Raw genomic sequence first — 444,651 nt, 5'->3', positions numbered from 1 at the left:
GCTGGTCGAAGCGATAGAGCTCGCCCCGGTACTGCTGCACCGCGTGTTCGGCATTGGCGAAGGTCATGCCGGTGGCGTGACGTTCCTTCAGCGCCAGGAAGTCAGCGGCTGCTTCCAGTGCTTCATAGCAACTGGCTACTGCCCGGAATTCATCGTTGTCGTCGCCCAGCCGGACATCGGCCCAATGCCCGTCACGACGGCGGTCAATCAATGGCTGGATCGAGTCCGCAGCGGCCCCGCCCAACTGCAACACGCGCCCCTTGAGGTCATGAATGACGCGCCGCTCGACTTGGGCAAACGTCATGCAATCCAGCAAGTCCTCTGCCGAATAACCACTGACCAGTTCGCTGATTCTGAGATCCTGCGCGACCGCTGCCGATAGCCCCGCATACGCGCGGTAGCGATTGAGGTCGCTGCGCCAGCGCGCGGCCAGCACAGACGCGTTCCCGGAGAAGGATGGATGCTTCAGACGAAGGTGTGCAAGCGCCTCCGGCGGGTCACCGGTAAGGCTGCGAGCGAAGTCAGTCACCAGGATCCGACGCAGCAGATCGGCCAAGCTAGGTTCCGGTGACTCGTAGCCGAATGTGTCCTTGATCAGCTGCCAGAACGCTTGCTCTAGTCCATAACCCTGCAGATCGCTCCAAGCCTTCGGTGGTTCGCCGATCGCGGCGTCGCCTTCCGAAAGTCCGCTCAACAGCTGGAGCGCCAAGGACAGGGGATCGGATTCGTCACAGCGCAGGGTGACCGCGATCATCTTGCGGTCTACATCAGCTGCGCCATCCATTGGCTGCAACAAGCGCTTGAGCCGATTTCGACGGGATTCCGCTGCAAGGAACTTCGCGCGCGCTCGAATATGCGGCGCCAGTGCCACGCTGCTGAGCCCCAACTCTTCCAATCGGATGGATGTCAGGTCCGCCCGGAAGGAATGGGAGCGCAGGCGGATATCCAGCAACCAATCGGCCGTTGGATCAGGCTCAGCGCGATTGCTGTACAGCAGGAAGCGACCGTCTCCGTCGGACTCAATGCGCCGCTTGACCTCCAGCGCAGCAGTATCCTGCAGACGAATTACCTTGACCGGGTCAAGTTCCAACTTGTCCAAGACATCGGCAAACTCGCCATCGATGTCATGCCAGAAGATGATGTTGGCACTGGCGAACAACGCTGCTAGCGCTTCGCTGATTCGCTGTTCGTTGAGTTCCGTCGCCACGGTCAGTCTTCTTCCTGCTTACCGACCACTGACTTTACGTCCGCAAGCAGGTCGCCGAACTTACCGTAGTTCACCTTCACCCCGTCGTCCAGGTCCAGCGTAATCCGCTGATCAGCGTAGTGGCGCAGCTGCTCGTCGTAGGCCAGCAGTTCTAGGTGCTGCTTGCGCAGCTTTTCGAGCTGCTTGGTGAGCTTGTTGCGTTGTGCGGTAGAGCTGGACGCGGCAATGTCTTGCTCCAGCGCTTCGATCTTGCTCTGCATCTTCCCGGTCAGCGGCACCACGTATTCCGCGCGCAGGCGCGACAACGTGCCGGCGTTGTAACGGTGCAGATACACCAAGGCCTGGAACGCGCCCTGCCTGCCGCTGGAGAACAGCCAGTAGATCGGACGCTTCTTGTACGTCTGCAGGTGATCCTTGAAGAACATGTCCGCCAGATAGCGGCGGATCGCCTGCTCAGGCGATTCGCTGGACTTGCGGCCCAGATTGTCGGCCAGGAACGCCATGTTCTGTTCAAGCGAGTCCTTGCCCCACACGGCAAGCAGAAATTCGCGAACGCGCAGTGCCGCGTCATCTTCAAACCACAACTCATCGGTAACCGGCACGATGCCGTCGGCGTCAGCGTGAAACTTGGTGTAGCGCGAAGCGTCGAAGCCGACGTTGCCGCTGTTGGCGTAGATCAGGCCCGGCGCGTCCAGACTGTAGCGGCCCATCATGCAGCCGATGGCGTAGGAGACCAGCTCGGCCATGGTGTCTTGGCGAAAGCGGATCCACAGCTCTTCATCGTTAAGGTTGCCGCCATAACGGTAGGCAGGGTTCGTTGTAAGAGCGACCTGCTCGAGCGGGACCTCCGGAGTGAGCTCTTCACCTAAGCCATAGCTATCGATGAAGAGGCTGTTGTTCGCCTCTTCAAGGCGCTTCATCTGAGCGATGCACTCTCGGTTCTGAGTAATCCACGTGGTGTAGCTGGCTTCCAGGCTAGACGCGGATTCTTCTGAGTTAACCAAGACTGGAAGGCACTGAAAGTGCGACGAACGTTCGTACCCATTCCAGTCGTTAACGCAAAGCTCTACGCATCGCTCGGCTTGCTCTACGCTATCAATGGCGTTGAAGATAGGTAATGCCAGTACATTGCTGACATTCAAGGCCAACGTCGGATTCATAATGCGCAACAAGTATTGAGCAACACAGCTATTGAGAAATGCGAGCGTTGCGAACTGCCCTCCGCCAAATTCGCCACCTATTGGGAATATTGCCGGCGACACTGAGTTAAAAAGCTCATCTTCAAGGAGCAATCGAAATCCGCGCTCCGCCTTGGCGCTAATAATTGGCCAAGTAATTCCGCGTTTGTCTCGCGATTCTTCAGAAGTGATTCGCGCTATGGGATCGCTTCGGTAATGCAACTGGTCGCTTTGCGTCCACCTCAAAACATGATCGACGTTTCCAAAGTACTTCCTGAATTCTCCACCTTTCGAGCAGAATCTCCAATTCGATGTAGCCCCTATATATCGGCTGTCGACCTCCCAGTGACTACGGAGATAGATTTCATCGTTACCACTCTTACATGGCCCCTCTGAATACCAGCCTCCAGAAAGCGGAGGATGATTCTTGAAAACGTCACGCACCCTGGTGCTTACCCAGTAAGCCAACGGACGGCCGGGCACACTATTAAATTCTGAGGCAGATAGAGAATTTAAACGCTCATTAGCTGTAGGGAATTCGATGGGAACACCATCATCATTCAACTCGTAATATCTAGAACAGCAATACTGAGCTCGGTAACCTGCAACAAAAGTCTTTTTGCAGCACATTACGTTCACGCCAAAATTTATTCCCATTACTGTCGGCCGCTTACTGTCGTATGGGAAGTGCGCAAGGCAGGCGATAGTATGCTTGTCGAAAATTATCGCCCTGAATTTCTCGTAGCTAGATAAAAACATCCAGCTTTCCATGGTTACCATGGCGTTGATGCCCTTATTTTTCGCAAGCGAAAATCCTCTTTCAAGAAAGCACGAAAAGAGGTCGCTCTTGGCATCAGTGAAACGATCCTTAGCAAATTTCTTCACCAAGGGGTTCATTCCCTTGCTCCCCATATACGGTGGATTTGCAACTACCGCCTCGTATTGAGTAGCAAGCAACCCCGCCTGCTGTACTAGCGGCCCCAAGCATTTAAGTGCATCTGACACAAAGAGATCTTGACTGGGCGCCTCGCTCAGCAGCTTCAGTGCCCGTAGCTTCTTCGCCAGCCCCTCCGGCACCTGAATCAACGACCCAAAGGTCTTCGCGTGCTCAAACAGCCGCTTCAGCTCCGTAAGATCACTCGATTGCAACCCGAAGTCGCTCAGCTTCATGCTTTGCGCGAGCCGATCGGCATCAAACGGCGTGCTATCCACCATCGCCATCACATTGAGCTTCACCCCGCGCTCAAACAGCTGCCGATCATCTGCCCGTGCTTTCATCATCAAGGCAAAACCGGTCAGCTGCGCCGCACGCTCGTCGATGTCTAGACCAAACAGGTTCTTCTCCAGAATCAGCTTTGCCACATCACGCTGGCGGTACCCGCGCTCCAGATAGATCGCCTTGAACAAGTCATAGGCCTCGACCAGGATGTGACCGGAACCACTGGCCGGGTCGATCAGCGTCAGTTCCTCGGGATTGAGCGCGCTTGGCGTGATCGCCGCAAGCTGCGCATTGACCTCAACGGTCTGCTCAGCCGGCTCGATGTAGTACGCCATCTGCGCCTTGAGTGGCGAGTCCGGATAGGTCGCCAGCCACTGCGCGCCCAGCGAGTTCTGCACCATGTACTTCACGATCCAGTTCGGCGTGAACAGCTGGGTCGCCGCCGGGATGTCTTCGGACCTCACCACCTTGCCGATGACCTGGTCTTTCTTCTCCGAGATGTAGAACTGGTACAGCCAGCCGATGATCTCGATCTGCTGCCAGTCCTCTTCGGGGATGGACTGCACCAGCTTGGCCACTACCGAATCGGTGAGTAGCAGGTTTTCCGGCAGCAGCAGCTCGGTTTCGTCGCCCAACTGCTCGAACAGGAACGGCATAGCCTGATGCAGCGCGTTGCACTGGGCGATCAGGATCAGGCGGTACAGCTCGGGATCCTGATTGGCCAGCGTGAGCTCGCGAACGGTGTCGGCGGACAACCCCGGCAGCGCGTTCGACTCGGCCAGATCCAGCGCGTGTGTTAGCACTTCTGGCAAGCCACCCTGAGGGTTCGACAAAACGCGGCGACCATGGCCAAGGTAGTCGTGTACCTCCATGTAGCGCAGCGCGGCCAGCCTGTTGAACCAGGCGTAGGCCACGGCTTCGACGGTATGGCTGAAGCCCTGCGTCTGCATCCGTGCGATCAGCTTGCTGCGTTTCTCGTTGACTTTCACCGGCCATGGGCGGCCAGCAATCATGACGAGATCGCCGCTAATCTTGGCCTCGGCCACAACGAGCTGACCCTTGGCCTCACTCAGTCCGAGGAGATTGGCTCTGCCGGTGACGGCGGCAATGAAATCCTTGCGCGCCTGCGGGGCATAGCTCTTGAGGTTGCTCGTGTTCATTACTGGATCCGAATGCGCTTGCCCGAGGCCAGGATGGCCGCGAACTTGTCCTTGAGTCGCTCCAGATAGGCATCAACCTCGGCCTGCGTTTCAAGATAGGGCCGCTCGGCCAGCTCAGATGGGTTGACCGTCTGCGACGCTCTGGGTGTATTCGCCGGGGGACTGGTACTGGAGCCGCCTGATGTCGACGTTGCGTTGCTGGTGCCGCCGGCGGTGGTTTGCTGGCTGTGCATCCAGCTGATGAGGTGCTCCATCGCCGCATCCAGGAGTTGACCGGAGTTCATTTCGAGGTAGCTGATCTCAGGAATGCTCGCTGACTGGCCTACGCCGAGCTTCAACTGCTGCAACGGATACAGCGCCGAGTTACGGACCGCGTCGGGAGCGTGCGCTTGACTCAGCGCCTGCGTGACCTCAGCAATCTTTAGGTCAATTCCTTGGATCGCGGAAACACGGGCAGCTTGCACCAGAGTGGTGTTGCTGGCCTCGATCGTCGAAATCAAAGGCTCAATCAGATTGACCCTGCCATATGGCGCTTGATCCTCACGGATCGCAAGCAGCTCATAGAGAGCCTTGCTGGCTTTGGGGTCGCTTGCCAACGCAGACTGGTTGGTTGAGAACCGTGCGGCGGCAGCGATCATGTTTTGCCACGCAGTCAGCTGACTTCCGTAGAATCCCTTGAGGTCAGACACGTCATCCCCCGCGTCTAACCACGCGTCGCGATCCTTGTTCATTGCCTCAATGAACTCGTAGGGGTCGCGTATGGCCAGCTGCTTGCCCACCATGGTCAAGAGGGTTTCGATCCTGACGCGTCCCGGGTAGTACGGCAGCGAGGCGCGTGGCAATGCGCTCTTCATCTCGTCCTGCCATTCCAGTAACTTGGCTCTGAAGTCGTGGACCACGCCATCCTCGTCTTTGCGGGGCAAAGACGAGAAGAGCTTCTGATAGAGGTCTGCGATCCGGTTGATGCTGCTGGTATCTGCAGTCTTGCGCTTGAGAATCGAGATCTGCTTGTGCTGCACCAACTTGGACAACGGCTCAAACGCTGATTTTGGATCCAGGTCAGAGCCGCTCAGCGTCAACTTGATCTCGCCAGCCATGAAAAGCCGAGTGACCATCAACACCACTTCCCAATCCGGCTTCCAGCCGAAGGGAATCCCAGTGAAGCGGTCAATCACATCCGATAACAGCACTCGATTGTGGGTGGCAGTGAGCTGCAGATACTGTCGTACTTCTTCCAGGGCTTGTGGATTACCTTCTTCGCCGGCCAATGCCAGTTGCCGCTGGCCAATCTCGTCAATGGCGAGCAGCGCCTTGATCTCGGACAGCGGATCGTTCTGGCGCACCTTGAGGTAGGGCAACTTGTTGTAGGTGTTGGTGATCAAGTAGTTGATCAATTCGTCCAGCAACGTCGAAGCCGCAGATGCCTTCGACTGCACGCGCTGTCCCTTCGCATAGAAGTCTCCACGCACCAACAGATCGCCAATTTGGCTAACCAGACGTGCGCGCCGCTCACGGTTCTCGTCCTTTCGCTCCAGCAGGATCTTCTTGAGCGACGGTGTTGCCGTGCTGGCCTTCGGGCTGTCGACAAACTTTTCGATCTGGCGATACAGCGTCAACTCCACATCCAATCGCTCGCCTTCCGCCAATCGGATCAGCGCACAGCCATGTCCTTCCGCGCTTCGCAAAATGCATACATTTGACTTCTGCAGCTCGTAATCATCGCCAAGAGGCGAGAGCACCTCCAGCGTTAGGGCATGGGTCGCATTGCGGTAGGGCACAGCGTCGAGCAGGCGGTTGAAGTCGTAATCACCTTTCGTATCCCGATGGCGCACTTTGGTCTGACCGCCCAGCACCTCCTCGAAAATGATATCTGCGAGCAGGCGTGACTTCTCCGAGGACGACACTTCGACGTGGCCAATCTCGCGCGCAATGTCGCGTTCCTCGTTGGTCAAGAAGAACCAGAGATCACCATTGCGATTGACCAGGCGCTGCCGCTCGAGGCGCTCCAGGCTCTGCTGAATTTCACGTTTCAGTTGCAGTTTGTCCGCATCGATCTGGGACAGGCAAAGTGTCGCCAAGTTATCGATGCTGGGCTTGATGACATCGGCAATGTGGCGAATCAAGAACAGCACCTTGAGCAACCTGATGTCCTGCGGCTCAAGTGATGCGTCCTCGGCGGCTTGATCGATGGCACGTTTGACGGCGGTGTCTAGGAAGCTCTCGATGGAGGGGTAAAAGTCATACAAGGGCACCAGAACATCGGTCTCCTTGTCGGCGTTTGCTTTCGCCGCAGATTGGAATGCATCCAGCAGTGATCGCTCACCCCGAGATAGATGCTGTCCAGTGGCACCAACTTTTCGAATTGCTTCAAAGATCTTCTGCAGTAGCGTGAATTGGTAAGGAGCGAACGGGTAGGCCCCCACGTAGTCAGCCGCGTCGCGATATCCGCGCATGACAACCGAATTGCCGACGAACGACAATTGATTGTTGATGATGTCGCCTTGGGTCTCGTACACATCCCGCAGGATGTCGTGCGCAGCCGTAGTCTTTGCAAGCAGGCGCTCGCCAATCACTTCGTCCGTATTGGAGCTCGCCAACGACAGGCGCGTGTGGAAGCGTCCTTGAATCTTGGAAAAGTCCTGGGAGCGCGCGCGGTTGGCCTCACCAATGGCTGCTTCGATATCTTCCTGGCTAGTGACGATGACCCAGGCACGGCCGTTGCACAGAGTTCCCAGCTGCTCGGTAATAGTTTGCAAGCTGAGCATCAGGTGGGTGTCATTGCCGATGAACTGCCCAACTTCGTCGACAAGAAAAATTATGCGGCTGTCGGGTCCTCTGGAATCCAGGTAGTCACGCAAGAGCTTCGCGAATCCTTCGATGTTGATCGAGAAATCGTTCTTCGCATCGTCGAACCACTTTGCAGCCGATGCATTCGACATCTTCAGCGCAATGGCCAGCGCAGCGACGACCTCATCGCGCAGGAAGCCAAAAGCGTCACGCTCATTGACCCAGGCCGTGCCATGAATTTTCTGGAACTCGTCCTGAAAGGATTCGTAGGCACCCTGCGATACCAGGTATCGCTCCATGTTGGCGATATAGGGGGCATCACCGGAGAAGCCGAGCTTTTCGTTGAAGACGCGCAAGAACACTTGCAGGATCTTGTCCCGGTCCGAATTCTTGTCGGCCTTCGCATCAATGTTAAAGAGGATGACCTCCGCTTTGCTGCGTGTCGCGCGCTGGATATCAGCGAGCAACAGCGGATCCTTGATCTTGTGCTCATCGAAGAACGTCGCGGCAAGGCGCTTATTGCCCGTCGTTGGGTCGACTGCTTCGTAGTTCTCAAGCAGGTAAGACAGGATCTTGATGAAATGTGACTTACCAGATCCGAAGAAGCCTGAGACCCAAACGCCCATGCGATCGGTCAGGACCGGATCGTGTGGGTTGTCCATCGCCGCCAAATAAACGTCGAAGAACTTGCGAAAATGTTCGGACAGTTGCTTGGTGACGACGTATTCGTCCAGCTCCTGCCAGATGCTTCCCGCATCCTTTTGATCGGCCTTGATCACCCCGTTGATGGGGCGGTCGATAGGCTTGCGGAAAAGTTCGCGAATCTTCATTCGTAGTGCCCCCTGATTCATTCCACTAACCGGAAGGCCCGGTAGTAGTTGTCGTCGTCCAATTTGTTGAACAGTCGCAAGGAAAAGCCGTCATAGCGCCCTGGATAGAACATCACCAGTGGCTTGTCTTTCATGGTGGCCTGCAATGCCGATAGCAGCGTGTGGGAACGCAGCATTGGGTAAGCAGCGCCTACACCGGTCAGCAGCAAGACATCCATCTGATCGAAATCGATGCGACTGGCGATGCGCTCGGCGAACTTGTCTTCTTTCAATATCGGACGCAGCGCCTCAAGGGCTTCTGCATCACCTTTTTTCGCCTGGATGTCGATGACCCGCTTATAGAGGTTGCGGTCCTCGAGCATCTCGATGATCAACGCAAACAAATTTGCCACGGCAACTCGAACCGCTGGCTGGCGCTTGGACATGCCGGGCAAAAGAACGCTATCGATGAACGTGCGCACTTCCATCTCCCGTTCGGGCGGATAGTCGAAGATCCAGAAGCCGATCTCGTTGCCCAACCCTTTGTTGGTCAACAGATCGTCTGACGACAGGCGGTCGGCGATCTTGTTCAGTCGAACCCGAAAATCGTCGGTCATACATGCAACTCCATGAGCGCAAGCAGGCGTTGCTCGCCGGCGTCCTTCAAGGCGCTGGCAACGTCTGGGTGGGTGTGTGGCTGAATCAGGCGCAGGGTCTTGGTCGACTCCAGGTACCTGGCCTCAGCAAGGATCCGCAGGACGACCTGGAGGTGCTTGCGTCGGGTGGATTCACTCCATGTGCCAACCGCAGGGTCCCGGGCTTCGCAGTCGGCGAGGAATTGCTCCCATTCGCGCGGTGCAAGCGTCATTTCCAGCCTCCGTACATGGTCAGCGACCACATCCATGACAAAGTCGCGCAGCAACACGCTGTGGCTGAGTGCGGCGGCGAACAGCGCTTGTGTCGCTACCTCCTTGTCTCCACTGGCAACCAAGGGCCACAGCGACGAGCTGACCGACTCAAGCCGAAGGCGGATCAGGCGAGCCTGGCGGATTGCGGTAGCCGGGGATCCCTTCTGCAGGACGTTGTCGACACGCATGGCATGCCCCCACTCGCTGTCGTTGACGCCGGCAATCAGCAAGCGCGCCACGATGCGGCTTTCGGGGAGCATGAGCGAGCCTGCAGAGAGGTCGGCTTGATACTTTTTCACGCGGGCACCTTCGGACAAGCGCCCAGCGCTCTGAGCGCGCCCGAGCGGGCCACCGCCGGGCTACCCCTTGCCCCCCTACAGGGCGTGGCGGCGATCATCGCAAGGAGGCGGGGGCGCCGCACGTGTAGGGCATCACTGTTTCGCGTTGCACGGCGGTACGGGGCACCGTCATTGAAGACACTCACCCGGATCGACCTTGCGCAGGGTCTGTCTGAGCCGCGATCCAATTGTCTAGGTCGAGTTTGCGAAAGCGCCATGACCCCCCTACCTTGAACGCAGGGATACCGCTGGCGCCCGCCAGCCGGTAGATGGTCCGCTCGGTCACGTGCAGATATTCCGCGACCTGCCTGATGGTCAGGATTTCGGGTTCCACTGGTGCCGCCTTCTTCCCCATGATCGCTCCTGTCACTGCGGGCAAGATAGTACAAAATTTTCAAGGCTCCTCGATGCAGCGCACAAGAAAAAGCCCGCCGATCAGACAGATCGGCGGGCTCGTGGTGGGTCGGGTCTATGTGCTCCGTCGGCTCCGGAACGTGGCCCGACTGCCAATCCGGCCCTGGGTCTCGCTGCAGCCTTGGGACGTTGGGGTTCGGTTGGCTTGAATCGTTCGTCAGAAGGTTGGGGCGATTGGTCCGGTGTAAAAAATCCCATGGGTGGGCCCGACCGCTTGGATGAACGCCGGGATTAGCAAGGTGATCTTCGTCGGCTTGCCCTTCGAGACCGAAATCGCGCCCTCGTTCACCAAGATGTCTAGAAGTTGATTAAATTCAGCAACGTCTTTCGGATGGAAGCCTTGTAACACCTCGTTCTTCGTAACCTCGGTGGGTTGGCTCGCGCCCAACCAGTGGTGCCGATGTAGGAACGCCTTCAGATTGGATGCCTTACGCCGCAGCTCCTCGGCCTTCAGCTCCTCCGAGAAAAACCGGCGGAATTCGCAGGCGTGGAACCAGACGATCCGGGCGGCGCGCTCAAGTGTTTCGGCCAAAATCGGTCCCGGCACGCCACGGGCGTAGTGCTGTCTGGTCGCAACTCGGCCAGCTAAGCCCATGAACTTGGTGGCGAATTCAGCGGTATCAGCGAAGAAGCCCCCAGGCAATTGCTGGCGTTCAAGCCATTCCACCTTATCGAACCAAACCTCCTTGGCCTCGTCGGAGAACTCGAGCACCTCGACTGCCGTCGTGCCGGCCAGCAGCTGTGCCTCTCGCAGTTCGAGTCGCGCTCGGATCCGTTGAGAAAACCGGTTCAGTGCGGGCATCTTGTCCGGCAGCCCACGCACGTTCCTGGTTCCCTTCTTGGGAGGAGGGGCCGCCACCAGGTAACGCGCATCGTGCCCGGTTCCCCGTGACAGCTTGCCACGCTTCTTGCGGCGATCCTGGAACGCTACTGGGTGCGCCATGATGCTGACGGTAACCTTCGGATCTCTGCAATCTAGGTCCTGATCCTTTCGACGCCATTTCAACGGCTTATCCCCATCGAAGAGTTTGTTGCCAAAGCCTTCGCTGCGCATCAGGCCCGCTTCGTAGAGGACATCAGCCTCGTCAGTGACAAAACCAATCGACTCACCGGTTCCCTCGAGCGCTTCAAGGATTGCGACCTTGGTGGCGTCCTGGAAAAGGTGCTGACGCAGTCGAGGCGGCTTTGGTTCCAAACGCTGGTGAGCTTCCAAGCGATCCTTTGACTGGGCGTACTTCTCATCCGCGGGGTCCACACTGGCATGCCGCCCCCTAAAGCCCTTGGCAGCAGCTTTCCACGCCTCGAGTTCAACCTTGTAATTGTCCTGTGCCACCGCATGAAGTTCCATGGACCGGGCGTCATGCGCATAGATTTCCCTCATGAAGTAGTCGTCGATGGTGCTTCGCCATTCACTCGGTTCCAAAACAAGAAGAAAGAACTGGTTGGCCGGACAGACCAGGCCGGTTGAAGGATTCCGAAATGCGACAAGACCTTGGCAGGAAATAGCATCGGCGGCTTGCGCTGACATTGCCGCTAATGGCTCCGCAACGCCCGTGCAGGAGAGGATTTCCTTCACGGCATCTCGTGTCACGGGGTCCAAGCAGTCAATCGGGTATCGAGCAGGGTCATGCTCATTCATTGGTGGCCTCCCCGACAATCAAGCTGCCCGAGTGGTTCGGATCCGATTCGGGGGCAACCTCCTTGGCTTCGATCTTCATGAGCTTCAGCGGCTGCCCGCAGGAGTGACAGCAGATCCGATCCCCCGCGCGGTTACGCTGGGCGCGCTCCTGATCGAGGAGATCTTTGAACGTACGGGCGCACATCTTGTTCTGGGTGACCTCGTTGAAGGCTGCCAGGATGTCTTTCAGCGGCTTGCCGGCTGCGATATGCAACTCAAGGCTTGGGTACAAGTTGCGAAATGATTTCAGCGCCTCCTCGCGCTTGGTTGGCTTTGCCTTTGCCATAGCGCGGTCGAACTTCTCGTGTAGGGCAAACGCTGCCTTGCCTTCCTTGTCGGTGAGGTCGTGAACGATTGTTGCGAGCACCTGTTCACTCATATGGACAGTACCAATGACTCCGTGCTGATCCTGGAGGGTGATGGAATTATTGTTGGGGTTCATCGCTAATCTCCGTTAGTGGGTGCGACGGGCGCTGGCACGGGCTTCGAGGTACGCAAGAACCTCGTGCTCCCACCAGACGGAGGGGCTTAGTGGAGAATTACCCAGTTTGAAGGGCTTAGGTGCCTCAGGGTCGTGGCAAGCAGAACGCGTGTTCTGAAGCGCGTACCAATGGCTGCGCCCGCAGCCAACCAAGTCGAGGACGGAGGGGAGACGCAGCGCACGGCGAGGGAAACCTTGCTGAAGCTCGTCAATAATTCCGATTGGGAATTGCTGCGTAGTGGTGCAGGAAGCGTTGCTTCCGGTGGCAAGTTCAAGAGCGGCCCGGAGAGTGGCGTTACGAGGGCCGATAGCAGAGCGGCTGGACGTTCCGGCCATCGGCTGAGAACAGGTAGCGGCGAGTGAAGGGGTGCGATGATTCGATACGGCGTACTTCATTTGGTTAACCTCTAAAGTTGGCGAGTGATGTGCTGCATCGCTGCAGCGGGGCCATCTTTGGAGGTTTTTGGCTGTGCCGGAATTCCTATAGAAATAGGATTGACACTGGATCCGTAGTGTGATTCGCGTTAGCTATTCTTGTCGGGTCGAGGGGCCTTGGGGATCGAGACAGGGCTTGAAAAAAGGCGCCATGGGTATGGGTCGCCCGCGCTTCGAGCACTCGGGGCGAATGAGCGTAGCAGCTCCGCTCGCGTCATTGAGTTCGTCGAAGTCACGACGCAGGAAATATTCCATCTCCGGCTTGGCAGGGTGGGTTCCCGGCAGCTCGGCTCTGACATAGGTAGGTGACCAGTAAAGCTTTGCGGCAGTGAGAAGTGTTAGCAGCTTAGTGGGAACCCGGGAGTTCCGATAGTTTGAAGAAGGGTCGACAGTGGGGTCACAGATGTTGGCCGCGAACTTGACCAGATTCCGATGATCTTTGTCTTCTGACAATTCTCGAAAGGCTGCTCCAAGATGACTCAGCACTGCCCCGCGGGTCCGATTGAAATCAACCACCTCGTTCTTTTCTGGTTCCTTCCACAGCGACTTACTTACTTCGATCATTTTGATCAACTTGGCGGACAAATACGTCGGAGGATCTGACGTGAATTCCATGTTTAGAAACAGGTCCGAGATAAAACTGTAAGACGCCAAGGCACTCAGAAATGACGTGATGTCGCGATCGCGAATGCAGATCTGATCCGGACGTACATAAAAGGTCACTGGGTCGGGGAGTGTCCCGTCAGTAGGCAACAGCAGAGGCGTTGTCGAGTTGTGGTCATCTAACAGATAGCAAAGCTCTCCGTGAGCGTATGCCCTAATCAACCAGCCTACCGGTCTAACGGTGCTCCAAGGAGCCCCTGGATGTAACCCGCGACACGGATCCCAATACAAATTTCTACAGATGGCATTCTCAAAGGCATCCACTTTAATTACTCCATCCCGTATCAACACTTCTAGCTGATCCGTGCTCGGGACGAAGCCTGCCAACTCATCGTTGCTCAAAGGAACAAGCGACGCTTCCTCTAGCGGGCTAGCGGTTGGGTCTGTTCGAACGATGAAGTAACGGACCGGTTGAAAAGGACGTTGGACAAATACAGCAAGTCGTCCTTGAGTGGCATGATGAAGTAGTGTTCTCGCCGGAATTCGTAACTTTTTTTCCCACTGCTCCAGTGTGCGGAAGGCAAATGGACCGTTGTCCAGATCGATTCCGAACGCATTGCTCTTTTCGGGCGTTGAAGCGATGGATTTTGTACTTCGCCGATAGTATGCCGCCACGGTGATATCGGCCTTCTCACAAGCCTTCTCTACCGAAAGCCCGGCCTTGACGTGCGTACGCGCTAGTTCTAATTGTTCTTCGGTGTACTTGGAGCGCTTACGCATAACGTCTTCGGCGGCTGAATTGCAGAAGACTCTCATTTCCCCCAACCAAGCTCAATGGGGAAGAGTGGTAGGTATTGCTATGACGTTGCACGCAGTTGTTGATAGGTTGCGGACAAAACTGCCTGACGCGAACTGGGCGTGGGCTCGCGATGCATAGCGGACTCTGGTTCAACCCACCCCCTCGTTGTTGCTCGCGCGGCGGAGATATAGTCATTAGGATGAATCTAGCGGAGCACGACGATCCGGGTACTGGACGCACGCTACCCGAAGCTGGGCGTGACCCAGGCCCGGATCGAAGGATCTAAACCGATGTCGAACTACGCCAAGCATCTCAACGTCCATCTCGCCAGTTACAAGGCTAGGTGCCTCGGCGCGTTCGAGCCAGGAACGTTCATGTACCGCGGCCAAGAGCTTCGATACGACCACATCCTTCCGAAAGAACAGGGGTGGCTGAACCTTCTTGGCCCGTGCCGGTCCGACATCCAGAGGTATTTGGCGGCTCGCCCGACGATCAAGCTTCACCGTTACTTTCATCACCTGAACTCTTCCCAAGCGTTCGCGCTCAACTTGTTCTTTCCGTATTTCGAAAAGGGCGGCGCTCCCCAACTGCTAGCGGCAATGGGCTCCGCTGGCCATCTGTCTTCTTGGGATCCGGAATGCATTGTCGATGTGGAGGAGGGAACGAATGTCGACGTGACTTGGCAATCCGGCGGTACGCGGACCTACTGCGAGGTGAAGCTGTCGGAGCAGGAGTTCGGGACTGCAAAGGACGACGAACGCCATCGCGGGAAGCTCGAACGGATCTACCGGCCAGGCCTTGCTGGCGCTTGCTCTCCGGAGTGGTTGCAGCCTGAAAAGTTTTTCCAGAACTATCAGTTGTTCCGTAACGTGTGGCTGGTTGCGAGAGAGCCTGGATCGAATCTAGTCTTCCTCGCCCCGAGGGCGAACACGAAAATCTGGCGCCAGTTGACCGCGTTTTTCGGGAAGCTTCATGAACCACTCGCGACTCGCGTTCGGGCTGTAGCCATCGAGGATGTCATCGGCGCGCTGGCTGCAGCGGACGCTCTACCTCCGGCTTTGCGCAACTATGCCGAGCTCCTCCGCGAGAAGTACGTCTTGCCCCCATTGGCCTGACCCCTCCGCTCAGGGGCATCCACGTCCGCTGCTGGCCGCTCCTCGACCTACCAAGGTCTAGGAGCATGCGTCCTTAGCTCAGACATCCCTCTGATCGGCAATCAGGCTGTGCAGGAGTGCCAGCGCTTGAGGGCCATCCTCGCTCCAAGTGCCTGGTGGCACACTGCTGTGCGCGCGCGAGAATCCATTGGGCGGGGAGAACTTGATCTGTTCTAGCGGAGGAATCGCCTCGGGAGTATGGAATTCGTAGGGCACGCCCAGCGCATCGCCAACGAGCAGGCTGCGCGCCTGCCGTTCGTAGACTATCCCTGGGTTCTCTTTTGACGTCGCTCGATCTCCGGAATGAGCGCGCTGCAAAGGAACGCGATGGGCCCCTGAAACGTTGCCATCATTCTTCATTGCCAGCACTGATGCGCTTCGCGGACTGGGCACTGCGGTCAGCCGACGCTTGCCCGCATCGTTCCCACGTGGATGTCGACCACCTTCGCGAGCGGCTTCTGGTAACCGCCAGCCAGGTCCCAGGCCACCGGGGTGCCGCGGGCGCGCAGGCCCTGAAATACGAGTTCGTCGCGGCGCTGCAATTCGGTGGTGGTCAGGAAGCCGCCGAGCGGGTCCTCTATGTGCGGGTCGGCGCCGGCCTGGAACAGCACCAGGTCGCAGTGGGCGAGCGTGGCCAGGTGTTCGGGAATTGCGTCTAGGAAGGCCGATGCGTCGGCGCCGCGGTGCCAGTCCGCACCGGCGGTGACGTGGGTGATGCCGGTGCGGCCGACCCGCCGGAGGATGTCTTCGGTGCCGTCGCCGTAGTGGTAGTCGTAGTCGAGGATCCCTACCTGGAGACCAGGCGCATCGGCACGCAGCGCAAGCGCCGCGACCATCAAACCGTTGAAAGTGCAGAACCCGCCTCCCCGTGCCCAACAGACGTGGTGGAAGCCCGACACAGGCGCGGCGACCGCGCCTCCATCTTGCAGCGCCCAGCGCGCCGCCGTCAGTAGGGCGCCGTTGGTGTACCGCAGGCTGGCGGCCACCTCGGCGTTGAGGGTGCCGAATCCGTTCGGGCGGCGGAGCGCAAGCACATCTTCGACGTAGTCGCGGTCATGCGCACGGCACAGTTGTTCTACGGTCACTGGCACCGGTGGCCGCACCTGCAGCGCCGGCCAAGCGGCCCGCCATGCCGCGACCACCGGACCCGGCTTGCCGGCACTGGGCGAGCCACCCTGCGGCGGCGCTGTCATCGCTTCTGAATAGACGACCCTCATCGCCTTGGCCGCGCGCGGCGAACTACTTGGCGTCGTCTTGCGCCGAGCGATCGGCAGCATCGAAAGCCACCGAAGGTGCGCCGGTGCGGCGCTGGACACTTTTTTCCGCCACCGAAGCCCAAGCGTGGTGACTGCCCTTCGCGGACTTGCCGAAGTGCAGGCTGGCCGCGGCATCCACGCCCATGCCTTGTGCATCCGTCAGCGCGCCGAGATCGGAGCTCAGGAATACGAAGTCCCAGCCATCTTTTTTCTTTGCGTCGATCAGATTCATGACCTGATCACGGCGGAACTGCTTGCTGGCGTTCTCCTGGCCATCGGTAACGACGACGAAGATGATCTTCTTCGGTCGCCACCCCGCTGGCGTCGCCGTCAGCTTGTTGTCGAGCGCGCCAATGGCCCGGCCCATCGCGTCGTAGAGCGGCGTTGATGCCCGCGGCACGTACTGCGCCAGCGTCAGTTCCGGGACGTCCTCGATCGGCAACGCGGCGTACAGGAGTTCGTACGAATTCTGCGAGTCGAACTGCACCAGCGTCAGGGTCGCCTCGCCGGGCGCCGCCTTATGGGTGTCGACGAAAGCATTGAAGCCGCCGACAACATCGGCACGGATGTCCTGCATCGAACCGGTGCGGTCGAGCAGGACGGTGATGTGGGTGCGGTCGGTCATGGTGGTGGCTCCGGTGATTGAAAATGCCGTGGCGGCTTGGACAGCGCGGAACAGCTGTTGCACTCGGGTTTGGGTCAGTCCAGCGCGCTCCGGCGCAACAACAAGTTCCAGTCCGTCAGCGAGGATCAGGTGCGATCGGACCTCGATCGACCCCGCCCGCGCCGGCGCTACGGGCGCTTCTCGCTTAGCCTTCAGCAGCTCGTCAATCGCGTCCAGCGAGAGCCCGGCCTCCTGCCACTGCTTCACCCGGAGAAGGTCTGCAAGATGACCTTCGGTGTAAAACGCTGCCCGCGTCTCCCCCTGAGGCCGTGGTATCAGGCCCTTTTGGATGTAGAACCGTATCGATCGCTCCGGAACACCCGACCGTTCGCTGAGCTGCTGGATGCTGAGCTTCATAGTGACACCTCAAATGTCTTAATAAGTGTCACTATGTTCTAAGCGCCGGTCAAGCACTGCGTTGATACGGAACGGCGTGAGAAGATTCTTGATGATTGGCACGGCATCCCATCGGGCTTGAAGTACCCGTGAAAAAAGCGGGTATCAAGGCGGGTATCAAATGATCTGATCGGGGTAGAGGCCTAATATAAACAAGGCGATAGGCCATATATGCTGCTGATGATCGACAACTACGACTCCTTCACCTACAACCTCGTCCAGTACCTGCAGGCACTGGGCGCCGAGGTGCGGGTGGAGCGCAACGATGCGCTGACGGTGGACGAGATCGAACAACTCGCGCCTCAGCGCATCGTCATCTCGCCCGGCCCGTGCACGCCGAACGAAGCGGGCGTGTCGATGGCGGTGATCGAACGCCTCGGTGCGAGCACGCCGATCCTCGGCGTCTGCCTGGGCCACCAGAGCATCGGTCAGGTCTATGGCGGCGACGTGATCCGCGCCGGACGGATCATGCACGGCAAGACCTCACGCATCCGCCACCAGGGCAAGGGCGTGTTCGCCGGCCTGCCGGACGGCTACGAGGCCACCCGCTACCATTCGCTGGTGGTGGACAAGGCCACGCTGCCCGCTGCGCTGGAAATCACCGCGTGGACCGAGAACGAGGACGGCTCGATGGAGGAGATCATGGGCCTGCGCCATCGCGAGTTCCCGGTCGAGGGCGTGCAGTTCCATCCCGAATCCATCCTCACCCAGCACGGCCACGCGCTGCTGAAGAACTTTCTGGAGCGCTCGTGAGCGCTTGCGCGAACGACAAGGAGATGTGCTGATGCCGTTCACCCCGCAAGACGCCCTGCAGCGCGCCATCGAGCACCGCGAGATCTTCTTCGACGAAATGGTCGAGCTGATGCGCCAGGTCATGCGCGGCGAAGTCTCGCCGGTGATGACCGCGGCCATCCTCACCGGCCTGCGGGTGAAGAAGGAAACCGTGGGCGAGATCGCCGCCGCGGCGACGGTGCTGCGCGAATTCTCGCTGCCGGTCGAAGTCGCCGACCGCACCCATCTGGTCGATATCGTCGGCACCGGCGGCGACGGCGCGCATACCTTCAACATCTCCACCGCGTCGATGTTCGTGGTCGCCGCGGCCGGCGCGAAGGTCGCCAAGCACGGCAACCGCAGCGTGTCGTCGAAGTCCGGCAGCGCCGATGTGCTGGAGGCGCTGGGCGCCCACATCGAACTACAGCCCGCGCAAGTGGCCGAGTGCATCGCGCGCTGCGGGATCGGCTTCATGTACGCGCCGGTGCACCACCCGGCGATGAAGGTGGTGGCGCCGGTGCGCCGCGAGATGGGCGTGCGCACGCTGTTCAACATCCTCGGCCCGCTGACCAATCCGGCCAATGCGCCGTCGATCCTGATGGGCGTGTTCCATCCGGACCTGGTCGGCATCCAGGTGCGCGTGCTGCAGGAACTCGGCGCGCAGCGAGCGCTGGTGGTCTGGGGCCGCGACGGCATGGACGAGCTCTCGCTGGGCGCGGGCACGCTGGTCGGCGAACTGCGCGACAGCGTGGTCCGCGAATACGAACTGCATCCCGAGGATTTCGGCATCGCCATGGCGCACAGCCGCAACCTGCGGGTGGAGAACGCCGCCGAGTCGATGGACCTGCTGCGCCAGGCGCTGGACAACCGCGACTGCCTGCCGCGCGAGATCGTGGCCTACAACGCCGGCGCGGCGCTGTATGCGGCGGGCGTGGCGGACGGCATCGGCGACGGCATCCTGCGCGCGCGCAATGCCATCGCCTCCGGCGCGGCGGCGGCCAAGCTCGACGAATTCGTGAGGACCACCCAGGCACTGGCGGGCGCTTGACGCTGCCCCGGTCGAACCGCACCCTGCCGCGATGACCGCACCCATGCTCCTGCTGCGCAATGCCGACGTGTACGCGCCCGAGGCGCTGGGCCGCCGCCACCTGCTGCTCGGCGGCGGCAAGCTGCTGTGGATGGGCGAAGCCGAACCGGCCTTGCCGGACGCACTCGCCATCGACACCATCGATCTCGATGGCGCGCGCCTGATCCCCGGTTTCATCGACGGCCATGTGCATGTCAGCGGCGGCGGCGGCGAGGCCGGTTACGCCAGCCGCGTGCCGGCGCCGTTGCTGTCACGCTACACCCGCGCCGGCGTGACCTCGGTGATCGGTTTGCTGGGCACCGACGACGTTTCGCGCGGCACCAACGAACTGCTCTCGCATGTGTACGCGCTGCGCGAACAGGGCCTGGGCGCATGGGGCTACTGCGGCGGCTACCACCTGCCGCCGACCACGCTCACCGGCACCGTGCGCGGCGACATCGTGTTCAGCGATGCCTTGATCGGCGTCGGCGAAGTCGCGATCAGCGACCATCGTTCCAGCCAGCCGACCTTGGACGACGTGCTGCGGCTCGCCTCGGAAGCGCACGTGGCCGGGCTGATGACCGGCAAGGCCGGCATCGTCCACCTGCACCTGGGCGATGGCGTGCGCGGGCTCGAACTGGTGCGGCAGGCGCTCGATACCAGCGAGCTGCCGCCGCGCGTGTTCCAGCCGACCCACGTCAACCGCAAGAAGGCGCTGTTCGAGGAAGCGGTGGCGCTGGCGAAGCGCGGTTGCCACGTCGACATCACCGCCTTCCCGGTCGAGGAGGGCGAAGACGCCTGGCCCGCCGCCGAGGCCCTGCTGCGCTACCTCGACAGCGGCGCGCCGCCGGAGCGGGTCAGCATCAGCTCCGATGCCGGCGGCTGCCTGCCCTGTTTCGACGAGCACGGCCGGGTCTGCGGCATGGACGTCGGCCATTCCGGCGCGCTGCTGGACACGCTCAACGAACTCGTCGCCCGCGGCCTGCTGCTGGAACGCGCGTTGCCGGCCTTCACCCGCAACGTGGCCGACCTGTTGCGCTTGCCGGGCAAGGGCCGGATCGCGGTGGGCGGCGATGCCGACCTGGTGGCGCTGGATGGGCAGGGCGCGGCCCGCCATGTCTGGCTGGGCGGCGTGGCCCATGTCCGCGCGGGCGACGTCGTCCGCCGTGGTATGTTCGAGCGCTGATAGAACCAAGGTTTCAGGGGAACCCGCAACACATGCCAAGCAAGGTGGCCGAAGGCGCGCAGCGCGGCTGGATCGTTCCCATCGGCGGTGCCGAGGACAAGCAGAACGACATGCGCGTGCTGCGCAAGTTCTTCGAACTGTGCGGCGGCCAGGGCGCGGAGATCGCGGTGATCCCGACCGCGAGCAAGCTCAACGATACCGGCGACCGCTACGAACAGCTGTTCGGCGGGATGGGCGCGCGCAACGTGCACGTGCTGGACTTCGACACCCGCCGCGACGCGCGCGAGCGCAACCGGGTGGCGCGGATCGAACAGGCCAGCGGCATCTTCATCACCGGCGGCAACCAGCTGCGGCTGTCCACCATCCTCGGCGGCACCCCGGTGGCGCAGGCGATCCGCGCCTGCAATGCGCACGGCATCCCGGTCGGCGGCACCAGCGCCGGCGCCGGCATCCTCAGCGAGCACATGATCGCCGGCGGCGACAGCGACAGCGCCACCCCGCGCGCGAACAGCGTGCGCCTGGCGCCGGGCCTGGGCCTGACCAACCGCGTCGTCATCGACCAGCATTTCCGCCAGCGCGACCGGCTCGGCAGGCTGCTGGCGGCGCTGGCCTACAACCCGTTCGCGATCGGCCTGGGCGTCGACGAGGACACCGCCGCCTTCATCGGCCCGGACAACGTGATCGAGGTCGAGGGCAGCGGCGCGGTCACCGTGGTCGATGCCGACGACTTGCAGTACTCGTCGATGGCGCAGGTCGATGGCGATGCGCCGGTGTGCATGCTCGGCGCGCAGATCCACATCCTGACCGCCGGCGCCACCTACAACCTGGAAACGCGCAAGGCCGCTGCCGGCACGCTGTCGCCCGTGAAGGAATGATCGTCGTCGCACGCTGAACAACACGAAGAATCGAGCAAGGGGCTATCGATGCGGATCCTGAGTCGCAATGTCTACGTGGGGCCCTCGCAGTACGCGAAGTTCCCGGTCATCCGCCTCGAGCTCGACCTCGGCGCGCTGGAGCAATGGCCCACCGCCAAGCTGGGCCCCGCGTTCGTGGATGCGCTGGTCGCGGCGCTGCCGGGCCTGGCCGAGCACGGCTGCTCGTACCGCGAGCCCGGCGGCTTCATCCGCCGCATGCGCGAGGGCGAGGGCACCTGGCTGGGCCACGTGCTGGAACACGTCGCCATCGAGCTGCAGAACGTCGCCGGCGAGGACGTGACCTTCGGCAAGACCCGCAGCATCTCCGACGACCGCCCCGGCGTGTATTCGGTGGTCTACGAATACGCACAGCGCGAGGAGGGCATCGCCGCCGGCGAGCTGGCGCTGAAGCTGCTCGATTCGCTGTTGCCTGCGGAATTGCGCAGCGCCACCGACGATTCGTGGGACTGGGAAGTGGAGCGCGACGGCTTCATCCGCTATGCGCAACGCCGTGCGCTGGGGCCGTCGACCGCCTCGCTGGTGAAGGCGGCGGTGGACCGCGGCATCCCATGGCTGCGCCTCAACGAACAGTCGCTGGTGCAGCTCGGCCACGGCAAGTACCAGCAGCGCATCCAGGCCACCGTCACCGGGCGCACCCCGCATATCGCGGTGGAACTGGCCAGCGACAAGGAAGAGACCAACAAGATCCTGGCCTCGCTCGGCCTGCCGGTGCCGCAGCAGCACCTGGTGACCAGCGCATCGGAGGCGGTGCGCGCCGCGCGTCGCCTCGGCGGCGGCGTCGTGCTTAAGCCGTACAACGGCAACCATGGCCGCGGCATCACCATCAACGTCAGCGACGAGGACGAGATCCGCGCCGGTTTCGAGGCCGCGCGCGAGCATTCGCGTTCGGTGATCGTGGAGACCTACCTGGCCGGCGACGACCATCGCCTGCTGGTGGTCAACGGCGAGCTGGTCGCGGCGACCCGGCGCACGCCCGGCCACGTGGTCGGCGACGGCAAGCGCACGGTGGCGGAACTGGTCGAGATCGTGAACAGCGATCCGCGCCGCGGCGTCGGCCACGAGAAGGTGCTGACCAAGCTCAAGCTGGACCGCGAGGCCGAGCTGATGCTGGAGCGCGCCGGCTACACCGCCGATTCGATCCCGAAAGCCGATGAAGTGGTGCCGCTGCGTTCCACCGCCAACCTCTCCACCGGCGGCACCGCGACCGACGTCACCGACATCATCCATCCCGACAACCGGGCGATGGCCGAACGCGCGGTGCGCGCGATCGGGCTGGACGTCGGCGGCGTGGACTTCCTCAGCACGAACATCGCCGAAAGCTACAAGTCGATCGGCGGCGGCATCTGCGAGGTGAACGCGGCGCCCGGCTTCCGCATGCACATCGCGCCCAGCGAAGGCACCCCGCGCGACGCCGCCGGTCCGGTCATCGACATGCTGTTCCCGGCCGGCGCGCCAAGCCGCGTGCCGATCGCCGCGGTGACCGGCACCAACGGCAAGACCACCACCGCGCGCATGCTGGCGCACATCGCCAAGATGGCCGGCTACACGCCGGGCCTGACTACCACCGACGGCGTCTACATCGACGGCCAGCGCACGGTGGAAGGCGACATGACCGGGCCGGTGTCGGCGCGGATGGTGCTGGCGGACCCGCAGATCGATTTCGCCGTGCTGGAAACCGCGCGCGGCGGGCTGGTGCGCGCCGGCATGGGCGTGGACGGGGTCGACGTCGGCGCGGTGATCAACGTCGCCTCCGACCACCTGGGCATGAAGGGCATCGACACCCTCGAGCAACTGGCCGAGGTCAAGCGGATCGTGGTCGAAGTGGCCCGCGAATGCGCGGTGCTCAACGCCGACGATCCGAACGTGCTGAAGATGTCGGCGTATACCGATGCCAAGGTCATCTGCTACGTGACGATGAACCCCTCGCATCCGCTGGTGCGCGAGCACATCCGCGCCGGCGGCCGCGCCTGCGCGCTGGAGCAGGGCGTCAACGGCCACATGATCACCCTGTACGACAAGGGCAGCCACATCCCGCTGATGTGGACGCACCTGGTCCCGGCCACGCTGGAGGGGCGCGCCTTGCACAACGTGCAGAACGCGATGGTCGCGGCGGCGATGGCCTTCTCGCTGGGCATCAAGCTGGACGCCATCCGCCACGGCCTGCGCACTTTCGACACCACCTTCTTCCAGGCCCCGGGGCGGATGAACGTGTACAACGAGCATCCGTTCAAGGTGGTGATGGACTACGCGCACAACGCGCACGCGGTCGGCGTGATGGCCGACCTGGCGCAGCGGCTCGATGCCAGCCGCCGGATCGTGGTGGTGGCCGGCCCCGGCGACCGCCGCGACGAGGACCTGCGCGAGATCGCCAGGGTGCTGGCCGGCAAGTTCGACCATTACGTCTGCCGCCGCGACGATTCCCTGCGCGGCCGCGACGGCGACGAGGTGCCGCGGATCATCGCCAAGGCGCTGCAGGCGGCCGGCGTGGAGGAAAGCGCGATCACCGTGATCCCGGACGAGCAGCAGGCGATCGATGCCGCGCTGCGCATGGGCCAGCCCGGCGACCTGCTGCTGGTGTTCGCCGACGCGCTGACCCGCAGCTGGAAGCAGATCATCCGCTTCAAGCCGGACGGCGACATGCCGAAGGCGGCGCCGCGCGCGGAAGTGCCCCAGCTCGAAACCACGCTGGACGAACAGCTGGTGGCGGCGATGGAAGGCGTGGTGCGCGACGAACGCGGCCTGCGCTTCGAGCGCGAGGAAAGCGATTGAGCGGCGAACCGTTCGAGGATTCGCGCCGGTTGACCGGCGCCAACCTGTATTTCGACGGCACCGGCGCGGCACTGGAAACCGCGCCGGGCCTGGTGTTCGATGCCGCGGCCTTGCAGCGCTGGCGCGACAACATCGCGCGCGTGCGCAAGGCACTGGCTTGGCCGGATGGCGCGCTGTTCGTGCGCGAACACGCGAGCGGCGCGTCGCTCGCGTTCGAGGCGCCGCTCGACCAGCTCTACATCGCCGCAGAGGCCAACGAATGGGCGCTGTTCTCCGCGCTCGGCATGCGTGCGAGCGACGCGCCGGTCGATGAAGACGGCGAATCGCCGCGTCCGCATGTCGCCCATTTCGACGATGAAGACGCGCTGCGCCAGTTGCGCGCCTTGGCCGATGCGGAAGCCAAGCCGGCGATGGCCGCGTTGGTCGAGGCCGCGCGCGCGCATGGCGTTCCCGCGCACGCCGACGACGAGGCGCTGTCCATCGGCGAAGGCGAAGCCGCGCATGCTTGGCCGCTGGACGCATTGCCCGCCATCGATGCCGTGCCGTGGACGCGTTTGCGCGCGATCCCGAAAGCCGTGGTCACCGGCTCCAACGGCAAGACCACCACCGTGCGCCTGCTCGCCGCGATGCTGCGCGCGCACGGCCTGCGCGCCGGCTACAGCAGCACCGATGGCCTGTTCATCGACGGCGAACGCGTCGAGGCCGGCGACTATTCCGGCCCGGTCGGCGCGCGCACCGTGTTGCGCGATGCGCGGGTGCAGGCGGCGGTGCTGGAAACCGCGCGCGGCGGCCTGCTGCGGCGCGGGCTGGTGGCGAACGATGCGCGCGTCGCCGTGGTCACCAACGTCAGCGCCGACCATTTCGGCGAATACGGCGTGCACACGCTGGACGACATCGCCGCGGTCAAGCTGGTGGTCGCGAAGTCGCTGGCCGCGGATGGCTTGCTGGTGCTGAACGCCGATGATCCGTTGCTGGTGCGGCATGCCGCAGCCACCGGCAAATCGATGATCGGCTGGTTCGCGCTGGCGCTCGAAGATGCGCTGGCGCGTGGCGCGCTTGCCTGCGGCGTGCGCGAGGGTCGCCTGGTGCTCTCGCTGGATGGCAGCGAACACGACCTCGGCGCCATCGCCGACATGCCGCTCACCCTCGGCGGCAGCGCGCGCTACAACATCGCCAACATCGCCGCGGCATCGCTGGCGGCATCCGCGCTCGGCATCGCGCCGGCCACCGTCGCCGCGGTGCTGGCGCGCTTCGGCGCGAGCCATGCGGACAACCCCGGGCGCCTGCAGCGCTGGACCCTGGGCAATGTCGAAGTGCTGCTGGACTACGCGCACAACCCGGACGGCCTGCGCGGCCTGCTGCAGGTCGCCGACGGCCTGCGCGGCAACGGCCGGCTGGCCCTGTTGCTGGGGCATGCCGGCAACCGCCTGGAAGACGATTTCCGCGCGCTGGCGGCGGTCGCCGCGGAGGCGCAGCCGGATCGCGTGTGGCTGAAGGACATCGGCGGCGACTACCTGCGCGGCCGCGCCTCCGGCGAGGTGGCGGCGATCCTGTTCGGCGCGCTGCGCGCCGCCGGGATGGAGGCCGCCGCGCTGCCGGTCTGCCTGGACGAGGCGCAGGCCGCGCGCGAGGCGCTGCAATGGGCGCGTCCCGGCGACCTGCTGGTGCTGCCGATCCACGAGCCGGAACGCCGCGACGCGGTGGTGGCCCTGCTGGATCGCCTGCAGGCCGAGGGCTGGCGCGCGGGCCAGCGGCTGCCGGAAGACTGAGCCGGCTCGACTAGAATGGCGCACCCCCGCGCCGTCCCGTCCCATGCCGGATCATCGTTTCGCCGACCTGCCGCCACCGCCGTACTTCGCGGTGATCTTCTCCTCGCTGCGCAACGGCGAGGACGAGGCGGGCTACCAGGCCGCGGCGTCGCGCATGCTGGCGCTGGCCGCGCAGCAGCCGGGTTATCTGGGCGTGGAAGGCGCGCGCGGCGCGGACGGCTTCGGCATCACCGTGTCCTACTGGGCCAGCGAAGCCGCGATCGGCGCCTGGAAGCACCAGGCCGAACACGCCGCCACCCGCGCCCACGGGCGCACGCATTGGTACGACCACTTCGAACTGCGCGTGGCGAAAGTCGAGCGCGCCTACAGGAAGCCGCAACCGCGATGAGCACCATCCTCGACACCATCCTGGCCCGCAAGCGCGACGAAGTCGCCGCACGCCGCGAGCGCGTCTCGCTGTTCGAACTGAAGGCGCGCGCGGCCTCCGCGCCGCCGCTGCGCGGCTTCGCCGATGCGGTCGCGGCGAAGATCGCCGCCGGCGATGCCGCGGTGATCGCCGAGGTGAAGAAGGCCAGCCCGTCCAAGGGCGTGATCCGCGCCGACTTCGATCCCGCCGCCATCGCGCGCAGCTACGAAGCCGGCGGCGCGGCCTGTTTGTCGGTGCTGACCGACATCGATTTCTTCCAGGGCGCGGACGAGTACCTGGTCGCCGCGCGCGATGCCTGCGCGCTGCCGGTGCTGCGCAAGGACTTCATCGTCGATGCCTGGCAGCTGTACGAATCGCGCGTGCTCGGCGCCGATTGCGTGCTGCTGATCGCCGCCGCGCTGGACGACGTGCAACTGGCCGAATACGCCTTCATCGCCGGCGAGCTGGGCGTGGACGTGCTGGTGGAAGTGCACGACCTGGACGAGCTCGAACGCGCGCTGCCGGTGCCGGCGCGCCTGCTCGGCATCAACAACCGCAACCTGAAGACCTTCGACGTCTCGCTGCAGACCACGCTGGCGCTGAAGCCGATGGTGCCGGCGGACCGCGTGCTGGTCACCGAGAGCGGCATCCTCGGCCGCGCCGACGTGGCGCTGATGCGCGACAACGCGGTCGACGCCTTCCTGGTCGGCGAGGCCTTCATGCGCCAGCCCGATCCGGGCGCGGCGCTGCGCGCGTTGTTCGCCGCATGAGCTACCCGGGGCCGCGCGTCGATGCGCCGCTGGTGGTGTTCGACTTCGACCACACCCTGTACGACGGCGATTCCGGCAGCCACCTGTTCAAGTGGCTGCTCGACCGCGCCTGGTGGCGGCAGTTGCTGGCGCTGCTCGCGGCGCCTGTCGCCGGGCCGATGGTGGCCTGGCTGCCGACGCGCCGCGCCGGGATCTCGGTGTTCGTGTGGATCGGCACCATCGGAATCCACCGTCGGCGCGACCTCGATGCATTGATCGACCGCTATATCGAAACCCATGCGCAGGCGATCAAGGCGCGCCTGCTGCCGCTGGCCCTGGATGTCCTGCACAAGCATCGCGAAGCCGGCGACCGCGTCGTCGTCGCCACCGGCGCGCCGCCGGAACTGGCGCGCGCGATCCTGGCCTTCGTCGCCCACGAGGACGTGCCGGTGGTCGGCACCCTGGTCGGGCCGAAATTCGGCGCGCTCGGCGCGCTCCGCCACTGCCACCACGCGATGAAGATGACCATGCTGCGCGAGGCCGGCTATACCCAGCCGGTGGCCGCCGCCTACAGCGACAGCAGCGCCGACCTGCCGCTGCTGCAGGCCGCGCGCAAGCCGGTGGTGGTGAATCCGAAGGCGAAGCGGGTGGCGATGTTCCGCCGGGTGCTGCCGGCCGGCACGCCGATCCTCAACTGGGGCTGCCCGGGGCGGGGCGGCGATCCGGCCGCCTGATCAATCGCGGCCGAACAGGCGTTCCAGGAACGAAGGGTCCTCGCTGACCTGGCGGAATTCGCCGGCGTCGTAGTAGCGGCCGTAGCATTCCTTGCAGCTTTCGAAATGCAGGTCGGGCTGTTCGACGTCCACCATCCGGATCAGCGGCACGAATTCGCATTGCGGGCACATCAGCGTGCGCGGTTCCGGGCCGGACGAACCCCGGTACTGCTCGGGATCGATCTGCTCCGCCCGTTCCTCCAGCTGCTCGTGCGCCATCAACGGCAGCCACAGGCCCCTGCAGCCCTCGCAGCGGTAGGCATCGTTCTCCGGATAGCGCTGGATGCGCATCTGCGCTTGGCACTTCGGGCAGGTCAGCGCCTCGGGGAGGGTGGCGTCGTTCGGCATCTCAGGCTCCAAGCAGTTTCACGAAACGCACCGAACTGTCCTTGTAGCCGCAGGCGCGATAGAAGGCGTGCGCCTCGGTGCGTTGCGCGCCGCTGGTCAGTTCGATGCGTGCGGCGCCGCCCACGCGGGCGCGGCGTTCGGCTTCCTTGAGCAGGGCGCGGCCGATGCCCAGGCCCTGCGCGGTCGGGGTGACCACCAGCGCGGTGACCCGGCAGGTGGTGGTGCCCAGCGGCAGGTAGTACATGAAGTCCAGCGCGATCAGGCCGACCACCGCGCCGTCGCGGCGGGCCACCACCAGCGCCTGGCGGTCGTTGTCGGCGATGACCGAGATGCGTTCGACCGCCTCGTCGGTCTCGCAGGGATAGCCGAGGTCGCTGAGCAGGCGGGCGACATCGTCGGCATCGGCGATGACCGCGATGCGCAGGTCGGTGCCCAGGGGATGGTGGCCGGTCGAGAAGGCGCGGCTCATGCGGTCGATCCCCTTTGCGCAGGCGTCATCCGGCGGTCTCGTCCTAGCGCGTGCCGTACACGACCACGGTCTTGCCGCGCGCGTGCAGCTTGCCGTCGGCCTGCAGCTTCTTCAGCACGCGCCCGGCCATCTCGCGCGAGCAGCCGACCAGGCGGGCCAGCTCCTGCCGCGAGACGCGCAGCTGGGTGCCCTGCGGGTGGCTCATCGCCTCCGGTTCCTTGGCCAGGTCGAACAGGGTGCGGTAGATGCGGTCGCTGACGTCGAGGAAGGCCAGGCGGCCGGCCTTGCGGCTGGTGTGCATCAGGCGCTGGCTGATCTGCGCGCCGATCGAATACAGCAGGCGCGCGGCGTCGTTGGCCTGGGTGGTCAGCAGCAGCTGCAGGCGGTCGTAGCCGATCTCCGCCAGTTCGCAGACGGTGCGGGTGCGCAGGGCGACCCCGCGCTGCTCGGTTTCCACGAACAGGCCCATCTCGCCGACGAATTCGCCGGGGCCGATGTAGCCCAGCACCAGCTCGCGGCCGTCTTCCTCGCCGGCGATGATGCTGACCGAGCCGGAAATGATGTAGTACAGGGTGCCGGCCGGGTCGCCGGGGCGGAACACATCGGTCCGCGCCGGGTACTTGCGGCGATGGCAATGCGCGATGAAGCGCTCGATGGTGGCCGGGTCCGCGCCCAGGGGGTTGGCGATCCGCGGCGGGGTCGGTTTGGCGAAAGTGGCGCTCATGGCGTCTCGGCAGGTTTCGCCCGCACTGTAGGCCGATCCGCGGTGGGGGGCAAACCCCGCGCACGCGCCGGCCGGCGCTTTGCCGCATAATCGCGGCCCTGTTCGTGCCTTCCGGAACTCACCGCCGTGGTCAAACCGCTGCCGCGCCTGAAGCTGCAAGGCTTCAACAACCTCACCAAGTCGCTGTCGTTCAACATCTACGACGTGTGCTATGCCGCCTCCGAGGACGAGCGCCGGCGCTACATCGAGTACATCGACGAGGAATACAACGCCGACCGCCTGACCCAGATCCTCACCGACGTGGCGGAGATCATCGGCGCCAACATCCTCAACATCGCGCGCCAGGACTACGACCCGCAGGGCGCCTCGGTGACGATCCTGATCTCCGAGCAGCCGGTGGTCGACAAGGCCGACGCCAAGGGCGTGATCTCCGACGCGGTGGTCGCGCACCTGGACAAGTCGCACATCACCGTGCACACCTATCCGGAAACCCACCCGGACAACGGCATCGCCACCTTCCGCGCCGACATCGACGTGTCGACCTGCGGGGTGATCTCGCCGCTGAAGGCGCTGAACTACCTGATCGAGTCGCTGGAAAGCGACATCGTGGTGATGGACTACCGCGTGCGCGGCTTCACCCGCGACGTGAAGGGCCGCAAGCACTTCATCGACCACAAGATCAATTCGATCCAGGACTACCTGGCCAAGAACGTGAAGTCGCGCTACGAGATGCTCGACGTCAACGTCTACCAGGAGAACATCTTCCACACCAAGATGCACATGAAGGAATTCGACCTCGACACCTACCTGTTCGAGGAGAAGGCGAAGAACCTGTCGTTCAAGGACCGGATGAAGATCGAGGCGCGGCTGAAGCGCGAGATCGAAGAGCTCTACCACGGGCGCAACCTGGTCGACTGACCACCTGCATCCCGATGACGAAGAGCCGGCGCAAGCCGGCTTTTTCGTTGCGGGGCTCAGCCGGCGCCGGGCCGGGCCGGCATGCCCAAGGCGCTGGCGACCAGTTGCATCGCCTCCATGTCGCGCTCGTGGGTGATCCAGCCGGCCAGCGTGGGTTCGCCGGTCTCCATCGTCCACAGGCAGTAATGGCGCTCGCGCAGCTGGGCGAAGGCGGTCTGCAGCAATTCCGACGTGTCGGGCAGCTCGCGGGCGTCGTCGTCCAGCGCCCAGTCGATGTGCAGGCGCCAGCGCCCGGCCAGTTCGTCCAGCGCCTCCATCAGCGCCTGCGCGTCGACTTCGCCGACGTGGAAGCCGGCCTTCCAGTCGATCGCGTCGCGCAGCAGCGGCACCGGGTCGGCGTCGCCGCCGGCTTCGTCCAGCGCCAGTTGGAAGGCGGCGAACTGCTGCAGCGCCGCGTCCTCGTCGTCCGGGTTGACCAGCAGCAGGAACTGCCAGGCCACCGCCTCCAGCGCGTCGTCGTCGTCCACGCCGTGCTGTGCATGGAAGGCGTGGCCGAAATTGTCGTCGGGATCGTATTCGTGGCTGGTCATTGGGCGCGTCCGGGGCTGGCGTGTCCTGCGCAGGCATGCAGGATACGGCGGCGGCTCCGGCATGGCATCGGCCTGCCCCTAGAATGGCGCACCTTCGATCCGGCCCCGCGGCCGCGGGACGCGCCATGGCTGCCAATGCCACCATCTACAAGGCCGAGCTGCAGGTCACCGACCTCGACCGCCATTACTACGCCAGCCACGCGCTCACGCTGGCCCAGCACCCGTCGGAAACCGAGACCCGGCTGCTGGTGCGGCTGCTGGCGTTCGCGCTGCACGCGGACGAGCGCCTGGAGTTCGGCCGCGGCCTGAGCGACGAGGACGAACCGGCGCTGTGGCGGCGCGACTACACCGGCGCCATCGAGCAATGGATCGAGCTCGGCCAGCCGGACGAGTCGCGCCTGCGCAAGGCCAGTGGGCGCGCCGCGCAAGTCGTGGTGGTCGGTTATGGCGGGCAGGCCGCGGAAGCGTGGTGGAAGCGCAACGCGGCGGCGCTGGCGCGGTTGCGCAATCTCAGCGTGATCGAGCTGGACGATGCCGAGGTGGCCGCCGCCACTGCATTGCTGGCGCGCGGGATGCGGGTCACCGCGATGATCCAGGACGGCGAACTGCAGCTGATGGATGCCGAGCGCAGCGCGAGCCTGCGCCCGCGGATCCGCATGCGCGACGGCATGGCGGCGGCGGACTGAGTTTCAGACCCGGTAGGCCACCGATTTCATCAGTTTCGAGGCCAATGCCATCACCCGCGGGATCGGTTGCGGCAGGATCTTGGCGCCGGCGGCTTCGGCGTGCTCGGCGTGGCGCGCTTCGTCGTCCTTCATCGTGCGCAGGATGGCGCGGCTGCGGCCGTCGGCCTCCGGCAGGGTCTGCAGGTGTTCTTGCAGGTGCGCCTCGACCTGGCGCTCGGTCTCGACCACGAAGCCCAGGTTCCAGCCATCGCCGCGCAACCCGGCCAATGCGCCGATCGCGTAGCTGCCGGCGTACCACAGCGGGTTGAGCAGGCTGGGGCGGCTGTCCAGCTCGCGCAGGCGGTCCGCGCACCAGGCCAGGTGGTCGGTTTCTTCCTGCGCGGCGGCCAGCAACTGTTCGCGGGTGGCGGGATCGCGGGCGACCGCGGCCTGGCCGATGTACAAGGCCTGCGCGCAGACCTCGCCGACGTGGTTGATCCGCATCAGGCCGGCGGCGTGGCGGCGTTCGGCCTCGTCCAGGACCACCTCGGGGGTGGATTCGCCGGGGTTGGCGCGCTCGGCGCGCGGGCGGCCGGCCACGGTGGACAGGGCGTTCTGCGCCGAGTCCAGCAGGCGGTCGAGCGGGCTCAGGATGCGCGAAGTCGACATGCGGCCATTCTAGGCCGCCGGGGAGCCGGCTTGCACGAACCCGCTGCCCGGGCTATCATCCCGCTCCTTTCGCGCCGCATTCTCGTCAGAGATGCCCATTGGGCCGCGCCGGAAGAACAACGCGAGGCGACGTTCCGCAGCCGGGCATCCGGTTTCGAAACCAGCCCGACCATGCACCCCGTAGAAGAGTTCCCATGAAGACTTTCATCGCCAAGAACGAGACCGTCCAGCGCGACTGGTACGTCGTCGACGCCGAGGGCAAGACCCTGGGTCGCCTGGCCGCAGCACTGGCCTACCGCCTGCGCGGCAAGCACAAGCCCGTTTTCACCCCGCACGTCGATACCGGCGACTACCTCGTCGTGATCAACGCCGAGAAGATCGCGGTGACCGGCAAGAAGCTGCAGGACAAGATGTACCACCGCTTCACCGGCTACGTCGGCAACCTGAAGACCGAATCCCTGCAGCAGGCGCTGGAGCGCCACCCGGAGCGCGTGATCGAGATCGCGGTCAAGGGCATGCTGCCGAAGAACACCCTGGGCCGCGCGATGTACCGCAAGCTCAAGGTCTACAAGGGCTCCGAACACCCGCACGCTGCTCAGCAGCCGCAGACGCTGGACATCTGATCATGGCGATTACCCAGAATTACGGCACCGGCCGTCGCAAGTCCTCCACCGCCCGCGTGTTCCTGCGCAAGGGCAGCGGCAACATCACCGTCAACGACCGTCCGCTGGACGAGTTCTTCGGCCGCGAGACCGCGCGCATGATCGTGCGCCAGCCGCTGGAGCTGACCAAGCACGTCGAGACCTTCGACATCCTCGTCACCACCACCGGCGGCGGCACCACCGGCCAGGCCGGCGCGATCCGCCTGGGCATCGCCCGCGCGCTGGTCGAGTACGACGAAACCCTGAAGGGCGAGCTGCGCAAGGCCGGTTTCATGACCCGCGATGCGCGCGAAGTCGAGCGCAAGAAGGTCGGCCTGCACAAGGCACGCCGCGCCACCCAGTTCTCGAAGCGTTAATGGTTTCGTTGCGCCGGTCCTCGCGGCCGGCGTTACAATCCGCTGCATAGCCCCGTCGCCAAGCGGTAAGGCACCTGACTCTGACTCAGGCATTCGGTGGTTCGAATCCATCCGGGGCTGCCATACAACGACGAAACCCGCCGCAAGGCGGGTTTCGTCGTTTCGGCATGCGCATTCGCCATGCCCGCCGTGGCGACGCGATGCGACAATGCCGCTCTTCGCCGGAGGTGCCATGGTCGCCAGTTTCCCCGCCCCCTATGCCGCGCTGGACGGCCTCGACCGGGCCTTGCGCACGCGCGGCTACGCGGTGCTGGCCCCCGATGCGGTGGCGGCGCTTGCCGGCGTGGATCGGGCCGAACTCGCAGCGCTGACCCCGAGCTGGGACGACCTGCGTCCGGACGAATACCTGAAGGACGGCGGCCGCTACCGCAAGCGCCGGCATTCCTGCTTCGTCGCCGAGGACGGCGCGTTGCGGCAGGTGCCGCACCGCATGCACTGGCAGTCGCTGGACTACAACGCCCTGCACGGCGGCATGCAGCGCTGGTTCGAGCCGATGGACGCGGCGGTGGTGGCGCAACCGGCATGGGCGAAGCTGCTGCTGGCGCTGGCGCAGGTGTGCTCCGCGCGCATGCCGGTGCCGCGTTGGTCGATCGAAGCCCACCAGTTCCGCATCGACACCGCCGATGGCCTGGGCCGGCCGACGCCGGAGGGCGCGCATCGCGATGGCGTCGATTTCGTCGCGGTGCTGCTGGTCGCGCGCGAGGGCATCAAGGGCGGGGAAACCCGGGTGTTCGAGGCCAACGGCCCGGACGGCCAGCGCTTCACCCTGAGCGAGCCGTGGTCGCTGCTGCTGCTGGACGATGCGCGGATGATCCACGAGTCCACCCCGATCCAGCCGCTGGGCGCGTACGGGCATCGCGACACGCTGGTGCTGACGTATCGCGCGGCGGGTTTCCAGGGCGATGGCTGACGCGATCCGCGCCGGCAATATCGTTACAATTGCAACTATCGCAACGAAGCAGATACCGAGGTCGTCATGAAGCTGGGTTCACTCAAGGAAGGCGGGCGCGACGGCACCCTGGTCGTGGTCTCGCGCGACCTCGCCAAGGCGGTGCGCGCCACCGGCATCGCGCCGACCCTGCAGCGCGCGCTGGAAGACTGGGAAAGCGCCGCGCCGCGCCTCAACGCGCTGTCCGATGCGCTCAACGACGGCAGCGCCGACGGCGTGTTCGACCTCGACATGCAGGCGCTGGCGGCGCCGCTGCCGCGCGCCTACGAATTCGTCGACGGCAGCGCCTACCTGCCGCACGTGGCGCGCGTGCGCCGCGCGCGCGGCGCCGAGGTGCCGGAGAGCTTCTACGTCGACCCGCTGATGTACCAGGCGGTCAGCGCTGGCTTCTACGGCCCGCGCGATGCGGTGAAGGTGGTCAGCGAGGATTACGGCATCGACCTCGAGGCCGAGATCGTGATCGTCACCGACGACGTGCCGATGGCGGTCACGCCGGAACAGGCGGCATCGCACATCCAGCTGGTCGGCCTGGTCAACGACGTCTCGCTGCGCAACCTGATCCCGCCGGAGTTGGCCAAGGGCTTCGGCTTCCTGCAGTCCAAGCCGCGCAGCGCGCTGAGCCCGGTGTTCGTGACCCCGGACGAACTCGGCGATGCCTGGCAGGGCAACAAGCTGCACCTGCCGCTGCTCACCCACATCAACGGCGAATGGTTCGGCGCGCCGGAAGCGGGCGTGGACATGCAGTTCGACTTCGCCCAGCTGGTCGCGCACGCGGCGAAGACGCGGCCGCTGTCGGCCGGCACCATCGTCGGCTCCGGCACGGTGGCGAACGAGGACACCTCGCTCGGCGCGTCCTGCTTCGCCGAACGGCGCACGGTGGAAACCCTGCGCGACGGCAAGCCGTCCACGCCGTTCATGAGTTTCGGCGACACGGTGCGCATCGAGGTGCTGGACCGTGACGGCGCCAGCATTTTCGGCGCGATCGAGCAACGCATCGAGCGCCAGCCCGCGGACTGACCGCACGGGCGGTCGCAACGGGCCGGCGAACGGTCGTTCGTGCAGTGGGTGCGGCCGCTAATGTGCCGCGACGGGGATCATGCGAAAAGGCGGATGGGGATCCGATGAGCGAACCGCTGCAGCTGTATTCGTACTGGCGCTCGAGCGCGGCGTACCGCGTGCGCATCGGCCTCAACCTGAAGGGGCTGGCCTACGACATCGTGCCGGTGCACCTGCTGCACGACGGCGGCCAGCAGCATTCGGCCGAATACCGCGGCATCAACCCGCAGCAGCTGGTCCCGGTGCTCGGGCACGGCCACCGGCGCCTGAGCCAGTCGTTGGCGATCCTGGAATACCTCGACGAGATGTGGCCGACGCCGGCGCTGCTGCCGAGCACCGCGCGCGAGCGCCAGCGCGTGCGCGCGCTGGCCTTGCTGGTGGCCTGCGACATCCACCCGCTCAACAACCTGCGCGTGCTGCAGTACTTCGAGCAGGAATGGAACGTGCCGCAACCCGAGCGCGACGAATGGGTGCGGCACTGGATCGTCGAAGGCCTGTCCGCCGCGGAGGCGATGGTCGCCGACCATCCCTCGACCGGGACCTATTGCGAAGGCAACACGCCGGGCATGGCCGACTGCTGCCTGGTGCCGCAGCTCTACAACGCGCGCCGTTTCGGCGTGGACATGGCGCGCTTCCCGGCCCTGCAGCGGATCGAGGCGGCCTGCCTGGAGCTGCCCGAGTTCGATGCCGCGCGCCCGGAGCGACAGCCCGACGCGCCCGAGAAGGCCCGCTGACCCGGCCTCAGTGCGCGGCGCCGGCGTTGAACACGTCGGCGTAGGGGTCGTGCTCGCCGCTGGAGCCTTCGGACAGGCGGAACTTGAGGGCGAGGCCATCGCGCGAATCCGCGGCCTTCAGCGCCTCCTCCATCTCGATCTTGCCTTCCTTGTACAGGCGGAACAGGCACTGGTCGAAGCTCTGCATGCCGTCTTCCAGCGACTCTTCCATCGCGATCTTGATTTCGTGGACCTGGCCGCGGCGCAGCAGGTCGCGGATCATCGGCGTGTTGATCAGGACCTCCGCGGCCGGCAGGCGGCGGCCGTCGAGGCCGACCACCAGGCGCTGGCTGACCACCGCCTTCAGGTTCAGCGCCAGGTTCATCAGCACGTTCTTGTGCGCGCCCTCGGGGAAGAAGTTGAGGATGCGCTCGATGGTCTGGTCGGCGTTGTTGGAGTGCAGGGTGGCCAGGCAGATGTGGCCGGTCTCGGCGAAGGCGATCGCCGCCTCCATGGTGGTGGCGTCGCGGATTTCGCCGATCAGGATCACGTCCGGCGCCTCGCGCATCGCGTTCTTCAGCGCGGCGTGGAAGCTGTGGGTGTCGAGCCCGACCTCGCGCTGGTTGACGATCGACTTCTTGTGCCGGTGCAGGTATTCGATCGGATCCTCGATGGTGAGGATGTGGCCGGAGGTGGTGGTGTTGCGGTGGTCGATCATCGAGGCCAGCGTGGTCGACTTGCCGGCGCCGGTGGAGCCGACGATCAGCACCAGCCCGCGCGGCGCCATGATGATGTCCTTCAGCACCTGCGGCAGCTGCAGCTCCTCGATGCTGGGGATGTCGCTGCGGATCGCGCGGATCACCATGCCGACTTCGCCGCGCTGCTGGAACACGTTGACGCGGAAACGGCCGGACCCGGCCACCGCGATCGCCATGTTCAGCTCCAGCTCGCGCTCGAATTCGGCGATCTGGCGTTCGTCCATCAGCGAATAGGCCACCTTCTTCGACATCCCCGCCGGCAGCGGCGCGCTGCCCAGCGCGATCAGCTCGCCCTCGACCTTGATGTTCACCGGCGCGCCGGAACTCAGGAACATGTCCGAGGCGTTCTTTTCCGACATCAGCTTGAGGAAGTAGTCGATATCCATCGTCAGCCCCGTTCGTTGCCGGCGATTTGCGCATGCGCCGCCGGATTCCCACAATGACCGCACGCCACCACGCACGATCCCCTTATGCGCAAAAGCTTCGCACACTTCCTGACAACGCGGCACGCGGCCGCCTGCGGCCTTGCGATGGCGCTCGCGCTCGCCGGTTGCGCCAGCCTGCCGCCGCCCGACGCAGAGCTGGACGCGGCGCAGCAGGCCGTGGCGCGCGCCGACGCGGCCGATGGCGACCAGTACGCCGCGCCGCAGCTCGCGCAGGCGCGCGCCGGCCTTGCCCGCGCGCAGGCGGCGATGGCCCGCGGGCGCGAGGATGAAGCCCGCGCTGCCGCCGTCGCGGCCACCGCCGATGCCGACCTCGCGCACGTGCTCAGCCGCGCGGCGGTGACCCGCGCCGAGTTCGGCCAGCAGCAGGCGCAGATCGCCGAATTGCGCGGCCGCCTGCAGATCGAAGCGGCGGAGGCCGTGCAGAACCCGCTGGACGCCTTGCCGGCCGCCGCGCCCGCAGCGCAGCGCCTGCAATTGCTGGATGCCGACACCCGCCTGAACCCCTTCGCCCAGTACGAGCGCCTGCAGGCGCGCCAGGCGCTGGCGGCCGCACAGGCGGCCGGCAAGCGCGAACGCCTCGCCGCCGAGCAGCTGGCGGAACGCCGGGTCGGCATCGCCGAACAGGCGGCGCGGATCGAAGCCGCGCGCCGCGTGATCGATGGCATGGAGCGCGAGCGCAGCGAGCTGCTGGTGGAAGCCAGCCGTCGCGACGCCGAGCGCGCCCGTGCCGAAGCCGAGCGCCTGCGGATGGAAGCGCAGGTGCAGGCCGAGGAAGCCGCGCGCCTGCGCGCGCAGGCGGAACAGGCCGAAGCGGTGCTGGACACCGCGCAGATCGACCAGGGCGCGCGGGTGGCCGCCGCGCGCGAGAAGGAGGCCGCGCTGGCGCGACAGGAAGCCGAACTGGTGGCAGGCGCCAAGCTGCCGCCGTCGCGCAAGGGCGAGCAGGGCGAGGTGTTCACCCTCGCCGGCGACGCGTTCGCGTCCGGGCAGGCGCAACTGACCGCGAAGGCCGCGGCCAGCGTGCAGGCGTTGGGCATCTACCTGAAGGCCTTGGGTGCCGGCAGCGCGCAGGTGCTGGGGCATACCGACAGCCAGGGCGAGGCCGACGCCAATCGCGCCTTGTCGCAGCGTCGCGCCGACGCGGTGAAGGCCGGCCTGGCGGATGCGGGCTACAGCCGCAGCCGGATCAGCGCGCAGGGCGAGGGCGAGGACGCCCCGGTGGCCGACAACACGACCGCCGCCGGGCGCGCGAAGAACCGCCGGGTGGAGATCGTGGTTGCGAATTAACCCAATGAAAACATGCGGTTAACGGGAATCCAAGATTCGCTGCAGGCGCTGCCGACCGTTCGTCGCCTGCACTTGCGGAGCTGAAAACGCAGGCGTAGTGTCGGTGATCCAGATGGCGCGTCATCCGCAACAACCATCTGGCCGGAGATCGGCCGATGCATGAGCTGCTCGACAATTCGGAGACCGCCGCCGCAAGCCAGGATCGCGGCGGCCTGTCCGGAGGCCGAGGCCGCATCGCATCCCAGGACCCAAGCCTTTCCCGTACGCCCCGCGCTGCACGCAGCCGGGGCGTACGCGTTTCCGCACCCATGGTTTTTGCGGTCCGCGGCATCGCGGATCGCGCATTCCGGCAGGCCCCACCTGCCACCACCCGCGCCGCCCCGGCCTGTCCGGCCGGGCTCCGCATCGTTGAAACCGAAGGAGGTTTCCATGTTCGAAGGACAACCGCAGGCGGAACTCGAAGCGATGATGAAAGCCAGCCCCGAGTTCCGGCAGCTCTACTACCGGCACCAGGAACTGGACAAGCAGGTGCTGGACGCCGAACTGGGCGTGCTGCCGCTGGACGACGCCACCCTCGGCCAGATGAAGCGCGAGAAACTGCACGCCAAGGATCGCCTGATCCGGATGTACGACAGCACGCATTGAAGCCTCGCCACGGGCGGTGGCCGGCCTTCCTGTCGGCCGCCGCCGCCCGTTCGCGCGCCAGGCCGTTGCCGTCCGGGACTCGCCGGGCCGGCTGGTAGAATCGCCGGCTCGACGTCCAAGCCAACCGGGCCCCGCATGGCGATCCACGATTCCATCCTCGAACTGGTCGGCGATACCCCGATCATCCGCGCGCGCAATCTCGATACCGGCCCCTGCACGCTGTACCTTAAGCTGGAAAGCCAGAACCCGGGCGGCTCGATCAAGGACCGCATCGGCCTGTCGATGATCGAGGCCGCCGAGCAGCGCGGCGACATCCAGCCCGGCGACACCCTGGTCGAAGGCACCGCCGGCAACACCGGCATCGGCCTGGCCCTGGTCGCCCAGCAGAAGGGCTACAAGCTGATCCTGGTCGTGCCCGACAAGATGTCGCGCGAGAAGATCTTCAACCTCAAGGCGATGGGCGCGCAGGTGGTGCTGACCCGCAGCGACGTCGCCAAGGGCCATCCCGACTATTACCAGGACATGGCCGCGCGGATCGCGCGGGAAACGCCGGGCGCCTACTTCATCAACCAGTTCGGCAACCCGGACAACCCGGCCGCGCACGAATTCGGCACCGGCCCGGAACTGCTGGCGCAGCTCGGCGGCCAGCTGGACGCCATCGTGTTCGGCTGCGGCAGCAGCGGCACCATGACCGGCCTGTCGCGCTTCCTCGCCAAGGCATCGCCCGCGACCGAGCTGATCCTGGCCGATCCGGTCGGTTCGATCCTGGAGGAATACATCAACCGCGGCACGCTGAGCGAAAAATCCGCCAGTTGGATGGTGGAGGGCATCGGCGAGGATTTCCTGCCGCCGATCTCCGACTTCACCCGGGTCAAGCAGGCCTACGCGATCACCGACAAGGAAAGCTTCCTGACCGCGCGCGAGCTGCTGGAGAAGGAGGGCATCCTCGGCGGTTCCTCCACCGGCACCCTGCTTGCCGCCGCGCTGAAGTACTGCCGCGCGCAGACCGAGCCGAAGACCGTGCTTACCTTCGTCTGCGACACCGGCAACAAGTACCTGTCGAAGATGTACAACGACTACTGGATGCTCGACAACGGCTTCCTGGAGCGCGACCAGCACGGCGACCTGCGCGACCTGATCCTGCGCCCGTTCGCCGCGCGCGATACGGTGGTGGTCGGTGCGAACGATCTGCTGGTCACCGCGTGGCAGCGCATGAAGCTGTACGACGTCTCGCAGCTGCCGGTGATGGACGGCGACAGGATCATCGGCATCGTCGACGAGTCCGACGTGCTGCTGCACGTATACGGCGACGAGGCGCGTTTCCGCGATCCGGTTTCGACCGCGATGGTCAGCAAGCTGGACAAGGTCGACGTGCGCGCGCCGATCGAATCGCTGCTGCCGGTGTTCGACCGCGGCCACGTCGCCATCGTGATGGACGGCGAGAAGTTCCTCGGCCTGATCACCCGCATCGACCTGCTCAATTTCCTGCGCCGCCGCGTGCAGTGAGGATGCATCCGTGGCGATGATCGCATGCGCGAGCCCGCCGCCGGGGAGACGCCAAGTCGCTCCCCGATACTCGCTTTGTTGGCGTCTCCCCGGCGGCGGGCTCGCGCTCGAGTACTCCCGCTGGCGTGCGATTCCACTTTCACTTCCACGAAGATTCTTCCCATGACCAGCAAGCGCGACGACCTCGGCCTCGGTACCCTGGCTATCCACGGTGGCCAATCGCCCGATCCGACCACCGGCGCGGTGATGCCGCCGATCTACGCCACCAGCACCTATGCGCAGTCCAGCCCAGGCGTGCACCAGGGCTTCGAATACTCGCGCACCCATAACCCCACGCGCTTCGCCTACGAGCGCTGCATCGCCGCGCTGGAAGGCGGCAGTCGCGGTTTCGCCTTTGCATCGGGGCTGGCCGCGACCTCGACCCTGCTGGAATTGCTCGACAGCGGCGACCACGTGATCGCGATGGACGACCTCTACGGCGGCAGCTACCGCCTGTTCGAGCGCGTGCGCAAGCGCAGCGCGGGACTGTCGTTCTCGTTCGTCGACCTCACCGATCCGGCGCAGTTCGAAGCCGCGATCACGCCGAAGACCAGGCTGGTCTGGATCGAAACCCCGACCAACCCGTTGCTGAAGATCGTCGACATCGCCGCGATCGCCGCCATCGCGAAGCAGCATGGCCTGCTGGTCGCGGTCGACAACACCTTCGCCTCGCCGATCCTGCAGCGCCCGCTCGAGCACGGCGCCGACATCGTCATGCATTCGGCCACAAAATATCTCAACGGCCATTCCGACATGGTCGGCGGCATGCTGGTGGTCGGCGCCAACGACGAACTCGGGGAACAGCTCGCGTTCCTGCAGAACTCGGTCGGGGCGGTGCAGGGCCCGTTCGACAGCTTCCTCGCCCTGCGCGGTCTTAAGACATTGCACCTGCGGATGAAGGCGCATTGCGAGAATGCACAGGCGCTGGCCGAATGGCTGCAAGGCCACGACGGAGTGGCCGAGGTGATCTACCCGGGCCTGGCCTCGCATCCGCACCACGCGCTGGCGGCGAAGCAGATGGATGGCTTCGGCGGCATGCTGTCGATCCGCCTGCAGGGCGGGTATGAGGCTGCCAGGCGCTTCTGCGAGCGACTCGAGCTGTTCACCCTGGCCGAATCGCTCGGCGGCGTGGAATCGCTGGTCAACCATCCCGCGGTGATGACCCATGCCTCGATCCCGCCGGCGCGCCGCGCCGAACTCGGCATCGGCGATGAACTCGTGCGCCTGAGCGTGGGCATCGAAGCACTCGATGATCTGCGTGCGGACGTGGCGCAGGCGCTGGCCTGACCCCGCTGTTTCAAGCGTCGTAGCGGATGCCGTAACGCTCGCGCATGTCGCGCAGTTCATTGCGCATCAGCCAGCGCAGCAGGCGCGCGCTCGGGCCATCGCGCGGTATCGGGGAATAGTCGCCGGCGAACACCGTTTGCGCGCGTAGTTCGCCATCGACCGGTTCGATCCGCAGGAACGCGCAGGCCTTGCGCAGGGTGCCGGTCGGGTCGTCGCGAAGCTCCCGGTTGGACAGCAGCAGCACCTGCTCGCGCGGAAAGTGCGCATGCAACGCGTCGAGCTGGCGAGCGTAGTCGCCGCGCAGGCGATAGCCGTGCCGGCGCAACGGCGATTCGCGCGAGAAATCCTCCGCATGCCCGCGCAACCGCCAGCGTTCCAGCAGCAGGGCCGGCCATAGCGGCCAGTGCTCCTTGCCGCGCTGGCGCTCCATGTGGAACTGCGACAGCGCGCGCTCGACCGGGTCGCGCAGCAGCACGATCCAGCGCATTGCCGGGTTGTAGCGGGCGATGCGTGCGACCACGCGCGGGTGGACCAGGTAGAACGGCGTGGCGTCGCCATGCAGGGCGCCCGCATCATCGTGTCCGTCGAAGTGGCCCGCGTAGCGCTGGTCGAGCTGCGCCGGCGTCCAGCGTTCGTCGAAATCCGGCGCGTCGAACACGTGTGCTTCCTTGCCGGTCGGCAGGCGCAGACGCGGGTGCAAGCCCAGGTACTGCGCCAGCGCGCTGGTGCCGGCTTTCTGCACGCCGCCGACCAGGAAGCGGACCAGCGGCTCAGCTGCGGTCGTCATCGCTGGCCAGTCGCTGCACGACGACGTCGGCGGGCAACGGGAACAGGCCGCTGAAGCGTTCGATGGAATTTTCCACCACCTCGAACGACAGGTCGGACTCGTAGCGGCACAGCACGCGACGATGGTGCTGGTGCCGATCCGGCGCCTGCACCAGCCGCGCCCGCACCCGATAGATGCCGCGCGCCAGCTCGGCGCGGAACGCGATGCGCAGCCGCAGGTGTTGCGCGCCGTCGTTGCCGTCGGGCAGGCGGATGCGACGCCCGCTCAGCGGCACGCCGCGTTCGTCGAGGATGTCGACGATGCAGGCGGCATCCGCCAGCGCCGCACGCAGTTCGAGGTCCGCGTCGATTTCGACCGCGTCGCCGTAGTTGAGCGCGAGGTGGCGCGCGCCGCCGGGGAAGGCCAGCCCAAGCACGCCGCCATCCTCGCTGCGGAAGCCTTCGGCGATGCGGATCGGCTTGGGCTGGCCTTCCTGCGTGGCTTTCGCATGCACGCGGAACAGGTATTCCTCGATCACTTCCTCGGGTGCGCCCAGCATCGCCATGCGGCCGTTCTCGAGCAGGATCCCGCGCTGGCAGAACGCGCGCAGCGCGTTGAGGTCGTGGCCGACGAAGAGCAGGGTGGTGCCGCGCGCCAGGATCTGCTGGATGCGGGTCATCGCCTTGGCCTGGAAGGCGGCGTCGCCGACCGCCAGCGCCTCGTCCACGATCAGGATGTCCGGGTCGACATGCACCTGCACCGAGAAGGCCAGGCGCACGGCCATGCCCGAACTGTAGGTCTTGACCGGCTGTTCGATGTAATCGCCGATGTCGGCGAAGGCGATGATGTCGCCGATGATCGCGTCGATGCGGGTCCGTTCCAGGCCGAGGATCGCGCCGTTGATGTAGATGTTCTCGCGGCCGGTCAGTTCCGTGTTGAACCCGGAGCCGAGTTCCAGCAGCGCAGCGATGCGGCCATGGGTATCGACGGTGCCCGACGTGGGCGGGAGCACGCCTGCGATGATCTGCAGCAGGGTGCTCTTGCCGCTGCCGTTGAGCCCGACGATGCCCAGCGCTTCGCCGCGGCGCAGCTCGAAGCTGATGTCGTGCAGGGCTTCATGGATGTGGATGCGCCGGTGCGCCGATGCGTGCAGGCGTGCGGCCACGCGCGGCAGCGGCCGCGCCAGCAGCGAGCCCACGCGGTGCAGCAGGGGCACGATCAACCGTTGCGAAGGGCTGGCCCAGGTGCGGAAGACCTTGCTGACGCCGGCCACCCGGATGGCGGGGTGTTCATCGGCGGCGATATGGGCAGCGGGCATCGAATGCATGCGCGATCAGGCGTGGCGCGCATTGTACGTCCCGCGGTGCAGGGCACGACCAAAAAAAAACGGGCGGCCCGGAGGCCGCCCGTCAATACAGCAGGTGTTGCTTAACGCTTACGGCTGCGGGTAGACGCAGTTGGTCGGCAGGCTGCCGTCCATACCCGGGTTGCCGCACTCGTCGGTGGTGCCACCGGCCGGGCCGTCATTGGCGTCCGGACCGCCCGGTTCGCCGGTCCAGTTGCCGTCACCGCGGAAGTCAGGCTCGTATTCCTGGACGAAGTCGGACGGACGCTGACCAGCTTCGTTGCCCCAGGTGCCTTCGGCGAAGTCGCGGTCGATCTGCTCGCCGCGGGTATCGCTGTCGGTGATATTGGTCAGGACGCGCGGCAGGGCGCTGTTGACCAGGCTGGTGGCGACCAGGCCCGGGAACTCGGCGGTCACAATCGCACGCCACTTGCCATCGGTCGGAGCACCCCAAGCGCCGACAGCGCCGTTGGTGCCGTTCTCGAGGTCGGCGGCATCCAGCTGCACGGACTTGCCAGCTTCAACCCACACGCGAACCTGCGACGCGCCGTGAACGCCGGCGTTGTCGATGCCTTCCAGCGAGACGTAACCGTCGGTGGCGCTGCGGTTGGTCAGGCGGATGAAGCTGCGCTGGGTGGTGTTGCTGCCCGGGTTGATGGTGAAGATTTCCATCGTCGAGCCGTTGTAACGCAGCGGCAGCAGGTCGCAGTGGTTGCCGCCGGCATCCGGGTCGGTGTAGGTCTTGGAGCCCACGCCGTTGGCGATACCGTTGGTCGGGTAGTTGTCGGTCGCATCACCCGGAGCGGAACCACTGGCCGGGTACATGCCCGAACGGTAGAACGTGGTGGTGACGTGGTTGTTGTGGTCGTCGATGACGATGTCTTCATCCACGAAGCCGCAGACGGTCAGGTTCTGGGTGCCGGTGCCGGTGGCATTCGGACCGTTGATCATGCCGGCCTGGTCGGCGTTGTAGATGAAGGTCACGGTGGTGCCGCTGATCGTGCCCTGGTCCACAATGGTGCCGCTGGCGCAGGTGCCGTCGACCAGATAGACGTCGTCGTTGTTGCCGATGTTGTCGAACGCATTCCAGTCGTTGCTGCCCTGGGCGTCGATCACGGTCTTGAACACGTCGGCCACGCCGTTCTGCAGGTTGCCCGCGCCCCAGAACTGGAAGCTGGCCACGCTGTTGTCGCCCAGGGTCACGTCGCCCAGGTCGATGACCTGCGAGTTGTAGTCGTCCGGGCTCTGCACGCTGCCGCCCGAGGAATCCACCGCCGAACCCAGGCGGCCGTCCCAGCTGAAGCGGGTCTTCGGCATCTGGACTTCGTTGAAGTCGTCGGCCACATCGATGTACTTGTCCACTTCCGAACCGTTCGGGGTGGCGCAGGCATTGACGGCGCGGGTGCTCTGCAGGATGCGCTGGTTCTTGGTCGAGCCGGCGAAGCGGCTGTCGTTGGTGGCGTTGACCATCCAGAATTCGGCGTCAACCTTGCCGGTGCCGCCGTTGTAGGCCGCCTGCGCGAACTCGTTCAGGCTGGTCAGGCGCGCGTTGCGCCAGCGCAGCAGGATGCCCGGACCCGGATTCGGCGGGTTGAGCAGCAGCGGGCTGAGGCGGAACGAAGCGGTACGGCCGCCGTCGTAGTAGCCGTCGAACACCACGGTCCAGAAACCGACCAGGGACGGATCCAGGATCAGGTCAGCCGGGTTCGGCGCGGTGGTGGAGAACAGGGCGCCGTCGGTGGTGTCCGAGCAGATGTTGGCGCCGCTCGGGTACTGCACGTTCGGGTTGTCGACGCAGTTGTTGCGGTTCAGCTTGACGCGAACGGTGAAGCCGGTGGTGACCTGCACGGCGTTGTCCGGGAGCTGGATGTCGAACACCAGGTCTTCGGTCATCGTCCAGTTGTAGTTGGTCGCAACCAGCATTTCGTAGGAAACGACTTCCGCCGTATCCAGGTCGGCCTGCACCGCGATCGAGTTGGCGGTGTTGGTGCCGGTGTCGTCAGGCGCAGAAACGCCGTTGATCTGCTTCAACGTACCGTAGTTGTAGGCCGCAGCGCCGCCGGCCAAGCCCAAGCCGGCCACCAGGGCAACGGCGAGGACGTTCTTCTTCATGCTAGACATGTCTAACTAACTCCTGTCAGTTGGTAAAGCGGAATGACGCAACTTGCTCCGATTGCAGGCCCTAGCCCGGTACCAGGAGGCAGGGCCCCCAGCAACCGGCTTCTTCCAGGTGTTGCAGTCTTGGAATTTCAAACGGATCAGGCGCCGACCGTCGGCCAGACGCAGTTCCCCCTACTCCCCTGGTTGATCAAGTTGCGGTGCGGACGCTAACGCAAGGTTAAGGTACCGTCAATCCCTGCGTTGTGAATGGCTTGGAAGACTGAGCGAAAGTCGCGTCATATCCTGCCCCAAGCGGATGCAGTTGACGCGTTACGTCAGGTTGGAACCCATTCAGCTTCGAACTGCCGAGGCTTGGCACGGAACCGCTAGACTGCGCACCCCATTGGCGGGGATCGGATCTTGCCATCCGTCCGTCTGTCGCCGCCAGCCTGCCGCCGATCCGGAGCCCCGCCTGACGTGCTGACCACCCTTGCCCACCCCTGGCGGCATGAGGCCCTGATCCGCATCCTGGCCTGGCGGGAGATCAGTGGGCGCTACCGCGGTTCCCTGCTGGGGTCGCTCTGGCCCCTGCTGACTCCTTTGCTGATGCTGGGTGTCTACACCCTGGTGTTCGGGGTGATCGCCCCGACCCGCTGGCCAGGGGCTCAGGAACAGGGCATCGGCATGTTCGCCTTGCGCCTGCTGGCCGGCATGGTGGTGCATGGCCTGCTGGCGGAGGTGCTGTCGCGCGCGCCGACGCTAGTTACCAGCCAGCCGAACTACGTCACCAAGGTGGTGTTCCCGCTGGAAGCGCTGGGCTGGGTCAGCCTGCTCACGGCGCTGTTCCATACCGCGATGGCCCTGCTGGTGCTCATCGTGCTCAATGGCGTGCTGGGGACCGGCCTGTCGTGGTCGTTGCTGGCCCTGCCGGCGATCCTGTTGCCGTATGCGCTGTTGCTGCTCGGGCTGGCGTGGTTGATCGCCGCGCTGGGGGTCTACCTGCGCGACCTGGCCCAGCTGGTCGGGCCGCTGGTGATGATGACGATGTTCCTGGGCCCGGTGTTCTATCCGCGCCAGGCCATGCCCGTTGCCGCCCAGCCCTGGCTGGCGGTCAATCCGATCACGATCCCGGTCGAGCAGGCGCGACGCGCGCTGTTCGAGGCGCAGTGGCCGCAATGGGACGTTCTGGCGCAGTATTCGCTGGTCGCCATGGCCGTGTACCTGTTCGGCCTGTGGGCGTTCTCCAAGCTCAAGAAAGGATTCGCAGATGTCCTCTGACGCCGCATTGCGGGCCGCCCCGCGCGACCGCCTGCTGGGCGAGCTGTTGCTCGATGCCGGGCTGGTCGGCGCCGCCGACCTCGAGCGCGGGCTGGCCCTGCAGCAGAAGATCGGCGGGCGCATCGGCAGTGTGCTGATGCGGATCGGTGCGGTCAGCGAGGACAACCTGCTGCAAGTGCTCAGCCGCCAGCTTGGCCTGCCGGTAATGGGCTTCGAGGTGCCCGCCCCGGACGAAGACATGGCGCGCCTCACTGCGGTGCAGGCGCCTGCGGGGATCGATTGGTTGCTGGATCAACAGGTCCTCGTGTGGCCGGGCGAAGGCAGCGACCTGTTCTGCGCCGCGCGCGACCCGCTGTTGCCGGCCTTGCGCGAGGCGATGCGGCATGCCTACCCGGGGCGCCGGATACATTGGTGCCTGTGCCGCGCGCAGGACCTGGAGCGCATGCTGGACGGGCTCGCCCACCACGCACGTGCCGACGAATGGGGTGGCGGCGACGAGCAGCAGCTGCGCGCGATGGCCGAGGAGGCGCCGGTCGTCGAACTGGTCAGCAACCTGATGGCGCAGGCGGTCGAGCAGCGCGCCTCCGACATCCACCTGGAACCCGAGGAGCGCATCTTCGCGGTGCGCTTCCGCATCGACGGCGTGCTGCACACCCGCCTGCAATTGCCGCGCGACCGTTTCGACGCGGTGGCCTCGCGCCTCAAGCTGATCTCCGGCATGGACATCGCCGAACGCCGCCTGCCGCAGGACGGCCGTTTGTCGACGCGCGTCGGCGGCCAGGAAATGGATATCCGTGTGTCCGCGCTGCCGGGCGTGCATGGCGAATCGATCGTGATGCGCCTGCTGCCGAAGGAGCGCAAGGAGCTCGGCCTCGAGAAGCTCGGCTTCGAGTCCGACCACCTGGCGATGATGAAGGAATGGACCGCGGAGGCGAACGGCATCGTGCTGGTCACCGGTCCGACCGGTTCCGGTAAATCCACGACCTTGTATGCATCGCTGGCCGCGGCCAACGACGGCTTGAAGAAGATCATCACGGTCGAGGATCCGGTCGAATTCCAGTTGCCGGCGATCACCCAGATCCAGGCCCACCCGGACATCGGCCTGACCTTCGCCAACGCGCTGCGTTCGATCCTGCGCCAGGATCCGGACGTGATCATGATCGGCGAAATCCGCGACCTCGAGACCGCGGAAATCGCGGTGCAGGCCGCGCTCACCGGCCACCTTGTATTGAGCACGCTGCATACCAACGATGCGATCAGCGCGTTCACCCGCCTGATCGACATGGGCGTGGAGCCCTTCCTCGTCGCCACCCCGATCCGCGCAGTGCAGGCGCAGCGCCTGGTGCGCCGGCTGTGCACGCAATGCGCGCGTCCGCACGCGGTGCCGGCGCAGATCGAGGCCGAGGCCGCGGTGTTCGCGCACAAGGTGTTGCCGGGCATGGCGCCGCGCTGGATGGAAGCGGTGGGCTGCGCGCACTGCATGAACACCGGTTATCGCGGCCGCCTCGGCATCTACGAAATGGTGCCGGTGACGGAGGCGATGCAGCACCTGATCGTCAGCGGCGCCAGCGTCAACGACATGAAGAAGCTGGCGCGCGACGAAGGCCATCGCTTCCTGCGCGACGACGGCCTGCTGAAGGCGTGGCAGGGACTGACCACGGTGGAGGAAGTGCTGCGCGTCGCCGGCAGCTGAGTTCCGCATGCCCCGTTACCACTATCAAGCCTTGAACGCCGAGGGCATCAGCCTGGAAGGCATGCTCCGCGCCAACAACGAACGCGAGGCCGCGCGCGCGCTGGAGCGGCGTGGCCTGTCCGTGATCGAGGTGCGTTCCGGCGAAGCCGGCGGCGGCAAGGAGCGTCGCGGCCGCCTGCGCAGCGCCGACGTGATCCTCGCGCTGCAGGAACTGGCGACGATGCTGACTTCAGGCGTGTCGATCGCCGACGCGGTCGGCAGCCAGGCGCTGGGTGCGCATCACCCGCGCATCGTCGCTGCGTTCGCCGGCATGTCGCGCGACCTGCAGCGTGGCCAGGCGTTCTCCGCCACGCTGGCGAAGTGCGGCTTGCCCTTGCCCGAATACGTGGTGCAACTCGCGCGCGCCGGTGAACTCACCGGCGAGCTCGGCAAGGCACTGCACGATGCGGGCGTGCAGATGGAATACGAACAGCAATTGCGCAACGAAATGCGCAATGCGCTGATCTATCCGGCGGTACTGGTGGTTGCCGGCGTCGCCGCGGTGGCGATCATGTTCATCTTCGTGGTGCCGAAGTTCGCCTCGCTGCTGCAGCAGGCCAAGGACCTGCCGTTGCTGGCGTGGGTGGTGCTCGCGTTCGGTACCTGGACGCGCGAACACTTCTGGCTGCTGCTGTTGATGGTCGGCGCGGTCGCGGCCGCCGCGACCTGGGCGCTGCGCAAGCCGGAGCTGCGCGCGCAGGCGCTGGACACGCTGTCGGGCTGGCCGGTGGTCGGGCCGTGGCTGGTCGAGGCCGACACCGCGCGCTGGGCCAAGGTGCTGGGTGCGCTGCTCGGCAACAAGGTGCCGTTGATGCGCGGGCTCGAGCTGGCGCAGTCCGGCCTGCAACTGCCGCAACGCCGTGCGCGCATGGGCGAGGTCACCCGTGCGGTGCGCGGTGGTTCCTCGCTCGCCGATGCGCTGGAGGACCACGACGCGCTGACCGCCACCGGCTACAACCTGGTCCGGGTCGGCGAGCGTTCCGGCAAGCTGGCATCCATGCTGGATTCATTGGCGCGGCTGTATGAAGAGGCGGGGCGCAACCGCATGAAGCGCGTGCTGATCCTGCTGGAGCCGATCGCCATCCTGGTGATCGGCAGCATGATCGGCACCATCATCCTCGGCGTGATCCTTGCGATCACCAGCGCCAACGACCTCGCCGTCTAGTCGCACGCACAGCTCGCAACGCAACCATTTCAGGGGCACCAACGATGCAACGTCGCCGCATTCCCGCCGTTCCGCGCGCCATTCCGCGCCAAGCCGGCTTCACCCTGCTCGAGATGATCGTGGTACTGGTCATCATCGGCCTGATCATGGGCCTGGTCGGTCCGCGCCTGTTCGGCCAGGCCGACAAGGCCAAGGTGCAGACCGCGGGTACCCAGATCAAGATGCTCGGCGGCGCGTTGCAGACGATGCGCCTGGACATCAGCCGCTGGCCGACCGAAGCCGAAGGCCTGGCCCTGTTGACCACCAAGCCCGCCGGCGACCTCAACGGGTGGGCTGGCCCCTACCTGGATGAAGCGGTGCCGAACGATCCGTGGGGGCATCCGTACCAGTATTCCCCGCAACCCAGTGGCACCCAGCCGTACACGCTGTACTCCTGGGGTGCCGACGGCGTGCCGGGCGGCGAGGGTCAAAATGCCGACCTTGGCCACCTGCCCGATGGCGGCACGGCTGATGCCGCGAATTCCGCCGCACCTGCCAACTGACGCCGCTCGCATATGCGGCACCGCGGCTTCACGCTGCTAGAGATGATCGTGGTGCTGGCCATCCTCGGCCTTGCCACCGCGCTGGTTGCGCCATCGGCCCTGCGCGGCATCGATAGCTGGCGCCGCCGGGCCGAACTGGATTCGCTGCTCGACCAGATCCGTGCCCTCCCCGGCAATGCGCGGGCCAGCGGCAGGGCGATCGTGCTCAGCGATGGCGCATTGAAGTCGAAGGATGCGCCGTTGCGCATCGCCAGCGGCTGGACGCTCAGCGTGCCGACGCCGTGGAAAGTGAACGCCAACGGCGTCTGCTTGGGGGGGCAGGTCAGCATCGGCAACAGCTACGGCAGCCGCACGATCGTGGTGGCTGCGCCGTTCTGCGACCCGATCCTGCGCCCGTGATGCACCGTTCGACCAGGCCGGCATCGCGCCGCGGCGTGCGCGGCTTCACGCTGCTGGAAGCCATCGTCGCGCTGGTGGTGTTCAGCCTCGGCGCGTTCGCGTTGTACGGGTGGCTGTCGACCAACGTGATCACCCTCAACCGCATCCGCGATCGCCAGCAACTCGAAGTGGCGATGGATTCCACGCTCGACCTGATCCGCCGCAGCAATCCGATGGAAACCCCGACCGGCCAGCGCAAGGTGGGCGACTTCGTCGTGACCTGGACCAGCACGCCGGTGGAGCCGCCCAAGACCGGCGTGGACCAGTCCGGCGGGCCCAGCATCTTCATGGTCGGGTTGTACGACCTCGAGGTGCGGGCCACCCGCGATGGCCGGGAGCTGCATGCATTCCATGTCCGCCAGGTCGGCTGGAAGCAGGTGCGCACGATGGACGACTTATGAGCAGGCGGCGATCCGGCGGCTTCACCCTGATGGAAATGCTGGTCACCCTGATGCTGGTGTCGTTCGCGACCATGCTGATGTTCCAGATGCTCGGCAGCTATCGCATCGCCCGCGAGCGCGTGCAGGGGCAGGCCGGCATCATCGATCGCCAGGCCTTGTTCCATGACTGGTTCCGCGACAGCGTGCACGGCCTGTTCATCGCCGAAGGCTTGCGGTTCGCCGGCGAGCGCACGCGCTTCCGCGGCACCAGCCTGAACCCGCTGTACGCGGCGGAGGGAAGTCCGACCGAGGTGGAGTGGTCGATCGTGCAGTCTGGCGACAGGACCGCCATCGCCTATTCCGAAGACGGGGTCGAACGCTGGCGATTCCGCCTGGCGCAAGCCGATGTCGCGGGCTTCACGTATCTCGACGAGGCGGGCAAGGCGTCCCCGACCTGGCCGCCGGAACGCGGCCTGCAGGATGCCGGGCCCACCTTGCCTGCGGTGGTGGTGCTGACGCGGACGGATCGTGGGCGCGAGCGCATGCAGGCTGCGGCCGTGCTGGGGCCGCTGAAGCCGCCGGTACGGTTCTACGGCGACGAGGAACTCAAATGAGCGGGCGCTCGCGCGGGTTCGTGCTGGTGCTGGTGCTGGCGATGCTGGTGGTGCTGTCGCTGCTTGCCGGCGGCATCGCCGCGACCACTGCCCGTCTGGCCGAACAGTCGCAGCAGCGTGCGCAGCGCATGCAGGATGCGGTGGACATGGCCAGCACGCGGGCGAACGTGCTGTACCTGCTCAGTACCCAGCGGATGACCGTGGGCGGGCTGACCGTGGACAAGCTGGTCTCGTTCGGCAGCGATGGCGTGCGCGAGATCCAGTCGGACGCGGATCTCGAATCCAGCCTGCCGATCGGCAACGAGATCGCATTGGATGCGCGCAACTACCGCGGCCTCGGCGATACCCGCTTCGCGATCCAGGACGACTACGGCCTGTTCGGGGTCAACTGGAACCCGCCATGGATGCTCAAGCGCCTGCTTGACCAAGGCAAGCGTGCGGGAGGCCTGCCGGCGGAAGTCCTGATCAACCGCTTGCTGGATTACCAGGACAAGGACGACCTGTACCGGCTCAACAGCGCCGAGGCGGACGGTTACCGCAAGGCGGGGCTGCGCCCACCCACCAACCGCCCGCTGGCGACGCCGATGGAATTGATGCGGGTGATGGGATGGACAGAGGCGCTTGGCTTCCTGTCGCCCGCGGAAATCAGCGACACCATCTCCAGCGACAACGTCGCCGTGGTGAACGTGAACACCGCGCCGCCGCGCGTGCTGCGCACCATCGATGGGCTCGACGAGGACATGGCGGCGCGCGTGGTGGCCTTCAGGAAAACGCAACCATTCCTGACTGAGGTGGCGTTTTTCGAGTTCCTCGGCCTGCAAAAATCGGCAGAAGCGCCGATCGCTGTGTATCCTGCCATGTCCGGCACTCTGAAGCTGTGGCCTTCGCATGGGGGACAGGTGGGACTGGTGCACTGGACCCTGACCCCGATCGAGAACGGGGGTCGCCCCTGGCGTGAGGACTATGAGCTCATCCAATCCCAAGCCCCCGCTTCGGATTCCGTTGCGTACCCGGTTCGCTCGCGGCTTTTCGCCAAGCCGGTGGCTGCGCGGGACTGACGGGCTGCAGCAGCTCGCCGAGGGCGGCAACGGTCAGGAATGGGTGCTTGCCCGCGCTTTCTGCGCCTATACCGTGCTCGATGGCGGTGCCGTGCCGGCGCGCAAGCGTCGCGGCTTCGTGGACATGGCGGTCGCGCGCTGGTCGCCGTTCGCGGATCCGCAGTCGCACGTGGAATGGGTGGGCGATCGCGCGATGGTGTGGGCGTGGTCGCGCGCGCGCGCGCTGGAGGGCGAAGACGGCCAGTCCGCCGCCGCGCCAAGGCGCATCGTCCCCGAATCCCTGTTCCGCGGGCAGCCGCAGGCGGAAGGCCAGGAGCTGGTGGTGCTGGATACCGGACTCGAGGGGCGGGTCTGGCGCGACAACGTGATGGTGTCTTCGCACTGGTGGCCGGACGTGCCGGCGTTGCAGGACTGGAACGAATTCAGGCGCGGGGCTGGCCTGCAGCCTGCCGAGATGCCGCCGGAACAGTTGCCGTACCCCTTGGCCGAGCGCGCCTGGAGCGCGCCACGTGGCCAGGGCGTGGCAGAATCGATCGGGCAGCACCGACAGAAAGTGCTGTTGGCCCTGCTGGGCATGGGCGTGGCGGCATTGACCGCGCTGCTGGTGGGCGCGCTGGCGCTCAAGGTGTCGATCTGGCAGGTCGACCGCCAGATCGCGGCTCAGGAACAGGCCTTGGGCCGGATCATCGACGCACGCGACCAGGCCCTGAAGGGGCGCGCGGCGGTCGAAGCCGAACTCGCCTTGCGGCCGCCGGCAGGTCAGGTCGAATTGATGGCCCTGGTCGGTGGCTTGATTCCCGGGCAGTGGCAATTGCAGGAATGGAAGATGCCCGATGCGGAAACCTTGCAGGTGACCGCGCGGATGCCGAACGGCGACCCGCGCGCGATCGTGACTGCGCTGGAGAACTCGAAGCGCTTCACCGAGGTCACCGCGGAAATCGGCAGGGCGCGCGACACCGTGGCGATCAAGGCCAAGGTCGTGCGCGCGCCGATCCAGGGCGGGCGTCGATGAGCGCGCGCGAATCCGCGCGCCTGAAGCAGGCGCGCGAGGAATGGCAGACCAACCCGCGCTTGCGCTGGGGCGTGGCCATCGTCGGCGCGATCGCGCTGGTGTACCTGTTGCTGGTCCTGGTGGATTGGCGGCGCGACCTGCACGAGCAATACCAGCAGCGCACGTTGCAGCTGTACAAGATGTCCGCGCTTGCCGGGCAGGAACAATGGGCGGTGCGCGCCGAAGCCGCCCGCAACCTTCAGAAATCCTTGCAGGCCGAGATCCCGCGGGCCAACACGATCGGCTTGGCGCAGGCGGAAGTGCAGACCATGATCCGGCAAGTGCTCAATGCGTTCGGGCCGAAGCTCTCGAGCGATTCCAGGCCGCCGTTGCAGGTACGGGCGCAGCCCGGGTTGTGGCGGATCCCGGTGACGATCCGCGGCCAGGTGGGGCAAGCGCAGTTGCTGGAAATCCTGCGCCGTATCGAAAGTTCCGATCGCCTGGTGGTGATCGACGATTTCCTGCTCGGTTTCGCCCAAGGGCAACCCAACGTCACCCTGACCGTCGTCGCGTACTACCGGGTCGGCAATGCCGCGCAAGGAGGCCCGCGTGCAGCTCGCTGAGCGCCTGCGTGCGCATCCGTGGCTGGCGGTGGCCTGCGCCGGCGCGCTGGTCGGGATCACCATCGGCCTGTTCCTGCCGATTCGCGCGGCATCCCAGTCGAAAGCGGACGAGGCGAAGTGGACGCTGCCCACGCCCGCCTCGGTCAAGCGCTTCGACGAGGCGAAATACCAGGCCCTGCGCCGGGCGCCTTTCTGGGGCGAAGTCAAGCAACCCGGGGAGCGAGGCCAGCAGGTCGCCGGCTGGAGCCTGAGCGGCATCGTGACCCGGCCGTCTATCCGGGCGGCAGTGACCTTGCCGGGCAAGCGGGAGACGACATGGGTCACGCTGGGCGGCGCGCTGCCGGATGGCGCGACTTTCGTCGCCGCCAATCGCGACACCATCTGGTACGAGAAGGACGGCTGCCGCCGTGCGCGCAAGCTGTACCTGCTGCCCAAGGCCCAATCCGACGCCTGCATCGGCGCGAAGGGCGAACCGGCGGCGGCGCCATCGGGTACGCCCACGCCACCGCCCGTTACCTCGCCTGCGCCGCCTCCGGCGCGCCGCCCCCACTGAATTTCCGAAGAAACGCCATCGCATGAATAGCTTCCGTCCATTCCTGACCGCAGTCGCCGCCGCATTGCTCGCCGGTGCTTGCGCTACGCCGCGCGTGAAAGTCCCGCCGCCGCTGCCCCTGCCCAACCAGGACGGCGGGGAGCAGGGCTTCGAGCGACAGCCGCCGGCTGGACGCCAGGACATGCAGCGCAGCGGAACGCCGACCATTCCGGGCAGTGGCAACAACAGCCTGGTGGCCGGGATCAATGGCGACGCCATGCCGCCGCTGAAGGGCGGTCCGGTCAATGTGAACATCGAAGGCATGCCGGTGCCGGCCTTCATCAACGAGTTCTTCGGCTCGATCCTGGGTGCCGGCTTCCAGATGGACCCGCAGGTTTCGAAGGCGCAGGACCTGGTCACCCTGCGCACGCCCGGGCCGCAATCGCCGCAGAACTTCTACCGGTTGGCGGTGCAGGTGCTGCATAGCTACGGCATTTCGACCGAATACACCTCGGGCATGGTGTTCTTCAACCGCGGCAAGGATTCCGCCGGCCCCTCCCCGCTGATCGTGAGCGGACGCGCCTTGCCGGAAGTGCCGATCAGCCATCGCCCGGTGTTCCAACTGGTGGACCTGCAATCGGTGCGTACCAACGACGTGGTGAACCTGCTGGGCGTGGCATTCAAGGGCAGCGGACTCACTATCCAGGCGGAAGGCAGCCGCAACGCGGTGATCCTGATGGGCAAGCCGGAGCAGGTGCGGCAGGCCGGCGAGGCGATCCGTGTGCTCGATCGCCCGCTGATGCGCGGCCGCGTCAGTGCCAGGCTGGAGCCCGCCTTCGTCACCGCTTCGGAACTGTCCAAGCGCCTGGTCGAAGTGCTGAGCGCGGAAGGTTACGGCGCTTCGCTCTACACGGTGGGCGGCTCCAGCGGTACCGCGATCCTGGTGTTGCCGCTGGAGGCGGCGAATGCGGTGCTGGTGTTCGCGGCCGACGACCGCGTGCTGGAGCACTCCGTGGAGTGGGCGCGCAGCATCGACAAGCCGAATCCCACCGCCGGCAGCGACGGCTTGTTCTACTACATGGTGAAGAACACCCAGGCCAAGGAGATCGTGCAGACGATCAGCGGCGTGCAGAACGGGGCGAGCAATACGCGGAGGCCTTCACGCGATGCGATCGACGGCAGCCAGGTCGGGGCGGCTGCAGGTGCCGCCGCGACGTCGCCGGCCGGCGGCGATGGCGATATGGCACGCGGCAAGTTGTCGCTGGACGAACCGCGCAACGCGATCATCTACCAGGGTTCGGCCACCGACTGGGGGCGCATCCTGCCGTTGATCCAGCAGATGGATCGTGCGCCACGCCAGGTGATGGTGGAGGTCACGGTGGCGGAAGTGACCCTGACCAACGACCAGGAGTTCGGCATTTCCTGGCTGGCGCGCAACAGCGACCTCGGCAAGTTCAACGGCAACATCAGTTCCGGCACGCTGGCGACCGGCACCGGCGGCGCGGGGCTCAGCTATATCCTGGACATCGGCGGCCAGGCGCGCGCCTCGCTGAAGGCGTTGGCCAGCCAGGATCGGATCAGCGTGCTGTCCACCCCGAGGGTGATGGTGAAGAGCGGCGAGGAAGCCAGCTTCGACGTGGGCACCGAAGTGCCGACCGTCAGTTCGCAGGCGACTACCAACATCTCCACCGGCGGCAATTCCGGCATCATCCAGACCGTGCAGTACCGCAAGACCGGCATCCTGCTCAACATCAAGCCGGTGGTGTACTCCGACGACCGTGTCGACATCGAATTGCGCCAGGAAGTCAGCGAGGCGCTTCCGGTCGGCGCGGATTCGATCGCCAATTCGCCGGCGATCTTCAACCGCTCCTACAGCACCAGCCTCAGCCTGAAGGACGGCAGCGCGATCCTGATCGCCGGCCTGATGTCGCAGCGGAACACCGCCGGCAACAGTGGCGTGCCGTTCCTGAAGGACGTGCCGCTGCTTGGCAACCTGTTCAAGACCCAGAAGCAGGGCAAGAGCAAGACCGAGCTGGTGCTGATGATCGTGCCCTACATCATCGAGACCGACACCCAGGCCGAGGAGCTGACTCGTTCGCTCAGCCAACGCTTCGAGTTGCTCGAACTGCCGCAGACCGGGCAGGCGCCGGTGCAGGTCACGCCTTCGGTACCGGTGAATCCGTGATCGCGACGGTGCGTCCGCGATAAGCGCATAAGCTGAGCGACATGCCTGAGACGAGTGGAGACCAGCGCGTGGCCGGGCCGCGCAGCGCACCTGCATCGGGCGGCGGCCGCAGGGGCGTGCTCGTGCTCGGGATGCACCGCAGCGGCACCTCGGCGCTGACCCGGATCCTCAACCTGCACGGCGCCGCGCTGGGCGAAGACCTGATGCCGGCCGCGCGCGACAACCCCAGCGGGTTCTGGGAACACAGCGCGGCGGTCGCGATCCACGAGCGCCTGCTGGCGCGGCTTGGCATGGCCTGGGATGACCCGCGGCCGTTGCCGCCGGAATGGCAAGACGGCGAGCCGGCGCGCGAAGCGCTGGAGGCGATCGATGCGCTGATTGCGCGCGAGTTCGCCACGCAGCGGCTCTGGGCGGTGAAGGATCCGCGGCTGTGCCGGTTCGCGTCGTTGTGGCGTCGGGCCATGGAGAAGCGGGGCATCGAGGCGAACGTCGTGCTGGTGACGCGCGACCCGGCCGAGGTGGCCGCATCGCTGCAGGCACGCGATGGCTTGCCGCTCGCAGTCGGCAACCTGCTGTGGGGCCGCTACCTGGTGGATGCGCTGCACGCCGCGGAGGGCCTGCCGCGGCGGTTGGTCCATTACGGCGAGCTGCTGCACGACTGGCGTACGGTGATCGACGGCGTCGACCATGCGTTGCAGCTGGGCCTGCATCGCGATGCGCGGGTGGAAGCGGAATGCGATCGTTTCCTGTCGCCGCAACTGCGCCACCATGCGCGCGGCGCGGACGCGGCGGATGCGCTGGTGGAGCCGTTGCGCGCGAACCTGGACGCCGCAGGCCGGGGCGTCGGCATCGATCCGGCGATGATGCAGGCGGGCTTCGATGCACGGCTCGGACCGGCGACCGGGGTCGTGGAGGGCCTTGCCGCCATGCTCGCGCGTGCCCGCGCCGACCTGGCCGCATCGATGGTGCGGACCGGCGAACTGCGACAGGAGCTCGAAGACCGCGGCCGCTGGAGCGCCGCGATCGATGCCGAGCTGCAAGCCCTGCACCTGCGCCATGGTGCGCTCATCGACGAACACGAAGACACCGTGGCCTGGGCGCATGCGCTGCAGGCGGAGATCTCGGCATTGCAGGACGCATTCCGCCAATCGGAAGCGGATCGCGACGACAAGCTGGCCTGGGTGAAGAGGCTCGAAGGCGAGCAAGAGGCATTGCAGGCGGCATTCCGCAAGTCGGAAGCCGACCGCGACGACAAGCTGGCCTGGGTGAAGAAACTCGAAGGCGAACAGGAAACGTTGCAGGACGCATTCCGCCAATCGGAAGCGGATCGCGACGAGAAGCTCGCGTGGGTGAAGGCGCTCGAAGGCGAGCTTGCAACCCTGCAGGCGGCATTTCGTGGTTCGCAAGCGGATCGCGACGAGAAGCACGCATGGGCGCAGGCGCTGGATGCGGAACTGGCGCGATTGCGCGAGGACTACCAACGGGTCGATGCAGACCGCCTCGACAAACTGGCGTGGGCGGCGTCGTTGCAGGGTGCGCTCGACGAAGCGCGTGGCCTGTCGGCAAGCCTGCAGGACGCGCTGGACGAACGGGAGCGCATGCGCGCCGAGATGCAGGCGGAGCTGGACAGGATCGCCTCCGACCTCGCGGCGCAACGTGCGGCGCGGCTGGCATCGGAACAGTACGCCGACGAGGTGGAGCAGGCAGCGCGTGCCCTGCTTGCATCGTCGAGCTGGAAACTGGCGCGCCCGCTCCGCTACCTGGTGGCGAAACTGCGCGGCACCGCGGCCGAGCCCGTGTTGCCGCAGCGTCCGCGTTCGTGGCTGATGCCGGTACCCGCCGTTGCGCAGGCTGCGGATGTCGTCGCTTCGCCGCAAGCACCGGACGCGCCTGCCGCCGACGCCTGGTTCGCCGGCATCGCCTTCCCGCGCGTGGATGCGCCGCGCGCGAGCATCGTCATCCCCACCTGGGGCAAGCCCGACTACACCGCGCGCTGCCTGCGGTCGCTCATGGCCTGCGGCGACGCGGCCAGCTTCGAGGTGCTGGTGCTGGAAGACGCCTCCGGCGACCTGGCGATGGCCGCGTTGCGCGACGTGCCCGGCCTGCGCTACCACGAGAATCCGGAAAACCTTGGCTTCCTGCGTTCCTGCAACCAGGCGCTCGGGTTGGCGCGCGGCGACTACGTCTGCTTCCTCAACAACGACACCGAAGTGCAGCCGGGTTGGCTGGATGGCTTGCTCGACACGTTCCGGGAATTCCCCGACACCGGCCTTGCCGGTTCCAAGCTGGTGTATCCCGATGGCCGGTTGCAGGAAGCCGGCGGCATCGTGTGGGCGGACGCCAGTGCGTGGAACTACGGGCGCCTGCAGGATCCGGATGCGCCGGAGTTCTGCTACGCGAAGGAAGCGGATTACATTTCCGGCGCGGCGATCCTGCTGCCGACCCATTTGTTCCGCGAACTCGGCGGCTTCGATGAGGTCTTCGCGCCGGCCTATTGCGAGGACACCGACCTCGCCTTCCGCGTGCGCCGGGCCGGGCTCGCGGTGCGCTACCAGCCGGCGTCGGTGGTGGTGCACCACGAAGGGGTTTCCCACGGCACCGACGTCGGGCAGGGCGTGAAGGCCTACCAGGTGGCGAACCAGCGCACCTTCCACGAACGCTGGCGGGACACCCTCGCGTACGGGCATTTCGCCAATGCGGAGATGCCGTTCCTGGCCAGGGATCGTTCGCAGTTGCGCAAGACCGTGCTGGTGGTCGACCACTACGTACCGCAGCCCGACCGCGATGCCGGTTCGCGCACGATGTGGCAGTTCATGCAGCTGTTCCGGCAGCACGGGATGTCGGTCAAGTTCTGGCCGGAGAACCTGTGGCGCGACCCGGTGTACACGCCGTGGCTGCAGCGCGCCGGGATCGAGGTGATGTACGGCAACGCCTGGGCCAACGGCTTCGAGCGCTGGCTGGAGCAGGCCGGTGGCGCGATCGATTACGTCCTGCTCAGCAGGCCGCACGTCTCGCTGCCGTTCATCGATGCGCTGCGCCGCCACACCAATGCCAAGCTGTTGTATTACGGGCACGACATCCACCACCTGCGCGCATTGAGCGAGCACGCCCTGACCGCTGAGCCGGCGTTGCTGGAGGAATCGGCGCGGTTGCAGGCGATGGAGGAACGGGTGTGGAAGGGCGTCGATGTCGTCTACTACCCGGCGGATGCGGAAACCACGCACGTGCAGGACTGGCTGTCCACGCACGACGGCCGCGCGCGCGCAGCGACGATCCCGGTGTACGCGTTCGACAGCTTCCCCGATGCACCGTGGGCGAACCTGGCGCAACGCCGCGACCTGCTGTTCGTGGCCGGCTTCGGGCATCCGCCGAACGTGGACGCAGCCGTCTGGCTGGTGCGCGAGATCATGCCGAAGGTGTGGGAACGCATGCCGGAGGCGCGGTTGTCGCTGGTCGGTTCGAACCCGACGGCCGACGTGCTGGCGCTGGCCGGCGAGCGGGTGGAGGTCACCGGCTTCGTCAGCGACGAGGAACTGCAGCGCCGCTATGCGCGGGCGCGCGTGGCCGCCGCGCCGTTGCGCTTCGGCGGCGGCATGAAGGGCAAGGTGATCGAGGCGATGCGCTTCGGCCTGCCCTGCGTCACCACCTCGATCGGCAAGCAGGGACTGGAAACGGTCGGCGACTGGCTGGCGGCGGAGGACGCCCCGCAGGCATTCGCGGATGCGGTGCTGCGCCTGCTGGAGGACGACGCGGCATGGCTGGCGGCCGCGCACGCGGCGCAGCGGCATGCGCGCGAAAACTATTCTGCGGACGCGCTCTGGCGCGTGCTGGGCGAGGATGTCGATCCGCGCGGTTATCCTGATGCCGATGCGCGCCGGCGGCGCCTGCGCGGCAAGCGAAAGGAATGAGCATGAAGGTCCTGATCCTCGGCGCCACCGGGTTCGTCGGCAGCTACCTGATGGAGCGCGCCATCGGCGCCGGCCACGCGGTGCTGGGCACGCACTACAACGCCACCATCGACACCCGCGACTGGGCGCCGTACCAGGACCGGCTGCTGCGTTGCGACATCCGCTATCGCGAGCAGGTCGATGAAGCGATCCGCCGCTCGCGGCCGGATGTCGTGTACCTGCTGGCGGCGCAGAGTTATCCGGCGCTGTCCTGGCAGGCGCCGCTGGAAACGCTGGACACCAACGTGCTCGGCACCGCCAACGTGTACGAGGCGATCCGCGCCTCCGGCCTCGACCCGGTGGTGGTGGTCGCCTGTTCCAGCGCGCAGTACGGCGAAGTCGCGGCGGAGGACATCCCGGTGCGGGAATCGCACCCGATGCGGCCCTTGCACCCGTACGGCGTCAGCAAGGTCGCGACCGAGCTGCTGGCCCTGCAGTACCACGCCAATGCCGGCATCCGCAGCGTCTGCGCGCGGATCTTCAACACCACCGGCCCGCGCAAGACCGGCGACGTCTGCGCCGACATCACCCAGCGCGTGGCGCGGATCGAAGCGGGGCTGCTGCCGCCGGCGCTCAAGGTCGGCAACCAGGACACCTGGCGCGCGATCACCGACGTGCGCGATCTGGCCCGCGCGCTGGAACTGCTCGCCGCGCATGGCGAAGCGGGCGGCGTGTACAACATCAGCGGCGCCACCACCTACCAGATCCGCGAGATCGTCGCGGCCGCGCAGGCGTCGTCGCGGGTGCCGCTTTCGATCGAGACCGATCCGGAACTGCTCCGGCCCAGCGACGAGAAGGTGATCTTCGGCGATTCGTCGAAGCTGGTCGCCGCCACCGGCTGGAAGCAGGAATTCGCGCTCGCGCGCACGCTGGACGACATGCTGGCCTACTGGCGCGCGATCTACGGCGTGCGGGGGCAGGCGGCATGATCGTCCGCGCGCGCGCGCCGCTGCGGCTCGGCCTGGCCGGCGGCGGCACCGACGTGTCGCCGTATTGCGACCTGCACGGCGGCTCGGTGATGAACGTCACCATCGACAAGTACGCCTACGCGACCATCGATGCGTCGCCGGACGGCCTCGTGCATTTCCTCGCGCAGGACGCCGGCGCCGGCGAACGGATCGCGCCCGGCGAGGCGATGGCGGAGCGGACGGACGCTGCCGGCCCGCTGCAACTGGCCAAGGGCGTGTATCGGCGGATCGTCGCCGAGCATCTCGGCGGCCGCGCGCCCGCGATCCGCGTGCGCACGCATTCCGATGCGCCCCCGGGTTCCGGCCTGGGTTCGTCCTCGACCATGGTGGTGGCGCTGGTCACCGCGTTCGCCGAATACTTCGGCTTGGCATTGGGCGAATACGAGGTCGCCCACCTGGCCTATGCGGTCGAGCGCAACGACCTCGGCCTGGCCGGCGGCAAGCAGGACCAGTACGCGGCCGCGTTCGGCGGCTTCAACTTCATGGAGTTCTACGCCGGCGACCGGGTGATCGTGAACCCGCTGCGGATCAAGGACTGGATCCACGCCGAACTGGAGTCCAGCCTGGTGCTGTGCTTCACCGGCGTGTCGCGCGCCTCGGCCAGGATCATCGACGAACAATCGCGCAACATCAGCGAAGGCGATGCCGCCTCGCTCGATGCCATGCACCGGCTCAAGGACGAGGCCGGGCGCATGAAGGAAGCGCTGCTGCGCGGCGACTTCGCCCGCCTGGCCGAGGTCATGCAGGCCGGCTGGCTGGCGAAGAAACAGAGCGCGGCGAGCATCAGCAACCCGCGCATCGAGGAGATCGAGACCGTCGCCGGCGCGCACGGCGCGCGCGCGACCAAGGTCTCCGGCGCGGGCGGCGGCGGCTTCATGATCTTCCTGTGCGACCCGGCCGACCGCATCGGCCTGGTGCGCGCGCTCGCCGCCGCCGGCGGCACGCCGTACGACGCGCACTTCACCCTGCAGGGGGCCACGGCCTGGAAGGTGCCATGAAGGCTTACATCGACAACGAATTCGCCAAGGCGCTGGCCAACATGCAGGCGCTGGCGGGCGACGCCGCGCTGCAGCAGGACCTGCAGCGTGCGGTGGAGCTGTGCGTGCGCGCCCTGCAGGGCGGCCGCAAGCTGCTGTTCGCCGGCAACGGCGGCAGCGCCGCGGACGCGCAGCACTGGGCCGGCGAACTGGTCAGCCGCTTCTACTACGACCGCCCCGGGCTGGCGGCGATCGCGCTGACCACCGACAGCAGCATCCTCACCGCGATCGGCAACGACTACGGCTACGACTACACCTTCGCCCGCCAGCTGGAGGCGCTGGGGCAGGCCGGCGACGTGTTCGTCGCCATCTCCACCTCCGGCAACTCGCCGAACATCCTGCGCGCGGCGGAGGCGGCGCGCGCGCGCGGCGTGCACGTGGTCGGCTTCACCGGCCGCGGCGGCGGCAAGCTGGCGCCGCTCGCCGACATCTGCTTCCGCATGCCTTCGGACGAGACGCCGCGCATCCAGGAAGGCCACGAATTCGTCGGCCACCTGCTGTGCGCGCTGATCGAGTCGCGCATGTTCCCGCACGATGCCGGCTGACGAGGCCATCGTCCTTGCCGGCGGGTTCGGCACCCGCCTGCGCGGCATCGTCGACGACGTGCCCAAGCCGCTGGCCCCGGTCGCCGGCCGGCCGTTCCTGGCCTGGTTGCTGGACCGGCTGGCGCTGTCGGGCATGCGCCGCTGCATCCTCGCCACCGGCTACATGGCGGAGGCGATCGAACGCGCCATCGGCGCGCGCTGGCAGGGCATGGACATCGCCTATTCGGTCGAGGCCGAACCGCTGGGCACCGGCGGCGCGATCCGGTTGGCGGCGCAACGGCTGCAGGGCGACGGCGCGCATGTGTTGAACGGCGACACCTGGCTGCAGTACCCGCCGGTCGCGCTCGAGGCGGCCGCGCGCGCGGCTTCGACGCCGATGGCGATCGCGCTGGCGCGGGTCGACGATGTCGCGCGCTACGGCGCGGTCGACGTGGACGATGGCCGCGCCCGCGATTTCCGCGAGAAAGGCGAGGCCGGCGCCGGCTGGATCAACGCGGGCTGTTATTTCCTCGGCGCGGCCGCGCTGTCCGCATTGCCCGCGCGCACGGCATTCTCGTTCGAACGCGAGGTGCTGCAGCCGCGGGCGCGGGCCGGCGAGGTCGCCGCATTCACCGAGACCTCCGGCTTCATCGACATCGGCGTGCCCGAGGACTACGCGCGGGCGCAGCCGATGTTCGCCGCGCGCGCGTGACCATGCCCGCGCTGCGCCAGCCCTACCTCGATCCCGCCGCGGCCGCACTGCTCGCCGCGCAGCCGGCGCCGCGCAAGGCGCTGTTCCTGGATCGCGACGGCGTGCTCAACCGCAACCACGGCTACGTGCACACGCCCGAACGCACCGATTGGGTGCCGGGCATCTTCGAGCTGGTGGCGCAGGCGCATCGGTTTGGCTACCTGCCGGTGGTCGTGACCAACCAGGCCGGGATCGGGCGCGGGTTGTACGACGCGGCCGCGTTCCTCGACTACACCGCGTGGGTGCACGAGCAATTCGCGAGCCGCGGCACGCCGCTGCTCGCCACGTATTGGTGCCCGCACCATCCCGAGGCCGGCGTCGGCGATTACCGCGTCGAATGCGGATGCCGCAAGCCGCGGCCGGGGATGCTGCTGGCCGCCATCGAACGGTTCGGCATCGATCCGGCGCGTTCGCTGTTGATCGGCGACAACCCAAGCGATGTGGAGGCGGCGCAGGCGGCCGGCGTATCCGGGCGCCTGCTCGCCGAAAGCGACTGGGGATCGGGCATGGCCGGCTTGCTCGGCGCGCCGGCATGAGCGCAGGCCCGGCAGATGCGACGCAACTGCGGGCCAGCCGCATGCTCGCCGCGCTGGCCTTGCTGCCGTTGGCGATCGTGCTGTGCGCGGCATGGCGTTACGACCTGGCCGCGAACATCCACGCCGACTATCGCCGGCTGGTCGCCGCGGTCTTCGTCGTGTTCGCGGGGCTCGCGGGTTGTGCGTGGCTGGCGGCGCGCAGCGGTTGGCGGCATGCGGCGATGCTGCCGCTGCTCGCGGCCTGCGTGCCGCTGGCGGGCGTCGTCGTGTTCGCAGGTTGGGCGCAGGTGGGCGCGGCCGTGTTGCTGGCCGCCGCGGCGCTGGCGGTCGCGTCGTGCTTCGGCGATGCAAGGCGATCCGGCATCGCCATCGCGGCGATGGTCGGGATGGCCTGCATCGCCGCCGTGGTCGGCTGGTCGTTGCCGCTGCCGATCCATCGGCGCGGCGTCTATCTCGCCGTCGCCCTGCTGCTGGTGGTCGTACGCTGGCGCGCGTTGCGCGAGATGTCGCGGACGGCGGCGGCGAATCTGTGCGGGATCGCGGCCGCGCATCCGGCATGGTCGATCCTGCTCGCGGGCGCGGCCGCCATCGCCAGCCTCGGCCTGTGGCTGCCAAGCCTCAACTACGACGACAACGCGGTGCACCTGGTCCTGCAGTCGCAACTGCTGGCGGACGGCTACTACCACCTCGACGTGCAGAGCCAGTCGTGGGCGGTGGCGCCGTGGGCGAACAACGTGCTGCATGCGGTCGCCGCGCTGTTCGCGGGACGGGAATCGCGCGCCGCGGCCGCATCGCTGTGGCTGCTGCTCGGCATCGCCGGCGCCTGGCGCCTGGCGCGCGCGCTGGATGCATCGCCCGCGACGGCCTTGGCCGCGGCGGCGGTGTTCGCGGCGCAGCCCTTGGCCGGCTACTTCACCACCTCGATGCAGGTCGATGGCGCCAACGCCGCGATCCTGCTGCACCTGGCCGCGATCGCCGCGACCCCGGCCGCGGCAAGGCCGGGCCCGTTCGTGCTCGGCATCCTCGCCGGCCTGCTGCTGGCGCTGAAGACCAGCAACCTGCTGTACCTGCTGCCGCTGCTGGCATGGCTGTGCGCGTCGATGCCGGCCGGCGCGCGGATGCGCTGGCTGGGCCGCATGGGCCTGGGCCTGCTGCCGGTCGCGGCATCGAGTTACGCATATGCCTGGTGGATCACCGGCAACCCGCTGTTCCCGTTCTACAACGCCGTCTTCAAGTCGCCGTACTACCCGGCGGAGAATTTCCGCGACCTCAAGTGGATGGCTGGAATGTCCTGGCGTTCGCTGTGGGATCTCGCCTTCAGGACCGATGCCTACGGCCAGTTCTTCCCCGGCGCGGCCGGCCTCTCGGTGCTCGCCACCTTGCCGGCGCTGGCGATCGACGCCATCCGCCGCCCCGCGCCGCGCTGGCTGGCGCTGTGGGCGATCGCCGCGGGCGGCGCGCTGTTCTGGCACATGCAGTACCTGCGCTACCTGTTCCCGGCGCTGGCGGTGCTGGCGGTGCTCGGCAGCGTCGCCCTTGCGCGGCTGCTGGATCGACGCCTGTTCGCCGCGGCCGTCGTGCTGCTGGTCGGCATCGACGCGCTGCTGATGCCGACCACCAGCTGGTACCTGCGCGACAACGACTGGCCGCTGCAATTGCGCGAAGGCGCGGCCGCGCGCGCGCGCATCGTGCGCACGATGCTCCCCGAGCGCGCCCTGCTCGAACGCGTGATGGCGCGCGATCCCGATGCCTGCGTGCTGATGTCGGACCCGAAGGCGCCCTTCGTCGGCGCCGGGCATGGCCATGCGATTTCGCTGCACCGCCGCTACGACCCGGAACTCTGGCGCGCGCGCAACGAGGCGGAAGCGGATGCCAGTGGCGGAAAATGGCGCGCGTTGCTGTCGCGGATCGGAGCCACGCATGTGCTGGTCGATCCGGCCGAAGAGCCGCTGCTGGCAGGCGTTCTGGCCGCCGACGGCTACGCCATGCAGGTGCGGGACGGGGCGCTGGAAGCATGGGCGTCGCCGGCTGGATCGACTTGCAACAGCCCGCTGCTGCAACGTCGTTCGCGGAGATAATGATGATTCCGACTGGCCACCGCTGCGCATGAACCAGGCACTGCTCCGCTTCGACGATCTCGCTGCCCGCAAGGACGATCCAGCCCTGTTCGCGCGCTGGTTGTTCAGCGGCAGCCTGGCCGAGCGCCCGCACGGCCTGGATGGCATGCAATTCCGGTGCTCGCTGTGCATGGCGGTCACGCGGATGGCGCGGAGGGAAGGCGTCGAGGACTTGCGGGAAGGCATGCCGTGCGCGACATGCGGAATGAGCGCGCGCCTGCGTTCCTGCCTTGCCATGCTCGGGACGCTGGTCGAACCGTCGGACCGGATCTACATCACCGAGCAGGGAACGCCTGCCTTCGCATGGCTGCAGGCGCGTTATCCGCACGTGCGCGGAAGCGAATTCGAACCCGACGCCGATCGCCGCGCTGCACTGGCCGCCTACCTGGAGAGCCTGGGCGGACATGGCCCGATCGAATTCCAGGACGTGACCAGGCTCGACATGGCCGATGACTCGCTGCATGCCGTCGCATGCTTCGACGTGCTCGAGCACGTGCCGGATTATCGGGCTGCCTTGCGCGAGTTCGCCCGCGTGCTGCGTGCCGGCGGACACCTGCTTGCCACTTTCCCGTTCACCGATGGGCCGGATACGGTCGTGAGGGCTTCGCTGTCGCCGCAGGGCGAAGTGGTCCATCACATGGAACCCGAGTACCACGGCGATCCGGTGGGCGGGGCGGTGCTGTGCTTCCAGCATTTCGGCTGGGACGTGCTGGCTGCGGTGCGCGAGGCCGGACTGGCCCATGCCGAAATGGTCATGCCCTGGTCGCCCGAACACGGCTTGCTGTACGGGAACTGGATGTTGCTGGCACGGAAGACAGGGTGAGCGACGAAGTGCAGGACATGGCGAACGCGCGGGCCGGAGGCCACGCCAGGGACAGTCGGCGGTGGCGCAAGCGGACGACGCGGATCCTTGCATCCCTCGCATTGCTCGCATACCCGCTCGGCATCTGGTGGCTGGACCGCTGGTCGATCGGCGTGGCGTTCGAGGCGTACCTGAGCTGGCAGCGCGTGCTGGCGAATGCCGCGGTCGGGTTGAGCATGATCCTGCTGCTGGCCGCGATCGCGCGTCGCTTGCTGGCGCCGATCCTGCTGGTATCGGCGCTGCATGCGTTGCTGTACGTCGTGTCGTCGATCAAGTACCGCCTGCTGGACATGGTGCTGGTCTTGCAGGACGCGTATTTCGTCTCCGGTTTCGATGCGTCCAGCTTCGCGTTGCTGTGGCATTACGTGCCCTCGCCCTGGCGCACGCTGGGGCTGGCGGTGCTCGCACTGCTGGCGCTGGCGTCGCTGTACCGGCTCGAGCCGCCATGCTGCCGCGCCCGGGCATGGCCGCGGCTTGCCGCCGCCGGCATCGCGACCGCCTTGCTCTGCGCGCTGTATTTCTCGGCATGGCCGTGGACCAGCCGCATGTACGACAAGGCGCATGTGCGGCCGTCGTTGTTCGGCTTCAACAGGGCGGCGTTGCGTGCGGGCCTGACCACCAGCCTGGTCTATTACCACAACCAGCAACGGCACCTGGCCTTGAAGGTGGACGCCGCGGCGTTGCGCAAGGCGTTGTCGTCGCTCCCGCCGGAGCCGCAGGCGCAGCCGGCAATCCGCGGCACGGGCGGCGAGCGGCCGGACATCGTCATCGTGCTCAGCGAATCGTTCATGGATCCGCGGGCGATGCGCGGCATGGACGGCGTGCCCGACCTGATCCCGCAGATCCGCGCGCAACTGGCCGCGGGCAAGGGCGGCCGGCTCCGGGTGCCGGCATTCGGCGGCGGCACGGTGCGGACCGAGTTCGAAGTCCTCACCGGCATGCCGGTGCGCGCCTTCCCCGAAGTGCGGTATCCGTACGTCGAGATGCGCCTGGATCGCATTCCCGGCATCGTCGGGGTGCTGGAGAAGGCCGGCTACGCCAGCCTTGCGATCCATGGCAATTCCGGCGGCGTCTGGAACCGGCTCGGCACCTACAAGGCGATGGGCGTGGATCGCTTCATCACCAAGTCGGAATTCAGGCAGCGCGGCGCGACCGAGGACGGCAAGTGGATGTCCGACCGCTCGATGACCGACATCCTGTTGCGCGAACTGGGCCATGCCGGCAAGCCCACGCTGGCGATCGCGATCAGCATGGAAAACCATGGCCCGTACGACGATGCCGGCAGGGTGGCCGACCCGAAGGCAATGGCCGGGATCGCATTGCCCGCCGGGCTGGACGCAGCGGGCGCGGGCGAACTGCGCAGCTATCTCTACCACCTGCACAATGCCGACCGGGAATTCGGGCGGCTGCTCGCGGGCTTGCGGGCGCGTCAACGCCCGTTCGTGCTGCTGTTCTTCGGCGACCACCTGCCGGCCCTGGGCGATGTCTACGATCGCCTGGGCTTCGCCGATGGCGCCGAGCCGGGTCGGCAGACGGTGCCCTGGGTGATGGCGGCCAGTGGCGACGTCGCCGTGCCTGGCGGCGGGGTGGTGACGTCTTCCTGGCAGTTGCCGTCGATGATCCTGCGCGCCGCGGGCGTGCCCGGCGATGCGTATTTCGATTTCGTGTCGCGGATCGGCCCCGGGCTGGCTGCGGATGATTCATCGCCGCGCGGCATGCTCCTGAAGGATGGCCTGTACGCCGCGGCCAATGCCCGTTTGCAGGATCGATTCGATGACTATGCGCGCAACTGATTCGATCGCGACGGCGCATGCGCGCAAGGCGATGCTGCTGGCATGCCTCGCCGGCGCGGGCTGCGCGCGCCAAGGGGTGGAGTTCCGGCTGGAGCCGGCCGTGGTCCGCGCCTGCGAGTTGCCGGTGGCGACCCGCGTCAGCTGGGACGTGACGCGACTCGGGCTGCAGCATGTCGATATCGAAGTCGCCAACCTGGGCGAAGCGCCGAAGGCATGGACCAACGGCGGTGCCAAGGGCAGCGAAACCTCGGGCGCCTGGGCGCAGGACGGCTACACGGTCATCCTGAAGTCGCGGAACGGCGTGGAGTTGGCGCGCCGCACGCTGACCACGGTGGCGTGTCCCGACTGACGCCGGCTCGGGGACTTACGGGCAGACCGGGCCGCCGATGGTCAGGCGCTCCAGCTCGGTTTCGTCGGCTGCGCTCTTGAGGACGAACACGAAGCCGGGCTTCACCCATGGGCCCGTTTCGTTCGAGCCGGATGCGCCCGCGTGCGCGAACAGCTTGCCGTCGGCCGTATAGATTTTCACCGAGGTCAGCCCGGGTTTCTGGCTGCGCACGTCCCACTGCAGGGTCACCGAGGTCTGCTTGCAATCCGCAAGCGCGGCGGGCTGCGCGTGGATCATCGTGGTCGGGGCGACCTCGACCTGCGGCGCCGCAGTGGCCGGTGCCGTGGCGGCTGCGGGGGCATCGGCCACCGGCGCGGTGTCGTCGCTCGGCTTCGGGCCGCAGGCGGCAAGGCCAAGCGCGAGCGGCAACAGGATCAGGTGGAGCTTGTTCATCGGAATTCTCGGATGCGGGGGGCGTGGACCGTGGACAAGGGTAACCGGGCGATGCGCAGGCGAGGTCAGCTAAGCGCCTGCTCGAGCTCCGGCAGCAACTGGAACAGATCCCCCACCAGCCCGACGTCGGCGATCTCGAAGATCGGCGCATCGCCGTCCTTGTTGATGGCGACGATGGTGCCGGCATCCTTGATCCCGGTCAGGTGCTGGATCGCGCCGCTGATGCCGACCGCGATGTACAGCTCCGGGGCGATGATCTTGCCGGTCTGGCCGACCTGCAGTTCGTTCGGCACGTAGCCGGCATCGACCGCGGCGCGCGAGGCGCCGACCGCGGCGCCGAGCTTGTCGGCGAACTTGTAGATGATCTCGAAGTTCTCCTTCGAGCCGACGCCGCGGCCGCCGGAGACCACGCGCCTGGCGCTCTGCAGGTCGGGGCGATCCGATTTGCCGGCGGCCAGGCCGATGTAGCGCGTATGCGACGGCAGTGCGGCATCGACATCCGCCGCTTCCACTGCGGCGCTGCCGCCGCGTGCCGCTTCCGGCCACGAGGCGGTGCGCACGGTGGCGACCACGGCGTGGTCGGCCGGCGCTTCGACGGTGATGATCGCGTTGCCGGCGTAGATCGGGCGCTTGAAGGCATGCGTGCCTTCGACCGCCATCACGTCGGAGACCTGGGCCACGCCGAGCAGGGCGGCGACGCAGGGCATCAGGTCCTTGCCGAAGGTGGTGCTGGGGCCGAACACGTGGGTATAGCCCTTGGCCAGCGCCGCGACCTGCGGCGCCAGCACCTGCGCGATGGCGTTGGCATTGGCGGCATTGGCGACGGTCAGCACGTTCGCCACGCCGGCGATCTGCGCGGCCTCGGCGGCGACGCCGGCCGGATCGGCGGCGAGCACGACGATGTCGATGGAATCCGGCTTCAGCGCCTGCGCGGCGCTCACGCACTTGGCGGTGGAGGCGTTGAGCTTGCCGTCCAGGTGTTCGGCGACGATCAGAACCTTGCCCATCACAGCAACCCCTTCTGCTTCAGCGTGGCGACCAGTTCGGCCGCGTCCTTCACCATCACTCCGCGGCTGCGCTTGGCCGGCGCCGCGTAGTGGGTGGTTTTCAAGGTGTCGCCGGCATCGACGCCGAGGTCGGCGAAGGCGATGGTTTCCAGCGGCTTGCTCTTGGCCTTCATGATGTCCGGCAGCTTGATGAAGCGCGGCTCGTTGAGGCGCAGGTCGGTGGTGACCACCGCCGGCAGGTCGACTTCCAGGGTCTCGAGGCCGGCATCGACCTCGCGCACCACCGTGGCCTTGCCGCCTTCGATGTCGAGCTTCGACGCGAACGTCGCCTGCGGGCGGCCCCACAGCGTGGCCAGCATCTGTCCGGTCTGGCTGGCGTCGTCGTCGATCGCCTGCTTGCCGAGGATGACCAGGTCCGGCTGCTCCTTCTCGATCAGCTTGAGCAGGGTGCGGGCGGCGGTCAGCGGCTGGATCGGCGCGTCGGCAACCACGTGGATGGCGCGATTGGCGCCCATCGCCAGGCCGTTGCGCAGGTGGGCCTGGGCATCGGCGGGGGCGATGGTGGCGACCACCACCTCGCTGGCGATGCCCTTGTCGCGCAGGCGCAGGGCTTCTTCCAGCGCGATGTCGTCGAACGGGTTGGCCGACAGCTTGACGCCGTCGGTGACCACGCCGGAACCGTCCGGCTTGACCTGGATGCGGACGTTGTAGTCCACCACGCGCTTGTAGCCGACGAGGATCTTCATCGTGCGGGAATCCTGTGGGGAGAACGGGGCCATGCGGCCGAGCCCGTCATTTTAGCGGACGCGTCCGGACCCTGCAGGACGCGGCCAGCGGCATACGCAGGATTGCCCGAAGGTACGGTAGGCCGGTCGCCGGCGCCCGCTAGAATGGGCGTCCCCTGCATCGGAGCACCGCACGTGGCAGCCGCCAAGAGCAAGCAGTATCCCAGCGCCGACGCCGCCCTGTCCGGGCTGGTGGCGGATGGCCAGACCCTCGCCGTCGGCGGCTTCGGCCTGTGCGGCATCCCCGAGGCGCTGATCGCCGCGCTGCGCGATTCCGGGGTCAAGGACCTGACCGTGATCTCCAACAACGCCGGCGTGGACGGCTTCGGCCTGGGCCAGCTGCTGACCACGCGGCAGATCCGCAAGATGATTTCGTCCTACGTGGGCGAGAACAAGGAATTCGAACGCCAGTACCTGGGCGGCGAACTCGAACTGGAATTCAATCCGCAAGGCACGCTGGCCGAGCGCCTGCGCGCGGGCGGCGCCGGCATCCCGGCGTTCTTCACCGCCACCGGCTACGGCACGATCGTCGCCGACGGCAAGGAAACCCGCGAGATCGACGGCCGCCACTACGTGCTGGAAACCGCGCTGAGGGCCGACGTCTCGCTGGTCAAGGCGTGGAAGGCGGACAAGGCCGGCAACCTGGTGTTCCGCAAGACCGCGCGTAACTTCAACCCGGCGGCGGCGATGGCCGGCAAGGCCTGCGTGGTGGAGGTGGAAGAACTGGTGGAGATCGGCGAGATCGATCCCGACCACGTGCACCTGCCCGGCATCTACGTCGACCGCATCGTGGTCAACGCCACGCCGGAGAAGCGCATCGAACAACGCACCATCCGCCAGGAGGACAACTGAGATGGCCTGGACCCGCGAACAGATGGCGCAGCGCGCCGCGCAGGAGCTGAGCGACGGCGCCTACGTGAACCTCGGCATCGGCCTGCCGACGCTGGTGGCGAACTACATCCCGGACGGCATGGACGTGTGGCTGCAGAGCGAGAACGGCCTGCTCGGCATCGGCCCGTTCCCGACCGAGGCGCAGCTCGACGCCGACCTGATCAACGCCGGCAAGCAGACCGTGACCGCGGTGCCCGGCGCCAGCTACTTCGGCAGCCACGACTCGTTCGCGATGATCCGCGGCGGCCACATCGACCTGGCCATCCTCGGCGCGATGGAAGTCACCGACAAGGGCGACCTGGCCAACTGGATGGTGCCCGGCAAGATGGTCAAGGGCATGGGCGGCGCGATGGACCTGGTCGCTGGCGTGAAGCGCGTGGTGGTGCTGATGGAGCACGTGACCAAGGCCGGTTCGTCGAAGATCCTGCCGCAGTGCACGCTGCCGCTGACCGGCGTGGGCGTGGTCAACCGGATCATCACCGAGCTGGGCGTGTTCGACGTCACTGCCGATGGGCTGAAGCTGGTGGAGCTGGCCGATGGCGTGAGCCGCGAGGAAGCGGTGGAGAAGACCGGCGTGCCGCTGCACTGACCGCGCGTTTGCAATGCCGCAAAGAAGAAGCCGCCCTCGGGCGGCTTCTTCGTTTCACATGTTCTGGTAGTTCGGCCCGCCGCCGCCCTGCGGCGCCACCCAGACGATGTTCTGGGTCGGATCCTTGATGTCGCAGGTCTTGCAGTGCACGCAGTTGGCGGCATTGATCTGCAGCCGTTCGTGGCCTTGCTCGCCGACGAATTCGTACACCGCCGCCGGGCAGTAGCGCGCCTCGGGGCCGGCGTATTCGCGCAGGTTCACTTCGACCGGGATCGCCGGGTTCTTCAGGGTCAGGTGCGCCGGCTGGTTCTCGTCGTGGTGGGTGCTGGACAGGAACACCGAGCTCAGGCGGTCGAAGCTCAGCACGCCGTCGGGCTTGGGATAGTCGATCTTCGGCTGTGTCGCCGCCGGTTCCAGGCAGGCGTAATCGGGCTTCTGCCGATGGATCGTCCACGGCGGATTGCGGATGCCGAGTTTCGGCAGCAGCCATTGCTCGATGCCGGTCATCAGTGTCGCGAAGCTGCGGCCTTTCTTGAACCACTGCTTGAAGTTCTTGGCCTGCAGCAGCTCGGCGTGCAGCCAGCTGTTCTCGAACGCGGCCGGGTAGGTGGCGAGTTCATCGCGCTGGCGGCCTTCGCCCAAGGCCGCGAACGCGGCGTCGGCGGCCAGCATGCCGGTCTTGATCGCGGCATGGCTGCCCTTGATCCGGCTGGCGTTGAGGGTGCCGGCCTCGCAGCCGACCAGCGCGCCGCCGGGGAACACCAGCTTCGGCAGGCTGAGCAGGCCGCCGGCGGTGATCGCGCGCGCGCCGTAGCCGATGCGCTTGCCGCCTTCCAGGTGCTTGCGGATCGCCGGGTGGGTCTTGAAGCGCTGGAACTCGTTGAACGGGCTCAGCCACGGGTTCCTGTAGTCGAGGCCGACCACGAAGCCCACCGCGATCTGGCCGTTCTCTGCGTGGTACAGGAACGAGCCGCCGTAGGTGTCGCTATCCAGCGGCCAGCCGGCGGTATGCACGACCAGGCCCGGCTGGTGCTTGGCCGGATCCGCCTGCCACAGTTCCTTGATGCCGATGCCGTAGCTCTGCGGATCCTTGCCGGCATCGAGCTTGTATTTCGCGATCAGTTGCCGGCCCAGCTGGCCGCGCGAACCTTCGGCGAAGATCGTGTACTTCGCATGCAGTTCCATGCCGCGCTGGAACTGGTCGGTCGGCTGGCCGTCCTTGCCGATGCCCATGTCGCCGGTGGCGACGCCCATCACTGCGCCGGTCTCGTCGTACAGCACTTCGGCGGCGGCGAAGCCGGGGAAGATCTCCACGCCGAGCGCTTCGGCCTGCTGCGCCAGCCAGCGCGTCACCGCGCCGAGGCTGACGATGTAGTTGCCCTCGTTGTGGAAGCATTCCGGCAGCAGCCAGTTCGGCGTGGCCTTCGAACCGGTTTCGTCGAGGAACAGGAATTCGTCCTTCGCCACCGCCTGCTTGAGCGGCGCGCCGCGTTCGGCCCAGTCCGGGAACAGTTCGGTCAGCGCCTTCGGGTCCATGATCGCGCCGGACAGGATGTGCGCGCCCGGCTCCGAGCCCTTTTCCAGCACGCAGACCGCAACCTCGCGGCCGGCTTCGGCCGCCAGCTGCTTCAGCCGGATCGCGGTGGCGAGCCCGCCCGGGCCGGCCCCGACCACGACAACGTCGTACTCCATCGATTCGCGGGCGACGGCGTCCTGGTTCGCTTGGCTCATCTGGCTCTCCTCTGGCTGCCCGCGATTTTCCGGGCTTTGCGTAGAGGCGGCAATCTAGACAGGAGCGGACCTGCTCAGTGCTTGCCGCTCGGGTGCCGGGTTTCGTGCGCCTGCCCGGTCGCCAGCACCCAGCCGGCGATCTCGCCGCTGGTCGCGCCCAGCGCCTGCGAGAAGGCCTCGGCGACCAGCGCCACCTCGGTGCCGGAGGCCGGCTGCGCATGGCGGAACACGCGGCTGCCGACCACCGCCTGGTCGCTCGCATGCAGCAGCTTGGCGCTGACTTCGACCACCGCGGACGGCACCGCCGCGCCGGCGTAGTCGGCCTCGAAATGGCGGATTTCCATCACCAGCCGGTAGTCGGCGCCGATGCCGCTGCCCTGGCGCGCGACCGCGGGGATCTTGCCGGAGTCCTCCAGCGTGCGCAGCACGCCGTCTTCCAGCATCTCCGGCGGGGTGCGCGCCCAGGCGGCGCCCTTGTAGACCTGCAGTTCGCCCGCGACCGGGCTGACCGCGATCCGGCTGCTGTCCAGCACCCGCGCCGCGCCCGGACGGGTGGTGGCGAGTTGCCAGGCCACGCGCGGCCAGGCCGGGTCGGCTTCCGCCTTCGCCTCGGGGGCGAACACGGTCGGTGCGTCCTTCGGGCTGCCGAGCACGGAGCAGCCGGCCAGCAGCAGTGCGGCGAGGCCGCTGGCGATGCGATGCGGGGTGTTCTGCGAGCGGGTCATTTGGGTTCGAACTCCTTCGGCGCGTCGCGGCCCAGGATGTAGCGCGCGGGGCCGCCGTCGAGGCTGTCGCTGATGCGGCGCAGGTCGCGGACCAGGCTGCGCAGCTCGGCCAGGGTCGGGCCGAGCTGGGCCAGGCCGTCGTTGGTGAAGCTCTGCAGGCCCGGGCGGTTCTCCGCGATCAGCGCATCGGCATTGCCGGCCACCGAGTCCAGCTTGCCGACGGTGCTGTCGAGCTTGGCCATCAAGGCGGGCAGCTGCTTCACCAGGTTCTGGTCGATGCCCTCGATCGCGCCGTTGGCGTTCGCCAGGGTCAGCTTCAGCGTGTCGGTGGCCTCGCGCGCGTTGACGATCAGCCTGGAAATGTCCTCGCGCTGCGCGGCGATGCTGCCGGTGGCCTGGTCGAGGTTTTCCAGGGTGCCGCTGATGTGCCGGATGTTCTTTTCGCTGAGCAGCTCGTCCATCCGCGCCACCAGCCGGTTGGCGGTGTCGGCGATGTTCTGCAGGGCGGACGGTTCGGTGCGGATGACCGGGACGTCGCCGTTGTCGTTCGGCTCCAGCAGCGCCGCCTGCGGGCTGCCGCCCGAAAGCAGGATGAAGGGCACGCCGGTGATGCCCTGCTGGGAGAGCTTGGCGCGGGTATCCACCTTGATCGGGGCGTCGGCCTTGAGCTTGAGCAGGGCGATCACCTTGCGCGCGTCGTCCGGGGCCAGGCTGAGCTTGTCCACGGTGCCCACGCCGATGCCGTTGTACTGCACGCTGCCGCCTTCGGTCAGGCCGGTCACCGGTTCGGTGAAGACCACTTCGTACTGGCGCCAGTTGCGGTCCGAGCTGAATTTCGCCGCCCACAGCGCGAACAGCAGCAGGCAGGCCGCGGTCAGCACGGTGAAGGCGCCGATCAGCACGTAGTTGGCACGCGTCTCCATCACTTGCGCTCCATCAGTCTGTTTCCTGCATCGCATCGCGTGTGGCACGGCCGCGCGGGCCGTTGAAATAGTCCTGCACCCACGGGTGGTCCAGCGTTTCCAGTTCGGCCACCGGCGCCACCGCGATGACCTTGCGGTCGGCCAGCACCGCCACCCGGTCGCAGATAGCGTATAGCGTGTCGAGGTCGTGCGTGATCAGGAACACGGTCAGGCCCAGCGCCTGCTGCAGGGTGCGGATCAGGCTGTCGAACGCCGCCGCGCCGATCGGGTCGAGGCCGGCGGTGGGTTCGTCGAGGAACAGCAGCGGCGGGTCCAGCGACAGCGCGCGCGCCAGCCCGGCGCGCTTGCGCATGCCGCCGGAGAGCTGCGAGGGCAGCTTGTCCAGCGCATCCGCGGGCAGGCCGGCCAGCTTGATCTTGAGCAGGGCCAGTTCGTAGCGCAGCGAATCGGGCAGGTCGGGGTAGTACTCCTTGAGCGGCACCTGCACGTTCTCGCCCACGGTCAGCGAGGAGAACAACGCGCCGTCCTGGAACAGCACGCCGCTGTTGCGGTCGATGTGGCGGCGGGTGACCGGATCCTCCGCCATCGCATCCACGCCCAGCACCCGGATGCGGCCGGCGTCCGGCCTGCGCAGGCCCAGGATCGAGCGCATCAGCACCGACTTGCCGGTGCCGGAGCCGCCGACCACGCCGAGGATCTCGCCGCGCCGCACGTCGAGGTCGACGCCGTCGTGGACCAGTTGCTCGCCGAAGCGGTTGACCAGGCCGCGCACGCTGATCAGCGGCGCATCGCCGATCACGACGCCGTCCAGCGTGCGCGTGGCGCCGGCGTTCGCGGTCATCAGAAATCCATCTCCATGAACCACAGCGCCGCCAGCGCGTCGAGCACGATCACCATCGAGATCGACTGCACCACGCTCGAGGTGGTGCGCTCGCCCAGCGATTGCGCGGTGCCCTCGGTCTGCAGGCCCTCCAGGCAGCCGATCAGCGCGATCACCATCGCGAACACCGGCGCCTTGGACATGCCGACCCAGAAATGCCGGGTCTCCATCATCTCCTGCATGCGCGCCAAGTAGGCGGCGGCGGGGATGTCGAGGTTGAACGCGCCCACCGCCATGCCGCCGAGCAGGCCGGCCATCATCGCGATGAAGGTCAGCAGCGGCAGCATCGCCAGCAGGGCCAGCACGCGCGGGATCACCAGCAGGTCGATCGGGTCCAGGCCGAGCACGCGGATCGCGTCGACTTCCTCGCGGTTGACCATCATCCCGATCTGCGCGGTGAACGCGCTGGCGGTGCGGCCGGCCAGCAGGATCGCGGTCAGCAGCACGCCGAATTCGCGCAGGAAGGCGGCGCTGACCAGCTCGACCACGAAGATGGTGGCGCCGAAGTCCTGCAGCACCATCGCGCCGAGGAAGGCGATCACCGCGCCGACCATGAACGACAGCAGCGCGACCAGCGGCGCTGCGTCCAGGCCGACCTGTTCCATGTGGTGGACGGTGGCGGTGAGGCGGAAGCGGCGCGGTTCCTTGAACAGGCGCAGCAGCTTGGCCAGCACCTCGCCGAGGAAGGCGACCAGGGCGACGACTTCGCGGGTGTTGTCGACCACCGCGAAGCCGAGCCGGCCCAGCGCGGCATGGAAGCCGTGGTCGCGCTGCTTCTTCGGGCGCTGGTCGTGGACGTCCTCGATCGCCGCGATCAGCGATTTCTGGTCGTCGCGGAAGGCGAAGCGGTCGAAGTCGAGCTTGTTGCGGTCGGCGTAGCGCAGCAGTTGCAGCACGCCGAGGGTATCGATGCGTTCCACCGCGCTGGCATCGACGCAGGCGATCCCGTCCGGCGCCGCGCGCAGGGCCTCGCCGACTTCGTTGGCGTAGCGCAGCGTCCAGCGTCCCGACAGGCGCAGCCTGGCCGGATCCTGCGGATCGACGGCGACGGCGGGCGGGGCGTGGTTGGGAGCGACGCTCATGCAGGCTCGGGCGTGGGACGGGACAAGCTTACGCAAACGCATGCCGACGGTGTGAACGGCCGTGGCGCATGCCATGCTAGCCGGATGCAGACGCGCGATCCCGCTACCGATGCCGGTTACACCGAACGCATCGCCTTCGTGGTCGAGCTGGCCGAGCACCTGCACGCCTACGGCACCACCGCGCAACGGCTGGAAGGCGCGATCGAATCGGTGGCCAAGCGGCTCGGGCTGGAGTGCGAGCCCTGGGTCAATCCCACCGGGATGATCCTGGCCTTCAGCGACCATGCGCGCCCGGCCGGCGAGTCCGACACCACCCGCGTGATCCGCGTGGGCCTGGGCGATACCGACCTCTACAAGCTGTGCGAGGTCGATCGCATCGCCGAGGACGTGATGGCAGGTCGCGTCCAGATCGCCGCCGGTCGCGAGGCCTTGCGCGCGCTCGACCGCCCGGCCGGCTGGCGCGGCAAGGCGATGCAGCTGCTCGGTTTCGGCATGGCCTCGGCGGCGGTCGCCGGGCTGTTGCGCCTGCCGTGGCTGGACATCGCCACCGCCGGGGTGATCGGCCTGCTGATCGGCTTGCTCGACATCGTCGCGCAGAAGCGGCCGCGCCTGTCCGAGGCCTCCGATGCGCTGGCCGGACTGGTGGCGGGCGCGGTGGCGATCGCGGTCTCCGGCTTCGTCGCGCCGCTCAACCTCAATACCGTGATCATCGCCTCGCTGATCGTGCTGCTGCCGGGCATGGCCTTGACCAATGCGGTGAACGAACTGACCAGCCGCCACCTGGTGTCCGGCACCGCGCGTTTCGCCGGCGCGCTGACCACCATCCTCAAACTGACCATCGGCACCGCGATCGCCCTCTCGGTCGCCGGGTTGCTGGGGCTGGAGCCGGCGGTGCGCGCCTCCCGGCCGCAACCGGACTGGGTGGTGTGGTGCGCGCTGGCGGTGGGCGCGTTCGCCTTCGCCGTGCTGTTCCGCGCGCACCGGCGCGACTACCCGCTGGTGATGGCGGCCGCGGCCGGCGGCTACCTGATCTCGCGCTACGGCGGCGAGGCGTTCGGCCCGCAGGCCGGCGTGTTCCTCGCCGCGCTGGCGATGACCGCCGCCGGCAATGCGTATGCGCGCTGGGTGAACCGCCCGGGTGCGCTGATCCGCCTGCCCGGCATCATCATGCTGGTGCCCGGCAGCATCGCCCTGCGCGGGGTGATCTCGCTGGTGCAGGCGCAGGACATCGGCGCCGGGCAGGACGCGGCGATGGCCGCGCTGAACACGCTGATGGCGCTGCTCGCGGGCCTGCTATTCGGCAACCTGCTGGTGTCGGCGCGGCGCAACCTGTAACCGCGGCGCCGATGCGGCGGGCGCGGGCCCGCACCAGTGGCGCGGTGGCGTTGCGGGTGTCCCGAAACGGAAACGCCGGCGTCTGCCGGCGTTTCCGCAAGATCGCGCATCGGCTCAGCCGATCAGGAAGTCTTCCAGCTTGCGGCCCTTGGCGGTTTCCGCCGCCAGCCACTTCGGCTGCTTGCCGCGGCCGGCCCAGGTCTCCTTGGGGTTGGCCGGGTTGCGGTATTTCGGCTCGACCTTGCCCAGCTTGCGGCCCTTGGTCGACTTGCGCGCCGGCTTGCTTGCGCCGGCGGCGGCCGGCGCGGCCGGCTTGGCGCCGCCGGACTTGCCGTACAGCTCGTCGAAGGTCCAGCCGACGCTGGCCAGGAACTTGGCGACCGCCGCCTTCACCTGGTTGGCCGGCTTGCGCTTGGCCAGCACTTTCTTGCGCTGGTTGGCGCGGGAAATCAGTTCGGCCAGTTCCTTGCTGCTCAGGCCTTCAAGATTGACGGTCATGCGTTCATTTCCTCGATTCGATTATCGGATCAGCCCATCGGGGTTAATCCGATACTAAATGCGGGGGGTATCCCGCGCAAACCGCGGCGGGTTTTCCGCTCAGCCGCAAAGCTTGCGCAGCAGTGCGTCGCGGTCCAGGTTTTCCGCCTCGGCGGCGTTGCGCGCGCGGTATTCGAAGGTGCCCGATTCCAGCCCGCGACCGGACACCACCACGCGGTGCGGGATGCCGATCAGTTCCATGTCGGCGAACATCGCGCCCGGGCGCAGGCCGCGGTCGTCGAGCACGGTATCGATGCCGGCGGCGTTCAATTCGGCATGCAGCGCCTCGGCGGCTTCGCTCACCGCGGCGTCGTTCTTCGGATTGATCATGCACACCGCGACCTGCCACGGCGCCATCGCCTGCGGCCAGAGGATGCCGTTGTCGTCGTGGTTCTGTTCGATCGCCGCGGCGACGATGCGGCTCACGCCGATGCCGTAGCAGCCCATCGCCGGATGCACGGCCTTGCCGCCCGCATCCAGCACCTTGGCCTGCATCGCCTCGGAATACTTGCGGCCCAGCGCGAACACGTGGCCGACCTCGATGCCGCGCGCCAGGCCCAGCACGCCCTTGCCGTCCGGCGAGGCGTCGCCGGCGACCACGTTGCGGATGTCGGCGGTCTCGGGTTCGGGCAGGTCGCGGCCCCAGTTGACGCCGGCGATGTGGAAGCCGGGCTTGTTGGCCCCGACCACGAAGTCGGCGAGCGCGGCCACGCTGCGGTCGGCGATCACGCGGATCGGCTTCTTGGCATTGAGCGGACCGAGGAACCCCGGCTCGCTGCCGAGGAATTCCGCGATCTCCGCTTCGGTCGCGAGGCGGTAGTCGGCCAGGCCCGGCAGCTTGGCCAGCTTGATCTCGTTGACCATGTGGTCGCCGCGCACCAGCGCCAGCACGAACTGGTCGTTGCCTTCGGCATCGGCGCCGACGATCGCGATCGACTTGGCGGTGCGCGCGAGCGGGATGCCCATCAGCGCGGCCACGTCCTCGCAGGTTTTCTGGGTGGGGGTGTCGATGTCGCGCAGGGCTTCCGACGGCGCGGGGCGTTCGCCCGGCGAGACCGCTTCGGCCAGTTCGACGTTCGCCGCGTAGTCCGAGGTTTCCGAGAACGCCAGCGCGTCCTCGCCGGAATCGGCCAGCACGTGGAATTCGTGCGAGGCGCTGCCGCCGATCGCGCCGGTATCGGCGAACACCGCGCGGAATTTCAGGCCCAGGCGGGTGAAGATGCGCGAATAGGCGTCGTACATGTTCCTGTATTCGGCGGCGAGCGAGTCGTCGTCGATGTGGAAGGAATACGCGTCCTTCATGATGAATTCGCGCGCGCGCATGACCCCGAAGCGCGGGCGGATCTCGTCGCGGAACTTGGTGGTGACCTGGTAGAAGTTCACCGGCAGCTGCTTGTAGCTGGCCACTTCCTGGCGGAAGAAATCGGTGACCGCTTCCTCGGCGGTCGGGGTGAAGCAGTAGTCCTGCTCCTTGCGGTCGCGGATCTTCAGCAATTGCGGACCGAACTTCGCCCAGCGCCCGGTTTCCTCCCACAGTTCCTTCGGCTGGATCGACGGCATCGCCATCTCGATCGCGCCGGCGCGGTTCATTTCCTCGCGGACGATGCCCTCCACCTTGCGCAGCACGCGCAGGCCCAGCGGCGACCAGGTGTACAGGCCGGCGGCGAGCTTGCGGATCATGCCGGCCTTCAGCATCAGCTTGTGGCTGATCACTTCGGCGTCGGCGGGGGTTTCCTTTTCGGTGCGGAGATGGAACTGCGACAGGCGCATGGCGGGCTTCGGAACAGGCGGAACGCGCATTTTGCCATGCGCGGCCGCGCCGGGCCTCAGTCGCGGTCGCCGCTGACCTGGATGCCGTCCTGCGGCGTGCGGCTGATCCGCTCGTACTTGCGGCCCTTGGGCGGGTCTTCGGTGATCTGCAGGTTGCCGGCGGCGTCGCGCCAGCGGTACAGCGAATTCGCGCGTTCGGCCTGCCTGGCCGCGGCTTCCGCGGCGACCGCGCGTTCGCGCTCGCGGCGCGGCATCTCGCTGCTGAACCACCACCAGGCGGCCGCGCCCAGCGCGACCGCCACCAGCAGCATCCCGAATTGCCTCACGGCTTCGCGGGCGGGCAGTAGGCCTTGATCGCGGCCTGGTTCAGCTCGGTCTGCGAGCTGCGTTCGCTGGCGCTGAGTTCGCGGTCCGACTTGCCGTCGCCATTGGTGTCGACGCCGAGCGCCTGGCCGCCCTGCAGGCGCAGCAGGTTGGCGCGGGCATCCATGCAGGGCTGGCTTTCGACCGCCTTCACGGTGGCGATTTCGGCCGCATTGCCCGACTTGTTGTCGATGTCGCGGGTCTTGTGGCTCTGGCTGGGCGGCATGTCGGCGTAGTGGGTCACGCCGCTGGCGTCCTTCCACTGGTAGACGCGCTGCTGCGCGGTTGCGGTCGCGGCGGTGGCCACCAGCAGGACTGCGGCGATGGCGAGCTGGGAACGGTTCATGGCGCACTCCGGGGAAGCCAGTGGCGATTGCAGCACTGCGCCGGGCCTGCCGCAAGCCCGTACACTGGCTGCATGGACGCGAACCACGACAACGCCCCGCCGCGCCCGCGCGGCCGCGGCATCTACCTGCTGCCCAACCTGTTCACCACCGGCGGCCTGTTCGGCGGTTTTTTCGCCATCATCGCCGCCTCGCAGGGGCGCTTCGAGGCCGCCTGCGTGGCGATCTTCGTCGCCGCGATCCTGGACGGGCTGGACGGCCGCGTGGCCCGGCTGACCAATACCCAGAGCGAATTCGGGGTGCAGTACGACTCGCTGGCGGACCTGGTCAGCTTCGGCATGGCGCCGGCCCTGGTGATGTATCACTGGTCGCTCGCGTCGATGAAGCTGGACGGGGTGACCGCCGGCAAGCTGGGCTGGCTGGCCGCCTTCCTGTACGCCGCCTGCGCGGCCCTGCGCCTGGCCCGCTTCAACAGCCAGGTCGGCACCGTCGACAAGCGCTGGTTCATCGGCCTGGCCAGTCCGGCCGCGGCGGGCTTGATGGCCAGCTTCGTCTGGACCAGCAGCGACCTGGGCCTGTCGGGCGAGGAGCTGCGCTACTTCGCATTGGCGGTGACCATCTGCGCCGGCCTGCTGATGGTCAGCCGGATTCGCTATACCAGCTTCAAGGGCAGCGGCAGCGGGCCGAAGTCGGACCGGGTGCCGTTCTTCGCCCTGCTGATCGTGGTGGTGGTGCTGATCGCGCTGGCCATCGACGCGCCCAAGACCCTGCTGGTCGCGACCGTGCTGTACGCGCTGTCCGGGCCGCTGCTGTGGTTCCGCCGCCGCAATGCGCCGCCGCTGGAACCCGCTGGGTGAGCTGGGATGCGTTCCAGCGCGAGGCGCTGGCCGAACTCGGCCACGTCCTCTATCGCCCGGTCGATGCGCGAACGGCCTCGGTTGCAGTGGACGCCGGCATGCTGGCGCGGCTCGCCCGCGCCGCGGGGATCGATGCCGATGCGTTGCACGCGCATGCGGACATCGCCGCGATGACGCCGCGCCTGCGCGGCGATGCCGCCGCCAAGCGCGCGCTGTGGCCGCGCCTGCGTGCATTGCGACGGAACGCGCGATGAGCGCGGTGCGCGCGGAGGAGGCGCTGCGCGACGCCAGCCTGCGGCCGATGCGCGAGGCTGACCTCGACGCGATCATGCGCATCGAGACCCGTGCCTATCCGTTTCCGTGGACGCTGGGCATCTTCCGCGACTGCATGCGCGCGGACTACCCGATGTGGGTGCAGGAACAGGCCGGCGCCATCGTCGGCTACGGCGTGCTCAGCATCGCCGCCGACGAGGCGCACGTGCTCAACCTGTGCACCGCACCCGGCCATGAAGGGCAGGGGCTGGGCCGGCGCATGCTGCAGGCCCTGCTGCGCATCGCGCGCGGGCACGGCGCGCAGCGCGTGTTCCTGGAAGTGCGGCCGTCCAACCCGCGCGCGATCGAACTGTACGACCGCAGCGGTTTCAACGAGATCGGCCGCCGCCCGCGCTACTACCCCGCCGCCGACAACGGCCGCGAGGACGCGATCGTGATGGCGATGGAGTTGTTGCCGGACGACATCAACACGATGCCGCCACTCTAGGATCGGCTCTCGCCTGGGTGAGGGGCAGGTCAGCCCAACCGGGCGCGCTGCGCGGTGAGCGCTTCCAGCTTCGCGCTCCAGTCGATCAAGCGCGCGCGTTCCTGTTCAACCACGGCGGCCGGCACGCCTGCACCGAACTTGGCCAGCTTGGCTTCGCTCTTGTCCTTCTCGGCGGCGATCTTCACGATTTCCTTGTCGAGGCGCACGCGTTCGGCATCGAGGTCGACCAGCCCTTCCAGCGGCACGAACAGCTGCAGCTCGCCGACCACCGCGGGCGCGGCGGCCGGCGGTTCGCCGGCGAGCGTTTCGATCCGCTCGAGCTTGCACAGGAAGCGCAGCTGCGCATCGAAGCGGGCCACGCGCGCGGCATCGTCGGCGTTGCCGCCGCGCACCAGCAAGGACACCTGCTTGGCCGGCGACACCCCGAGTTCGCTGCGGATGCGGCGCAGCGCGGAGACCATCGCCTTCAGCCATTCGATGTCGGCGTTTGCCTCCTGATTGATCAGGTGACTTTCTGCTTCGGGATAGGGTTGCGTCATAACGCTTTCCCCATCGATACCGAGTTGCGGCGCGATGTTTCGCCATAGTTCGTCGGTCACGAAGGGAGCGATTGGATGCAGCAACCTCAACGCAGACTCAAGAACCTGAAGTGCAGTTTGTGCCGTGAAGTCCTTGTGCCCGGTAGAGTCACCTTGGAAGTACGGCTTCGAGAGCTCGATGTACCAATCGCAGTATTCGTTCCAGAGGAATTCGTACACCGACTGCGCGGCGAGATCGAAGCGGTAGTTCGCAAAATGCGTACGAACGTCGGTAATGGTTTCCTGTAAACGGCCGACGATCCACTCATTGATGACGAGACCGCCCGTGGAGAATTGCCGCTCGGCATGTAGCCATTTCCGTTCATCAGCGGGAATCGACTCAAGGTTCATCAATACGAAGCGCGTCGCGTTCCACAGCTTGTTGCAGAAATTCTTGTAGCCCTCGGCGCGCTGCAGGTCGAACTTGATGTCGCGGCCGGGGCCGGCCAGCGCGGCCATGGTGAAGCGCAGCGCATCGGCGCCGAAGGCGGGGATGCCGTCGGGGAATTCCTTGCGCGTGGCTTTCTCGATCTTCGGCGCATCGGTTGGCTTCATCAGGCCGGTGGTGCGCTTGGCGATCAGGGCGTCGATGTCGATGCCGTCGATGATGTCGAGCGGGTCGAGGATGTTGCCCTTCGACTTCGACATCTTCTGGCCGTCCTTGTCGCGCACCAGGCCGGTGATGTAGACGTCGCGGAACGGCACCTGGCCGACCAGCTGGTCGGTCATCATGATCATCCGTGCCACCCAGAAGAAGATGATGTCGAAGCCGGTGACCAGCACCGAAGTCGGCAGCGCGACGTCGAAGCCGAGTTCGCCCATCTTGTCCTGGTTCGGCCAGCCCTGGGTGCTGAACGGGAACATGGCCGAAGAGAACCAGGTTTCCAGCACGTCCGGATCCTGGCGCAGCGGCGCATCGCCGAGGTTGTGCGTTGCGCGCACTTCCGCTTCGTTGCGGCCCACGTAGATCTTGCCGGCGTCGTCGAACCACGCCGGGATGCGGTGGCCCCACCAGAGCTGGCGGCTGATCGTCCAGTCCTGGATGTTCTCCAGCCAGTGGCGGTACGTATTGATCCAGTTCGGCGGCACGAACTTCACTTCGCCGGATTCGACCAGTTCGAGGCCGCGCCTGGCCAGATCGTCCATCTTCACGAACCACTGGTCGGTGAGGAACGGTTCGATCACCTGGCCACTGCGGTCGCCGCGCGGCACCTGCAGGCGATGCGGCTTGATCTCGACCAGCAGGCCGGCGGCTTCGAGGTCGGCGACGATCCGCTTGCGCGCCTCAAAGCGATCTAGCCCTCGATAAGCGACAGGTATGTGATTCAACGCATTTGCGGAATCAATGCCAGCCTCAAGTGCTTGCATCCCGGTTCGCATGAGCGGTGCAAGGGACTTCGCGTCGTTATCGCCACCAATAATCGTGGCATCAGGCGTAAAGATATTGATCATCGGCAGCGCATGGCGCTGGCCCACCGCGTAGTCGTTGAAGTCATGCGCGGGCGTGACCTTGACCACGCCGGTGCCGAAATCGCGGTCCACGTAATCGTCGGTGATCACCGGGATGCGGCGGCTGGTGAGCGGCAACTCGACGAACTTGCCGTGCAGCGCGAGGTAGCGCGGATCTTCCGGATGCACCATCGCCGCGGTATCGCCGAGCATGGTTTCCGGGCGGGTGGTGGCGACGACCAGGTAGTCGCGGGTTTCGCGCAGGGTCTCGACGCCGTCGGCATCGACTTCCACGTGTTCGTACGACACGCCATCGGCCAGCGGATAGCGGATCGACCACATGTGGCCGTTCTCTTCCTCGCTCGCCACTTCCAGGTCGGAGATCGCGGTCTTCAGCACCGGGTCCCAGTTGACCAGGCGCTGGCCGCGATAGATCAGGCCCTGTGCGTGCAGGCGCACGAAGGCTTCGACGATGGCCTCGCTGGCCATCGGGTCCATGGTGAACACGCTGCGCGACCAGTCGCCGCTGGCGCCGAGGCGGCGCATCTGCCGCTCGATGGTGTCGCCGGAATGCTGCTTCCACTCCCACACTTTCTCGATGAATTTGTCGCGGCCCAGCGAGTCGCGGGTCTCGCCTTCACCGGCGATGGCGAGGTTGCGGCTCACCACCATCTCGGTGGCGATGCCGGCGTGGTCGGTGCCCATCTGCCACAGCGTGCGATAGCCGCGCATGCGGTGGTAGCGGATCAGCGCGTCCTGCAGGGTGTGCTGGAACGCATGGCCCATGTGCAGGGTGCCGGTGACGTTCGGCGGCGGCAGCAGGATGGTGTAGGCCGGGCCGTCGCCCTGCGGGGCGAACGCGCCGCTGGCTTCCCACTGCTGGTACAGGCGGGATTCGAAGGACTTGGGGTCGTAGCCGGAGGCGAGCGTGGTCATAGGCAGGAAAAAGCGGGGTCAGAGTGGAGTTTCAATCTGCGAGGCCGGAGGGAGTGCCATAAAGTTCGAAACTCCACTCTGACCCCGCTTTTTCAGCTCACATGTCGTGTTTGTTCACGTCGAAGCCGAGCGCCTGGTAATGCTTCCAGCGCTCGCGCAGCGGGCCGCGCGCGGCGGGATCGGCGGGTACGACTTCCAATACGCGTTCGTAACTGCCGGTGGGCGCGGCATCGCGCAGGTTGATCAGCAGCGCGCGCGCGGCGATGTCCATGTCCGGCGTGGCGATCAGGATCGGGGTGTCGTCGTCGCCTTCGTCCAGCCCGGCGATCTGGTGCGGCAGGTATTCATCGGGATCGAACGACCACATGAGGTCGTCCAGCGCCTCCGCCTGCGCGGCGTCGCGCGCCAGCACCAGGATCGGCAGGTTGGCGGCATAGCCGCGCTTGGCCAGCTCGCAAACCAGCAGGAGCGGCTCCTCGCGGAACCGCTCCTTGGCGATCAGGTAGAAATCGGCGCGCGGCACTCAGGTCACGCGGCGACGCGGTCCAGCAGCCACTGCGAGAGCAGGCCGACCGGGCGGCCGGTGGCCATGCCCATCTTGCCGTCGCCATTGCTGACGCCGGCGATGTCCATGTGCGCCCAGCGCTGGCCTTCGGTGAAGCGCGACAGGAAGCAGCCGGCGGTGATCGCGCCGGCCCAGCGGCCGCCGATGTTGTAGACGTCGGCGAAGGCGGAATCGAGCATGCCCTGGTATTCGTCCCACAGCGGCAGCTGCCAGGCGCGGTCGAACGCGGTCTCGCCGGCATCCAGCAGCTCGCGGGCGAGGTCGTCGTCCTTCTTGGTCATGATGCCGGTGGCGTACTTGCCGAGCGCCACGACCATCGCGCCGGTGAGGGTGGCGACGTCGATCAGCGCGGCCGGCTCGAAGCGCTGCGCATAGGTCAGCGCGTCGCACAGGATCAGGCGGCCTTCGGCGTCGGTATTGCCCACTTCGATGGTCTTGCCGGACATGCTGGTGATGACGTCGGACGGACGATAGGCATTGCCGTCGATGGCGTTCTCGACCGCGGCGGCGATGACGACCAGGTTCACCGGCAGCTGCATGCCGACCGCGGCGACGAAGGTGCCGAGCACGGTGCCGGCGCCGCACATGTCGTACTTCATTTCCTCGATGCCGCCCTGCGTCTTCAGGTTGACGCCGCCGGTATCGAAGGTGATGCCCTTGCCGACCAGCACGTAGGGCTTGGCGTCGCCGCCGTTGTTGTACTTCAGCACCACCAGGCGCGGGCGCTGCGCCGAGCCGCGCGCGACTGCGAGCAGCGAGCCCATGCCGAGCGCTTCCATCGCCGCATCGTCCAGCACCTCGCACTCGACCTTGTCGCTGCGCGCGGCGAATTCCTGCGCCTGCTGGGCCAGGTAGGCCGGGTTGCACACGTTCGGCGGCAGGTTGCCGAGCTCGCGGGTGAACTGCACGCCGGCGGCGATGGCGATGCCGTGGGCGAGCGCAGCGTTGTCGCTGCCGGCGATCTCGAAGCGCTCCAGGCCCTTCTCGTCGCGCTTCTTGTTCTTCGCGCCGAGGGTGGCGATGTAGCGGTAGCAGGCGTGGTCGGCGGCGATGACGGCGGTGCGGAGGTTCCAGGCGGCGTCGCGGCCCTTGACCTCGACTTCGCCGAGGGTGAACAGCGCCGACTTGACCACGCCGGTCTTCAGCGTGCGCGCGGCATCGCCGACCGCCTTGATGTACTGCGGTACGCCGAACTTGCCGGCATCGCCCAGCCCGATCACCAGCACGCGCGGCGCGGCGACGCCCGGCAGGTCGTGCAGCAGGGCGGTCTTGCCGGTCTTGCCTTCGACGTCGCCGCGTTCGATCAGGGCCTTGAGCTTGCCGCCGCTGGCGGTGTCGATGGCGGCGGCGGCCGGGGTCAGGCTGCCATCGGCGTAGGCGCCGATCACCACGCAATCGACGCTGGCGGAGGCGGGGGCGGTTTGGTTCAGGCTGAATTCGAGGCTCATCGACCACAGTTCCGGGGGAAGGGAAAGGCGTCCGCGCGGCATTGGGCGCGGTCGTGCAGGGGCTGTCGCTTACAATGCGCGGCCGCGGGTGGTTCCGGCGCTTGCGCAATGAACCCCCAATTCTAAAGCATGTTCTGAAGCAAGCAGGCCCGATGCCGAAGCTGGACCGATACCTCAGCAGCGAGATCGCACGCTCCGTGTTCGCGGCGCTGGTGGTGTTGGGCATGGTCAGCCTGGGCGGTTTGTTCGCGGACCTGCTGGGCGAAATGGCGCGCGGCAAGGTGCCGCCGCCCTTGCTGCTGTCCCAGTTGGGCCTGCGCCTGGTGCGCTACCTGCCGCTGATCCTGCCGTTGGCGCTGTTGCTGGGCTTCCTGTTGGCGCTGGGCCGGCTGTACCGCGATTCCGAAATGCACGTGCTGGCCGCGGTGGGCGTGGGCCCGCGCCGGCTATTGCGGCCGGTGTTGCTGGTGGCGGCGCCGGTGCTGGCGATCATCGCCGCGAGTTCGCTGTGGCTGGGGCCGTGGGCGGACCGGGTGGCGCGCGGGATGGTGGCCGAGGCCAACAAGAACCTGCTGGTGGCCGGGCTGGAGCCGGGTCGTTTCACCCCGATGGCGAACGGCGGGGTGGCATATGCCGGGGTGATGTCCAGCGACGGCAAGCGCCTGGGCCGGGTGTTCGTGTACCGCGAAAAGGGCGAGCGGATGGATGTCGCCACCGCCAAGAGCGGCGAGCTGTACCGCGACCGGGGCGCGCGCGTGCTTGCCCTGGAAGACGGGTTCCGGGTCGAAGGGCCGACCGCAGGCGCCGCCCTGGATTACCGGCTGATGCGCTATGCCCGCAATGAAATGCAACTGCCCGCGGCCGACGACGAGCGGCCCAGCGACGACCCGGCGTTCAAGCCGACCCTGCAGCTGCTCGGCGATTCCTCGCGCGCGGCCAATGCCCAGCTGCACTGGCGGATCGCGCCGCCGCTGCTGGCGCTGGCCTTCGTGCTGCTGGCGGTGCCGCTGTCGCGCAGCTCGCCGCGGCAGGCGCGCTACGGCTCGATGCTGCTGGCCTTCCTCGCCTACCTGGTCGGCATCTTCCTGATGATGCTGGGCACCCAATGGCTGGCCGAGGGCAGGTTGCCGGCCGCGGCCGGGCTGTGGTGGCTGCTGTTGCCGATGCTGGGCCTGGGCGCCTGGCTGTATGCCCGCGATGGCCGCATCGCCAGGACCTGGTGGCGGCGGAAATGATGCTGCGGCCGAAACTGCACGACCACTACATCGCCCGCACGGTGATCCTCACCGTGCTCGCCACCTGGGGCGTGTTGCTCGGGCTGGACGTGATGCTCGCCTTCGCCGGCGAATTCGGCGACATCGGCAAGGGCGGCTACACCATCAACCACGCCATCGCCGCCACCTGCCTGACCATTCCCTGGCGCGCCTACAACCTGTTCCCGACCGCGGCGGTGATCGGCGCCCTGCTCGGCCTCGGCCAGCTGGCCGCCACCTCCGAACTGACCGCCTTGCGCGCGCTCGGCCTGTCGCGCCGCCGCTTGAGCATCTCGGTGGCGTTGCCGCTGGCCTTGCTCACCCTGCTGATGGTCGCCAACGGCGAAGCGCTGGCGCCATGGGGCGAGGAGCGCGCGCAGTCGCTGAAGTCGGCGCGCAACACCGACATGGTGGTGGCCGAATACAGCGGCCTGTGGGCGCGCGAGGGCGACATGTTCCTCAATGCGCGCAGCGGCGAGCAGAAGGCCGGCAATGGCGACCATTGGCTGGAACTGCGCGGCGTGCGCCTGTTCCAGTTCGACGACGATGGCCGCCTGCAGTCCATCGCCAACGTCGGCCTGGCCGAGCACCGCCCGGGCGGCTGGATCCTGCGCGATGTCGAGCGCACCACCTTCAGCGCCAAATCGGTGAGCCGGACGAAGGTCGCCGAGGAACGCTGGGATTCGAAGCTGGACGAGGCCGCGCTGGCCGCCAACGTGACCAAGCCGCGCAACATGGGCAGCGGCGAGCTGCGCGACAGCATCGAATACCGCAAGCGCAACCGGCTCGAATCCGGCGATTTCGAGGAGGTCTACTGGGGCCGCTGGTTCTACCCGGTCAACGTGCTGGCGCTGTGCCTGGCGGCGATTCCGTTCGCGTTCGGCACCCTGCGCAGCGGCGGCTACGGCAAGCGCCTGTTCCTCGGCATCGTGTTCGCGCTCGGCTTCTGGGTGCTGCAGCAGGTGTTCTCGAAACTGGCCGGGATCTACCACTTCGACTACCGCATCGCCTATGCATCGCCGCCGGCGATCATGCTGGCGGTGTCGGTCTGGCTGTTCAAGCGCAAGTCGGGTTAGCGAGGTTCGCCCGGCATCCGCGTCTTGCTGCCCGGGCGCGCCGCGCCCGCAGGCGCCTGCGATTCCCCGGCGCGTCGCCACGCGCCATCGAAGCTCACGCTGCGGGCTAGTCCCGGATGCGGACCATGCGCGTCCCGCTGATGCGGTCGTGCCAGGTCAATCCCGCGCGATCGATCCACGCCCACCAGAACCCCAGCCCGCCGAGCAGCAGCGACACGCCGCCGACCGCATAGCGCAACCACAGCGCGCGCGGCGCGGCATTCGCCCCGCGCGCATCGGTGACCCGCAACCGCCACGGCCGCATGCCCAGGGTCTGCCCGCCGCGGCGCCAGCTGAGCACCGCGTACAGCCCGGCGACCAGCCACAACACCGCGAATTCCAGCAAGCCCAGCCAGCCGCCGCGCACGGCATCGCCATGCAGCGCGGTGAATGCGCCGGCGGTGATGAACCACAGCGCCAGCACCGGGAAGAAGTCGTAGACCAGCGCCAGCAGGCGCCAGCCGACCAGGGCGCGGCTGCGTTCGGGAGATTCCATCTTTTCTGGCTTTTCCGGCATCGCGCAAGGATACAGGCGACGCCATCCGCGCCGGTCGCTACGCTTGCGCCATGTCTTCGCCCGCGGACCGCCGCCAACTCGCGCAATCGCTGCCGCCGCTGGCGGAGGCGGACGCGGCGGCCATCGAGCGATTCCTGGATGCGGCCTGGGCCGAGCACGGCCTGTCCGCGGCGACGCAGGCCGCCTATCGGCGCGACCTGCAGGGCTTGGCGCGGCATCGCGGCACGCTGGCCGGGATCGACCGCCAGGCGTTGTTCGACTACCTGGCGATGCGCACCCGCGCCGGCTACTCGGCGCGCAGCAATGCGCGCCTGCTCTCGGCGCTGCGCGCCTACTTCGCCTCCTGCGTGCGCCGGGGCGAACGCAGCGACGATCCGACCGCGCTGTTGCTGCCGCCCAGGCTGCCGCGCCTGTTGCCGAAGGCCTTGTCCGAAACCGAGATCGAGGCGCTGCTGGCCGCGCCCGATGTGGATGCCGCGATCGGCCTGCGCGACCGCGCCATGCTGGAATTGATGTATGCCTGCGGGCTGCGGGTGAGCGAGCTGGTGGGCCTGCCCGCGACCGCGTTGAACCTGCGCCAGGGCGTGTTGCGGGTGCTGGGCAAGGGCGGCAGGGAACGGCTGGTGCCGCTGGGCGAGGAGTCCCGGCATTGGCTGCAGCGCTGGTTGCTGGAGGCGCGCCCGGCGCTGTTGAAGGCGTTGCGCGATCCCGCCAAGGCGGCGGTGCTGTTCGTCGACGCCAAGGGCATGCCGTTGACCCGCCAGGCGTTCTGGGCGCTGGTCAAGCGTTGCGCCACGGTTGCCGGGATCGAGCCGGGGCGGATCAGCCCGCACGGGCTGCGCCACAGCTTCGCGACCCACCTGCTGAACCATGGCGCCGACCTGCGCGCCCTGCAGATGCTGCTCGGCCATGCCTCGCTGTCGACCACCCAGATCTATACCCTGGTCGCCCGCGAGCACCTGAAGGCGCTGCACGCGAAGCACCACCCGCGGGCCTGAACCGGCGCGGGCAGGCCGATCGGCATGGGCGACCGCCGTGCCCCGCATGCGACAATCCCGCGGAACCACATGGCCGGTCGACGGTCTGAATCCCGGCCTGACCCAGGAATCCTCGATGAAACGTCTTGTTTTCGCCGTATTGAGCAGCTTCAGCCTGGCGGCATGCGCACAGCCAGCCGATGGCACCCCGCAGGCCGCCGACGGCGGCCAGAAGATCAGCGTCGGCAGCAGCGCCCCGGCCGCGACCAAGCCGATCGCCGTGCCCGCCTTCGCCTCCGGCACCCCGGAAGCGCGGGTGCGCGACGTGCTCAAGGCGCTGAATCCGCGGATCCGGGTGGACAGCATCGAGCCGGCGGCGATCCCCGGTTTCCGCCAGGTGGTCGCCGGCGGGCAGGTGGTCTACGTCAGCGACGACGGCAAGTACCTGTTCCAGGGCAGCCTGCTCGACATCGTCCACAAGAAGGACATGTCCGAAGCGGCGCTCGCCAAGGTGCGCGGCGAGGTGCTGAAGACCCTGCCGCTGGCCGACCGCATCGTGTTCGCCCCGGTCGGCACGCCCAAGCACAAGGTGGTGGTGCTGACCGACGTCGAGTGCGGCTACTGCCGCAAGTTCCACAGCGACATCGCCGAATACAACAAGCGCGGCATCGAGGTCGAATACATGGCGTTCCCGCGCGCCGGCCTCGGCAGCGCCGACTATCGCAAGATGGTCTCGGTGTGGTGCGCGGACGACCGCAAGAAGGCGCTGACCGACGCCAAGAACGACCGCGCGGTGCCCAGCAGGACCTGCAAGACCCCGGTCGACATGCAATACAACGCCGGCCTGCGGATGGGCCTGGAAGGCACCCCGATGTTGCTGACCACCGATGGCCAGTTCCTCGGCGGTTACCTGCCGCCGGATGCGCTCAAGCAGCGCCTGGAGCAGCTGGACGCCGAACGCGCGCAGCCCGCCAGCGGGGCCTGATGCCGCCGCGGGCCGGCCCGGCGCCGGCCTCGGCCATGACCGGCTGGTTTACAATCGCCGGCCCGTTCCCACGGTTCCCCCGGACATGATCGTCCTCGAGGGCGTCCGCGCCCTGTCGCCGTTCCGCCGCGACCGCCTGCAAGCCCGCCTCAATGCCATCGCGCCCGAGTTGCGCATCCTCGACTCCCGGCATGGCTACTGGATCGACCCCGAGCCCGGCGCCAGCCCGGACCGCGAGGCGCTCAAGCGCATCCTCCAGGCCGAAGACGGCTTCGCCGAGGCCGAGCCCGGCGCCACCAGCCGCTTCGTCGTCCCGCGCCTGGGCACGCTGTCGCCCTGGGCGAGCAAGGCCACCGAGCTGCTGCGCGGTGCCGGGCTGGCGGTGAAGCGTGTCGAGCGCGGCATGCGCATCGACGTGAGCGGCTGGCCGGACGATGCCGCCCGCCAGGCCGCGCTGGCGAAGCTCCTGCACGATCCGATGACCCAGTCGCTGCTGGCCGCCCGCGAGGAAGGCGCAGCCTTGTTCACCGCGGCGCCGCGCGGCGCGTTGGAAGTGGTCGCATTGGACGGCCTCGAAAGCGCCAACGCGCGCCTCGGCCTGGCCCTGGCCGACGACGAGATCGACTACCTGCGCGCGCGCTACGGCGAACTCGGCCGCGACCCGCACGACGTCGAGCTGATGATGTTCGCGCAGGCCAATTCCGAGCACTGCCGGCACAAGATCTTCAACGCCAGCTGGACCATCGACGGGCGCGAGCAGGCCACCTCGCTGTTCAAGATGATCAAGAACACCCACGCGGTCACCCCGGAGCACACGCTGTCGGCGTACAGCGACAACGCCGCGGTGGTCGAAGGCTACGCGGCATCGCGCTTCCGTCCCGATCCGGCCACCCAGCGCTACCGCAGCGAGCCGGTCGCCGACAGCGCGTTCTGCATCAAGGTCGAGACCCACAACCACCCGACCGCGATCGCCCCGTTCCCGGGCGCCTCCACCGGCGCCGGCGGCGAGATCCGCGACGAAGGCGCCACCGGCCGCGGCGGCCGCCCGAAGGCCGGCCTGTGCGGGTTCTCGGTCAGCCACCTGCGCATCCCCACGCTGCCGCAGCCGTGGGAAGGCGAACGCGCGCTCAACCCGCGCATGGCCTCCGCGTTCGAGATCATGCTCGACGGCCCGCTCGGCGCCGCCGCGTTCAACAACGAATTCGGCCGGCCCAACCTCAACGGCTATTTCCGCAGCTTCGAACTGCAGGAAGCCGACGGCCTGGCCCGCGCCTACGACAAGCCGATCATGCTCGCCGGCGGCATCGGCGCGATGGACCGGCCGATGGTCGCCAAGCGCTCGCTGCAACCGGGCGACGCGGTGATCGTGCTCGGCGGCCCGGCGATGCTGATCGGCCTCGGCGGCGGCGCCGCCAGTTCGGTGGCCTCCGGCGAGACCAGCGAAGACCTCGATTTCGCCTCGGTGCAGCGCGACAACCCGGAGATGGAGCGGCGCGCGCAGGAAGTGATCGACCGCTGCGTCGCCTTCGGCGACGCCAACCCGATCCAGTCGGTGCACGACGTCGGCGCCGGCGGCCTGTCCAACGCGATCCCGGAACTGCTGCACGATTCCGGCGTCGGCGGCGTGATCGACCTCGGCAAGGTGCCGAAGGACGATCCCGCGCTGTCGCCGATGCAGCTGTGGTGCAACGAATCGCAGGAACGCTACGTGCTCGGCATCCCGCAGGCGCGGGTCGAGGAGTTCGCCGCGCTGTGCGCGCGCGAGCGCTGCGTGTTCGCCGTGGTCGGCACCGCCACCGCGGAAGAACGCCTGGTGGTCGGCTATGCCGGCGAAGCCCCGGCGATCGACCTGCCGATGGACGTGCTGTTCGGCAAGGCGCCGAAGATGCACCGCGATGCCGCGCATCCCGCGCCGCCGCGCTGGCCGGAAGCCGATACCGACGCGCTGGACCTGCGCGAGGCCGGCCTGCGCGTGCTCGCGCACCCGACGGTCGCCGCCAAATCCTTCCTGGTCACCATCGGCGACCGCAGCGTCGGCGGCCTCACCGCGCGCGACCAGATGGTCGGCCCGTGGCAGCTGCCGGTCGCCGACTGCGCGATCACCCTCAGCGGGTTCGACGGTTTCACCGGCGAGGCGATGGCGATCGGCGAACGCACCCCGCTGGCCCTGCTGGATGCCGCCGCCTCGGCGCGGATGGCGGTCGGCGAGGCGATCACCAACCTGATCGCGGCGCCGGTGGAATCGCTCAACCGGATCAAGCTGTCCGCCAACTGGATGGCCGCCGCCGGCCATGCCGGCGAGGACGCGCGCCTGTTCGACGCGGTCAAGGCGGTGGGCCTGGAACTGTGCCCGCAGCTCGAACTCAGCATCCCGGTCGGCAAGGACTCGCTGTCGATGCAGGCGCAGTGGCAGGCCGATGGCACGGCGCACAAGTCGGTGTCGCCGGTGTCGCTGATCGTGTCCGCGTTCGCTCCGGTGGTCGACGTGCGCGCGCAAGCCACCCCGCTGCTGCGCCGCGACGTGGAATCGGAGCTGTGGCTGATCGGCCTCGGTGCCGGCAAGCAGCGCATGGGCGGCTCCACGCTGGCGCAGTGCTACCCCGATGCCAACGACGGCGCCGCCTTGCCCGCGTTCGGCGGCGACGTGCCCGACCTGGACGATCCGCAGCGCCTGCGCGCGCTGTTCGAACTGGTCCGCGACGCGCGCGAGGACGGCCTGCTGCTGGCCTACCACGATCGTTCCGACGGCGGCGCCTTCGCCGCGCTGTGCGAGATGGCCTTCGCTTCCCACCTCGGCCTCGACATCCGCCTGGACGGCTGGGGCGATGGCCGCTTCGACGACGTGCTGCGCACCCTGTTCAACGAAGAACTCGGCGCCATCGTGCAGGTGCCGCTCGAGGAACGCGCCGCGTTCGCCGACCTGGTCGCGCGCCACGGCCTGATCGAATGCGCGCAGCGCATCGCGCGTCCCAGCACCGCGCCGGTAATCCGCGTCAGCAATGAAGACGACACCCTGGCCGAATGGCGCTGGGAAGAACTGTTCGATGCCTGGTGGTCGGTGACCCACGCCATGCAGAAGCTGCGCGACAACCCGGAATGCGCCGACAGCGAACGCGATGCCGCGCGCCGTTTCGACGCGCCGGGCCTGCAGCCCAAGCTCACCTTCGACGCCGCCGAAGACATCGCCGCGCCGTTCATCGCCACCGGCGCGCGGCCGAAGGTCGCGATCCTGCGCGAGCAGGGCGTCAACAGCCAGATCGAGACCGCGGTGGCGTTCGACCGCGCCGGCTTCGACGCCTTCGACGTGCACATGAGCGACCTGGTCGCCGGCCGCTTCGACCTCAAGGACTTCAGCGGCTTCGTCGCCTGCGGCGGCTTCAGCTATGGCGACGTGCTCGGCGCCGGCCGCGGCTGGGCGACCTCGATCCTGGAACGCAATGCCTTGCGCGACATGTTCGAGGCCTTCTTCGCCCGCGATGCCAGCTTCTCGCTGGGCATCTGCAACGGCTGCCAGATGCTGGCGCAGCTGCGCGGCATCATCCCCGGCGCGGAACACTGGCCGACCTTCCAGCGCAATGCCGGCGAGCAGTACGAGGCGCGGCTGGCGCTGCTGGAAGTGGGCGACTCGCCCTCGCTGTTCCTGCGCGGCATGGCCGGCTCGCGCATCCCGGTGGCGGTGGCGCATGGCGAAGGCCGCGCGGTATTCGACAACGCCATCGACCAGGCCGCCGTGGACGTGGCCGTGCGCTACGTCGAGGGCGGCCGGATCGCCGACAGCTACCCGGCCAACCCGAACGGATCGCCCGACGGCATCGCCGGCGTGAGCAGCCGCGATGGCCGGGCGACGATCCTGATGCCGCATCCGGAACGCACCCTGCGCACAGCCAATTTCAGCTGGGCGCCGCGCGACTGGCCGGAGGATTCGCCGTGGTTGCGGATGTTCCGCAATGCGCGGGCGTGGCTGGGGTGAGCAGGGAATTCGAGCGGCGCTAGCCGCGAGCCTGCGAACGCCTGCTGCCCTGCAAGGCAGCAGGCCGGGGCCAGCAGGGAATTCGAGCGGCGCTAGCCGCGAGCCTGCGAACGCCTGCTGCCCTGCAGGGCAGCAGGCCGGGGCCAGCAGGGAATTCGAGCGGCGCTAGCCGCGAGCGCCCGCCGGCATGCAAGCCGATGAGCCGGGGGCGGAAAACGACAAGGCCGGCTTGCGCCGGCCTTGTGTAGAGGGAAGCAGGATTACTTGACCCGCCCGCCTGACGGAGCGCGTCTTGCCTGGGCCTGCTTTGCCTGCTTGTCCAGTACCGGCGGCGGCAGTGCCCAGCCGATCACGTTCGGCAGGTAGACCGTGTTGAAGTTGTCGCGCGGCGGGTTAGGGCCACTGCCGCCGAGGTAGTAATCGAGCGGGATGGTCGAATAGATCACGCGGCCTTCACCGTACGGGTATTGCACGGTCGCACCTTCCATCGAAGACGGTGGCGGTGCGCCTGCGCAGGGCGGATCGGAATGGAAGCGATCCACCCAGCGGCGGATCCACGTCTTGAGGGCCGAAGGCGTCTGTTCGATTTCGCAGATGTTGCGGCACCAGGTGAGCTGGGTTCCCGTATAGCCTTCCGCGGCGCAGGTCGTGAAACCGCCTTCGCCCACGCCACCGGTCGGGCGGATCGCGAGCAGGGATCCGCCAGCGGGCAGCGATGCCGCGGTGACGTAGCCGTGGGTGGACGAGTTGCCGCCATCCAGGCTGGTGTTGTTGAGGACACCGCCGGGGCCGGAAATGATCGGCGAACCACCGGGGAAATCGATGTCGGCATTGCCCGAGTCGGTATTGCGCACGGCATTCAGGCTGCCGCCGCCGGGCAGGATGCCGCCGGCGCCGGTGACGAAGCGGTCGTGCACGATCAGCACCATGCCGCCGTTTACCGCAGAGGTGATCGCCGCGAGGTTGCTGGTGTAGTTGGAACCGAAGTTGCTGTTGCTGCAGTTGGTGACCGACAGCGCATCCAGGTTCGACAGGGTTTCGGCATCCGGCGTGGTGACCGCGACTGGCGTGTGGCCTGCGGCGGTGATTGCGGCCGCATGCGCAGCCTGGTTTCCGCCGCACATGTCGAAATAGCCGACATTCCCCGCCTGGCTGGTGCCTGGCATGAGCAATGCAATGGCGCTGCCCAGGATGGCCAGCGTGCTGGTCGCAAAACGCGTATTCATGGAACCCCCTTTGGTGATCGCGGGCCCCGATGGCCGCGCATGCCGAGTCTAACGCGGCGCGAAGCGCGTTCCGGCCAGAAGCGCTGCCCCGGAAACGACAAGGCCGGCTTGCGCCGGCCTTGTACGTAGCGTCGCGGTGATCAGTCTCCTTGCGGCGGCGGTGGCGGCGTGGTATTCGCGCAGTACGGCAGGTCGTGCCAACGGCCCAGCCAGCGGCGGATCCACATGTTGAGGGTGGCGCCGGTATAGCCCTTCTCGCAGATGTTCTGGCACCAGGTCAGCTGGGTGCCGGTATAGCCCTGGCTGGTGCAGGTGACGGCCGGAGTGCTGGGCACCAGCCACGCAATGGTGTTGGTGATGTAGGCATCGCTGCCCGCGATGGGGGCGGCGCCGTGGAATCCGCCGCCGGTCATCGTGTACATGAACTGGTCCATGGAGAACACGACGCGGCCATTGCCATGGACATAGCCGAATGCCCCGACTTTCGCCGGATCGGTTGCGTCGACCAGGAGCGGGGTGCCGCCACTGGGCAAGGCGCTGCTGTTGACCCAGCTCGTCAGGCTGCACAGCACGGGATTGTCCAGGTTGGCGTTGGCCACGGTGCCGCCGGGGCCGTTTGCGATCGGCGATCCCGCGGCGAGGGACGCATCCAAGCTGCAGCCGTCGGTGACCGGCAGCGCGGCGATGCCCGGGAGTTGCAGGGTCACGCCGGAACCTGCGGGGATGTCCTGGATTTCCAGGAACAGGGCCATTCCGCCGGCGACGGCATCGTTCACGGCGGCATTCGTGGCCTGGAACGCGCTGCCGTTGCAGCCTTGCACCGCCACCAGCCCGTCGAGCGGGGCAAGGGATGCCGCATCCAGGCTGCCGATGGCAACCGGGGTATGGCCGGCGGCCGTAATGCGGGCTGCGTAGTCTCCCGACAAGGAGCAACTGCCATCCTTGAAATAGCCGACGTTTCCGGCGTGGCCTTGCATTGGCGCCAGCATTACCGCCATGCCCAGTGCGCAAGCGGATGCCATGCCGGACATCGTGAGTTTCGATTCCATCTGATGCTCCCCGAACTGTCGCGCGCGGCGACGTTGTCTGCGTATGCGCAATCCGGGCGCAAGTCCGTTCATGGCTGACGCTGCCGCGGACGCCCTGCTACCCTGATTGGCCTGGGAATCACCGATGCCGCCATGAATGCCGTCCTCTCCGACCCCGCCCCGGCCAGCCCCGATGAACGCATCGCCGCCCTGCTGCTGGCGCGCGGCAAGCTGAAGGACGCAGACCTCGCCCGCGCGCGCCGCCTGCAGGAAGAAACCGGCGGCGGCCTGCTGGCCCTGCTGGCGCGGCTCGGGCTGGTGTCCGAACGCGACCATGCCGAGGCCTGCGCGACCGAGCTGGACCTGCCGTTGCGCAGCGCCAAGGACGCGCCGGAGTTGCCGCCGGAAGACGCGGCGCTGGGCCTGAAGTTCATGAAGCAGTTCCACGTGGTGCCGGTGGCGGCCGATGGCGAACGCATCGACGTGCTGCTGGCCGACCCGCAGGATCCCTACGTGCTGGAGGCGGTGCGCCTGGCCAGCGGGCGCGAGCCGCGCCCGGCGGTGGCGTTGCGCAGCGAAATCGACGAATTGATCGAGCGCTGGCACGGCCAGGGGCGCAGCGCGATGGAGGGCATCGTCGAGGGCGCCGAAGGCGAGGAGAGTTTCGACGACGTCGAGCACCTGCGCGACCTGGCCTCGGAAGCGCCGGTGATCCGCCTGGTCAACCTGGTGATCCAGCGCGCGGTGGAACTGCGCGCGTCGGACATCCACATCGAGCCGTTCGAGAACCGGCTGAAGGTGCGCTACCGCATCGACGGCGTGCTGGAAGAGGGCGAGTCGCCGCCGGTGAACCTCACGGCGGCGGTGATTTCGCGCATCAAGATCATGGCCAAGCTCAACATCGCCGAACGCCGGCTGCCGCAGGATGGGCGGATCATGGCGCGGGTGCAGGGCAAGGAGCTCGACCTGCGCGTCAGCACCATCCCGACCGCGCACGGCGAGTCGGTGGTGATGCGCCTGCTCGACCGCGAGACCGTGGTGCTGGACTTCGCCAGGCTCGGCTTCGGCGAGCACTTCATGCCGCGCTTCCAGAAGGTGCTGGAACAGCCGCACGGGATCCTGCTGGTCACCGGCCCCACCGGTTCCGGCAAGACCACGACGCTGTACACCGCGCTCTCCAGGCTCAACACGCCGGACGTCAAGATCATCACCGTCGAGGATCCGGTCGAATACCAGATCGACGGGATCAACCAGATCCAGGCCAAGCCGCAGATCGGGCTGGACTTCGCCAATGCGCTGCGCAGCATCGTCCGCCAGGACCCGGACATCATCATGATCGGCGAAATGCGCGACCTCGAGACCGCGCGCATCGCCATCCAGTCCGCGCTCACCGGCCACCTGGTGCTGAGCACCCTGCATACCAACAACGCCGCCGGCGGCATCACCCGCCTGCTCGACATGGGCGTGGAGGATTACCTGCTGACCTCCACGGTCAACGGCATCGTCGCCCAGCGCCTGGTGCGCAAGCTGGAGCCGACGCATGCGGAGAAGTACGCCGCCTCGCCGGAGGAGATCGAGAAATTCGGCCTGCGCCGGCACCAGCCGCAGGGCGAGATCTTCCTGTACCGGCCGAAGCCGTCCGCGCTGTCGCCGACCGGTTACCTCGGCCGCACCACGATCATGGAACTGCTGGTGATGGACGACGAGGTGCGCCGCGCGGTGATGCGCCACGCCGGCATGGACGAGATCGAACGCCTCGCGCGGCAGGGCGGGATGAGCACGATGTACGAGGTCGGCATCGCCAAGGCCTTGCGCGGCGAAACCACGATCGAGGAAGTGCTGCGCGTGACCGAGGACGCCTGAGCCGATGGCGCTGTATCGCTACAAGGCGTTGAACGCGCGCGGCGAATTGCTGGACGGGCAGATGGAGGCCGCCAGCGGCGCCGACGTGGCCGCGCGCCTGCAGGAGCAGGGCCACCTGCCGGTGGAGGCGAAGCTCGCCTCGGAGGCGGGCGGCGAGTCCGCCTGGCGCGCGCTGTTCAAGCCCAAGCCCTTCGCAGGCGAGCGGCTGGTGCAGTTCACCCAGCAGCTGGCGACCCTGCTCGGCGCCGGGCAGCCGCTGGATCGCGCCTTGAGCATCCTGCTGGAACTGCCGGAAGACGAGGCCGCCAAACGCACGATCTCCGACATCCGCGACGCGGTGCGCGGCGGCGCCTCGCTGTCGGCCGCGCTGGATCGCCAGCACGGCGCGTTCAGCCGGCTGTTCGTGAACATGGTGCGCGCCGGCGAGGCGGGCGGCAGCCTGCACGACACCCTGCAGCGCCTGGCCGACTACCTGGAACGTTCGCGCGCGCTGCGCGCCCGCGTCATCAATGCGCTGGTGTATCCGGCGATCCTGCTGGCGATGGTCGGGCTGTCGCTGCTGTTCCTGCTCGGCTACGTGGTGCCGCAGTTCTCGGCGATGTACGACAGCCTGGATGCCGACCTGCCGTGGTTCTCGCAGCTGGTGCTGGGGCTGGGCGTGTTCGTGCGCGACTGGTGGCTGCTGCTGCTGGCGGTCCCGGTGCTGGCGCTGCTGTGGCTGGACCGCAAGCGCCGCGATCCCGTCTTCATGCTGAAGTTCGATGGCTGGCTGTTGCGCAACAAGCTGGCCGGGCCGCTCGCCGCCAAGCTCGATACCGCGCGGCTGGCGCGCACCCTGGGCACCCTGCTGCGCAACGGCGTGCCGTTGCTGTCCGCGCTCGGGATCGCCCGCAACGTGCTGGACAACCGGGTGCTGGCGAACGACGTGGACGCGGCCGCCGACGAGGTCAAGAACGGCATCGGCCTGTCCGCCGCGCTGGGCAAGGGCAAGCGCTTCCCGCGCCTGGCCCTGCAGATGATCCAGGTCGGCGAGGAATCCGGCGCGCTGGACGCGATGCTGCTGAAGACCGCGGACACCTTCGAGCAGGAAACCTCGATCGCGATGGACCGCCTGCTGGCCGCGCTGGTGCCGGCGGTGACCCTGGTGCTGGCGACCGTGGTCGGCATGGTGATCCTGGCGGTGCTGTCGCCGATCTACGACCTGACCAGCGTGATCGGCTGAACAGGCGCACGCCGCGGAACTCGGCGACAATCGATCCATCCAACTTCCCACATTCCCAGCGGAACCCGTTCATGCGCAATCGCCAATTCCGTCCCGTCCCGCATGCGTCGCAAGGCGGCTTCTCGCTGATCGAGATCATCCTGGTGGTGGTGTTGATCGGCGGCATCGTCGCGTTCGCGGCCACCCGCATCCTCGGCGGTGGCGACCGCGCCAAGGTCAACCTGGCCAAGGCGCAGGTGCAGACGCTTGCGGAGAAGGTGGGGCAATTCCAGCAGGACACCGGTTCGCTGCCGGGTTCGCTGGACGACCTGGTCAAGAGTTCGGCGACGGGCTGGCTGGGCCCGTATGCCAAGCAAAGCGAACTGAAGGATCCGTGGAACCATCCCTATACCTACGCGATGCCGGGCGAGGGCAAGCCTTTCGACCTGGCCAGCCTGGGTGCGGACGGACAGGCCGGCGGCGACAGCGTGAACGCCGACATCAAGTACGAATAAGCGACGGGACGTGCGCGTGCGCGTGGCAGCCGGACTCCGATGATGCGACCACGCGGCTTCTCGCTGATGGAATTGCTGCTGGTGATGGCGTTGATCGGCGTCGCCAGCCTGCTGGCCGTGGCCGCGATGAGCGGCGGCATGCAGGGCATGAAGCTGCATGCCGGGGCGAAGGACGTCGCCGCGCAGATGCGTTTCGCGCGCGCGGTGGCGATCAGCAGCGGGCAGCCGCAGGACGTGCTGATCGACCCGCAGGCGCGGCGCTGGCAGGGCGCGAAGGGCCGCAGCGGCGACCTGCCGGATGGCGGCGAGATCGTGTTCACCGGCGCCCGCGCATCGCAATTCGAGGGCGGGCTGGTCGATGGCGGCAAGGGCGCGGTGCGCTTCTTCCCCGACGGCGCGGCCACCGGCGGCCGCGTGCGCATGCTCGCCAATGGCGGCGGCTGGGACGTGGACGTGGGCTGGCTGACCGGCGAAGTGCGCGTGTCGCGCGTGCAGGCGCCGCGATGAACGCGATCCGGCGCCATCCGCAGGCGGGCTTCACCCTGATCGAGATCGTCGTCGCCTTCGCGATCCTCGCGCTGGGCCTGACCCTGCTGCTCGGCACCCTGTCCGGCGCCACGCGGCAGGTGCGGCAGGCGGGCGATGCGGGGCGCGCGGCGCTGCATGCGCAGTCGCTGCTCGCCGAGTTCGGCGAACTGCCGCAGCCGGGCGCCAGCGAAGGCGAATTGGAGCAGGGCCGTTATCGCTGGCGGCTGGATGTCGCGCCTTGGAACGATCCGGCGCCGAGCCGTGGACCGCCGCGCATCGATCCGAACGCGGCGCGCCTGCTGCGCCTGCAGTTGCAGGTCGAATGGGGCGAGGGCGGGCCGGCCGAGCGCGTGCAGGTGTCCTCGTTGCGGCTGGCGTTGCCGCAGGCGGAAGGGCAGGGGCCGCCATGACCCGCGCAGCCGGCTTCCATCCGGCCCCAGGCTGCAGCCCTGGCGGCTCCGGCCGCTCGTGCCGTGGCGCCACCAGGGCGGCCGGCTTCACCCTGATCGAAGTCCTGCTGGCGACGATGCTGCTCGCCGCCGGCCTGGCGCTCGGGTTCGCGACGGTGCGCGCGGCCGGCGCCACCGCGCAGCGCGGCGAGGCGATCGCGGCGCGCAACGAACGCATGCGCGCGGTCTCCGAATTCCTGCGCCGGCGGATCGGCAGCGCCCAGGGCATGGTGTTCGAGCTCGATCCGGGCACCGGCGCCTCGCGGCGCTTCGGCGGCGAGGCGCAGGACATGCGCTTCGTCGCCGACCTGCCGGATTACCTCGGCCGCGGCGGCCCGCACCTGCATGCCTTGCGCGTGCGGCGCGATGGCGATGGCCTGGCCCTGCTGGTCGATTTCCGCATGGTGCTGGCCGGCCAGACCGTCCAGGGCGGCGATGCGCGCCCGCCGGAACCGCTGGCCGACGGCTTGCGCAGCGTCGCGTTCGCCTATCGCGGGCCCGGCAAGGACGGCCGGCCGGCGCCGTGGCTGTACGAATGGGAGCACCCGGACGCCTTGCCGTCGCAGGTGCGGGTGCGGATCGCCGATGCGCAGGGCGCGTGGCCGGACATGGTGGTCGCCCTGCCGCAGTCGTCGAGTTACGGCGTGGCGCCCGAGGACGCGAAATGAGCCGGATCCCGCGCGGCGCCGCCTTGTTGCTGGTGATGTGGCTGATCCTGCTGCTGAGCGGGCTGGTCGCCGGTTATGCGGTGGCGGCGCGGATCGAATCCATGCAAGGCAACGGGCTGGCGCGCGGCATCGCGGCGCGCGAAGCCGCGCGTGCCGGGGTGGAGTATGCGGCGGCGCGCATGCTCGATCCGGATCCGGCGCGGCGCTGGGCGGCGGATGGCCGCGACTACCGCTTCCCGTTCGACGCGGCGCAGGTCGTGGTGTCGGTGCGCGACGAGGCCGGCAAGATCGACCTCAATGCCGCCAGCCACGACCTGTTGCTCGGGTTTTTCGTCGCCCTCGGCGAAAAGCGCGACCTCGCCAACCGCCTGGCCGGCGCGATCATGGACTGGCGCGACCAGGACAGCCTGACCCAGCCCGCCGGCGGCGCGGAAGACGACGACTATGCGGCGGCGGGCCTGGCCTGGGGAGCGAAGGACGCGCCGTTCGAGACGGTCGCCGAGCTGGAACAGGTCATGGGCATGCGGCCGGCGTTGTTCGCATCGGCCGCGCCGTACCTGACCGTGTTCAGCGGCAACGCGATGCCCGATCCGAACAGCGCCGACGGCATCGTGCTGCAGGCGATGGGGGTGGATCGGCCGCGCCCGGTCGATCCCGACGCGGTGCCCTTGGCCGGCAGCGGCACGTATAGTATCGACAGCCGTGCCCGACTCGCCGATGGTCGCCGCGCACATGTTTCGGTCATTCTGCGGTTGGGGGGTAACGGTTTGCCGGGTTCCGCATACACGCCGCTGCGTTGGCAGGACGGAGCGACGCCGTGAGCGCGTCGCTCTCGCCGTTGGCGCGCTTCGAGTCCGCCGGCCGCGGCCTGCGCGGGTTCCTGGCGTGGTGGGGCGCGGGGCTTTCGGCCTGGCTGCCGGCGGGCTGGCGGCAGGCGCTGGCGGCATCCTCGGATCGCCTGTTGCTGCAGGCGCAGGGCGACGGCCTGCAGTTGCGCCGGCAAGGCGGCAACGGAGTGCAGGACATCGCCAACCTGCCGGTGCCTCCGGCGCGCGGCGAGGGCATCGACCCGCTCGCCGGGGTATTGACCCGGCACGCCGCCGAACTGCCGCGCTGGCTGATGCTGCCCGCGAGCAGCGGGCTGCGCCGCACCCTGTTGTTGCCCGCCGCCGCGCGCGAACGCCTGCGCGAGGTGCTCGCCTTCGAGATCGAGCGGCAGACGCCGTTCGCGATCGGCGACGTGCTCTACGACGGCCGCGTGCTGGGCGTGCGCGACGACGGCCAGTTGCAGGCCGAGCTGGTGGTGGTGCCGCGCGTTCGCGCGGATGCGGCCAGCGCGCAGCTCGGCGCATTGTCGGGCTGGCTGGCCGGCATCGACCTGGCGGATGCCGACGGCAAGCCGCTGGGCATCAACCTGTTGCCGACGGCGCAACGCCAGCAGCGCGCGAATCCTTGGCGGATCTGGAACATCGCGCTGGCCGCGGTGGCGTTGCTCGCGCTCGCCCTCGGCCTGTCGCAGGTGCTGGACAACCGCCATGCCGCCGCCGCGCGGCTGCAGGCGGACGTGGCCAAGCGCAGCGCGCAGGCGCGCAGCGTGTCGCAGCAACGGCAGCGGCTGGTGGATGCGGTCGAAGGCGGCGCCTACCTGCAGGCGCAGCGCAATGCGCGGCCGTCGGCGATCGAGGTGATGGACGAGCTCGCGCGCCGCCTGCCCGACGGCACCTACCTGGAAAAGGTCTCGATCGAAGGCGGGCAGCTGACCGTGATCGGATTGTCCAACCAGGCCGCGGCCCTGGTCGGCAAGCTGGAGGGCGCCAAGCAGTGGCGCGCGCCGGCATTGAGCGGAGCCCTGCAGCAGGATCCGCGCACGCGCAGCGACCGCTTCACCCTGGTCGCGCAATTGAACGATGCCTCGGCCGACGCGGACGCGCAGGCCGCCGGCAAGGAGGCCGCCGATGCCGCGCGCTGACCGCGATCGCTGGCTGGCGCTCGCGCTGCTGCTGGCGGCGCTGGGCCTGTTCTACCTGCTGGCGGTGCATCCCGTGTTCACCCAGCCGCTGCGCGAGGCCGATGCGCGCATCGCCGAACTGCAGGAGCGCGACGCGCGCGTGCGCGCCCTGCTGCAGCAGGCCCCGCAGATCGAGCAGCGCCTGGCCGAAATCGATGCGCGCGGCAGCGCCTCCGGTTTCCTGGCCGAGCCGACCGCGGAACTCGCCACCGCGGCCCTGATCCAGCAACTCGAGCGCGTGGTCGAAGAAGTCAGCCCCGGTAGCCGCGGCTGCGCGATCATCAACCGCGCGCCGCTCACCGGCGAGCCGCCGCCGGGCCGCTACCGCCGCGTCACCGTGCAGGTGCGCCTGCGCTGCGGCAACGCGGAAACCCTGGGCGTGCTGCATGCGCTGGAATCGGCGCGGCCGTACCTGTTCGTCGATGTGGTCAGCGTCGCCGCGCAGCGCTACTTCGCCATCCCCGGCAACAACCTGCCGCAGGAAGGCGGGCTGGACGTCAGCTTCGACCTGTACGGCTACCTGCGCCCGGCGCCGGTGGCGAACTCCGGCGAGGTGCCGCGTGGCTGAGCGCTCGTTGCTGCAACGTTTCGACCAGGCCGGGCCATTGACCTGGTTGCTGGCGGTCGCTGCCGGCTGGGCGCTGCTGCTGTGGATCGCCGCGCTGCTGGGCATGGGCGGACGGGTCGCGGAGGCGAAGCCGGCGACGGACGAAGCCGCATTGCCGCAACCCAGGCCGGCGACGCCGGACCGGATCGGCCCGCTCGCGCAATACGCCGAGGCGGCGGCGCGCCCGCTGTTCACCCAGGACCGGCGCCCGCGCAGCTTCCTGGCCACCGCGCCGGAAGGCGATGGCGCCGCGCAGAGCCAGTCGCTCGACTTCATCCTGACCGGCGTGCTGATCAGCCCGCAGGTCCGGCTCGCCGTGCTGCAACCCAGCGGCGGTGGCGAGGCGCAGCGCGTGCACGTGGGCAAGTCGCCGGAAGGCGCGGCCGGCTGGCGGTTGGTGGAAGTGCAGCCGCGGCGCGCCATCTTCGAAGGCGCCGGCGGCCAAAGCGCACTCGACCTGCGCACCTTCGGCGATGCCGGCGCGCCGCCCGGCGGCGCAACGCCGGTGCCGCCGCCGCCCCCGCCGGTGGCCACCGCATCGCCACCGCCGCCGCCTGCACGGCCGGCGGCGGCCGAGGAACCGCAGGACCAGGAAGCGCGGATCGAGGCGATCCGCAAACGCATCGAAGCCCGGCGCGCGCAGTTGCGCGCCGGCCAGAACGGCAGCAGCGCGCCCGCATCCAGCACGCAGCCGCCGAAGCCATGACGTGGAGTTGTCGCGAATGAACGTCCGTCCCTTCCTTGCCACCGTCGTGCTGGGCCTGCTGGCCGCGTGTTCGAGCTTGCCCTCGCCGCAGATGCAGCGCGCCGAGCACTTGCCGGGCACCCAGGCCGGCGGCATCCGCACCGATGCCCTGCCCGAAACCATGGGCAATGCCGGCCCGCAGCCGGTGATCCGCCGTGGCGCGAGCGCGCCGATCAACCAGGCCGCGGCCAGCGCGCCGCCGCCGTCGCTGGCCAGCACCGGCCAGGCCAGCTTCAATTTCGAGGGCGAGTCGCTGCAGGCGGTGGTCAAGGCGATCCTCGGCGACATGCTCGGCCAGAGCTACAGCATCGCGCCGGGGGTGCAGGGCACGGTGACCATCGCCACCCAGAAGCCGGTGGGTTCCGCGGGGGCGCTCAACCTGCTGGAAGGCGTGCTGGCGCAGAACAACGCGCGCATGGTCTACAGCGACGGCCGCTACAACATCGTCACCGCCGACCAGGCGCTGACCAGCGGCGTGGTGCCGCGCACCGGTTCGCCGGCGCTGGCGCGCGGCTTCGAGTCGCGGGTGGTGCCGTTGCGCTACGTGTCCGCCGCGGAGATGGAGAAGATCCTCAAGCCGTACGCGAAGCAGGGCTCGATCGTCAGCGTCGACGGTGCGCGCAACCTGATCACCGTGGCCGGCACCCGCGCCGAACTGGAGAACTACCTGCGCACCATCCAGGTGTTCGACGTCGACTGGATGGCCAGCATGTCGGTCGGCGTGTTCCCGCTGCAGTCCGGGCGCGCCAGCCAGGTGGTGCAGGACCTGGAGCGGGTGTTCGGCGAGGCCAGCAAGACCCCGGTCTCCGGCATGTTCCGCTTCATGCCGCTGGACAGCGCCAACGCGGTGATGGTGATCACCAGCCAGCCGAACTACCTGGACGATATCCGGCAGTGGATCGACCGCATCGAAGGCGGCAGCGGCGACGGCCGGCTGTTCTCCTACGAATTGAAGTACATCAAGGCGCGCGACTTGGCCGACCGCCTGGCCGAGGTATTCGGCAGCGGCAATGCGCAGTCCTCCGGCCAGGATCAGCCCTCGCTGATGCCCGGGCTGGAGTCCACCGAGATCCGCGACAGCGGCGTGGACGACAAGAACAGCACGTCCTCCGCGGCGGTCGGCTCCGGCAACGGCGAAGGTGCGGCCCTGCCGAGCACTCGCAGCGGGAACGGACGGGTCAACCTGCGCGTGGACGGCGTCGAGGTCGGCGTATCCGCATTGGAGGACACCAATTCGTTGCTGGTGCGTGCCACGCCCGCAGCATGGAAATCGATCCGCGAAGTCATCGAGCGCATCGACGTGATGCCCTCGCAGGTGCATATCGAAGCGCAGGTGATCAACGTGGCGCTTAAGGGGGCGTTGCAATACGGGGTCAGCTGGTTCTTCGACAACGCGGTCTCGGATGATGCCGGCCTGCCGTACCCGACCGGTCGCAACAGCTGGGGTTCCTATTCCAGCAGCGTCTCGCCGTACACCGGTTCCGATGGAACCAACTTCGGCAATGTCCTCACCTGGACTTTCCTGGGACGCAATGCCGCGGCGATCGTGCAGGCATTGGACAACGTCACCGACCTGCGGGTGATGTCCTCTCCTTCCGTGTTCACCCAGAACAACAAGGAAGCCAGCCTCAACGTGGGCAGCCGCATCCCGATCAATTCGGTGAGCATCAACCCCAACAACGGCGGCGACAACACCTACAGCTCGGTGCAGTACTTGGAAACCGGCATCATCCTCAAGGTGCGCCCGCGCATCACCCGCGATGGCATGGTGTTCCTCGACATCGTGCAGGAGGTGAGCAAGCCGACCGGTGTCGCCGATGGCAATGGCAATGTGCGCATCGACACCAACAAGGTCCGGACCAGCGCGGTGGTGCCCAGCGGCGAAACCATCATGCTTGCCGGCCTGATCACCGACAGCGCCAGCAAGACCTCGTCCGGCATCCCCGGCCTGAGCCGGATCCCGATCCTCGGCGGCTTGTTCGGCCAGCAGGGCACCAGCAAGGAACGCGACGAACTAGTCGTGCTGATCACCCCCACCGTGGTCCGCAACCCGATGGAAGCACGCGAACTGACCGACGAATACGGCCGCCGCTTCCGCGCACTGGATCCGATCTACAACCCCAAGGCGAAGTGAACCCGGCCGCGTCCTCGCTGCGCGCCGCCAACCTGCCCGTTGTGCTGGTGCCGGTCGGCGTCGACGAGGACGCGCTGGATGCCTGCCTCGCCGCGCTGGATGCCGGCACCCCCGCCGGCACCCGCGTGTGGCTGGCCGACGATGCGCAGGCCGGGCCGCGCGGCACCGCGATCATCGAAGCCTGGCTGGCGAGGACGCCCCTGCAGGCCGCGCACACCCGCCGCGCATCGCCGATCGGCGAGGCCGCGCACATCGACGAAGCCCTGCGCGCCTGCGGCGACGGCGACGTGGCGATCCTGGCCAGCGACGCGCGGCCCGCGCCCGGCTGGTTGCAGCAGCTTGCGGATTGCCTGGCCCGCGATGCCGCCATCGCCACCGCCACGCCCTGGAGCAATGCCGGCGAAGCCGCGAGCTGGCCGCGGATCGGCGAGATCGTCGCGCTCGGGGAAGAGGCTTCGCGCCTGGCCCGCGCCTGCGCGCAACTGCCGGCGCAGCACCCGGAGCTGCCGGCGGCGGTGGGGCATGCGGTGCTGATCCGCGGCAGCGCGCGCAAGCGCGCCGGCGGGCTGGATCCTTCCAGCTACCGCTCCTGGTACGCCGCGCTGATCGACCTGTCGTTGCGCCTGTCCGGCCTGGGCTGGCGCAATGCGCTGTGCGAGACCGGCTTCGTCCTGCGCGACGCGGAAGGCGCGCCCTGCGATGGCGACATGGACCGCCTGTCGGTGCGCTGGCCGGCCTGGCACGCGCGGCTGGCGAACTTCCTGATGGACGATCCGATCCGGGCATTGCGCGGCCAGCTGGATGCGCGGCTGGCCGCGCTCGACAGCGGCTCGCCGCAGCAGGACCTGTTCGCCCGCGCGCCATGACCGCCGCCGGCATCGCCGCCATCGTGGTCAGCTACGACAGCAGCGAGACGCTGGACGACTGCCTGTCGCGCCTGCGCGCGGCGGACGGCGTGGTCGAGATCCGCGTGGTCGACAACGATTCGCGCGACGGCACGCTGGACATCGTGCAACGGCATGCGCTGGCCGACCGCCGCCTGCGCTTCATCGCCAATCCCGACAACCCCGGCTTCGCCGTGGCCTGCAACCAGGGCGCGGCCGACAGCCGCGCGCCGTGGCTGGCCTTCGTCAATCCGGACTGCCTGGTCGAAGCCGATTCGCTGGTGCGGATGCGCGCGCATGCGCATGCGGCGATGGGTTTCGATGCGGCTGGGCCGCGCGATCCCGGCGACGATCCCGAAGCCGCCTGGCGCGGCAAGCGCGGGGATGCCGTGCTCGGCGCCGACCTGATCGACGACGATGGCCTGCGCGACGCCGCCGCGCGTAGGCGCGATCCGGATTTCGCGGCGATGCTGCGCGATCCGGCGCGCGCGCGGCTGGGCATCGGCGTCGATCCCGCGCAGCCGCTGCAGACGGTGGATGCGGTATCGGGCGCGCTGCTGCTGCTGCCGCGCGGCCTGTTCGAGCGCATCGGCGGTTTCGACGAAGGCTATCGCCTGCACGCGGAAGACCTCGACCTGTGCCGGCGCGCGCGCGCCGCCGGGGCGCTGGTCGCCTGCGCCAACGACGTGCGCGTGCTGCACGTGCGCGGGGTGTCCTCGCGGGCGCGGCCGCTGTTCGTGGAATGGCACAAGCACCGCGGCTTCTGGCGCTATTTCGGCAAGTTCGAGGCGCCGCGCCGGCGTGCGTGGGTGCGTGCGGCGGTGTTCGCGATGATCTGGGCGCGGTTCCCTTTCGCCGCGCTGCAGGCGGTCCTGCGCGCGCGCGGCTAGTCCATCCGCGCCGGCGGATGCTGGCGCCCATGCGCATGAATGCGTGATCCGGCGAATCGCCTGTCAACCGCGCAGCCGCGGTTCCGTTGCCATGTTGGAGACGCGCCGGCGCCGGCCCCCGGAACCGCCGTTGCGCACTCGCACCGTCCAACCCGGGAGGGGATTGGCAATGTCCAGCAAGCGCTCGTCCATGCGTGCCTCCAGCCTGCGCCCTGCGAATCCGGCCATTCGCGCCGGATCCGGCCTGCTGCTGGTCGCCCTGCTGTTCCTGCTCACGGCCTGCGGTGGCGGCGGCGGGCGCGGCGGCGGGCCGATCACGCCGCCGCCTCCACCGCCGCCGCCGGTGTCGATCAGCGAGGCCGAGGCGGCGCGATTCCTGACCCAGGCCACGTTCGGCCCGACCCGCGCCGACATCGCGCGGGTGCGCGAGATCGGCTACGCGCAATGGATCGACGAACAGCTGGATCCGGCGCGCACGCCGGTCACGCTGGTGCTGCCGCATCTGCAGCAGGTCGTCGCCAACGGCCTGCCGGAGGGCGACCTCGGCCAGGCGCACCGCCGCAATGCCTGGCTGTGGTTCGCCGCGAACAATCGCGACCAGTTGCGCATGCGGATGGCGTTCGCGCTCAGCGAGATCTTCGTGGTCTCCGACTTCGAGAGCGGGCAGGCGCAGATCCCGCGCGTCGCCGACTACCAGGACACCCTCGCCCGCAACGCCTTCGGCAGTTATCGCGGCGTGCTGAAGGCGGTGACCCTGCACCCGGCGATGGGCGCGTATCTCAGCCATGCCGGCAACCGCAAGGCGAGCGCGGACGGCAAGGTCGTGCCGGACGAAAACTACGGGCGCGAAGTGATGCAGTTGTTCAGCATCGGCCTGGTCGAACGCAACCCGGATTTTTCGCCGGTGCTGGACGCGGGCGGGCAACCGGTCCCCACCTACAACTCGGCGGTGGTGGCGGCGATGGCGCGGGTGTTCACCGGCTGGACCTATGCGGGGCAGTCGGATGCGAACTACGGCAGGGTGGACGCGCGCAGCTATGCGCCGATGCAGTGCCACCCGGCCTTCCATGACGACAAGCCGAAGACGATCTTCCGCGGCATCGTGATCAGCAGCGGCAACGACTGCGCCGCCGACCTGGAGCAGGTGCTGGATGCGCTGAGCAACCATCCCAGCACCGCGCCCTTCATCAGCCGCCAGCTGATCCAGCGCTTCGTCACCAGCAACCCGAGCCCGGCCTACATCCAGCGGGTGGTCCAGGCATGGACCGCCAGCAACGGCGACCTCGGGCGCGTGCTGCGCGCGATCCTGCTCGACAGCGAGGCGCGCACCGCGTCGTCCGACCCGGCCTACGGCAAGCCGCGCGAGCCGCTGCTGCGCATCGCCCACCTGTGGCGCGCCTACCAGGCGAAGTACGTGCCGCCGGCGGACGGCAGCCTGCGCTTCCGCGCCGGCAACACCGGCGACCTCACCGTCTCGATCGCCCAGGACTCGCAGCGCGCGCCATCGGTCTTCAATTTCTTCGAGCCGGACTACCGCGTTCCGATGGCCAACGGCAGCCAGGGCGCGTACGCCCCCGAGTTGCAGATCGTCAACGAATCGACCTTCACCACCGGCCACAACCAGAGCGACGCGCTGTTGTGGAACTACGCCACGACCGCGGCGCCGACCGCCAACACCAATGCGCCGGTGCTGGACATCACCCGCCTGGTGCAGCTCGCCGACGCGGGCGACCACGCCGGGATGGTGCAGGACGTGAACCTGCTGCTGTGCGGCGGAGGGCTGTCGCCGGCCAGCGTCGGCACCATGACCCGGATGCTGGACAGCTTGCGCAGCCAGGGGCGCAGCTCGTCGGAACGCGCGCGCTCGTTGCTGCTGCTTGCGCTGTCGTCGCCGGACTACGCGATCCAGCGTTGACCGTATCCATGCGCGGCGTTCGTGCGCCGCGCCAGAGAGGAGAGCACCATGCCGCATTCGACCCGCCACGACCGCCGGCGCTTCCTGCAAGGGCTCGGCGCCCTGGTCGCCACCGGCACCGCCGGCGCGCTGTTCCCGCAGCTCGAACTGATCGGGCAGGCGCTGGCCGCCGCCCCCGCGCCCGGCGACTACCGCGCGCTGGTCTGCATCTTCCTGTACGGCGGCAACGACTCCTACAACATGCTGATCCCGCATGCGCAGGCGGAGTACGACCTCTACCTGCAAAGCCGCGGCGGCGTGTACGACGCGACCAGCAATCCGTTCGGGCTCGGCATCGCCCGCGACAGCCTGGCCACGGTCGCGGACGGCTCCGGCAAGAACTGGGGCCTGCATCCGGCGTTCGCCGCGGCCAAGCCGCTGTTCGACAGCGGCGAGCTGGCCTTCCTCGCCAACATCGGCAGCCTGGTCGAGCCGCTGCGGAAGTCGGAGCTGGCAAGCAAGCCGCAGCCGCCGTACCTGTTTTCCCACAACGACCAGCAGCGGCAGTGGATGCGTGGGCACTCCACCGGCACCCACGCGGCCAACGGCTGGGGCGGACTCAGCGGCGACCGGATCGCCTCGCTCAATACCGGCCTGACCGCCTTGCCGCCGACGATCTCGGTCTCCGGCAACAACCTGTACCAGAGCGGGGCATCGGTGCTGCCGTATGCCGTCGCATCGAGCGGGCCGACCGAGCTGGCGCGGATGTCGTCCACCGGCAGCCAGGCCGACGCGACCCGCTTGGCAGCCCTCGAGGAGCTGCTGAACGCCAGCCAGGACCAGCAGATGCGGGCGCGCTACGCCGGCCTGGGCAGGACGTCGATCACGGTCAACACCGCGTTGAGGACCGCGCTCGACCCGGCCAACGGCGGCGACATCGCCACCCTGTTCCCCGCCACGCCGTTGTCGGCGCAGCTGCGCATGATCGCGCGCCTGATCAAGGTCAGCCAGGGACCGTCGATCGGCCACAAGCGGCAGATCTACTTCGCCGGGCTGGGCGGTTTCGACACCCACGACCTGCAGATGGGCCCGAGCCGGCATGCGGCCCTGCTCACCCAGGTGGCGCAGGCGCTGGCGGCGTTCCGTGCCGGGCTGCAGGAGATCGGCATGCTCAACCGGGTGACCACCTTCACCATGAGCGACTTCGGGCGCACCCTCAACAGCAACGGCAACGGCACCGACCACGCCTGGGGCGGCGTGCAGCTGGTGATGGGCGGCGCGGCGGCCAATGGCGGCTCCCTGCAGGGCCGCCAGGTCTGGGGCGACTATCCGCTGCTGGAACTGGACGGCGAACAGTCGATGGGGCGCGGGCGGATGATCCCGACCACCTCGATCCAGCAGTACGGCGCGACCTTCGCCCATTGGCTGGGCGTGGGCGATGCGGAGATGGCGACGATCTTCCCCGGCCTGGGCAATTTCGCCGCGCCGCGGCTCGGCTTCCTGGGCTGAGCCCGCTCAGCGGTGGCGGTTGATCTCGTCGCGCAGGGTCTGCGCCGCCCAGCCCGCGGCGATCGTGTAGTCGCCGCCGTTCGAGGCGTACAGGATCCCGCGCGAGGAATTGACCATCAGGCCGCTGCCGTCGGCGCTCTTGCCGTTGCGCACGGTGGCTTCGACGTCGCCGCCCTGGGCGCCGATGCCGGGGATCAGCAGCGGCATGTCGCCGACGATGCCGCGGATCGCTTTCAACTCTTCCGGATAGGTCGCGCCGACCACCAGCGCGCAATTGCCGTGCGCGTTCCAGTCGGCGGCGATGGTTTCGGCCACGTGCTGGTAGAGCGGGGTGCCGCCGAAGTCCAGGTCCTGGAAATCGCCGGCGCCGGGGTTGGAGGTATGGCAGAGGAACACGCAGCCCTTGCCGGCGCGGTCGAGGAAAGGCTGCGCGGAATCGTGGCCCATGTACGGGTTGAGCGTCACCGCGTCGGCACCGAAGCGGTCGAAGGCCTCGATCGCGTACATCGAGGCGGTGCTGCCGATGTCGCCGCGCTTGGCGTCCAGGATCACCGGGATGCCCGGGTGCGCGTCGTGGATGTGCGCGATCAGCCGGCGCAACGCGTCCTCCGCGCCGAAAGCGGCGAAGTAGGCGATCTGCGGCTTGAACGCGCAGGCGAACTCGGCGGTGGCATCGACGATGTCGCGGCAGAATTCGAAGATCGCATCGTCGCGGCCGGCGAACATCGGCGGGAATTTCGCCGGATCCGGATCCAGGCCGACGCAGACCAGCGAGTTCGATGCCTGCCAGCGCGCGCGCAGTTGTTCGATGAAGCCCATCTCGACCTTCTCCTTCTGCATGCGAAGACGCCCACGTTGCCGTGGGCGCGGGCTGCTTACTTCAGCGCCTTGAAGCGCAGGCGGTGCGGGCCGGCATCGTTGCCCAGGCGGCGCTTCTTGTCTTCCTCGTACTCGCGGTAGTTGCCCTGGAAGAACTCCACGTGCGAATCGCCTTCGAAGGCGAGGATGTGGGTGGCGATGCGGTCGAGGAACCAGCGGTCGTGCGAGATCACGAAGGCGTTGCCGGGGAATTCCAGCAACGCGTCCTCGAGCGCGCGCAGGGTCTCGATGTCGAGGTCGTTGGACGGTTCGTCGAGCAGCAGCACGTTGCCGCCCTGCAGCAGGGTCTTGGCCATGTGCAGGCGGCCGCGCTCGCCGCCGGACAGCGTGCCGACCAGCTTCTGCTGGTCCTGGCCCTTGAAGTTGAAGCGGCCGATGTAGGCGCGCGACTGGATCTCGATGCCGTTGATGTTGAGGATGTCCAGGCCGCCGGAGACTTCCTGGAACACGTTGTGGTTGCCTTCCAGCTTGTCGCGGCTCTGGTCGACGTAGGCCAGCTTCACCGTCGAGCCCATGTCGATGCTGCCGGTGTCGGGCTGTTCCTGGCCGGTGATCATGCGGAACAGGGTCGACTTGCCGGCGCCGTTGGGGCCGATGATGCCGACGATCGCGCCCGGCGGCACGCTGAAGCTGAGGTCGTCGATCAGCAGGCGGTCGCCGAACTTCTTCGACACGTTCTTGAACTCGATGACCTTCTGGCCCAGGCGCTCGCCCGGCGGGATGAATATCTCGTTGGTCTCGTTGCGGCGCTGGTAGTCGACCGACTGCAGCTCTTCCATGCGCGCCAGGCGCGCCTTGCCCTTGGAGCGGCCGCCCTTGGCGTTCTGCCGCGACCATTCCAGTTCCTTCTGGATCGCCTTCTGGCGCGCCTTTTCCTGGCCTTCTTCCTGCTTCAGGCGCTCGTCCTTCTGCACCAGCCAGTCGGTGTAGTTGCCCTTCCACGGGATGCCGCGGCCGCGGTCGAGCTCGAGGATCCATTCGGCGGCGTTGTCGAGGAAGTAGCGGTCGTGGGTGACCGCGACCACGGTGCCGGTGTAGCGGGCCAGGAACTGCTCCAGCCACTCGACCGATTCGGCGTCGAGGTGGTTGGTCGGTTCGTCGAGCAGCAGCATGTCCGGCTTCTGCAGCAGCAGGCGGCACAGCGCGACGCGGCGCTTCTCGCCACCCGACAGCTTGCCGACCACGGCGTCCCACGGCGGCAGGCGCAGCGCGTCGGCGGCGACTTCCAGCTGGTTCTCCAGGGTGTGCGCATCGCCGGCGGCGAGGATGGCTTCCAGCCGTTCCTGCTCCTTCGCCAGCGCGTCGAAATCGGCGCCGTCCTCGGCATAGGCGGCGTACACCTCGTCCAGCCGCTTCTGCGCCTGCAGCACTTCGCCCACGCCCTCCTCGACCGCCTCGCGCACGGTCTGCTCCGGATTGAGGCGCGGCTCCTGCTCCAGGTAACCGACCTTGATGCCGGGCTGCGGGCGCGCCTCGCCGGTGAAATCGGTGTCCACGCCGGCCATGATCTTGAGCACGGTGGACTTGCCGGCGCCGTTGAGGCCCAAGAGGCCGATCTTGGCGCCGGGGAAGAAGGACAGCGAGATGTCCTTGATGATCTGGCGCTTGGGCGGGACCACCTTGCTGACGCCTTGCATGGTGTAGATGAATTGCGACATCGGGGGAGCTCCGCAGGCAGGCGGCGGCGACTGCGCAGGGCAGGGCCGCGGAAGAGGATCAGGATGGCGGGATTATAGCCGGGCAGCCGCCTGCGGCGGCAGCCGCGTACTCCATCGCATGGGGTGCGTGCTGCCGTGAAACGCTAAACTTGCGGTTCCCCACCGCCACCCCGGAGTTCCAATGTTCTCCCGTGCCGACCTGATCGCCGCTTTCGACCCCGAACTCGCCAAGGCCATCGCCGACGAGACCCGTCGACAGGAGGATCACGTCGAGCTGATCGCCAGCGAGAACTATGCCAGCCCGCGGGTGATGGAGGCGCAGGGCAGCCAGCTGACCAACAAGTACGCGGAAGGCTATCCGGGCAAGCGCTACTACGGCGGCTGCGAGTACGTGGATATCGCCGAGCAGCTGGCCATCGACCGCATCAAGCAATTGTTCGGCGCCGATTACGCCAACGTGCAGCCGCATTCCGGTTCGCAGGCCAACCAGGCGGTGTACTTCGCGCTGCTGCAGCCGGGCGACACCATCCTCGGCATGTCGCTGGCGCACGGCGGTCACCTGACCCACGGCGCCAAGGTCAATGCCTCCGGCAAGTTGTTCAACGCGGTGCAGTACGGGGTGAACGATGCCGGCCTGATCGATTACGACGAGGTCGAACGCCTCGCCCTCGAACACAAGCCGAAGATGGTGGTTGCCGGGTTCTCCGCGTATTCGCAGGTGGTCGACTGGGCGCGCTTCCGCGCGATCGCCGACAAGGTCGGCGCCTACCTGTTCGTGGACATGGCGCATGTCGCCGGCCTGGTCGCCGCCGGCGTGTATCCGAACCCGGTGCCGCATGCGCACGTGGTCACCAGCACCACCCACAAGACCCTGCGCGGCCCGCGCGGCGGCATCATCGTGGCCAGCAAGGCCGGGATGGGCGAGCAGGCGGAAGAGATCGAGAAGAAGCTGCAGAGCATCGTTTTCCCGGGCATCCAGGGCGGCCCGCTGATGCACGTGATCGCGGCCAAGGCGGTGGCGTTCAAGGAAGCGCTGGAGCCGGAGTTCAAGGCCTACCAGGAACAGGTGGTCAAGAACGCGCAGGCGATGGCGAAGACGATCATCGCCCGCGGCTACAAGATCGTGTCCGGCGGCACCCAGAACCACCTGATGCTGGTCGACATGATCGGCAAGGACGTCAGCGGCAAGCAGGCCGAGGAAGCCCTGGGCAAGGCGCACATCACCGTCAACAAGAACTCGGTGCCGAACGACCCGCGCAAGCCCTTCGTCACCAGCGGCCTGCGCATCGGCACCCCGGCGGTCACCACCCGCGGCTACAAGGAAGCGGACTGCGTGGCGCTGGCCGAATGGATCTGCGACGTGCTCGACAACCCGAACGACGACAACGTGATCGCCGGCGTGCGCGAGAACGTGACCCTGCAATGCAGGCAGTTCCCGGTCTACGGCGGATAAGCGCAAGGTGCATTGCCCGTTCTGCCAGCACACCGATACCCGGGTGATCGATTCGCGGGTCAGCGAGGATGGCGCCACGATCCGCCGCCGGCGCGAGTGCGAGGCCTGCGGCGAGCGGTTCTCCACGCTGGAAACCATCGAGCTGAAGCTGCCGGCGATCATCAAGTCGGACGGGCGCCGCGAGAACTTCGATGCGCGCAAGCTGCGCGCCGGCTTCGACCGCGCGCTGCAGAAGCGGGCGGTATCGGAGGAGAAGATCGAGGCGGCGGTGCGCGCGGTGGTGCACCAGCTGCGGATGACCACCGAGCGCGAACTGGAATCGCGCCGGGTCGGCGAATTCGTGATGGCCGAGCTGCGCAAGCTCGATCATGTCGGCTACGTGCGCTTCGCCTCGGTGTACCGCAGTTTCGAGGACGTCGCCGATTTCCGCGAGGAGATCGAGAAGCTCGAGCGCGACCTGCCGGCCGGCGACAGCCAGTTGCCGCTGCTGGGCGGCGAAACCGCGGAAAAGGGCAAGCGCCGATGACGCGCCTGCGCATGCTGTTGCCGGCGCTGCTGCTCGCCGGTTGCGCGGCGCCGGCGCTGGCGCAGGAACAGGCGCGGCCGAAGGATGCGGCGGCGAAGCCGGTGGACGCCGCCCTCGCCGGCGAATATTCGCTGTCCGGGGTGATGGAAACCGGCTCCGGCCTGCTGTTGCGCGGCGATGGCCGCTTCGAGTGGTACTTCAGCTATGGCGCGCTCGATCTGGGCGCGCGCGGCACGTGGGCGCGCAAGGGCGATCGCGTCGAACTGACGGTGGTCGACATGGGCTATCCGCCGCAATACCCGCAGGCGAAGTTCGAACGCATGCGGCTGCGCATCGACGACGGCGGCCTGGTGCCGTCGTGGCCGTGGGACATGGATGGATTCCGCAAGGGCGGCGAACGCGGCCGCTACGAGCGCGTCGCGCCATGAATTTCTCCGCCAGCGACCACGCGATGATGGCGCGCGCCCTGCGCCTGGCCGAACGCGCGGCCTTCACCACCCGGCCGAACCCGATGGTCGGCTGCGTGATCGCGCAGGGCGACGAGGTCGTCGGCGAAGGCTGGCACCAGCGCAAGGGCGGGCCGCATGCGGAGGTGTTCGCGCTGCAGGCCGCGGGCAAACGTGCGCGCGGCGCCACCGCCTACGTGACGCTGGAACCCTGCGCGCATACCGGCAGCACCGGGCCGTGCGCGGATGCGTTGATCGCGGCCGGCGTGGGCCGCGTGGTCGGCGCGATGCGCGATCCGTTCCCGCAGGTGGACGGCGCCGGCTTCGAGAAACTGCGCGCGGCCGGCATCGCGGTCGAGTGCGGCCTGATGGAAGCGCAGGCGCGCGAACTCAACCGCGGCTTCCTGTCGCGGGTCGAGCGCGGCCGGCCGTGGCTGCGGGTCAAGCTGGCGATGAGCCTGGACGGCCGCACCGCGATGGCCTCCGGCGATTCCAAGTGGATCAGCGGCGACGCCGCGCGCCGCGACGTGCACCAATGGCGCGCGCGCAGCGGCGCGATCCTGACCGGCGCCGGCACCGTGCTTGCCGACGACCCGCAACTGACCGTGCGGCTGGAGCAAGGCGTGGACTACGTCCCACCGCTGCGGGTGGTGCTGGATCCGGGCCTGGCCACGGTCGCCCGCGGCCGCGTGCGCGAGGGCGATGCGCCGACCCTGTACCTGCACGCGCCCGACACCAAGCCGCCGCGCGAGATGCGCATCGAACACATCGCCGTGCCGGTGCAGGGCGGGCGCTTCGACCTCGATGCGGTGCTGAAGCTGCTGGCCGCGCGCGGCATCAACGAAGTGCAGCTGGAAGCCGGGGCGACGCTGGCCGGCGCGTTCCTGTCCGCGGGCCTAGTCGACGAACTGCTGCTGTACATCGCGCCGGTGCTGCTCGGCGAGCGCGCCCGCCCGCTGTTCGACGGCCTGCACATCGACGCGATGACCGAACGCCTGCAACTGCAGGCCGTCGACAGCCGCCGCATCGGCGACGACCACCGCCTGCTGCTGCGCCCGATGCCGGCATGAGCGGGGCGGCGACGCGATTCAAGGACCATTTCTCCGCAGTCGCCGGCAACTATGCCGCGGCGCGCCCGGAGTATCCGCCGGCATTGTTCGACTGGATCGCGTCGATCGCGCCAGCACGCGGGCTGTGCTGGGAAGCCGGCTGCGGTAGCGGGCAGGCCACCCGCGACCTCGCCACGCGGTTCGACCGCGTGCATGCCACCGATCCGAGCGCGGCGCAGGTCGCGCAAGCGCCGGCGATCGGCAACGCGGTATTCGCGGTCGAGCCCGGCGAACGCTGCAGCCTGGAGGATGCCTGCGCCGATGCCGTGTGCGTCGCGCAGGCGCTGCACTGGTTCGATCGTGCCGCCTTCTTCGCCGAAGCCGCGCGCGTGCTGAAGCCGGGCGGGGTGCTGGTGGCCTGGGGTTACCAGGACATCGTCGTTCCGCCCGCGCTTGAGGCCGCCAACGCGCGGCTGCAGGACGCGATCCGCGCCTCTTGGCCGCGCGAGCGCGCCGATGTCGATGCCGCCTATGCCGGCTACCGCTGGCCGTTCCCGCGCATCGAAGCGCCGCCGTTCGAGCTTGCCGCCGATTGGCCGCTGCAACGCCTGCTCGACTATTTCGCCAGTTATTCGGCCAGCAAGCGCCATCGCGATGCGACCGGCCGCGACGTCGTCGCCGAATCCGTTCCCTCGTTCGAACAGGCCTGGGGCGACGCGCCCACGCAGCGCGTGCGCTGGCCGCTGTTCGTGCATGCCTCCAGGAAGCCCCACTGATGTTCACCGGATTGATCGCAGGCGTGGGTCGCCTTGCCGCGCGCGAAGCGCGTGGCGGCGATGCGCGCTTCACCATCGAGGTCGGCACGCTGCCCTTCGATGACGTGCAGCTCGGCGAGAGCATCGCGGTCAACGGCTGCTGCCTGACCGTGGTCGAATTCGACGCGAGCCGCTTCGTCATCGATGCGTCCAGCGAAACCCTGGCGCTGACCACGCTGGGCAAGCTCGGCATCGGCGCGCCGCTCAACCTCGAACGCGCGATGCTGCCGACGGACCGCCTCGGCGGCCATCTGGTCAGCGGCCACGTGGACGGCCTCGGCATCGCGGAAAAACGTTGGGATGATGCGCGCGCGGTGCGCTGGCGCTTCGCCGCGCCGATCGCGCTGCTGCGCTACGTGGCGCACAAGGGCTCGATCTGCGTGGACGGCGTGAGCCTCACGGTGAACGGCGTGGACGATGCCGGTTTCGAGGTCGCGCTGATCCCGCACACCGTCGCGCACACCGCGTTCCACGCATTGCGCGAAGGCGATCCGGTCAACATCGAGGTCGACCTGCTGGCGCGTTACGTCGAGCGGCTGCTCGCGACGAAGGACAAGGCATGAGCTTCGCAAGCATCCCGGAATTGCTGGACGAAATCCGCGCCGGCCGCATGGTCGTGGTGGTGGACGACGAGGACCGCGAGAACGAAGGCGACCTGATCATGGCCGCCGAACTGGTGCGCCCGGCCGACATCAATTTCATGATCACCCACGCGCGCGGCCTGGTCTGCCTGTCGCTGACCCGCGAGCGCTGCGCGCAGCTCGGCCTGGCGCCGATGGTGCAGGCCAATACCGCGCAGTTCCAGACCAACTTCACGGTGAGCATCGAGGCCGCCGAAGGCGTCACCACCGGCATCAGCGCCTACGACCGCGCGCATACCATCCGCACCGCGGTGCGGCCGGACGCGAAACCGTCCGACCTGTCGCAGCCGGGCCACATCTTCCCGCTGACCGCGCAGGCCGGCGGCGTGCTGACCCGCGCCGGCCATACCGAAGCCGCCAGCGACCTGCCGCTGCTGGCCGGGCTGGAGCCGGCCGGCGTGCTGGTGGAGATCATGAATGCCGACGGCAGCATGGCGCGGCGCCCGCAACTCGAGGAATTCGCGCGCGAGCACGGGCTGAAGATGGGTTCGATCGCCGACCTGATCGCCCATCGATTGGCCACTGAGCACACCGTCGAGCGCATCGACGCGCGCGCCATCGACACCGAGTTCGGCGCCTTCACCCTGGTCACCTATCGCGACCGCATCGCCCACGAGCTGCATTTCGCCCTGGTGCGCGGCACGCCCGACAAGGACACCCCGACCCTGGTGCGGGTGCAGGTGGAGAACCCGCTCAGCGACCTGCTGCACTGGCGCCGCGACGATTTCGGCGTGGCCGCCACCGATGCCCTGCGCGCGATCGCCGCCGAGGATCGCGGGGTAATGGTGGTCTTGTCGGAGCCGCGCAATGCCGAGGCCCTGCTGGCCCGGCTGCGCAAGCAACCCGTCGCGACCACCAGCAGCAAGGACGTGGGCCAGTGGCGGCGCAACGGCGCCGGCGCGCAGATCCTGCACGACCTGGGCTTCGGCAAGCTGCGGGTGCTGGGCACGCCGCGCCGCCAGGTCGGGCTGGCCGGCTTCGGGCTGGAGGTCGTGGACTACGTGGTCGCGCCGGCGCGGTAAACTGCGCAGCCCCGTCGATCCGACTACCCCATGCCGCATATCGAAGGCGACCTGCGAGCCCCCGAGGGCGCGCGCTTCGCGATCATCGCCAGCCGCTGGAACCCGCGCATCACCGATGCGCTGGTGGCGTCGGCGCGCGATGCCTTCGTCGCCAACGGCGTGGCCGATGCCGACATCGACGTGATCCGCGTGCCCGGCGCCTGGGAACTGCCGGTGGCTGCGCGTGCGCTCGCGGTTGCGGGCCGGCATGCGGCCATCGTCGCCCTGGGCTGCGTGGTGCGCGGCGACACCCGCCACTACGAACAGGTCGCCGATGGCGCGTCCGATGGCTTGATGCGGGTCGCGCTCGACACCGGCGTGCCGGTGATGAACGGCGTGCTGGCGGTCGAGCGTTTCGAGGACGCACATGCGCGCGCCGGCGGCAGCCACGGCAACAAGGGCGAGGAAGCCGCACTGGTCGCCATCGAAATGGCGGACCTGCGCCGCAAGCTCCAGGAGCATTCGTGATGAACAACCGCCGCCGTCCCGATGGCATCGATCCCGTGGCCCGTTCGCGTTCGCGCCGGCGCGCGCTGCAGGCGATCTATGCCTGGCAGATCAACGGCGCCAACGAGCGCGACCTGATCGCCCAGTTCGCCCACGAGCAGGCGCACGAGATCGCCGACCTCGAGTATTTCGAGGATCTGGTGCGCGGCGTGCTGCGCCATGTCGGCGAACTCGACGCCGCGCTGGCCGGGCACCTCGACCGCGGCGTGGATGAAGTGGATGCGATCGAGCGCGCCGCGCTGCGCATCGCCGCCTACGAGCTGACCCATCGCCCGGACGTGCCGTACCGGGTGGTGATCAACGAGGCGATCGACTCGACCAAGCGCTTCGGCTCCGAGCACGGCCACACCTACGTCAACGGCGTGCTCGACAAGGCCGCCGCCGCGCTGCGCAGCACCGAAGCGAACGCCGCGCGTCCGCGCTAAACGGACCGGCCGGGCCGCGGATCGTGGGCGTCGCCGAATTCGACCTGATCGCCCGCATCCGCGCGCGCGCCGCCACGCGCGGCGACGTGATCCTCGGCATCGGCGACGACGCGGCGTTGCTGCAGCCGCCCGCCGGCATGCAGCTGGTGGTGGCGATGGACACGCTCAACAGCGGCGTGCATTTCCCGCCGGAGACCGCGGCTGCCGACATCGGCTGGAAGGCGCTGGCGGTGAACCTGTCCGATCTTGCCGCGATGGGCGCGCAACCCGCCTGGTGCACCTTGTCGCTGTCGTTGCCCGATGCGGACGCCGGCTTCGTCGACGGCTTCGTCGACGGCTTTCTCGAGCTCGCGGAGCGGCACGGGGTCGCCCTGGTCGGCGGCGACACCACCCGCGGGCCGCTGTCGGTGTGCGTGACGGTGCATGGCTTCGTCGAACCCGGCACCGCCCTGCGCCGCGCCGGCGCGCGCGCGGGCGACGAGATCTGGATCAGCGGCACGGTCGGCGATGCGGCGGCGGCGCTGGCGCAATGGCGGGCGGGCCGCGGCGCGGATGCCGCGCTGCGTTCGCGGCTGGATCGCCCGATCCCGCGGGTGGCGCTGGGACGCGCCCTGCGCGGTATCGCCAGCTCGTGCATCGACGTGTCCGATGGCGTGCTCGCCGACCTCGGCCATGTATGCGAGGCGAGCGGCATCGGCGCACTGCTCGATGTCGATGCCTTGCCGGGATCGGAGGCGCTGCGCCTCGCGCTCGACGTCGAACCCCGCCGCGTGCTTCAAGCCACCGGCGGCGACGATTACGAACTGTGCTTCACCGCACCGCCGGAAACGGGCGAGGCAATCGTCCGCGCGGCGGCGTCGGCGGATGTGGCGGTGGCGCGGATTGGGCGGATCATCGAAGGCGGGGACATCGCAACCCATGCCGCCGACGGCGGGGCGTGGTCAGCGCCGGGGGCGGGCTGGATCCATTTCGCCTGAAGCATCCGGCTCCGGCAGCGCCTTCACCAGCGGCTCGATCAGGCTCGCCGGGACCAGGGTGGCCTTGCCATCGCCGGCCAGTCCCGGTTGCGATTCCATCGGCGAGGCGGCCGAGATCGCGGCATTCACGGGCAGCAGCGGTGCGGTGATGCGCAAGTCCTTCGCCAGTGGCGGCGTGCCGGTGATGTCGCGGTAAAGGGCCAGCGCCAGCATCAGCGAGGCCTGGGTGCTGGGGTGGGTGCCGTCCGGATACAGATCGATTCCGGGCTGTGCCTTGTGCAGCGCGCGCAGTGCGGCGGCGGCATCGAAGACGCTCGCCATGCTTTTCCCCGCGAGCAGTCGCGTGCTGCGATCCAGCCTGCCCTGCCAGCGCTGGTCAGGGCCCCAAGTCGCGAACAACATGACCTTCGCGTGCTGCAACTGCGCAAGCTTGGCGATTCCGACCTGCGCGCGGATGCTGGCCATGCAGGGGGCCGTGGCTTGCTGTTCGGGACTCGCCATGCATGCGGCCAGATTGCCGCCTTGCTCCTGCAGGATTACCGCGTCGAAGGCTTGCTTGCGCAAGGCTTCGGCGACATGGCCTTGCTTCCAGCGCTCGGCCAGGGTCCCGCCGGGCGAGGCATATGTCTCGGTGGCGATCGGCGTTCCCTGCGACGCGCCCACTGCGCGCAGCAGAGCGGGCAGGTTGTTGGTATAGATGAGGCTGTTGCCGACCAGGAGCACCCGATATTCGCGTGCGGGCGCGACGGATTGGGCCCGGGCGAGAGGCGCGCCGATCCAGGCGAGGCACGCCAACATCAGGATCGGTCGAAGCGACATCGTGGCCACCGCACGAAGCAGGATGGCAGTCAGGCTATGCCGTTGCGGAAACCGGTGCCTGTGGCATTGGTTGGCTACGCCACGACCCGGCACGGCTCAGGCATCGTCCGCGCGGAACGCATCCTTCAGCCATTGGATGGCGGGCGCTTGCGGGTCGCCGCCGGCATCGATCACGTCGAAGCGGCAGGGCGAGTCGGCATGTTGCGGATGGGCGAGCAGGAAGGCCTGCGCGGCCAGGACCAGCTTGCGGCGCTTGCCGGCATCGACCGAGGCAGCGCCGCCGCCGAACAGCGCGCTGGCGCGATAGCGCACCTCCACGAACACCAGCGAATCGCCGTCGTGCATGACCAGGTCGAGTTCGCCGCCGCGCGCCCGCGCATTGCGCGCGAGCAGGCGCAGGCCGTGTCGTTGCAGGAATCGCAGTGCGGCGGTTTCCACCGCACCGCCGCGGGCGCGGCGATCCGGCCGGCTTGTGTCGGGTGAGTCCTCAGCGCGCGCCATCGCCCAGCGGCACGGGCACGCCGCCGGAATAACGCGACCAGCTCGGCTGGCGCAGCACGTTGCCGAAGCCGTCGAGGCTGAGCCGGCCGGTGGCGCCGGGGATGTCGGCATTGTTCGACAGCGCCAGGCGCTCCAGGTAGGCGGTGACCAGCCAGGCATCGAAGCCGAACGCGAACAGGCGCGCGGCCGGGCCCTTCGCGGTGTCCAGGCGCGCCGCCGCGCTGGCCTGCGAGGGCAGGCCGGGGACATCGCGGCTGCCCCAGGTTTCGGCGGGATAGACGATCCCGTCCAGCGCCATGTCCTCCGCGGGCTTGCCGGTGCCGGAGGTGATCTGCGAGGTCGCCACCCGCGTGTTGGCGTTGATGCCGGCCAGGGCGAGCTGCGGCACCAATGCGCGCGCTTGCGGGCCTTTCATCGCCAGCAATACCGCATCCACGCCCTGCGCCAGCGGGGCGAGGTCCGCGCCGATGCCGACGTTGCCGGCGACCTGCACGCCGCGCCGTTCCAGCTGCAGCTTCGCCGCGCCCGCGCTGCGACGCTGCGCGTCCTCGCCGCCGCCGACGATCAGCACGCGCCGGGCGCCGCGCTCGATCAGGTACTGGGCGAGGCTGATGCCTTCGTCTTCCGGCGACAGCGAGAAGCCGGCGCTGCCCGCTGGCGGGGTGCGGCTGCCGCGGTTGAGCGCCAGCAGCGGCACCTGCGGGGTGTCGTCGGCGAACACCGCATCGACTTCATCGCGCGCCAACGGACCGACCACGAAATCGTTGCCTTCGGCGACGGCGCGCGCATAGGCCGCATTGGCGCCGCCGGCGGTGTCGTAGAACCGCAGCTCGGGCTTGCGCCGGCTTTCGCCGTAATAGCCGGTGAGGAAACCGTCGCGCACCGCCGAGGCGGCCGCGGCCTGGCTGCCGCTCAGCGGCAGCAGCATCCCCACCTTCATCGGCGGGCGATAGCCGTCGCGATCCGCGGCGGGACGGCCGGCGGCATCGAAGTTCCAGTCGCCGCGGTCGAACGGGCGCGGCAAGGGCAGGCCGCGATTGAGCAGGGCGCGGCCGGCGAAGTTGTACAGCGGGTCGCCCACCGGCAGCCGGCCGGCATCGCGGCTGAGCGTGGCGTCGTCCAGTCGCGCCAGCAAGGCCTCGATCCGCGCCGCGTTGTCCGCGCGCGCCTGCCCGTCGAGGCCGGCGTGGTTGCGCGCCAGCGCCTGCGCTTCGGCGAAGGCGCCGCTCTGCGCGGCCTGCACGGCGGGTTTCTGCACCTCGACGCTGGCGCAGCCGGCCAGCGCGAACAGGGCCAGGCCCATCATCAGCGGGGCAATCGCGAATCGACCACTCTGGTGTTTGGGGGCCACGGATCGGCGCTCGCTCGGGAACCGGCTACGATTCTACCCGCGCAGAAGGTGAAGGCAGGGAATGCAACGTCGGGGCAGCTCCACATCAGGCATGTTGTTCGTGGTGGCCACGCCGATCGGCAACCTGGGCGACCTTGCCCCGCGTGCGCTGGAGACGCTGAAGGCGGTGGCCGCGATCTGCGCGGAGGACACCCGCCACACCCGCCAGTTGCTGGCGCATTTCGGCGTGGACAAGCCGCTGGTGGCGCTGCACGAACACAACGAGGGCGATGCCGCGGCGCCGCTGGTCGCGCGCCTGCTGGCCGGCGAATCGCTGGCGCTGGTGTCCGATGCCGGCACCCCGCTGGTCAGCGATCCCGGGTTCCGGCTGGTGCGCGCCGCGCGCGAGGCCGGGATCGCGGTCAGCCCGGTGCCGGGGGCGAGCGCGCTGATCGCCGCGTTGAGCGTGGCGGGCTTGCCCAGCGACCGCTTCGTCTTCGAGGGCTTCCTGCCGGCCAAGGCGAATGCGCGGCGCGAACGGCTGGCGGCGCTGGCGCCTGAGCCGCGCACCCTGATCTTCTACGAGTCGTCGCATCGCATCGAGGAGACGCTGGGCGATGCGCTTGCCGCATTCGGCGCGGAACGCCGCGCGGTGGTCGCGCGCGAGCTGACCAAGCTGTTCGAGACCGTGCTCGACGGCAGCCTGGCCGAGCTCGCGCAACGGGTGGGCGCGGATCCCAACCAGCGCAAGGGCGAATTCGTGTTGCTGGTGCAGGGCGCGGGCGACGATGCCGACGCGAAGGTCGCGGAGGGTTTGCGCCTGTACGCGAAACTCAAGGAACACCTGCCGCCCTCGACCGCGGCGAAACTGGCGGCGGAGCTGTCCGGCGCGCCGCGCAAGGCGCTGTACGGCAGCGAGTAAGCGATACGGCCGGGCGCATGCGACAATGCCCATGGCGGAGCCGGCCAGACAGTCGCGTCATCGAGCGATCGGTGCCGAGGAAAGTCCGGGCTCCACAGGGCACGGTGCCAGGTAACGCCTGGGCGGCGCGAGCCGACGGAAAGTGCAACAGAAAGATACCGCCTATGTCGGAGCAATCCGGCAGGCAAGGGTGAAATGGTGCGGTAAGAGCGCACCGCGAGCCTGGCAACAGGCCGGCACGGCAAACCCCACCGGGAGCAAGGCCAAATAGGGACCTCATGACGTTGCCCGCGTCGGGTCCGGGTAGGTTGCTTGAGCGTACGGGTGACCGTGCGCCTAGAGGAATGATTGTCGCGGCGCGCAAGCGCCGAACAGAACCCGGCTTATCGGCCGGCTCCGCCACCTCTTCATCCTGTTTTCGTGCCTTTCCCGATGCCGTGCATCGGGAAAGGCACGGGCGCAGCGTCGTGCCGCCGGTCAGTCGTCGTTGCGCAGCACGGTTTCGCCCGCGAACACGCCGTTCGGCCCGAAGCGGCGCTCGTGGATGAAGCCACGGCCGGCGTGGTCGATCGCGATGATCGTGCTGGCGCGGGTGCCGTAGGCCTCGCCGCGGATGAACGCAGGCGACAGCCGGCGCTCCAGTTCGAGGCCGACGCCGGTGTCCGGCAGCTCCGCGTCGGCTGCGATGCGTTCCTCGGCCAGTGCGCGCCAGAGCGGTTGCAGGTCGTTGCTGCCGGCGTCCACCCAGGCCTGCAGGGCGGCGCTCAGCCGCCGGGTCTTCGGCCAGGGCGCATCCAGCCGGCCATTGGAGATGCCATGCACGCCCGCCGCCAGCGCCTCGCGTTGCCGCGGATGGTTGCCCAGGTGCCAGCAGCCTTCGGCATCGGCCAGCATCAGGTTGAACGGGGCGTAGGCGGCCGCATCCGCCAGCAACGCCTTGCTCATGCCGGCGGCATCGGCCTCGGCGGCAAGGAACGCCAACGGCAACGCCCCTCGGGATGGCCCGGCATGCGGCTTGGCGTAGCCGTCGCGGACATTGGTCACCACCGCGGCCCGGCCGTGGCGATCGATCCCCACCCAGGTGCCGCCCGACTGCAGGTCCCGGCCCGCGATGATCCCGCGGTCTGGCCAGCGGGCCAGGGCAGCGGTCGCACGGGCGTGGAATTCGTCGCGGTTGCCGGCCAGCACCAGCCGCCAGCGGGGATGGAGGTTGCAGGCGAAGGCGACGACGCACATGCCGGCATTGTGGCGCCTCGGGCTGGCCCTGGTGCATTCATTTTTTGCGATGCAGCATGGACGGGCCGATGCTTGCGCCACTCGGGTCGCAAATGCGTCGCCAATCACGAATTCTCAAAAAATGAGACGAAACATAAGCTTGTGGATAAAGCTTGAACAAGTCTCTGAAGATTGCCGCAAGTCGTTGACCGGCTTAGTGAAATTCCCCGCGGAATGTTGTTGACAAGGTAAAAGTGCCTGCCTAATGTGGCGACTCGTGGGGAAACCGGGAATTTCGTGGTTTTTCCGTCATGAACTCCGCTGAAGACGGGGGCGACAGGGCAGGGGCATGTTCCAGGGCGAAACCGCCATCACCATCGACGACAAGGGCCGTTTGGCGATTCCCACCGCCTACCGGGATCTTGTCGCGCGTGAGTGCGGCAACCGGCTGGTCATCACCTACAACCCGTTCGAAGCGGGTTGCCTCTACCTGTATCCGCTGCCGGTCTGGGAAAAGGTCCGCGACCAGGTCAATGCCCTGCCGCGCACCAAGAAGAACAGCCGCCTGCTGCAGCTGAAGCTGGTCGGCGCGGCGGCGTTCGCCGAGCCCGACGGCAGTGCGCGCATCTCGATCCCGGCCAGCCAGCGCAGCGCGGTCGGCATCGAGAAGAAGGCCGTGTTGCTGGGGATGGGCGACAAGTTCGAATTGTGGAGCGAGCAGGCGCACCACGCGCAGATCCGGCAGACGCTGGGCGATGCCGACCTGGGCGACGACTTGCAGGACCTGGTGTTGTGAGTGCGGGTGGCGCGGGCGCCACGCCTGCCCACCTCCCGGTGTTGTTCGCCGAGGTCATGGAGGGCCTGGCGGTGAAGGCGGATGGAACCTATCTGGATGGCACGTTCGGACGCGGCGGTCACGCCCGCGGGGTATTGGCGAAGCTGGGGCCGGAGGGCCGCTTGCTGGTGATGGACAAGGATCCCGAAGCGATCGCCGTGGCCACCCGGTTGGCGGGCGAGGATGCGCGCGTGGCCTGGCGCCGCGGCAGCTTCGCCGACCTTGCGCGCTGGCCGCTGGCCGACGCCGGCCTCGACGGCATCCTGTTCGACCTCGGCGTGTCCTCGCCGCAGCTGGACGTGGCCGAGCGCGGTTTCTCGTTCGGCAAGGACGGCCCGCTGGACATGCGCATGGACCCGGAGTCCGGCGAAAGCGCCGCGCAATGGCTGGCGCACGCTTCGGAGAAAGAGATCGCCGACGTGTTGTGGATGTATGGCGATGAACGCCAGAGCCGCCGCATCGCCCGCGCGATTGTCCAATTCCGTCGCGGCGACACGCCGCTGCTGCGTACGGCGCAGCTGGCCGAGCTGATCGCGCAGGTGATGCCGCGCGGCGATTCCAAGATCCATCCGGCGACCCGCAGCTTCCAGGCCATCCGCATCTTCATCAACCGCGAATTGCTCGACCTGGAGGCCGGGCTGGATGCCGCGCTGGAGCGGCTGAAGCCGGGCGGCCGGCTGGCGGTGATCAGCTTCCACTCGCTGGAGGACCGCATCGTCAAGCAGTTCCTGGCCAGGCATGCGAAGGCGCCGCCGGCCAACCGCCGCATGCCGGTGGAAGTCGCGTTCACGCCGACGCTGCGCCTGGTCGATGGCGCGCAGAAGGCGGGCGATGCCGAGCTGTCCGCCAATCCGCGCGCGCGCAGCGCGGTGCTGCGCGTCGCCGAAAAGCTGGCGGTGGCGGCATGAACCGCTACGTGATCCTCGCCGTGCTGGTGATCGCCAACGTGGCCACCGCGTTGCTGGTGGTGCGCGACCGCCACGAACACCGGCTCGCCTTCATCGCGCTCAACAAGCTCGACAAGGCGCGCGACGAGCTCAACATCGAATTCGGCCGCCTGCAGCTGGAGCAGGCGACCTGGGCGGAAAGCAACCGCGTCGACCAGGTCGCGCGCACCCGCCTGGGCATGGTGTTCCCGCGCACCGAGGACATCGTGGTGGTGCGCCGATGAAGCTTCCCGGCCTGCGGCTCCCGGGCTTGCCGAAGCGCGACCCGCGCGACAAGGCGCGTCGCGAGCCCGCGCGCGCGCCCGGCAACCGCCCGCGTTCGCGCGCGCAATTCAACCTGCGCGGCCGGCTGGTGCTGGTCGGCGGCGCGCTGGCGCTGTGCTCGGCGGCGCTGCTGGCGCGCGCGCTGGACCTGCAGGTCATCGACAACGAGTTCTACCAGCAGCAGGGCGCGGCGCGCTTCCTGCGCGAGATCCCGATCGCCACCTCGCGCGGCATGATCACCGACCGCAACGGCGAGCCGCTGGCGGTGAGCTCGCCGGTGGAATCGATCTGGGCCAACCCGCAGGAACTGCTGAAGTCGCCGGCGCGGCTGCCGCAGCTGGCCGACGCGCTGGGCATGGATCGCGACGAGCTGAAGACCCGGCTCAGCCAGCGCGCCGGCAAGGAATTCGTCTACCTCAAGCGCCGCATCAACCCGGACGAGGCCAAGGCCATCCTGGCGCTGGAAATCCCCGGCGTGGCCAGCCAGCGCGAATACCGCCGCTTCTACCCGCAGGGCGAGGCGATGGCGCACGTGCTCGGCTTCACCAATGTCGACGACCGCGGCCAGGAAGGGCTGGAGCTGGCGTTCGACGACTGGCTGCGCGGCACGCCCGGCGCCAAGCGGGTGATCCGCGACCGCCGCGGCCGCATCGTCGAGAACGTGGACCTGGTGCGCGCGGCGCAGCCCGGCCGCGACCTGACCCTGAGCATCGACCGCCGCATCCAGTACCTGGCGCATCGTGAATTGCGCAATGCGCTGACCCAGTTCGATGCCAGCAGCGGCTCGGCGGTGGTGATCGACGTCGCCACCGGCGAAGTGCTGGCGATGGTCAACCTGCCGACCTTCAACCCGAATGCGGTCGGCACCAGCCCGCGCGATGCGCATCGCAACCGCGCGGTCACCGACCTGTTCGAGCCGGGCTCGACGATGAAGCCGCTGACCGTGGCGGCGGGACTCGAGGCCGGCGTGATCACCGCGGAATCGATCTTCAACACCAACCCGGGCTGGATCGCCAACGGCCGGTTCCGCACCACCGATACCCACAACTACGGCGTGCTGGACACCACCGGCGTGCTGCGCAAGAGCTCCAACGTCGGCGCGGCCCTGATCTCCAGGCGCCTGGGCAACCAGCAGTTCTACGATTTCGTGCGCCGCTTCGGCTACGGCCAGCGCACCGGCAGCGGCTTCCCGGGCGAATCGGCCGGCGTGTTCCCGGCGCCGGACCGCTGGGACGGCACCAGCAAGCAGACCATGAGCTACGGCTATGCGCTGTCGGTGACGCCGCTGCAGATCGCCACCGCCTACGCCGCGCTCGGCAACGGCGGCAAGCTGACCCCGCCCAGCTTCATCAAGGGCCAGCATGCGCCGTCGCGGCAGGTGCTGGACCCGAAGATCGCCAGCGAAGTCCTGCACATGATGCAGAGCGTGACCGAGCCCGGCGGCACCGCCACCCAGGCCGCGATCCTCGGCTACCACGTGGCCGGCAAGACCGGCACCTCGCGCAAGGCCAGCGCCGGCGGTTATTCGCGCCGTTACATCGGCTATTTCGCCGGCCTGGTGCCGGTCGAGAACCCGCGCTTCGCGATGGCGGTGATGGTCAACGATCCGGACCCGAGCAAGGGGTACGTCGGCGGCACGGTGTCCGCGCCGGTGTTCCGCAACGTGATGGAAGGCGCGCTGCGGCTGATGGACGTGTCGCCGGACAACCTCGATACCTGGCTGGCGGCGCAGGCCGAAGCCGAGGCCAAGCGCCTCAAGGCCAGCGGCCACGCATTGCCCGCCGCCACCACCGCCAGCGCGCCGGCACCGGCGGCGAGGGCCGTGCAATGACCCGCGCCATGCTGCTCGGCGAACTGTTGCCGGAACTGGAAGGCCTGTCCGCCGACCTCGCCGTCACCGGCCTGGTGCAGGACAGCCGCGAGATCCAGCCGGGCGACGCGTTCGTCGCCATCGCCGGGTTCGGTGCGCATGGCCTGAATTTCGTCGACGCCGCGCGTGCCGCCGGCGCCGCCGCGATCCTGTTCGAGCCGCCCGCACCCGACGAATTGCCCGCGCCGGAGGATGCGATCCCGGTCGCCGGCCTGCGTTCGCGGATGGGCGCGATGGCCGATGCGTTCCACGGCCAGCCCAGCGCGGCGATGACCACGGTCGGCGTCACCGGCACCAACGGCAAGACCTCGACCGTGCAATTGCTGGCGCAAGCCTGGACCCTGCGCGGGCAGCAGGCCGGCACCATCGGCACGCTCGGCGCCGGCATCTGGCCGAAGATCGTGCCGACCGGGTTCACCACCCCGCTGGTGCTGCGCCTGCATGCGCTGCTCGCCGAACTGCGCGACGAAGGCGCGCAGGCGGTGGCGATGGAAGTGTCCTCGCACGCGCTCGACCAGGGCCGGGTAGACGGCGTGCACTTCGACGTCGCGGTGTTCACCAACCTCACCCGCGACCATCTGGACTACCACGGCGACATGGCCAGCTACGGCGCGGCCAAGAAGAAGCTGTTCGACTGGCCGGGCCTGCGTGCGGCCACGGTGAACCTGGACGATGCGTTCGGCCGCGAATTGTTCGAGGCGGTCGGCGGCAAGGTGCGGGTGGTCGGGTTTTCCTCGCGCGGCGCGGCCGGTGCGGCGGTGCGCGCGGACGAGGTGCAGCTCGATGGCAGCGGCATCCGCTTCATGCTGCATGCCGGCAACCAGGCGCACCCGGTGCGTTCGCCGCTGCTCGGCCGCTTCAACGTCGACAACCTGCTCGGCGTCGCCGCCACCCTGTTCGCGATGGGCATGGCGCCGGCGCTGGTGGCGGAAACCCTGTCGCAGCTGGTGCCGGTCGACGGCCGCATGAACCGCCTCGGCGGCGAAGGCGGGCTGCCGCTGGTGGTGGTCGATTACGCGCACACCCCGGACGCGCTGGAACAGGCGCTGTCCTCGCTGCGCGCGCACACCGCCGGCAAGCTGGTCTGCGTGTTCGGTTGCGGCGGCGAGCGCGACCGCGGCAAGCGCCCGCAGATGGCCGCGATCGCCGAGCGCGGCGCGGACGTCGCCATCGTCACCGACGACAACCCGCGCGGCGAGGATGGCGACCAGATCGTGGCCGACATCGTCGCCGGCTTCGCCGATCCGGCGCGCGCCATCGTGCTGCGCGACCGCGCCCGGGCGATCGCCGAGGCGATCGGCATGGCCGGCGCCGACGACGTGGTGCTGATCGCCGGCAAGGGCCACGAGCCCTACCAGGAGATCCACGGCATCCGGCATCCGTTCGACGACACCGCGACCGCGCGCGCGCTGCTCGGGAGCAAGGCGTGAACGCCCGCCCGCTGGCGTGGATCGCACACGTGACCGGCGGCCGGTTGGTCGGCGCGGATCGCATGGTCGATGCGGTCGCCACCGATACCCGCGCGCTGCCGCAGGGCCGCGCCGCGCTGTTCGTCGCCTTGAAGGGCGAGCATTTCGACGGCCACGACCACGTGGCGGCCGCCGATGCCGGCGGCTGCGTGGCCGCGCTGGTCGCGCATGCGGTGGATGTCGCGCTGCCGCAGGTGATCGTCGCCGATCCGCAACGCGCGCTCGCCGACCTGGCCACCGCGGTGCAGCGCGAACGCACGCGCACCAAGGTGGTGGCGATCACCGGCAGCAACGGCAAGACCAGCGTGAAGACGCTGACCGAAGCGGTGCTGAGGCGCGCCGGCGCGACCTATGCCACGCCTGGCAACCGCAACAACGAGATCGGCATGCCGCTGGCGGTGCTGGACGCGCCGGAAGACGCCGATTTCGCCATCTACGAAATGGGCACCGGCGCGCCCGGCGACATCGCCTACCTGAGCGCGATCGCGGCGCCGGACGTGGGCATCGTCAACAACGTGGCGCCGGCGCACCTGGAGCGCATGGGCAGCCTGCTGGAGATCGCCAACACCAAGGCCGCGGTGTACGACGACCTGCGCGCGGGCGGCGTCGCGGTCATCAATGCCGACGACGCCTTCGCGCCGTATTTCGGCGCACGCGCCGACGGCCATCGCACGCTCCGCTTCGGGCTGGAGGCCAGCGCCGAAGTCGGTGCCCGCGACATCGCGCTCGATGGCGAAGGCTCGCGCTTCACCCTCGTCACCCCGCAAGGCGAAGCCGCGCTGGCGCTGGCGATGCCGGGCCGCCACAACGTGCGCAACGCACTGGCGGCCACCGCCATCGCGCTGGCGCTGGAGGTGCCGCTGGCCACGATCGTGGAAGGGCTGCAGGCCGCGCGTCCGGTCGGTGGCCGGCAGGCGGCGCATCGCCTGCGCAACGGCGCGGTGCTGATCGACGACAGCTACAACGCCAATCCGGGCTCGCTGGCCGCGGCGATCGACACGCTGGCGGCGAGCGGCGAGCAGGCCTGGCTGGTGCTGGGCGACATGCGCGAGCTGGGCGCCGACGAAGTCGCGCTGCATGCGCAGGCCGGCGCGCGCGCGAAGGCCGCCGGCATCGCCCGCCTGTACACGCTGGGCGTGCTCAGCAAGGCCGCATCGGACGCGTTCGGCGAAGGCGCGCGTGCGTTCGCGACGCACGCGCAACTGGCCGATGCGCTGGCCGATGAATTGCGCGCCGGGGTGCGCGTGCTGGTGAAGGGCTCGCGCGGCAGCGCGATGGACCGCATCGTCAAGGCGCTGCTCGCATCGGATGCAGCCGTGGAAAATGGAGACGCCGATGCTGCTTGAACTCACCCGCTGGCTGGAGCAGTTGCAGGGCCACTTCGGCCTGTTCAACTACCTGACCTTCCGCGCCATCCTCGGCGCGCTCACCGCGCTGGCGTTCTCGCTGTGGTGGGGCCCGGCGACGATCCGCTACCTGGCCACGCTCAAGGGCGGCCAGCCGATCCGCAAGGACGGCCCGCAATCGCATTTCTCCAAGGCCGGCACGCCGACCATGGGCGGTGCGCTGATCCTGCTCAGCATCGCGGCCTCGGTGCTGCTGTGGGCGGACCTGCGCAACAAGTACGTGTGGGTGGTGCTGGTGGTGATGGTCGGCTTCGGCCTGATCGGCTGGTGGGACGACTGGATCAAGATCGTCAAGCGCGATCCCAACGGCATGAAGTCGCGCACCAAGTACGCGCTGCAGTCGCTGCTGGGGCTGGCGGTCGGCCTGTTCCTGTACACCACCGCCAACGTCGACGCCGCGACCACCCTGTACATCCCGTTCTTCAAGAACGTGGCGCTGCCGCTGGCGGGCGTCGGCGGCGCGGTGTTCTTCGTCGGCATCGCCTATTTCTGGATCGTCGGCTTCTCCAACGCGGTGAACCTGACCGATGGCCTGGACGGCCTGGCGATCATGCCCACCGTGCTGGTCGCCTGCGCGCTCGGCGTGTTCGCCTACGCTTCGGGCAATGCGGTGTTTTCCGGTTACCTGGGCATCCCGAAGGTGCCGGGCGCGGGCGAGCTGGTGGTGTTCTGCGCGGCGATCGCCGGCGCCGGCCTCGGCTTCCTGTGGTTCAACACCTATCCGGCGATGGTGTTCATGGGCGACATCGGCGCGCTGGCGCTGGGCGCGGTGCTCGGCACCATCGCGGTGATCGTGCGCCAGGAACTGGTGCTGGTGATCATGGGCGGCATCTTCGTGATCGAAACCCTGTCGGTGATGATCCAGGTGGCCAGCTTCAAGCTCACCGGCAAGCGCGTGTTCCGGATGGCGCCGATCCACCACCACTTCGAGCTGAAGGGCTGGCCGGAGCCGCGGGTGATCGTGCGCTTCTGGATCATCAGCGTCGTGCTGGTGCTGGTCGGCCTCGCCACCTTGAAGATCCGCTGATGAGCGCCGTCGCCTTCGACACCCCGCGCCAGGCCACCCGCGTCGACGACATCGGCGGGCGCTTCGACCCGTGGCTGCTCGGCGTGTCGATCGCGCTGGCCTGCTTCGGCGTGGTGATGGTCGGTTCGGCGGCGGTCGCCGGCGCCGGCATGGACGTCGGTCCGTGGTACTTCCTCAACCGCCATGCGCTGTTCCTGGCCGGCGGTGTGGTGCTGGCCGGCATCGCGATGCGCACCGAACTGAAGACCATCGAGCAGCACAGCCAGTTGCTGCTGCTGTTGTGCGTGGTGCTGCTGTTGGCGGTGTTCCTGCCCGGCATCGGCAAGACCGTGAACGGCGCGCGCCGCTGGCTCAACCTGGGGGTGTCCAACTTCCAGGCGGTGGAGGCGGTCAAGGTCATCTACATCGTCTGGCTGGCGAGCTACCTGAAGCGCTACAGCGAGGACGTGGCGGTCACCTGGATGGCGATGCTGAAGCCGGTCGGCGTGGTCGGCGCGCTGGTGGTGCTGCTGTTGCTGCAGCCGGACTTCGGGTCCTCGGTGCTGCTGCTGGGGATCACGATCTGCATGCTGCTGCTGGGCGGTGCGCCGATCCGCCGCATCATCCCCCCGATCCTGCTGCTGGCGCCGATGCTGGTGCTGCTGGTGGTGCTCGAGCCCTACCGCATGCGCCGGGTCACCTCGTTCATGGATCCGTGGCAGGACCAGCTCGGTTCCGGCTACCAGCTCAGCAATGCGTTGATGGCGATCGGCCGCGGCGAGTGGTTCGGCGTCGGCCTGGGCGCCTCGGTGCAGAAGCTCAACTACCTGCCGGAAGCGCATACCGACTTCATCTTCTCGGTGATCTCCGAGGAGCTCGGCTTCGCCGGCGTCTGCCTGGTGGTGGGCATGTATGCCTTGCTCGCCGGCCGCGCGTTCTGGCTGGGCCTGAAATGCGTCGAGATGAAGCGCCATTTCGCCGGCTACATCGCCTTCGGCATCGCGCTGTGGATGTCGCTGCAGAGCTTCGTCTCGATCGGCGTCAACCTGGGCATGCTGCCGACCAAGGGCCTGACCCTGCCGCTGGTCTCCTCCGGCGGTTCCTCGGTGCTGATGACCTGCGCCGCGCTCGGCCTGCTGCTGCGCGTGTCCTACGAATACGAGCGCGCCGCGCGCCAGGTCGCCAAGTTGCGCGGCGTGGCGAACGGCCCGTCGGTGGGCAGCGCGCCGCAGACCTCGCAGCCGCCCATGCCCGCCGACGCGACCGCGCGCGGCACCAGCCGCCTGCGCCAGCGGGTGGAACCGAACATGGGGACGTCTTCCGAATCCGCGGCGCTCTCGGCATTGCGGAGGTCGCGTTGAGCAGGCAGGCGCCCAAGGTGGTGATCATGGCCGGCGGCACCGGCGGCCATATCTTCCCCGGCCTCGCGGTCGCGCAGGCATTGCGCGCGCGCGGCGCCAGCGTGGCCTGGCTGGGCGCCGACGGCGGCATGGAAACGCGGCTGGTGCCGCAGCACGAGGTCGCCATCGACACCATCGCGGTCAAGGGCCTGCGCGGCAAGGGCATCGCGACGTTGCTTTCGGCGCCGCTGCGCGTGCTGCGCGCGGTGCGCGATGCGGCGCGCGTGCTGCGCCTGCGCAAGCCGGATGCGGTGGTGAGCTTCGGCGGCTTTGCGGCGGGGCCGGGCGGGATCGCCGCGCGCATCGCCGGCATCCCGCTGCTGGTGCACGAACAGAACCGCGCCGCCGGCATGACCAACAAGGTGCTGGCGAAGTTCGCCCGGCAGGTGCTGGTCGGCTTCCCGCAGACGTTCGCGGATGAAGTGCTGGTCGGCAACCCGGTGCGCGCGCAGATCGCGCAGGTGCCGCCGCCGGCGCAACGCATGCTCCGTGACGGCATGTCCCAGCAAGGCGGCGCGCTGCGCCTGCTGGTGCTCGGCGGCAGCCAGGGCGCGCGCGCGCTGAACAACGCGGTGCCGCAGGCGATCGCGGCGCTCGGCCTGCCGGTCGACGTGCTGCACCAGGCCGGCGAGAAGATGCTTGACGACGCGCGCAAGGCCTATGCCGATGCCGCGGTGCAGGCGCGCGTGGAACCCTTCATCGCCGACATGGCCGCGGCCTATGCCTGGGCGGACATCGTGGTCTGCCGCGCCGGTGCGCTGACCCTGGCCGAACTGTGCGCGGTCGGCGTCGGCAGCGTGCTGGTGCCGTTCCCGCAGGCGGTCGACGACCACCAGACCCGCAACGCCGAGTACCTGGTCGAGCGCGGCGCCGCGCTGCTGCTCAAGCAGGACGACGCGCTGGCTTCGCAGCTTCGCGATGTGCTTGCCGAACTCACGCGCGATCCGGGCCGCCGCTTCGCGATGGCCGACGCGGCGCGCGCGCTGGCGAAACCCGATGCCGCCGAACGCGTCGCCGACGCCGTGCTGGCCACGATCCAGAAGGAAGCCGCCTGATGTCCGTCCACAGCCTGCGCCTGCAGCAGATCGGCGACCTCGCCAAGGCGTTCCCGCGCGTGCACTTCGTCGGCATCGGCGGCGTCGGCATGAGCGGCATCGCCGAAGTGCTGTGCACGCTCGGTTACCAGGTCAGCGGTTCCGACAATGCCGACAACGCGGTGACCAAGCGGCTGGCTGCGCTCGGCGCGACCATCAGCAAGGGCCATGCCGCGGCCAACGTGCTGGACGCCGACTGCATCGTGGTCAGCAGCGCGATCAAGCCCGACAACCCCGAATTGCTGGAAGCGCGCGCGCAACGCATCCCGATCGTGCCGCGCGCGGAAATGCTGGCCGAGTTGATGCGCTTCCGCCGCGGCATCGCGGTGGCGGGTACGCATGGCAAGACCACCACCACTTCGCTGCTCGCCAGCGTGCTGGCCGAAGGCGGCCTGGACCCGACCTTCGTGATCGGCGGGCAGTTGCTCGCGGCCGGCGCGAATGCGCGCCTCGGTGGCGGCCAGTGGCTGGTGGCCGAAGCCGACGAGAGCGACGGCAGCTTCCTGCGCCTGAATCCCGCGGTCGCCATCGTCACCAATATCGATGCCGACCACCTGGAGAACTACGGCGGCGATTTCGCGCGGGTGAAGGCGGCGTTCTCCGAATTCCTGCACCGCCTGCCGTTCTACGGCCTCGCCGTGCTGTGCATCGACGATGCCGAAGTCGCCGCGCTGGCCGCGAACACCCCGCGCCACGTGGTCACCTACGGCTTCGCGCCGCATGCCGACGTGCGCGCCGAGGACGTTTCGCAGCAGGGCGCGCGCATGCATTTCAGCCTGTGCCTGCCGGACGGTTCGCGCACGCCGGTGACGCTGGCGCTGCCCGGCCGCCACAACGTGCAGAACGCGCTGGCGGCGTCCGCGGTGGCCTGGCAGCTGGGTGTCGGCAACGACGCCATCGCCCGCGCGCTGCAGAACTTCGCCGGCATCGGGCGTCGCTTCAACCAGCTCGCGAAGTTGCCGCTGGACGGCGGCGGCGAGGTAGTGCTGGTCGACGACTATGGCCACCATCCGAAGGAACTCGCGGCGGTGTTCGACGCCGCGCGCGGCGGCTGGGGCGACAAGCGCCTGGTGGTCGCGTTCCAGCCGCATCGCTATTCGCGCACCCGCGACCTGTTCGACGAATTCGCGGCGGTGCTGTCCACCGTCGATGCGCTGGTGCTGACCGAGGTGTACCCGGCCGGCGAGGCACCGATCGCCGGCGCCGATGCCAAGTCGCTGGCGCGTTCGATCCGCACCCGCGGCCGCGTCGATCCGGTGGTGGTCGCCAGCGCCGGCGAACTGCGCGATGCGCTGGCCGGGGTGCTGCGCGACGGCGACCTGCTGCTGATGATGGGCGCGGGCGACATCGGCGCGGCGGCGCAAGCGATCGCCCGCAATGGCTTCGATGGAGAAGGCGCATGACGGCCACGGTTTTCCCGCCGCTGCGCATCGCCGACCCGCGCGCGTTCGGCCGCGTCGCCGTGCTGATGGGCGGCAGCAGCGCGGAGCGCGAGGTCTCGCTGGATTCCGGCCGCAACGTGCTGGCGGCGCTGCAGGCGCGCGGCGTCGATGCGCATGCGGTGGACGGCATCCCGGCGCTGGTCGATGCGCTGGTCAGCGGCAAGTTCGACCGGGTGTTCAACATCCTGCACGGCAACAAGGGCGGCGGCGAAGACGGCGTGCTGCAGGGCCTGCTGGACGCCTTCGAGGTGCCGTACACCGGCTGCGGGGTGCTGGCCAGCGCGCTGACCATGGACAAGATCCGCACCAAGCAGGTGTGGATCAGCGCCGGCCTGCCGACGCCGAAGTTCCTGCGCCTGGCGCCTGGCGCCGACGTGCGTGCGGCCGCGCTGGAGCTCGGCCTGCCGGTGTTCGTGAAGCCGTCCAGCGAAGGTTCCAGCGTCGGCGTGGCGCGCGTGGTCGACGAGGCCGCGATCGGCGAAGCCGTCCGCGTCGCCGATGCCTACGGCGGCGAGATGCTGATGGAGCAGATGGTGGTCGGCGACGAATTGACCGTCGGCATCCTCGGCGAGGTCGCGCTGCCGTCGATCCGGATCGTGCCGAAGGGCGAGTGGTACGACTACAACGCCAAGTACATCGCCGACGATACCCAGTACCTGTGCCCGGGCCTGGAAGGCGCGCAGGAAGACGAGATCCGCCGCATCGCGCTGGCCGCGTTCCGCGCCGCCGGCTGCACCGGCTGGGGCCGGGTCGACGTGATGCGCGACCGCGCCAGCGGCGCGCTGACCCTGCTGGAAGTGAACACCGCGCCGGGCATGACCAGCCATTCGCTGGTGCCGAAGGCGGCACGCCAGCTCGGGGTGGAATTCGACGAGTTGTGCTGGCGCATCCTCGAGCAGTCCATGCCGGTCCGGGACGCGGAGGCGCGCGCTTGAGCGCGATGCTGCGACTGCTGGCGTGGATCCTCGCCGTGGCATTGGTGCTGCTGCCGGTGGTGGCCGTGGTCAACGGCTGGGTGGCCGGCGCGCAGTTCCCGCTGCGCACCTTGCGCGTGCAAGGGGCTTTGCAGCGCGTCGACGAAGCGAAATTGCGCGCCACCGTGCTGCCGTATGCCCGGCGCGGTTTCTTCGCGGTGCAGCCGGACCGGATCCAGGCGGCGCTCGGCGCGCTGCCGTGGGTGGAGCGCGCGGAAGTCCGCAAGCACTGGCCGGACGTGCTGGAAGTGCGGATCAGCGAGCATCGCCCGTTCGCCCGCTGGGGCAAGGATCGCCTGCTGTCCGAGCAGGGCCGGCTGTTCCCGGCGCGGGGCGTGCAGGTGCCGGCCGGGCTGCCCTTGCTGGACGGGCCGGATGCGCGCGCCCCCGAGGTGGTCGCGCTGTACAACCAGGCGCGCGAACGGCTGGCGAATGTCGGCGGCGTGCGCGGCGTGGCGCTGGATGCGCGCGGCAGCTGGTCGATCACCCTCGCCAACGGCACCGAAGTGGTGCTCGGCCGCAACGACCCCGACGCACGGCTGCAGCGCTTCGCGCCGCTGCTGCCGCGGCTGGCGGCGCAACACCCGGGCCAGCGCCTGGCGCGCGCCGACCTGCGCTACACCAATGGATTCGCGCTGACCTGGGCCGACCTGCCGAAGGTGCCCGAGGCCGCAGCACCGCTCCCCCAGCCCGTGGCCGCCTCGGTGCGCAATGGGACTACGTTGATGGAAGAAATCGCATGAACCGCAAGGGCGACAAGTCGCTGATCGTCGGCCTCGACATCGGCACCTCCAAGGTCACCGCACTGGTCGGCGAATACGCGCCGGGCGAACCGATCGAGGTGATCGGCATCGGCTCGCACGAATCGCGCGGCCTGCGCCGCGGCGTGGTGGTCGACATCGATTCCACCGTGCAGTCGATCCAGCGCGCGGTGGAAGAGGCCGAACTGATGGCCGGCTGCGAGGTGCGCAGCGTGTATGCGTCGATTTCCGGCAACCACGTGCAATGCCGCAACTCGCAGGGCATCGCCCCGATCCGCGACGGCGAAGTGACCTACGGCGACCTCGACCGGGTGCTGGAGGCGGCGAAGGCCGTCGCCATCCCGGCCGACCAGAAGATCCTGCACGCGATCCCGCGCGACTACGTGCTGGACGATTCGCAGGAAGGCATCCGCAACCCGGTCGGCATGAGCGGGGTGCGCCTGGAGGTGCATGCGCACCTGGTGGTGTGCGCGCAGTCGGCGGCGGCCAACATCAGCAAGTGCGTGCAGCGCTGCGGCCTGCAGGTCGACGACCTGGTGCTGTCCTCGCTGGCCTCGAGCACCGCGGTGCTGACCCCGGACGAGCGCGAGCTCGGCGTGGTGCTGGTCGACATGGGCGCCGGCACCACCGACATCGCGGTGTTCGTGCAGGGCGCGATCAGCCATACCGCCTCGCTGCCGGTGGCCGGCGACAAGGTCACCGAGGACATCGCGCACATGCTGCGCACGCCCACCCCGGAAGCCGAGCAGATCAAGGTGCGCTACGCCTGCGCGCTGGCCCAGCTGGCGCGCGCCGAGGAAAGCATCCAGGTGCCCAGCGTCGGCGACCGCCCGCCGCGCCGGCTGCCGCGCCACGCATTGGCGCAGGCGGTGCAGGCGCGCTACGAGGAGATCTTCGAGATGGTGCAGGCCGAACTGCGCCGTTCCGGCTTCGAGCAGCTGGTCCGCGCCGGCATGGTGCTGACCGGCGGCGCCTCGAAGATGGAAGGCGTGGTCGAGCTGGCGGAAGAGATGCTGCAGATGCCGGTGCGGATCGGCATCCCGCAGCACGTCACCGGGCTCGGCGAAGTGGTGGGCAACCCGGTGCACGCCACCGGCGTCGGCCTGCTGCTGATGGGCAGCCAGATCGAGAACCCGCGGCGTTCGGTGCTGCCGAGCAGCAAGGTCGGCGGCCTGTTCGGCAAGTTGAGCAAGTGGTACCGCGGCGAGTTCTGAAGATCCAACGCCGGCGCGAGGGCGCGGCGGCGTGCGGTGGGTAGGGCGGAGTGCGGGCAACACGACATCCAGCCAAGCAACACATCCAAGCAAGCAAACTCTCGAACAAGCAACACATAACAAGAGGACACGGACATGGCGCATTTCGAACTGGTTGAAAAGATGGCACCGAACGCGGTGATCAAGGTCGTGGGCGTGGGTGGCGGCGGCGGCAACGCCGTGGCGCACATGGTCAACAGCAACGTGGAAGGCGTGGAGTTCATCACCGCCAACACCGACTCGCAGGCGATCAAGAACTGCGGCGCCAAGCTGCAGCTTCAGCTCGGCGGCAACGTCACCAAGGGCCTGGGCGCAGGCGCGAACCCGGAGGTCGGCCGCCAGGCCGCGCTGGAAGACCGCGAAGTGATCATGGATGCGCTGCAGGGCGCGGACATGGTGTTCATCACCGCCGGCATGGGCGGCGGCACCGGTACCGGCGCCGCGCCGGTGGTGGCGCAGCTGGCCAAGGAGATGGGCATCCTGACCGTGGCCGTGGTCACCAAGCCGTTCCCGTTCGAAGGCCGCCGCCGCATGCAGGTGGCGCTGAAGGGCATCGAGGAACTGAGCCAGCACTGCGACTCGCTGATCACCATCCCGAACGAGAAGCTGATCAGCGTGCTCGGCCGCAACGCGACCATGATCCAGGCCTTCCGCGCCGCCAACGACGTGCTGCTGGGCGCGGTGCAGGGCATCGCCGACCTGATCGTCAGCCCCGGCCTGATCAACGTCGACTTCGCCGACGTGCGCACCGTCATGTCCGAGATGGGCCTGGCGATGATGGGCACCGGCACCGCGCGCGGCGACGATCGCGCCCAGGCCGCGGCCGAGGCGGCGATCCGCAACCCGCTGCTGGACGACGTCAACCTGCACGGCGCCAACGGCGTGCTGGTCAACATCACCTCCGGCTCCGACCTGACCATGTCCGAGTTCGACGAGATCGGCCGCGTGGTCGGCGAATTCGCCTCCGAGGATGCCACCGTGGTGATCGGCTGCGCGCTCAACCCGGACATGCAGGACGAAGTCCGCGTCACCGTGGTCGCCACCGGCCTGAACCGCGCCAGCGGCCGCCAGCCGGTGCGCGGCGAGCGCACTGAGGCGCGCTTCGAGACCGGTTACGACGCCCCGCGCCGCCCGCAGGTGCAGCTGATCCAGGGCAAGCGCGACGGCACCACCGGCATGATGATCGACGAGGTCGCCGATCCGTTCGTGCCGAACGCCGGCCCCAGCTTCGTCGGCGGCCTGCGTCGCGGCGCCGAATCCGCGCCCGCCGTGGCGGAACTGCCGAAGGACGATTACCTGGATATTCCGGCGTTCCTGCGCCGCCAGGCCGATTGATCCGGCGGTACTGATCCAAGCGCCTCCCCGTCCGGGGCGGCGGCCATGTCCTGAGCGCGCCGGGTTGCCCGTCCGGCGTGCCTTCCGGTCGGTCGGCGTTGTGCCGGCCGGCCACTTTCGCCATCGTTGCAGCCTCGGAACACTGCGGTGTTTACGTTCAGGTTCAGCGTTCAGGGTGGTAATCTGCAACGATGCTGCGCCAGCGCACCCTCAAGAACCTGATCCGCGCCACCGGCGTGGGTTTGCACAGCGGCGAGAAGGTCTTCCTGACCCTGCGCCCGGCCCCGGTGGACACCGGCATCGTGTTCCGCCGCACCGATCTTGCCCCGGTGGTCGAGATCCCGGCCGACGCCAACCTGGTCAGCGAAACCGTGCTGTGCACCGGCCTGTCCTGCGGCGATGCCAAGGTGCAGACCGTCGAGCACCTGCTTTCGGCGCTCGCGGGACTGGGCATCGATAACGCCTACATCGAGCTGACCGCGCCGGAAGTGCCGATCATGGACGGCTCCGCCGGCCCGTTCGTGTTCCTGCTGCAGTCCGCCGGGATCGAGGAACAGCACGCGCCCAAGCGCTTCATCCGCATCAAGCGGGCGGTGGAAGTGCGCGAGGGCGACAAGGTCGCCCGCTTCGAGCCCTACGACGGCTTCCGCATCGGCTTCACCGTCGAGTTCAAGCATCCGGCGATCCCGGCCTCGCTGTCGCGCGCCGAAGTCGATTTCTCGACCGAAGCCTACGTGCGCGAAGTCAGCCGCGCCCGCACCTTCGGCTTCATGCGCGACCTGGAGTACATGCGCGAGCGCAACCTCGGCCTGGGCGGTTCGATGGACAATGCCATCGTGCTGGACGAGTTCCGGGTGTTGAACGAGGACGGCCTGCGCTACGCCGACGAATTCGTCCGCCACAAGATCCTCGATGCGGTGGGCGACCTCTACCTGGCCGGCCATGCGGTCATCGGCGCGTTCGAGGGCTTCAAGTCCGGCCATGCGCTGAACAACAAGCTGGTGCGGGCCTTGCTGGCCGATGTCGAGGCCTGGGAAGAGGTGAGTTACACCGATCCCGTGGCCGCCCCGCCGGTGTTGTACGGAACTGCGGTTCCCGCTACCTGAATCCTCCGCGCCCTGTGATCGTCGTGTGAACCAGCGCACGCATTCAGGGTCTGGATTTCGGTTTATTTAACAAAATCACGGACTTGTGCCGTTAGGATGCCCCGCTGGCCGGTCCAGTGGGCGCTTTTCGTGTCCGCCGCGATCCGGCCTTGCGGTCTCCCCCGGCGCCTTCTTGCGCGTCAGACCGCAGCAATGCCAGGGCAGCAGCCAATTGCGATTGGCCGGCCGCCGAGACATTCGGTTTGGCGGTGCGTGCGGCCGGCGGTACGGGTCGCAACGGTTGCAGGGTCGTCTTGACGCTCAACCCCGCCACATCGAGCCCGACGGAGCGGGCGGCGTCGACCAGTTCCCGTGTGGCCAGCCGCAACTTGGCATGCCAGACCGGCGCGTCGACGACGAAAACGAGCTTGTCGCCCCGCACATTCGCCAGCCGCGCATGTGCGGCCAGACCCGACGGCAAGTGGGGGCGCAACAACCGATCCACCGCGTCGAGCCACAGGGCGCGGCGCAAGGGGTTCCCGGCGGCTTCCGCGAACAGCGCATCCAGCGCGGCGCGGGGCCCGGCGGGGGTCGCGGTCCCCGGTTTCGGGGGCATGGATCGAAAACCAGGCATTCAGTGATGACCGAAACAAACCAGCGATACGGGAATTCCCTACACGATACGCGCCAGCGCCTCGCCGCGCTGGCCTGCAAGCTGCGCTTCCAGGCTCTGCGTCGCCCCTTGGCTGCCGTTGGCGCCCTGTTGGCGGTTGGCGTCCTGTTGGGCGCGGGCGCTCGCAGCGCGGTGGGGCTGGCGGAAGTCGAAGCCCTGCAGGCCGCCGATGCCAGCCGCCAGGCCGAGCTGGACAAGGTCCGCCGCGAGGCCCAGCACGAAGTCAACGCGCTGGCCGCGCGCCTGGCCGAGCTGCAGGCCCAGGCCAACCGCCTGAACGCGCTCGGCGCGCGCCTGACCCAGGCCGGCCAGCTGCAGGACGGCGAATTCGAATTCGACAAGCCGGTCGGCCAGGGTGGCGCCGGCCATGCCAGCGACATGCCGCCGGCCGAGCTGCGCCAGCGCCTGGCCGCGCTGGAAAGCCAGTACCGCGATGCGGATACCCAGCTGTCGGTGCTGGAGTCGCTGCTGTTCAACCGCGAACTGGACCGCAATGCGATGCCCTCGCGCGACCCGATCGCGGGCAGCTACATCACCTCCGGTTTCGGCGGCCGCGCCGATCCGTTCGGTGGCGGCCACCAGTTCCACAAGGGCATCGACTTCGAGGCCGATGTCGGCGATCCGGTGCTGGCGGTGGCCGATGGCGTGGTCAGCTATTCAGGCGTGCGTTCCGGCTACGGCAACGTGGTCGAGGTCGACCACGGCAATGGCTACGTCACCCGCTACGCGCACAACTCGCGGCTGACCCGCAACGTGGGCGACCTGGTCCGCAGCGGCCAGGAAATCGCCAAGGCCGGCTCCACCGGGCGCTCCACCGGCGCGCACGTGCATTTCGAAGTCTGGCAGGACGGCGTGGTGGTCAATCCCCGCAAGTTCCTGGGCCACAACGACGCGCTGGCGCGTCACGGGCCGGCGCGCGGCTGACATCGCCGCGCGGGAGGCTTGCAAGCGTCGCAAGCCGCCTCCAGTTACACTATCCGACTGCCAAAACGGGCGTTCGACGCCCGTTTTTGCCGTTTGCCCATTCCGATGCCGCGCCCAGCGCGCATCCCGCCAGGATCCGCACTTCCATGCTCAACAGCCTGCTCACCAGCGTCTTCGGCAGCCGCAACGAACGCCTGCTCAAGCAACTTTCCGGCATCGTCAAGAAGATCAACGCGCTCGAGCCGCAGATGCAGGCGCTCTCGGACGAGGCGCTGAAGGCCAAGACCGAGGAGTTCAAGGAGCGCCACGCCAAGGGCGAATCGCTGGACAAGCTGCTGCCGGAAGCGTTCGCGGTCTGCCGCGAAGCCTCGGTGCGCGTGTACGGCATGCGCCATTTCGACGTGCAGCTGATCGGCGGCATGGTCCTGCACGGCGGCAAGATCGCCGAGATGCGCACCGGCGAGGGCAAGACCCTGACCGCGACCCTGGCGGTGTACCTCAACGCGCTGGAAGGCAAGGGCGTGCACGTGGTCACGGTCAACGACTACCTGGCCCGCCGCGACGCCGCGCAGATGGGCAAGCTGTACAACTGGCTGGGCCTCTCGGTCGGCGTGGTCTACCCGGGCATGCCGCATTCCGACAAGGGCGCGGCCTACAACGCCGACATCACCTACGGCACCAACAACGAATTCGGCTTCGACTACCTGCGCGACAACATGGCACTGGCCAGGGAGGACCGCTTCCAGCGCGGCCTCAACTACGCGATCGTCGACGAGGTGGACTCGATCCTGATCGACGAGGCGCGCACCCCGCTGATCATCTCCGGTCCGGCCGACGAATCGCCGGAGCTGTACGTGCGGGTCAACCAGATCGTGCCCTCGCTGACCCGGCAGGAGAAGGAAGACAGCCCCGGCGACTTCTGGGTCGACGAGAAGGCCAAGCAGGTGCACATGTCCGAAGCGGGCCAGGAGCACGCCGAGGAGCTGCTGCGCGCCGCCGGCATCCTGACCGAGGACGAGGGCCTGTACGCCGCGCACAACATCCACGTGGTCCACCACCTCAACGCGGCGATGCGCGCGCATGCGATCTACCAGGTCGACGTCGACTACATCGTGCGCGACGGCGAAGTCATCATCGTCGACGAATTCACCGGCCGCACCCTGCCGGGCCGCCGCTGGTCCGACGGCCTGCACCAGGCGGTGGAGGCGAAGGAAGGCGTGGCGGTGCAGCGCGAGAACCAGACGCTGGCCTCGGTCACCTTCCAGAACCTGTTCCGCATGTACAGGAAGCTGTCCGGCATGACCGGCACGGCGGATACCGAAGCCTACGAATTCCAGAACATCTACGGGCTGGAAGTGGTGGTGATCCCCACCCACCGGCCGATGGTGCGCAAGGACCACTCCGACCTGGTGTTCCTCAACCGCGCCGGCAAGTACCGCGCGGTGGCCAACGAGATCAAGGGCTGCGCCGAGCGCGGCCAGCCGGTGCTGGTCGGCACCACCTCGATCGAGGTGTCGGAGCTGCTGAGCGACGCCCTGCGCGAAGCCGGCATCGCCCACGAGGTGCTCAACGCCAAGCAGCACGAGCGCGAAGCCCATATCGTCGCCAATGCCGGCGCGCCGGGGGCGGTGACCATCGCCACCAACATGGCCGGCCGCGGCACCGACATCGTGCTGGGCGGTTCGCTGGATGCCGAACTCGCCATGCTCGGCGAGGACGCGCCGCAAGCGGAGAAGGACCGCATCAAGGCCGAATGGCAGGTCCGCCACGACGCGGTCAAGGCCGCCGGCGGGCTGCACATCGTCGGCACCGAACGCCACGAAAGCCGCCGCATCGACAACCAGCTGCGCGGCCGCTCCGGCCGCCAGGGCGACCCGGGCTCGTCCCGCTTCTACCTGTCGCTGGAAGACAACCTGATGCGCATCTTCGCCGCCGACTGGGTGCAGAAGGTGATGGCGCGGATGGGCCTGAAGGAAGACGACATCATCGAGTCGCCGCTGGTGACCAAGCAGATCGCCAACGCGCAGCGCAAGGTCGAGGCGCACAACTTCGACATCCGCAAGAACCTGCTGGATTTCGACGACGTCAACAACGACCAGCGCAAGGTGATCTACGGCCAGCGCGACGAGCTGCTGGAGGCCGAGAGCGTCAAGGACAACGTCGACGGCATCCGCCGCGACGTGGTCGGCGACCTGGTCGAGCGCTACGTGCCGGCCGATTCGGTCGACGACCAGTGGGACCTGCCGGGCCTGGAAGCGGAGCTCGCCGGCGAATTCGGCGTGCACGTGCCGCTGGTGCAGATGCACAAGGAGCACGAGGAACTGGACGCCGAACAGATCCAGGCCAAGGTGCAGGATGCGGTGGCCGAATTGTTCGCCAACAAGGAAACGCAAGTCGGCAGCGAGACCATGCGCATGCTGGAAAAGCACGTGATGCTCAACGTGCTGGACCAGAACTGGAAGGAGCACCTAGGGCGCATGGATTACCTGCGCCAGGGCATCCACCTGCGCGGTTACGCGCAGAAGCAGCCGAAGCAGGAATACAAGAAGGAAGCGTTCGAGCTGTTCTCCGAACTGCTGGAGAAGGTGAAGCGCGAAGTGGTCTCGCTGCTGGCGCGGGTGCGCATCCGCGACGAAGCCGAGATCGCCGCCGCCGAAGCCGAGGAGCGCGCGCGCGCCGAGGCGATGGCGCGGCAGATGCAGTTCCAGCACCCGGACATGGGCGGCCTGGGCGCGGACGAGGAGGCTGCCGCGGTGCAGCTGGCGCAGCAGCCGGAAGGCTATGGCGAAGAATTCAGCCGCATCGGCCGTAACGATCCCTGCCCGTGCGGCAGCGGCAAGAAGTTCAAGCACTGCCACGGCCAGCTGGCCTGAGCAGGGATCCGCGGGATCGGGAAAAGGGGCCGTTGGCCCCTTTTCCTATACTGGCGCGATGAAACAGGTACACGTCGTCGCCGGCGTCATCCGCGATGCGCGCGGCCGCGTCCTGCTGGCGCGCCGCACCGAGGGCCGCGACCTGGCCGGCCTGTGGGAATTCCCGGGCGGCAAGGTCGAGCCCGGCGAATCGGCCGAGGCGGCGCTGGTGCGCGAGCTGCGCGAGGAACTGGGCATCGAGGCCCGGGTCGACGCTGCGCTGATCCGGGTACCGCAGCGGTACCCGGACAAGCGCCTGCTGCTCGACGTGCGGCATATCCGGTTCACCGGCACGCCGAAGGGGCTCGACGGGCAGGCGCTAGCCTGGGCGCCGCCGCACACACTGGCCGGCTATCCGATGCCGCCTGCGGATCGACCCGTGGTGGCGGCGCTGTTGAAGCCGGATCGGTACCTGGTCACCCCTGCGCCCGAAGACGACCAGGCCTGGCTGGCGGCGCTGGCGCGCGCGCTGGCGCGCGGCGTGCGATGCGTGCAACTGCGCGCCCCCGGCCTCGATGCGCGGCGCTGGTCGCGGCTGGTCGCGCAGGCGGTGGCGCTGTGCCGCGAGGCGGGCGTGGAAACGCTGCTGAATGGCGACGCGGCCCTGGCCGGACGGGTGGGCATAGGCCTGCACCTGCGCTCCGCGCAATTGCACCAGGCCGGGATCGGCGAAGCGATCGCGCCACTGAAAGCCGCCGGCCGCAGCATCGGCGCGTCCTGCCATGACGTGCAGGACCTGCTGCAGGCGGAGCGATTGGGCTGCGATTTCGCCGTGCTGGGGCCGCTACTGCAGACCCGGACCCATCCTGGGGCGGCCGGGATCGGCTGGGATGCCTTCGCCGCGATGCGCGAGCGGGTGTCGCTGCCGGTCCATGCGATCGGCGGGTTGGTCAGCGACGACATCGGCATCGCACGCGCGCATGGCGCGCAGGGCATCGCCGCGATCCGGGGCCTTTGGGACGCGGGCGGGGCAGCGGAGTAAGTCCTGCGGCGGGGCGGATCCGCAGGATCCGGATACCCGATCGCGAGACCTCACGCGGCCCCATCCTGCTGCGCCAGGCCGCGATACAGCCGGTCCAGCGCGGCGACCTTTTCGCCCAGCGCATCCAGCGACCCATCGTTGACCAGCACGTCGTCGGCGATCGCCAGCCGTTGCCGGCGCGCGGCCTGCACCTCGATCATCCGCCGCGCCAGCAGCTCGTCGATGCCGTCGCGCTGCAGCAGGCGCTGCAATTGCACGGATTCCGGCACATCCACCACCAGGATCCGCCGCAGCCAGGGATAGGCCTGGCGGCCGCCGCCTTCCGCGAGCAGCGGCACCGCGGCGATCGCGTACGGCGTCGTCGCCTTCGCGCAAGTCGCATGCAGCAATTCGCGCACGCGCGGGTGGATGATGCCTTCCAGGCGCTTGCGCGCGTCCGGATCGGCGAATACCCGGCGGCGCATCGCCGGGCGGTCGAGGCTGCCGTCGGCGGCGAGCACGCCCGCGCCGAACATGTCGACCACGTCGGCGAGGCCATCGCTGCCGATCGCCACCGCGTCGCGCGCGGCCTGGTCGGCGTCGGCGACGGCGATGCCCAGCGCCTCGAAGCAGCGGCCGGCCTCGCTCTTGCCCGAGGCCACCCCTCCGGTCAGGCCGACCACGAACGCACTCATGGGGACCGGTCCATGCGCCGTCAGGCGAGCCCGGCGAAGCGCATGTACATGCCGACCAGGTCCCTGCCCCAGAAGAAGGTGATCCAGCCGGCGATGGCCAGGTACGGCCCGAACGGGATCGGCGTCGCCGTGTCCTTGCCCTTCATCGCCAGCCAGACCGAGCCGATCACCGCACCGACCAGCGACGAGATCAGCACCGTCGGGAGTATCCCGGCCAGCCCCGTCCACGCACCGAGCGCAGCGAGCAGCTTGAAATCGCCATGGCCCATGCCTTCCTTGCCGGTGAGCTGCTTGAACAGCCAGTACACCGACCACAGGCTCAGGTAACCGGCCATCGCGCCCAGCAGCGCGGCCTTCTGGCCGACGTATAGGTTCTCGATCGAGGCGACGAAACCCAGCCACATCAGGGGCAGGGTGAGCTGGTCCGGGAGCAGCCGGGTGCGCAGGTCGATCCCGGACATCGCGACCAGCAGGCCGGTCAGCAACATCGCGCCGAATCCCTTCCAGCCGAAACCGAACTTCCAGACGCAGGCCATGAACAGCAAGCCGGTCAGCAGTTCGACCAACGGATACTGGAACGAAATCGGCGCCTTGCAGCTGCGGCACTTGCCGCCCAGGGCCAGCCAGCTGAGCAGCGGGATGTTCTCGTACCAGGACAGCTGGTGCCCGCAGTGCGGGCAATGCGAGCGCTCGACCACGATGCCGGGCGGTGGCGGGTCGTACAGCTCGGGCTCCCCCAGGATCTCGCGGGCGTCGCGTTTCCACTGCCACTCGAGCCGCCTCGGCAGGCGCAGGATCACCACGTTGAGGAAGCTGCCGACCAGCAGCCCGAGTCCGGCCGCGGCGGGGCAGCCGAGGCCGGGGTGCGCATCAAGGTAAGCCATTCGTCTGCCCAGCCCGCCTCAACCCATCACGGTCATCGCGATCTTGAAGATCGGCAGGTACATCGCGATCACGATCGAACCGACCAGGCCGCCGATGATGACCATGATGAACGGCTCGATCAGGCTGGAGATCGCATCGACCGCATTGTTGACCTCTTCCTCGTAGAACTCGGCGACCTTGTACAGCATCGCATCCAGCGCGCCGGCTTCTTCGCCGATCGCGGTCATCTGCACCACCATGTGCGGGAACAGGTTGACCTGCTTCATCGCCACGTTCACTGGGTACCCGACCGCCACGTCGTTCTTCATGCGCAGCACGGCCTGTTCGTAGACCATGTTGCCGGTGGCGCCGGCGACGTTCTCCAGCGCTTCCACCAGCGGGACGCCGGCCCTGAAGGTGAGCGCCAGGGTGCGGGAGAAGCGGGCGATCGCGGAGTTGTGCAGAACCTGGCCGATCACCGGGATCTTCAGCATCATCCGGTCGATGAAATGTTTCAGGGCCGTCGAACGCTTGTAGAAGAACATGAAAACGCCGATCGCGATCGCGATGACGATCCCGAATAGCCACCACCACTTGACCAGATAGTCGGAAATCCCGAACACCAGCTCGGTGAATGCGGGGAGGTCGGCTCCGTAGCTCTGGAACGTTTCCTTGAAGACGGGAACGACGTAGATCAGGAGAATCGCGCAGATCAGGATCGCCACTGCGATGATCGCGGTCGGGTAGAACAGGGCTTTCTTGATCTTGCCCTTGATGGTTTCGATGTTTTCCTTGTAAGTCGCGATGGTGTCGAGGACTGTTTCCAGTACGCCGGACGATTCGCCTGCGCGCACCAGGTTGCGATAGAGCTCGTCGAACTGCACCGGATATTCGCTGAGCGCCTCGTAGATCGATGCGCCGCCCTCGATGTCGCCCTTCACGCCGCCGACCATCTTCTTCATGGCCGGGTTCTTCTGGCCGCTGCCGATGATCTCCAGCGCCATCACCAGCGGCACGCCGGACTTCATCATGGTCGCCAGCTGGCGGCTGAAGACGGCAATGTCCTTCGGCTTGATGCGGCTGGCGCCGCCGCCGAACATCGGCTTGCCCTTGGCCTTGACGACAGTCGGGGTGATGCCCTGCTTGCGCAGTTCGGCGCGCAACAGGTTGGCGTTCTTCGCCAGTTGCTCGCCCTTCATCACCACGCCGCGTTTGTCCTTGCCCTGCCAGACGAACTCGACCATCGGGTTGAGGCGGCGCGCTTCCGCCTGGGTCCTGGCCTTGCTAATTGCGGCTCTGCGTGCGGACATGGCGACTCCCTTCAATCCTTGGTGACTCGGTTGATTTCGACCAGGCTGGTGACGCCGTTCTTGGCCTTGTCCAACGCAGACCGGCGCAGGTCGCGGACGCCGCTGATCAAGGCTGCCTCGGTGATCTGCTGGACATTACCACCGGCCAGTACGATCTGCTGGATCTCGTCGGTCATCGGCATCACCTGGTAGACGCCCGAACGGCCCTTGTACCCTTCGGTGCAATCCTCGCAGCCCACTGCCTCGTAGAGGGTGATGCCTGCGTGGACTTCGTCGGCGGTGAAGCCCTCGGCGAGCAACGCATGCTCGGGGAGGTGCACGGCACGTTTGCAATCGTGCAGGCGGCGGACCAGGCGCTGGGCGATCACCAGGCTGACCGAGCTGGTGATGTTGTAGGGCGCGATGCCCATGTTCATCAGACGGGCGATGGTCTGCGGTGCGTCGTTTGTGTGAAGCGTCGACAGCACCATGTGGCCGGTCTGCGCCGCCTTCACCGCGATTTCGGCGGTTTCCAGGTCGCGGATTTCGCCGACCATGATGATGTCCGGATCCTGGCGCAGGAAGCTTCGCAGCGCGGCGGCGAAGGTCATGCCGCGCTTGGTGTTCTGCTGGACCTGGTTGACCCCTGGCAGCCGGATCTCGACCGGATCCTCCACCGTGCTGATGTTGCGGGTTTCGTCGTTGAGGATCCCGAGCGCGGTGTACAGGCTCACCGTCTTGCCCGAGCCGGTTGGGCCGGTAACCAGCACCATGCCATAGGGCTTGTGGATCGCATCCAGGAAGAGTTTCTGCTGGACCTGCTCGTAGCCGAGCTTGTCGATGCCCAACTTTGCGGCACTGCCGTCCAGGATGCGCATCACCACCTTCTCACCGAACAGGGTCGGCAGGGTGCTGACGCGGAAATCGATCTGCTTGGTCTTGGACAGGTTCAGCTTGATGCGCCCGTCCTGTGGTACCCGCTTCTCGGCGATGTCCAACTGGGCCATGACCTTGACGCGCGCGGCGATGCGCTGGTGAAGCTTGACCGGCACACGCTTGACCGTCTTCAGGATGCCGTCGATGCGCAGCCTGACCCGGTATTCGGTTTCGTAGGGTTCGAAATGGATGTCCGATGCGCCCTTGCGGATGGCGTCCACCAGCACCTTATTGACGAACTTGACCACCGGGGTGTCATCCCCGCCGGCATCCACGCCGGAATCGTTGCTGAGATCCTCGTCCCCGCCGCTGACGTCCAGGCCCTCCAGGCCGTCGTTGTCGGCGTCGGCGAGATCCTCGGCCGCCTCCAGCCAGCCATCGATGCTGCGCTTCAGGCGCTCTGCATCGATCAATATCGGCTCGACTGTCAGGTTGGTGTGGAACTTGATTTCGTCCAGCGCACCATGGTCGGTCGGGTCGGAAACGCCGACAAATAGGCGACTGCCGCGCTTGAACAGTGGCAGTACCTGGTGCTTGCGCACCAGTTCCTCCTTGACCAGCCGCATCGCGGATTGACCGGGGTCGATCGCCAGGGGATCCACCAGCGGCATGCCGAATTCCATGGAATAGGCTGCCGCAAGCGCCCCGGGATCCGCCAAGCGCTTGTCCGCGATATAAGTCGCCAGCGGTACTTTCGCCGCTGTTGCCGCATCCATCGCCCTGCGCGCCGCACCTTCGTCCATGGCGCCGTCCAGTACCAGGCGCCGCGCAATGCCGGTAATGCCCATCAGATTGGCGGACGTGACTGCGCTCATGGCCTACGCTCCCCGGCGATGGTCTGACTTTACTGCAAAACCGTCCCACAAGGCATTGTTCCGCCCAAGCTAGGGGGTGGCAGGGGCGCACGCATTGGCTATCCGCGTTACGCTTTCGGCCATGGAAAACCCAGTCAAACCCTCGGTGACGGTCATCCTGCCGGCCCGCAATGAAGCGGAAGGCCTTCGCAGGACATTACCCGGTATCCATCGGATCCTGCCCGATGCGGACATCATCGTGGTCGATGATGGTTCCACCGATGCCACGCGATCCGTGGCCGCTGATGCTGGCGCACGGGTGCTGTCCGCTCCCTATGGAATGGGCAACGGTGCTGCCGTGAAGCGCGGTGCCCGCGCCGCGACCGGCGAGATACTAGTGTTCATGGATGCGGACGGCCAGCACGATCCGGCCGATATCCCTCTGCTACTGGCAAAGCTGGCCGAGGGCTTCGACATGGCAGTCGGTGCCCGGGACCGCAGTGGGCAGGCCAACCTCCAGCGTGGGCTTGCGAATGGTTTCTACAACCGCCTGGCCAGCTGGATGACGGGACACAAGGTGGTGGATCTGACCTCCGGCTTCCGCGCCGTGCGCGCGGACAGGTTCCGCGAGTTCCTGCACCTGCTGCCCAACGGCTTCAGCTACCCCACCACCAGCACCATGGCGTTCTTCCGTAGCGCCTACCCGGTGGCCTATGTGCCGATCCCAGTCGCCAGGCGGGTGGGCACCAGCAGCCATATCCGACCGTTGAAGGACGGCGTCCGCTTCCTGCTCATCATTTTCAAGATCGCCAGCCTGTACTCGCCCCTGAAGCTGTTCGTGCCCGCATCGGCCACCTTCTTCGCGCTGGGGTTGGGGTACTACGGCTACACCTTCCATACGCAAGGCCGATTCACCAACATGAGCACGCTGCTGTTCAGCGCGGCGGTCATCATCTTCCTGATCGGCTTGGTGTCCGAACAGATCACGAACCTTACCTACCAGAAAGGCGATGGCGGCACCTAGTTCCGCTCGGTTCCCGCTCGTGTGGCGTTCGTTGCGACTCTCTTTCTGCGTTGAACCGCCATTCGGCCGAGTTGGTACATGCCCCATACAAGCGCATCCGACAGCAGGATGATGAGCCGGAACCCAGCCAGCAACGCAGCGACGTTCCCGATCGATCCAGTGCCGCTGATCATGTCTCCGGCAACGGCCTCGAATACGCCGATGCCTTGTGGGGCAAAAAAGGCAATGAACCCCATGCCCCATGCGAACAGGTAAGTGGCACCAGTCTCCAATGCCGAAAAACGCATGTCGAGATCGGGGAAAGCCGTCAGGAATACAACGAATGCAGTGGCGCCGATGCACCATGAAATTGCCACTGTTCCAGCGCACATCAAATATTCGCGTGCTGGAAATTTCTTTCGCCTCCTTGCCAGGTGATGGTTGAGCAGCCATGGCAGGGAAGTCAGTCCCAGGGTGCCGCCAATGCCCGCCAGTGCGGCGATCAATCCCCAGTCTGTCAGTCCGCGATACAGCGCAACCAATGGACCGCCTAGTACGAAGGCCAGGCTGACGGCTAGCACATTCTCCAGAAGCACGAACACCGCAATATCGCGTTTTCCAGCGCCCAGGTCGGAGAATGCAGTGACCCTCCCGACCGTATGCCAGATTCCGCCGGGGATATATCGTGCTGGCAGATTGCCGATGTGAATGACCGCAAGCCGCCGGTAAGAAAAGCGATGGCCCAATGCGCGGAACACTGTTTGTGCGAACAATGGAGCCAGTAACGGCATCAGCGACCAGAGAAGCACTGCAATTGGCAAGCGCTTCAGCTGGCCGCTGGCGACTACTTCGCGAAGAGACTCGCGGCTTTCCCATGCGAAGTAAAGGAGAAAGGCGACCGCAGCAGGCGTGAAGAGCAGCTTGGCGATCCGCAGTGCCTTGCGGGCAAGCGTGATGGCGGGCGAAATGCCGGGCTGGGATGGCTGCCCGGAATGCTGGTCGTGCATCAGGCTTTCCGGCCCGCTAGGTAGCGCACCAGAAACGCAGGCATGAGCGCCAGTAGCACCGCGATTTTCTCGCTGGCATCCAGTTGGCTGCGCAGCACCGCGCGCGCCTGTTCCAGCGGCAACCGCAACAGGGGCAGGTTGCGATCCAGCCAGCTTTTGGCAAGGCCGAAGTCCTCGCTCCTGTAACGCCGCATGCGATCCATGTGGGATTCGCGCTTGCGAGGTTGGCGGCGCCACCAGACGGCGTCCGGCGCGTGCAGGAAATCGCCTTTCAATGCCAGTTCAACAAGCACGATCTGGTCGGCCCCAACGCATGCATGGATCTTGGGCAGCTCGCGCAGATGGCGGGTGCGGATCAGGCCGAGGACTGGGTGGGCGTTTCCCCAGAAGGCCGTGAAAAACCGCAGCATCGGATCCATTCCACGAGTATCGTACCAGCCGGACTCTTTGTCCCAAGCATGGTCTTCTTCGTCGATCCAGCGGGCTGTGCCGAAAGCCAGCACCGCAGAAGGATGCTCTTCCAGCAGCGCCACGCATGTCGAAATCAGCGTCGGCGACCAGACATCGTGTCCCGACGCCCACATGAAATACTGCCCCGCTGCCTGCTCCAGCACGTGGATTGAGTTGGCGGCGGCCCCCACGTTGTGCGGCTGCCTGTAATAGCGGATCCGAGCGGAGCGTTGCGCATAATCCCGGCAGATTTCTTCCGTTTCGTCCGTGGAGCCGTTGTCCGAGATCACGATCTCGACGTTGGCATAATCCTGGGCCAGCAGGCTTTCAAGCGTCGTTCGCAGGAAGCGCGCCTCGTTGTAAGCAAACAGCCCGATCGACACCAGAGGCGGATTCCGTCCGCCCGATACATCTTCCGGAATGCCCGACTCAGTCGCCATTGGCGACGCGCCTCAGATAGCCGCCGGGCGCGACCGTGATCAGCAGCTTGGCCGCGATGTCTTCGTCCGCCACGAAATCCCGATTGCGGGAAAGGAACTCGCGCACGGCCGTCTTCGGGTTGTTGCCTTGGCCCAGGGCCGATCCTGGATAAGTTCATTCGGCATGTCCTCGATCAAGGTGTCGTACACCACGCAGTAACTGCCGGGCTCCACCAATGTCGCATAAGCCTCCAGCTCCGCGAGCACGTGATCATGTGTGTGGTTGGAATCGAGAAGTACCAACACGCGTTGCCCTGCGGCCCGTTTGCGTACGCGCCTCACGACATCAGCGTCGACCGACGAGCCTTCGATCATCTCGATGCGCGCCGCCATCGGATGAGCCTCGATCGCTTCGCGGTTGTGGCGGCGGATGTCTATGTCAATGCCAAGCACCTTGCGCTTAGGCATGCGCGGGTCGAGCGCCGTGCCTGCCTCGGACGCTTCGCAGTAATCCAGCAGCGCCAACAACGAAGCGCTGAGCATCAATGACCCGCCATGAGCGATGCCAGTTTCGATGATCAGATCGGGCCGCACGTCCCATATCAGCTCCTGCAATGCAGCCATGTCTTGCGGGAACTGGATCACCGGCCGGCCGAGCCAGTGGAAATTGTAGGCATACTTGTGCCTGGTGATTTCGCGCAGCCAGATCCGCGAAAGCGCCTGCACATCGGAATCCTGCTTCAAGCCGGCGATGTTGCCGGCAACCTCAGCCTGAAAGCGCTCGGTCTCGTTCATGGGTGGGGAAGTCCTTCCAGGGAGTGGTGCGCGGACGGATGAATTCGCCGCCCCGAGGGCCGGCATTGGCAACCAGATCCAGCGCGGATACGAATGGGGTGAACTCGCCGTGCAGCTGCGGATAATGCGCTTTGGCGTAGTCCATGTATTCCACCGAGATGCCAGCGCGATCGAACGCTGCGTGGTCTAGGTAGCGGGCGGCACCGTGGCCTGTGACATAGACGGTGCCGCCGAGTGAGCGAACGATATCGAGCACGCGCGAGCTGCCACTGCCGCTTATGTCGAGTTGGGCGACATCGACGAAGCGGCAGTCGCGACCGAGGTCGTAGTATCCACAGAGTGCCAGCAGGGACTCGGCGGCCAATCCTCCGAGGTCGGCGTAGTCGCGCGCGTACACGCCACGCACCAGGTCGATCATTGCGTCGCGGTATGGCGCGTCTCGATATGCGCCGGTCAGCAGGGCCAGGTGCTCCTCGCGCCAAGCGCGCTTGTCGCTGGCCCGCACTTGGTTGATGCGCTGGCCCAGGTGCAGGTCTGCAAGCGGTACGGTCATCCAGCGCGGTCCGGCGGCAGTCTTGATCTGGACGCGGTTGACGAAGCTTCCCTTGGAGAACTGCACATCGGTGTAGTGCACGTATATATCCGCCAAGCGGATCTGTTCGAGCAAGCCGATCCATGGGAATAGCATCGGTTGCGAGATCACGACTTTCATTCCGACGAAACCGGTGCAGCTGCCGCGTCGGATAGGAAGCGCTCCATCAGGATCACGTCGATATAGGCCTCGTCCTCGCGGTAGTGACCCGCGAGTCGGCCGACTTCGAGATAACCTTCACGGCGATAGAAGGCGATGGCGCGCGCGTTGTCTGCGCGTACCCGCAAGCCAACCTTGCGAATGCGATATCGGTCGAACAAGTACCTGTGCAGCAGGTCGATTGCCGCAGCAGCGATACCCCTGCCCTGCGCATCTGGCGACAGGCAGATCCCAAGTTCGCAGTGGCCCTGGAAGGTGTCCAGAGCCGCGGCTTGCACATAGCCTAGAACGGCATCGTCATCGCGCGCGGCGATCACGAAGAGCAAGAGGTCGATCTGGTTCGCGCGTTCCAACAGCCATTCACGCACGCGCCCGATTGGATTCGGCTGCGCGCGTGCCATCAGCTTCGCCTGCAACTCCACGTCGCTGCGCAGTATCGAAAGCGCCGGCAAGTCGGCTTCGCGCCAACCGCGCAGTTGCAGCATTGTGCCTTCGAGCATCGGGCCGATCATAGGAAGAACAGCTTCAGGCCGGGGCGCGCAAGCGCCGGGATATCCGCAATGATCTGGCGGGCATGCGCCGGATTGAGACCGATCAATACCGCGTCGAGTTCGGCAGGAAGCCGTTCGGGCGGCAGTATCGGCTTGTGGTCGAAGGATTGGCCGTGCAGGAACGGGTTGTTGTCGAGGTGGCATGCGACGCGTTCGGGACAAGCCAGGCTGGAGCGCAGGAACGCCCCGTAGAACCCGGCGCCGTAGATGGCTACTTGCGCCTGGATTGGTAGCACGCGCTCGAATTCGCGAACGCGTCCGCCTGCGTCGCGCCAGAAGCTGGCCAGGCTGGAAAGTTCGGTGCAGGCACGTTCGACCCCGGCGCGGTCGTTTGGCGCAGCGGGGGTCAGGCCATCTTCGGGTTTTCGCGCCAACAGCACGAATGCGCCGCGATGCGCCATGTCGTCGATGCATTCGGTGATCAGCCCGGCTGCCGCGACAAGCTGCGCGAGGGATGGTGCGGTGAAGTGGTTGCAGTGGTCGACCACCACGAAGTCGGCGATGTTTGTCAGTACGTTCGGCACCACTGCATAGAGCCGACCGCCCGGGCGCATCAGGGAAGCGATATGGCCCAGCGTGTCTGCAACATTGGGGATGTGTTCAAGCGAAAAGAACGAGGTGACCAGGTCGAAGCGCTCCTGCCAGCTTGCAGGCGTGCGCTTGATCGCGCAGTTCTCTCGCGGGACGAAAGTGCTCCAGAATGACTCGTAGCGAGAGCTGACATCGTAGAGATGCGGCACGATGCCTGGCTCCTGCGCGCACAGCGTCCGGATGGTGGAGCTCTTGGCGCAGCCATAGTCGAGCAGCAGCAGGGGTCCCGCGATGTCGCCAAGCGTTTCGCGCAGAACTCGGACTTGGTGCGCAGTCCGGTATATCGGCGCGCCGTCGCGCATCTCGTATATCTGATCCTCTTCCTCGCTGTCGACCAAGATGTCGTAATCGTGGTCGTAGAATGCGTCGATGTCCTGGATTGCGCGCGTCTGCAGGTGCCCGCACACCATGCATGCGAACACTTCGGTGGTGGAAGGGTGCTGGCGGCACAACGAAGTCAGCGACTGGCCGTCGATAGAGCGATACAGTGCCGTGCCGAGCGGCGCGCGGCATACGTTGCATGCATTGGCATCTGATGTGGCCATCAGTCGGCGCAAAGTTCGGGGTGGATCTGGCGGAAATCGACGCCAGCGGCGAACGAGCCTTTCCAGCCGTGCGCGCGGCCGGTCGGCTCGTTGAAATTGAAGTACCGAAACTGCATGGACCAGCGCGGGCGCATGCTCCGGTTGTAGCCGGACGCATGCAGCGTGAGGAAGTCGATTAGTACCAAGTCGCCAGGGACGGTGAGTGGTGCGACCTCGGCATAGCGTCCAATCACCTGTTCCTCGTCTTGTAGTCTGAGTGCATATGCACCGCTGCGTTCGCTGCCTGGTTCCGGTTGGGTTAGTACCGGGATCGGTCCGTTGGAGTGGGAGCCGGGGCAAAAACGCACCGGGCCGAGTTCTTCCGTTACCGCTCGCAGCGGGCTCCAGAAGACCAGTCCGTCGAGACTGCGCAGTTGCGCTGGATATTCCTGGTGCCACTCGGCGCGGAAACGGTCTTCCGCGGGATTGTCGATGCGGATGCCGTAGCCGCCAGCGGCGATGGCGGGCGCCGAGCCGGGCCGCAATTGCGCGAACACCCGCTCATGGCGCAAGTCGGCGAGCAGGCGGATGAACGCCGGGATCTGCTTTACTGCGTCGTAAACCTCGCTACCCCATGAACGATCGATGGCGATGAGCGCGGCGTAGCCGTCGTCGAAATTTCCCGCATCGAACGGCGCGCGTTCGTCGCGAATTCCGTGGCGCAGCATCACCTGGCCGATCACGTGGTGGATCGCGCGTTGGATGGGCAGCAATTGGGTGCGCGCATCGTAGAAGCCGGGTACCACCAGCAGGCCGTCGCGCCGGAACGCGTCTAGCTGGACGGCGGACAGTGGCGTCGAATTCATCGCGGGCTCCGGCCGAGGTGCTTGATCACATGTCCGGCGACGCGCGCGATCTGTGCGCACGTGAGGTCATGGTAGCTGGGTAGGTTCAGCGAACACCGAGCAAGTGCGTGACTGACGTGGTGTTGCGGCTGATGATCAAACATCGGCAGGGACGAAAGAGGCCAGAAGAACACCCGCCCGTCGATGTTGTCCGCCTTGAACCGGGCAATCAGCGCTTCCCGGTCGAAGGGTGCGTCTGCGACGATGGTCGGCATCCAGTAACCGTTGACCGTGCCCGCGGGTTCCGGGTTCATGCGCAGTGGCAGCCCTTCAAGCTCGGTGCGATAGCCTTCGAACACGCGCCGCTTCCCCGCGATCAGTTCATCGATCCGCTCCAGCTGCCCGCAGCCGATCGCTGCCTGCACGTTCGACATCTTGTACTTGAAGCCGATGCGTTCCGGCCAGAATTGCCGCGTTTCGCCGCGTGCGCGGCCGTGGTTCGACAGCGTGAGCACGCGTTCGTACAGCGCATCGTCGTCGGTGACGAAAAGGCCTCCTTCGCCGGTGGTGATGGTCTTGGTGCCGTGGAACGAGAATGCGCCGAATGCGCCCATCGAACCGGCCCGTCGACCATGCCAGGCCGAGCCGATCGCCTCGGCGGCGTCCTCGATGAGGTGCAACCCGTGCCTGTCCGCGATCGCCGCGAGCGCGTCGATGTCGCAGAGGTTGCCGTAGAGGTGGACGGCGAGGATCGCCTTGGTCCGCGACGTGATCGCGGCTTCCACGGCGGCCGGATCGATGCACCAGCTGTCCGGCAGCACGTCGACCAACACCGGTTTTGCGCCGAGGTGCACGATGGGCACCACGGAGGCGATCCAGTTGATGTCGGCGAGGATCACTTCGTCGCCGGGCCCGATGCCGAGTCCCGCCATGCCCATGTGGAGGGCGCCGGTGGCGCTGGAAGTGGCGATGGCGTGGCGCACGCCGAGGTGTTGCTTGAACAGCCGTTCGAAGCGTTCGATGTATTCGTAGCAGCGCTCGCCCCAGCCATTGGCGACGGCATCGTTGGCGTAGCCGATCTCCAGCGCCGAGATCGAGGGCTTGGTGTAATAGATGCGGTCGCTCGGGGCGTGGGCGTTCATGACACTTCCAGTTGCGGGACCGCGGTGACGAATTTCCCGCCCCATTCGCCGATGTACGCCAACTGCGAGGTGATTTCCTCGCGCAGGTTCCAGGGCAGTATCACCACGAAGTCGGGGCGGGTTTCGCGGATCCGCGTTTCGGCGACCACCGGGATGCGCGAGCCTGGCAGGTAGCGGCCCTGCTTGTGCGGCGAGGCATCGACGACATAGCCAAGCAGGTCCGGCCGCACGCCGGCGTAGTTGAGCAGGGTGTTGCCCTTGGCGGCGGCGCCGTACCCCGCCACCAGCTTGCCCTCGCGCTTGCAGTCCAAGAGGAAGGCGAGGAAGTCGTTCTTGATCGCATCGGCCAGTGGCTGGAAGCCGCGGTATCGGGACGGGTCCAGCATGCCGGCAGCCCGCTCCTCCTCGAGCAATGCGGCGACGGCCGGGGTCTCGGGATGGCTGGCCTCGCGGTGGCAGGCCCACAGGCGCAGCGAGCCGCCATGCGTGCCGAGCTGTTCGACGTCCCAGATGCGCAGGCCGTGCGCGGCGAGGATCCGCCGCACGGTGTGCAACGAAAGATACGAGAAGTGCTCGTGGTAGACGGTGTCGAACTGGCGCTGCGCGAGCAGTTGCATCAGGTGGGGGAACTCGATCGTGATGGTGCCTTGCGGGGCAAGGATGATCGAGAGGCCCGCGACGAAATCGTTGATCCCCGGCACGTGGGCCAGCACGTTGTTGGCGATGGCCAGGTCCGCCTTGCCGCGGGATGCCACGAACTCTCCCGCGAAGCGCTGGCCGAAGAACTGTTCCATGGTCTCGATGCCGCGCTCGCGTGCCGCCGCCGCCGTGCTGGCGGTGGGCTCGATGCCGACACAGGGAATGTTCCGCGCCTTGACGTACTGCAACAGGTAGCCGTCGTTGGAGGCGATCTCCACGACCTGGCTCTGCGGACCCAGCCGCAGTCGTTCGGCGGCGTGCTCGACGTAGCGTGCGGCGTGCTCGAGCCAGCTGCGCGAGTACGAAGAGAAGTACACGTAGTCGCCGGAGAACAGCGCATCGTGCCGTTGTACTTCGTCCACCTGCACCAGGTGGCAATGGCCGCAGGCGTGGAGCTTGAGCGGGTACCAGGCCTCGGGCGCATCGAGGTCTTCTGCCCGCAGGAACGCGTTGGAGGGCGGTGCGCTGCCAAGGTCCAGGAACACGTCGTGCAGCGGCGAGTGGCAGAAGCGGCACTTCACGGGCGCCACCCTTCGAAGCCATCGCCGATGTGCGCATAGCCCAGGTCGCGCGTCGACAACCCGGTCGCAGGCAGTGGCCAGGCGATCGCCAGGCGCGGGTCGTCGTGGCGGATGCCGGCCTCGCATTCCGGGGTCCAGGGTGCAGTGTGCATGTACAGGAGGTCGGCCTCGTCGCTCAGTGTCTGGAACCCATGGGCGAAACCCTCGGGAATGAAGACGGCTCGGTCATTGTCCCCGCCCAATTCCATGGCATGCCAGTGCAGGAAGGTGGGCGAGCCGGCGCGCAAGTCCACCGCCACGTCGAACACACGGCCACGCAGGCAGCGGATGAGCTTGGCTTCCATCGCTGGAGGCGTTTGGTAATGCAGTCCGCGGACGATGCCGCGACCACGGGTTTCCGAGAAGTTGACCTGTGTGAAGTGCAGCCCGGGGCGGATGTCGGCGAATTCCCTTTCGCAGAACAGGCGCGTGAAACGGCCGCGCGCATCGCCCGTGGGCGTGAGCTCGATTTCATGCATGCCTGCCAGCGGCGTGGGATGCAACTTCACGTTGCCCACTCCAGCCCGCGTCGTCGCGCATCGTCGATGTAGGCGGACAGGTCATCCGCGCTGTCCACGCGGGCGCGATCGTGGAAGCCGCGGTACCACGCGGCGGTCCGCGCGAGCGTTGCTTCGATGTCCCAGACCGGCCGCCATGCCAGGTGCAAGCGGGCCTTGCCGGTGTCGAGCCGCAAGGTGGCGGCCTCGTGCGGGTGCGCACCGCCATCGGGCTCGATGCCGATGGCGTTCCAGTGCGCCGCGAGCCGCTCGACCAGCGACTGCACGCTGATTTCCCCAGCGGGACCAGGTCCGAAATTCCAGGGCCCGGCGAGGCTTGCGTCGTTCCACAGGCGCTGCGCCAGGCACAGGTAGCCCGACAGGGGCTCCAGCACGTGTTGCCAAGGGCGGATGGCGTGCGGGTTGCGGATCTTCAGCGCCCGTCCCGAGGCCGCGGCGCGGACTAGATCCGGCACCAGCCGGTCCTCGGCCCAATCGCCGCCGCCGATCACGTTGCCGGCACGGGCCGTGGCGATGCGCACGCCGCCGCCGGTGTCGAAAAAACTCCTGCGGTAGCAGTCCGACACAAGTTCCGCGCAGGCCTTGGAGCTGCTGTAGGGGTCGTGGCCACCCAGTGGATCGGTTTCCACGTAGCCGCTCCCGCCGGCGTGCTCGGCATATACCTTGTCGGTGGTGGCGTTGACCAGCACGCGAACGGCATCGCAGGCACGCACGGCTTCGAACAGATGGATCAGCCCGGTGACGTTGGTGGAAAACGTCGCCTCGGGTTCGCGGTAGCTTCGGCGCACCAGCGGTTGCGCGGCAAGATGGAACACGATGTCCGGGCGATGGCCTTGCATGACCGCGTGAACCGCCAGCGGATCGCGCACGTCGACGCGGTGGTCGGCGATGCCATCGAGCCCAAGCAGGGTCCAGTGCGCCGGGCTGGTCTCGGGCGCGAGCGCCAGGCCGGCGACCTTGGCGCCGAGTGCACGCAGCCACAGCGCGAGCCACGAGCCCTTGAACCCGGTGTGGCCGGTGATCAGTACGCGCTTGCCGGCGTAGAAGCCGCCAAACCCGGTCAAGGCCACACTTTCCACGGCGCCTGCCCGGTTTGCCAGAGGTCTTCGAGTTTGTGCTTGTCGCGTAGGGTATCCATGGGGTGCCAGAACCCGCGATGCGTATATGCCGAGAGCTGCCCATCGTGGGCGAGCCGTTCCAGCGGCGCGCGCTCCCAGATGGTGTCGTCGTCGTCGATGTAATCGAGCGCCCCGGGCTCCAGCACGAAGTAGCCACCGTTGACCCAGCTGCCGTCGCCAACCGGCTTTTCCTCGAAGCGAGTGATGCGATGGCCGTCGATGTCGATGGCGCCGAACCGTCCCGGTGGCTGTACTGCGCACATGGTGGCCAACGTGCCCTTGTCTCGATGGAACGCAAGTTCGGCGCCGATGTCGATGTCGGAGACGCCATCGCCGTAGGTGAAGAAGAATGCCTCGTCATCCAGATATGGGCGTACCCGCTTGAGGCGCCCGCCGGTCTGCGTCCCGATGCCAGTGTCTACCAGCGTCACGCGCCACGGTTCGGCGTGTTTTTCGTGCACTTCCAGCTGGTTCGTGCGCATGTCGAAAGTGACGTCCGACATGTGCAGGAAATAGTTGGCGAAGTACTCCTTGATCATGTAGCCCTTGTATCCAAGGCAGATGACGAAGTCGTTGATGCCGTGGTGCGAGTAGGCCTTGAGGATGTGCCAGAGCACCGGCATGCCGCCGATCTCGACCATTGGCTTGGGGCGCACCGTGGTTTCTTCACTGATGCGGGTGCCGAGGCCGCCGGCGAGGATGACTGCTTTCATGTGGGAAGGTGCGTTTGTGTCGGGGGCGCCGAAGGATGATGTCGGGTCGGACCGCAGGGATGGGCCCGCTTGCCGTGACGGATAGTATGCTGCTTCGGGTTTCCTCTAGCAGCGTCCTTCAGTTGCCTGCCTCGCCAGGCAGGCCGCGCCTGGCAGTGCCGAGCTGTTCGATCGTCGCGGCCAGGTCCGGCCTGCCCTTGGCCCTGAGTTCGGCGGCAAGTTGCGCGGGGAATGGATCGTACGGGGGAACCGCCTCGATGGCTTGGATGAAGAACGGGAGCGCCGTGTCGGGTTCACCGAGGTCGTTCATGATGAAGTAGCTGATCGAGGCGAGTTCGAAGGGCTTCAGCGGCGCCCTGCGGAGCAGGGTGGAAAGGGCCTTCAACATGCCCTGTTTGTCGAGCTTCACGCCTTCGCGCGCGTTGTGGGTGAGGATCAGCGGTGCCCGGCGATTGTCGAGGCTCATGTCTACCGTTTCGATCCTGTGCTGCAGCCGTGCCCAATCCTGCGGCTCCACGTCGCCGCGCAGCGTCTTCAGCACGACCAGCAACATCGGGTTGTTGAGCGCATACGGGGCGAGCTGCGCGCCTTTGCTGCAGGCGTCGATCGCTTCGTCCAGAAACGGGTTGCCTCCGACGGCGCCGCCACCTGCCTCATAGCGCCCCGCGCACAACAGGATCCAGGCGCGCGCGGAATGCGGAGCGATCTTCGTGCTTGCCTCGGCGAGCGCCATCCTGCTGCGCCAATCATGGGCGCGCAGGGCATCGGCGCCGCCCAACGCGAGCAGCAGGGCGGCGCACAGGGCGGCCTGCGCGGACCGGCGGATCCGCAGGCGTTCGCCTGCGCCCGCCAGCGCGCTACCGATCGCCAGCACGGCGCCGACCAGGGCGAAGTGATTGCGGTGCTCGAATGCCAGTTCCAGCCCAACCACGTTGCTCGCGATGAAGTGCGCGCTGAAGAACAGGAATACGCCTAGGGCAAAAAGCGGGCGGCGCACGCGCAGCCGCCATGCCACGGCCAGCAATGCCGCAAGCGCTGCGATGGCAGGCAAGGTCGTCCATGGTTGCAGCAGGCCCCGCGAGGGCTCCAGCCAGTCGTAGTAGAAGGGCATGTGTTGCGGCATGGGCAGCAGGATTTGCCACCCGTACATGCAGAGCACTCTCGCCTGGGTGAGCAAGCGCTCCCATGTGGAGAAGTCTCGTCCCGGATAGGCATCCCACTGCCAGAAATGAGGAACCACTATGAAGAGGTAGGCTGCGGTTCCGGCCAGTGTCGCGATCATGTAGCCGCGGCGCAGGATGCCCGAGGTGCGCATGTCGGCCGCTTGGAAGCGCAGTACGGTCAATTCCAGGGCAAGCGTATACGCGGGCAGCAAAACCGCGTCTTCCTTGCACCCCATGGCCAGCACCCACAGGAAGAAGGTGGTCAACATCGCCGTCCGTGCAGGACGGCCATCGATCTGCGCGCGTCGTGCCTTCAGGTAGGCCAGGAGCGCCAGCACCACGAACAGCGTGCTCATCGTCTGCATGCGTTGCACTACGTAGAGCACGGAGGACACCTGCAAGGGGTGTACGGCCCAGGCCAACGCGAGCGCCCCCGCCTGCCATCGCGCCTGTTCCTCGCGCACCCCCGCGATCAGCAGCAGGCTGCGGAAGAGCCAGGCCAGTACGCAGGCAGTGAGCGCCTGGAGGACGATATTGGTGGCCTTGAAGACCGCAGGGTCGGCGCCGCCGCCTCGCCAGAAATCAAGCGCGAAGCTGAGGGTCGGCAACGTCCGCATGTTGCCCGACAGTTGTGGCGCGGCGATCGTGCGGAGCAAGGCATCCGCGTCCAGCGTCTTCAGCTGTATGGCCTCGTTGTTGACGATGTTGGGTATGTCGTCGAAAACGAAATCGCCGGGCAAGCCCGGTGCGAACACAATGCCTGCAAGCAGGGCAACGATCAGGCTGACGAGCAGGAACCGACTGGCGGGTGTTCGCATTCGCATGGACTAAGGCAATGGCAAGCCGGATTATGGGTGATTGCCCATGGCTTGCGCCTACCGCGGTGCTCCCGCCAAGCCCGCTGGAGGAATCCGCCTATCCGAAATCCGTCGCTGGGCGTGCCGGCACGGCCGCCGCCCCCCGAGGATCGTTTGCGGCAGGAGTGCCAGCGGGCTAGCGGTTCGTCAGTTGAGCGAGCAGCTGGCCGAGTTCATGTCGCAGTTGGTGTGCCTGTTGCCGGGCGACTGCGGGACAGCCTCGATGTCGGTATTGACGTCGACGACCGTATCGATCGAGGCGCAGGCTCCGATCACGGGCGCCTGCGGCGTGATGTCGTTGTAGATGGCCGTCAGCGAAAAACGTGCGTAGTTCGTCGCCTCGGCGAGGCAGGCGTTCTCGGCCGAACGGATGCGGTAATTGTTGTAGGCCGGCAGCGCGATGGCGGCCAGGATGGCGATGATCGCGACCACGATCATCAGTTCGATCAGGGTGAAGCCGCGTGCGATCCCGCGCATGAATGTTGTCCCCGGCAAGAAGTGCCCCTAGCTTCTAATAATACAAAGCAACTTCCGGGCCAATGTCCGCACGCCCTTCGTCTCCTGGTGCTGAACCGTGACGTCGGTCTCTAAGTACGCTAGGGAGGGGGCTGATCTGGCCCCGGACGCGCGGACCAGCCGCAAAAAAGAAAGCCCCTCTGGTGAGGGGCTTTCCATTCGAGCGGGATGTTGTTTGCTCGATTACAGCGAGCAGGTGCCCGAGTTGATGTCGCAGTTCGGATCGCGCACGCCCGGAGCGGCGGACGTGAAGGCGCCGGTGGACAGGGTGCCCGATGCGCAGGCGCCGGCGACGAAGGTCGGGAGGGTCATGGAGTTGACCGACGCGGCGATGTAGGAATTCATCTGCGCCTTGGCTTCACCCAGGCATGCATTCTCGGCGGCGCGGATGCGGTAGTTGTTGTACGCCGGCAGCGCGATGGCGGCCAGGATGGCGATGATCGCGACCACGATCATCAGTTCGATCAGGGTAAAGCCTTGCTGGTTCTTCATGGTGTATCCCCTAGGGTGGTTGGTGTGATCCACGTACTTCGGCACCGCTGTCACGGTCCTTCGGCAGCCATGCGCTTTCTGCACGTGCGGGATTTATAACGCAGAAAGCATGCCAATGGCGGACAGGCGATGTTGGATGAGTGTTCTGAAATGGAAATCACGATTTTTCCGGGTTGCCTGCGGATGCAACTGACGAATTAGGTCACATTGCGACCATATTGTATGGTCTCAACGCATTGATTTCCGGTCACGCAGGAATACTGGGGCGCGAATGCACGTGCCCGCAGTGCGGCGGTCATTCGATGCCGAGCTTCTTCAGCTTGTAACGCAGCGCGCGGAAGGTGATGCCGAGCTGGGCGGCGGCGCGGGTCTTGTTGTAGCGGTTGTCGGTCAGCGCCTGCTCGATCGCCTTGCGTTCGATTTCCTCGATGAAGCTGGGCAGGGCGCTGGCGGCGGATTCGCGCGGGTCGATCTTGCTGGGATCCAGTTGCGCAGCGGCGGCCTGGGCCGGGGCGCTGGGGCGCGCTTCCGGCAGGCGCAGGTCGGCGGCGCGGATGCCGTCGTCGTCGGCGAGGGCGAAGGCGCGTTCCAGGATGTTCTCCAGTTCGCGCACGTTGCCCGGGAAGTTGTAGCGGGACAGGGCGTCCGCGGCATCCGCGTGCAGCAGCGGCTTGGGCCGGTGCTGGGCGACGGCGAGCCGGGCCAGCACCGCGTCGGCGAGCAGGGGCAGGTCTTCGCGGCGTTCGCGCAACGGCGGCACCCGCAACTCGATCACGTTGATGCGGTAGTACAGGTCATGGCGGAAGCGGCCTTCGTCGACCAGCGCGGCCAGGTTCTTGTGGGTGGCCGACAGGATGCGCACGTCGACCGCCACTTCGCTGTTGGCGCCGACCGGGCGCACCGATTTCTCCTGGATGGCGCGCAGCAGCTTGACCTGCATCGGCAGCGGCAGCTCGGCCACTTCGTCGAGGAACAGGGTGCCGCCTTCGGCCGCCTGGAACAGGCCGGGCTTGTCGGCGTGGGCGCCGGTGAAGCTGCCCTTCTTGTGGCCGAAGAACTCGCTTTCCATCAGTTCGGCCGGGATCGCGCCGCAGTTGACCGGCACGAACGGCCCGGCATTGCGCGCGCCCTCGGCATGGATGGTGCGCGCGACCAGTTCCTTGCCCACGCCGGATTCGCCGGCGATGTAGACCGGCGCCTGGCTGCGCGCCACCTTGGCCAGGGTCGCGCGCAGGTCGGCCATCGCCGGCGAGGCGCCCAGCAGGCGGGTGGCGGCCGGGTCGGGCGCATTCGCGGGGCCCTTGCGCGCTTCGCTGCCCAGCTTCAATGCGTGCTGCACCAGCCCGCGCAGCACGCCCAGGTCGACCGGCTTGCTGACGAAGTCGAAGGCGCCGGCCTTGAGCGCGCCGACCGCGGCATCCTGGTTGCCGAAGGCGGTGATCATCGCCACCGGGGTTTCCGAATAGAGCTGGGCGATCTCGCGCACCAGGTCCACGCCGGAGCCGTCGGCGAGGCGCATGTCGGTCAGGCACAGCGCGTAGCGGTTCTGCCGCAGCAGGCTGCGGGCATCCGACAGGGAGGAGGCGGTATCGCAGCGCAGGCCCATGCGGCCAAGGGTGAGCACCAGCAATTCGCGGATGTCGCGCTCGTCATCGACGATCAGGGCGCAGGCCTGGTTGCTACGGGGGGACGTCATGCGGGCACGATAACCCGTTGCCGCGCAGCGTCCAAGTGCGACGTGGCGCGGCAATCGGCCGGCGGGCGGTTTCAGGCCGTGGCGATCGCCCGGATGCCCGGCAGGCGGATGCGGAAACACGCGCCGCCGCCGGGGACGGGCACGAAATCCAGGCTGGCCTGGTTGGCCTGGCACAGCTCGCGGGCGATGTAGAGCCCCAGCCCGGTGCCTTCGCCGGAGGTGGTGAAGAACGGCCGGAACAGCTGCTCCGCCACGGTTTCCGGGATCCCGGGGCCGCGGTCGGTGACGTCCAGCACCGGGTTGCCGTGTTCGTCCGCGTAGGCGCGGATCCCCACGCGGGCGGGTTCTCCCGGCATCCGGCCGTATACCAGCGCGTTGTGCACCAGGACGGTCACCACCTGCTGCAGTTGGCGGCGGTCGACCATCACGTCGACCGTGCCGGCGGGTGCGGATGCATCCAGGTGGTCGTCGTTGAGCGGATGGCTGGTGCGGTAGTCCTCGACGAAATGCTGGACGAAGCCGGCCAGTTCCACGTGTTCGGGGCGGGCGCGTTCGCGCCGGGCCAGGCCCAGCACGTTCTCGACGATGCCGTTCATGCGCAGGGTCTGCTGGTAGATGATCTCCAGCAGGCGGCGGTCGGCTTCCGGGATCTCGCGGGATTCCTCCAGCAACTGCGTCGCGTAGCTGATCGCGGCCAGCGGATTGCGGATCTCGTGGGCCAGGCTGGCGGAGAAGCGGCCCAGGGTGGCCAGGGTCAGCGATTCCGCACGCCGCGCCACTTGCGATGTGTCGTCGAGGAACACCAGCGCCTGGTCGCCTTCCGCAAGCAGGCGGGCGAAGCGCGGCAGCACTTCCGGCAGGTCGGGCGCCAGCTGCAGCGGTTGCGCATTCGCATCGCCGTTCTCGCGCCACTGCTTCAGGCGCGACGCCAGTTGCGGCGCGGCCAGCAGCAGGTCGCGCCGGCCCTCGGCGAAGCCGCCCAGCTGCAGCATCGCGGCCTCGTTGGCCAGCTTGATCTCGCCGCTGCCGTCCACCAGCAGGACGCCGGTACGCATGCGCCGGATGATGAGTTCGTTGACCTCGGCCAGGTTGGCGACCTGGCTGCCGCGGCGTTCGGCCAGCGCCTCGCTGGCCTGCATCTGCCGGCCCAGCAGGGTGGTGAGGGTGGCGACCGCCATGTAGCTGACCGCGAACATCAGCGCTTCGGCCAGCGGCCGGGTCGCCGCGTTGTCGCCCAGCAGGCTCCAGAGGTATTCGCCGGCGAGCGCGGCCGAGGCCATCGCCGCCACCCCCAGGCCCAGCCGCATCGGCAGCAGGAAAGCCGCGGCGCCCACGTTGAACAGCACCATCATCGCGATGCCGGCGCTGGAATCGGGCAATGCATGCATCGCCAGCGCGGCGGCGGCGACGTCGACGACCGCGCCGTACAGGGCCTGGGTGCGGATCGCGCCACGCCGGCCGGTCGCGAACAGGATGACCGCCGCGGCCAGGTAGGCGACCGCCACCGCCCGGCCGAGCAGGGCATGCCGCGGTTCGCCCATCAGCGCGCCGACCGGGCTGAACAGCACCAGGCAGAGCAGGGCTGCTTCCAGGATCCGGTACAGGGTCAACAGGTACAACTCGCGCCGGATCGCGTCCTGGGGAGCTTTGCTGGCATCGGGGCTCGGCATCGGCCGAAGTATGCGCGAAGCCCGCATGCGGCGGCGCAACACGCTAAAATGGCGGTTCTACCCGCGCCCAGCCTGTTCCGCGGCCGGGGCGGCGATCCGTCCTCTCTCCCGGGTGACCCATGAATTTCCACGAGTACCAGGCCAAGCAGCTGTTTGGCGATTACGGCATCAACGTTCCGGCCGGGCAGGTTGCCCATTCCCCCGACGAGGCGGTGACCGCCGCCAAGGCGATCGGTGGCGATTTCTGGGTGGTCAAGGCGCAGATCCATGCCGGCGGCCGCGGCAAGGCCGGCGGCGTCAAGCTGGCCAAGACCCTGGACGAAGTGAAGCAGTACGCCAAGGCCATGCTGGGCACCAGGATGGCGACCTACCAGACCGCCGGCGTCGAGTTGCCGGTGGATTCGGTGCTGGTCACCCAGGCCACCGACATCGCCAAGGAGCTGTACCTCTCGGTGCTGGTCGACCGCGCCACCCAGACCGTGACCTTCATCGCCTCGGCGGAAGGCGGCATGGACATCGAGCAGGTCGCGCACGAGAAGCCCGAAGCGATCAAGACCCTGCACGTGAACTACGTGCAGGGCCTGCAGCCGTACCAGACCCGCGACCTCGGCTTCGCGCTGGGGCTGAACGCCAAGCAGGTCGGCCAGCTGAGCAAGATCATGCTGGGCCTGTTCAAGCTGTTCAACGACAAGGACCTGGCGCTGGTCGAACTGAACCCGCTGGCGATCCTCACCAGCGGCGACCTCGCCGTGCTCGACGGCAAGATCAATTCCGACGACAACGCCAACTTCCGCCACGCCGACCTGGTCGCCATGCGCGACACCCGCCAGGAGGACGAGACCGAAGTGCTGGCGTCGAAGTACGACCTCAACTACGTGACCATGGACGGCAACATCGGCTGCATGGTCAACGGCGCGGGCCTGGCGATGGCGACCATGGACGTGATCAAGTTGAACGGCGGCGAGCCGGCCAACTTCCTCGACGTCGGCGGCGGCGCCAACAAGGAGAAGGTCACCGAGGCGTTCAAGCTGATCCTGCGCTCGCCGTCGGTGAAGGCGATCTTCGTCAACATCTTCGGCGGCATCGTCCGCTGCGACATGATCGCCGAGGGCATCATCGCCGCGGTCAAGGAAGTGGGCGTCAAGGTGCCGGTGATCGTGCGCCTGGAAGGCACCAACGTGGATGCCGGCAAGGAACTGCTGAAGAACTCCGGCCTGGCCATCACCGCGGCCGACGACATCAACGATGGCGCGAAGAAGGCGGTTGCGGCCGTCGCCAACGCCGCCTGATCCACACCTTCGAGGAATCCGAAATGGCAGTTTTGATCAACAAGAACACGAAGGTGCTGGTGCAGGGCTTCACCGGTTCGCAGGGCACCTTCCACGCGCAGCAGATGCTCGACTACGGCACCCAGGTCGTCGGTGGCGTGACCCCGGGCAAGGGCGGCACCCAGCACCTGGGCCTGCCGGTGTTCGACACCATGGCGCAGGCGGTGCAGGCGACCGGCGCCGATGCCTCGGTGATCTATGTGCCGCCGCCGTTCGCGGCCGACGCGATCCTGGAAGCGGCCGATGCCGGCATCAAGGTCATCGTCTGCATCACCGAAGGCATCCCGGTGCTGGACATGATGCGGGTCAAGAACACCCTGAAGGGCTACCCGGGCGTGGTCCTGGTCGGCCCCAACTGCCCCGGCGTGATCACCCCGGGCGAGTGCAAGATCGGCATCATGCCGGGCCATATCCACATGCCGGGCAAGGTCGGCATCGTCTCGCGCAGCGGCACGCTGACCTATGAAGCGGTCAAGCAGACCACGGACGCGGGCCTCGGCCAGTCCACCTGCATCGGCATCGGCGGCGACCCGATCAACGGCACCAACTTCATCGATGCGCTGAAGCTGTTCCAGGACGACCCGCAGACCGAGGGCATCATCATGGTCGGCGAGATCGGCGGTTCGGCCGAGGAAGAAGCGGCCGAGTACATCGCCAAGCACGTGACCAAGCCGGTGGTCGGCTTCATCGCCGGCGCCAGCGCGCCGAAGGGCAAGCGCATGGGCCATGCCGGCGCGATCGCCTCGGGCGGTTCGGGCACGGCCGAAGGCAAGTTCGCGGCGATGGAAGCGGCGGGCGTGACCACGGTGAAGTCGCCGGGCGACCTCGGCGCGGCGATCGCCAAGCGCCTCGCCAAGTAAACTGCCGCCACACGCAGCAGATCGAAGGGCCGCCGCGTGCGGCCCTTCGCATTTTTCGAGGATGCATCGATGTCGCAAACGCTCCGCATCGCGATGGCGCAGTTCGATTTCCCGGTCGGCGACGTGGCCGGCAACCGCGAGCGCATCGCGCGGATGATCGCCGAGGCGCGCGACGAATACGCGGCCGACATCGTGCTGTTCCCGGAACTCGCGCTCAGCGGCTATCCGCCGGAGGACCTGCTGTACCGGCCCTCGTTCCTGCGCGATTGCGAAACCGCGTTGAGCGGCATTGCCGCGAATGTGCACGGCATCGTCGCCATCGTCGGCTGGCCGCAGGCGGCGGGTGCGGTGGTCTACAACGCCGCCAGCGTGCTGCGCGATGGCGGCATCGAAAGCACCTATCGCAAGCGCGAACTGCCCAACTACGCGGTGTTCGACGAGCGCCGCTACTTCGACGTCGACCCGGACCGCGACGATTGCGTGTTCGCGGTCAAGGGCACGCAAGTCGGCCTGGTGATCTGCGAGGACCTGTGGTTCGCCGAACCCATCGCCTCGACCGTGGCGAAAGGTGCGCAACTGGTGCTGGTGCCGAATGCCTCGCCGTTCGAGCGCGACAAGCATGCGCAGCGCGATGCCCTGCTGGCGCAGCGCGTTTCCGAAACCGGCGCGGCCATCGCCTACTTGAACGTGGTCGGCGGGCAGGATGCACTGGTGTTCGATGGCGCGTCGGTGGTCGCCGATGGCGATGGCACGGTGCATCCGGCCGCGGCGGCGTTCACCGACCAGTGGCTGGTGGTGGATTTCGATCCGGCGTCGCGCCGCTTCACCCCGGTGCGGTGGATGCAGGATGGCGACGAAAGCCGCGACGCGCTGGCCTGGCGCGCGGTGGTGCGCGGCACCCGCGATTACTGCCGCAAGAACGGCTTCGACAAGGCCTGGCTGGGGCTGAGCGGCGGCATCGATTCCTCGCTGGTGCTGGCCATCGCCGCCGATGCGCTGGGGCCGGAGAACGTGACCGCGGTGCGGATGCCGTCGCGCTACACCGCTGATCTGTCCAACGACCTGGCGCAGGAGCAGTGCGACGCGATGGGGGTGAAGCTGATCGCGCTGCCGATCGAGAAGCCGTTCCAGGGCTACCTCGACACGCTCGCCGAGACCTTCGCCGGCAAGCCGGTCGATACCACCGAGGAGAACCTGCAGTCGCGCACCCGCGGCGCGCTGCTGATGGCGCTGAGCAACAAGTTCGGCGGGCTGCTGCTGACCACCGGCAACAAGAGCGAATACGCGGTCGGCTACGCCACCATCTACGGCGACATGTGTGGCGGTTACGCGCCGATCAAGGACCTGTACAAGACCGAGGTGTTCGCGCTGGCGCGCTGGCGCAATACCGTCGGCGACTGGGTGGTGCCGGAAGCGGTGATCGAACGCCCACCTTCTGCCGAATTGCGCGAGAACCAGAAGGACCAGGATTCATTGCCGCCGTACGACGTGCTCGACGCGATCCTGCTGCGCCATGTCGACCAGGAGCAGTCGCGCGAGGAAATCGTCGCGGCGGGCTTCGATGCGGCCACCGTCGACAAGGTGCTGAAGCTGGTGCGGATCGGCGAATGGAAGCGGCACCAGGCCGCGCCGGGGCCGAAGGTGAGCCGGCGCGCGTTCGGGCGCGAGCGGCGCTATCCGATCAGCAACGGCTATCGCGAAAGCTGAAACGCAAAGGCTGGCGCCCTGCGGCGCCGGCCTTGGTCGCGACGCGGTTGGCGCCGCTTACTTGGTATCGCCCGCGAACGGATTGAGCCGGCTGAAGAAACCGTGGCCGCGCGGCCAACGGCCGTTCAGCCACGGATGCTGCGGGTCGTTCTGCTGCAGCACGCGCCTGGCGTCGGCGGCGAGGGCGGTGTTGCCCATGCGGGTATAGGACTCGCCCAGCATCGCCACCGCATCGTTCTGGTATTCGCTCTGCGGGTAGGTTTCCAGCAGGTAGGTGGCGCGGTCGGCGGCGGCCACCCAGGCGCCGCGGCGCAGGTAGTACAGGCCGGTATTGAGCTCGAAGCGGGCGAACTCGTTGCGCAGGAACACCATGCGCTGGCGCGCGTCGGCGGCGTAGCGGCTGTTCGGGTAGCGCGTCGCCACCGTGTTGAAGTCGTTGTAGGCCTGCTGCGGCGACTGCAGGTCGCGGTTGCTCATGTCCAGCTTGAAGGCCTTGGACAGGAACACCGTGTTGCGGCTCATGTTGGACAGGCCGCGCAGGTAATAGAGGTAGGCGATGTTCTTGTGGGTCGGGTAGGTGCGGATGAAGCGGTCGATGGTCGACACCGCGTCGTCGTGCTTGCCGGCCTTGTACTCGGCATAGGCCTGTTCCATCAGCGCCTGCTCGGTGTACGGGCCGTACGGGTACTGCGCGATCAGCCGGCCCCAGGTCTCGCTGGCGCTGCTCCAGCGGCCCCCTTCCATGTAGCCGTGCGCCTTGTCGTACAGCTGGCTGACCGGCAGGCCTTCGTTCTTGTCCTCGTCCTTGAACATGCCCTTGACCCGGGCACAACCGCTGCCGGCGACCAGGGCGACGAGCGCAAGCATGAAAACAGGGCGCAGCAGCGAGGAACGGAGGGTCATGGGCATCGAACGGGCGCCGGAGGCATGAAGGACGGATAATAACAGTCCCATGGTTGAACCAAGCCCAACCCGGTGCCGGCGTTCGCCGCCGCACGGGGTCGCAACCCGCCTATGACCAGCAATGCCGAACCCCGCCAAGCCATCGTCCCCGAGTCCGCCGCCGGCCGCCGGCTGGATGCGGTACTGGCGGAACTTTTCCCGGAGTACTCGCGTTCCCGGCTCAGCGCCTGGATCAAGTCCGGCGACGTGAGCGTGGACGGCGCCTCGATCCGCGGCCGCGATCCGGTGCGCGGCGGCGAGACCGTGACCCTGACCGCGGTGCAGGAAACCCAGACCCACGCGGTGGCCGAGGACATCCCGCTGGACATCCTGTACGAGGACGCCGATGTTTTCGTGATCGACAAGCCGGCCGGGCTGGTGGTCCATCCCGGCGCCGGCAATCCGGCGGGGACGCTGGTGAATGCCCTGCTGCACCGCGACCCGGGCCTGGAGCTGCTGCCGCGCGCCGGCATCGTCCATCGCCTGGACAAGGACACTTCCGGGGTGATGGTGGTCGCGCGCAACCTGCCGGCGCATACCGCGCTGGTCGCGCAGCTGTCCGCGCGCGAGGTGCATCGCCAGTACCTGGCGATCGTGGTCGGCGCGCTGGTCTCCGGCGGCACCGCCAATGCGGCCATCGACCGCCACCCGCGCGACCGCGTGCGCATGGCGGTGCGCGAGGACGGCAAGGACGCGGTCACCCACTACCGCCTGCGCGAGCGCTTCCGCAACCACACCGCGCTGGAGTGCCGGCTGGAAACCGGCCGCACCCACCAGATCCGCGTGCACATGGCCCACCTCAAGCACCCGATCGTCGGCGATCCGCTGTACGGCGGGTCGTTCAAGTTGCCGAAGGGCGCCTCGGACGAATTCATCGCCGCCTTGCGCGGCTTCAAGCGCCAGGCGCTGCATGCGGAAGTGCTGGAATTCATGCATCCGGCCAGCGGCGAACCGGTGCGTTGCAGCGCGCCGGTGCCGGAGGACATGCAGCAGTTGATGAAGCTGCTGCGCGAGGATGCCGCCGCGCATGCCGAGGCGGAGCGTTCGCGCCGATGAGCGCCTGGCTCGATGCCGACTGGCCGGCGCCGCCGGGCGTGCGCGCATTGACCACCACCCGGCATGGGCTGGGCGTTTCCGGGCCGCCGTTCGACACGTTCAACCTGGGCCTGCGTAGCGGCGACGAGGCCGATGCGGCGCTCGAAAACCGCCGGCAGTTGCGCGCCGCGCTGGCGCTGCCGTCGGCGCCGCGTTGGTTGCAGCAGGTGCACGGCATCGGCGTCGCGGTCGAGCCCGGCAACGATGAGCCGGAAGCCGACGCCGCGGTCACTTCCCGGGCCGGCACCGTGCTCGCCATCCTCACCGCGGACTGCCTGCCGGTGGTGTTCGCGGCGAAGGACGGCAGCGAGGTCGCCGCCGCGCATGCCGGTTGGCGCGGATTGGCCGATGGCGTGCTGGAAGCGACGGTGGCGGCCATGCAGGCGCCCGCGAACGGGATCGTCGCCTGGTTCGGCCCGGCCGCCGGCCCCGATGCCTATGAAATCGGGAGCGAAGTATTCGAGGCCTTCGTTTCCCGCGATGCCGCTGCGGCCGCGGCCTTTGCGCCGACCCGGCCCGGCCACTGGAAGGTCGACCTGTACGCACTGGCGCGGCAACGCCTCGCCGCCGTCGGCGTAGCCGATGTGCACGGCGGAGGCCTGTGCACGATCTCGGACCCGGCGCGTTTCTTCTCGCATCGCCGCGACCGCCGCAGCGGCCGCATCGCCACCCTGGCGTGGATCGAAGGATGAGCGAAGCGGCGCGTCCGACCCTGTTCCAGCAGGCGTTGGGGGCGGCGTATTTCAAGCTGCCGGACAGCCTGCGCCGCCTGCATGCGGTGCGCGGCAGTGCGCGCTATGCAGGGATCGCCAGCATCGAGCGCGGCCGCAATCCGCTGGCGCGCCTGTGCGCGAACCTCGCCGGCCTGCCCGGATCCATGCACGAGGTGCCGACCACCGTCGAGTTCGTCGCCGATGCCACGGGCGAGGCCTGGCATCGCGATTTCGGCGGCACCCGCATGCGCTCGCGGTTGGCGTTCCGCGATGGCCTGCTGCGCGAGCGGATCGGGCCGTTGCAGTTCCGCCACGTCCTGCTGGCCAATGCCGGCGCTATCTGGTGGCGGGTCGCGGGGGTGCGCCTGCTCGGCGTGCTGCCGCTGCCGGCGGGCTGGTTCCGCGGCGTGCGTTGCCGCGAACGCGAGCACGAAGGCCGCTACGAATTCCTGGTGGAAGCCGCGCTGCCGCTGGTCGGCAGGGTGATCCGCTACGAAGGCTGGCTGGCGCCGGTGGAAGATGCCGCGCCCTGAGCCCGGCGGCGCCGTCATCGTGTTCGATGGCGTGTGCGTGCTCTGCAACGGCTGGGTCGCTTTCCTGCTGAAGCACGACAGGTTCGGGCGATACCGTTTCGCCGCGATGCAATCCGATGCCGGCCGTGCGTTGCTGGCGTCGCACGGCCTGGATCCCGGCGACCCGGCTTCGTTCCTGCTGGTGGAGCACGATGTCGCCGGAGGCCCGCGCATCTCGACCGATACCAACGCCATCCGCCGCGTGCTCGCGGGTTTGGGCGGTGGCTGGCGGTTGGCGCACACGTTGGCACTGGTGCCGCGCGGCCTGCGCGACGCGGCGTATCGCAGGCTGGCCCGCAACCGCTACCGCTGGTTCGGCAAGCACGAGGCCTGCGCACTGCCGGCCCCCGAGCATCGGCAACGATTCCTCTGAACGGCGTGGCGGCGTCTCAGCACGCCGGGCTTGGGTCGGCTCCGGCGTCCGCGAGCAGCCACGCCAGCTTGCATGCCCTCGGCTGGCGCTTGAGCGCATGTTCGGCACGCGTGGCGCTGGCCCGGTCCGGATAGGCGCGGCTGCCCAGCACGCATTCCGGCGGATGCGCGCGGGTGTATTTCGCGCCGCGTCCCGATGCATGTTCGCGGAAACGGCGCTCGACATCGGTGGTGATGCCGGCGTACAGGCTGCCGTCGATGCAGCGCAGCAGGTACAGGTGCCAGCCGTCGCTCATCGCGGCGTGCGCGCCAACCGGCCGATTAAGGCCGCGCTGCGCAGTGCCTGGCGCGGGATGCTGGCAAGGTCGACGGTTTCGCCCTCCGCATGCGAGCCCGAGCCTGCTGCGCCCAGTCCGGCAAGGACATCGGCATCGGCGGCGACGAAGCTGGAATCCGCGGCGCCGCGCCTGGCCGGGTCCCATTCCCGCATCGCCGGCAGGCCGAAATCGGCATTGACCTGGTTGAGCGCGGACAACACGGCGCGGTTGCCCGTGGTCGGCGCCATCGGCGGATAGGCGTCGTCGAACACCAGGGTCGCGCCGGTCTTCGGCAGGTGCTGCGCCACGATCGCCTGCATCCGCGCCCGCGCGCGTGCTTCCTGTTCCGGCGTGAGCGCGCGCAGGTCGCCACGGGCGACGGCCCGCTCGGCGATGATGTTGGTCTTGCCGGCGGCGGTGCCGCGTGCGCCGCCCGGTTCCAGCGTGGCCGGTGTGCCGCCGACCATCAGGCCGACGTTGAAGGTGAGGTTCGGCTCCGGCAGTTCGCGCCGGAACGCATCGAGGATGCGCGCCAGTTCGTAGTTCGCGCCGTAGCCCAGCGCATCGCCGAACACGCCACTGGAATGGCCGGTGAGGCCGGTCGCGGTCAGTTCCCAGTCGGCCACGCCGCGGCGCGCCACCGTGGCGTAGTCCTGGCCGCCATCGACGATCAGTTCCTCGTACTCCAGCGCCACGTCGGCCCACTTGCCGGCTGCGACCAGGTCGGCGCGTGCGGCGTCCAGCGGTGCGCCTGCCGATTCCTCGTCGCCGGTCAGCACCACCTGGATGTCGGCGTCGCGCAGGGTGCCGGCGGCGTGCATCGCGCGCAATGCGGAGACGATGATCACCACGCCGCCCTTGTCGTCGCCGATGCCGGGGCCGGTGGCGCTGTCGCCGTTGCGCACGAAGCGCTGGAACGGCGAGTCGGGTTCGAACACGGTGTCGAGGTGGCCGATCAGCAGGATGCGCTTGCCGCGCCCGTTGCCCTTGTGGGTGGCGACCAGGTGGCCAGCACGCCCGGTTGCCTGCATGTCGATCCAGCGCACGTCGAAGCCCAACGGTTCCAGTTCGGCGCGCACCATGTCGCCCACGGCCTTCACCCCGGGCAGGTTGAGCGAGCCGGAGTTCTGGTTGACCAGCCGTTCCAGCAAGGCGATCGCGTGCGGCTGGTCGGCGTCGATGGCGTGACGCAGCCGCTGCTCGCTGGCGGCAGGCTGGGCGCCGAAGCAGGGGCCGGCGGACAGGGCCAGCAGCAAGCCGCAGGCAAGGGCACGGGGACGGATCATCGGGCGGGCTCCGGGTCGGGCAGTCGCGACCATAACCCAGCCGAAACGCTATGCGCGATCCGACTTGAATCACGGCATCGAAACCGCATCTGGAGCATATTGGCCGCGAGCGGCCCTCCCCTTGAAGGATCCCTCCATGCGCATGGACAAACTCACCTCGCGCTTCCAGCAGGCCATTGCCGACGCGCAGTCGCTGGCCGTGGGCCGCGACAACACCATCATCGAGCCCGCGCACCTGCTGCTGGCCCTGCTCGACCAGCAGGGCGGCGGCACCCGGCCCTTGCTCGCCCAGGCCGGGGTCAACGTGCCGGTGCTGCGCGAGCGGCTGGCCGAGGCGCTGGACAAGCTGCCCAAGGTCAGCGGCCAGGCCGGCAACGTGCAGGCCGGCAACGACCTGGTGCGCCTGCTCAACGTCACCGACAAGCTCGCCCAGCAACGCGGCGATGCCTACATCGCCAGCGAGCTGTTCCTGCTCGCCGCGATCGAGGATTCGGGCGACGCCGGCAAGGCGCTGAAGGCGGCCGGCGCGAACAAGCAGAAACTCGAAGCGGCCATCGACAAATTGCGCGGAGGCGAAAAAGTGCAGGACGAAAACGCGGAAGACGCGCGCCAGGCGCTGGAGAAATACACCATCGACATGACCGCGCGCGCGGAGGGCGGCAAGCTCGATCCGGTGGTCGGTCGCGACGAGGAAATCCGCCGCACCATCCAGGTCCTGCAGCGGCGCACCAAGAACAACCCGGTGCTGATCGGCGAGCCCGGCGTGGGCAAGACCGCGATCGTCGAAGGACTCGCGCAACGCATCGTCAACGGCGAGGTGCCGGAAGGCCTGCGCGGCAAGCGCCTGCTCAGCCTGGACATGGGCGCGCTGATCGCCGGCGCCAAGTTCCGCGGCGAGTTCGAAGAACGCTTGAAGGCGGTGCTCAACGACCTGTCGAAAAACGAAGGCCAGATCATCCTGTTCATCGACGAGCTGCACACCATGGTCGGCGCCGGCAAGGCGGAAGGCTCGATGGATGCCGGCAACATGCTCAAGCCCGCTCTTGCGAGGGGTGAACTGCACTGCATCGGCGCGACCACGCTGGACGAATACCGCAAGTACGTGGAGAAGGACGCCGCGCTGGAACGTCGTTTCCAGAAGGTGTTCGTCGGCGAGCCCAGCGTCGAGGACACCATCGCCATCCTGCGCGGGCTGAAGGAGAAGTACGCGGTGCACCACGGGGTGGAGATCACCGATCCCGCCATCGTCGCCGCCGCCACGCTGAGCAACCGCTACATCGCGGACCGGCAGTTGCCGGACAAGGCCATCGACCTGATGGACGAAGCCGCGTCGCGCATCCGCATGGAGATCGATTCCAAGCCGGAAGAACTCGACCGCAAGGAACGCCGTCTGATCCAGCTCAAGATCCAGCGCGAGGCGCTGAAGAAGGAGAAGGATGCCGAGTCCAAGCAACGCCTGGCCGACCTGCAGCAGCAGATCGATGCACTCGAACGCGAGTACAGCGACCTGGACGAAGTGTGGAAGGCGGAGAAGGCCACCCTGCAGGGCGCGACCAAGATCAAGGAACAGATCGAGGTCGCCAAGCTGGAATTGGAAGCCGCGCAGCGCACGCAGGACTACGCGCGCATGAGCGAGATCCAGTACGGCACGCTGCCGGAACTGGACAAGCAGCTGAAGGCCGCGCAGGAGGCGGAGAAGACCGGCTTTACCCTGTTGCAGGACAAGGTCACCGCGGAGGAGATCGCACAGGTGGTCGCGCGCTGGACCGGGATTCCGGTATCGAAAATGCTGGAAGGCGAGCGCGAGAAGCTGCTGCAGATGGAAGCCCAGCTGCACACGCGCGTGGTCGGCCAGGAGGAGGCGATCAAGGTCGTGTCCGATGCGGTGCGGCGTTCGCGCGCGGGCCTGTCCGATCCGAATCGCCCGAGCGGCTCGTTCCTGTTCCTCGGCCCGACCGGCGTCGGCAAGACCGAACTGACCAAGGCGCTGGCCGAATTCCTGTTCGACAGTCCCGACGCGATGGTGCGCATCGACATGAGCGAGTTCATGGAGAAGCACAGCGTGGCGCGCCTGATCGGCGCACCGCCGGGTTACGTGGGCTACGAGGAAGGCGGCTACCTGACCGAAGCGGTGCGCCGCCGCCCGTACAGCGTGATCCTGCTGGACGAGGTGGAGAAGGCGCATCCGGACGTATTCAACATCCTGCTGCAGGTGCTGGACGACGGTCGCCTGACCGACGGCCAGGGCCGCACCGTGGATTTCCGCAACACCGTGATCGTGATGACGTCGAACCTCGGTTCGCACCAGATCCAGGAACTCAGCGGCGACGATTCGCCGGAGGCCTACCTGCAGATGAAGGCGGCGGTGATGGGCGTGGTGCAGGCGCACTTCCGCCCGGAGTTCATCAACCGGCTGGACGACATCGTGGTGTTCCATCCGCTGGACAAGCAGCAGATCAAGTCGATCGCGCGGATCCAGTTGCGCGGGCTGGAGAAGCGGCTGGCCGAACGCGGCATCCGCATCGAGCTGAGCGAGAAGGCCTACGAGTTGCTGGGCAATGTCGGCTTCGACCCGGTGTACGGCGCACGGCCGCTCAAGCGCGCGATCCAGCAGCAGATCGAGAACCCGCTGGCGCAGGAGATCCTGTCGGGCAAGTTCGGCAACGGCGACGTGGTGAAGGTCGATGCCGAAGGCGGCAGGCTGGTATTCCAGCGTTGAGCAGCGGAACGGGACGCCCGTCGGGGCGTCCCGGCCTTGCTTACTTGGCGACGAACTTCAAAGGGCCCTTGTATTGCGGCCAGGCGATCGAGGTTTCGATGCGCTTGTTGAGGGCGGTTTCCGTTGCCGTCCCGTCGGCCGTCGCCACGCTGGCCATCAGCGTCGGCATCCAGAAGTTCACCGCAAAGGTCGCATCCTTGTAGATGACCGGCTTGATGTGCAGCGTGGTGGTCTGGCCGGGCTCGATGCGGAACGTCATCACGTCCTCGTTCACGTAGGCGCCCTTGTCGAGGATCTTCTGCACGCTGAAGGAGGTGGTCATCTCCAGGCCGATGCCGGTGATCCGGTAGTCGCCGGCCGGCAGGTCGAGCGTCTCGGACTGGCCATAACGGGTCATGTGGTTGATCGGGTAATCGATGAACTGCTTGGCGACCATGGTGAACACGACCAAGCCGTCCTTGACGCCCCATTCCAGGCCGCCGCTGCGCAACTGCTTGTCGACCTTCTTCGGCAATTCCCTTTCGCTGGTGAACGGCGCCACGTCCACCACGAGCTTGCCGGTTTCCTGCTGCGCATGCGCATTGCCGCTGCAAACCATCGCGAGCGCCAGCAGGGCGCCCGTCCAGAACTTCGTCATTCGATTCCCCGGTATTGATTGATGCGCGAGTCGGCGCGGGCGGATCATAGCAACGCGTTGCGACGTGGCGCTGCGGCGTCGTGCGGGATTTGCCCTCAGGCGGCGGGCGCCGCTTCCGCCCGCGGCGCACGATACGGTGGCGTCGCCATCACCATGTCCGCCAGCGAGTAGGCGAGTTCGCGTTCGGCCAGCACCGCGGCGTCGGCACCGTGCTCGAGCAGGTGCTTCACCTCGGCCTCGCTGTGGGCGCGGGCGAGCACGCTGATCTCCGGGTTGATCGCCTTCAGGCGGGCGATGATCTCGCCGGCTTCCAGCGCCTGCGGGATCGCCAGGATCGCCAGCTGCGCGGTATCCGGGCGGGTCGCCTTGAGGATGGATTGCGAGGCGGCGTTGCCGCGCACCGTGACCAGGCCGCGGGCGCGTGCCTGCTCCACCCGGTCCGGGTCGGTCTCGACCAGCACCAGCGGCACCCCGCGGTCCTGCAGCAGGCGCGACAGTTCGCGGCCGACCCGGCCATAGCCGACCACGATGGCATGGCCGCCGATGTCCTCGGGCACTTCGGAGTTGTCGGCGAGCACCTGGGTGGCCGCCGCGCCGGGCTGCTGTCGCTGTTGCCAGCGATCCAGCCACGCGAACAGGAACGGATTGGCGATGATCGACAGCAGCGCGCCGGCCAGGACCAGGTCGTGGCCTTGCTGCGGCAGCATCTTCTCGCTGAGGCCGAGGCCGGCGAGGATGAAGGAGAACTCGCCGATCTGCGACAGGCTGGCGGCGATGGTCAGGGCGGTCAGCTTGGGCAGCTTCAGCAGGCGCACGATGCCGTAGCCCACCGCCGCGTTGCCGAGCACGATGATCGCCACCGTGCCCAGCACCAGCAATGGCTGCTGCAGGATGATCGCCGGGTTGAACAGCATCCCGACCGAGACGAAGAACAGCACCGCGAACGCGTCGCGCATCGGCAACGAATCGCTTGCCGCCTTGTGGCTGAGTTCGGATTCGTTGAGCAGCATGCCGGCGAAGAACGCGCCCAGCGCGAAGCTGACGTCGAACAGCGCCGCCGCGCCGAACGCCACCCCCAGCGCGATGGCGAGCACGCACAGGGTGAACAGTTCGCGCGAACCCAGCCCGGCCACGTGTTCCAGGATCCACGGGATGACCCGCCGGCCGACGATCAGCATGAAGGCCACGAACGCGGCGACCTTCAGCAGGGTCCAGCCGAGGGTCATCGCGATGCCGGACGCGCCGACTTGCTCGCCACTGCCGAGCGCGCCGGCGATCGCCGGCAGCAGCACCAGCGCCAGCACCATCGCCAGGTCCTCGACCACCAGCCAGCCGATCGCGATGCGCCCGCGCCGGGTGTCCAGCAGGCGGCGTTCCTCCAGTGCGCGCATCACCACCACGGTGCTGGCCACCGACAGCGACAGCCCGAACACGATCGCGGCGATCGGCGGCCAGCCCAGCCACAGGCCGAAGCCGCTGCCGACGGTGGTGACGAAGGCGATCTGCCCGAGCGCGCCCGGAATCGCCACGTTCTTCACGTCCAGCAGGTCGCGCAGCGAGAAGTGCAGGCCGACCCCGAACATCAGCAGGATCACCCCGACTTCGGCCAGCTGCGGCGCCAGGGTCATGTCGCCGACGAAGCCGGGCGTGAACGGCCCCGCCACCACGCCCGCCAGCAGGTAGCCCACCAGCGGCGACAGCCTGAGCCGCTGCGCGAGCAGGCCGAGCACGAAGGCCATGACGAAACCGACGCAGAGCAGGGCGATCAGCGCGGTGTGGTGGGGCATGCAGGGCCTCGTCGGGGATCGGGCCCTATCTTCGCATCCCCGCGCGGCGCTCCCTGAGTGGCGGTTCAGGCGGCGCGGCCCGATACAATGGCGGGATGATTTCCTTCCGCAATTTCGCCCTGCGCCGCGGCGAACGCCTGCTGCTGTCCGATGTCGACCTGGCCCTGCACGCGGGTTACCGCGTCGGCGTGGTCGGCCGCAACGGCGCCGGCAAATCCAGCCTGTTCGCCGCCCTGATGGGCGATGTCGAGCCCGACCGCGGCGACATCGACCTGCCGGGCAAGGCGCGCATCGCCAGCGTCGCCCAGGAAACCCCGCACCTGCCGGATCCGGCCATCGATTTCGTGCTGTCCGGCGACGCCGCCGTGCACGCCGCGATCCAGATGGAAGCCAATGCCTTCGCCAACGAGGACTGGGAAGCGGTGGCCGAGGCGCACCAGCGCCTGGAGGAAGTGAACGGCTACGACGGCACCGCCCGCGCCGGCCGTCTGCTGCATGGCCTGGGCTTCCCGGCGGAAACGCACGAGAAGCCGGTCGCCGATTTCTCCGGCGGCTGGCGGGTGCGCCTGAACGTGGCGCGCGCGCTGATGATGCCCAGCGACCTGTTGCTGCTCGACGAACCCACCAACCACCTCGACCTCGACGCGGTGGTCTGGCTGGAGGAGTGGCTGAAGCGCTACGACGGCACCTTGCTGGTGATCTCGCACGACCGCGAGTTCCTCGACAATGTCACCACCCACATCCTGCACCTGCACGACGGCAAGGCGAAGCTGTACGTCGGCAACTACACCGCGTTCGAGCGCCAGCGCGCCGAGCACCTGCGCCAGCAGCAGATCGCGCACGAGAAGGAGCAGGCCGAACGCGCCCACCTGCAGAGCTTCATCGACCGCTTCAAGGCCAAGGCCAGCAAGGCGCGGCAGGCCCAGTCACGCATGAAGCGCCTGGAAAAACTCGCGGGGACCGAAGCCGTGCGCGTCGAGCGCGGGGTCAGCATCCAGTTGCCCGCGCCGGCGCGCCTGCCGAATTCGCTGCTGTCGCTGCGCGATGCCGATTGCGGCTACGGCCCGGGCGCGACCATCCTGCGCAACGTCGGTTTCGGGCTGGAAGCTGGGGACCGCATCGGCCTGCTCGGCGTCAACGGCGCCGGCAAATCCACGCTAGTGAAAACCCTGGTCGGCGAGTTGGCGCCGATGAGCGGCGAGCGTATCGCGCATCCCGACCTGCGCATCGGCTACTTCGCCCAGCACACCGTGGAATCGCTGGTGATGGGCACCTCGCCGATCGACCATCTCAAGGAACTTTCGCCGAATACGGCGACCCAGGAGTTCCGCAACTTCCTCGGCGGCTGGCAGTTCCCCGGCGATCGCGCGTTCGAGGTCATCGACAATTTCTCCGGCGGCGAGAAGGCGCGCCTCGCGCTGGCGCTGCTGGCGTGGAACAAGCCCAACCTGCTGCTGCTGGACGAACCCACCAACCACCTCGACCTCGAGATGCGCGAGGCGCTGGCCGAGGCGCTGTCCGACTTCGACGGCGCGATCGTGATGGTCAGCCACGACCGCCACCTGATCGGCCTGGTCAGCGACCAGTACTGGCGCGTGCACGACGGCATCGTCGAGCCGTTCGATGGCGACCTCGACGACTACGCAGCCTGGCTGCGGACCCGTCCTGGCGCCGACAATCCGAAGACCCCGGTGCCCAAGACCGCGCCGGTGGTCGCCGCGCCCACGCCTGCGCCGGCAAGGGCCAAGCCCAATCCGCACAAGCTGCAGAAGGCCGAGGAGCGGGTCGCGCGGCTGGAAGGCAAGCTGGCCGAATGCGAGGCGCAGATGGCCGATCCGGTGGTGTATGCGGATGCCGGCAAGGTCGCCGACCTGGGGCGCCAGCAGATGCAGCTGCGCACGGAACTCGAACAGGCCGAAGGCGAACTGCTGGCCTTGTACGAGGCTTGATCAGCCCGCGCGCCGGCGCCAGTGGGCCAGCGCGCGCAACAGGTAGCCCGCCAGCACGTACACCAGCAGCAGGCCGGCGGCATTCAGCAGGACGCGCGGCATGCCGAGCGCGGTCGCGTCGATGAACGGATAGGGATAGAAGCCGCTGGCTGCGCCGCGCACCAGCGCATACAGCGAATACGCCGCCGGCCAAAGCAGCCAGCGCAGCGGTGCCGTCGCGTCGATCCGCTTGCACGGCGGCAATGCCAGCCACCACAGCAACGCGGCCAACGGCACCGTGTAGTGCAGCAGCACGTCGGCCAGCCATTGCGCGCCCTGGGGGTTCCAGATGTTGCGCAACAGCAGGTGGTAGCCCAGCCCGACCAGCACGATGGCGGTCACCGCGGCGCCGCGCCACGGCGCATCGATGCCGCCGTCGGCCGACAACGCGCCGCGGCTGGCGACCAGCGCAACCAGCAGGTTGCTCAGCACGGTGAAATAGGCGAAGTACAGCCACAGCCCATGCACGGCGCCGTTGCCGTTGGCGATCGACAGCCGCAGGGTCAGGAACAGCTGCAGCAGTAGTGCCGTCCAAGCCAATCCGGCCAGGCTCGCGGCCGCGAAGCGTGGATTCATCGGCAGGCTCCGCCGGAACGATGCGGCCGATGGTAGCGGGACTGCAGGGCGGCGCGAGTGGGGGCGGGAGTTGAAATAACCGCGCCCGGCCCCAGAATTCGCGTCGGTTCCCTTACGCGATCATTCCGGCCATGCCGATCTACGCCTTCGTCTGCGATGCCTGCGGCCACAGTTTCGACCGCCTGCAGAAGCTGTCCGACGCCGACCCGGGCGAATGCCCGTCCTGCGGCGCGCAGGGCTCGGTGCGCCGCCAGCTGACCGCGCCGCAATTCCGCCTGTCCGGCGGCGGCTGGTACGAGACCGACTTCAAGAAGGACGGCGACAAGAAGCGCAACCTGGCGTCGGGCGAAGGCGGGGAGGGCGCCAAGCCCGCGGCCGAAAGCAAGCCCGAAAGCAAGCCGGAAGCGAAGCCCGTGGCCGCATCGAAGCCGGCCGAGCCGGCACGCTAGGGCGAGCCGCACCCACCCGCTGGTGCCCTCCCGGCTGGGCGCCCCAAGGATCCGGCTTCGCCTGCTAAGGCTCGCCGACCGATCCGCCGCGCGTGACCTGGCGGCCCGTCGGGCCGGCCCCGATCGCCTTGTATGGACTGGCCGGTGTGCTGGTGTCGCCGCTGCGGATCGCCTCGCCACTCGTGATCACGCCGGCGCGCCGCCCGCCGCTCCGGCCGCAGCCGCAGCCGCAGCCTGTCCGGATTGCCGGCCGTTCTGCGGGACTGATCGATCAGCGCTGGATCAGGCCGCCCGGGTGCCTCCGCGGTGGCCCGGCATGGGGGTCAGCGCGTGCCGAAACGCGCGCGGCAACCGTGGTTCACCCACAATCCGGTGCGCACCATATAGCCCCACGAATAGCCGGCCCGGCAGGCGTCGCCCGACAATTGCTGGAGCAGCCTGGGCACGCCGCGCGCGGCATCCCAGGCGCAGGTGGCATAACGGCCCTGGTTGCTGGAGCAGGTGACGCTGTAGTCGTCCTGGCCGCCGTTGCCGTTGCCCCGGGCATGCGCCAGGAACACGCCGCGGCACCCGGCATTCACCCAGACGCTGCCGTTGCGCAGGCCGAAATTGACGTTCTCGATGCAGCGCTGGTTCGACAGCTGGCGCTGCAGCTGGGCGCGCCCGACCAGGTTGCTGCCGCAGGTGCGCAGGCGCCCGTCGTTGCTTTCGCATTGGACGGAGACCTGGCCGCCCTGGCCGCCGCCGATGCCGGGGCCGAATTCGCCGCGGCAACCGTTGCTGACCGTGACCCGGCCCGGGCTGCTGAACCAGCTGGTGCCGGCGATGCAGCGCGCGTTGGAGAGTTGCCTGAGCAGCCGCGAATTGCCCTGCCAGGGGGTGGGGCAGGCCTTGCTGCGGCCGTCATTGCTCTCGCAGCGCATGCTTTGCGGGTTGGGCCCGGGCCCCGGGTTCCAGCCGCCGTTGTTGCCCAGCGACTTGGCGATGTCCTGCTTGACCTTGCTGAAGGTCCAGTGCGACAGGCGCACCTGGTCCAGGTAGAAGCGCAGCTGGTCGCCGGGGATGGTGCGGCCGCTGGATTGTTCGCGGTATTCCTGCGAAATCACCCGGGTCTGCTCGGTGGCATTCAGCGTCCACAGGTCCTCCGGGGCGTAGGCGCGCGGGTTGGCCTGGGCGTGGGCGGGGCTGGAAAGCAACGGCGATGCGGCGGCGAAGGCAAGCGCGAACAGCAGGGCTGACGAAAGCGTGCGGTGCATGGCGATTCCCCGGTTGGTGGGCGGCATTCCGTGGACGGGCATGGGTTTCCGACGCATTCGGCGCCGGGCAACGGCCACTTCGGGCCCCAGCCCGTTAAAATGACGTATTCCCGGCCCGTTTCCCCCAGCCGGATGCCGCCTTTCCCGGAGTTCCCATGCGTACCCATTTCTGCGGCCTGATCGACGAAGCGTTGATCGGCCAGACCGTCACCCTGTGCGGCTGGGCCGATGTCGCCCGCGACCTCGGCGGCCTGTGCTTCATCGACCTGCGCGACCACGAGGGCATCGTCCAGGTCGTGGCCGAACCGTCGGACGCCGCCGGCAATGCCGAGGCGATCGCCGCGGCGTCGAAGGTCGGCTACGAGGACTGCCTGCGCATCACCGGCACCGTGCGCGCGCGGCATGCGGTCAACGACAAGATCCGCACCGGCAAGGTGGAAGTGGTGGCCGAGAAGATCGAGCTGCTGAACAAGGCCGAACCGCTGCCGTTCCACCACCACGAGAACCCGGGCGAGGACGTGCGCCTCAAGTACCGTTACCTCGACCTGCGCAGCCCGGACATGCAGCGCAAGATGCGCACCCGTACCAGGCTGGTCAGCGCGCTGCGCCATTACCTGGATGCGCGCGGCTTCCAGGACATCGAGACCCCGATCCTGACCAAGGCCACGCCGGAAGGCGCGCGCGACTTCCTGGTGCCGGCGCGCATGCACCCGGGCGAGTTCTACGCGCTGCCGCAGAGCCCGCAGCTGTTCAAGCAGATCCTGATGATGGCGGGCTTCGACCGCTACTACCAGATCGCGCGCTGCTTCCGCGACGAAGCGCTGCGCGCCGATCGCCAGCTCGAGTTCACCCAACTCGACATGGAATTCGCGTGGGTGTCCGAACGCGACGTGCAGGACCTCACCGAAGACATGATCCGCCACGTGTTCCGCGAGGTGATGGGGGTCGAATTGGCCGCCGAATTCCCGCGCATGCCCTATGCCGAGGCGATGCGCCGCTACGGCTCCGACAAGCCGGACCTGCGCATCGCGCTGGAACTGGTCGATGTCGCCGAGTTCGTGAAGGACTGCGAGTTCGCGGTGTTCACCGCCGCCGCCAACGATGCCGACGGGCGCGTCGCCGCGCTGCGCATCCCCGGTGGCGCGGCGTTGTCGCGCAAGCAGATCGACGACTACGCCGCGCACGCCGCCAAGTTCGGCGCCAAGGGCCTGGCCTACGCCAAGATCGACGAGGCCGGCGCGGTCAATTCGCCGGTGGCCAAGTTCTTCGCCGTCGGCGCGTTCGATGCGCTGCTCAAGCACGTCGGCGCCGGCAACGGCGACATCGTGTTCTTCGGCGCAGGCGCCTACAACAAGGTCAGCGACTTCATGGGCGCGGTGCGGCTGAAGGCCGGCAAGGACTTCAACCTGGTCTCCGACGGTTGGGCGCCGCTGTGGGTCACCGATTTCCCGATGTTCGAGTGGGACGACGAGGAAAACCGCTACGTCGCCCTGCACCATCCGTTCACCGCGCCTGCGGTGGATTCGATCGACGACCTGCGCGCGAACGCGAAGACCGCGGTCTCCCGCGGCTACGACATGGTGCTGAACGGCAACGAGATCGGCGGCGGTTCGATCCGCATCCACAATTCGCAGATGCAGAGCGCGGTGTTCGAACTGCTCGGCATCGGTGCCGAGGAAGCGGAAGGCAAGTTCGGCTTCCTGCTCGACGCGCTCAAGTACGGCGCGCCGCCGCACGGCGGCATCGCCTTCGGCATCGACCGCATCGCCGCGCTGATGGCCGGCAGCGAATCGATCCGCGACGTGATCGCCTTCCCCAAGACCACCACCGCGCAATGCCTGATGACCGGTGCGCCCAGCCCGGTGCCGGACAAGCAGCTGGCCGAGGTGCATGTGTCGGTGCGGGAGAAGCCGGTCGCGTGAACGGCACGGTGATCCGCCGTGCGACCGCCGCTGACGCTGCCGCGCTGGCAGCGCTCGGCACGGCCACCTTCGTCGAGACCTTCGGGCACCTGTATTCGCGCGAAGACCTGCAGGCCTTCCTCGAGGAAAGCCACACGGTCGAGGCCTATGCCGGGGCGCTGGCGGACCCGGACTACGCGCTGTGGCTCGCCGAACGCGATGGCCAGGCCATCGGCTATGCGCAGGCCGGTCGTTGCGGCCTGCCGCATGCCGAGGCGCAGCCGGGCGATGGCGAGCTGAAGCGGCTGTACGTGCGTGCCGGCACCCAGGGCGGCGGCACCGGCCGCGCGCTGATGGACGAGGCCATGGCCTGGCTGCTGCGCGATGGCCCGCGTCCGCTGTGGATCAGCGTGTGGTCGGAAAACCTCGGCGCGCAACGGTTCTACAGCCGTTACGGGTTCGAGTTCGCCGGCGAATACGAATTCATCGTCGGCGCACAGCGCGACCGCGAGTTCATGTACCGGCGCCGCGCGCAGGCCTGAGCGCCGCGCGCCTATTCCTTGTCGTCGGGTACGTCCCGTAGCGCGGGCAGCGGCTCGCGCCTGCCGTCCAGCAGGCCGCGGCTGAGCTTGCCACCCTCGATGAACAGCAATTGCCCGGATTTGCCGCGCTTGATGCTGCTGTCGATGGCGATCACCCGGCCATCGTGGAAGCTGGCGACTTCGCCGATGGTGGTGTGGCCCACCACGATCCGCGCCAGTCCCAGGGTATCGGCCAGGGCGCCGACCTCCTGCGTGGTCAGCTGGCCGTTGAAGTAGCCGCGATACCAGATCGGGCTGGTCTTGCCGTCGTACAGGCGGGCGCTGGCGGGGTCGGCCTTGAGCTGCGCTTTCGGCATGCCCAGCGAGCGGTCGTAGGCGGCATTGGTGGCGTCCATGGCCTGCACCAGCCCGATGTTCTCCGGCGCGATGCCGCCGTGCAGGAACAGGGTATCGCCCAGCCGCAGCATCGCCGGGCGCGTGCGCAACCATTCGCCCAGCACCGAATCCGGCCCGTACAGCGACGGATACGGGCGCCCCAGCAATCCCGCGACCTGCACATAGTTCGGGTTGAGGTAGCGCAGGTCGTCGTACAGCACCATCGTCTCGTGGTTGCCGAGCAGGAAGTGCACCGCCCCGCCGGCCTTCGCCGCCTGCTGTTGCAGCTGGAACAGCAGCCACAACGCTTCGGTGACCTGCGGCCCGCGGTCGAACACGTCGCCGGCCACCACCAGCTGGTCGCGGCCCAGCTGCCAGCGGTCGTGCGCGTCGATCACGCCGTTCGCGCGCAGCAGGCGCACCATCAATGCGTACTGCCCGTGGATGTCCGACAGCGCGACGATGCGCGCGCCCGGCGGCAGCGGGGCTTGCGCGGCTTCGATCCGCGCCGGGATCGCCAGTGCATGCGGATAGCCGCAGCGCGGCTGGATCGTGGCGCCGCCGCGCGCGCGCCGCGTCTCGCGGACGACCTTGCCGGCGCAGACCCACAGCGCCTCCAGCCGCTTGCCCGCGGCATGGAATACGTAAGGGCCGTCGTCCGCCACGGCTGCCTGCGGGGCGTCGCCGGCGGTCGCGGCGAACGCCATGCAAAGCATCGGCAGCAGGCAGCGCGGCGCGCGGCGCCGGCACGGGGAAAGGCGGGTCGTCATCTGCGTTCGCTGGCAATGGTGGCGCGGGCCGCATGGTAAGCGCGCGGCCGGCGTTTGGTGCCACTCCGGGCGTGCAGCACAATGCGGCATGCAAGCCCCCGCGCCCCGCGTCCTGCTCGTCCACGGCCTGCTCAACGCCAACAGCTGGCTGCTGCCGCTGGCGGCGCGGTTGCGCGCGCAGGGCTTCGATCCCGCGCTGTTCGGCTATTCCAGCCTGCTGGACGGCCCCGAACGCGCGGTGCCGCGCCTGGTCGAACGGCTGCGGCGCGAGCGGGTGGCAGCCATCGTCGGCCACAGCCTGGGCGGCCTGATCGCACTGGAAGCCCTGCGCGCAGCGCCGGACGCCGCGGTGACGCGGGTGGTCTGCCTGGGCTCGCCGCTGCGCGGCAGCCTCACCGCGCGCAACATGGCCGCGAAACCGTGGGCCCGGCCCTTGCTCGGCCGCAGCGCCGGCCTGCTGCAGGGCGGGCTGGAGCGCTGGGACGGGCCGGCCGAGGTCGGCTTGGTGGCCGGCGACGTGGCGCGCGGCCTGGGCCGCCTGTTCGCCCGCTTCGAGGGCGGTTCGGACGGTACCGTGGGGCTGGACGAAACCCGCCTGCCGGGCCTGGCCGACCACTGCACCGTGCACAGCAGCCATACCGGGCTGGTGTTCTCGCGCGATGCGGTCGCCCAGGCGGCGCATTTCCTCCGCCACGGCCGCTTCGAGCGCGGCCCCGAGCACGCCATCGAATCCGCCGCCGTATAATCCGCGCCCTCTGGTTTCCGCTGGACGATGCAATGGGACGTGGTCCTTCCATCGAAGGTCGCAAGAACGCGGTCGACGCGAAGCGCGGCAAGATCTTCACCAAGGTGATCCGCGAGATCTCGGTGGCGGCGCGCGCCGGCGGCGGCGACCCGGCCGGCAACCCGCGCCTGCGCGTGGCGATCGACAAGGGCCTGGCGGTCAACATGTCCAAGGACGTGATCGAGCGCGCGGTGAAGAAGGCCACCGGCGAGCTGGAAGGCGTCGAGTACGAGGAAATCCGCTACGAGGGCTACGCGCCCGGCGGGGTGGCGGTGATCGTCGACTGCCTGACCGACAACCGCGTGCGCACCGTGGCCGACGTGCGCCACGCGTTCGGCAAGTTCGGCGGCAACATGGGCACCGAAGGCTCGGTGGCCTTCATGTTCAACAAGCTCGGCGTGCTCAGCTACGACACCGGCGCCGACGAAGACGCGATCACCGAGGCGGCGATCGAGGCCGGTGCCGACGACGTCACCGTCTACGACGATGGCGCGATCGACGTGGTCACCTCGCCCGATGCCTTCGGCGAGGTGAAGGCGGCGATGGAAGCCGCCGGCCTGGCCCCCGGTTTCGCCGAGGTGACCATGCGCGCCGACAACGACATCGCGGTCGAGGGCGATACCGCCGAGCAGGTGAAGAAGCTGCTGGCCTGGCTGGAAGACATGGACGACGTGCAGAACGTCTACTCCAACGCCGACCTGGGTGCCGCCGCGTAATCGCCGCCGCGAACGACGCACGCACGCGACATGACACGCATCCTCGGCATCGACCCCGGTTCGCAGCGGACCGGCGTGGGCATCATCGACGTGGCCGCCGATGGCAAGGTCGTGCACGTCCACCACCAGCCGCTGGTGCTGCTGGACGCCGAATCCTTCCCGCTGCGACTGCGCAAGCTGCTGGACGGCCTGTGGGCGCTGATCGAGCAGTACGCGCCGGACGAAGTCGCGGTGGAGCAGGTGTTCCTGTCCAACAACGCGATGTCCGCGCTGAAGCTGGGCCAGGCCCGCGGCGCGGCGATCGCCGCCTGCGTGGCGCGCGACCTGCCGGTCAGCGAATACGCGGCCAAGGAAATCAAGCTGGGCCTGGTCGGCAGCGGCGGCGCCGACAAGAAGCAGGTGCAGCACATGGTCGGCCTGATGTTGAACGTGCAGGGCAAGCTGCAGGCCGATGCCGCCGACGCGCTGGCGGTGGCGATCACCCATGCGCACGTGCGCGCCACGGCGAACCGGCTGGGCGTGGCGACGCGCACGGCGTGGAGGAAATCGCGATGAGTGCGGCACGATGAGCGGTTCGCGATGATCGGACGACTGAAGGGCGTGCTGATCCACAAGGCGCCGCCGTGGCTGGTCATCGAAGTCCACGGCGTGGGCTACGAGCTGGAAGCGCCGATGAGCACCTTCTACGACCTGCCCGAGGTGGGCCGCGAGGTGTTCCTGTTCACCCATTACGCGCAGAAGGAGGACAGCGTCTCGCTGTACGGCTTCCTGCGCGAGGCCGAGCGCCGCCTGTTCCGCGACGTGCAGAAGGTGTCCGGCATCGGCGCGAAGATCGCGCTGGCGGTGCTGTCCGGCGTCTCGGTCGACGACTTCGCGCGGCTGGTGCAGGCCAGCGACGTCACCGCGCTGACCCGCATTCCCGGCATCGGCAAGAAGACCGCCGAGCGCATGGTGGTGGAACTGCGCGACCGCGCGGCCGACCTTGCCGGCGGCCCGTCGGCATCCGTTTCCGGCCTGCCGGGAGATCCGCTGTCCGAGGCCGTCACCGCCCTGCAGGCGCTGGGCTACAAGCCGGCCGAGGCCGAGCGCATGGCAAGGAAAGCCGCAGCCGATGGCGACGATGCCGCCATCATCATCCGCAAAGCGCTACAGTCCGCGCTCCGCTGAGGCCGCGATTCCCGGAACCGCATGTCCGATCCTGTTGCAAGCAAGTCCATCCACGCGCAACCGCACGACCACGGGCGGATCGGCATGGCCGGCCTGGTGGTCGGCGCGATCGGGGTGGTGTTCGGCGACATCGGCACCAGCCCGCTGTACGCGCTGCAGGAGGCGTTCGCGCCGCACTTCGGCCTGACCCCCGACCACGACACCGTGCTCGGCATGCTCTCGCTGATCTTCTGGGCGCTGATGCTGGTGGTGACGCTGAAGTACGTGACCATCATCACCCGCGCCGACAACGAGGGCGAGGGCGGGATCATGGCCTTGATGGCGCTGGCCCAGCGCACCCTGCCGAAGGGCGGGCGCTCGGTCTACATCGTCGGCATCCTGGGCATCTTCGGCGCCTCGATGTTCTTCGGCGACAGCGTGATCACCCCGGCGATGTCGGTGCTGTCGGCGGTGGAGGGCCTGCGCGTGGCGGCGCCGCGGCTGGATCATTTCATCGTCCCGATCACCGTGGTGATCCTGCTGGTGCTGTTCCTGAGCCAGCGCTACGGCACCGAGAAGGTGGGCAAGGTGTTCGGGCCGATCACCGCGCTGTGGTTCCTGAGCCTGGCCGGGCTTGGCCTGTACAACCTGCTCCATGCGCCCGAAGTGCTGAAGGCGTTCAACCCGTGGTGGGCGATGCATTTCTTCCTCACCCACGGCTGGCATTCGGTGCTGATCCTGGGCGCGGTGGTGCTGGCGGTGACCGGCGGCGAGGCGCTGTACGCGGACATGGGCCATTTCGGCGCCAAGCCGATCCGCTACGGCTGGTACGGCCTGGTGCTGCCCTCGCTGATGCTGAATTACCTGGGCCAGGGCGCGAACCTGCTGCAGAACCCGACCGACGTGCGCAGCCCGTTCTACGAGGCGGTGCCGGAGGCGCTGCTGATCCCGATGATCGTGCTGGCCACCGCGGCCACGGTGATCGCCTCGCAGGCGGTGATCACCGGCGCGTTCTCGGTGGCGCGCGCGGCGATGCAGCTGGGCTACGTGCCGCGCATGCAGGTGCGGCACACCTCCACCCAGGCGATCGGCCAGATCTACGTGCCGTTCGTGAACTGGATGCTGATGCTGCTGGTGCTGGCGGTGGTGCTGACTTTCCGCAGTTCCTCCGCGCTGGCGGCGGCCTACGGCATCTCGGTGTCGGTGACCATGCTGATCGACACCCTGCTGCTGGCGATCGTGGCGCGCGCGCTGTGGCCGAAGGCGCGGCTCTGGGTGCTGCCGCTGTGCGTGGTGTTCTTCGTCATCGACCTCGGTTTCGTGGTCGCCAACGGCGCCAAGTTCTTCCAGGGCGCATGGTTCCCGCTGCTGCTGGGGCTGGTGGTGTTCACCATCCTGCGCACCTGGCGCCGCGGCCGCGAACTGCTGCACGAGGAAGTGCGCAAGGAAGGCATCCAGCTCGACACCTTCCTGCCCGGCCTGATGCTGGCGCCGCCGGTGCGGGTGCCGGGCACCGCGGTGTTCCTGACCGCCGACAAGGGCGTGGTGCCGCATGCGCTGCTGCACAACCTCAAGCACAACAAGGTGCTGCACGAGCAGAACGTGCTGCTGACGGTGGAAACGCTGAACGTGCCGTATGCGCCGAAGGACAAGCGGATGAAGGTCGAATCGATCGGCGGCCGCGATTTCCACCGGGTGGTGATCCGCTACGGCTTCATGGAGACGCCGGACGTGCCGCTGGCGCTGATGCGCAGCTGCGACCAGTGCGAGCTGACCTTCAACCCGATGGACACCACCTATTTCGCCAGCCGCGAGACCATCGTCGCCGGCCGCCACCGCGGCATGCCGGTGTGGCGCGACAAGCTGTTCGCGGTCATGCACCGCAACGCGGCGCCGGCCACCGGCTTCTTCCGGATTCCCGGCAACCGGCTGGTGGAGCTGGGCGCGCAGGTGGAGATCTGACGCAACCGGGCGACGTGCTTGGGCGATAATCCCGGCATGACCGACGACCGCATCATCGCCCCCGGCGCCACCCGCGAAGACGAGGCCGCCGAGGCCAGCATCCGTCCGCGCCGGCTGGACGAGTACCTCGGCCAGCAGCCGGTGCGCGAGCAGATGCAGATCTACATCGAGGCGGCCAGACAGCGCGGCGAAGCGCTCGACCACGTGCTGATCTTCGGCCCGCCCGGGCTGGGCAAGACCACGCTCAGCCACGTGATCGCCAACGAGCTCGGGGTCAGCCTGCGGGTCACCTCCGGCCCGGTGATCGAGAAGGCCGGCGACCTGGCCGCGCTGCTCACCAACCTGCAGCCGCACGACGTGCTGTTCGTCGACGAGATCCACCGCCTGTCGCCGGTGGTCGAGGAAATCCTCTACCCGGCGATGGAGGACTACCAGATCGACATCATGATCGGCGAGGGCCCGGCCGCGCGCTCGATCAAGCTCGACCTGCCGCCGTTCACCCTGATCGGCGCCACCACCCGCGCCGGCCTGCTGACCGCGCCGCTGCGCGACCGCTTCGGCATCGTCCAGCGCCTGGAGTTCTATTCGCCGGAGGAGCTGACCCGGATCGTGCGCCGTTCCGCGCAGATCCTCGGCATCGCCTGCGACGCCGACGGCGCCGGCGAGATCGCCCGCCGCGCGCGCGGCACCCCGCGCATCGCCAACCGCCTGCTGCGCCGCGTGCGCGACTACGCGCAGGTCAAGGGCACCGGCATGATCGATGCCGGCATCGCGCGTGCGGCGATGGACATGCTGAAGGTGGACCCCGAAGGCTTCGACGAACTCGACCGGCGCATGCTCGGCATCATCATCGACGCCTTCGACGGCGGGCCGGTCGGGGTGGAATCGCTGGCCGCGGCGCTCTCCGAGGAACGCGGAACGCTGGAAGACGTGATCGAGCCGTACCTGATCCAGCAGGGCTTCCTGGTGCGCACCGCGCGCGGGCGCATGGCCACGCCGAAGGCGTATCGCCACCTGGGCTTCAAGCCGAAGGCCGGCAACGCGGAACTGTTCGATGGCTGAACCCTTTTCGTTCCCGGCGCGGGTCTACTGGGAGGACACCGATGCCGGCGGCGTGGTCTACCACGCGCAGTACCTGGCCTTCATGGAACGCGCGCGCAGCGAATGGATGCGGATGCAGGGCTGGGGCCAGGAACTGCTGCGCTCGCGTGACGACCTGGTATTCGTGGTGCGGGCGATGCAGATCGACTTCCGCGCTCCGGCCCGGCTGGACGATCAGCTTGAGGTCAGCGTGGCTCTGGTGGAATGCCGCGGCGCCAGCTTCGTCGTCGCCCAGCGGGTGCTGCGCGGCGACGAGCTACTGGTCGAGGCGAAGGTGAGGATCGCGGCCTTGGCCGCCTCCAGCTTCCGCCCGCGGCCGATCCCGGGACCGCTGCAGTCCGAATTGAAGAAAAACCTGTTGGAGAGCCCTTGATGCCCGTGTCGACGATGTTGCAATCCCTGCCGCAGGCGCTGCCGGAAAACGGCGCGGCCACCACGGTGGAACTGGCCGATGCCGGCACCCGGGCCGCCGCCGCGCACGGCGATGGCGGCTTGAACATCCTGCAATTGGTCCTGCACGCCAGCCTGCCGGTGCAGCTGGTGATGGCGCTGCTGCTGCTGGCCTCGCTCGCCTCGTGGGTGATCATCCTGCGCAAGAAGCGGGTGCTGGATCGTGCGGAGAAGGAAGCCGACCGCTTCGAGGAAACCTTCTGGTCGGGCGTCGAGCTGCCGAAGCTGTACGCCAGCGCCACCGAGCGCAACCGCGACATCGAAGGCCTGGAAGCGATCTTCGAAGGCGGCATGCGCGAGTTCAACCGCATCCGCCAGCGCCGCGGCGTGGACGCGCGCATGCAGCTGGAAGGCGCGCAGCGCGGCATGCGCGCGGCCGCCTCGCGCGAACTCGACGGGCTCGAGCGCAACCTCGAGTTCCTCGCCAACGTCGGTTCGATCAGCCCCTACGTGGGCCTGTTCGGCACCGTGTGGGGGATCATGATCTCGTTCCAGGGCCTGGCGACGATGAAGGAAGCCACCATCGCCACCGTGGCCCCGGGCATCTCGGAGGCGCTGGTCGCCACCGCGATGGGCCTGTTCGCGGCGATCCCGGCGGTGTGGGCCTACAACCGCTACGCCACCCGCGCCGAGCGCATGGCGGTGCGCTACGACACCTTCAGCGAGGAGTTCTCCTCGATCCTGCAGCGCCAGGCGCACGTGGACGACTGAGGCGCGCATGGCACTGACAAGCGCCGGACGCCGGCACCGCAAGAAGAAGCTCAAGGCCGAGATCAACGTCGTGCCGTACATCGACGTGATGCTGGTGCTGCTGATCATCTTCATGGTCACCGCGCCGCTGCTCAACGTCGGCGTGGACGTCAACCTGCCGCAGTCGGACGCCAAGCCGCTGGAGCAGAAGAACAAGAAGCCGGTGGTGGTCCAGGTCGCCAGCGACGGCGCGCTGGCGTTGACCTACGAAGGCCTGGATCGTCCGCAGGCGGTGACCCGCGAGGCGATGGTGGCCAAGGTCAAGGGCTTCATCGTGGCCGATCCGCAGCTGCCGGTGTACGTGGCCGGCGACCGCGACGCCAACTACCAGACCGTGTACGAGGTGCTCACCCTGTTGCAGCGCGAGGCCAAGGTCAGCCGTGCCGGCCTGATGGGCAACCCGGCGGACAGCAAGGGCAAGTGAGCGGCGCCCGGTGAAAGAGACGCGTGCCGACACCCGAACGGCCTTGCTGCAGGCATGCGGCCTGCACGTGCTGCTGTTCGCGCTGATGTTCGCCGGCCTGCAATGGACGCGCAGCAATGCGGCGGAGGCGGCGCAGGGCGAGGTGATCGAGGCCGACCTGATCGATCCCTCCGCGCTGAGCGCGTCGATGCGCAGCGCCCTGCGGCGCAAGCCCGAGGAACTGCCGCAACCGGTGGTCGAACAGCCGGTCGTCGAGCCGGAACCCTTGCCGCAACCGGTCGCCGAGGACGCGCCGCCCCCACCGCCGGTGCCGGATCCGTCGCCGGTGGAGCAGGAAAAGGTCCAGCGCGATGCCGAGTCGCCGGATGTCGCCAAGGCGCCGGTCGAGCAGGAAGAACAGCGCAAGCAGCCCGAGCAGGCCGACCTCGACGCGCAGAAACAGAAAGTGCTTGCGGAGATCCGCCGGCAGCGCGACTTGGCTGCGAAGGAGCGCACCCAGGCCGAGATGCGCGCCCAGCAGCTCGCCGATGCGCGGGCTGCGCAAACCGGTACGAGCACGGCGTCGCCCCCGCGCGGCAACCCGGACAGTCGTTCGGCGACCAATGCGCTGTATGCCGTGGCCTTGAAGGACGCGATCACCCGGCAATGGATCCGGCCGGAATCGATCCCGCTCGGCGTCCCGTGCCAGGTCCGCATTCGCCAGATCCCGGGCGGCGAGGTGGTGGACGTGCAGGTTTCAGCTGGCTGTCCCTACGACGCGCTCGGCAAGCAGTCGCTGGAGCGGGCGGTGCAGAAGGCCTCGCCGCTGCCGTATGCCGGCTTCGAGGACGTGTTCAGCCGCGACGTGATCCTGACCTTCCGCCCGGAAGACGTGGACGACCTGCCGCGCTGATGCGGCTTGCCGCGGCTCCCGCAGCGGCAAGGGCAGGCGCTCCCCGCGCCGCACGTCGCGCATAGTCCGGCCGCGTTCATCCTTTTGACGGCCGAATCGGCGACCCTGTTCACATTCCGGAACGGAAGACCGAACGCCCATGGCCCGAGTTCGTCGCACCCCGCGTTTTGCCCTGATCCTGTGTTCCCTGCTGCCGCTGGGGGCGTTCGCCCAGTCGCGCCCGCTGGCAATCGACATCGTCGGCGGCAATGCCGCGGCCCTGCCGATCGCGGTGGTGCCGTTCGGCGGCGATGCCGGGCAGACCGATATCGACGACATCATCCGCGCCGACCTGGCCCGTTCCGGCCAGTTCCGCACCATCGGCGAGGCCGGCCTGCCGGAACGCCCGACCAGCGGCGCCGAAGTCGCCTATCCGACCTGGCGCATGCTCAAGCAGGATTTCCTGCTGGTCGGACGCAGCCTTCCCGAGGGGAGCGGCTACCGGGTCGAGTACGAACTGTTCGACGTGGCCAAGCAGGAGCGCATGCTCGGCTTCGCCCTGACCGCGCCGGCCGGCGCGATGCGCGACGTGGCCCACCAGATCAGCGACGCGGTGTACGAAAAGATCCTCGGCGTGCCGGGCGCGTTCTGGACCCGCATCGCCTACGTGACCGCCAGCGGGCTGGGGCGTCAGTCGCGCTACGCATTGATGGTGGCCGATGCCGACGGCTACGGCCCGCGCACGGTGGTGAATTCCACCGAGCCGCTGATGTCGCCCTCGTGGAGCCCGGACGGGCGCCGGCTGGCCTATGTCAGCTTCGAGGGCGGCAATTCCGGGGTCTACATCCAGGACATCGCCAGCGGCTCGCGCGAGAAGGTCGCCAGCTTCCGCGGCATCAACGGCGCGCCGAGCTTCTCGCCGGACGGCAACCGCCTGGCGCTGACCCTGTCCAAGGGCGGCAACCCGGACATCTACGTGATGGACCTGGGCAGCAAGCACCTCACCCAGGTCACCAACCATTTCGGCATCGACACCGAACCGAGCTGGAGCCCGGATGGGGCCAGCCTGTACTTCACCTCGGACCGCGGCGGACGCCCGCAGATCTACCAGGTTCCTGCCGCTGGCGGCAGCGCCACCCGGATCAGCTTCGAGGGCAGCTACAACGCCAGTCCGTCGGTGTCCTTCGACGGCAAGAAGATCGCGACCGCGCAAGGCGCCGGCAACACCTACCGCATCGCCCTGTTCGACCGCGGCATCGGCGGCGGCCGCTGGAGCATGCTCTCGCCCGGCTCGCTCGACGAATCCCCCAGCTTCGCGCCGAACGGCGCGATGGTGCTGTACGCCGCGCGCGAGGGCCGTCGCGGCGTGCTGTACGCGGTGTCCGCCGATGCCCGGGTGCGCCAGCGACTGGTGCTGTCCGAGGCCGATGTCCGCGAGCCGGCGTGGTCGCCGTACCGCAAGAAATAAGCCGCAACATGTCGGGGCCCCGCGCTATCGACGCAAGCTGAACATGCAGCGACTACACTGATTTCCACGCAAACGAGACGACGAGGACTCCCATGAACGCATCCACTTCCCGCATCGCCCGCACCCTGCTGCTGGCCGCACTGGCCAGCGCCGTCGCCGTGGGCTGCAGCAAGAAGGTCAAGGAAACCCCGCCGACCGACACCGGCAGCACCGGCACGACCACCACCACCCCGATCGATGACGGCAGCGCCACCCGCCCCGGCGCCTACGGCCCGGGCGACCTCGACACCGACGCCTGCCTGCGCAACAAGGTGGTGTACTTCGACCTCGACCAGGATGCGCTGAAGCCGGAGTTCCAGGCCGCGATGGCCTGCCATGCCAAGTACCTGCGCGACCGCCCGAGCGCGCGCCTGCGCCTGGAAGGCAGTGCCGACGAGCGCGGCAGCCGCGAATACAACCTGGGCCTGGGCGAGCGCCGCGGCAATGCGGTGTCCTCCGCGCTGCAGGCCAACGGCGGTTCCGGTAGCCAGATCACCGTGATCAGCTACGGCGAGGAACGCCCGGTCTGCAATGAATCCGGCGAAGGCTGCTGGTCGCAGAACCGCCGCGTCGAACTGGTCTACAGCGCGAAGTGATGCGCATCGGCACGACGGCCGTCCTGCTGGCGGCGATGCTCGCCGCATCGCCGCTGGCGTTGGCCCAGCGCGCCAGCCTGGCCGACCGCGTGGCGGCGCTGGAAGCGCGCAGCGCGGGCGAGCAGAACGGCACCGAACTGGTCAACCAGGTCACCCAGCTGCGCGCGGAAGTGCAGGAACTGCGCGGCCAGATCGAGCAACTGCAGCAGCAGTTGGAGCAGGCCAGGCAGAGCCAGCGCAGCCAGTACCTCGACCTCGATGGGCGGATGAACCGAGTGGAGGGCGGCACGGCCGCGCCTTCGCCAGCGCCCGCCGCGACCGTGCCGGCGGCCGGGCCTGCGGCCACGGTCCGCGGCGAGGCCGCTGCGCCCGCTACGGCCTCGATCACCGGGCTGGACGAGCGCGGCGCGTATGCCCAGGCCTTCGATGCGCTGAAGAGCGGCGACTACGTCGAGTCCTCGCGCCGTTTCCGCGATTTCCTGCAGGCCTTCCCCGGCGGCCAGTACGCGCCGAATGCGCTGTACTGGCTGGGCGAGAGCTATTACGTCACCCAGAACTACGCGCTGGCCGGGCAGCAGTTCCAGTCCCTGCTGGACCGTTTTCCGACCCACGACAAGGCGCCCGGCGCCCTGCTCAAGCTCGGGCTCGCGCAGTACGGCCTGAAGCAGTATCCGCAAGCCGACGCCACCCTGCGCCAGGTCGTGCAGCGCTATCCGAATTCCGATATCGCCCGTACCGCCGACGACCGCCTGCGCGCCATGCAGGTCGCCGGCAACCGGTAAAATGGCCGGATGAACGCTGTCGCCGATGCGGCCGCCGCATCGGCGGCCCTCCAGCCAGACCGGCTGAAACTCACCGAAATCTTCCTGTCCCTGCAGGGCGAGGCCCGCGACGCCGGCTGGCCGACCGTGTTCGTGCGCCTGACCGGCTGCCCGCTGCGCTGCCAGTACTGCGACACCGCCTATGCCTTCCACGGCGGGCAGTGGTGGGAGATCGACGCGATCCTGGCCGAAGTCGCCGCGCACGGCGCCCGCCACGTCTGCGTCACCGGCGGCGAGCCGCTGGCGCAGAAACGCTGCCTGCAATTGCTGGGCAAGCTCTGCGATGCCGGCTACGAGGTCTCGCTGGAAACCAGCGGCGCCATCGACGTCGCCGGCGTGGATGCGCGCGTTTCGCGCGTGCTCGACATCAAGACCCCGGGCTCGGCCGAGGTCGAACGCAACCTGTGGGACAACCTGGCGCTGCTGACCCCGCGCGACCAGGTGAAGTTCGTGATCTGCTCGCGCGCGGATTTCGACTGGGCCAAGGGCATCGTCGCCGAACATCGCTTGCACGAAGTCTGCGACGTGCTGTTCTCGCCCAGCGCCACGCAAGTGCCGGCGCGCGAACTGGCCGACTGGATCGTCGCCGAAAAACTGCCGGTGCGCTTCCAGATGCAGCTGCACAAATTCCTGTGGAACGACGAGCCCGGCCGATGAGCGCATCCCGCAAACCCGCCGTGGTGCTGGTCTCCGGCGGCATGGACTCCGCCGTGGTGCTGGCCATCGCCCGCGAAGCCGGCTTCGACGTGCATGCGCTGAGCGTGCGCTACGGCCAGCGCCATACCTCCGAACTCGATGCGGCCGACCGCGTGTCCAACGCGCTCGGCGCGGTCGCGCACAAGACCGTGCACGTGGACCTGCGCAGCATCGGCGGTTCCGCGCTGACCGATGACATCGCGGTGCCCACCGACGACGACGGCCACGAGATCGGCGTCGGCATCCCGTCCACCTACGTGCCGGCGCGCAACACCATCATGCTGTCGCTGGCGCTGGGCTGGGCCGAGGTACTGGGCAGCACCGACCTGTTCTGCGGCGTCAACGCGGTGGACTACTCGGGTTATCCCGATTGCCGGCCGGAGTTCATCGCCGGCTTCGAGGCGCTGGCGAACCTGGCGACCAAGGCCGGCGTCGAAGGCAGCCGCTTCCGCGTGCACGCGCCGCTGATGCGCATGAGCAAGGCCGACATCGTCCGCGAGGGCCTGCGCCTGGGCGTGGATTTTTCGCAGACGGTGAGTTGCTACCAGGCCGATGCCGATGGCCGTGCCTGCGGCCATTGCGACGCCTGCCGCCTGCGCGCGCAGGGCTTCGCCGAGGCCGGGGTGGCGGACCCCACGCGCTACGTGGCTGGCGTCATCGGTTAGAATGCGCGCCCCGGTGCAATGCCGGGCGCAACAACCAGCGTTTTGGGCCGTTAGCTCAGTCGGTAGAGCAGAAGACTTTTAATCTTTTGGTCGATGGTTCGAATCCATCACGGCCCACCATCTCCCTCGCAGAGCCACGGATCGTGTGCCCGCCGCGCCGTTCAGGCCGCCTGCAGCGCCGCGATCACCGCGTGTCCGTAGCGCTCCAGCTTGCTGGCGCCGACGCCGGGGATCGACGACATCGTCGCCAGGTCGCGCGGGTGTTCCAGCGCGATCCCGCGCAGGGTGGCGTCGTGGAAGATCACGTACGGCGGGACGCCCTGTTCGCGGGCGATGCCGCTGCGCCATTGGCGCAGCACGGCGAAGCGCGCGGCCGCCTCCGCCGGCAGTTCGATGGGCGTTGCAACGCCGCGTTTGCCTGGCTCGGCCGGCTTGCGCGCACGTTCGCGCTTCGGCGGCTCGGCGCGCAGTTGCAGGGTCTGCCCGCCGCGCAGCAGCGGCGTCGCCGACGCGGTCAGGCGCAGTGCGCCATGGCCTTCGATGTCGGCATCCAGCAGGCCGGCGGCCACCAGTTGCCGGAACACGCCGCGCCACTGCTTCGCGTCGAGCTCGCCGCCGATGCCGTAGGTGCTGACCGACTGATGGCCGAACTGGCGCACCTTGGCGGTATCCGCGCCGCGCAGCACGTCGATCACGTGCGCCGCGCCGAAGCGCTGGCCGGTGCGGTACACGCAGGACAGCGCCTTGCGCGCGGCTTCGCTGGCGTCCCAGGTCTGCGGCGGTTGCAGGCAGTTGTCGCAGTTGCCGCAGGCGCCGCCATGCGCCTCGCCGAAATACGCCAGCAGCGATTGCCGTCGGCAGGCGGTGGATTCGCAATAGCCGATCAGCGCGTCGAGCTTGCCGCGTTCCAGCCATTTGCGTTCGTCGCCGGCATCGCCGTCCTCGATCATCCGCCGCAGCAGCACCGCATCGCCCAGGCCATAGGCCAGCCACGCCTCGGACGGCTCGCCGTCGCGGCCGGCGCGGCCGGTTTCCTGGTAATAGCCTTCCAGCGATTTCGGCAGGTCGAGGTGGGCGACGAAACGCACGTCGGGCTTGTCGATGCCCATGCCGAAGGCGATCGTCGCCACCATCACGATGCCCTCCTCGCGCAGGAAGCGGCGCTGGTGCTCGGCGCGCGTTTGCGCATCGAGGCCGGCGTGGTAGGGCAGCGCGCGCAGGCCGCGTTCGGCCAACAGGGCCGCGGTCGCATCGACCTTGCGCCGCGACAGGCAGTAGACGATGCCGCTGTTGCCGCGGTGTTCATCGAGGAACTCGAGCAACTGGCGGCGGCTGTCGTCCTTGGCCACCACCGTGTAGCGGATGTTCGGGCGGTCGAACGAGCTGACGAACTGGCGCGCGTCTTCCAGCGCCAGCCGCTCGACGATCTCGCGCCGGGTCGGCGCATCCGCGGTGGCGGTGAGCGCAATGCGCGGCACCTGCGGCCAGCGTTCGTGCAGCAGGGTGAGCTGGCGGTATTCGGGGCGGAAATCGTGGCCCCATTGCGAAACGCAGTGCGCCTCGTCGATGGCGAATAGGGCGATCCGCGTGCGTTCCAGCAACGACAGGAAGCGCGATGTCAGCAGGCGCTCGGGGGCGACGTAGAGCAGGTCGAGCTCGCCCTCGAGCAACTGCCGCTCGACCTGCGCGGCGGCGCCGGCATCGAGGCTGGAGTTGAGGAAGGCGGCGCGCACGCCGAGCTGGCGCAGCGCCTCCACCTGGTCCTGCATCAGCGCGATCAGCGGCGAGACCACGATGCCGGTGCCATCGCGCAGCAAGGCCGGCAGCTGGTAGCACAGCGACTTGCCGCCGCCGGTGGGCATCAGCACCAGCGCGTCGCCGCCGGCCACGACCTGCTCGACGATCTGCGCCTGCTCGCCGCGGAAGCTGTCGTAGCCGAAGACGTGCTGGAGCTGTTCGAGGGCGGCGGAAGGCATGCCGCTAGGGTAGCAAGCGTCGCCGATGCCCCAGTCGGATTTTTCCGCTGGCGACGATCGGAATGCGCCCGATCCGCGCCGAAATCGGGCTTTGCCGCGATGCCCTGCGCTAAGATCACGGCAAGCCATGGGGATGGCTGTCCACGGAGGGAGTTTCGATGAAGCATTTGCAGGCGTTGTTCGCGTTCGCGTGCCTGTTCTTGTCCAACATGGTGTTCGCCCAGGAGAAGAAGATCGAGGATCTTCCCTGGGTGGTCGGCCCGACCAAGGGCCAGATCGGCGCGAATGCCTCGATCCAGGTACCGGAGGGCTATGCCTTCCTGGGCCCCGACGGGGCGAAGGAATTCAACCGCATCACCGAGAACCCCGAATCCGGGGTCGAAGAATACATCCTGGCGAAGCAGGACCTGTCGTGGATCGCGTTCTTCTCGTTCGACCTGGTCGGCTACGTCAAGGACGACGAGAAACTGGATGCGGACGCATTGCTGTCGTCGGTCACCGAAGGCACGGAAGCGGCGAACGAGGAGCGCAAGGAGAACGGCTGGGATCCCATCCACGTCACCGGCTGGTCGTTCAAGCCGCAGTACGACGGCACCATCAAGTCGCTGGAATGGGCCTTCCGCCTGAAGGGCGAGCATTCGAACGGCGAAACGATCAACTACAACACCCGCCTGCTCGGCCGGCGCGGGGTGATGCAGGTGCTGTTGCTGACCAGCCCGGAGCAGTTGCAGGCCTCGGTCGCCGACTTCAAGTCGAAGCTGCCGGGGTTCGCCTTCACCGCGGGTGAGAGCTATGCCGATTTCCGTGCCGGCGACCATGTGGCCGAGTACGGCCTGGCGGCGCTGGTCACCGGCGGCGCGGCGGCGGTTGCCGCCAAGAAGGGCCTGTTCGCGGTGATCGGCGTGTTCCTGTTGAAGATGTGGAAGCTGCTGCTGGTCGGCGTTGTCGCCTTCGGCGCGAGCATCCGCAAGTTCTTCGGCGGCAAGGACAAGAAGGCGGACGCGGCACCGGACAAGGACGCCGGGACCTGAGCATGGCGTCGATGGAAGCGCTGCTGTTGCTCGGCATCGCGGCCTTCTACCTGTTCGACACCGCGTTGCTGCTGTATCGCGACGAGGTCGTGTTCGCGCAGTGCGGCCGTCGCTGGCGCGCGTCGATCGGCGCAGGGTTCATGCTCGCAGGGCGCTATCCGGTGCTGCCGGCATTGCTGTCGCCGGGTGCGCCGGTCTTCCGTTCGACCTGGGGCGCGTCCGTGCAAGGCCATCCGCCGGCAGCGGACCTGATCCTGCCGGTGGTCGGTCCGTTGCGATGGCCGGCACGCTTGATCGCGCTGCTGCTGTTCCTGGCGCTGCCGTTGGCCTTGTTGGTGAACCTCGATCCGCGGCTGATGCTGGGCTTGCTGGGCCTGCTGTACCTGGTCTCGTCGTTGTCGGTCGCGTACGTGGCGCGTCGACGCGCCATCCTCGGCCTGTCGCGCAAGGACATCGCGGCGATCGCCTTCGACGTGATCGCCTGCCCGCCGTTCGCGATCAACCTGGTGCGGCGAATCACCCTGCGCTGCGGGCTGGCAGTGCCAGCCGGCGAATTCGCCGTGGCCATGCTCGATGCAGACGCACATGCGCGATTGCTCCGCGTGCTGGGCGCCAGGAACGGCCTTGCCGCGGACGGCGTGGATCGAGATCAAGGCGACTTGCCATCGTCGGAGGGGGAGTCGCCATGACGCTCATGGAAGGATTGGTGGTCGCCAGCGGGCTGGCCATCGGCTATTGGCTGGTGTCGGTGTTCACCAAGTCGCCGGATGGATACGACGACACTCCCGCCGGCAACGCCGACGCTCCGGAAGCGGCGGCGCCCGGCGCGCCCTGGCACGAAGTGCTGGGCGTGTCCGAATGGGCCAGCGACGAGGACGTCACCGCGGCCTATCGCGACAAGATCGGCCAGTACCATCCGGACAAGGTCGCGACGATGGGACCGGAAATCCGCGAGCTGGCCGAGCGCAAGGCCAGGGAAATCAACCAGGCCTATCAGGACGCAAGACGTCGAAACTGAGGGCGTGCAGGGGAAACGACGCCGTGCGGCGTCGTTTCCGTTTCCACGCCGCCGCGCGCATCACTGCAACAGCGAGCGCAACATCCACGCATTCTTCTCGTGGATGTTCAGGCGCTGGGTCATCAGGTCCACGGTGGGATCGTCGCCGGCCTTGTCGGCGGTGGCCAGCACCTTGCGCGCGGTGCGGCACACGGCCTCGTTGCCGACCACCAGCTGGCGCACCATCTCGCGCCAGTCGGCGGCATCGCCCAGGCCGGGTTCCTCGGGGATCGAGCTGAGCCTGATGAATTCCGCGTAGGAACCCGGCGCGTTGAAGCCCAATGCGCGGATGCGTTCGGCGGTTTCGTCCAGCGCGTTCCACTGCTCGGTGTACTGGCCCTCGAACATCACGTGCAGGCTGTTGAACATCGGCCCGGTGATGTTCCAGTGGAAGTTGTGGGTCTTCAGGTACAGGGTGAAGGCGTCCGACAGGAAATGGGACAGGCCGTCGGCGATCTTGCGGCGGTCGCCGGTGGAAATGCCGATGTCGATGCCCGGCACGCCATCGGCATGCGCCGCAGGGGCGGGCTTGGCGGCATCGGCCTGCTTCGAGGCGGATTTCGATTGCGACTTCTTCTTGGCCATGGCGGTGTCCTTTCGGGGCGTTGCGGCGACAATAGCCGCTGGCGGCGTTGCCGCACGATGAAAATTCCCTGATCCGCCGATTCATGCAGCCTAACGCGAGCGAACCACAAGCCACGCCGAAGCAGGCCCGGCGCGCCATCGACGGCGCGCTGACCCGCGACCGTGGCCGCCTGCTGGGCCTGTGGTCGAAGTGGAATGCGAAGCCCGCCGATGTCGCCCTGCGCGATGCCTTCGCCGCCAAACTGCAGGCTTCCGTCGCCGAGCGCGCACGCCGCGCCGCCGGCCTGCCATCGCCCAAGGTCGATGACAGCCTGCCGATCGCCGCCGAGGCCGAACGCATCGTCGAATTGATCCGCAGCCACCAGGTGGTGGTGATCGCCGGCGAGACCGGCAGCGGCAAGACCACCCAGCTGCCGAAGCTGTGCCTGCTGGCCGGGCGCGGCGCCGCCGGCATGGTCGGCTGCACCCAGCCGCGGCGGATCGCCGCGCGCTCGGTGGCGCGGCGGGTGGCGGAGGAACTGCAGGTGCCGCTGGGCGGTGCGGTCGGCTACCAGGTGCGCTTCAACGATGCGGTCAGCGATGCCACCGCGATCAAGTTCATGACCGACGGCATCCTGCTGGCCGAAATCCAGGCCGATCGCTGGCTGTCGAAGTACGACACGATCATCGTCGACGAGGCGCACGAGCGCAGCCTCAACATCGATTTCCTGCTCGGCTACCTCAAGCAGCTGCTGCCGAAGCGTCCCGACCTGAAGCTGATCGTGACCTCGGCGACCATCGATACCGAGCGCTTCTCCAGGCATTTCGGCGATGCGCCGGTGGTCGGTGTGGAAGGGCGCGGCTATCCGGTGGAGATGCGCTATCGCCCGCTGGAAGGCGAGGGCGAGGACGATGGCCAACGCTCGCTGCTCGACGGCATCGTCGCCGCCTGCGATGAAATCCAACGCGACAAGGGCATCGGCGACACACTGATCTTCCTGCCCGGCGAACGCGAGATCCGCGACGTCCACCAGGCGCTGGAGAAGCGCAAATACCGCCACACCGAAGTGCTGCCGCTGTACGCGCGGCTGTCCGCGCGCGACCAGGACCGGGTGTTCCAGCCCGGCCCGCAGCGACGCATCGTGCTGGCCACCAACGTCGCGGAAACCTCGCTGACCGTGCCGCGCATCCATTACGTGGTCGATCCCGGCGTGGCGCGGGTCAAGCGCTACAGCCCGCGGCAGAAGCTCGACCGCCTGCATATCGAGGCCGTCTCGCAGGCCAGCGCCAACCAGCGTGCGGGCCGTTGCGGACGCATCGCGCCCGGCACCTGCATCCGCCTGTATTCGGAAGCCGATTTCGCCTCGCGTCCGGAGTTCACCGATCCGGAAATCCGCCGCGCGGCACTCGCGGGCGTGATCCTGCGCATGCTGTCGCTGGGGTTGGGCGACATCGAGCAATTCCCGTTCCTGGAGCCGCCGGATGCGCGCGCGGTCGCCGATGGCTGGCAGCAGTTGAACGAACTCGGCGCAGTGGACATTTTCGATAAGAGCGGGCAGCGCAAGCTCACCGCCCTCGGCCGCACGATGGCGAAGCTGCCGGTCGACGTGAAGCTGTCGCGCATGCTGGTGGCGGCGAACGCGCACGGCGTTCTGCGCGAGATGCTGGTGATCGCCAGCTTCCTCGGCATCCAGGATCCGCGCGAGCGGCCGGCCGATGCGCGCGCCGCCGCCGATGCCGCGCATGCGCAGTTCGCCGACGCGAAATCCGAATTCGTCGGCATCCTCAAGCTGTGGCAGGCCTACCGCGACGCGCACGAGGAAATGACCCAGTCGCAGCTGCGCAAATGGGCGGACAGGCAGTTCCTCGGCTTCCTGCGCCTGCGCGAATGGTGGGAGCTGCATCGGCAGTTGAAGCTGCAGTGCGAGGAGTTGGGCTGGGAAACAGGAACAAAAGCCGGGTCAGCAAAAGCCGGGTCAGAGTCAACTTTTCCAAAAGCCGGGTCAGAGTCGACTTTTCGAGAGTCCTCGACTGATCGAGTTGATTCGGCAAAAGTCGACTCTGACCCGGCTTTTGCCTTCGCGGCACTGCATCGCGCGCTGATCGCCGGCCTGCCCACGCAGCTGGGACATCGCGGCGAGCGCGGCGTGTACGACGGCCCGCGTGGGCGCAAGTTCCAACTGTTCCCGGGCTCCAACCTGGCATCGAAACCGCCGCCATGGGTGTTGTCTGCGGCGCTGCTGGATACCGAGAAAGTGTGGTCGCTGACCAATGCGGCGATCGAACCGGACTGGGCCATTGCGGAACTGCCGCACTTGCTGGCGCGCCGCTATCACGAGCCGCACTGGTCGCGCGCGCAGGGCCGCGTGCTCGGCAGCGAGCAGGTCAGCCTGTTCGGGCTGGTACTGGCGCCGAAGAAACCGGTGCATTACGGCGCGCTGTTTCCGGAGGAGTCGCGCGTGATCTTCGTGCGCGAGGCGCTGCTCACCGGCGAGATCAATACCCGCAGTCCGTTCCTGCAGCGCAACCTGCGCACGCTGGAGCAGGCGAAGGAAGAGGAAGCCAAGCTGCGCCGCGTCGGCCTGGTGGTGGACGAGGACTGGCAGGCACGCTGGTACCTGGATCGGCTGCCGCCGCATGTGCACAACGCGCAGGCGCTGGACGCATGGGTGGCGAAGCTGCCGAAGGAACAGAAGGGCCTGCTGGAATGGTCGCGCGACGACCTGCTGGTCGCCGACCAGACTGATGCCGCGCTGTACCCCGCCTACATCGCGCTCGGCACAGCACGGCTGGCCGTGCAGTACCGCTTCGATCCCGGCGCGGTGGACGACGGCATGACCGTGGCGGTGCCGCTGCATTTGTTGAATGCCTTGGACGAAGCGCGGCTGTCGTGGCTGGCGCCCGGTTTCGTCGCCGACAAGGCCACCGCGCTGATCAAGTCGCTGCCGAAGGCGCTGCGGCGCAATTTCGTGCCGGCACCGGATTTTGGTCGCGCGTTCGCGGAGGCGCACCAACAGCCGGAAGCCGATGCCATCGAAGGCGCATTGGCCCGTTTCCTCAAGCGGCTCTCCGGTGTGGAAGTCAGTGCGGTCGACTTCGACGCGGCCGGCATCGAGCCACACTTGCGCGCGAACCTGCGCCTGTTCGAGAGCGACGGCAAACGCGTGCTCGCCGAATCGCGTGACCTGTCGGAACTGCGCGCGCGCTTTGGCCAGCGTGCCGCCGATGCCTTCGCACGCCATGCGGCGCAGGGCATGGCGCAAGCGGGCTTGATCGAATTCCCGATGCAGCCGGTGCCGCTGAGCGTGCCCGGCGCGGGCGGCGTGCCTGCGTATCCGGCCTTGCAGGACGATGGCGAGGCCGCATCGCTCGCCGTGCACGCGCAGCGTGAGGTCGCCGAACGTCTGCACCCACAGGGCGTGCGCCGGCTGCTCGTCATCGCGTTGGCCGACAAGATGAAGCAGGCGCGCAAGCAGTTGCCGGTGCAGCCGAAGATCTCGCTGCTGTATGCCGCCATCGAGTCCATGGATCCGCGCCGCGACGGCCTGAAGGATGCCGACCGCCTGCGCGCCGATCTGGTCGATGGCGCGTTCGCCGCTCTGGCCGAACACGATCTGCTTGCGATACGTGATGCCGATGCCTTCGCCCAGCGCCGCGATGCCATCGGCAAGACGCTGTTCGGCGAAGCGATGCGCCGCCTGCAGCAGGCCGACGCGATCCTGTCGCTGGTCGCCGAGGTGCGCGCGAAGCTGGAATCGAAGCTGATGGGCTGGGCGCGCGCCAACCTGGACGACATGCGCGCGCAGCTCGATGCGCTGGCCCATCCCGGCTTCCTGCGCGATGTGCCCGCCGAGGCGCTGGCCGAATACCCGCGCTGGCTGAAGGCGCTGTCGCTGCGCGCCGAGCGTGCCCAACGCGACCCGACCCGCGACCAGGCGCGGATGCTGGAACTGAAGCCATTCGCCGATGCGCTGGCGAATGCGGATCCGGCCGATGCGGACGCGCAGGCGCTGCGCTGGGAACTGCAGGAACTGCGCGTGCAATTGTTCGCGCAGGAGCTTGGCGTCAAGGGTGGCGTGTCGCCGAAGCGATTGGCGGCGCGGCTGGAGCGCCTGAAAAAAAGCCAATGAATGTTCAGCTGATTGCTGGCCGCGTCGCGTCGTCGTCGTTACTGTAGGGACATGCCCGCAACCGTCGCCACCGCTACGAATTACGCCGAGGCGCTGTCGCGCCTGCCGGCGGGCGCGTTGCCGGAAACGTTGGCGGCGTGGTGGCGGGCGCAGGCCGAGGCCGGCGCGCCGATGCGCGATGCCGCCGACGTGCTGGCCGACACCCTGCGCATCCTCGTTTCCTTGAATGCCGATGCCGACGTGATGGCGGCGGCGTTGCTGGATGCGCTGGTCGATGTCGAGCCGCGCGCGGCCGAGGCCAAGGTCGCGATCCCCGAGCGCCTGCAAGCCTTGCTGGAAGGTCAACGCGCCGCGAGTCGCGTGTGGGCGCTGCATCGCGACCACGGCGGCGGCCGCAACCCGGAAGGCATGCGCCGGCTGTTGCTGGCCCTGGTGCGCGACCTGCGGGTGGTGCCGATCGTGCTGGCGCGGCAGTTGTCGCGCATGCGCGCGGCCTGGCGCCTGCCGCTGGAGGAGCAGCGCGCGCTGGCGCAACTCACCCGCGACATCCACGCGCCGCTGGCCAACCGGCTGGGCATCTGGCAGCTGAAGTGGGAGCTGGAAGACCTCGCGTTCCGCTCGCTGGAAACCGAGACCTACCTGCGCATCGCCCGCTTGCTGGACGACAACCGCAGCGGGCGCGAGCGCTACATCGAACAGGCCAAGCGGCAATTGCACGAGGCCTTGGTGGCGCAGGGCATCACCGGCGCGGAGATCGCCGGGCGGCCGAAGCACATCTTCAGCATCTGGAAGAAGATGCGGAAGAAGGATGCGCCGATCAGCGAGTTGTACGACCTGCGTGCGCTGCGCGTGCTGGTGGATGACGTGGGGGACTGCTACGCCGTGCTGGGGCTGGTGCATGCGCTGTGGCTGCCGGTCCCGAGCGAGTTCGACGACTACATCGCCCGGCCCAAGAGCAACGGCTATCGCTCGCTGCACACTGCTGTGGTCGGCCCGGACGGCAAGACCCTGGAAGTGCAGATCCGCACCCGCGAGATGCATGCGCAGGCCGAGCTCGGCGTGGCCGCGCACTGGCGCTACAAGGAAGGCGGCGCGGCCGGCGGCGCGGCGATGGACAAGCGCATCGCGTGGATGCGCAAGCTGCTGGAGCAGGCCGCCGAGGCCGCGAAGGAAGGCGAGGCCTCGCCGCTGGACGCGATGGACAGCGAGCTGGTCGAGGATCGCGTGTACGCGCTGACCCCGAAGGGCGAAGTGGTCGACCTGCAGCAGGGCGCCACCGTGCTCGACTTCGCCTACCAGGTGCACACCATGGTCGGGCATCGCTGCCGCGGGGCGAAGGTGGACGGGCGCATCGTCCAGCTCAACCATCAGTTGCGCAGCGGCGAGCGCGTCGAGATCCTCACCGGCAAGACCGCGGAACCGCGCCGCGACTGGCTGCAGGCCAGCAGCGGCTCTCTCGCCAGCAACCGTTCGCGCGAGAAGGTGCGCGCGTGGTTCAACAAGCTGGACCGCGCGCGCAACCTGCAGGCCGGGCGCGAGCTGCTGGACAAGGACCTGCGCCGGATGGGCCTGCTGCAGGCCGACCTGCAGCCGGTGCTGGGCAAGTTCAACGTCGACAGCATCGACGACCTGCTGGTGCTGGTCGCGCTGGGCGATGTCGGCCCGAACCAGGTCGGGCGCGCCTTGCTCGATCTCGAGAAGCCCGCCGAAGAACCCGCCTTGCCGGCCTCGCCCGCGCCGGCGAAAACGACCGCGCCGGCCGCAGGCACGGTCACCGTGCAGGGCGTCGACAACCTGCTGGCGCAGGTCGCGCGCTGCTGCCAGCCGCTGCCGGGCGAGGCCATCGTCGGCTATCTCACCCGCGCGCGCGGGGTCAGCGTGCATCGGCCCGATTGCGCCTCGTTCCTGCGCCTGGCCAGCAAGCAGCCGGCGCGGGTGCTGCCGGTGGAATGGGGCGCGCGCAGCGGTGGCCATGAAGTGGCGGTCCGGATCGAGGCGGTCGACCGCAAGTGGCTGCTGAAGGACATCACCACCCTGGTCGCGCAACTGGGCATCCATGTGCTCGGCCTGCACGCCGACCAGGCGCGCGATGGCAACGGACGGGTGGTGCTCAGCGTGCGCGTGCGCGTCGGCGACTACGGCCAGCTGGGCCTGTTGCTGGGACGGCTGGAAGCGATGGCCGGCATCGAATCCGCCCGCCGCGGTTGAAGGATCAGCGCCGGCCGGACAGGAACAGCTCGCCGACCACGTCGCGCGCGGCGTCCATCGAGAAATGGCGGGCGACATTGTCGCGGCCGTTGGCGGCGATGCGGTTCCACAGCGCTTCGTCGCCGTGCAGCCGCAGCACGGCATCGGCGAAGCCGCCGGCATCGTCCGCAACCAATGCGTCCCGTCCATCGACCAGATGCATGCCTTCCACCGCGGGCGAAGTGGCCACCACCGGCAGGCCATGCGCCATTGCCTGGTTGACCTTGCCCTTCACCCCGGCGCCGTAACGCAGCGGCGCGACCGAAAGCCGGCAACCGTCGAGCCACGGCTGCAGGTCCGGCACATGGCCGTGGATGCGGATGCCGTCGATGGCGGACAGCGCCTGCACTTCGGCCGGCACGTCGCCGCCGATGCAGTGGAATTGCATGCCGGGCCGCGCTGCACGGATGCGCGGGAACACCTCGCGCGCGAACCACAGCACCGCATCGACATTCGGCGGATGGCGGAAGCCGCCGACGAACAGCAGGTCCTTGCGCTGCGACCAGGCCGGTCCTTGCGCACCGAGTGCGTGCAGGTTGGACAGGATGCGCACGTCCGCTTGCGGCGCATCGTCGGCAAGCAGTGCCCGCTCCGTGTCGCTGACCACCAGGGTGGCATCGGCCTTCGCGATCAGGCCGAGTTCGAGTTCGCGGGTTCGCTGCGCGGCGCGCAGGGCGACGCGGTCGCCGGAGAGTTCGGCCGCGCGTCGCTCGCGCAGGTAGTGCAGGTCGACGGTATCGAACAGCAGTTTCGCCTGCGGCGCGTGCTTGCGCAGCAGCGGCAGGAATTCGCTGGCGACGTAGTGCCGGCTGACCATCGCCACGTCGAAGCGCGGCCCGTGCTCGCGCAACCAGGCCGGGATGCCGGCGGCGTAGGGCGCGTGCCAGCACTCCACGCCGAGTTGCTGCAGCGCCTCGGTGTACGCGCCGTCGGCGCTGCGGTTGGCCGGCAGGAACACCACATGCGCGCCTTCCCCGATCAGCAGGCGCATCAGGTTCACCAGCCGCAGCGAGCCGGAATCGCGGTCCGGTTGCGGGGTCAGTGCATCGACGATCAGGATTTGCGGCCGGGCACGATGCAGCAAGGCCGGCGTCGGGATCGTGCCTGCGGGCAGCTGTTCGCGCAGCGCCTCCTGCCATTTGCGCGCGAACACCGATTGGTTGCGCACCTGCGCGGCTTTCGGGCCTTGCGCAAGATCGGTGCCGGAAGTCGCGCCTTCGTCGTGGACGACCAGCGAAGCCGGCTGGTACAGCACGCGCAGGCCGGCGCCGCGCACCGCGAAGGCGAGGTCGGTGTCTTCGTAATACGCGGGTGCGTAGCGTGCGTCGAACCCGCCAAGGCGCTCGAACAGCGTGCGCGGGATCGCGATCGCCGCGCCGCTGCAGTAATCGGCATCGCGCAGATAGGCGAACCGGCAGTCGTCGGGCGATTCGCCGCGACCGTAGTTCCAGCCCGAGCCATCGGCGAATACCACGCCGCCGGCTTCCTGCAGGCGGCCGTCGGGATACACGAGCTTGGCGCCGACCAAGCCGGCGTCCGCATGTCGCTCGAAGGTCTCCAGCATCGCATCCAGCCAGCCCGGCTGCGGCACGGTGTCGTTGTTGAGGAAGACCAGGAACTCGCCGCGCGCCAGCGCCGCGCCGTCGTTGCAGGCGGCGATGAAGCCGCCATTGGTTTCGCGGGCGTGCACGCGCAAGCCATCGACCCGGGCGAGCTTCGCCAGCGTGTCGTCAGGCGAAGCGTCGTCGACCACGATCAGCTCGAACGAGGCCCTCGGCGGATGCGCGGCCAGCGCGCGCAGGCAGGCGAGGGTGTGCGCGAACGCGCCATGCACCGGGATCACGATGCTGGCGCGCGGGGCCGCGGCGGTGGCGATCGAGAACCCGGCGAACGGCGCGGGTTGCGGCGCATACAGGGCCTGGGCCGGGACCGTGCCGCGCCGGAAGTGCAGCTTGAGCCGCTGCCAGCTCGCCGCCAGCCCGCGGTTGCGCAGGCTGGCCCAGCCGCGTCGCCACAGGCCCAGCCCGCGCGCGATCCAGAAGCGCGCTTCGGCGGGGATGGGCATGCGGCGGAACTCCGGCTGATTAATTCTGACTGACGAAGGGGGCAATCGACGACGTCGAACCGCGCAAACCCTGCGCTAGACTCGCCGCGACCCTTCCCGGCATTGTCGCATCCCGCGAATCCGCCGCCAGCCAGACCGCCCATGCCGCGCATCGAAGACCAAGACGACGACCTGCAAGACGACGACCAGGGCGGCGACGCAGGCGGCAGCGGCTGGCGATCGCGCCTGCTGACCTGGGGCCTGGCCGGCGCGGCATTGCTGCTGGGCTTCCTGGTCCCGTACATGCTGTACCTGAACCACCAGGTCGGCGAACGCTTCGGCAAGCTGCGCTGGCAGGTGCCGACCCGGGTCTACGCACGGCCGCTGACCCTGCGCGACGGCCTGGCGATGGATGCGCAAACCCTGAAGACCGAGCTGGATGCCGCGTCCTACCACGCCGGCGACGGCAAACGTGCAGGCACCTATGCGCGCAACGGCGGGCGCTGGCGGATTTCCAGCCGCGGCTACGACGATGTCGATGGCCGGATCGCCCCGGCGCAGTTGGAGGTGACGCTGTCCGGAGGCGAAGTCGTGGCGATCCGCGACCTCGGCAGCCGCAAGTCGCTGCGCAGCGCGCGCTTGGACCCGGCGCGCATCGCCACCCTGTACGGCCAGCAGCAGGAAGAGCGGCGGCTGGTGCGGATCGAGGAAGTGCCGGAACTGCTGGTCACCGGCCTGCAGGCGGTCGAGGACCGCGACTTCAACCACCACATCGGGGTGGACTTCAGCGGCATGCTGCGCGCCGTGTTCGTCAACGTGAAATCCGGCGGCGATACCCGCCAGGGCGCCAGCACGCTGACCCAGCAGCTGGCGCGCAGCGGCCTGCTCGGGATCGGCAAGGAACAGACCTACACCCGCAAGTTCAAGGAAATCCTGTTTTCGCTGCTGCTGGAAGCGCGCTACGACAAGCGCACCATCCTCGAGGCCTATTTCAACCAGGTCGACCTGGGCCAGCGCGGCGCGCAGGCGATCCGCGGCGTGGCCGCGGCCTCGGAATTCTGGTTCGGCCGCGACCTGCGCGACCTCTCCACCGAACAGATCGCGCTGATGATCGGGATGGTGAAGGGGCCGTCCTGGTACAACCCGCGACGCAACCCGGAGCGCGCCACCGAACGCCGCAATTTCGTGCTCGCCAAGATGCGCGAGAACGACCTGATCGACGACAAGGAATACCAGCGCGCGATCAAGGCGCCGCTGGGCGTGACCGAGAACGCCGGCAACGTCGCCGCCAACCGCTTCCCGGCATACGTGGACCTGGTGCGCAAGCAACTGGCGCGCGATTACCCGTCCGATTCGATTTCCGGCGCCGGCCTGTCGGTGATGAGCGGCATGTCGCCGTCCGCGCAGGGCTATGCCGAAGGCGCGGTGGGCCGCACGCTGAAATCGATCGGCAGCAAGGGCCGTCCACCGTTGCAGGCCGGTATGGTGATGACCGACGTGCACAACGGCGACGTGCTCGCGGTGGTCGGCAGCCGCGATTTCACCGAGCAGGGCTTCAACCGCGCGGTCGATGCCAAGCGCCCGGTCGGCTCGCTGCTCAAGCCCTTCGTCTACCTGCTCGCGCTCGCCCAGCCGGACAAATGGTCGCTGGCCAGCACGGTCAGCGATGCGCCGGTGACGGTGAGCCTGGGCCGCGGCCGCGACTGGAAGCCCGGCAATTCCGACAATCGCAGCCATGGCACGGTGCGCGTGATCGACGCGCTGGCGCAGAGCTACAACCAGGCCACGGTGCGGCTGGGCATGGACGTGCAGCCGAAGCGGCTGGCGGAATTGATCCACACCCTGGCCGGCATCCAGTCCGAGGGGCAGCCGTCGCTGATCCTCGGCGCGGTGGACCAGAGCCCGTATGCGATGGCGCAGCTCTACCAGTTCCTCGCCTCCGACGGCGAGATCCAGCCGTTGCACGCGGTGCGCGGCGTGCTGGATTCGCGCGGGCGCGCGATCAAGCGTTACGACAGCGATGCGCCACCCGCGCAGAAGGGCGATGCGGTGGCCGCGCGCCTGGTCGGCACCGCGCTGCAGTACGCGGTCACGTCCGGCACCGGCCGGCCGCTGATCCGCGACGGCCTCGGCGGCCTGTCGCCGGCCGGCAAGACCGGCACCAGCAACGATGGCCGCGACAGCTGGTTCGCCGGCTACACCGGCGACCACCTCGCGGTGGTCTGGGTCGGCAACGACCAGAACAAGGAAACCGGCCTGTACGGCGCCACCGGCGGCATGCGGGTGTGGTCGGACATCTTCGCGCGCCTGCCGAGCGCGCCGTTGCGGATCCCGGGCGAGGGTCTGGACTGGCAGTGGATCGAAGGCGGGCACAGCACCGATCCGGGCTGCCCGGGCGCGCGCCGCTTCGCCTTCGTCGCCGGTTATGCGCCCGGCTACCAGCAGTGCGTGTACGCGCCGCCGCCGGCGGTGGACGAATTCGGCAATCCGTTGCCTGAAGAGGGCAGCGATCCGGAGAACCCGCTCGAACGCGCCGGCCAGGCGCTCCGCGACTTCTTCGGCTGCGATCCGGCCAAGCAGGTGCCGCCGCCTCCGCCGGAGCAAACGCCGCCGGCGCAGCCCGCGCAGTAAGCGAGGGCCTGCGCATGGTGCCGACTTCGCGCCTGGGCCTGGGCGTCCGCGATGCGCTGTCCGAGGGCGCGGCGCTGGCCCAGCGGATCCCCGGCTTCGTCGCGCGCCCCGCGCAGCAGCGGCTGGCGGTCGCCGTTGCCGATGCCTTCGAATCGCGCGGCGTGCTGCTGGCCGAGGCCGGCACCGGCACCGGCAAGACCTTCGCCTACCTCGTGCCCGCGCTGTTGTCGGGCATGAAGACCATCGTCTCGACGGGTACGCGCGCCTTGCAGGACCAGCTGTATTTCCGCGACCTGCCGAGGGTGCGCGATGCGCTCGGCACCGGCCTGAAGACCGCGCTGCTGAAGGGCCGCGCGAACTACCTGTGCCGCTATCGGATGGAGCAGGCGAAGGGCGATGCGCAGCCCGCCAAGGGGATGTTCTCCTCGCGCGAGCTGGTTGCCCAGTTCCAGCGCGTGGTGGCGTGGAGCGGGCGCACGCAATTCGGCGACATGTCCGAACTGGCCTCGCTGCCGGAAGACTCGCCGCTGCTGCCGCAGGTCACCTCCACCGCCGACAACTGCCTGGGCACCGATTGCCCGTTCTGGGGCGACTGCTTCGTGGTGCAGGCGCGCCAGCGCGCGCAGACCGCGGACATCGTGGTGGTCAACCACCACTTGCTGCTGGCCGACCTCGCGCTCAAGCAGGAAGGCTTCGGCGAGATCCTGCCAGGTGCGCAGGCGTTCGTGGTCGACGAGGCGCACCAGTTGCCGGAACTCGCCGCGCAGTTCTTCGGCGAAGGCCTGGGCGCCCGCCCGCTGGTCGAGCTGGCGCGCGACGCGATCGCCGAATGCAAGGACGTGCCGGGTGCGCTGGGCAGCGTGCAGGAACCGGCGCGCGCGCTGGAGCAGGCGGCACGCGCGCTGCGCGCGGCGATGGACAACCTCCCGCAGCGCGGCACCGCGTGGCGCGCGCTGGACGAGGTCGACATCGAGCCCGCCTTCCAGGCGCTGGCCGGGTCGCTGCGGGCGATGCGGGAAACGCTGGAACCGTTGCGCGAGGCCGCGCCGGGTTTCGACGCCTGCCATCTGCGTGCCAGCGACCAGCTGGGCCGCCTGCAGCGCTGGTTGGGCGCCGAGGCCGACCACGGCACGGATGATGCCGAGCATGCCGATGCGGCGGCGGGCGACCCCGCCGCCAGCGTGCACTGGTACGAACTCACCCCGCGCGGCTTCCGCCTGCAACGCACGCCACTGGACGTGTCCGGGCCATTGCGCCGGCATCGCGACGAATCGCGCGCGGCCTGGGTGTTCACCTCGGCCACGCTGGCGGTGGACGGGCATTTCCGCCACATCGCGCAGCGGTTGGGCATCAACGAATGCGTGGAATTGCTCGAGCCCAGCCCGTTCGACTGGGACCGGCAGGCGCTGTGCTTCCTGCCGCCGCGCCTGCCGGAACCGGCCTCGCGCGAGTTCGGCCCGGCGCTGGTCGAAACCCTGCGGCCGGTGCTCGAGGCTTCCGGCGGCCGCGCGTTCCTGCTGTTCGCCTCGCATCGCGCGCTGCGCGAAGCCGCCGAATTGCTGCGCGGCGCGCCGTGGCCGCTGTTCGTGCAGGGCAGCGAGCCGCGGCATGTGCTGCTGCAGAAATTCCGCGATTCCGGCGATGGCGTGCTGCTCGGCACCGCCAGCTTCCGCGAGGGCGTGGACGTGGCCGGTGATGCGCTGTCGGTCGTGGTCATCGACAAGCTGCCGTTCGCCGCGCCGGACGATCCGGTGTTCGAGGCGCGCCTCGACGCGATCCGCCGCGGCGGCGGCAACCCGTTCCGCGACGAACAGCTGCCGCAGGCGGTGATCGCGCTCAAGCAGGGCGCCGGCCGCCTGATCCGCACCGAGAGCGACCGCGGCGTGCTGGTGCTGTGCGATCCGCGCCTGACCCAGAAGACCTACGGCCGGGTGTTCCTGGATTCGTTGCCGCCGTTGCCCAGGACGCGCGAGCTGGCCGACGTGCAGCGCTTCTTCGCGCAGGCGCCGAGTGCGCAATAATCCGCAATCGGGCCGATCAACGCAGGGGACAACGATGGCAAAGGTCACCGGAATCGGCGGCGTCTTCCTGAAGTGCAGGGGCGACAGCGCCGCGCTGGCGGCGTGGTACCAGCAGCACCTGGGCCTGCCGCTGGAGACCTGGGGCGGCGCCATCCTGCGCTGGCCGGACGACAAGGCCGAGGACAAGGGCCTCACCGTGTGGAGCCTGGCCGACAAGGACAGCCAGTGGTTCAGCCCCAGCGAGTCCGCCTTCATGATCAATTACCGGGTCGACGACCTCGACGAACTGCTGGCGCAATTGCAGGCCGATGGCGTGGCCGTCGTCGCCGGCCCGGAATCGCACGAGAACGGCAAGTTCGCCTGGATCATGGATCCGGACGGCAACAAGGTCGAATTGTGGGAGCCCATGCTTTGGGACGAGAAGAACAAGGGTGCGTGACCTTCGCCGCCCTGCATTCCAAGGCTTGATCCCGCGATGAAACTGCTCGCCATCGAAACCGCTACCGAAGCCTGTTCCGTTGCCGTCTGGATCGACGGCGAGGTGCACGAGCGCTTCGAGATCGCGCCGCGCCGGCACGCGGAACTGACGCTGCCGTGGGCGGAACAGTTATTGGCCGACACCGGGGTCGCCAAATCGCAACTCGATGCCATCGCCGTCGGTCGCGGTCCGGGTGCATTCACCGGCGTGCGCCTGGCGATCGCGCTGGCGCAGGGCATCGCGCTGGCGCTGAACCGGCCGCTGCTGCCGGTGTCGACATTGGCCGCGTTGGCGATGCGTGCACAAGCGGTTGGCGAGGGCGAACGCATCGTCGCCGCCATCGACGCGCGCATGGGCGAGATCTACGCGGCCACGTTCCGTCGCGAAGGCGGGGGCGTTGTCGCCGGCAGCGACGAGCGGGTGATCGCACCCGCCGAGTACCCGCTTCCCGAAGGCGACGGCTGGCACGGTGCCGGCACCGGGTTTGCGGCGGCGGACGGCCTCCTGCGGGCGCGATTGCAGGGGCGGCTGGCTTCGGTCGATGCGGCGGCCTTGCCGCATGCGGCTGACGTCGCCCGCCTGGGTGCGCTCGCCTTCGCGCGTGGCGAAGCGGTGGCGCCGGAACGCATCGAGCCCGCCTACCTGCGCAACAACGTGGCGCTGACCATCGCCGAGCAGCAGGCGCTGCGGAACGGGCGATGAAGAAGTGCATCGGCGATGGCGTGCATGCCTATCGCCCGACGATCACCAAGGCGTCGATTCCGCTGGCCGTCGTCGCGTTGCTGGTTCCAGCCGCAAGCGCACTCGGGGCGCTGGCCGGCTGGTGGCCGACCTGGGTGATCGCGACCGCGATCGCTGGGTCCGTGCTGTTGTTCGGCATCGGTTTCCTGATGCCGTTCCTGATGACTTGGGAAGTCCGGCACGGCGTCATTTCCGGGCCGGCCGGTTACGGCGTGAACACGCTCCAGCTCGAGCGGATCGATGACGGCCGGAGCCGGATCCGCGCCGACGGCAGCGTGATGCTGGTGGATGACCTGGGTTCCACGCTCCACCTGCCCCGGGGGTATCTGGCCCAGGACGAAATCGTCGAGATGCTGGAAATCCTCGGTGTCGATGCAAGGCGCTTGCCGAAGGCGGGGCTCGAGGCCTAGCGCCTGCGGATCACTGGTCGACCAGCTCGCCGCCCGGCAGGAATTGCCAGGTGCGGGTGACGTGCAGGATGTCGGGGTCGTCCTGCGACTTCGGCAACGGCGCGAACGGTTCCGCCAGCTTGACGATGCGCAGCGCGGCGTTGTCGAGCATCGGCACGTGGCTGGACTGGATGATGCGCGTGCTCTCCACGCTGCCGTCGCGGCGCACCGCGACGCTGATCACCACCAGCCCGCCGATGCGGCGGCGGCGCGCCTCGTCCGGGTAATTGAGGTTGCCCACCCGTTCCACCCGGTCGACCCAGCCGCGCAGGTACTCCGCCCACGCGTATTCCTTGGTGCTGGCGGAGACGAACTTGCGCTTGGGGCGCTTGGCGTACTGCTGCGAGCGCAACTGGATCTCGGCGGCGAGCCGGGCCATCTCGATGTCGCGGTCGATCTTTTCCTGGCCGGGCGGCAGCGGATTGACCTCGATCTCCTGGCGGGCTTGCGGGGTCGGCACGCTGTCGCGGGCATTGGTCGAGGCGATCACCCGCGGGTCCGGCGGCGGGCTCGGCGCCGGCGTCTGTGCGCGCAACGGGCGCGGTGCCAGCCCGTCCTCCGGCTGCGGCAGCGGGCCGGCCTGCGGCGCGGTGGGGCGGGTGGACTTGTCGTGCTCGCCGCCGCCCTGGTTGGCGGCCTGGGCCAGGAAGTCGGCCTGCTTCGGGGTGAGCGCGGATTTGGTCTGGGTGAGGATCACGTCCAGCGTCGGCATCACCGGCGCGGCGTCCTCCACCGCGAAGCCAAGGCCGAGGATCAGCATCGCGTGCAGCAGCACGGACAGCACCAGGGTGGCGCCCAGCCGCGTCGATTCGCCGATGACCGGCGGCGCGGGCATGGGCGGGGCGGCGGCTTCGGACATCAGCGCGCCGGTTCGGAGCCGGCCAGCCTGGCTTCGATGCGGTCGAACAGGGTGCCGGCGATGTTCAGGCCGAACTGCGCGTCGAGTTCGCGGATGCAGGTCGGGCTGGTCACGTTCACTTCGGTCAGGTAGTCGCCGATCACGTCGAGGCCGACGAACAGCATGCCGCGGCGCTTCATCTCCGGGCCGACCTGCGCCGCGATCCAGCGGTCGCGTTCGCTCAGCGGGCGGCCTTCGCCGCGGCCGCCGGCGGCCAGGTTGCCGCGGAATTCGTCGCCCTGCGGGATCCGCGCCAGGCAGTAGTCGACCGGTTCGCCATCGACCAGCAGGATGCGCTTGTCGCCATCCACGATCTGCGGCAGGTAGCGCTGGGCCATCGCCAGGTGGCGGCCGCCCTCGGTCAGGGTTTCCAGGATCACGTTGAGGTTGGCCTCGCCGGCGCGGGCGCGGAAGATCGAACGCCCGCCCATGCCGTCGAGCGGCTTCAGCACCGCTTCGCCATGTTCGTTGACGAAGGCCTTGAGCGCGGCGGCGTCGCGGCTGACCAGGGTCGGCGGGCAGCACTGCGGGAACAGCAGGGCGGCCAGCTTCTCGTTGAAGTCGCGCAGGCCCTGCGGGTCGTTGACCACCAGCGCGCCCTGGGCCTGGGCGAGGCCGAGGATCTGGGTGTCGTGAAGGTAGTCGGCATCGACCGGGGGATCCTTGCGCATCAGCACGACCTGGCCCGGCCCGAACTCGAGCTGTGATGCCGATCCCAGATCGAACCAGTGGCCCGGGTCGTCGGTGACGCGCAGCGTCACTACCCGCGCGGTGGCCCGCCCGTCGCGGACCGACAGTCCGCCGGGGCGCAGGTAGTGCAGGCGATGGCCGCGCCGCTGGGCTTCGAGCAGCATCGCGAAACTTGAATCCTTGGCGATCTTGATGGATTGGATCGGATCCATCACGACCACGACGTCGAGGGGCGCAGCGGGGGGCATCGGCACGTCCGGGAAAGGCTGCCGCGATGTTAGCAGGGCGCCCCGTCCCTCCACCGATGTGACGCATTGCGGCGCTTGACACGTCGTCCACGGACTGGGATATAGGCAGTCCGCGCCGCGACGAATTCCGTGGCGGCGATCAGCGGCTCAAGGGGAACGCATGACGCAGGACGCCCAGGACGTCAGCCTCAAGGGATTGAGGGTGATGGTCATCGACGACTCCAAGACCATCCGCCGCACGGCGGAGACCCTGCTTTCGCGCGAGGGTTGCGAGGTGGTCACGGCGACCGATGGCTTCGAGGCACTGGCCAAGATCGCCGACCACAATCCGCAGATCATCTTCGTCGACATCATGATGCCGCGCCTCGACGGATATCAGACCTGCGCGCTGATCAAGAACAACCAGACCTTCAAATCCGTGCCGGTCATCATGCTTTCGTCGAAAGATGGTTTATTCGACAAGGCCCGTGGCCGTATCGTCGGTTCCGAGCAGTACCTGACCAAGCCATTCACCCGCGAAGAACTGCTGGGCGCGATCCGAACGTACGTCAACGCCTGACCGGGGGGTAAGGCACGCATGGCACGCATACTGCTGATCGAGGATTCACCGACCGAGGCCGCGGTCATGGCCCAGTTGCTGGAACGCAACGGGCACCAGGTCACCACCTCGGGCAACGCCGAGGACGGCATCGCCAGTTGCAAGCGCGACAAGCCCGACCTGGTGCTGATGGACGTGGTGCTGCCCGGCATGAACGGCTTCCAGGCCACCCGCGCGTTGTCGCGCGATGCCGACACCAGCCATATCCCGGTGCTGATCGTCAGCACCAAGAACCTCGAAACCGACAAGATGTGGGGCCTGCGCCAGGGCGCCAAGGACTACATCGTCAAGCCGCCGCGCGAAAGCGACCTGATCGAGCGGATCAAAGCACTGGTCGGACACTGAAGATGAGCAAGCGCGGCAAGAACAAGGGCAAGGGCGGCAAGCCGCAGCAGGCGGCAGCGGTCGCCGTACCGGTGGCCGAGGCTGAGACCCCGGTTGCCGCGATCGAGGAAGAGGCCCCCGCGGCCGTCATCGAAACGGCCGAAACGGTCGCGGCCGCGGCGGTCGAGGCGGCGGTCGAAGCCGCTCCGGCGGCGGAGGCCGCGCCGGCGAAACCGGCCAAGCCGCTGCGCCAGCCCAGGCAGAAGGCGCGCGACCGGCGTTCGCCGTTCCTGGTGCTGGCCGATTACGAGCAACGCAGCTTGGCCCACGTCGCCGGCCTGCCGGAGCAGCTGGATGCCCCGGGCCTGTGGCGCGGCGTGGCGTATCGCGTGGGTTCGCACCGATTGGCCTCCGGCTTCGACGAGGTGGTGGAAATCATGTCGCTGCCGGCGCTGACCTCGGTGCCGGGTTCGCAGCCGTGGATGCTGGGCGTGGCCAACGTGCGCGGCACCCTGCTGCCGGTGGTCGACCTCAAGCAGTTCCTGGAAGGCGAGCGCACCGTGCTGCACGAAGGCCAGCGCGTGCTGGTGGTGCGCCAGCAGGGCGGCGACGTCGCCATCACCATCGACGAGATGTACGGCCAGCGCAGCTTCATCGACGCCCAGGGGGTCGATGCCGCGCCGGTGGCCGATGGCCGCTACGCGCACTTCGTCGACCGCGCCTACCGCATCAACGACCAGGACTGGGGCGTGTTCAGCCTCGAGCGCCTGGCCCGTACCCCCGAATTCCGCCAAGCCGCCGCCTGATACGCGGCCAAACACACCAATCGAATACGTACGCAAGCCGAGGTCGCAACATGAGCACTATGATGGATAACGTCGCCGGCAAGGGTCGCAACCTCAGCACCAACGCGTGGATCGCGCTGCTGATCGGGTCGCTGGTCGTGTTCGCCGGCAATACCCTGTATGCCACCACCAAGGCCTCGCGCCTCGGCGGCGCCAGCACCTCGGCCTCGCGGTTGCAGCTCAATTCGCAGCGTCTCGCCAACCAGAGCCGGGAGGCGGTGGAAGGCAACGCGGAGGCATTCACCGCGTTCAAGGACACCAAGGCCGAGGTCGACGAGGACATCAAGACCCTCAACGACCGCTTCGGCGACGCCGCCGGCGTGTCCGGCCCGATCCGCACCGTGACCAATACCTGGACCCCGCTGGCCAAGCGCTCCGAGGAAGTCATGGCCTCGCAGGCGGCGGTGCTGGGCCTGGCCGGCCACGCGGACAGCTTCACCGGCAAGGTGCCGCAGCTGCAGGCGCAGTTGAACGAAGTGGTGCGCGGCCTGGCGTCGGGCGGCGCCGGTTCCGGCCAGGTGTTCACCGCGCTGCAGCAGGTGGTGACCTCGGCCGCGATGGCGCGCCGCATCGCCGAATTGCGTGCCGGCGGTTCCGGCGCGCAGGTCGCCGCGGATGCGCTGGGCCGCGACTCGGCGGTGTTCGACCGGTCGATGAACGCGCTGCGCAACGGCGGCGGCGACATCGCCAAGGTGACCGCCGCCGGCGCGGTGGGTCCGCTCAACCAGGCCGCCACGCTGTGGACCGGCATGAAGAAGGACCTCGACGCGATCGTCGCCAGCTCCAAGAACCTGATCGGCGCGCAGACCTCGGCCACCGCGCTCGCCACCGGTTCCGACAAGCTGCTGACCGACAGCGAAAGCCTGTTCGCCGCGTTCACCTCGTTCGGCTCGCTGAAGGACACCAGCATCGTCGGCGGCGTCTGGGTCAGCATCCTGTCCGGTGCGCTGGCGCTGTTCTCGATCGCCGGCCTGTTGTGGGCCCTGGGCCGCGCGCAACGCGCCCGCTACCAGACCACCAAGGAACTGAACGACCGCAACCAGGAGGCGATCATGCGCCTGCTGGACGAAATGGGTTCGCTCGCGGAAGGCGACCTGACCGTGAAGGCGACCGTGACCGAGGACATGACCGGCGCGATCGCGGACTCGATCAACTTCGCGGTGGAACAGCTGCGTACCCTGGTGGCGACGATCAACGACACCTCGGTGCAGGTCGCGTCCAGCGCGCAGGAAACCCAGGCCACCGCCATGCACCTCGCGGAAGCGGCGGAACACCAGGCGCAGGAAATCAACTCCGCCTCCGACCGCATCAACGAAATCGCGGCGAGCATCAACCAGGTGTCGCGCAACTCCGCGGAATCCGCGGAAGTGGCGCAGCGCTCGGTGCAGATCGCGACCAACGGCGCGGGCGTGGTGCGGCAGACGATCGCCGGCATGGACAGCATCCGCGACCAGATCCAGGAAACCTCCAAGCGCATCAAGCGACTGGGCGAAAGCTCGCAGGAAATCGGCTCGATCGTGGAACTGATCAACGACATTTCCGAACAGACCAACATCCTGGCGCTGAACGCGGCGATCCAGGCGGCCTCGGCCGGTGAAGCGGGCCGCGGGTTCGCGGTGGTGGCCGACGAAGTGCAGCGCCTCGCGGAACGCTCCTCCAGCGCGACCAAGCGAATCGAATCGCTGGTGCAGACCATTCAGGCCGATACCAACGAAGCGGTGTCGTCGATGGAACAGACGACCTCGGAAGTGGTCGCGGGTGCGCGCCTCGCCGAGGACGCGGGTACCGCGCTGGGCGAGATCGAAAAGGTGTCGGCGGACCTGTCCGGGTTGATTCAGGGCATCTCCACCGCGGCGCAGCAGCAGTCCACCGCGGCGACCGGCATCACCCAGACCATGAACACCATCCAGTCGATCACCGCGCAGACCTCGCAGGGCGCCAGCCAGACCGCGGAGTCGGTCGGCAACCTCGCCCAGCTCGCCGCCGACCTGCGCCGTTCGGTCGCCGACTTCAAGTTGCCGGCCTGATCGCTGACGTCGAGGTTGGGATGAACAGCACTGTCCAGGCCAGCCCCGCATGCGTGCGGGGCCTTACCGGAGCGTCGCGATGACCACGGCGTTGCGGGATGCCATCGACCACACCGCGCTCGGCTGGGTGAAGCCCGAGATCGACGAGACCCTGCGCCAGGCGCGGCTCGAGATCGAGGCCTTCGCCGAATCGCCCGACGACGGCGAGCGCATGCGCGCATGCGCCGGCTACCTGCACCAGGTGCAGGGCACCTTGCGGATGCTGGAACTGCATGCGCCGGCGATGGTCGCCGACGAGATGGAGCAACTGGCGGGCGCGTTGCGCGGCGGCACCACCGCCAACCGCGACGAGGCGTGCGCGGCGCTGATGCGCGGCGTGGTGCAGTTGCCGGATTACCTGGAACGCCTGCAGGGCGGGCACCGCGACATCCCGATCGTGCTGCTGCCGCTGCTCAACGACTTGCGCTCGGCGCGCGGCGAAGCCGCGCTCAGCCAGGATGCGTTGCCCAGCCTGCTGCAAGAGCCCACCGAGGCCGAACTGGAACATGCGCGCGGCAGCCTGGCCGGACGCAACCGCGCCCTGCTGGACACCGTCTCCGCGGCGTTGAAGGAAGACCTGCTGCGGGTCAAGGATGCGCTGGACCTGCATCTGCGCGCCGGCCTGAGCAACCCGGCCGAGCTGCAACCGCAGGCGGAGGCGCTGGATCGCATCGGCGACACCCTGGGCATGATCGGCCTGAAGTCGGCCGAGGGCGTGATCCAGGAGCAGCGCAGCGTGCTGCAGGGCATCGCCAGCGGCGCGCGCCCGCCGAGCGAAAGCGAGCTGCTGGAAGTCGCCAGTGCGCTGATCTACATCGACCATTCGCTGGACGACCAGGTCACCCGGCTCGGCCAGGGCGATGCGGTCGGCGGCGACGACCTGCTGACCCAGGAGTCGCGCAAGGTGATGGGCGTGCTGGCGCGCGAAGCAGCGGCCAATTTCGCCGAGGTGCGCAATGCCTTCGTGGCCTTCGTCGAAACCGACTGGGACCACGCCGCGCTCGAATCGGTGCCGCGCCTGCTGGGCGAGGTCGGCGGCGCGATGCGCGTGCTGCAGCTGCCGGAACCCGCCGGATACCTGGAGGCGCTGCGCCGCTACAGCCATGTCGAGCTGATCGGCAGGAAGCTGGTTCCGGGCGGCCGCCAGCTGGATACGCTGGCGGATGCGCTGGCCGGCATGGAGTACTACCTGGAGTCGCTGCGCGACCCGCTCGGCCAGCGCCTCGACCTGCTCGAAAAGACCCGCGGCAGCCTGGAACTGCTCGGCTACTGGCCGTTGCCGGATGCGGCGGAAGTCGAAGGCGCGGCGCAAGCTGAGGCCGAAGAGGCCGTTGCCGAAGTGGCCGATGTGGCCGAGGTCGCCGAACCGGCGGCGCCGGTCGAAGCGGCGGTGGCCGAACCCGTGGTGGTCGCGGTCCAGGCCGGCGCACCTGCGCTGGTGGCCGGCTTCGACAACGCCGGCGAGGAAATCGACGACGAGATCCGCGAGATCTTCCTGGAGGAATTCCAGGAAGAGATCGCCAACCTCGACGCGCTGCTGCCCGCCTGGCGCCTGCAGCCCGAGGACATGGATCGGATGCTGCCGATCCGCCGCGTGTTCCACACCCTCAAGGGCAGCGGCCGCCTGGTCGGTGCCCGCACCCTCGGCGATTTCAGCTGGCACGTCGAGAACATGCTGAACCAGGTGCGCGACGGCAAGCGGCCGGCCAGCCACGCGGTGGTCGCCTTCGTCGGCCAGGTGCGCGAGGTTCTGCCGCAGCTGCATGCGGCGTTGAGCGGCGAAGCCGCGGTCAGCGTCGACCTGGCGGCGATGCAGGCGGTCGCCGATCGCCTCGCCGCGGGCGAAGACGTGTTGCTCGGCGCCGCGGGCGATGCCGCCCCGGCCGAGGCCGAAGCGCCGGCGGTCGAAGAAGCCCCGGCCCCGGCACCCGCCGCGGATACCGTGGCGGTGCAGGTCGATCCGGTCCTGCTCGACATCCTCGGCGCCGAAGTCGGCGGCCACCTGGAAACCGTCGATGCCTGGCTGGCGCAGGCCAATGCCGGCGACGGCAGTGTCAACGATGGCCTGCTGCGCGCCATCCACACCCTCAATGGCGCCTTCGCGATGACCGAGGTGCCGTCGGTGACGGCCTTCACCTCGCCCGCGGAGGGCTACGTGAAGCGCCTGCTCGCCGCCGGCGTGCCGGCCGATGCCGATGGCGTCGCCGCGATCGGGGCGGTTGCCGACGCCGTGCGCGCCTCCACCCTGGCGCTGCAGCAGACCCCGGCGCAGGTGCCGTTGTATGCCGCGTTGGCCGCCACCGTGGCCGGCCTGCGCGACGCCCAGCCGGAAATCAGCCTGCCCTTCGTCAGCCCGGCCCAGCTCGAGGCCGAACGCCTGGCCGCCGAAGAAGAGGAGGCCCGCCAGGAAGCGGAGCGCCTTGCCGCCGAACAGGCGGAAGCCGAACGGCTGGCAGCGGAACAAGCGGAAGCCGAGCGCCTTGCCGCCGAACGGGCCGAAGCCGAGCGGCTTGCCGCGGAGGAAGCGGCGCGCCAGGAAACCGAGCGCCTCGCCGAAGAGGAAATGGCCAGGCAGGAAGCTGCGCGCCTTGCCGACGAGGAAGTCACGCGCCTGGAAGCCGAACGCCTCGCCGCGGAGCGCGCCGAAGCCGAACGCGTTGCGGCCGAGCGCCTGGCAGCCGAGCGGCTCGCCGATGCCGCCGCCGAGGCCGAGCGGGCCGAAGCCGCGCGGATCGCGGCGGAACGCGCGGAAGCCGAACGCCTGGAAGCGGAGCGCATCGCCGCCGAGCGCGCCGAAGCGGAGCGCCAGGAGGCCGAGCGCCTTGCCGCGGAAGAAGCGGCAAGGCTGGAAGCGGAACGGCTGGAAGCGGAACGCATCGCCGCCGAGGAAGCCGAGGCCGCGCGCATTGCCGCGGAACAGGCCGAGGCCGAACGCCTGGAAGCGGAACGCATCGCCGCCGAGGAAGCAGAAGCCGCGCGGCTTGCCGCGGAGCAGGCCGAAGCGGAACGCCTCGAAGCCGAGCGGCTTGCCGCCGAACGCGCGGAAGCAGACCGCCTGGAAGCCGAACGCATCGCCGCCGCCCGCGCCGAAGCGGAGCGTGTCGAAGCCGTGCGCCTCGCCGCCGCCAAGGCGGAAGCCGAACGCCTCGAGGCCGAACGCCGCGCCGCGGAAGCCGCGGCCGCCGCCAAGGCGCGCGAGCAGGCGGCATTGGCCGCCTTGCTGGCCAGCGCGACCTCGGCCGAGGATCCGGACGAAGCGCTCGACATGGACGGGCTGGACGCCGAGCTGGTCGACATCTTCGTCGAGGAAGGCGGCGACCTGCTCGACCATTCCGATGGCCTGCTGGCGCAGCTGCGCAGCGCATCGGAAGACCGCGAGACGATGGTCGGCCTGCAACGCGACCTGCACACCCTCAAGGGCGGTGCGCGCATGGCCGGCATCATGCCGGTGGGCGAACTCGGCCACGCCATGGAAACCCTGCTGGAAGCGGTGGTCGCCAACCGCGCCGAGCTCGGCAAGGACGGCGTGCCGCTGCTGGAACGCGGCTTCGACCGCCTGCACGGGATGATCACCCGCGTCGCCGCACGGCGTGCGGTGGGCATGCCGGTCGGCCTGATCGACGAGTTCAACGCGCGTGCGGAAGCGCCGCTGCCGGTGGCCGCGGAAGCCGCGGACGACGGCCTGCGCTTCGTGCCGAAGCCGGCCGAGAAAATCGAGCTCAAGCCGCTGTCGGCGCCGATCATGGCCGAGGGCTTCGGCGACGACGAGGACATCGGCGTGCGCGCGCCGCAGGAACAGGTGCGCATCCGCGCCGACCTGCTCGACCGCCTGGTGAACTACGCGGGCGAAGTGGCGATCTACCGTTCGCGCCTGGAGCAGCAGCTGGGCGCGTTCCGCGGCACCGCCGCGGAAATGGAACAGACCAACATCCGCCTGCGCGACCAGTTGCGCCGCCTCGACGCGGAAACCGAAGCGCAGATCATCGCCCGCTACCAGCGCGCCGGCGACGAGGGCGAGGAGTCGTTCGATCCGCTCGAGCTCGACCGTTTCAGCACCCTGCAGCAGCTCTCGCGCGGCCTCGCCGAATCGGCGGCCGACTTGCAGGCCCTGCACGGCTCGATGGAAGACCTGACCCGCCAGTACGAAACCCTGCTGCTGCAGCAGTCGCGGGTCAGTTCGGAACTGCAGGAAGGCCTCATGCGCACGCGCATGGTGCCGTTCGACGCGCTGGTGCCGCGCCTGCGCCGCGTGATCCGCCAGGCCGCGGGCGAAACCGGCAAGCAGGCCCAGCTCAAGCTGGAGGGCGCGCAGGGCGAACTCGACCGCAACGTGCTGGAGCGCATGACCGCGCCGCTGGAGCACATGCTCCGCAACGCGATCGCGCATGGCCTGGAAACCCCGGATGCGCGCCGCAAGGCGGGCAAGGGCGAGGAAGGCAGCATCCGCGTCGCGGTGCGCCGCGAAGGTTCGGAAGTGGTGCTGCAGGTCGGCGACGACGGCGGCGGCCTCAACCGCGAGGCGATCCGCGCGCGCGCGATCGAGCGCGGCCTGATCAAGCCGGATGCGGTGCTGGGCGATTCCGACCTCGACGTGCTGATCCTCGAGCCGGGCTTCTCCACCGCCGAATCGGTGAGCCGCCTGGCCGGTCGTGGCGTCGGCATGGACGTGGTCGCCAGCGAAGTGCGCCAGCTCGGCGGTTCGCTCGACATCGCCTCCCGCCCCGGCGAAGGCACCACCTTCACCCTGCGCCTGCCGCAGACGCTGGCGGTCACCCAGGCGGTGTTCGTCAAGATCGGCGACGTCCAGTACGCGGTGCCGATCGCCTCGGTGCGCGGCGTCGGCCGCATCAGCCGCGAGGACATGGCCAAGCCGGACGCGGCCTACCGCTACGGCGGCGAGGACTATGCGCTGCACGACCTCGGCAACCTCGTCGGCGCCAGCGCCACCGCCAAGGCCGAAGGCCAGCTGCAGATGCCGTTGCTGCTGGTGCGCTCTGGCGAGCTGCGCGCCGCGGTGGCGATCGACCAGGTGCTGGGCAACCGCGAAATCGTGGTGAAGTCCGGTGGCCCGCAATTGGCCTCGGTGCCGGGCATCTTCGGCGCGACCATCATGGGCGATGGCTCGGTGGTGGTGATCCTCGACATCGCGCCGCTGGTGCGCCGCCGCGCGGCGATGCCGCAGGACGTCGTGGCCGAGCCGCAGGTCGTCGAGCAGCGCCGCGTGCCGCTGGTGATGGTGGTCGACGACTCGATCACCATGCGCAAGGTCACCGGCCGCGTGCTGGAACGCCACAACTACGAAGTGGCGACCGCGAAGGACGGCCTCGACGCGCTGGAGCGCATGGCCGACGTGATCCCCGACCTGATGCTGCTCGACATCGAAATGCCGCGCATGGACGGCTTCGAGTTGGCGACGGCGATGAAGGCGGATCCGCGCATGCGCGATGTCCCGATCATCATGATCACCTCGCGCACCGGCGAGAAGCACCGCCAGCGCGCGATGGACCTCGGCGTGCAGCGCTACCTCGGCAAGCCGTACCAGGAAGTCGAGCTGATGCGCAACGTGTTCGAACTGCTCGGGGTCGAACGCGCGGGCGACGGTTCGGCGTCGTGAACGCACGCAAGCGCGTCGTGCTGCTGACGCGCCCGGGCAGCGCGCGCGACCGCACCGAGGCGGCGATCGCCGAAGCGGGCGCGGACGTGGCCGCGGTGCTCGATCCCGGCGTGGCGTCGGAGGCGGACGTGCGCAATGCCGCGCCCGACGCGGTGCTGGTGATCCTCGACCCGGCGACGGAGCAGGCGCTGTCGAAGTTCGACGGCGTGCTGGCCGATCCCGCGCTGGAGATCATGTTCGAGGAAGCCGACGTCGCCGCGAAGCGCGAAGGCTGGGAAGCCGCGCGCTGGGCGCGCCACCTCGGCGCCAAGCTGTACGGCCACGACGACGTGCTGCCGCGCGCGAAGGGCTCGCCCCTGGTGGCCGACCCGAACCAGCGCATCAGCAGCGAAGACAGCCGCTTCCGCGCCGAGATGGAGGCATTGCAGCGCCAGGTCGCGGCGATGCCGGAACTGCAGCATGGCCGCCCGGCTGCGCCGCCGGTGAAATCGGGCGCGGTGGTGGTCGCCGCCGGGGTCGGCGGTCCGGATGCGGTGCGCCAGTTGCTTGGCGGCCTCCCGGCCGGGTTCCCGCGGCCGGTCCTGCTCCGCCAGCGGATCGAAGGCGGCCAGTACGACAAGCTGGTGCGGCAGATGCAGCGCGCCACCCAGCTGCATGTCGCGCTGGCACAGCCCGGCGATCCGTTGCAGGCCGGCACCGTGCACGTCATGCCGGACGGCATCGATGTGCAGGAAGCGCCCACCGGGCTGGTCTTCGCGTCGGTCGACGGACAGCCCGGCTTCGCCGCATTGGTGCCCGGCGACAGCGCCATGCTGTTGCTCAGCGGCGCCGATCCGGCGCTGGTCGACCGCGCCCTCGCCCTGGCCCTGGCCGGTGGCTTGGCGCTCGGGCAATCGGCCGACAATTGTTTCGATCCGGCCGCCAGCAATGCGCTGGTGGCCCGCGGCGGCGCGGCCCTGGGCTTGGCGGCGCTTCCCCTCAAACTGCTCGAACGCTGGCCCGCCTGAGGTTCCACATGACCGATACCGCACCGATCATCCGCGGCGTGCTCATCCAGGTTGCCGATGCGCGCCTGTTGCTGCCCAACGCGACCATCGCCGAAGTGCTGTCCTACGCCGATCCCGAACCGATCGCGGACGCGCCCGACTGGCTGCTCGGCCGCATCCGCTGGCGCGGCTGGCAGTTGCCGCTGGTGTCGTTCTCGCGCTTCACCGGGATCGCCGAGGAAAAGGGCGGCCTGGGCAGCAAGGTGATCGTGCTGAAGGCGCTGGGCGGCGATGCCAAGCATCCGTTCTTCGCCCTGCTGACCCTGGGCTTCCCGCGCCTGGTGACGGTGACCGAGGCTGCGCTGGGTTCGGAAGGCGATGACGCCTCGGTTCCGGAAGGCGTGCTCGCCCGCGTCCGGCTCAACGAGGACGACGCGTTGTTGCCCGACCTGGCCGCGCTCGAGGAACGGATCGTCGAAGCGCTGGCGGCGGCCGCCTAACCCAGGTCCCCGCGCAAGGCCTGCAGCGCCGCGATCGCGGCGATGCCGGCGGTCTCGGTGCGCAGCACGCGCGGGCCCAGCCTGAGTCCTTCGTAACCGGCCGCGACCAGCCGTTCGCGGTCGCGCGGCGACCAGCCGCCTTCGGGGCCGATCGCGATCGTGCATGCCTGCAACGATGCATCGCGCAGCGACGACAGCGACGCGTCCGCGAGCGGATCGAGGATGAAGCCGCGCCCGTCGCGCAATCCCGCGCCCTGCGCCAACGGTTGCGGCGCGGCCACCTCGGGCACGCTCGCCCGTCCGCTCTGTTCGCAGGCGGACAGCACGATGCCGCGCCAATGCGCCAGCCGCTTGGCCGCGCGCTGCGCGTCCAGCTTCACCTCGCTGCGTTCGCTTTCGACCGGCAGCACGCGGGCGATGCCGAGCTCGGTCGCCTTCTGCAGGATCCAGTCCATCTTCTCGCCGCGGGCGATGCCCTGCAGCAGGGTGATCCGCAGCGGCGATTCGTTGTCGATGCGGCGCGCGGCCACGATTTCCGCGCGCGCCTCGCGCTTGCCGAGGTGGACGATGCGGGCGTCGTAGTCGTGGCCGTCGCCGTTGAACAGCACGCAGGCGTCGCCGATCTCGAGGCGCAGTACGCGCAGCAGGTGCTGCGCCACGTCCTCCGGCAGCGTCACTTCGCTGCCGACCTGCAACATGGCGTCGATGTGGCTGCGGGTCAGGCGCATGCGGTGGCCTCGATGATCGCCTCGCGGGTGACCCGCGCGAGCTGTTGCAGTTGTCCGTCGTCGATGCAGTACGGCGGCATCCAGTACAGGATGTCGCCGAGCGGGCGCAGCACCACGCCTCGATCGAGCGCGGCGCGATAGGCGCGCAGGCCGATGCGCAACGCGGGGTCGAGCGGCGTGCGCTTGTCCCCGCCGTGCGTCAACTCGAAGGCGAGAATCATCCCGGCCTGGCGCACGTCGGCCACGTGCGGAAGCTCCGCGAATGGCGCGGACAGTTCCGTCATCCGCGCAGCCGTAATGCGGTTGCGCGCCAGCACATCGTCGCTGTCGAAGATCGCCAGCGAGGCCAGCGCCGCCGCGCAGGCCAGCGGGTTGCCGGTGTAGCTGTGCGAATGCAGGAAGGCGCGCTCGCGCGAGTCGTCGAGGAAGCCGTCGTAGATCGCTTGCGTCGCCAGCACCGCCGCCAGCGGCAGGAAGCCGCCGGTCAGACCCTTGGACAGGCACAGCAGGTCGGGCTGCACGCCCGCCTGCTCGCAGGCGAACAGCGTGCCGGTGCGGCCGAAACCGACCGCGATCTCGTCCGCGATCAGGAACACGCCATGCGCATCGCACAGGTCGCGCGCGCGGCGCAGGTACAGCGGATCGTGCATGCGCATGCCGCCGGCGCACTGCACGCGCGGCTCCAGGATCAGCGCGCAGATTTCGCCGGCGTGGCGTTCCAGCAGTTCACGCAGGCCTTCCGCGGCGCGCTCGGCGCGCTGCGCGGGCGTCTCGCCGGGTTCGCACTGGTAGGCGTCGGGCGAAGGCGCGAACAGGCATTCGGCCAGCAGCGGCGCGTACACCCGGCGATACAGCGGGACATCGCCCACCGCCAGCGCGCCCAGGGTTTCGCCGTGGTAGCCGTTTGCAAGCGCGACGAACTTGGTGCGCCGGTCCTCGCCGCGGTTGCGGAACCAGTGGAAGGCCATCTTCAGCGCCACTTCCACCCCGGCCGAGCCGTTGTCGGAATAGAACACTTTCGCCAGCGGCGCGCGATCCGCTTCGCGCGGGGCGATGGCGAGCAGCTTCTCGGCCAGTTCCACGGCGGGCTGGTGCGAGAACCCGGCCAGGATCACCTGCTCCAGCGTGCCCGCCTGGCGCGCGATGGCCGCGGCGATGCGCGGCTCGGCATGGCCGAACAGGTTGGTCCACCAGCTCGAAACGGCATCCAGGTAACGCCTGCCGTCGTGGCCGACCAGCCAGGCGCCTTCGCCGCGCTCGATCGGCACCAGCGGCAAGACGTCCGGGTGCTCGCGCATCTGCGTGCACGGGTGCCAGAGCACGGCCAGGTCGCGCGAACGCCAGCGGCCCGTGTCGTCTAGAATCGTGGGGTGAATCGACATCCCCGCATTATCGCCCCGCGCGGCGCCGCATGAGCCGGAAGCTGCCCACCATCCACGGCATCACCGAGCACGATGCCGGGCCGTACCGCATGGAGCGGCTCGACCTGGAGTTCAGCAACGGCGAGCGCCGCAAGTACGAGCGCCTGCACGGGCGCGGCCACGGCGCGGTGGCGGTGGTGCCGATGCTGGATGCCGAGACCGTGCTGCTGGTGCGCGAATACGCGGCCGGCGTGCACCGTTACGAGCTCGGCCTGGTGAAGGGACGCATCGATGCCGGCGAGAGTCCGATCGAAGCGGCCAACCGCGAGCTGATGGAAGAGGCCGGCTACGGCGCGCGCGAGCTGACCGTGCTGCGCGAACTCACCCTGGCGCCGGTGTACATGAGCCATGCCACCCACCTGGTGCTGGCGCGCGACCTGTACCCGCAGCGCCTGCCCGGCGACGAGCCGGAGGAGCTGGAGATCGTGCCGTGGAAGCTGGCCGACATCGGCGAGCTGATCCTGCGCGAGGAATTCTCCGAAGGCCGCAGCGTGGCCGCGCTGTTCATCGCCCGCGAATGGCTGAAGCAGCAAGGATGACCGTCACCCATGCACAGCGCGAGGCGGTGATCGCGCTTGCGCGCGCGGCCGCCGCCGAGATTCTCGCGGTGTACGACAGTGAGTTCGCGGTGCAGCACAAGGACGACCGTTCGCCGCTGACCGCAGCCGACCTCGCCTCGCATCGCTGCATCGCCGCCGGCCTGCAGGCGCTGACGCCGGACATCCCGCTGCTGTCGGAGGAGTCGAAGGACCTCGACATCGCCGCGCGCCGGCAATGGCCGCGCTTCTGGCTGGTCGATCCGCTGGACGGCACCCGCGAGTTCATCAAGCGCAACGGCGAGTTCACCGTCAACATCGCCCTGGTCGAAGACGGCGTGGCGACCTTCGGCGTGATCCAGCAGCCGGTGAGCGGCGCGCTGTGGCATGGCGCGCCGGGCGCGGGCGCGTATCGCCGCGAGGGCGACGCGGATGTCGCCATCCGCGTGCGCAAGCCGGCGGCGGCGCCGTTGCGCATCGCCGCCAGCCGCTCGCACCGCGACGCGCGCACGCAAGCCCTGCTCGACGCGCTGGGCGGCGAAGCGGTGGCCTGCGGGTCCTCGCTCAAGTTCTGCAGGATCGCCGAAGGCGGCATCGACCTGTACCCGCGCTTCGGCCCGACCGGCGAATGGGACACCGCCGCCGGGCAGGCGATCCTGGAAGCGGCGGGCGGCGCGGTGCTCGACCCGCAAGGCAGGCCGTTCCGTTACAACCAGCGCGAGACCCTGCTCAACGGCGATTTCATCGCCTTCGGCGACCTGGCCTTGCGCGACCGGTTGCCGGCATGAGCGACGCGCACGGGATCCAGCGCCTGCTCGAGATCATGGCCGCATTGCGCGATCCGCAGACCGGCTGTCCGTGGGACGTCGAGCAGAGCTTCGCGACCATCGCGCCGTACACCATCGAGGAAGCCTACGAAGTCGCCGACGCGATCGATCGCGGCGACATGGGCGACCTCAAGGACGAACTCGGCGACCTGCTGCTGCAGGTGGTGTTCCACGCGCGGATGGCGCAGGAGCAGGGCGCGTTCGCGTTCGCCGACGTGGTCGATGCGATCTGCGACAAGATGACGCGCCGGCATCCGCATGTATTTGCCGGGGCGTCGGTCGAAGACGCCGAGCAGCAGACCAAGGCGTGGGAAGAGCACAAGCGCGCCGAGCGCGCCGCGCGCGGCGAAAGCGACACGTCGGCGCTGGCCGGGATCTCGCGCGGCCTGCCGGAATGGCAGCGCGCGGTGAAGCTGCAGCACAAGGCGGCCAAGGTCGGTTTCGACTGGCCGGCGCCGGCGCCGGTGCTGGAGAAGCTGCACGAGGAAATCGAGGAAGTGCGCGCGGAGTTCGCCGCGGTCGCGGCGGATCCGGACGATGCCGCCGCGCACGACCGGCTGGAAGACGAGATCGGCGACATCCTGTTCGTCTGCGCCAACCTGGCGCGGCATGCGAAGGTCGATTTCGGCGCCGCGCTGCGTCGCGCCAACCACAAGTTCGAGCGCCGCTTCCGCGCGATGGAAGCGCTGGCCGCGGCCGACGGCGGGCTTGCCGGGCAATCGCTGGAAGCGCAGGATCGCTACTGGGTGCGCGCCAAGCAGGCGGAGCAGGGAGGATCGCAATGAGCGAAGGCTTCGCCAGTTTCCGCGAGTTCTATCCGTTCTACCTCGGCGAGCACCGCAACCGCACGTCCAGGCGCCTGCATTTCGTCGGCACCAGCTTCGTCATCGGCTTCATCGTGCTGGCGATCAAGAGCGGCAATCCGTGGTGGCTGCTGGCGGGACTGGTCGCGGGCTACGGGTGTGCGTGGATCGGCCATTTCTTCTTCGAGAAGAACCGCCCGGCCACCTTCAAGTACCCGTTCTATTCCTTCGCCGGCGACTGGGTGATGTACAAGGACATCCTGACCGGCAAGATCCCGTTCTGAGCGGGATCAATCCAGGAAGATCAGCCAGGCCGCGGCGGCGATCAGGGCGAACCCGGCCCAGTGGTTCCACTTCAGCGGCTGTCCCAGGTACCAGGCCGAAAACCCGGCGAACACCAGCAGGGTGATCACTTCCTGCATGCCCTTCAGCTGCGGCGCGCTGTACAGCGCAGAGCCCATCCGGTTGGCGGGGATCATCAGCATGTACTCGAAGAAGGCGATGCCCCAGCTGACCAGGATGACCTTCCACAGCGCCACCTCCTTGAATTTCAGGTGCGCGTACCAGGCAAAGGTCATGAACACGTTGGACGCCACCAGCAGCAAGGGCGGCAGGATGCGGTCGTAGGGCATTCGATCGGCTCCGGAATGGCGGGCTAGGGTAGTCCTTCACGCGGCATCCACCTCGCGACCCGCACCCTTCACAAAGCTGAAGAGTGGAGCAGGGACGGATGCGCACACAGGAACAGGCTGGACTGGTCCTCATCGTCGAGGACAACCGCAACATTTCCGAGATGGTCGGCGAATATCTCGAGGGCAAGGGCTTCGAGGTCGATTACGCGGCCGACGGCCTGGACGGCTACCGGCTGGCGGCCGAGAACAATTACGACGTGGTGGTGCTCGACCTGATGCTGCCGCGGCTGGATGGCATCGAGGTCTGCAAGCGCCTGCGCAACGAGGCACGCAAGTCCACGCCGGTGCTGATGCTGACCGCGCGCGACACCCTGGACGAAAAGCTGACCGGGCTGTCCTCCGGCGCCGACGACTACCTGACGAAACCCTTTGCAATCCAGGAACTGGAGGCGCGCTTGCGCGCGCTGATCCGCCGCGAACGCCGCCAGGTCGGTTCGGAAGTGCTGAAGGTGGCGGACCTGGTGCTGGACCCGGCCTCGCTGCGCGCGACCCGCGGCGGCAGCGAGCTGCAGCTGTCGCCGATCGGGCTGCGCCTACTGACCATCCTGATGCGCGAGTCGCCGCGCGTGGTCAGCCGGCAGGAGATCGAGCGCGAGATCTGGGGCAACGGCCTGCCGGATTCGGACACCCTGCGCAGCCACCTGTACAACCTGCGCAAGGTGATCGACAAGCCGTTCGAGCGGCCGCTGCTGCATACCGTGCAGAGCGCGGGCTACCGCATCGCCGACATCGGCGGGCAGCCCGGGTGATGGATCGCGGCTCCCTGGTGCGGGACGCGGCGCGGCGCGGCTGAGATGTCGTCTTCCTGGCGCAGCATCCGGGTGTTGTTCCTGCTGCAGGTGGCGATCGCCTGCCTGGTGGTCCTGCTGTGCATGCTCGCGCTGGCCGCGGCCAACGGGCAGTTGCCGTTCGCCGGGCCCACCCTGGCGGCGATCGCGCTGGCGCTGGGTTCGATCATCGCCGTGACCTGGATGACCTATCGCGCCACCAAGCGCTTGCTGGCGCCGATGGACTGGCTGTTGCGCGAAGTCGCGCGCTGGGATCCGCAGCGTCCGGACACCCGCGCGCTGGCGCCCGAGCGCATCCCCGCCTCGGTGCGCGGCGATACCCGCAAGATGGCCGATGCCCTGCATGGACTGGGCGAGCGCATGGATGCCTACATCGCCCGCGAACACGATTTCACCCGCGATGCCAGCCATGAACTGCGCACGCCGTTGACCGTGATCCGCGTCGCCGCCGACCTGATCGCGCACGACGAGGGCTTGTCCGAGCGCTCGCGCCGCTCGCTGGGCCGGATCCGCGGGGCCAATGCGGAGATGGAATCGCTGATGGACGCTTTGCTGCTGCTGGCGCGCGACGAGGACGTGGCGCTGGAGACCGAGGATTTCGCCGCGCGCGACATCGTCGAACACGAGATCGAGCGGGTGCGGCCCTTGATCGAAGGCAAGGGCCTGGCGCTCGACTTGCAGGTCGAAGCCGAACCGCAGCTCCACGCGCCGCCGCGCGTGCTCGGGGTGATGCTGGGCAACCTGTTGAGCAACGCCGTGCGTTTTACCGATGCCGGCCGGATCTGCGTGCGCTTGTCGGCGGATCGGGTGGAGGTCACCGACACCGGCATCGGCATGGATGCGGCCGCGCTGGCGCGCGCATTCGAGCCGTTCTACCGCGCCAACCTCGAGCGGCCGCCCGGGCCGGGACTAGGCCTGTCGATCGCGCATCGGCTCGGCCAGCGCTGCCGATGGCCGCTGCAGCTCGCCAGTACGCCGGGCCAGGGCACCCGTGCGACCATCCTGTTCGGTGCCGGCATCCCACGGGATTGAGCCTGGCTCCCGCATGGCGACCGTCGGTTGACCGGGATGGTGTCAACCGGTCGCCTGCCCGCGCGTTCCCCTCCCTTTGCCGAAGACCTCCCCCCACGCATGAGCCAGTCCCGTCGTTCTCCTTCGTTGCCGTTGCGCAAGATCATCATCGCGGTCGTGGTGCTCGCCCTGCTGGGACTGGGCTGGTATGCCTGGAGCAAGCGGACGGCGGCCGAAGCCGAAGGCGCCTTCCGCACCGAAACCGTGCAGCGCGGCGACATCCGCGTGGCGATTTCCTCGACCGGCACGCTCAGCGCGATCTCCACGGTCACCGTGGGCAGCCAGGTCTCCGGCCAGATCACCGAGGTCATGGTCGATTTCAACGACCACGTGAAGAAAGGCGAGGTGCTGGCCACGATCGACGCCTCCACCTACCGGGCGCAGATCGAACAGGGTTCGGCGCAGATCGCCAGCGCGCAGGCCTCGCTGCGGCAGGCGCAGGCCGGCCTGCGCAACGCCCGGCTGGACTACGAGCGCAAGGCCGACCTGGGCCGGCAACAGCTGGTGAGCAAGAGCGAGGTCGACCTGGCCCGCGCATCGCTGGAACAGGCGCAGGCGCAGGTGAATTCGGCGCAGGCGCAGATCCGCCAGCAGACCGCCTCGACCCAGACCACCCGGGTCAACCTGCAGCGCACGGTGATCCGCTCGCCGGTGGACGGCGTGGTGCTGACCCGCACCATCGAACCCGGCCAGACCGTGGCCGCCAGCCTGTCGGCGCCGGAACTGTTCACCATCGCCGAGGACCTGGCGAAGATGAAGATCGAGCTGGCCGTCGACGAATCCGACATCGGCCAGGTCAAGGTTGGCCAGTCGGTCAGCTTCAACGCGGATGCCTTCCCCGATCGCCAGTTCAAGGGCGTGGTCGACCAGGTGCGGCTGTCGGCGACGACCTCCAACAACGTCGTCACCTACCCGGTGGTGGTGACCGTCGACAACAGCGACGGCACCCTGCTGCCCGGCCTGACCGTCAATGCCGAGATCGAGGTCAGCAAGCGCAGCAACGTGCTGACCATCGCCAATGCGGCGTTGCGCTTCAAGCCCACCGAAGGTTCGCCGCTGGCCGCCATGCAGCCGGCCGGGCCGGGCCAGGCGCAAGCGCAAGGCGGCGGACGCGGCAATGCCGGCATGGCGGACGACCTGCAGGCGCTCGCCGCCAGCATGAAGCTCGACTCCCGGCAGCAGGCGGCGTTCGACAGCGGCTTGCAGGAGATGCAGAAGCGCCAGGCCGAGCGGATGGCGCAGGCGCAAGGCCAGAACGGCCAGCAGGGCGGCAGCCGCCTATTCGGCGGCGGCCCGGGCGGCCCGCCGCGCACGGGCCGCGCGCCCGACGCGAGCATGCAGGCGCAGATGCGCTCGCGCATGCGCGAGCGCTTCAAGCAGCAATTCGCCGCGTTCACCGCGAGCCTGGACGATGCCCAGCGCGCCACCTGGAATTCGGCGCTGGAAGCGCAGCTCAGCGCGAAGCGGGTCACCGTCTACAAGCTGGTCGACGGCAAGCCGGTGGCGGTGATGGCGCGGGTCGGCGCCAGCGATGGCACCAATACCGAAATATCGGGACGCGAGATCGCCGAAGGCGACCTGGTCATCTCCGGAGAGCGTGCTGCGACGGAGAGCAAGTGATGGCGGCCGGTTCGGCGCCGGTCCCGGTGATCCGCACCCAGGGCCTGGGCAAGGTGTATTCCGCCGGCACCGAAGCGGAAGTGGTGGCGTTGAAGGCGGTCGACCTTGTCATCGACCGCGGCGAGTTCGTCGCCATCATGGGCCCGTCCGGCTCCGGCAAGTCGACCCTGATGAACCTGATCGGGTGCCTCGACACCCCCAGTTCGGGCAAGTATTTCTGCGATGGCGTGGACGTCTCCACCCTGGACAAGGAGGCGCTGGCCGGGCTGCGCCGCGACAAGATCGGCTTCGTGTTCCAGGGCTTCCACCTGTTGCCGCGGATGGACGCCACCGACAACGTGGCGATGCCGCTGGGGTATGCGCGGATCCCGCATGCGGAGCGCCGCGAACGCGCGCGCGCGGCGCTGGTCTCGGTCGGCTTGGGCGAACGCGCCGGGCATCGCCCGAACGAACTGTCCGGCGGCCAGCAGCAGCGCGTGGCGATCGCCCGCGCCCTGGTCAACAGTCCGCCGATCCTGCTCGCGGACGAACCCACCGGCGCATTGGACAGCAAGACCGGCGAGGAGATCCTGGCCCTGTTCAAGCGCCTGCGCGACGACGGCCACACCGTGATCCTGATCACACACGATGCGCACGTGGCCGCGCATGCGGACCGCACCTACGTGATGCACGACGGCGACTTGCATCCGCAAACCGATGCGGAGGCCGCGGCATGACCTTGCTCGACATCCTGCGCACCGCCTTCTTCGCCCTGCGCGGCAACTGGATGCGCAGTGCGCTGACCTCGCTGGGCGTGATCATCGGCATCGCCGCGGTGATCGTGATGGTCTCGATCGGCCAGGGCACCCAGGCCGAGATCGACAAGATGGTGTCCGGCCTCGGTTCGCAGCGGCTCGACATCGGCGGCGCCGGCGGCATGGGCCCGGGTGGCGCGCGCGTCGCCCAGGGCAGCCGCTGGAGCCTCAACGACGGCGACGTCGAGGCCATCCGCAACGAAGTCCCGACCGTGCAGTACGCCTCCGGTTCGCTGCGCGGCAATACCCAGGTGGTGTTCGCCGAGAACAACGCCTCGACCAGCTGGCAGGGCGTGCAGGACGACTGGTTCGCGATCAACGACTGGCAGATCGCCGACGGCGCGGGCTTCCAGGCCAACGATTACGCGGGCAGCGCCAAGCCGGTGATCCTCGGCGAAACCGTGCGCAAGACCCTGTTCGGCGAGGACAGCGGCATCGGCCAGACCGTGCGCCTCGGGCGGGTGCCGTTCACGGTGGTGGGCACGCTGAAACCGAAGGGCCAGGGCGGCTTCGGCCAGGACCAGGACGACATGGTGGTGGTGCCGCTGGAAACCGCGCGCCGGCGCCTGTCGAACTCGCAATCGATGCCGCCGGGCGCGGTGCAGCAGATCTCGGTGGGCATCGACGACGCGCGCAACCTGGGCAGCGCGCAGGGCGAGATCGAGGCCTTGCTGCGCCAGCGGCACAAGATCGAGCCGGGCGCGGAGGACGACTTCGCGGTGCGCAACATCAGCCAGATCGTCGCCACCCGCACCGCCACCACCAACCTGATGTCGAAGCTGCTGGGCGCGGTCGCCGGCATCTGCCTGATCATCGGCGGCATCGGCATCATGAACATCATGCTGGTGTCGGTGACCGAGCGCATCCGCGAGATCGGCCTGCGCATGGCGGTGGGCGCGGGGCCGCGCGACGTGCGCCGGCAGTTCCTGGCCGAGGCGATGCTGATCTCGCTGATCGGCGGGGTGATCGGGATCGCGATCGGGGTGGTGGGGGCGCTGGTCGTCGGCAAGATCGGCGACCTGCCGGTGCAGCTGAACGCCCAGGTGGTGATGCTGGCGGCGGCATTCTCGATCGGCACCGGCTTGTTCTTCGGCTACTACCCGGCGCGCAAGGCGTCGCTGCTGGACCCGATCGAGGCGCTCAGGCAGCAATAGCGTGGGCAGCGCCGGGCCGGGTTCGGCTCACCCGGCGCGCCAGGCCCCGCCGCCGGATCCGACGTAGGCGCTGCGGCGGCGACCCGCCCGTCCGTCCGCGCCACCCGCTCATGCGCCTGCCGGACGCGGACACGGGCGGCACCGTGGCCCTTGTGGCAGAATCCGGGCGTTCCCGCAGCCGCGTTCCGCCATGCCCGCCAAATCCCGAGTGTTCCTGCATGGCTGACATCTATGGCCACCTCCCGCGTGGTCCGGCGGGGGTGATGAAGGCCGCGATCTGGTCGATCCAGGGCCTGCGTTCGGCCTGGCTGCACGAATCCAGCTTCCGCCTCGAAGTCTGCCTGTTCGTCGTGCTCGGCCCGCTGGGCTGGATGCTGGGCGGCAACGGCGTCGAACGCGCGCTGCTGATCGGCAGCTGCCTGCTGGTGATGGCGATGGAGCTGATGAACTCCTCGATGGAGGCGATCATCGAACGCTACGGCGCGGAGCGCCACGAACTGGCCGGCCGCGCCAAGGACATGGGCTCGGCGGCGGTGTTCGTGCTGATGATGAACGTGATCCTGGTGTGGGCGCTGATCCTCGGCCCGCGCCTGCTGCAAGGCTGACGAGACGACCGTACCGATGATTGCACTGCTGACCGATCCGCAGGCCTGGATCACCCTGATCACCCTGAGCGCGATCGAGATCGTCCTCGGCATCGACAACCTGGTGTTCATCTCGATCGCGGTCAGCAAGCTGCCGCACGCCACCCGCGAGAAGGCGCGCCGGTTCGGCATCGCGGTGGCCTGCATCACCCGCATCGCCCTGCTGCTGACCCTGGCCTGGCTGGCCGGGCTCACCGACGACCTGTTCAGCCTGTTCGGCCAGGGCATCTCGGTGCGCGACCTGGTGCTGATCCTGGGCGGCGTGTTCCTGCTGGTGAAGGGCACCATGGAGGTGCGCGACCTGGTGGTCGGCGAGGCCGAGGAAGAGGACATCGACACCAAGCCGATGAATTCGTTCTGGATGGTGATCGCGCAGATCGCGGTGATCGACATCGTGTTCTCGCTGGACTCGGTGATCGCCGCGGTGGGCATGGCCAACCAGAAGATCATCATGGTGCTGGCGATCCTGCTGGCGGTCGGGGTGATGCTGCTGGCCTCGGGGCCGCTGGGCCGCTTCATCGACCGCAACCCGACGATCAAGATGCTGGCCTTGGCCTTCATCGTGCTGGTCGGCGCCTACCTGGTGCTGGAAGGCTTCGGCATGCATGTGCCGAAGGGCTACATCTACGGCGCGATGGGCTTCTCCGCGGCGGTGGAATGCCTCAACCTGTGGGCCAAGCGCAACGCGCGCCGCCGCGGGCTGCCGGAGTGAGCGGCTGGGTGAAGACGGCTTAACGGGTTCGATGCTGCAATGGCATCGACCTAAACAGGGAGGGGTGCCATGCGCGTCATCGTGTTGCTCATGCTGTCGATGCTGCTGTCCGGCTGCGGCTACAACCGGATCCAGACCAAGGACGAGGCGGTCAAGGCCGGCTGGTCGGAAGTGCTGAACCAGTACAAGCGCCGCGCCGACCTGATCCCGAACCTGGTGAACACGGTGAAAGGCTATGCCGCGCACGAGCAGCAGGTGCTGACCGCGGTGACCGAGGCGCGCGCCAAGGTCGGGCAGATCAACGTCAACGCCGACGATGCCGCCTCGCTGGCGCAGTACCAGGCGGCGCAGGGCGAACTCAGCCAGGCGCTGGGCCGGCTGATGATGGTCAGCGAGAACTATCCGAACCTGAAGGCGGATACCTCCTTCCTCAACCTGCAGACGCAGCTGGAAGGCACCGAGAACCGCATCACCGTGGCCCGCGGCCGCTACATCCAGCTGGTGCAGGACTACAACACCTACATCCGCCAGTTCCCGGTCAACCTGACCGCGATGGTGTTCGGCTACAAGCCCAAGCCCAACTTCACGGTGGAGAACGAAGCGCAGATCCAGCAGGCGCCGAACGTGGATTTCGGCGCGCCGGCACCTGCGGCGCCCGCGCCCTCCAACGGCTGATCCGCGCCTACGCCCGATGATGCGGCGCTTCGCCACGCGCGCGCTGCTGGTCCTGTGGCTGCTGTGCCTGCCGTTCGCAGCGCTGGCGCAGCAACAGGCCGCAGTCCCGGCCTTCGACTCGCCGGTGGTGGACACCACCGGCACCCTCGATGCCGCGGCCAAGCAGCAGCTCGAGCAGCAGGCGCTGGCCCTGCAGCAACGCAAGGGCAGCCAGTTGCAGGTGCTGGTCATCCCCAGCACTGCCCCGGAAACCATCGAGCAGTACGCGGTGCGCGCCTTCGAATCGTTCAAGCTCGGGCGCAAGGGGGTCGATGACGGCCTGCTGCTCATCGTCGCCAAGGACGATCGCAAGGTGCGCATCGAGGTCGGTTACGGATTGGAAGGGGCGATCCCCGACATCACCGCCGGCCGCGTGATCCAGGAATACATGGTGCCGAAATTCCGCCAGGGCGATTACGCCGGCGGGATCATCGATGCCACCGCGCAACTGGTGAAGCTGGTCGATGGCGAGCCCTTGCCGGAACCGGTGGCCAGCAATCCGACCGGCGCGGACAGCGGCGACGCATGGTTGTTCGCCTTGTTCGGCGCCTTCATCGGGTCGCTGGTCGCGCGGTCCGTGTTCGGCGGGTTGCCGGCGGGACTGCGCATCCTGCTCACCGCCGCCGTGGGCGCGCTGGTCGCATGGCTGATGTCGCTGGTGGTCTTCGTCGCCGGCTTCGGCGCGGTGATCGGGTTCTTCACCGGCCTGCTCGGCGGCGGTGGCGGCGGCCGTTATGCGCGGCAAGGCGACTGGGGCGGTTTCGGCGGCGGCAGCGGCGGCGATTGGGGCGGCGGCAGTTCCGGCGGCGGCTGGTCGGGCGGCGGCGGTTCCTCCGGGGGCGGTGGCGCCTCGGGGAGTTGGTGATGGCAGGCATGCCCAAGCGCCTATTCGCGCACCTGTTCACCGGCAATGCCCGTGCGCGCTTCCCGGCTGCGGACATGCAGCGGATCGCCGCGGCGATCGCGGTCGGCGAAACCTGCCATGCGGGCGAAATCTGCTTCGCGGTGGAAGGCGCCTTGCACTGGCGCGAGGTGTTGCGCGGCACCCAGGCGCGCACGCGCGCGCTCGACGCCTTCGGCCGCCTGCGCGTGTGGGACACGGCAGCCAACAACGGGGTGCTGGTCTACCTGCTGCTGGCCGACCAGCGCATCGAGATCGTCGCCGACCGCGGCCTGGCCGGCCTGGTCAGCGACGAACAATGGCGCGGCGTCTGCCTGCTGATGGAGGAGCGACTGCGCGCCGGCGAGTATGCGGATGGCGTGGTCGCCGGCATCGAGGCGGTCGGCGACCTGCTGGCCCTGCATTTCCCGCAGGAACCCGGCGGCGTCGACGAGGACGAACTGCCGAACCAACCGGTTTTCCTGTAGCCGCCATGCCGGCTGCGGCACAATAGGGCATGCCTTACCTACACCAGATCGACCCCATCGCCCTCGACCTCGGGACCTGGAACCTGCCGCTGCTGGGCAGCGTGCATCCGCAAGTGCACTGGTACGGCGTGATGTACCTGCTCGGCTTCATCGTGGCGTGGTGGTTGGGCCGCCGCCGCGTGCGCGCCGGCCGCTTGCCCGGCGTCGACGACAACGGCTTCGGCGACCTGATGTTCTACGCCATGCTCGGCGTGGTGCTGGGCGGGCGCATCGGCTACATCCTGTTCTACGGCTTCGCCGATTTCATCGCCAACCCGCTGATGATCTTCAGGGTCTGGGAAGGCGGCATGAGCTTCCACGGCGGCCTGCTGGGCGTGCTGGCGGCGGTGTGGTGGTGGTCGCGCCGGCAGCGCCTGCATTTCTTCGATACGGTCGATTTCGTCGCGCCGCTGGTGCCGGCGGGGCTCGGCTTCGGCCGCATCGGCAACTGGATCGGCGGCGAGCTGTGGGGCAAGCCGACCCAGGGCACCGCGTTCGACGGCTGGGGCGTGGTGTTCCCGCGGGCGCTGCCGGAACCGTTCGCTTCCATGGATCCGGGCACGTTGAAGGCGCAGTTCGACAGCGGCATCCTCGACAGCTTCGCCCGCCATCCCTCGCAGCTGTACCAGGCCACGCTGGAAGGGCTGGTGATGTTCTGCGTGCTGGTCTGGTACTCGCGCAAGCCGCGCCCGCGCTATGCCGTGTCCGGGCTGTTCGCGCTGCTGTACGGCTGCTTCCGCTTCCTGGTCGAATTCGTGCGCGAACCCGATGCGCAACTCGGCTACCTCGCCTTCGGTTGGCTGACCATGGGCCAGGTATTGAGCCTGCCGCTGATCCTGCTGGGCCTGTTCTGGTGCTGGAAATCGCATTCCTCGCCGACCCTGATGCCGCAGCCTGCTGCGGAGGCGGCGAAGTGAGGCAATACCTGGATTTGCTGGGTCACGTGCTGGAGCACGGCAGCGAGAAAGCCGACCGCACCGGCACCGGCACCCGCAGCGTGTTCGGCTGGCAGATGCGCTTCGACTTGAACGCAGGCTTCCCGCTGGTCACCACCAAGAAGCTGCACCTGCGCTCGATCATCCACGAGCTGCTGTGGTTCCTGCAGGGCGAGACCAACATCGCCTACCTCAAGGACAACAAGGTCAGCATCTGGGACGAGTGGGCCGATGAACACGGCGAGCTCGGCCCGGTCTACGGCAAGCAGTGGCGCAGCTGGGAAGGCGCCGACGGCAAGACCGTCGACCAGGTTTCCTGGCTGATCGACGAGATCAAGCGCAACCCGGATTCGCGCCGCTTGATCGTCAGCGCCTGGAACGTGGCCGAGCTGCCGAAGATGGCGCTGATGCCCTGCCACTCGTTGTTCCAGTTCTACGTGGCCGACGGCAAGCTCAGCTGCCAGCTGTACCAGCGCAGCGGCGACATCTTCCTGGGCGTGCCGTTCAACATCGCGAGCTACGCCTTGCTGACCCACATGGTGGCGCAGGTCTGCGGGCTGCAGGTCGGCGACTTCGTGCACACGCTGGGCGATGCGCACCTGTACTCGAACCACTACGAACAGGCGCGCGAACAACTGTCGCGCACGCCGCGCGCGCTGCCGACACTGAAATTGAATCCGGACGTGAAGGACATCTTCGGCTTCACGTACGACGACATCGCGATCGAAGGCTACGATCCGCTGCCCGCGATCAAGGCGCCGGTCGCGGTCTGATGCCGGCTTCCCGGATGCAGGTTTCGCTTGTCGCCGCGCTGGACCGCAACTACGCCATCGGCAAGGGCAACGCGCTGCCGTGGCACCTGCCGGACGACCTCAAGCGCTTCAAGGCGCTGACCCTGGGCAAGCCGGTGCTGATGGGCCGCAAGACCGCCGAGTCGCTGGGCCGCGCGCTGCCGAAGCGGCGCAACCTGGTGCTGACCCGCAGCGGGCGCGTGCCGTTCGACGGCATGCAGGCGGTGGCCTCGCTCGAGGAAGCGATGGATGTCGCAGGCCATGACGGCGATGAGCTCTGCATCATCGGCGGTGGCGAGCTGTACGCGCTGGCCTTGCCATGGGCCACGCACATGCGCCTGACCTTCGTCGATACCGAAGTGGAAGGCGCGGATGCCTTCTTCCCGCGCTTCGATGTGCGGGCCTGGCGCGAAACCGCCCGCGAAGCGCATCCTGCCGATACGGCGCATGCCGTCGCCTTCGCGTTTGTGGATTACGCGCGCACCTGAACGGTTAACGTGTTGTTTCGCTGCCCACACGCGGCGATGTGAAATATTGTCTTTGTCGCCCGTGTGCCGCGCACCACAATGCCGCATGCCGCCACGGTCGGCAGCAGCGTGACCCCGGGCAGGCATCGACAGGACGTGGATGCCTGCTTTTTTTTTCGCGGCGCGCGGGTTCAGCCCTGCAGCGGCAACGGCTTGACGATGATGGTGCGGCGTTGCGCGTCGCGCGCCAGGTAGCCGTTGCGGCGCAGCCGCTGCATCACGTGGTTGACCATTTCGCGGGTCGCGCCGACCCGGTTCGCGATTTCCTGCTGGGTAAGCAGCAACGGGATCCGCCGCGTACCGTCGCCGCCGCTGGCGTTTTCCTCCAGCAAGGCGACCACGCGCTCGAACACGCCTTCCAGCGCCAGGCTGTGGATGGTCCGCGTGGCGTGGCGCAGGCGCGCAATCAGCCGCAGCATCAGCCGTTCGGCGAGGTCGGGGCAGGTGCGGATCAGGGTGCGCAAGGCATCGCCCTTGATCACCAGGCATTCGGATTCCGCGACTGCCTGCACCGAGGCGGAACGCGGTCCGCCGTCGAGCAGCAATTCGCCGAAGGTGTCGCCGGCCTCCAGCACGTTGTAGACCACCTCGCGTCCGTTGGCATTGCCCGAATACACGCGGAGCCGGCCGGACAGCAGCACGTACAGGGCATCGGAGGCATCGCCCTGGTGGAACAGGATGTCGCCGATCGCATAGCGCCGGGTGTCGCCTGCCGTCAGCAACTGCTCCAGCAGGTCTTGCGGGATTCGCGTGTCCAGATCCATCTGCTGCCGCATGCACGGGCCGGAAGGCCCCCTAGGTATGGGCACATGATGGCGGTGAAAGGCGGACAAAGTGATGTGAAAAATTTACGCCAGCAGCGAATGTACTGATCCGGATCAATCGCTCGCCCGATCGCGACCGCGGCGGGCGCCTGCGGGATGCTGCTGTCCCGGCTTCGGCTTCGGCTTGTGCGGCCGCGCGCGCGGCGCAGGCGCGGGCACGTCGCGGCCGGGTACCTGCACGACCCGCAGGTCTTCGCCGTCCAGCTGGATCGCGCTGAGCTTGCCGCTCCACACCGCGCCGGTATCGATCGCATGCACCCCGTGGCCGATGAACAGGCCCAGCGTGCTCCAGTGCCCGCACACGATCCTCAGGTCGCGCGGCGCATGGCCGGGCACCGAGTACCACGGGTACAGGCCGGGCGGCTGGCTGCCGGGTTCGCCCTTGTGCTCGAAGGCGATGCGCCCGCGCGGGCTGCAATAGCGCATGCGGGTGAAGATGTTGATGATCGCGCGGTCGCGCTCCGGGCCGTTCAGCCGCGGCGACCATTCCGGGCCGTCGCCGTACATGTTCTTCAGCAGCTTGCGGTAGTTGTCGCCGCGCAGCTTCGCCTCGATTTCGCGCGCGTGCTTCTCGGCCAGCTGCGTGGTCCACTTCGGCGCCAGGCCGGCGTGCACCATCATCCAGCCGAGCCCGCGGTCGACATGCGCCAGTTCCTGCGTGCGCAGCCAGTCCAGCAGCGTGCGGGCGTCATCCGCGAACAGCACGCCCTGCAGGTCGGGGTTGACCTTGCGCTGTTCGTCCGGGGTGCGTTCGCCGATGGCGAGCAGCGACAGGTCGTGGTTGCCCAGCACCACGTGCGAGACCTCGCGCAGCGAATGCACCAGCCTCAGCGTTTCGACCGATTGCCCGCCGCGGTTGACCAGGTCGCCGCAGAACCACAGCCGGTCCGCCGCCGGGTCGAAGCGCAGCTTCTCCAGCAGGCGCTGGGTAACGTCGTAGCAACCTTGCAGGTCGCCGATGGCCCACGTCGCCACGGTCCTGTCCTCAGTGCAGCGTGCGGGGCACGGACAGGGTGAACGCCGGGATCGGCGCGGCGAAGCGCGTGCCGTCGTCGGCGAGGATGTCGTAGCTGCCGCGCATGGTGCCGATGTCGGTCTCCAGCACCGCGCCGGAGGTGTATTCGAAGCCTTCGCCCGGGCGCAGCCACGGCTGCTCGCCGACCACGCCTTCGCCGACCACTTCCTGCACCTTGCCGTTGCCGTCGGTGATCAGCCAGTGGCGGCCGAGCAGGCGCGCCGGCACCTTGCCGCCGTTGCGGATATGGATCGTGTACGCGAACACGAAGCGGCCTTCTTCCGGCGCGGACTGGTCGTCGAGGAAGCGGGTGTCGACCGCGATGTCGAAGATGTAATCGGTGTTGCCCATGCACGCATTCTAGCGGCGGCGCGCGCGTTGCCGCATCACCGCGCGTTCATCCGCCGGCCAGCAGGTTCGCCAGCCGCACGAAACCGGCCACCTCGACCTGTTCCGCGCGCGCGTCCGCGCGCAGCCCGGCGGCTTCGATCCGCGCCGTGTCGGCGACGCCGTTCAGCGCGTTGCGCAGGGTCTTGCGGCGCTGGCCGAACGCCGCCCGCACCACGTTGGCGAACGTGCGGTGGTCGGCGACCTCGACCTGCGCGGGCGGTTTCGGCACCAGCCGCACCACCGCCGAGTCCACCTTCGGCGCCGGCCGGAACGCGCCCGGCGGCACGATGAACAGCGGCGTGACCGCGCAATAGGCCTGCAGCATCACGCTCAGGCGGCCATAGACCTTGCTGCCGGGGCCGGCGGCCATGCGTTCCACCACTTCCTTCTGCAGCATGAAGTGCATGTCGCGTACCGCCGCGGCATGGTCCAGCGCATGGAACAGGATCGGCGAGCTGAGGTTGTAGGGCAGGTTGCCGACCAGGCGGATCTGTCCGCCGGCCGGGGCCATCTCCGCCGCCAGCGCGGTGAAGTCCACGCCGAGCACGTCGCCCTCGATCAGGCGCAGCGTGCCGTGCGCGCGTGCGGCGGCCTGCAGCGGTGCATGCAGGTCGCGGTCGAACTCGATCGCGGTGAGCGCGCCGTGCTTGCGCAACAACGGGAACGTCAGCGCGCCCTGGCCGGGGCCGATCTCGACGATCGCATCGCCGGGCTGCGGATCCACCGCCTGCACGATCTTGTCGATCTCCCCGCGTTCGTGCAGGAAGTTCTGGCCGAGGTGTTTCTTCGCGGGTTCGGTGAAGGTCGTGTTCACAGCAGTCGCGTGCCCAGCGGCACGTCCTTGTCGGGTACGCACAGCGCGACCGCGCCGTCCGCATCGTGGAAGCCGGTGACGAGGCATTCGGACATCAGCGGGCCGATCTGCTTCCTCGGGAAGTTCAGCACCGCCACCACCAGCCGCCCGACCAGTTCCTCGGGGCGGTAATGCACGGTGACCTGCGCGCTGGACTTGCGCGTGCCGAGTTCCTGCCCGAAATCGACGTGCAGCACATTGGCGGGCTTGCGCGCCTGCGCGAACGGCTCGGCCGACAGCACGCGGCCCACGCGCAGCTCGACCTTGAGGAAATCGTCGAACGAGATCGCATCCATCACGCAGCGCTCCGGCGCTGGCGCGCCAGCCGTGCGCAGGTGCGGATCGCGGCGAACAGGCTGGACGGATCGGCGAGGCCCTTGCCGGCGAGGTCCAGCGCGGTGCCGTGGTCCACCGCCACGCGCGGGTAGGGCAGGCCCAGCGAGATGTTCACCGCATTGGCGAAGTCGCTGTACTTCAGCACCGGCAGGCCCTGGTCGTGGTACATCGCCAGCACCGCATCGAAGCCGCGCAGCTTGCCGGGCAGGAAGGCGGTGTCGGCGGGCAGCGGGCCGACCAGCCGCAGGCCTTCGCCGCGCAGGCGTTGCAGGGTCGGTTCGATGACCTCGATTTCCTCCCGGCCCAGGTGGCCATCCTCGCCCGCATGCGGGTTCAGGCCGAGCACGGCGACGACCGGTTCGGCGATCCCGAAGTCGCGGCGCAGGGCGGCATCGACGATGCGCAGCGCGCCGTCGAGTGCATCGGGCGTGATCGCATCGGCGACTGCGCGCAGCGGCATATGCACGGTCAGCAGGGCGACCCGCACGATCCCGTTGGCCAGCATCATCACCACCTCGCGCCGCGCATGCGCGGCGAGCAGGCCGGTGGTGCCGGTGAAGGCGATGCCGCCCTGGTTGATCGCGGCCTTGTGCACGGGGCCGGTCACCATGCCGTCGCAATCGCCGTCGAGGCAGGCTTGCGCGGCGCGGGTCAGCGCTGCGACCACCGAGGCCGCATTCGCGGGTTCGGGAATCCCGAAGGCGGCCTGGTCGGGATGCGGGATCTCGACCAGTTCGAGGCTGCGCGGCGACGCCGGCGTTTCGCCGGCGCGGTGCAAGTGCAGGGGCAGCGACAGCGCGGCCGCCGCGCGATGCAGCGCGGCCGCATCGCCATGGATCACGAGGTCGGCATCGAAGTCCTGTTGCGCGGCCCGGACCACCAGTTCCGGGCCGATGCCGGCCGGTTCGCCCGGCACCAGTGCAAGCCGCGGACGCATCGGCAAGCCGCGTCAGTTGCCGCCAGCGCTTTTCTGCTCTTGCTCGCGCGTGAGGGTCGCCTTGTGGCGCTCGGTCGGGGCGGGGCCGGTCGGCACCGGGGAGGTCGAATTGCCTGCGGCATCGCGCACGTCGACGAAGGCTTCGCCGCGCATTTCGCGCAGGAAGCGGTTCCACTCGTCTTCCAGCTTGCGGCGGCCGATGGTCTCGCGCACCTGCGCGCGCAGGTTGTCGTTGCCGGCCGCGACCTGGCGGCTGGCGCTGCGCTGCACGATCACCCAGCCGGCGTCGGTCTTGAACGGCGCCGAGGCCTGGCCATCGGAGAGCGCCGCGACCTGCATGCCGAACGCGCTGCCGTAGGTATCCGCGCCGAACCAGCCGAGGTCGCCGCCGCGGCGCTTGGTCGCGTTGTCGTCGGAGGATTCGGCGGCCAGCTTGGCGAAGTCGGCGCCGCCGGCGATGCGCGCGGCCAGAGTGTCGGCCTTGGCCTTGGCGGCGGCATCGTCGGTCTTGTCATCGACCTTGACCAGGATCTGGCGGGCGGAGAACTGGGTGACCTGCTCGCCGCCGCCGGCGGCCTGGGTGCGGGTTTCGACCAGCTGCAGCAGCTGGAAGCCGCTCGGGCCGCGGATCGGGCCGATCACCTGGCCGGCCTGCATCTGCTGGATGGTCTGGGCGAAGGCCGGGGGAATTTCGTTCAGGCCGCGCCAGCCAAGGTCGCCGCCTTCCAGTGCGTTGGGGCTGTCCGAATAGCGCACGGCGGCAGCGGAGAAGGTCATCTCGCCTTTCTCGATCAGCGCCTTCACGCCTTCGATCTTCTTCTGCGCCGTGGCCAGCTGCTCCGGGGTGGCGCCGTCCGGGGCGCCGACCAGGATATGCGCGAGGTGGAATTGCTGGCTGGCGGCGGCCGATGCAGTGGCCAACGCTGCGTCGACCTCGGCCTCGCTGACGTTGATCCGGCCCTGGGCGAAGCTCTGGCGCAACCTCTGGCTGATGATCTCGTCGCGCATGTTGTTGCGGAATTCGGCGAAGGACATGCCGTCCTGGGCGATCCGCGCGCGCAGCTGGTCCACGCTCATGTTGTTCTGCTGCGCCACGCCCTGGATCGCGCGCTCCAGGTCCTCGTCGCTGGCGGTGATGCCGGCGTCGGTGGCGCGCGCAAGCTGCAGGCGCATCAGCACCAGCCGCTCCAGCACCTGCCGTTCGAGCACGTCCTGCGGCGGCAGCTGGGTTTCCTTGCCGGCGTACTGCGCGCGGATGTTGGCGACCGCGCGGTCCAGCTCGCTGCGCAGGATCACGTCCTCGTTCACCACGGCGGCGATGCGGTCGACCGGGGCGGTGGCGGCATAGTTCTGCGCCTGTGCGCCAGCGGCGAACAGCAGGCCGGCGAGGGCGACGGCGAGGAAGGAGCGGGAGGGGTGGCTCATGGGCTGGCGTCGGTAACCGTGTCGGGCGGAGTGGGCTGGCCCGTGGCGGTCTGCGGCGGTACCAGGTAGAGATCGTCTCGATTGTAGCCGAGGATGGCCCGGCGCAAGGTGCGGCGGGTGTCCTGGCCGGCGGAACCCAGCCCCTTCAGTTCGATCTCGAACATGATCGCGTTGCTGAGGTCGCCGGCGCGATTGTGCACGTAGCGCCGGCCGACAAGCCGAACGGCGACACAACAGCTGTCCCACTGCACGCCGGCGAGGGTTTCCAGCGCCTTGTTGTCGTACAGCGAGTAGTAGTGGCGGCCGACGATGCTCCAGCTGGCGTTGATCGGGTACAGGAACGAGATGTCGGTCTGCTCGATCAGGCCGCGGCGATAGCGGTAGGCGATGTTGAACAGGCCGTCGTCCGGCAGCATGTAGCGGGCGCGCACGCTGGCCAGGTCGGTGCGGTTGAATTTCGGGTCCCACTGGTAGGAAGCGCCGATGGTCCAGCGGTCGGTCGGCGCGTAGTTGGCATCCGCCACCCAGGCCGAGCGGCCCTTCTCGGTGATCGGCTCGCCCGGGATGCGCACGCGGGACTCGTCGAAGTAGCGGATCTGGCCGAGGCTCGCGGAGAAGCGTTCGTGGCCATCGGCCTGGCGGATCATGCGCGTGCTCACCGCCAGGGTGAGCTGGTTGGCGTCGGCCTGGCGGTCGGCGCCAGAATAGCGGTTGTCGCGGAACAGCTGGCCCCAGCTGAAGGTCAGCGGCTGGGTGTCGAACAGCGGCATGTCGTCCTGGTAGGCGTACGGCACGCGCAGGTAGTACAGGCGCGGTTCGATGGTCTGCAGGTAGTCCTTGCCCTTGACCGTGGCGTCGCGGTCGAAGAACAGGCCGCTGTCGAGGCTGAAGATCGGCTGGCTGCGCGAGCGCGACTTGCTCGCGGTCAGGCTTTCGTCGAGCCGGTAGGCGGTGTGGCGGAACGCCGCGGTCGGGCGCAGGAACCAGCTGTCGCCTTCCAGCGGCAGGCTGATCCAGGGCTTCACGTCGAGGCGCGAGCCGGCGTCGATGGCCGGATCCGGATGTTGGAAGCGCACGGCCTCGGCATCGACGCCGCCGACGAAACGCAGGCCCAGCGCCCGCTCCCAGCGCACATAGCCGCGCGGCATGCGGTTGTAGGGCAGCACCGACTCGGTCAGCAGGGAATCGGCCAGCTGCCAATGGTCGGCGGTGACCGCCGCTTCCCAGCCATGGCCGCGGCCGTAGATGCCGATTTCGCTGAACGACGTGGACTGCGACAGGCCATCCAGGCTGTTGTTGAAATCTTCGTAGTAGCGGGTATCGCTGATCCAGTTCAGGTTGGCGCGTGCCTGCCAGTTCTGGCTGAGGTTCTGGAACGCGCTGTACTTGAGCAGGCTGCGGTCGCGGTTGCGCAGGTCGTCATCCGGCATCCAGGTGCCTTCGACGGTGCCGGCGCCGCCTTCGACCAGGTAGCGGAACTGTGCGCCAAGCTGCACGCCGCGCTCGGTCATCAGGCGCGGGCTGAGGGTGGCGTCGTAGTTCGGGGCCAGGTTCAGGTAGATCGGCTGCTTCCAGTCGAAGCCGTTGCGGCTGGAATTGGACACCGACGGGAACAGCAGGCCGCTGCGGCGGCGTTCGTCGGTGGGGAACATGAACCACGGCAGGTAGATCACCGGCACCTTGCCGACCCGCAGGGTCGCGCCGCGCGCCACCGCCACGCCCTTGTCGGTGTCGATGTCGATGCGGCCGGCGCGCAGCTCCCAATGCCGGCTTTCCGGCGGGCAGGTCGAATAGGTGGCGCCGTGCAGCGAGCCGATGTCGCCGGTGAGGATCACGCTTTCCGCGCCGCCGTTGCCGCGATGCGACAGCAGCTGGTAGTCCAGGTCGCGGATGATGTGGGTGTCCTTGGCCTGGTCGCCTTCGGCGCTGGCGGCGGTCATGCGCAGGCCCGAGCCCTGATAGCGGATGCTGCCCTCGGCGGTGTAGTGCTCCTGGCCCTTGTCGTAGGTCAGCTGGTCCGCGCCCATGAACTGGTTGCCGCGGCGCAGGGTGACATTGCCGTTGAACACCGGGTTTTCCTCGGTGCCGGAAAGGGCATCGCCCTCGATGTCGGTGGCCTGCTCGGTATTGCTGATGCCCAGCCCTTCCGGCGCGGCCTGCGCCTCCGCGAACGGCTTGACCACGTCCTGCACCGGGCACAGGCCCCAGTTCGGCGGCATGTCGTCCGCGGCATGGGCATTGAGCGAGAAGGCGATGCACAGGGGCAGCGGCAGCAGACGCAGGGCTGGGCGCACGGGGAATCCAGGTGGCAAAATCCGGCGGCTAGCTTGCCGGAACGGCGCGATGCGGGCAAACCGCCGGGCCATTCCACCGTGCGTTCAGCCGCGCGGGTTCAGGCTGGAACCACCGGAACCAGGAGCACGCGATGTCCAGGCAATCAGCGCCCGACGGCGACATGCCGCGAACGGAAGAAGAATGGCGCCAGCGGCTGGATCCGCAGCAGTACGCGGTCTGCCGCTGCTCGGCCACCGAAGCCCCGTTCACCGGCAAGTACTGGGACCACAAGGGCAGTGGGCAGTACACCTGCGTGGCCTGCGGTGCGCCATTGTTCGCGTCCGCCGACAAGTTCGATTCCGGCACCGGCTGGCCCAGCTACGTGCGGCCGCTGCAGGGCGATGCGGTCAGCGAACACGCCGACGACAGCCACGGCATGCGCCGCGTCGAGGTGCGTTGCGCGCGTTGCCAGTCGCACCTCGGCCATGTCTTCCCTGACGGCCCGGCGCCGACCGGCCTGCGCTACTGCATCAATTCGGCGTCGCTGGACTTCGAGGACGAGCGCTCCGCTTGATCAGGCCAGCAGCGCGCCCACGTGGGCGACGCTGCTCTCGCGCAGGGCGTCGAGGTCGTAGCCGCCTTCGAGCGTCGACACGATCCGACCGCTGCAGTGCCGGTCCGCCAATGCGGCCAGTTCGCGGGTGATCCAGGCGAAATCGCCGGCTTCCAGCCGCAACTGCGCCAGCGGATCGCGGCGGTGCGCGTCGAAGCCGGCCGATACCAGCAGCAGTTGCGGCCTGAACGCATCGATCGCGGGCAGCAGCACGTCCGACCATGCCGCGCGGAACAGGCAGCCATCGGCATCCGGCGGCAGCGGCGCGTTGAGGATGTTGCCGTCGCCGGTTTCCTCGCGCGAACCGGTGCCCGGGTACAGCGGCCACTGGTGCGAACTGGCGAACAGCACCCGGCGGTCGTGCTCGAAGATGGCCTGGGTGCCGTTGCCGTGGTGGACGTCGAAATCGACCACCGCCACCCGCTCCAGCCCGTGCCCATCCAGCGCATGCAGGGCGGCGACGGCGATGTTGTTGAACAGGCAAAACCCCATCGCGCTGTCGTGGGTCGCGTGGTGGCCGGGCGGTCGCACCGCGCAGAACACCCGCGGGCTTGGGCCGAGCAGCGCCGCATCGACCGCGGCCACCGCCGCGCCGGCCGCGCGCAACGCCGCTTCCGCCGAGTCCGGCGAGAGCACCGTGTCCGGGTCGAGCATCGTCCTGCGCTGGGGCCGCGTTTCCAGCACCAGGTCCAGCAGTTCCTGCGAATGCGCGCGCAACAGCTGGCCGCGGCTGGCGCGCGGCGCCTCGCGCCAGTCGAGTTTCGGGAACGCCGCGCGCAAGGCCTCCAGCACCGCGCGCAGGCGTTCGGGGTGCTCGGCATGCCCCGGCCCGGTGTCGTGCAGCAGGCAGGCGGGGTGGGTGTAGATGCGCATCGTCATCCGCGCCTTTCGCGACGGCTCACTTGCGGCGGTCGTGGTTCCACAGCACTTCGCCGTGGCCGCTGGCGCGCGCCAGCACCCGCGCCAGCACGAACAGCAGGTCGGACAGGCGGTTGAGATAGCGGATCGCCTGCGCGCGCACCGCGTCGTGGCGCGACAGGGCGACGGTGTCGCGTTCGGCGCGACGCACCACGGTGCGCGCGACATGGCAGCGCGCCGCCGCCTCGCCGCCGCCGGGCAGGATGAAATCCTTCAGCGGCGGCAGGCCGTCGTTGTAGTGGTCGAGCCTGGCTTCCAGCGCCTCGACGTCGGCATCGGAGATCGCCGCGTGGCCGGGGATGCACAGCTCGCCGCCCAGGTCGAACAGCTGGTGCTGCACGCGGGTGAGCAAGTCGCGCACGTCATCCGGCATCTCGGCCGCAAGCAGCAGCCCGATGCAGGAATTGGCCTCATCCACGGTGCCGTAGGCAGTGACCCGCGCCGAATCCTTGGCGACGCGGGTGCCGTCGCCGAGACCGGTGGTGCCGTCGTCGCCGGTCTTCGTATAGATCTTGGAGAGGCGGTTACCCATGGCGATGGCGGATCGCCATGCGGATCAGACCGTCTGCGCCTGCAGCGCCGGGACGCGCCTGCGCAGCAGCTCGAAGCCGCCGAACAGCAGCGCGGCGTAGAACAGCGTGCCCAGCACCGTCCACTGGAAGAACGGGATGCCGGCCACGTAGGCGGCGAGCAGGCCGGCAGCGGTCTTCGGATAGGTCGGGTCGGACAGCCACGCGCCGAAGTTGGTGACCACGAAGAACAGCATCGAGCCGGCCAGCGAATAGCCCAGCACGCGGCCGCCGCTCACCTTGCCGCGCAGGCCGAAGCCGAGCACGGTGGACAGCGCGATGCAGACGTACACCAGCAGGTAGCCGGCGCTGGCGAAGTAGTCCCAGTAGATGCCGCCGTTGACCAGGCCCAGCGCCAGGTCGGAGGCGAACATCGCGGCCAGCGGCACCAGCAGCGCCCAGTGGCGCTTGGCGAAATACGCGCCGCCGAACAGCGCCACCGCCTCGATCGGCGAGAAATTCGGCGGGTGCGGCAGCACCCGGCTCAGCGCGGCGATGAAGATCAGGGCGGCGAGCGTCAGCGGACCGGCGGACGGGGCAACGGGACGGTTCATGGCGATAACTCTCGAACGGTATGTCGATGATCGGACAGCGGAGCCGTTAGCATAGCGCAATGCCCGCATTCCCCCGCGAAACCCCGGTCCATGACGTGCTGGTCGTCGGCGGCGGGCTGGTCGGCGCCAGCCTCGCCATCGCGCTGGACGCGCAGGGCCTCGATGTCGGCATGGTCGAGGCCGCGCCCGCCGGCGCGTTGCCGGCGGTGTTCGACCAGCGCAACCTCAGCTTCGCCGAAGCGACGGTGAACGCGCTCGACGCGCTCGGGGTGATGCCGTTGCTGCGCGCGCCGACCGGACCGATCCGCCGCATCCATGTCAGCCGCAGCGGCGACTTCGGCCGCATGCGGCTGCGCGCGGAAGACCATGGCCGCGACGAATTCGGCCGCGTCGTGGTCGCGCGCGATTTCGGCGAGGCGCTGGAAACGCGGCTGGCGCAGCTCGCGCGGCTGACCCGCTATCGGCCGGCGCGCTTCGTCGGGCTTGGCGATGCCGATCCGGCGCAGCGCCGCATCCGCATCGCCGACGATGCGGGAGAACGCGAGATCGGCGCGCGCCTGCTGGTCGCCGCCGACGGCACCCGCAGCGCGGTGCGCGCGGCGTTGGGCGTCGCCGCGCGCGAGCACGACTACGCGCAGACCCTGTTCGTCGCCCGCCTGCACGCGCAGCGTGCGCCGGACGGCACCGCCTACGAGCGGCTGACCGCGCATGGCCCCACCGCGTTGCTGCCGCGCGGCGACGGCCACTACGGGCTGGTGCACGGCGTCGCCCGCGACCGCGCCGATACCGTGGCCGCGCTCGACGAAGCCGGCTTCCTCGCCCGCGTGCAGGAGGCCTTCGGCTGGCGCGCCGGCAAGTTCCTGGCGTGCGGGCCGCGCAGCGCCTATCCGATCGTCGGCTGCGTGGCGGACGCGTTGGCGGCGCCGCGCGCGGTGCTGGTCGGCAACGCCGCGCAGACCCTGCATCCGCTCGGCGCGCAGGGCTTCAACCTCGGCCTGCGCGATGCGCTGACGCTGGCCGAATGCATCGCCGCCGCGGACGACATCGGCGATGCGGCGATGCTGCGGCAGTACGCGCGAAGGCGCGCGCCGGATCGCGAACGCACGCTGGAGTTCTCCGATGGCCTGGCGAGGTTGACCTCGAACGAAGCGCCGTTGCTGCGGCCGTTGCGCAGCGCGGGCCTGCTGGCCGGCGATGCGATGGGCTGGTTGCAGGGCTGGCTGGTCGGCGGTGCGATGGGCTATCGCGGCGATGTACCCGCGCTGTGCAGGCGCGCGGCATGAGCCGGCGCAACCGCCTGGATGCGGTGGTCGCCGGCGGCGGCGTGGTCGGCGCCGCGACCGCGCTGATGCTGGCGCGCGAAGGCCTGCAGGTCGCGCTGGTCGAGCCCAGGCGGCCCGCCGCGTGGCGACGCGAGGCACGCGACCTGCGCGTGTACGCCTTCGCGCCCGACAATGCGCGCCTGCTCGATGAACTCGGCGTGTGGTCGCAAGTCGCGGCCGCGCGCGTGCAGCCGTACCGCGGCATGCGCGTCTGGGACGCAGCCGGCGGCGACGCGCTGGCGTTCGATGCCGATGCGCTGGGCCAGCGGCAACTCGGCTGGATCGTCGAGAACGCCTTGCTGGTCGACGCGCTGTGGCAGGCCTTGCCCGCGGCCGGCGTGCGCCTGCATTGCCCGGCACGGATCGAAACCCTCGAACAACACGAAAACGCCGTCCGTGTCGGCCTCGACGACGGCCTGCAGCTGGAGGCCGGGCTCGCGATCGCTGCCGATGGCGCGGACTCCGCGTTGCGCTCGCTCGCCGGCATCGGCACGACCCGGCGCGAATACCGGCAGCAGGGATTGGTGGCGTTCGTCGCCAGCGAACGCCCGCATCGGGACACGTGCTGGCAGCGCTTCCAGCCGACGGGCCCGGTCGCGTTGCTGCCGTTCTTCGCCGGCGATGCGCAGGCATCGCGCGGCCGCATCGGCTCGATCGTGTGGACCCTGCCGGACGCGGCAGCCGAACGCCTGCGCAATGCCGACGCCGGCGTCTTCGAACGCGAGCTTGCCGCCGCCTTCGGCGGCGAACTCGGCGCGATGCGCCTGGAGTCGCCGCGCGCGGCCTTCCCGCTGCAGCGGCAGCTTGCGCAAACCTATGCGCAGGGCCGGGTCCTGCTGCTCGGCGATGCGGCGCACGTGGTGCATCCGCTGGCCGGGCAGGGCGTCAACCTCGGCCTGCGCGATGTCGAGGCCCTGCGCGGCCTCGTCCGCGATGCGTCGAAGCGGGGCGGCGACATCGCGTCGCCGCAGCGGCTCGCGCGCTGGGCGCGCACCCGCAAGAGCGAGAATGCGCTCAGCGCGCACGCCTTCGAGGCGATCAACCGCGCCTACAGCAACGATGCGCTGTGGCCGACGCTGTTGCGCGGGCACGCGCTCGGCATCGCCGGCAAGCTGCCGCCGCTGGCGCGCGCGTTGTGGCGGCACGCGGCCGGGGTCTAGGTGCCGCGGGCGATCACTCGTCCAGCCATTCGCGCACTTCCTCGAACTGCAGGCGGCCGTCGCGGTTGCCGTCGAGCATGCGGAAAGCGCGGGCCAGGTACTTGTCGGCGCGCGCCTCGCGCGGGCTGATGCCGCCATCGCGATCGGCGTCGAAGGCGGCGAATTCCGCCTGCAGGTCTTCCTGTGCGGGCATCGCGTGGTGCGAAGTGACGGTGATGGTGTTGCCGGCGGCATCCTGGAAGGTCGCGGATCCGGTGGCGTCCTGTGCGTAGGCGCTGGCGCGCGGCCACAGGGCGAGGACCAGCAGCGGAACCGCCAACAACCATTTGCGTTTGATGTCCATCGCGAACTCCCGTGCGGGAGTTTCGACCCTACGCCGCGGGCGGCGGCGGCGGGTGAATCCGCCATGAAATCTTCGCCGTGGTTCGCTCGGGATTCAGTGCGGTGACGGCGCTGCGAACGCGGTGGTTCAGCCGCGTCTGGCGGGGGTGGCGAACACGGTGATTTCCTCGCGGTCGTGGTACAGCTGCTTGGCGCGGATCGTCAGCGGTTGTTGCGCCTGCTGCGCGAACAGGTCGAGGCACAGCCGGGTTTCCTGCCAGCGTTTCTTCATCGGCAGCTTGAGGTTGAAGATCGCGTGCCTGCACCAGCCCTCGCGCAGCCAGCTGGCCATGCGCTCGGCCACGCGGCGCGGTTGCTCGACCATGTCGCAGACCATCCAGTCCAGCGGCTGCTGCGGCTGCCAGCTGAAGCCGTCGGCGCGCAGGTGCTCGACCCGGCCGCTGTCCAGCACATGCGGGCGCAACGGGCCGTTGTCGACGGATTGCACGCGCAGGCCGTTGCGGAGCAGCACCCAGGTCCAGCCGCCGGGCGCGGCGCCGAGGTCGGCGGCGCGCATACCCTCGCGCAACAGCGCCTTGCGCTCGCGTTCGTCGAGCAGCACCAGCAGCGCTTCTTCCAGCTTCAGCGCGGACCGCGAAGGCGCATCCGCATGCATGCGCAGGCGCGGGATGCCGAGCGGCCACGGCGCGCTGTCTTCCGGTTCGCCGGTGGCCAGCAGCGCGTGGTCGCCATCCAGCAGGCATACATGCAGGCGCTGCAGGCGCGGGTTGTCTTCGCGGGTCAGCAGGTCCGCCTTGCGCAGCGCCGGGCGCAGCGCGTTGCCCAGGCTGCGCGCAAGGCCGGCGAGCGGTTTGGCGGCATCGGAATCGGGATGCTCCATCACCAGTTCGCCGAAGCGGATGCCCGGCGGCAGCGCGGCCAGCATCGGTGCGATCCGGTCGCGCGGATCCAGGCCGCGCAACTCGGCGAACAGGCGCAGTTTCTGCCGCGCGAAGATCAGCGTCGACCATGGCACTGCGCGCGACAGCGCATCCGCGTCTTCGCATGCGAACACGACATGGCCGCTGTTGCGCTCGGTGCGCGCATAGCCGGCGAAGCCGGCCTCGGCGGCGCGGTCGGTGAGTTCGCCGGCGAGCTCCGGTTCGAAGCCCGCGCGGCAGTAGCAGAGCAGGCCGTTCATCCGGGTGCGTTCAGTACTTCGCGCCGCCGGTTTCGCCGTAGGCGCGCAGCACCGCACGGGCGGCGTCGCGCTCGATGTCGCGGACGACCTCGATGCCGCGAGCGTTCAATTCGCCGACCCAGTCCGCCGGCAGCGGGCCTTCGTCGAACTCGGTCAGCGCCTCGACATCCTCGGCACGCGCGCCGATCAGCAGCCGGTCGATCCCGGCCCACACCGTCGCGCCGTAGCACTGGCAGCAGGGCTGCGAGGAGGTCGCCAGGGTGATCGGGCCGATCGGCGCATCGTCTGCATCGCGGTTCAGGCGCAGTCGCTGGGTGCGGCCCTGCGCCAGCATGTAGGCCATCATCTCGGCATGGGCGACGCTGCAGGCATGCGGCACCACCCGGTTCACGCCGATCGCGATGATCCTGTCGTCGGGGCCGAACACCGCGGCGCCGAACGGGCCGCCGGAATCGGCTTCGACATTGCGCTGCGACAGTTCGATGGCGAGCCGCACCTTGTCCGCGCCACCGGCGTAGACGCGGCCGATGTCGACCGCCTCGTGCACCCAGGCCGGCAAGGTCAGATGGACTTGCGCGTACAACATGCCTACTTGCCCGCCCAGGTATCGCGCAGGGTCACGCTGCGGTTGAACACCGGCGCGCCCGGCTTGTGGTCGTAGCGGTCGGCGACGAAATAGCCGGTGCGTTCGAACTGGAAGCTCTGCTCGGGCGCGGCGTCGGCGGCCGCGGGTTCCACGTAGCCGGTGACGGTCTTGCGCGAATCCGGGTTGAGGTAATCCACGTAGGTCTTGCCGTCCGATTCGCTGTCCGGATCGGCGACGGTGAACAGGCGGTCGTACAGGCGGATTTCCGCGGCTACGCCCTGCGTGGCGCTGACCCAGTGGATGGTGCCCTTGACCTTGCGGTTGGCGCCTTCCATGCCGGGGCGCGAGTCCGGATCCAGCGTGCAGTGCAGCGCGACGATGTTGCCGGTTGCGTCCTTGACCGCTTCGTCGCAGCGGACGATGCCTGCGCCGCGCAGGCGCACGTCGCCGCCCACGGTCAGGCGCTTGAAGCCCGGCGGCGGCACTTCGGCGAAGTCCTCGCGCTCGATCCACAGCTCGCGCGAGAACGGAATCTGGCGCTCGCCTTGCGTCGCGTCCTTCGGGTGATTGGCGAAGGCCAGCGATTCCTCGAAGCCGGCATCGAGATTGGTCAGCACGACCTTCAGCGGATCGATCACCGCCATCCGGCGCGGCGCATGCGCATCGAGGTCGTCGCGCAACGCGCCTTCGAGGATGGAAATGTCGAGCAGCGAGTTCTGCTTGCTGATGCCGACCCGGTCGACCATCAGGCGCAGCGCGCTCGGCGTGTAGCCGCGGCGGCGGATGCCCTGCAGGGTGGGCATGCGCGGATCGTTCCAGCCGTCGACGCGGCCGGATTCGACCAGCTGCAGCAGCTTGCGCTTGCTCATCACCAGCCAGTTGAAATTGAGCCGCGAGAATTCGATCTGGCGCGGCTTGGCGGCTTCGAACGGCAGGCCCTTGGCGGTCAGCGGCGCGACCAGCGCCGGCGAGTTCGCCAGGTCCACCTTGTCCACGCACCAGTCGTACAGCGGGCGGTGGTCCTCGAATTCCAGCGTGCACAGCGAGTGGGTGATGCCTTCCACCGCGTCGCTGAGCGAATGCGCGAAGTCGTACATCGGGTAGATCGGCCAGGCGTTGCCGGTGTTCTGGTGCTCGACGTGCTTGATCCGGTACAGCGCCGGGTCGCGCAGGTTCATGTTGCCGCTGGCCATGTCGATCTTCGCGCGCAGCGTGCGCGAGGCATCCGCGAACTCGCCCGCGCGCATGCGCCGGAACAGGTCGAGATTCTCTTCGACGGAGCGGTCGCGGTACGGCGAATTGCGGCCCGGCTCGGTCAGGGTGCCGCGGTATTCGCGCACCTGCTCCGGGGTGAGGTCGCAGACGAAGGCGTCGCCCTGGCGGATCAGTTTCTCGGCGGCCAGGTACAGCACGTCGAAGTAGTCGGAGGCGTGGCGCAGGGCGTGCCAGTTAAAGCCGAGCCAGCGCACGTCGTCCTGGATCGCGACCACGTACTCCGGGTCTTCCTTGGCCGGGTTGGTGTCGTCCAGGCGCAGGTTGCAGTCGCCGCCGAACTCCGCGGCGATGCCGAAGTCCAGGCAGATCGCCTTGGCGTGGCCGATGTGCAGGTAGCCGTTCGGCTCCGGCGGGAAGCGGGTGCGGATGGCGGCGTGCTTGCCGCTGGCCAGGTCCTCGCGGACGATCTGGCGGATGAAGTCCTTTTTCTCCGATGCCGAAGCATCGGGGGCTTTCTTTTCCGATGCCGGGGCGTCGGAGGCGGCGGTTGCGCTGGGTTCGGACACGGGTCGCGTACTGCTTCGGGATAGCCCGGCATTCTAGCGGAGCCGCATGCGGCTGCGGTTTCGGCTGGTTTGGCACGTTCCCTGCTTGATCCTCCCGCAAGGGGAGGACGCATGCGCAGCGTGTACGAAGCCGCCAACCTGGTCGATGCCCATCTGGTGCGCCATGCGCTGGAGGGATCGGGCATCCCGGCCTTCATCCGCGGCGAGGCGCTGGTGGGCGGGATCGGTGAGCTGGGGGTATTCGGCCTGCTGGCGGTGATGGTCCCGGAAGCGGCATGGCCGCAGGCGCGGGCGACGGTCGAGGCGCTGGGCCTGGGCATCCCGTCGGGCGAAGGCGACCCCGTCGCAGGGGATGGATGGGCATGCCCGGCCTGATCCGGATCCTGCTCCTGTTCTGGCTGGCCGCGGTGCCGCCGGCGTTCGCGGCGGCATTGGATGCCGACAACACGCACGAGGTCGAAGTCAGGGTCGTGGCCGATGCGCCGGGCGCCGCGGGCGAGACCCGGTTGCGCATCGAGGGCGGCCCCGTGCAGGCGCGGTCGGCGCGCTTGAAGTTCGAATTGCCGGCCACCGGCGACAAGCGCTGGGTGCTGTGGCTGGCGCGCGACCCGCTGGATGCGGTGACCGCCTCCGGTGGCGGGTGGACGCCGCCGCAGGCCGGGTTCTTCCGCGTGCCCGCGGATGGCCAGGCATACCAAGGCACGTTCCCGGCGGGTTTCGGCTTCCCGCTGCCGCGCGGCGCGAGCGGGCCGCAGGAGCTTCGCTTGGACCTGCAGGGCAGCGTGCGCGCCGCGCCCGTGCCGCGGGTGCTGAGCGAGCAGGACGTGCTGCGCTACGTCGGCCGCGAAACCGCGCTGGCGGTTGCGGTCTATGCCGCCTTGGCGACCTTGCTGATCGCCACCCTGGCGCTGTACTCGGCGATCCGCGACCCGCTGTTCCTGCTGTACGCGGCCTACGTGGTCGCGGCGGCGGCGTTGATGGCGGTGGCCAATGGCCATGCGTTCGCGATCCCGGGCTTGCGCGCCCTGGGTGCGCGCGGATTGTGGCTGGCGATGCTGGGCTTCAACGCGATCGCCCTGACCACGCTGCTGCGCTTCGCCGATGTCCGCGGATCCGGTTCGCCGCTGCTGCGCGGCATGGACAGGTTGGCGATGGCGATGTGGGCGCTGCTGCTGTTGCCGTTGCTGCCGTTGCCGGCGATCAGCGGCGGCCTGCAGGCGGTCGCGACCGGGGCCTGGATGCTCGCGATGCCGGTTGCGGCCTGGGCAACGCTGGACGGCGCGCGGCGCGGCATCCCGATGGCGCTGGCGACCGCCACCGCATTGCTGGCGCTGTTCGCCTCCGCGGGCGCGCACGAGGCGATGCATCGCGGCTGGATCGAAGACGGCATCCTCGCCCGCCATGGCTACCAGTTCGCGGTGGTGCTGGTCTCCGCGATCCTGTTCGTCGGCATGAGCAGCCGGCTTGCGCTGGTGCGGCGCCGCCTGGACGACGAGACCCTGGCCCGCCGCGACAGCGAGGATCGCCTGCGGTTCGAGCGCCTGCGTGCCGGCCTTGCGCAGGCGCTGCAGGACGAGTTGCGCACGGCGCCTGCGGACGAAATCGCGCCGCATGCGTTCCGCCTGCTGTGCGGCCACGCCTGCGAGCTGCTCGGGATCGAGGATGCGGTGGTGCTGGGCAACGGCTATCTCGGCAACGAACTGCTGCTGGCGCAATCCAGCGAGCGGCAGGTGTCGCCGCTCGCGCAGGCCGCGCTGGTGGCGCGCAACATCGTGCGCCTGCACGCCCAGAACCGCGGCCCGGTGCATGTGCGGATCGACGGCGCGCTGGCCAGCGACGATCCGCGCGTGCCGCAGTACGCCATCGTGCCGATGCGGCTGCCGTCGCCGGCATGGGCGGCGCTGGTGCTGCGCGTGCAGTCCGCGCAAGGATTGGCCGAGGGCGAGCTGGATGCCTTGGCGGAACTGGCGCGGATCGCGGTCGGCCATGCGGGCGAGGCGCATGCCGCCATCCAGCTGCGCAAGACCGCCGAATACGATGCCTTGACCGGCAGCCTCAACCGGCGCTCGCTGGACCAGGCGCTGGCGCGCGAATTCAAGCCGTCGGCGCTGCAGGCGCCGCTGTCGGTGCTGTTCATCGACATCGACTGGTTCAAGCGCATCAACGACGAACACGGTCATGCCTGCGGCGACCACTGCCTGCGCAGCGTGGCCGCCACCTTGCGCGCGGAGCTGCGCCCCGGCGATGCGCTGGGCCGCTATGGCGGCGAGGAATTCCTGGTGCTGCTGCCGGGCCACGATGCCGCGGCGTCGCGGGTGATCGCTGAACGCCTGCGCCAGGCGATCGAATCCAGCGCGATCGACTGGCAGGGGATGCGGGTGATGCTGACCATCAGCATCGGCATGGCGGCGCGGCGCGCCGGCGACCACCAGGCATCGGCCTTGCTCGAGCGCGCCGACAAGGCCCTGTACGCCGCCAAGCACCAGGGCCGCAACCGGGTCTGCGTGGCGCCGGCGGCGTTCATCTGAGGCCCGCGGTTCCGGCCTGGTCGCGCTTGAAATGCGGGCGGCATCGCGCATGATCGTGGGCCCTTGCACGGAAGCGCGCGATGACCGGACATCCACGCCAGGCGGCCATGGCGCAACTGCTGGTGGGCGCCGCGATCATCGGCACCAATGGCCTGATGGTGCGCCTGGCCGGCATGCCGCCGACCGCGGTCGCGTTCTGGCGTATGCTGCTGGCCGGGCTGATCCTGGGCGCGTTGGTGCTGGCCCGGCACGGCTGGCAGCCGCTGTCGCGCAAGGCCTGGCTGTGGTGCGCGGTGCCGGCGCTGGCCTTCGCCATCGACCTGTGGATGTGGCACCAGAGCATCCTGCTGGTCGGCCCGGGCTTGTCGACCCTGCTTGCGAATGCGCAGGTGTTCTTCATGGCGCTGGCCGGCGTACTGCTGTTCCGCGAACAGCTCGGCCTGCGGTTCGTCGCCGGCGTGCTGCTGGCCTTCCTCGGCCTGTGGCTGCTGCTCGGCGAAGGTTGGGCGGCGCTGCCGCGCGAATACCGCTGGGGCGTGTGGCTGGGCCTCGGCACCGGCGTCGCCTATGCGGCGTACAACATCGGCATCAAGCGTTCGCAGGGCGTCGCCGCGCAGGGCAAGGCGCGCGCGCCGGTGGAGCAGGTGCTGTGCATCGCCGCGTTCGGCAGCGCACTCTGCCTTGGCGTGATGGGTGGCGTCGAAGGGGTGGCGTTCGCGCCGCCGAGCCCGCATGCCTGGGGCATCCTGCTGGTGCTCGCCGCGGTCGGCCATTGCCTGAGCTGGGTGCTGATCTCGCGGGCGATGGTGGCGCTGCCGGTGGCGCTGGCCGGCCTGTTGCTGCTGGCGCAGCCGATCGTCGCCTACCTGCTGGACGTGGCCTTGTTCGACTTGCCGACCTCGCCGCGGCAATGGCTGGGCCTGGCGGTCAGCCTGGCCGGGATCTTCGTCGCCGGGATGAAGGCGAAGCAGCCGGTGGCCGCGCAGGACGCTTGATCGCGCCGCATCCGGCCGCATATCCAAGCCATCACAACGGAGGCATCGCGATGTTCGGCATCGGCGCATACAAGCAACGCATGGTGGATCCGGCGAAGGCCTTGCCGGGGCGCGAAACGCCGATGCCGGTGCGCAACGCGCACCATGTGCACGGCCGCCCGATCGCCGGCGAGTTCAGCGGCCTGCAAACGGTGCAGTTCGGCATGGGCTGCTTCTGGGGCGCCGAGCGCAAGTTCTGGTCGATCCCGGGCGTCGACACCACCGCGGTGGGCTATGCCGGCGGCTATACGCCGAACCCGACTTATCGCGAAGTCTGTTCCGGCGAGACCGGCCATGCCGAAGTGGTGCTGGTGGTCTACGACCCGGCGCAGGTGGCGTTCGAGGCGCTGCTGAAGAGCTTCTGGGAAAGCCACGATCCCACCCAGGGCATGCGCCAGGGCAACGATGCCGGCACGCAATATCGTTCGGCCATCTACTGCAGCACGCAGGCGCAGTTCGATGCCGCCATCGCCAGCCGCGATGCCTACCAGCGCAAGCTGGCCGATGCGGGCCTCGGCGCGATCACCACCGAAATCGTGTTGCCGGCGCCGCCGTTTTATTACGCCGAGGACGAGCACCAGCAATACCTGTCGAAGAACCCGATGGGTTACTGCGGTCTCGGCGGTACCGGCGTGAGCTGCCCGATCGGACTCGGCGCCTGAGCTGACCGCATCCGCCTGACCGGCAGGCGACGCATTCCGCGTTGCCTGCAGGCATGGATGCAGGGGACGCGCGCGGCCGCATGCCGCAAGCACATCGCGGGTTGTCGTGGTTGTTGCTGGTGCTGCTGGCCTTGCTGGCGGTGGGACGCTCGGCCTTGGGCACGCGGCTGGACAGCTTCACCGTCGACGAGCCCTGGCACATCGTCGCCGGCACCGCCTATGTGCGCGGCGGCGATCGCCACCTGAATCCCGAACACCCGCCGCTGGTGAAGCTGTGGGTGGGCGCGGCGATGCCGGACAGTTTCAAGCTGGGCAAGGAGCCCGTCCTGCGCGAGAAGGAGCAGGAGCGGGAATGGGTCGAGCAGACCATGTTCCAGCGCAACGATGCGGCACGCGCCCAGCAACGCGCGCGCTTGGCGATCTGGGGCCTGGGCGGCGGCCTGCTGCTGGTGCTCGGGTTGCTGTTGTGGCGCGCGGCCGGGATCGCGTGGGCGGCCGGCACGCTGGCGTTCCTCGCGCTGGAGCCGACCATCGGCGCGCACCTGCCGGTGGTGATGACCGATGGCCCGCTGGCATTGACGCTGGCGCCGGCGATCGTCGCCGCCGGATTGCTCGCCTCGGAATGGCGCTGGCGATGGACGCTGGTGTTCGGCATCGTTGCCGGCCTGGCGCTGGGGGCCAAGCATTCGGCGCTGGCGGGCTTGCTCGGGATCGGCGGGGTGCTCGCGGTCGCGGTGGTCGCCGGATGGCGCGCGGGCGGTGCGCGCGAGACCTTCCGCCGCGCCCTGCAGTTGCTGGCGGCCGGTGCGATCGCGCTGGCCCTGTTGTGGGGCATGTACGGTTTCCGCTTCCATGCCGATCGCGACGGCGGCGACGGCTTCAATCGCCCGATCGCCGGCAAGATCGCCGATATCGGCAGCCCGGTCCTGCACGATGCGTTGTCGCTGGCGGATCGCCACCACCTGTTGCCGCGCGCCTATTTGTGGGGACTGGCGGACACGGTGCGCACCGGCGTCGAGGGCCGCGGCATCGCCGCGCACCTGGTCTGGGGCAAGATCTACGAGGGACGCACGCCGTGGTTCACCTGGCCGGCGATCCTCGCGGCCAAGCTGCCGTTGGCGCTGTCGGCGTTGTCGCTGCTCGGGTTCGCGCTGCTCTGGCGTGCGCCGTTGGCGAAGACCGCCCGCTGGATGCTGGCCGCGCTGGCCGGCGCGGGGCTGCTGCACCTGCTTGCGCTGATGGACTCGCCGGCGGCCTGGGGCGGCGTGCGCCATGCCACCCCGCTGATCGCGGTCGCGGCGATCCTCGGCGGCGGTGCGGTCGCCGAAGCATGGCGCCGGCGCTCGAAACCCTTGCTGGCGCTGGTCGCCGTGCTGTTCGCGTCCGCGTTCGCGATGACCATCCGCGAACCCAGGCTGTGGGAATACCACAACGAACTGGTCGGCGGCAGCGCGGGGGCATGGCGCTATTTCGACAACGAAGGCCTCAACCTCGGCCAGCGTTTCGGCGAAATCCGCGCATTCCACGACCGCGCGATCAAGCCCGGCGGGCTGCCGATGTACGCCAGCTACTGGATGATGGAACCGCAGGTGCGCGCGGCGGGGCTGAACTACCACCGCCTGGTCGAGAGCCTGGACGACAGCAACGTGGCGGGCATCTACGACGGCTGGTTCGTGTACGGCACCTCCGACCACAATCCGTGGCCGCAGTTCGGCTGGGACCCCGCGGAGGCGTTCAAGGGCATGGCCTTCGCGGCGCGCTACGGCAACGTCGAGTTCTGGCGCGGCCGCCTGGTGCGGCCGAAGTCGCGCGCGTCCAGCCTCAATGGACTGGTCAAGGAATACATCTACAAGAAGAACGGCAGCGACTGGGCGTTGGTCGCCCGGCGCCTGGAGGAAGTGGCCGGCGTGTTGCCTTCGCGCGTCGATGCGGCGGTCGAGCTCGGCAATGCCTACCTGCGGCTCGGCGATCGCGAGCACGCCTTGCGCGCCTATCGGCGCCCGCTCGAACAGGAGGAAACCCCGATCGATCACGGCATCGCCAAGTCCTTGCGCGACCAGCTCGCGCGGGTCGAATCCGCGTCCGACCCGAAGCAGGTGCCGCCGATGCGCGACCCGTGGCTGGAATGAGCCCGTCCGTTATTCGCGCGTGACCGCGCACACGTAGACCAGCTCGCAGGCGCCGCCGCCGCTGTCCTCGCGGGTCAGCGAACTGCGCCAGCGCCAGCGCCCGGCATCGATCTGCACCAGCCAGCCGTCGATGCGCACGCGCTCGCCGCGCTCGATGCGGTCCAGCGCCGCGGCGACCGCATCGTCGGCCGGGATCATGTGCATGTTGGCGCTGCTGCGCACGATCTCGTCGAGCGGGATCGGCGGCGCGTCGCGCCAGCTGTAGCGGTACCAGCGGCCACCCTGGCTGATGTCGAGTTGCGACAGCACGGCATCGTCGGTCATGCGGCCCCAGCCCAGGGCCAGGTCGATTGGCGAAAACTCCGCCTCGCGGCCCATGCCGTAGTCCTCGCGCGACAGGACGCGTGCCTCCACGCTGAAGCCGGCCAATGGCGTCACGCTTGCGCCCTCGATGGCGGGCAGGGCCACGCCATCGGGCACGGCGCTCTGCAATGGCGTGGCGCCGCGTTCCACGCGCGGCGGCAGCGGGCAGCGGCTCGCCTGCGCGAGGGTGGTGCCGTGGCCGATGGCCGCGGTGGCCGGTATCGAAGTCGGGCGGAACGCCAGCCAGGCGAGCGCTGCGCATGTGAGCAGCAGCAACGCCAGCGCAGTGCGAAGACTCATCGATCGCGTCCGCAGTTCAGGCCTGGGGCAATTGTGCCCGCGCCAGCGTGCCGATGGCATCGGCGAGCTGCTGCAGGAAGCCGTCCAGCGCCGAGGATTTGCGCCAGACCAGCGCGATCTGCCGGCTCGGGGCGGGATCGCGGAACGGCACCAGCTTGATATTGGGGGACTGCGCGATCGGCTCGTGCACGGACAAGGCAGGCAGCAAGGTCACGCCAACGCCGGCGGCCACCATCTGCCGCAGCGTTTCCAGGCTGGTGGCGCGGAAGCCGGATTTCTCGTGCGCACCGGAGAGGCGGCACACGTCGAGCGCCTGGTCGCGCAGGCAATGGCCGTCTTCCAGCAACAGCAATGTCTCGTCGGAGAGTTGCGACATCGACAGTGCTTTTTCCGCTGCCAGCGGGTGCTGGTGCGGCGCGGCGAACACGAACGGCTCCTCGAACAGCAGCTGCGACTGCAGCTGGTCGTCGTGCAGTGGCAGGGCGAGCAGGGTGGCGTCCAGCTTGCCCTCGCGCAGGCGCTGCAGCAGCACGTCGCTCTTTTCCTCGACCAGCAGCAGCTCCAGTTGCGGGAAGCGTTCGCGCAGTTGCGGCACCACGTGCGGCAGCAGGTACGGGCCGAGGGTGGGGAATACGCCCAGCCGCAGCGAACCGGATTCCGGATCCCTGCTGCGTCGCGCCGCCTCTTTCATCCCCTCGACCTCGGCGACGATCCGACGCGCGCGCAGCACCACGTCCTGCCCGGCGGCGGTCAGCATCACCTTGCGCGGCGCGCGTTCCACCAGCGCCACGCCGAGTTCGTCCTCCAGTTTCCTGATCTGGGTGGACAGGGTGGGCTGACTGACGAAGCAGGCGTCCGCGGCCTTGCCGAAATGGCGCAGGTCGGCCAGCGCGACGAGGTATTTCAGGTCGCGCAGGTTCACGTGGCAGGCCCCTTGAGTTCGATGGTGTTGCCGTCCGGGTCGCTGAAGTACAGCGAAGGGCCGTCGCCTTCCGCGCCGAAATTGGAGGTTGCCGGGCCATGTGGTGCGAGGCCGTGCTCGGCGAGGTGGCGGACGATGGCGGCTACGTCGAAGGGTTCGATGCGCAGGCACAGGTGGTCGAGGTTGCGGCCTTCACTGCCGGCGGCGTGGCCACCACGTAGGCCGAGTTTCCCGTCCACTGCGATCAAATCGATCATCGAGCTGCCTGCGCGCAGATGGCGCAGGCCGAGGTCGTCGCGACGCCGCACGACGTCGCAGCCCAGCACCTCGCGATAGAACGCTTCGGCGCGGTCCAGGTCGCGCACGCGCAGCACCACGTGATCGAGGCGCAGTACCGCGAACGGCGACGCCGGGACGGTCATCGCTCAGGCCGCCACGGCGTCGCTGGCGGCGGGCGCGGAGTGGCGGATCAGGTGATCGAAGGCGGACAGCGCCGCGGTCGAACCGCCGCCCATCGCGACCACGATCTGTTTGAACGGCTCGGTGGTCGCATCGCCGGCGGCGAACACGCCCGGCAGGTTGGTGTGGCCGCGATCATCGATCCCGATTTCGCCGCGCGGGCTGAGGGTCACCGCGCCCTTCAGCCAGTCGGTGTTGGGCAGCAGGCCGATCTGCACGAACACGCCCTCCACCTGCAGTTCGCGCTTCTCGCCAGTGCCGCGATCGGTGAAGGTCAGGCCGGCGAGCTTGCCGGCAGCCCCGATCATCCCGGTGGTCTGCGCGTTCACGTGCACGCTGGCGTTCGGCAGGCTGCGCAGCTTGCGCTGCAGCACTTCGTCGGCGCGCAGCTTGCCGTCGAACTCCAGCAGGGTGACGTGCTCGACCAGGCCGGCGAGGTCGATGGCGGCTTCGACGCCGGAGTTGCCGCCGCCGATCACCGCCACCCGCTTGCCCTTGAACAGCGGGCCGTCGCAGTGCGGGCAATAGGTCACGCCCTTGTTGCGGTAGGTGTCCTCCCCGGGGACACCGGTCTGCCGCCAGCGCGCGCCGGGCGCGAGGATCACGGTGCGCGCGCGCAGGGTCGCGCCGCTTTCGAGTTCGACGCCGACCAGGCCACCCGCCTGCGCGGCCGGCTGCAAGGCCTTCGCGCGCTGCGCGGTGACCACGTCCACGCCGTAGCTGCGCACGTGCGCCTCCAGCGACGCGGCCAGCTTCGGGCCCTCGGTGTATTCGACCGAGGGGAAGTTCTCGATCGCCATGGTGTCCAGCACCTGCCCGCCGAAACGCTCGGTGACGATGCCGGTGCGGATGCCCTTGCGCGCGGCGTAGATCGCGGCCGCGGCACCGGCCGGACCGCCGCCGACCACCAGCACGTCGTAGGGCGCGGCATCGTTGAGCGCATCAGCGGCACGCGCCGCCGCGCCGGTGTCGAGCCTGGCCAGGATCTGTTCGATGCTCATGCGCCCGGCATCGAACTCGACGCCGTCGAGGAAGATCGTCGGCACCGACAGCACCTGCCGCGCCTCGACCTCGGCCTGGAACAGGCTGCCGTCGATCGCGACGTGCTGGATGCGCGGGTTGAGCACGCTCATCGCGTTGAGCGCCTGGATGGTGTCCGGGCAGCTCTGGCAATGCAGCGACATGTAGGTTTCGAAGCGGTAGTCGCCGGGCAGCGCGCGCACCTGCGCCGCCAGCGCCTCGTCGATCTTCACCGGGTGGCCGCCGACCTGCAGCAGGGCCAGCACCAGGGACGTGAACTCGTGGCCCAGCGGGATCCCGGCGAAGCCGACCTGCACCTGGGTGCCGGCGCGGCGGATCAGGAACGACGGCTTGCGCGGGTCGTCGCCGGTCGCGCGGCTGATCTTCGGCGACAGCGCGGTGATGTCGTCGAGCAGTGCGTCGAGTTCGCGCGCGGCCTCGGAATCGTCCAGCGACGCGACCAGTTCGATCGGCTGCTGGAGGCGTTCGAGATAGGCGGCCAGTTGGTCCTTCAGGTCCTGGTCGAGCATGGCGGCATCCTCTGGGGGAGGGATGGAGGGGGATGGAAAGGGCTGCGGCCAACCGCCCATGGTGGGCTGGCCGGAGCCCTCTCCCCGAGGGGAGAGGGGCGGTCCGCAGGCGTCGGACAGGAACGCCGCCCGCGGCTTGGGGGTCAGATCTTGCCGACCAGGTCCAGCGACGGCTTCAGCGTCTTGGCGCCTTCGTTCCACTTCGCCGGGCAGACTTCGTTGGGGTGCGAGGCGACGTACTGCGCGGCCTTGAGCTTGCGCACGGTCTCCTTGACGTCGCGGGCGATCGCGTTGTCGTGCACTTCCATGGTCTTGATCACGCCATCGGGGTTGATGATGAAGGTGCCGCGCAGGGCCAGGCCTTCCTCGTCGATGTGCACGCCGAACGCGCGGGTCAGCTGGTGGGTCGGGTCGCCGACCAGCGGGAACGCGGCCTTGCCCACCGCCGGGGAGGTCTCGTGCCACACCTTGTGCGAGAAGTGGGTGTCGGTGGTGACGATGTAGACCTCGGCGCCGGCTGCCTGGAACTCGGCGTAGTGCTCGGCGGCGTCTTCGATCTCGGTCGGGCAATTGAAGGTGAAGGCCGCCGGCATGAAGATCAGGACCGACCACTTGCCCTGCAGGGACTGGTCGGTGACCTCGACGAACTTGCCGTTGTGGAAGGCATTGGCCTTGAACGGGGCGACCTTGGTGTTGATCAGGGACATCGTGGTTCCTCGGTGTGGGCGGGGGTGGGATGATGCGACGCGACAAATCTATGGCGTGGCATTCAATCAATCAATGAAATTGATTCTATCGAATCAATAGTTAAGAACTATTGAATCGGTCGACGTCGCCGACGCGACGCGTCAATGCGGCTTCCAGCCACGCGATGCGACACTGCACGCATGCAGAGCACCACGCCGCGGGTCCGGGATTTGTTGCAGCGCGCCAGCGCCATGATCGAGCGCGTCGATGCCGAGTGGCTGCTGGCGCATGCGCTGGACCGCCCGCCGGGCTGGCTGTGGGCGCATGCCGACGACGCGGTCGAGGCGGCTGCCCGGGAGCGTTTCGAGGCCTTGCTGTCGCGTCGCGCCGCCGGCGAGCCGGTCGCCTACCTGAGCGGGACCCAAGGCTTCTGGTCGCTGGACCTCCGGGTGACGCCGGCCACCCTGATCCCGCGCCCGGAAACCGAACGGCTGGTCGAACTCGCCCTGGCGCGGCTGCCCGCCGACGCCCCCTGCCGGGTCGCGGACCTCGGCACCGGCAGCGGGGCGATCGCGCTGGCCATCGCCCGAGAGCGGCCGATGGCCGCGGTGGTCGCCACCGACGCCAGCAAGGCGGCCTTGGCGGTGGCGGTGGCCAACGCGCAACGCAACGGCATCGACAATGCGTGGTTCCGTCGCGGCGACTGGTGCGAGGCGCTCGGTCGCGAGCGCTTCGACCTGATCGCCAGCAATCCGCCGTACATCGCGCTCGGCGATCCGCACCTCGGCCAGGGCGACCTCCGCCACGAACCGCCCGACGCGCTCGCCTCGGGCAGCGACGGACTGGACGCGATCCGCCGCATCGTCCGCGACGCCCCGGCGCACCTGGCGCCCGCGGGCTGGTTGCTGCTGGAGCACGGCTGGGACCAGGGCGAGGCCGTGCGTGCGCTGATGGCCGCGGCCGGCTTCGTGGACGTGGCGACCGAGCCCGACCTCGAGGGCCGCGACCGCGTGACCCTGGGGCGCAGGCCCTGAACCGCGCCAGCTAGAATCCGGGGTTCTCCACCGCCGGATCCCGCCATGCGCACGCTGTATCCCGAACTCGCCCCGTCCCGGACCGGCACCCTCGCGGTCGACGGCCGCCACACCCTGTACTGGGAGGAATGCGGCAACCCGGACGGCAAGCCGGTGGTGTTGCTGCACGGCGGTCCCGGCGCGGGCTGCAATGCCAACATGCGGCGCTTCCACGACCCGGCGAAGTACCGCATCGTGCTGTTCGACCAGCGCGGCTCGGGGCGCAGCACCCCGCACGCCGACCTCGTCGACAACACCACCTGGGACCTGGTCGCCGACATCGAGAAGCTGCGCGAGCACCTCGGCATCGCGCGCTGGCAGGTGTTCGGCGGCAGCTGGGGCTCGACCCTCGCGCTGGCTTATGCCGAGACCCACCCGCAGCGGGTGACCGAACTGGTCCTGCGCGGCATCTTCATGCTCCGCCGCTGGGAGCTGGAATGGTTCTACCAGGAAGGCGCCAGCCGCCTGTTCCCGGATGCGTGGGCGCACTACATCGCGGCGATCCCGGAGGTGGAGCGCGCGGACCTGATCTCGGCCTTCCATCGCCGCCTGACCTCCGACGATGCCGGCGTTCGGCTGGCGGCCGCGCGCGCCTGGGCGATCTGGGAAGGCGGCACCAGCTACCTGCGGATCCCCGCGGACTACGCCGACACCCACGGCAACGCGGAGTTCGCGCTGGCGTTCGCGCGGATCGAGAACCATTACTTCGTCAACGGCGGCTTCTTCGAGGTCGAGGACCAGCTGCTGCGCGATGCCCATCGCATCGCCGACATCCCCGGGGTGATCGTGCACGGCCGTTACGACGTGGTCTGCCCGATCCAGAACGCCTTCGACCTGCACAAGGCCTGGCCGAAGGCGGAACTGCTGGTCAGCGCGACCGCCGGCCACTCCGCGTTCGAGGCCGAGAACGCCGCCGCGCTGGTGGAGGCGACCGACCGCTTCGCCGGCTGAAGCGCGCGCCGCCTACTGGCCGTCCGCGGCGAGCACATTGGCCGCCGAGCCCACGATCTGCGCATCCGCCGGGTAGGCGACCTTCGGGTCCTTGCCCGGGTAGGGCAGGGTCGACAGCACGTGGCGCATGCAGTTGAGGCGCGCGCGCTTCTTGTCGTCGGACTTGATCACCAGCCACGGCGAATCGGCGGTGTCGGTGTGGAAGAACATCGCTTCCTTGGCATCGGTGTAGTCGTCCCACTTGCCCAGCGACTGCACGTCGATCGGCGACAGCTTCCAGTGCTTCAGCGGGTCGTTGCGACGCGAGTTGAAGCGCCGCAGCTGTTCCTCGCGGCTGACCGAGAACCAGAACTTGTAGACCCGGACGCCGCTGCGCACCAGCATGCGTTCGAACTCCGGCGCCTCGCGCAGGAACTCGAGGTATTCCGCCGGGGTGCAGAAGCCCATCACCCGCTCGACCCCGGCGCGGTTGTACCAGCTGCGGTCGAACAGCACGATCTCGCCATAGGTCGGCAGGTGCTCGATGTAGCGCTGGAAGTACCATTGCCCGCGTTCGCGTTCGCTGGGCTTCTCCAGCGCGACCACGCGCGCCCCGCGCGGGTTGAGGTGCTCGGTGAAGCGCTTGATGGTGCCGCCCTTGCCGGCGGCGTCGCGGCCCTCGAACAGCATCACGATGCGCTGCCCGCTTTCCTTGACCCAGCTCTGCACCTTCAGCAGCTCGATCTGCAGCTTCTTCTTCTCCGCCTCGTATTCCTTGCGGCGCAGGCGGACGCGATAGGGATAGCCGGCGGGCAGCGGCGCGGACGTGCTCTCTTCGGCGGTGACCGGCATCGCCTCCATCTCCCGCGCAGTGGCCTCCGGCACGCCGAGCTCGGCGGGCGCGATGCCCATCGGCGGCACCGCCGGCGGCGCGTGGGTGCCGGCCCAGGCTTCGGCCTCGGCCTGCGCGACCGCGGCGGCGGCCGGGGTGGGGATCGGGTCGGGCGCAGGCAGCCGGCCGCGCGGCTTGCGCGCGGCGGGAGTGGCCCGTGGCTTGGCGATGGGGGGCTTGGCGGTCGGGCGACGGGCCATGGCGCGTTCCTGGGTCGATGGCGAGACCCCATCATCGCACCGGCCTCGGGCCGCGGCCTTGACCGCCGTCAATCCCGGGTCAGCGGCGCGGGCTGCCGTCCGGGTCGTGCTCGATCATCCACAGCCCGGCCCAGAGCTTGAGGTCGAGCTCGAAGCCCTCGGCATGCTTGCGCATCAGCCAGGCCGGCGCCTCGGCCCGCGGCACGTGGTGGACGGTGATGTCCTCGCTGTCCACGCCGCCGCCGTCGCCGACCCGGACCAGGTCCAGCGCGCGCACGAAGGCGATGCGCTCGTTGCTCATGCCGGAACTGGTGGGGCCGACCAGCAGCACGTCGACCCGCCCCGGCGCCCAGCCGGTCTCCTCGATCAGTTCACGGCGTGCGGCGTCGGCCAGGGTGTCCTCGGCATGGTCGTCGCCGACCAGGCCCGCCGGCATCTCGATGGTGCGCGCGCCCAGCGGCACGCGGTATTGCTCGACGAACAGCACCTCGTCGGCGGGGGTCACCGCGATCACGATCACCGCCATGCCCTGGCCGTGGGTGCGCTCGCAGGATTCCCAGTGGCCGATTTTCACCAGCCGCAGCCAGTCGCCTTCGTAGAGGGTGGTCTTGAGGTTGTGGCCCATGCCTCGATGCTACCGCAGGCGGATGACCATCATCGTTCGCAATGAAGCGCTCGCCCGGAGGGGATTCGCCGCTTAGGCTCCGCATCCGGCTCCGATGCGCGGCCGCGCGCCATCCATGGCGCGCTCGAACCCTCCCCCGGACGAGCGCTTCCATGCTCGGGGGCGCTTCAGGCAGAAAGCCCCGCCGCCTCGGCCAAGCGCTTGCGGGTCAGCGGACCGAAGCCGATCCAGTCCGACAGCGCCTGCAGTTCGTCGGCGTCGCCGTTGCCGCGCGCGAAATGGCCGTCCGGCAACGGCGCATCCAGCGCGATCGTGGTGAGTTGCCGCCACAGCAGTGCGTGCTCGCGCTGTTCGCGCAGGCGCACGGCGAGCTGCGCGGCCCCGCGCAGGCGCAGGAACGGCACCTCGTCGATCCGCGCCAGCAGGGCATCCAGCGAATCGAAATGCGCGAGCAGGACCGCGGCCGACTTCGGGCCGATCCCGGTGATGCCCGGGATGTTGTCGACCGCGTCGCCGGTGAGCGCCAGGTAGTCGGCGATCTGGTGCGCCTGCACGCCGTGCCGCGCCTTGACCCCGTCGCGGCCCCAGCGCTGGCCCTTGGCGAAGTCGTACTGCTCGTCGTGCACGTCCAGCAGCTGCGAGAGGTCCTTGTCGGCGGACACGATCACGCTGCGGTAGCCGTGTCCGCGCGCGCGGTGCACGGCGCTGCCGATCAGGTCGTCGGCCTCGTAGTCGTGGTGGGCCAGGGTCTGCAGCCCCAGCGCCTGGCACAGGCCCTTGCACCAGGCGAACTGGCGGCGCAGCTCCGGCGGCGCGGGGTCGCGGTTGGCCTTGTAGGCCGGATATAGCGCGTTGCGGAAGCAGGAGTCCAGCGCCTCGTCGAAGGCGATGGCGATGTGCCGCGGGCGTTCGCGCTCCAGCAGCTCCAGCAGGAAGCGGGCGAAGCCGTGCACCGCGTTAGTCGGCCAGCCGTCGGCGTCGTGGAACTCGTCCGGCATGGAATGCCAGGCGCGGAATACATACATCGAGGCATCGACGAGGTGCAGCGTCGGCGCTGCTGGCGTGTGCCCGGCGGTCACGCGCCGGTCCAGTCCGACAGCAGGGTCGCGGGGTCGGGGCGTTCGCGTTCGGGCGCCTCGACCAGCGGCGTGCCGATCGCGATGGTGCCGACCAGTTGTTCGTCTTCGGCCAGCCCCAGGGTGCCCTCGAGGAAGGCGCGGTCGTAGGCGATCCAGCCGGTCAGCCACTGCGCGCCATAACCTTCGGCCTGCGCGGCCTGCAGCAGCAGCAGGCAGACGCAGGATGCGGTGGCCAAGCGCTCGGAGGCGGGGATCTTCTCGTCGGGTCCGAGGCGGGCGACCACGCACAGGGTCAGCGGCGGCATCAGGAAGCGGGTGCGCAGCTTGTCGAGGGCGGCCTCGCTGGCTTCCGGCTCGCGCTCGCGCAGGCGCGCCGAGGCGGCGTCGGCCAGGTGCGCGCGGTCCACGCCGGCGACGCGCAGGAAGCGGAACGGCACGCGCTTGCCGTGGTCCGGCACCCGCGACGCGCTGCGCAGGATGCGCAGCAGCTGGTCGGGGTCGGGGCCGGGCGTGGCCAGCTGGCGGGTGGGCACCGAGCGGCGGCTGTCGAGGGCGGCGAGGGTCAGCATCGGCATCGGATGGGGGCGGGACTCGCCATGGTAGCGGTCGCTTTGGTTAGGATGCAGGCAACGGGTCGATGCAGGGGTGGGCGATGGCGGTGATCGTGGGCGTGGCACGCGAGACGGCGTCGGGCGAGCGGCGCGTCGCGCTGACCCCGGAAACCTGCAAGAAGCTGGTGGCTGCCGGTGCCAGCGTGCGCATCCAGCCCGGGATCGGCGATGGCGCCCATTTCCCGGACCAGGCCTATGCCGATGCCGGCGCCGAGTTGCGCGAGGACGCGCTCGCCGAGGCCGACGCCGTGCTGTGCGTGCAGCCGCCCGCGAACCCGGTGCTCGCGGGGCTGAAGCCCGGCGCGGTGCTGGTCGGCAGCCTGCAGCCGCAGGCGGACGAGGGGCGCGCGGCGGCGATCCGCGAGCGCGGCCTGCTGGCGTTCCCGCTGGAACGCTTGCCGCGCACGACCCGTGCGCAGGCGATGGACGTGCTCAGCTCGCAGGCAGGCATGGCCGGTTACAAGGCCGTGCTGATTGCCGCGCAACTGGCGCCGCGCTTCTTCCCGATGCTGACCACCGCGGCCGGCACCATCCGGCCGTCGAAGGTCCTGATCGTCGGCGCCGGTGTGGCCGGCCTGCAGGCGATCGCCACCGCCAAGCGCCTGGGCGCGCAGGTCGAGGGCTTCGACGTGCGCCCGGAGACCCGCGAGCAGATCGAGTCGCTGGGCGGCAAGTTCCTCGACCTGGGCGTGTCCGCGGCCGGCGAGGGCGGTTACGCCCGCGCGCTGACCGACGAGGAACGCGCCGAGCAGCAGCGGCGCCTGGCCGAGCACCTGAAGAACGTCGACGTGATCGTCTGCACCGCCGCGGTCCCAGGCCGTCCCGCGCCGAAGATCATCAGTGCGGCGATGGTCGCGGGGATGAAGCCTGGCAGCGTGATCGTCGACCTCGCCGCCGAGACCGGCGGCAACTGCGAACTCACCGAACCGGGGCAGACCATCGACCGCGGTCGCGTTATCGTGGCGGGTCCGCTGAACCTGGCGTCGATGGGCGCGCAGCACGCCAGCGAGATGTACGCGCGCAACGTCTACAACTTCGTCGCGCTGCTGCTCAAGGAGGGCGCGCTGGCGTTCGACTGGGACGACGAGCTGCTGGCGAAGACGGTGTGGCCGGAGCGGGGCAAGTGAGTGTGCTGAACCGATAGGGCCAAAGTGGGGGCGCATATGAAGGTGACACGCCTTGTCGGGTGCCTGGGCGCATTCGGGTTCTGCCTGTTGCTGGCGGCACACACGTTCGCCTTTGCCGGGCAGCCGCCCAGCGAAACCGCCGTCCCGGTCGAGCGCGCCTCCTTCCATCAACTGGTCTTCGCGGATGAGGACATTGCGATCCTCAACAACCTCTACCCGCCGAATGGCGATTCTGGGTTCCACACGCATTACCGCGACCTGTTCGCCGTGATCATCCAGCCTGCGCAATCGAGCGGACAGGGGCTGGGCAAGCCGCTGACCGCAGCGCCGATGTATCCGATGGGCGCTGCAGCCTACAGCCCGGTAGGTGCCGAACCTCGCACGCACAGGGTGGTCAACGGCGACAAAAGCACCTTCCAGATCATCGTCGTTGAACTGCGCCGCGCGAATCCCTCCGGAAATGCAATCTCGTCGCGGGACAGCGCGCCCCAGTACGTGCAGATTCTCGACAACCCGCGGATGCGGGCTTGGCGGCTGGTGCTGGAGCCGGGCCAATCGGCCCCGGCGATTTCACAGGGCGACAAGGGTGTCCGGGTTGTCGTGCGCGGTGGCTTGCTGACGACGATGACGCCTGGTTCGCAGGATCAAAGCTTGGCGTTGCGGCCGGGAGATTTTGCGATCCAGCCGGCCGGTGCGACACGCGCACTCAAGAACGGCGGGACGGACACCATCGAGTTGGTCGAAATGGAGCTCAAATAACGCAGCTTCCACGTAGCTCGGGTAAGCGCAGCGCCCCTCGGGGTGAAGCATGATTCGATGATGTGAATCGTCCCGGATGCGGCCATATCCTGGCTACGCAGCCTTCCCCGATTGCGGATTTACTGCCGCGCGCGTTCGCGCCGCTCCGGCGCCGGATGTGCCTTCAACCACTCGGTTTTTTGCTGCGCGCTCTTTTTCCGCCAATCGGCCAGGAACACCTTGCGTTGTTCCTTGTCCATGTCGCGCATCGCGTGGAAAAGGCCGCGCGCCTCGGTGCGTTGCTCAGGCGACATGTGCTCCCAGCGCTGCATGCCATGGCCGGCGCGGTCACGCTGGTCGCGCGGCATCGTCTTCCATCGTTGCGCGCGTTCGACCATGCGCGAGCGTTCGTCGGGATTGCTGTTCCAACGCTCGCGCAAGGGCGCGACCAATGCATCGCGCTGGGTCGGCGTGAGCTGGTCCCATTCCGGGTACTGCGTGGCAGCCGGCTGCGCTTGCGCGAAGGCGAATGCCGGCCACAGGGCGAGGGCGAGGAAGGCGGTGCGGATCAGGCGGCTCGGGATGGTACGGTTCATCGGTTACTCCATCGCGACTTGCTGGGCATCGGACGATGCCAGCCAGGCGTAGAACTCGGGGTCTTCGTCCAGCATCGTGCTGGGCGTCGCGGCTGATGTAGCGACGCTGGTCGCGGGCGTGTTGACCGTGGGCGCGGGAATGCTGCCGAACCGCAGGCCGATGGCGAGCGCACCCAGCGCGGCGAAACCGGCGACGGCATAGCGCAGGCCGTGACCGCGGCTAACAGTGTTGCCGCGCAGGGCGGTGTTGCGGCGCTGCGCGAGCTGCGCGCGGACGCGCGGCGACAGGCGTTCCAGCGATGCGGAGTGCTGCGCGCGGATTGCCTCGTCGAACTTGCTGTCGTGATCGGTGCTCATCGGAATTCTTCCAGTTGTTTCTGCATTGCATCGCGTGCGCGGGAGAGGTGGGTCTTCACCGAGCCCTCGCTGCAGCCCATCACCCGCGCGGTGTCGGCCACGTCCAGTTCTTCCAGCACGCGCAGGGTGAAGGCTTCGCGCTGGCGGGCGGGCAGGTTGCCGAGTGCCGCGCTGATCCGCGTCCATGCTTCGCGGCTATCGTTGTTGCGCGACGGATCCGGGCTGTCGTCGGCCCAGTCGATCGGTTCGCCGTCGTCGTTGCTGCCCGGCACCAGCCAGCGCAGGCGGAACAGGCCGCGCCGCTGCAGGTCGACGATGCGGTTGCGCAGGATGCTCCAGAACAGCGGGGTCCATTCCGACGCCGCTCGGTCGCGGTAGCCCAGCATCTTCATCATCGCGTCCTGCACCGCGTCCAGTGCGTCGTCGCGGTTGCGCAGGGCGATCTCGGCGAAGCGGAAAGCGCGCGCGTCGATGCCGGCCAGGAACGCTTCCAGCGTCGCCGGCATGGCCGGCTGGGTGGCCGGATCGTCCTGGTGGGCCTCGGCGCTCACGCGCCCAAGCTTAGCGGGGTCGAACAGCAACATGGCATTCCGCGTTCGCCATCGGCAGTACCTTGGTCCGCAACCGGGGCGGGATTGCGCCGGGCGTGCAGGGGAAACGCGCCGCCGCCTGCATGGTTGACATGGCGCATCGCAGCAAGCCGTGTTTATGATGCGGACAGACAGACGGGGAGAGGCATCGTGGGCGACGGCTTCGTGGCGCTGTACATCTTCATGCTGGCGGCCATTGCCGGCCACGTCATCATCTCGCGGGTGCCGGTGATCCTGCACACCCCGTTGATGTCGGGTTCCAACTTCATCCACGGCATCGTGCTGATCGGCGCGATGGTGGTGCTGGGCCACGCCGATACCCCCCTGGAGAAGGCCATCGGCTTCGTCGCCGTGCTGCTGGGTGCAGGCAACGCGGCCGGCGGCTACGTGGTGACCGAACGCATGCTGGACATGTTCAAGTCTTCGAAGAAGCCGGAGGGCAAGGCATGACGGTCCTGACCCTGGTCAAGCTGAGCTACTTCGTCGCGGCCACGCTGTTCCTGCTCGGCCTGCAGCGCATGGCCAGCCCCAAGACCGCGCGCAGCGGCATCCAGTGGGCCGGCGCGGGCATGCTGATCGCGACCCTGGCCACCTTCTTCCTGCCGGGCCTGCACAACATCGGCCTGATGATCGCGGCGATCGTGATCGGCGTCGGCCTGAACTGGGCCTGGGGCAAGAAGGTGGCGATCACCGACATGCCGCAGATGGTCGCCCTGTTCAACGGCATGGGCGGCGGTTCCGCGGCGGCCATCGGCGCGATGGAGTTGGTGCGCTGGTCGGCAGCCGGGCAGTCCTCGGGGCTGGTGCCGGCGGTGCTGGCGGTGGTGGGCGCGCTGATCGGCGCGGTGTCGCTGACCGGGTCGATCATCGCCTGGGCCAAGCTCGACGGGCGCATGGACAAGCGCTACACCTTCCCCGGCCAGCAGTGGTTCAACGCGGCGGTGGCGGTGGCGGCGGTGGCCTGCGGCGTGATGGCGCTGCAGACGCTGGCGATGCCGTGGATCATCGCCTTCTTCGTGCTGGCGCTGGCGCTGGGCGTGCTGATGACGCTGCCGATCGGTGGCGCCGACATGCCGGTGGTGATCTCGCTGTACAACGCCTTCACCGGCCTGGCGGTGGCGTTCGAGGGCTACGTGCTGGGCAACGAGGCGCTGATCATCGCCGGCATGATGGTCGGCGCGGCCGGCATGTTGCTGACCCGATTGATGGCCAAGGCGATGAACCGGCCGATCAGTGGCGTGCTGTTCTCCAACTTCGGCGGCAGCAGCGGCGAGATGCAGGAAATCGGTGGTTCGATGAAGCCGATCGAGGCCGCCGACGTGGCCGCGATGATGGCCTTCGCCGAGCGCGTGGTGATCGTGCCCGGCTACGGCCTGGCGGTGGCGCAGGCGCAGCACAAGATCTGGGAGCTGACCCAGCGGCTGATGGAGCGCGGGGTCAAGGTGAAGTTCGCGATCCACCCGGTGGCCGGGCGCATGCCGGGGCACATGAACGTGCTGCTGGCCGAGGCCGGCGTGCCCTACGACCTGATCGCCGACATGGACGACATCAACCCGGAGTTCGCGAATACCGATGTCTCGCTGGTGATCGGCGCCAACGACGTGGTCAATCCGGTGGCGAAGACCGATCCGGCCAGCCCGATCTACGGCATGCCGATCCTCGACGTGGTCAATTCGAAGAACACCATCGTCATCAAGCGCGGCAAGGGCACCGGGTTCGCCGGCATCGAGAATGCGCTGTTCTATGCCGACAATACCCGCATGCTGTACGGCGACGGTTCCGAGATGGCGAACGCGCTGGTGTCCGAACTCAAGGCGCTGGACGGCGGGCACTGAGCCGCCGTTCCATCGTCAGCGCAGGGCGCGCCTCGCGGCGAAGGCGCACAGCACGCCGATCAGCAGGTGCATGGCGATGCTGCTGGCGACCCATGCACCGTTCCTGAAATCCGGGGTGCCCGCGGCCGACAGCGGCAACACCACGAAGCTCATCAGCGCATAAATGCCGAGCCCATGGGCCAGGCCGCCGCCCCACGGATGCGCGCGCAGGGCGGGGATCCGCCTTGCGGCGAGCCAATAGGCCAGCACGAACGCCAGCATGATTGCGTAGTGCGAGACGGTGCCGACCAGGGCGCTGGTCATGCCCATCTCGTAGCTGGCCTTGCCGTACCAGCCGGCAGCGATTGAATGCAGGATGTCGGTCAGGGTGACGCCCTTGCTTGCCCAGAAACCCCAGGCAAACAGCAGGTCCAGCGTGCCGATGCCGAGCGTGGCCGGCAGCAGGGTTCGCATCGGGTTCGCCTTGTCCATCGCCGCCTCCGTCAGTGACGGCGCATCTTCAGCGTGATGCGATCGCCGCCGCAACCAATGCCAGTGCGTACCAGGCGAGTTCGATGGTGCCATTGGCCAGACGGATCAGTTCCCAGGCATAGACCGGGCCGAGCCGCAGCGCGGATTCCCACGGCAGCAGGCCCAAGCCGATGCCGACCTCGGTGGCGGTGATGCCCCAATTCGCCAGCAGCATGATCGCCGCGGTCGCGGACAGGCCCCACGCCATGCGTTTCCATCCGGGGGGCATGCGGCCCAGCCGCAACATCAATGCCGCATCCAGCGCCGCCAGCGGTGCCAGCCAGGCGGACTGCGCTTCCAGCAAGCGCGCCGCCAGCACCCACGTCGCGGCGAAGCCGAGGCAGCCGATCAACAGCAACAGCAAGGCGGGCAGCGGGGTTTTATGTTGGTCGGGGGTCATGGCGGTGGGCGCGGGCGGTCGCGAATGATAGCCGTGCGGGCATTCCGTTCGATCTGGACTAGAATGGTACGAATTCCAGCACGCATGCACCGCCGCCTCCACGATGTACTCACGCAGCAGCGAACCCGTCCGTTTCGAGCGCGATTGCGCCGCCGTTTTGGTCCCGCAGGGCGAGGAAGTGACCTTGCCGGCCGGCACCGTGGGCTACATCACCCAGTCGCTGGGCGGTAGCTGGACGGTATTCGTCGAAGGCAACCTGATGCGGATCGCCGGCAAGGATGCGGACGCCATCGGCAAGGAGCCGCCGCAGCCGATCGAACTGCCGGAAGGCGCCAGCGACGAGGATGTCGAGAAGCTGGTCTGGCAGCAGCTGCGAACCTGCTTCGACCCGGAGATCCCGGTCAACATCGTCGAGCTTGGCCTGGTGTATTCGGCCGAAGTGAAGACCCGCGGCGACGGCCGGCGCGACGTCGATGTCCGCATGACCTTGACCGCGCCTGCCTGCGGCATGGGCGAGATCCTCGTGGATGACGTCCGCAGCAAGATCGAGTTGATCCCGACGATCGCCGAGGCCGATGTCGAACTGGTGTTCGATCCGCCGTGGAACCGGACCATGATGTCCGAGCTCGCGCGGCTGGAAACCGGAATGCTCTAACGCAAGCCGGTGACGGGCTTGGCCATGCCGATGTGACTGGATTCACAACGGCATGACCCATGGCACAGACCATTCGCGTCACTTTTTGACGGCATTGAACTGCGCAGAAGTGTGATGCCCTGCAGCATATGCGCGTCTAATGCTCGCTTGCAGTGACTCGATACTGCGCTGCAGCAAATCAAGGAACCGCTCTGGAATGCGGTTGACTACGATTTCATGACCTCATATGCCGAAAAGTTATCGGCTTATGCCTTTAGGTGCTTGACGGTTTTCCAACAAGCCCGCAACCCTCGCGCATCGCTTCGGGTTTGGTTCAGGTTCCGGGGCGCTCCCGTTTCGCCAAGAGATCGGACAACGATCCACCAAAGTCCGCAGCGGGAAGATTTGCCTGTGTTCGCCATGTCGCCGTCGCAGCGGTGATCCATCCAACCAAATCTTTTTCAGGGGTACTTGCCAGTGAATCAGCGCCGCATCAACAGCCTTGCAGCCGCCATCGCCCTCTCGCTTGTCGCCACGGGCGCGCAGGCCGCAGGCAAGGTCGACCTGCACAAGCAGGACATCGCCCAGCTCAAGCAGCAGTACCAGGCCCAGGTCGCCGCCAAGGGCGGCATCGCCGCGATGGCCCACAGCCGCCACGAACAGTTCATTGGCGCCGATGCCAACACCCGCCTGCTGATGAAGGCGCAGCGCGAGGATCATGGCGTCCGCAACTACCGCTATGACCAGACCTTCCGCGGCATCCCGGTGTTCGGCGAAGGCGTGGTGGTCAGCGAGGACAGCGCCGGCAACGTGCGCACACTGTTCGGCAACATGGTGTCCGGCCTCGACCAGGACATCGCGTCGACCACCCCGAAGCTGAGCAAGGCCGCCGCCCTGATCGCCGGCAAGCGCGCGTGGCTGGGCAATGGCCTCTCCGGCATGCTGACCCGCAACGAAAAGACCGAGCTGGTGATCTACGTCGACAACGCCGGCCGCGGGCACCTGGCCTATCACGTCGATTTCTTCGCTGACTCGGCCACCGGCGGTTCGCCGACGCGTCCGCGCCTGCTGATCGACGCCAACAGCGGCCGCGTGCTCAAGAAGACCGAGAACCTGCAGCACGCCCTGGTCGGCACCGGCCCCGGCGGCAACGCCAAGACCGGTCAGTACGAGTACGGCACCAACTACGGTTACCTGGACGTGACGCAGAGCGGCACCACCTGCACCATGAACAGCACCAACGTGAAGACGGTCAACCTCAACAACGCCAGCACCAATACCAGCACCACTGCGTTCTCCTACACCTGCCCGCGCAACACCGTGAAGACCATCAACGGCGCCTATTCGCCGCTGAACGACGCCCACTATTTCGGCAACGTCGTGTTCAACATGTACCAGGCGTACATCGGCCAGGCCCCGCTGACCTTCCAGCTGGTGATGAAAGTCCACTACAAGACCAGCTACGAGAACGCGTACTGGGACGGCACCGCCATGACCTTCGGCGACGGCGCCACCACCTTCTATCCGCTGGTCAGCCTGGACGTGTCCAGCCATGAGGTCTCGCACGGCTTCACCGAGCAGCAGTCGGGCCTGTGCTACGACGACGGCAGCCATTGCGGCGGCATGAACGAGGCGTATTCCGACATGGCCGGCGAGGCCGCCGAGTATTACTCGCGCGGCACCAACGACTGGAAAGTCGGCGCCGAGATCTTCAAGGGCACCGGCGCGTTGCGTTACATGAACAACCCGACGCAGGACGGTTCGTCGATCGACAACGCGGCGAACATGACCAGCAGCATGGATCCGCACTACTCCTCCGGCGTGTACAACAAGGCGTTCTACAACCTGGCGACCACCGCAGGCTGGAATACCCAGAAAGCCTTCCAGGTCTTCGCGCGCGCCAACCGCGACTACTGGACTGCGAATACCACCTGGAACAACGGCGCTTGCGGCGTCGAAACTGCAGCCACGGACCTGGGCTACACCAAGGCCGACGTCACCGCGGCGTTCACCGGCGTGGGCGTGAGCTGCGCCGGCGGCGGCGGCGGCGGTGGCAGCACCGGCGGCGTGTTGACCAAGGGCGTGGCGGTCACCGGCATCAACCAGACAGCCGGCAATTCGGTGAACTACACCATGGTGGTGCCGGCCGGTTCGACCAACGTGACCTTCACCATGTCCGGTGGCACCGGCGATGCCGACATGTACGTGAAGCTCGGCAGTGCGCCGACCGACACCGTGTACGACTGCCGTCCGTACAAGTCCGGCAATGCCGAGACCTGCACCTTCGCCAGCTCGACCGGCGGTACCTACTACGTCCGCCTCAAGGCGTACTCGGCGTTCACCGGCGTCAGCCTGGTGGGTAACTACACCGCCGGCGGCGGTGGCGGCACCACCCAGACCTACACCAACGGCACTGACGTCAATATCCCGGACAACAATGCGACGGGTGTGACCAGCAGCATCGCCGTGTCCGGCCGCACCGGCAATGGCCAGGCCAGCACCCCGGTGGCGGTCAATATCACGCACCCGTACAGCGGCGATCTGATCGTCGACCTGATCGCGCCGGACGGCTCGGTCTACAACATCAGCAACCGTGCCGGCGGCAGTGCCGACAACATCGTCAAGACGGTCAACATCAACCTGTCCGGCGAAGCCCTGAACGGTACCTGGAAGCTGCGTGCCGCCGACCGTGCCGCCGCGGACGTGGGTTACATCAACAGCTGGAGCATCACCTTCTGATCCTGTCGGCTAGGGATAGCCACGAACCCCGGCTTCGGCCGGGGTTCTTTTTTGCATGGCGGGAAACCGGCCGGAAGCGGGCGTCGGGTCCGCCGCGGGTTCAGCCGATCGCCTCGAAGCGGTTCGCGTCCACGTTCTTGCGCACCTTGAGCGGATCCCAGATGCGCCCGTTCATCGCGATGTAGGTGCCGGCGGGCAGCGACTGCACCGCGCCGACCGCGCAACCGATGTTGAACTCCGCGTCGGAACCCTCGAAACGCGCCGGGCTGAGCGCGCCGGTCAGCACGATGGTCTTGCCTTCGATGCCGGCCAGCACGCGCGCGGTCTCGACCATGCTGTCGGTGCCGTGGGTCACCAGCACGCAGGCCTCGTCCTGGGCGGCGATGGTCGCGCGCAACAGCTGGCGGTCGGAATCGTCCACGAACAGCGAATCCTTGCGCAGCAGCGGGATCACGTGGAAGCGGAAGGCGACGCCCAGTTCCTGCAGCATCCGGCCGATCTGCGGCTCGCCGACCTGGTAGTCGGACTTGGCATCGAAATACACCTTGTCGATGGTGCCGCCGGTGGTGACGATCAGCAGGTTGTCCATGCGCTTGCCCCAAATAGGGGAATTATCCGCCAACTGCAGGCGCGCGTCAGGCGGTGGGCAGTCCCAGCGCGACGCGCAGGGGATCGAGCAGGCCGCCATAGGCGGCCGCGCGCGCGGTGTCGCGTTGCAGCGGTTGCCGCACCTGCGCCGCGCTGGCGGTGCGCACGCTGCGCGCGGCGGCATGGAATCGCATGCAGGCCGGGTCGAAATCCAGGCCGCAATCGGCGAGCAGCGCTCGCACCCTCGGTTCGGGCGATGCCAGCAGGTCCTCGTAGCGGTGCAGGCGGATGCGCGCCGGATCGCGCGCGCGCCAGGCATCCATCGCCCGTTCGCAGCCGCGCAGGTAGGCGCCGAGGTCGGCCAGCGTGTTGGCGAAATGCGGCTGGCTGTAGAACTGCTGCTTGAAGCAGGACCAGGCGGTTTCCAGCGGGTCGCGGCGGGTTTCGACGATCGTGGCGCCGGGCAGCATCGCGCGCAGCACGCCGGCGTGCTTCCAGTTTTCCGGCAGCTTGTCGGTGAAGCGCGACCGCGCCGTCCGCCAGTGCGCGGTGCGCGCCAGGTAGTCGCGGCCGAGGCGTTGCCAGTCCTGCGCGCTGGCCTGCGGGATCCATTGCGGGTACGGCACGCCGCGGCGCATCGACTCCTGCTGGATGACGATGCCGAGTTCCTGCAGTTCGCTGGCGCCTTCGACCTGCGGGTGCGCGGCGAGGATCTGCTCGAACAAGGTGGAGCCGGAACGCGGCATGCCGACGATGAAGATGACCTCCCGGCCCAGCGCCGGATCGACCGGCTCGGGCAGCGTTTCGGTCATCGCCAGCGCCTGTTCGAGGTAGTGCTCGAACGGCGGCAGCCGCCACGGCGTCAGCCGCTGCTGCAGGGCGTTGGCCGCGCTGAATGCGGCGAATGCCTGCGGGTGCCGGCCGCGGTCCTCCTCCAGCTTGCCCAGCGCGTGGTTCATCGCGATGCGGTCGGTGTCGGCGATGTCGTGGCGTTGCAGTTGCGCGGCCAATGCCGCCGCATCGGCATCCGACAGCGCCACCGTCTTGATGTTGGACAGCCCGCGCCAGGCATCGCCGCAGGCCGGATGCAGGCGCAGGCCGTCGCGGTACTGCGCGCTCGCTTCGTCGAAGCGGCCGAGGTGCGCCAGCGCGTCGCCCAGCAGGATCGCCGCGGGCAGGATCTCGGGGGCCAGGCTGCGCGTGCGCTGCAGGGCCTCGACCGCCGCCAGGCTGTCGCCTTGTCCCTGGTAGGCGCGGCCGAGGTTGAACCATGGCACGGGCTGCTGCGGCTCGAGTTCCACCGCCCGGCGCCAGGCCGCAATGGCGGCATCGCGTTCGCCGCAGGCATTGTGCGCATTGCCCAGGTCCGCGTGCAGTTGCGCGTCCCGCGCATGCCATTCGATCGCCTGCCGGAGGCTGGCCACGGCCTGCGCCGCGCGCTGCGTGTGCAGCTGCAGGATCGCCAGCAGGCGCAGCGCCTCCGGGTGGCGTGGATGGCGCGCCAGCACCCCGCCGATCAGGCGTTCGGCCTGCGCGTGGGCGCGGTCGCGGATCGCGCGCGCGCCGGCATGCAGGCGTTCGACGTCGTCCGTCGCCAGGCCCGCCATGCGCGGATTCGCGGGCATCATCGCTGCTTGCCGAAGCGGGCGTGGATGCCGTCGATGCTGGATGCGTACACCACCGCCAGCGCGAGCGCGATCTCGACCAGTGCGAAGGCGCGCTGGCCGGGTTCGGACCAGGCCGCCATCACCCCGTGGCTGAACCACAGCAGGGCGAACACGCCGGCGACGAAGCCGGTGCGCGGCCAGCGGCGCCAGGCCGCGAGCGCAAGCAGCAACGGCGGCAACACGAACACCAGCAGCGCCGCCAGCGCGTGTTCGTCGCGGGCGAAGCGCAGCGCGTACGTCGCCGCCAGCGCGAGCAGGGCGAGGGCCAGGCGTCGTTGCGGGTTCATGCGGCGAGCTTCGCCGCCAGCGTGGCGATGCGCCGGCCCAGCGCTCGCGCGAGCTGCGCTTCCTCGTCGCTGGGTTCGGGCGCGTCCTGCAGGCCGGCCACGTGGCTGGCGCCATACGGGGTGCCGCCGCTGCGGGTGGTGTTGAGCGCGGCTTCGGTGAACGGAATGCCGGCGACCACGCAGCCGTGGTGCAACAGCGGCACCAGCATGGTCAGCAGGGTCGATTCCTGGCCGCCATGCATGGTCGCGGTCGAGGTGAAGACGCCGGCCGGCTTGCCGACCAGCGCGCCGCTGGCCCATTCGCTGCCGAGGCCATCGATGAAATGCTTCACCGGCGCGGCCATGTTGCCGAACCGGGTGGGGCTGCCCAGCAGCAGGCCCGCGCATTCGCGCAGGTCGCGCTTGTCGACGTAGGGCGCGCCGTCCTCGGGTTCCGGCGGTGCCGCGACCTCGGTGATCGGCGCCACCGGCGGCACCGTGCGCAGGCGCGCGGCCATGCCCTCGACCTCGCCGATGCCGCGCGCGATCTGCCGCGCGAGCTTCGCAACCGAGCCGCCGCGGCTGTAATAGAGGACCAGGATCTCGGGCATGGCGCGCAATGTTTCGGGTGGAGCGCGCAGGATAGGCCATGCGACGCGACACACAAGATAAAGGCGGGGGCATCGGTTAGGCTTGGGCCGATGGAGCCGCTGGATTCCCTGAACCGCTGGAGCGAACGCCTGCGCGACCGCGCGCGCGCCGGCACCTTCTTCCGCTTCACCTGGAAGCGCTTCCTCGGCGATCGCCTGTTCGAGGCCGCCGGCGCGCTGTCGTTCACCACCGTGTTCGCGCTGGTGCCGCTGTCGATGGTGGTGTTCGGCGTGCTCTCGGCGTTCCCGGTGTTCGACGAATGGAGCGCCAGCCTCAAGACCTACATCTTCGCCAACTTCGTGCCGAGCGCGGCCAGCAAGGTGCAGGATTACCTGACGGAGTTCTCCGCAAACACCAAGTCGTTGACCACCACCGGCGCGTTCGCCTTGGTGGTATCGCTGCTGGTGACCCTGACCAGCGTCGAGGCGATCTTCAACCGGATCTGGCGGGTGCCGACCGCGCGCCCCAAGTTCGGCCGCTTCCTCGTCTACTGGACGGTGCTGACCCTCGGCGGACTGGTCGCCGCCACCAGCCTGGCGCTGTCCACCCGCTTCTTCGCGCTGGCGATCTTCGAGACCGTGCCGGGCCGCTGGCTGGAGGCGATCATGCTGCGGCTGGCGCCGATGCTGATCGAGATGCTCGCCTTCGCCGCGGTGTTCAAGGTCGTCCCGCACCGCACCGTCAAGTGGCGGCATGCGCTTGCCGGCGCGGCGCTGTCGGTGCTGCTGTTCGAGTCGGTGAAGTGGGGCATCGGCCTCTACCTCGGCAGCTTCGGCTCCTACCAGAAGATCTACGGACCGCTGGCCTTCGTGCCGATCTTCCTGCTGTGGATCTACCTCGGCTGGACCTCGATCCTGTTCGGCGCCTCGTTCGCGGCGTCGATGTCGGCGTTCCGTTACCAGCCCGCCGCGTTGCGCCTGCCGCACGGCTTCGAGCTGTACGGCCTGCTGCGCATGCTCGGCCGCTTCCAGCAGGCGCGCGCGCAGGGCCGCGGCCTGCACAGCGACGAGATCCAGCTGCTCGAACCCATCCTCACCGACAGCCTGGTCCAGGACATGCTGGGCAAGCTCGACGGGATCGACGTGGTCAGCCGTGCCGAGAGCGGCGAGTGGCTGCTCTCGCGCGACCTCGACGACGTCGCCATCGGCGAGCTCTACGAAGCCTGCCACCTGCGGGTGCCGGTGGCGGAAGCGCACCTGCCGCACCGCGACGATGCGCTGGGCGTGGCGGTGATGGGCGTGCTGGACGGGCTGCGCATGCCGTTGCGCGACCAGCTCAAGCAGCGCGTGTCCAGCGTGTACGAGGCAATCGGAGGAACCTGATCGATGCTGTTGCGGATCGCGATGCTGCTGTTGCTGGGGTTGTTGGCCGCATGCAAGCCGGAAGCCGGGCCCGCCACGCCCGCGGGACCGGCGGCGCAGCCGGAGCCCGCCACCCCGGCGCGGCCGGCGCGGATTCCCGCTGCCGCGGAGCGGCCGACCCTGCGCATCGCCACCCTCGACGGCAAGACCTTCGACCTGGCCGAACAGCGCGGCAAGTGGGTGGTCGTCAATTTCTGGGCGACCTGGTGCGGGCCCTGCCTGAAGGAGATGCCCGAACTGTCCGCGCTGGACGCGATGCGCGAACATGTCGTGGTGATCGGGCTGGCCTACGAGGACAACACGCCCGAGGCGATGACCGCCTTCATGAAGGAACACCCGGTGGTCTATCCGGTCGCGCTGGTCGACGTGTACGACCCGCCGAAGGATTTCGAGACCCCGCGCGGCCTGCCGATGACCTACCTGATCGCGCCGGACGGCAAGGTGGCCAGGAAATACACCGGCCCGCTCAGCGCGCGCATGCTCGAGGAAGACATCGCCAAGGCCGGCGGCCCAAAGGCGGGCGCTTGAACGGAGCCGGCATGGCGGTCGCGCGTTTCATCGTCCGCGGCAAGGTGCAGGGCGTGTGGTTCCGCGCCGGCACCCGCGACGAGGCGACGAAGCTCGGCGTGCGGGGCTATGCCTGCAACCTGGCCAACGGCGACGTCGAAGTGCTGGCGGCGGGCGATGCCGATGCGATCGCGCGCCTGCAGGAATGGCTGCGCCAGGGCCCGCCGCAGGCGCGGGTCGAGGAGGTGTTGCGGCTGCCGGCGCAACCCGGGATGGCCGTGCCAGTGGCGGGCTTCGCGATTCGCTGAATACCCCGGTGGGCGGATCCGGCACCGTCTTGCGTTCTCCTATGCAAGAATCGGGGCAGGGGGCCGGAATGAGCGCGCATGGTCGGTAATTTGATGGGCGAGCTGAGGCGCCGCAACATTCCGCGCGCGGCGATCCTCTACATCGGCTCGGTATGGGCGTTGGCGCAGGGCATCGCCCAGTTGGGGCCGGAAATCGGTGCGCCGGAATCGGCGACCCGCTGGTTCCTGATCGCCGCCGCCATCGGCTTCCCGTTCTGGATCGGGTTCTCCTGGCGCTACGAGTTCACCAGCCAGGGCCTGCGGCTCGAAAGCGAAGTCGACGACAACGCGCACGATGCGCGCACGGTCAAGCGCCGCACCGACCTGATCATCATCGGCGTGCTGGCGATCGCGGTGGTGCTGTTGCTGACCGACCGCCTACTCGACCGCGCCATGCCGGAGGTCGCCCAGGGCGGTCCGGTGCCCGCCGTGGCGGCGGCCAATTCGATCGCGGTGCTGCCGCTCGACAACGAAAGCGGCGACAAGGACCAGCAGTATTTCTCCGACGGCCTGTCGGAAGGCTTCATCATCGCGCTGGCGCGGATCGACGGCCTGCGGGTGATCAACCGCAAGTCCTCGTTCGACTTCCGCGACAGCAAGGAATCCAGCCAGACGATCGCCGCCAAGCTCGGCGTCGCCCATCTGCTGGAAGGCAGCGTGCGCCGGGTCGGCGATACCGTGCGGATCAGCGCCAGCCTGATCAAGGCCAGCGACGGCAGCACCTTGTGGGCGGACAGCTACGACCGCCCGTACAAGGACCTGTTCGCCCTGCAGGACCAGATCACCGCGCAGGTGGCCGCGGCATTGAAGCTGAGGCTGCAGTCGCCGCCGGCCAACGGCCAATCGTCCGGCCCGGCCCGGCCGGTGCAGCAGGGCGACCGTCCGCCCAGCAACAACCTCGAGGCCTACAACGCCTACATGCATGCGCGCGCGCCCGGCACCACCCAGGAAGAGGCCACCAGGCAATACGATCGCGCCATCCGGCTGGACCCGGCCTACGGCCTAGCCTATTCGGCGAAGGCGCGGATGCTGATCGATGCCGTATCCAACGGGCTGTCCGGTGCCGAGGCCGCGGATGCCTACGCGCAGGCGGATGCGGCCATCGAACAGGCGATGCGTGTGGCGCCCGAGCAGGCGTCCACCCGGATCGCGCGCGGCAAACTGCTGATGCTGCGGGACTTCGATTGGCAGGGCGGCGAAGCCGAGCTCAAGCGCGCGGTGGAACTGGCCCCGGACGATGGCGAGGCGCTGTTCCAGCTCGGGGTGGCGCGCGCCAGCCAGGGCGACCTGGCCCAGGCGGTGGAACTCACCCGCAAGGCCTTGAAGCTCGATCCGCGCAACCTGAGCTGGTACCCGTGGCTGGTCGCCTACCTGATGCCGCTGGGCAGGCTGGACGAGGCCGAGCAGGCGATCGCCCAGGCCATCGAATTGCATGACGGAATCTACAACCACTACCTGCTGACGATCAGCAAGGTCCTGCGCAAGGACGCAGCGGGCGCGAAAAAGGCGGCGGAGGCGGAGCCGGCGGGCGAGTGGCACGACTTCGCCCTGGCATTGGCGATGCAGATCGGGCCGGACCGCAAGCAGGCGGACGCGTTGCTGCAGGCGTGCATCGACCAGTACGCAAGCGGCTGGGCCTTCCAGATCGCGCAACTGTACGCCGTGCGCGGCGAGCCGGACCGCATGTTCGACTGGCTGCAACGCGCCTGGAAGGCGCGCGACCCGGGCATGCAGACCCTGCTCTACGACGCCCTGCTGTTGCGCTACCGCAACGACCCGCGCTACGCCGCGCTGGCGAAGGACGTGGGCTTGCCCAGCCCGGCCGCGCCGGCTACGCCTTGAATGCCGGGATCGGCTTCAGCACGCCATAGCGTTCCTTCGCCGGGGTTCCGTCCAGCGGCGGGAACTCGAGCGCCGGGGCATCGACCCCGGTATCCGGCAGGCGGTCCAGCAGGTCGCGCAGCAGGGTCAGGCGCCCGCGCTTCTGGTCGTTGAAATCGACCAGCGTCCATGGCGCATGCGCGGCATGGGTGGCTTTCAGCATCGCCTCGCGGGCCCTGGTGTAGGCGCCGTATTTCGTCCGCGCGTCGACGTCGATCGACGACAGCTTCCAGCGCTTGAGCGGATCCTGCAGGCGTTCGGCGAAGCGTTTTTCCTGCTGCGCCTGGTCGCAGCACAGCCAGTACTTGAACAGCAGGATGCCGTCGTCCGTCAGCATCTTCTCGAACAGCGGCGCCTCCTTGAGGAAGGTCTTGACCTGGGCGTCGCTGGTGAAGCCCATCACCTTCTCCACCCCGGCGCGGTTGTACCAGCTGCGGTCGAACAGCACGATCTCGCCGGCCGCGGGCAGGTGCGGCACGTAGCGCTGGAAGTACCACTGCGTGGCTTCGCGCTCGCTGGGCTTGGGCAGGGCGACCACCCGGCACTGGCGCGGATTCAGGTGCTCGCGGAACGCATCGATCGCGCCGCCCTTGCCGGCGGTGTCGCGGCCCTCGAACAGCACCAGCACGCGCTTGCCGGTGTGCTGCAGCCAGCGCGCCATCGCCGCCAATTCCTCCTGCAGCGGCTCCAGCAGTTGCTCGTAGTGCTTGCGCTTGAGCTTGCTCATTTGCCCTGCGCCCTCGGCTTCATGCTGCGCGCCACTTCCAGCAAGGCGCCCTGCTGCCTGCTGTTGAGCTTGCGGTACGCCGCGAGCAGGTCGTGCTCGCCCTTGCTGCGCGCGGGGTCCAGCGTGCTGGCCAGTTCGCCGAGCAAGGCCCCGGCCGGCACGCCGAAGGTGCGCGCCAAGGCGTCGATCTGGTCCTTGCCCGGGATCTTGTCGCCTTTCAGCCAGGCATTGACCGTGCTCACGCCCGCGCGCGGGATGGCGGTGGCGATGTCGACCACGCTCAGGCCGCTGGCCTTGCTGAGCAGTCGCAGGGTGGTATCGAGGGCCATCGTCACTCCTTGAGGCGGGGTTTCAGGTTGGCGAGGTTGCAGGGCTTGGTGCGCGCGTCCAGCTGCGCGGCGATGATCTTCTCCCAGCCGGTGCGGCAGGCCGAGGTGGAGCCGGGCAGGGCGAACAGGAAGGTGGCGTTGGCCAGGCCGGCGAACGCACGCGACTGCAGGGTGCTGGTGCCGATCTCCTCGAAGCTCAGCGCGCGGAACAGTTCGCCGAAGCCGTCCATGCGCTTGTCCAGCAGCGGCAGCAGGGCTTCCGGCGTGGAATCGCGGCCGGTGAAGCCGGTGCCGCCGGTGACCAGGATGCCGTCGACATCGGCATCGGCGATCCAGCGCGAGACCAGCGCGCGCATCGCGTACTTGTCGTCGCGCACGATGGCGCGTTCGTGCAGGCGATGGCCGGCATCGCGCAACGCATCGCAGAGGTAATCGCCGGAGGTGTCGTTGTCCGCCGTGCGCGTGTCGGAGACGGTCAGCACGCACAGCGCGAGAGGCTTGAAGTCGGTGGCGGCGGTCATGCGCCGAGTGTAGGCCGGGCCGCGGCCCGCTGCATCAGTGGTGCTGCTTCGAGAACGACAGCGAGTACCACTGGGTCGCGTCCTCGTTCCAGCCGGCGGCGCGGTACAGCGCGCGGGCGACGGCATTGTCCTGCGTCGTTTCCAGCGAGATGCCGGCGGCGCCGTCGTCGCGGGCGAACTTCGCCGCGGCATCCAGCAGGCTGCGCGCCACGCCGCCGCGGCGCGCACCGGCATCGACGTACAGGTCGTTGAGGATCCAGGTCTTGGCGGTGCGCACCGAGGAGAACATCGGGTACAACTGCACGAAGCCGGCGATGGCGCCGTCGCGCTTGGCCAGCAGCACCACCGACTCGCCGACGCGCAGGCGGCTGCGCAGCCAGTCGCGCGCCCGCGGCACGTCGGAGGGCTGGCCGTAGAACTGGCGGTAGGCGTCGAACAGCACGGCGAGGGCATCGAGGTCGGCGGGGCCGGCGCGGGAAATCACGGTGTCGGTCATGTCAGTTCTCGCGTGCGAGGCGCGCCAGTTCCTCGGCCTGCTGCTCCTGCTGCAGGCGCAGCACCAGCGGGTCGAGGTCGCCTTCGATGATGTTGGGCAGGTCGTACAGGGTCAGGCCTTCCACGCGGTGGTCGGTGATCCGGCCCTGCGGGAAGTTGTAGGTGCGGATGCGCTGGCTGCGGTCGCCGCTGCCGACCTGCAGCTTGCGGTCGGCGGCCTGCGCGGCGGCGCGCTTCTCGAGTTCGGCTTCGACCAGCATCGCCTGCAGGCGCTTCATCGCCTTGTCGCGGTTGGCGTGCTGGCTGCGCTCGGTCTGCGATTCGACGACGACCCCGCTGGGCACGTGGGTGATGCGGATCGCCGATTCGGTCTTGTTGACGTGCTGGCCGCCGGCGCCCGAGCTGCGGAAGGTGTCCACCTTCAGGTCGGCCGGGTTGATCGTGATCTCGGCGTCGTCGCCGGGTTCGATCGCGATGATCGCCACCGTCGCCGCCGAGGTGTGGATGCGGCCCTGCGATTCGGTGGCCGGCACGCGCTGCACGCGATGGGTGCCGGATTCGTACTTGAGTTTCGCATAGGCGCCGTCGCCTTCGACGCGGGCCACGATTTCCTTGAAACCGCCGTGTTCGCCGGGGTTGGCCGATTCCACTTCCACACGCCAGCCCTGCGTTTCCGCATAGCGCGAATACATGCGGAACAGGTCGCCGGCGAAGATCGCGGCCTCGTCGCCGCCGGTGCCGGCGCGCACTTCCAGGTACAGGCCGCCGGAATCGCGCGCGTCCTTGGGGATCAGCTGCGCCAGCAGTTCGCCTTCCAGTTGCGCAAGGCGTGCAGTGGCGGCTTCGATTTCGTCGTCGGCCAGTTCGCGCAGTTCCGGATCGCTGCGCATCGCCTCGGCGGCGGCCAGGTCGGCGCGCGCCTGCGCTTCCGCGGCCAGCGCATCGGCGACCGGCTGCAGCGTCGAGAACTCGCGCGACAGGTTGCGGAAGCGCGTCTGGTCGGCGGCCACCGACGGATCGGCCAGCAGGCGTTCGACTTCCTCGCGGCGCTCGACCAGGGCGTCGAGCTTGCGGCGCAGCGCTGGGGTCATGCGTCGGTGTCGCCCGTGCCGTGCGGGAACAATTTCTCCGCCGCGCGCGGCAATTCGCCATCACCGCTGAGCGCGGCTTCGCGCAGCGCCACCGTCGGTGCGTGCAGCAGGCGGTTGGTCAGCGTATGCGCCAGGAACTCCAGCGCTTCCTGCGGCGATGCGCCGGCGGCGAGTTGTTGCTGCGCCTTCGCCAATGCCTCGGCGCGCGCGGCATCGCCATGCGCGCGCAGGCGCAGGATCGGCTGCTGGCGGCCGCTGGCCTGCAAGTGCTCGACGAAGCGCGCGGTCTGCAGCTCGACGATCGCCTCGGCCTGTTCGGCGGCTTCGCGGCGGCTGCGGCGGTTGTCCTCGATCGCGCGCTCCAGGTCGTCCACCGTGTACAGGAACACGTCGCGCAATCCCGAAACATCCGGCGCGATGTCGCGCGGCACGGCCAGGTCGAGCAGCAGCATCGGCCGATGCTTGCGCAGGCGCAGCGCATGTTCGACCTGCGCGCGATGCAGCACCGGCTCGCGGCTGGCGGTGGCGGAGATCACGATGTCGGCTTCGGCCAGGTGCTTGTCCAGTTCGGCCAGCGGCAACGCGACGCCGCCATGGCGAGTGGCGAGGTCCTGCGCGTGGGCGAGGGTGCGGTTGGCGATCAGCAGGCGCTGCGCCTTGGCTTCCACCAAGTGCCGCGCGGCCAGTTCGATGGTCTCGCCGGCGCCGATCAGCAGCACGCTGGACTCGCTGAGGCGGGCGAACGAATCCTGCGCCAGTCGCACGGCCGTTGATGCCACTGAGACCGGATTCGCGCCGATGCGGGTGTCGGTGCGTGCGCGCTTGGCGGTGGCGAAGGCTTGCTGGAACAGGCGGTCGAGTTGGCCGCCCAACGCGCCGGCATCGCGCGAGGCCGCCCAAGCCTGCTTCACCTGGCCCAGGATCTGTGGCTCGCCCAGCACCAGCGAGTCCAGGCCGGTGGCGACCCGGAACAGGTGGCGCACGGCATCGCCGTCGCGGTGCCGGTACAGGTAGGTGTGCAGGTCGTGGCCGGTGTCCGGGTGGGTGGCCAGCCAGTCGGCCAGCGCGCGGCCGTCGTCGTCGGTATGCGCGTACAACTCGGTGCGGTTGCAGGTGGACAGCAGCACCGCCTCGTGCACCTGCGGCAGCTTGCGCAGCGAGGCCAGCGCGTTGCCCAGCGCATCCGGGGCGAACGCCACCTTCTCGCGCAGGGCAACCGGCGCGGTCTGGTGGTTGATGCCGAGGACGTGCAGGCTCATCGAAAGTTCAATCGGGTGTCCGAAATCCGTTCAGGCGCCTGCGCTAAGCTGCCGGCACGACCGGACATTGTACCGGCCCCGGTTTCAAGAAGAATTTTCCATGCCAATGCCGAAACGCCGTGGTTCCCGCCTGCTGCTCTGCCTTGCCCTGCTGGCGGGGGCGTTGCCGGCGCAGGCCGCGAAACCCTTGCCTTCGCCGGCCGAAGACCCGCTGGAAGCCAGCATCGCCGGCGAATTCGCCCTGCAGGCCGGGCAACTGCCCGATGCCGCGCGCCGCTACCTGCAGGCCGCGCGCGCAGCCTCCGATCCGGTGCTGGCCGAGCGCGCCACCCGCATCGCCCTGTTGGCGAACGAAGACGCCCTGGCCCGCGAAAGTTATGGCCTGTGGCAGTCGCTGGCCCCGCAGCAGAGCGCGCCGCGGCAGGCGGTGGCCGCCACCCTGGCCCTGCGTGCGGGCGATAGGCGCGCGGCCAGGCGCGAGCTGCAGGGCTTGCTGGCCGATGGCGGCGACGGCTGGAAGCATGTGCTGGCCGCGCTGATCGGCGCGGTCGGCAAGCAGCCCAAACTGGTGGTGGCGGTGCTCGACGACCTCGTCGACGACGGTGCGTTGCCCGACAAGCTGGAGCCCTGGCTGGGTTTCGGCGGGCTGGCGCAGCGGCTGGAGCAGCCGGCGGTGGTGGAACGGATCGTCCAGCAGGTGGTCGCCCGTTTCCCCGGCGAGCCGCGCGTGAGCTTGCTGCGTGCCCAGCTGTTGCGCGAGGACGGCAAGCTCGAGCAAGCGCGGTCGCTGCTTGCGGGGCTCGAAGACGCCGCGCGTTCGTCGCCGCAGTTGCGCTGGTCGCTGGCCGGCGAATACGACGCGCTGGGCGATGCTGCGCAGGCGGCGCGGGTGCTGTCGTTCGGCGCGCAGGATGAATCGAGTTACGCGCAGCGGGCCGCACTGCTCGACAAGGCCAAGGACAAGGCCGGCTTGGCGACGCTGTACGACGAATTGAGGCGCGAGGCCACGCGGCCGAATCCCATGCGCCGGTTGCTGCTGGGGCAGGTGGCCGAACTGCTGGAACGCTACGAGGAAGCCCTAGCCTGGTACGCCAACGTGCCCGGCGAGCAAGCGCAGGGCATCGCCCGCCTGCGCAGTGCCAACGTGATGTTCCAGCTGCAGCGCAAGCCGCAGGCCTACGAGGCGCTGCGTGCGATCCAGTCGGATGCCACCCTGGAAGAAGACGCCCAGCGCGACGCCTACCTGCTGGAGGCCGAACTGCGGCTCAAGGACAAGGATGCCGTCGGCGAACTGGACGCCTATTCGCGCGGCCTGGCCGCCTTCGCCGATGACGAGGCCCTGCTGTATTCGCGTGCATTGCTGTGGGAGCGCCGCGACGAGATCGCCAAGGCCGAGGCGGATTTCCGCCGCATCCTGGTGATCGCGCCGGACGACGTGAACGCGCTGAACGCGCTGGGTTACACCCTGGCCGACCGCACCACGCGCTACAAGGAGGCGCTGGAGCTGATCGACCGCGCGCGCGTGGCCGAACCGGGCAACGCGGCGATCATCGACAGCTACGGCTGGGTGCTGTTCAAGCTGGGCAAGCCGCGCGAGGCGCTGGGCCACCTGCGCCATGCCTTCGCCCTGCAGAAGGATGCCGACATCGCCAGCCACCTGGCGCAGGTGCTGTGGGTGCTGGGCGAGAAGGACGAAGCGCGCAAATATTTCGAGGAAGCGCGCCGCATCGACCCGGAAAATCGCGCCTTGCGGCGCGCGCTGAAGGACGTGGGGGCATGAAGCTCCGCGTTTCCATCGCGGCCGCATGCCTCGCGCTGGCCGGTTGCCAGACCATGGCGACCAAGCCGGTGGTGGTCGATCTGCCCGATCCGGCGGCGCCTGCCGCGCAGCGCGCGCGCGAAGCGGCGCTCGGCCTGGCCGCGGGCGACTGCGCTGCGCCCGACTGGAGCATGGCTGGCCGCGTGGCGCTGTCCAACGGCAAGGACGGCGGCAGCGGGCGCATCGAATGGCTGCAGGGCGACGGTCGGGTGCAGGTCAGCCTGTCCGCGCCGATCACCCGCCAGAGCTGGACGCTGGCGGTCGATGCGGGCGAAGCGACGCTGGACGGGGTGCCGAATGGCCCGCTGCGGGGTCCTGACGCAGCTGCGTTGCTGCGCGCGGCGACCGGCTGGGACATCCCGGTGGCGGCGCTGGGCTGTTGGATGCGTGGGGCGCAGGCGGCAGTCGCGACGTTCGGCGCGTCGCGCATCGTGTTCGCCGCCGGCCAGCTGCCGGCGCGGATCGAGCAAGCTGGCTGGGTCGTCGATTACGCCGACTGGAAGGCCGATGCCGTGTCCGGCCTGCCGATGCCAGGCCGGATCAATGCCCAGCGCGGCGAGGATCGCGTGCGGCTGGTCGTCGACCGCTGGGACGCCAGCCTCGAATGAGTCGTTTCCCCGCTGCGCAGGGCTGGAGCGCCTGGCCGGCCCCGGCCAAGCTGAACCTGTTCCTGCAGATCGTCGGGCGCCGGGCCGATGGCTACCACCAGCTGCAAACCGTGTTCCGCCTGCTCGACTGGGGCGACAGCGTATTCCTGCGCCCGCGAATGGATGGCGTGATCGCCCGGGTAGGTGAGGGTGCGGCCGGCGTGGCGGAAGCCGATGATCTGCTGGTGCGCGCAGCCAAAATCCTGAAAAATGAGTCGAAATGCGTACAAGGTGTCGATATCGGCATCGAAAAACGCATTCCGATGGGTGGCGGCTTCGGCGGTGGATCATCTGATGCGGCGACCGTGCTGGTGGCCCTGAACCGGCTCTGGGGCCTGGGTTTCGATTTCGAACGGCTGGCCGAGCTGGGCTTGCGGCTGGGTGCCGACGTGCCGGTCTTCGTGCATGGCCGCAATGCCTGGGCGGAGGGCGTGGGGGAGCGGCTGACCGCCATCGACCTGCCCTCGGCCTGGTACCTGCTGGCCAGTCCGGGCGTCCATGCCGCCACCGCCGGACTTTTCCAAGCGCCTGATTTGACGCGGAATGCTGCACCCGCGAAAATAGCGGACTTCCTTTCCGGAACCGCGCTCGGCAATGCGTTCGAGCCGGTGCTGCGCCGCCGCGAACCCGCCGTCGAGGCCCTGTTCGAAGCGTTGGCGCGCATCGGCACGCCGCGCTTGACGGGTTCGGGCAGCGGCTGCTTCGTCGAATTCGCCACCCGCGAATCCGCCGAGGCGGCGCTGGCCGCTTTGCCAGTGGGCGTGAATGCCTGGCTGGCGCGCGGCGCGGATCGGTCGCCACTGCTGGACGCGGTGGAGAGTTTCACTACAGGGGCGTCGCCAAGCGGTTAAGGCACCAGGTTTTGATCCTGGCATGCGTAGGTTCGAATCCTTCCGCCCCTGCCATCCTGCAATACGTGCAATTCCTTGCCGCGCGCCAACCGCGCGGTCATTTCCACCGCCACGGTCAGAGCGCAGCGGAGCTGAACATGCAGGACGAACGCAACTTGCTGGTGTTTTCGGGCAACGCCAACCGGCCGCTGGCCGAGGCGGTCTGCCGCGAACTCGGCATCCGCCCGGGCAAGGCCCTGGTCAGCCGCTTCTCCGATGGCGAAGTGCAGGTGGAGATCGAGGAGAACGTGCGCCGGCAGGAGGTCTTCGTGATCCAGCCGACCAACGCGCCGACCGCCGAGAACTTCATGGAGTTGCTGGTGCTGGTGGACGCGCTGAAGCGCGCCTCGGCGGCCAACGTCACCGCGGTGGTGCCGTACTTCGGCTACGCCCGCCAGGATCGCCGCCCGCGTTCCTCGCGCGTGCCGATCACGGCCAAGGTGGCGGCCAAGATGTTCGGCGCGGTGGGCACCGATCGGGTGTTGACGGTCGACCTGCATGCCGACCAGATCCAGGGCTTCTTCGATATCCCGGTGGATAACGTCTACGCCTCGCCGCTGCTGCTCGCCGACATCTGGCGCGCGCACGGCACCGACAACCTGATCGTGGTCTCGCCGGACGTCGGCGGCGTGGTGCGCGCGCGCGCGATCGCCAAGCGCCTCGACGATGCCGACCTGGCCATCATCGACAAGCGCCGGCCGAAGGCCAATGTCGCCACCGTGATGAACATCATCGGCGACGTGGAGGGCAAGACCTGCGTGCTGGTGGACGACATCGTCGACACCGCCGGCACCCTGTGCGCCGCGGCGAACGCGCTGAAGGAGCGCGGCGCGCTGAAGGTGGCGGCGTACTGCACCCATCCGGTGCTGTCCGGCGCCGCGCTGGACAACATCGCCAGGTCGCAGCTGGACGAACTGGTGGTGACCGACACCATCGCGCTGTCGCCCGCGGCGCGCGCCTGCGGCAAGATCCGCCAGCTCAGCGTCGCCGAGCTGCTGGCCGAAACCATCCGCCGGGTGGCGTTCGGCGAATCGGTCAGTTCGCTGTACGTGGACTGACGGCACGTTTCGCGATGCCGGCGAATGCCGGCATCGCACCCCACTCACCTGGTCGCGGGTGAGTGTCTTCGCCGCCGCGAGGCGGTTCATCGCAATGAAGTGAGTACATCGAAATGTCCGAACACAACATCTCGGCCACGAGCCGCAACGTCGAGGGGAAGGGTGCGAGCCGCCGCCTGCGACTTGCCGCTTCGATCCCGGCCATCGTCTACGGCGGCAAGTCCGCGCCGCAGGCCATCCAGCTCGACCACGAGAAGATCTGGCTGGCCCAGCAGAACGAGTGGTTCTATTCGTCGATCCTGAACCTGGACGTCGACGGCAAGGTCGAGCAGGTGCTCCTGCGCGACATGCAGCGCCATCCGTTCAAGCAGATCATCATGCACCTGGACTTCCAGCGCGTGGACGCCAACCAGGCCCTGCGCGCCAGCGTCCCGCTGCACTTCCTGAACCAGGACAAGTCGCCGGCCGGCAAGACCGCGGGCATCCTGGTCCTGCACGAGCTGAACGAAGTGGAAGTCAGCTGCCTGCCGAAGGACCTGCCGGAGTTCATCGAGATCGACCTGTCGAACCTCGCCGTGGGCGACATCGTCCACCTGTCCGACCTCAAGCTGCCGAAGGGCGTCGAGCTGCCGGAACTGAAGCTGGGCAAGGAACACGACGTCGCCGTGGTGATCGCCAAGCACGGTCGCGAAGACGTGGCCGAAGAGGCTGCGCCGGCCGCTGCCGACGTGCCGGCGACCAAGGCCGCGAAGAAGGACGACAAGTAATCGCGCCGCGGCCCGCCGGTTCGCGCCGGCGGGCTGCCCGCATTGCTTTGCGACGCCGCGATGGCAGGCTTGCGCCTCATCGTCGGGCTGGGCAATCCCGGACCCGAACACGCCCGAACCCGGCACAACGCCGGGTTTTGGTTTGTTGACGCCCTGGCCGAGCAGGCCGGCGCGCGCTTCGGCCTGGAGAGCAAGCTGTTCGGCGAAACCGCCAGGGTGGAGATCGCCGGGCAGAGCGTCTGGTTGCTGAAGCCGGCGACCTTCATGAACCTGTCCGGCAAGTCGGTGGCGGCGGCGCTGCGCTACTGGAAGATCGAGCCGGAGGAGGCGCTGCTGGCGCACGACGAACTGGACCTGCCGCCCGGCGTGGCCCGGCTCAAGTTCGACGGCGGCCACGGCGGCCAGAACGGCCTGCGCGACACCATGCGCCTGCTCGGGCATGGCAAGTTCCACCGCCTGCGGATCGGCATCGGCCATCCCGGGCACAAGGACAAGGTCACCCCGTGGGTGCTCGGCAGGCCCGGGCGCGACGACGAGGCGGCGATCCTGCGCGCCATCGACGACGCCATCGGCGTGCTGCCGCTGGCGGTGAACGGCAACTACATGGATGCGATGACCCGGCTGCATACCCCGCGGCCGGGCTGATCCAACCGAATTTTCTTCGCATGGCGAAACGCCGTGCGGCAACGGAGCAACACGCGACATGGGCATCAAATGCGGCATCGTCGGCCTGCCGAACGTCGGCAAGTCCACGCTCTTCAATGCGCTGACCAAGGCCGGCATCGCCGCCGCCAACTTCCCGTTCTGCACGATCGAGCCGAACGTCGGCATCGTGCCGGTGCCGGATCCGCGGCTGAACGCGCTGAGCGAGATCGTCAAGCCGCAGAAGGTGATCCCGACCGCGGTCGAATTCGTCGACATCGCCGGCCTGGTCGCCGGCGCCGCCAGCGGCGAGGGCCTGGGCAACAAGTTCCTGGCCCACATCCGCGAGGTCGACGCGATCACCCACGTGGTGCGCTGCTTCGAGAACGACGACGTGATCCACGTCAACAACAAGGTCGATCCGCTGGCCGACATCGACACCATCGACACCGAGCTGGCGCTGGCCGACCTGGAATCGGTGGACAAGGCGATCTCGCGCTACGAGCGCGTCGCCAAGAGCGGCGACAAGGACGCCAAGGCGAAGATCGACGTGCTGCAGAAGCTGCGCGCCGCGCTGGACCAGGGCAAGGCCGCGCGCAGCGTGGCGCTGGACGAGGAGGAGAAGGCCGCGGTACGCGAGCTGTTCCTGCTCACCCTGAAGCCGGTGATGTACGTGGCGAACGTGCTGGAGGACGGCTTCGAGGGCAACCCGCACCTGGACGCGGTGCGCAAGCGCGCAGCGGAAGAGGGCGCGGAGGTGGTGCCGGTGTCGGCCGCCATCGAGGAAGAACTGAGCCAGCTGGACGATGCCGACCGCGACGATTTCCTCAAGGACCTAGGCCTGGACGAGCCCGGCCTGAACCGGGTGATCCGCGCTGCCTACAAGCTGCTGGGCCTGCAGACCTACTTCACCGCCGGGGTGAAGGAAGTCCGTGCATGGACGGTCAAGGCCGGTTCCACCGCGCCGCAGGCCGCCGGGGTGATCCATACCGATTTCGAGAAGGGCTTCATCCGCGCCGAGACCATCGGCTACGACGATTTCCTCAAGTACAAGGGCGAATCCGGCGCCCGCGATGCCGGCCGCCTGCGCCTGGAAGGCAAGGAATATCGGGTGCAGGAAGGCGATGTCCTGCATTTCCGCTTCAACGTCTGACGAAAACTGCAATTTCGGTGGTCGTGGCCGTTGACAGGCGGCCAAGCGCACCCCAAAATTGCGGGCTCTTTGGGACGTCCCTGCGGCAACCCAGCGAAACAATTCGGAGGGATACCCAAGCGGCCAACGGGGGCAGACTGTAAATCTGCTGGCTTACGCCTTCGGTGGTTCGAATCCACCTCCCTCCACCAGCTTCAAGCGGTATCGTTTTGTTCCACCCGGCGGCCTTACCAGCCATCGGCGCAACACAGGCAGGGCTCCCGGTGCGGGAGTAGTTCAATGGTAGAACTGTAGCCTTCCAAGCTACTAGCGCGGGTTCGATTCCCGTCTCCCGCTCCACCATTGCACCACGACGCCCGTCCCGCCTTACAACTTGCTCACGTAGCTCAGTCGGTAGAGCACCTCCTTGGTAAGGAGGAGGTCGAAGGTTCGATTCCTTTCGTGAGCACCACTATTCACTGGTGACATCCAGTAACTCCAACGAGACGCAGCCATGGCAAAGGGTAAGTTCGAGCGCACCAAGCCCCACGTGAACGTGGGCACGATTGGCCACGTGGACCACGGCAAGACGACGCTGACGGCGGCGCTGACGAAGGTGGGCGCGGAGCGTTTCGGCGGCGAGTTCAAGGACTACGGTTCGATCGACGCGGCGCCGGAAGAGAAGGCGCGCGGCATCACGATCTCGACGGCGCACGTGGAATACGAGTCCCCGAACCGCCACTATGCGCACGTGGACTGCCCGGGCCACGCCGACTACGTGAAGAACATGATCACGGGTGCGGCGCAGATGGACGGCGCGATCCTGGTGTGCTCGGCGGCCGACGGCCCGATGCCGCAGACCCGCGAGCACATCCTGCTGTCGCGCCAGGTGGGCGTGCCGTACATCGTGGTCTACCTGAACAAGGCGGACATGGTGGACGACGCCGAGCTGCTGGAGCTGGTGGAGATGGAAGTCCGCGAGCTGCTGAGCAAGTACGAGTTCCCGGGCGACGACACCCCGATCATCTCGGGTTCGGCGCGCATGGCGCTGGAAGGCGACCAGTCGGAGATCGGCGTGCCGTCGATCATCAAGCTGGTGGACGCGCTGGACACCTGGATTCCGGAGCCGGAGCGCGACATCGACAAGCCGTTCCTGATGCCGGTGGAAGACGTGTTCTCGATCTCGGGCCGCGGCACCGTGGTGACGGGCCGCATCGAGCGCGGCATCATCAAGGTCGGCGATGAAATCGAGATCGTCGGCATCCGCCCGACCCAGAAGACCACGGTGACCGGCGTGGAAATGTTCCGCAAGCTGCTGGACCAGGGCCAGGCGGGCGACAACGCGGGCCTGCTGCTGCGCGGCACCAAGCGCGACGACGTGGAGCGCGGCCAGGTGCTGTGCAAGCCGGGTTCGATCACCCCGCACACCGACTTCGAGGCCGAGGTGTACGTGCTGTCGAAGGACGAGGGCGGCCGTCACACGCCGTTCTTCAAGGGCTACCGCCCGCAGTTCTACTTCCGCACGACCGACATCACCGGTGCGGTGACCCTGCCGGAAGGCGTGGAGATGGTGATGCCGGGCGACAACGTGAAGATGGTGGTGTCGCTGATCAACCCGGTGGCGATGGACGATGGCCTGCGCTTCGCGATCCGCGAAGGCGGCCGTACCGTCGGCGCCGGCGTCGTCGCCAAGATCATCAAGTAAGCCCCTGCGTTTCCCCCGTTTCCGCCTGCGGGAACGGGTTGGGGTGAAAGGCAGGCGGCGCAAGCCGCCGTTGCCTTTTCAGGAAACGGCACAATCAACAAGTAGCAAATCGATACGCCAGTAGCTCAATTGGCAGAGCAGCGGTCTCCAAAACCGCAGGTTGGGGGTTCGAGTCCCTCCTGGCGTGCCATCCGCGACCCGTGTCGCCGGCGCGCGCGCCAACAGAGATCGACGTTTTGACCAGCAAGACGCTGCCTACCCAGTCCGCCTCCGGTGGGGACATCGTGAAGTACGCCCTCGCGCTGCTGCTGGCGGCGGCAGGCCTGTTCGCCTTCTACTGGTTCGACGGCCAGTGGCCCACCGGCGTGCGCATCCTTGCGGTCGTTGCCGGCCTGGTGGCGGGCGGCCTGGTGTTCATGGCCACCGCCAAGGGCGTGCAGGCCCGCGAGTTCCTCTCGGAATCGCGCTTCGAGCTGCGCAAGGTGGTGTGGCCGACCCGCCAGGAAACCACGCGCACGATGTGGGTGGTGATCGCGGTGGTCATCCTGATGAGCCTGATGCTGGCCGGCATGGATCTGGTGATCCAGGCGGCGGTCAAGTGGCTGCTGGGCAATGGTTGAGGATCGCACGATGACGGAAGCTCAGATCGACAAGCGCTGGTACGTGGTGCACGCCTATTCCGGCTTCGAGAAGTCGGTGGCGCAGGCGCTGCGCGACCGCATCGCGCGGATGGGCATGCAGGACCGCTTCGGCGAAGTGCTGGTGCCGACCGAGGAAGTGATCGAGATGCGCGCCGGCCAGAAGCGCCGTTCGGAGCGCAAGTTCTTCCCGGGCTACGTGCTGGTGCAGATCGCCACCCACGACGAGGCCGGCATCCCGCGCATGGACAACGAGTCCTGGCACCTGGTGAAGGAAACCCCGAAGGTGATGGGGTTCATCGGCGGCACCGCCGACCGCCCGCTGCCGATCCGCGACGCCGAGGCCGACCAGATCCTGCAGCGGGTGCAGGAGGGCGTGGAGAAGCCGAAGCCGAAGGTGCTGTTCGAGCCGGGCCAGATGGTCCGCGTGGTCGACGGTCCGTTCAACGACTTCAATGGCGTGGTCGAGGAAATCAACTACGACAAGAGCCGCCTGCGGGTCGCGGTGCTGATCTTCGGCCGTTCGACCCCGGTCGAGCTGGAGTTCGGCCAGGTCGAGAAGGCCTGACCGGCCTGCCCGCTGGGCGGGCAGCCAAAAACCTGATATGCTTTCCGGCTCCCTGCGGGGAGCCAGACAAACGACCGGCCGCCTTGCGCGGCCGTCGGCACGTGAGACGAATCACAACGTGAAGCCGGGGCACGCGCTCTTCCCGGCCCGATGGGGAGCCTGACAACAGGCGTTTGCACCCGGAGAAGCAGCAATGGCAAAGAAAGTAGTCGGTTACATCAAACTGCAGGTCAAGGCCGGCCAGGCCAATCCGTCGCCGCCGGTGGGTCCCGCCCTCGGCCAGCGCGGCCTGAACATCATGGAGTTCTGCAAGGCGTTCAACGCGGCGACCTCCAAGCTGGAACCCGGCCTGCCGACCCCGGTGATCATCACCGCGTACTCGGACCGCACCTTCACCTTCGTCACCAAGAGCACGCCGGCGTCGGTGCTGCTGAAGAAGGCCGTGGGCATCGCCTCGGGCTCCAAGCGTCCGAACACCGACAAGGTGGGCAAGGTCTCCCGCAAGCAGCTGGAAGACATCGCCAAGACCAAGGAAGCCGACCTGACCGCGGCCGACCTGGACGCGGCGGTGAAGACGATCGCGGGCACCGCCCGCTCGATGGGCCTGGTGGTGGAGGGTTAAGACATGGCGATGACCAAACGACAGAAGACGATCCTCGCCGCCACCCAGCCGGGCAAGGCGTATCCGATCGAAGAAGCGCTGAAGATCCTGAAGGACAGCAGCAAGGCCAAGTTCGTGGAAGCGATCGACGTGGCCGTGCGCCTCGGCGTCGATGCCAAGAAGTCCGACCAGCAGGTGCGCGGTTCCACCGTGCTGCCGGCCGGTACCGGCAAGTCGGTGCGCGTGGCGGTGTTCGCCCCGGCCGGCGCCAAGGCCGATGAAGCCGCGGCCGCGGGTGCCGAAGCGGTGGGCATGGACGACCTGGCGGAGAAGATGATCGCCGGCGACCTGAACTACGACGTGGTGATCGCCACCCCGGACGCGATGCGCGTGGTCGGCAAGCTGGGCCAGGTGCTGGGCCCGCGCGGCCTGATGCCGAACCCGAAGGTCGGCACCGTGTCGCCGAACCCGGCCGAAGCCGTGCGCAATGCGAAGGCGGGCCAGGTGCGTTACCGCACCGACAAGGCCGGCATCATCCACTGCACGATCGGCAAGGCCAGCTTCGAGAACGAAGCGCTGAAGGGCAACCTGCAGGCGTTGCTGATGGACCTGATCAAGGCCAAGCCGTCCAGCTCGAAGGGCACCTACCTGCAGAAGATCTCGGTCAGCTCGACCATGGGCCCCGGCGTGACCGTGGACCAGTCTTCGCTGACGCTGAAGTAATTCGCTACACCCTTCCCGCACCGCGCGGGGAGGCGCAACAAATTTTGAAGGCCCCGCATCGGGCAACCGATGCGGAAGCCGTCAAAGACCGCAGGTGCGGTCTGCGCAAGGCAACGACGGGCATGGATGCTCACATGGCATGGAATCGCCGTTGCCGAAGGCGGGATCGCTTAATCCGCATCGTTGATTCGATCGGGCCTGCGTAGATGGTGATGCCCTTCTGGAATCGCGTTGGTTCAAGCACCTCTGGATGGCCACCACCGGGATGCCCGGCATCCCCGACGCCACGGAGCGGTGTCGCCCAGGACCGTCAGCGGCTGGAGCCGCGGGCGGAGTTCATTAGGAGGAGTGAAATGGCTCTCAATCTGTCGCAGAAACAGAACGTTGTCGCCGAGGTGGCCGAAGTCGCCGCCAAGGCGCACTCCTTGATCGCAGCCGAGTACGCAGGCACCACGGTCTCCCAGATGACCGCGATGCGCAAGAAGGCCCGCGAAACCGGCGTGTACTTGAAAGTCGTCAAGAACACGCTGGCCGCGCGCGCCGTGGAAGGCACCGATTTCGCAGTCGCAAAGGACTCGATGGTCGGCCCCCTCCTGTATGCGTTCTCGACCGAGGAGCCCGGCGCCGCCGGTCGCCTGATCAAGGAATTCGCAAAGGGTAACGACAAGCTTCAGCCGAAGCTGGTCGTGGTCGAAGGGCAGCAGTACGGCCCGGCGCACGTCGAAGTGTTGGCCTCGCTGCCGACCCTCGAGCAGGCGCTCGGCATGCTGGCCCGCGTGCTGGCCGAACCGGCGGCGATGTTCGCCCGCGCGGTCAAGGCCGTGGCCGACCAGCAGGGCGGCGGCGACGCCGCTCCGGCTGCCGAAGCCGCCGCCGAAGCCGAACCGGCCTAAGCCCAAGACGACGTTTTCATTCAACGAAACCAATTCTTTAAACAGAATTTTCCAGAGGTAATCGAAATGTCCCTGTCCAACGAGCAAATCGTCGACGCCATCGCCGCCAAGTCGCTGATGGAAGTGATGGAGCTGGTGAAGGCCATCGAAGAGAAGTTCGGCGTCTCCGCCGCCGCCCCGGTCATGGCCGTCGCCGCTGCCGGTCCGGCCGCCGCCGTCGAAGAGCAGACCGAGTTCAACGTCATCCTGAAGTCGGCCGGCGAAAAGAAGGTCGAAGTGATCAAGGCCGTCCGCGCCATCACCGGCCTGGGCCTGAAGGAAGCCAAGGACCTCACCGAGGCCGGCGGCACCGTGAAGGAAGGCGTGTCGAAGGAAGACGCCGAGAAGATGAAGAAGGACCTTGAAGCCGCCGGTGCGACCGTCGAAGTCAAGTAATCCTTACTTGCGTCGTCAGCTGGCATCGACGACACGCTGAAGGCTGGGGGCCACAAGCCCCCGGCCTTTGGTCGTTGTATCGGAACGGAAGTTTCCAGGTCGTTCCGCAGCACATGAAGTTCATGAGTTGACAGTCGGAAGTAGCGGGAGAAGGCGTGCTGGTGCCGGCAATACCAGCGACTTCCAACTGTCAGTTCCAGCCATTCCCCCACGGCCGCCCATGCGCGGCCGCACGAGAGACGAGGCGCACGCCACATGACTACCGCCACCCAGCAGTATTCGTTCACCGAGAAGAAGCGCATCCGCAAGGACTTCGGCAAGAGCCGTTCGATCCTGGAAGTGCCGTTCCTGCTCGCCATCCAGGTCGACTCCTACCGCGAGTTCCTGCAGGAGCACGCCGAGCCGTCCAAGCGCGCCGACCGCGGCCTGCACGCCGCGCTGAAGTCGGTGTTCCCGATCAGCAGCTACAGCGGCAACGCCGCGCTGGAATACGTCGGCTACAAGCTCGGCGAGCCGCTGTTCGACGAGCGCGAATGCCGCAACCGCGGCCTGAGCTACGGCGCCCCGCTGAAGGTGACCGTGCGCCTGGTGATCTACGACCGCGAGTCGTCGACCAAGGCGATCAAGTACGTGAAGGAGCAGGAGGTCTACATGGGCGAGATCCCGCTCATGACCGACAACGGCACCTTCATCGTCAACGGCACCGAGCGCGTCATCGTCTCCCAGCTGCACCGCTCGCCGGGCGTGTTCTTCGACCACGACCGCGGCAAGACGCATAGCAGCGGCAAGCTGCTGTTCTCCGCGCGCGTGATCCCGTACCGCGGCTCCTGGCTGGACTTCGAGTTCGACCCGAAGGACGCGCTGTTCACCCGCATCGACCGCCGCCGCAAGCTGCCGGTGTCGGTGCTGCTGCGCGCGCTCGGCTACAACAACGAAGAGATGTTGAACGAGTTCTTCGACATCAACACCTTCCACATCGAAGCCGAAGGCGTGCAGCTGGAGCTGGTGCCCGAGCGCCTGCGCGGCGAGACCCTGGACTTCGACCTGGCCGACGGCGACAAGGTCATCGTCGAGGCCGGCAAGCGCATCACCGCGCGCCACGTGAAGCAGCTCGAAGCCGCCGGCGTGTCCGCGCTGGCGGTGCCGGACAGCTACATCGCCGGCCGCATCCTCTCGCACGACGTGATCGACCCGAAGACCGGCGAGCTGCTGGCCTCGGCCAACGACGAGATCAACGACGACATCCTGGGCAAGCTGCGCAAGGCCGGCATCGCCAGCGTCGGCACCCTGTGGGTGAACGACCTCGACCGCGGCGCCTACCTGTCCAACACCCTGCGCATCGACGGCACCAAGACCCAACTGGAAGCGCTGGTCGAGATCTACCGGATGATGCGCCCGGGCGAGCCGCCGACCAAGGACGCCGCGCAGAACCTGTTCCACAACCTGTTCTTCACCTTCGAGCGCTACGACCTGTCCTCGGTCGGCCGCATGAAGTTCAACCGCCGCATCGGTCGCGACAGCGTCACCGGCGCGCCGGTGCTGTACGACGCCAAGTACTTCGCCGACCGCAAGGACGAGGAATCCGTGCGCCTGCGCAACGAGTGCGGCGCGGGCTCCGACATCCTCGACGTGATTAAGGTGCTGACCGAGATCCGCAACGGCCGCGGCGTGGTCGACGACATCGACCACCTCGGCAACCGCCGCGTGCGTTCGGTCGGCGAAATGGCCGAGAACGTGTTCCGCGTGGGCCTGGTCCGCGTCGAGCGCGCGGTCAAGGAGCGCCTGTCGATGGCGGAGGCCGACGGCCTGTCGCCGCAGGACCTGATCAACGCCAAGCCGGTGGCCGCCGCGATCAAGGAGTTCTTCGGCTCCTCGCAGCTGTCGCAGTTCATGGACCAGAACAACCCGCTGTCGGAAGTGACCCACAAGCGCCGCGTGTCCGCGCTTGGCCCGGGCGGCCTGACCCGCGAGCGCGCCGGCTTCGAAGTGCGCGACGTGCACCCGACCCACTACGGCCGCGTCTGCACCATCGAGACGCCGGAAGGCCCGAATATCGGCCTGATCAACTCGCTGGCGGTGTTCGCCCGCACCAACAAGTACGGCTTCCTGGAGACGCCGTACCGCAAGGTGGTGGACGGCAAGGTCACCGACGAGATCGAGTTCCTGTCGGCGATCGAGGAAGTGGGCAAGGTCATCGCCCAGGCCAATGCGCCGCGCGACGGCAAGGGCAACATCACCGCCCAGTTCGTGGCCTGCCGCTTCAACGGCGAAAACGAACTGCGTCCGCCAAGCGAAGTGCAGTTCATGGACGTCAGCCCGATGCAGACCGTGTCGGTCGCGGCGGCGCTGGTGCCGTTCCTGGAGCACGACGACGCCAACCGTGCGCTGATGGGCGCGAACATGCAGCGCCAGGCGGTGCCGACGCTGAAGTCGCAGAAGCCGCTGGTCGGCACCGGCATCGAGCGCGCGGTGGCGCGCGACTCGGGCGTGACCGTGAACGCGCGCCGCGGCGGCGTGATCGAGCAGATCGACGCCGGCCGCATCGTGGTCAAGGTGAACGAGGCGGAGATCTCCGGCGAGCACGATGCCGGCGTCGACATCTACACCCTGATCAAGTACACGCGTTCCAACCAGAACACCTGCATCAACCAGACCCCGCTGGTGAACGTGGGCGACGTGGTCGCGCGCGGCGACGTGCTGGCCGACGGCCCCTCGACCGACATCGGCGAGCTGGCCCTGGGCCAGAACATGCTGATCGCCTTCATGCCGTGGAACGGCTACAACTTCGAAGACTCCATCCTGCTCAGCGAGCGCGTGGTGGAGGAGGATCGCTACACCACGATCCACATCGAGGAGCTGACCTGCGTCGCCCGCGACACCAAGCTCGGCCCGGAGGAAATCTCCGCGGACATCCCCAACGTCTCCGAGCAGGCGCTGAACCGCCTCGACGAGAGCGGCGTGGTGTACATCGGCGCCGAAGTGCGCGCCGGCGACATCATGGTCGGCAAGGTCACGCCGAAGGGCGAGAGCCAGCTGACCCCGGAAGAGAAGCTGCTGCGCGCGATCTTCGGCGAGAAGGCCTCCGACGTGAAGGACAGCTCGCTGCGCGTGCCGCCGGGCATGGACGGCACCGTGATCGACGTGCAGGTGTTCACCCGCGACGGCATCGAGAAGGACAAGCGCGCGCGCCAGATCGAGGAATCCGAGATCAAGCGCGTCAAGAAGGACTTCGACGACCAGTTCCGCATCCTCGAGTCGGCGATCTACGCGCGCCTGCGCGAGACCCTGCTGGGCAAGACCGCCAACGGCGGCCCGGGCGTCAAGAAGGGCGACAGCGTGTCCTCGCTGGTGCTGGACGGCCTGAAGAAGTCCGACTGGCTGCAGCTGCGGATGAAGGACGATGACGCCAACGACGCGATCGAACGCGCCGCCAAGCAGCTCGACGCGCACCGCAAGGAGTTCGACAAGCGCTTCGACGACAAGCGCGGCAAGATCACCCAGGGCGACGACCTCGCCCCGGGCGTGCTGAAGATGGTCAAGGTGTTCCTGGCGGTGAAGCGCCGCATCCAGCCGGGCGACAAGATGGCCGGCCGCCACGGCAACAAGGGCGTGGTCTCGACGATCGTCCCGGTCGAGGACATGCCGTACATGGCCAACGGCGAGACCGTCGACATCGTGCTGAACCCGCTGGGCGTGCCGTCGCGCATGAACATCGGCCAGGTGCTGGAAGTCCACCTGGGCTGGGCCGCCAAGGGCCTGGGCCAGAAGATCCAGCGCATGCTCGATGCACAGGCCAAGATCGCCGACCTGCGCAAGTTCCTCGACGAGATCTACAACCACGACACCAGCACCCACGCCCACCGCGTCGACCTCAAGCAGTTCAGCGACGCCGAACTGCTGACCCTGGCGCAGAACCTCACCGACGGCGTGCCGATGGCCACCCCGGTGTTCGACGGCGCGGCCGAGGCCGAGATCAAGAAGATGCTCGAGCTCGCCGAGCTGCCGCTGTCCGGCCAGACCGTGCTGCACGACGGCCGCACCGGCGAGGCGTTCGAGCGCGAGGTCACGGTGGGCTACATGCACATGCTGAAGCTGAACCACCTGGTCGACGACAAGATGCACGCGCGTTCGACCGGCCCGTACTCGCTCGTCACCCAGCAGCCGCTGGGCGGCAAGGCGCAGTTCGGCGGCCAGCGTTTCGGCGAAATGGAAGTCTGGGCGCTGGAAGCCTACGGCGCGGCCTACACCCTGCAGGAAATGCTGACGGTGAAGTCCGACGACGTGCAGGGCCGCAACCAGATGTACAAGAACATCGTCGATGGCGAGCACGAGATGGTCGCGGGCATGCCGGAATCCTTCAACGTCCTCGTGAAGGAAATCCGCAGCCTGGCCATCAACATGGAACTCGAGGAGCACTGAGTTTCGCGACGGCGCGGCGGTGACGCCGCGCCGGACCGCAAGACCCATTGCCCCTCATCCGGAGAATCCAAATGAAAGATTTGCTGAACCTCTTCAACCAGCAGCGCCCGGCGCTGGACTTCGACGCGATCAAGATCGCGCTGGCCTCGCCGGACCTGATCCGTTCGTGGTCCTACGGCGAAGTGAAGAAGCCCGAGACCATCAACTACCGCACCTTCAAGCCGGAGCGCGACGGCCTGTTCTGCGCCGCCATCTTCGGCCCGATCAAGGACTACGAGTGCCTGTGCGGCAAGTACAAGCGCATGAAGCACCGCGGCGTGGTCTGCGAGAAGTGCGGCACCGAAGTGACCCTGGCCAAGGTGCGCCGCGAGCGCATGGGCCACATCGACCTTGCCAGCCCGGTCGCGCACATCTGGTTCCTGAAGTCGCTGCCGTCGCGCATCGGCCTGATGCTGGACATGACCCTGCGCGACATCGAGCGCATCCTGTACTTCGAAGCGTTCGTGGTGACCGAGCCGGGCCTGACCCCGATGGAACGCGGCCAGCTGCTGACCGAAGAGCAGTTCATGCAGGCGCGCCAGGAGCACGGCGACGATTTCGACGCCGCGATGGGCGCCGAGGCCGTGTACGACCTGCTGCGCACCATCGACCTGCAGAGCGAAATGCTGCAGCTCAAGGAAGAAATCGCCAGCACCGGTTCGGAAACCAAGCTCAAGCGCCTGACCAAGCGCATCAAGCTGGTCGAAGCCTTCCTCGAATCCGGCAACCGCCCGGAGTGGATGGTGATGACCGTGCTGCCGGTGCTGCCGCCGGACCTGCGCCCGCTGGTGCCGCTGGATGGCGGCCGTTTCGCGACCTCGGATCTGAACGATCTGTACCGCCGCGTGATCAACCGCAACAACCGCCTGCGCCGCCTGCTGGAACTCAACGCGCCCGACATCATCGTGCGCAACGAGAAGCGCATGCTGCAGGAATCGGTGGACGCGCTGATGGACAACGGCCGCCGCGGCCGCGCCATCACCGGCACCAACAAGCGCCCGCTCAAGTCGCTGGCCGACATGATCAAGGGCAAGCAGGGCCGCTTCCGCCAGAACCTGCTCGGCAAGCGCGTCGACTACTCCGGCCGTTCGGTGATCGTGGTCGGCCCGACCCTGCGCCTGCACGAGTGCGGCCTGCCGAAGAAGATGGCGCTGGAGCTGTTCAAGCCCTTCATCTTCGCCAAGCTGCAGCGTCGCGGCCTGGCCACCACCATCAAGGCGGCGAAGAAGCTGGTCGAGCGCGAAGAGGCGGAAGTCTGGGACATCCTGGAAGAAGTCATCCGCGAACACCCGGTGCTGCTGAACCGCGCCCCGACCCTGCACCGCCTGGGCATCCAGGCGTTCGAGCCGGTGCTGATCGAAGGCAAGGCGATCCAGCTGCATCCGCTGGTCTGCACCGCGTTCAACGCCGACTTCGACGGCGACCAGATGGCCGTGCACGTGCCGCTCTCGCTGGAAGCCCAGCTGGAAGCGCGCGCGCTGATGATGGCGTCCAACAACATCCTGTCGCCGGCCAACGGCGAGCCGATCATCGTGCCGTCGCAGGACGTGGTGCTGGGCCTGTACTACATGACCCGCGGCCTGGAGAACAAGGCGGGCGAGGGCATGGTGTTCGCCAACATCGCCGAAGTGAAGCGCGCCTACGACAACCGCGCGGTGCAGCTGCACGCCAAGTGCAAGGTGCGCATCAGCGAGACCGTGGTCGCCGAAGACGGCAGCCGCAGCAAGCAGACCTCGATCGTGGACACCACGGTCGGCCGCGCCCTGCTGCGCGAGATCCTGCCGGAAGGCCTGCCGTTCGCGCTGGCCAACACCGAGCTGACCAAGAAGAACATCAGCCGCCTGATCAACAGCTGCTACCGCATGCTGGGCCTGAAGGACACGGTGGTGTTCGCCGACAAGCTGATGTACACCGGCTTCGCCTACGCGACCCGCGCCGGCGTGTCGATCGGCATCGACGACATGATCATCCCGGGCGAGAAGAAGGGCATCCTCGACGAGGCCGAGGCCGAGGTGCTGGAAATCCAGCAGCAGTACCAGTCGGGCCTGGTCACCGCCGGCGAGCGCTACAACAAGGTGGTCGACATCTGGTCGCGCACCAATGAACGCGTCGCGAAGGCGATGATGGACACGATCGGCACCGAGAAGGTGCAGAACGCGAAGGGCGAGACCATCGACCAGAAGTCGATGAACTCGATCTACATCATGGCCGACTCCGGCGCGCGCGGTTCGCAGGCGCAGATCCGCCAGCTGGCCGGCATGCGCGGCCTGATGGCCAAGCCGGACGGCTCGATCATCGAGACCCCGATCACCTCGAACTTCCGCGAGGGCCTGAACGTCCAGCAGTACTTCATCTCGACCCACGGCGCCCGCAAGGGCCTGGCGGACACCGCGCTGAAGACCGCGAACTCCGGTTACCTGACCCGTCGCCTGGTCGACGTGGCGCAGGACGTGGTGATCACCGAGACCGATTGCGGCACCCTGGCCGGCCTGACCATGACCCCGATCGTGGAAGGCGGCGACGTGGTCGAGCCGCTGCGCGACCGCGTGCTGGGCCGCATCGTGGCCGAGGACGTGTTCCTGCCGGGCAACGACGAGGACCCGTTCGTCACCCGCAACACCCTGCTCGACGAAGGCTGGGTGCAGAAGCTGGAAGACGCCAGCGTGCAGGCGATCAAGGTGCGCAGCACCATCACCTGCGAGGCGCCGTTCGGCGTGTGCGCGCACTGCTACGGCCGCGACCTGGGCCGTGGCCACCTGGTCAACCACGGCGAGGCCGTGGGCGTGGTCGCCGCGCAGTCGATCGGCGAGCCGGGCACCCAGCTGACCATGCGTACCTTCCACATCGGTGGTGCGGCGTCGCGTGCGGCGGCGATCGACAACGTGACGGTGAAGACCACCGGCTCGGTGAAGTTCAACAACCTCAAGCACGTCAACCACGCCAGCGGCGGTTCGGTGGCGGTGTCGCGTTCCGGCGAACTGTCGGTGCTCGACAACCACGGTCGCGAGCGCGAGCGCTACAAGCTCCCGTACGGCGCGATGATCAACGTCAAGGACGGCGGCGAAGTGAAGGCCGGCCAGACCGTGGCCAACTGGGATCCGCACAACCACCCGATCGTCTCGGAAGTGGCGGGCTTCATCCGCTTCGTCGATTTCGTCGACGGCGTGACCGTGATCGAGAAGACCGACGACCTGACCGGCCTGGCCTCGCGCGAGATCACCGATCCGAAGCGCCGCGGCACCCAGGCCAAGGACCTGCGCCCGCTGGTGCGCATCGTCGACAAGGCCGGCAAGGACCTGTCGATCCCGGGCACCGACCTGCCGGCGCAGTACATGCTGCCGCCGCGCTCGATCGTCAACCTGCAGGACGGCGCGCCGGTCGGCGTGGGCGACGTGGTCGCCAAGATCCCGCAGGAAGCGTCGAAGACCCGCGACATCACCGGCGGCCTGCCGCGCGTGGCCGACCTGTTCGAGGCGCGCAAGCCGAAGGACCCGGCGATCCTCGCCGAGATCTCCGGCATCGTCAGCTTCGGCAAGGAGACCAAGGGCAAGCAGCGCCTGATCATCAAGCACACCGACGGCAGCGAGCACGAAGAGCTGATCCCGAAGTACCGCCAGATCATCGTGTTCGAAGGCGAGCACGTGGAGAAGGGCGAGACCGTGGTGGACGGCGAGCCGACCCCGCAGGACATCCTGCGCCTGAAGGGCGTCGAGGAGCTGGCCGCGTACCTGGTCAAGGAAATCCAGGACGTCTACCGCCTGCAGGGCGTGAAGATCAACGACAAGCACATCGAAGTGATCATTCGCCAGATGCTGCGCAAGGTCGAGATCGTCGACGGCGGCGACAGCAAGTACCTGCATGGCGAACAGGCCGAGCGCCAGCGCGTCATCGAGGAAAATGCCCGCCTGGCCGCCAAGAACGAGATCCTGGCCAAGGTCGAGCCGGTCCTGCTGGGCATCACCAAGGCCTCGCTGGCGACCGAGTCCTTCATCTCCTCGGCCTCGTTCCAGGAAACCACCCGCGTGCTGACCGAGGCGGCCGTCCGCGGCACCCGCGACACCCTGCGCGGCCTGAAGGAAAACGTGATCGTCGGCCGCCTGATCCCGGCCGGCACCGGCCTGGCGTACCACACCCAGCGCCGCAAGAACGCCACCGGCCTCACCGAGGCCGAAATGGCGACCTTGTCCGGCGAGCTGGCGCAGGACGTCGAGTCCGGCGAAGCGGTCTAAGGCGATATCCGGTTCTCCCGGCTTCGGCCGGGAGGGCTGGCGGAATACCGCGGCGCGTCTTATACTACGCGCCGCTTTTTGATGGCTTCGGCCATCCAGATCACCAAATGAGGTCGCAGGACGCGCCTCGTATTGGGCCCAGGACGGGCGGGATCGCAGATTGATCGGGACGGTCGCAGGGCCGGTCCGGTTTTTCGGTATGGCCTCGTTTGACCGAAGGGTCGGGCGCGGGCTATACTTTTTCGTCTAACTCGGCCGGATTCCGTTTGAATTCGGCCAGTTTCGTTTCCGAAAGGGCCCCGGCCCACCAATCGAGCGTCGTAATGGCAACCATCAACCAGCTTGTGCGCAAGCCGCGCAACCCGGAAACCTACAAGAGCACCTCGCCCGCGCTGGCCAACTGCCCGCAGCGTCGCGGCGTGTGCACCCGCGTCTACACCACCACCCCGAAGAAGCCGAACTCGGCGCTGCGCAAGGTGGCCAAGGTGCGCCTGACCAACGGTTACGAAGTGATCTCGTACATCGGCGGCGAAGGCCACAACCTGCAGGAGCACAGCGTGGTGCTGATCCGCGGCGGCCGCGTCAAGGACCTGCCGGGCGTGCGCTACCACACCGTGCGCGGTTCGCTCGACGCCGCCGGCGTCGCCAAGCGCCGCCAGGCTCGTTCCAAGTACGGCGCCAAGCGTCCGAAGGCCTAAGCGCGCCGTCCACGCGGCCCGCCCACGAATAGATTTGTTTAGGGGTTAAGAATATGTCCCGTAAAGGCAATACTCCGCAGCGTTCGGTGCTGCCGGATCCGAAGCACGGAAGCGAAACCATCGCCCGCTTCATCAACATGGTCATGCAGAGCGGCAAGAAGTCGGTCGCCGAGAAGATCGTGTACGGCGCGATGGACGTGATCGGCGAGAAGAACCCGAACGCGCTCGAGCTGGTCGAGAAGGCGCTGGGCAACATCTCCCCGTCGGTCGAGGTGAAGTCCCGCCGCGTCGGCGGTGCGACCTACCAGGTGCCGGTCGAAGTGCGTTCGTCGCGCCGCATGGCGCTGGCGATGCGCTGGCTGATCGAGTCCGCGCGCAAGCGCGGCGAGAACAGCATGCCGCGCAAGCTGGCCGGCGAGCTGCTGGACGCTTCGGAAAACCGCGGCGGCGCGATCAAGAAGCGCGAGGAAACCCACCGCATGGCCGAAGCCAACAAGGCGTTCGCGCACTACCGCTGGTAACTGTCGGCGCGGGCCCGTGAGCCCGCAGGGCGCAAGCGACAAGCGCCACGCGGGATGCCTTGCAGAAGGCATCCCGCAACCAGACCGACGGCCGCCGCAAGGCGGCCATCGGCCATCCGGAATCCGCTGAAAAAAGCCGGTTCCCACACTCCGTTTCGACGGAACCAAATCGAGAGATCACCGTGGCCCGCACCACTCCCATCGAGCGTTACCGCAACTTCGGCATCATGGCCCACATCGATGCCGGCAAGACCACCACGTCCGAGCGCATCCTGTTCTACACCGGCGTCAGCCACAAGATCGGTGAAGTGCACGACGGTGCCGCCACCATGGACTGGATGGAGCAGGAGCAGGAGCGCGGCATCACCATCACCTCGGCCGCCACCACGGCGTTCTGGTCGGGCATGGACAAGTCGCTGCCGCAGCACCGCTTCAACATCATCGACACCCCCGGCCACGTCGACTTCACCATCGAAGTCGAGCGTTCGCTGCGCGTGCTCGACGGCGCGGTGTTCGTGCTGTGCGCCGTCGGCGGCGTGCAGCCGCAGTCCGAGACCGTGTGGCGCCAGGCCAACAAGTACTCGGTGCCGCGCATGGCGTTCGTCAACAAGATGGACCGCACCGGCGCCAACTTCGACAAGGTCGTCGAGCAGCTGAAGGCGCGCCTCGGCGCGTACGCCGTGCCGATGCAGGTGCCGATCGGCGCCGAAGACGGCTTCGAGGGCGTGGTCGACCTGCTGAAGATGAAGGCGATCCACTGGGACGTCGCTTCGCAGGGCACCCAGTTCGAATACCGCGACATCCCGGCCGACCTGCAATCGAAGGCGGAGGAAGCGCGCAGCTTCATGATCGAGGCCGCCGCCGAAGCCAGCGAAGAGCTGATGGACAAGTACCTCAACGAGGGCGAGCTGTCCGAAGCCGAGATCATCGAAGGCCTGCGCCTGCGCACCCTGCGCGTGGAAATCGTGCCGGTGTTCGCCGGTTCGGCGTTCAAGAACAAGGGCGTGCAGGCCATGCTGGACGGCGTGATCAACCTGCTGCCGTCGCCGATCGACCGTCCGCCGGTGCAGGGCATCGACGACAACGAGAAGGAAGACACCCGCACCGCCGACGACAAGGCGCCGTTCTCCGCGCTCGCGTTCAAGATCATGACCGACCCGTTCGTGGGTTCGCTGACCTTCTTCCGCGTGTACTCGGGCGTGCTCAACTCCGGCGACCAGGTGTACAACCCGGTCAAGTCGAAGAAGGAGCGCGTGGGCCGCATCCTGCAGATGCACTCCAACCAGCGCGACGAGATCAAGGAAGTGCGCGCGGGCGACATCGCCGCGGCGGTGGGCCTGAAGGACGTCACCACCGGCGACACCCTGTGCGCGCAGGACCACATCATCACCCTGGAGCGCATGGTGTTCCCGGAGCCCGTCATCTCGATGGCGGTCGAACCGAAGACCAAGTCCGACCAGGAGAAGATGGGCATGGCGCTGGGCCGCCTGGCGCAGGAAGACCCGTCGTTCCGCGTGCGCACCGACGAGGAATCCGGCCAGACCATCATCGCCGGCATGGGCGAGCTGCACCTGGACATCATCGTCGACCGCATGAAGCGCGAGTTCAACGTCGAGGCCAACGTCGGCAAGCCGCAGGTGGCGTACCGCGAGACCATCCGCAAGTCGGACGTGAAGTCGGACTACAAGCACGCCAAGCAGTCGGGCGGCAAGGGCCAGTACGGCCACGTCGTCATCGAGATGTCGCCGATGACCGCCGAGGACCGCGCCAACCCGGACGTGAAGGACGATTTCCTGTTCATCAACGACATCACCGGCGGCGTGATCCCGAAGGAATTCATCCCGGCGGTGGAGAAGGGCATCCGCGAAACCATCACCAGCGGCCCGCTGGCCGGCTTCCCGGTGGTGAACACCAAGGCCAAGCTGGTGTTCGGTTCCTACCACGACGTCGACTCGTCGGAAATGGCGTTCAAGCTCGCCGCGTCGATGGCGTTCAAGGAAGGTTTCCGCAAGGCCGATCCGGTTCTGCTGGAGCCGATCATGAAGGTCGAGATCGTCACCCCGGAAGACTACGTCGGCGACGTGATGGGCGACGTCAGCCGTCGTCGCGGCCTGCTGCAGGGCCAGGACGACAGCCCGTCCGGCAAGATCATCAATGCGATGGTGCCGCTGGGCGAGATGTTCGGCTACGCGACCTCGCTGCGTTCGATGTCGCAGGGTCGCGCGACCTTCACCATGGAATTCGACCACTACGCCGAAGCGCCGAGCAACGTCGCCGACGCGGTGATGAAGAAGTCCTGACCAATCAACATTCCGGCGGCAACCACGGCTGCCGCCGGGCACATACGACAAGCAAGGTGAACCAAAATGGCAAAGGGTAAGTTCGAGCGCACCAAGCCCCACGTGAACGTGGGCACGATTGGCCACGTGGACCACGGCAAGACGACGCTGACGGCGGCGCTGACGAAGGTGGGCGCGGAGCGTTTCGGCGGCGAGTTCAAGGACTACGGTTCGATCGACGCGGCGCCGGAAGAGAAGGCGCGCGGCATCACGATCTCGACGGCGCACGTGGAATACGAGTCCCCGAACCGCCACTATGCGCACGTGGACTGCCCGGGCCACGCCGACTACGTGAAGAACATGATCACGGGTGCGGCGCAGATGGACGGCGCGATCCTGGTGTGCTCGGCGGCCGACGGCCCGATGCCGCAGACCCGCGAGCACATCCTGCTGTCGCGCCAGGTGGGCGTGCCGTACATCGTGGTCTACCTGAACAAGGCGGACATGGTGGACGACGCCGAGCTGCTGGAGCTGGTGGAGATGGAAGTCCGCGAGCTGCTGAGCAAGTACGAGTTCCCGGGCGACGACACCCCGATCATCTCGGGTTCGGCGCGCATGGCGCTGGAAGGCGACCAGTCGGAGATCGGCGTGCCGTCGATCATCAAGCTGGTGGACGCGCTGGACACCTGGATTCCGGAGCCGGAGCGCGACATCGACAAGCCGTTCCTGATGCCGGTGGAAGACGTGTTCTCGATCTCGGGCCGCGGCACCGTGGTGACGGGCCGCATCGAGCGCGGCATCATCAAGGTCGGCGATGAAATCGAGATCGTCGGCATCCGCCCGACCCAGAAGACCACGGTGACCGGCGTGGAAATGTTCCGCAAGCTGCTGGACCAGGGCCAGGCGGGCGACAACGCGGGCCTGCTGCTGCGCGGCACCAAGCGCGACGACGTGGAGCGCGGCCAGGTGCTGTGCAAGCCGGGTTCGATCACCCCGCACACCGACTTCGAGGCCGAGGTGTACGTGCTGTCGAAGGACGAGGGCGGCCGTCACACGCCGTTCTTCAAGGGCTACCGCCCGCAGTTCTACTTCCGCACGACCGACATCACCGGTGCGGTGACCCTGCCGGAAGGCGTGGAGATGGTGATGCCGGGCGACAACGTGAAGATGGTGGTGTCGCTGATCAACCCGGTGGCGATGGACGATGGCCTGCGCTTCGCGATCCGCGAAGGCGGCCGTACCGTCGGCGCCGGCGTCGTCGCCAAGATCATCAAGTAATTCAATGGGTTATCTGGTGGCCGGGCGACCGGCCATCCAGTCACCCGGGAATTGCAGAAAGAATGTGAATTCGGGCTTGCGCATGCGGGATGGCTTCCGCTAGAATGCAAGACCTTCGCGGCGATGTGAGTTGCCGCGAACCGCGAAAAGAGGCGCAGGACGCGCCTCGTGTTCGCCAGACAGGGAGATGTCGCGTGGCAAGGCCTCGTCCGTTCCGGAGCTTTCCGGAGCACTTCGGCGGGGCCTTTCGGCGCGTTCATGGATTCCCGCACTGGCGGACCGGGCAACCGGCCCGCCTTTTGTTTCATCCGCTGCACTGCAAGACCGTTGTTTCCACGGGGTACGGCGCACCCAGCCGCCGCACCTGTCGCTCTTTAGATACGAAGGATTCCTCCCATGGCGGACCAGAAGATTCGCATCCGGCTGAAGGCGTTCGATCATCGTCTGATCGACCGTTCGGCCAGCGAGATCGTCGAGACGGCCAAGCGGACCGGCGCGCAAGTGCGCGGCCCGATCCCGCTGCCGACCAAGATCGAGCGTTACACCATTCTGACCTCGCCGCACGTCGACAAGGACGCGCGCGACCAGTATGAAACCCGCACGCACAAGCGCGTGCTCGACATCGTCGACCCCAACGACAAGACCGTGGACGCGCTGATGAAGCTCGAGCTCGCGGCTGGCGTCGACGTCCAGATCAAGCTGACCTGAGGACTTAAACGATGAGCGCGAAGAAGTATTCGCTCGGCATCGTCGGTCGCAAGGCCGGCATGAGCCGCATGTTCACCGAGGACGGCAAGTCCATCCCGGTGACCCTGATCGAGGCAACCCCGAACCGCATCACCCAGGTGAAGACCGTCGAGACCGACGGCTACTCCGCCCTGCAGGTGACCGCCGGCGTGAAGCGCGCCTCGCTGTTGAACAAGCCGGCCACCGGCCACCTGGCCAAGGCTAAGGTGGAAGCGGGCCGCGGCCTGTGGGAACTGCGCGTGGAAGCCGACCAGATCGGTGGCTATGAAGTGGGCGGCGAGATCAAGGCCGATATCTTCAGCGAAGGCCAGATCGTCGACGTCCAGGGCGTGACCAAGGGCAAGGGCTTCCAGGGCACGATCAAGCGCTGGAACTTCACCATGGGCGATGCGACCCACGGTAACTCGCTGTCGCACCGCTCGCCGGGTTCGATCGGCCAGCGCCAGACGCCGGGCCGCGTGTTCCCGGGCAAGAAGATGTCCGGCCACATGGGCGATGTCACCCAGACCACGCAGAACCTGCAGGTCGTGAAGGTCGACGCCGAGCGCGGCCTGATCGCCGTGCGCGGCGCGGTCCCGGGTGCGCCGGGCGGCGACGTGATCGTGCGCCCGACGAGCAAGGGAGTCTGATCATGGAATTGAACATCACCAACGGTAAGACGCTGTCGGTGTCCGACGCCGTGTTCGGCCGCGAGTTCAGCGAAGACCTGGTCCACCAGGTGGTCGTTGCTTATCGCAACGCCGGTCGCGCCGGCACCAAGGCGCAGAAGACCCGTTCGGAAGTCAACGGCACCACCAAGAAGTCGAAGAAGCAGAAGGGCGGCGGTGCGCGTCACGGCGCGCTGACGGCCCCGATCTTCGTCGGCGGCGGCGTGACCTTCGCGGCCAAGCCGCGCAGCTTCGCGCAGAAGGTCAACCGCAAGATGTACCGCGCGGCGATCGCCGCGATCCTGTCCGAGCTGAACCGCCAGGGCCGGATCACCGTGGTCGAAGGCTTCGACGTCGAAGCGCCGAAGACCTCGGGCCTGGTGTCCAAGCTGGGCGAACTGAAGGTCGGCCAGCGTCCGCTGATCGTGACCGAGGACGCCTCCGAGAACCTGTACCTGTCCGCCCGCAACCTGCCGTACGTGCAGGTCCGCGACGTGCAGGGTCTGGACCCGGTCGCGCTGGTCGGTGCCGACACCGTCGTCATCACCTCCGACGCCGTGAAGAAGATCGAGGAGTGGCTGGCATGAGCACCGCCAATGTTTACGAAGTGATTCGTGCGCCGCGCGTGTCGGAAAAGACCGCGCGCCTGCAGGAAGTCTCCAACCAATACGTCTTTGAAATCGCGAAGACCGCCACCAAGGCCGACGTGAAGGCCGCCGTGGAAAAGATCTTCGACGTCAAGGTCCAAGCAGTGAACGTGGTGAACGTGAAGGGCAAGTCCAAGGCCTTCAAGAATCGCCAGGGTCGCCGCAACGACTGGAAGAAGGCGTACGTCACGCTGGCCGAAGGCCAGTCGATCGACGTGATGACGGCCTCGGCCTGAGGAACGACCCATGGCATTGATGACATTCAAACCCACCTCGCCCGGCCGTCGTTCGATGGTTCGCGTGGTGACGCCGGGCCTGCACAAGGGCTCGCCGCACGCCGCGCTGGTCGAGAAGCAGAGCAACAGCGGCGGCCGCAACCACCACGGCCGCATCACCACCCGCCACATCGGCGGCGGGCACAAGCAGCATTACCGCATCATCGACTTCAAGCGCGACAAGGAAGGCATTCCCGCGCGCGTCGAGCGCATCGAGTACGACCCGAACCGCACCGCGCACATCGCGTTGCTGTGCTATGTCGACGGCGAGCGCCGCTACATCATCGCGCCGAAGGGCCTCAAGGCCGGCGACCAGGTGATCGCGGGCCGTGATGCGCCGATCAAGGCCGGCAACACCCTGCCGCTGCGCAACATCCCGGTCGGTTCCACCGTGCACTGCATCGAGATGAAGCCGGGCAAGGGCGCGCAGATCGCGCGTGCCGCCGGCGCCGGCGTCCAGCTGGTCGCGCGCGAGGGCATCTACGCGATGCTGCGCCTGCGTTCGGGCGAGATGCGCAAGGTGCCGGCCGACTGCCGCGCCACCATCGGCGAAGTCGGCAACGACGAGCACAACCTCGAGAAGCTGGGCAAGGCCGGTGCCAAGCGTTGGCGCGGCGTCAAGCCGACCGTCCGCGGCGCCGCCATGAACCCGGTCGACCACCCGCACGGCGGTGGCGAGGCGAAGGCTGGCCAGGGTAATCCGCATCCGGTCACCCCGTGGGGCGTGCCGACCAAGGGTTACAAGACCCGCAAGAACAAGCGCACCCAGCAGTTCATCGTGCGCGACCGCAGGAGCTAATCGGCAATGGCACGTTCACTCAAGAAAGGCCCGTTCATCGACCACCACCTGCAGAAGAAGGTGGAGGCCGCGGGCGGCAGCAAGAAGCCGATCAAGACCTGGTCGCGTCGTTCGACCGTGTTGCCGGAAATGATCGGCTTCACCATCGCCATCCACAATGGCAAGAACCACATCCCGGTGCTGGTCAACGAGAACATGGTTGGCCACAAGCTCGGCGAGTTCGCCCTGACCCGTACCTTCAAGGGTCACGGCGGCGACAAGAAGTCGGGCAAGTAAGGAGATGACCATGGAAGCGAAAGCAATCCTGCGCAGCGCGCGCATCTCCGCCCAGAAGGCCCGCCTGGTCGCCGACCAGGTGCGCGGCCTGTCTGCCGAACGCGCCGTCAACCTGCTGAAGTTCTCGGACAAGAAGGCCGCCACCATGATCCGCAAGGTCGTGGAGTCCGCCATCGCCAACGCCGAGAACAACAACGGCGCCGACGTCGACGCACTCAAGGTCAAGACCATCATGGTCGATGAAGGTCCCTCGCTGAAGCGCTTCATGGCGCGTGCGAAGGGCCGTGGCACGCGCATCACCAAGCGCACCAGCCACATCACCGTGGTCGTGGGCGAGGGCAAGTAATCATGGGTCATAAAGTCAATCCGATCGGCATCCGCCTGGGCATCGCCAAGGACTGGAATTCCAAGTGGTTCGCCGGCAAGAAGCACTTCGCCGAGTTCCTCGCCGCCGACCTCAAGGTCCGCGAGATGCTGCGCAAGAAGCTGGCCCAGGCCGGCATCAGCAAGATCCTGATCGAGCGTCCGGCGAACAACGCCCGCGTGACGATCCACACCGCCCGCCCGGGCGTGGTGATCGGCAAGCGCGGCGAGGACATCGAGAAGCTGCGCAAGGAAGTGAGCGACGTGATGGGCGTCCCGGCGCACATCAACGTCACCGAAGTGCGCAAGCCCGAGCTGGACGCGCAGCTGGTCGCCGAGTCGATCGCGCAGCAGCTGGAGCGCCGCATCATGTTCCGCCGCGCGATGAAGCGCGCGGTCGGCAACGCGATGCGCCTCGGCGCGCTGGGCATCAAGGTCAACGTCGGCGGCCGCTTGAACGGCGCGGAAATCGCCCGTTCGGAGTGGTACCGCGAAGGCCGCGTGCCGCTGCACACCCTGCGTGCGGACATCGACTACGGCTTTGCCGAGGCGAAGACCACCTACGGGATCATCGGCATCAAGGTGTGGGTCTACAAGGGCGAGATCTTCGATTTCTCCCAGGTCGGCCAGGAAAAGCAGGACGACACGCCGCGCAACGACCGCAATGATCGTGGCGACCGCGAACGTCCGCGCGGCCCGCGCCGCGATCGTGAAGCGAGGGACTAAGTCATGTTGCAACCCAAGCGAACCAAATACCGCAAGATGTTCAAGGGCCGCAACGACGGCCTGAGCTGGAGCGGCAACGCCGTCAGCTTCGGCGAGTTCGGCCTGAAGGCGACCGCGCACGGCCAGCTGACCGCGCGCCAGATCGAGGCCGCGCGCCGTTCCATCAGCCGTTACGTGAAGCGTGGCGGCAAGATGTGGATCCGCGTGTTCCCCGACAAGCCGATCACCAAGAAGCCGATCGAAGTGCGCATGGGCGCCGGCAAGGGCAACGTGGAGTACTGGGTGGCCCAGATCAAGCCGGGCCGCATGATCTATGAAATCGAGGGCGTCGACGAATCGACGGCGCGCGAGGCGTTCCGCCTGGCCGCCGCCAAGCTCTCGGTCACCACCACTTTCGTGACCCGGACGGTGCGCTGATGGAACTCAAGCAACTGCGTCAGAAGTCGGCGGACGAGCTCCAGGCCCACCTGGTCGAGCTGCAGAAGGAGCGCTTCGCGCTGCGCATGCAGAAGGCCACCGGTCAGCTCGCCAAGACCCACGAAGCCCGCCGCGTGCGCCGCGAGATCGCTCGCGTCAACACGCTGCTCGGTGCGAAGAAGTAAGGGACAGCCGAAATGACTGAACAAACCAAGAAGCTGCACACGGTCGATGGCCGCGTCGTCAGCAACAAGATGGACAAGACCGTGACCGTGCTCGTCGAGCGCCAGGTCAAGCACGCCCTGTACGGCAAGTACCTGCGCCGCTCGACCAAGCTCCACGCGCACGACGCCGACAACGCCTGCAACGAAGGCGATGTCGTGCGCATCGCCGAGTGCGCGCCGATGTCCAAGACCAAGAACTGGCGCGTGGTGGAAATCCTCGCGCGTGCGGCCGAGTAAGGAGAGACAGCCATGATCCAGATGCAGAGCTTTCTCGACGTCGCCGACAACTCCGGTGCCAAGGAGCTGATGTGCATCAAGGTGCTCGGCGGCTCCAAGCGCCGTTACGCCGGCATCGGCGACATCATCAAGGTGTCGGTGAAGGACGCGATCCCGCGCGGCAAGGTGAAGAAGGGCGACGTCTACGACGCCGTTGTGGTCCGTACCCGCAAGGGTGTGCGCCGCGCCGACGGTTCGCTGATCCGCTTCGACGGCAACGCCGCCGTGCTGCTCAACAACAAGCATGAACCGATCGGCACCCGCATCTTCGGGCCGGTGACGCGCGAACTGCGCTCCGAGAAGTTCATGAAGATCGTCTCGCTCGCCCCCGAAGTGCTGTGAGCTGAGGACCAAGACATGAACCGCATCAAGAAGGGCGACCAGGTGGTCGTCACCACCGGCAACAAGAAGATCAAGGGTCAGACCGGCGAAGTGCTGCGCGTCGATGGCGAGCGCGTGTACGTCTCCAACCTGAACCTGGTCAAGCGCGCCACCAAGCCGAACCCGCAAGCCGGCCAGCCCGGCGGGCTGATCGAGCGCGAGGCGTCGATCCACATTTCCAACGTGATGCTGCTCAACCCGGCGACGGGCAAGGGCGAGCGCGTTGCCACCAAGATCCTGGAGAATGGAAAGCGCCTGCGCGTGTTCCGCTCCAACGGTGAGGCGATCTGACCATGAATACCCGTCTGGAAAAGTTCTACAAGGACGAAGTGGTGCCGAAGCTGATGAAGCAGTTCGGCTACACCAATCCGATGGAAGTGCCGAAGCTGACCAAGATCACCCTGAACATGGGCGTGGGCGAGGCGGCGACCAACAAGAAGATCCTCGAGAACGCGGTGGCCGACATGGCCAAGATCTCCGGCCAGAAGCCGCAGGTCACCAAATCGCGCGTCTCGGTGGCGTCGTTCAAGATCCGCGACGGCTGGCCGATCGGCGCCAAGGTGACCCTGCGCCGCGCCAAGATGTACGAGTTCCTCGACCGCCTGATCAACATCTCGCTGCCGCGCGTGCGTGACTTCCGCGGCGTGTCGGGTCGTTCGTTCGATGGCCGCGGCAACTACAACATGGGCGTGAAGGAACAGATCATCTTCCCGGAAATCGACTTCGACGCCGTCGACGCGATGCGCGGCATGGATATCGCCATCACCACCACCGCGAAGACCGATGCCGAGGCCAAGGCCCTGCTCGAGGCCTTCCGCTTCCCGTTCCGCAACTGAGGCAAGACAGATGGCCAAGACTTCGATGGTGAACCGCGAGGCCAAGCGCGCCAAGCTTGCCAAGCAGCACGGCGCCAAGCGCGACGCGCTGAAGAAGATCATCTCCAGCCAGGACGCGTCCTACGAGGAGAAGATGGAGGCGGCGGTCAAGCTGCAGAAGCTGCCGCGCGATTCCTCGCCCAGCCGCCAGACCACCCGCTGCGTCCTGACCGGCCGCCCGCGCGCCGTGTACAGCAAGTTCGGCCTGGGCCGCAACGCGCTGCGCAAGGCGACGATGAACGGCGACGTGCCGGGCCTGCGCAAGGCTAGCTGGTAAGCGAAAACCCTGCCATACTAGGTGGCTTCCCGCCTTCGAATCGGCAGGATTGACCGGGGCCCGCAGCGATGCGGGCCTTCGGCCGAGACAAGCGTCGTGCGGATCATCCGCTCCGGCGTCCACAACCAAGACAGATTTTCGCGAAAGCGGATATCGGTGCTACTCATCAGGAACCTTCCATGAGCATGACTGATCCCATCGCCGACATGCTGGTCCGCATCAAGAATGCGGCGGCCGTCGGCAAGCAGACGGTGAAGATGCCGTCCTCCAAGACCAAGGTCGCGATCGCCAACGTCCTCAAGGGCGAGGGCTACATCGCCGACGCGCGCGTCACCCAGCTCGGCGCCAAGGCCGAACTCGAGATCGCCCTGAAGTACTACGAGGGCAAGCCGGTGATCGAGACCCTGAAGCGCGTGTCGCGCTCGGGCCTGCGCAACTACCGCGGCAAGGACGCGCTGCCGAAGGTCCTCAACGGCCTGGGCGTCGCCATCATTTCCACCTCCAAGGGCATCATGACCGACTCGCAGGCGCGCCAGCAGGGCGTCGGCGGTGAAGTCCTGTGCATCGTGGCCTAAGGGAGTAACGACCATGTCCCGAGTTGCCAAGAAGCCGGTTGCCCTCGCCAAGGGCGTCGAGCTCAACGTCCAGTCGGATTCGATCAGCGTCAAGGGCCCGAAGGGCGCCCTGAGCGTGCCGAAGCCGGCCGGCATCGAAGTCAAGATCGAAGACGGCAGCGCGCTGCTGTCCGCCAACGACGCCTCGCTGGTGCCGCTGACCGGCACCCTGCGCGCGATCGTCGCCAACATGGTGAAGGGCGTGTCCGAAGGCTTCGAGCGCAAGCTCGAGCTGGTCGGCGTCGGTTACCGTGCCGCCATGCAGGGCAAGGACCTGAACCTGTCGCTCGGGTTCTCGCACCCGGTGCTGTTCGTGGCGCCGGAAGGCATCACCATCGCCACCCCGACCCAGACCGAGATCGTGGTCACCGGTGCCGACAAGCAGCGCGTCGGCGAAGTCGCCGCCAAGATCCGTGGCTACCGTCCGCCGGAGCCTTACAAGGGCAAGGGCGTGAAGTACGCCGGCGAAGTCATCATCCGCAAGGAAGCCAAGAAGGCGTAATCCCGTCCGGGATGCACGCGCTTTCAGCTTCGAGGAACCAGACCATGAGCATCAAGAACAACGCCCGCCTGCGCCGCGCCAAGTCCACCCGCGCGCACATCCGCAACCTCGGCGTGCCGCGCCTGACCGTGCTGCGCACCGGCCAGCACCTGTACGCCCAGCTGTTCACCGCCGACGGCGCCAAGGTGCTGGCTTCGGCCGCCACCGTCGAGGCCGACGTGATGGCCGGCCTGAAGAACGGCAAGAACGCCGAAGCCGCCGCCAAGGTCGGCCAGGTGATCGCCGAGCGCGCCAAGGCCGCGGGCATCGAGAAGGTCGCGTTCGACCGCTCGGGCTACCGCTACCACGGCCGCATCAAGGCGCTGGCCGACGCCGCGCGCGAAGGCGGCCTGCAGTTCTGAGCCTTGATGGCATGGGGCTTCGGCCCCATCCCGTCGAACAGATTGCTTGCCGATGCAAGGTGCATCGGACGCCAGCGCCGGTTGCGGCCATGGCGGAACATCCGCGGTACACCACAACCATAAGCGGCAACGCCGCAAATCCCTTCAATACAACGAGATATCGAAATGGCAGAGCAACGCGAATCCCGCGGCCGCGATCGCGGTCCCCGCGAGGAAAAAGTCGATGACGGCATGATCGAGAAGCTGATCGCGGTCAACCGCGTCAGCAAGACCGTCAAGGGCGGCCGCCAGTTCACCTTCACCGCGCTGACGGTGGTGGGCGACGGCGCCGGCAAGATCGGTTTCGGTTATGGCAAGGCGCGCGAAGTGCCGGTCGCCATCCAGAAGTCGATGGAACAGGCGCGCAAGGGCATGAGCTCGGTCGACCTGAACAACGGCACCCTGTACCACCAGGTGAAGGCCAACCATGGCGCGGCGAGCGTGTTCATGAAGCCGGCATCCGAAGGTACCGGCGTGATCGCCGGCGGCGCGATGCGCGCCGTGCTGGAAGCGGTCGGGGTGAAGAACGTGCTGGCCAAGGCCACCGGTTCGCGCAACCCGATCAACCTGGTGCGCGCCACCATCCGCGGCTTGGAGTCGATCCATTCGCCGGCCAAGATCGCGGCGAAGCGCGGCAAGAAGGTGGAGGACATCGTCCATGGCTAAGAACGAATCCGGCACGGTCACCGTGCGCCTGGTCAAGGGCCTGCGCGGCACCCAGTCCCGCCATCGCCTGTCGGTGAAGGCGCTCGGCCTGGGCAAGCTCAACAGCGTCCGCACGCTGAAGGACAGCCCGCAGGTGCGTGGCCTGATCAACCAGCTCCACTACCTGGTCAAGGTCGAGGACTAATCCCATGAAAATGAATACTCTGAGCCCCGCCGAGGGCGCCCGCCAGGCGCCGAAGCGCGTCGGTCGCGGCATCGGTTCCGGCCTGGGCAAGACCTGCGGCCGCGGCCACAAGGGTTCGTTCGCGCGCGCCGGCAAGGGCAAGATCAAGGCCGGCTTCGAAGGCGGCCAGTCGCCCATGCAGCGCCGCCTGCCGAAGATCGGCTTCGCCTCCAAGCTGAAGGCCGACACCGCCGAAGTGCTGCTGTACAAGCTGGACGCGCTGCCGGCCGGCGATGTCGACTTCGCCGCCCTGCGCGCCGCCAAGCTGGTGCCGAGCACCGCCAAGCGCGCCAAGGTCGTGGTCAAGGGCGAAGTCACCAAGGCGTTCACCCTGAAGGGCATCGCTGCGACCGCGGGCGCCAAGGCCGCGATCGAGGCCGCCGGCGGCAAGCTGGCGGAGTAACCGGCGAATGTCGCGTAGCGCGAATGCGTTGTCGGGTCTGGCGGGTGCGGGCAAGTTCACCGAACTTCGCTCGCGCCTGCTGTTCGTCCTCGGGGCGCTGATCGTCTACCGCATCGGGTGCTTCATCCCGGTGCCGGGCGTCAACCCGGAGGCGATGCTGCAACTGATGGAATCGCAGAAGGGCACCATCGTGGACATGTTCAACATGTTCTCGGGCGGCGCCCTGCACCGTTTCAGCATCTTCGCGCTGAACGTGGTGCCGTACATCTCGGCTTCGATCGTGGTCCAGCTGATGACCCAGATCCTGCCGAGCTGGAAGGCGATGTCGAAGGAAGGCGAATCCGGCCGCCGCAAGATCACCCAGTATTCGCGCTACGGCGCGGTGTTCCTGGCGATCTTCCAGGCCGCGGGCATCGCCATCGCCCTGCAGAGCCAGGGCGCCAGCGGCGGCATCCCGGTGGTGTACAACCCCGGCCCGGGCTTCGTGATGACCGCGGTGGTCTCGCTGACCGCCGGCACCATGTTCCTGATGTGGCTGGGCGAGCAGGTCACCGAGCGCGGCATCGGCAACGGCGTCTCGCTGATCATCTTCTCCGGCATCGTCGCCGGCCTGCCGGGCGCGGTGCTCAACACCCTGCAGCAGGCCAACAGCGGCGACATGCAGTGGATCACGGTGTTCTTCATCCTAGCCATCGTGCTGGCGTTCACCTGGTTCGTGGTGTTCATGGAACGCGGCCAGCGCCGCATCACCGTGAACTACGCCCGCCGCCAGGGCGGCCGCGGCGCGTACATGAACCAGAGCTCGTTCCTGCCGCTCAAGCTCAACATGTCGGGCGTGATCCCGCCGATCTTCGCGTCGTCGATCATCATGTTCCCGGCCACCGCCTCGACCTGGTTCGGCCAGTCCGGCAACGCGGCCACCGCGTGGCTGCAGAAGTTCAGCCAGATGCTGTCGCCGGGCGAGCCCCTGCACATGATCCTGCTGGCCGGCCTGATCATCGGCTTCGCGTTCTTCTACACGGCGCTGGTGTTCAACTCGCAGGAAACCGCCGAGAACCTGAAGAAGTCGGGCGCGCTGATCCCGGGCATCCGGCCGGGCAAGGCGACCGCCGAGTACATCGACGGCGTGCTGACCCGGCTGACCCTGGCGGGTGCGATCTACCTGGTGCTGGTCTGCCTGCTGCCGGAAGTGATGCGCAGCCAGCTGGGCACCTCGTTCTACTTCGGCGGCACCTCGCTGCTGATCGTGGTGGTGGTGGTGATGGACTTCATCGCGCAGATCCAGGCGCACCTGATGTCGCACCAGTACGAGAGCCTGCTGAAGAAGGCGAATTTGAAGGGCGGCTCGCGAGGCCGCTGACGCGGGGCGGGTTCCGGCCCGCCTCGAGGTGAAGAAACAAACGCCGAGCCGGGTATCGCGCCCCGGCCGGCACAATGGGCGACCCGGGCGGCAGTCTCGCGCACGGGTGGCTCCGAACCGATCCGCGCGCCGGAGTAGCGCGCGGGCAGGCCGGGATCCTTCCGGTACTGCCAGTTCGGGGCCATCGCCGGAGCATGGGCACGCTCCCCATGCCGGGTTCCTGCGCCGTTCCGGGCAGGGGCTTCCTGAAAACCCGAGACTTGTCTATAATTTCATGTTCACTGCGCCGGGTTGCGAAATCCGGTGCCATTTCGTTATCGGAGATCGCCTTATGGCGCGTATTGCGGGCGTCAACCTGCCTGCCCAGAAGCATGTCTGGGTCGGGCTGCAAAGCATCTACGGCATTGGCCGTACCCGTTCCAAGCAGGTCTGCGAATCGGCCGGCGTGAATTCGTCGACCAAGATCCGCGACCTGTCCGAGCCGGACGTCGAGCGCCTGCGCGCCGAAGTCGGCAAGTTCGTGGTCGAGGGCGACCTGCGCCGCGAGATCGGCATGGCGATCAAGCGCCTGATGGACCTGGCCTGCTACCGCGGCCTGCGCCATCGTCGCGGCCTGCCGCTGCGTGGCCAGCGCACCCGGACCAATGCACGCACCCGCAAGGGTCCGCGCAAGGCCATCAAGAAGTAAGGAACGGACATCATGGCCAAGCCTGCAGCAACCAAGACCAAGAAGAAGATCAAGCGCGTCGTCACCGACGGCATCGCCCACGTCCACGCTTCTTTCAACAACACCATCATCACCATCACCGATCGCCAGGGCAATGCGCTGTCGTGGGCCACTTCGGGCGGCGCGGGTTTCCGCGGTTCGCGCAAGTCGACCCCGTTCGCCGCGCAGGTCGCCGCCGAGAAGGCCGGCAAGACCGCGCTCGATTACGGCGTGAAGTCGCTGGAAGTGCGCATCAAGGGCCCGGGCCCGGGGCGCGAGTCGGCCGTGCGTTCGTTGAACAACGTGGGCTACAAGATCATCAACATCATCGACGTGACGCCGATCCCGCACAACGGGTGCCGTCCGCCGAAGAAGCGTCGCGTCTGACGCCGGGGAGCATTAGAAAATGGCTCGTTATATCGGTCCCACCTGTAAGCTCGCCCGCCGCGAAGGCACCGACCTCGGTCTGAAGTCGCCGGCGCGCGCCCTCGATTCCAAGTGCAAGCTGGAGCAGAAGCCCGGCCAGCACGGCGCCAACGTCCGCAAGGGCAAGCTGTCCGACTACGCCACCCAGCTGCGCGAGAAGCAGAAGGTCAAGCGCATCTACGGCCTGCTGGAGCGCCAGTTCCGCAACTACTACAAGAAGGCCGCCACCAAGAAGGGCAACACCGGCGAGAACCTCCTGCAGATGCTGGAAACCCGCCTGGACAACGTCGTCTACCGCATGGGCTTCGCCGTCACCCGCCCGGCCGCGCGCCAGCTGGTGTCGCACCGCGGCATCACCGTGAACGGCAAGTCGGTCAACCTGCCGTCGTACGCGGTCAAGGCCGGCGACGCGATCGCCCTGTCCGAGAAGGCCGCGCGCCAGCTCCGCGTCAAGGAATCGCTGACCGTCGCCCAGCAGATGGACCTGTCCCCGTCGTGGGTCGAGGTCGACGCGAACAAGTTCGCCGGCGTGTTCAAGGCCGTGCCGGACCGCGCGGACCTGCCGGCCGACATCAACGAAGCGCTGATCGTCGAGCTGTACTCGAAGTAATTTTCTTTGCGTCACGCACCCGGCGTCATGAACCGGGTGCTTCAGGAGACATCACGAATGACGGTTACCGCAACCCAAGTGCTGCGCCCCCGCGGCCCGCAGATCGAGCGCATCGCCGACAACCGCGCCAAGGTCGTGATCGAACCGCTGGAACGCGGCTACGGCCACACCCTCGGCAACGCGCTGCGCCGCGTGCTGCTGTCCTCGATCCCCGGCTTCGCGATCACCGAAGTCGAGATCGACGGCGTGCTGCACGAGTACACCACGGTCGAAGGCCTGCAGGAAGACGTGCTCGAAGTCCTGCTGAACCTGAAGGATGTCGCCATCCGCATGCACAGCGGCGACAGCGACACCCTGGAGCTGAAGAAGCAGGGCCCGGGCGTCGTCACCGCCGGCGACATCAAGACCAGCCACAACGTCGAGGTGCTGAACCCCGACCACGTGATCGCCAGCCTGACCAAGGACGTGGCGCTGAACATGCGCCTCACCATCAGCCGCGGCTTCGGCTACCAGCCGGCCGCCGCGCGTCGCCGCCCGGACGAGGAAACCCGTGCGATCGGCCGCCTGATGCTGGACGCCTCGTTCTCGCCGGTCCGCCGCGTCGCCTACGCGGTGGAAGCCGCGCGCGTCGAGCAGCGCACCGACCTCGACAAGCTGGTGCTGGACATCGAGACCAACGGCACCATCGACGCCGAGGAAGCCGTGCGCACCGCCGCCGACATCCTCAGCGACCAGTTGTCGGTGTTCGGCGACTTCACCCACCGCGACCGCGGTGCGGCGAAGCCGGTCGCCAGCGGCGTGGATCCGGTGCTGCTGCGCCCGATCGACGACCTGGAGCTGACCGTGCGTTCGGCCAACTGCCTGAAGGCGGAGAGCATCTACTACATCGGCGACCTGATCCAGAAGACCGAAGTGGAACTGCTCAAGACCCCGAACCTGGGCAAGAAGTCGCTCACCGAGATCAAGGAAGTGCTGGCCCAGCGCGGCCTGTCGCTCGGCATGAAGCTCGAGAACTGGCCGCCGGTCGGGATCTCGGCGCACGGCATGCTCGGCTGATACGCGATCCACGGCCCGCAGCGATGCGGGCCGCGGCTCCGGCTCTCCGGCAAGCCGCAACTCACGCAGTACCAAGGCCGACGAACCCAAGTTCGCGGCACGACCGGCAAGGGATGCCGGCACGGACCAACCGCAGTCCAAGTTGCAACGCCAGGACGGCGACAGCGAAACCCAACGACACACCATTCTTTCGTAAGGAACCGTTCCCATGCGCCACCAGAAATCCGGCCGCAAGTTCAGCCGCACCAGCGCCCACCGCGGCGCGATGTTCTCCAACATGGCCGCCTCGCTGTTCAAGAGCGAGCTGATCCGCACCACCCTGCCGAAGGCCAAGGAACTGCGCCGCGTCGCCGAGCCGCTGATCACCCTGGCCAAGGTCGACGGCGTGGCCAATCGCCGCCTTGCCTTCGCGCGCCTGCGCGACAAGGAAGCGGTGGGCACCCTGTTCACCGTGCTGGGCCCGCGCTACGCGCAGCGTCCGGGCGGTTACCTGCGCATCCTGAAGTGCGGCTTCCGCGCCGGCGACAACGCGCCGATGGCGTACGTCGAGCTGGTGGATCGCCCGCAGGCTGCTGCCGAGTAATCGGCATCGCCATGGCAGTATCGAAAGACCCCGGGACTTCCGGGGTTTTTCGTTTCTGCGCATCTGGACGATAATCGGGCGATCCCCACGCAAGGCAGGCGCATGAATCCGTTTCGTTGGTCGTTCCGAGCGCAATTCCTGCTTGGCTTCGCCATTTGCGCCGCACTGTTGGGCTATGCGTTCTACGTGCAGTTCCAGCTCGGCATCCAGCCCTGCCCGTTCTGCATTTTCCAGCGCATCTGTTTCGCTGCCCTGGGCCTGGTGTTCCTGCTCGCCGGCCTGCTGTCGCCGCGCGCAGCCGGTGCGCGCAAGGGGTGGTCGCTGCTCGCACTGCTCGCCGCCGGGTTCGGCGCGAGTTACGCAGGCCGCCACTCTTGGGTGCAGCTCAACCCGCCTGAATTGCCGAGTTGCGGCCCCGGCCTGAACTTCATCGTCGAGCAGCATTCCTGGCTCGGCGCGGCGCGGCAGGTGCTGCTGGCCACCGGCGATTGCAGCAACATCGACTGGAAATTCCTCGGCCTGAGCATGCCGATGTGGTGCCTGCTGTGGTTCGTCGCGCTCGGCGCATGGGCGCTATATGCGGGATGGAAACGTCGAGAGAAGCATCTGTTCCACAGGTAACTGTTGCGGTGGCCGGGGTGCAGCGCGATGATGCAATGCAGCAACGCACAAGCCCTGAAGTCGCCATGTCCAACGCCACCGCCGTGAACCTCCCTGCAGATTGGTCGCCCTCCAGCTGGCGCCAGCGCACCGCCTTGCAGATGCCGACCTATCCGGACGCGGCGGCGCTGGATGGCGCGCTGCGCGAGTTGCACGCCTTGCCGCCGCTGGTCACGTCCTGGGAAATCCTGGCGCTGAAAAAGCAGATCGCCGAGGCGCAGGAAGGCAAGCGCTTCATCCTGCAGGGCGGCGACTGCGCGGAGACCTTCGACGGCTGCACCTCGGAGGTGATCTCCAACCGCCTGAAGGTGCTGCTGCAGATGAGCCTGGTGCTGGTGCACGGGCTGCGCCTGCCGGTGGTGCGCATCGGCCGCTTCGCCGGGCAGTACGCCAAGCCGCGTTCGGCCGACAGCGAGGAACGCGACGGCGTCTCGCTGCCGAGCTATCGCGGCGACATCGTCAACGGCCCCGAGTTCACCGCCGAGGCGCGCATCCCCGATCCGCGCCGGATGATCAAGGCGCATGCGCGCTCGGCGATGACGATGAACTTCGTGCGTTCGCTGATCGACGGCGGCTTCGCCGACCTGCACCATCCCGAGTACTGGAACCTGAGCTGGGTCGGGCACTCGCCGCTGGCCGACGAATACCGGCGCATGGTCGACGGCATCGGCGATGCCGTGCGCTTCATGGAGACGCTGTCCGGCAACCAGCTGCACAACCTCAACCGGGTCGATTTCTACACCTCGCACGAAGCGCTGCTGCTGCCGTACGAGGAAGGGCAGACCCGCGAAGTGCCGCGCAATTGGGGCTGGTTCAACCTCAGCACGCATTTCCCGTGGATCGGCATGCGCACCGCGCAGCTGGATGGCGCGCACGTCGAATATTTCCGCGGCATCCGCAACCCGATCGGTCTCAAGATCGGCCCCTCGGTCGCGCCCGAGCAACTGCTCAAGGTGATCGAGGCGCTGAATCCCGACAACGAGCCGGGCCGCCTGACCCTGATCCACCGCATGGGCGCGGCGCACATCGCGGAAAAACTGCCGCCGCTGCTGGCCGCGGTGAAGCGCGAGGGCAAGCGCGTGCTGTGGATCTGCGATCCGATGCACGGCAACACCGAGAGCACCACCAACGGCTACAAGACCCGCCGCTTCCGCAACATCCGCAGCGAGCTGGAGCAGGCGTTCGACGCGCATGCGGCGGCCGGCCTGCACCTGGGCGGCGTGCACCTGGAACTGACCGGCGAGGACGTGACCGAATGCCTCGGCGGCGCGCGCGAGCTCACCGAGAGCGACCTGGAACGCGCCTACCGCAGCACCGTGGATCCGCGCCTCAACTACGAGCAGGCGCTGGAGATCGCGATGCTGATCGTGCGCAAGCGCGGGCAGATCGTCGGGCTCTGAACCGTCCGGCGCGGGACCGGCGCGCCGCTCACTTCGGCGCGGCGAGGTCCACCGTGGGCGCGAACCTCGGCGGCTTGCGCGCCTTGCTCGCCTGTTCGTAGGCATAGGCCAGTTCGATCAGGCGCGCCTCGCTCCATGCGGGGCCCATGAAGGCGATGCCCAGCGGCAGGCCATGCGCATCGCCCATCGGCACGGTGATGCTGGGATAGCGCGCGACCGCGGCGGCGCCGTAGCCGGCGCCGACGAAATGGTCGCCGTTGATCGGGTCGGTCGGCCACGCCGGCGACATCGCCGGCGCGACCAGCGCATCGAGCCGCTGTTTCTTCAGCGCCGCGTCGATGCCCTCGGGGCCGGCGAGCCGGCGCGCCTTGTCGCGCGCGGCGAGATAGGCCTTGTCGGTCAACGCGCCCTTGGCCTGCGCCTGCTCGAACAGTTCCTGGGCGAAGTACTGCATTTCCGTATCGGCATGCGCCTTGTTGAAGGCGATGACATCGGCCAGCGTCTTCACCGGCGCGCCGCTGGCGGCCAGGTAGGCGTTGAGATCCGCCTTCAGTTCGTACAGCAGCACGTCGAGTTCGGCGGCGTCCCATTGGCCCAGGGTCGGGATCTCGGCATCGACCACCGTCGCACCCGCGGCCTTCAGCGCGGCGATGGCGCGCTCCATCGCCGCATCGGTATCCGGCTGGTAGCCCATCAGCTTGCGCACCACGCCGATGCGGGCGCCATTCAATGCATCCGCTTTCAGGTGCGCGGTGTAGTCGATGGCGGTACCGTCGACGCGTTCCTTCGATGCCGCGTCAGCCGGATCGGCGGCGGCGATCGCGGTGAGCACGGCCGCGGCATCGGCCACGCTGCGCGCCATCGGCCCGGCGGTGTCCTGCGAATGCGAGATCGGGATGATCCCGCTGCGGCTGACCAGGCCCACCGTCGGCTTGATGCCGACCAGGCCGGCCACCGCGGAGGGACACAGGATGCTGCCGTCGGTCTCGGTGCCGATGCCGGCCGTGGCCAGGTTGGCCGCGATCGCGGTGCCGGTGCCGGCGCTGGAGCCGCAGGGATTGCGGTCCAGAGCGTAGGGATTCCTGGTCTGCCCGCCGCGCGCGCTCCAGCCGGAGCTCGAGCGCGTCGAACGGATGTTGGCCCATTCGCTGAGGTTGGTCTTGCCGAGGATCACCGCGCCGGCCGCGCGCAGTTTGGCGACGAGGAAGGCATCGGTCTTCGGTCGATGGTTCGCGAGCGCCAGCGAACCCGCCGAATTCACCATCGGCACGGCATCGATATTGTCCTTCAGCAGCACCGGGATGCCGTGCAGCGGGCCGCGCAGCTTGCCGGCCTTGCGCTCGGCATCCAGCGCATCCGCTTGCTTCAGTGCATCGGGATTGGTTTCGATGACGGCGTTGAGCATCGGGCCGGCATCGTCGACGGCGGCGATGCGGTCGAGATAGGCCCGGGTCAACGCATGGCTGCTGACTGCGCCTGAAGCCATTTGCTGTCGCAGCGAGGCGATGCTGGCTTCTTCGAAGGCAAATGCAGCCGGGGCCGCGTCGGCAGCTGCGGGTGTGGCGACGGACGCATCGGGTGCCTGCGCAGCCTGTTTGCACCCGGCGAGCAGCGCCAACGAGATGGCGAACGAAAGGGCGAGTCGGCGCATGGTTGGCTCCCGGAATGGACGCGCAAGCATCGCGCGTGGCGGAAGCCGCGGCAACTCAGCGGCGGCGCACCATCAGGTCGCGCGCCAGCACCCACACCACCACCAGGTTGATCGCCACCACCGCGGCCTCCAGCCAGTGGCGGTGCAGGGCGAAGGCGTAGATGTCGAACGGCAGGTACAGCGCGGCGGCGATGCAGCCCAGCCACGAAGCCCAGGCCTTGGCCCGCCACAGGCCCCAGCCTTCGATCAGGTGGACGATGCCGTACAGGGCGGCCACCGCGGCGGCCAGGTGCACCGCGCCGGGATTGATCGCCTGCGCCAGCCATGCGGCCGCGCCGTGGCTGGGATCCAGCTGGAAGCGCGCGATCAGTTCGTGCACCCAGCGCTGCAGCGGGGCGGGGCCGATCAGTTCCAGTCCGCTGGCGGCGAGCAGCGCCAGCGAGCCCTTCACCGCCTCGACGATGGCGATGATGTGCAGGCCGGGGTGCGCATGCGGATCCGGGTTGTAATGCTTGTCGGTCATGCCGGCGTCGTCCCTGGCGCGAAGGGCCATGATGCCAAGGACATGTAGCCGCCGGGAACGGTCTGCAAGAGGTCGATGCGGCCGATGCGCAGCGGCGCCGCGGCAAACCCCGCATCGGGCAGTGACGGCGGCTGCGAACCGCGCGGCAGGTAGGCGAGGGTGATGTGCGCGGTCTGCGCGCGCTCCTTCGCGAAGCCGCAGCCCTGCATTTCGGTCTCGAGTCGCCTGAGCAGCGCCTTCAGCGCATCCGACGCCTCGACCTTCGCCACCAGCACCCGCGCGTGCGGCCAGTACTGCGCACCGGCCATCGATGCGTCGGCGGTCGGCGTTTCCGCCGCGAGACCGGCCATCGCCGCTTCGATGCGCGCACGCTGCGCGCCGTCGACGGATTCGCCGAGGTAGCGCAGGGTCATGTGCCGCTGCGCGGGCATGCGCCAGTCGTGACGCGGCGCATCCGCGGGCAGGGCCTCACGGATGCGGTGTTGCATGTCGGCCAGCGCGGCCTGGACGGCCGCGTCCGGCATCCAGCCGAGGAACACGCTCATCGGGCGCGTCCTCGCCTTGGTCCTTACGCCGAGCGGCTGGCGCGCTTGCGGTCGCTCTCGGTCAAGAGCTTCTTGCGCAGGCGGATTTCCTTCGGGGTGATCTCGACCAGCTCGTCGTCGTCGATGAAGTCCAGCGCCTGTTCCAGCGTGTACTTGATCGCCGGGGTCAGCTGGATCGCATCGTCCTTGCCGGAGGCGCGCATGTTGGTCAGCGGCTTGGTCTTGATCGCATTCACCGTCAGGTCGTTGTCCTTCGAGTGGATGCCGACCAGCTGGCCTTCGTACACCTGGTCGCCTTCGGCGGCGAACAGCTTGCCGCGCTCCTGCAGCGGGCCCAGCGAGTAGGCCGGGGTGGCGCCGGCGGCATTGGCGATCATCACGCCGTTCAGGCGCTTGGCGATCTGCCCGGTTTCCTTCGGGCCGTAATGGTCGAACACGTGGAACAGCAGGCCCGAACCCTGGGTCAGGGTGCGGAACTCGTTCTGGAAGCCGATCAGGCCACGCGCCGGGATCTGGTAGTCCAGGCGCACGCGGCCCTTGCCGTCGGATTCCATGTTCTTCAGCTGGCCCTTGCGGGTGCCCAGCTTCTCCATCACGCCGCCCTGGTGGATTTCCTCGACGTCGACCACCAGCTGCTCGATCGGCTCCATCAGCTGGCCGTCGATTTCCTTGATGATCACCTCGGGACGCGACACCGCCAGCTCGAAGCCCTCGCGGCGCATGTTCTCGATCAGCACCGACAGGTGCAGTTCGCCGCGGCCGCTGACCAGGAACTTGTCGGCATCCTCCAGCTGTTCGACCTTGAGCGCCACGTTGTGCACGGTCTCGCGCTCGAGGCGGTCCTTGATCTGGCGACTGGTGAGGAACTTGCCGCCCGACAGATCCTTGTTGCCGGCGAACGGCGAGTTGTTGACCTGGAAGGTCATCGAAATCGTCGGTTCATCGACCGTCAGCGCCGGCAGTTGTTCCGGCGCGTCGATCGCGCAGATGGTGTCGGAGATGGTCAGGTCCTGGATGCCGGAGATGGCGACGATGTCGCCGGCTTCCGCGCTCTCCTGCTCGATGCGCTCCAGGCCCATGAAGCCCAGCACCTGCAGCACCTTGCCCTGGCGCTTCTTGCCCTCGCGGTCGATCACGGTGACCGGCATGTTCTTCTTCAACGTGCCGCGCTGGATGCGGCCGATGCCGATCACGCCGACGAAGTTGTTGTAGTCCAGCTGCGAGATGCGCATCTGGAACGGGCCGTCGCTGGCCACCGGCGGCGCCGGCACGTGCTGCATGATCGCCTCGTACAGCGGGGTCATATCGCCCTCGCGGACGGTGTCCTCGAGGCTGGCGAAGCCATGCAGCGCGGAGGCGTACACGATCGGGAAATCCAGCTGCTCATTGGTGGCGCCGAGCTTGTCGAACAGGTCGAACACCTGGTCGATCACCCAGTCCGGGCGCGCGCCGGGGCGGTCGATCTTGTTGACCACCACGATCGGGCGGAAGCCCATCGCGAACGCCTTCTGGGTCACGAAGCGGGTCTGCGGCATCGGGCCGTCCATCGCGTCGACCAGGATCAGTACCGAATCCACCATCGACAGCACGCGCTCGACCTCGCCGCCGAAGTCGGCGTGGCCCGGGGTGTCGACGATGTTGATGCGGTTGCCCTGCCAGGTGATCGCGGTGTTCTTGGCCAGGATGGTGATGCCGCGTTCCTTTTCCTGGTCGTTGCTGTCCATCACGCGCTCGGCGAGGACGGTGCGCTCGTTGAGCGTGCCGGACTGCTTCAGCAGGCAGTCGACGAGGGTGGTCTTGCCATGGTCGACGTGGGCGACGATGGCGATGTTGCGGAGGCGTTCGACGGACATTGTTGCGGGGCTCGTTGAAGCCGCACCGGCTGCAGGCGTGGGCAGGCAGGGCGCGGGTTGAAATGAAGGTAGCCGGTTATTATATCGGGTTCATGCGCCCGTCCGGGCGTCCGGAGATGAACAAGATGAGCCTGATCGCCACTTTCGACACCGACCGCGGCCCGATCCGCATCGAACTGGCCGCCGACAAGGCGCCGTTGACCGTCGCCAACTTCGTCAACCTGGCCAAGCGCGGCTTCTACGACGGCCTGAACTTCCACCGCGTGATCGCCGATTTCATGATCCAGGGCGGTTGCCCGGAAGGCTCCGGGCGCGGCGGCCCGGGCTATCGCTTCGAGGACGAGGCCAACAACGGCCTGGGCCACGACCGCGGCGTGTTGTCGATGGCCAATGCCGGCCCGAACACCAACGGCAGCCAGTTCTTCATCACCCACGTCTCGACCCCGTGGCTCAACGGCAAGCACACCGTGTTCGGCAAGGTGATCGACGGCCTGGACGTGGTGGATGCCGTGCGCCAGGGCGACAAGATCAAGTCGGTCCGGATCGAAGGCGATGCCGATGCCGTGCTGGCCGCCAAGGCGGATCGCGTGGCCGAGTGGAACAGGATCCTCGCGGCCTGAGCCATCGGAGCGGTGCAGGAGAGGGCGGCCGCGGCCGCCCTTTTCGTTTTCGCGGGTCGCGGCCTACTTCCAGCGCAGCGTGTCCAGCATCGCGCTGACCTTGGCCTCGTCGCGCGGGTAGTAGTACTCCGCCGGCGCGTAGTACAAGGCCAGCGCCAGGCCCTTGTCGTGCTCGAAGGCGGCGGCCATCGCCCGGTAATTGAGCCCGGTTTCGCTGTCCATCGCCATCTCGAAGCGCAGGCCCTCGCGGCCGCCGAAGTCCGCCGGGCGCAGGTTGCTGGCCACCACGTTGACCGCGCCCGCGGCGCGCATGCCGTCGGCGACCAGGTCGCGCAGTTCGTCCGGGCGCATGCCGCGGTGGTAGAACGCGCCGTCCGGCCGGCGCCTGGTCTGGCGCTCGCCGAGGAAGATGAACTCGCGTTCGCGCACGACCGGGATCAGGTGCAGGCTGTTGAGCTGCGGGCCATCGATGGTCCACAGCTGTTCGCGCGCGCCCTGCGTGCGCGACCATTCCATGCCGGCCTCGATGCTCAGGTTGCTGCCGATGCGCTGGATCCCGGCGGTGACCAGCGGGCCGCCGGCGGCACAGGCGGCGAGCAGCAGCGCCAGCGCGATGCCGGCCAGGACCCGCATGGGCCGCTTCAACGCATGCTTCATCGCGCGCCTCCAAGCTTGTCGAGTTCGCGTTGCACGAAAGCCCGGTCGTCCGCGTTCGGCGCTTCCTGCAGGTAGCGTTGCAGCGCTGCGCGCGCGCCGGGCGCGTCGCCGGATGCGCGCGCAGCGAACCCGTGTTCGCGCCATGCCGCCGCCGGCGGGTTCGGCAGCGCCAGCGCCTGCGCGTAGTACGACGCGGCCTTGGCCTTGTCGTCGCCCAACCCGCGGCGGCGATAGGCCTCGCCCAGGTAGAAGGTGAGCAGGCCCTTGTCCTCGACCGGCGCATCGGCGAGCAGTTCGCCGATGACCAGGATCGAGCCGGCATAGCGCCGATTGCCGAGTTCCGCGTCCAGCAGTTTCGGCAGCAGCGGCCGTACCGCGGCGCGGTAGCGGTCGCGGCCGCGATCGGTCGGCGCATCGGCGATTGCCGCGGCTTCGGCCTTGATGTCGTTCAACCGTTCCTGCGAGGCCGGATGGGTGGAGAACACCGGCAGCGGGCGGTCGTACTTGCGGGTCTGTTCCTCGCGCCACATCCGCGCCCACAGGTCGGCGCCGGCGGACGGCGCCCAGCCGTGTTCGACCACGCCCTCGAAACCCAGGCGATCCGCCTCGCGTTCCATGTCGCGCGAATACTTGAAGATCGCCGCATAGCCGGCCAGCATCCCCAGTTGCGCGATGCCGCCGGCGCCCGCGCCGTAGGCGACCACCTGGAAGGCGCTGAGCCAGGCGCTTGCGTCCTTCATCCGCCGCCACTGCCTGAGCGAATGTTGCGCAGTGAAGTGGCCTGTTTCATGGCCCAGCACGAAGGCGAGTTCGGCCTCGTCGCGGATGCGCAGCAGGGCGCCGGTCCAGAACAGCAGCATCCCGTTCGGCGCCATGCTGGCGTTGAACTGCGGGACGTCCATCACGTACACCCGCAGGTCGCGGCAATGCCCGCCGGCGACCTTGCAGGCCACGCCGCGGATGTAGTCGTTGAGCGCGGGATCGCGCACCAGCAGCGGCGAGCGCTTGAGTTCGGTCTCGGCGCGTTCCATCGCATACCAGAGTTCGGATTCGTCGCTGCCGGCGGCGGGCGCGGTGCCCGGCGCGTTGTCGCGCAAGGGCGCGCCGGAGGCGCATCCGGCAAGCAATGCGGCGGCGGCAAGCGCCAGCGTGCGGGGCGTCGCGCTCATTGCGCCGGTACCGCCGGCGCGCCGCGCACGCCCTTGAGCAGGTCGCCGGCGGTTTCGCGCGCGCCCTGCAGGTTGCGCAGGTCGCCGGTCTGGTCGATCAGCAGGTTGTGCCAGACCACCTGGCCGGTGCGCAGGTCGACCAGCGAGGCCACGCCGACCTGCATGCCGCCGCCGATGTCGCCGCCGAGCAGGAGCAGGCCGGCGATGCGCATGGCGGTGCGGCCGCCGCTGGCGTAGCTGTCGCGGATGTAGGTGAACAGGCCGTAGTCGGCGCCGGTGGCCTTGCGCAGTTCCACGGCCCCGGGTCCCAGGCTCCAGTCGAACTTGCCGTGCTTGTTGCGCAGGGTGCCGGGACCGTTGCCGCGGCCATAGCGCAGGATGCTCATCGACACCGCCTGGCTGAGCAGGGTCAGCTGGCGCAGGCGGTCGTCCGGGCCGGCATCGGCGGGCAGCACGAAGTCCGGGGCCATGCCGATGCCCTGCGCCGCCAGCGCCTCGCGCGCGGCCTGCGGGTAGAGCAGGCGGGCGGCATGGGTCCATTCCTTGCGCGGCTCGGCCATGCCGCCGGCGCCGAGTTCGGACAGCTCGATGTCCGGCTCGATCAGCGCCACCGTGCCGGACAGCGCCAGCGGCTTGCCGGCGGTATCGGTGGCGCTGCGCACCTGGGTCGACGAGCAGCCGGACAGCAGCGCGAACGCGGCGAGCAGGGACAGCGCGCAGAGCCGGCGGCGGAGGCGTTGCGGGGCCGTGCCGGGGGCGGTCGGGTGGTGCGGCTGTGCTAACATTTGAAGGCTTTCTCCCACGTCCATGCCGCGGTTCCGCGGCCCCGTTCCGAGGTTCCCCACGATGCCTCAACTCGCCCGGCGCATTGGCCGCGCCAAGCCCAGCGCCATCATGCAGGTCGCCGAGAAGGCCAAGCGCCTGAAGGCCGAAGGCCGCGACATCATCAGCTTCTCCATCGGCGTTCCCAACTTCCTGCCCGCCGAGCACGTCTATGCCGCCGCGCGTGAAGCGCTCGCGAAGGATAGCGGACAGTACGGCAGCAACCGCGGCAGCGATGCCCTGCTGGATGCGTTCATCGCGCACATGGCGAAGATCGGCCTGACCGGCTACGCGCGGGTCAACTGCGCCACCGGCATCGGCGCCAAGCACGTGATCTACAACCTGGCCGAGGCGCTGCTGGACGAGGGCGACACCATCGCCTTCCCGGTGCCGTACTGGACCAGCTACATGGACATCGCCGAGATCGTCAACGCGAAGGTCGAGTTGCTGCCGTGCCCGGCCAGCCAGGACTACAAGATGACGCCGGCCCAGCTCGACGCCGCGTTGGCGAAGAAGCCCAAGGTGTTCCTGTTCAACAACCCGTCCAACCCGACCGGCATGGTCTACACCCGCGACGAGATCGTCGCGCTGGCCGACGTGCTGGTGAAGTATCCGGACACCTGGATCATCACCGACGACATCTACAACCGCATGCTGTTCGACGGGCTGGAATACGTGAACTTCGTGCACGTGCGCCCGGAACTGCGCGACCGCACGATCTTCATCGACTCGCTGTCCAAGACCTATGGCATGCCGGGCTGGCGCGTCGGCTTCATGGCCGGCCCGGAATCCGTGGCGCAGGCGGTGACCACGATGAACTCCAACCACATCACCAACATCCCGGAGATCGTCACCGCTGCCGCGATCGCCGCGCTCAGCGGCCCGCAGGACGTGCCGGTGCAGAAGAACCTGGAGTTCCAGGCCAAGCGCGACCAGGTGATGGCGGTCATGGACGCGATCCCGGGCGTGGTCTGCCCGCGTCCGCAGGGCGCGTTCTACGTGTTCCCGGACATCAGCTGCGCGTTCGGCAAGTCGCATGACGGCACGAAGATCGAGAACGACGTCGACTTCTGCAATGCGCTGCTGGAAGCCAAGGGCGTGGCCTGCGTGCCGGGCTCCGCGTTCGGCGAGCCGCGCGCGCTGCGCATCAGCTACACCTGCCCGACGCCGCAGCTGGCGCCGGGCCTGGCGCGCATCCAGGAATTCTTCGCCGAACTGGCGTGATCCCATTTCGTTCAATCGCTGCGGCCCGTGCGCCGCAGCGTTTTTCCAGGAGTCGAACACAATGAAAGCCCCCGTCCGTGTTGCAGTCACCGGCGCCGCCGGCCAGATCGGTTACGCCCTGCTGTTCCGCATCGCCTCCGGCGAAATGCTGGGCAAGGACCAGCCGGTGATCCTGCAGATGCTGGAACTGCCGATGGAGAAGGCCCAGGCCGCGCTGAAGGGCGTGATGATGGAGCTGGAAGACTGCGCGTTCCCGCTGCTGGCCGGCATGGTCGGCACCGATGATCCGGAAGTCGCGTTCAAGGACGCCGACTACGCCCTGCTGGTCGGCGCGCGTCCGCGCGGCCCGGGCATGGAGCGCAAGGACCTCTTGCTCGAGAACGCCAAGATCTTCACCGCGCAGGGCGCGGCGTTGAACAAGGTCGCCAGCCGCAACGTCAAGGTGCTGGTGGTCGGCAACCCGGCCAATACCAATGCCTACATCGCGATGAAGTCCGCGCCCGACCTGCCGGCGAAGAACTTCACCGCGATGCTGCGCCTGGACCACAACCGCGCGCTGTCGCAGCTGGCCAACAAGGCCGGCGTGGCCGTGGCGGACATCGAGAAGCTGGTGGTGTGGGGCAACCACAGCCCGACCATGTATCCCGATTACCGCTTCGCCACCGTCAACGGCCAGTCGCTGAAGGACAAGATCAACGACGCCGACTGGAACGCCAACACCTTCATCCCGCAGGTCGGCAAGCGCGGCGCCGCGATCATCGAGGCACGCGGCCTGTCGTCGGCCGCCTCGGCCGCCAACGCCGCCATCGACCACATGCACGACTGGGCGCTGGGCACCGACGGCAAGTGGGTGACGATGGGCGTGCCGTCCGACGGCAGCTACGGCATCCCGGAGGGCGTGATGTACGGCGTGCCGGTGACCTGCGCCAACGGCGAATACACCCGCATCGAAGGCCTGCCGGTCGACGAGTTCAGCCGCGCGGCGATGGACAAGACCCTGGCCGAGCTCGAGGAAGAGCGCGCCGGCGTCGCCCACCTGCTCTGATCCGCGCGCGGATCGCTTCGACGGAACGCCGGGCCATGCCCGGCGTTTTCGTTTCTGCCGGCCGTCGCGCACACTGCGTCATCCCATCGCACGCATTCTCCGCATGAGCGCACCCATCGCCGAGCACCCCGGTGGCCAGGCGCCAGCCATGGCCGATGCGGTCGCCGCCGCCCAGCCGCTGGTCATCCGCGGGCTGTGCCGCGACTGGCCGCTGGTGCAGGCGGCGAGGCGCTCGTTCGGCGAGTTCGCGCAGGCGGTCGCGGCGCTCGACAACGGCGCGCCGGTCGACGTGCTGCGCATGCCGCCCGAGGCCGGCGGCGTGCTCGGCTACAACGAGGCGCTCGACGGCTTCAACTACCAGCATTTCAAGGTCGCGACGACCGAGGCCTTGCAGCGCCTGGCCGCGTACAGCCGCGTGCAGGGGCCGGTGCCCGGCATGGCCTTGCAGAGCGCGTTGATCGCCGGCTGCCTGCCCGGCTTCGCCGCCACCCATCCGATGCCCAGCCTGCCGGCTTCGGTGCAACCCCGGCTGTGGGTCGGCAACCGGGTCACCACGCCGGCGCATTTCGATGCCTCGCACAACCTCGCGGTGGTGGTGTGCGGGCGTCGTCGCTTCACCCTGTTCCCGGTCGAGCAGGTCGCCAACCTCTACATCGGCCCGCTCGACTTCGCCCCGACCGGTGCGGCGATCACCCTGGCGCGGCCGGATGCGCCCGATTTCGACGCGCATCCGCGCCTGCGCGACGCGCTGGCGAATGCGCGGGTGGCGGAACTCGAACCCGGCGACGCGCTGTACCTGCCGCCGCTGTGGTGGCACCAGGTCGAGTCGCTGGAACCGTTGAATGCGCTGGTCAACTACTGGTGGGTGCCGGCGCAACTCGAGCATCGCGCAAGCGCGCCCGCGCTCGGCGCATTGCTGCATGCGCGGCTTGCCTTCGCCGCCTTGCCGGCGCAGGAGCGGCGCGACTGGCGCGTGCTGTTCGACCACTACGTGTTCGGCGACGCGGATCCCGCCGCGCACATCCCGCAAGCGCGGCGCGGCGTGCTGGGCGAGCTCGATGCGGACGCGCTGGCGGTACTGCGCGAACGGATCCGGTCTGGACTTTAGTCGGATGCCGGCCGATCCGGCCGACGCGCTAAAATGGCGGACTCCGCCCAAGGTACATGCCGCCATGTCCGAGACCGCCGGCGCACGCTTCCGTGCCGCCCTCGCCGCCGAATCCCCGCTGCAGGTGATGGGCGCGATCACCGCCTACGCCGGCCTGATGGCCAAGCGCACCGGCTACAAGGCGCTGTACCTGTCCGGCGGCGGCGTCGCCGCCAATTCGCTGGGCATGCCCGACCTCGGCATCAGCACGATGGAAGACGTGCTGACCGACGCGCGCCGGATCGTGGACGCCACCGGCATGCCGCTGCTGGTCGACATCGACACCGGCTGGGGCGGGGCCTTCAACATCGGCCGCACCATCCGCAACTTCGAGCGCATCGGCGTGGCCGCGGTGCACATGGAGGACCAGGTCGGGCAGAAGCGCTGCGGCCATCGCCCCGGCAAGGAAGTGGTGACGCAGGACGAGATGGTCGACCGGGTCAAGGCGGCCGTCGATGCGCGTAACGACGCGTCGTTCGTGATCATGGCGCGCACCGACGCCGCCGCGGTGGAAGGCATCGACAGCGCGATCGAGCGAGCGGTGGCCTATGTCGAGGCCGGCGCCGACATGATCTTCCCCGAGGCGATGAAGACGCTCGACGACTACCGCAGGTTCAAGGCCGCGGTGCAGGTGCCGATCCTGGCCAACCTGACCGAGTTCGGCAGCACGCCGTTCTACACCACCGACGAATTGCGCGATGCCGGCGTCGACATCGCCCTGTACTGCTGCGGCGCCTATCGGGCGATGAACAAGGCGGCGCTGCACTTCTACGAGACGGTGCGTCGCGAAGGCACCCAGAAGAACATCATCGACACCCTGCAGACGCGGAACGAGCTCTACGACTTCCTGGGCTACCACGCCTACGAAGACAAGCTCGACATGCTGTTTGCGCAGAACAAGTAAGCGAAGGAATCCACGATGAGCGAGCAAGCCACCACCGCCCCGGCATTCAAGCCGAAGAAATCCGTCGCCCTCAGCGGCACCGCCGCCGGCAACACCGCGCTGTGCACCGTCGGCCGCAGCGGCAACGACCTGCACTACCGCGGCTACGACATCCTGGACTTCGCGAACACGGCCGAATTCGAGGAAATCGCCTACCTGCTGGTGCATGGCAAATTGCCGAACAAGGCGGAGCTGGCCGGCTACAAGGCCAAGCTGAAGTCGCTGCGCGGGATCCCGGCGGCGGTGAAGTCGGCGCTGGAGGAACTGCCGCCGTCGGCGCACCCGATGGACGTGATGCGCACCGGCGTGTCGGTGCTCGGCTGCGTGTCGCCGGAGAAGGACGACCACAACCATCCGGGCGCGCGCGACATCGCCGACAAGCTGATGGCCTGCCTCGGTTCGATGCTGCTGTACTGGTACCACTGGAGCCACAACGGCCGCGCCATCGACGTCGAGACCGACGACGACAGCATCGGCGGGCATTTCCTGCACCTGCTGCACGGCGAAGCGCCGCGCGCGTCGTGGGTGCGCGCGATGCACACCAGCCTGATCCTGTACGCCGAGCACGAGTTCAACGCCTCGACGTTCACCGCGCGCGTCATCGCCGGCACCGGCAGCGACATGCACAGCTGCATCACCGGCGCGATCGGCGCGCTGCGCGGCCCCAAGCACGGCGGCGCGAATGAAGTCGCGTTCGAAGTGCAGAAGCGCTACGAGACGCCGGACGAGGCGGAAGCCGACATCAAGGCGCGGGTGGAGCGCAAGGAAGTGGTGATCGGCTTCGGCCACCCGGTGTACACGGTGTCCGATCCGCGCAACAAGGTGATCAAGGAAGTCGCGCGCGAGCTGTCGGCGGAGCAGGGCGACATGAAGATGTACGACATCGCCGAGCGCCTGGAGTCGGTGATGTGGGACATCAAGAAGATGTTCCCGAACCTGGACTGGTTCAGCGCGGTCAGCTACCACATGATGGGCGTGCCCACCGCGATGTTCACCCCGCTGTTCGTGATCGCGCGCACCAGCGGCTGGAGCGCGCACGTGATCGAGCAGCGCATCGACGGCAAGATCATCCGCCCCAGCGCGAACTACACCGGGCCGGAAGACCGCGAGTACGTCAGCATCGACAAGCGCTGAGCGTTTCGACCTGCAAGAAAAAGGCCGCGCATTGCGCGGCCTTTTTCGTGTTGCGATGGCGCGTGTTTCAGAGCAGGCCCTCGGCCTTGAGCGCGGCCTGCACGCCGGGGTCGGCGGCCATGCGCGCATCGAACGCGGCCAGGTTGTCGAAGCCGGACAGGTCGACGCCGGTCTTCTTCGCCCACTGGGTGACCACGAACAGGTAGGGGTCGACGATCGAGCGGCTGCCGGTCAGCCAGTCCTTGCCGGCGAGCTGCGCATCGGCGCGCTCGAAGTAACCGCGCAGCTTCTGCTTCGCCAGCTCCTTCGACTGCGCGTCGGCATCGCCGCCGAGCGCGGCGTTGGAACCGAACAACGGATGGAAGGCCGGGTGCACGTCGGCATTGACGAAGGCGAGCCAACGGTTCACTTCCGCGCGGCCTTCCGGCGTGCCGTCGCCACCGAGCCCGGCATCGGGAAACTTGTCGGCCAGGTAGTTGAGGATGGCCGCGTTCTGGGTCAGCACCCAGTCGCCCGACTGGAGCACCGGCACTGCGCCTGCGGGATTCAGGGCGAGGAATTCGGGTTGCTTGCGGTCCGCGCGGCTGACGATCTGCGCCTCGAACGGCGCGCCGATCCATTGCAGGGCGATGTGGTCGGCGAGCGAACACGCGCCCGGTGAGGTGTACAGCTTCATCGGATGGTTCCTTCGGGGAGAAGGCGGCCACTATCCGCCCATCGCGATCCAGGATCGATCATGCATGGCGCAACGATTCGTTGCGCCATGTGCCTGCAATCGCTCAACCGCGACGCGGCTTGAGCTTCTGCACCTGCAGGAAGGTGTGATCGCCGATCGTGGCCACCTGGTAGGCGTTGCGCCAGCTCGGGTTGGCGATCGCATGCGCCATGAAGTGGCTGGCGCCGGGCACGATCTCGCGGCGCTTGCCCTTCGGCAACGCCCAGTTGCGTTCGGATTCCAGCGCGATGGTCACGGCTTCCGCCCAGGCCTCGCTGTTGGACAGCCGGGTCTGCGGCGAGACGATGGTGGGCGCGAACTGCTTGCGCGCGGTCACCACCTGGCACAGGTTGCGGCCCCACAGGCCGCTGTCGCGGCGGCGCAGGGCGACTTCGGCCACGGCCTGCTGGCCGCGCACGGACTGGTCGCGGGCTTCCAGGTAGACGGTGGTACTGAGGCACAGCGAGTCGGCGGCCGGTTGCGGCAAGACGTTGCCGGCCATCCAGAGGATCCACGCCAGTTTCATGTCGGACTCCTTGCTCCGTTGCGGCGCAGGCATCTGCATCGGGCGAGCCGGTGCGAACACATGCGTCATGGCGTACTGGGGAGGGCGGCAGCTCTGATGGCGGCCTTTGCCCGGGCGCGCCGTACCAGTGAAGGGTTCGGCCGGCGTGCCGGTTCACCTTCGGGATCACGCGCTCGGGCGATCCGTCAGGCCAAAAAGTTCGCGCACCTTAGGCAGCCGATACCGAACGGTTCCTGAACGTCTGTTTCAGAAACCACTGATTCGATTGGAGTTTTTATTCTGGATCCACGCTCAAAGCGTGGCTGCCAGACGGCTGCCCTGGGCGATCGCGCGCTTGGCGTCCAGCTCCGCGGCCACGTCGGCGCCGCCGATCAGATGCGCCTTGCGGCCCTGCGCGGCGAGCGCATCGAACAACTCGCGGCGCGGTTCCTGGCCGGCGCAGATGACGACGTGGTCGACGTCCAGCACCTGTTCGCTGCCGTCGACGCGGATATGCAGGCCGGCATCGTCCACGCCCAGGTATTCGACCCCGCCCAGCATCTTCACGCCCTTCGCCTTCAGCGTGGCGCGATGGATCCAGCCGGTGGTCTTGCCCAGCCGCGCGCCGGGCTTGCCCTGCGTGCGCTGCAGCAGCCAGACCTTGCGCGCGGCGGGTTCCGGATGCGGTTTGGCCAGGCCGCCGGGCGCGGCGAACGCGGCATCCACGCCCCATTCGGCCATCCAGCGTTGCGGATCGAGCGAAGCCGACTCACCTTCCTGCACCAGGAACTCGCCGACGTCGAAGCCGATCCCGCCGGCGCCGATGATCGCGACCTTCGCCCCCGCCACCACCCGACGCTGCAGCACATCGAGATAGCCGACGACCTTCGGATGGTCGATGCCGGGGAAATCGACCGCGCGCGGGGTCACGCCGGTGGCGACGACCACGTCATCGAAACGTGCAAGCGCATCGGCATCGGCGCGCGTATCCAGCCGCAACTCGACGCCGGTCTCGGCGATGCGATGGCGGAAGTAACGCAAGGTCTCGTGGAACTCTTCCTTGCCCGGGATCTGCTTGGCCAGGTTGAACTGGCCGCCGATCTCGCCGGCGGCATCGAACAGCGTCACCTTGTGGCCGCGCTCGGCGGCGACGGTGGCGCAGGCCAGGCCTGCAGGGCCGGCACCGACCACGGCGATCGATTTCGGCGCGGTCGTCTTCGTGTAGTTCAGTTCGGTTTCCGCGCAGGCGCGCGGATTCACCAGGCAACTGGCCTTCTTGTTCTCGAACACATGGTCGAGGCAGGCCTGGTTGCAGGCGATGCAGGTGTTGATCGCCTCGCTGCGCCCGGCCTTCGCCTTGTTGACCCAGTGCGGATCCGCGAGCAATGGCCGCGCCATCGACACCATGTCCGCGTGGCCGGCGGCCAGGACGGCCTCGGCGACATCGGGCATGTTGATGCGGTTGGTGGTGATCAGCGGCAGCGTCACATGCGGCTTGAGCTTGGCGGTGACGCCGGTGAACGCCGCGCGCGGCACCGAGGTGGCGATGGTCGGCACCCGTGCCTCATGCCAGCCGATGCCGGTGTTGATGATGGTCGCGCCGGCCGCTTCCACCGCCTTGGCTTGGGCCACGATGTCGTCCCAGCCGTTGCCGCCTTCGACCAGGTCGAGCATCGACAGCCGGTAGACGATGATGAAATCCGGTCCGCAGGCCTCGCGCACGCGGCGCACGATCTCCACCGCGAAGCGCATGCGCTTCGCCGCATCGCCGCCCCACGCGTCGTTGCGCCGGTTGGTGCGGGCGACGGTGAACTGGTTCAGCAGGTAGCCTTCCGAACCCATGATCTCGACGCCGTCGTAACCGGCCTCGCGGGCGAGCCTGGCGGCGTTGGCGAAATCGCCGATCTGGCGTTCGACGCCGCGCGCCGACAGTGCGCGCGGGGTGAAGGGATTGATCGGTGCCTTCAGCTTCGAGGCCGACACCGACAGGGGGTGGTAGGCATAGCGCCCCGCATGCAGCAGTTGCAGGCAGATCTTGCCGTCGTGCGCATGCACCGCCGAGGTGACCTGCCGGTGCCGGCGTACATGCCAGGGCATGGACATGCGGCTGGCGAAGGGCTTGAGCCAGCCGGTGATGTTCGGCGCGAAACCGCCGGTCACGATCAGGCCGGCGCCACCGGCGGCGCGTTCGGCGAAATAGGCGGCGAGTTTCGGGAAGTCGGCGCTGCGGTCTTCCAGCCCGGTATGCATCGAGCCCATCAGCACCCGGTTGCGCAGGGTGGTGAAGCCTAGGTCGAGGGCGCGGAACAGGTGCGGGTAGGGTGTGGGCTCGTTCATGACGCTAGCATACTGATGCGTACGGTTGCGTGCATCATGCGACTGCCCGAGGTGACGGTGATGGTGTCCGAGGGCTGAGTCGCATTCCGTGCAGGGCCGATCCGGCGGACCAGCGGCGCAACGCCGAATACAGTCAATGGCGGTCTTGCGACCCAGGTGTGATCCCGCGCAATGTTTCAGTGCGGTTTCGGTCACCGCCTTCGACTTGTTATCATTCGAGTCAGGAGGCTGAACGGGCTTTCCAAGCCATAACTGTTATGGTAGCGTTAACACGGCTTTCACGCGCCCGACGCTACTCTATGTTGGATGGCGTGCGGACTCAGCCGTCCATAGAGCATTCTGCGTCACAGGTTTCTTTACTGATCAAGGAGCTGAACATGAATAAGAAACTCCTCTGCGCCGCCCTTCTGGGTGGTCTGGGTCTGGCGCAGGCTGCGTCCGCCCAGGAGTTTGATGATCGCTGGTATGTCTCCGGTTCGACCGGCGTGAACTTCCAGGACAAGGATCGCCACACCGAAGACTCGCTGTTCGGCACCCTCGGTTTCGGCAAGTTCCTGACTCCGAATATCTCGCTCGAAGCGGAAGTCAACTACCAGAATCCCGATGCAACGCGTAACCCGAACCTGTGGTGGAGCCAGTACGGCGTCTCCGTGGACGGTCGTTACCACTTCCGCAACGCTGATTCCAAGTGGTGGCCCTACGTGCGCGGCGGCATCGGCTGGCAGCGTCACGAGGAAGAGTACACCGTTGCGCTGAACCCGAATAACCCGTTCCAGCATGAAGACTCCAACTTGGCGTTGAACCTGGGCGCTGGCCTGCAGTTCGATTTCGGTCGCGTGGATCTGCGCACCGAAGTCGGCACCCGCATCGATTTCGACGACCAGCAGGCTGGTCCGTATGCGCAGGAAAACAGCTTCACCGACCTGCTGGCTTCGGTCGGCCTGACCGTGGCCCTCGGCCCGGAGCCGGTTGCCCCGGTTGCCCCGGCGCCGGTCGCGCCGAACTGCGCCGACATGGATGACGACGGCGACGGCGTCAACAACTGCAACGACAAGTGCCCGGGTTCGCAGGCTGGCCAGACCATCGGTCCGGACGGCTGCCCGGTGCCGGTCTCGATCGACCTGAAGGGCGTCAACTTCGACTTCGACAAGTCGACCCTGCGTCCGGACGCGATCGCGATCCTGAACGAGGCCGTCGAAATCCTGAAGCGCTATCCGGAACTGCGCGTCGAAGTGGCTGGCCACACCGACCAGTGCGGCAGCGACGAGTACAACCAGGGTCTGTCGCAGCGTCGTTCGCAGGTGGTCTACGACTACCTGACCAGCAATGGCGTCGACGGTGGCCGCCTGGCCGGTCCGACCGGTTACGGCGAGAGCCGTCCGCTCGAGGACAAGGGCCAGACCCTGCCGGGCTGCAAGAGCGAGACCAACCGCCGCACCGAGCTGAACAGCCAGTAATACGGTTGTCGGTCCTGCAAGATGCGAAGCCCGGCCATGTGCCGGGCTTCGTCTTTTCGGCTGGCGAGAATTGCGGCGTGCGCATGCGACGGCCTACACTTCGGGCAACTCATGGGGATCTACATGTCGACTCGTCGTGTGCTGGGTGCGTTGCTGTTGTCGAGTGTGCCGATGGTGTCGTTCGCGCAGGCGGGCGCTATCTGCAACAGCGACCTGATGGTGGCGACGCCGGTGCGTCCCGCGGTGCTCTCGCCGGTGGCGATCGAGCTGTCCCCCGCGACTACGCAACTGGGGGGCGCGAGCGGCGTGCTGTCGCAGGCCTTCGATGAAGCGTTGTCGGTCGACAACGTGCTGCTGCGGATCCGGCAGGATGGTTGCCGGGCGATGGCGAATGCCAAACCCGCCGGCAGCGTGGTCGATCCCGGCAACCCCGCGGCCTACAAGCCGAAGACCGAGTACGACAACACGCCGTGGCGGTTCAACATGACCCAGAACGGCAAGCGCATGACCGCCGACGAGTTCGATGCCTGGATGAAATCGCGTGGCGTGCGGGTCGTTGGCCGCAAGGACGCCACGGCGCCTGCCGCAAGCGAACCGCAACCCGCGGCGCCGCCTGCCAAGAAGAAGTGATGCCTCGCAGCGCATGACGCGTCCGCGTTATGGCTTGGCGCGCGTGCTTTCCAAGCGTGGCTTGTGCTCGCGAAGCGAAGGCGAACGGTTGGTGCGCGAAGGACGCGTGCGGCTCGACGGGCGCGTAGTCCGCAATCCGGAGCATCCGGCCGACCTGCAGCATGCATTGATCGAAATCGACAACGTCGAGGCCTCCGCCGTGGCGGTGCGCCATCTGATGCTCAACAAGCCGCGCGGGCTGGTGACGACGCTGCGCGACGAACGCGGGCGCGACACGGTGTATCGCTGTTTCGATGGCGCGGAGCTCGGGCATATCGCGCCGGTCGGGCGGCTGGACAAGGCCAGCGAAGGCTTGCTGCTGTTCAGCAACGATCCGCAATGGGCGGCGCGCATCGCCGATCCCGCGACCGGGCCGGACAAGGTCTACCACGTGCAGGTCGATCGCATCCCGGACGATGCGTGCATGGCCGCGATGCGCGCAGGCGTCGATTGCGAGGGCGCGCTGCTGCGGGCGAAATCCGTATCGTTGCTGCGCGCCGGCGAAAAGAACGCCTGGCTGGAAATCAGCCTCGACGAAGGCCGCAACCGGCAGATCCGGCGCCTGCTGGCGGCGCTCGACATCGGCGTATTGCGGCTGTTGCGCGTCGCGATCGGCACGCTGCAACTCGGCGACTTGCCGAAAGGGCAGTGGCGCGATTTGACCGTCGAAGAAGTGGCCGCGCTGGGCGGCGACTGAACCTCAGGCCTTCAGCACGCCCAGTTCCTTGCCGATGCGGATGAACGCGTCGATCGCGCGATCGAGGTGCTCGCGCGTATGCGCCGCACTCATCTGCGTACGAATGCGCGCCTGGCCCTTCGCCACCACCGGGAAGAAGAAGCCGATCGCGTAGATGCCTTCCTCCAGCAAGCGCTCGGCGAAGCGCTGCGCCAGCGGCGCGTCGTACAGCATCACCGGGCTGATCGGATGCACGCCGGGCTTGATGTCGAAGCCGGCGGCGGTCATGCGTTCGCGGAAGTAGGCGGTGTTCTCGCGCAGGCGCTCGCGCAATTCGCCGGCGCTTGAAAGCATCTCGAAGGCCTTGATGCCGGCGGCCACCACGTGCGGCGGCAGCGAATTGGAGAACAGGTAGGGGCGCGAACGCTGGCGCAGCAGTTCGATGACTTCGCGCTTGGCGGTGGTGAAGCCGCCGAGCGCGCCGCCCATCGCCTTGCCCAAGGTGCCGGTGAAGATGTCGATCTTGTCGAGCACGCCCTTCACTTCGGCGCTGCCGCGGCCGGTGGCGCCGAGGAACCCGGTGGCATGGCATTCGTCGATGTGCACCAGCGCGCCGTATTTCTTCGCCAGCGCGGTGATCTCGTCCAACGGCGCGATGAAACCGTCCATCGAGAACACGCCGTCGGTGGTGACCATGATGGTGCGCGCGCCATCGTCCCTGGCCTGCTGCAGCTGTTTCTCGAGGTCGGCCATGTCGCAGTTGGCGTAGCGGTAGCGCTTGGCCTTGCACAGGCGCACGCCGTCGATGATCGAGGCGTGGTTCAGTGCGTCGGAGATGATCGCGTCGTGTTCGTCCAGCAGCGGCTCGAACAGCCCGCCGTTGGCGTCGAAGCAGGCGGCGTAGAGGATGGTGTCCTCGGTGCCGAAGAACTCGGCGATGGTCTTTTCCAGCTGCTTGTGCAGGTCCTGGGTGCCGCAGATGAAGCGCACCGAGGCCATGCCGAAGCCGTGCGTATCCAGTGCTTGCTTCGCCGCCGCGATCACGTCCGGATGGTCGGCCAGGCCCAGGTAGTTGTTGGCGCAGAAATTCAGCACCGTGCGGCCATCGGCCAGCTGGATCTCGGCCGACTGCGGGCTGGTGATGATGCGCTCGGACTTGAACAGGCCGGCGGCGCGGATTTCGTCGAGGGTGGCGGCGTAGCGTTCGGTCAGGCTCATGGTCGTCCTCAGTTCCAGCTCAGCACGACCTTGCCGGACTTGCCGCCTTCCATCAGCTCGAAGCCCTTCTGGAAGTCGTCGATCGGCAATTGATGCGTCAGCACCTTGCCCAGCGGGAAGCCGCCCAGCACCAGTTGGGTCATCTTGTACCAGGTCTCGTACATGCGCCGGCCGTAGATGCCGTGCAAGGTCAGGCCCTTGAAGATCACCTTGTCCCAGTCGATGCCGGCGCCGTTCGGCATGATGCCGAGCATCGCGATCTTGCCGCCGTTGTACATGCAGTCGAGCATGTCGCCGAAGGCGCGCGGGTTGCCGCTCATCTCCAGGCCCACGTCGAAGCCTTCCATGTGCAGGTCGGCCATCACGTCCTTGAGCTTGGTGTTGGCGACGTTGACTACGCGGGTCGCGCCCATGTCGGCGGCCAGCTTCAATCGATAGTCGTTGACGTCGGTGACGACCACGTTGCGCGCGCCGATGTGCTTGCAGATGCCGGCGGCGATGATGCCGATCGGGCCGGCGCCGGTGATCAGCACGTCCTCGCCGACCACGTCGAATTCCAGCGCGCAGTGCGCGGCGTTGCCGTAGGGATCGAAGAACGCGGCGAGTTCGCTCGGGATCTGGTCGGGGATCGGCCACAGGTTGGATGCCGGCATCACGATGTATTCGGCGAACGCGCCGTTGCGGTTGACGCCGATGCCGACCGTGTTCGGGCACAGGTGCTGCTTGCCGGCGCGGCAGTTGCGGCAATGGCCGCAGACGATGTGGCCTTCGGCGGAAACGCGCTGGCCAAGCGTGTAGCCGCTGACGCCGGGACCGATCTCGACGATGCGGCCGACGAATTCGTGGCCGATGACCAGGCCCGGCTTGATCGTGCGCTGGCTCCACTCGTCCCACAGGTAGATGTGCAGGTCGGTGCCGCAGATCGCGGTCTTCTCGAGCTTGATCAGCACCTCGTTGGGGCCGGGCGTCGGCACCGGCACCTGTTCCATCCAGATGCCCTTGGCCGCTTCGCGCTTGACCAGCGCCCGCATGGTGTTCTGCGACATCGTCTCGCCTCTCGGTAACGCTGGTGATCAATCTGGCATTTTACCGCTTGCCGAACTGGAGATGACCGGCATGACTCCGGGCACAGGCCGAAAATGCGGGGGGATGGTGTAATCGAAAGTTGCCAAGAGCTTGGGGTTGTTGAATGCGCCACCGTATGTTGCCCGCCGCCATCCTGCTCAGCCTTGCCTGCGGAGCCGCCCATGCCGACGAAGGCATGTGGATGCCGTCCCAGTTGCCGCAGCTGTCGAAGCAGCTGAAGGCGGCGGGGTTCAAGGGCAATCCCGCCGACCTGGCCGACCTCACCAGATACCCGATGAGCGCGGTGGTCTCGCTGGGCGGCTGCACCGCGAGTTTCGTCTCGCCGCAGGGGCTGGTGGTGACCAACCACCACTGCGCGCTGGGCGCGATCCAGCTGAACTCCACCGCGGAACGCAACCTGATCGAGGACGGCTTCAACGCCGCGACCATGGCCGATGAGCCCTCCGCCGGGCCGGCTGCCCGGATCTGGGTGACGGTCGGCTTCGACAGCGTGACCGATCGCATCCTCGCCGATGCCAAGGGTAAGACCGGACGCGCGTATTTCGATGCCGTCGATGCCGCGAAGAAGGTCGCGGTGGCCGCCTGCGAACAGGACGCCGGCCATCGCTGCAGCGTCGCCGACATGTACTACGGCCGCGAGTTCTACCTGATCAAGCAGTTCGAGGTGCGCGACGTCCGCCTGGTGTACGCGCCGCCGCGTTCGATCGGCAACTACGGCGACGAGATCGACAACTTCATGTGGCCGCGCCATACCGGCGATTTCAGTTTCTATCGCGCCTACGTCGGCAAGGACGGCAAGCCGGCGGCGTACAGCAAGGACAATGTGCCGTACGCGCCGCCCGCGCACCTGACCGTGTCGACCGCGCCGGTGAAGGCCGGCGACTTCGCGATGGTGGCCGGTTACCCGGGCACCACCTTCCGCCATCGCACCGCATCGGAATTCGCCAACCAGATCGACTGGTTGCTGCCGACCCGCGTCGAGGTCGTCGGTGGGTTGATCGACACCATCCAGGCCGCGACCAAGGGCGACAAGGCCAAGGAGGTGTTGTACGCCTCGACCGTCGCCGGGCAGAAGAACACGCTGAAGCGCGCACAGGGCGAGCTCGACGGCCTGCGCCGCAGCGATGCGGTGCGCGTGCGTCGCGAGGACGAAGCGGCGATGCTGGCGTGGCTGGCGAAACAGCCGAATGCCGCCGCCCTGCAGGCCGACATCCGCGCGATGCAGGCGCAGCTGGATGCCGCGCAGGCCAGCCGCGAGCGCGACTTCATCCTGCCGTTCCTGCGCCCGGGCCTGCTCGGCCAGGCGATCGTGCTGCAACGCCTCGCGCTGGAACGCGGCAAGCCGGACGCGCAGCGCGAATCCGGCTACCAGCAGCGCGATGAAGCCACCATCGAGGGCGGCCTCAAGCAGCTGCAGCGCCGTTACGACCCGGAAGTGGAAAAGGCCACGCTGCTGTTCGCGCTGGATCGCTATTTCGCCTTGCCTGCGGCGCAGCGCGTGCCGGAATTCGATGCGGTGTTCGGCAAGGACAAGGCGATGGCCGCCGCGATGCTCAACACGCTGTACATCGAAACGAAACTGGGCGACGAAGCGAACCGGTTGGCGCTGATGAAGGCCGATCCGAAGGCCGTGGCCGCTTCCGCCGATCCGATGATGAAAGCCGCCGCCGTCCTGCAGCCTGCCTTGCTGCGCATGGAAGACGAAGCGAAACAGCGCAGCGGCGAACTGCTGCGCCTGCGCCCGGCCTACATGCAGGCGCTGATCGGTTACCGCAATTCGCAGGGCAAGGCGGTGTATCCGGATGCCAACTCCACCTTGCGCGTGAGCTATGGCAAGATCAGCCCGCTCAGCCCGCGCGACGGCATGGACTATCGTCCGCTGACCACGGTGGCCGGCATCGTCGAGAAGAACACCGGGGTGGAGCCGTTCGATGCGCCGAAGCCGCTGCTTGAGGCGATCGCCAAGGGCGACTTCGGCAGCACCATCGACCCGACCCTGAAGACGCAGACCGTCGACTTCATGACCAACCTCGACACCACCGGCGGCAATTCCGGCTCGCCGGTGCTGGATGCGAACGGCAAGCTGATCGGCCTGAACTTCGACAGCAACTGGGAAGCGGTCAGCGCCAGCTGGATGTTCGATCCGCGCTACAAGCGCGCGATCCACGTCGACATGCGCTACCTGCGCTGGCTGCTGGCCAAGGTGTACCCGGCGCCGCAGCTGCTCAAGGAAATGAACCTGTCTGCGGAATGATCCGTCACGGATGAACGCAAGACTCGAACACGAACGAAGGACACGATGATGCGCAATAAGACAAGCCTGGCCACGGGCATTGCCCTGGCAACGATGGGAATCGCGCTCTCCGCGAATGCGGGCGAGGGCATGTGGGTGCCGCAGCAGTTGCCGGAAATCGCCGGCCCGCTGAAGACCGCCGGCCTCAAGCTCGATCCGAAGCAACTGGCCGACCTCACCGGCGACCCGATGGGCGCGGTGGTCTCGCTGGGCGGCTGCACCGCCAGCTTCGTCTCGCCGCAGGGCCTGGTGGTGACCAACCACCATTGCGCGTACGGCGCGATCCAGCTGAACTCCACCGCGGAGCGCAACCTCATCGACCTCGGTTTCAACGCGCCGACCATGGCCGATGAACTGTCCGCCGGCCCGAACGCGCGCATCTACGTACTGGACGAGATCACCGACGTCACCGCCCAGGTGAAGGCCGCGATCGCCGCCGCGCCGGGCGCGCTTGCGCGCACCAAGGCGGTCGACGACCTGGAGAAGAAATTGGTGTCCGAGTGCGAAGCCGATGCGGGTTCGCGCTGCCGCCTGTACAGCTTCATGGGCGGCAACACCTACCGCCTGTTCAAGAACATCGAGATCAAGGACGTGCGCCTGGCCTACGCGCCGCCGCGCGGCGTGGGCAATTACGGCGGCGAAGTCGACAACTGGATGTGGCCGCGCCACACCGGCGACTTCTCGTTCTACCGCGCCTACGTCGGCAAGGACGGCAGGCCGGCCGCGTACAGCAAGGACAACGTGCCGTTCCAGCCCAGGCACTGGCTGAAGATCGCCGACCAGCCGCTGCGCGAGGGCGATTTCGTGATGGTCGCCGGTTACCCGGGCAGCACCAGCCGCTACGCGCTGGCCAACGATTTCGACGCCACCGCCGCGTGGACCTATCCGACCGTCAGCAAGCGCTACAAGGAACTGGTGGCGATGGTGCTGGCCGCAGGCGAGGCCAACAAGGACATCGCGGTCAAGTACGCCAACACCGTGCGCGGCTGGGAAAACACCCTGAAGAACTACGACGGCCAGATGGAAGGCTTCAAGCGCATGGGCGCGGCCGGCATCAAGCGCGAGCGCGAGCAGGCGGTGCTGGACTGGCTGAAGTCGCGGGGCGATGCCGGCAAGCAGGCGCTGGCCGCGCACGACACGCTGGTCGCGCTGGGCGATGCCGCGCGCAAGACCCGCGAGCGCGATGGCGTGATCGGCAACGTCGGCGGCGCGCTGGGCAGCACCGCGTTGAGCCTGTACCGCCTCGCGGTCGAACGCGAGAAGCCGGACGCGCAGCGCGAATCCGGCTTCCAGCAGCGCGACCTGCCCGGTTTCGAGGGCGGCCTCAAGCAGATGGATCGTCGCTACGTGGCGGCGATGGATCGCCAGCTGCAGCGCTACTGGCTGATGCAGTACATCGCCCTGCCGGCCGACCAGCGCGTGCCCGCCATCGACAAGTGGATCGGTGGCAACGATGCCAAGGCGGTGGATGCCGCGCTCGACCGCATCAACGCCAGCAAGCTGGGCAATGTGGACGAGCGCATGAAGTGGCTGTCGGCCGACCGCAAGGCGTTCGAAACCAGCACCGATCCGGCGATCCAGTACGCGGTGGCGATGCTGCCGACCTCGCTGAAGCTGGAGGAGGACCGCAAGCTGCGCGCCGGCGAGGCGGTGATCCCGCGCGCCACCTACCTGCAGGCGGTGGCCGACTACAACAAGGCGCAGGGCAAGGCGGTGTATCCGGATGCGAACTCCTCGCTGCGCATCACCTTCGGCAACGTGATGGGCTACACCAAGCCCGGCAACAGCAAGCCGGAGGACGCGTTCACCACGCTGGAACAGGTGGCGGCCAAGGCGACCGGCAAGGAGCCGTTCGACGCGCCGCAGGCGCAGCTGGATGCGATCAAGGCGAAGAAGTATTCCGGCCTGGCCGATGCCAAGCTGAAGACGGTGCCGGTCAACTTCCTGTCCGACCTCGACATCACCGGCGGCAACTCCGGTTCGCCGGTGCTGGACGCGCACGGCAAGCTGGTCGGTCTGGCCTTCGACGGCAACTGGGAATCGGTGGCCTCGAACTGGGTGTTCGATCCGACCGTCACCCGCATGATCTCGATGGACCAGCGCTACATGCGCTGGATCATGCAGGAGGTGATGCCGGCGCCGCAGCTGCTGAAGGAAATGGGCGTCGCGCCGAAGAAGTGATGCGAGCGCGCGTTGCGTGACACGAAAACGCCGGCCGAGTGCCGGCGTTTTCGTTGCTGCTTCAGCCTGCGTCGAGCTCGTAGTCGAAGGTGTAGTAGTGCTTGCCGTCGACAATGTCGATGGCGATGTTGCCGCGCAGGCCGGTGAGCGCGTCGCTACCGCTGTCGGGCACCACGGTCAGGCTCAGCGACGGCTTGCCACGATCCATGATGCCGTTGTGCTGGGCGTAGAAGCTGCCGTGCCGGCCGTCGAGCGTGCCTTCGATGCGCTCCATCGCCACGTACGCGCCGGAGCCGGGCACCTTCGACATCACCGCCAGCATATGCACCACGCTGGTGGCGTCCAGTGGCCCATGGAAGCGCTTGTCGAACCGCGAATGGCCGACGCTGGCACCGCCGCCGATGTCCAGTTCCTCCTGCGGGATGCGCTTGACCTCGAATTCGCCCTTGGCCTGCATGGCACTGGTTCCAATGGAAACAATCGGCAGGGTAGCGCCAGTTGCGTAACCAGCGGTGAACTCTGCTAGGCTTTGGCCATCGCGGATTCCCATGCCAGCCGGCCCCGTCTCCCGATCGCAAGTGGAATCCCGCGCTTTTCGCCGTGATTCCGCTGTTTTTCGTACCTCCAGTACGTTGTCGTTTGCGCTGTGCCGGCTGCCATGGCTTCCGCGGGTCCTGACCTGATCAGGTAATTCCCCACTGGAGCTGATGTGATGAAAGTGCTGGCCTGCGATGGAATCCACGAAGACGGACTGGCCCTGTTCCGCGATGCGGGATGGGACGTGCTGGTCTCCCCCCCGATCAAGGACGCGGACGCGCTGAAGCTGGCGCTGGCCGATGCCGATGCCGTGCTGGTGCGCTCGGCGACCCAGATCACCGCCGATGCGCTGGCCGATGCCGGCAAGCTCAAGGTGATCGGCCGCGCCGGCGCCGGCGTGGACACGATCGATGTCGAGGCCGCCACCGCGCGCGGCATCGCGGTGATGAACGCCCCCGACGGCAACACCCTGGCCGCCGCCGAGCACGCGATCTCGCTGCTGTTCGCGCTGGCCCGCCACATCCCGCGCGCCGACGCCGGCATGAAGGCCGGGCAATGGCCGAAGGCGGGCCTGACCGGCTTCGAGCTGGAAGGCAAGAAGCTGGGCGTGATCGGCCTCGGCCGCATCGGTGGCACGGTGGCGCGCAAGGCCGCCGGCATCGGCATGGACGTGGCCGCGTTCGACCCGTTCCTGCCGCCGTCCGCCGCCGCCAAGGGCAGCGTGCCGCTGAAGACGCTGGACGAATTGCTGGCCTGGGCCGATGTGGTCACCCTGCACATCCCGCGCACCAAGGACACCACCAACCTGCTGTCCGAAGAGCGCATGCGCGCGATGAAGAAGGGCGCCTACATCGTCAACGCCGCGCGCGGCGGGCTGGTCGATGAGGCGGCGCTGCTGCAACTGCTGGACGAGGGGCACATCGCCGGCGCCGCGCTCGACACCTTCGCCACCGAGCCGCTGCAGGAAGACTCGCCGCTGCGCGCGCATCCGAAGCTGATCCTGACCCCGCACCTCGGCGCCTCCACCAGCGAAGCGCAGCAGGCGGTCAGCACCATCCTGGCCAGGCAGGTGATCGATTTCGCCGCCACCGGCGCCGTTGCCGGCTGCGTCAACCTGCCGCCGCTGACCGCCGAAGCCGCGCGCGAGGTCGGCCCGTGGATGCCGCTGATGACCTCGCTGGGCAGGCTGGCCGCGCGCATCGTGCAGGCGCCGACCCGGCTCGACATCACCTACGCCGGCCGCACCGACGCGCTGGATACGCGGCCGCTGACGCGGCTGTTGGTGGCCTCGCTGCTGGGCGCGCATTCCGGCCGCGTGACTCCGGTCAACGCGCTGGCCGAAGCCGCCGCGCGCGGCCTGGTGGTCGCCGAAACCGTGGGCGGCGACGGCGACGGCTTCGACCGCCTGCTCAAGATCCGCGTGAGCGACGGCAACCGCAGCCGCGAGATCGACGCCACCCTGCATCGCGGTCCGCGCGTGGTGCGCCTGGACGGCGTGGAAATCGAATTCGACCCGCAGTCGCACGTGCTGCTGCTGCGCAACGAGGACCGGCCCGGCATGGTCGGTGCGGTGGGTTCGCAGCTGGGCGCGCTCGGCATCAACATCGTCAACTTCGCCCTCGGCGCGGCCGGCGACGGCCAGGCGCGCGCGGCGATCACCGTCGATCGCGCGCTGGACGATGCCCAGCTGGCCACCCTGCGCGCCATGCCCGGCGTGCTCTCGCTGGCGCAGGTGTAAGCATGCGCATCCTGCTTGCACGCCATGGCGAGACGCCGTGGAACGCCGAAGGCCGCTACCAGGGCCAGGAAGACATCCCGCTGTCCGAGGTCGGCATCGCCCAGGCCACCGCGCTGGGCGAGCGCTTGCGCGATGTGCGCATCGACCGCGCCATCGCTTCGCCGCTGTCGCGCGCGCGTCGCACCGCCGAGCTCGCGCTGGGCGAGGCGCGCGCCGCGCAACTGATGCTCGACGAGGGCTTCAAGGAAATCGCCCACGGCGAGTGGGAAGGCCTGCTCGCCAGCGAGATCCGTCAGCGCGATGGCGAGCGCCTGCAGGCCTGGCGCGATGCCCCCGACACGGTGCAGATGCCCGGCGCGGGCGGCGAGTCCCTGCAACAGGTGCTGGATCGCGCCTGGCCCGCGTTCGCGCGCGCCTGCGCGGGCCTGGGCGAGGACGACACCCTGCTGGTGGTCGCCCATGACGCGGTGAACCGCGTCTTGCTGTGCCGCGTGCTCGGCATCCCGCTGGCGAAGCTGTGGACCTTCCGCCAGGCGCCGACCACGCTCAACCTGCTGGAAGGGGCGAACGTCGATGCGCTGGGCGTGGTGCGGCTGAACGACTGCAGCCATCACACCGCGCTGTTCGGCGAGGCGGTGCATCGGGCGTTGTAGTGCGGGAGTGTAGCGCCGGAGTCCTCCCGCCCGGAGGCTTCGAGCGCGCCATGGATGGCGCGCGGCCGCGCATCGGAGCCGGATGCGGAGCCTGAGCGGCGAAGTCTCCGGGCGGGAGGGCTTCGGCGCGGTGACGCGCATAAAATGAACGTCATGCAGCGATCAATTTCCGACTGGCTCGATTTCATCGAACGCCAGCACCCGAAAGCCATCGACATGGGCCTGGACCGCGTGCGCGAAGTCGCCGCGCGGATGGGCTTGAAACGTCCCGCCAAGCGCGTGATCACCGTGGGCGGCACCAATGGCAAGGGCTCGACCGTCGCCTTCGTCGAGGCCATCGCCCGCGCGCATGGCTGGAAGGTCGGCAGCTACACCTCGCCGCACCTGCTGCGCTACAACGAGCGCGTGCGCATCGATGGGCACGATGCCGATGATGCGGATCTCGTCGCCGGTTTCGAAGCGGTTGAAGCGGCGCGCGGCGACACGCCGCTGACCTATTTCGAATACGGCACGCTGTGCGCGCTGTGGCTGTTCGCGCGCAACAAGCTCGACCTCGCGGTGCTGGAAGTCGGCCTCGGCGGGCGGCTGGATGCGGTGAACCTGGTCGATGCGGATGCTTCGATCATCACCACGGTTGACCTCGACCACCAGGACTGGCTGGGCGAGGACATCGAAACCATCGGCCTGGAGAAGGCCGGCATCGCCCGCCCGTTCAAGCCATTGGTGCTGGGCGACGACGATCCGCCGGCCAGCGTGCTGCGCCATGCCTATGCGATCGGCGCGCAGGCCTGGCGGATCGCCAACGATTTCTTCGCCGAGCCCCTCGATGCCGGCACTTGGCGCTGGCGCGAGGTCGGTTTCTCGATGCAGTTACCGATGCCCGCGCTCGCCGCGCCGGTACAGCTGCGCAATGCCGCCTGCGCGATCGCCGCCCTGCGCGCGCTGGGTGCGCGCATCGACAAGCGCACGTATGCCGAGGGCGTGGCCAATGCGCAGGTCGCCGGGCGCCTGCAACGCTTCGAGCAGGACGGCGTGGAGGTGGTGGTCGATGTCGGCCACAACCCGCAGGCGGCGCGTGCGTTGGCGGCGTGGCTGCGTCGCCAACCGAAGCGGCGCACGCTGGCGGTGTATGCCGCGCTGGCGGACAAGGACGTTGCGGGCGTGGTGGCTGCGCTGGCGGAGATGGTGGATGGCTGGCATCTCGCCGGACTGGCCGATGCCGGGCCGCGCGGGCAGGGCGTGGACGACTTGGCGCGGCGATTGGCCGATACCGCGGCCGCTGGCGCGGTCCGCCATGCCGATGTCGCGGCGGCGCTGGATGCCGCCATCGCGCAGGCCGATGCGGATGGAAGGGTGCTGGTCTTCGGCTCCTTCCACACCGCGACGGCCGCGCTTGAGCGATTCGAGGCGAACGGTTAAGCCGGGGCCACGACGCAGGCCGGTATAATTCGCGTCCCCGGCCGCCGGTTCCCCCTTCGATGGATTCTTCCCTGAAGCAGCGCCTGGTCGGCGCGGTCGTGCTGATCGCGCTGGCGGTGATCTTCCTGCCCATGCTGGTCAAGGGCCCGGCGCCCGACAGCGGCGTGTCCGACGTGCCGCTGGACATCCCCGCCGAACCCAAGGCCGCGGGCGATACCGCCACCCGCGACCTGTCGCTCACCGAGCCAGGCGCGACCCCGCGCGGCGGCGCGGTCGGCATGCCGCTGGCCACTCCGGACGCGGCCAGCGCCGAGCCCGCGCAGGACGACGCGTTTCCGACGAGCGCGGCCGGCGACTACGTGGTCAGCTTCGGCAGCTATGCCAGCGCCGCCGACGCCGACAAGGTCATCGCTGCATTGAAGGCGGCGGGACTGACCGCCTATCGCGAAGCCGTGCCGCTCAACGGCCGCGAAGCCCAGCGCGTGCGCGTCGGACCGTTCGCCGACCACGCCATGGCCGAATCCGCGCGCCTGCGCGCGGTGCAGGTCAACGCCGCCGTCGGCGCCAAGGTCGTTGCCCTGGATGCACCGGCCGCCACCGCTGCGGCATCGACCGCTGTCGCCGTGCCTGCGCCGCCACCGTCCGCGCCAGCGAAGACCGATCCCTTGCCGCCGCCCGCGAAGCCGGCCGCCAGCGCGGTCGCGCCGCCGGCCAAGCCCGTCGTGTCCGCACAGGACGCCAAGCCTGCCGTGGCCGCGCCCGCGAAACCGCTGGCAACGGCCACGCCGCCCGCGCCGAAGCCGGAAGCCGCCGCGCCCGCGCCCAAGCCGGCCGATACCGGCAAGACCGGTTTCGTGGTGCAGGTCGGCGCGTTCGCCGATGCCAACGCCGCCGCCGCCCTGCGCGACAAGCTGCGCGGCGCCGGCCTGAACGCCTTCACCGATACGGTCAACACCGACGCCGGCAAGCGCACCCGCGTGCGCGTGGGCCCGGCGATGAACCGCGCCGAGGCGGACGCGCTGAAGGCGCAGGTCAAGGCCAAGGCCGGCATCGACGGCATCGTCCGCCCGCATCCGTAACCCGCAACCGCTCCAACAGGAACCAGCGCCATGTGTGGCATCGTCGGAATCGTCGGTCAGGCTGAAGTCGCAGCGGAGCTGTACGACGGGTTGACCGTCCTGCAGCACCGCGGCCAGGACGCGGCGGGCATCGCCACCGCCGATGGCGGCAAGCTGCGCGTGCACAAGGGCAACGGGCTGGTGCGCGACGTGTTCGACGCCGGTTCGATGTCGCTGCTGGGCGGCCGCGTGGGCATCGCCCATTGCCGCTATCCCACCGCGGGCAGCGAGGGTTCCGACGAGGCGCAGCCGTTCTACGTCAACTCGCCGTTCGGCATCGCGCTGGCGCACAACGGCAACCTGATCAACACCGACGCGCTGCGCCGCGAGGTGTTCGAGCAGGACCGCCGCAACGTCAACACCGAATCCGATTCGGAAGTGCTGCTCAACGTGTTCGCGCACGAGCTGGATTCGCAGAAGGCGCTGACCCCGGACGCGGTGTTCCGCGCGCTGGAAGGCGTCAACCGCCGCGCCAAGGGCGGTTACGCGGTGGTGTGCGCGGTGCTGGGCCTGGGCCTGGTCGCGTTCCGCGACCCGAACGGCATCCGTCCGCTGGTGCTCGGCAAGCGCAAGGGCGCGAATGGCGACGATGAATACATCGTCGCCTCCGAATCGGTGGCGCTGGATATCCTCGGCTTCGAGCGCCTGCGCGACGTCGAGCCGGGCGAGGGCATCGTGATCACCGCGCGCGGCGAGCTGTTCGCGCAGCAGTGCGCCGCGCCGCAGGCGCACGCTCCGTGCATCTTCGAGTACGTGTATTTCGCGCGCCCGGACTCGATGATCGAGGAGATCTCGGTGCACAAGGCGCGCATGCGCATGGGCGTGACCCTCGGCGAGAAGATCCTGCGCGAGCGGCCCGGCCACGACATCGACGTGGTGATCCCGATCCCCGACACCAGCCGCGACGCCGCGCTGGAGATCGCCAACGTGCTGGGCGTGAAGTACCGCGAGGGCTTCATCAAGAACCGCTATGTCGGCCGCACCTTCATCATGCCGGGGCAGGGCGAGCGCGCGAAGTCGGTGAAGCGCAAGCTCAACCCGATCCCGCTGGAATTCCGCAACCGGGTGGTGCTGCTGGTCGACGATTCGATCGTGCGCGGCACCACCAGCCAGCAGATCGTGCAGATGGCGCGCGATGCCGGCGCCAAGAAGGTCTACCTGGCCTCCGCCGCGCCGCCGGTGCGCCATCCGAACATCTACGGCATCGACATGCCTTCGTCCGACGAGCTGGTGGCGCACGGCCGCAGCGAGAAGGACATCGAGCAGCTGCTCGGTTGCGACTGGCTGATCTACCAGGACCTGGCGGATCTCGAGGCGGCCGTCGCCGGCCCGAAGTTCCCGGGGCGCAGGTTCGACAGCTCCTGCTTCAGCGGCGAATACGTCACCGGCATCGAACCGGGTTACTTCGAGCGCATCCGGCAACTGCGTTCGGACGAAGCGAAGAAGAAACGCCGCGCGTCGTGAACCTGTTCGAGGCCGCGCGCGGCTGCCTGGACGCGGCAGCGCCGGACGGCAAGCTCGCGCTCAGCTTCGCCGCCGCGCGAGCGTTCGCCAACGGCGATCTCGCGATCGAGCACGATGCGCCGGCACCGGAACCGATCCGCATGCCGGGTCGCCCGGCTGCGCCGAAGCTGGTGCATCCGCGCGACTTGCCGCGCCGCGGCTTCGGCAGCAATGCGGGGCGCGCGGCCTTCATCCACGCGGTGGCGCACATCGAATTCAACGCGATCGACCTGGCCTGGGACGCGGTGTACCGCTTCCGCGGCATGCCGCGCGAGTACTACGCCGACTGGGTCTCGGTGGCGAACGACGAAGCCCGCCATTTCGCGATGCTGCGCGCGCGCCTGCAGGATTTCGGCCACGACTACGGCGATTTCGACGCGCACAACGGCCTGTGGGAAATGGCCGAGAAAACCGCGGATGACGGCCTGGCGCGGATGGCGCTGGTGCCGCGGGTGCTGGAGGCGCGCGGGCTGGACGTGACGCCGGGGATGATCGTGAAGCTGCGTGCGCTGGGCGACGATGCGACCGCCGACATCCTCGAGCTCATCCTGCGCGAGGAAGTGGCGCATGTGGCCGCCGGTTCGCGCTGGTATCGCTGGCATTGCGAACGCGCCGACGTGGAGCCGCGTGCGCGCTTCCGCGAGCTGCTGCACGAATACGCCAGCGGCGTGCTGCACAAGCCGTTCAACACCGAGGCGCGGCTGCAAGCCGGTTTCGATATCGAGGAGCTGGAAAGCCTGCTGGCTGCCGCCGATTGACGGTCATCGCCGGTTGCCAATGCTTGCGGCACACTGCGGATGTCCCTGCCGGAGGATCGCCATGAAGCTCGCCATCGCATCGCTTTCCCTGCTGCTGGCTGCCTGCAATGCGCCAGAGCCCTCGTCCGCCGATTCCACCCCGCCAGCCGGGGCGCCCGTCGCCACCACCCCGGCCCCGGCCGCAGCGCCGATGGCCAAGCGTGCGCCGGGCCAGGAAAACGCGGATCCGCTGCAGGTCTTCCGCGCGTTCGGCACCGAGCCGTTCTGGAACGTCAATGTCGAGGACGCCACCCTGACCTACACCACGCCGGAGGACCAGGCGGGCATGGTGATGCAGGGCGAACGGCATTCGGTGACTGGCGGGGTGGAAATCGCCGGCAGCCATGCAGGCAAGTCCTTCACCCTGACGCTTACCGAAGGCATGTGCAGCGACGGCATGTCCGACAACCGCTACACGCTGATCTCGACCTTCCGCTACGGCGACATCGACTACAGGGGTTGCGGCGAAGCGGCGAAATGATCAGCCGCGGCTCAGCGCAGCGAGGTCGAAGCCGTCCGCGTCGACCCGCAGCACCGAACCCTGCTCGTACCAGTCGCCGAGCACGATGCGCAGGTTGCCATCGCCTTCGTGGTGGATCGCCGGGCGATGGGTATGCCCGTGGATCATGCGGCGCACGCCGTAGCGCTGGAACCATTCCCGCACCGTGGCGGGGGCGACGTCGGTGATCGTTTCCGATTGCCCGCTGGCCTGCAGTTCGCCATAGCGCGCCTTGCTCGCAGCGCGCGCCTGCGCGGCGAACGCCAGCCGCGCCTGCAGCGGCTGCGCCAGGAATTGCGCCTGCCAGCGCGGGTCGCGGGTCTGCGCGCGGAACTGCTGGTAGGCCACGTCGTCGGTGCACAGCAGGTCGCCGTGCAGGAGCAGGGTCGGTTCGCCGTGGAGCACGACCACCGCGGGGTCGGGAAGGATCGTCGTGCCCGCGCGTTCCGCATACGCGCCGCCGAGCAGGAAATCGCGGTTGCCGCGCACGAAGTACGTCGGCACGCCGGCATCGTGCAAGCCGTGCAGCTTGTCGGCGACGTAGGCGCCGGCTTCGGAGGGATCGTCGTCGCCGACCCAGGCCTCGAACAGGTCGCCGAGGATGTACAGGGCATCGGCAGCGCGGGCTTCCCCGTCGACGAACCGGCCGAACAGCTCGGTGATCGCCGGGCGTTCCGGGTCGAGATGGAGATCGGAGATGAACAGCGTGGCCATGGCGGCATTGTAGGGCGGCCGCGAGCCCGCCCTACGCTAAAATCGCGGTTTCCGCATTGCCTTCCGCCACGATGACCGTCCGCACCCGTTTCGCCCCCAGTCCCACCGGCTACCTGCACATCGGCGGCGCGCGCACCGCGCTGTACTGCTGGCTGGAGGCGCGCCGCAAGGGCGGGCAGTTCATCCTGCGGATCGAGGACACCGACCGCGAGCGCAGCACCCAGGGCGCGATCGACGCCATCCTGGACGCGATGGCATGGCTGGGCCTGGACTACGACCAAGGCCCGATCTACCAGACCGATCGCCTCGACCGTTACAGGGAAGTCGCCGAGCAGCTGGTCGCCTCCGGCCATGCCTACTACGCCTACGAGACCAAGGAAGAACTGGAAGCGATGCGCGAGGCGGCGATGGCCGCGGGCGAGAAGCCGCGCTACAACGGCGCGTACCGCGAGGCCAATGCCGGCTGGCGCGACGATCCGAATCGCGTCATCCGCTTCAAGAATCCGCTGGATGGCGTGGTGGCCTGGGACGACAAGGTCAAGGGCCGCATCGAGATCGCCAACGGCGAGCTCGACGATCTGGTGATCTTCCGCAGCGACGGTTACGCCACCTACAACTTCGCCGTCGTCGTCGACGACATCGACATGCGCATCAGCGACGTGGTGCGCGGCGACGACCACGTCAACAACACCCCGCGCCAGATCAACATCTACAAGGCGCTGGGCGCGCCGGTGCCGCATTTCGCCCACCTGCCGATGATCCTGGACGAGCAGGGCGCCAAGCTGTCCAAGCGCACCGGCGCGGCCGACGTCATGCAGTACCGCGATGCCGGCTACCTGCCGCATGCGCTGCTGAATTACCTGGTGCGCCTGGGTTGGTCGCACGGCGACCAGGAAGTGTTCTCGATCGCCGAGATGCAGTCGCTGTTCGACCTGGCCGACGTGAACGCCAAGGCCTCGCGCCTGGATCCGGCCAAGCTCGGCTGGCTCAACCAGCAATACCTGAAATCGGACGATCCCGAAGCCGTCGCCAAGCATCTTGTCTGGCACCTCGAACAACAGGGCTACGACCTGTCCAAGGGCCCGAAGCCGGCGGAACTCGTCATCGCCCTGCGCGAACGCGCGCAGACGCTGAAGGAAATTGCGGAGAAATCGGCGGTGTGGTTCGGCCCGCTGACCGAGTACGACCCGGCTTCCGTTGCCAAGCATTTCAAGCCGGATGCGCGTGCGCCCCTGGCCGCCATGCGCGAGCGCCTGGCCGCGCTGCAGCCGTGGGCGCCGGAGCCCATCCACGAGCAGGTCAAGGCGGTGTCGGAAGCGCAGGGCATCGGCATGGGCAAGATCGCGCAGCCGATGCGGGTGGCGATCACCGGGACGCAAGTCAGCCCGGACATCGGCTGGACCATTTATCTGTGCGGCCGCGACGAGGCATTGGCGCGGATCGACGCCGCCCTTGCAATGCTGCCGGCCAGCGCATAAATCAGCGACATGGGCAAGACGCACGCCTGCTCCGATCCCAAGCACCACGTCCACGATGCCGCCGGCTTCGTGGCCGCGGTGGAACGCGCCTGCAACGAGCGCGGCCTGCGCCTGACCGCGATCCGCGCGCGGGTGCTGTCGCTGGTGGCCGCCGCCGGCAAGCCGATCAAGGCCTACGACCTGCTGGAACAGGTGCGCGATGGCGAAGGCGCCGGCGCCGCCGCGCCGCCGACGGTGTATCGCGCGCTCGACTTCCTGCTGGCGAACGGCTTCATCCACAAGCTGGAATCGATCAACGCCTTCGTCGCCTGCCACCATCCGAACAGCGCCCAGCATTCGGTCCCGTTCCTGATCTGCGACCGCTGCCATTCCGCGACCGAACTGGAAGACGCCAGCATCGTCGCCTCGCTGGACAGCGCCGCGCGCGCGCTGGGCTTCGCCCCGCAGGCGCAGACCCTGGAAGTGCATGGCCTGTGCGCGAAATGCGCGCGGGCGGCCTGAGCCCATCCCGATAACCCGGTCCGGGCATGACCAATGTCCTGTTGACGGGATCGATCCGCGAAATGTTATGTTATAACTTACGTAGCATATCGGATCGGATCGCATGACCAAGAAGTTGCTCGCCCTGGCCCTGCTGTCGACCCTGGCGACGCCCGCCTTCGCGCAGAGCGACCACGACCGCATCGCCGCGCTGGAAGCGCAGGTGCGCGCGCTGCAGGCCGAAATCCAGGCGATGAAGGGCAACGCATCCGCCGCGGCCGTACCCGCTTCGGCACCCGCCGCCACCTCGGCCGAAGCCGAGATCGACGCGCTGGCCGCAACCGCCGACGACGCCCCGGCCGACACCGCCACGGCGAACGTCGCCGTCCCCGCCGACAGCAGCGGCGGCAGCAACGCCAATGCCTTCAACCCCGCGATCAGCCTGATCCTCAACGGCAGCTACTCGCACCACTCGCTGAATCCGGACGCCTACGCGCGCGCGGGCTTCCCGCTGGTGGGCGAGGGCGGCCCCAGCGCGAACGGCTTGTCGCTGGGCGAAAGCGAACTCTCGCTGTCGGCCAACATCGACGACAAGTTCTACGGCCAGGTGACGATGGCGATGGGCAGCGAGGACGGCGAGGACCACCTCGGCGTCGAGGAGGCCTACATCGACACCACCGCGCTGCCGGCCGGCTTCAGCCTGCGCCTGGGCCGGTTCTTCTCCAACATCGGCTACCTCAACAGCCACCACGCGCATACCGACAATTTCTTCGACCGCCCGCTGCCGTACCAGGCCTTCCTTGGCGGGCAGTACGGCGACGACGGCGCGCAGCTGCGCTGGGTCGCGCCGACCAAGTTGTTCCTCGAACTCGGCGGCGAACTGTTCCGCGGCCAGCACTATCCCGGCGGCGGCGCGCAGAACGGCGGCATCGGCACGCGCAGCCTGTTCGCGCATGTCGGCGGCGATGCCGGCACCAACAACGAATGGCTGGCCGGCGTGTCGCTGCTGAAGACGCGCACCGCCGCAGGCGAGGACGGCTTCAACGGCGACGCCACCTTGTACGTGGCCGACGCGACCTGGAAATGGGCGCCGCAGGGCAACTTCAAGGATGGCGGCATCACCCTGCGCGGCGAATACATGCTCGACGATCGCGATGGCCTGTGGGTGAATCCGGACGACGCGCTCGACACGCTGGCATGGAACGGCCAGCGCCGCGGCGCGTACCTGGAAGGCGTGTATCGCTTCAACCGCAGCTGGGACGCGGGCTACCGCTACGACAAGCTGTGGGGCGATGCCGCGTTGCCGTTCGGCAGCACGTTCGATCCGTTCCGCCACAGCGTGCAGCTGACCTGGCGCAACAGCGAGTTCAGCCTGTTCCGCCTGCAGTTCAGCCGCGATACGCCGGATCCGGGCCAGCGCGACAATGCGCTGTCCCTGCAATACCAGACCAGCCTGGGCGCGCACGGCGCGCACAAGTTCTGAACCCCATCGATCCCGAAGGCCCGACGATGAAACTTCTCGCGATTCCCGCCTTGCTGCTTGCCGCGCTGGTCTCCACCCCGGCCGAGGCGAAACTGAAAGTGTTCGCCTGCGAACCGGAATGGGGTTCGCTGGTGCAGGAACTGGCCGGCGACAAGGTCGATGTCGATGTCGCCACCACCGCGCTGCAGGACGTGCACGTGGTCGAGGCCAAGCCCAGCCTGATCGCCAAGGTGCGCAGCGCGGACCTGGTGGTCTGCACCGGCGCCGAGCTGGAAGTGGGCTGGCTGCCGCAGCTGATCCGGCAATCGGGCAATACCAAGGTCGCGTCCGGCCCGGGGTCGTTCATGGCCGCGATGCAGGTGAAGACGCTGGAGAAGCCGACCGCGCTGGACCGCGCCAACGGCGACGTGCATCCGGACGGCAATCCGCACGTGCAGATGGATCCGCGGCGGGTGCTGGTGATCGCCAAGGCGCTGGATGCGCGGCTGGTGCAGCTGGATCCGGCGAATGCGGCGACCTACCAGTCGCGCCTGGCCGATTTCAGCAAACGCTGGCTGGCGGCGATGGTGAAGTGGCAGGCGCAGGCCGCGCCGCTGAAGGGCCGCAAGGTCGTGGTCCACCACATCAGCTGGGTCTACCTGTGGGATTGGCTGGGCATCCAGCAGATCGGCGCGCTGGAACCGAAGCCGGCGGTGCCGCCGACCGCGGCGCACCTGGCCAGCCTGGTCGGCACCACCAAGTCGAACAATACGCTGGCGATCGTCCGCGCCGCCTACCAGGATCCGAAGCCCGCCGATTGGCTGAGTGATCGCACCGGCGTGCCGGCGCTGACCCTGCCGTTCACCGTCGGTGGCGACGCGCAGTCCAAGGACCTGTTCGGCCTGTTCGATTCGACCATCGCCAAGCTGCTGGGAGCCGCCAAGTGACCTTGAACTGGGAAGGCCTGGACATCGGCATCCTCGGTCCGGCCTGCGTGGCCGGGCTGATCGTGCTGTCCACGCACGTGCCGCTGGGCAAGCAGGTGCTGAACCGCGGGATCATCTTCATCGACCTGGCCATCGCGCAGATCGCCGGGCTCGGGGTGATCCTGGCCCAGTACCTGGGCGTGGACGAGCACGGCCTGGGCGTGCAGTTCGCCGCGGCCGCCGCGGCGCTTGCGGGCGCCGGCCTGCTGGCCTGGACCGACCGCCGCTGGCCGCAACAGCAGGAGCCGCTGATCGGCACCCTGTTCGTGCTGGCCGCGACCGGCGGCCTGCTGCTGCTGGCCGACAACCCGCAGGGCGGCGAACACCTCAAGGACCTGCTGGTCGGGCAGATCCTGTGGGTGAGCTATGCGCAGCTGATCCCGGCGGCGATCCTCTCGGCCCTCCTGCTTGGGGTGATGTGGCTGCGTGGCGGGCGCCTGGCCGGCCTGCTGTTCTATGCGCTGTTCGCGCTGGCGATCACCGCCTCGGTGCAGCTGGTCGGGGTGTACCTGGTGTTCGCCAGCCTGATCGTGCCGGCGCTGGCCACCGCCGGCATGCAGGGACGGGCGCGGCTGCTCGCGGCCTACCTGATCGGCGCCGTCGGCTATATCGGCGGGCTGGTGCTGTCGGCGGTGCTGGACCTGCCGAGCGGGGCGATGATCGTCTGGGTGCTGGCCGGCACCGCCTTGCTGGCGCAGGCGATCCCGGCGGTGCGGCGCGCGCATCCGGCGCAGGCCGCCGATGCCGCGGTGTTCGACGCCGCGGCCTAGCCGGCATTCAGCCAGCCGATCCGCATATCGTTACAATATAACGAATGACCCGCTCCCAGCACCGCCTGCTCGACCGCCTCGGCGCGACCGGTTCGCTGCTGTGCGCGATCCATTGCGCGTTGCTGCCGGCGGTGATCGCCTTGCTGCCCACGCTCGGCATCGCCACCTGGCTGGACAACGGCTTCGAGCAGGCCTTCGTGGCGTTCGCGACCCTGCTCGGCTTGTTCACCGTCGTCCTCGGCTATCGCCGCCACGGCGCGGTGCGCGCGCTATGGCTGCTGCTGCCCGGCTTGGCGGCGTTGTGGTCGGGAGTCGCCTATGAACCGCTGCACCACGACGTCGCGGCGCATGCGGTGGTGATGACCTTCGGCGGCACCCTGGTCGGCCTGGCGCATCTGGCCAACCTGCGGCTCAGCCACGGCCACGTGCACGACGCCACCTGCGCGCACTGAGGCCGCCGTCGCCTCGTGCTAGAATTCGCGCCCTCGCGCGCGTCGCGACCCACTTTCACGATTCGATCCAGGAGCAACACGATGGGCAAGGGCGACCGCAAGACCGCCAAGGGCAAGCGCTACAACGCCAGCTACGGCAATGCGCGACCGAAGGCCACCGCCAAGGCCGCCGGCACCGCCGCCGCGCCGGCAGTGAAGAAGGCCGCGACCAAGACCGTGGCCAAGGCGCCGGCCAAGAAGGCCGTTGCCAAGAAGGCGGGCTGAGGCGAAAACCTCCTCGCGCTGCACTCCGGAAGCCCCGCCTCGGCGGGGCTTTCGCGTTTCAGCGGGCCGCTTGCGCGCCGGCTTCGATCGCCGTCCACGCGCGTAGCAGGTTGCCGCCCAGGAGCTTGCGGATGTCGCCGTCCTTGTAGCCGCGCGCCTGCAAGCCGGCGACGAGGTTGGGGTAGTCGGCGACCGTCTTCAGTTCGCCCGGCAGCTCGCCGTCGACGCCATCGAAATCCGAACCGATGCCCACGTGGTCCACGCCGAGCAGCTTCACCCCGTAGTCGATCTGGTCCAGCACCTGCGCCAGCGTGCTCTGCCGCGGCGGGTGCGCGGCCTGCCACTGCTTGTCGAAATCGGCGCGCGGCAATTCCGGCTGGCCCTGCGCCTTGCGTTCGGCATTGCGCCGGTTGAAGTCGTTGATCGCGCGGAAATGCGCCTGGGTGTCGGCGGCGCTGGCGGGATCGATGAAGGCGGTGCCGAACGGCACCTGCACCACGCCGCCCCTGGCCGTCACCAGCTTCGCCAGTTCGTCGCTGATGTTGCGTTCGAAGCCCGGGGTGAAATGGCGGAATGCGGAATGGCTGGCGATCACCGGCACCGTGCTCAGCGCGATCGCTTCTTTCGCCGAGGCGTCGCCGAGGTGCGAGACGTCGACCATGATCCCGACCCGGTTCATCTCGCGCACCACCTCGCGGCCAAGCGGGCTCAGGCCGTTCCACGTCTTCTCCAGCGCGTAGGACGAATCGGCGAGGCGGTTGTTGGCGCTGTGGGCGAGGGTGATGTAGCGCACGCCGCGGTCGAAGAAGAACTGCACGTTGCCCGGCTTGTCGCCCAGCGGCGCGCCGTTCTCCATGCCCAGCGGCAACAGCACGCGGCCGCCCTGCAGCAGGCGCTGCGCATCGCGCGGCGAGGCGAGGATGGCGAACCGGTCCGGATGCCGCTGCACCAGCGCCTGGACGCCGTCGATCATCTGGTTGGCGACCTGCCAGGCGCTGCCGTCGTCGTCCTGCTTCGGCGAGGTGTAGATCGACATGAAGGCCACGTCGAGGCCGCCGGCGCGCGCCTTCGGATAATCGAACTCGCGGTCCTTGGCGTCCATGCCGAGGTCGGCCCACTTGTCCATCAGGATGCCGGGCGCGTCGATGTGGGTGTCGACGATGATGGCGTCCTGCGCCAGCCGGTGCGCGGCGTCCTGCGCGCCCGCGGTGCCGAGCGCGGCGAGGAGGGAAACGGCAAGCAGCAAGCGGCGCATGGGAAACCTCCGTCGGGAATCAGGTGAGCCGGCGACCGCCGGCGAAACTGCCGTGGGCAAGATCGCCGCCCAGCCAGTAGCACAGCTCGGCGGGATGGCGGATGCGCCAATGCACGAAATCCGCGCGCATGCCCGTGCGCAGCACGCCGCGGTCGGCCAGGCCGAGCGCCTTGGCCGCATGCTGCGTGGCGCCGCGCAGCGCTTCCTCGGGCGTGAGCCTGAAGTGGGTGCAGGCCAGCTGCATCGCCTGCCGCAAGGACAGCAATGGCGCGGTGCCGGGATTGCAGTCGGTCGCCACCGCCATCGGCACGCGCTGCGCGCGCAGTCGTTCGATCGGCGGCAGCCTGGTCTCGCGCAGCACGTGGAAGGCGCCGGGCAGCAGCACCGCGACCGTGCCGTGTTCGGCCATCGCACGCACGCCCGCGTCGCTGGTGTATTCGATGTGGTCGGCGGACAGGCCGTCGAAGTGCGCCGCCAGCGCCGCGCCGCCGAGGTCGCTGAGCTGGTCCGCATGCAGCTTCACCGGTAGTCCGAGCGCGCGCGCGGCCTCGAACATGCGCCGCGTCTGCGCCGGGCTGAACCCGATGCCTTCGCAGAACGCATCCACCGCATCGACCAGACCTTCCGCCTGCAACTGCGGCAGCCAGCCGATGGCCGCATCGATGTAGCCGTCGGCATCGTCCTTGTATTCCGGCGGCAGCGCGTGCGCGGCGAGGTAGGTGGTGCGCACGTCGATGCGGTAGCGCTCGCCCAATGCGCGCGCGACCCGCAGCATCTTGCGTTCGTTGTCGAAGTCCAGGCCGTAGCCGGACTTGATCTCCAGCGTGGTCACGCCATCGCGCAGCAGGGCGAGCACGCGCGGTTCCGATTGCCGCAGCAACTCCGCCTCGCTCGCCGCGCGCACCGCGCCCACGGTGGAGAGGATGCCGCCGCCGGCGCGCGCGATCTGCTCGTAGCTGGCGCCTTGCAAACGCAGCTCGAACTCCGCCGCGCGGTCGCCGGCGAAGACGGCATGCGTGTGGCAATCCACCAGCCCCGGCGTCACCAGGCCATCGGCTTCGATGACTTCGTCGGCGAGCGCATCGATCTCCCCGGGCAGGCCGTCGCGCGGGCCGACATAGGCCAGCATGCCGTCCCTCCAGCCCAGCGCGCCGTCTTCGACCAGGCCGTAGCCGGTCTCCGCGTCCAGCGTCGCCAGGGTGGCGCCGAGCAGCAATCCGTCCCAGCGTTCAGTCGCCACCGCCGCCTCCGTCGCAACCGCCGCCGTCGCCGCCGGCATCGCAATCGCCGCCGTGCGAGCCGCCATCGCTCCAGCCACCGCCATCGCCACTGCCAGCACGACGACCGCGACCCTGCCAGCGGTTGGCGAACACCAGCACGACCAACGCGATGGCCGCGAACATCGCTCCCAGCAACAACATCGGATCCATGCGCCCTCCAGGTGCGCGCAGCCTACCGCAGCGGGCGTCGCGTTTGCGCGACAATGCGCGGATGCACACGCCGACCGCATCCCTCGTCACTCGCACCGCGCGCGGCTGGGCCTTGCCCGGCATCGCCAACCTGCATTCGCATGCCTTCCAGCGCGCGATGGCGGGCATGGCCGAGCGCCAGACCGATCCCGCCGACTCGTTCTGGACCTGGCGCGAAACCATGTACGCGATGGCCGCGCGCTTCGATCCCGAGCTGGTGCACGCGGTGGCCGCCCAGCTGTACGTGGAGATGCTGGAAGCCGGCTACACCACGGTCTGCGAGTTCCATTACCTGCACCATGCGCCGGATGGCAGGCCATACGCGAATGCCGATGCGATGTCGCAGGCGCTGCTGCGCGCCGCGCGCGACACCGGCATCCGCATCACCCTGCTGCCGGTGCTGTACATGACCGGCGGTTTCGATGCGCGCCCGCTGTCGGAACGCCAGCGCCGCTTCGGCCACGAGGTCGAGGCCTACCTGCGGCTGCTGGATGTGCTGCGCGCCGACGCAGGCGAGAGGGTGCGCATCGGCTGCGCCCTGCACAGCCTGCGCGCGGTGCCGCCGCAGGCGATGCGCGAGGTAATCGCGGCATTGCCGAACGACTCGCGCGTGCACATCCATATCGCCGAGCAAATGGCCGAAGTCGACGAATGCGTGGCCGTGCGCGGCGCGCGGCCGGTGCAATGGCTGCTCGACAACGCGGACGTGGACGCGCGCTGGACGCTGGTGCATGCCACCCACCTCGACGCGGCCGAAGTGCAGGGCATCGCCCGCAGCGGCGCGACGGTGGCGATCTGCACCACCACCGAAGCCAACCTCGGCGACGGCCTGTTCCCGCTGCGCGATTACCTGGATGCCGGCGGCCGCTGGGGCGTGGGCTCCGATTCGCACATCTCGGTGTCGCCGGTGGAGGAATTGCGCTGGCTGGAATACGGCCAGCGCCTGCGTGCGCAGCGCCGCAACATCGCCAGCAGCATGCGCTCGCCGAGCGTCGGCACGACCTTGCTGCAGGGCGTGCTGGCGAGTTCGGCGGACAGCACCGGCTTCGCAGTCGATGACCGCATCGTGCTGGATGCGGAGGCGCCGATCCTGAGCGGTGCAGTCGATGCCGACCTGGTCGATCGCTGGATCTTCAGCGGCAATGCCAACGTGGTGCGCGATGTGGACGTCGCCGGCGTGCGCGTGGTCGAGGATGGCCGCCATCGCGAGCGCGATGCCGTCGCCGCACGCTATCGCCGGGCGATCCAGGCGCTGCTGGGCTAGAACAGGCCGGCCTGTTCGGCGGGCAGCGCGCCCTCCAGCCGCAGCAGGAACTCCTTGGTCGGCAGGCCGCCGCCGAAGCCGGTGAGCCCGCCGTCGGCGCCGATGACGCGATGGCAGGGCAGCACGATCGGCAGCGGGTTGCGGCCATTGGCCGCGCCGACGGCGCGGGTGCCGGCGGGATTGCCGATGCGCCGCGCGAGTTGCGCGTAGCTGATCGTCTCGCCGAACGGGATGCGTGCGAGTTCGTGCCAGACCTGCAGCTGGAACTCGGTGCCCTGCGGCGCCAGCGGCAGCTCGAAGTCGCGGCGCTGGCCATCGAAATACTCGCGCAATTGCGTTGCGGCGGCCTGCAGCACCGGATGCTCGCCGCCGTGCCAGTCGGCGCGGTCGGCGGGATGGCGGTTGTCGCGGAACTCGATGTGGCGCAGGCCGGCATCGTCCGCCGCCAGCATCAGCGGGCCGACCGGGCTGTCGATGCGGCGGCACAGGATCATGGCGCGTCCTGCAGGGCCGGCAGCAGCGGGGCGATGTCGCCGTCGTTGGCGGCGGGCGCGATCCCGAGCAGCCGGGCCAGCAAGGGATACACATCCACGTTGTCGAAGGCGGGCAGGCGGGTGCCGGCGCGGAACGACGGGCCGATCGCGGTGAACACCGCGCGCATGCCTGGGTCTTCCGGCGCGAATCCGTGCTCGCCCTTCAGCGCGGCCGGCGCCGGCATGCGGTGCAGCCATACCCGCCAGCCATCGTCGGCCTGGCAGAGGATGGGCGGGATGCGCCGATTGCGGCCGAAATGCCAGGCAGGCGGCAATTCGCCCTTGCGCCAGCACTGGAATCGATCGTGGCGGCCGAGCAGCACGCGCTCGACTTCGGCTTCGCGGCCGGGGCGCGGCACGAGCCCGGCGACCGGGCCGGCATATTCGACCTGGATCGCATCGGCCGGCACCAGGTCGTCGAGGTAGCGGATGTCCTCGCCGCGGACATCGGCCATGCCGTGGTCGGACAGCACGATCAGGTCGGTGCGCCCGTCCAGCCCGCGCGCGTGCAGGCCGGCGCGCAAGCGCGCAAGGCCGGCATCGATCTCGGCCAGCGCCTGCATCGCCTGCGGCGAATGCATGCCGGCGGCATGCGAGGCGACGTCGTACTGCTCCATGTACAGGGTGACCAGGCGCGGCCGTTGCGCCGGCGGCAGGTCGAGCCAGGCCAGCACCTGGTCGACCCGCGCCTGCACCGCAAGCCCGCCGTCGAACCGCTTCCAGTAGCGCGGCCGCCGGCCGGCGATCGCGACTTCGGAGCCCGGCCAGAACATGGTGGCGGCGATCCCGCCCTGGCGTTGCAGGGTGATCCAGATCGGCTCGCCGCCCCACCAGCGCTTGTCTCGCGCACTGGCCTCCTTGGAGACGAAGCGGCCGAGATTGCGGTCGCGGATGTTGTTGTGGACGATGCCGTGGCGATCCGGGCGCAGGCCGGTGGCGAGGGTGTAGTGGTTGGGGAAGGTCAGCGTGGGGTAGCTCGGGTTCAGCCAGGCCGCGCGCACGCCGGTGCTGGTGATGGCGTCGAGCGTGGGCATCCGCCCGCTGCCGACGACATCGGCGGGAAGTCCGTCGATCGACACCAGCAGCACCATCGGCGATCCGCTCGTGGCGGGGCGCGTGGCGCATGCGGCGAGGGCGATCAGCAGGCAGGCGAGGGCGGCGATGCGGCGAAGTGGCATGCGTCGATGATAGCGAAGCGCCATGACCACCGGCCCATTGCATGCCGATGGACGCGGGCCGATGCTGCGATCCGGGTTCCGTCGCCGGGAGTGGCCATGCGCCGTGGGTTCGCCATCGCATTGCTGTCCGTGCCGCTTGCGCAGGCGCAATCCCCGGCCGGCGACGCCGCGGCTGCCTGCGCGGTGTGGGAACGCGAAACCAGCTTCGCGCAGACCGTGGCCGACCACGATGCCGCGGCCTTCGCCGCGCACCTGCAGCCCGGGGCGGTGTTCATCGGCGGCGACGGCAACGGCACCCGCGGCCGCGCGGCGATCGCCAGCGAGTGGGCCGGGCTGATCGATGGCAAGGGCCTGTTGCTGCGCTGGTATCCCGACGCGGTGGACGTCTCCGGCGACGGCAAGACCGCGCTCTCGCGCGGGCCGTACTGGATGGACAATCCCGCCGCGCCTGCGGACAAGCGCTATCGCGCCGGCCGCTTCATCTCGACCTGGGTGCGCGGCGAGGATGGCCAATGGCGGGTCGCCTTCGACGGTGGTGGCGGCAACGTGCCGAAGCCGGCCACGCAGGCGGAGGTCGAGGCGCTGGCGGCCGCGCGCAAGGCCTGTCCGTACCGCTGAGTCCGGTCGCGGGCGGATGCGATAATCGCGGCTTCGCTTGCAGGAGCCGCACCCGATGTCCAGCCGCCACGATCCGTCCCGTTCCCCGCGTGCGCCGCGCGGCAACCAGCTCAACTGCCGCAGCTGGCTGACCGAAGCGCCGTTCCGCATGTTGCAGAACAACCTGGACGCGGAAGTGGCGGAAGATCCGACCTCGCTGGTGGTGTACGGCGGCATCGGCCGCGCCGCGCGCGACTGGGACTGCTACGACAAGATCCTCGAGACCCTGAAGACGCTGGGCGACGACGAAACCCTGCTGGTGCAGTCCGGCAAGCCGGTCGGCGTGTTCCCCAGCCATGCCGACGCGCCGCGCGTGCTCATCGCCAATTCCAACCTGGTGCCGCACTGGGCCACCTGGGAGCACTTCAACGCGCTCGATAAGAAGGGCCTGATGATGTACGGCCAGATGACGGCCGGCAGCTGGATCTACATCGGCTCGCAGGGCATCGTGCAGGGCACCTACGAGACCTTCGTGGAGATGGGTCGCCAGCATTACGGCGGCAGCCTGAAAGGCAAGTGGATCCTGACCGCGGGCCTCGGCGGCATGGGCGGCGCGCAGCCGCTGGCGGCGTCGCTGGCCGGTGCGTGTTCGCTCAACATCGAATGCCGCCAGTCCAGCATCGATTTCCGCCTGAAGACGCGCTATGTCGATGAGCAGGCGACCGACCTCGACGACGCGCTTGCACGCATCGCCAAGTACACCGCCGCCGGCGAAGCGAAATCCATCGCGCTGCTCGGCAACGCCGCCGACATCCTGCCGGAACTCGTGCGGCGCGGCGTGCGCCCGGACTGCGTGACCGACCAGACCAGCGCGCACGACCCGGTGCACGGCTACCTGCCGATCGGCTGGACCGTCGAACAGTGGCTGGACGAACAGAAAGCGAATCCGGACAAGGTGCGCGATGCGGCGAAGAAGTCGATGCGCGTGCACGTCGAGGCGATGCTCGCCTTCCACGCCGCCGGTATCCCCACCGTCGACTACGGCAACAACATCCGGCAGATGGCCAAGGACGAAGGCTGCGCGAACGCGTTCGACTTCCCGGGTTTCGTGCCGGCCTACGTGCGGCCGCTGTTCTGCCGCGGCATCGGCCCGTTCCGCTGGGTGGCGCTGAGCGGCGATCCGGAGGACATCTACAAGACCGACGCCAAGGTCAAGGAACTGATCCCGGACGACGCCCACCTGCACAACTGGCTGGACATGGCGCGCGATCGCATCAGCTTCCAGGGCCTGCCGGCGCGCATCTGCTGGGTGGGCCTGGGCCTGCGCCACAAGCTGGGCCTGGCGTTCAACGAGATGGTGCGCAATGGCGAGCTGAAGGCGCCGATCGTCATCGGTCGCGATCACCTCGACAGCGGCAGCGTGGCCTCGCCGAACCGCGAGACCGAAGCGATGATGGATGGCAGCGATGCCGTCTCCGACTGGCCGCTGCTCAATGCGATGCTCAACGTCGCCGGTGGCGCCACTTGGGTCTCGTTGCACCACGGCGGTGGCGTCGGCATGGGCTATTCGCAGCACAGCGGCGTGGTGATCGTGTGCGACGGCACCGAAGCGGCGGACAAGCGTATCGCCCGCGTGCTGTGGAACGACCCGGGCACCGGCGTGATGCGGCATGCGGATGCCGGCTACGGGATCGCCAAGGACTGCGCGAAGGAGCAGGGCCTGAAGCTGCCGATGCTGTGAGCCGACGCGGGGCGCGGGGCACAATGCAGCCTCGCCCCGAATCGGACAGGTCATGGACACCGAAGCGCTGATCAAGGCCGCCCTGCGCGAAGCCGGCTACGGCCCCGATGCCATCGGCTCGGCCTTGCCGCGGATCATGCGCATCCTGCAGGCGGAGGATGTACGCATCGAGGTGGGGCGCACCCTGTCGCGCAAGGAGCGCGAGCATGTGCGCCTGCAGCTGGAGCTCGGGTTCGACGTGTCGGAAATCGTGGCCGGCTTGAAGGGTTGAGCGGGTGCACGGGCGCAAACGGGTCAGGGAAAAATGCCCTGAAGCTGCGGTATACAACATGTCCGCTCGCGGCGGACATGTTCCCGGTTCGCTTTTTTGCTAGAAATGCCTCCCGTCTCCCATTCCGGTAAGCCGATGCGACACCTGCTGGGATTGCTGCTGGCCTTGTTCGCAGGCGCCGCGTTTGCGCAGCCGCGGGACATTCCTGTTCCGGCAGGCCTGCAGGGCGATGGCGTGGATCGCGCGATGCCCGCGTTCGCGCGCGATGTGATCGCGGCCTATCGAGACGACGACCGCGCGCGTTACCTCGACGCGCTGTTCCGGCTGCAACTCGCCGCCGGCCAGAACGCGCAGGCGCTGCAAAGCATCGAAGCGATCCGCGTCCTGCGCAACGATCCGCCCACGCAGCCACCGCTGTTCCTGCAGTACGAAATCCATGCGCGGGCGAAAATCCTGCAGGCCGCGCGCGGCCTGCCGTTCGCGCAGGCGTGGCGACAGGCGTTCGCCGAGCGTTTCGGTGCGCTGGACGACAAGGTCGCGCTGCGCGCCGAGTTCCCGTTCGGCGGCAGCCTGCCGCGTTGGCGCGACAACCTGGACGACGCGCTGGGCAAGCTCAAGGGCAAGAAGCGCCTGCCGCTCGCGGATGCCATCGCCCTGGTGCGTGCGTGGCAGGTGCATGACGCCTATGCGGCGTTCCTGCCGTTGTTCGATGCCGCGTTGCAGGAGGACGATGCGCGCCGTTACATCATCGACCACGACGTGCTGGTGCGCACGCCGGACGGCGCCCGCATCGCGGTGATGCTGGTGCGCCCGGCCAAGGCCGCGCCGCTGCCGGCCCTGCTGCAGTTCTCCATCTATGCCAACGATGCCCTGTACCTGCACGATGCCAAGACGATGGCCGCGCACGGGTACGTCGGCGTCGCGGCGTACAGCCGCGGCAAGGGGCGCAGCCCGGACGCCATCGTCCCCTACGAACGCGATGGCGCCGATGCCGCGGCGGTGATCGACTGGATCGCGGCGCAGCGATGGAGCGATGGACGGGTCGGCATGTTCGGCGGCAGCTACAACAGCTTCGCGCAATGGGCGGCGCTGAAGCACCGGCCGAAGGCCTTGCGCGCCATCGCCACCTCGGCCTCGGCCGCGCCGGGCATCGACATCCCGATGGAAGGCGGCATCTTCCTCAACTTCATGTATCCGTGGCCGCTGTACACGGCGAGCAGCCGCTGGCTGGACGACGCGCGCTACGAGGACGCCGAGCGTTGGGCCAAGCTCGATCGCGACGGGTATGCCAGCGGGCGCGCCTACCGCGAACGCGCGGCCATCGATGGCGATCCGAACCCCGTGTTCGCGAAATGGCTGCAGCACCCGGATTACGATGCGTACTGGCAGGCGATGATCCCGCAAGGCGCGGAATTCGCCGGCATCGACATCCCGGTGTTGGCCACCACCGGTTATTTCGATGGTGCGCAGATCGGCGTGCTGCATTATTTCCGCGAGCACCTGCGGCATCGGCCGGATGCCGACCATACCTTGCTGATCGGTCCCTACGAACACGTGACGATGCAGGCCGGCGTGCCGCCGCAGGTGCAGGGCTATGCGCCGGACGCGTCCGCGCGCATCGACCTGCAGGCGCTGCGCTTGGCATGGTTCGATCATGTGCTGAAGGGCGCGCCCAAGCCGGCGCTGCTGGCCGACCGCGTGAACTGGCAGGTGATGGGTGCCGACACGTGGCGACACGCGCCTGCGTTGGACGCGATGGCCACGCGCAGGCAGCGTTTGTATCTGGTGCCGGGCGCATCGGGCACCCATGCCTTGTCCGCGCAGGCGCAGCCGCGGGCGGCTGCGACGCAGCGCGTCGATTACCGTGACCGCAGCGATGCCGATTGGACGCCGCCGCCGAGTGTGGTCAACCAGGCGCTGGATCGGCACTTGGGCCTGGTTTTCATGGGCGAACCCTTGCTGCGCGACGCCGAACTTTCCGGCCCGTTCTCCGGCGTGCTCGAGTTCACCGTCAACAAGCGCGACGTCGATCTCGCCATCGGCATCTACGAGTTGAACGCGGCGGGTGAGTACCTCGACCTCGCCTACTGGCTGCAGCGCGCCAGCTATGCGTCGGATCGCCGCCAGCGGCGCCTGCTGCAGCCCGGCGCGATGCAGCGGCTGGTGGTGAAGGACACGCGCCTGCTCGGCCGCAAGCTCGCCGCCGGCAGCCGCATCGTGGTCACGCTGGGCGTGATCAAGCAGCCCGACCGCCAGCTCAACCTCGGCAGCGGCAAGGACCCGTCCGTCGAAACCGCCGACGATGCCGGCGTGCCGCTTGAAATCCGCTGGAGCGGCAGCAGTTATGTGGAACTGCCGCTGCGGGAATGAAGCCCGGTGACCCTGTCCTTCGAAGTGCATCCATGACCCGCGTCGCCATCCTCACCCCGGATCCGGCGGATACCCACAATGCCGAGTTGTGGCCGAAGGTGCTGGCGCGCCTGCAGCGCGCGCTGGACGAGGTCGGCATCACCAGCACGCCGACGCCGTGGACCGCACACGTGGAGAATGCCTCGGCCTTGCGCGGTTACACGCGCGTACTGCCGCTGCTGGCCTGGGGCTACCACCATGACCACCAGCATTGGCTGCAGGCCTGCAAGACATGGAGCGACGCCGGACTGGCGCTGGCCAATCCGGCGCCGGTACTCGCCTGGAATTCGGACAAGTCGTACCTGTCCGAGCTGGCCCTGCGCGGCGTGGCGATTCCGCCCACGATCTGCACCGATCGACTGCAGCAGGAAATGGTCGACGGGATGTTCGATCAAACCGGCGCGGACGAGCTGATCGTCAAGCCGGCGGTGTCCGGCGGCGCATGGAAGACGCGGCGGGTGCGGCGCGGCGACGCGGTCGACGAGGCCGAAGGCACCAGCATGCTGATCCAGCCCTATCTTTCGACCATCGAACGCGAAGGCGAGACCTCGCTGCTGTATTTCGGCGGCCGCCTCAGCCATGCGGTGAACAAGCGCCCGGTCGAGGGCGAATTCCGCGTGCAGGAGGAATTCGGCGGCCTGTACACGCTGCTGTCGCCGCCGCCGGCTGGCGCCGTGCTGCTGGCCGAACAGGTGCTGGCCGCGATCGATGCGCCGCTGCTTTACGCGCGCATCGACATGGTGCCGGACGCCGATGGCCGCTGGCTGCTGATGGAGGCCGAGTTGATCGAGCCGGATTTCTACCTGGGCATCGACCCGATGCAGGGCGCGGTCTTCGCACACGCCCTGCGCGATGCCATCAACCAAGGAACCCCCGCATGAAGACCCTGCGCATCGATTTAGTCTCCGACGTGGTCTGCCCGTGGTGCGCGATCGGCCTGGCTTCGCTGGAACAGGCGCTGCAACGCCTGCAGGGCGAGGTTGTCGCCGACATCCACTTTCAGCCGTTCGAGCTCAACCCGCAGATGCCCGCGGAAGGCGAAAGCATCGCCGAGCACCTGCAGCGCAAGTACGGCATGTCCGATATGCAATTGGCCGAAAACCAGGAGCGCATCCGCGCGCGCGGCGCCGAGCTCGGTTTCGTGTTCGACTTCAATGCGCGCAGCCGGATCTGGAACACCTTCGATGCGCACCGGTTGCTGCACTGGGCCGGCCTCGAGGGCAAGCAGCTCGAGTTCAAGCAGGCCTTGCTGCGCGCCTACTTCAGCGAAGGCCGCAACGTCTCCGACCATGCCATGCTGGCCGCCATCGCCGCCGACGCCGGGCTGGATGCGGAACGCGCGCGGGCGATCCTCGCCTCGGGCGAATACGCGGGCGAGGTGCGCGAGGCCGAGCAGTTCTTCCTGCACAACGGCATCAACGGCGTGCCGGCGGTGATCATCGAGCGGAAGCACCTGATCTCCGGCGGGCAGCCGGTCGAGGTGTTCGAACAGGCGTTGCGCGAGATCGCGGCCGCGAACGCTGGCTGAGTCGTCCGCGCGATGGCCGCGGCGCGCCCCGGCCGTCGTTGTCCACGGTAGGCGCGATGCCGGGGTGGCCCGCGGCACCGCCGATCCCTGCAGTCGGGAGGCTCCATGGCAGACGACCCGATGTACCACGAGGGCATGCGGCAGCTGCAGGACGTGCGCGACACGCGCCGGCTGGCCGATCGCCTCGAGCAGGTGATCGTGCGCACCGCGTTCACCGACGAGGATCGCGCCTTCATCGAACGCAGCGCGATGTTCTTCATCGCCACCGCCGATGCCGACGGCCATCCCGATTGTTCCTACAAGGGCGGCTTGCCCGGCTTCGTGCAGGTGCTGGACGAACGCACGCTGGCGGTCCCGGACTACGACGGCAACGGCATGTACCGCAGCTGGGGCAATGTCCGGGCCAATCCGCACGTCGGCCTGCTGTTCCTCGATTTCGAGAACCCGAAGCGGTTGCGGGTGAACGGCACCGCGCAGGTGCTCGAGGACGATCCGTTGCGCGCGCAGTATCCCGGCTGCGTGTTCGTGGTGCGCATCACCGCGCAGCGGATCTTCCCGAACTGCCCGCGCTACCTGCACAGGATGCAGCTGGTCGAGCATTCCGCGCATGCGCCGCGCCCCGGTTACACGCCGCCGGTACCGGCGTGGAAGAGCTTCGAGGCGTTCCGCGACGCGTTGCCGGCGCGCGACCGCCCTGGCGACAAACCCGACTGAAGCCGCATCCCACTGCAACCGCGCGTTAACCGTGCTCCCCGGGCTCGTCGGCCCGGACTTGCCCCGTGCCGATCCATCCCCACGTCTTCCTCCATGCGCCGGCCATCACCCAGGAGCCAGACATCGACTCCGCGACGAAACCGGCCCGCCGGCGCAGGTTGTTCCTCCCCCTTCTTTTCCTCGGATTGATCGCCTTGACCGCTTCCCAATGCGCGCGTGCGCCGCGAGGCGACTACGCGGATTCGAAACACTTCGCCGACGGCCAGTTCCGCAACACCACGCCCAAGCCCGCCACCACGGCGGAGCCGGGCGGCAAGACCATGTGGGATTTCTTCTTCAACAAGCCGAAGGACACCGTGCCGCGTGCGCCGGTCCCGGTGCGCAAGCTGACCCGCGCCGAGCTCGACGCCGCACCCGACCGCAGCCTGTATCGGCTCGGCCATTCGACCCTCTTGATCAAGCTGCGCGGCAAGTGGTGGCTGACCGATCCGGTGTTTTCGCTGCGCGCCTCGCCGCTGCAGTGGTTCGGGCCGAAACGCTTCCACGCGCCGCCGATCGCGCTGGACGACTTGCCGCCGATCCGCGGCGTGCTGCTCTCGCACGACCATTACGATCATCTCGACAAGGCCGCGGTGAAGGCGCTCGCCGGCAAGACCGAGCTGTTCCTGGCGCCGCTCGGCGTCGGCGACCGCCTGGTCGACTGGGGCGTGCCGCGCGACAAGGTGCGCCAGTTCGACTGGTGGCAGGGCGTCGGCGTCGACGGCGTGCAGTTCACCTTCGTGCCCACCCAGCATTTCTCCGGGCGCGGCCTGCGCGACGGCAACCGCACGCTGTGGGGCTCGTGGGTGATCGTCGATGGCGACAAGCGCGTGTATTTCAGCGGCGATTCCGGCTACTTCGACGGCTTCGCCGAGATCGGCCGCCGCTTCGGCCCGTTCGACCTCACCCTGATGGAAACCGGCGCCTACAACACCCAGTGGCCGTACGTGCACATGCAGCCGGAGCAGACCGTGCAGGCGCATGTCGACCTGCGCGGCAAGTGGCTGCTGCCGATCCACAACGGCACCTTCGACCTGTCCATGCACCCGTGGGCGGAACCGTTCGAGCGCGTGCTGGCCCTGGGCGATGCGCGCGGGGTGAATGTCGCCACGCCGATCATGGGCGAGCGCATCGACATCGATGCGCCGCATGCCGGCGAACGCTGGTGGCGCGCGGTGCTTGCGGCGGAGCCCGCCGCAAGCTGATGCGTCCTACAGCCGGTTGACGCGGAAGCGGCGGCCCTTGATCTTGCCCGCGCGCAGCTGCGCCAGCGCGTGGTCGCCTTCCTTGCGGACGATGGCGACGTAGCTGCGGGTCGGGAACACGGCGATCTTGCCGATCGCGTCCTTGGGCAGGCCGCCGGCATCGCCGGTCAGCGCGCCGACGATGTCGCCGGGGCGCAGCTTGTCGGTGCGGCCGGCGTCGATGCGCAGGGTGACCATCGCCGCCTGCGGCACGTCGCGCGGCTTGCCGTCGAGCGGGGCCGCGCGCTCGTAGCGGATCGCGTTGCCCTGGCGTTCTTCGACCAGCGCGGCGCGTCCGCGTTCGTTGTCCGCCACCAGGCTGAGGGCGAGTCCATCGCGCCCGGCGCGGCCGGTGCGGCCGACGCGATGCAGGTAGGTATCGGCATCGGTCGGCAGTTCGTAGTTCACCACCGCGCCGATGTCGTCGATGTCGAGCCCGCGCGCGGCGACGTCGCTGGCGACCAGCACGTTGCAACTGCGGTTGGCGAAGCGCACCAGCACCTCGTCGCGGTCGCGCTGTTCCATGTCGCCGTGCAGGGCGAGCGCGGCGAAGCCGTAATGCGCCAGCGAACCGACCACTTCCTCGGTGTCGCGGCGCATGTTGCAGAACACCACGGTCGATTCCGGGCGGAACTGCAGCAGCAGCGCGGCCAGCTGCGGCGCGCGGCGGGCACCATCGGCCTCGAAGAAATGCGCCTCGATGCGCGGTGCGTGCGCCTCGCCGTCCACGCTGACCTCCAGCGGCTCGCGCAGCATGGCGGTGGCCAGCGTGCGGATCGCGTCGGGGAAGGTGGCCGAGAACAGCAGGGTCTGCCGGTCCTTCGGCGTGCGCTTGACCAGCGCGCGGATCGGTTCGTCGAAGCCCATGTCCAGCATGCGGTCGGCTTCATCCAGTACCAGCGTGCGCAGCTTGCGCAGGTCCAGCGCGTCCTTCTGCACCAGTTCCAGCACGCGCCCGGGCGTGCCCACCACCACGTGCGGCGCATGCGCGAGCGAGGCCAGTTGCGGGCCCAGCGGGATGCCGCCGCACAGCACCGACAGCTTCAGGTTGGCGATGCCGGTGGCGAGTTTGCGCAGCTGCTTGCCGACCTGGTCGGCCAGTTCGCGGGTGGGACACAGCACCAGCGCCTGCGTCTTGACCGCACTTGCATCGATGCCCTGCAACAGGCCCAGCCCGAACGCCGCGGTCTTGCCGCTGCCGGTCGGCGCCTGCGCGATCACGTCGCGGCCTTGCAGGATCGCGGGCAGGGCCTGCGCCTGGATCGGGGTCAGCGCGGTGTAGTCGAGGGCATCGAGGCCCGGGCGCAGGGATGCGTCCAGGGCGAGGTCGGCGAAGGTGGCGGGCGTGCTCATCCGCGCATGATCGCAGGTTAAGCTGGAGCATGAACTCGTTCATTGCCTTGTTGCGCGCGGTCAACGTCGGCGGCACCGGCAAATTGCCGATGGAAGACCTGCGCGCGCTGTGCGCGGCGGCGGGATTCCGCGATGCGCGGACCTACATCGCCAGCGGCAACGTGGTGCTGCGCAGCGCCGAAGGCGAGGCACAGGTGAAACGGGCACTGGAAGCGGCGCTGCTGGGCCATGCCGGCAAGCCGGTCGGGGTGCTGGTGCGTACCGCCGCGGCCATGCGCGCGGTGCTGGCGGCCAATCCGTTCGCGGATTCGCCGCCGAACCGGGTGGTGGCGATCTTCCTCGACGACGCGCCGCCGGCCGACGCGCTGGCGCATGCGCAGCATCGGCGCGACGAGCGCATTGCGCTGGGCCGGCGCGAAATCTACGTCGATTACCGCGATGCCGACGGCATGCGCGATGCGAAACTGCAGATCCCGGCGGCCAAGGCCGGCACGGCACGCAACATGAACACGGTAGCCAAATTGGTGGACATGGCGGGCGGCTAGCCGGGACCTGCGGGCATGTCGATTCGATGCCCGGTCGTTCGTCCTGGTTAACATCGGCCCGAATGCACGGAGGCACGCATGCAGTCCACGCAACCGCCCGTCGGCACGTCCGAACCTGCCGTTCCGCAACCGCTGTGGCGCGAATTGCGCGATGCGATCCGCGGCACCAATGCGGACTACACCAGGATCCCGCTGCGCCGCGCGGTGTTCCTGCTGGCGGTGCCGATGGTGCTGGAGCTGGTGCTGGAATCCACCTTCGCGGTGGTCGACATCTTCTTCGTGGCCAAGCTGGGGCCGTCGGCGGTGGCCACGGTCGGGTTGACCGAGAGCTACCTGTTCCTGCTGTATTCGGTGGCGATGGGGTTGGCGATGGCGGTGACCGCGGTGATCGCGCGACGCATCGGCGAGGGCAAACCCGAGGAGGCCGCGGTGACCGCGGTGCAGGCGATCATCGTCGCGCTGCTGGCGTCGGTGCTGCCCGCGATCATCGGCATCCTGTACGCGCAGGGCCTGCTGCGGCTGATGGGCGCCGATGCCTGGGCGATCGAGCACGGCTACAGGTACACGCAATGGATGCTCGGCGGCAACGCGGTGATCATGCTGCTGTTCGTGATCAACGCGATCTTCCGCGGTGCCGGCGATGCCGCCATCGCGATGCGCGTGCTGTGGTTGTCGAACGGGCTGAACATCCTGCTGTGCCCGCTGCTGATCTTCGGCGTCGGGCCGTTCCCGCAACTGGGCATCGAGGGCGCGGCGATCGCCACCTGCATCGGCCGCGGCACCGGCGTGCTGTACCAGCTGTGGACGCTGTTCCGCGGCGGCCAGCACATCCGCGTGCTGGGTTCGCAGATCGCCTGGCACGGCGCGATGCTGTGGAACATCGTGCGCACCTCGCTCGGCGGGGTGGGGCAGATGCTGGTGGCGATGACCTCGTGGATCTTCCTGATGCGCATCCTCGCCAGCATCGGCAGCGAGGCGGTGGCCGGTGCCACCATCGCCATCCGCATCATGATGTTCACGATGATGCCGGCCTGGGGCATGTCGAACGCGGCGGCGACGCTGGTCGGGCAGAACCTCGGCGCGCAGCAGCCGGAACGCGCCGAGGCCTCGGTGTGGCAGATCGGCAAGTACAACATGGCCTACCTGGTCGCGATCGCGGTGCTGTTCTTCCTGTTCCCGCAGGCGATCGTCGGCTTCTTCAGCGCGGATCCGCAGGTGGTCGCGGTCGGCGCCGAATGGCTGCGCATCCTGTCGTATTCGCTGTTCGTGTACGGCTGGTGGATGGTCAGCGTGCAGGCCTTCAACGGCGCCGGCGACACCGCGACGCCGACCTGGATCAACGTGGTGTTCTTCTGGCTGATCCAGATCCCGCTGGCGTGGTATCTCGCGCTGCACCTGGGCCTGCAGGAGACCGGCGTGTTCTGGGCGGTGTTCGCGTCGGAGACTTCGGTGGGCCTGTTCACCCTGTGGCTGTTCAGTCGCGGCAAGTGGAAGGCCGCGCAGGTCTAGGGCCCCGGCGGGCCAGTCGGAACCGGTTCAGGGGCGCCTGCTAGCCTGCGCGAAACCCCGCCGGCAGTGCCGCATGACGCAGGTCCCAGGACGCCATCGACTCCCTGCGCTGCTCGCCCTCTGCCTCGGCATCGCCCTGCTGCCCGCCTGCGAATCGCCGCGCACCCCGGAGCAGGTGCGCGCCGAACTGCTGCGCAAGCTGCCGGCCACCCTGCACGACCGCGACGGCTGGGCGCGCGATATCCAGGCCGCGTTCGCGGCGCAGGAGCTGGAACCGAGCACGTCCAACCTGTGCGCGGTGCTGGCGGTGGTCGAACAGGAATCCACCTATCGCGTCGATCCGCCGGTGCCGGGCCTGGCGCAGATCGCGCGTGCGGAGATCGATCGGCGTGCGGAAAAACTGCATGTGCCGCACTTCATGGTCGAGGCCGCGCTGCGTTTCCATGCGCCCGATGGGCGCACCTACGCGCAGCGCATCGGCGCCTTGCGCACCGAACAGGAACTGTCCGCGCTGTTCGAGGAAATGACCCATCGGGTGCCGATGGGGCAGCGCCTGTTCGCGCGCTTCAACCCGGTGCGCACCGGCGGACCGATGCAGGTGCGCATCGATTTCGCCGAACGCCACCTGCGCGGTTATCCGTATCCGGTCACGGGTTCGATCCGCGCCGAAGTCTTCAGCCGGCGCGGCGGCCTGTACTTCGGCATCAAGCACCTGCTCGGTTATCCGGTGGATTACCCGCGCCCGATCTATCGCTTCGCCGATTTCAACGCGGGCTGGCATGCCAGCCGCAACGCCGCGTTCCAGCAGGCGGCGGCGATCGCCAGCGGCACGAAGCTGGTGCGCGACGGCGACCTGCTGGCGCCGGGCGCGCCGATGGACAGGCCCGGCGCGACCGAAGCCGCCTTGCGCGGGATCGCCCCGCAACTGCGGATGGATGCCGCCGGCATCCGCAGCGCATTGGCGCGGGGAGACAGCGCCGCGTTCGCCGACACCGAGCTCTACCGCCGCGTGTTCGCCATCGCCGACGGCAAGGGCAGCGGCAAGCCGGTGGCGCGTGCGCGGGTGCCGGACATCGCGCTGGACAGCCCGAAGATCACCCGCAAGCTGACCACGGCCTGGTTCGCGGAGCGGGTGAACGCACGCTGGAACGCCTGCATGGCGCGCTGAACCCTCAGCGGCTGCGCAGCAGGAACCCGCCGTACACGATGAGCGAACCCACCACGTACACGGCATCCACCAGCTTCTTGCGCGCCGGGTTGTCGCGGCTGCGGGTGAGGTCGAGCAGGAACTGGCGCAGCAGGAAGGTGTAGAGGATGTAGTACAGGAACGGCACGACGTGCGCCGGCCATGGATAGTCGTCGATGTCCTTGCCGAACTTCGCCAGCAGCCAGCCGATCTGCGAGTAGATGCCGAGGATGCCGAGCCCGGCATTGACCAGCATCCACTTCACTTCGTCGCGGCCGAAGATCGCGAGGTAGAACACCATGTACACCAGGATGGCGATGCCGCCATGCATGTACAGGAAGCCCAGGCCCGGTCCTTTCGCGGAATACGCCATCAGGAAGCCGGACAGCCCGAACATCAGCATGTGGATGCCGAAGAACGGATAGATGAACCACATGCCCTTGCCGCCCAGGGAGGCAGGGCCGCGGCCTGCCTCCGCCGGCGTGGATCGCGCGTCCTTCATCCGCTCATGCCCCCGTCCGCCCGCCATGTTGAACGGCAAGCGGCGCGAACAGCGGCCGCGCGCCCGGGCTAGGCGGCGAGATCGACCACCGGCGCGAAGCCGCCGAAGATCATGCGCTTGCCATCGAACGGCATCGGGTTGTCCGGACCCATGCGCGGATCGTCCATCACCCGCTTCATGCCTTCGTCGCGGGTCGCCTTGTCCGGCCATTCGATCCACGAGAACAGCACGGCTTCGTCCTCCCTGGCGTCCACGGCCCGGTAGAAGTCGGTCCGCTCGCCGTGCGGCACGTCGTCGCCCCAGCATTCCAGCACGCGGGTGGCGCCGTATTCGAGGAAGATCGGATCGAACTCCTTGGCGAAGTCGATGAACTTCTGCCTGTTGGCGGTGGGTACCGCAATCACGAAACCGTCGATGTAGGCCATGGCATTCTCCTGGTGGGTGCCGGCGCCGGCGCGCCTGCAATCGGTGCGACGAACGGGAGGCGCCAGTTTCGACAGCATCGCCGAAAGATCCCGTGATCGACCCGCGGGCCTGCACTTGCGAAACTGTGCCGATGGCCGCGCATGCGCTCGACAACCCGTTTTTCTCGGCGCTGGATTCGATCCATCGCGACGTCGCCTTGCGGCATGGCGAGGTGCGCCGCTATCCGGCCGAGTTCGCCCCGTTCCTCGGCATCCCGCACGCCGACGTGGACATGGCCGCCGCGCTGGATGCGCTGGTGCCGGCGGGCGATAGCGTGCTACTGCTCGGCGTGGCGCCGGCGCGACTGCCCGCCGGCTGGGCGCTGCAGCCGTTCGCCGACCTGGCGCAGATGCAATGCGAGCGGGAGCTCGCCGTCATCGACGGGCCGGACATCATCGAGCTCGACGAGCGCCATCGCGCCGACGTGCTGGCGCTGACGGCGCTGGTCTACCCGCACTACTTCCGGCCGCGCACCATGGCCTTGGGCCGCTACTTCGGCATGTACGTGGCGGACGCACGCGGCGAAGTCCGGCTGGCGGCGATCGTCGGCGAGCGCCTCGGCACGCCCGATGCGCGCGAGATGAGCGCGATCTGCACCCATCCGGATTTCCTCGGTCGCGGGTATGCGCGCAGGCTCACCGCCTTCCTCGGCAATGAAACCCTGCGCGCCGGCAGGCAGCCGTTCCTGCACGTGGCCTATTCGAACGCGCGGGCCAAGGCCCTGTACGAACGGATGGGCTACCGACTGCGCCGCGACATCCGGTTCATGGCGCTGCGTCGCGGCTGAACTGTCGCGAGGCTGTCATGGAACCGTCGCAGACTCGTCGCATTCGGTGACGGGTCGAAACGATGGCGAAGCGAACGAAATCCTGGTCCACGCTGGCCTTGCTTGCACTGGCCGGCATCGCCTGGGCGCAGCAGGCCTGGGTGCCGCTCGAACAGCGCTTGAGCGCGCAACAGCTGCATGAGGTCGGGCTGACGCCGGGCCAGCTTGCATTGCTCAACCGCTACCTGCGCGAAGCCGACGCCAAGGCGCCGCCGGTCGGGACGGCCCGCCGGGAAACCGCGAAGGGCGAAGCGCAGGACGACCCCACGCGCTACATCGGGCTGGACGCCGAGCGCATCGACGGCAAGGTCGAGGGCAGCGTCGACGGTTGGGAGCCGGGCACCGTGTTCGTACTTGCGAATGGCCAGCAATGGAAGGTGCTGAAGGGCAGCATCAAGCTGCGCAGGCCGCTGCAGGATCCGGAGATCGTGCTGGTGCCGGGCCTTGCCGGCCGCTGGTTCCTGCAGCTGGACGAGGACATGCCGAAGGCGCGGGTGTACCGCATCGACTGATGCAGCCCGGCAAGTGCGTCGCGCGGATTGCGCCGCGCATGCGCTTGCGTCATGTTCGTGGACATGAGGCTGCTCTACGCACCGGACACCGCCGACCACCCCAATTGGGGCTGCCGTTTCATGGGCGACTGGTACCGGCAAGCGCTGCTCGGCCTCGACGGCGTGCGCCTGCGCCGCCTCGGCAGCCGCTGGTTCTTCAGCGGGGACAGCAAGGTGCCCGCGCCGCTGACATGGCCGGACCTGCAGGCGATCGCCCGGGACGTGCGTGAAGGTCGCAGCGAGGGGCTCGCGGACGTGTTGCCGCCGCTCGCCGGTTGCGACCTGGTGTTCATGAACGGCGAGAACTTCATCCGCCCGGGCACCCTGAAGGGGCGTCGCCTGCTGATGCTGGCCTACCTGGCCAAGGCGGTGTTCGCCAAGCCGGTGATGCTGGTCAACCTCAGCCTGGACCTGTCCGAACCCGCATTGGCGGAACTGGTGGCGCAGGTGCTGCCGCTGCTCGACGAGGTGCACATCCGCGAAGATGTCTCCGCCGCGCAGTATCGCGCGCTGGTCGCGGACGCGCGCTTCCTGCAGTTCGCCGACGTGGGCTGGACCGCCGCCCCGGCGCCGCTCGCGGCATGGCGCGCGCTGGCCGGCCGCAGCGGCCACTTCAACGCCTGGCCCGACCACTGCGCCGCGTTCGATGCCGGCCAGCCGTACGTGACCGTGAGCGCCAGCTCGGCGTTCGCCCATGCCGGGCCGGGCGGCGATCCAAGCGATGCCTTCATCGGCTTGTGCCGGCGCCTGGCGGCGGAGATCGCGCAGGTGGTGCTGGTCGCTCCCTGCGAAGTCGACGCGGCGATCATGCGCAAGGTGCAGGCCGCCACGGGCCTGCCCTTGCTCGGCTTGAACCTGCCGGTGGCGCAGGGCATCGACGTGCTCGGCAACGCGCGCGCGCACGTCGGCGGGCGCTGGCATCCCGGCATCTTCGCCGCGACCGGCGGCACGCCCTTGGTCGCGATCGGCGCCAACACGCACAAGATGGCCGCGCTCATGCAGCAGCTGCATCCCGGCGAACCGGTGTTCGATGCGCGCGGCCTGGCGGGCCAGGTCGACGCCATCGTCGATCGCGCCAAGGCGCAGCTCGCGGCGGGGCCGGAATTGCGCGCGCGGCTGTCGCAGCGGGCGGCGGAGATGCGCGCGCGGGTCGCGGGCAGCCTCGCATTCGTGGAAGCGCGGCTCGCGGCCGCGCGCGCGGAAATCCAGGCGCCGTCGCGGCCGACCTAGTCGCCCCGGGACCTGCGGCGCATGCTCATCCTGCGTGCGTGCACACCAGGCAGTAGCCATCCGGATCGGTCAGGCGGAATTCGCCCTTGGGGCAGTAGAAGGGATAGCTCAATTCGCCAGGCCGGAACCCGGCCGCGCCGGCCTGCGCATGCGCCGCCTGCACGTCGTCGTAGTAAAGGTAGAACAGCACGCCCTGGCTGTGCGGGTCGACCGGCGGGTTGGCCTTGGTCAGCATCAGTTGCGCGCCGCCCGGGCCCGAGGACAGCCAGGCCCAGCACGGCTCGCCCTCCGGCGCGTATCGGTGTTCCATCGCGAAGCCGAGTTTTTCGTACCAGGCCACCGACGCGGCCACGTCCCTCACATGCGCCATCGCGGTGATGTGGCGGGGCTTGTACAGGGACATGGGGGGCGGTCCGGGTGGCGTGTGCGCAGGGTACGCGACGGCCATGGATTCATCGACGGTTGTGCACGCCCGCGGCACACCGCACTAGACTTGCGGCAACCCCGTCCAAGGTGCGGTCCGTTCGATGACGTTGCGCTGGATCCCACTCGCCGCCGGCCTGCTGCTGGCGAGCGCCTGCAGCCGCCAGGCCGAAGTCCAGACCAGCGCCAGCGCCGACCAGGCGGTGCCCGCGGCGCCGGCCGTGCAGCGCAAGGAACAGGCGCAGGTCGACTGGTCGCCGGCCAGGCTGGAAGCGGGCGATGCCTGGATCGATTGCGGCTCCGATTACCGCAACGGCGACGGCCGGCCGGTGCTGTCGCTGGCCTACATCGACCTGCGCAATACCATGCAGGCCTGCCGCGGCACCGGCCTGGTGCGCCTGCGCTACAAGGGCAAGGTCACCACCAGCTTCGCCGCGCTGGCCGAACGCACCGGCAAGCTCGCGACCGATCTCGGCATCGGCAAGCGCATCCTCGACATCGATTCGGCAGGCGGCCATGTCGAAGCCGCGATCCGCGCCGGCGACGCGATCGGCGAGAACGACTGGACGATCTGGGTGCGCGACGATTCCGCCTGCCACAGCGCCTGCGTGCTGCTGCTGGCGGCGGGCGACATGCGCGTGGTCGCGGGGCCGGTCGGCATCCACCGCATGATCCGCGTGGGCTCCGCGGCGACCTCGCGCAAGGAACTCGGCGAGGAACTGCGCAAGGTCAGCGACGAATTGCGCAACTACCTGGAACGCAACGGCGCTTCCGCCGAAGTCTACGACCTGATGACCACGGTGCCGAACCGTACCCTGCGCGTGCTCACGGCCGACGAACTGGAGCGCTACGGATTGTCCGGCGCCAATGCGGTGGAGGACGACCTCAACCGGCTCCGCCTGGCCCGCCGTTGCGGCAACGATTTCGTGCGCCGCCGCGATGCCTTCCGCCGCGTTTACGACGCGCAATGCGTGCAGCCGGCGGACGCGGCCTCGCAGGACGTGGTCGACATCAACGCCTGCGGCCTGGCCCTGCGTGCGCAGTACGGCTTCCCGGATCCGCAATGCCCGGACGACAGCCCGATGGCGGAACTCGACGGCGCGATCCTCGACATCCCGCAACTCGCGGCCGGGCCGGAAGCCGAGGCCGCACCGGAGCCGGCGGCAGGCGCGCGCCAGGATGCGCCGCGCTGAGGTTCAGGCTTCGCTGGCGGCGTGTTGCGCCGCCTGGTCCTTGTGCGCGAGGTACTGGCCGAACCGGTAGCCGGCACCGCCGACCATGCACAGGATGGCGACGAGGGCGACGCCGATCAGGATTTTCTTCATCGCATGCTCCATTGCCGCGTGGGTGGTGGGGCCAACATAGCGGAGTGCGCGCGGACGGCGACGTGCACGAAGTCAGCCAACTTCCGGCATGGCATCGGGCGGGTTCGAGCCGGTGCGGCTTGCGGCGGGGATTCCAGCGCGCGCCGATCGGGCTGTTGCGCGCCAGCCGGCCGCAGCCCGCCGGCAACAGCGCCGTCGCCGCCCCGGCACGCATTCCGCGAACCACCATCGCTGCGGAGCGGATGCATGTGGATGCACTCTCCATGTTGCCGCGGTATCGCGGGCATGCATCGGCCGCTGCCGCGCGCAAGCAGCGCGGCGGCGGATCGGGGTGCGTGGGCGCCGCTGCGCGTGGCGGCAGCGGCCAATGCCTGCCTGCCCGGGTCATTCCTGCTCGAAGCGCTTGAGTTCGTCCAACTGCGCCAGCGCCTTGCGCAGGCTGCCGCCGGTCAGGCTGTCGTCCATCTTCCTGCCGAACTCGGCGCGTTCCGGGCGACGCGCCCAGCGATGGAACCACCAGGTGGCGAGCAGGCCGGCGATGCCGATGCCGTAGCCGCTCCACACCAGCGACGGCGCCTTCGCCAGCAGGTCGCCGTCGCCGAGGCCGGCCAGCACCTGCAGGATCGCGACCCACAGGAACCACCACGGCAGGCCGGCCACCATGCCGCTGCGGATGTACAGCGTGCGTGCGCGCAGCAATTGCTTCTGGATCTCGAGCACCGGCAGCGCATGGTCGATCCTGCCGATCTGCCCCAGCACCACGCCGGCGCCGATGATGGTGAGCACGCCGTAGGCATGCACCAGCACGCCGGCGAAGATGGTGGAGGCATGCGCCGGCTGGCTCATCCACAGCAGCGCGGCCAGCAGGATGAAGGGGATGGCGAACAGGATCTGCGCGACCTGCCCCCAGAACAGCGGGCGCAGGCTGCCGCGCGCCTTGTGCAGGGTGCGTTCGCGCAGGTCGTGCAACTTGAGGCGGTTGTCCAGTTCGAGGCGGCGGTCGATGGCCTGCCAGGCGGATTTGAAGTCGTCGAGTTCCATCGTGGTGTCCATGCGTTCCTTGTGTGCGGTCAGAGTTCGTCGCGGATGCGCTGCTTGAGGCGCCCGATCTTGGTGGAGACGTTGCTTTCGCCGATGCCGAGGATCTCGGCGATCTCGCGCTGCGGGCGATCATCGAGATAGAGCAGCAGCAGCGCGCGATCGAGCGGCGCCTGCCGCCGGATGAAATCCTGCAGGAGGCGGATGTGCTGGTCGCGTTCGTGGTCGCTTGCCGTCGCATCGGCAATGTCGTGGATGCCTTCGTCCAGCGGCACCGCATCGTGGCGCCCGCGCACGGACTGCGCGCGCACATGGCTGATCGCCACGTTCAACGCCACCCGGTACATCCAGGTGCTGAAGCTGCGCGCCGGGTCGTAGCGCGGGTACGCATGCCAGAGCTGCGCGGCGATCTCCTGCGCCAGGTCGTCGCGATCCTCGGCCCGCCGTGCGTAGGTGTTGGCGACCTTGAACACGATCCCGCGATGCCGCTGCAGCAGGTCGCTGAAGACTGCATGGCGGTTGCTTGCGGTCATGGTGGCGGCAATCGTATCCATGGATTCCCCGGCGCGTTGATCGCGCCTCTCGGATCCATGATTCGCAGCGGCGAGCGGAATCTCACGCGCCGCCCGCGAAAAAATTCAGGATGCGGCCATCACCCGGATTTCGATGTCGTCCACCCGTACCCGCTGGCCGGCGCGGATCTTGGCGGTCTTGCGTTCCTCGCGCACGCCGTCGACGGAGACAGCGCCGCTGGCGACCAACTGCTTGCCGGCGCCGCCGGAATCGCACAGGCCGGCCAGCTTCAGCAGCTGGTTGAGTTCGACGAAGTCGCGGTCGAGTTCGAAATCGATGGTCTGCATGCGCGCAGCATACCGGGCGCGCGCGGCCGGTGTAGGCTGCCGCTCCCGACCCGCAGGAGAAACCCGATGCTCGCCTACGCCACCCTGGGCACCAAGGATCTGCCGAAAGCCGCCGCCTTCTACGACGAAGTGCTGGGCGTGCTCGGCGCCAGGCGCTTCATGGAGGAGCCGGACTACTTCATCGCCTGGGGCAATTCGGAAACCGGCGCCGGGCTCGGCATCACCTATCCGTTCGACAAGCAGGCCGCCAGCGTCGGCAACGGCACCATGGTGGCGCTGCAGGGCGACAGCCGCGCGCAGGTGGATGCGGTGCATGCGAAGGCGCTGGAGCTTGGCGGCACCGACGAAGGCGCGCCCGGGCAACGCTGGCCGGGCTTCTATGCCGCGTATTTCCGCGACCTCGACGGCAACAAGCTCAACTGCTGCTACATGGGCGAGTGAGCGCCGCTAGGGCAAGGGCACGCGCGCGCGCTGGCCGTTGCGTTCCACCACCACGCCGTCGCGTTCGATCGCGACCACGGTGACTTCGCCGTTGCGGTCGCCTTCGCCCATGCGCTGGCCGTTGAGGATGACGAAGCGCTTGCCCGGCGCTTCGTCCCACATGTGCATGCTCAGCTTGACCGGCGGCATCGCGGTGCTGTCGATGTCGGCGACGTCGGTCCGCTCGACCCGCGCGGGCGGGGGCGGAGGCACCGGCAGCGGTCGCACCGGCGGCGCTGCCGGCGCGGCGACCGGCGGCGCTGCTTCGATGGTGGCCGCTGCGGGCGCTGCCGGCGTGACCGGCGGCGGTGCCGGCCTTGCGACCACCACCGGCGGCGCAGGCGCTTCGATCCGTGGTTCGGCAAGGGGCGCCACGGCGACGGGCCGCGTGTCGTCCGCACGCGCTGCGGCGCGCTGCGACCACCACCATCCGGCGAGCAAGGCGACCGCGGCGAACGCGATGGCCGGCAGCAGCCACGGCCGGGTCGCCGGTGTCCGCGGGATCGGGACAGGCGGCAGTTCCATCGCCACGTCCGGCGTGCTGCCGCGCCGGCGTTCGGCTTCGGACTTGCGCAGGGCTTCGAGGATCAACGACATCGTTCAGTCCAGTACGCGCAGCAGGCGCGGGCCGGGCGGCTCGTCGGCCAGCGCCATCAGGGTGAGCGGGCCGGCGATGCCGTCCGCCGGCAGGCCGCGCGCCGCTTGCAGGTTGGTCACCTGGGCGCGCAGCGCGGCATCGTAGGGCGTGCCCGGCGCGGCATTGCCGGTGGGCGACAGTTGCCGCCGCAGCCAGTCCACCGCCGGGCCGGACTGGTCGAGCCGCAGCGGGGCGGAGAGGGCTGCCGGCCCGCGCCACAGGCCGGCGTAATCGCCGTTCCAGCGCGATTGCAGCAGCATGCGGTCGAGGTCGAACGTGCGTGTGCCGATGCGCAGGCGCACCTTGCGCGGATCCGCGCCCAGCAGCAGCGCCCAGGCACTGGCGCCGCCGTCCTGCAGGCGCAGCAGCTGCGGCCGGTCCAGCGCCAGCAAGGTGGTCAGCGAGGCGCGTCCCTGCACGCAGTGCACGTCGGTTTGCGCGGCTGCGGTGCACGGGCCGGCGGGATCGACGGTGATGCTGTCCGCGGGCAGCTTCCACAGCGCGAGCAATGCCTGCCATGCGGGCAGCGGGGTATCGCCGGTGGCGCCCAGCAATTGGGTCAAGGCGCCGGCGTCGAGTGTTTCGATGCGCGCGCTGGCGGGCTTGGCCGATGATGGCTGCGCCGCGGCCGTCGCGCTGGCGACGGGCAAGCTCGGTGCGGGAGGCGCCGCGCGCCACTGCATCGCCGCCAGTGCGATCGCGGCGATGCCCGCGGCCGCGGCCAGCCACGGCCACCAGCGCCGCGCGGCGGCGGGCGGCAAGACTTCATCGGCCGCGGCTTCGACCAGCCTGGCGTCGATCGCGGCGGCATCGCGCGCATAGCCGGCGAGCAGGGCGCGCTCGGCGATCACGTTGAGCAGGCGCGGCACCCCGCCGGAACGCTGGTGCATGCGCTGCACCGCCTTCGCCTCGAACGGGAACTTCTGTCCGCCGGCCACGCGCCAGCGGTGGCGCAGGTATTCGCCGGTTTCCTTGGCGTCGAGCGGGGTCAGGTGGTAGCGCGCGGTGATGCGCTGGGCCAGCTGGCGCAGTTCCGGCCGGGCCACCATCTCGCGCAGTTCCGGCTGGCCGAGCAGCAGGATCTGCAGCAGTTTCTGGGTGTCGGTTTCCAGGTTGGTGAGCAGGCGCACCTGTTCCAGCGCGTCGGCCGGCAGGTTCTGCGCCTCGTCGATCAGCAGGACGACGCGCAATCCCTTCGCATAGGCATCGAGCAGGTGGGCATTGAGCGCATCGACCAGCGACTTGCTCGAACCGCGCCTGCCTTCGATGTCGATGTGCAGTTCTTCGCCGATCGTCTCCAGCAGTTCGACCGCGTTCTGCCGCGGGTTGAGCACCAGCGCGATCCGCGCGTCCTCCGGCAACTGCTCCAGCAGCAGCCGGCTGAGCGTGGTCTTGCCGGTGCCGACCTCGCCGGTGAGCTGGACGAAACCGCCGCCGCCGCCCTTGTCGATGCCGAACAGCAGGTGCGCCAACGCATCGCGGTGGCGTTCGCTGAGGTGCACGAAGCGCGGATCCGGGGTGATCGAGAACGGCGGCTCGTGCAGGCCGTAGTAGCTGAGATACATGCGCGCTAGCCTGCCATGCCGGCGCGGATCAGTCAGCAACCTGCTTGGATTCGCTCACGCCCAGCAGTTCGGCGTGTTCCGGGTGTTGCTGCTTGCCCCGGCCGGCCAGCAGGCCCTGGGCGAACACCACGCCGAGGATGATCGCCACGCCGAGGTAGAACTTCGGGCTGAGTTCCTGCTGCTCGCCGAAGATGACCGCCGCCAGCACGATGGCGTAGATCGGCTCCAGGTTCACCGACAACTGCGCGGTGAACGCGCTCAGGTGGCGCAGCGCGACCAGGCACAGCGCGAACGGGAACAGGGTGCAGGCCAGCGCCAGCAGCACCAGCCAGAAGCCGTCGATCGCCGACGGCAGCACCAGCAGCGGGCCGGCGAAGGCGGGCACCAGGACCGGCATCAGCGGTGCGAGCAGGGTCAGGGTCAACGTGCCCGCACCGAGTTCCAGCGCGGTCACCGTCAGCGGATCGCCGCCATCGACCATGCGCTTGTTGAGGGTGCCGAACAGCGCCACCAGCAGCGCCGAGGCCACGCCGGCGACGATCCCCGCGTGCATGCCCGCCGGCACCCCGCCGACCACCAGCCAGATCCCGGGCAGCGAGGCCACGCCGAGCAGCAGGTCGCGCGGCTGGAATTTCTGCCGGGTCAGCAGCGGCTCCACCAGCGCGGTCATCGGCGTGGCGAAGGCGATGCAGGTGGCGGCGACCGAGGCGTTCGACAACTTGATCGCGCCATAGAACGTGAGCCAGTGCAGCGCGACCAACGCGCCGATCCCGGCATAGGCCCAGCGCGTGCGCGCCGGCATCGCCCGGATCCCGCGCCACACGCGCGGCAGCAGCGCCAGCGCGACGATCACGATCAGCATCCGCCACCACACCAGCGGCAACGCGGGCAGGGTGATCAGCTTGCCCAGGATCGCGGTGAAGCCCCACAGCAGCACGCACAGGTGGATCTGCCAGAGGGCGCGGGTGGTGTTGGCATCGGACATGCGCGCATTATCGCCTGCCAAGGAGCCGCCGCATGAGCCGCGAATACCTCGACTACCTGCACGACCTGTTCTCCGCGTTCGCCGCGGTGACCACCCGGGCGATGTTCGGCGGGCATGGCGTGTACCGTGACGGCGTGATCGTCGCCATCGTGATCGACGAGGCGATCTACCTGAAGGTGGACGCGGAAACCCGCGCCGCGTTCGAGGCCGCGGGCTGCGAGCCCTTCGTGTACGAAGCGAAGGGCAAGGCGGTGCCGATGAGCTACTGGTCGGTGCCGGAAGATGCGCTGGATTCGCCGCAGGAGTTCCGGCCATGGGCGCAGCGTGCGTGGGAGGCGGCCTTGCGCAAGCCGAAGCCGAAACCGAAGAAGGCGGCCGCGAAAAAGGCGGCGAAGAAGGCGGTGAAGAAAACGCGCGGCTAGCGCGCCTCGCCGGCCTCGATCCGCGCCTGCGCGCGCGCCAGCAGGTAGCCGTTCGCCGCCCACGCCACGCCCACGCCGGCGCCGACCAGCATCGCCAGCGCGGGGGTCGCGGCCAGCGCGTCCACGCCGCTCTTCACCCACGCACTGGCCATGTCGCCGGCGCGATAGACCACGCTGTCGGTGAAGTTCTTCGCCTTGTACTTGGCGCTGTCGGTGACCGCGGTCCACAGCATTTCGCGGCCGGGGCGCATGAAGCCGTACTCGCCGGCGCGGCGCAGGATCATCACCGCCACGAACACGCCGAAGCTCGGCACCAGCGCCAGCCACACGAAACCGAGCGCGATCAGCAGCGGCACCGCCGCCAGCAGCACGCCGATGCCGAGCTTCTGCGCCACCCGGCCGGTAATGAACAGCTGCGAGAGGATGGCGAGCGCCTGCACCGTGGCGTCGATCAGGCCGAACACCCGGGTCTGCGCGGCCTTGTCCGGGAACGCCGCTTCGACCAGCCGCGCCTGTTCGATGTAGAGGAAGGTGTTGGCGCTGGCCAACAGCACCACGAACAGGGCGATGCCGAGCATGTACGGCGAGCGCAGCACGTCGGTCATGCCCTCGAACGGATTGCCGCCCAGCGGCCGTGCGCGTTGCGGGGCTTCCTCCGCGTGCAGCGGATGCGCGTCGCGCCAGTGCTGGATCGCGCGCGCGGCGAAGGCCGCGCCGATGAGCAGGATCGCGGCCAGCAGCAACAGCCCGGCATGGCCGACGATCCCGACCAGCGCGACCCCGAGCAGCGGACCGGCCAGCCCGCCGGCGCTGGCCCCCGCTGCCATCAGCGCGAACACGCGCTTGGCCTGTGCGGCGGCGAACAGGTCGACCAGCACGCTCCACGCCAGCGAGATGGCGATCATGTTGAACACCGACAGCCAGATGTAGAACGTGCGCGCCAGCCAGACGTCGTCGGGGTTGGCGATGAAGCCGGCGGCGAACAGCAGCAGGTTGGCGGCGAACACGCCGTACACCCAGTACAGGATCCGCCGCCGCTGCACGCTGGCGGCGATCCAGCCGAACAGCGGCATCGCCGCCAGCGTCGCGAAGAAGGTGCCGGTGAACAGCCAGTGCAGGTTGTCGACGCCGCCGGTGATGCCCATCGTCTCGCGCACCGGGCGCAGCATGAAATAGCCGGCGAACAGCAGGAAGAACATCGCGAAGCCGGCCGCGACCGGCAGGGCTTCGTCGTCCTGCAGGTTGAAGGCGCGGGTCAGGAAGCTGCGCGGCATGTCGGCCTGGTCGATGCGGGGCGGCGCAAGCTTCGCCCGCGTGTCGCGGCCGGCGAAGTGCCGGATGGCATGTGCCTTGTGGCAGGGTCAGGATGCGCGCAATCGTTCGAGCAACGCCATCGCCGCCGCCGGATTGCGTTCCTTGGCGGCGCTGATGAAGTAGACGAACACCTCGCGCGGTTTCGCCGGTGTGGCGTCCGTCCCGATCTTCGGCAGGTCGCCGGGTTCGCCGCCGCGCGCCCATTGTCGTGCGCGCTGCCCCAGGCCGTGAGTTCGCCGCTCGGGTAGCCGCTGGCGATGCCGCTGCGCGAGCGCATCAGCCGCGCGTACACGAAATCGGCGGTCAGGTCGGCGAAGGACGGGTACTCCGGCGAATCGGTGAACACGGTGGCGAAGCCATGGCGGCGCGCCAGCGCGAGGAAATCGGCATCGACGAAGGCGGGATCGCGCACGTCCAGCACATGGCGCAATGCATGGCCGTTCGCTTCACGCGGCAACAATTCGCAGAATGCGCCGAACGATTCGCGTTCGAGTTTCAATCCGGCATCGAACTGCCAGACCAGCGGGCCCAGCTTGGCGCCGAGCTCGGCGATCCCGCCGACGAAGTCCTCGACCTGCGGCCCGGTCTTGGCCAGCGACTTCGACTGCATGATCCGCATCGGCGCCTTGCCCGAGAACACGAAGCCATCCGGCGCCTCGTCGCGCCATTTGGCGTAGGTCGCCGGCTTCTGCGTGCCGTAGTAGGTGCCGTTGATCTCGATGGCGGTGACGTGGCGGCTGGCGAACTCCAGCTCGCGTCGCTGCACCAGCCCCTTCGGGTAGAAGTTGTCGCGCCACGGCGCGAACGTCCAGCCGCCGATGCCGACCCGGATGCCGTCGGTCGCGCCCGCCGTGCCGTTGAACATGTCCATGCGGCGAGGATAGCCGGGCATGACCGATGGCGCATCGCGCCTGCCGGCGCGCGGCGGCATACTGGCCGCTTCCACGAGAGGAACGAAAACATGCGCATGCGCACGCTGGCGATCGCCCTGGGACTCACGCTCGCCTTCGGCGCGCCGGTGCAGGCGCAACAGGCGGAGCGGGCCGTCCCCGCCAAGCCGGTATTGATCGACGACCGCGCGGCGATGTCGCCGGATGCGCCGCAACTGGCCGAATTCGACGCCTTCGTCGAAGCCGTGCGCAAGCAGTTCGACGTGCCCGGCATCGCGGTGGCGATCGTGCAGGACGGCAAGGTGGTGCTGGAGCGCGGTTACGGCGTGCGCGAACTGGGCAAGCAGGCGAAGGTGGACGAACACACCATGTTCGCCATCGCCTCCAACACCAAGGCGTTCACCGCGGCATCGCTGAACATGCTGCAGGACGACGGCAAGCTGAAAACCACGGACCGCGTCATCGACCACCTGCCGTGGTTCCGCATGAGCGATGCCTACGTCACCCGCGAGATGCGCATCCGCGACCTGCTGGCGCACCGCAGCGGCCTGAGCCTGGGCGCGGGCGACCTGCTGTACTGGCCGACCACGACCTATTCCACCCGCGAAGTCGCCGAACGCCTCAAGGACGTGCCGCTGACCGGCGGTTTCCGCGAACAGTACGCCTACGACAACATCCTGTTCGGCGTGGCGCAGCTGGTGGTGGAGGAAGCCTCCGGCATGCCGTTCAAGCAGTTCCTGTCCAGCCGCATCTTCCAGCCGCTGGGGATGACCGAGACCCGCTACAACAGCGACGACCTCAAGCCCGGCGACAACGTGGCGACCGGCCATGCGCGCTTCGATTTCAAGGACCTGAAGCCGGTCGGCACGACCAGCTGGCGCAACGTGTCCGGCGCCGGCGGCCTGTATTCCAGCGTGCACGACATCGCCAAGTGGATGAACGTGCAGCTGGCCGGCGGCGTCTATGCCGGCAGCGGCGACAACGCCAAGCGCCTGTTTTCCGAGCAGCGCCAGCGCGAGATGTGGACGATGCTGACGCCGATCCCGGTCGGCAAGCCGAGCGTGCCGGAACTGGCGCCGACGACGCCGAATCTCATGGGTTACGGGCAGGGCTGGAACCTGTCCGATTACGGCGGCGAGCGGCTGGTCTGGCATACCGGCGGCTGGCCGGGGCAGGTCTCGCGGCTGACCCTGGTGCCGGGCAGGAAGCTGGGGGTGATCGTGCTGACCAGCGCCGAACTCGGCGTGGCCTTCAACGCGGTGACCTACCGCGCGCTGGACATGATGCTGGGTCGCGAAGGCAACGACTGGCTGAAGGCCTATGCGGCTTCGTATGCGAAATCGCAGGCGGATGCCGACACCTCGTGGCAGAAACATGTCGCCGCGCGCGCTGCCGGCAGCACGCCCTCGCTGCCGCTGGCGAAGTACGCCGGCACCTATCGCGACCCGTGGTACGGCGACGTCATCATCCGCCAGGGCGCGAAGGGGCTGGAGATGCAGTTCGGCAAGACCGCCGAGCTGCTGGGCGACATCGAGCACTGGCAGCACGACAGCTTCATCGTGCGCTGGCGCGACCGCGGCCTGAACGCCGATGCCTTCGTCAATTTCTCGCTGGATGCCGACGGCGGGATCCGCGAGCTGCGCATGCAGCCGGTGTCGCCGCTGACCGATTTCAGCTTCGACTTCCAGGACCTGCGGCTGGCGCCGGTGGCGACGGGGAAGAAGTAAGCCGGCGCCCGGCCCGGTTCCGTCGGGTCAGGCGTCGTCCGCCGCGGCGGCGGCTGCCGCCTCGTTCGCCGCAGCGGCTTGCGCGCGCGTGCCGGGCTTGCTGCCGTGGCGCGGGATGCCGTCCTCGTCGAGCAGCGCTTCGATCCGGTTGAACACCTCGGCGCGCGAGAACGGCTTCTTCATGAAGTCGTCGGCGCCGATGCGCTGCACGTAGAACTGTTCGGTCGCCTGCGCGTTGCCGCTGATCATGATGATCGGCACGGTCTTGGTCGCCGGGTCGCGGCGCAGGGTGCGCAACGCGTTGAAGCCGTCCATGCCGGGCAGGACGATGTCGAGGAAGATCAGGTCGGGCACTTCGTTGCGGGCGATCTCGATCCCGCTTTCCGCGTCGAACGCTTCCAGCACCTGGTACTGGTTCTGCTGCAGCATGCGCTTGATCAGCGCCACGATCGTCGGCGAATCGTCGATCACCAGGATCCGGGTGCCGGCACGCGCATTGCGGCGCGAGCGGCTGCGGCGTTCGGGGCCGTCGTGTTCCGGGACGACGCCCTGCCCGACGTCGGGCAGGAAGTCCGGGATTTCCTCGCGGGCAGGCTCGGCCTGCGGTTCCGCCACGGCGACAGGCGCCGGACTGGCGGCTGCCGGCGCAGGCTGCGGCTTGGTCTTGCGCTTGAAGAAATCGAACAGGGCCACGTCGCCTCCCCCGGCATTCGGCGTGTGCGGCCCGCATGGTAATCCGGGCCGCCGCGCTTGTCGCCTTCGGCCGGATCAGCGGCGCGCGTGGATGTCCTCGGCCAGCGCCTGCATGCCGAACAGGCGGGCGATCCGGCTCCACGCCAGCGCGGCCGCGACCGCGCTGGACAACAGCAGGCCGAGCAGCAGCGCGACCACGCTGCCATGGCCCAGGTGCGGGCGCAGCAGCAGCAGGAGCGCGACCAGCAGCAGGCCCGCCAGGGTGGTGGCCAGGTAGACCGCCAACACCGCGACGGGGCGCTTGCACAGCAGTTTCAGCCCGCGCCACCAGGCCTTGAGCGCCGAACGCAGGCGCGCGTCGGCGGCCAGCCAGCCGCGGCCGGCCTCGAGGCTGGCGTGGGCCAGCACGAACAGCAGGCCGCCGATCCAGAGCGCGACGCTGCGGCCGGTGGCGACTTCGGAGGCGAGGATCGCGTGCTCGTGCGCCTTCTCGTTGCCGGCGATGACCATGCTGGTCACCAGCAGGGCCAGGCCAAGCGGGACGATCGACCAGATGAGCATGCGCAGCATCGGCCCGTATTCGGCGATGGCGCCGCGCAACAGGTCGCCGAAGCCGAGCCGGCTGCGCGAACGCGCGGCGGCCACCGCCGCGCCGGCCAGCAGGGGCGACAGCAGCAGCATCAGGATCGCGGCGATCAGGCTGCTCTCGCCGATGACGCCGGTTGGGGCGTCGTGCGACAGCACGGCGTCCAGCAGCAACGCGGGCGCCTGGCCTGCCGCGATGGCATCGACGTGCACGGAGTGGTTGAGCACGCCGGCCAGCCAGTTCCACACGGGCAGGCCGGCGAGCAATGCGCACGACAGGCTGGCGCCGGCGAACAGCAGCCACAGCCGCCATTGCAGGGCGCGGCCCAGGGCGGCGCGGAGGGTGGGCAGGACGGGGGCTTTCGCGCCGATCGGGGTCGTCGTGTTCATGGCGGGCCTCAGACGGTTGCCAGCAGGGCGAACAGGGATTGCAGCAGCATGGCGAAATCGCGGAACCAGCGGCGCGCGGCGTCGCCGTTCGCTTCCGCGGTGCGGCTGTCGTTGAGCTCGTCGCTGTCCAGGCGGATATTGTCGTCCGGGTCGAGCTGGGCGGAGACCGCCTTGGCCGGGCCGACGAAGACGAAGCGCTGCCAGCTGCCGCTGCCGGTCACCGCCATGTCGCGCTGGCTGCCGTCGGCGAACTTCACCCGCAGGGTCTGCGGCACGGCCAGGCCGTCGCGGCGCACGACCACGATGCTGCGGTAGGGGAAGGCGCCTTCCCACGCCTTGGCCTTCGGGTGCGCCTTCTTCCACTTCTCGCGCAGGGCGTCGATGGCCTTGTCGATCTGCTTGCCGCCGACCAGCACCCGCTGGCCCTTGTAATCGCGGTAGCCGGGCAGCGGCAGGATCTCTTCGCTCTTGATGCTGGACACGCGGTCGTCGACCTTGCCGGTGCCGTAGATGAAGGCGTCGAAGGCGGCATCGACGATGTCGGCCCTGCCGGTGCCTTCGGCCAGCGCGGCCTGCAGGTCGGCAGTGGAGGGGTGGCGGAACTTCCAGCGCGCGTAGTACAGCTTCATCGCCCGTTCCATCGCCGGGGTGCCGACCAACGCCTCGATCTGCCGCATCGCGGTGGCGGTGCGCGTGTAGACGGTGTTGTAGCTGCCGCTGGACAGGCGCTCCCAGGAATTGCCGCCGAGCGGGTCGGCGGGGTCGCCGAGGCTGGCGCCGAGCCGTTCCATCTCGAACGGGGCGATCCGGGTGCCGATCCCGTACAGCTGCATCCACGGCTTGGTCAGCACGATGTCCTGCTTGCGCGCGGTCATCATCCGCTGGTCCCAGTACTCGTTCATGCCTTCGTCGAGGTAGGGCTCCTCGAACTCGTTGGAGGCCAGGATCCCGTAGAAATAGCCGTGGCCGAATTCGTGCACGGTGACGAAATCCAGCGCGAAGCGGCCCGGCGTGCCCGGCTCGTCCTGCGCGGTGCTGTCGGCGGTGAAGAAGGTCGGGTATTCCATGCCGCCGGCTTCGTCCGCGCCATAGGGCGGGATCACCGCGGTGGCGCTCTTGTACGGATACCCGCCGAGGGTGTCCGAGAAGTACTTGAGCGAGTCGATGGTGGCCTGCAGCACCGGCTTCGCATTCGATGCGTATTCCGGCGTGTAGAGGACGCTGACCTGCACCGGTCCGTTCGGGCCGTTCCACACCTGCGTCATCGGCTTGGCGTAGCGCTTGTCCGCGGTCCAGGCGAAGTCGTGCACGTCGTCCTGCACGTAGTTGTGGGTGACCTTGCCGCCCTTCTCGACAGGCGCGGCCTTCGGCACGCCGGTCGACCCGACGGTGTAGCCCCTGGGCACGGTGATGCGCACGTCGTAGCTGCCGAAGTCGGCGTAGAACTCGCTGTGCAGGTGGAATTCGTGCGCGTTCCAGCGCGGTGCGGTGGCGCCGCGCTCGCCCGGCAGCTCCAGCACGCCGATCTTCGGGAACCACTGCGCGACCAGGTGGAAGCTGCCGTAGTAGCCGGTGCGTGCGACCACCCGCGGCAACTGGTCGAAGAAGTCGATGTCGAGGGTGGTGCTGGCGCCAGGCGCGACCGGCTGCGGCAGGTCGATGCGGACCACGCTGCGGTCGGTCTTCGGGCCGCCGTCCGGCTGCACGAAGCGCCATTTCGCCGCAGCGCCGCCCTGCGCCACCTTGTCCAGGCGGATGTAGCCGTATTCGCCGTCCTTGGTGTCGACGTCGCTGCGGAAGCCGCTTTCGCTGGCGCGCTGCTCGGTCATGAAGGTGCTGCCATGGCCCTCGAAGCCGTTGAGGTACAGGTGCAGGTACACGCTGCACACCGGCTGCGCGCTGCGGTTGCGCCAGGTCAGCGCCTGCTTGCCCTTGATCGTGTGCTTGACCGGGTCGAGCTCGGCGTCGATCGAATACGCGACCACCCGGTTGGACAGGGTGGCTTCGCTGCCGCCGCGCGCGCCGCCCCAGGCATCGGCCGCGCTGGGCGTGCGCACCGCGGCGGCGTCCGCGCCGGCCAGCGGGATCTCGGGGCAGGCGCCCGCGGCCGGGAGGGCGGGCGCGGCATGCGCCGTGGCGCCCCACATCGACAGGACGGCAAGCAAAACGGCAGCGGCACGACTCGTGTGCATGGGCGGGTTCCGGCAGGGAGGGCCAAACAGAATCCCTAGGGTGTGCGATGCCGGCCCGGCTGGCAAGATACGGAAGTCATCCCCCCCGGAACCCCCGCCATGACCCACCAGGGAAGCTGCCACTGCGGCCGGATCGCGTTCACCCTCGAGGGCGAGATCGAGACGGCCATCGACTGCAATTGCTCGCTGTGCCGCCGTCGCGGCAGCCTGCTGGCATTCTTCCCGCGCAGTGCGCTGGCCCTGCACACGCCGGAAGCCGACATCGCCACCTATACCTTCAACTCGCACACCATCCGCCATCGCTTCTGCGCCCACTGCGGTTGCGCGCCGTTCGGCGAGGGCGTGAACCCGAACACCGGCGAGGCCACGGTCGCGGTCAACGTGCGCTGCCTGCCGGACGTGGAACTGGCATCGCTCAAGGTGATGCCGTTCGACGGCGCCAGCCGGTAGCGCGGCTACGGGTCGCGGGCGGCGGCCGCTCAACCCTCGTCGTGCTCGAATTCGACCAGCAGGTCGAGGTCGAAGGCCAGCGCTTCCACCGCTTCGCGCACGCGCTTGGCGGCCGAGGCGTTCGAGGCCTCGATCTCCAGCTCGTGGGTGTCCGGGCCGCTGAGGTCGCTCAGCCCGGCCGAGCTGGAATCGGCATCGTCCATGTGCGGCATCAGGTCGTCGATTTCCTCGACGTGGCCGACGCCGTCCAGGCTTTGCAGCAGGTTGCCGATCGCGCGGACGTCGTCCTCGCGTCCGGTCACGCGCAGGCGGAGCAGGGGCATGGCGGGCTTCTCCGGCGGGGTGGGTCAGGCTAGGCGCGGACAGGCTAAGACGGGGTGAGCGCGCTGGACGCTGCCGTTGCCGCGCGGGTAGATTGCCCAATCGTGTCCGGAAGGCACGGTTGTTCCCGATGCCGAAGGACAAGATGAGCGATACCGAGCCGACTGCGACCGTTGACGCCGCACCAGCCAATGCCATGCGGTTGTACGCGCGCGACCCGGAACTCGCCGCCGAGCAGGCCCGGCAAATCCTGATGGCCGTGCCAGGCGAGCCCGGTGCCCGCCTGATCTTGGGGATGGCGCATGCCGCGCAAGGCGAGTACGTGCGGGCCCTGGCCGAACTGGAACCGCTGGCACTTGAACAGCCGAACGCATCGCGAGTGCACCTGGAGCTGGGCATGGCGTTGGCGGGCGCCGGCCGAGGCGACGAAGCCATCGCCGCAGTCGAACATGCGGCGCGCCTGCTGCCGACCTTGCCGCTGGTCTGGCTTCGCCTCGCCCATTTGCTCGATGCCGCGGGCGAGCGCGCCAAGGCGGCCAGCGCCTACCTGCAGCATGCGCGCACCGGCATGCACGATGCGCAATTGATGGCAGCAGGCCGGGCGCTCAACGCCGGCGACCTGCCCCAGGCCGAGCAGAAGTTGCGCGATCGGTTGCGCGCGATGCCGAACGACGTGGCGGCGATGCGCATGCTGGCCGAGCTGGGTGCGCGCGTGGGGCGCAACGACCAAGCACTTGCGTTGCTGGAACGCTGCCTGCAACTCGCGCCTGGCTTCACGATGGCGCGACACAACTATGCGCTGGTGCTGGATCGCAGCAGCCGGCATGAAGATGCGCTGGTCGAACTCGAAAGCCTGCTGGCCAACGACGCGGACAATCCCAATCTGCAGAACCTGAAGGCGGTGGTGCTGGGCAAGCTCGGCAACTACGGCAGCGCGATCCGGTTGTACGAATCCATCCTCGACAAGCGGCCCAAGGAGCCGCGGGTGTGGATGAGCCTGGGCCATGCGCTCAAGACCGAGGGACAGACCGAGCGCGCCATCATCGCCTATCGCCGCGCGATCGAGCTGAACCCCGGTTTCGGTGGGGCCTGGTGGAGCCTGGCCAACCTCAAGACCGTGCGTTTCGACGCGAGCGACATCGCGGCGATGCAGCGTCAGCTGCAACGCGAGGATCTCGACGACGACCAACGCCTGCACTTCGAGTTCGCGCTGGGCAAGGCGCTGGAGGATGCCGCCGAGTACGCCGCCTCGTTCGCCCATTACGCCAGCGGCAATGCGCTGCGCCGCGCGCAGTTGCCCTACAACGCGGAGCAGAACGCGCAACGCAGGCGGCGCGCGCAAGCCACGTACACGCGCGACTTCCTCCTTGAACGCGCGGGCGTCGGTCACGGCGATCCGTCACCGATTTTCATCATCGGCATGCCTCGCGCGGGTTCCACCCTGATCGAGCAGATCCTGTCGAGCCATCCGCAGGTCGAGGCGACGATGGAGCTGCCGGACATCATCGCGATCACCCGCGACCTGCGAGCCCAGTCGAAGCAGCCGGAGGCGGTCTCCTACCACGACATCGTCGCGACGCTGGACTCGGCGGAATTCGAGGCGCTCGGCAGGCGCTACATCGAAACCACCCGCGTCCAGCGCAAGCTCGGTCGCCCGTTCTTCATCGACAAGATGCCGAACAACTTCGCGCACGTCGGGCTGATCCAGCTGATCCTGCCGAACGCGAAGATCATCGATGCGCGCCGGCATCCGCTGGCCTGCGGCTTCTCCAACTTCAAGCAGCACTTCGCCAGGGGCCAGAACTTCAGCTACGACCTGGCCGACATGGGGCGCTACTACGCGGACTACGTGGCGTTGATGGCGCATTTCGACGAAGTGCTGCCCGGCCGCGTGCATCGGGTGATCTACGAACGGATGGTGGACGATACCGAGGCGCAGGTGCGCGCGTTGCTCGCCTATTGCGGCCTCGAGTTCGACGAACGCTGCCTGCGTTTCTTCGAGAACGAGCGCGCGGTACGCACCGCCAGCTCGGAGCAGGTGCGGCGGCCGATCTACCGCGAAGGCGTGGACCAGTGGCGGCACTACGAGTCCTGGCTGTACCCGCTCAAGCTGGCGCTGGGACCCGTCCTCGACCATTACCCGGCGGTGCCGCCGGCGGGGGAGTTGCCGGTTTAGCGTTAAAAAAGCGTAATCTTCGGCAAACCACCCGTGGGGAACCCGAGATGCACGCCAGCAAGCGCATTGCCCGCAAGACCCGTCCGTTCCGAAAACTGCCGCTGGCCGCGGCAGTGGCCCTGGCCTTCGCTCCGCAAGCCTGGGCGCAGTCCGCCGATGCGCAGGCTTCGCCGGACAAGCAGGCGCGCACCCTCGACACCATCACGGTGACCGCGCAGAAGCGCGAGGAGAACCTGCAGAAGGTGCCGATCAGCCTGCAGGTGCTGGGCAATACCCAGCTCGAGCAGCAGAACGTCGCCGCCTTCAACGACTACGCCAAGCTGATCCCCAGCCTGTCGTTCGGCACCTCGGGCGGCGGCGTGTTCTCCGGCCCCGGCTTCGTCCAGCTGTACATGCGCGGCGTGGCCAGCGGCAACGACGCCAACCACTCCGGTTCGCAGCCCAGCGCGGCGATGTACCTGGACGAGCAGCCGATCACCACCATCACCGGCGCGCTCGACATCCACATGTACGACATCGAGCGCGTCGAGGCGCTGGCTGGCCCGCAGGGCACGCTGTACGGCGCCAACTCGCAGTCCGGTACGGTGCGCATCATCACCCGCAAGCCGGATCCGTCGGGCTATTCGGCCGGGTTCTCGGTCGAGGGCAGTAAGATCGAGGACGGCGGGATCGGCCACGTGCTGGAAGGCTTCGTCAACGTGCCGATCAACGACCATGCGGCAGTGCGCCTGGTCGGCTGGCAGAAGCACGACGCCGGCTACGTCGACAACATCCACGGCACCCGCACCTTCCCGACCTCCGGCATCACCATCGACAACGCCGCTCGCGTCGAGAAGGATTTCAACGATGCCGACACCGTCGGCGTGCGCGGCTCGCTGCGCTTCGACATCAACGACAACTGGACCATCACCCCGACCCTGGTCGCGCAGAAGATGAAGGCGCACGGCAGCACCGGCGTCGATCCGAATGTCGGCAACACGGATTTCGGCTACGACCCGTCCAGCGCCGAACTCGCGGTCAAGCACTTCTATCCGGAATCCTCGGACGACCGCTGGCACCAGGCGGCGCTGACGGTGGAGGGCAAGGTCGGCAACTTCGACCTGACCTACGTGTTCTCGAACATGAAGCGCGACGTGGATTCGGAGGCGGACTACGCCGACTACGGCTTCTGGTACGACAGCCTGGCCGGCTACGGCGCGTACTTCTACGACGACAACGGCGACCTGATCAATCCGTCGCAATACATCCAGGCCACGGACGGCTACAAGCGCACCAGCCACGAACTGCGCATCGCATCGCCGCAGGATAGCCGTTTCCGCATGGTCGCCGGCCTGTTCTGGCAACAGCAGAGCCACGACATCTTCCAGCGCTACAGGGTGGACGGCCTGGCAACCGACATCGAGGTCAACGGCTGGGCGGACACCATCTGGCTGACCGCGCAGCAGCGCAAGGACCGCGACAAGGCGGTGTTCGGCGAGCTGTCCTACGACCTCACCGATCGCCTGACCCTGACCGGCGGCATGCGCTTCTTCCGCAACGACAACAGCCTGAAGGGCTTCTTCGGCTACGGCGACGGCTTCAGCGGCAGCACCGGCGTCTCGCAGTGCTTCTCCAGCGAGCAGTTCCACGGCGCGCCCTGCGTCAACCTGGACAAGGGCACGCATGAAAACGACCACATCGGCCGGGTCAACCTGACCTGGCAGATCGACGACAAGAAGATGGTCTACGCCACCTGGTCGGAGGGCTACCGGCCCGGCGGCATCAACCGCCGCGGCACGCTGCCGCCGTACACCTCGGACTTCCTGACCAACTACGAGTTCGGCTGGAAGACCAGCTGGGCGGACAACAAGCTGGTGTTCAACGGCGCGCTGTTCCGCGAGAACTGGGACGACTTCCAGTTCTCCTACCTCGGCCAGAACGGCCTGACCGAGATCCGCAACGCGAACTCGGCGCGCATCGACGGCCTGGAGCTGGACCTGGCCTGGGCGGCCACCTACAACCTGCAGATCAACGGCGGCTTCGCCTGGTACGACGCCAAGCTGACCGCGAATTACTGCGGCTGGCTGAAGCCGGACGGCAGCCCCGAGACCAGCTGCCCGGCAGGCACCGTGGACCCGAACGGCAACGTCGTGTCCGGGCCGCTGGCGGCCAATGGCACCCGCCTGCCGGTCACCGCCAAGTTCAAGGGCAACCTCAACGCGCGCTACACCTTCGACTTCCATGGCGGCGAGGCCTACTGGCAGGCGTCGGTGGCGCACCAGGGCGACCGCACCAACGACCTGCGCGACGCGCAGAGCGCGGTGTTCGGCAAGCTGGGCGCCTACACCCTGACCGACCTGTCCGCCGGCTGGAAGAAGGACAGCTGGTCGATCGACGTGTTCCTGAAGAATGCCTTCAACACGCGCGGGCAGCTGGCGCGGTTCTCCGAATGCGCGGCGCTGACCTGCGGGCAGGAGTCCTACACCGTGTTCGCCCAGCCGCGCACGCTGGGCGTGCGCTTCAGCAAGGAGTTCTGACGCGGCCGCGATTGTCGATGCAAGGAAAAAGGCGGCCATTGGCCGCCTTTTTCTTCATCGCGATGCCCTTACTTCGCCGGCGGCGTGCGCACCGGCAAGGCCACGTTGCACAGGTCGATGTGGCCGGCGGGCACGGTGTAGAAATCGTCGACCCGGTTGCGGCGCGCCTCGGTGGCGTCGATGAAGGCCTGGCTGTCGGTGCGCAGCAGCTGCAGCGGGGTGCGCTGCGCCTGCGGCACGTCGCTGGCCAGCTTGATCGAGACGATCGGTGCGCGTTGCTCCGGTTTCTCGTAGAAGCCCATCGGGTCGGGGCCGCGCGGGATCGTGCTGAGCAGCTCCATGCCCTTGACCACGCGGCCGACGACCGTGAGCTGGTGGTCGAGCGCGCGCGGGGCCTGGCCGATCACGACGTACAGTTCGGCGCCGATGCTGCTGTCCGGCGGGTTGTTGCGGCCGGCGCCGAGCACGCCGTAGCAGTGCGCGATCCAGCTCTTGCCGGTCTTCGGGTCGTGCGCGGCGGGCATGCCGTCGACGAAGCCGACCTGCGGTGCCCAGCCGTCGACGTCGGGCAGCCTGTCGAAATGCACGCCCTTGTCGCTGCGGGTGAATTCCGCCGGCAGGTGCTGCTTGGTGCCGGCGGGGAAGGGCTTGGCCTTCGCCTTGTCGTCGCCGTCGGCATCGCCGAACTGGACCACGAAGTTGTCCTGCGAGCGGTAGATGCTCAGCCCGTCCCAGAAGCCGCCCCTGGCCATGGTCTTGATGTTGGCCACGTGCTCCGGCGCGAAGCCGGGGGCGAGCTCGACGATCACGCGGCCGGTCGGCAACTCCATGTACAGGGTGTTGGCCGGATCCAGGTCGCGCCAGGCGCTGGCCGGGGCGGCGTCGATGATCTCCTTGGCCGACTTGCGCTTCGGCGGCTGCTTCGCGTCCTCCGCGTGCAGGTTGGCGGACAGCAGGGCAAGCAGGGCGGTGCAGAGCAGCGTGGTGCGCATCTGTTTCTCCATCAGGCGGTGCGGGCGTAGTCGCCGCGCATCATTTCGGTGAAATCGGACTGGCCGGGGAAGCGGTTGGACATCGCGAAGGTATAGCGGTCGCCGAAGAATTCGTAGCGGTAGCGGCCTTCGCCCATCGGCGTGGTTTTCTCGAACAGCAGCACGTCGCCGTCCCAGCGGCCGCGCGCCGGGCCGTCCGGCGGGAAGCCCATCGAATCGAACCACCACCACAGCACGTCGCTGCCCTGCGGATCGATCACGAACACGCCGTGGCCGTGGAACGCCACCGCGCCGTCCTTGGTCTCCTCGTAGTCCTGCAGCAGCGCCATGCCGTCGAGACCGACGCGCATCGTCGTCGCGCCGCTGGCCGGCCCGCCCGGACCCCAGGGCGAGGGCGCCAACACTTCGTCGCCGGCCCAGTGGCCGGCGAAGCGCATCAGCTTGGCGTGTTCCGGACCGGGCTTGGGCATGTCCATCGTCGGCATCCATGGTCGAAGGGATGCCGAGCATAGCCCGCGCCGCGCTCAGGCGGCCTTCTTCTTCGCCCGCTTGCGGCCGCTGCCGGACTTCTTGCCGCCGCCGTCCTGCTTGTTGACCGTGGCCCAGGCGATGCGCTCGGCATCCTCCCGCGAACGCCCTTGCTTGCGTTCGCTCTCCTCGATGTGCGCGGCCTGGCGCTTCTGCTTGTCGGTATAGGCCGACTTGTCTCCGCGTGGCATGGCTGCCTCCTTGCGGCGGGCCTTCGATGCTCGCGCGCCGGGGTTTCGCGGGCGGTGAACGTTTCGTTGCCGTGGCGTGACTACTGGCATATTCACTATATCGAAATTAATAGTAGTATCGACTCAAGATTAGCGGCACACACTCGATAGGAGCCGTCCCATGGACGAACCCCTGCTGCGGAAA

The 444,651-nt window shown here is 68.2% G+C and carries 431 protein-coding genes, 7 tRNA genes, 1 other RNA gene and 7 pseudogenes (2 of these 446 running past the window's edge); 285 read left to right on the top strand and 161 right to left on the bottom strand.

Translation table 11 applies throughout. The annotated features are described in order from the left end of the window. The 9 genes from pglZ to FHQ07_RS06440 all read right to left on the bottom strand — a co-directional run. A protein-coding gene (gene pglZ / locus FHQ07_RS06485; protein ID WP_139716039.1) for a BREX-1 system phosphatase PglZ type A crosses the window boundary here: on the bottom strand, positions 1-1,207 show its 5' portion. 1,409 nt of this gene lie to the left of the window's left edge; the window shows 1,207 of its 2,616 coding nt (coding positions 1-1,207); the start codon lies at positions 1,205-1,207; the stop codon falls past the left edge of the window. A gap of 2 nt (positions 1,208-1,209) precedes the next feature. Further along, on the bottom strand, positions 1,210-4,764 hold the full coding sequence (gene pglX, locus FHQ07_RS06480) for a BREX-1 system adenine-specific DNA-methyltransferase PglX (protein WP_139716038.1): 3,555 nt from the start codon (positions 4,762-4,764) through the stop codon (positions 1,210-1,212). Beyond that, positions 4,764-8,381: a BREX system P-loop protein BrxC gene (brxC, locus tag FHQ07_RS06475; RefSeq protein WP_139716037.1), complete on the bottom strand. Its 3,618-nt coding sequence runs from the start codon at positions 8,379-8,381 to the stop codon at positions 4,764-4,766. The genes pglX and brxC overlap by 1 nt, the downstream gene beginning before the upstream one ends. Before the next feature lie 17 nt (positions 8,382-8,398). Beyond that, a complete protein-coding gene (locus FHQ07_RS06470) occupies positions 8,399-8,977 on the bottom strand; it encodes a DUF1788 domain-containing protein (protein ID WP_139716036.1) in 579 nt (192 codons plus the stop codon). Beyond that, positions 8,974-9,585, bottom strand: a complete 612-nt coding sequence (locus FHQ07_RS06465) for a DUF1819 family protein (protein ID WP_206202360.1) — start codon at positions 9,583-9,585, stop codon at positions 8,974-8,976. Before FHQ07_RS06465 ends, FHQ07_RS06470 begins: the two co-directional genes overlap by 4 nt. 163 nt (positions 9,586-9,748) lie before the next feature. After that, complete coding sequence (locus FHQ07_RS06460; RefSeq protein ID WP_139716035.1) at positions 9,749-9,961, bottom strand: helix-turn-helix domain-containing protein; 213 nt, start codon at positions 9,959-9,961, stop codon at positions 9,749-9,751. Positions 9,962-10,177: 216 nt separating this feature from the next. Beyond that, positions 10,178-11,596, bottom strand: coding sequence for a DUF3987 domain-containing protein (locus tag FHQ07_RS06455; protein ID WP_168191486.1), 1,419 nt, complete (start codon positions 11,594-11,596; stop codon positions 10,178-10,180). A 55-nt stretch (positions 11,597-11,651) separates the two neighbouring features. Then, positions 11,652-12,140 carry a hypothetical protein gene (locus tag FHQ07_RS06450; protein ID WP_139716033.1) on the bottom strand — a complete coding sequence of 163 codons (489 nt, stop codon included), beginning with the start codon at positions 12,138-12,140 and terminating at the stop codon, positions 11,652-11,654. 567 nt (positions 12,141-12,707) lie between these two features. Continuing rightward, positions 12,708-13,997, bottom strand: coding sequence for a helix-turn-helix domain-containing protein (locus FHQ07_RS06440; protein ID WP_139716031.1), 1,290 nt, complete (start codon positions 13,995-13,997; stop codon positions 12,708-12,710). 309 nt (positions 13,998-14,306) lie between these two features. Between FHQ07_RS06440 and FHQ07_RS06435 the strand changes: the two genes are divergently transcribed. Continuing rightward, the gene (locus tag FHQ07_RS06435; RefSeq protein WP_139716030.1) at positions 14,307-15,131 is read left to right on the top strand and encodes a PGN_0703 family putative restriction endonuclease; all 825 of its coding nucleotides are present in this window, start codon (positions 14,307-14,309) and stop codon (positions 15,129-15,131) included. Positions 15,132-15,209: 78 nt separating this feature from the next. Here FHQ07_RS06435 and FHQ07_RS06430 read toward each other — a convergent pair whose 3' ends face one another. From FHQ07_RS06430 to FHQ07_RS06420, 3 genes are read right to left on the bottom strand one after another with little or no spacing between them, the layout of a single operon-like run. Beyond that, complete coding sequence (locus FHQ07_RS06430) at positions 15,210-15,530, bottom strand: ADP-ribosylglycohydrolase family protein (protein ID WP_139716029.1); 321 nt, start codon at positions 15,528-15,530, stop codon at positions 15,210-15,212. Positions 15,531-15,568: 38 nt separating this feature from the next. Continuing rightward, positions 15,569-16,447, bottom strand: a complete 879-nt coding sequence (locus FHQ07_RS06425; RefSeq protein WP_168191485.1) for an arginase family protein — start codon at positions 16,445-16,447, stop codon at positions 15,569-15,571. Continuing rightward, positions 16,410-17,447, bottom strand: a complete 1,038-nt coding sequence (locus FHQ07_RS06420) for a MerR family transcriptional regulator (protein WP_139716027.1) — start codon at positions 17,445-17,447, stop codon at positions 16,410-16,412. The genes FHQ07_RS06425 and FHQ07_RS06420 overlap by 38 nt, the downstream gene beginning before the upstream one ends. A 210-nt stretch (positions 17,448-17,657) precedes the next feature. On the opposite strand from FHQ07_RS06420, the gene FHQ07_RS06415 reads away from it, so the two are divergent. The 9 genes from FHQ07_RS06415 to FHQ07_RS06375 are packed head-to-tail and all read left to right on the top strand — an operon-like array spanning position 17,658 to position 27,871. After that, complete coding sequence (locus FHQ07_RS06415; RefSeq protein ID WP_139716026.1) at positions 17,658-18,239, top strand: anthranilate synthase component II; 582 nt, start codon at positions 17,658-17,660, stop codon at positions 18,237-18,239. Between the two features lie 31 nt (positions 18,240-18,270). Then, positions 18,271-19,305, top strand: coding sequence for an anthranilate phosphoribosyltransferase (trpD, locus tag FHQ07_RS06410; protein WP_139716025.1), 1,035 nt, complete (start codon positions 18,271-18,273; stop codon positions 19,303-19,305). A 31-nt stretch (positions 19,306-19,336) separates the two neighbouring features. After that, complete coding sequence (iadA, locus tag FHQ07_RS06405; protein WP_206202359.1) at positions 19,337-20,509, top strand: beta-aspartyl-peptidase; 1,173 nt, start codon at positions 19,337-19,339, stop codon at positions 20,507-20,509. Between the two features lie 32 nt (positions 20,510-20,541). Then, complete coding sequence (locus FHQ07_RS06400; RefSeq protein ID WP_139716024.1) at positions 20,542-21,384, top strand: cyanophycinase; 843 nt, start codon at positions 20,542-20,544, stop codon at positions 21,382-21,384. Positions 21,385-21,432: 48 nt separating this feature from the next. Next, entirely contained in the window at positions 21,433-24,213 is a 2,781-nt protein-coding gene (cphA, locus tag FHQ07_RS06395) for a cyanophycin synthetase (protein WP_139716023.1), read from the top strand. After that, on the top strand, positions 24,210-25,982 hold the full coding sequence (locus tag FHQ07_RS06390; RefSeq protein WP_139716022.1) for a Mur ligase family protein: 1,773 nt from the start codon (positions 24,210-24,212) through the stop codon (positions 25,980-25,982). The genes cphA and FHQ07_RS06390 overlap by 4 nt, the downstream gene beginning before the upstream one ends. A gap of 43 nt (positions 25,983-26,025) precedes the next feature. After that, positions 26,026-26,370 carry an antibiotic biosynthesis monooxygenase family protein gene (locus FHQ07_RS06385; protein ID WP_139716021.1) on the top strand — a complete coding sequence of 115 codons (345 nt, stop codon included), beginning with the start codon at positions 26,026-26,028 and terminating at the stop codon, positions 26,368-26,370. Beyond that, complete coding sequence (trpC, locus tag FHQ07_RS06380) at positions 26,367-27,158, top strand: indole-3-glycerol phosphate synthase TrpC (RefSeq protein WP_139716020.1); 792 nt, start codon at positions 26,367-26,369, stop codon at positions 27,156-27,158. The genes FHQ07_RS06385 and trpC overlap by 4 nt, the downstream gene beginning before the upstream one ends. Further along, the gene (locus FHQ07_RS06375) at positions 27,155-27,871 is read left to right on the top strand and encodes a haloacid dehalogenase-like hydrolase (protein WP_139716019.1); all 717 of its coding nucleotides are present in this window, start codon (positions 27,155-27,157) and stop codon (positions 27,869-27,871) included. The genes trpC and FHQ07_RS06375 overlap by 4 nt, the downstream gene beginning before the upstream one ends. Here FHQ07_RS06375 and FHQ07_RS06370 read toward each other — a convergent pair whose 3' ends face one another. The 3 genes from FHQ07_RS06370 to crp are packed head-to-tail and all read right to left on the bottom strand — an operon-like array spanning position 27,872 to position 29,451. Then, positions 27,872-28,258, bottom strand: coding sequence for a zf-TFIIB domain-containing protein (locus FHQ07_RS06370; protein ID WP_139716018.1), 387 nt, complete (start codon positions 28,256-28,258; stop codon positions 27,872-27,874). It lies immediately after the preceding gene. A 1-nt stretch (position 28,259) separates the two neighbouring features. Next, a complete protein-coding gene (locus FHQ07_RS06365; protein WP_139716017.1) occupies positions 28,260-28,727 on the bottom strand; it encodes a GNAT family N-acetyltransferase in 468 nt (155 codons plus the stop codon). A 43-nt stretch (positions 28,728-28,770) separates the two neighbouring features. Next, complete coding sequence (gene crp, locus FHQ07_RS06360) at positions 28,771-29,451, bottom strand: cAMP-activated global transcriptional regulator CRP (RefSeq protein WP_139716016.1); 681 nt, start codon at positions 29,449-29,451, stop codon at positions 28,771-28,773. Positions 29,452-29,577: 126 nt separating this feature from the next. Between crp and speD the strand changes: the two genes are divergently transcribed. After that, the gene (gene speD, locus FHQ07_RS06355) at positions 29,578-30,369 is read left to right on the top strand and encodes an adenosylmethionine decarboxylase (protein ID WP_139716015.1); all 792 of its coding nucleotides are present in this window, start codon (positions 29,578-29,580) and stop codon (positions 30,367-30,369) included. Between the two features lie 56 nt (positions 30,370-30,425). Here speD and FHQ07_RS06350 read toward each other — a convergent pair whose 3' ends face one another. After that, positions 30,426-30,959 carry a DUF6630 family protein gene (locus FHQ07_RS06350; RefSeq protein ID WP_240703560.1) on the bottom strand — a complete coding sequence of 178 codons (534 nt, stop codon included), beginning with the start codon at positions 30,957-30,959 and terminating at the stop codon, positions 30,426-30,428. A gap of 125 nt (positions 30,960-31,084) precedes the next feature. Between FHQ07_RS06350 and FHQ07_RS06345 the strand changes: the two genes are divergently transcribed. After that, a complete protein-coding gene (locus tag FHQ07_RS06345; protein WP_139716014.1) occupies positions 31,085-31,645 on the top strand; it encodes a YaeQ family protein in 561 nt (186 codons plus the stop codon). Positions 31,646-31,648: 3 nt separating this feature from the next. Here FHQ07_RS06345 and coq7 read toward each other — a convergent pair whose 3' ends face one another. Next, positions 31,649-32,293: a 2-polyprenyl-3-methyl-6-methoxy-1,4-benzoquinone monooxygenase gene (gene coq7, locus FHQ07_RS06340; RefSeq protein ID WP_139716013.1), complete on the bottom strand. Its 645-nt coding sequence runs from the start codon at positions 32,291-32,293 to the stop codon at positions 31,649-31,651. A 194-nt stretch (positions 32,294-32,487) separates the two neighbouring features. Between coq7 and rplM the strand changes: the two genes are divergently transcribed. From rplM to maiA, 6 genes are all read left to right on the top strand, one after another. After that, entirely contained in the window at positions 32,488-32,916 is a 429-nt protein-coding gene (gene rplM, locus FHQ07_RS06335; protein ID WP_139716012.1) for a 50S ribosomal protein L13, read from the top strand. 2 nt (positions 32,917-32,918) lie between these two features. Beyond that, positions 32,919-33,311: a 30S ribosomal protein S9 gene (rpsI, locus tag FHQ07_RS06330; RefSeq protein ID WP_139716011.1), complete on the top strand. Its 393-nt coding sequence runs from the start codon at positions 32,919-32,921 to the stop codon at positions 33,309-33,311. 48 nt (positions 33,312-33,359) lie between these two features. Beyond that, positions 33,360-33,434 (top strand) — tRNA-Gln (locus FHQ07_RS06325). Between the two features lie 109 nt (positions 33,435-33,543). Further along, positions 33,544-34,281, top strand: coding sequence for a 2OG-Fe dioxygenase family protein (locus FHQ07_RS06320; protein ID WP_168191484.1), 738 nt, complete (start codon positions 33,544-33,546; stop codon positions 34,279-34,281). A gap of 66 nt (positions 34,282-34,347) precedes the next feature. Beyond that, positions 34,348-35,337 (top strand): fumarylacetoacetate hydrolase family protein, encoded by a 990-nt coding sequence (locus FHQ07_RS06315; protein WP_139716009.1) that lies wholly within the window; start codon positions 34,348-34,350, stop codon positions 35,335-35,337. Between the two features lie 104 nt (positions 35,338-35,441). Continuing rightward, positions 35,442-36,110 carry a maleylacetoacetate isomerase gene (gene maiA / locus FHQ07_RS06310; protein ID WP_139716008.1) on the top strand — a complete coding sequence of 223 codons (669 nt, stop codon included), beginning with the start codon at positions 35,442-35,444 and terminating at the stop codon, positions 36,108-36,110. Between the two features lie 7 nt (positions 36,111-36,117). Here the strand turns inward: maiA and FHQ07_RS06305 are convergent, their stop codons facing one another. After that, positions 36,118-37,233 carry a PilT/PilU family type 4a pilus ATPase gene (locus tag FHQ07_RS06305; RefSeq protein WP_168191483.1) on the bottom strand — a complete coding sequence of 372 codons (1,116 nt, stop codon included), beginning with the start codon at positions 37,231-37,233 and terminating at the stop codon, positions 36,118-36,120. Positions 37,234-37,317: 84 nt separating this feature from the next. On the opposite strand from FHQ07_RS06305, the gene FHQ07_RS06300 reads away from it, so the two are divergent. The 4 genes from FHQ07_RS06300 to FHQ07_RS06285 all read left to right on the top strand — a co-directional run bounded on the left by FHQ07_RS06300 (position 37,318) and on the right by FHQ07_RS06285 (position 42,057). Beyond that, positions 37,318-38,580: an OmpA family protein gene (locus FHQ07_RS06300; protein ID WP_139716007.1), complete on the top strand. Its 1,263-nt coding sequence runs from the start codon at positions 37,318-37,320 to the stop codon at positions 38,578-38,580. A gap of 429 nt (positions 38,581-39,009) precedes the next feature. Continuing rightward, a complete protein-coding gene (locus FHQ07_RS06295) occupies positions 39,010-39,225 on the top strand; it encodes an HP1242/YdcH family protein (RefSeq protein WP_139716006.1) in 216 nt (71 codons plus the stop codon). A gap of 135 nt (positions 39,226-39,360) precedes the next feature. Continuing rightward, a complete protein-coding gene (locus tag FHQ07_RS06290; RefSeq protein ID WP_139716005.1) occupies positions 39,361-40,731 on the top strand; it encodes a pyridoxal-phosphate dependent enzyme in 1,371 nt (456 codons plus the stop codon). A gap of 162 nt (positions 40,732-40,893) precedes the next feature. Further along, on the top strand, positions 40,894-42,057 hold the full coding sequence (locus FHQ07_RS06285; protein ID WP_139716004.1) for a cystathionine gamma-synthase: 1,164 nt from the start codon (positions 40,894-40,896) through the stop codon (positions 42,055-42,057). 10 nt (positions 42,058-42,067) lie between these two features. Here the strand turns inward: FHQ07_RS06285 and FHQ07_RS06280 are convergent, their stop codons facing one another. The 3 genes from FHQ07_RS06280 to FHQ07_RS06270 all read right to left on the bottom strand — a co-directional run bounded on the left by FHQ07_RS06280 (position 42,068) and on the right by FHQ07_RS06270 (position 46,280). Continuing rightward, positions 42,068-42,844 carry a sulfotransferase family protein gene (locus FHQ07_RS06280; RefSeq protein ID WP_139716003.1) on the bottom strand — a complete coding sequence of 259 codons (777 nt, stop codon included), beginning with the start codon at positions 42,842-42,844 and terminating at the stop codon, positions 42,068-42,070. After that, positions 42,828-44,141, bottom strand: coding sequence for an ABC transporter ATP-binding protein (locus tag FHQ07_RS14340; protein ID WP_168191482.1), 1,314 nt, complete (start codon positions 44,139-44,141; stop codon positions 42,828-42,830). Before FHQ07_RS14340 ends, FHQ07_RS06280 begins: the two co-directional genes overlap by 17 nt. 117 nt (positions 44,142-44,258) lie before the next feature. Then, positions 44,259-46,280, bottom strand: coding sequence for a hypothetical protein (locus FHQ07_RS06270; protein WP_139716002.1), 2,022 nt, complete (start codon positions 46,278-46,280; stop codon positions 44,259-44,261). A gap of 465 nt (positions 46,281-46,745) precedes the next feature. On the opposite strand from FHQ07_RS06270, the gene FHQ07_RS06265 reads away from it, so the two are divergent. The 22 genes from FHQ07_RS06265 (at position 46,746) to FHQ07_RS06175 (ending at position 70,690) form a co-directional block, all read left to right on the top strand. Further along, the gene (locus FHQ07_RS06265) at positions 46,746-47,546 is read left to right on the top strand and encodes an ABC transporter permease (protein ID WP_168191481.1); all 801 of its coding nucleotides are present in this window, start codon (positions 46,746-46,748) and stop codon (positions 47,544-47,546) included. Then, on the top strand, positions 47,536-49,239 hold the full coding sequence (locus FHQ07_RS06260; protein ID WP_139716000.1) for a GspE/PulE family protein: 1,704 nt from the start codon (positions 47,536-47,538) through the stop codon (positions 49,237-49,239). Before FHQ07_RS06265 ends, FHQ07_RS06260 begins: the two co-directional genes overlap by 11 nt. Positions 49,240-49,246: 7 nt before the next feature. Continuing rightward, positions 49,247-50,443, top strand: a complete 1,197-nt coding sequence (locus tag FHQ07_RS06255) for a type II secretion system F family protein (RefSeq protein ID WP_139715999.1) — start codon at positions 49,247-49,249, stop codon at positions 50,441-50,443. 44 nt (positions 50,444-50,487) lie between these two features. Then, positions 50,488-50,985, top strand: coding sequence for a type II secretion system major pseudopilin GspG (gspG, locus tag FHQ07_RS06250; RefSeq protein WP_139715998.1), 498 nt, complete (start codon positions 50,488-50,490; stop codon positions 50,983-50,985). 42 nt (positions 50,986-51,027) lie between these two features. Beyond that, positions 51,028-51,384 carry a pilus assembly FimT family protein gene (locus tag FHQ07_RS06245; protein ID WP_168191480.1) on the top strand — a complete coding sequence of 119 codons (357 nt, stop codon included), beginning with the start codon at positions 51,028-51,030 and terminating at the stop codon, positions 51,382-51,384. After that, on the top strand, positions 51,384-51,824 hold the full coding sequence (locus FHQ07_RS06240) for a type IV pilus modification PilV family protein (protein WP_139715996.1): 441 nt from the start codon (positions 51,384-51,386) through the stop codon (positions 51,822-51,824). The genes FHQ07_RS06245 and FHQ07_RS06240 overlap by 1 nt, the downstream gene beginning before the upstream one ends. After that, a complete protein-coding gene (locus FHQ07_RS06235; RefSeq protein WP_139715995.1) occupies positions 51,821-52,417 on the top strand; it encodes a prepilin-type N-terminal cleavage/methylation domain-containing protein in 597 nt (198 codons plus the stop codon). The genes FHQ07_RS06240 and FHQ07_RS06235 overlap by 4 nt, the downstream gene beginning before the upstream one ends. After that, positions 52,414-53,475 carry a type II secretion system protein GspK gene (locus tag FHQ07_RS06230; protein ID WP_139715994.1) on the top strand — a complete coding sequence of 354 codons (1,062 nt, stop codon included), beginning with the start codon at positions 52,414-52,416 and terminating at the stop codon, positions 53,473-53,475. Before FHQ07_RS06235 ends, FHQ07_RS06230 begins: the two co-directional genes overlap by 4 nt. A gap of 43 nt (positions 53,476-53,518) precedes the next feature. After that, entirely contained in the window at positions 53,519-54,487 is a 969-nt protein-coding gene (locus FHQ07_RS14335; RefSeq protein WP_168191479.1) for a hypothetical protein, read from the top strand. Next, on the top strand, positions 54,484-55,089 hold the full coding sequence (locus tag FHQ07_RS14330) for a GspMb/PilO family protein (RefSeq protein WP_168191478.1): 606 nt from the start codon (positions 54,484-54,486) through the stop codon (positions 55,087-55,089). Before FHQ07_RS14335 ends, FHQ07_RS14330 begins: the two co-directional genes overlap by 4 nt. Beyond that, entirely contained in the window at positions 55,076-55,642 is a 567-nt protein-coding gene (locus FHQ07_RS14325; RefSeq protein WP_168191477.1) for a hypothetical protein, read from the top strand. Before FHQ07_RS14330 ends, FHQ07_RS14325 begins: the two co-directional genes overlap by 14 nt. Before the next feature lie 94 nt (positions 55,643-55,736). Beyond that, a complete protein-coding gene (locus tag FHQ07_RS06220; protein ID WP_168191476.1) occupies positions 55,737-57,806 on the top strand; it encodes a type II secretion system protein GspD in 2,070 nt (689 codons plus the stop codon). Positions 57,807-57,847: 41 nt separating this feature from the next. Next, positions 57,848-61,714 (top strand): glycosyltransferase, encoded by a 3,867-nt coding sequence (locus FHQ07_RS14530; RefSeq protein ID WP_240703559.1) that lies wholly within the window; start codon positions 57,848-57,850, stop codon positions 61,712-61,714. Positions 61,715-61,716: 2 nt separating this feature from the next. Further along, positions 61,717-62,682: a GDP-mannose 4,6-dehydratase gene (locus FHQ07_RS06210; RefSeq protein ID WP_139715992.1), complete on the top strand. Its 966-nt coding sequence runs from the start codon at positions 61,717-61,719 to the stop codon at positions 62,680-62,682. After that, the gene (locus tag FHQ07_RS06205) at positions 62,679-63,719 is read left to right on the top strand and encodes a GHMP family kinase ATP-binding protein (RefSeq protein WP_139715991.1); all 1,041 of its coding nucleotides are present in this window, start codon (positions 62,679-62,681) and stop codon (positions 63,717-63,719) included. Before FHQ07_RS06210 ends, FHQ07_RS06205 begins: the two co-directional genes overlap by 4 nt. Next, positions 63,716-64,303, top strand: coding sequence for a D-sedoheptulose-7-phosphate isomerase (locus tag FHQ07_RS06200; RefSeq protein ID WP_139715990.1), 588 nt, complete (start codon positions 63,716-63,718; stop codon positions 64,301-64,303). The genes FHQ07_RS06205 and FHQ07_RS06200 overlap by 4 nt, the downstream gene beginning before the upstream one ends. After that, positions 64,293-64,994: a nucleotidyltransferase family protein gene (locus tag FHQ07_RS06195; RefSeq protein WP_139715989.1), complete on the top strand. Its 702-nt coding sequence runs from the start codon at positions 64,293-64,295 to the stop codon at positions 64,992-64,994. Before FHQ07_RS06200 ends, FHQ07_RS06195 begins: the two co-directional genes overlap by 11 nt. Before the next feature lie 2 nt (positions 64,995-64,996). Then, positions 64,997-65,569, top strand: coding sequence for a D-glycero-alpha-D-manno-heptose-1,7-bisphosphate 7-phosphatase (locus tag FHQ07_RS06190; protein WP_240703589.1), 573 nt, complete (start codon positions 64,997-64,999; stop codon positions 65,567-65,569). After that, a complete protein-coding gene (locus FHQ07_RS14320) occupies positions 65,566-67,647 on the top strand; it encodes a hypothetical protein (protein ID WP_168191475.1) in 2,082 nt (693 codons plus the stop codon). The genes FHQ07_RS06190 and FHQ07_RS14320 overlap by 4 nt, the downstream gene beginning before the upstream one ends. A 28-nt stretch (positions 67,648-67,675) precedes the next feature. Then, positions 67,676-68,509, top strand: a complete 834-nt coding sequence (locus FHQ07_RS06185) for a class I SAM-dependent methyltransferase (RefSeq protein ID WP_168191474.1) — start codon at positions 67,676-67,678, stop codon at positions 68,507-68,509. Positions 68,510-68,610: 101 nt separating this feature from the next. Then, positions 68,611-70,341, top strand: a complete 1,731-nt coding sequence (locus FHQ07_RS06180) for an LTA synthase family protein (protein ID WP_168191473.1) — start codon at positions 68,611-68,613, stop codon at positions 70,339-70,341. Next, on the top strand, positions 70,322-70,690 hold the full coding sequence (locus FHQ07_RS06175) for a hypothetical protein (RefSeq protein ID WP_139715985.1): 369 nt from the start codon (positions 70,322-70,324) through the stop codon (positions 70,688-70,690). The genes FHQ07_RS06180 and FHQ07_RS06175 overlap by 20 nt, the downstream gene beginning before the upstream one ends. 15 nt (positions 70,691-70,705) lie before the next feature. Here FHQ07_RS06175 and FHQ07_RS14630 read toward each other — a convergent pair whose 3' ends face one another. The 3 genes from FHQ07_RS14630 to FHQ07_RS06160 all read right to left on the bottom strand — a co-directional run bounded on the left by FHQ07_RS14630 (position 70,706) and on the right by FHQ07_RS06160 (position 72,875). Then, on the bottom strand, positions 70,706-71,122 hold the full coding sequence (locus FHQ07_RS14630) for a hypothetical protein (protein ID WP_139715984.1): 417 nt from the start codon (positions 71,120-71,122) through the stop codon (positions 70,706-70,708). A 65-nt stretch (positions 71,123-71,187) separates the two neighbouring features. After that, complete coding sequence (locus FHQ07_RS06165) at positions 71,188-72,129, bottom strand: electron transfer flavoprotein subunit alpha/FixB family protein (RefSeq protein ID WP_139715983.1); 942 nt, start codon at positions 72,127-72,129, stop codon at positions 71,188-71,190. Further along, positions 72,129-72,875 (bottom strand): electron transfer flavoprotein subunit beta/FixA family protein, encoded by a 747-nt coding sequence (locus FHQ07_RS06160; protein ID WP_139715982.1) that lies wholly within the window; start codon positions 72,873-72,875, stop codon positions 72,129-72,131. Before FHQ07_RS06160 ends, FHQ07_RS06165 begins: the two co-directional genes overlap by 1 nt. Positions 72,876-73,049: 174 nt before the next feature. Here FHQ07_RS06160 and FHQ07_RS06155 point away from each other — a divergent pair, with 174 nt between their 5' ends. Further along, positions 73,050-73,766 carry a CoA transferase subunit A gene (locus tag FHQ07_RS06155; RefSeq protein WP_240703558.1) on the top strand — a complete coding sequence of 239 codons (717 nt, stop codon included), beginning with the start codon at positions 73,050-73,052 and terminating at the stop codon, positions 73,764-73,766. Between the two features lies 1 nt (position 73,767). Further along, complete coding sequence (locus tag FHQ07_RS06150; RefSeq protein ID WP_139715980.1) at positions 73,768-74,394, top strand: CoA transferase subunit B; 627 nt, start codon at positions 73,768-73,770, stop codon at positions 74,392-74,394. Between the two features lie 54 nt (positions 74,395-74,448). Here the strand turns inward: FHQ07_RS06150 and FHQ07_RS06145 are convergent, their stop codons facing one another. From FHQ07_RS06145 to FHQ07_RS06125, 5 genes are all read right to left on the bottom strand, one after another. Continuing rightward, positions 74,449-76,125 carry an electron transfer flavoprotein-ubiquinone oxidoreductase gene (locus FHQ07_RS06145; protein WP_139715979.1) on the bottom strand — a complete coding sequence of 559 codons (1,677 nt, stop codon included), beginning with the start codon at positions 76,123-76,125 and terminating at the stop codon, positions 74,449-74,451. A 74-nt stretch (positions 76,126-76,199) separates the two neighbouring features. After that, entirely contained in the window at positions 76,200-76,850 is a 651-nt protein-coding gene (locus FHQ07_RS06140) for an ABC-type transport auxiliary lipoprotein family protein (RefSeq protein ID WP_139715978.1), read from the bottom strand. Beyond that, on the bottom strand, positions 76,847-77,773 hold the full coding sequence (locus FHQ07_RS06135; RefSeq protein ID WP_139715977.1) for an MlaD family protein: 927 nt from the start codon (positions 77,771-77,773) through the stop codon (positions 76,847-76,849). Before FHQ07_RS06135 ends, FHQ07_RS06140 begins: the two co-directional genes overlap by 4 nt. 13 nt (positions 77,774-77,786) lie before the next feature. Further along, entirely contained in the window at positions 77,787-78,614 is an 828-nt protein-coding gene (locus FHQ07_RS06130) for an ABC transporter ATP-binding protein (protein ID WP_139715976.1), read from the bottom strand. Next, entirely contained in the window at positions 78,614-79,735 is a 1,122-nt protein-coding gene (locus tag FHQ07_RS06125; RefSeq protein ID WP_139715975.1) for an ABC transporter permease, read from the bottom strand. Before FHQ07_RS06125 ends, FHQ07_RS06130 begins: the two co-directional genes overlap by 1 nt. Positions 79,736-79,819: 84 nt before the next feature. Between FHQ07_RS06125 and FHQ07_RS06120 the strand changes: the two genes are divergently transcribed. Further along, positions 79,820-81,070, top strand: a complete 1,251-nt coding sequence (locus FHQ07_RS06120; RefSeq protein WP_139715974.1) for a threonine/serine exporter family protein — start codon at positions 79,820-79,822, stop codon at positions 81,068-81,070. 114 nt (positions 81,071-81,184) lie between these two features. Here FHQ07_RS06120 and FHQ07_RS06115 read toward each other — a convergent pair whose 3' ends face one another. The 4 genes from FHQ07_RS06115 to FHQ07_RS06100 form a co-directional block, all read right to left on the bottom strand. After that, positions 81,185-81,568 carry an H-NS histone family protein gene (locus FHQ07_RS06115; protein WP_139715973.1) on the bottom strand — a complete coding sequence of 128 codons (384 nt, stop codon included), beginning with the start codon at positions 81,566-81,568 and terminating at the stop codon, positions 81,185-81,187. Between the two features lie 99 nt (positions 81,569-81,667). Further along, the gene (locus FHQ07_RS06110; RefSeq protein WP_139715972.1) at positions 81,668-83,377 is read right to left on the bottom strand and encodes a proline--tRNA ligase; all 1,710 of its coding nucleotides are present in this window, start codon (positions 83,375-83,377) and stop codon (positions 81,668-81,670) included. 56 nt (positions 83,378-83,433) lie between these two features. After that, entirely contained in the window at positions 83,434-83,703 is a 270-nt protein-coding gene (locus FHQ07_RS06105; RefSeq protein ID WP_139715971.1) for a DUF4124 domain-containing protein, read from the bottom strand. Next, positions 83,700-84,086 (bottom strand): DUF4124 domain-containing protein, encoded by a 387-nt coding sequence (locus tag FHQ07_RS06100; RefSeq protein WP_139715970.1) that lies wholly within the window; start codon positions 84,084-84,086, stop codon positions 83,700-83,702. Before FHQ07_RS06100 ends, FHQ07_RS06105 begins: the two co-directional genes overlap by 4 nt. 72 nt (positions 84,087-84,158) lie before the next feature. On the opposite strand from FHQ07_RS06100, the gene pssA reads away from it, so the two are divergent. The 3 genes from pssA to rimI are packed head-to-tail and all read left to right on the top strand — an operon-like array spanning position 84,159 to position 85,701. Continuing rightward, positions 84,159-84,941 carry a CDP-diacylglycerol--serine O-phosphatidyltransferase gene (gene pssA / locus FHQ07_RS06095; RefSeq protein WP_139715969.1) on the top strand — a complete coding sequence of 261 codons (783 nt, stop codon included), beginning with the start codon at positions 84,159-84,161 and terminating at the stop codon, positions 84,939-84,941. Then, positions 84,938-85,195, top strand: a complete 258-nt coding sequence (locus FHQ07_RS06090; RefSeq protein ID WP_139715968.1) for a hypothetical protein — start codon at positions 84,938-84,940, stop codon at positions 85,193-85,195. The genes pssA and FHQ07_RS06090 overlap by 4 nt, the downstream gene beginning before the upstream one ends. Then, on the top strand, positions 85,192-85,701 hold the full coding sequence (gene rimI / locus FHQ07_RS06085) for a ribosomal protein S18-alanine N-acetyltransferase (protein WP_139715967.1): 510 nt from the start codon (positions 85,192-85,194) through the stop codon (positions 85,699-85,701). Before FHQ07_RS06090 ends, rimI begins: the two co-directional genes overlap by 4 nt. 29 nt (positions 85,702-85,730) lie before the next feature. On the opposite strand, the gene FHQ07_RS06080 is transcribed toward rimI, so the two are convergent. The 3 genes from FHQ07_RS06080 to FHQ07_RS06070 all read right to left on the bottom strand — a co-directional run bounded on the left by FHQ07_RS06080 (position 85,731) and on the right by FHQ07_RS06070 (position 90,677). Continuing rightward, positions 85,731-88,664 carry a valine--tRNA ligase gene (locus tag FHQ07_RS06080; RefSeq protein WP_139715966.1) on the bottom strand — a complete coding sequence of 978 codons (2,934 nt, stop codon included), beginning with the start codon at positions 88,662-88,664 and terminating at the stop codon, positions 85,731-85,733. Between the two features lie 97 nt (positions 88,665-88,761). Further along, positions 88,762-89,187 (bottom strand): DNA polymerase III subunit chi, encoded by a 426-nt coding sequence (locus FHQ07_RS06075; protein WP_139715965.1) that lies wholly within the window; start codon positions 89,185-89,187, stop codon positions 88,762-88,764. 5 nt (positions 89,188-89,192) lie between these two features. Next, positions 89,193-90,677, bottom strand: coding sequence for a leucyl aminopeptidase (locus FHQ07_RS06070; RefSeq protein ID WP_139715964.1), 1,485 nt, complete (start codon positions 90,675-90,677; stop codon positions 89,193-89,195). 152 nt (positions 90,678-90,829) lie between these two features. Between FHQ07_RS06070 and lptF the strand changes: the two genes are divergently transcribed. Together lptF and lptG are read left to right on the top strand one after the other, a co-directional pair. Then, positions 90,830-91,912 carry an LPS export ABC transporter permease LptF gene (lptF, locus tag FHQ07_RS06065; RefSeq protein WP_139715963.1) on the top strand — a complete coding sequence of 361 codons (1,083 nt, stop codon included), beginning with the start codon at positions 90,830-90,832 and terminating at the stop codon, positions 91,910-91,912. Continuing rightward, positions 91,858-93,006, top strand: a complete 1,149-nt coding sequence (lptG, locus tag FHQ07_RS06060; RefSeq protein ID WP_425476959.1) for an LPS export ABC transporter permease LptG — start codon at positions 91,858-91,860, stop codon at positions 93,004-93,006. Before lptF ends, lptG begins: the two co-directional genes overlap by 55 nt. Before the next feature lie 106 nt (positions 93,007-93,112). On the opposite strand, the gene FHQ07_RS06055 is transcribed toward lptG, so the two are convergent. Further along, positions 93,113-93,541: an RDD family protein gene (locus FHQ07_RS06055; protein ID WP_139715961.1), complete on the bottom strand. Its 429-nt coding sequence runs from the start codon at positions 93,539-93,541 to the stop codon at positions 93,113-93,115. A 71-nt stretch (positions 93,542-93,612) separates the two neighbouring features. Here FHQ07_RS06055 and xerD point away from each other — a divergent pair, with 71 nt between their 5' ends. From xerD to purL, 3 genes are all read left to right on the top strand, one after another. Continuing rightward, positions 93,613-94,560 carry a site-specific tyrosine recombinase XerD gene (xerD, locus tag FHQ07_RS06050; protein ID WP_139715960.1) on the top strand — a complete coding sequence of 316 codons (948 nt, stop codon included), beginning with the start codon at positions 93,613-93,615 and terminating at the stop codon, positions 94,558-94,560. A 115-nt stretch (positions 94,561-94,675) separates the two neighbouring features. After that, a complete protein-coding gene (locus tag FHQ07_RS06045; RefSeq protein WP_139715959.1) occupies positions 94,676-95,524 on the top strand; it encodes a DsbC family protein in 849 nt (282 codons plus the stop codon). An 85-nt stretch (positions 95,525-95,609) separates the two neighbouring features. Further along, the gene (purL, locus tag FHQ07_RS06040) at positions 95,610-99,494 is read left to right on the top strand and encodes a phosphoribosylformylglycinamidine synthase (protein ID WP_139715958.1); all 3,885 of its coding nucleotides are present in this window, start codon (positions 95,610-95,612) and stop codon (positions 99,492-99,494) included. A gap of 260 nt (positions 99,495-99,754) precedes the next feature. On the opposite strand, the gene FHQ07_RS06035 is transcribed toward purL, so the two are convergent. Next, on the bottom strand, positions 99,755-100,720 hold the full coding sequence (locus FHQ07_RS06035; protein WP_139715957.1) for a hypothetical protein: 966 nt from the start codon (positions 100,718-100,720) through the stop codon (positions 99,755-99,757). 140 nt (positions 100,721-100,860) lie between these two features. Then, positions 100,861-101,751, bottom strand: coding sequence for a hypothetical protein (locus FHQ07_RS06030; RefSeq protein WP_139715956.1), 891 nt, complete (start codon positions 101,749-101,751; stop codon positions 100,861-100,863). A 150-nt stretch (positions 101,752-101,901) separates the two neighbouring features. Here FHQ07_RS06030 and gspE point away from each other — a divergent pair, with 150 nt between their 5' ends. The 15 genes from gspE (at position 101,902) to FHQ07_RS05955 (ending at position 117,643) form a co-directional block, all read left to right on the top strand. After that, on the top strand, positions 101,902-103,611 hold the full coding sequence (gene gspE, locus FHQ07_RS06025; RefSeq protein WP_139715955.1) for a type II secretion system ATPase GspE: 1,710 nt from the start codon (positions 101,902-101,904) through the stop codon (positions 103,609-103,611). Positions 103,612-103,615: 4 nt separating this feature from the next. After that, positions 103,616-104,833, top strand: a complete 1,218-nt coding sequence (gene xpsF, locus FHQ07_RS06020; RefSeq protein WP_139715954.1) for a type II secretion system protein XpsF — start codon at positions 103,616-103,618, stop codon at positions 104,831-104,833. A 71-nt stretch (positions 104,834-104,904) separates the two neighbouring features. Then, on the top strand, positions 104,905-105,327 hold the full coding sequence (gene gspG, locus FHQ07_RS06015) for a type II secretion system major pseudopilin GspG (RefSeq protein WP_139715953.1): 423 nt from the start codon (positions 104,905-104,907) through the stop codon (positions 105,325-105,327). Between the two features lie 39 nt (positions 105,328-105,366). Beyond that, positions 105,367-105,834: a type II secretion system protein XpsH gene (xpsH, locus tag FHQ07_RS06010; RefSeq protein WP_139715952.1), complete on the top strand. Its 468-nt coding sequence runs from the start codon at positions 105,367-105,369 to the stop codon at positions 105,832-105,834. After that, complete coding sequence (xpsI, locus tag FHQ07_RS06005) at positions 105,831-106,265, top strand: type II secretion system protein XpsI (RefSeq protein ID WP_139715951.1); 435 nt, start codon at positions 105,831-105,833, stop codon at positions 106,263-106,265. The genes xpsH and xpsI overlap by 4 nt, the downstream gene beginning before the upstream one ends. A 116-nt stretch (positions 106,266-106,381) precedes the next feature. After that, positions 106,382-106,972, top strand: a complete 591-nt coding sequence (locus FHQ07_RS06000) for a general secretion pathway protein GspJ (protein WP_139717900.1) — start codon at positions 106,382-106,384, stop codon at positions 106,970-106,972. After that, on the top strand, positions 106,969-107,793 hold the full coding sequence (locus FHQ07_RS05995; protein WP_139715950.1) for a type II secretion system minor pseudopilin: 825 nt from the start codon (positions 106,969-106,971) through the stop codon (positions 107,791-107,793). The genes FHQ07_RS06000 and FHQ07_RS05995 overlap by 4 nt, the downstream gene beginning before the upstream one ends. Continuing rightward, entirely contained in the window at positions 107,790-108,941 is a 1,152-nt protein-coding gene (locus tag FHQ07_RS05990) for a PilN domain-containing protein (protein ID WP_139715949.1), read from the top strand. Before FHQ07_RS05995 ends, FHQ07_RS05990 begins: the two co-directional genes overlap by 4 nt. Further along, positions 108,928-109,548, top strand: a complete 621-nt coding sequence (gene gspM, locus FHQ07_RS05985; RefSeq protein WP_139715948.1) for a type II secretion system protein GspM — start codon at positions 108,928-108,930, stop codon at positions 109,546-109,548. The genes FHQ07_RS05990 and gspM overlap by 14 nt, the downstream gene beginning before the upstream one ends. Then, on the top strand, positions 109,541-110,293 hold the full coding sequence (locus tag FHQ07_RS05980) for a hypothetical protein (RefSeq protein WP_139715947.1): 753 nt from the start codon (positions 109,541-109,543) through the stop codon (positions 110,291-110,293). The genes gspM and FHQ07_RS05980 overlap by 8 nt, the downstream gene beginning before the upstream one ends. Before the next feature lie 16 nt (positions 110,294-110,309). Continuing rightward, positions 110,310-112,466, top strand: coding sequence for a type II secretion system secretin GspD (gene gspD, locus FHQ07_RS05975; protein WP_139715946.1), 2,157 nt, complete (start codon positions 110,310-110,312; stop codon positions 112,464-112,466). Beyond that, complete coding sequence (locus FHQ07_RS05970) at positions 112,463-113,332, top strand: glycosyltransferase family 2 protein (RefSeq protein ID WP_240703557.1); 870 nt, start codon at positions 112,463-112,465, stop codon at positions 113,330-113,332. Before gspD ends, FHQ07_RS05970 begins: the two co-directional genes overlap by 4 nt. After that, positions 113,329-114,240 (top strand): glycosyltransferase, encoded by a 912-nt coding sequence (locus FHQ07_RS05965; RefSeq protein ID WP_139715945.1) that lies wholly within the window; start codon positions 113,329-113,331, stop codon positions 114,238-114,240. The genes FHQ07_RS05970 and FHQ07_RS05965 overlap by 4 nt, the downstream gene beginning before the upstream one ends. A gap of 169 nt (positions 114,241-114,409) precedes the next feature. Continuing rightward, the gene (locus tag FHQ07_RS05960; RefSeq protein ID WP_139715944.1) at positions 114,410-116,155 is read left to right on the top strand and encodes a DUF1800 domain-containing protein; all 1,746 of its coding nucleotides are present in this window, start codon (positions 114,410-114,412) and stop codon (positions 116,153-116,155) included. A gap of 48 nt (positions 116,156-116,203) precedes the next feature. Next, positions 116,204-117,643: a DUF1501 domain-containing protein gene (locus FHQ07_RS05955; protein WP_139715943.1), complete on the top strand. Its 1,440-nt coding sequence runs from the start codon at positions 116,204-116,206 to the stop codon at positions 117,641-117,643. A gap of 6 nt (positions 117,644-117,649) precedes the next feature. Here the strand turns inward: FHQ07_RS05955 and pyrF are convergent, their stop codons facing one another. Both pyrF and ettA read right to left on the bottom strand, forming a co-directional pair. Then, positions 117,650-118,462 carry an orotidine-5'-phosphate decarboxylase gene (pyrF, locus tag FHQ07_RS05950; RefSeq protein ID WP_139717896.1) on the bottom strand — a complete coding sequence of 271 codons (813 nt, stop codon included), beginning with the start codon at positions 118,460-118,462 and terminating at the stop codon, positions 117,650-117,652. Between the two features lie 56 nt (positions 118,463-118,518). Beyond that, a complete protein-coding gene (gene ettA, locus FHQ07_RS05945; RefSeq protein ID WP_139715942.1) occupies positions 118,519-120,180 on the bottom strand; it encodes an energy-dependent translational throttle protein EttA in 1,662 nt (553 codons plus the stop codon). A gap of 181 nt (positions 120,181-120,361) precedes the next feature. Between ettA and glyA the strand changes: the two genes are divergently transcribed. Genes glyA through thiL form a run of 10 tightly spaced genes read left to right on the top strand, consistent with a single transcriptional unit; the run spans position 120,362 to position 128,080 of the window. After that, positions 120,362-121,633, top strand: a complete 1,272-nt coding sequence (gene glyA, locus FHQ07_RS05940; protein ID WP_139715941.1) for a serine hydroxymethyltransferase — start codon at positions 120,362-120,364, stop codon at positions 121,631-121,633. A gap of 7 nt (positions 121,634-121,640) precedes the next feature. Continuing rightward, a complete protein-coding gene (nrdR, locus tag FHQ07_RS05935; protein WP_139715940.1) occupies positions 121,641-122,159 on the top strand; it encodes a transcriptional regulator NrdR in 519 nt (172 codons plus the stop codon). Further along, complete coding sequence (locus FHQ07_RS05930; RefSeq protein ID WP_206202356.1) at positions 122,156-122,587, top strand: hypothetical protein; 432 nt, start codon at positions 122,156-122,158, stop codon at positions 122,585-122,587. Before nrdR ends, FHQ07_RS05930 begins: the two co-directional genes overlap by 4 nt. Then, complete coding sequence (gene ribD, locus FHQ07_RS05925) at positions 122,584-123,675, top strand: bifunctional diaminohydroxyphosphoribosylaminopyrimidine deaminase/5-amino-6-(5-phosphoribosylamino)uracil reductase RibD (protein WP_139715939.1); 1,092 nt, start codon at positions 122,584-122,586, stop codon at positions 123,673-123,675. The genes FHQ07_RS05930 and ribD overlap by 4 nt, the downstream gene beginning before the upstream one ends. Then, entirely contained in the window at positions 123,672-124,430 is a 759-nt protein-coding gene (locus tag FHQ07_RS05920; RefSeq protein ID WP_139715938.1) for a class I SAM-dependent methyltransferase, read from the top strand. Before ribD ends, FHQ07_RS05920 begins: the two co-directional genes overlap by 4 nt. Next, on the top strand, positions 124,430-125,032 hold the full coding sequence (locus FHQ07_RS05915) for a riboflavin synthase (protein WP_139715937.1): 603 nt from the start codon (positions 124,430-124,432) through the stop codon (positions 125,030-125,032). Before FHQ07_RS05920 ends, FHQ07_RS05915 begins: the two co-directional genes overlap by 1 nt. Further along, complete coding sequence (gene ribB, locus FHQ07_RS05910; RefSeq protein ID WP_139715936.1) at positions 125,029-126,132, top strand: 3,4-dihydroxy-2-butanone-4-phosphate synthase; 1,104 nt, start codon at positions 125,029-125,031, stop codon at positions 126,130-126,132. The genes FHQ07_RS05915 and ribB overlap by 4 nt, the downstream gene beginning before the upstream one ends. 30 nt (positions 126,133-126,162) lie before the next feature. Continuing rightward, a complete protein-coding gene (ribH, locus tag FHQ07_RS05905; RefSeq protein WP_139715935.1) occupies positions 126,163-126,639 on the top strand; it encodes a 6,7-dimethyl-8-ribityllumazine synthase in 477 nt (158 codons plus the stop codon). Beyond that, positions 126,639-127,103, top strand: coding sequence for a transcription antitermination factor NusB (nusB, locus tag FHQ07_RS05900; RefSeq protein WP_139715934.1), 465 nt, complete (start codon positions 126,639-126,641; stop codon positions 127,101-127,103). Before ribH ends, nusB begins: the two co-directional genes overlap by 1 nt. Positions 127,104-127,126: 23 nt before the next feature. Further along, the gene (gene thiL / locus FHQ07_RS05895; RefSeq protein WP_139715933.1) at positions 127,127-128,080 is read left to right on the top strand and encodes a thiamine-phosphate kinase; all 954 of its coding nucleotides are present in this window, start codon (positions 127,127-127,129) and stop codon (positions 128,078-128,080) included. Here the strand turns inward: thiL and FHQ07_RS05890 are convergent. From FHQ07_RS05890 to FHQ07_RS05880, 3 genes are all read right to left on the bottom strand, one after another. Further along, positions 128,045-128,899 carry an SGNH/GDSL hydrolase family protein gene (locus FHQ07_RS05890; RefSeq protein WP_139715932.1) on the bottom strand — a complete coding sequence of 285 codons (855 nt, stop codon included), beginning with the start codon at positions 128,897-128,899 and terminating at the stop codon, positions 128,045-128,047. The two genes, thiL and FHQ07_RS05890, sit on opposite strands and share 36 nt — an antisense overlap. 96 nt (positions 128,900-128,995) lie before the next feature. Continuing rightward, entirely contained in the window at positions 128,996-129,400 is a 405-nt protein-coding gene (locus FHQ07_RS05885; RefSeq protein ID WP_139715931.1) for a YraN family protein, read from the bottom strand. Then, positions 129,387-130,751 (bottom strand): penicillin-binding protein activator, encoded by a 1,365-nt coding sequence (locus FHQ07_RS05880; protein WP_168191472.1) that lies wholly within the window; start codon positions 130,749-130,751, stop codon positions 129,387-129,389. The genes FHQ07_RS05885 and FHQ07_RS05880 overlap by 14 nt, the downstream gene beginning before the upstream one ends. A 61-nt stretch (positions 130,752-130,812) precedes the next feature. On the opposite strand from FHQ07_RS05880, the gene rsmI reads away from it, so the two are divergent. After that, positions 130,813-131,652, top strand: a complete 840-nt coding sequence (rsmI, locus tag FHQ07_RS05875) for a 16S rRNA (cytidine(1402)-2'-O)-methyltransferase (protein ID WP_139715929.1) — start codon at positions 130,813-130,815, stop codon at positions 131,650-131,652. 36 nt (positions 131,653-131,688) lie between these two features. After that, positions 131,689-132,054, top strand: an RNA gene (gene rnpB / locus FHQ07_RS05870) — RNase P RNA component class A. Positions 132,055-132,129: 75 nt separating this feature from the next. On the opposite strand, the gene FHQ07_RS05865 is transcribed toward rnpB, so the two are convergent. Next, positions 132,130-132,888 carry an NRDE family protein gene (locus FHQ07_RS05865; protein WP_139715928.1) on the bottom strand — a complete coding sequence of 253 codons (759 nt, stop codon included), beginning with the start codon at positions 132,886-132,888 and terminating at the stop codon, positions 132,130-132,132. A 328-nt stretch (positions 132,889-133,216) separates the two neighbouring features. On the opposite strand from FHQ07_RS05865, the gene mraZ reads away from it, so the two are divergent. The 15 genes and pseudogenes from mraZ (at position 133,217) to lpxC (ending at position 150,029) form a co-directional block, all read left to right on the top strand. Continuing rightward, positions 133,217-133,663, top strand: a complete 447-nt coding sequence (gene mraZ / locus FHQ07_RS05860; protein ID WP_139715927.1) for a division/cell wall cluster transcriptional repressor MraZ — start codon at positions 133,217-133,219, stop codon at positions 133,661-133,663. Between the two features lie 56 nt (positions 133,664-133,719). Then, positions 133,720-134,601, top strand: a pseudogene (rsmH, locus tag FHQ07_RS05855) (16S rRNA (cytosine(1402)-N(4))-methyltransferase RsmH); the annotation flags it as partial. Between the two features lie 5 nt (positions 134,602-134,606). Next, on the top strand, positions 134,607-134,873 hold the full coding sequence (gene ftsL, locus FHQ07_RS05850) for a cell division protein FtsL (protein ID WP_139715926.1): 267 nt from the start codon (positions 134,607-134,609) through the stop codon (positions 134,871-134,873). Beyond that, on the top strand, positions 134,870-136,744 hold the full coding sequence (locus FHQ07_RS05845) for a peptidoglycan D,D-transpeptidase FtsI family protein (RefSeq protein ID WP_139715925.1): 1,875 nt from the start codon (positions 134,870-134,872) through the stop codon (positions 136,742-136,744). Before ftsL ends, FHQ07_RS05845 begins: the two co-directional genes overlap by 4 nt. 8 nt (positions 136,745-136,752) lie before the next feature. Continuing rightward, positions 136,753-138,213 carry a UDP-N-acetylmuramoyl-L-alanyl-D-glutamate--2,6-diaminopimelate ligase gene (locus tag FHQ07_RS05840; RefSeq protein ID WP_206202375.1) on the top strand — a complete coding sequence of 487 codons (1,461 nt, stop codon included), beginning with the start codon at positions 136,753-136,755 and terminating at the stop codon, positions 138,211-138,213. Further along, on the top strand, positions 138,210-139,598 hold the full coding sequence (locus tag FHQ07_RS05835; RefSeq protein WP_139715923.1) for a UDP-N-acetylmuramoyl-tripeptide--D-alanyl-D-alanine ligase: 1,389 nt from the start codon (positions 138,210-138,212) through the stop codon (positions 139,596-139,598). Before FHQ07_RS05840 ends, FHQ07_RS05835 begins: the two co-directional genes overlap by 4 nt. After that, entirely contained in the window at positions 139,588-140,685 is a 1,098-nt protein-coding gene (mraY, locus tag FHQ07_RS05830) for a phospho-N-acetylmuramoyl-pentapeptide-transferase (RefSeq protein WP_139715922.1), read from the top strand. The genes FHQ07_RS05835 and mraY overlap by 11 nt, the downstream gene beginning before the upstream one ends. Then, positions 140,685-142,025, top strand: coding sequence for a putative lipid II flippase FtsW (ftsW, locus tag FHQ07_RS05825; RefSeq protein ID WP_139715921.1), 1,341 nt, complete (start codon positions 140,685-140,687; stop codon positions 142,023-142,025). Before mraY ends, ftsW begins: the two co-directional genes overlap by 1 nt. Positions 142,026-142,051: 26 nt before the next feature. Then, positions 142,052-143,092: pseudogene (gene murG, locus FHQ07_RS05820) on the top strand (undecaprenyldiphospho-muramoylpentapeptide beta-N-acetylglucosaminyltransferase); the annotation flags it as partial. A gap of 26 nt (positions 143,093-143,118) precedes the next feature. After that, on the top strand, positions 143,119-144,561 hold the full coding sequence (murC, locus tag FHQ07_RS05815; protein ID WP_139715920.1) for a UDP-N-acetylmuramate--L-alanine ligase: 1,443 nt from the start codon (positions 143,119-143,121) through the stop codon (positions 144,559-144,561). After that, a complete protein-coding gene (locus FHQ07_RS05810; RefSeq protein WP_139715919.1) occupies positions 144,558-145,535 on the top strand; it encodes a D-alanine--D-alanine ligase in 978 nt (325 codons plus the stop codon). The genes murC and FHQ07_RS05810 overlap by 4 nt, the downstream gene beginning before the upstream one ends. Next, positions 145,532-146,317, top strand: a complete 786-nt coding sequence (locus FHQ07_RS05805) for a cell division protein FtsQ/DivIB (protein WP_139715918.1) — start codon at positions 145,532-145,534, stop codon at positions 146,315-146,317. Before FHQ07_RS05810 ends, FHQ07_RS05805 begins: the two co-directional genes overlap by 4 nt. After that, the gene (ftsA, locus tag FHQ07_RS05800; protein WP_139715917.1) at positions 146,314-147,549 is read left to right on the top strand and encodes a cell division protein FtsA; all 1,236 of its coding nucleotides are present in this window, start codon (positions 146,314-146,316) and stop codon (positions 147,547-147,549) included. The genes FHQ07_RS05805 and ftsA overlap by 4 nt, the downstream gene beginning before the upstream one ends. Positions 147,550-147,684: 135 nt before the next feature. Next, on the top strand, positions 147,685-148,923 hold the full coding sequence (ftsZ, locus tag FHQ07_RS05795; RefSeq protein ID WP_139715916.1) for a cell division protein FtsZ: 1,239 nt from the start codon (positions 147,685-147,687) through the stop codon (positions 148,921-148,923). Between the two features lie 191 nt (positions 148,924-149,114). Then, the gene (gene lpxC, locus FHQ07_RS05790) at positions 149,115-150,029 is read left to right on the top strand and encodes a UDP-3-O-acyl-N-acetylglucosamine deacetylase (RefSeq protein ID WP_139715915.1); all 915 of its coding nucleotides are present in this window, start codon (positions 149,115-149,117) and stop codon (positions 150,027-150,029) included. A 91-nt stretch (positions 150,030-150,120) separates the two neighbouring features. Here the strand turns inward: lpxC and FHQ07_RS14660 are convergent, their stop codons facing one another. Continuing rightward, complete coding sequence (locus FHQ07_RS14660; RefSeq protein ID WP_338419631.1) at positions 150,121-150,624, bottom strand: DciA family protein; 504 nt, start codon at positions 150,622-150,624, stop codon at positions 150,121-150,123. A gap of 24 nt (positions 150,625-150,648) precedes the next feature. On the opposite strand from FHQ07_RS14660, the gene FHQ07_RS05785 reads away from it, so the two are divergent. The 3 genes from FHQ07_RS05785 (at position 150,649) to FHQ07_RS05775 (ending at position 155,499) form a co-directional block, all read left to right on the top strand. Continuing rightward, positions 150,649-151,605: a M23 family metallopeptidase gene (locus tag FHQ07_RS05785; protein ID WP_240703556.1), complete on the top strand. Its 957-nt coding sequence runs from the start codon at positions 150,649-150,651 to the stop codon at positions 151,603-151,605. 146 nt (positions 151,606-151,751) lie between these two features. Next, positions 151,752-154,478 carry a preprotein translocase subunit SecA gene (gene secA / locus FHQ07_RS05780; protein WP_139715913.1) on the top strand — a complete coding sequence of 909 codons (2,727 nt, stop codon included), beginning with the start codon at positions 151,752-151,754 and terminating at the stop codon, positions 154,476-154,478. A gap of 58 nt (positions 154,479-154,536) precedes the next feature. Then, complete coding sequence (locus FHQ07_RS05775; RefSeq protein WP_139715912.1) at positions 154,537-155,499, top strand: Nudix family hydrolase; 963 nt, start codon at positions 154,537-154,539, stop codon at positions 155,497-155,499. A 50-nt stretch (positions 155,500-155,549) separates the two neighbouring features. Here the strand turns inward: FHQ07_RS05775 and coaE are convergent, their stop codons facing one another. From coaE to pilB, 4 genes are read right to left on the bottom strand one after another with little or no spacing between them, the layout of a single operon-like run. Beyond that, positions 155,550-156,173 carry a dephospho-CoA kinase gene (gene coaE / locus FHQ07_RS05770; protein WP_139715911.1) on the bottom strand — a complete coding sequence of 208 codons (624 nt, stop codon included), beginning with the start codon at positions 156,171-156,173 and terminating at the stop codon, positions 155,550-155,552. A gap of 20 nt (positions 156,174-156,193) precedes the next feature. Next, positions 156,194-157,057, bottom strand: coding sequence for a prepilin peptidase (locus tag FHQ07_RS05765; protein ID WP_139715910.1), 864 nt, complete (start codon positions 157,055-157,057; stop codon positions 156,194-156,196). Positions 157,058-157,075: 18 nt separating this feature from the next. Then, a complete protein-coding gene (locus FHQ07_RS05760) occupies positions 157,076-158,347 on the bottom strand; it encodes a type II secretion system F family protein (protein ID WP_139715909.1) in 1,272 nt (423 codons plus the stop codon). A gap of 11 nt (positions 158,348-158,358) precedes the next feature. Then, entirely contained in the window at positions 158,359-160,077 is a 1,719-nt protein-coding gene (gene pilB, locus FHQ07_RS05755; RefSeq protein ID WP_139715908.1) for a type IV-A pilus assembly ATPase PilB, read from the bottom strand. A gap of 121 nt (positions 160,078-160,198) precedes the next feature. Between pilB and FHQ07_RS05750 the strand changes: the two genes are divergently transcribed. After that, entirely contained in the window at positions 160,199-161,080 is an 882-nt protein-coding gene (locus tag FHQ07_RS05750) for a glycosyltransferase family 2 protein (RefSeq protein ID WP_139715907.1), read from the top strand. Here FHQ07_RS05750 and FHQ07_RS05745 read toward each other — a convergent pair. The 17 genes and pseudogenes from FHQ07_RS05745 to FHQ07_RS05665 form a co-directional block, all read right to left on the bottom strand. Beyond that, positions 161,077-162,066: a hypothetical protein gene (locus FHQ07_RS05745; protein ID WP_139715906.1), complete on the bottom strand. Its 990-nt coding sequence runs from the start codon at positions 162,064-162,066 to the stop codon at positions 161,077-161,079. The two genes, FHQ07_RS05750 and FHQ07_RS05745, sit on opposite strands and share 4 nt — an antisense overlap. Continuing rightward, positions 162,066-162,956, bottom strand: coding sequence for a glycosyltransferase family 2 protein (locus FHQ07_RS05740; RefSeq protein WP_139715905.1), 891 nt, complete (start codon positions 162,954-162,956; stop codon positions 162,066-162,068). The genes FHQ07_RS05745 and FHQ07_RS05740 overlap by 1 nt, the downstream gene beginning before the upstream one ends. Beyond that, positions 162,946-163,559: pseudogene (locus tag FHQ07_RS05735) on the bottom strand (cephalosporin hydroxylase family protein). Before FHQ07_RS05735 ends, FHQ07_RS05740 begins: the two are co-directional and overlap by 11 nt. A 142-nt stretch (positions 163,560-163,701) precedes the next feature. After that, a complete protein-coding gene (locus FHQ07_RS05730; protein ID WP_139715904.1) occupies positions 163,702-164,442 on the bottom strand; it encodes a WbqC family protein in 741 nt (246 codons plus the stop codon). Then, positions 164,439-164,981 carry a GNAT family N-acetyltransferase gene (locus tag FHQ07_RS14315; protein ID WP_168191471.1) on the bottom strand — a complete coding sequence of 181 codons (543 nt, stop codon included), beginning with the start codon at positions 164,979-164,981 and terminating at the stop codon, positions 164,439-164,441. Before FHQ07_RS14315 ends, FHQ07_RS05730 begins: the two co-directional genes overlap by 4 nt. An 8-nt stretch (positions 164,982-164,989) precedes the next feature. After that, complete coding sequence (locus FHQ07_RS05720; RefSeq protein WP_139715903.1) at positions 164,990-166,168, bottom strand: class I SAM-dependent methyltransferase; 1,179 nt, start codon at positions 166,166-166,168, stop codon at positions 164,990-164,992. Then, positions 166,168-167,013 (bottom strand): phytanoyl-CoA dioxygenase family protein, encoded by an 846-nt coding sequence (locus FHQ07_RS05715; RefSeq protein WP_139715902.1) that lies wholly within the window; start codon positions 167,011-167,013, stop codon positions 166,168-166,170. The genes FHQ07_RS05720 and FHQ07_RS05715 overlap by 1 nt, the downstream gene beginning before the upstream one ends. Continuing rightward, positions 167,010-168,134, bottom strand: a complete 1,125-nt coding sequence (locus FHQ07_RS05710) for a DegT/DnrJ/EryC1/StrS family aminotransferase (protein ID WP_139715901.1) — start codon at positions 168,132-168,134, stop codon at positions 167,010-167,012. The genes FHQ07_RS05715 and FHQ07_RS05710 overlap by 4 nt, the downstream gene beginning before the upstream one ends. Continuing rightward, the gene (locus FHQ07_RS05705) at positions 168,131-169,354 is read right to left on the bottom strand and encodes a class I SAM-dependent methyltransferase (RefSeq protein WP_139715900.1); all 1,224 of its coding nucleotides are present in this window, start codon (positions 169,352-169,354) and stop codon (positions 168,131-168,133) included. Before FHQ07_RS05705 ends, FHQ07_RS05710 begins: the two co-directional genes overlap by 4 nt. Further along, on the bottom strand, positions 169,351-169,902 hold the full coding sequence (locus FHQ07_RS05700; protein WP_139715899.1) for a dTDP-4-dehydrorhamnose 3,5-epimerase family protein: 552 nt from the start codon (positions 169,900-169,902) through the stop codon (positions 169,351-169,353). The genes FHQ07_RS05705 and FHQ07_RS05700 overlap by 4 nt, the downstream gene beginning before the upstream one ends. Continuing rightward, positions 169,899-170,981 (bottom strand): CDP-glucose 4,6-dehydratase, encoded by a 1,083-nt coding sequence (gene rfbG, locus FHQ07_RS05695; protein ID WP_206202374.1) that lies wholly within the window; start codon positions 170,979-170,981, stop codon positions 169,899-169,901. The genes FHQ07_RS05700 and rfbG overlap by 4 nt, the downstream gene beginning before the upstream one ends. Further along, on the bottom strand, positions 170,972-171,742 hold the full coding sequence (gene rfbF / locus FHQ07_RS05690) for a glucose-1-phosphate cytidylyltransferase (RefSeq protein ID WP_139715897.1): 771 nt from the start codon (positions 171,740-171,742) through the stop codon (positions 170,972-170,974). Before rfbF ends, rfbG begins: the two co-directional genes overlap by 10 nt. A gap of 118 nt (positions 171,743-171,860) precedes the next feature. Then, positions 171,861-173,723 carry a hypothetical protein gene (locus tag FHQ07_RS05685; RefSeq protein ID WP_139715896.1) on the bottom strand — a complete coding sequence of 621 codons (1,863 nt, stop codon included), beginning with the start codon at positions 173,721-173,723 and terminating at the stop codon, positions 171,861-171,863. A gap of 414 nt (positions 173,724-174,137) precedes the next feature. Continuing rightward, positions 174,138-174,239 (bottom strand): annotated as a pseudogene (locus FHQ07_RS14465) (prepilin-type N-terminal cleavage/methylation domain-containing protein); the annotation flags it as partial. Positions 174,240-174,670: 431 nt separating this feature from the next. After that, positions 174,671-174,770 (bottom strand): annotated as a pseudogene (locus tag FHQ07_RS14515) (prepilin-type N-terminal cleavage/methylation domain-containing protein); the annotation flags it as partial. Positions 174,771-175,065: 295 nt separating this feature from the next. Next, positions 175,066-176,466: a sigma-54-dependent transcriptional regulator gene (locus FHQ07_RS05670; RefSeq protein ID WP_139715893.1), complete on the bottom strand. Its 1,401-nt coding sequence runs from the start codon at positions 176,464-176,466 to the stop codon at positions 175,066-175,068. Between the two features lie 71 nt (positions 176,467-176,537). Next, the gene (locus tag FHQ07_RS05665) at positions 176,538-178,136 is read right to left on the bottom strand and encodes a sensor histidine kinase (protein WP_139715892.1); all 1,599 of its coding nucleotides are present in this window, start codon (positions 178,134-178,136) and stop codon (positions 176,538-176,540) included. A gap of 119 nt (positions 178,137-178,255) precedes the next feature. Here FHQ07_RS05665 and sucC point away from each other — a divergent pair, with 119 nt between their 5' ends. The 3 genes from sucC to FHQ07_RS05650 all read left to right on the top strand — a co-directional run bounded on the left by sucC (position 178,256) and on the right by FHQ07_RS05650 (position 182,031). After that, positions 178,256-179,425, top strand: a complete 1,170-nt coding sequence (gene sucC / locus FHQ07_RS05660) for an ADP-forming succinate--CoA ligase subunit beta (RefSeq protein WP_139715891.1) — start codon at positions 178,256-178,258, stop codon at positions 179,423-179,425. A 23-nt stretch (positions 179,426-179,448) separates the two neighbouring features. After that, positions 179,449-180,324 carry a succinate--CoA ligase subunit alpha gene (gene sucD / locus FHQ07_RS05655; protein ID WP_139715890.1) on the top strand — a complete coding sequence of 292 codons (876 nt, stop codon included), beginning with the start codon at positions 179,449-179,451 and terminating at the stop codon, positions 180,322-180,324. A gap of 69 nt (positions 180,325-180,393) precedes the next feature. Continuing rightward, positions 180,394-182,031 carry an NAD+ synthase gene (locus tag FHQ07_RS05650; protein ID WP_139715889.1) on the top strand — a complete coding sequence of 546 codons (1,638 nt, stop codon included), beginning with the start codon at positions 180,394-180,396 and terminating at the stop codon, positions 182,029-182,031. 57 nt (positions 182,032-182,088) lie between these two features. Here FHQ07_RS05650 and FHQ07_RS05645 read toward each other — a convergent pair whose 3' ends face one another. Further along, on the bottom strand, positions 182,089-182,934 hold the full coding sequence (locus FHQ07_RS05645; protein WP_139717888.1) for an outer membrane protein assembly factor BamD: 846 nt from the start codon (positions 182,932-182,934) through the stop codon (positions 182,089-182,091). A gap of 111 nt (positions 182,935-183,045) precedes the next feature. Between FHQ07_RS05645 and rluD the strand changes: the two genes are divergently transcribed. Genes rluD through FHQ07_RS14305 form a run of 4 tightly spaced genes read left to right on the top strand, consistent with a single transcriptional unit; the run spans position 183,046 to position 185,726 of the window. Continuing rightward, a complete protein-coding gene (rluD, locus tag FHQ07_RS05640) occupies positions 183,046-184,029 on the top strand; it encodes a 23S rRNA pseudouridine(1911/1915/1917) synthase RluD (RefSeq protein ID WP_139715888.1) in 984 nt (327 codons plus the stop codon). Further along, a complete protein-coding gene (gene pgeF / locus FHQ07_RS05635; protein WP_139715887.1) occupies positions 184,026-184,760 on the top strand; it encodes a peptidoglycan editing factor PgeF in 735 nt (244 codons plus the stop codon). The genes rluD and pgeF overlap by 4 nt, the downstream gene beginning before the upstream one ends. Beyond that, positions 184,757-185,314: a DUF4166 domain-containing protein gene (locus tag FHQ07_RS14310; RefSeq protein WP_168191470.1), complete on the top strand. Its 558-nt coding sequence runs from the start codon at positions 184,757-184,759 to the stop codon at positions 185,312-185,314. The genes pgeF and FHQ07_RS14310 overlap by 4 nt, the downstream gene beginning before the upstream one ends. Then, on the top strand, positions 185,301-185,726 hold the full coding sequence (locus tag FHQ07_RS14305) for a thiol-disulfide oxidoreductase DCC family protein (protein ID WP_168191469.1): 426 nt from the start codon (positions 185,301-185,303) through the stop codon (positions 185,724-185,726). The genes FHQ07_RS14310 and FHQ07_RS14305 overlap by 14 nt, the downstream gene beginning before the upstream one ends. Positions 185,727-185,742: 16 nt before the next feature. Here the strand turns inward: FHQ07_RS14305 and FHQ07_RS05625 are convergent, their stop codons facing one another. Continuing rightward, a complete protein-coding gene (locus tag FHQ07_RS05625) occupies positions 185,743-186,021 on the bottom strand; it encodes a GIY-YIG nuclease family protein (protein WP_139715886.1) in 279 nt (92 codons plus the stop codon). Continuing rightward, positions 186,018-187,328, bottom strand: a complete 1,311-nt coding sequence (locus FHQ07_RS05620) for a M20/M25/M40 family metallo-hydrolase (protein ID WP_139715885.1) — start codon at positions 187,326-187,328, stop codon at positions 186,018-186,020. Before FHQ07_RS05620 ends, FHQ07_RS05625 begins: the two co-directional genes overlap by 4 nt. 136 nt (positions 187,329-187,464) lie before the next feature. Between FHQ07_RS05620 and clpB the strand changes: the two genes are divergently transcribed. After that, positions 187,465-190,047 (top strand): ATP-dependent chaperone ClpB, encoded by a 2,583-nt coding sequence (gene clpB / locus FHQ07_RS05615; RefSeq protein ID WP_139715884.1) that lies wholly within the window; start codon positions 187,465-187,467, stop codon positions 190,045-190,047. Between the two features lie 40 nt (positions 190,048-190,087). On the opposite strand, the gene FHQ07_RS05610 is transcribed toward clpB, so the two are convergent. Together FHQ07_RS05610 and ybaL are read right to left on the bottom strand one after the other, a co-directional pair. Then, positions 190,088-190,684 (bottom strand): hypothetical protein, encoded by a 597-nt coding sequence (locus FHQ07_RS05610; protein ID WP_139715883.1) that lies wholly within the window; start codon positions 190,682-190,684, stop codon positions 190,088-190,090. A 95-nt stretch (positions 190,685-190,779) separates the two neighbouring features. Next, positions 190,780-192,471 (bottom strand): YbaL family putative K(+) efflux transporter, encoded by a 1,692-nt coding sequence (gene ybaL / locus FHQ07_RS05605; protein WP_139715882.1) that lies wholly within the window; start codon positions 192,469-192,471, stop codon positions 190,780-190,782. A 95-nt stretch (positions 192,472-192,566) separates the two neighbouring features. On the opposite strand from ybaL, the gene FHQ07_RS05600 reads away from it, so the two are divergent. Beyond that, positions 192,567-194,420, top strand: a complete 1,854-nt coding sequence (locus tag FHQ07_RS05600; protein WP_139715881.1) for an ABC-F family ATP-binding cassette domain-containing protein — start codon at positions 192,567-192,569, stop codon at positions 194,418-194,420. Here FHQ07_RS05600 and FHQ07_RS05595 read toward each other — a convergent pair whose 3' ends face one another. After that, the gene (locus FHQ07_RS05595; protein WP_139715880.1) at positions 194,421-195,035 is read right to left on the bottom strand and encodes a Pr6Pr family membrane protein; all 615 of its coding nucleotides are present in this window, start codon (positions 195,033-195,035) and stop codon (positions 194,421-194,423) included. A 131-nt stretch (positions 195,036-195,166) separates the two neighbouring features. Between FHQ07_RS05595 and FHQ07_RS05590 the strand changes: the two genes are divergently transcribed. Next, a complete protein-coding gene (locus FHQ07_RS05590; protein ID WP_139715879.1) occupies positions 195,167-195,484 on the top strand; it encodes an FmdB family zinc ribbon protein in 318 nt (105 codons plus the stop codon). Positions 195,485-195,807: 323 nt separating this feature from the next. Here the strand turns inward: FHQ07_RS05590 and FHQ07_RS05585 are convergent, their stop codons facing one another. Then, complete coding sequence (locus tag FHQ07_RS05585; RefSeq protein ID WP_139715878.1) at positions 195,808-196,740, bottom strand: DUF3011 domain-containing protein; 933 nt, start codon at positions 196,738-196,740, stop codon at positions 195,808-195,810. A 155-nt stretch (positions 196,741-196,895) separates the two neighbouring features. Here FHQ07_RS05585 and aspS point away from each other — a divergent pair, with 155 nt between their 5' ends. Both aspS and FHQ07_RS05575 read left to right on the top strand, forming a co-directional pair. Then, positions 196,896-198,662 carry an aspartate--tRNA ligase gene (gene aspS, locus FHQ07_RS05580; RefSeq protein WP_139715877.1) on the top strand — a complete coding sequence of 589 codons (1,767 nt, stop codon included), beginning with the start codon at positions 196,896-196,898 and terminating at the stop codon, positions 198,660-198,662. Beyond that, positions 198,659-199,183 (top strand): GNAT family N-acetyltransferase, encoded by a 525-nt coding sequence (locus FHQ07_RS05575; protein WP_240703553.1) that lies wholly within the window; start codon positions 198,659-198,661, stop codon positions 199,181-199,183. Before aspS ends, FHQ07_RS05575 begins: the two co-directional genes overlap by 4 nt. Before the next feature lie 11 nt (positions 199,184-199,194). On the opposite strand, the gene FHQ07_RS05570 is transcribed toward FHQ07_RS05575, so the two are convergent. Beyond that, positions 199,195-200,265 (bottom strand): metallophosphoesterase, encoded by a 1,071-nt coding sequence (locus FHQ07_RS05570; RefSeq protein ID WP_425476945.1) that lies wholly within the window; start codon positions 200,263-200,265, stop codon positions 199,195-199,197. A gap of 151 nt (positions 200,266-200,416) precedes the next feature. Here FHQ07_RS05570 and FHQ07_RS05565 point away from each other — a divergent pair, with 151 nt between their 5' ends. The 16 genes from FHQ07_RS05565 to FHQ07_RS05490 all read left to right on the top strand — a co-directional run bounded on the left by FHQ07_RS05565 (position 200,417) and on the right by FHQ07_RS05490 (position 212,937). Next, positions 200,417-201,073, top strand: coding sequence for an esterase/lipase family protein (locus tag FHQ07_RS05565; RefSeq protein WP_139715874.1), 657 nt, complete (start codon positions 200,417-200,419; stop codon positions 201,071-201,073). Positions 201,074-201,105: 32 nt separating this feature from the next. Continuing rightward, complete coding sequence (locus FHQ07_RS05560) at positions 201,106-201,828, top strand: YebC/PmpR family DNA-binding transcriptional regulator (RefSeq protein WP_139715873.1); 723 nt, start codon at positions 201,106-201,108, stop codon at positions 201,826-201,828. A 30-nt stretch (positions 201,829-201,858) separates the two neighbouring features. Further along, on the top strand, positions 201,859-202,383 hold the full coding sequence (ruvC, locus tag FHQ07_RS05555; RefSeq protein ID WP_139715872.1) for a crossover junction endodeoxyribonuclease RuvC: 525 nt from the start codon (positions 201,859-201,861) through the stop codon (positions 202,381-202,383). Between the two features lie 24 nt (positions 202,384-202,407). Then, complete coding sequence (gene ruvA, locus FHQ07_RS05550) at positions 202,408-202,995, top strand: Holliday junction branch migration protein RuvA (RefSeq protein ID WP_139715871.1); 588 nt, start codon at positions 202,408-202,410, stop codon at positions 202,993-202,995. 21 nt (positions 202,996-203,016) lie between these two features. Next, positions 203,017-204,936, top strand: coding sequence for a potassium transporter Kup (locus FHQ07_RS05545; RefSeq protein ID WP_139715870.1), 1,920 nt, complete (start codon positions 203,017-203,019; stop codon positions 204,934-204,936). Positions 204,937-204,972: 36 nt separating this feature from the next. Further along, complete coding sequence (gene ruvB, locus FHQ07_RS05540) at positions 204,973-205,998, top strand: Holliday junction branch migration DNA helicase RuvB (RefSeq protein WP_139715869.1); 1,026 nt, start codon at positions 204,973-204,975, stop codon at positions 205,996-205,998. After that, positions 205,991-206,410, top strand: coding sequence for a tol-pal system-associated acyl-CoA thioesterase (ybgC, locus tag FHQ07_RS05535; RefSeq protein WP_139715868.1), 420 nt, complete (start codon positions 205,991-205,993; stop codon positions 206,408-206,410). Before ruvB ends, ybgC begins: the two co-directional genes overlap by 8 nt. 14 nt (positions 206,411-206,424) lie before the next feature. After that, positions 206,425-207,198, top strand: coding sequence for a protein TolQ (gene tolQ / locus FHQ07_RS05530; RefSeq protein WP_425476944.1), 774 nt, complete (start codon positions 206,425-206,427; stop codon positions 207,196-207,198). Between the two features lie 7 nt (positions 207,199-207,205). Next, positions 207,206-207,661, top strand: coding sequence for a protein TolR (gene tolR, locus FHQ07_RS05525; RefSeq protein WP_139715866.1), 456 nt, complete (start codon positions 207,206-207,208; stop codon positions 207,659-207,661). A gap of 10 nt (positions 207,662-207,671) precedes the next feature. After that, positions 207,672-208,553 carry a cell envelope integrity TolA family protein gene (locus FHQ07_RS05520; protein ID WP_139715865.1) on the top strand — a complete coding sequence of 294 codons (882 nt, stop codon included), beginning with the start codon at positions 207,672-207,674 and terminating at the stop codon, positions 208,551-208,553. Positions 208,554-208,692: 139 nt separating this feature from the next. After that, complete coding sequence (tolB, locus tag FHQ07_RS05515) at positions 208,693-210,000, top strand: Tol-Pal system beta propeller repeat protein TolB (RefSeq protein ID WP_139715864.1); 1,308 nt, start codon at positions 208,693-208,695, stop codon at positions 209,998-210,000. A gap of 92 nt (positions 210,001-210,092) precedes the next feature. Then, complete coding sequence (gene pal / locus FHQ07_RS05510; RefSeq protein ID WP_139715863.1) at positions 210,093-210,635, top strand: peptidoglycan-associated lipoprotein Pal; 543 nt, start codon at positions 210,093-210,095, stop codon at positions 210,633-210,635. Continuing rightward, positions 210,635-211,417 carry a tol-pal system protein YbgF gene (gene ybgF / locus FHQ07_RS05505; protein ID WP_139715862.1) on the top strand — a complete coding sequence of 261 codons (783 nt, stop codon included), beginning with the start codon at positions 210,635-210,637 and terminating at the stop codon, positions 211,415-211,417. Before pal ends, ybgF begins: the two co-directional genes overlap by 1 nt. A 9-nt stretch (positions 211,418-211,426) precedes the next feature. Beyond that, the gene (gene queE, locus FHQ07_RS05500; protein WP_139715861.1) at positions 211,427-212,113 is read left to right on the top strand and encodes a 7-carboxy-7-deazaguanine synthase QueE; all 687 of its coding nucleotides are present in this window, start codon (positions 211,427-211,429) and stop codon (positions 212,111-212,113) included. Then, positions 212,110-212,817, top strand: a complete 708-nt coding sequence (gene queC / locus FHQ07_RS05495) for a 7-cyano-7-deazaguanine synthase QueC (RefSeq protein WP_139715860.1) — start codon at positions 212,110-212,112, stop codon at positions 212,815-212,817. Before queE ends, queC begins: the two co-directional genes overlap by 4 nt. Before the next feature lie 44 nt (positions 212,818-212,861). Next, positions 212,862-212,937: transfer RNA gene (locus tag FHQ07_RS05490), tRNA-Lys, on the top strand. A 41-nt stretch (positions 212,938-212,978) separates the two neighbouring features. Here the strand turns inward: FHQ07_RS05490 and recQ are convergent. Beyond that, on the bottom strand, positions 212,979-214,793 hold the full coding sequence (recQ, locus tag FHQ07_RS05485) for a DNA helicase RecQ (protein ID WP_139715859.1): 1,815 nt from the start codon (positions 214,791-214,793) through the stop codon (positions 212,979-212,981). A 158-nt stretch (positions 214,794-214,951) separates the two neighbouring features. On the opposite strand from recQ, the gene FHQ07_RS05480 reads away from it, so the two are divergent. The 3 genes from FHQ07_RS05480 to FHQ07_RS14625 are packed head-to-tail and all read left to right on the top strand — an operon-like array spanning position 214,952 to position 216,842. Further along, positions 214,952-215,824 carry a DUF2167 domain-containing protein gene (locus FHQ07_RS05480; protein WP_139715858.1) on the top strand — a complete coding sequence of 291 codons (873 nt, stop codon included), beginning with the start codon at positions 214,952-214,954 and terminating at the stop codon, positions 215,822-215,824. A gap of 2 nt (positions 215,825-215,826) precedes the next feature. Then, positions 215,827-216,513 carry a hypothetical protein gene (locus FHQ07_RS14300; RefSeq protein ID WP_168191468.1) on the top strand — a complete coding sequence of 229 codons (687 nt, stop codon included), beginning with the start codon at positions 215,827-215,829 and terminating at the stop codon, positions 216,511-216,513. Beyond that, positions 216,510-216,842 (top strand): DnaJ domain-containing protein, encoded by a 333-nt coding sequence (locus tag FHQ07_RS14625; RefSeq protein ID WP_168191467.1) that lies wholly within the window; start codon positions 216,510-216,512, stop codon positions 216,840-216,842. Before FHQ07_RS14300 ends, FHQ07_RS14625 begins: the two co-directional genes overlap by 4 nt. 60 nt (positions 216,843-216,902) lie before the next feature. Here FHQ07_RS14625 and FHQ07_RS05470 read toward each other — a convergent pair whose 3' ends face one another. After that, positions 216,903-217,466 (bottom strand): Dps family protein, encoded by a 564-nt coding sequence (locus FHQ07_RS05470; protein ID WP_139715856.1) that lies wholly within the window; start codon positions 217,464-217,466, stop codon positions 216,903-216,905. Between the two features lie 83 nt (positions 217,467-217,549). Here FHQ07_RS05470 and hrpA point away from each other — a divergent pair, with 83 nt between their 5' ends. Next, on the top strand, positions 217,550-221,575 hold the full coding sequence (gene hrpA / locus FHQ07_RS05465; RefSeq protein ID WP_139715855.1) for an ATP-dependent RNA helicase HrpA: 4,026 nt from the start codon (positions 217,550-217,552) through the stop codon (positions 221,573-221,575). 51 nt (positions 221,576-221,626) lie between these two features. Further along, the gene (locus FHQ07_RS05460) at positions 221,627-223,783 is read left to right on the top strand and encodes a RelA/SpoT family protein (protein WP_425476943.1); all 2,157 of its coding nucleotides are present in this window, start codon (positions 221,627-221,629) and stop codon (positions 223,781-223,783) included. A 4-nt stretch (positions 223,784-223,787) separates the two neighbouring features. Here FHQ07_RS05460 and FHQ07_RS05455 read toward each other — a convergent pair whose 3' ends face one another. After that, entirely contained in the window at positions 223,788-225,887 is a 2,100-nt protein-coding gene (locus FHQ07_RS05455; RefSeq protein WP_139715854.1) for a glycosyltransferase, read from the bottom strand. Between the two features lie 141 nt (positions 225,888-226,028). Between FHQ07_RS05455 and mrcB the strand changes: the two genes are divergently transcribed. The 5 genes from mrcB to FHQ07_RS05430 are packed head-to-tail and all read left to right on the top strand — an operon-like array spanning position 226,029 to position 232,147. Beyond that, complete coding sequence (mrcB, locus tag FHQ07_RS05450) at positions 226,029-228,497, top strand: penicillin-binding protein 1B (protein ID WP_139715853.1); 2,469 nt, start codon at positions 226,029-226,031, stop codon at positions 228,495-228,497. 14 nt (positions 228,498-228,511) lie between these two features. Next, positions 228,512-230,518, top strand: a complete 2,007-nt coding sequence (gene yoaA / locus FHQ07_RS05445) for a DNA repair helicase YoaA (protein WP_139715852.1) — start codon at positions 228,512-228,514, stop codon at positions 230,516-230,518. Between the two features lie 34 nt (positions 230,519-230,552). Then, a complete protein-coding gene (locus FHQ07_RS05440) occupies positions 230,553-230,957 on the top strand; it encodes a VOC family protein (RefSeq protein WP_139715851.1) in 405 nt (134 codons plus the stop codon). A gap of 36 nt (positions 230,958-230,993) precedes the next feature. Continuing rightward, complete coding sequence (tsaB, locus tag FHQ07_RS05435; protein WP_139715850.1) at positions 230,994-231,698, top strand: tRNA (adenosine(37)-N6)-threonylcarbamoyltransferase complex dimerization subunit type 1 TsaB; 705 nt, start codon at positions 230,994-230,996, stop codon at positions 231,696-231,698. Continuing rightward, on the top strand, positions 231,695-232,147 hold the full coding sequence (locus tag FHQ07_RS05430) for a hypothetical protein (RefSeq protein ID WP_139715849.1): 453 nt from the start codon (positions 231,695-231,697) through the stop codon (positions 232,145-232,147). Before tsaB ends, FHQ07_RS05430 begins: the two co-directional genes overlap by 4 nt. Before the next feature lie 10 nt (positions 232,148-232,157). On the opposite strand, the gene FHQ07_RS05425 is transcribed toward FHQ07_RS05430, so the two are convergent. Both FHQ07_RS05425 and gshB read right to left on the bottom strand, forming a co-directional pair. Further along, positions 232,158-233,045: an energy transducer TonB gene (locus tag FHQ07_RS05425; RefSeq protein ID WP_139715848.1), complete on the bottom strand. Its 888-nt coding sequence runs from the start codon at positions 233,043-233,045 to the stop codon at positions 232,158-232,160. Then, a complete protein-coding gene (gshB, locus tag FHQ07_RS05420) occupies positions 233,045-234,022 on the bottom strand; it encodes a glutathione synthase (RefSeq protein WP_139715847.1) in 978 nt (325 codons plus the stop codon). Before gshB ends, FHQ07_RS05425 begins: the two co-directional genes overlap by 1 nt. 160 nt (positions 234,023-234,182) lie before the next feature. Here gshB and pilG point away from each other — a divergent pair, with 160 nt between their 5' ends. The 7 genes from pilG to FHQ07_RS05385 all read left to right on the top strand — a co-directional run bounded on the left by pilG (position 234,183) and on the right by FHQ07_RS05385 (position 244,955). After that, positions 234,183-234,581, top strand: coding sequence for a twitching motility response regulator PilG (gene pilG, locus FHQ07_RS05415; protein ID WP_139715846.1), 399 nt, complete (start codon positions 234,183-234,185; stop codon positions 234,579-234,581). Positions 234,582-234,599: 18 nt separating this feature from the next. Beyond that, positions 234,600-234,965 (top strand): response regulator, encoded by a 366-nt coding sequence (locus tag FHQ07_RS05410; RefSeq protein ID WP_139715845.1) that lies wholly within the window; start codon positions 234,600-234,602, stop codon positions 234,963-234,965. A 224-nt stretch (positions 234,966-235,189) separates the two neighbouring features. After that, positions 235,190-235,750 carry a chemotaxis protein CheW gene (locus tag FHQ07_RS05405; protein WP_139717885.1) on the top strand — a complete coding sequence of 187 codons (561 nt, stop codon included), beginning with the start codon at positions 235,190-235,192 and terminating at the stop codon, positions 235,748-235,750. 50 nt (positions 235,751-235,800) lie between these two features. Further along, positions 235,801-237,816 carry a methyl-accepting chemotaxis protein gene (locus tag FHQ07_RS05400; protein ID WP_139715844.1) on the top strand — a complete coding sequence of 672 codons (2,016 nt, stop codon included), beginning with the start codon at positions 235,801-235,803 and terminating at the stop codon, positions 237,814-237,816. Positions 237,817-237,895: 79 nt separating this feature from the next. Next, entirely contained in the window at positions 237,896-243,469 is a 5,574-nt protein-coding gene (locus tag FHQ07_RS05395) for a hybrid sensor histidine kinase/response regulator (RefSeq protein WP_139715843.1), read from the top strand. Further along, entirely contained in the window at positions 243,466-244,476 is a 1,011-nt protein-coding gene (locus FHQ07_RS05390; RefSeq protein WP_139715842.1) for a chemotaxis protein CheB, read from the top strand. Before FHQ07_RS05395 ends, FHQ07_RS05390 begins: the two co-directional genes overlap by 4 nt. Positions 244,477-244,484: 8 nt before the next feature. Continuing rightward, the gene (locus FHQ07_RS05385) at positions 244,485-244,955 is read left to right on the top strand and encodes a chemotaxis protein CheW (protein ID WP_139715841.1); all 471 of its coding nucleotides are present in this window, start codon (positions 244,485-244,487) and stop codon (positions 244,953-244,955) included. On the opposite strand, the gene FHQ07_RS05380 is transcribed toward FHQ07_RS05385, so the two are convergent. Continuing rightward, positions 244,952-245,683, bottom strand: coding sequence for a 16S rRNA (uracil(1498)-N(3))-methyltransferase (locus tag FHQ07_RS05380; protein ID WP_139715840.1), 732 nt, complete (start codon positions 245,681-245,683; stop codon positions 244,952-244,954). The two genes, FHQ07_RS05385 and FHQ07_RS05380, sit on opposite strands and share 4 nt — an antisense overlap. Further along, positions 245,674-247,065: an adenosylmethionine--8-amino-7-oxononanoate transaminase gene (gene bioA, locus FHQ07_RS05375; RefSeq protein WP_139715839.1), complete on the bottom strand. Its 1,392-nt coding sequence runs from the start codon at positions 247,063-247,065 to the stop codon at positions 245,674-245,676. The genes FHQ07_RS05380 and bioA overlap by 10 nt, the downstream gene beginning before the upstream one ends. Positions 247,066-247,094: 29 nt before the next feature. Here bioA and nudE point away from each other — a divergent pair, with 29 nt between their 5' ends. Genes nudE through FHQ07_RS05355 form a run of 4 tightly spaced genes read left to right on the top strand, consistent with a single transcriptional unit; the run spans position 247,095 to position 249,554 of the window. Beyond that, a complete protein-coding gene (nudE, locus tag FHQ07_RS05370; protein WP_139715838.1) occupies positions 247,095-247,643 on the top strand; it encodes an ADP compounds hydrolase NudE in 549 nt (182 codons plus the stop codon). Continuing rightward, positions 247,640-248,428, top strand: a complete 789-nt coding sequence (gene cysQ, locus FHQ07_RS05365; protein ID WP_139715837.1) for a 3'(2'),5'-bisphosphate nucleotidase CysQ — start codon at positions 247,640-247,642, stop codon at positions 248,426-248,428. Before nudE ends, cysQ begins: the two co-directional genes overlap by 4 nt. Then, positions 248,425-249,252 carry a nucleoside triphosphate pyrophosphohydrolase gene (gene mazG / locus FHQ07_RS05360; RefSeq protein ID WP_139715836.1) on the top strand — a complete coding sequence of 276 codons (828 nt, stop codon included), beginning with the start codon at positions 248,425-248,427 and terminating at the stop codon, positions 249,250-249,252. The genes cysQ and mazG overlap by 4 nt, the downstream gene beginning before the upstream one ends. After that, on the top strand, positions 249,249-249,554 hold the full coding sequence (locus FHQ07_RS05355; RefSeq protein ID WP_139715835.1) for an Mpo1-like protein: 306 nt from the start codon (positions 249,249-249,251) through the stop codon (positions 249,552-249,554). Before mazG ends, FHQ07_RS05355 begins: the two co-directional genes overlap by 4 nt. A gap of 6 nt (positions 249,555-249,560) precedes the next feature. Here FHQ07_RS05355 and FHQ07_RS05350 read toward each other — a convergent pair whose 3' ends face one another. Then, positions 249,561-249,902 carry a DMT family protein gene (locus FHQ07_RS05350; protein ID WP_139715834.1) on the bottom strand — a complete coding sequence of 114 codons (342 nt, stop codon included), beginning with the start codon at positions 249,900-249,902 and terminating at the stop codon, positions 249,561-249,563. A 98-nt stretch (positions 249,903-250,000) separates the two neighbouring features. Here FHQ07_RS05350 and FHQ07_RS05345 point away from each other — a divergent pair, with 98 nt between their 5' ends. From FHQ07_RS05345 to FHQ07_RS05285, 13 genes are all read left to right on the top strand, one after another. After that, a complete protein-coding gene (locus tag FHQ07_RS05345; protein ID WP_139715833.1) occupies positions 250,001-250,711 on the top strand; it encodes a response regulator transcription factor in 711 nt (236 codons plus the stop codon). Between the two features lie 45 nt (positions 250,712-250,756). Beyond that, entirely contained in the window at positions 250,757-251,782 is a 1,026-nt protein-coding gene (locus tag FHQ07_RS05340; protein ID WP_139715832.1) for a sensor histidine kinase, read from the top strand. Between the two features lie 99 nt (positions 251,783-251,881). Continuing rightward, complete coding sequence (locus FHQ07_RS05335) at positions 251,882-253,441, top strand: efflux RND transporter periplasmic adaptor subunit (RefSeq protein ID WP_139715831.1); 1,560 nt, start codon at positions 251,882-251,884, stop codon at positions 253,439-253,441. Beyond that, positions 253,441-254,157, top strand: coding sequence for an ABC transporter ATP-binding protein (locus tag FHQ07_RS05330; protein ID WP_139715830.1), 717 nt, complete (start codon positions 253,441-253,443; stop codon positions 254,155-254,157). The genes FHQ07_RS05335 and FHQ07_RS05330 overlap by 1 nt, the downstream gene beginning before the upstream one ends. Further along, on the top strand, positions 254,154-255,389 hold the full coding sequence (locus tag FHQ07_RS05325) for an ABC transporter permease (RefSeq protein ID WP_139715829.1): 1,236 nt from the start codon (positions 254,154-254,156) through the stop codon (positions 255,387-255,389). The genes FHQ07_RS05330 and FHQ07_RS05325 overlap by 4 nt, the downstream gene beginning before the upstream one ends. A 218-nt stretch (positions 255,390-255,607) precedes the next feature. After that, on the top strand, positions 255,608-255,994 hold the full coding sequence (locus FHQ07_RS05320) for a diacylglycerol kinase (RefSeq protein WP_139715828.1): 387 nt from the start codon (positions 255,608-255,610) through the stop codon (positions 255,992-255,994). A 16-nt stretch (positions 255,995-256,010) separates the two neighbouring features. Continuing rightward, positions 256,011-256,745: a TerC family protein gene (locus FHQ07_RS05315; protein ID WP_139715827.1), complete on the top strand. Its 735-nt coding sequence runs from the start codon at positions 256,011-256,013 to the stop codon at positions 256,743-256,745. Positions 256,746-256,814: 69 nt separating this feature from the next. Beyond that, positions 256,815-257,420 (top strand): LemA family protein, encoded by a 606-nt coding sequence (locus FHQ07_RS05310; RefSeq protein ID WP_139715826.1) that lies wholly within the window; start codon positions 256,815-256,817, stop codon positions 257,418-257,420. A 19-nt stretch (positions 257,421-257,439) separates the two neighbouring features. Continuing rightward, positions 257,440-258,324: a TPM domain-containing protein gene (locus FHQ07_RS05305; RefSeq protein ID WP_139717883.1), complete on the top strand. Its 885-nt coding sequence runs from the start codon at positions 257,440-257,442 to the stop codon at positions 258,322-258,324. An 8-nt stretch (positions 258,325-258,332) separates the two neighbouring features. Then, positions 258,333-258,827: a TPM domain-containing protein gene (locus tag FHQ07_RS05300; RefSeq protein WP_139715825.1), complete on the top strand. Its 495-nt coding sequence runs from the start codon at positions 258,333-258,335 to the stop codon at positions 258,825-258,827. 29 nt (positions 258,828-258,856) lie between these two features. Next, on the top strand, positions 258,857-259,783 hold the full coding sequence (lgt, locus tag FHQ07_RS05295) for a prolipoprotein diacylglyceryl transferase (RefSeq protein WP_139715824.1): 927 nt from the start codon (positions 258,857-258,859) through the stop codon (positions 259,781-259,783). After that, a complete protein-coding gene (locus tag FHQ07_RS05290; RefSeq protein WP_139715823.1) occupies positions 259,780-260,574 on the top strand; it encodes a thymidylate synthase in 795 nt (264 codons plus the stop codon). Before lgt ends, FHQ07_RS05290 begins: the two co-directional genes overlap by 4 nt. A 14-nt stretch (positions 260,575-260,588) precedes the next feature. Beyond that, positions 260,589-261,080, top strand: a complete 492-nt coding sequence (locus tag FHQ07_RS05285) for a dihydrofolate reductase (RefSeq protein ID WP_139715822.1) — start codon at positions 260,589-260,591, stop codon at positions 261,078-261,080. A 170-nt stretch (positions 261,081-261,250) separates the two neighbouring features. On the opposite strand, the gene FHQ07_RS05280 is transcribed toward FHQ07_RS05285, so the two are convergent. The 8 genes from FHQ07_RS05280 to lptD form a co-directional block, all read right to left on the bottom strand. Next, positions 261,251-261,883, bottom strand: coding sequence for a Crp/Fnr family transcriptional regulator (locus FHQ07_RS05280; protein ID WP_168191466.1), 633 nt, complete (start codon positions 261,881-261,883; stop codon positions 261,251-261,253). A gap of 114 nt (positions 261,884-261,997) precedes the next feature. After that, complete coding sequence (locus FHQ07_RS05275; RefSeq protein ID WP_139715820.1) at positions 261,998-262,918, bottom strand: symmetrical bis(5'-nucleosyl)-tetraphosphatase; 921 nt, start codon at positions 262,916-262,918, stop codon at positions 261,998-262,000. 10 nt (positions 262,919-262,928) lie between these two features. Then, positions 262,929-263,309, bottom strand: a complete 381-nt coding sequence (gene apaG, locus FHQ07_RS05270; RefSeq protein ID WP_139715819.1) for a Co2+/Mg2+ efflux protein ApaG — start codon at positions 263,307-263,309, stop codon at positions 262,929-262,931. 46 nt (positions 263,310-263,355) lie between these two features. Then, positions 263,356-264,162 (bottom strand): 16S rRNA (adenine(1518)-N(6)/adenine(1519)-N(6))-dimethyltransferase RsmA, encoded by an 807-nt coding sequence (gene rsmA, locus FHQ07_RS05265; RefSeq protein ID WP_139715818.1) that lies wholly within the window; start codon positions 264,160-264,162, stop codon positions 263,356-263,358. Next, complete coding sequence (locus tag FHQ07_RS05260) at positions 264,159-264,497, bottom strand: tRNA-binding protein (protein WP_139715817.1); 339 nt, start codon at positions 264,495-264,497, stop codon at positions 264,159-264,161. The genes rsmA and FHQ07_RS05260 overlap by 4 nt, the downstream gene beginning before the upstream one ends. Continuing rightward, positions 264,497-265,474, bottom strand: coding sequence for a 4-hydroxythreonine-4-phosphate dehydrogenase PdxA (gene pdxA / locus FHQ07_RS05255; protein ID WP_139715816.1), 978 nt, complete (start codon positions 265,472-265,474; stop codon positions 264,497-264,499). The genes FHQ07_RS05260 and pdxA overlap by 1 nt, the downstream gene beginning before the upstream one ends. Before the next feature lie 12 nt (positions 265,475-265,486). Beyond that, positions 265,487-266,899, bottom strand: a complete 1,413-nt coding sequence (locus tag FHQ07_RS05250) for a peptidylprolyl isomerase (RefSeq protein WP_139715815.1) — start codon at positions 266,897-266,899, stop codon at positions 265,487-265,489. Beyond that, entirely contained in the window at positions 266,896-269,193 is a 2,298-nt protein-coding gene (lptD, locus tag FHQ07_RS05245) for an LPS-assembly protein LptD (protein ID WP_240703552.1), read from the bottom strand. Before lptD ends, FHQ07_RS05250 begins: the two co-directional genes overlap by 4 nt. Positions 269,194-269,324: 131 nt before the next feature. On the opposite strand from lptD, the gene msrB reads away from it, so the two are divergent. After that, positions 269,325-269,747 carry a peptide-methionine (R)-S-oxide reductase MsrB gene (gene msrB / locus FHQ07_RS05240; protein ID WP_206202352.1) on the top strand — a complete coding sequence of 141 codons (423 nt, stop codon included), beginning with the start codon at positions 269,325-269,327 and terminating at the stop codon, positions 269,745-269,747. Here the strand turns inward: msrB and FHQ07_RS05235 are convergent, their stop codons facing one another. Genes FHQ07_RS05235 through FHQ07_RS05225 form a run of 3 tightly spaced genes read right to left on the bottom strand, consistent with a single transcriptional unit; the run spans position 269,748 to position 271,827 of the window. Next, positions 269,748-270,659 (bottom strand): histone deacetylase family protein, encoded by a 912-nt coding sequence (locus tag FHQ07_RS05235; protein WP_139717879.1) that lies wholly within the window; start codon positions 270,657-270,659, stop codon positions 269,748-269,750. It abuts the gene before it with no gap. Between the two features lie 25 nt (positions 270,660-270,684). Next, positions 270,685-271,236 (bottom strand): cob(I)yrinic acid a,c-diamide adenosyltransferase, encoded by a 552-nt coding sequence (locus FHQ07_RS05230; RefSeq protein WP_139715814.1) that lies wholly within the window; start codon positions 271,234-271,236, stop codon positions 270,685-270,687. A gap of 24 nt (positions 271,237-271,260) precedes the next feature. Continuing rightward, positions 271,261-271,827: a DUF6580 family putative transport protein gene (locus FHQ07_RS05225; RefSeq protein ID WP_139715813.1), complete on the bottom strand. Its 567-nt coding sequence runs from the start codon at positions 271,825-271,827 to the stop codon at positions 271,261-271,263. 59 nt (positions 271,828-271,886) lie between these two features. Here FHQ07_RS05225 and ubiH point away from each other — a divergent pair, with 59 nt between their 5' ends. Next, positions 271,887-273,110, top strand: coding sequence for a 2-octaprenyl-6-methoxyphenyl hydroxylase (gene ubiH, locus FHQ07_RS05220; RefSeq protein ID WP_139715812.1), 1,224 nt, complete (start codon positions 271,887-271,889; stop codon positions 273,108-273,110). Then, positions 273,107-274,309: an FAD-dependent oxidoreductase gene (locus tag FHQ07_RS05215; protein ID WP_139715811.1), complete on the top strand. Its 1,203-nt coding sequence runs from the start codon at positions 273,107-273,109 to the stop codon at positions 274,307-274,309. Before ubiH ends, FHQ07_RS05215 begins: the two co-directional genes overlap by 4 nt. Before the next feature lie 13 nt (positions 274,310-274,322). Here FHQ07_RS05215 and FHQ07_RS05210 read toward each other — a convergent pair whose 3' ends face one another. The 4 genes from FHQ07_RS05210 to FHQ07_RS05195 all read right to left on the bottom strand — a co-directional run bounded on the left by FHQ07_RS05210 (position 274,323) and on the right by FHQ07_RS05195 (position 278,198). Continuing rightward, positions 274,323-274,652 (bottom strand): EF-hand domain-containing protein, encoded by a 330-nt coding sequence (locus FHQ07_RS05210; protein ID WP_139715810.1) that lies wholly within the window; start codon positions 274,650-274,652, stop codon positions 274,323-274,325. A 126-nt stretch (positions 274,653-274,778) separates the two neighbouring features. Further along, positions 274,779-275,831, bottom strand: a complete 1,053-nt coding sequence (rlmM, locus tag FHQ07_RS05205) for a 23S rRNA (cytidine(2498)-2'-O)-methyltransferase RlmM (RefSeq protein WP_139715809.1) — start codon at positions 275,829-275,831, stop codon at positions 274,779-274,781. 10 nt (positions 275,832-275,841) lie between these two features. Further along, positions 275,842-276,417: a nucleoside deaminase gene (locus FHQ07_RS05200; protein ID WP_139715808.1), complete on the bottom strand. Its 576-nt coding sequence runs from the start codon at positions 276,415-276,417 to the stop codon at positions 275,842-275,844. A 2-nt stretch (positions 276,418-276,419) separates the two neighbouring features. Then, positions 276,420-278,198, bottom strand: coding sequence for a glutamine--tRNA ligase/YqeY domain fusion protein (locus tag FHQ07_RS05195; RefSeq protein ID WP_139715807.1), 1,779 nt, complete (start codon positions 278,196-278,198; stop codon positions 276,420-276,422). A 111-nt stretch (positions 278,199-278,309) separates the two neighbouring features. Here FHQ07_RS05195 and FHQ07_RS05190 point away from each other — a divergent pair, with 111 nt between their 5' ends. From FHQ07_RS05190 to FHQ07_RS05170, 5 genes are all read left to right on the top strand, one after another. Beyond that, positions 278,310-278,573 carry a putative signal transducing protein gene (locus FHQ07_RS05190; RefSeq protein ID WP_139715806.1) on the top strand — a complete coding sequence of 88 codons (264 nt, stop codon included), beginning with the start codon at positions 278,310-278,312 and terminating at the stop codon, positions 278,571-278,573. Beyond that, positions 278,561-280,726, top strand: coding sequence for a GGDEF domain-containing protein (locus tag FHQ07_RS05185; protein WP_168191465.1), 2,166 nt, complete (start codon positions 278,561-278,563; stop codon positions 280,724-280,726). Before FHQ07_RS05190 ends, FHQ07_RS05185 begins: the two co-directional genes overlap by 13 nt. 80 nt (positions 280,727-280,806) lie before the next feature. After that, positions 280,807-281,721: a DMT family transporter gene (locus tag FHQ07_RS05180; RefSeq protein ID WP_139715804.1), complete on the top strand. Its 915-nt coding sequence runs from the start codon at positions 280,807-280,809 to the stop codon at positions 281,719-281,721. 50 nt (positions 281,722-281,771) lie between these two features. Next, positions 281,772-282,422: a peptide-methionine (S)-S-oxide reductase MsrA gene (msrA, locus tag FHQ07_RS05175; RefSeq protein ID WP_139715803.1), complete on the top strand. Its 651-nt coding sequence runs from the start codon at positions 281,772-281,774 to the stop codon at positions 282,420-282,422. A gap of 53 nt (positions 282,423-282,475) precedes the next feature. Beyond that, positions 282,476-284,551 carry a phospholipid carrier-dependent glycosyltransferase gene (locus FHQ07_RS05170; protein ID WP_139715802.1) on the top strand — a complete coding sequence of 692 codons (2,076 nt, stop codon included), beginning with the start codon at positions 282,476-282,478 and terminating at the stop codon, positions 284,549-284,551. Positions 284,552-284,560: 9 nt separating this feature from the next. Here the strand turns inward: FHQ07_RS05170 and FHQ07_RS05165 are convergent, their stop codons facing one another. The 5 genes from FHQ07_RS05165 to ahpC all read right to left on the bottom strand — a co-directional run bounded on the left by FHQ07_RS05165 (position 284,561) and on the right by ahpC (position 288,852). Continuing rightward, the gene (locus FHQ07_RS05165; RefSeq protein WP_139715801.1) at positions 284,561-285,214 is read right to left on the bottom strand and encodes a hypothetical protein; all 654 of its coding nucleotides are present in this window, start codon (positions 285,212-285,214) and stop codon (positions 284,561-284,563) included. 16 nt (positions 285,215-285,230) lie between these two features. Beyond that, positions 285,231-286,136 carry a DNA-binding transcriptional regulator OxyR gene (oxyR, locus tag FHQ07_RS05160; protein ID WP_139715800.1) on the bottom strand — a complete coding sequence of 302 codons (906 nt, stop codon included), beginning with the start codon at positions 286,134-286,136 and terminating at the stop codon, positions 285,231-285,233. Further along, the gene (locus FHQ07_RS05155) at positions 286,133-286,558 is read right to left on the bottom strand and encodes a VOC family protein (RefSeq protein WP_139715799.1); all 426 of its coding nucleotides are present in this window, start codon (positions 286,556-286,558) and stop codon (positions 286,133-286,135) included. Before FHQ07_RS05155 ends, oxyR begins: the two co-directional genes overlap by 4 nt. A 3-nt stretch (positions 286,559-286,561) precedes the next feature. Next, a complete protein-coding gene (ahpF, locus tag FHQ07_RS05150) occupies positions 286,562-288,145 on the bottom strand; it encodes an alkyl hydroperoxide reductase subunit F (RefSeq protein ID WP_139715798.1) in 1,584 nt (527 codons plus the stop codon). Positions 288,146-288,288: 143 nt separating this feature from the next. Beyond that, entirely contained in the window at positions 288,289-288,852 is a 564-nt protein-coding gene (ahpC, locus tag FHQ07_RS05145) for an alkyl hydroperoxide reductase subunit C (RefSeq protein WP_139715797.1), read from the bottom strand. A gap of 180 nt (positions 288,853-289,032) precedes the next feature. Between ahpC and prmC the strand changes: the two genes are divergently transcribed. Together prmC and pip are read left to right on the top strand one after the other, a co-directional pair. Further along, positions 289,033-289,866 (top strand): peptide chain release factor N(5)-glutamine methyltransferase, encoded by an 834-nt coding sequence (prmC, locus tag FHQ07_RS05140; RefSeq protein ID WP_139715796.1) that lies wholly within the window; start codon positions 289,033-289,035, stop codon positions 289,864-289,866. Between the two features lie 45 nt (positions 289,867-289,911). Further along, positions 289,912-290,856: a prolyl aminopeptidase gene (gene pip, locus FHQ07_RS05135; protein ID WP_139715795.1), complete on the top strand. Its 945-nt coding sequence runs from the start codon at positions 289,912-289,914 to the stop codon at positions 290,854-290,856. 12 nt (positions 290,857-290,868) lie between these two features. On the opposite strand, the gene ppk2 (FHQ07_RS05130) is transcribed toward pip, so the two are convergent. The 4 genes from ppk2 (FHQ07_RS05130) to FHQ07_RS14505 all read right to left on the bottom strand — a co-directional run bounded on the left by ppk2 (FHQ07_RS05130) (position 290,869) and on the right by FHQ07_RS14505 (position 294,206). Next, complete coding sequence (ppk2, locus tag FHQ07_RS05130; protein WP_139715794.1) at positions 290,869-291,927, bottom strand: polyphosphate kinase 2; 1,059 nt, start codon at positions 291,925-291,927, stop codon at positions 290,869-290,871. 79 nt (positions 291,928-292,006) lie between these two features. Continuing rightward, on the bottom strand, positions 292,007-292,552 hold the full coding sequence (locus tag FHQ07_RS05125; RefSeq protein ID WP_139715793.1) for an NUDIX hydrolase: 546 nt from the start codon (positions 292,550-292,552) through the stop codon (positions 292,007-292,009). A 167-nt stretch (positions 292,553-292,719) separates the two neighbouring features. Continuing rightward, complete coding sequence (locus tag FHQ07_RS05120) at positions 292,720-293,577, bottom strand: 5'-3' exonuclease (RefSeq protein ID WP_240703585.1); 858 nt, start codon at positions 293,575-293,577, stop codon at positions 292,720-292,722. A 50-nt stretch (positions 293,578-293,627) separates the two neighbouring features. Continuing rightward, positions 293,628-294,206 (bottom strand): nitroreductase family protein, encoded by a 579-nt coding sequence (locus FHQ07_RS14505; RefSeq protein ID WP_139715792.1) that lies wholly within the window; start codon positions 294,204-294,206, stop codon positions 293,628-293,630. 77 nt (positions 294,207-294,283) lie between these two features. Between FHQ07_RS14505 and FHQ07_RS05110 the strand changes: the two genes are divergently transcribed. Together FHQ07_RS05110 and FHQ07_RS05105 are read left to right on the top strand one after the other, a co-directional pair. Then, positions 294,284-295,369, top strand: coding sequence for an NAD(P) transhydrogenase subunit alpha (locus tag FHQ07_RS05110; RefSeq protein WP_139715791.1), 1,086 nt, complete (start codon positions 294,284-294,286; stop codon positions 295,367-295,369). 36 nt (positions 295,370-295,405) lie between these two features. Next, on the top strand, positions 295,406-296,128 hold the full coding sequence (locus FHQ07_RS05105; RefSeq protein WP_139715790.1) for a cupin domain-containing protein: 723 nt from the start codon (positions 295,406-295,408) through the stop codon (positions 296,126-296,128). A gap of 119 nt (positions 296,129-296,247) precedes the next feature. Here FHQ07_RS05105 and FHQ07_RS05100 read toward each other — a convergent pair whose 3' ends face one another. The 3 genes from FHQ07_RS05100 to FHQ07_RS05090 are packed head-to-tail and all read right to left on the bottom strand — an operon-like array spanning position 296,248 to position 297,644. Then, the gene (locus FHQ07_RS05100) at positions 296,248-296,703 is read right to left on the bottom strand and encodes a DUF3106 domain-containing protein (protein WP_139715789.1); all 456 of its coding nucleotides are present in this window, start codon (positions 296,701-296,703) and stop codon (positions 296,248-296,250) included. A 3-nt stretch (positions 296,704-296,706) separates the two neighbouring features. Continuing rightward, a complete protein-coding gene (locus FHQ07_RS05095; protein WP_139715788.1) occupies positions 296,707-297,060 on the bottom strand; it encodes a hypothetical protein in 354 nt (117 codons plus the stop codon). Continuing rightward, positions 297,057-297,644, bottom strand: a complete 588-nt coding sequence (locus FHQ07_RS05090) for an RNA polymerase sigma factor (protein WP_139715787.1) — start codon at positions 297,642-297,644, stop codon at positions 297,057-297,059. The genes FHQ07_RS05095 and FHQ07_RS05090 overlap by 4 nt, the downstream gene beginning before the upstream one ends. Before the next feature lie 156 nt (positions 297,645-297,800). Here FHQ07_RS05090 and FHQ07_RS05085 point away from each other — a divergent pair, with 156 nt between their 5' ends. Beyond that, complete coding sequence (locus tag FHQ07_RS05085) at positions 297,801-298,100, top strand: NAD(P) transhydrogenase subunit alpha part 2 (RefSeq protein WP_139715786.1); 300 nt, start codon at positions 297,801-297,803, stop codon at positions 298,098-298,100. Next, complete coding sequence (locus FHQ07_RS05080; RefSeq protein WP_139715785.1) at positions 298,097-299,485, top strand: NAD(P)(+) transhydrogenase (Re/Si-specific) subunit beta; 1,389 nt, start codon at positions 298,097-298,099, stop codon at positions 299,483-299,485. The genes FHQ07_RS05085 and FHQ07_RS05080 overlap by 4 nt, the downstream gene beginning before the upstream one ends. A gap of 15 nt (positions 299,486-299,500) precedes the next feature. On the opposite strand, the gene FHQ07_RS05075 is transcribed toward FHQ07_RS05080, so the two are convergent. Together FHQ07_RS05075 and FHQ07_RS05070 are read right to left on the bottom strand one after the other, a co-directional pair. Continuing rightward, positions 299,501-299,956, bottom strand: coding sequence for a hypothetical protein (locus FHQ07_RS05075; protein ID WP_139715784.1), 456 nt, complete (start codon positions 299,954-299,956; stop codon positions 299,501-299,503). A gap of 28 nt (positions 299,957-299,984) precedes the next feature. Continuing rightward, the gene (locus FHQ07_RS05070; RefSeq protein ID WP_139715783.1) at positions 299,985-300,395 is read right to left on the bottom strand and encodes a hypothetical protein; all 411 of its coding nucleotides are present in this window, start codon (positions 300,393-300,395) and stop codon (positions 299,985-299,987) included. A 103-nt stretch (positions 300,396-300,498) separates the two neighbouring features. On the opposite strand from FHQ07_RS05070, the gene sufT reads away from it, so the two are divergent. Then, positions 300,499-301,050, top strand: coding sequence for a putative Fe-S cluster assembly protein SufT (gene sufT / locus FHQ07_RS05065; RefSeq protein WP_139715782.1), 552 nt, complete (start codon positions 300,499-300,501; stop codon positions 301,048-301,050). Positions 301,051-301,506: 456 nt separating this feature from the next. Then, positions 301,507-303,768 (top strand): M4 family metallopeptidase, encoded by a 2,262-nt coding sequence (locus FHQ07_RS05060; RefSeq protein ID WP_139715781.1) that lies wholly within the window; start codon positions 301,507-301,509, stop codon positions 303,766-303,768. 100 nt (positions 303,769-303,868) lie between these two features. On the opposite strand, the gene FHQ07_RS05055 is transcribed toward FHQ07_RS05060, so the two are convergent. The 4 genes from FHQ07_RS05055 to wrbA are packed head-to-tail and all read right to left on the bottom strand — an operon-like array spanning position 303,869 to position 306,900. Beyond that, entirely contained in the window at positions 303,869-304,357 is a 489-nt protein-coding gene (locus tag FHQ07_RS05055) for an asparaginase domain-containing protein (RefSeq protein ID WP_139715780.1), read from the bottom strand. A gap of 46 nt (positions 304,358-304,403) precedes the next feature. Further along, the gene (locus FHQ07_RS05050; protein ID WP_240703550.1) at positions 304,404-305,981 is read right to left on the bottom strand and encodes a tetratricopeptide repeat-containing sulfotransferase family protein; all 1,578 of its coding nucleotides are present in this window, start codon (positions 305,979-305,981) and stop codon (positions 304,404-304,406) included. Beyond that, positions 305,981-306,310 (bottom strand): DUF2069 domain-containing protein, encoded by a 330-nt coding sequence (locus FHQ07_RS05045; RefSeq protein WP_139715779.1) that lies wholly within the window; start codon positions 306,308-306,310, stop codon positions 305,981-305,983. The genes FHQ07_RS05050 and FHQ07_RS05045 overlap by 1 nt, the downstream gene beginning before the upstream one ends. Continuing rightward, on the bottom strand, positions 306,307-306,900 hold the full coding sequence (gene wrbA / locus FHQ07_RS05040) for an NAD(P)H:quinone oxidoreductase (RefSeq protein ID WP_139715778.1): 594 nt from the start codon (positions 306,898-306,900) through the stop codon (positions 306,307-306,309). The genes FHQ07_RS05045 and wrbA overlap by 4 nt, the downstream gene beginning before the upstream one ends. Before the next feature lie 90 nt (positions 306,901-306,990). On the opposite strand from wrbA, the gene FHQ07_RS05035 reads away from it, so the two are divergent. The 4 genes from FHQ07_RS05035 to FHQ07_RS05020 all read left to right on the top strand — a co-directional run bounded on the left by FHQ07_RS05035 (position 306,991) and on the right by FHQ07_RS05020 (position 310,997). Further along, the gene (locus FHQ07_RS05035; RefSeq protein WP_139715777.1) at positions 306,991-308,262 is read left to right on the top strand and encodes a YihY family inner membrane protein; all 1,272 of its coding nucleotides are present in this window, start codon (positions 306,991-306,993) and stop codon (positions 308,260-308,262) included. A gap of 3 nt (positions 308,263-308,265) precedes the next feature. Then, the gene (locus FHQ07_RS05030) at positions 308,266-308,829 is read left to right on the top strand and encodes a TlpA family protein disulfide reductase (RefSeq protein WP_139715776.1); all 564 of its coding nucleotides are present in this window, start codon (positions 308,266-308,268) and stop codon (positions 308,827-308,829) included. An 11-nt stretch (positions 308,830-308,840) separates the two neighbouring features. Beyond that, on the top strand, positions 308,841-309,116 hold the full coding sequence (yccX, locus tag FHQ07_RS05025; RefSeq protein ID WP_139715775.1) for an acylphosphatase: 276 nt from the start codon (positions 308,841-308,843) through the stop codon (positions 309,114-309,116). A gap of 78 nt (positions 309,117-309,194) precedes the next feature. Beyond that, complete coding sequence (locus FHQ07_RS05020; RefSeq protein ID WP_139715774.1) at positions 309,195-310,997, top strand: tetratricopeptide repeat protein; 1,803 nt, start codon at positions 309,195-309,197, stop codon at positions 310,995-310,997. On the opposite strand, the gene ppk2 (FHQ07_RS05015) is transcribed toward FHQ07_RS05020, so the two are convergent. The 6 genes from ppk2 (FHQ07_RS05015) to hemA are packed head-to-tail and all read right to left on the bottom strand — an operon-like array spanning position 310,987 to position 315,458. Beyond that, positions 310,987-311,763: a polyphosphate kinase 2 gene (gene ppk2, locus FHQ07_RS05015; protein ID WP_139715773.1), complete on the bottom strand. Its 777-nt coding sequence runs from the start codon at positions 311,761-311,763 to the stop codon at positions 310,987-310,989. The genes FHQ07_RS05020 and ppk2 (FHQ07_RS05015) overlap by 11 nt on opposite strands. Then, positions 311,760-312,092: a helix-turn-helix domain-containing protein gene (locus FHQ07_RS05010; RefSeq protein WP_139715772.1), complete on the bottom strand. Its 333-nt coding sequence runs from the start codon at positions 312,090-312,092 to the stop codon at positions 311,760-311,762. The genes ppk2 (FHQ07_RS05015) and FHQ07_RS05010 overlap by 4 nt, the downstream gene beginning before the upstream one ends. 2 nt (positions 312,093-312,094) lie before the next feature. Continuing rightward, complete coding sequence (gene moaB, locus FHQ07_RS05005) at positions 312,095-312,613, bottom strand: molybdenum cofactor biosynthesis protein B (protein ID WP_139715771.1); 519 nt, start codon at positions 312,611-312,613, stop codon at positions 312,095-312,097. A gap of 34 nt (positions 312,614-312,647) precedes the next feature. Further along, complete coding sequence (locus tag FHQ07_RS05000) at positions 312,648-313,109, bottom strand: GNAT family N-acetyltransferase (protein ID WP_139715770.1); 462 nt, start codon at positions 313,107-313,109, stop codon at positions 312,648-312,650. Position 313,110: 1 nt separating this feature from the next. Beyond that, complete coding sequence (gene prfA / locus FHQ07_RS04995; RefSeq protein WP_139715769.1) at positions 313,111-314,199, bottom strand: peptide chain release factor 1; 1,089 nt, start codon at positions 314,197-314,199, stop codon at positions 313,111-313,113. Next, the gene (gene hemA, locus FHQ07_RS04990; protein WP_139715768.1) at positions 314,196-315,458 is read right to left on the bottom strand and encodes a glutamyl-tRNA reductase; all 1,263 of its coding nucleotides are present in this window, start codon (positions 315,456-315,458) and stop codon (positions 314,196-314,198) included. The genes prfA and hemA overlap by 4 nt, the downstream gene beginning before the upstream one ends. Before the next feature lie 100 nt (positions 315,459-315,558). Here hemA and FHQ07_RS04985 point away from each other — a divergent pair, with 100 nt between their 5' ends. The 54 genes from FHQ07_RS04985 to FHQ07_RS04720 all read left to right on the top strand — a co-directional run bounded on the left by FHQ07_RS04985 (position 315,559) and on the right by FHQ07_RS04720 (position 358,018). After that, positions 315,559-317,238 carry a tetratricopeptide repeat protein gene (locus tag FHQ07_RS04985; RefSeq protein ID WP_139715767.1) on the top strand — a complete coding sequence of 560 codons (1,680 nt, stop codon included), beginning with the start codon at positions 315,559-315,561 and terminating at the stop codon, positions 317,236-317,238. Continuing rightward, complete coding sequence (lolB, locus tag FHQ07_RS04980; RefSeq protein ID WP_139715766.1) at positions 317,235-317,885, top strand: lipoprotein insertase outer membrane protein LolB; 651 nt, start codon at positions 317,235-317,237, stop codon at positions 317,883-317,885. The genes FHQ07_RS04985 and lolB overlap by 4 nt, the downstream gene beginning before the upstream one ends. Then, the gene (ispE, locus tag FHQ07_RS04975; protein WP_139715765.1) at positions 317,882-318,775 is read left to right on the top strand and encodes a 4-(cytidine 5'-diphospho)-2-C-methyl-D-erythritol kinase; all 894 of its coding nucleotides are present in this window, start codon (positions 317,882-317,884) and stop codon (positions 318,773-318,775) included. Before lolB ends, ispE begins: the two co-directional genes overlap by 4 nt. Then, positions 318,754-318,829 (top strand) — tRNA-Gln (locus tag FHQ07_RS04970). The genes ispE and FHQ07_RS04970 overlap by 22 nt, the downstream gene beginning before the upstream one ends. 83 nt (positions 318,830-318,912) lie before the next feature. Further along, a complete protein-coding gene (locus FHQ07_RS04965; RefSeq protein WP_139715764.1) occupies positions 318,913-319,872 on the top strand; it encodes a ribose-phosphate diphosphokinase in 960 nt (319 codons plus the stop codon). Positions 319,873-319,985: 113 nt separating this feature from the next. Continuing rightward, positions 319,986-320,639: a 50S ribosomal protein L25/general stress protein Ctc gene (locus FHQ07_RS04960; RefSeq protein ID WP_139715763.1), complete on the top strand. Its 654-nt coding sequence runs from the start codon at positions 319,986-319,988 to the stop codon at positions 320,637-320,639. Between the two features lie 60 nt (positions 320,640-320,699). After that, positions 320,700-321,284, top strand: coding sequence for an aminoacyl-tRNA hydrolase (pth, locus tag FHQ07_RS04955; protein ID WP_139715762.1), 585 nt, complete (start codon positions 320,700-320,702; stop codon positions 321,282-321,284). Between the two features lie 58 nt (positions 321,285-321,342). Further along, positions 321,343-322,434, top strand: a complete 1,092-nt coding sequence (gene ychF, locus FHQ07_RS04950) for a redox-regulated ATPase YchF (protein WP_139715761.1) — start codon at positions 321,343-321,345, stop codon at positions 322,432-322,434. 105 nt (positions 322,435-322,539) lie between these two features. Beyond that, positions 322,540-322,625 (top strand) — tRNA-Tyr (locus tag FHQ07_RS04945). Between the two features lie 74 nt (positions 322,626-322,699). Beyond that, positions 322,700-322,773, top strand: a tRNA-Gly gene (locus tag FHQ07_RS04940). A gap of 36 nt (positions 322,774-322,809) precedes the next feature. Then, positions 322,810-322,885: transfer RNA gene (locus FHQ07_RS04935), tRNA-Thr, on the top strand. Between the two features lie 42 nt (positions 322,886-322,927). Continuing rightward, positions 322,928-324,118, top strand: coding sequence for an elongation factor Tu (gene tuf, locus FHQ07_RS04930; RefSeq protein WP_139715750.1), 1,191 nt, complete (start codon positions 322,928-322,930; stop codon positions 324,116-324,118). A 114-nt stretch (positions 324,119-324,232) separates the two neighbouring features. Further along, positions 324,233-324,308, top strand: a tRNA-Trp gene (locus FHQ07_RS04925). A 46-nt stretch (positions 324,309-324,354) separates the two neighbouring features. After that, the gene (gene secE / locus FHQ07_RS04920; RefSeq protein ID WP_139715760.1) at positions 324,355-324,738 is read left to right on the top strand and encodes a preprotein translocase subunit SecE; all 384 of its coding nucleotides are present in this window, start codon (positions 324,355-324,357) and stop codon (positions 324,736-324,738) included. 10 nt (positions 324,739-324,748) lie between these two features. Beyond that, positions 324,749-325,324, top strand: a complete 576-nt coding sequence (gene nusG / locus FHQ07_RS04915; protein WP_139715759.1) for a transcription termination/antitermination protein NusG — start codon at positions 324,749-324,751, stop codon at positions 325,322-325,324. A 193-nt stretch (positions 325,325-325,517) separates the two neighbouring features. After that, positions 325,518-325,946, top strand: a complete 429-nt coding sequence (gene rplK, locus FHQ07_RS04910) for a 50S ribosomal protein L11 (protein ID WP_139715758.1) — start codon at positions 325,518-325,520, stop codon at positions 325,944-325,946. 3 nt (positions 325,947-325,949) lie between these two features. Further along, the gene (gene rplA, locus FHQ07_RS04905; RefSeq protein ID WP_139715757.1) at positions 325,950-326,648 is read left to right on the top strand and encodes a 50S ribosomal protein L1; all 699 of its coding nucleotides are present in this window, start codon (positions 325,950-325,952) and stop codon (positions 326,646-326,648) included. Between the two features lie 353 nt (positions 326,649-327,001). Then, positions 327,002-327,541, top strand: coding sequence for a 50S ribosomal protein L10 (gene rplJ, locus FHQ07_RS04900; protein ID WP_028840191.1), 540 nt, complete (start codon positions 327,002-327,004; stop codon positions 327,539-327,541). Between the two features lie 66 nt (positions 327,542-327,607). Then, positions 327,608-327,976, top strand: coding sequence for a 50S ribosomal protein L7/L12 (gene rplL / locus FHQ07_RS04895; protein ID WP_139715756.1), 369 nt, complete (start codon positions 327,608-327,610; stop codon positions 327,974-327,976). Positions 327,977-328,231: 255 nt separating this feature from the next. Beyond that, a complete protein-coding gene (gene rpoB / locus FHQ07_RS04890; RefSeq protein WP_139715755.1) occupies positions 328,232-332,395 on the top strand; it encodes a DNA-directed RNA polymerase subunit beta in 4,164 nt (1,387 codons plus the stop codon). Between the two features lie 71 nt (positions 332,396-332,466). Continuing rightward, complete coding sequence (gene rpoC, locus FHQ07_RS04885) at positions 332,467-336,663, top strand: DNA-directed RNA polymerase subunit beta' (protein WP_139715754.1); 4,197 nt, start codon at positions 332,467-332,469, stop codon at positions 336,661-336,663. A gap of 323 nt (positions 336,664-336,986) precedes the next feature. Beyond that, positions 336,987-337,361, top strand: coding sequence for a 30S ribosomal protein S12 (gene rpsL, locus FHQ07_RS04880; protein ID WP_139715753.1), 375 nt, complete (start codon positions 336,987-336,989; stop codon positions 337,359-337,361). Positions 337,362-337,414: 53 nt separating this feature from the next. Next, positions 337,415-337,882 carry a 30S ribosomal protein S7 gene (gene rpsG / locus FHQ07_RS04875; protein WP_139715752.1) on the top strand — a complete coding sequence of 156 codons (468 nt, stop codon included), beginning with the start codon at positions 337,415-337,417 and terminating at the stop codon, positions 337,880-337,882. A 182-nt stretch (positions 337,883-338,064) separates the two neighbouring features. Continuing rightward, on the top strand, positions 338,065-340,182 hold the full coding sequence (gene fusA / locus FHQ07_RS04870; RefSeq protein ID WP_139715751.1) for an elongation factor G: 2,118 nt from the start codon (positions 338,065-338,067) through the stop codon (positions 340,180-340,182). Between the two features lie 66 nt (positions 340,183-340,248). Beyond that, on the top strand, positions 340,249-341,439 hold the full coding sequence (gene tuf, locus FHQ07_RS04865) for an elongation factor Tu (RefSeq protein WP_139715750.1): 1,191 nt from the start codon (positions 340,249-340,251) through the stop codon (positions 341,437-341,439). A 396-nt stretch (positions 341,440-341,835) separates the two neighbouring features. Then, a complete protein-coding gene (gene rpsJ / locus FHQ07_RS04860) occupies positions 341,836-342,147 on the top strand; it encodes a 30S ribosomal protein S10 (protein ID WP_024891232.1) in 312 nt (103 codons plus the stop codon). An 11-nt stretch (positions 342,148-342,158) separates the two neighbouring features. Continuing rightward, positions 342,159-342,815, top strand: coding sequence for a 50S ribosomal protein L3 (gene rplC, locus FHQ07_RS04855; protein ID WP_139715749.1), 657 nt, complete (start codon positions 342,159-342,161; stop codon positions 342,813-342,815). A gap of 2 nt (positions 342,816-342,817) precedes the next feature. After that, the gene (gene rplD / locus FHQ07_RS04850) at positions 342,818-343,420 is read left to right on the top strand and encodes a 50S ribosomal protein L4 (RefSeq protein ID WP_139715748.1); all 603 of its coding nucleotides are present in this window, start codon (positions 342,818-342,820) and stop codon (positions 343,418-343,420) included. Further along, the gene (gene rplW / locus FHQ07_RS04845) at positions 343,417-343,716 is read left to right on the top strand and encodes a 50S ribosomal protein L23 (RefSeq protein ID WP_139715747.1); all 300 of its coding nucleotides are present in this window, start codon (positions 343,417-343,419) and stop codon (positions 343,714-343,716) included. Before rplD ends, rplW begins: the two co-directional genes overlap by 4 nt. Before the next feature lie 10 nt (positions 343,717-343,726). After that, complete coding sequence (gene rplB, locus FHQ07_RS04840; protein WP_139715746.1) at positions 343,727-344,554, top strand: 50S ribosomal protein L2; 828 nt, start codon at positions 343,727-343,729, stop codon at positions 344,552-344,554. Between the two features lie 6 nt (positions 344,555-344,560). Next, positions 344,561-344,830, top strand: a complete 270-nt coding sequence (gene rpsS / locus FHQ07_RS04835; protein ID WP_139715745.1) for a 30S ribosomal protein S19 — start codon at positions 344,561-344,563, stop codon at positions 344,828-344,830. Between the two features lie 10 nt (positions 344,831-344,840). Next, positions 344,841-345,176, top strand: a complete 336-nt coding sequence (gene rplV / locus FHQ07_RS04830) for a 50S ribosomal protein L22 (RefSeq protein WP_139715744.1) — start codon at positions 344,841-344,843, stop codon at positions 345,174-345,176. 2 nt (positions 345,177-345,178) lie between these two features. Next, a complete protein-coding gene (rpsC, locus tag FHQ07_RS04825) occupies positions 345,179-345,919 on the top strand; it encodes a 30S ribosomal protein S3 (protein WP_139715743.1) in 741 nt (246 codons plus the stop codon). A 3-nt stretch (positions 345,920-345,922) separates the two neighbouring features. Next, the gene (gene rplP / locus FHQ07_RS04820) at positions 345,923-346,336 is read left to right on the top strand and encodes a 50S ribosomal protein L16 (RefSeq protein ID WP_139715742.1); all 414 of its coding nucleotides are present in this window, start codon (positions 345,923-345,925) and stop codon (positions 346,334-346,336) included. Next, positions 346,336-346,521 carry a 50S ribosomal protein L29 gene (gene rpmC, locus FHQ07_RS04815; protein WP_139715741.1) on the top strand — a complete coding sequence of 62 codons (186 nt, stop codon included), beginning with the start codon at positions 346,336-346,338 and terminating at the stop codon, positions 346,519-346,521. The genes rplP and rpmC overlap by 1 nt, the downstream gene beginning before the upstream one ends. A 12-nt stretch (positions 346,522-346,533) precedes the next feature. Then, a complete protein-coding gene (gene rpsQ / locus FHQ07_RS04810) occupies positions 346,534-346,797 on the top strand; it encodes a 30S ribosomal protein S17 (protein WP_139715740.1) in 264 nt (87 codons plus the stop codon). A gap of 12 nt (positions 346,798-346,809) precedes the next feature. Beyond that, positions 346,810-347,178 carry a 50S ribosomal protein L14 gene (gene rplN, locus FHQ07_RS04805; RefSeq protein WP_139715739.1) on the top strand — a complete coding sequence of 123 codons (369 nt, stop codon included), beginning with the start codon at positions 346,810-346,812 and terminating at the stop codon, positions 347,176-347,178. Between the two features lie 15 nt (positions 347,179-347,193). Continuing rightward, complete coding sequence (gene rplX, locus FHQ07_RS04800; protein ID WP_139715738.1) at positions 347,194-347,508, top strand: 50S ribosomal protein L24; 315 nt, start codon at positions 347,194-347,196, stop codon at positions 347,506-347,508. A 2-nt stretch (positions 347,509-347,510) separates the two neighbouring features. Continuing rightward, the gene (gene rplE / locus FHQ07_RS04795; protein ID WP_139715737.1) at positions 347,511-348,053 is read left to right on the top strand and encodes a 50S ribosomal protein L5; all 543 of its coding nucleotides are present in this window, start codon (positions 347,511-347,513) and stop codon (positions 348,051-348,053) included. 10 nt (positions 348,054-348,063) lie between these two features. Further along, on the top strand, positions 348,064-348,369 hold the full coding sequence (rpsN, locus tag FHQ07_RS04790) for a 30S ribosomal protein S14 (protein WP_139715736.1): 306 nt from the start codon (positions 348,064-348,066) through the stop codon (positions 348,367-348,369). Positions 348,370-348,548: 179 nt separating this feature from the next. After that, a complete protein-coding gene (gene rpsH, locus FHQ07_RS04785; protein WP_139715735.1) occupies positions 348,549-348,944 on the top strand; it encodes a 30S ribosomal protein S8 in 396 nt (131 codons plus the stop codon). 13 nt (positions 348,945-348,957) lie between these two features. After that, complete coding sequence (gene rplF / locus FHQ07_RS04780) at positions 348,958-349,485, top strand: 50S ribosomal protein L6 (protein ID WP_139715734.1); 528 nt, start codon at positions 348,958-348,960, stop codon at positions 349,483-349,485. Between the two features lie 44 nt (positions 349,486-349,529). Beyond that, positions 349,530-349,886, top strand: coding sequence for a 50S ribosomal protein L18 (gene rplR, locus FHQ07_RS04775; protein WP_139715733.1), 357 nt, complete (start codon positions 349,530-349,532; stop codon positions 349,884-349,886). Between the two features lie 165 nt (positions 349,887-350,051). Continuing rightward, complete coding sequence (gene rpsE / locus FHQ07_RS04770; protein ID WP_139715732.1) at positions 350,052-350,591, top strand: 30S ribosomal protein S5; 540 nt, start codon at positions 350,052-350,054, stop codon at positions 350,589-350,591. Then, positions 350,584-350,775, top strand: a complete 192-nt coding sequence (gene rpmD, locus FHQ07_RS04765) for a 50S ribosomal protein L30 (protein ID WP_139715731.1) — start codon at positions 350,584-350,586, stop codon at positions 350,773-350,775. Before rpsE ends, rpmD begins: the two co-directional genes overlap by 8 nt. A 4-nt stretch (positions 350,776-350,779) precedes the next feature. Next, positions 350,780-351,217, top strand: coding sequence for a 50S ribosomal protein L15 (rplO, locus tag FHQ07_RS04760; RefSeq protein ID WP_139715730.1), 438 nt, complete (start codon positions 350,780-350,782; stop codon positions 351,215-351,217). 7 nt (positions 351,218-351,224) lie between these two features. Further along, a complete protein-coding gene (gene secY / locus FHQ07_RS04755) occupies positions 351,225-352,577 on the top strand; it encodes a preprotein translocase subunit SecY (RefSeq protein ID WP_139715729.1) in 1,353 nt (450 codons plus the stop codon). A 331-nt stretch (positions 352,578-352,908) separates the two neighbouring features. Beyond that, positions 352,909-353,265 carry a 30S ribosomal protein S13 gene (gene rpsM / locus FHQ07_RS04750; protein WP_139715728.1) on the top strand — a complete coding sequence of 119 codons (357 nt, stop codon included), beginning with the start codon at positions 352,909-352,911 and terminating at the stop codon, positions 353,263-353,265. Between the two features lie 12 nt (positions 353,266-353,277). After that, positions 353,278-353,670, top strand: a complete 393-nt coding sequence (gene rpsK, locus FHQ07_RS04745) for a 30S ribosomal protein S11 (RefSeq protein ID WP_139715727.1) — start codon at positions 353,278-353,280, stop codon at positions 353,668-353,670. A gap of 19 nt (positions 353,671-353,689) precedes the next feature. Next, positions 353,690-354,319, top strand: coding sequence for a 30S ribosomal protein S4 (gene rpsD / locus FHQ07_RS04740; RefSeq protein WP_139715726.1), 630 nt, complete (start codon positions 353,690-353,692; stop codon positions 354,317-354,319). Between the two features lie 57 nt (positions 354,320-354,376). Continuing rightward, the gene (locus FHQ07_RS04735; RefSeq protein WP_139715725.1) at positions 354,377-355,375 is read left to right on the top strand and encodes a DNA-directed RNA polymerase subunit alpha; all 999 of its coding nucleotides are present in this window, start codon (positions 354,377-354,379) and stop codon (positions 355,373-355,375) included. A gap of 208 nt (positions 355,376-355,583) precedes the next feature. Further along, positions 355,584-355,958: a 50S ribosomal protein L17 gene (rplQ, locus tag FHQ07_RS04730; protein WP_139715724.1), complete on the top strand. Its 375-nt coding sequence runs from the start codon at positions 355,584-355,586 to the stop codon at positions 355,956-355,958. Positions 355,959-356,060: 102 nt separating this feature from the next. Further along, positions 356,061-356,579, top strand: a complete 519-nt coding sequence (locus FHQ07_RS04725; RefSeq protein WP_139715723.1) for a disulfide bond formation protein B — start codon at positions 356,061-356,063, stop codon at positions 356,577-356,579. 65 nt (positions 356,580-356,644) lie between these two features. Next, positions 356,645-358,018: a class II 3-deoxy-7-phosphoheptulonate synthase gene (locus FHQ07_RS04720; RefSeq protein WP_168191464.1), complete on the top strand. Its 1,374-nt coding sequence runs from the start codon at positions 356,645-356,647 to the stop codon at positions 358,016-358,018. Between the two features lie 28 nt (positions 358,019-358,046). Here the strand turns inward: FHQ07_RS04720 and FHQ07_RS04715 are convergent, their stop codons facing one another. The 4 genes from FHQ07_RS04715 to typA are packed head-to-tail and all read right to left on the bottom strand — an operon-like array spanning position 358,047 to position 362,590. After that, positions 358,047-359,669: an amidase gene (locus FHQ07_RS04715; protein WP_139715721.1), complete on the bottom strand. Its 1,623-nt coding sequence runs from the start codon at positions 359,667-359,669 to the stop codon at positions 358,047-358,049. A 55-nt stretch (positions 359,670-359,724) separates the two neighbouring features. Further along, positions 359,725-360,192, bottom strand: coding sequence for a DUF2127 domain-containing protein (locus FHQ07_RS04710; protein WP_139715720.1), 468 nt, complete (start codon positions 360,190-360,192; stop codon positions 359,725-359,727). Next, entirely contained in the window at positions 360,189-360,737 is a 549-nt protein-coding gene (locus tag FHQ07_RS04705; RefSeq protein WP_139715719.1) for a 2'-5' RNA ligase family protein, read from the bottom strand. Before FHQ07_RS04705 ends, FHQ07_RS04710 begins: the two co-directional genes overlap by 4 nt. 23 nt (positions 360,738-360,760) lie before the next feature. Beyond that, positions 360,761-362,590 carry a translational GTPase TypA gene (gene typA, locus FHQ07_RS04700; protein ID WP_139715718.1) on the bottom strand — a complete coding sequence of 610 codons (1,830 nt, stop codon included), beginning with the start codon at positions 362,588-362,590 and terminating at the stop codon, positions 360,761-360,763. A gap of 125 nt (positions 362,591-362,715) precedes the next feature. Between typA and FHQ07_RS04695 the strand changes: the two genes are divergently transcribed. After that, entirely contained in the window at positions 362,716-363,210 is a 495-nt protein-coding gene (locus FHQ07_RS04695) for a peptidylprolyl isomerase (protein WP_139715717.1), read from the top strand. 63 nt (positions 363,211-363,273) lie between these two features. On the opposite strand, the gene FHQ07_RS04690 is transcribed toward FHQ07_RS04695, so the two are convergent. Genes FHQ07_RS04690 through FHQ07_RS04680 form a run of 3 tightly spaced genes read right to left on the bottom strand, consistent with a single transcriptional unit; the run spans position 363,274 to position 365,821 of the window. After that, positions 363,274-363,843 (bottom strand): hypothetical protein, encoded by a 570-nt coding sequence (locus tag FHQ07_RS04690; protein ID WP_139715716.1) that lies wholly within the window; start codon positions 363,841-363,843, stop codon positions 363,274-363,276. Between the two features lie 20 nt (positions 363,844-363,863). Beyond that, complete coding sequence (locus FHQ07_RS04685) at positions 363,864-365,036, bottom strand: M48 family metallopeptidase (RefSeq protein ID WP_139715715.1); 1,173 nt, start codon at positions 365,034-365,036, stop codon at positions 363,864-363,866. Continuing rightward, on the bottom strand, positions 365,033-365,821 hold the full coding sequence (locus FHQ07_RS04680) for a hypothetical protein (protein ID WP_139715714.1): 789 nt from the start codon (positions 365,819-365,821) through the stop codon (positions 365,033-365,035). The genes FHQ07_RS04685 and FHQ07_RS04680 overlap by 4 nt, the downstream gene beginning before the upstream one ends. Before the next feature lie 61 nt (positions 365,822-365,882). On the opposite strand from FHQ07_RS04680, the gene FHQ07_RS04675 reads away from it, so the two are divergent. The 5 genes from FHQ07_RS04675 to prpC all read left to right on the top strand — a co-directional run bounded on the left by FHQ07_RS04675 (position 365,883) and on the right by prpC (position 371,351). Continuing rightward, the gene (locus FHQ07_RS04675) at positions 365,883-367,082 is read left to right on the top strand and encodes a pyridoxal phosphate-dependent aminotransferase (protein WP_139715713.1); all 1,200 of its coding nucleotides are present in this window, start codon (positions 365,883-365,885) and stop codon (positions 367,080-367,082) included. A gap of 61 nt (positions 367,083-367,143) precedes the next feature. Beyond that, positions 367,144-368,127 (top strand): malate dehydrogenase, encoded by a 984-nt coding sequence (locus FHQ07_RS04670; RefSeq protein ID WP_139715712.1) that lies wholly within the window; start codon positions 367,144-367,146, stop codon positions 368,125-368,127. A 103-nt stretch (positions 368,128-368,230) separates the two neighbouring features. Further along, complete coding sequence (locus FHQ07_RS04665) at positions 368,231-369,235, top strand: cupin-like domain-containing protein (protein ID WP_139715711.1); 1,005 nt, start codon at positions 368,231-368,233, stop codon at positions 369,233-369,235. Positions 369,236-369,299: 64 nt separating this feature from the next. Further along, positions 369,300-370,178 carry a methylisocitrate lyase gene (gene prpB / locus FHQ07_RS04660; RefSeq protein ID WP_139715710.1) on the top strand — a complete coding sequence of 293 codons (879 nt, stop codon included), beginning with the start codon at positions 369,300-369,302 and terminating at the stop codon, positions 370,176-370,178. Positions 370,179-370,193: 15 nt separating this feature from the next. Further along, positions 370,194-371,351, top strand: a complete 1,158-nt coding sequence (gene prpC, locus FHQ07_RS04655) for a bifunctional 2-methylcitrate synthase/citrate synthase (protein ID WP_139715709.1) — start codon at positions 370,194-370,196, stop codon at positions 371,349-371,351. Between the two features lie 67 nt (positions 371,352-371,418). Here prpC and FHQ07_RS04650 read toward each other — a convergent pair whose 3' ends face one another. The 3 genes from FHQ07_RS04650 to FHQ07_RS04640 form a co-directional block, all read right to left on the bottom strand. After that, positions 371,419-372,027, bottom strand: a complete 609-nt coding sequence (locus tag FHQ07_RS04650; protein WP_139715708.1) for a glutathione S-transferase family protein — start codon at positions 372,025-372,027, stop codon at positions 371,419-371,421. A 103-nt stretch (positions 372,028-372,130) separates the two neighbouring features. Then, complete coding sequence (locus FHQ07_RS04645) at positions 372,131-372,592, bottom strand: cell wall hydrolase (protein WP_139715707.1); 462 nt, start codon at positions 372,590-372,592, stop codon at positions 372,131-372,133. Positions 372,593-372,883: 291 nt separating this feature from the next. Next, positions 372,884-374,908: an NADPH-dependent 2,4-dienoyl-CoA reductase gene (locus tag FHQ07_RS04640; RefSeq protein WP_139715706.1), complete on the bottom strand. Its 2,025-nt coding sequence runs from the start codon at positions 374,906-374,908 to the stop codon at positions 372,884-372,886. 377 nt (positions 374,909-375,285) lie between these two features. Between FHQ07_RS04640 and FHQ07_RS04635 the strand changes: the two genes are divergently transcribed. From FHQ07_RS04635 to FHQ07_RS04625, 3 genes are all read left to right on the top strand, one after another. Then, positions 375,286-376,365 carry an OmpA family protein gene (locus FHQ07_RS04635; protein WP_139715705.1) on the top strand — a complete coding sequence of 360 codons (1,080 nt, stop codon included), beginning with the start codon at positions 375,286-375,288 and terminating at the stop codon, positions 376,363-376,365. Positions 376,366-376,488: 123 nt separating this feature from the next. Continuing rightward, entirely contained in the window at positions 376,489-376,995 is a 507-nt protein-coding gene (locus tag FHQ07_RS04630) for a hypothetical protein (RefSeq protein WP_139715704.1), read from the top strand. A 13-nt stretch (positions 376,996-377,008) separates the two neighbouring features. Continuing rightward, positions 377,009-377,731: a pseudouridine synthase gene (locus FHQ07_RS04625; protein ID WP_139715703.1), complete on the top strand. Its 723-nt coding sequence runs from the start codon at positions 377,009-377,011 to the stop codon at positions 377,729-377,731. Between the two features lie 3 nt (positions 377,732-377,734). Here FHQ07_RS04625 and kbl read toward each other — a convergent pair whose 3' ends face one another. Next, positions 377,735-378,928: a glycine C-acetyltransferase gene (kbl, locus tag FHQ07_RS04620; protein ID WP_139715701.1), complete on the bottom strand. Its 1,194-nt coding sequence runs from the start codon at positions 378,926-378,928 to the stop codon at positions 377,735-377,737. An 8-nt stretch (positions 378,929-378,936) separates the two neighbouring features. Next, on the bottom strand, positions 378,937-379,959 hold the full coding sequence (gene tdh, locus FHQ07_RS04615; protein ID WP_139717871.1) for an L-threonine 3-dehydrogenase: 1,023 nt from the start codon (positions 379,957-379,959) through the stop codon (positions 378,937-378,939). A 158-nt stretch (positions 379,960-380,117) separates the two neighbouring features. Here tdh and FHQ07_RS04610 point away from each other — a divergent pair, with 158 nt between their 5' ends. Then, on the top strand, positions 380,118-382,268 hold the full coding sequence (locus FHQ07_RS04610; RefSeq protein ID WP_425476942.1) for a S46 family peptidase: 2,151 nt from the start codon (positions 380,118-380,120) through the stop codon (positions 382,266-382,268). A 48-nt stretch (positions 382,269-382,316) separates the two neighbouring features. Further along, positions 382,317-384,488, top strand: a complete 2,172-nt coding sequence (locus FHQ07_RS04605) for a S46 family peptidase (protein WP_139715698.1) — start codon at positions 382,317-382,319, stop codon at positions 384,486-384,488. A gap of 61 nt (positions 384,489-384,549) precedes the next feature. On the opposite strand, the gene FHQ07_RS04600 is transcribed toward FHQ07_RS04605, so the two are convergent. Further along, positions 384,550-384,945, bottom strand: a complete 396-nt coding sequence (locus tag FHQ07_RS04600; protein ID WP_139715696.1) for a DUF3224 domain-containing protein — start codon at positions 384,943-384,945, stop codon at positions 384,550-384,552. 255 nt (positions 384,946-385,200) lie between these two features. Here FHQ07_RS04600 and serA point away from each other — a divergent pair, with 255 nt between their 5' ends. The 7 genes from serA (at position 385,201) to FHQ07_RS04565 (ending at position 392,734) form a co-directional block, all read left to right on the top strand. After that, positions 385,201-386,763: a phosphoglycerate dehydrogenase gene (gene serA, locus FHQ07_RS04595; protein WP_139715694.1), complete on the top strand. Its 1,563-nt coding sequence runs from the start codon at positions 385,201-385,203 to the stop codon at positions 386,761-386,763. 2 nt (positions 386,764-386,765) lie between these two features. Continuing rightward, positions 386,766-387,416 (top strand): histidine phosphatase family protein, encoded by a 651-nt coding sequence (locus tag FHQ07_RS04590; protein WP_139715693.1) that lies wholly within the window; start codon positions 386,766-386,768, stop codon positions 387,414-387,416. Between the two features lie 144 nt (positions 387,417-387,560). Then, the gene (gene folC, locus FHQ07_RS04585) at positions 387,561-388,835 is read left to right on the top strand and encodes a bifunctional tetrahydrofolate synthase/dihydrofolate synthase (RefSeq protein ID WP_139715691.1); all 1,275 of its coding nucleotides are present in this window, start codon (positions 387,561-387,563) and stop codon (positions 388,833-388,835) included. Positions 388,836-388,894: 59 nt separating this feature from the next. Next, positions 388,895-389,914, top strand: a complete 1,020-nt coding sequence (locus FHQ07_RS04580; protein ID WP_139715689.1) for an SPOR domain-containing protein — start codon at positions 388,895-388,897, stop codon at positions 389,912-389,914. A 30-nt stretch (positions 389,915-389,944) separates the two neighbouring features. Then, positions 389,945-391,417, top strand: coding sequence for an amidophosphoribosyltransferase (gene purF / locus FHQ07_RS04575; RefSeq protein WP_139715687.1), 1,473 nt, complete (start codon positions 389,945-389,947; stop codon positions 391,415-391,417). Further along, a complete protein-coding gene (locus tag FHQ07_RS04570) occupies positions 391,414-392,214 on the top strand; it encodes a ferritin-like domain-containing protein (protein ID WP_139715686.1) in 801 nt (266 codons plus the stop codon). The genes purF and FHQ07_RS04570 overlap by 4 nt, the downstream gene beginning before the upstream one ends. 61 nt (positions 392,215-392,275) lie before the next feature. Then, positions 392,276-392,734: a COG3650 family protein gene (locus FHQ07_RS04565; protein WP_139715684.1), complete on the top strand. Its 459-nt coding sequence runs from the start codon at positions 392,276-392,278 to the stop codon at positions 392,732-392,734. Here the strand turns inward: FHQ07_RS04565 and lpxH are convergent, their stop codons facing one another. After that, positions 392,735-393,466 (bottom strand): UDP-2,3-diacylglucosamine diphosphatase, encoded by a 732-nt coding sequence (gene lpxH, locus FHQ07_RS04560; RefSeq protein ID WP_139715681.1) that lies wholly within the window; start codon positions 393,464-393,466, stop codon positions 392,735-392,737. A gap of 71 nt (positions 393,467-393,537) precedes the next feature. Between lpxH and gltX the strand changes: the two genes are divergently transcribed. The 7 genes from gltX to FHQ07_RS04525 all read left to right on the top strand — a co-directional run bounded on the left by gltX (position 393,538) and on the right by FHQ07_RS04525 (position 399,358). Continuing rightward, positions 393,538-394,944: a glutamate--tRNA ligase gene (gltX, locus tag FHQ07_RS04555; RefSeq protein WP_139715679.1), complete on the top strand. Its 1,407-nt coding sequence runs from the start codon at positions 393,538-393,540 to the stop codon at positions 394,942-394,944. 9 nt (positions 394,945-394,953) lie between these two features. Further along, positions 394,954-395,445: a transcriptional repressor gene (locus FHQ07_RS04550; protein ID WP_139715677.1), complete on the top strand. Its 492-nt coding sequence runs from the start codon at positions 394,954-394,956 to the stop codon at positions 395,443-395,445. Between the two features lie 103 nt (positions 395,446-395,548). Then, positions 395,549-396,907: a hypothetical protein gene (locus FHQ07_RS04545; RefSeq protein ID WP_139715675.1), complete on the top strand. Its 1,359-nt coding sequence runs from the start codon at positions 395,549-395,551 to the stop codon at positions 396,905-396,907. Between the two features lie 26 nt (positions 396,908-396,933). Continuing rightward, positions 396,934-397,833, top strand: a complete 900-nt coding sequence (locus FHQ07_RS04540; RefSeq protein WP_139715673.1) for a metal ABC transporter substrate-binding protein — start codon at positions 396,934-396,936, stop codon at positions 397,831-397,833. Next, positions 397,830-398,642, top strand: a complete 813-nt coding sequence (locus FHQ07_RS04535) for a metal ABC transporter permease (protein WP_206202351.1) — start codon at positions 397,830-397,832, stop codon at positions 398,640-398,642. The genes FHQ07_RS04540 and FHQ07_RS04535 overlap by 4 nt, the downstream gene beginning before the upstream one ends. Before the next feature lie 44 nt (positions 398,643-398,686). Next, positions 398,687-399,094 carry a MerC domain-containing protein gene (locus FHQ07_RS04530; protein WP_139715671.1) on the top strand — a complete coding sequence of 136 codons (408 nt, stop codon included), beginning with the start codon at positions 398,687-398,689 and terminating at the stop codon, positions 399,092-399,094. Between the two features lie 81 nt (positions 399,095-399,175). Beyond that, positions 399,176-399,358 carry a 30S ribosomal protein THX gene (locus tag FHQ07_RS04525; protein ID WP_139715668.1) on the top strand — a complete coding sequence of 61 codons (183 nt, stop codon included), beginning with the start codon at positions 399,176-399,178 and terminating at the stop codon, positions 399,356-399,358. Between the two features lie 58 nt (positions 399,359-399,416). On the opposite strand, the gene FHQ07_RS04520 is transcribed toward FHQ07_RS04525, so the two are convergent. From FHQ07_RS04520 to FHQ07_RS04510, 3 genes are read right to left on the bottom strand one after another with little or no spacing between them, the layout of a single operon-like run. Beyond that, a complete protein-coding gene (locus tag FHQ07_RS04520; protein ID WP_139715666.1) occupies positions 399,417-400,613 on the bottom strand; it encodes a dipeptidase in 1,197 nt (398 codons plus the stop codon). Between the two features lie 19 nt (positions 400,614-400,632). Further along, positions 400,633-401,853 (bottom strand): imidazolonepropionase, encoded by a 1,221-nt coding sequence (gene hutI / locus FHQ07_RS04515; protein WP_240703549.1) that lies wholly within the window; start codon positions 401,851-401,853, stop codon positions 400,633-400,635. Beyond that, the gene (locus FHQ07_RS04510) at positions 401,843-402,043 is read right to left on the bottom strand and encodes a hypothetical protein (RefSeq protein ID WP_139715662.1); all 201 of its coding nucleotides are present in this window, start codon (positions 402,041-402,043) and stop codon (positions 401,843-401,845) included. The genes hutI and FHQ07_RS04510 overlap by 11 nt, the downstream gene beginning before the upstream one ends. A gap of 61 nt (positions 402,044-402,104) precedes the next feature. Here FHQ07_RS04510 and FHQ07_RS04505 point away from each other — a divergent pair, with 61 nt between their 5' ends. After that, positions 402,105-403,346 carry a formimidoylglutamate deiminase gene (locus tag FHQ07_RS04505; protein ID WP_240703548.1) on the top strand — a complete coding sequence of 414 codons (1,242 nt, stop codon included), beginning with the start codon at positions 402,105-402,107 and terminating at the stop codon, positions 403,344-403,346. Here FHQ07_RS04505 and FHQ07_RS04500 read toward each other — a convergent pair. Both FHQ07_RS04500 and FHQ07_RS04495 read right to left on the bottom strand, forming a co-directional pair. After that, on the bottom strand, positions 403,343-403,840 hold the full coding sequence (locus FHQ07_RS04500) for a methylated-DNA--[protein]-cysteine S-methyltransferase (protein WP_139715658.1): 498 nt from the start codon (positions 403,838-403,840) through the stop codon (positions 403,343-403,345). The genes FHQ07_RS04505 and FHQ07_RS04500 overlap by 4 nt on opposite strands. After that, positions 403,837-405,057 carry an alkaline phosphatase family protein gene (locus tag FHQ07_RS04495; RefSeq protein WP_139715656.1) on the bottom strand — a complete coding sequence of 407 codons (1,221 nt, stop codon included), beginning with the start codon at positions 405,055-405,057 and terminating at the stop codon, positions 403,837-403,839. The genes FHQ07_RS04500 and FHQ07_RS04495 overlap by 4 nt, the downstream gene beginning before the upstream one ends. Before the next feature lie 96 nt (positions 405,058-405,153). Between FHQ07_RS04495 and FHQ07_RS04490 the strand changes: the two genes are divergently transcribed. From FHQ07_RS04490 to FHQ07_RS04455, 8 genes are all read left to right on the top strand, one after another. Further along, the gene (locus FHQ07_RS04490) at positions 405,154-405,675 is read left to right on the top strand and encodes a YybH family protein (protein ID WP_168191462.1); all 522 of its coding nucleotides are present in this window, start codon (positions 405,154-405,156) and stop codon (positions 405,673-405,675) included. 55 nt (positions 405,676-405,730) lie between these two features. Continuing rightward, positions 405,731-407,395 (top strand): urocanate hydratase, encoded by a 1,665-nt coding sequence (hutU, locus tag FHQ07_RS04485; RefSeq protein ID WP_139715652.1) that lies wholly within the window; start codon positions 405,731-405,733, stop codon positions 407,393-407,395. Positions 407,396-407,447: 52 nt separating this feature from the next. Further along, a complete protein-coding gene (locus FHQ07_RS04480; protein ID WP_139715650.1) occupies positions 407,448-407,666 on the top strand; it encodes a polyprenyl synthetase in 219 nt (72 codons plus the stop codon). 135 nt (positions 407,667-407,801) lie between these two features. Next, complete coding sequence (locus FHQ07_RS04475) at positions 407,802-410,036, top strand: CocE/NonD family hydrolase (protein WP_168191461.1); 2,235 nt, start codon at positions 407,802-407,804, stop codon at positions 410,034-410,036. A gap of 32 nt (positions 410,037-410,068) precedes the next feature. Next, positions 410,069-410,956, top strand: a complete 888-nt coding sequence (locus FHQ07_RS04470) for an ATP-grasp domain-containing protein (protein ID WP_139715647.1) — start codon at positions 410,069-410,071, stop codon at positions 410,954-410,956. After that, positions 410,953-411,603, top strand: a complete 651-nt coding sequence (locus tag FHQ07_RS04465) for a DsbA family oxidoreductase (RefSeq protein ID WP_139715645.1) — start codon at positions 410,953-410,955, stop codon at positions 411,601-411,603. Before FHQ07_RS04470 ends, FHQ07_RS04465 begins: the two co-directional genes overlap by 4 nt. A 105-nt stretch (positions 411,604-411,708) precedes the next feature. After that, positions 411,709-412,317 (top strand): pyridoxamine 5'-phosphate oxidase family protein, encoded by a 609-nt coding sequence (locus FHQ07_RS04460; protein ID WP_139715643.1) that lies wholly within the window; start codon positions 411,709-411,711, stop codon positions 412,315-412,317. 194 nt (positions 412,318-412,511) lie between these two features. Further along, a complete protein-coding gene (locus FHQ07_RS04455) occupies positions 412,512-413,561 on the top strand; it encodes an MBL fold metallo-hydrolase (protein WP_139715641.1) in 1,050 nt (349 codons plus the stop codon). 6 nt (positions 413,562-413,567) lie between these two features. Here the strand turns inward: FHQ07_RS04455 and dbpA are convergent, their stop codons facing one another. Beyond that, on the bottom strand, positions 413,568-414,953 hold the full coding sequence (dbpA, locus tag FHQ07_RS04450) for an ATP-dependent RNA helicase DbpA (RefSeq protein WP_139715640.1): 1,386 nt from the start codon (positions 414,951-414,953) through the stop codon (positions 413,568-413,570). Positions 414,954-414,982: 29 nt separating this feature from the next. Here dbpA and FHQ07_RS04445 point away from each other — a divergent pair, with 29 nt between their 5' ends. The 3 genes from FHQ07_RS04445 (at position 414,983) to FHQ07_RS04435 (ending at position 418,175) form a co-directional block, all read left to right on the top strand. Continuing rightward, positions 414,983-415,498, top strand: coding sequence for a DUF1697 domain-containing protein (locus FHQ07_RS04445; RefSeq protein WP_139715638.1), 516 nt, complete (start codon positions 414,983-414,985; stop codon positions 415,496-415,498). Between the two features lie 78 nt (positions 415,499-415,576). Then, positions 415,577-417,007: an MATE family efflux transporter gene (locus FHQ07_RS04440; RefSeq protein WP_139715636.1), complete on the top strand. Its 1,431-nt coding sequence runs from the start codon at positions 415,577-415,579 to the stop codon at positions 417,005-417,007. A gap of 73 nt (positions 417,008-417,080) precedes the next feature. Beyond that, positions 417,081-418,175 carry a DUF1615 domain-containing protein gene (locus tag FHQ07_RS04435; RefSeq protein ID WP_139715634.1) on the top strand — a complete coding sequence of 365 codons (1,095 nt, stop codon included), beginning with the start codon at positions 417,081-417,083 and terminating at the stop codon, positions 418,173-418,175. 4 nt (positions 418,176-418,179) lie between these two features. Here the strand turns inward: FHQ07_RS04435 and FHQ07_RS04430 are convergent, their stop codons facing one another. Together FHQ07_RS04430 and FHQ07_RS04425 are read right to left on the bottom strand one after the other, a co-directional pair. Then, the gene (locus FHQ07_RS04430) at positions 418,180-418,695 is read right to left on the bottom strand and encodes a hypothetical protein (protein WP_139715632.1); all 516 of its coding nucleotides are present in this window, start codon (positions 418,693-418,695) and stop codon (positions 418,180-418,182) included. Positions 418,696-418,763: 68 nt separating this feature from the next. Then, positions 418,764-419,120, bottom strand: coding sequence for a DUF1428 domain-containing protein (locus FHQ07_RS04425; protein ID WP_139715630.1), 357 nt, complete (start codon positions 419,118-419,120; stop codon positions 418,764-418,766). A 131-nt stretch (positions 419,121-419,251) separates the two neighbouring features. Here FHQ07_RS04425 and FHQ07_RS04420 point away from each other — a divergent pair, with 131 nt between their 5' ends. The 3 genes from FHQ07_RS04420 (at position 419,252) to FHQ07_RS04410 (ending at position 421,767) form a co-directional block, all read left to right on the top strand. Continuing rightward, positions 419,252-419,947, top strand: a complete 696-nt coding sequence (locus FHQ07_RS04420) for a GNAT family N-acetyltransferase (protein ID WP_139715628.1) — start codon at positions 419,252-419,254, stop codon at positions 419,945-419,947. 62 nt (positions 419,948-420,009) lie between these two features. Further along, positions 420,010-420,498, top strand: coding sequence for a hypothetical protein (locus FHQ07_RS04415; protein ID WP_139715626.1), 489 nt, complete (start codon positions 420,010-420,012; stop codon positions 420,496-420,498). Between the two features lie 51 nt (positions 420,499-420,549). Next, entirely contained in the window at positions 420,550-421,767 is a 1,218-nt protein-coding gene (locus FHQ07_RS04410; RefSeq protein ID WP_139715624.1) for a polysaccharide pyruvyl transferase family protein, read from the top strand. Positions 421,768-421,792: 25 nt separating this feature from the next. On the opposite strand, the gene FHQ07_RS04405 is transcribed toward FHQ07_RS04410, so the two are convergent. Beyond that, complete coding sequence (locus FHQ07_RS04405) at positions 421,793-422,170, bottom strand: VOC family protein (protein ID WP_168191460.1); 378 nt, start codon at positions 422,168-422,170, stop codon at positions 421,793-421,795. A gap of 124 nt (positions 422,171-422,294) precedes the next feature. On the opposite strand from FHQ07_RS04405, the gene FHQ07_RS04400 reads away from it, so the two are divergent. Further along, a complete protein-coding gene (locus tag FHQ07_RS04400) occupies positions 422,295-423,383 on the top strand; it encodes a COG3904 family protein (protein ID WP_139715620.1) in 1,089 nt (362 codons plus the stop codon). 3 nt (positions 423,384-423,386) lie between these two features. On the opposite strand, the gene FHQ07_RS14620 is transcribed toward FHQ07_RS04400, so the two are convergent. From FHQ07_RS14620 to FHQ07_RS04385, 4 genes are all read right to left on the bottom strand, one after another. Continuing rightward, complete coding sequence (locus tag FHQ07_RS14620) at positions 423,387-423,515, bottom strand: flagellar basal body-associated FliL family protein (RefSeq protein WP_277871813.1); 129 nt, start codon at positions 423,513-423,515, stop codon at positions 423,387-423,389. A 384-nt stretch (positions 423,516-423,899) separates the two neighbouring features. Next, positions 423,900-424,568: a serine/threonine protein kinase gene (locus tag FHQ07_RS04395; RefSeq protein WP_139715618.1), complete on the bottom strand. Its 669-nt coding sequence runs from the start codon at positions 424,566-424,568 to the stop codon at positions 423,900-423,902. Between the two features lie 17 nt (positions 424,569-424,585). Continuing rightward, positions 424,586-425,107 carry a sigma-70 family RNA polymerase sigma factor gene (locus FHQ07_RS04390; protein ID WP_139715616.1) on the bottom strand — a complete coding sequence of 174 codons (522 nt, stop codon included), beginning with the start codon at positions 425,105-425,107 and terminating at the stop codon, positions 424,586-424,588. Positions 425,108-425,191: 84 nt separating this feature from the next. Next, the gene (locus tag FHQ07_RS04385) at positions 425,192-425,413 is read right to left on the bottom strand and encodes an RNA-binding S4 domain-containing protein (RefSeq protein ID WP_139715614.1); all 222 of its coding nucleotides are present in this window, start codon (positions 425,411-425,413) and stop codon (positions 425,192-425,194) included. Positions 425,414-425,479: 66 nt separating this feature from the next. Here FHQ07_RS04385 and FHQ07_RS04380 point away from each other — a divergent pair, with 66 nt between their 5' ends. Beyond that, entirely contained in the window at positions 425,480-425,854 is a 375-nt protein-coding gene (locus tag FHQ07_RS04380) for a VOC family protein (protein WP_139715611.1), read from the top strand. Positions 425,855-425,860: 6 nt separating this feature from the next. On the opposite strand, the gene FHQ07_RS04375 is transcribed toward FHQ07_RS04380, so the two are convergent. Genes FHQ07_RS04375 through FHQ07_RS04365 form a run of 3 tightly spaced genes read right to left on the bottom strand, consistent with a single transcriptional unit; the run spans position 425,861 to position 429,080 of the window. Continuing rightward, positions 425,861-426,490, bottom strand: coding sequence for a general secretion pathway protein GspB (locus FHQ07_RS04375; RefSeq protein ID WP_139715609.1), 630 nt, complete (start codon positions 426,488-426,490; stop codon positions 425,861-425,863). Between the two features lie 3 nt (positions 426,491-426,493). Beyond that, complete coding sequence (locus FHQ07_RS04370) at positions 426,494-428,095, bottom strand: ExeA family protein (protein ID WP_139715607.1); 1,602 nt, start codon at positions 428,093-428,095, stop codon at positions 426,494-426,496. 28 nt (positions 428,096-428,123) lie between these two features. Continuing rightward, positions 428,124-429,080, bottom strand: a complete 957-nt coding sequence (locus FHQ07_RS04365; RefSeq protein ID WP_139715605.1) for a DMT family transporter — start codon at positions 429,078-429,080, stop codon at positions 428,124-428,126. A 32-nt stretch (positions 429,081-429,112) separates the two neighbouring features. On the opposite strand from FHQ07_RS04365, the gene FHQ07_RS04360 reads away from it, so the two are divergent. Further along, entirely contained in the window at positions 429,113-429,502 is a 390-nt protein-coding gene (locus tag FHQ07_RS04360; protein WP_139715603.1) for a TfoX/Sxy family protein, read from the top strand. Here FHQ07_RS04360 and FHQ07_RS04355 read toward each other — a convergent pair. Together FHQ07_RS04355 and FHQ07_RS04350 are read right to left on the bottom strand one after the other, a co-directional pair. After that, on the bottom strand, positions 429,499-430,776 hold the full coding sequence (locus tag FHQ07_RS04355; protein ID WP_139715602.1) for an NTP/NDP exchange transporter: 1,278 nt from the start codon (positions 430,774-430,776) through the stop codon (positions 429,499-429,501). The genes FHQ07_RS04360 and FHQ07_RS04355 overlap by 4 nt on opposite strands. 87 nt (positions 430,777-430,863) lie before the next feature. Beyond that, a pseudogene (locus FHQ07_RS04350) lies at positions 430,864-431,687 on the bottom strand (DUF72 domain-containing protein). A 213-nt stretch (positions 431,688-431,900) separates the two neighbouring features. On the opposite strand from FHQ07_RS04350, the gene FHQ07_RS04345 reads away from it, so the two are divergent. Further along, positions 431,901-433,433, top strand: coding sequence for a serine hydrolase (locus FHQ07_RS04345; protein WP_240703583.1), 1,533 nt, complete (start codon positions 431,901-431,903; stop codon positions 433,431-433,433). 27 nt (positions 433,434-433,460) lie between these two features. On the opposite strand, the gene FHQ07_RS04340 is transcribed toward FHQ07_RS04345, so the two are convergent. The 3 genes from FHQ07_RS04340 to FHQ07_RS04330 all read right to left on the bottom strand — a co-directional run bounded on the left by FHQ07_RS04340 (position 433,461) and on the right by FHQ07_RS04330 (position 437,293). Then, a complete protein-coding gene (locus FHQ07_RS04340; RefSeq protein WP_240703547.1) occupies positions 433,461-434,126 on the bottom strand; it encodes a response regulator in 666 nt (221 codons plus the stop codon). 75 nt (positions 434,127-434,201) lie between these two features. Then, a complete protein-coding gene (locus FHQ07_RS04335) occupies positions 434,202-435,101 on the bottom strand; it encodes a hypothetical protein (RefSeq protein ID WP_139715600.1) in 900 nt (299 codons plus the stop codon). A gap of 8 nt (positions 435,102-435,109) precedes the next feature. Continuing rightward, a complete protein-coding gene (locus FHQ07_RS04330; protein WP_139715598.1) occupies positions 435,110-437,293 on the bottom strand; it encodes a M1 family metallopeptidase in 2,184 nt (727 codons plus the stop codon). 99 nt (positions 437,294-437,392) lie between these two features. On the opposite strand from FHQ07_RS04330, the gene FHQ07_RS04325 reads away from it, so the two are divergent. Then, positions 437,393-437,743, top strand: coding sequence for a GFA family protein (locus tag FHQ07_RS04325; protein WP_139715596.1), 351 nt, complete (start codon positions 437,393-437,395; stop codon positions 437,741-437,743). 29 nt (positions 437,744-437,772) lie between these two features. On the opposite strand, the gene FHQ07_RS04320 is transcribed toward FHQ07_RS04325, so the two are convergent. Then, positions 437,773-438,066 carry a hypothetical protein gene (locus FHQ07_RS04320; RefSeq protein ID WP_139715595.1) on the bottom strand — a complete coding sequence of 98 codons (294 nt, stop codon included), beginning with the start codon at positions 438,064-438,066 and terminating at the stop codon, positions 437,773-437,775. 143 nt (positions 438,067-438,209) lie between these two features. On the opposite strand from FHQ07_RS04320, the gene FHQ07_RS04315 reads away from it, so the two are divergent. Next, positions 438,210-440,240 carry a tetratricopeptide repeat-containing sulfotransferase family protein gene (locus FHQ07_RS04315; RefSeq protein WP_139715593.1) on the top strand — a complete coding sequence of 677 codons (2,031 nt, stop codon included), beginning with the start codon at positions 438,210-438,212 and terminating at the stop codon, positions 440,238-440,240. A 47-nt stretch (positions 440,241-440,287) separates the two neighbouring features. Continuing rightward, positions 440,288-442,756: a TonB-dependent receptor gene (locus FHQ07_RS04310; RefSeq protein WP_139715591.1), complete on the top strand. Its 2,469-nt coding sequence runs from the start codon at positions 440,288-440,290 to the stop codon at positions 442,754-442,756. Between the two features lie 68 nt (positions 442,757-442,824). Here FHQ07_RS04310 and FHQ07_RS04305 read toward each other — a convergent pair whose 3' ends face one another. The 3 genes and pseudogenes from FHQ07_RS04305 to FHQ07_RS04295 all read right to left on the bottom strand — a co-directional run. Further along, positions 442,825-443,748: a peptidylprolyl isomerase gene (locus FHQ07_RS04305; RefSeq protein ID WP_240703546.1), complete on the bottom strand. Its 924-nt coding sequence runs from the start codon at positions 443,746-443,748 to the stop codon at positions 442,825-442,827. Between the two features lie 11 nt (positions 443,749-443,759). Then, positions 443,760-444,224, bottom strand: a complete 465-nt coding sequence (locus FHQ07_RS04300; RefSeq protein WP_168191459.1) for a DUF1579 family protein — start codon at positions 444,222-444,224, stop codon at positions 443,760-443,762. 60 nt (positions 444,225-444,284) lie between these two features. Next, positions 444,285-444,467: pseudogene (locus FHQ07_RS04295) on the bottom strand (hypothetical protein); the annotation flags it as partial. Positions 444,468-444,627: 160 nt separating this feature from the next. Here FHQ07_RS04295 and FHQ07_RS04290 point away from each other — a divergent pair. Then, on the top strand, positions 444,628-444,651 hold the beginning of the coding sequence (locus FHQ07_RS04290) for a PadR family transcriptional regulator (protein WP_139715583.1). The gene runs 336 nt beyond the window's last position; 24 of the gene's 360 nt are visible here — the first part of the coding sequence; it begins with the start codon at positions 444,628-444,630; its stop codon lies beyond the right edge, outside the window.

Source organism: Thermomonas aquatica (assembly GCF_006337105.1).
Lineage (GTDB): Bacteria > Pseudomonadota > Gammaproteobacteria > Xanthomonadales > Xanthomonadaceae > Thermomonas > Thermomonas aquatica.
The sequence above is the reverse complement of the archived record's forward strand: the minus strand, read 5'-3'. Positions and strand labels throughout refer to the sequence as shown.

Excerpts from the sequence above, each read along its gene's own strand:
- FHQ07_RS06415 (WP_139716026.1), top strand. The coding sequence starts at position 17,658 with ATGCTGCTGATGATCGACAACTACGACTCCTTCACCTACAACCTCGTC.
- FHQ07_RS05215 (WP_139715811.1), top strand. The coding sequence starts at position 273,107 with ATGAGCCGGCGCAACCGCCTGGATGCGGTGGTCGCCGGCGGCGGCGTG.
- FHQ07_RS04670 (WP_139715712.1), top strand. The coding sequence starts at position 367,144 with ATGAAAGCCCCCGTCCGTGTTGCAGTCACCGGCGCCGCCGGCCAGATC.
- FHQ07_RS06375 (WP_139716019.1), top strand. The coding sequence starts at position 27,155 with ATGAGCTACCCGGGGCCGCGCGTCGATGCGCCGCTGGTGGTGTTCGAC.
- pip (WP_139715795.1), top strand. The coding sequence starts at position 289,912 with ATGCGCACGCTGTATCCCGAACTCGCCCCGTCCCGGACCGGCACCCTC.
- FHQ07_RS04460 (WP_139715643.1), top strand. The coding sequence starts at position 411,709 with ATGGCAGACGACCCGATGTACCACGAGGGCATGCGGCAGCTGCAGGAC.
- FHQ07_RS04360 (WP_139715603.1), top strand. The coding sequence starts at position 429,113 with ATGAGCCGCGAATACCTCGACTACCTGCACGACCTGTTCTCCGCGTTC.
- gltX (WP_139715679.1), top strand. The coding sequence starts at position 393,538 with ATGACCGTCCGCACCCGTTTCGCCCCCAGTCCCACCGGCTACCTGCAC.
- FHQ07_RS05260 (WP_139715817.1), bottom strand. The coding sequence starts at position 264,497 with ATGGATGCGATCTCGTTCGACGATTTCCTCAAGGTCGAGCTGCGCGTG.
- FHQ07_RS05955 (WP_139715943.1), top strand. The coding sequence starts at position 116,204 with ATGCCGCATTCGACCCGCCACGACCGCCGGCGCTTCCTGCAAGGGCTC.
- xpsH (WP_139715952.1), top strand. The coding sequence starts at position 105,367 with ATGATGCGACCACGCGGCTTCTCGCTGATGGAATTGCTGCTGGTGATG.
- FHQ07_RS05425 (WP_139715848.1), bottom strand. The coding sequence starts at position 233,045 with ATGTCCGAAGCCGCCGCCCCGCCCATGCCCGCGCCGCCGGTCATCGGC.
- yoaA (WP_139715852.1), top strand. The coding sequence starts at position 228,512 with ATGGTGCCGACTTCGCGCCTGGGCCTGGGCGTCCGCGATGCGCTGTCC.
- dbpA (WP_139715640.1), bottom strand. The coding sequence starts at position 414,953 with ATGAGCACGCCCGCCACCTTCGCCGACCTCGCCCTGGACGCATCCCTG.
- FHQ07_RS05565 (WP_139715874.1), top strand. The coding sequence starts at position 200,417 with ATGCAAGCCCCCGCGCCCCGCGTCCTGCTCGTCCACGGCCTGCTCAAC.
- FHQ07_RS06200 (WP_139715990.1), top strand. The coding sequence starts at position 63,716 with ATGAAGGCTTACATCGACAACGAATTCGCCAAGGCGCTGGCCAACATG.
- sucD (WP_139715890.1), top strand. The coding sequence starts at position 179,449 with ATGGCAGTTTTGATCAACAAGAACACGAAGGTGCTGGTGCAGGGCTTC.
- FHQ07_RS06115 (WP_139715973.1), bottom strand. The coding sequence starts at position 81,568 with ATGACCGTCAATCTTGAAGGCCTGAGCAGCAAGGAACTGGCCGAACTG.
- tolQ (WP_425476944.1), top strand. The coding sequence starts at position 206,425 with ATGTTGCAATCCCTGCCGCAGGCGCTGCCGGAAAACGGCGCGGCCACC.
- rpsK (WP_139715727.1), top strand. The coding sequence starts at position 353,278 with ATGGCCAAGCCTGCAGCAACCAAGACCAAGAAGAAGATCAAGCGCGTC.
- purL (WP_139715958.1), top strand. The coding sequence starts at position 95,610 with ATGATCGTCCTCGAGGGCGTCCGCGCCCTGTCGCCGTTCCGCCGCGAC.
- FHQ07_RS06290 (WP_139716005.1), top strand. The coding sequence starts at position 39,361 with ATGGCGATCCACGATTCCATCCTCGAACTGGTCGGCGATACCCCGATC.
- FHQ07_RS06345 (WP_139716014.1), top strand. The coding sequence starts at position 31,085 with ATGGCTGCCAATGCCACCATCTACAAGGCCGAGCTGCAGGTCACCGAC.
- FHQ07_RS05125 (WP_139715793.1), bottom strand. The coding sequence starts at position 292,552 with ATGGGCCACAACCTCAAGACCACCCTCTACGAAGGCGACTGGCTGCGG.
- ahpF (WP_139715798.1), bottom strand. The coding sequence starts at position 288,145 with ATGCTCGACCAGGACCTGAAGGACCAACTGGCCGCCTATCTCGAACGC.
- FHQ07_RS04410 (WP_139715624.1), top strand. The coding sequence starts at position 420,550 with ATGTTCGTGGACATGAGGCTGCTCTACGCACCGGACACCGCCGACCAC.
- glyA (WP_139715941.1), top strand. The coding sequence starts at position 120,362 with ATGTTCTCCCGTGCCGACCTGATCGCCGCTTTCGACCCCGAACTCGCC.
- FHQ07_RS06080 (WP_139715966.1), bottom strand. The coding sequence starts at position 88,664 with ATGACCACGCTCGCCTCCGGCTACGACCCCAAGTCCTTCGAATCCCGC.
- wrbA (WP_139715778.1), bottom strand. The coding sequence starts at position 306,900 with ATGCCCGAGATCCTGGTCCTCTATTACAGCCGCGGCGGCTCGGTTGCG.
- FHQ07_RS05810 (WP_139715919.1), top strand. The coding sequence starts at position 144,558 with ATGACGGCCACGGTTTTCCCGCCGCTGCGCATCGCCGACCCGCGCGCG.
- FHQ07_RS04720 (WP_168191464.1), top strand. The coding sequence starts at position 356,645 with ATGTCCAACGCCACCGCCGTGAACCTCCCTGCAGATTGGTCGCCCTCC.
- FHQ07_RS05885 (WP_139715931.1), bottom strand. The coding sequence starts at position 129,400 with ATGGCGCGCGCTGAGGACTCACCCGACACAAGCCGGCCGGATCGCCGC.
- rplE (WP_139715737.1), top strand. The coding sequence starts at position 347,511 with ATGAATACCCGTCTGGAAAAGTTCTACAAGGACGAAGTGGTGCCGAAG.
- FHQ07_RS05385 (WP_139715841.1), top strand. The coding sequence starts at position 244,485 with ATGACCGATACCGCACCGATCATCCGCGGCGTGCTCATCCAGGTTGCC.
- FHQ07_RS04565 (WP_139715684.1), top strand. The coding sequence starts at position 392,276 with ATGAAGCTCGCCATCGCATCGCTTTCCCTGCTGCTGGCTGCCTGCAAT.
- pdxA (WP_139715816.1), bottom strand. The coding sequence starts at position 265,474 with ATGCGTCCGCGGCTTGCACTGGTGCCGGGCGAACCGGCCGGCATCGGC.
- ybgC (WP_139715868.1), top strand. The coding sequence starts at position 205,991 with ATGGCTGAACCCTTTTCGTTCCCGGCGCGGGTCTACTGGGAGGACACC.
- FHQ07_RS06315 (WP_139716009.1), top strand. The coding sequence starts at position 34,348 with ATGAAGCTGGGTTCACTCAAGGAAGGCGGGCGCGACGGCACCCTGGTC.
- FHQ07_RS05100 (WP_139715789.1), bottom strand. The coding sequence starts at position 296,703 with ATGAACCGTACCATCCCGAGCCGCCTGATCCGCACCGCCTTCCTCGCC.
- FHQ07_RS06030 (WP_139715956.1), bottom strand. The coding sequence starts at position 101,751 with ATGTCCGGCATGGCATCCGCTTGCGCACTGGGCATGGCGGTAATGCTG.
- FHQ07_RS14630 (WP_139715984.1), bottom strand. The coding sequence starts at position 71,122 with ATGAACAAGCTCCACCTGATCCTGTTGCCGCTCGCGCTTGGCCTTGCC.
- FHQ07_RS04475 (WP_168191461.1), top strand. The coding sequence starts at position 407,802 with ATGCGACACCTGCTGGGATTGCTGCTGGCCTTGTTCGCAGGCGCCGCG.
- rplF (WP_139715734.1), top strand. The coding sequence starts at position 348,958 with ATGTCCCGAGTTGCCAAGAAGCCGGTTGCCCTCGCCAAGGGCGTCGAG.
- maiA (WP_139716008.1), top strand. The coding sequence starts at position 35,442 with ATGAGCGAACCGCTGCAGCTGTATTCGTACTGGCGCTCGAGCGCGGCG.
- FHQ07_RS06175 (WP_139715985.1), top strand. The coding sequence starts at position 70,322 with ATGACTATGCGCGCAACTGATTCGATCGCGACGGCGCATGCGCGCAAG.
- rplK (WP_139715758.1), top strand. The coding sequence starts at position 325,518 with ATGGCAAAGAAAGTAGTCGGTTACATCAAACTGCAGGTCAAGGCCGGC.
- rpsH (WP_139715735.1), top strand. The coding sequence starts at position 348,549 with ATGAGCATGACTGATCCCATCGCCGACATGCTGGTCCGCATCAAGAAT.
- gspM (WP_139715948.1), top strand. The coding sequence starts at position 108,928 with ATGCCGCGCGCTGACCGCGATCGCTGGCTGGCGCTCGCGCTGCTGCTG.
- rpsQ (WP_139715740.1), top strand. The coding sequence starts at position 346,534 with ATGACTGAACAAACCAAGAAGCTGCACACGGTCGATGGCCGCGTCGTC.
- mraY (WP_139715922.1), top strand. The coding sequence starts at position 139,588 with ATGCTGCTTGAACTCACCCGCTGGCTGGAGCAGTTGCAGGGCCACTTC.
- FHQ07_RS04345 (WP_240703583.1), top strand. The coding sequence starts at position 431,901 with ATGTCGCCGGATGCGCCGCAACTGGCCGAATTCGACGCCTTCGTCGAA.
- FHQ07_RS04605 (WP_139715698.1), top strand. The coding sequence starts at position 382,317 with ATGCGCAATAAGACAAGCCTGGCCACGGGCATTGCCCTGGCAACGATG.
- FHQ07_RS04380 (WP_139715611.1), top strand. The coding sequence starts at position 425,480 with ATGCTCGCCTACGCCACCCTGGGCACCAAGGATCTGCCGAAAGCCGCC.
- FHQ07_RS05560 (WP_139715873.1), top strand. The coding sequence starts at position 201,106 with ATGGGACGTGGTCCTTCCATCGAAGGTCGCAAGAACGCGGTCGACGCG.
- FHQ07_RS06045 (WP_139715959.1), top strand. The coding sequence starts at position 94,676 with ATGAAACGTCTTGTTTTCGCCGTATTGAGCAGCTTCAGCCTGGCGGCA.
- FHQ07_RS05225 (WP_139715813.1), bottom strand. The coding sequence starts at position 271,827 with ATGAACCGTCCCGTTGCCCCGTCCGCCGGTCCGCTGACGCTCGCCGCC.
- FHQ07_RS04665 (WP_139715711.1), top strand. The coding sequence starts at position 368,231 with ATGAGCGCACCCATCGCCGAGCACCCCGGTGGCCAGGCGCCAGCCATG.
- FHQ07_RS05030 (WP_139715776.1), top strand. The coding sequence starts at position 308,266 with ATGCTGTTGCGGATCGCGATGCTGCTGTTGCTGGGGTTGTTGGCCGCA.
- sufT (WP_139715782.1), top strand. The coding sequence starts at position 300,499 with ATGTACTCACGCAGCAGCGAACCCGTCCGTTTCGAGCGCGATTGCGCC.
- ybaL (WP_139715882.1), bottom strand. The coding sequence starts at position 192,471 with ATGCCCCACCACACCGCGCTGATCGCCCTGCTCTGCGTCGGTTTCGTC.
- FHQ07_RS05080 (WP_139715785.1), top strand. The coding sequence starts at position 298,097 with ATGACGGTCCTGACCCTGGTCAAGCTGAGCTACTTCGTCGCGGCCACG.
- FHQ07_RS05750 (WP_139715907.1), top strand. The coding sequence starts at position 160,199 with ATGGAAAACCCAGTCAAACCCTCGGTGACGGTCATCCTGCCGGCCCGC.
- rpmD (WP_139715731.1), top strand. The coding sequence starts at position 350,584 with ATGGCTAAGAACGAATCCGGCACGGTCACCGTGCGCCTGGTCAAGGGC.
- queC (WP_139715860.1), top strand. The coding sequence starts at position 212,110 with ATGAGCGCATCCCGCAAACCCGCCGTGGTGCTGGTCTCCGGCGGCATG.
- ribH (WP_139715935.1), top strand. The coding sequence starts at position 126,163 with ATGCCGCATATCGAAGGCGACCTGCGAGCCCCCGAGGGCGCGCGCTTC.
- typA (WP_139715718.1), bottom strand. The coding sequence starts at position 362,590 with ATGTCCGTCGAACGCCTCCGCAACATCGCCATCGTCGCCCACGTCGAC.
- FHQ07_RS06235 (WP_139715995.1), top strand. The coding sequence starts at position 51,821 with ATGAGCAGGCGGCGATCCGGCGGCTTCACCCTGATGGAAATGCTGGTC.
- FHQ07_RS06470 (WP_139716036.1), bottom strand. The coding sequence starts at position 8,977 with ATGACCGACGATTTTCGGGTTCGACTGAACAAGATCGCCGACCGCCTG.
- ribB (WP_139715936.1), top strand. The coding sequence starts at position 125,029 with ATGAGCTTCGCAAGCATCCCGGAATTGCTGGACGAAATCCGCGCCGGC.
- lgt (WP_139715824.1), top strand. The coding sequence starts at position 258,857 with ATGCCTTACCTACACCAGATCGACCCCATCGCCCTCGACCTCGGGACC.
- rfbF (WP_139715897.1), bottom strand. The coding sequence starts at position 171,742 with ATGAAAGCAGTCATCCTCGCCGGCGGCCTCGGCACCCGCATCAGTGAA.
- ahpC (WP_139715797.1), bottom strand. The coding sequence starts at position 288,852 with ATGTCCCTGATCAACACCAAGGTCGCCCCGTTCAAGGCCAATGCCTTC.
- FHQ07_RS05590 (WP_139715879.1), top strand. The coding sequence starts at position 195,167 with ATGCCGATCTACGCCTTCGTCTGCGATGCCTGCGGCCACAGTTTCGAC.
- FHQ07_RS05020 (WP_139715774.1), top strand. The coding sequence starts at position 309,195 with ATGGTCGGTAATTTGATGGGCGAGCTGAGGCGCCGCAACATTCCGCGC.
- FHQ07_RS06240 (WP_139715996.1), top strand. The coding sequence starts at position 51,384 with ATGCACCGTTCGACCAGGCCGGCATCGCGCCGCGGCGTGCGCGGCTTC.
- FHQ07_RS05200 (WP_139715808.1), bottom strand. The coding sequence starts at position 276,417 with ATGTTGTACGCGCAAGTCCATCTGACCTTGCCGGCCTGGGTGCACGAG.
- gspE (WP_139715955.1), top strand. The coding sequence starts at position 101,902 with ATGAATGCCGTCCTCTCCGACCCCGCCCCGGCCAGCCCCGATGAACGC.
- recQ (WP_139715859.1), bottom strand. The coding sequence starts at position 214,793 with ATGCCTTCCGCCGCCCTCGAACAGCTCCAGCACGTCTTCGGCTACGAC.
- FHQ07_RS05685 (WP_139715896.1), bottom strand. The coding sequence starts at position 173,723 with ATGCGAACACCCGCCAGTCGGTTCCTGCTCGTCAGCCTGATCGTTGCC.
- FHQ07_RS05120 (WP_240703585.1), bottom strand. The coding sequence starts at position 293,577 with ATGTATGTATTCCGCGCCTGGCATTCCATGCCGGACGAGTTCCACGAC.
- ftsW (WP_139715921.1), top strand. The coding sequence starts at position 140,685 with ATGAGCGCCGTCGCCTTCGACACCCCGCGCCAGGCCACCCGCGTCGAC.
- FHQ07_RS05625 (WP_139715886.1), bottom strand. The coding sequence starts at position 186,021 with ATGAGCGACGGCTGGCACCTGTACCTGCTGCGCTGCATCGACGGCAGC.
- FHQ07_RS04500 (WP_139715658.1), bottom strand. The coding sequence starts at position 403,840 with ATGATCCTGTGCCGCCGCATCGACAGCCCGGTCGGCCCGCTGATGCTG.
- FHQ07_RS04370 (WP_139715607.1), bottom strand. The coding sequence starts at position 428,095 with ATGTATCTCAGCTACTACGGCCTGCACGAGCCGCCGTTCTCGATCACC.
- FHQ07_RS05930 (WP_206202356.1), top strand. The coding sequence starts at position 122,156 with ATGACGCGCCTGCGCATGCTGTTGCCGGCGCTGCTGCTCGCCGGTTGC.
- FHQ07_RS14660 (WP_338419631.1), bottom strand. The coding sequence starts at position 150,624 with ATGCCCCCGAAACCGGGGACCGCGACCCCCGCCGGGCCCCGCGCCGCG.
- nudE (WP_139715838.1), top strand. The coding sequence starts at position 247,095 with ATGAGCCGGAAGCTGCCCACCATCCACGGCATCACCGAGCACGATGCC.
- pyrF (WP_139717896.1), bottom strand. The coding sequence starts at position 118,462 with ATGGGCTTCATCGAACAACTGCGCGCGCGCTGGCAGGCATCGAACTCG.
- FHQ07_RS04495 (WP_139715656.1), bottom strand. The coding sequence starts at position 405,057 with ATGCCACTTCGCCGCATCGCCGCCCTCGCCTGCCTGCTGATCGCCCTC.
- FHQ07_RS05650 (WP_139715889.1), top strand. The coding sequence starts at position 180,394 with ATGTCGCAAACGCTCCGCATCGCGATGGCGCAGTTCGATTTCCCGGTC.
- FHQ07_RS05865 (WP_139715928.1), bottom strand. The coding sequence starts at position 132,888 with ATGTGCGTCGTCGCCTTCGCCTGCAACCTCCATCCCCGCTGGCGGCTG.
- FHQ07_RS05785 (WP_240703556.1), top strand. The coding sequence starts at position 150,649 with ATGACCGAAACAAACCAGCGATACGGGAATTCCCTACACGATACGCGC.
- msrA (WP_139715803.1), top strand. The coding sequence starts at position 281,772 with ATGTTCGGCATCGGCGCATACAAGCAACGCATGGTGGATCCGGCGAAG.
- rplN (WP_139715739.1), top strand. The coding sequence starts at position 346,810 with ATGATCCAGATGCAGAGCTTTCTCGACGTCGCCGACAACTCCGGTGCC.
- crp (WP_139716016.1), bottom strand. The coding sequence starts at position 29,451 with ATGAGCGCCACTTTCGCCAAACCGACCCCGCCGCGGATCGCCAACCCC.
- FHQ07_RS06130 (WP_139715976.1), bottom strand. The coding sequence starts at position 78,614 with ATGACCGCGAACGCCGGCGCCACGCGCACGCTGGACGGCGTCGTGATC.
- rsmI (WP_139715929.1), top strand. The coding sequence starts at position 130,813 with ATGCAACGTCGGGGCAGCTCCACATCAGGCATGTTGTTCGTGGTGGCC.
- serA (WP_139715694.1), top strand. The coding sequence starts at position 385,201 with ATGAAAGTGCTGGCCTGCGATGGAATCCACGAAGACGGACTGGCCCTG.
- FHQ07_RS05610 (WP_139715883.1), bottom strand. The coding sequence starts at position 190,684 with ATGACGAAGTTCTGGACGGGCGCCCTGCTGGCGCTCGCGATGGTTTGC.
- FHQ07_RS04355 (WP_139715602.1), bottom strand. The coding sequence starts at position 430,776 with ATGCCGCGCAGCTTCCTGACCCGCGCCTTCAACCTGCAGGACGACGAA.
- hemA (WP_139715768.1), bottom strand. The coding sequence starts at position 315,458 with ATGAGCCTGCACGTCCTCGGCATCAACCACCAGACCGCGCCGGTTGCC.
- bioA (WP_139715839.1), bottom strand. The coding sequence starts at position 247,065 with ATGTCGATTCACCCCACGATTCTAGACGACACGGGCCGCTGGCGTTCG.
- rpsI (WP_139716011.1), top strand. The coding sequence starts at position 32,919 with ATGGCGATTACCCAGAATTACGGCACCGGCCGTCGCAAGTCCTCCACC.
- trpC (WP_139716020.1), top strand. The coding sequence starts at position 26,367 with ATGAGCACCATCCTCGACACCATCCTGGCCCGCAAGCGCGACGAAGTC.
- rplB (WP_139715746.1), top strand. The coding sequence starts at position 343,727 with ATGGCATTGATGACATTCAAACCCACCTCGCCCGGCCGTCGTTCGATG.
- nusB (WP_139715934.1), top strand. The coding sequence starts at position 126,639 with ATGAACAACCGCCGCCGTCCCGATGGCATCGATCCCGTGGCCCGTTCG.
- FHQ07_RS04510 (WP_139715662.1), bottom strand. The coding sequence starts at position 402,043 with ATGGATCCGATGTTGTTGCTGGGAGCGATGTTCGCGGCCATCGCGTTG.
- FHQ07_RS04625 (WP_139715703.1), top strand. The coding sequence starts at position 377,009 with ATGACGCGTCCGCGTTATGGCTTGGCGCGCGTGCTTTCCAAGCGTGGC.
- FHQ07_RS06000 (WP_139717900.1), top strand. The coding sequence starts at position 106,382 with ATGCTGCTCGCCGCCGGCCTGGCGCTCGGGTTCGCGACGGTGCGCGCG.
- FHQ07_RS05340 (WP_139715832.1), top strand. The coding sequence starts at position 250,757 with ATGTCGTCTTCCTGGCGCAGCATCCGGGTGTTGTTCCTGCTGCAGGTG.
- FHQ07_RS04630 (WP_139715704.1), top strand. The coding sequence starts at position 376,489 with ATGTCGACTCGTCGTGTGCTGGGTGCGTTGCTGTTGTCGAGTGTGCCG.
- xerD (WP_139715960.1), top strand. The coding sequence starts at position 93,613 with ATGTCTTCGCCCGCGGACCGCCGCCAACTCGCGCAATCGCTGCCGCCG.
- FHQ07_RS05600 (WP_139715881.1), top strand. The coding sequence starts at position 192,567 with ATGATTTCCTTCCGCAATTTCGCCCTGCGCCGCGGCGAACGCCTGCTG.
- FHQ07_RS04415 (WP_139715626.1), top strand. The coding sequence starts at position 420,010 with ATGGCGAAGCGAACGAAATCCTGGTCCACGCTGGCCTTGCTTGCACTG.
- FHQ07_RS04985 (WP_139715767.1), top strand. The coding sequence starts at position 315,559 with ATGCCAATGCCGAAACGCCGTGGTTCCCGCCTGCTGCTCTGCCTTGCC.
- FHQ07_RS05050 (WP_240703550.1), bottom strand. The coding sequence starts at position 305,981 with ATGCCCGCGAATCCGCGCATGGCGGGCCTGGCGACGGACGACGTCGAA.
- FHQ07_RS05035 (WP_139715777.1), top strand. The coding sequence starts at position 306,991 with ATGGAGCCGCTGGATTCCCTGAACCGCTGGAGCGAACGCCTGCGCGAC.
- yccX (WP_139715775.1), top strand. The coding sequence starts at position 308,841 with ATGGCGGTCGCGCGTTTCATCGTCCGCGGCAAGGTGCAGGGCGTGTGG.
- FHQ07_RS06400 (WP_139716024.1), top strand. The coding sequence starts at position 20,542 with ATGCCAAGCAAGGTGGCCGAAGGCGCGCAGCGCGGCTGGATCGTTCCC.
- tdh (WP_139717871.1), bottom strand. The coding sequence starts at position 379,959 with ATGCGGGCGCTGGTCAAGCGCGAAGCGGCCAAGGGCATCTGGATGGAA.
- ftsL (WP_139715926.1), top strand. The coding sequence starts at position 134,607 with ATGAACCGCTACGTGATCCTCGCCGTGCTGGTGATCGCCAACGTGGCC.
- FHQ07_RS05765 (WP_139715910.1), bottom strand. The coding sequence starts at position 157,057 with ATGGCTTACCTTGATGCGCACCCCGGCCTCGGCTGCCCCGCCGCGGCC.
- FHQ07_RS05410 (WP_139715845.1), top strand. The coding sequence starts at position 234,600 with ATGGCACGCATACTGCTGATCGAGGATTCACCGACCGAGGCCGCGGTC.
- FHQ07_RS06435 (WP_139716030.1), top strand. The coding sequence starts at position 14,307 with ATGTCGAACTACGCCAAGCATCTCAACGTCCATCTCGCCAGTTACAAG.
- FHQ07_RS04695 (WP_139715717.1), top strand. The coding sequence starts at position 362,716 with ATGAGCCTGATCGCCACTTTCGACACCGACCGCGGCCCGATCCGCATC.
- rplP (WP_139715742.1), top strand. The coding sequence starts at position 345,923 with ATGTTGCAACCCAAGCGAACCAAATACCGCAAGATGTTCAAGGGCCGC.
- FHQ07_RS06150 (WP_139715980.1), top strand. The coding sequence starts at position 73,768 with ATGGCCTGGACCCGCGAACAGATGGCGCAGCGCGCCGCGCAGGAGCTG.
- FHQ07_RS04335 (WP_139715600.1), bottom strand. The coding sequence starts at position 435,101 with ATGAACACGACGACCCCGATCGGCGCGAAAGCCCCCGTCCTGCCCACC.
- FHQ07_RS04690 (WP_139715716.1), bottom strand. The coding sequence starts at position 363,843 with ATGCGGGTCCTGGCCGGCATCGCGCTGGCGCTGCTGCTCGCCGCCTGT.
- FHQ07_RS05345 (WP_139715833.1), top strand. The coding sequence starts at position 250,001 with ATGCGCACACAGGAACAGGCTGGACTGGTCCTCATCGTCGAGGACAAC.
- ubiH (WP_139715812.1), top strand. The coding sequence starts at position 271,887 with ATGCCCGCATTCCCCCGCGAAACCCCGGTCCATGACGTGCTGGTCGTC.
- FHQ07_RS05470 (WP_139715856.1), bottom strand. The coding sequence starts at position 217,466 with ATGGCCAAGAAGAAGTCGCAATCGAAATCCGCCTCGAAGCAGGCCGAT.
- FHQ07_RS14625 (WP_168191467.1), top strand. The coding sequence starts at position 216,510 with ATGACGCTCATGGAAGGATTGGTGGTCGCCAGCGGGCTGGCCATCGGC.
- mrcB (WP_139715853.1), top strand. The coding sequence starts at position 226,029 with ATGCCGCGCATCGAAGACCAAGACGACGACCTGCAAGACGACGACCAG.
- cysQ (WP_139715837.1), top strand. The coding sequence starts at position 247,640 with ATGACCGTCACCCATGCACAGCGCGAGGCGGTGATCGCGCTTGCGCGC.
- ybgF (WP_139715862.1), top strand. The coding sequence starts at position 210,635 with ATGCGCATCGGCACGACGGCCGTCCTGCTGGCGGCGATGCTCGCCGCA.
- queE (WP_139715861.1), top strand. The coding sequence starts at position 211,427 with ATGAACGCTGTCGCCGATGCGGCCGCCGCATCGGCGGCCCTCCAGCCA.
- xpsI (WP_139715951.1), top strand. The coding sequence starts at position 105,831 with ATGAACGCGATCCGGCGCCATCCGCAGGCGGGCTTCACCCTGATCGAG.
- FHQ07_RS06210 (WP_139715992.1), top strand. The coding sequence starts at position 61,717 with ATGAAGGTCCTGATCCTCGGCGCCACCGGGTTCGTCGGCAGCTACCTG.
- rluD (WP_139715888.1), top strand. The coding sequence starts at position 183,046 with ATGACCAGCAATGCCGAACCCCGCCAAGCCATCGTCCCCGAGTCCGCC.
- FHQ07_RS04300 (WP_168191459.1), bottom strand. The coding sequence starts at position 444,224 with ATGGACATGCCCAAGCCCGGTCCGGAACACGCCAAGCTGATGCGCTTC.
- FHQ07_RS04385 (WP_139715614.1), bottom strand. The coding sequence starts at position 425,413 with ATGCAGACCATCGATTTCGAACTCGACCGCGACTTCGTCGAACTCAAC.
- rplW (WP_139715747.1), top strand. The coding sequence starts at position 343,417 with ATGAGCACCGCCAATGTTTACGAAGTGATTCGTGCGCCGCGCGTGTCG.
- tsaB (WP_139715850.1), top strand. The coding sequence starts at position 230,994 with ATGAAACTGCTCGCCATCGAAACCGCTACCGAAGCCTGTTCCGTTGCC.
- FHQ07_RS05710 (WP_139715901.1), bottom strand. The coding sequence starts at position 168,134 with ATGAACGCCCACGCCCCGAGCGACCGCATCTATTACACCAAGCCCTCG.
- FHQ07_RS04530 (WP_139715671.1), top strand. The coding sequence starts at position 398,687 with ATGACCCGCTCCCAGCACCGCCTGCTCGACCGCCTCGGCGCGACCGGT.
- tolB (WP_139715864.1), top strand. The coding sequence starts at position 208,693 with ATGGCCCGAGTTCGTCGCACCCCGCGTTTTGCCCTGATCCTGTGTTCC.
- msrB (WP_206202352.1), top strand. The coding sequence starts at position 269,325 with ATGTCCAGGCAATCAGCGCCCGACGGCGACATGCCGCGAACGGAAGAA.
- FHQ07_RS04725 (WP_139715723.1), top strand. The coding sequence starts at position 356,061 with ATGAATCCGTTTCGTTGGTCGTTCCGAGCGCAATTCCTGCTTGGCTTC.
- rpsM (WP_139715728.1), top strand. The coding sequence starts at position 352,909 with ATGGCGCGTATTGCGGGCGTCAACCTGCCTGCCCAGAAGCATGTCTGG.
- FHQ07_RS06295 (WP_139716006.1), top strand. The coding sequence starts at position 39,010 with ATGTTCGAAGGACAACCGCAGGCGGAACTCGAAGCGATGATGAAAGCC.
- pilG (WP_139715846.1), top strand. The coding sequence starts at position 234,183 with ATGACGCAGGACGCCCAGGACGTCAGCCTCAAGGGATTGAGGGTGATG.
- FHQ07_RS04315 (WP_139715593.1), top strand. The coding sequence starts at position 438,210 with ATGAGCGATACCGAGCCGACTGCGACCGTTGACGCCGCACCAGCCAAT.
- FHQ07_RS06070 (WP_139715964.1), bottom strand. The coding sequence starts at position 90,677 with ATGAGCCTCGAATTCAGCCTGAACCAAACCGCCCCCGCCTCCGCCAGC.
- sucC (WP_139715891.1), top strand. The coding sequence starts at position 178,256 with ATGAATTTCCACGAGTACCAGGCCAAGCAGCTGTTTGGCGATTACGGC.
- FHQ07_RS04465 (WP_139715645.1), top strand. The coding sequence starts at position 410,953 with ATGAAGACCCTGCGCATCGATTTAGTCTCCGACGTGGTCTGCCCGTGG.
- FHQ07_RS04420 (WP_139715628.1), top strand. The coding sequence starts at position 419,252 with ATGGCCGCGCATGCGCTCGACAACCCGTTTTTCTCGGCGCTGGATTCG.
- FHQ07_RS04960 (WP_139715763.1), top strand. The coding sequence starts at position 319,986 with ATGTCCGAACACAACATCTCGGCCACGAGCCGCAACGTCGAGGGGAAG.
- clpB (WP_139715884.1), top strand. The coding sequence starts at position 187,465 with ATGCGCATGGACAAACTCACCTCGCGCTTCCAGCAGGCCATTGCCGAC.
- FHQ07_RS05570 (WP_425476945.1), bottom strand. The coding sequence starts at position 200,265 with ATGGCGTTCGCCGCGACCGCCGGCGACGCCCCGCAGGCAGCCGTGGCG.
- prfA (WP_139715769.1), bottom strand. The coding sequence starts at position 314,199 with ATGACCCCAGCGCTGCGCCGCAAGCTCGACGCCCTGGTCGAGCGCCGC.
- FHQ07_RS04635 (WP_139715705.1), top strand. The coding sequence starts at position 375,286 with ATGAATAAGAAACTCCTCTGCGCCGCCCTTCTGGGTGGTCTGGGTCTG.
- FHQ07_RS05645 (WP_139717888.1), bottom strand. The coding sequence starts at position 182,934 with ATGACCCTCCGTTCCTCGCTGCTGCGCCCTGTTTTCATGCTTGCGCTC.
- FHQ07_RS06460 (WP_139716035.1), bottom strand. The coding sequence starts at position 9,961 with ATGGGGAAGAAGGCGGCACCAGTGGAACCCGAAATCCTGACCATCAGG.
- FHQ07_RS05210 (WP_139715810.1), bottom strand. The coding sequence starts at position 274,652 with ATGGACATCAAACGCAAATGGTTGTTGGCGGTTCCGCTGCTGGTCCTC.
- FHQ07_RS05745 (WP_139715906.1), bottom strand. The coding sequence starts at position 162,066 with ATGCACGACCAGCATTCCGGGCAGCCATCCCAGCCCGGCATTTCGCCC.
- iadA (WP_206202359.1), top strand. The coding sequence starts at position 19,337 with ATGACCGCACCCATGCTCCTGCTGCGCAATGCCGACGTGTACGCGCCC.
- FHQ07_RS04320 (WP_139715595.1), bottom strand. The coding sequence starts at position 438,066 with ATGCCCCTGCTCCGCCTGCGCGTGACCGGACGCGAGGACGACGTCCGC.
- hrpA (WP_139715855.1), top strand. The coding sequence starts at position 217,550 with ATGCAGCCTAACGCGAGCGAACCACAAGCCACGCCGAAGCAGGCCCGG.
- prmC (WP_139715796.1), top strand. The coding sequence starts at position 289,033 with ATGCAGAGCACCACGCCGCGGGTCCGGGATTTGTTGCAGCGCGCCAGC.
- hutU (WP_139715652.1), top strand. The coding sequence starts at position 405,731 with ATGTCCAGCCGCCACGATCCGTCCCGTTCCCCGCGTGCGCCGCGCGGC.
- rplJ (WP_028840191.1), top strand. The coding sequence starts at position 327,002 with ATGGCTCTCAATCTGTCGCAGAAACAGAACGTTGTCGCCGAGGTGGCC.
- FHQ07_RS04580 (WP_139715689.1), top strand. The coding sequence starts at position 388,895 with ATGGATTCTTCCCTGAAGCAGCGCCTGGTCGGCGCGGTCGTGCTGATC.
- tuf (WP_139715750.1), top strand. The coding sequence starts at position 322,928 with ATGGCAAAGGGTAAGTTCGAGCGCACCAAGCCCCACGTGAACGTGGGC.
- FHQ07_RS04330 (WP_139715598.1), bottom strand. The coding sequence starts at position 437,293 with ATGCACACGAGTCGTGCCGCTGCCGTTTTGCTTGCCGTCCTGTCGATG.
- ettA (WP_139715942.1), bottom strand. The coding sequence starts at position 120,180 with ATGTCGCAATTCATCTACACCATGCAAGGCGTCAGCAAGGTGGTCCCG.
- folC (WP_139715691.1), top strand. The coding sequence starts at position 387,561 with ATGAACGTCATGCAGCGATCAATTTCCGACTGGCTCGATTTCATCGAA.
- FHQ07_RS04545 (WP_139715675.1), top strand. The coding sequence starts at position 395,549 with ATGACCAAGAAGTTGCTCGCCCTGGCCCTGCTGTCGACCCTGGCGACG.
- FHQ07_RS05335 (WP_139715831.1), top strand. The coding sequence starts at position 251,882 with ATGAGCCAGTCCCGTCGTTCTCCTTCGTTGCCGTTGCGCAAGATCATC.
- FHQ07_RS06165 (WP_139715983.1), bottom strand. The coding sequence starts at position 72,129 with ATGGGCAAGGTTCTGATCGTCGCCGAACACCTGGACGGCAAGCTCAAC.
- FHQ07_RS06145 (WP_139715979.1), bottom strand. The coding sequence starts at position 76,125 with ATGAGCCAAGCGAACCAGGACGCCGTCGCCCGCGAATCGATGGAGTAC.
- FHQ07_RS05715 (WP_139715902.1), bottom strand. The coding sequence starts at position 167,013 with ATGAATTCGACGCCACTGTCCGCCGTCCAGCTAGACGCGTTCCGGCGC.
- coq7 (WP_139716013.1), bottom strand. The coding sequence starts at position 32,293 with ATGTCGACTTCGCGCATCCTGAGCCCGCTCGACCGCCTGCTGGACTCG.
- ruvC (WP_139715872.1), top strand. The coding sequence starts at position 201,859 with ATGACACGCATCCTCGGCATCGACCCCGGTTCGCAGCGGACCGGCGTG.
- FHQ07_RS05185 (WP_168191465.1), top strand. The coding sequence starts at position 278,561 with ATGCCCGGCCTGATCCGGATCCTGCTCCTGTTCTGGCTGGCCGCGGTG.
- ftsZ (WP_139715916.1), top strand. The coding sequence starts at position 147,685 with ATGGCGCATTTCGAACTGGTTGAAAAGATGGCACCGAACGCGGTGATC.
- FHQ07_RS05665 (WP_139715892.1), bottom strand. The coding sequence starts at position 178,136 with ATGCCGAGCCCCGATGCCAGCAAAGCTCCCCAGGACGCGATCCGGCGC.
- FHQ07_RS05430 (WP_139715849.1), top strand. The coding sequence starts at position 231,695 with ATGAAGAAGTGCATCGGCGATGGCGTGCATGCCTATCGCCCGACGATC.
- rpmC (WP_139715741.1), top strand. The coding sequence starts at position 346,336 with ATGGAACTCAAGCAACTGCGTCAGAAGTCGGCGGACGAGCTCCAGGCC.
- FHQ07_RS04650 (WP_139715708.1), bottom strand. The coding sequence starts at position 372,027 with ATGAAGCTGTACACCTCACCGGGCGCGTGTTCGCTCGCCGACCACATC.
- FHQ07_RS04680 (WP_139715714.1), bottom strand. The coding sequence starts at position 365,821 with ATGTTAGCACAGCCGCACCACCCGACCGCCCCCGGCACGGCCCCGCAA.
- cphA (WP_139716023.1), top strand. The coding sequence starts at position 21,433 with ATGCGGATCCTGAGTCGCAATGTCTACGTGGGGCCCTCGCAGTACGCG.
- prpB (WP_139715710.1), top strand. The coding sequence starts at position 369,300 with ATGTCCGAGACCGCCGGCGCACGCTTCCGTGCCGCCCTCGCCGCCGAA.
- FHQ07_RS04445 (WP_139715638.1), top strand. The coding sequence starts at position 414,983 with ATGAACTCGTTCATTGCCTTGTTGCGCGCGGTCAACGTCGGCGGCACC.
- tolR (WP_139715866.1), top strand. The coding sequence starts at position 207,206 with ATGGCACTGACAAGCGCCGGACGCCGGCACCGCAAGAAGAAGCTCAAG.
- FHQ07_RS06285 (WP_139716004.1), top strand. The coding sequence starts at position 40,894 with ATGACCAGCAAGCGCGACGACCTCGGCCTCGGTACCCTGGCTATCCAC.
- ruvA (WP_139715871.1), top strand. The coding sequence starts at position 202,408 with ATGATCGGACGACTGAAGGGCGTGCTGATCCACAAGGCGCCGCCGTGG.
- FHQ07_RS05595 (WP_139715880.1), bottom strand. The coding sequence starts at position 195,035 with ATGAATCCACGCTTCGCGGCCGCGAGCCTGGCCGGATTGGCTTGGACG.
- FHQ07_RS04675 (WP_139715713.1), top strand. The coding sequence starts at position 365,883 with ATGCCTCAACTCGCCCGGCGCATTGGCCGCGCCAAGCCCAGCGCCATC.
- rimI (WP_139715967.1), top strand. The coding sequence starts at position 85,192 with ATGAGCGCGGTGCGCGCGGAGGAGGCGCTGCGCGACGCCAGCCTGCGG.
- FHQ07_RS05310 (WP_139715826.1), top strand. The coding sequence starts at position 256,815 with ATGCGCGTCATCGTGTTGCTCATGCTGTCGATGCTGCTGTCCGGCTGC.
- FHQ07_RS05095 (WP_139715788.1), bottom strand. The coding sequence starts at position 297,060 with ATGAGCACCGATCACGACAGCAAGTTCGACGAGGCAATCCGCGCGCAG.
- gspD (WP_139715946.1), top strand. The coding sequence starts at position 110,310 with ATGAACGTCCGTCCCTTCCTTGCCACCGTCGTGCTGGGCCTGCTGGCC.
- FHQ07_RS06425 (WP_168191485.1), bottom strand. The coding sequence starts at position 16,447 with ATGCTGCCGATCGCTCGGCGCAAGACGACGCCAAGTAGTTCGCCGCGC.
- nusG (WP_139715759.1), top strand. The coding sequence starts at position 324,749 with ATGACGGAAGCTCAGATCGACAAGCGCTGGTACGTGGTGCACGCCTAT.
- secA (WP_139715913.1), top strand. The coding sequence starts at position 151,752 with ATGCTCAACAGCCTGCTCACCAGCGTCTTCGGCAGCCGCAACGAACGC.
- FHQ07_RS06300 (WP_139716007.1), top strand. The coding sequence starts at position 37,318 with ATGCGCAAAAGCTTCGCACACTTCCTGACAACGCGGCACGCGGCCGCC.
- FHQ07_RS05440 (WP_139715851.1), top strand. The coding sequence starts at position 230,553 with ATGGCAAAGGTCACCGGAATCGGCGGCGTCTTCCTGAAGTGCAGGGGC.
- FHQ07_RS05890 (WP_139715932.1), bottom strand. The coding sequence starts at position 128,899 with ATGTCGCTTCGACCGATCCTGATGTTGGCGTGCCTCGCCTGGATCGGC.
- FHQ07_RS06280 (WP_139716003.1), bottom strand. The coding sequence starts at position 42,844 with ATGACGACCGCAGCTGAGCCGCTGGTCCGCTTCCTGGTCGGCGGCGTG.
- FHQ07_RS06255 (WP_139715999.1), top strand. The coding sequence starts at position 49,247 with ATGCCCCGTTACCACTATCAAGCCTTGAACGCCGAGGGCATCAGCCTG.
- xpsF (WP_139715954.1), top strand. The coding sequence starts at position 103,616 with ATGGCGCTGTATCGCTACAAGGCGTTGAACGCGCGCGGCGAATTGCTG.
- prpC (WP_139715709.1), top strand. The coding sequence starts at position 370,194 with ATGAGCGAGCAAGCCACCACCGCCCCGGCATTCAAGCCGAAGAAATCC.
- apaG (WP_139715819.1), bottom strand. The coding sequence starts at position 263,309 with ATGGGCAACACCGATTACATCTTCGACATCGCGGTCGACACCCGCTTC.
- FHQ07_RS05720 (WP_139715903.1), bottom strand. The coding sequence starts at position 166,168 with ATGGCCACATCAGATGCCAATGCATGCAACGTATGCCGCGCGCCGCTC.
- FHQ07_RS14330 (WP_168191478.1), top strand. The coding sequence starts at position 54,484 with ATGAGCGCGCGCGAATCCGCGCGCCTGAAGCAGGCGCGCGAGGAATGG.
- gspG (WP_139715998.1), top strand. The coding sequence starts at position 50,488 with ATGCAACGTCGCCGCATTCCCGCCGTTCCGCGCGCCATTCCGCGCCAA.
- FHQ07_RS05155 (WP_139715799.1), bottom strand. The coding sequence starts at position 286,558 with ATGACCGTCCCGGCGTCGCCGTTCGCGGTACTGCGCCTCGATCACGTG.
- FHQ07_RS05380 (WP_139715840.1), bottom strand. The coding sequence starts at position 245,683 with ATGCGCCTGACCCGCAGCCACATCGACGCCATGTTGCAGGTCGGCAGC.
- rpsL (WP_139715753.1), top strand. The coding sequence starts at position 336,987 with ATGGCAACCATCAACCAGCTTGTGCGCAAGCCGCGCAACCCGGAAACC.
- FHQ07_RS04390 (WP_139715616.1), bottom strand. The coding sequence starts at position 425,107 with ATGGATACGATTGCCGCCACCATGACCGCAAGCAACCGCCATGCAGTC.
- FHQ07_RS06430 (WP_139716029.1), bottom strand. The coding sequence starts at position 15,530 with ATGAAGAATGATGGCAACGTTTCAGGGGCCCATCGCGTTCCTTTGCAG.
- FHQ07_RS04710 (WP_139715720.1), bottom strand. The coding sequence starts at position 360,192 with ATGACCGACAAGCATTACAACCCGGATCCGCATGCGCACCCCGGCCTG.
- FHQ07_RS05250 (WP_139715815.1), bottom strand. The coding sequence starts at position 266,899 with ATGAGCCACCCCTCCCGCTCCTTCCTCGCCGTCGCCCTCGCCGGCCTG.
- FHQ07_RS05995 (WP_139715950.1), top strand. The coding sequence starts at position 106,969 with ATGAGCCGGATCCCGCGCGGCGCCGCCTTGTTGCTGGTGATGTGGCTG.
- FHQ07_RS05920 (WP_139715938.1), top strand. The coding sequence starts at position 123,672 with ATGAGCGGGGCGGCGACGCGATTCAAGGACCATTTCTCCGCAGTCGCC.
- rplL (WP_139715756.1), top strand. The coding sequence starts at position 327,608 with ATGTCCCTGTCCAACGAGCAAATCGTCGACGCCATCGCCGCCAAGTCG.
- FHQ07_RS05280 (WP_168191466.1), bottom strand. The coding sequence starts at position 261,883 with ATGGATCTGGACACGCGAATCCCGCAAGACCTGCTGGAGCAGTTGCTG.
- FHQ07_RS05460 (WP_425476943.1), top strand. The coding sequence starts at position 221,627 with ATGCCCGCAACCGTCGCCACCGCTACGAATTACGCCGAGGCGCTGTCG.
- rplA (WP_139715757.1), top strand. The coding sequence starts at position 325,950 with ATGGCGATGACCAAACGACAGAAGACGATCCTCGCCGCCACCCAGCCG.
- FHQ07_RS04430 (WP_139715632.1), bottom strand. The coding sequence starts at position 418,695 with ATGAAGGACGCGCGATCCACGCCGGCGGAGGCAGGCCGCGGCCCTGCC.
- FHQ07_RS04715 (WP_139715721.1), bottom strand. The coding sequence starts at position 359,669 with ATGCGCCGACTCGCCCTTTCGTTCGCCATCTCGTTGGCGCTGCTCGCC.
- ribD (WP_139715939.1), top strand. The coding sequence starts at position 122,584 with ATGAATTTCTCCGCCAGCGACCACGCGATGATGGCGCGCGCCCTGCGC.
- FHQ07_RS14530 (WP_240703559.1), top strand. The coding sequence starts at position 57,848 with ATGCCTGAGACGAGTGGAGACCAGCGCGTGGCCGGGCCGCGCAGCGCA.
- rpoC (WP_139715754.1), top strand. The coding sequence starts at position 332,467 with ATGAAAGATTTGCTGAACCTCTTCAACCAGCAGCGCCCGGCGCTGGAC.
- FHQ07_RS14340 (WP_168191482.1), bottom strand. The coding sequence starts at position 44,141 with ATGCCCGCTGCCCATATCGCCGCCGATGAACACCCCGCCATCCGGGTG.
- FHQ07_RS06420 (WP_139716027.1), bottom strand. The coding sequence starts at position 17,447 with ATGAAGCTCAGCATCCAGCAGCTCAGCGAACGGTCGGGTGTTCCGGAG.
- FHQ07_RS05300 (WP_139715825.1), top strand. The coding sequence starts at position 258,333 with ATGCCCAAGCGCCTATTCGCGCACCTGTTCACCGGCAATGCCCGTGCG.
- FHQ07_RS04735 (WP_139715725.1), top strand. The coding sequence starts at position 354,377 with ATGACGGTTACCGCAACCCAAGTGCTGCGCCCCCGCGGCCCGCAGATC.
- pilB (WP_139715908.1), bottom strand. The coding sequence starts at position 160,077 with ATGAGCGCAGTCACGTCCGCCAATCTGATGGGCATTACCGGCATTGCG.
- secY (WP_139715729.1), top strand. The coding sequence starts at position 351,225 with ATGTCGCGTAGCGCGAATGCGTTGTCGGGTCTGGCGGGTGCGGGCAAG.
- FHQ07_RS14305 (WP_168191469.1), top strand. The coding sequence starts at position 185,301 with ATGCCGCGCCCTGAGCCCGGCGGCGCCGTCATCGTGTTCGATGGCGTG.
- FHQ07_RS04525 (WP_139715668.1), top strand. The coding sequence starts at position 399,176 with ATGGGCAAGGGCGACCGCAAGACCGCCAAGGGCAAGCGCTACAACGCC.
- rplV (WP_139715744.1), top strand. The coding sequence starts at position 344,841 with ATGGAAGCGAAAGCAATCCTGCGCAGCGCGCGCATCTCCGCCCAGAAG.
- FHQ07_RS14620 (WP_277871813.1), bottom strand. The coding sequence starts at position 423,515 with ATGAAGAAAATCCTGATCGGCGTCGCCCTCGTCGCCATCCTGTGCATG.
- FHQ07_RS05055 (WP_139715780.1), bottom strand. The coding sequence starts at position 304,357 with ATGGACAACCTGCTGATCGTCACCACCGGCGGCACCATCGACAAGGTG.
- FHQ07_RS05090 (WP_139715787.1), bottom strand. The coding sequence starts at position 297,644 with ATGTTGCTGTTCGACCCCGCTAAGCTTGGGCGCGTGAGCGCCGAGGCC.
- FHQ07_RS05775 (WP_139715912.1), top strand. The coding sequence starts at position 154,537 with ATGAAACAGGTACACGTCGTCGCCGGCGTCATCCGCGATGCGCGCGGC.
- FHQ07_RS04395 (WP_139715618.1), bottom strand. The coding sequence starts at position 424,568 with ATGGACACCACGATGGAACTCGACGACTTCAAATCCGCCTGGCAGGCC.
- FHQ07_RS05915 (WP_139715937.1), top strand. The coding sequence starts at position 124,430 with ATGTTCACCGGATTGATCGCAGGCGTGGGTCGCCTTGCCGCGCGCGAA.
- FHQ07_RS05315 (WP_139715827.1), top strand. The coding sequence starts at position 256,011 with ATGATTGCACTGCTGACCGATCCGCAGGCCTGGATCACCCTGATCACC.
- rplD (WP_139715748.1), top strand. The coding sequence starts at position 342,818 with ATGGAATTGAACATCACCAACGGTAAGACGCTGTCGGTGTCCGACGCC.
- rpsG (WP_139715752.1), top strand. The coding sequence starts at position 337,415 with ATGTCCCGTAAAGGCAATACTCCGCAGCGTTCGGTGCTGCCGGATCCG.
- brxC (WP_139716037.1), bottom strand. The coding sequence starts at position 8,381 with ATGAAGATTCGCGAACTTTTCCGCAAGCCTATCGACCGCCCCATCAAC.
- lolB (WP_139715766.1), top strand. The coding sequence starts at position 317,235 with ATGAAGCTCCGCGTTTCCATCGCGGCCGCATGCCTCGCGCTGGCCGGT.
- FHQ07_RS05045 (WP_139715779.1), bottom strand. The coding sequence starts at position 306,310 with ATGAACCCGCAACGACGCCTGGCCCTCGCCCTGCTCGCGCTGGCGGCG.
- FHQ07_RS06205 (WP_139715991.1), top strand. The coding sequence starts at position 62,679 with ATGATCGTCCGCGCGCGCGCGCCGCTGCGGCTCGGCCTGGCCGGCGGC.
- FHQ07_RS05845 (WP_139715925.1), top strand. The coding sequence starts at position 134,870 with ATGAAGCTTCCCGGCCTGCGGCTCCCGGGCTTGCCGAAGCGCGACCCG.
- FHQ07_RS04470 (WP_139715647.1), top strand. The coding sequence starts at position 410,069 with ATGACCCGCGTCGCCATCCTCACCCCGGATCCGGCGGATACCCACAAT.
- FHQ07_RS05455 (WP_139715854.1), bottom strand. The coding sequence starts at position 225,887 with ATGCCCATCCCCGCCGAAGCGCGCTTCTGGATCGCGCGCGGGCTGGGC.
- rplC (WP_139715749.1), top strand. The coding sequence starts at position 342,159 with ATGAGCGCGAAGAAGTATTCGCTCGGCATCGTCGGTCGCAAGGCCGGC.
- ruvB (WP_139715869.1), top strand. The coding sequence starts at position 204,973 with ATGACCGACGACCGCATCATCGCCCCCGGCGCCACCCGCGAAGACGAG.
- FHQ07_RS05840 (WP_206202375.1), top strand. The coding sequence starts at position 136,753 with ATGCTGCTCGGCGAACTGTTGCCGGAACTGGAAGGCCTGTCCGCCGAC.
- FHQ07_RS04375 (WP_139715609.1), bottom strand. The coding sequence starts at position 426,490 with ATGTCGTTGATCCTCGAAGCCCTGCGCAAGTCCGAAGCCGAACGCCGG.
- FHQ07_RS14315 (WP_168191471.1), bottom strand. The coding sequence starts at position 164,981 with ATGCTCGAAGGCACAATGCTGCAACTGCGCGGTTGGCGCGAAGCCGAC.
- ispE (WP_139715765.1), top strand. The coding sequence starts at position 317,882 with ATGAGTCGTTTCCCCGCTGCGCAGGGCTGGAGCGCCTGGCCGGCCCCG.
- FHQ07_RS06120 (WP_139715974.1), top strand. The coding sequence starts at position 79,820 with ATGCAGACGCGCGATCCCGCTACCGATGCCGGTTACACCGAACGCATC.
- FHQ07_RS04480 (WP_139715650.1), top strand. The coding sequence starts at position 407,448 with ATGGACACCGAAGCGCTGATCAAGGCCGCCCTGCGCGAAGCCGGCTAC.
- FHQ07_RS05075 (WP_139715784.1), bottom strand. The coding sequence starts at position 299,956 with ATGGACAAGGCGAACCCGATGCGAACCCTGCTGCCGGCCACGCTCGGC.
- FHQ07_RS06055 (WP_139715961.1), bottom strand. The coding sequence starts at position 93,541 with ATGGAATCTCCCGAACGCAGCCGCGCCCTGGTCGGCTGGCGCCTGCTG.
- FHQ07_RS06320 (WP_168191484.1), top strand. The coding sequence starts at position 33,544 with ATGGTCGCCAGTTTCCCCGCCCCCTATGCCGCGCTGGACGGCCTCGAC.
- FHQ07_RS06110 (WP_139715972.1), bottom strand. The coding sequence starts at position 83,377 with ATGCGCCTGTCGCAGTTCCATCTCCGCACCGAAAAGGAAACCCCCGCC.
- FHQ07_RS05180 (WP_139715804.1), top strand. The coding sequence starts at position 280,807 with ATGACCGGACATCCACGCCAGGCGGCCATGGCGCAACTGCTGGTGGGC.
- FHQ07_RS05330 (WP_139715830.1), top strand. The coding sequence starts at position 253,441 with ATGGCGGCCGGTTCGGCGCCGGTCCCGGTGATCCGCACCCAGGGCCTG.
- ppk2 (WP_139715794.1), bottom strand. The coding sequence starts at position 291,927 with ATGGCCCGTCGCCCGACCGCCAAGCCCCCCATCGCCAAGCCACGGGCC.
- FHQ07_RS04685 (WP_139715715.1), bottom strand. The coding sequence starts at position 365,036 with ATGAGCGCGACGCCCCGCACGCTGGCGCTTGCCGCCGCCGCATTGCTT.
- gshB (WP_139715847.1), bottom strand. The coding sequence starts at position 234,022 with ATGCCCCCCGCTGCGCCCCTCGACGTCGTGGTCGTGATGGATCCGATC.
- FHQ07_RS05400 (WP_139715844.1), top strand. The coding sequence starts at position 235,801 with ATGAGCACTATGATGGATAACGTCGCCGGCAAGGGTCGCAACCTCAGC.
- purF (WP_139715687.1), top strand. The coding sequence starts at position 389,945 with ATGTGTGGCATCGTCGGAATCGTCGGTCAGGCTGAAGTCGCAGCGGAG.
- FHQ07_RS05105 (WP_139715790.1), top strand. The coding sequence starts at position 295,406 with ATGAAGGTGACACGCCTTGTCGGGTGCCTGGGCGCATTCGGGTTCTGC.
- FHQ07_RS05965 (WP_139715945.1), top strand. The coding sequence starts at position 113,329 with ATGACCGCCGCCGGCATCGCCGCCATCGTGGTCAGCTACGACAGCAGC.
- moaB (WP_139715771.1), bottom strand. The coding sequence starts at position 312,613 with ATGACCGCCGCCACCGACTTCAAGCCTCTCGCGCTGTGCGTGCTGACC.
- FHQ07_RS04965 (WP_139715764.1), top strand. The coding sequence starts at position 318,913 with ATGCAGGACGAACGCAACTTGCTGGTGTTTTCGGGCAACGCCAACCGG.
- FHQ07_RS06350 (WP_240703560.1), bottom strand. The coding sequence starts at position 30,959 with ATGACCAGCCACGAATACGATCCCGACGACAATTTCGGCCACGCCTTC.
- lpxH (WP_139715681.1), bottom strand. The coding sequence starts at position 393,466 with ATGGCCACGCTGTTCATCTCCGATCTCCATCTCGACCCGGAACGCCCG.
- FHQ07_RS06125 (WP_139715975.1), bottom strand. The coding sequence starts at position 79,735 with ATGAGCGTCGCTCCCAACCACGCCCCGCCCGCCGTCGCCGTCGATCCG.
- FHQ07_RS04640 (WP_139715706.1), bottom strand. The coding sequence starts at position 374,908 with ATGAACGAGCCCACACCCTACCCGCACCTGTTCCGCGCCCTCGACCTA.
- lpxC (WP_139715915.1), top strand. The coding sequence starts at position 149,115 with ATGCTGCGCCAGCGCACCCTCAAGAACCTGATCCGCGCCACCGGCGTG.
- FHQ07_RS04365 (WP_139715605.1), bottom strand. The coding sequence starts at position 429,080 with ATGTCCGATGCCAACACCACCCGCGCCCTCTGGCAGATCCACCTGTGC.
- FHQ07_RS04645 (WP_139715707.1), bottom strand. The coding sequence starts at position 372,592 with ATGAAACTGGCGTGGATCCTCTGGATGGCCGGCAACGTCTTGCCGCAA.
- mraZ (WP_139715927.1), top strand. The coding sequence starts at position 133,217 with ATGTTCCAGGGCGAAACCGCCATCACCATCGACGACAAGGGCCGTTTG.
- FHQ07_RS05760 (WP_139715909.1), bottom strand. The coding sequence starts at position 158,347 with ATGTCCGCACGCAGAGCCGCAATTAGCAAGGCCAGGACCCAGGCGGAA.
- FHQ07_RS04405 (WP_168191460.1), bottom strand. The coding sequence starts at position 422,170 with ATGTCCCTGTACAAGCCCCGCCACATCACCGCGATGGCGCATGTGAGG.
- FHQ07_RS05480 (WP_139715858.1), top strand. The coding sequence starts at position 214,952 with ATGAAGCATTTGCAGGCGTTGTTCGCGTTCGCGTGCCTGTTCTTGTCC.
- murC (WP_139715920.1), top strand. The coding sequence starts at position 143,119 with ATGTCCGTCCACAGCCTGCGCCTGCAGCAGATCGGCGACCTCGCCAAG.
- rplO (WP_139715730.1), top strand. The coding sequence starts at position 350,780 with ATGAAAATGAATACTCTGAGCCCCGCCGAGGGCGCCCGCCAGGCGCCG.
- pth (WP_139715762.1), top strand. The coding sequence starts at position 320,700 with ATGGCAGGCTTGCGCCTCATCGTCGGGCTGGGCAATCCCGGACCCGAA.
- pal (WP_139715863.1), top strand. The coding sequence starts at position 210,093 with ATGAACGCATCCACTTCCCGCATCGCCCGCACCCTGCTGCTGGCCGCA.
- FHQ07_RS05355 (WP_139715835.1), top strand. The coding sequence starts at position 249,249 with ATGAGCGAAGGCTTCGCCAGTTTCCGCGAGTTCTATCCGTTCTACCTC.
- rplX (WP_139715738.1), top strand. The coding sequence starts at position 347,194 with ATGAACCGCATCAAGAAGGGCGACCAGGTGGTCGTCACCACCGGCAAC.
- mazG (WP_139715836.1), top strand. The coding sequence starts at position 248,425 with ATGAGCGACGCGCACGGGATCCAGCGCCTGCTCGAGATCATGGCCGCA.
- FHQ07_RS04425 (WP_139715630.1), bottom strand. The coding sequence starts at position 419,120 with ATGGCCTACATCGACGGTTTCGTGATTGCGGTACCCACCGCCAACAGG.
- rpsS (WP_139715745.1), top strand. The coding sequence starts at position 344,561 with ATGGCACGTTCACTCAAGAAAGGCCCGTTCATCGACCACCACCTGCAG.
- FHQ07_RS06270 (WP_139716002.1), bottom strand. The coding sequence starts at position 46,280 with ATGAAGAAGAACGTCCTCGCCGTTGCCCTGGTGGCCGGCTTGGGCTTG.
- rpsN (WP_139715736.1), top strand. The coding sequence starts at position 348,064 with ATGGCCAAGACTTCGATGGTGAACCGCGAGGCCAAGCGCGCCAAGCTT.
- FHQ07_RS04505 (WP_240703548.1), top strand. The coding sequence starts at position 402,105 with ATGCACACGCCGACCGCATCCCTCGTCACTCGCACCGCGCGCGGCTGG.
- rplQ (WP_139715724.1), top strand. The coding sequence starts at position 355,584 with ATGCGCCACCAGAAATCCGGCCGCAAGTTCAGCCGCACCAGCGCCCAC.
- FHQ07_RS05110 (WP_139715791.1), top strand. The coding sequence starts at position 294,284 with ATGGCGGTGATCGTGGGCGTGGCACGCGAGACGGCGTCGGGCGAGCGG.
- FHQ07_RS05730 (WP_139715904.1), bottom strand. The coding sequence starts at position 164,442 with ATGAAAGTCGTGATCTCGCAACCGATGCTATTCCCATGGATCGGCTTG.
- FHQ07_RS04610 (WP_425476942.1), top strand. The coding sequence starts at position 380,118 with ATGCGCCACCGTATGTTGCCCGCCGCCATCCTGCTCAGCCTTGCCTGC.
- FHQ07_RS06440 (WP_139716031.1), bottom strand. The coding sequence starts at position 13,997 with ATGCGTAAGCGCTCCAAGTACACCGAAGAACAATTAGAACTAGCGCGT.
- FHQ07_RS05585 (WP_139715878.1), bottom strand. The coding sequence starts at position 196,740 with ATGCACCGCACGCTTTCGTCAGCCCTGCTGTTCGCGCTTGCCTTCGCC.
- FHQ07_RS05165 (WP_139715801.1), bottom strand. The coding sequence starts at position 285,214 with ATGAGTCTTCGCACTGCGCTGGCGTTGCTGCTGCTCACATGCGCAGCG.
- FHQ07_RS04490 (WP_168191462.1), top strand. The coding sequence starts at position 405,154 with ATGCGCCGTGGGTTCGCCATCGCATTGCTGTCCGTGCCGCTTGCGCAG.
- pgeF (WP_139715887.1), top strand. The coding sequence starts at position 184,026 with ATGAGCGCCTGGCTCGATGCCGACTGGCCGGCGCCGCCGGGCGTGCGC.
- FHQ07_RS06100 (WP_139715970.1), bottom strand. The coding sequence starts at position 84,086 with ATGAACCGTTCCCAGCTCGCCATCGCCGCAGTCCTGCTGGTGGCCACC.
- FHQ07_RS06190 (WP_240703589.1), top strand. The coding sequence starts at position 64,997 with ATGCCCGCGCTGCGCCAGCCCTACCTCGATCCCGCCGCGGCCGCACTG.
- FHQ07_RS14505 (WP_139715792.1), bottom strand. The coding sequence starts at position 294,206 with ATGCCGATGCTGACCCTCGCCGCCCTCGACAGCCGCCGCTCGGTGCCC.
- FHQ07_RS06195 (WP_139715989.1), top strand. The coding sequence starts at position 64,293 with ATGCCGGCTGACGAGGCCATCGTCCTTGCCGGCGGGTTCGGCACCCGC.
- coaE (WP_139715911.1), bottom strand. The coding sequence starts at position 156,173 with ATGAGTGCGTTCGTGGTCGGCCTGACCGGAGGGGTGGCCTCGGGCAAG.
- rplR (WP_139715733.1), top strand. The coding sequence starts at position 349,530 with ATGAGCATCAAGAACAACGCCCGCCTGCGCCGCGCCAAGTCCACCCGC.
- FHQ07_RS05305 (WP_139717883.1), top strand. The coding sequence starts at position 257,440 with ATGCGGCGCTTCGCCACGCGCGCGCTGCTGGTCCTGTGGCTGCTGTGC.
- FHQ07_RS04705 (WP_139715719.1), bottom strand. The coding sequence starts at position 360,737 with ATGAGCGTGTTCCTCGGCTGGATGCCGGACGCGGCCGTCCAGGCCGCG.
- FHQ07_RS06385 (WP_139716021.1), top strand. The coding sequence starts at position 26,026 with ATGCCGGATCATCGTTTCGCCGACCTGCCGCCACCGCCGTACTTCGCG.
- FHQ07_RS06305 (WP_168191483.1), bottom strand. The coding sequence starts at position 37,233 with ATGGATATCGACTACTTCCTCAAGCTGATGTCGGAAAAGAACGCCTCG.
- FHQ07_RS05350 (WP_139715834.1), bottom strand. The coding sequence starts at position 249,902 with ATGCCCTACGACCGCATCCTGCCGCCCTTGCTGCTGGTGGCGTCCAAC.
- rpsC (WP_139715743.1), top strand. The coding sequence starts at position 345,179 with ATGGGTCATAAAGTCAATCCGATCGGCATCCGCCTGGGCATCGCCAAG.
- FHQ07_RS05620 (WP_139715885.1), bottom strand. The coding sequence starts at position 187,328 with ATGATCCGTCCCCGTGCCCTTGCCTGCGGCTTGCTGCTGGCCCTGTCC.
- FHQ07_RS05325 (WP_139715829.1), top strand. The coding sequence starts at position 254,154 with ATGACCTTGCTCGACATCCTGCGCACCGCCTTCTTCGCCCTGCGCGGC.
- FHQ07_RS04600 (WP_139715696.1), bottom strand. The coding sequence starts at position 384,945 with ATGCAGGCCAAGGGCGAATTCGAGGTCAAGCGCATCCCGCAGGAGGAA.
- FHQ07_RS05235 (WP_139717879.1), bottom strand. The coding sequence starts at position 270,659 with ATGCGCATCTACACCCACCCCGCCTGCCTGCTGCACGACACCGGGCCG.
- ppk2 (WP_139715773.1), bottom strand. The coding sequence starts at position 311,763 with ATGAGCAAGCTCAAGCGCAAGCACTACGAGCAACTGCTGGAGCCGCTG.
- FHQ07_RS04550 (WP_139715677.1), top strand. The coding sequence starts at position 394,954 with ATGGGCAAGACGCACGCCTGCTCCGATCCCAAGCACCACGTCCACGAT.
- rpsD (WP_139715726.1), top strand. The coding sequence starts at position 353,690 with ATGGCTCGTTATATCGGTCCCACCTGTAAGCTCGCCCGCCGCGAAGGC.
- FHQ07_RS05740 (WP_139715905.1), bottom strand. The coding sequence starts at position 162,956 with ATGGCGACTGAGTCGGGCATTCCGGAAGATGTATCGGGCGGACGGAAT.
- FHQ07_RS04400 (WP_139715620.1), top strand. The coding sequence starts at position 422,295 with ATGACGTTGCGCTGGATCCCACTCGCCGCCGGCCTGCTGCTGGCGAGC.
- FHQ07_RS04440 (WP_139715636.1), top strand. The coding sequence starts at position 415,577 with ATGCAGTCCACGCAACCGCCCGTCGGCACGTCCGAACCTGCCGTTCCG.
- FHQ07_RS06160 (WP_139715982.1), bottom strand. The coding sequence starts at position 72,875 with ATGAAGATCCTCGTCGGCTACAAGCGCGTGGTGGACTACAACGTCCGC.
- rplM (WP_139716012.1), top strand. The coding sequence starts at position 32,488 with ATGAAGACTTTCATCGCCAAGAACGAGACCGTCCAGCGCGACTGGTAC.
- FHQ07_RS06450 (WP_139716033.1), bottom strand. The coding sequence starts at position 12,140 with ATGAACCCCAACAATAATTCCATCACCCTCCAGGATCAGCACGGAGTC.
- gspG (WP_139715953.1), top strand. The coding sequence starts at position 104,905 with ATGCGCAATCGCCAATTCCGTCCCGTCCCGCATGCGTCGCAAGGCGGC.
- rpsE (WP_139715732.1), top strand. The coding sequence starts at position 350,052 with ATGGCAGAGCAACGCGAATCCCGCGGCCGCGATCGCGGTCCCCGCGAG.
- rpoB (WP_139715755.1), top strand. The coding sequence starts at position 328,232 with ATGACTACCGCCACCCAGCAGTATTCGTTCACCGAGAAGAAGCGCATC.
- FHQ07_RS06140 (WP_139715978.1), bottom strand. The coding sequence starts at position 76,850 with ATGACCCGCTCGCAGAACACCCCGCATCGCATCGCCAGCGGCCTCGCC.
- FHQ07_RS14310 (WP_168191470.1), top strand. The coding sequence starts at position 184,757 with ATGAGCGAAGCGGCGCGTCCGACCCTGTTCCAGCAGGCGTTGGGGGCG.
- FHQ07_RS14300 (WP_168191468.1), top strand. The coding sequence starts at position 215,827 with ATGGCGTCGATGGAAGCGCTGCTGTTGCTCGGCATCGCGGCCTTCTAC.
- FHQ07_RS05395 (WP_139715843.1), top strand. The coding sequence starts at position 237,896 with ATGACCACGGCGTTGCGGGATGCCATCGACCACACCGCGCTCGGCTGG.
- FHQ07_RS05070 (WP_139715783.1), bottom strand. The coding sequence starts at position 300,395 with ATGACCCCCGACCAACATAAAACCCCGCTGCCCGCCTTGCTGTTGCTG.
- FHQ07_RS05230 (WP_139715814.1), bottom strand. The coding sequence starts at position 271,236 with ATGGGTAACCGCCTCTCCAAGATCTATACGAAGACCGGCGACGACGGC.
- FHQ07_RS05010 (WP_139715772.1), bottom strand. The coding sequence starts at position 312,092 with ATGGCCCTCGATACCACCCTGCGACTGCTCAGCAAGGCCAGCGGCCTG.
- FHQ07_RS04520 (WP_139715666.1), bottom strand. The coding sequence starts at position 400,613 with ATGCGCCGCTTGCTGCTTGCCGTTTCCCTCCTCGCCGCGCTCGGCACC.
- FHQ07_RS04590 (WP_139715693.1), top strand. The coding sequence starts at position 386,766 with ATGCGCATCCTGCTTGCACGCCATGGCGAGACGCCGTGGAACGCCGAA.
- FHQ07_RS14320 (WP_168191475.1), top strand. The coding sequence starts at position 65,566 with ATGAGCGCAGGCCCGGCAGATGCGACGCAACTGCGGGCCAGCCGCATG.
- FHQ07_RS06260 (WP_139716000.1), top strand. The coding sequence starts at position 47,536 with ATGTCCTCTGACGCCGCATTGCGGGCCGCCCCGCGCGACCGCCTGCTG.
- ychF (WP_139715761.1), top strand. The coding sequence starts at position 321,343 with ATGGGCATCAAATGCGGCATCGTCGGCCTGCCGAACGTCGGCAAGTCC.
- FHQ07_RS05545 (WP_139715870.1), top strand. The coding sequence starts at position 203,017 with ATGTCCGATCCTGTTGCAAGCAAGTCCATCCACGCGCAACCGCACGAC.
- tuf (WP_139715750.1), top strand. The coding sequence starts at position 340,249 with ATGGCAAAGGGTAAGTTCGAGCGCACCAAGCCCCACGTGAACGTGGGC.
- FHQ07_RS04305 (WP_240703546.1), bottom strand. The coding sequence starts at position 443,748 with ATGCGCACCACGCTGCTCTGCACCGCCCTGCTTGCCCTGCTGTCCGCC.
- FHQ07_RS04310 (WP_139715591.1), top strand. The coding sequence starts at position 440,288 with ATGCACGCCAGCAAGCGCATTGCCCGCAAGACCCGTCCGTTCCGAAAA.
- FHQ07_RS04435 (WP_139715634.1), top strand. The coding sequence starts at position 417,081 with ATGACGCAGGTCCCAGGACGCCATCGACTCCCTGCGCTGCTCGCCCTC.
- lptF (WP_139715963.1), top strand. The coding sequence starts at position 90,830 with ATGCCGAAGCTGGACCGATACCTCAGCAGCGAGATCGCACGCTCCGTG.
- rpsJ (WP_024891232.1), top strand. The coding sequence starts at position 341,836 with ATGGCGGACCAGAAGATTCGCATCCGGCTGAAGGCGTTCGATCATCGT.
- FHQ07_RS06230 (WP_139715994.1), top strand. The coding sequence starts at position 52,414 with ATGAGCGGGCGCTCGCGCGGGTTCGTGCTGGTGCTGGTGCTGGCGATG.
- FHQ07_RS05320 (WP_139715828.1), top strand. The coding sequence starts at position 255,608 with ATGGCTGACATCTATGGCCACCTCCCGCGTGGTCCGGCGGGGGTGATG.
- FHQ07_RS06370 (WP_139716018.1), bottom strand. The coding sequence starts at position 28,258 with ATGCCGAACGACGCCACCCTCCCCGAGGCGCTGACCTGCCCGAAGTGC.
- kbl (WP_139715701.1), bottom strand. The coding sequence starts at position 378,928 with ATGAGCCTGACCGAACGCTACGCCGCCACCCTCGACGAAATCCGCGCC.
- trpD (WP_139716025.1), top strand. The coding sequence starts at position 18,271 with ATGCCGTTCACCCCGCAAGACGCCCTGCAGCGCGCCATCGAGCACCGC.
- FHQ07_RS05190 (WP_139715806.1), top strand. The coding sequence starts at position 278,310 with ATGCGCAGCGTGTACGAAGCCGCCAACCTGGTCGATGCCCATCTGGTG.
- aspS (WP_139715877.1), top strand. The coding sequence starts at position 196,896 with ATGCGTACCCATTTCTGCGGCCTGATCGACGAAGCGTTGATCGGCCAG.
- FHQ07_RS04540 (WP_139715673.1), top strand. The coding sequence starts at position 396,934 with ATGAAACTTCTCGCGATTCCCGCCTTGCTGCTTGCCGCGCTGGTCTCC.
- FHQ07_RS05285 (WP_139715822.1), top strand. The coding sequence starts at position 260,589 with ATGCAGGTTTCGCTTGTCGCCGCGCTGGACCGCAACTACGCCATCGGC.
- FHQ07_RS05170 (WP_139715802.1), top strand. The coding sequence starts at position 282,476 with ATGGATGCAGGGGACGCGCGCGGCCGCATGCCGCAAGCACATCGCGGG.
- FHQ07_RS06035 (WP_139715957.1), bottom strand. The coding sequence starts at position 100,720 with ATGAATACGCGTTTTGCGACCAGCACGCTGGCCATCCTGGGCAGCGCC.
- pglX (WP_139716038.1), bottom strand. The coding sequence starts at position 4,764 with ATGAACACGAGCAACCTCAAGAGCTATGCCCCGCAGGCGCGCAAGGAT.
- rlmM (WP_139715809.1), bottom strand. The coding sequence starts at position 275,831 with ATGAACGGCCTGCTCTGCTACTGCCGCGCGGGCTTCGAACCGGAGCTC.
- FHQ07_RS05670 (WP_139715893.1), bottom strand. The coding sequence starts at position 176,466 with ATGACGTCCCCCCGTAGCAACCAGGCCTGCGCCCTGATCGTCGATGAC.
- ftsA (WP_139715917.1), top strand. The coding sequence starts at position 146,314 with ATGAACCGCAAGGGCGACAAGTCGCTGATCGTCGGCCTCGACATCGGC.
- FHQ07_RS06245 (WP_168191480.1), top strand. The coding sequence starts at position 51,028 with ATGATCGTGGTGCTGGCCATCCTCGGCCTTGCCACCGCGCTGGTTGCG.
- FHQ07_RS05000 (WP_139715770.1), bottom strand. The coding sequence starts at position 313,109 with ATGACCGACACCGTGATTTCCCGCGCCGGCCCCGCCGACCTCGATGCC.
- FHQ07_RS06365 (WP_139716017.1), bottom strand. The coding sequence starts at position 28,727 with ATGAGCCGCGCCTTCTCGACCGGCCACCATCCCCTGGGCACCGACCTG.
- FHQ07_RS06185 (WP_168191474.1), top strand. The coding sequence starts at position 67,676 with ATGAACCAGGCACTGCTCCGCTTCGACGATCTCGCTGCCCGCAAGGAC.
- FHQ07_RS05960 (WP_139715944.1), top strand. The coding sequence starts at position 114,410 with ATGTCCAGCAAGCGCTCGTCCATGCGTGCCTCCAGCCTGCGCCCTGCG.
- FHQ07_RS06135 (WP_139715977.1), bottom strand. The coding sequence starts at position 77,773 with ATGGAGACGCGTGCCAACTACGTGCTGATCGGCGCCTTCACCGTGCTG.
- pssA (WP_139715969.1), top strand. The coding sequence starts at position 84,159 with ATGGACGCGAACCACGACAACGCCCCGCCGCGCCCGCGCGGCCGCGGC.
- FHQ07_RS04325 (WP_139715596.1), top strand. The coding sequence starts at position 437,393 with ATGACCCACCAGGGAAGCTGCCACTGCGGCCGGATCGCGTTCACCCTC.